The following is a 461,373-nucleotide window of genomic DNA, read 5'->3' on the forward strand; positions in this document are numbered from 1 at the left end:
TGTCTTTTCTCTGCTAGAGATACTAGAATAGTGGCAAGCAATTTTGCTTTCTACTGGCTACACTGTTGAATGAGGAAAGAAAATTATGGCAGAAGAAAAGTATACAAAGCGTTCTTTGCGGGAGCGCGTCGGCTTGACGGTGCAATCTGACAATCCAGCGGATCTCGTTGCTACTCTGATCGAGGTTGAGGAAGCTGGTGTTGAGCAGGTCTGGGTGCCCTTTGGTCCGCCCTGGAACCCGGATGTCTTGACCACGCTGGCTGCGGCGGCGATGCGCACATCGCAACTGAAGTTCGGAACTTATATCATTCAGGTTCCTTCGCGCCACCCTGTCCTGCTGGCTCAACAGGTTTTGAGCTTCAATGCGCTGGCTCCCAACAGGCTACGGCTCGGATTGGGTGCAGGATCGTCCAGAGCCGCTAAGAGCATGTATGGCGTGGATATCGAGCGACCCCTCACCTATTTGCGCGAATATGTGCAGGTGTTGCGCCCCTTGCTGCAACAGGGCGAGGTTCATCATCAGGGGCAAATTTTTACAACCGATGCTTCGCTGCCTGGTTCAGCGCAGGTTCCTCTATACATCGCGGCCCTGGGGCCGGGCGCTTTCCGCCTTGCTGGTGAGGTAGCCGATGGGGTGCTGCCTGCCTCGTGTCCTATTCCGTATCTGCTCGATACGGCAATTCCCGCCCTCAAAGCTGTCGCCACTGCTGCCGGGCGTCCTCGGCCCGTTATTGTTGCCAATGTGATGGTTGCTCTGACCGGGGATCGTAGCGTGGCGCTTGAGGCGGGGCGAAAGGCGCTGGCGTTCCAGACCACGCTGCCAACCTATCGCAACATGTTTGCGGCTGCTGGTTTTTCGGCACAGGAGGTGGATACGATAGCCGATTCGTTAATCGAAAGCATGCTTGTCTTTGGTGATGAAAGCAAGATCAAAGATCGCTTGCAAGAGTTACTGGCAGCGGGCATTGATGAGCTAAACATTGGATCTGTCGTGATTGCCGATGCCAAACAAGAAAGCAGCCATCTGGCTCACTTGATCGGGAGGTTATAGATAGCTTTGAGTGAAGCAGGTAGAAATTACATGTTCATTTCTACCTGCTATTCAGAATATTATGGTTATATTCCATATTTGTTTGCCAGGCGTTCTAAATTTTCGGACATCGCTTTTATTGTAGGGACCGACAGAACGTTGTTCTTAACAAATTCCTCAGCAAGCGGATTCCCTGCAGCCCGTATCACTTGCGCAGCTGCCTCTCCATCGTATGGCGTATGGCGAAACTCGTATCCCTCTGAGCTGAGCAGGAGCCAGTATGCGCCAGGTTGAGCAGCGGCAGGCATACCCACGCTTCCAGCGTTAAGGATGCGCAGGTTGCCGATGGTGCGCTCGAATTGGATGTGAGTGTGTCCGCAAACGACGAAATCCTGTTTGACCTGAGAAAAGATGGCGTTGAGCCGCTCGTCGGACGTGAGAGGCGTGAAGATCTCCTCGTCGCTGCGCACGGTGGCATGGCAAAAGAGAGTGTTGCCCAGGTCAGTTATCTCCAGTACCAGTTGATCCGGCAAGCTCGCCAGAAAGTTGCGTTGCGCATGTGTAAGCTGCCCCGCAACCCATTGAGCCTCTTGCTGACCCTTCTCTGAGATTGGGGGCAGATAGCGCCTATTGAGCGGCTGACCGTCAAATGTTGCCACAATTTCGCAATCTCCGTTGCCATGAATGAAACGAACTCTCTCTCCCAACTGCAAGACGCGTTCTAACGTCTGGCGTGGCAGTGGCCCGAAAACAATATCACCTCCAATGAGGATCAGATCGGGTTGGACCTCTTCAAGTTCGACCAGCACTGCATTCAGTGCCGGTAAATTTCCGTGAATATCATAGAGCGCTGCAATCTTCATACTTGTTTCTCCTCTGTCTTTATCGTTCTGTCTTGCGCATAGCCATACCATAACAGAGAGAAGCGCTTGAAGAAAAGTCTTTTGCTATGCTGGGAGCATAAGCAGGTAGAAAAAAGCTTGACATTTTGTAGCTTGTTGATTATACTCGCTTTATGGATGACTGATTGAGTCAATCAAAAAAGGAGCGAATATGCCTCGAACGGAAGAAGCGAACCAGCGGATTCGCGAAGAGCAGCGAGCGAAGATATTGGATGCCGCGTGGCGGGCCTTTGCAAAGAAAGGGACGGCAGCGACGATGGCTGAAGTCGCTGCGGAGGCCGATGTGAGCTATGGACTGGTGTATCGCTATTTTTCCAGCAAGGAGGCAATTTTTAAGGCGTTAGTAGAACAGATGTTACAATCCGGCGTGTTGCGAGTGCAGCGTCTTCTCGATCAGCCTGGAACGCCAGGGGAGCGCCTGACCTCTCTGATTACAAAAATACTGGAAGCGCGTCGGGAGCGCTCTGAAATCTTTTTATTGTTTCAACACGTCATGAGTGATGAAACGATGTCGGAAGATGTGCGCAAGCGTTTGCAAGAGCGCGGCCAGGCATATTATGATGGGATGAGGCAACTTATCGTCGAGGCGCAGGCGACCGGCGAGGTTGTGGCGGACGACCCGGATCAACTGGTGGTAGCTCTCATGGCATATCTTGATGGTCTCTCCCGATTGGCCGCACGCGAATCGGAAATGCTCAAGGAGCATTTTCCCGATCCTGAGATTGTCCTGCGTATGCTCAAACCATAAAGCATTTGCTTTTCCCTACACGGGTAGATCATTTTCATAATAGGAACTTGCAATGCCATACATACGTATGACCGCAGGACGTTTTGTCTATTCTGCAGCTTCTAGAAAAGATTATTCTTATGGAGAAAGGACATCGAAGGAGAATAGCTGTAAAAATAGAAAAAAAGATATGATATTCACTAAAGGATGAGTGTGATGATGAAAATGCAGGAAGATAGTGCGATTATTGAAGTCGAGCATCTTGTGAAGCGCTATCCACGCGTACCGCAGAATGCTGTAGACGACGTTTCATTTACAATCCGGCGCGGTGAAACGTTCGGGTTGTTGGGATCGAATGGAGCTGGCAAAACAACGACGATTGGCATTTTGACGACGACAGCATTACCAACAGCGGGTCGGGCCAGCATCAGTGGCCTTGATGTGGTTGCAGATCCGATTGGCGTGAAGCAGCGCATCGCCGTTGTGCCCCAGAGATCCAATCTTGATCGCAGTCTGCGCGTGAGCGAAATCCTGACCTACCACGCGGCCTATCATGGGGTGGCACGAGCTGAACGCAACGCACGCGCTGAGGTATTGCTTGAAGAGCTTGGCCTGAAGGGGCGTGGCCAGCAGAAGCTCGGCTGGTTTTCAGGAGGCATGGAGCAGCGTGTCATGCTGGCGCGTGCGCTGATGCACGAGCCTGAAGTGCTGTTCCTTGACGAGCCAACCAACAACCTCGATCCACAATCGCGCCTCTTTTTGTGGGATCGTATCACAGCGCTTCAGGAGAGAGGAGTTACTGTCGTGCTGACAACACATGATATGGAGGAGGCGGATCGGCTTTGTGATCGTATCGCTATTATGGATCATGGACGTATTCTGGCGCTTGATACCCCCGAAGGACTGAAGCGTTTGATCCCCGGTGGCACGATGCTGGAACTGCGTATGCGTGTTCCTGAAGCGGTCACTGTTGGGCACTCGTCGGAAGACGCTGTAGGAGATGTTTGGCATGATCATTTTCGCGCTGCGTTGGAACAATTGCCTGGTGTGACTAAAGTTGAGCGCCTGAATGGACAAACGGACGAAAGCACTGGAAGCCAGACGCTTGCGTTTCGTTTGTACGCTACTGAAAGCACTGGTACATTGCTCGCGAACGCAGCTCTGGCGGTGGTACAGGAGCGAGGCGAGTTGCTTGATCTGCGTGTAGCGCGACCCAGCCTGGAGGACGTTTTCATTTTTCTGACAGGAAAGGATTTACGTGCATGAATGCCCTTCTCCCTGTTCCTCGCCAGAGTGAATTTCGTTCGCGCAGTAATATTAAAGCTGCTCTGACGGCATTTCTGGCGATTGTCAGTCGTGATCTGCTGGTCACGCGGCGGGAAGCCATCTCATTTTTGCTGCAAACGCTGGCCCAGCCGCTCTTCTTCCTGTTCGTGTTTGGCAAAGTCCTCGCGACTACGGGCGCTGCAACTCCCGGGTTCTCGCTGCTGTTGCTGCCGGGAATCGTTGCTTTTACCCTGTTTCTCACGGCGCTACAAGGTACTTCGGTTGATCTATCGCGCGACCTGGGCTTCACCCGTGAGATTGAGGATCGTTTACTGGCACCGTTGCCGATAGCTCTGGTGGCGGTCGAGAAAATTGTGCTAGCGAGTTTGCGTGGATTACTGGCTGGAGCGATTGTCTTTCCTCTGGCCTACTGGATTCTGGGCAGCGCCTATCAGGTGCGTACAGACCAGCTCGCTGTCCTGATCGGCCTGATGGTGCTGATTGCTCTGACGGGGGCAGCACTCGGCCTGCTTTTGAGCGTGGTCACGCCGATTCAACAGTTGCCACTGATTTTCGCGCTGGTTCTGACGCCGTTGACCTTTACTGGTTGTACTTTCTATCCCTGGGCCTCGCTCGATGCAATTCGCTGGTTCCAGATCATCACCCTTTTCAATCCGCTGACCTATGCCGCCGAAGGGATGCGGTACGCTATGGTGCCGCCTCTACATGGGCAGGCACTGGCAACGCTGGCGCCTGGGATTGTGTTGCTGGTCCTCGGCGCATCGTTTCTCCTCTGCCTCTGGTTTGGCATCAAATTGTTTCAGCGGCGTGTAATAAGTTAGCATGTAGAATAAATGATTAGGAGACAATAGATATGACAACATATGCGGTGTTGTGTATTCCGGGACATGGACATGTGAACCCGACTCTGGCGGTTGCTCAGGAGTTGGTGGCGCGTGGTGAGCGAGTCTTCTACTATCTGAGCGAGGAGTTTCGCCTGACAGTAGAGGCAACCGGAGCAACTTTTCGGCTCTATGAGAGCGAAGCATGGAAGAAATATCTTCCTCAACTCGCAACAAGTTTAGCTGATAAGGGAAGCCCCATTAACAATGCCAGCCTGGGCAAACGCATTGGCTTAATGGCAACGGTCGCGATTGAGAGTATCCGCGAGTTGCCTGCGCTGATAGCACAGATGGCTACCGATCAGGTTGACTGTATCCTCTATGATAGCACGTTTATGCAGGCTGTGTTTTTGAGTGATGCCTTGCATGTGCCAGCAGTGAAGCTCTTTGCTACATTTGCAGTGAGCGATCAGGTGGTGAGGCAGATGTATGGCAAGGAGAGGGAGGTTGATCGATCTTTTGTGAAAGAGTTTTTTGGTGCTCTGGATGAAAAACTGGCCTATCAGTGCGAATTGTACGGTGTGCCACCACGCACCATTCAAGAGCTGTTATCGCGTATAGAGCAATTGAACATTGTGTTTCTTCCTCGTGCGTTTCAGCCAGCAGGCGAGACGTTCGATGAAAAATTTGTGTTTGTTGGTCCTGCACTACCAGCACAACGCTATTACGGTGGTGATTTTCCCCTGGAACGATTGGATCAACGACCGCTGCTCTACATCTCGCTGGGAACGGCATACAACAATCGCCTCGATTTCTATCAGACGTGCTTTGAAGCGTTTGCCGGGACCGAGTGGCAGGTTGTTCTCGCCTATGGCAAGCGCGTCAATTCAGCTGATCTTGGGGAAACACCGGACAATTTCCTGATTGCGCCGCATGTGCCGCAGTTGGAGATTTTGTCGCGGGCGGACCTCTTTATCAGTCATGGCGGCATGAATAGTACGATGGAGAGCTTGAGCTTTGGCGTTCCGCTGGTGGTGGTGCCGCAGATGTGGGAACAGGAAATGAATGGTCGTCGGGTGCAGGAGCTTGGTCTGGGCCTCTCGCTGGATCGCGACACGATCACAGGAGAGAGCCTGCGAGCCGCTGTTGAACAGATTGCACATGATTCGGGCGTTCACACACGTCTCCAATCGATGCAGAGTGAGATTCATCAGGCTGGGGGATATCAGCGTGCTGCTGATGCGATCAAGCAGCATGTCCAGGCTCGTGTGTAGCAAAAAGTGAGGAAGTTATATGCAGGTGTTCTCGATTGGAAGAACACCTGCATATAACTTTTTGGGGATTTGGATGCATATGTATACTGTCTCTATAGGGAAATGCTACTAACAATTAAAGAGGCGAGCAATATCTATGCTGCTGTTCGTTCGTCAGCTTCTATCCAATTCTATATCTCACTTTTGCAACGTAAGGATGTATGGTAGCGAGAGGGCAATGAAATATCCAGTATTGCTCTCTCTCCCTATCCTTTTGCTTTTATTTTCATCCTGTACGACGACACAGGTTCATGATGCCATCATCAGTAATGTTTTACCATCTCATACGTTCTCTATTACTGCCTCACCTACATTGATTATGCATAACGATAGCGGCTCTATCACGTTGCACACTGGTAAAAGCAGCGCAGTAGTGATTATTGCAACGCAACGTGTGACTGCTACTAGTCCTCCGTTCGGTACGCCGCCGCTCCAGCCGGACACGAACGACATGGAGGTGAATTACGATCAACAGGGGAATACAATCAGTGTGGAAGCACTGAATATCAGCCATGCAGCCCCGAGGGCTGTTTCCGTTGATTTTGATGTCACTATGCCAGTTGAAGGCAGCGTACAACTTTATACAGGATATGGTTCTATCGAAGCCAATGGCATACATGGGCCGACAACGCTGATGAGTCAAAGCGGAGATATTACGGCGACTAATATCGAGGGCTCGCTGACAATAAGTGATAATAATGGTTCCGTGAGCGTGGACAATCTGTGTGGATCGCTCTCGTTGAAGATGAGCAATGGCGATGCGGAGCTTCGGCGTGTGGCACTAACCGGATCGTCTCGCATTAGCACCCAACGAGGCGCGATACTGTTTGTCGGTAGCCTGAACCCGCGCGGCTCCTATCGTTTTAGCACGCAGACTGGCGCAATCGCACTGACCTTGCCAGAGAACTCGTCGTTTCATCTGGAGGCCAGCACTGAGCATGGCGCAATTGAAAACGAGTTCGGGAGTACGGAGGTTGGCGATGAACCATCTGCGCTGTTGCACGTCTCAACTGAAGTTGGCTCTATTGCTATTCATAGCCACTAGAGACCGTTGAATTGTAGCTGGTTACAGTCACGGCCTTGCCTATCTTCTTCAAGCGAATTGCTGCCTGCTTTTTTGTAACCAGCACAAAAACGATCACGTTCAACAGCAGGCAGATGGCGAATGGGATAATGCTGGCTTCGGGGCCAAAGCTGCCGCCCGTCAACCATGCTGGCCCCTGGACGACGGCGTGCAGCAGCGAAACGCTGGGGGCACTTCCTGAATTGGGAAGGCCATAGATGAGTTCTTCACAGACGTTCCAGGCAAAATGCATGCCCATCGGCACCCACAGGCTGCGTGTGAGCATATAGAGACCAGCACAAAGAAAGCCAACATCGATGGCGAGAAAAAGAGAGCTATGCCAGGTTGCATAGGGACGCCAGCTATGGCCGAACCCAAAAATCAAGCCACTCGTCAAGAGTGCCAGCCACGAACCCGTGTATTGCTCTAGATGGCGGAAAAGCGTGCCGCGAAAGAAGATTTCTTCGTTGATCGGCGCGCTGACAGAGGCGATAATGCCTGTAATCAGCGCTACGCTGTCTGCGGGCGAGCAGAAACCGACAGGCTGATACGCGCTGATGCGAGCAAGCAGCAGCACAGTCAGACTCATGATGCCAGCGCTCACAAGCATGCCCAGGCCCATATCGCGTGGGATGTGTTTGAGACGAACTCCGATGTCGGCAAGGGAGCGTCCTTCAAGGTGACGACAACAAAAATTGAGTGCCACAAACGGAAGAGCACATTGCGCGAGTGAAAGTGCCAGACCGGGGAACAGCGGATTGTTCAGACCGTCAGCAGCAAGCTGGGCGAGCAACCATTGGGTGATTGACCACGAGCCATAGGTTGCACAGAGCAGGATGCCGCCTGCGAGCAGCACTCGTCCGTAGGGATGGTTGATGAGGCGGCGTACCAGAGACATACAAATTCCTCGTAAGGCATGCTTGATATGCACAGGCAAAAGATGTGCATATCAAGCGTAACGGAGCTGCCTATCCCTTCGATACAGCTTGCTGGAGGAAATTATGCCTGCTCGTTGCTTGCGGGTGGCATCATGGCCTCTGCCAGAGAAACGCTCGTCTGCTGGTGGCGCGTCTCTTCGTGTATCCCCAATGCTTGACCCGTGAAGCCGGGAGCGTGTCCGATGCGTGCAATGATGGGCAGGAATCTCTCGTAATCCGGCACCAGTTTGCGCGACCCCCAGTTCTTTTGAGCCAGCGAGCGCAAAGAGCAGGCAATACCCTGTGCGATCTCCTCCTCAGTTTCCAGCACCGGATTATCGCACCAGACGTGCAACTTGGCCCCAAGGTTGCAGGGATGGTAGATGTCGATGGTGGCCGTGCCATGAAAGACGTGATGCTCGAAGGCGTGATAGATACCGTCAGGTAGCGCACGCCAGTTGTTCCCCAGCACATAATAGAGGTGATCGGCGTTGCCGTTCATGATGGAGAGGTTGAGATTAACAATTTCTTGTGGTTCCAATCCCGACCGGAACCAGTGTTCAAAGATGATGTCGTTTGCAACCTGGACAGCCGATCCACCATAGAGTCCGTCGTTCCAGGCACGAGTGATCTTCCCATGCGCTTTCACGATTTCGTTGGCCCAGTTAACAAAGCCCAGGTAGGTATCCTTGATATTGGCCTCTGGACCATAATGTTCTCTCGCATATTCCAGCAATTGTGGGTAACGCTCGTAATCATCTTGCATGATGTATTCATCAGCACCGATATGCCAGTAGGGACCGGGAAAGAGTGGTATGTATTCTTCCAGCAGGTCGCGCATTAATTGATAGGACGCGTCCTGGGCTAGATCGATATCGCCGCTGCGTCGGTTGCCCTGGGGACTGGTGAGTTGAAGCGTGGGATGGGCTGCGAGGATGGTGTCCATGTGGCCGGGCATGTCGATCTCGGGCACGATCGTAATATGATACTTTTGCGCGAGGGCAAGCAATGAACGCAACTCGGCTTTGCTATAATGTTCCGGCGAGACGATTTCGGGGTGCCGCTCAGATTCCAGACGGAACCCGTAATTGTCGGAAAGATGGAAGTGGAAGTAGTTGTATTTCAGGTAGGCCAGTTCGCGAATATGGTTTTCCAACCATTCCACCGAGAAGTATTTGCGTCCCATGTCGACCATCAGGCTGCGTTCGGGATAATCGGGCCAGTCGCGGGCAACGCCGCCAGGAATGATGGCATCCTGGGTGAGCAGTTGAAGCACTGTACGAGTCGCATAAAAAACGCCAGCATCTGTGGAGGCGCGTAGGGTGAGCGTTGAGCCAGATTCGAGCAGGTAGCCTTCGTGACCAGTAATGGAAGCCCCTGCATCGAGGGTAAGGAAGATGTCCCCCTCTCGCAACACAGCCCCTATGGTCAATGGGACGCGTATTCCGCTTAAAACATACAGATCATCGGCAAAAACAACGGCGGTTGCATGTAATTGAGAGGCCGCACGACGATCAAGAACAATACGTGTCTGAGCATTGAAGACATAGTCGGTGGGACCGGGCGTCCATTCTTGCAATGCTGGGATTGTGAACGGGCGTCCGTCTCTCTGCTCATCACTGATTGCTGTCAGTGAGAGCGCCGTGGTGCTGGTTGTGCTATCCATTGGTTACTTCCTGTTTGAGAATGAGCGTATGATCCATCAGGTCTCGTAGTATAAACGAGTTGCAAGAACTGATGTGTTTGTTATAAGCGTAAATAGTTTTTGTCGAGTTGTCAATGAACAAACTCCTTGTGGTCATTACAGATAATTTGGTAAACGTTTTCTCTTTTCGCGTAGAGAATGGGGGTGAGGGCAAATAAATTTCATCTGTTGAATAATGCTTTACATGAAAAAACGTCTTTTTCGTTATTAAAAGACTGGATTTTATATTCCTTTCCTGGCTCTAACTTCACATTGACAAACCGAACAGGCACGCGCTATAATAATAGTAAACATTTTCTGTTCACGTGATGAGTCAGGAATAGGCAAAACAGCTATACTGTCTTCTTTGCAGGTGCTTTCTCAAGTAAAATTTTTATAAATGTTCACGTTTTTTCCAACATATAATTGTGAGTGGAAACAACTGAAAGGGAAGTTTTTATGGCGGTACGTCGAGTTGGCGTTATCATGAATGGGGTGACAGGTCGCATGGGGACCAATCAGCACCTTATCCGTTCAATCGTGGCTATTTGCGATCAGGGGGGCATTGCGCTCTCCAATGGCGATGTGCTGATGCCTGAGCCTATTCTTGTGGGCCGCAATGAGCATAAGCTGCGGGCGCTGGCAGAGGCGCACAACATCGAGCGCTGGAGTACCGATCTGGCGGCCTGTCTTGCCAATCCCGATGATGAGATTTATTTTGATGCTCAGGCCACGACCTTGCGAGTTGAGAGCGTCAAAGCCGCTATTCAGGCAGGGAAGCATATCTATTGTGAGAAACCGACAGCCACCACGAGTGCTGAGGCGCTGGAACTGGCACGGCTGGCGACGGAAGCGGGCGTCAAAAATGGCGTGGTGCAGGATAAATTATTTTTGCCGGGCCTGCTTAAGCTCAAACGTGTGATCGATAGCGGCTTCTTTGGTCGCATCCTCTCGGTGCGCGGCGAATTTGGCTACTGGGTTTTTGAGGGCGATTGGCAGCCAGCTCAACGTCCATCGTGGAATTATCGCAAAGAGGATGGGGGCGGCATTATCATTGACATGCTTTGTCACTGGCGCTATGTCCTTGCTCATCTATTTGGCGAGGTGCGCGCGATTTCCTGCCTGGGAGCCATTCACATTCCTGAGCGTATTGACGAGCAGGGACATGCATATGTTGCGACCGCCGATGATGCCGCCTATTCGACCTTTGAGCTGGAAAACGGTATCATTGCTCACTTTAACTCTTCCTGGTGCGTGCGTGTGCGTCGCGACGAACTGTTGTCGATTCAGGTTGATGGAACGCATGGGAGTGCTGTGGCTGGGCTGCGCGAATGTCGCGTGCAGAGCCGGGTCAGTACACCGAAGGCGATCTGGAATCCCGATGTCCCAAATCCGATTGATTTCTATGATAATTGGCAGGATGTGCCGGATAATGGCAGCTTTGAGAATGCCTTTAAGGTCCAGTGGGAGCTGTTCTTGAAGCATGTGGTCTGTGATACGCCCTTCCGCTGGAGCCTGCTGGAAGGCGCGAAGGGTGTGCAGTTGGCGGAACTGGGAATGCAGTCCTGGGAGCAGCGCCGCTGGCTGGATGTTCCCGACCTGTCGGCGCAGTTCTTGAGCTAAGCTTGCCACGTGTCCTATCGAGAGGAGGAGGAGATCGATGCCTTTCCAATTGTCTTTGCCGCGTGCTGACCACACGTTTGCTCCCTATACGCTCTCTGAGCCGTCGCATTTTCCGACGACAGCCGCACCCGCACGCAGCCGTTGTGCCTATGCTGCTGCGCATGTTGTTGCTGATCCGCTGGCCGATAATTATCCAGGCGCGCCCGCTGCCCTTGATTGGGATGCAACCCTGGCGTATCGTCGTCATCTCTGGTCGCTTGGCCTCTCGATAGCCGAGGCGATGGATACCGCTCAGCGCGGTATGGGCCTGGACTGGTCGGCAACGCAGGAGTTGATACGCCGTTCGCTGGCCGAGGCTCGCTCTTCTGGCGGTTCCGTTGCCTGTGGAGCTGGAACCGATCATCTCGCACCGTCCCCTGATCTGACGCTGGATGCTATTGTTGCGGCTTACGAGGAACAATGCAGCTTTATTGAGGGCCAGGGTGGACGGCTCATTCTCATGGCGAGTCGGGCGCTGGCAGCGCGAGCGAAGACGCCAGAGGACTATGCCTATGTCTATGATCGCATCCTCTCGCAGGTCAAACAGCCGGTGATTTTGCACTGGCTGGGCGAGATGTTTGATCCTGCGCTGACCAGTTACTGGGGCGAGCGCGACATCGAGCGAGCGATGAATGTTTGCCTGGATGTGATTGCGCGCCATCGGGTCAAAATCGATGGCATCAAGATCTCGTTGCTCGATAAGCAGTATGAGATTGTGATGCGGCGGCGGCTTCCCGAAGGTGTGCGCATGTATACCGGCGACGATTTCAGCTTCTCGGAGCTGATTCTTGGCGATGAGCAGGGCTATAGTCATGCGCTGCTTGGCATCTTTGACGCGATCGCTCCAGCGGCTGTTGCCGCACTGCAAGCACTGGATAATCGGGACATTGCTAGATATCAGGCCATTTTAGAGCCAACGGTGCCGCTTTCCCGCCATATTTTCCATGCCCCGACCTACTTCTATAAGACGGGGATCGTCTTCCTTGCCTATTTGAACGGGCATCAGACTCACTTTCGCATGGTGGGTGGTCTGGAGAGTGCGCGCTCGATAGTGCATCTTGCGGATATCTTGATGCTGGCAGATCGGGCCGGGTTGCTGGTTGATCCAGCTCTTGCTTACGAACGAATGAAGCATGTGCTTGCGCTGGCTGGTATTGCATAGTTAGATAGAAGTAGGAAAGAGGTGGAACGATGCCAACGCCATTCACGGATCTTTCACGTTTGAGCTTAAATCAGGCCACAACGCAGCATTGGAGCGTGCGGCAGGCGGTGGAGGGATGTGTGCGCGTGGGGGTACCTGCGATTGGTTTCTGGCGTCATAAGGTGGCGGAGACCGGGTTACAGGAAAGTGCGCGTATCGTGCGCGAGGCTGGATTGCAGGTCTCAAGCCTCTGTCGCGGCGGCTGGTTTGATGCACTAACAGCGGAGGGCCGTCGCAAGCAACTGGACGATAATCGACGCGCCATTGAGGAAGCGGCGACGCTGGGAACTGATGTGCTGGTGCTGGTCTGTGGTCCGGCTGCGAATCGAGACCTGCCATCAGCACGCGCATATGTCGAAGAGGCCATCGCAACATTATTACCCTATGCTGCCGAAAATGGTGTCAGGCTTGGCATAGAGCCGCTCCATCCAATGTATACTGGTGATCGTTCGGTGATCGTGACGCTGGAGCAGGCGAATAGCATTGTGCAACGGCTGACACATGAGTATGTTGGTGTTGTGATCGATGTCTATCATGTCTGGTGGGAGCCTGATATCGAGGCACAAATTCGGGCCGCTGCCGGTCGCATTCTCGGTTTCCATATTTGCGACTGGCTCGTTCCCACACCGGATATGCTGAATGGGCGTGGCATGATGGGTGATGGTGTAATCGATATTCGCCGCCTGCGTGGTCTGGTTGAAGAAGCTGGCTATAACGGCCTGATCGAAGTCGAAATATTTAACAATGCGCTCTGGGAGATGCCCGGCGACGAAGTTCTGCAATTGATGGCCTCGCGCTATCTGGCTCATGCATAGCACTGCTTAAGACTCATGAGGAAGAGGGGCAAGTGATGGTGGAGCGCTCCACCATCACTTGCCCCTCTTCCTCATGAGTCTTATTGTATTTTCAGGTCAGTTATTTGTATACTCTTTAAAGATAAACCTTCAACGGAGAACAGAATATGGTACATTCGATAGTTGAAGCGGTATTTCAGCATGCACAGGAGCAGCCAGAGCGCCAGGCCATCTTATTTGAGGATCAGGCCATCAGTTATGGGCAGTTGTACGCGGATGTTGCACGCTTCGCCCAGGCATTGACGGCCTGGGGTGTGCAGGCTGGCGATCGCGTAGCACTGTTTCTTGAGAACTGTCCCACGTTTGTCGTGGCCTATCTTGGGACGCATCTGGCTGGGGGCGTGGTTGTGCTGGTGAATCCGCAGTATCGGCAGGTTGAGTTAAGCCACATTATGAACGATGCTGGTGTGCGGCTCTGCGTCACCAGCACAGCAGGAGCAGCGGAATTGCAGAGTTTGACCATCCCTGACTTGAGCGCGCTGGTGATCGTAGATGCTGCGGATCAGGTGCCATCAGGCGGGGGCATGGAGCAGATCGCCTTTGCCGCCTTTATACAGCCGCAGCCACAACAGGCTGGCGAAGAAGGCCAGTTAGCACTGCCTGCTGCCGATGCACCGGCTCTGATTGGTTATACATCGGGTACGACGGGCCGGTCGAAGGGCGCTCTTTTGCTGCATCGCAATCTGGTTGCCAACATTGCAGCAGTGACGAGCGCATGGCACTGGACGGAGCATGATCGCCTGTTGCTCACGCTGCCGCTCTTTCATGCGCATGGCTTGATGGTTGGCATGCATGGAACGCTCTTCAAAGGGTCCACCGTCGTGTTGCGCCGCAAGTTCGACGCCGCCGATTGTCTGACGATACTGAAAAACGATCCAGAGATCACCCTCTTTTTTGGTGTGCCAACGATGTATGCGCGGTTGCTGGCGGAAGCGAAAAGGCAGGGCGTACCATCACACCTGCCCCGGCTCTTCGTCTCTGGTTCGGCTCCGCTCAGTCCACAGCTTTTTGAGGATTTCGCACGTACGTTTGGACAGACCATGCTCGAACGCTACGGTATGACCGAGACGATCATGAACCTGACAAATCCCTACGAGGGAGAGCGCAGAGCAGGAACGGTGGGTGGTCCCTTTCCGGGTCAGGAGGCGCGTGTTGTGGACGTGCGCACCCGGGAGCAGTTGCCAGCTGGGGAGATTGGCGAGATCGAGATTCGGGGGCCACACGTCTTCGCCGGATACTGGAACCAACCAGATGCCACAGCTGAAGCCTTCGCGCCCGATGGCTGGTTTAAGACCGGCGATCTTGGCTGGTGCAGCGATGATGGGTATTATACAATTACAGGCCGCGCTCGCGAATTGATTATCAGCGGTGGATATAACGTCTATCCACGCGAGGTCGAGGATGTGCTGGAGATGCACCCGGACGTGGCGGAAGCCGCGGTAATTGGCCTGCCTGATATTGATCTTGGCGAGCAAGTGGTGGCGGTGATCGTGCCTGTGCGCGATCATACTCCCGATCCCGCCGCGCTGATTGCTTTTTGCCGCGAACGTCTCGCCAGCTACAAGAAGCCGCGCCAGATCATCTTTGTGTCGGCTCTGCCCCGCAATGCATTGGGCAAGATCCAGAAGCCACTGCTGGTTGAGCGCTTGAAATCTATCTGATTGTCCTTTTTGGAAGAAATTTCACAAATGAACCTGGTAAAGTGGTTTGTAGTGGAGCAATTTATCGCGTTGGTGGAAGCGCAGTACAGGCTGCCCCAACGCGATAAATTGCTCCACTACGAAAGACATTCCCGATTTTGGTTGTGAAATTCATAGAATATGATAGAAATGTGAGAAAGTTATGTTGCAAAAGATAGAGCATGGGCGTATTTTTCCGCGTGAGGATGGGAAGATTATCGACGAGCATTTTGGCGTGCTGAATACAGAACAGGATTCTTTCAGCCTGGCCCACATGTTCGCGCCTCCTGCCTGGCGAGAGCCTGCTCAGGTGGCAGAATTTGATGAAGTTGTGATTGTGATTCAGGGCAAATTACATATTGAAGCGGATGACCAGCAGATCGTGGTTGCGCCCGGCGAGACCTGTCTGGTGGGTCGGGGAACGAGGGTTACGTATAGCAATGCCAGCGAAAATTTGCCCTGCGAATATTGGTCTTTCTGCCTGCCAGCTTTTCGGCCTGAGCGCACGCGTACCCCTGCTTGAACACATATAGTTGCGGTTGCGAAAGAGTGGGTGTCATAATAGATGAGGGAGAAGACGTTTTCTTCCCTCTCTAATCGCTCACAACTAGTGCATCAGGCAGGAAAAGAAAGGACACGCAATGCGCAAAAACCACGTAAAGGAGCAGATCAAGCAAGGAAAGTCGTCTCTGGGAGCCTGGTTAAGCCTCCCCAGCACAGCGTCGGCACGCGTTATGGCGAGGCTTGGCTTTGATTGGCTCCTGGTGGATATGGAGCATAGCGCACAGAATCCAACCCTCATGGCTGATATGGTGGGCATTGTTGCCGATGCAGGCATCAGTGCGCCGTTCGTGCGTATTCCTTATAACAGCATTGAGTGGTTCAAGTGGGCGCTGGATGCCGGAGCATGGGGCATCCTTGTGCCAATGGTCAACACGCGTGAGGAGGCGTTACGGGCCGTCGATTCGGCCAAATATCCGCCCGTTGGCAATCGCAGCATTGGTGGCGCGTTTGCTTCCTATGGTTTTGGCACCACCAATCGACCGGAATACAATCGCAGCGCCAACGATGAAATTCTGGTGATGGTGCAGATCGAGAGCGCGCCCGGACTTCAGAACGTCGATGGCATTCTCTCTGTTCCAGGGGTCGATATTGCATTTGTGGGACCGAACGATCTGCATGCCCAGCTTGGTTTGCCACCCAGTTACGAGGGCGTGGAGCCGGAATTTGTCGATGCGCTGGCACGCATTAAAGCGAGTGCTAGAGAGCATGACGTGGCGACTGGCATTATGTGCGGCGACGGTGCGGCTGCTGCGGAACGTGTTCGCCAGGGCTTCCAGATGGTGTGTGTTGTCACCGACATCAGCATTATGGGAACCGCCGCCACTCAAAACCTGCGCATCGCGCGCGGTGAGAAGTAACTGAGACGCGAAAGGAGCGGAATATTTCATGGCGCTATTATGGACAGGTACGCCGCTGCGGTCTCAGGCTCTGGCACTCCTTGAGGGAAATGCAACTGTGCTGGTGAGCAAGCTTGGCGAGAGTACTGGCGAGTGGCATGAGGAGGCTGCGGCGGCAGATATCATTATGGTGAGAGGATCAACCTTTGTCACTGGTGAGGTGATGGATCGGCTTGGCGCGCGTTTGCGCATTGTGGCTCGTTCGGGCATTGGCGTTGATCGCATTGACCTGGATGCTGCAACTGCACGCGGTATTCTGGTTGTGAATACGCCGGATGGTCCCACAGAATCGACCGCCGAACATGCTATTGCGTTGCTGCTCAATCTCTGCAAGCAGATTGCGGTTGGCGATCGTCTCCTGCGTGCGGGCCGCCCTTTTCCTGCGCTGTCGGAGATGACTCCCGGCCTGGAAACTGCTGGAGCCACGCTGGGATTGTTGGGATTGGGACGCATCGGGAGTCGCGTCGCGGCCATTGCACGGGAGCTGGGTATGAAGGTGCTGGCTTATGATCCTTTCGTGAGCCAGGAGCGGGCTGCGGCCCTGGATGTCGAGCTATGCTCATCTATCGAAGCGTTGCTGTCACGCGTGCAGGTCGTTTCGTTGCATTGCCCATCCACGTCAGAGACGCATCATCTCATCAATGCCGACACGCTCAAACTTCTGCCAACTGGCAGTTATCTGATCAATGTTGCGCGCGGTGCATTGATCGATCACGACGCACTGTACGATGCACTATCTTCCGGTCATCTGGCGGGTGCTGGATTGGACGTGTTTGATCCAGAGCCGCCGATCGCCAATCACCCCCTCTTCTCGTTGCCCAATACGATTTGCACGCCACATATCGGCTCATATACCGCCGCTGGCCTGGAGCGTATGCAGGTGATGGCCTGCGAACAGATCGTGAGTGCGCTGCGTGGGGAGCGCCCAACCAACCTGGTAAATCCTGCTGTGTGGGAGCATCAACGCACTTGAGTAGGCGGCTGGTGGGGATGATATAAGCACATCATTCCCACCATTTGCATCTGTGTTGTCAGGATGCTTTTACCGTCACATCTTGTTTCATTCCTGCCTCGTAGTGTCCGGGCAGATAGCAAACAAGCTGTGGATGAGAGTTTGCAGCAGACGAAGGAAATGTGTAATCAAGCGTCTTCGTCTCGCCCGGGTTGATGGTATCTATGGAGGCGAGTGCCATTTTGTCCATTTCACCCATTGGCATACCGCTCATATTACCTTCTGCTTTCGGCATGATCATGAATTCATGTGTCGTTGCACCGTTGTTTGTTACAACGAAATGATAAGTTGTGCCAGGGGTAAAGCTGGTCACTGAAGAACTGATGGTGAAATCTGCCTCTTTAACCTGCACCTGTACAGCATTTGCCGCTGGCGTTGCTGTGCTGCCTTCACGTCCTCCACAGGCAGAGAGTAGTAAGAGTGCAAGCGTAAATAAGCCGATTAGACCGATTTGGTGTTTCATATAATCTCCTATATTCATTCTAAAGGGGATGGTTAGCGCTAACCATCCCCCTATAACTACAGATGCAATTTTCGTAGTGTCTGGGCGTTGAGTGCAACAATGATGGTCGAGAGCGACATAAGCAGGGCGCTGACCGCCGGGGGCAGGACAAAGCCGAAGGGGGCCAGGATACCTGCTGCCAGCGGAAGGGCGATGATGTTGTAGCCAGCGGCCCAGGCCAGATTTTGCATCATCTTGCGATAGCTGGCCCAACTGAGTCGAATGATGCGAGCGATATCGCGCGGATCGTTTCTGACCAGCACAATCCCGGCTGAGGCGCGTGCGACATCCGTTCCGGCACCAATCGCTATGCCCACATCGGCCTGAGCCAGCGCCGGAGCATCGTTGACGCCATCTCCGACCATCGCCACTTTCGCGCCGCTTTGCTGTAGTTCGCGAATCTTCTCGCTTTTATGTGCTGGCAAGACCTGTGCGAACACCTCGTCCAGTCCTAGCTCTCCTGCAACCCAGTTGGCGACCTCCTGCGAGTCTCCTGTCAACATTGCCACGCGCAAGCCCTGCTCTTTGAGCGCTTTGACCGCCTCGTAGCTTTCGGGACGGATGACATCGGCAAGCGCGAAGGCCGCCAGGATCTCCTGCCCTTCCACGAGATACACGACGGTCTGCCCGCGTTTGCCCCATTGCTGTATCGCCTCTTTCAGAGGGCTGTTGAGCGTGATCCCCTCCTGTTCCAACAGGCGAGGCCCACCAACTTTGAGGATACGTTCCGCCACTCGCGCCTGCGCACCACGACCTGCCAGCGCCTCAAACTCGCTCATGCGTGGAATGCTGAGCTTACGCTGTTGTGCGGCAGAGACGATCGCACGTGCAATGATATGCTCGCTCTCCTGTTCCACCGCAGCCGCCAGCGCCAGAGCCTCTTCTTCGCTCATGCCGCGCGTCGTTCGCAGCGCGACCAATCCCTGTTGTCCAGTTGTGAGCGTGCCGGTCTTATCAAAAACGACTGCTGAGAGCAAGCGAGCCTGTTCCAGTGCCAATCGGTCGCGCACCAGAATACCATTTCTGGCTGATAACGTTGTAGTGATTGCAATCACCAGCGGAATTGCCAGTCCCAGCGCGTGTGGGCAGGCCACAACTAGCGTCGAGACGACACGCTCTACCGTCGTATTGTCGAAGCCCTGCGCGATGGTCCAGGCGATCAGGGTAATGATGGCGACTCCCAGCGCAACCAGCGTGAGCCAGAATGCGGCGCGATCCGCCAATGCCTGGGCGCGGCTGCGACTATTTTGTGCCTCTGCCACCAGGCGCATAATCCCGGCCAGCATCGTTTGCTCGCCCGTACGCGTGATTCGTATACGCAATGAGCCAGAGCCGTTCACTGTTCCCGCGATCACCTCATCGCCAGCCTGTTTGTCCACCGGGCGCGACTCGCCAGTAATCATGCTCTCGTTGAGTTGGCTCTTGCCCTCTTCCACACGCCCATCGGCGGGAATCTGTCCGCCCGGACGTACCAGGACGAGATCATTTTCACTCAGCCCGTTGGCTGGCACCCGCTGCGTCGAGCCATCGGAGGCGATGCGTTCGGCCATATCAGGCAGCAGCTTTGCCAGTTCGTTGAGCGCGCTTTGAGCGCTACCAACCGCACGCATCTCCATCCAGTGCCCAAGTAGCATAATGGTGGTCAGCGTCGCCTGTTCCCAGTAGAAGGGCATGCCATTGAGCAGGCCAAAGCTGATCGCCAGACTGTAAAAGTAGGCCGTTGAGATGGCAAGCGTGACCAGTGTCATCATACCAGGACGCAGCACGCGTAGTTCGTCAAAGGCTCCTTTTAAAAAGACCCAGCTGCCATACCAGTAAATGACGCTTGCCAGGATTGGCGAGAGCCAGTATGAACCGGGAAAAGCGGGGGCTTGATAGTGGACTATCGCCTGAATCATCTCGGCATAGATGACAATGGGAATGGTCAGCACGAGACTGATCCAGAATGGGCGCTGGAACATGGCGGCGCTATGCCCTGCGTGCCCGCTGTGCTGGTCGTGATGTGCCCCATGTGATGCGCTCATCGCTGCATGTTCACTACCCGGTGCTGGTTCATGCATATGTGTATGTTGTAGCTCGGACCTCTTGTTTGGCCCGACCTCAGTTGTGTGATGATCGAGAGGGTGCATTTGCCCTGCTCCTTCGTGTTTGCTAGTGTCTTATCAGTTCTCATCCATACCCCTACCCAGGGGGTATGGGAATAGTATAAGGTACTTATTGTAGATATGTCAAGGGGGTGAGGGGCTGGTTGAGGAGACCCCAATGGTGCATTTTCTCTTCATAAGTCCAGTCTCGGCTATTCAAAGAGTTTCTTGAGGAATTTTTCAGTGAACAGACGCCTGAAGAGTACATCGGTGGCATTGATTACTCGTCACTTCCTCCTCTCTCTCCCCAGGAGAGAAGTGTCGCAGAAGATCTCATGCTGGAGCGCCTGGAGAGGCAGGAATACGATAGCCGCGATGTCAATGGTCTGAGCATCCTGGGGGCAAGGCGAGTGATACCATTTCTTGTAAGTTATTTGAAGAACCCGGATTACTCCTCCTTGAGAAGCCAGGCTGCCGGAGCCTTGCGAGAATTTCCTTGCCAGCAGGTGGTGCAAGCTTTAGATGAAGCGCTCTCTGACGAGAATGATCTTGTGCGCATGCAAGTGGCAGCTAGCCTCTTAGCTTTCTACGGGGTTAAAGTGAGCTGGTCTTTCTGGGGCGATTTCAATTCAAAAGACCCGCAGGTTCGAGATGCGGCGATCATGAACATTCGAGCTTTGGGCAAGGAGAAGCCTCTACCTCCATGCAAAGACATGAAAATGAGTCGCTCTGTTGGACGAGATGTGATATAAAATGATGGGTTAGATCTGAAGAAACATCTAAAGATACAAAAGAGTGTTATATGGAACCTGATCGCAATCTGCGGACAATCGATCTTGCGCGCGCTGGACAGATCAGCGTTCAACAGGTGCGCAACTATGAAGCCAGCGGTTTCATTCCGTTGGCAGAACGCAATGCAGGGGGCTATCGTCTCTACACGCGGCAGCATCTCGTTGCGCTCAGGGCGACTCGCAGCCTGGTTGGTGGGTATGGATGGATGCGGACGCGCGCGATCATGCAGGAGGTTCACGCGGGCAAGCTAGCAGCCGCGCTTGCCCTGATTGACGAGCGCCACGCGGAACTCGCCAGCAAGCGCCAGCAGCTTGAGCAAACGCTGGCCGCTTTGCGCACACTGGCCGCTCAACCCGTTCCTCTGACCAGTCCTCGCTCTGCACAACTATTCCGCGTGGGAGAGGCCGCACAGCAGGTGGGCGTGCGTGTCTCGGCGCTGCATTTCTGGGAGCAGGAGGGGCTTTTGCATCCTGTACGCGACAAAAGCAGCCATTATCGCCTCTATGATGAGCAGCAAATGCGCCGCCTGCGAGTTGTTGCCCTGATGAGGGAGGCGAGCTACGATTTTAAGGTGATCCATACAACGCTGAATGAACTGGCAGCAGGGCAACCAGAGAAGGCAATTGCGGCAGTGGAGAAGAGGTATGCAGAGCTTGCCAGAGCGAGTTGGGCCTGCCTCGCCGCGATGACCTCTTTTCACGAGTATATTCGCGAGTTCTACGGAGAAGCGCTTGCATCATTATAGTGTTTACGATAGCTTGCAAACACCCTTTTGTTACGCTTAATCCTACCCAGGAACAGGAGATCATGCTATCCCTCCGAGCGCATACCCTGCGAAAACTTATGGATTATCCGGTCAATAAATGCTCTGACGGGCGCATCGTCTATTTGCTCAGCGAATTCAGGAAGCAGCCATTGGTACTTTTGCAGTTCGTAGTAGTCATAAAGCAGCGTGCGCAGCGTCAAATCGTGTTCCACGAGGAACACAGGGTCCATAATGTTACGCAGGAAGAGTTCGCTTTGCAGCACCGCAAGCATCGGCTTGAGAGGGTGGAAGATGCCCTGGGTAACGCCCTGTTCATAGAAGCGCTGGAGTTGCTGCTGGAATTCCAGCCGGGCCTGTTTGACACGTTCCCATAAAGGTGGAGAGAGCTGTTTCAGGTCAAGCAAAAGTTCCTCTGGAAGGTAACAGGCAACATCCACGGACTGCATAAAGGCATGCTGAAAGCGCAGAAGAGGAGAAGAGGACTCGTCTCCTATGAGCGCTGTAGCCTGCTTGAGAGAAGTCACCACTAGCTCTACACCTTGTTCGATGACATCTTCCTTTGAAGAAAAATACTTATAGAACGTCGCTTTACTGATATCCATAAAGCGCACGATATCATCGAGCCGCAGATGGCTCAATCTCTGGCGCTGGATCACAGGCAGCAAGCGGGTGAGATACTTCTGTTTCAACTCCTCATGTCGTTCACCGCGTTGCTCAACAGATGAAGCATTCTTTGCGCCTTCCATATCGATGCTTGCTCCTGACTGACTGGTACTACCAATCAAGTATAACAGATCGCTAGAGAGCTGTAAACGAAAGAGACAAAGTGATACTAAGTAGACTAAAAAGGATAAATTAGTTTACTTTATACTAATCTTGTGATAGAGTAAGGAAAGAGGAAATCTTCTTGCGGCGTTTGCGCGACATTGGCGCAGCGTCATTTTTAGAATATCGGGAGGCTCATATTGAGTAGAGAAGTTGTACTAGTCACAGGCGGATCAGGATTTACCGGCATGCACAGCATCTTGCAATTGCTGGGCGCTGGCTATCGTGTGAGAACAACAGTGCGTTCGCTCAAGCGCGAAGCTGACGTGCGCGCCATGCTCAAAGTTGGTGGTGCAAAAACTGGTGAGGCGCTCTCCTTTGTTGCCGCCGATTTAATGGAAGATGCGGGCTGGTCGGAAGCCGTAGCAGGGTGTGACTTCGTGCTACATGTTGCCTCACCATTTCCGCCAAGTCAGCCCAAAAACGAAGACGAACTGATTATCCCGGCCCGCGAAGGTACCTTGCGTGTGCTGCGGGCTGCGCGAGACGAGGGTGTTAAACGCGTCGTGCTGACCTCTTCTTTCGCTGCCATCAGCTACGGTTCCAGATCCACGAACAAGATTTTTACTGAAGAGAACTGGACTGACCTGAACAGCGATCATCTCAGCCCTTATGTGAAATCGAAGACTCTGGCGGAGCGCGCGGCCTGGGACTTCATCGCCCGCGAAGGCGGCGCATTGGAACTCGCGGTCATCAATCCGGTCGGAATCTTCGGACCCGTGCTTGGGGCGGACTATTCAAGCTCCATTCAGCTCGTGCAGCGTTTAATGGACGGAGCGCTGCCGGGCTGCCCTCGCCTCTTCTTTGGTATCGTCGATGTGCGAGACGTAGCGGATTTGCATATACGTGCCATGACCAATCCCGCAGCCAATGGGCAGCGCTTCCTGGCTGTCGCCGGAGAGAGCATGACCATTCAACAAATCGCCCTCGTGCTGAGGAAACAGCTGGGGAACTCAGCACGACGCGTGCCAACTAGAGTGCTACCTGATTGGCTGGTGCGCCTCGTCTCGCTGGCCGACCCTGCGGTCGCGCAATTCATCCCCGAACTGGGCAAGGTCAAGAACGCCACCAACGCCAAAGCCGGACGCCTGCTTGGTTGGACGCCGCGCTCGAACGAAGAGGCCATCGTCGCGACTGCCGAGAGCTTGCTGCAACTCGGGCTATTGCGGAATACCAAAAAGGTAGCGTAAGAAGATGGCAGCGGTTCAACGTGCCGAGGTATTGCTGGGATAAAGATGAGCAGGTCAAGTCTGGTAAAACGAGCGACGAAACTGGAAAAGGTTGATTTCTTCTGGACCACTTGCCTCGCTCATCAGTTTTTGCTAAGATCCCTGGTGAAAATTGTAGCTAAAGGATCAGATACAATGGTTGACCCTGCCCATATTTCTATTGAGAGTATTCGTGCCGAAGATGAAGCGCGCTTGCTTCCCGGACTGGTGGCTTTGCTTCAGGACACGGCTGCGTCTGGTGCTTCGGTTGGCTTTCTACCGCCATTGAGCGAGGAAGAGGCGAGACAGTACTGGCAGGTAGCGTTTCAGGGCGTGGCTGATGGGAGCCGTGTGTTGCTGGTGGCATATGATGCCGATACTATCGTCGGCTCAGTCCAGCTTGAGCTTGCGATGCGCCCGAACGGATTGCATCGAGCGGAGGTGCAGAAGCTCTTTGTGCTTCAAAGCCAGCGCCGTCGCGGTATCGGAGAAGCGCTGATGCAGGCAATTGAGCAGGCAGCTCGCGAACGTGGAAGGAGCTTGCTCGTCCTTGATACTCGCCAGGGAGATAACGCCGAACGACTCTATCGTCGCTTAGCATACCACGAAGTCGGCGTCATTCCCGCCTATGCCTTGAGCGCAAGCGGCACCCTCGATGGCACAGTCTTCTTTTATAAGGAACTTGCGTAGTACTCTGCCAGGCTTCATTGTTGATGCATCCAGAAGCTCCTTTGGGGTGTGACCGTGTATGGCAGGGGCGATGGCTGGTCCTCGCCCACCTATGTGGGTGTCGCACCGTATGGGGAACCGGGCGAGGACCAGCCATCGCCCCTGCCATACACGGGAAGTATTCACCGCTCCATTTGCCCAATGAAGCTTGATAGAGGAGTAGTTGCGCGATTGATCATTCATATGCTTTCCACCAGGGGACAGCATTCTGTTGCACTGCTTCGTTGATAGCCTGAATATTGCGCGTACCGCGTTCTTGTAGCCATTGTGCTAGTGCTGGAACCCCACCGCGAGCATAGGCGGTAATGCCATCCTGCCAGGTAGCGCGACCACATAGGACGCCAGAGTAGTTTACTCCTGCTTCCGCTGCCAGTTCCAGCATTTCACTGAATACCTCGTCTGTGACTCCAGCGCTCAAGTAGATGAAAGGCTTTGTGGTGGCCTGGGCCGTCTCACGAAAATGCTGGATGGCCTCCTGACGTGTGTATGCTGTTCCCTCGTTCTTGAAAGCACGGCTCCCGGCCAGGAACGCGGGATTGATCGGCATTTCGACCTTGAGAACATCGACGCCGTAGCGCGGTTGGGTAAACTCGGCCATCGTTTGGGCGACATACTCAGGCTTCTTTTTAGCAAAGGCCGGACCGCGTTCATCTCCAATTGTCTCATCATAGACCAGTGGCTCAAGGAAGAAGGGCACATCCAGCGCGCTGCATTCTGCCCCGATTCGCTCAACGTACGCCTGCTTGATCTGCTTGATCTCTGCTGTGTCAAATGGGTTGTAGTACAGCAGAATTTTGATCGCATGCGCACCGGCTTCGATCAGACGACGCACGCTCCATGTCGGAAGGAGATCAGGTAGGCGTCCAGCCACGCTGACATCATAGCCCGATTGCTCGTATGCCAGCATCACGCCCGTATGTTCGGCCCGGCTAGCAATAGCGCTCAACCCGTATTCAGGGTCCAGCAGGACCGCGCTGGCATGTGGCGTCAATATGCTGGTCACGGTAGCCTTAAATGCGTGCATATCTTCGGTTGTCGCTGGCCTATCCAGGGCATCGCTGATAGCTTGCAGAAGGTTGCCGCGATGATCGACGGCAACTGCCGCAATAATTCCCTGCTCGTTCGCACAGGCGTTCATCCCTGCAATCTTGCCCCTGGTTATGTGCATCTTCTTCTCCTACTCTTGTACCAGGATTTCGCTCAATCGCACAGGCCGTCGCTCCATGAGAGACTTTTTCGCTGCCAGCGCCATCACAACCGGAAAGCGGCCATCTTCACCGTTGACAGGAACAGGCCGGTTTTGTAGCACAGCTTGCACAAAGGCTGTCATCTCGCTTACAAAGCTCTCGCTGTAGCGTTCCAGGAAGAAATAGAGCGGTAGTTCGCGGTGAATGCTGTGGCGATCACTGATAACGGCGGTATTGGCGTAGTTGTTATCGGTCGCGATGGCCCCGGCGCTGCCCAGCAGCTCCACGCGTTGGTCGTAGCCGTAAGCGGCCTGGCGGCTGTTGCTGATTGTTCCAATGGTGCCATTCTCAAACTGCAAGGTGATTACTGCACTATCCACATCGCCAGCATCGCCGATCTCCGGGCTATTCAGCACGCCAGCCTGGACGAAAATCTCCTCCACATCGCTGCCAATCAAAAAGCGCGCCATGTCGAAATCGTGGATGGTCATATCGAGAAAGAGGCCGCCGGAGCGCTTGATATAGGCCATTGGCGGCGGCTCAGGGTCACGACTGACGATATGCAGCATGCATGGCTTGCCGATCTCTCCCTCAGCCACAGCCCGGCGCACACGCGCATAGTTGGCATCGAAGCGCCGATTGAAGCCGATCTGAAGTTGTACGCCTGCTCGCTGCACTGCATCCAATGCCCGATCAATCGAGGCCAGATCGAGGGAGATTGGTTTTTCGCAGAAGATATGTTTTCCCGCTTTAGCAGCCTCTTCGATGATGCGCGCATGACTATCGGTTGATGAGCAGATCGCAACCGCCTCGATCTCCGGGTGTTCCAGGATGTGGCGATAGTCTTGCACTGCTGATGGAATGTCGTAGCGCTCTGCACACTCTCTGGCAGCTTCCTCAAACGTATCGGCGACCATCAACAATTCGGCATGAGGAACGCGGGAGGTGAGATGTTGCGCATGCAGACAGCCGATGCGTCCGGCCCCGATCAACCCCATTTTTAGTGTCGTAACAGGCATGATATTCCCTTTCGCTGATTGATTACAGCCCCAGGCTGCTAAGATAAATACGATTGCGCTCGGCGCTGCTCTTAGGTGTTCCCATGCCTGGTAGCACATCCTGCTCTACGACAATCCATCCTGCATACCGATAGGTTGCAAGCCACTCTCGTACACCCGTAAAAGGGACGCTGCCCCGGCCCAGCTCACAAAATACGCCATGTTGGATCGCAGTAAAATAATCCCAACCGTTTTGACGCGCCTGTTGTGCAATCTCTGGCTGGCAATCTTTAAAGTGAACATGTTTGATGCGTTCGCCGAAGCGTTGCAGCCCATCCAGCACGATCTGTTCCTCGTTGCTGCCAGAACCGTAGAGGTAATGTCCAGTATCAAAGACCAACCCCAGCAGATCGGCTCTGGTCATATCTAGCAGACGGGCGATTTCGGCTGGTGTTTCAACATAACCGGCGCAATGATGGTGAAATGCAGTTGAAAGTCCGGTCACATCCTGTACAGCACGCGCGATGCGTTCTGTTCCCTGTATAAAGATTCGCCATTCGTCGTCTGTCAGCGCCATCTCACCTGTGACGCGTCCGGCGTTTTGCGTGCGCACCGGATCACTGCCGTTGTCGTCGGCGAGAATGATCAATGGTTGCGAGCCGCTGGTTTCGGCTACGCTTGCCAGCAGATGTGCCACCTGCAACGCCCGGGTCTCGCCATCAGCGTGCTTTTCAGCGTATTTCAGCGCAACCGGCACAAACGCGCCAACCATTGAGAGGTGCCGTCGTTCTAGCTCTTCTCTGAGCCGTGCGGGATCGGTCGGCATATAACCCCAGTCGCCAAGCTCGGTGCCAACATAACCGGTGTCGCGCAGTTCATCGAGCATCTGGCCGTACGTAATCTGTTCCCCCTGGATGCCCTCAAATTCCAACGCGCCCCACGAACAGGGGGCATTGGCGATCCTAATATGCTCCATACAGTTCTTCTTTCGTCTGGAATAGTGCAGCGACCGAAAATACATCTATAAAATTTTTCTTCGGTCGCTTGCTACCGCCCTGCTTCTCTAGAATTTGCGCGACCACTCTTTCGGCCAGCGCTCAACGACCACCTTTTTCTGTGTGTAGAATTCGATGGCATCGCGGCCCTGAGCGTGCATGTCGCCAAAGAAGCTATCTTTCCAGCCAGAGAAGGGGAAGAAGGCCATCGGAGCTGCAACCCCAACGTTGATGCCAATATTGCCAACTTCGGCTTCGTAGCGGAACTTACGCGCCGCCGCACCACTGCTGGTGAACAGACAGGCCATATTGCCATAGCTGCCTGAATTGACCAGCTCTATTGCCTCATCAATCGTCTGCACATGCATCAGGCTGAGGACCGGCCCGAAGATTTCGGTGCGCGCAATCTCGCTACCTGCCGCGACATTATCAAGAATGGTCGGGCGAACGAAGTAACCATGCTCGTAACCGGAGGGGGCAGCTTTGCGTCCATCCACCACCACGCTTGCTCCCTCGCTGATGCCCTTGCCGATCAGCGACTCGATGCGCTGTTTGCTTTCGGCGCTGATGACCGGCCCCATCTCAACATCGGGGTCAAGGCCATAGCCAACCTTGCGCTGCTCGGCGGCGGCTGTGATACTGTCGCGGAAGGATGAGCGTGCTTCACCAACGGTGATTGCCAGCGATGAAGCTAGACAGCGCTGACCAGCACAGCCAAAGGACGAGTCGGCCACGATACGAGAGGTCATCTCCATATCGGCATCGGGTAAGATAATAACCGGATTTTTCGCGCCTCCCTGACATTGCGCGCGTTTGCCGTTCGCAGCAGCCCGGCTGTAGATATACTTTGCCACCGCCGAAGAACCTACAAACGAGATGCCGCGCACCAGTGGATGATCCAGCAACGCATCGACCGTCTCGCGTCCGCCGTTCACCAGACTGATAACGCCTGCTGGGAGTCCCAACTGGTCGATCAGTTCAAAGACCTTGCTCATCGTCGCTGGCACTTTTTCGGAGGGCTTGAGGATAAAGCAGTTGCCGCAGGCGATGGCGTAAGGCAGGAACCAGAGCGGAATCATGCTGGGAAAGTTGAAGGGCGTAATCGCAGCCACGACGCCTACTGGCTGGCGCAACATATGCTCATCGATGCCGCGCGCGATATCTTCGACGTTATAACCCATCATCATCGAAGGAATCCCACAGGCCACCTCGACGTTTTCGATGCCGCGCCGCAGTTCGCCCTGTGACTCAGCCAGCGTCTTGCCGCATTCCTGCGTTGTCAGACGTGCAATCTCATCAAAATGTTCCTCAAGCAGTTGTTTGAACTTGAAGAGATACTGGATGCGGTCGGTTGGTGGGGTACGTCTCCATACGGGGAGCGCGGCCTGTGCAGCCTGCACTGCCACATCAACCTCTTCGGTTGGCGTGAGCGGCACCCGTACCAGTGTTTCAACCGTTGCGGGATTGCGCACATCAATCGTGGTTGCGTTGCGTGGACGCTGCCATTTCCCTCCAACGTAGTTAAGCAGTTGTCCATCCTGTATCATAAGCTTCCTTCTTTCTCTGACTGTTGTGTCCCGTGCTGAAGCTCCTGCGCTTCCTGCTCAAGTTCGCGCGCAACCTCCGCCAGTTGGGAGTCTGTGCGTGCGAACTCGGCAAGCTCATGGCTCAGGGTTTCCAGCTCCTCACCACCTGCCATCATCTCAACGATCTCCTCCCGGCTGACCTCCGCTTTCGTAAAGGTGCCATAGCTGCGGCCCCGATTGAGCAGGGTGAAGCGATCACCAATTGGATAGGCATGATGTGGATTATGGGTAATAAAGATGACGCCCAGCCCGCGCGCCCGCGCCTGAGCGATATAGCGCAGCACAATCCCGGCCTCTTTCACTCCCAACGCGGCGGTTGGTTCGTCGAGAATCAAGACTTTCGCGCCGAAGTAGACCGCACGGGCAATGGCAACCGATTGGCGCTCGCCGCCGGAGAGCGTCCCGACAGGCTGGGCCGTATCACGTACATGGATGCCCATCTTTGCCAGCTCCTCGCGCGTCACCCGGTCGGCATAGGCGACATTGAAGCGGCGCAGTGGTCCCCAGCCTTTTGTCGGCTCTGCCCCCAGAAAAAAGTTGCGCGATATGCTCATCAGCGGGATCATCGCGAGATCCTGATATACGGTGGCGATACCGGCGCTGAGAGCGTGTCGCGGGGAGGTGAAATGCACCTCTTTGCCCTCGACCAGATAGTGCCCCTCGCTTGGCTGGTGGACGCCAGAGAGAATTTTGATCAGCGTCGATTTGCCTGCACCATTGTCGCCCAGCAGACACATCACCTCGCCCGCAGAGACGCTCATCGAGATGTCGTTGAGCGCGATCACATGGCCGAAATACTTTGAGACATGCTGTACCTCGATCAAGGGCGTACTCATCGTCGCACCTCCAGCGCGTACTTGCGTACATAGCTATTGAGCAGGACCGCGAGCAAAAGCATGACGCCTAGAAATGCCTGATACCAGTCGGCATCGACGCCCGCGAAGACGATACCTTGGCGCACCATCCCGAAGATAAGCGCACCGAACACCGAGCCGATAGCCGAACCATAGCCGCCAGTGAGCAGGGTGCCGCCGACCACCACCGCAATGATCGTCAAGAATTCGTTGTCCTGACCGCGCAACACGTCCGAGCCAGTAAAAGTAATGGCCTGGATTGCTGCAAGCAGGCAGGCTGCTAATGCCGTCATCATAAACAGCGTGATCTTCACGCGCTTCACCGGCACACCCACGTTGCGAGCCGCTTGCACGTCGCCGCCAACGCCGAAGATCCAGTTGCCAAACGATGTACGCAGCAGCACCCAGGTCGCCAGCGCCGCAATCACAAGCCACCAGACGATTTCGATGGGGAAGCTCGCGCCTCCAATAGTGATTGGACTGGCAAAGATGGCATGGGCCGAATCGTAGCCAGGGGCCAGATCCAGACCACCAACTTGAGTACGCCCGGTAAGCGCTCGCGTGACGCCGATGGTGACGCCGCGAATAATATACAGGCTTCCCAACGTGACGATAAATGATGGCAGGCCAGTTCGCAGGACCAGATAGCCATTGAGAAAGCCAATCGCCAGGGCAAACACCACCGCCACCAGGATTGAGGCCCAGATGTTCCAGCCGAATTGCGCGGACAGGATCGTAATAATCATGCTGGTTGCGCCGATCATCGAGCCAATCGACAGATCAAACTCGCCCCCGATCATCAGGAGCGCAACGGCCACCGCCAGAATACCCAACTCTGCCGAGACGGAGAGATAGGTTGCAGTGCCGCTCAATGTCAAAAAACCCGAATTACCCGCAACAATGGCAAAAAAGATCCAGACGGCGATTGATCCGGCAATCGCTCCCATCTCCGGGCGCACCAGCAGGCTGCGTAGAGGATTGACCTTTGTGACGCGTTCGTCCTTGCCGGTTCCTTGTGGACCGGTCGTGGTAATACTCATACGTTTCCTCCATTGGATGAGGTGCCAGCAACTCATTCGCTGCTGACACCTCGAACTGCACCTCGAATTGTTAGCGTGTGCCCTGTTGTGCCAGATTGATAACCTGTTCTGCGTTATCTTTTGTGACAAATCCAGGGCCGGTCATAAGAACAGGATTGGCGATCGTGTTCAGGTTGGTGCGGTATAACGTCAACAGCACGATGGGCAGATAGCCCTGCAAGTACTGCTGCTGGTCAATGGCGAACAGGATGTCTCCTTTCTTGATGGCCTGTAAGACTTCGGGCGAGAGGTCAAACGTTGCCAGCTTGATCTGTCCAACCTTATTCATACTGCGTAACGCTGCCAGTGCTGGAGTTGCTCCAGTTGGTCCCAGCGCCATCAATCCATCGACATCGGGCGTCGAGGTGAGTTTGGCCTGAATGCGCTGCTGCGACTCGTTCGGGTCTGCCAGATTCACGGCCAGGACATCGACCTTTGCACCGGCCTTTTGCATCGCATCGCTAAAGCCTTTGCAGCGTGCGTCGAGTCCGGCGTTGCCGACCTCCTGGTTGATGCAGAGCGCGTGTTTCACACCTGCCTGTCCCATGCGTTCGCCACCGCCGTAACCGGCTTCATATTCGGTCTGCCCCACGTGAACCAGGATGCCTAGTTTTTTCGCGACATCGCTCCCTGAGTTAATTGAAATAACTGGAATACCTGCTGCTACGGCCTTCTGGATGGAGGGACCGAGCGCATTGGCGTCAGGGATCGAGACCACCAGACCATCCGGCTTGGAGGCAACTGCGGCATCGATAAGATGCGACATCGCTGTCATATCGAATTTGTCCGGTGACTGATATTCAACCTTGACGCCCATATCCTTCCCTGCTTGATCGACGCCCTTCTTCACAACCGACCAGAACGGGTCAGAAGCCTGACCGTGCGTGACTACGACGAAACGCAAGTTAGAACGAGCTGTGTTACCACTACTGGACGACTGCGTTGTGTTGCTTGACGATGTGGTGCCATTATTCGCCTGACCACCGCAGGCAGCAAGGATGAACAGCGGAATGATGACCAGAACAAAGAGTTTCAAGAGTCGGCGCATTGTTGTCTCCTTTGGCTTCAGAAAGATGTACAAGAATGTGTGTACGACTGAAAACGCGCGGTGGCTCACCTCATCGTGATCCTTGTTGTATTTTGTGTTCCCTCACTCTTCGACTCTCCCAACCGGAACAGATTCAGCAAAATCCTCCTTGTTTGTGAAGATGTACGTGTATTCCCGTAGCGACAAACCCTTGCGGTTGTCGCGGTGGCAATTCCTGCGACAACCGCAAGGGTTTGTCGCTACGGGAATGAGCACATTTTATAATCTTACAAGGATAACATTACAAAAACAACCTTACAGGAAATTGCGCTCTTTTGCTCGCATGGTGCTCCATTCGGAGCGGGCGGCTGTGACAGACTCCAGTTTGCTTACCTCGGCGACCGGCACATCCCACCAGCTCTCGTAATTGTCTACGCCGACGTAACGATCATTTTGAATATAGATGACCGAGGTGCGATCTGTCGTTTGCACGGTTTTGAGCGCGTTGACGAAATCATCATAGGTCTTGCATTCGATGACATGTGCGCCCAGGCTGCGTGCGTTGGCTGCCAGATCAACGGGCAATGTCTGAACTTCTCCCTGTGTATCATCTCCGGGCAAGATACCGTTTTGTCGATAGACGTAGCGCGTGCCAAAGCCCTGTTGTCCGAGGGAGCGGCTCAATCCGCCGATGCTCTTGAAGCCGTCGTTGTCGAGCAGCACGATAATCAGTTTATACCCTTCCTGAATGGAAGTCACGATTTCACTGTTCATCATCAGATACGAGCCATCGCCGACCATCACATAGACATCGTGCTCCGGGGCCGCCATTTTGACGCCCAGACCACCAGCGATCTCGTAGCCCATGCAGCTATAGCCATATTCCAGGTGATAGTTTTTGGGATGGCGTGCGCGCCAGAGCTTATGCAGGTCTCCGGGCAGACTACCAGCGGCGCACACCATGATCGCATCGGCGGCGCTCTGTTCGTTCACCGCACCGATCAACTCGCCCTGGCTGGGCAACGGCGTATTGCGAATGCTGTAGATGCGCTCAACCTCTGCCTCCCATTCGTTATGCAATTCAGCGGCTTTTGCGCTGTAGCCTTCTTCGCTATGATAGCCATCGAGCAGCGCCAATAGTTCTTCCAGCGTGGCCTGAGCGTCACCTACCAGCGAGACGCCTTGATGTTTGGCTGCGTCGAATTCTGTGACGTTGATATTGACGAAGCGTACGTCGGGATGCTGGAACGCTGTTTTCGAGGCGGTGGTGAAGTCGCTATAGCGCGTCCCAATGCCAATGATCAGGTCGGCATCGTGTGCAAGCTGATTTGCCGCCAGCGTCCCCGTGACGCCGATGGCACCGAGATTAAGAGTGAAATCGTAGTTCAGGCTGCCTTTACCTGCCATCGTCTCGCCGGCCGGGATGCCCGTCTGCTCCATCAAGCGTCGTAAGGTCTCGCTGGCCCCTGAATAGATCACGCCGCCACCGGCCACGATCAATGGCCTGCGACTGCCGCGAATTAGACTGGCGGCACGTTCCAGCGCGGCTCGATCTGGGCGATTGCGTGCAATATGCCAGATTCGTTGCTGGAAGAAGGCTGTTGGGTAGTCATAGGCTTCGGTCTGTACGTCCTGGGGCAGTGCCAGCGTAACGGCTCCAGTTTCGGCTGGACTGGTTAACACGCGCATGGCCTCTGGAAGCGCGGTGAGCAACTGTTCCGGGCGCACAATGCGATCCCAATAGCGGCTGACCGGCTTAAAGCTATCGTTGACTGAAATATCCTGGCTATGCTCAGACTCAAGCTGTTGCAGCACCGGCGCGACGTTACGGCGTGCAAAGATGTCGCCGGGGAGCAGCAGGACCGGCAGGCGATTGATCGTCGCTGTTGCGGCTCCTGTGAGCATATTCGTGGCACCCGGACCAATCGAAGAGGTGCAGGCGAAGGCCTGTAAGCGGTTGGCGGTTTTGGCATAGGCCGTCGCTGTATGCACCATTGCCTGCTCGTTGCGCGATTGGTAGTAGCGAAACTCCGGCATCTGTTGGAGCGCCTGCCCGATGCCGGAGACGTTGCCATGCCCGAAGATGCCAAAGCACCCGGCGAAGAAGGGCTGCTCGTGGCCGTCGCGCTCGACATACTGGTTTTTCAGAAAAGCGATTAATGCCTGCGCCATCGTCAGGCGTTGCGTTGCTTGCTTGTCCATAGGTATTTCCCCTCATTGCAGCGACTAGAAGCCACCATGATTCTGAATAAACGTCATCGCTTCGTCGTGGGTCGGCATAAAGTTGGCGCAACCATGCTGAGTAACCAGGATTGCACCACAGGCGTTCGCCAGCCGGATTGTTTTATACCAGTCCCAGCCCTGCACAAAGCCATACAGCACGCCAGCCGCAAACGCATCGCCAGCCCCCAGAATATTTCTCACTTCAACGGGGAAGCCCGGAACCTCAATCTGTCGGGGCTGATTGCCGTTTTCAGATAAGTGAACGGTTGTGCCAGATGCGCCGCGTTTCTGCACCAGTACACGTGGTCCCAGGCTCAATAATGTCCGAATAGCCGCCTGTACATCGCCGCTCACGCGGGCATCGGAGACTTGCGAATGCGTCAGGCTGACCTGGCTCTGGTCGGTGAGCATTGCGGCGTTGATCTCGTCCTCCGTACCAAGCACGATATCCACCACGCGCAGAGCCGAACGCACTACCACGCCAAAGGCGCGAGGATCATCCCACTGGTCGGGGCGGAAGTCGATATCCAGTACAACTGTCGTACCCGCAGCCTGTGCGGTCTCGGCGGCGAAGAGCGTTGCGCTGCGGCTCGGCTCCTGACTCAGCCCCGTGCCGCTGATGAGCAGCGTGCGGCTATCTGCGACTGGAGCTGCCAGCACATCATCGATGGTGAGGGCAATATCGGCGCAGTTGTCGCGATAGTATGTTAGGGGGAAGCGATCTGGTGGCTCGATGCCCAGCACAACCGCGCTGGAACGTTTGCCGGGCTTGAGAGGAATGTACTTTGTTTCGATCCCTTCGCGGCGCAGGAAGTGCAGGATGAAACTGCCCACCTTATCCTCTCCAACCCCCGTCAATAGCGCCGGGTTCAGTCCCAGCCTACGTGCGCCAACGCTGATGTTGGTTGGGCAGCCGCCAACGAAGGCCGCGAAGCTGGTGATCTCCTCGAATGGCGCTCCAATATCGTTGGAATAGAGGTCGATGGAAGAACGCCCCATCGCCAGTACGTCGTAGGTTCTATCCGTGATGTTCTTCACGTTCATCTCCTGCTCATCTTCTACTATTAGATAATATGCTGCACTGCATAGATCGGCACGCGTGGATCACATGTTTGATATGTCTCTTTCACCCATACATGCTGCGGATCTTCGCTATTCGCCAGCGATTGCGCGCTTCCCGCAAGCACGTTGAGATAGTATGTGGTGTAACCGGGAGGGCTTGAGACCGGATGGTAGCCTTCGGGAACCAGCACCACGTCGTTGTTGTGAGCGAGCAGCGCCGCGTCAATAGGCTGTCCGGCACGATGCAGCGGCGATTCGGGATCGGTATAGACGCGCTGGAATGCGAATCCCTCCGGGCGATCAATCTTGTAGAAATAGATCTCCTCAAGGTCGGCTTCCTGTACATTGCCGTCGCGATCCGTTTTATGCACATCGTGTTTATGTGGTGGATAGCTCGACCAGTTGCCGCCAGGAGTATAAACCTCCACAATGACGAGGCGCTGACATGGGAAGCCGGGCGGGATGATGCCGTTGATCTGACGGGTGGCGTGATCGCTGCCGCGAATTTCGGTCTTAATGTCCTGTGGCGTAATCAGATGCGGTTCTGTATCCTGTTCAACTGCTGTCCAGGCAACCGCAAATTCGCATGCGGTTTCTGCGTGGACCGTGAATGTCGTCTGACGCGGTAAATAGAGTGCATGGGGCGGACCAGCGAAGACGTTCTCACGTTCGCCGATGTGTTCCCACTGTCCGCGATTCGAGTCAACGTGCACGCGACCGCTCATCAGCACGATTGCCAGTTCGTTATGATCGGTGGTACTCGTCCAGGTGCCATGCGCGGGCAAGCGTCGGAGCTGGAAATGGATGTATTCCCAGCCAGCCTTTTCTGGCGTCACGTCAACGATCACATCTGAATCTGCTGTTGCGTTGGGATGAACAATCAAATTACTAGAATCGTAGCGATACATTGGTAACTCCTCAAGATGCTAATGCTGCCAGGTCGATGCGTTGTCCCGTCTGATATGCCTGCGTTGCCGCCACCGCAATGGTGCATGCAGCGAGGGCATCCGCACCACCAACGGCGGGCGCGACTCTATCGTGCAGACATTGCGCGAAGTGTTGCAGTTGAGTATGATAGGCATCGCCGAAGCGCTCCATCAGGTAGGGGGTTACGTCATGTTGAGCGCCCGCACGCGTCAACAGCAGCAAGGGCGTATGCTGGTGGCGACCGATTTGCAGCGCACCCTCAGAGCCGAGAATCTCCGTGCGAATGTCGTAGCCATAGAAGGCGTTGCGGCTCACTTCGACATTGCCCAGTGCGCTGTTGCGGAAACGCAAATTTACCACAGCATTATCGATATCGCCGACCTCGGCCAACTCTTTGCAGACCAGAATGGTTCCTTCGGCGGTTACGCGCTCAACCTCGCTCCCCATCAGCCAGCGGGCCAGATCGAAATCGTGGATGCCCATATCCATAATCAGCCCGCCGCTTTTCGCCGGATCGGAGAATTCGCGCCTGGGACAGAACGGATCGCGACTCACCGCCTTAAACGTCACCGGTTCCCCGATGCGACCGGCAGCAATCAGCGCTTTTGCCTCCTGATAGGCGGTGTCAAAGCGGCGCATAAAGCCGACCTGGAGTGGCACCTGGACCTGTTCAACCACATCCAGCACTGCCTGGGTCTCCTCAATGGTCAGTGCGAGCGGCTTTTCGCAAAAAATCGCCTTGCCAGCCCGAGCCGCCGCTTTGACCAGTTCGGCATGCGTGCTGGTGGGCGTTGCGATGACGACGGCATCCAGCTCAGGAAGCGCAAGTAGTTCTTCCACCTCACTACAGGCGTGCGGAATGCTGAATTCAGCGACTGCTCGCTGTCGTGCTGATGTATCGATCTCTGCAATCGCGTACAGTGTAACGCCGGTGATGCGGGTTGCAAGTAGCCGCGTGTAGAGCTGTCCCATGCGACCGAGACCAATGACGCCAACCTTCAGTGACGCAGGCATATCAGAACGATCCTTTCTAATTGTGTGTAAAGGGCGTGGTACTGTTGCGAACGATCAATTGGGGTGACAGAATGTGATCCTGTCCAGGTCGTCCATCTAGCAGATCGAGCATCACGTTCATCGCAAGCTGTCCCAACTGCACTTTCGGTTGGCGAATGGTCGTGAGTTGAGGTGTGACAAAGTTGGCGGCATTGACATCATCGAAGCCAACGATGCTCAATGTTTCTGGTAGCGCGATATGTTGCTCGCGGCATGCCATCAAACCACCGATTGCCACCATATCATTGTAACAGAAGACCGCCGTTACCCCGGCATCAAGCAGACTAGGGAGCAATTCGCGCCCTGCATTGACATCCTCACCTGAAGAGGCTTCTTCTTTGGGGGCGATCATAATCCAGTCGTCGCGCCACTCAACCCCTGCTGCTCTTAGCGCCGTCTGGTATCCTGAGAGGCGTTGCTGATTGGAATAGGGGCGGCTCTGAATGCCGAGATAGCCGATGGCACGATGCCCCAGTTGCAACAGATGCTCTACAGCCATTTGAGCACCCAGATAGTCATCGACGGCGACACGATACAACAATTTATGCTGCGATTGTGCCTGGCTGTTGATCAACACAGTGGGAACTCTGATATGGTCCAACCGCTGCTCGTAATTGGTGACGCGTGAGGAGGCGATGAGGATACCATCCACCCGGCGACGATGGAAGGTGTCGATCAGCACCATTTCTTGCTCCGGCTCGTTGTGCGAAGCGCCGAAAAAGACGCTAAACCCGGCCTCGCGTGCAATCCCTTCTACACCTTTGACGACATCGCTAAAAAACGGATCGGCGATAGTCGTGACCACCAGGCCAATCGTGCTTGTGCGCTGGGTTTGCAGGCTCTGAGCGAGCGCATTTGGGGTATAGCCCATCTCGCGGGCAATGCGCTGGATGCGTCCCCGTGTGTTGGGGCTAATGAGCGGACTTTCACGTAATGCACGCGATACGGTGGTATGAGAAACACCGGCAGAGCGTGCGATATCCGCAATAGATACTTCCTGTCGCCGCATGCGATTCGCCTCTCGTCAGTGAGCAACAACACTTCAGCAACGAAATGAGGGACTCGAAAAAATAAAGATTGGTTATGCACACGTGTGCATAGAGCAAAGTGTACATAACAAAAAAAGCTTTGTCAAGGGTTGCCAGCCGGGAATTTTCGGAGGTTTGCCGGAGAATATGTTGGGTAAGTTTGGAAAAGCGATGGGTCAATATCATTGCTTATAACAATAGTATGAGTGCGTTGGGTAAGTTTGGACATCCAGGAAGGAGTAGAGAGGCTTAATGATAGGCCCGGATTACCACGTCTCTGGAATGTTGCAATACTCCTCAGATTTTCACCTTTTGGAGAATGTGCAATCTCCGCTGTGAAGGTATTATGAGAGCGTCCTGAAACGAGACAACGCAACAGAGAAAATTTGTGGAGGAACAGAGAGATGACAACAGTAATGACACGAACGATAGGCAGAAGCGGCATAGAGGTGAGCGCATTGGGTATGGGATGCTGGGCAATTGGCGGCGAGTTTCTGTTTGATGGGAAACCAGCAGGTTGGGGCAAGGTCGATGATGCGGAATCAACGCGTGCCATCCAACGTGCGCTCGATCTAGGCGTGACCTTTTTTGATACCGCCGATCTCTATGGGTGCGGTCATAGCGAGCGTCTCCTGGGTAAAGTGCTCGCAGGTAAGAGAGATGCCGTTGTGATCGCCACCAAGTTTGGGCATGTGTTTGACGAACAGACGCGGGAAGGAGCGGGTCACAACATCACTCCCGCCTATATACGAGCGGCCTGTGAAAATAGCCTGCGCCGCCTGTCTACCGATTATATCGATCTATACCAATTGCATAGCGGCATAGAGACGGAGGCAGAAGGCGAAGAGGTCATCGCGACACTGGAAGAACTGGTGCGCGAGGGGAAGATCCGTTTCTATGGGCCGAGTACCGATGATCTCAGGGTCGCGCGTCTGTTCGCTCGGGGGCCGCACGCGACGGCGGTGCAACAGCAACTCAACATCTTCGGCGGCAACGACGAACTGGTGGCCTTTTGTGAAGAGCAAGGATTAGCCGTTCTGTGCCGGACACCGTTGGCGATGGGCCTGTTGACCGGGAAGTATCACAATGATCGGGAACTGGCAGCTGATGACGTGCGCAGGCATACGCCCTGGTGGGAGTACTTTAAAGAAGGCCGGATGCAGGAGTGGGTGAAGAAAGTAGACGCGGTGAGAGATGTGCTGACCGAAGATGGGAGAACGGTTGCTCAGGGCGCGCTGGCCTGGATCTGGGCCAGGAGCCAGGCGGCAATTCCAATTCCAGGCTTCAAAACCGTCGCGCAGGTTGGAGAGAATATCGCTGCCATGCGTTTCGGTCCTCTGAGCGATCAGCAGATGAGCAGGATCAGTGATTTGCTGCAATAGATCTGCATAAGAGCAAGATCAAAGAAGTTTTTGCCCATGTCGAGTGCTATGCTGACTATTCTAGCGCCGATGCTGGTTGTTTGTCGATGGAGGCATGTGTAGTTGTAAGCAGTAATCAAAAGCAAGCTGCTAGATAAAGGAAAAGATATGGACCCATCGAGAGCGCAAATGCATTTCATGTTAGCTCGTGAAAAGGTGAGGCTTGAAGTGCAAGGAGAAAGTCATAAACGCATCAGGACAAGGGAAGCTGTCGTCTTGTCAAGCATACGAGAAAACCGCTATTGGTCGCTTTTTGTTGTTGGCATGGTCAGGCCGCTCATGAATCTTGTCCATAGTATAAGCGTTTGGTAAGTTTGGTAAAGACAAGCAAGAAGCAATTTGCGAGAGAGAGTCATGGTTTTCCTGACTTTCAACTCAAGGAGAGAGATATGAACCAGCTTGATACAGCAATGGGCGTGGCAATGGCGTTAAAGTATCTACGCGAAAAGCTCAATGAGCGGAAGCTCGCAATGGGCACACAGACAAGACAAACTTTCATGCAATTGAGCATTCAGATAATCGGACGGCTGCTGATGACCGTCGGCATAGAGATACAAATTACAGGGAAGCGTCTGGTCAAATTGGGGCAGAGTGGAGCCGGGTACTAGGTGGCCTGGCGCATGTTAGAAAGGAATTGAACGTGTATCATTCGTATGAAGCTTTACGTATAGTTCATGAACAAACGGTGCGAGAGGCCCAGGATCGCGAGCGCATCTATGTCGAGTTGCAATGTACCCGGTTGGCGCGTCCCGGCCTGCGTAACCTGATAGGTCTGTTGCACAAATCTTTCCCTGTGCGAACTCAGCAACAATATGCTGAATTCGTCTGTTCAGAGGAAGTCTTATAGTCATAAACTTCCTGCTGTCGTACATGCATCCCTGTTCTTCCATTGACAGGGATGCGATGAGCATATATGCTGTCGGTGCCTGAGCTTTCGGTCTTCTCAATTTTTGTGTGCAGCGAGGTGAGATATGGCACGCACAACTCCACGCGTTGAGCAAAATATATTAGTCTTGCCCACAAGCAGGAACAGCCCTGTACCAGTTGGGTCGCAGCAGTGGTACTCCTGGTTGTCGGATGAAGAGAACGGTTCGTTTTACTTTGTCAACGAAACGGGATCGTTTACTGCGCGCAAGGAGCGCCGGAAACGAGGAGGATGGTATTGGATCGCGTATCGCAGCCGGGAAGGACGTTTGGTAAAAACGTATATCGGGCGCAGCGAAGATCTAACCCTTGAACGCCTGCATGCCGTCACATCACAACTATCCGTGCCAAACCACGACTCCCAGAGCGCATCACTACCAGCACATCCAATCGTGGCTGCGAAATTTGCGCCGCCCCCACTTGCTATGCGAACCTATCGCATGGTCGAGCGAACTGCACTGCTTGAGCGATTGGAGGCAAGTTTGCGCGTGAGATTAACGCTGATTATGGCCCCGGCAGGCTTCGGCAAAACAACATTGCTCAATATGTGGTACGAGCGGTGCAAGCGTCAGCAAGGGCAAGCCGTTGCCTGGGTGACGTTGGATGAGCGGGACAATGATCCCAGCCGCTATTGGAGCGCTATCTGGAATGCATTACACCGCGAGCAGAAGAGGGAAGATATCGATCTCTCTATGCCATTGTATTCCACGCCTCAGATGTCTATCGAGAGCGTTCTTGCTGCCTTGTTGAATAGTCAGCCAGGTGGCGTTCTGATGCTGGACGATTACCACGCCATCACCAATCCGCAGATTCACGAAGCAATGGAGATGTTTTTGACGCATCTTCCTCCTGATATGCATGTCGTTATCTCAAGCAGAAGTGAGCCGCCGCTGGCGTTAGGACGTGCCAGGATGTATGGCGAGTTGCTTGAACTGCGCATCGATGATTTACGGCTGAGCGAGGGCGAGATCGAGTCTTTCTTGCGTGAAACGATGGGCATTACGCTCTCTGCCGATGAGCGGGCGCTATTAGAGCAACGCACCGAGGGCTGGGTGGCTGGCCTGTATCTGGTCGGATTGGCCCTGCGTGGACAACAGCGACCGGATGATGTATTACAGCGCCTCTCGGGAAGCCAGCGTTCTCTGTTTGATTACTTTGCCGAAGAGATATTCGCGCATCAACCTGCCGAAGTGCAACAATTCTTGTTGTCCACCGCCATGTTCCCGGAGCTTACCTCGCAGTTATGTGCCGCTGTAACCACCGAGGATGAGGTCGGCGTGCAAAACATGCTGGCATATATCGAGCGCGCAAATATCTTTGTGGTGCCGTTGGATGAGCAGCGGCGCTGTTACCGCTACCATGCTTTGTTCCGCGAGTTTTTGCAGGAGAAGTTGAAGCGGAGTACACCCGAACTGATCGTGGAATTGCAGCGTCGTGCTGCCTGTTACTACGAGCAGCAGGGAATGCTTGAAGAGGCCGTCGAGTATGCCCTTGCCGCGAATGATATCGAGCGCTCCACCCGGATTATTGAGCGCGTAGGGGAGGAAATATTGTGGCGTAAGGGCGAGGTGCGCAGGCTGTTTACATGGTTGCAGCAACTTCCGTCCAACGCGTATGAAAAAAATCTTCATCTATTGATACTCTATGCGTGGTCGCTGCTGCTTGGCGGTCAGCAGAATCAGGAGGATGTCGAGGCGCTGCTAGAAACTATCGAGAGAAGAGCCGAAGAGCAGATGGCAAGCGCGTTGAGAGGCGATATTGCCGCGCTTCATGCTCGACTTGCCGCTTTTCGTAACGACGTACCACAATCTAGGGTCTTTGCACGGCAGGCTTTACAAGAATTGCCTAAAGAGAGAGCGTTGTTAAGGGCTGACGTTGCCTTCTCTATTGGAGGAGCGCCTCTAGAACTCGACGAGTCCTATCGCTTGCTTTCTGAGGCGTTGCATATCAGCCAGGCGTTGGGAAGTCTGCGTACCGCTATGTTTTCGAGCCGTTATCTCGCCTCAACCTGTTTGGAGCAGGGACGCATGACCGAGGCTGAGGCAATTCTTCAGCAAGCGCTTCATCTCGCTGGCGAGACAGAACAGGTCAGTGTGCCGGCAACTGGTGTGATTCATATCGGCCTGGCAGAGCTATATTACGAACGCAACGAGCTTTCTGAGGCACTGCGCCATGCGACGGTCGGGATAGAGTTGGGCGAGTGCAGCGGCGAGATCAAAGTGTTATTATCTGGCTACTGTGTGCTTGCCCTGATCTATGCTGCAAAAGGAGAAATTGAGCGCGCCTGGCAGGATTTGTGGAAGTCTGAGCGCGTTGCAATGGTCGGGAGAGTAACCTGGTTGAGAGAGCAAAGGGCTGCCGCCGCCATTCATCTTGCGCTCTTGCAGCACGATATAGGGGGTGCGAAACGAGCGTTGCTTCCCATAGCTATCGACCCGGAGGTCAGCCTTGAACACGCTCCTGGGCCAGAGCGGGCCGAAGAACGCCTCATGCTGGCGAAAATCTGGTTGGCTGAGGGAAAATATGACGCTGTGCTGGAACTGCTCGAACCCGCCGCACAGCTTGCTCAACAACATGGACGGATAAAAACGCTGCTGGCAATCCAGGCGATGAAAGCGATTGCTGTAAACAGGCGGGGTGAGCGGCAAAGAGCGGGCCATATCGTGAGCGAGATCGCATGTATGGGTGGATTAGAGTGCTATATGCGCATCTTTCTCGATGCTGGCGAGCCGATGCTCGATCTGTTACAGCAGGTAGATGTACCGGGGCGTGCTCGTGTCTGGATGCGCAAACTGCTAGATGCATTTGAGTGCAGCGGAGGAAGGAAGAGCGATGCGGGACTGAGCGAACGCGAATACGAAGTCTTGCAACTGATCGCGTCCGGCATGTCGAATCAGGAGATCGCGGAGGCGCTGATAATCGCAGTCAGCACTGCCAAAGCGCATGTGAAGCATATTTGCCAGAAATTAGGTGTGCAGACACGCGTCCAGGCCGTTGCAAAGGCACGCGATCTGGAATTGATCTAGCAACCTATACCATGACCCCGAAGAGAAGGTTCTCTTCTTTGCTCTGTAAACGCCCCGGATGTCGTAGTTGCGCTATTTATCGCGCAATCTTGCATATGCGCGATAAATAGCGCAACTACGACATCCGGGGCGATACTTGTTAAAACATGATGAGAAAGGTGATAGTGGTAAATTAACCGAAGGTGGACCGATTTTGCACCCAAGGGCCTACATCACCCACAACAGCATCAGTATCCCGGGCACTCTTCCAACGACTCCTACTTCAGGAGCGTTCAACAACTTCCAATTTTGCCGACTGCACGGGCTCTGCTGGTGAACGCAGTTGCTTGACCGCGTATCCAAACACGCCGGGCAGGCCCACAAGGACTGCCGAAAGTCCAATTATTGCTGGTATCCCTACAATCAAAAGCAGCGCTCCAGCTCCCCCACTGGCCAGTGGGCCGCTGCTTTGCATCAATGTGCGTAAGAGCGCAAAAACACGTCCGCGCAACCGCTCGGGGATGATCTTCATACGCAGGGTCTGCGCCCAGATGGTGAGTGGCGCGCTAAAAAGCCCGAGCAGCGCCAGCCCCGCCTCGGTCCACCAGATACTGGGTCCCAGAAGCAGCAGGATCAGGGATGCACCTGAAAGCACCTGTGCCAGGCAGATCAGCGCGCCCAGAGAAAGAGGGAAAACAAGGCTGCCAGCCAGGAGAGAGCCAATCACCTCACCTCCCGCCAGTGTCCCCAACAGCAAACCATACAGGTCAGGTCCACCTCGCAGCGTCTGAACCGCAAAGAGCGGCAGCCACACCGAGAGAAATCCTTCACCCACGTTAAACAGTATAAACATCAGTGTTGTAGAGAGCAGTACTCTGTTGTGCAGCACAAGAGAGACCGCATCACGAAATCGATAGACCACCTCGCACTCCCGCGCTGACTCCTCGTGCTCACCTTTGACATCCACCCTCGCCAGCGCCAGAGCGAATGTAATATACGAGCATACATCGATAATCATTACCGAAGGAGCGCCGAACCGAGCAATGAGCAGACCTGCGATAGGCGGTCCAAACACCCCACTTAATGTATAGCTCAGGGTTTCCAGTGCATTCGCGGTCGCTAACTGCGACTGAGAGACAAGGCCAGGAATGAGAGAAGGCCCGCCCGCCAATGAGATCATCATAAAACAACCATACACACCCGCCACCAGATAGATATGCCAGAACGCGAGATGACCCGAGAAGTAGAAAAGAGGTATCAGGGCGACCACGGCTCCCCGGAAAATAGCATCGATCAACATCACCACGCGCCGGTTAAAGCGATCCAGCAACACACCAGCAAATAATCCACCAACCACCACCGGGCCGGTATAACAGAGAAGCAAGATGCCAACTGCCTGAGCGGATTTCGTCGATTGATACACAAACCAGATCAGCGCGATCCTGGTCATTGCATCACCCACCGCCGAGAAAGTAAAACCAAGCCAGAATCTGCGGAAAGACGTGTTGCGAAAAACAGCGCGATAATGTTCCACCTGCCACTGGGACATAGAAAAACCTCCTGAGACCGTATGAATGGTAATTCCACGGCCTCAAGCAGACTTCCCGTCGCACCCTCAGCCGCTCAGCTCCAGTCTATCCGAAACCCAGAAAAAGAACTGGCAATTTTCAGCCGTGTTTCTTCATAACTCACTTCAAGGGCGGGTGGAATTCGGCCAATTTACACGTCTCTCGTGAAAAGAAACTAGATTTGGCGCGGGATGCGTGAGATGACTTCATGGCGATTCCCATCCTTCAGTTCTCAAGTTCCATCCACTCTTGAGTTAATTTACCAGATAGCAAGCGGGGCCAAGGGAGGAAGGGGACGTGTGGCCGCTTGATGCCGTCCAGGCTATACTAGAGGCTGTAATTAGAACAGGTATGAGCGTCTTTATTACTATGAGAGGCGCTAGTGCAGAGACAACATTTTCTGTGCTGGGCATTTTTGGTAAATAAAGGAGACGCATATGCTGCAATCTCAGCAAGTAATGGCTGATCCCTCATTTCTTGGCGCAAATTATCAACTTGGAAATCATAAAGCTACATATAAACCTTCTACGTCTCGTCAGATCATCGTCTGTTCCGTGGCACTGGTATTTGGTGTTGCTTGGACGGTTGGAGTCTGGCAGTTCGTGTTTCATGCGACAGAGCCGTTGACGCTGGCTTTTGTTGTTGTTGGTTTGCTCCTGATTGGGTTTGCGCTCTGGAACTTCTGGCGAATCTATCGGAATCGCGTGTTGCACGTATTTATCTATGATGATGGCCTGATTTATGTGGGGCGTGGTTCTGCAATTCAGACGATGCGCTGGCAGGATATAGAGGCAGTGAAACATAACGTTGTGGAGCATTCGGGTTCAGAGGGAGGGAGCACGTTCAGACACCACTATACAGTGAACTGCTTTGATGGTAGTTCTCTAACGCTGGATCAAACGTTTTCGAACGTGCGCCAGCTTGGGAAAACAATTGAAGTGGAGACTGCTCACTATCTCTATCCCCTGATTTTGAGTACCTATCGAACGACGAGTAGTGCTATCTTTGGGCCGCTGGTAGTGGTGCCACAAGGATTGTATCATCGATCCAGCTTGTTGCACTGGGGCGAGATCAAGAGCATCAATATCGATGACAATAGGGGCCGCGTCACGATCAAGCAATCAGGGAAGCTACTTCTCTGGGCCTCAGTCCCCTTGAGGGCGGTGCCGAATATCGAGGTCTTTAGAATGTTGATAGAACATGTGACGGGCGTTCGGCCATAAACGAATTGACAGAAGAAGCTCGCATATGGTATTGAATAAAGAGAAACTTGGTATGATAAACAGACCAGGTGGACAGGAAAGAAGACGATTTCTGTATACCTGTGCTTGTAGGTAGGAAACTGATAAGACATTTCCTGTTTGTGTATGTGGAGCTTCAGGAACCTGGATGGGAAGCCTATGTATGTACCGATTAGACCGACGAAGATCTATGAGCAGGTCGCTGAACAGATCGAGCAGTTAATTCTGAGCGGTGAACTGCGCAGTGGAGATCGCCTGCCAACCGAGCGCGCCTTTGCTGAGAAGTTTCACGTGAGCCGAACGGCGATTCGTGAAGCAATGAAGCTGTTGGAGCAGAAGGGGTTGGTGGAGATGCGCCCGGGACGGGGAACGCGGGTGATCGATGGCACGATGCAGGCTGTGCGGCATTCGCTGGGCCTGATGATGCGGGTTGGGCAGCGTGGCAATCTGTTGAGTCTGGTGGAAGTGCGCGAACTGCTTGAGCCGGGCATCGCTGCTATGGCGGCTGAGCGAGCAGGCGAAGAGGAGATTGCCACCATGCGCGAGGCGATTGCGCTGATGGATGAGCATCTCACCTGCGCCGATAGCTACATCGCTGCCGACAATAGCTTTCATCGCGCTCTGGCCAGAGCCACGCAGAACCCTGTTGTGCTTTCCCTCGTCGATTCGATTGTTGATCTCCTCAGCGAACAGCGCAAACTGATCTTCATGGTCTCTGGTGGCCCCGAACGCGGCCAGGTTCATCATAAGCGCCTGCTTGATGCCATTCTGCGACACGATGCGACGGCAGCTCGCGAGACGATGTATGCTCATCTGCGGCAGGTGCGGGCTGATGTTGCATCTGGCCTTGATCCAACGGAATGGGAGGCAGAAAACGCGCGTGTCTCCTCAATCGGTGAGGACGTATAGCATGTCCTTACACGTCGTGCGTCTCGATGCTAAGTTGCTCTGAGAGGCTACTACTTACCGCACAGGAATTGCAATAGTGAGGAAGTAGGTTTTATTTATGGTTCGTGCTGGTTTTATTGGTCTGGGTGCGATGGGAAGCCGTGTTGCTAAGCGGTTGCTGGATGCCGGACATACTGTGATCGGCTATAATCGCACAAAGGCGAAGGCTCAATGGCTGCTTGATGTTGGTATGGAGTGGCGCGATACGCCCCGTGCGGTTGCCGAAGCCGCCGATGTCGTTTTTACAATGGTCACAAATACCACCGCACTTGAGCAGGTATTTCATGGACCCGATGGCGTCCTGGCTGGATTGAGTGCCGGGAAGGTCTACGTCGATATGAGTACCGTCAGCCCCGCTGCATCCAAAGAATTCGCCAAACAGGTTGCCGCAAAGGGTGCCTCTATGCTCGACTCCCCCGTCTCCGGCAGCGTCATTACGCTTGAACAGGGTAAACTTTCGTTGATGGTGGGCGGCGATAAGGCTGTGTTTGAGCAGATATTGCCCCTTTTGCAGAATATTGGCCCGAAAGTCAACTATGTTGGGCATAACGGGCAAGCGGTATTGATGAAGATCGCGATTAATCTCAATCTGGCCGTCCAATTACTGGGTTTCTCTGAAGGGCTGTTGCTGGCTGAAAAGGGTGGCATTCCCCGCGAAGTGGCCCATGAAGCGATGCTCAACAGCGTGATTGCCTCTCCTTCCCTCGCTTATCGTACCCCGTTCATTTTTGAGGAACCGGAGGAGTCGTGGTTCGATGTCAATATGATGCAAAAAGATATGCGGTTGGCATTGGAGATGGGGATCGCACTTGATGTGCCGCTGCCGACGACGGCGGTGAGCAATGAGTTTCTAACGGCGGCCCGCGCAATGGGGCTGGAAAAGCATGATTTCGCCATTCTCTTTAAAGTGCTTGCTCGCATGGCAGGCGTGGATGCATAGATTGGCTTCGTAGTTGGTTTCGTCCGCAGGTTATTCAGAAGGAGAAAGCGCGATATGCAATCAGATACGTCTCAACCCGCGCGTATGGCCGTATCCCCTGAGTATGGGATCACGCCACAACTCGGGTTGCGTATGTATGAGCAAATGCTCAAGATTCGCCTCTTCGAAGAACAGGTGAATCTGCTCTACACGAGCGCAAAGATGCCGGGCCTGGCTCATCTCTACATTGGTGAAGAAGCTATCGCCGTTGGCGTCTGTGAGGGCTTGCGACGTGACGATTATATCACCAGCACGCATCGTGGACATGGTCACTGTCTGGCGAAGGGCGCGATGGTAGATCGCATGTTCGCCGAACTGCTGGGCAAAGAGTCGGGCTACTGTCGCGGCAAGGGCGGTTCGATGCATATCGCCGATCAGGAGATGGGCAATCTTGGCGCCAATGCCATTGTTGGCGGCAGCGCTGGCATTGCGACCGGGGCTGCCCTCTCCATCAAGATGCGCCAGAGCGATCAGGTCGCGGTCTGCTTCTTTGGCGATGGAGCGCTGGGCCAGGGGCTGGTCTACGAGACGATGAACATGGCCTCGCTCTGGAAACTGCCGGTGATTTACGTTTGCGAAAACAACCAGTACAACGAATATACCCATTATTCGGAGACAACGGCAGGCCAGATTCGCGCGCGGGCCGAGGCATTCGACATTCTCACCGAAGAACTGGACGGACAGGATGTGCGAGCCGTCTATGCCGCCACTTGTCGCGTCGTGGAGCGTGCCAGAAGTGGTGGCGGTCCTGCTTTCCTGCTCTGTAATACCTATCGTTATCATGGGCATCATGTTGGCGATATCCAGCGTGCTTACTACCGCTCGAAAGAAGAAGAGCAGTTGTGGATCAACGAGCGCGACCCCCTCAAACTGTGTCGGGCGTGGCTCATCGAACAGGGAAGCGCCGATGAGGAGACTTTTGCGCGCATCGAACGCCGGGTGCGTGACGAGATAACAACGGGCGTCCAGTTCGCTCTGGAAGCTCCCTACCCAGCGCTTGAGGAGGTGAATCAGCATGTCTACGCTTAGCAGAGCAACCGATCAGGATGTGAAGGCAGGGCAACGTGAGATTACGCTGAGTCAGGCGATCCGCGAGGCGCTCGCTGAAGAGATGCGCCGCGATCCCCGCGTCTTCGTGATTGGCGAGGATGTGGCAGAGGCGGGCACCCCGTTTAAAGTCCTCTCGGGCCTGGTTGATGAGTTTGGCAAAGAGCGCGTGATCGACTCGCCGATCTCCGAGCCAGGGATTACAGGCATGGGCGTTGGCGCGGCCATGACAGGGATGCGCCCGGTGGTGGATATCATGTTCGGGGATTTTATGACGCTTGTAATGGATCAGGTGGTGAATCAGGCTGCCAAAATCCATTACATGTCAGGCGGCAAGTTGAACGTTCCCCTGGTGGTGCGTACCACGCTTGGAGCTACGCGCCGCTCTGCCGCTCAGCATAGTCAGAGCTTGCATGCCTGGGTGAGCCACGTGCCGGGCGTGAAGGTTGTGCTGCCATCCACACCGTATGATGCCAAAGGGCTGCTCAAAACGGCGATTCGCGATGATAACCCGGTCGTCTTTTTTGAGGATAAGATGATGTATCAACTCAAAGGTCGCGTGCCGGAGAGCGATTATACGATCCCCTTTGGAGTGGCAGACATCAAGCGTACAGGCACCGATATTACCATCGTGGCGACGAGTAGTATGGTGCAGGTCGCGCTCAAGGCTGCGGAACAACTGGGGCAGATCGGTATTAGCGCTGAAGTGATCGATCCCCGCACGACCTTTCCATTGGACAAGCAGACGATGATCGATTCGGCGAAGAAAACCAGTCGCGCCATCGTGATCGATGAAGGCTACGAGCGCTATGGCGTCACGGCAGAGATTGCGTCGGTAATCTCCGATGGGGCTTTCTACTATCTCGATGCACCCGTTAAGCGCATGGGGGCAATGGATGTGCCCGTTCCGTTCTCGCCTGTGCTGGAAGATATCACGGTTCCGACGCCCGATACCGTGCTTGCGCTGGCGAAAACGCTCTGTGGGCGCGCCTAGTCAGATATTTAGCATGTAATGTCGTTAACAAATGAATCTGGTAATGGCCGTTGTAGTACTCTGTCAAGCTTCATTCGTTGGTGCATCCAGAACATCCTCTGGGGTGGGACCGTCTATGGTAGGGGCGAGGACCAGCCATCGCCCCTACCATAGACAGGGAAACTACGCGATGAAAGTTGACAAAGTAGTAGTCGAGCGATTTATCGCGGTGGGTGATGCACACCACTGGCCGCTCGATCGCGATAAATCGCTCGACTACGAAACATCTGGTGTAAGCAGTATTTACGGAACCGCAGCACCATGGTTTGCTGGAGAGCGCATCGTAGCGCTTAACTGAAAGGATCAGGATGATGGCGATCAGAACGTACGGTTTGAATGGCGTCGATTGGGAAGAGCGAGTTAACTATGACCGTTTGCGCAATGAGCGGCTGGCACGGATCAAGCAATTGCTCAAGCAATCAGAAATGGGCGCGCTGCTCTGCTTTGATATGAACAATATTCGCTATATTACGGCGACGCATATTGGCACCTGGGCGATGGATAAACTGGCCCGTTTTTGTCTCCTGGCTCAGGACGACGAGCCGATCATGTGGGACTTTGGTTCAGCGGCACGCCATCACCAACTCTATAGCCCCTGGCTGGGTGAACGCTCGCGCGCAGGAATCTCAACACTGCGTGGTGCCATGCTTCCTGCTGCTGGACGCGCGGAAGACGTGGCACGCAAGATTCGTATCGAACTGGAAGAGCGCGGCCTCCTGAACGAGCCGGTTGGCGTCGATGCCATCGAGTTGCCCGTCCTCTTTGCGTTGCAGGCCGAGGGCATCAAGGTTGTGGATGGACAGCAATTGATGCAAGAGGCGCGCATCATTAAGACGCAAGATGAGATTACGCTGTTGAGTACAGCCTGTATGATGGTGGACGCAGCTTACGACGAACTGTATCGTTTTATGCGCCCGGGTGTGCGCGAGAACGAATGCGTTGGTCTGGTGAGCAAGGTGCTCTACGATCTTGGCTCTGAACATGTCGAGGGCGTTAATGCCATCTCCGGCGAACGCTGTAGTCCCCATCCTCACGTCTATACAGATCGTGCTCTGCGTCCCGGCGATCCCGCATATTTCGATATTTTGCATAGCTACAATGGCTATCGCACCTGCTATTACCGTACATTTGTTGTTGGCAGTGCGTCGCAGGCGATGGTAAATGCTTATAAATATTGCCGCGAGATTCTCGACGTTGCCATTGCCGCCATCAAACCGGGTGTGACGACCGCCGACGTGGTGAAGCTCTGGCCGAAGGCGCAAGATTTTGGTTTCCCTGATGAGGAAGCGGCCTTTGCCTTACAGTATGGACATGGTGTGGGTCTCTCGATCTGGGAGAAGCCGGTCTTCAGCCGGTTGGTCTCGCTCGATCATCCCGAAGTGATTCAGGAGGGTATGGTCTTCGCACTCGAAACCTTCTGGCCTGCGTCCGATGGCTGGTCGGCGGCGCGTATCGAGGAACAGCTCGTCGTCACAAAAGATGGCTGTGAGGTCATCACGCGCTTCCCTGCCGAAGAGCTGATGGTTGCAGGCGTGCGTTACTACACCGCCACCGGCCCCCTGCCGACGACCCGCGAGACGCAATCGCATCTCAATACCGCAACGGCAAGCAACGGCAACCAGCCTGGTAGCACCACCGCTAGCACCAGATCGCTCTAGTACTCACAATAACGGTAGTGTCTGGGGAGGAGCTTCCTCGTGCCCAATGCAGTATCCTCAAAGCGGAGCGGAAAATGGTACGATTTCATCGAACTGCTCCCTTATCTAGAGTATACATATATACCGAAATGGTTGGTTGATTTTGCACTGGGAAGTTCCCCCTGGCACGATGATGGAGACGACGCACGATGACAACGAACGTTATTTTGCCAGCATTGGGTATGGCTCAGGAGACGGGGAAGATCATACGCTGGTTGAAGAGTGAGGGTGAGATGGTCAGGCAGGGAGAGCCGCTGGTGGAGATTGAGACGGATAAGGCTGCGGTCGAACTGGAAGCCCCAGCGACCGGGATCGTTGCCAATATCTCAGCCGCGCCCGACGACGAGATCCCCGTTGGTCAGACTATCGCTCATATTGTCGAGCCGGGTAGCATTTCTCAGCCTGTGGAAAATGGGGCGCAAAAAGCAGTTCCTCCGGTTTCCATAGAGGATGGAACGAGATTGAGTATTCCCGTGAGTCCGCTTGCTGCAAGGATCGCTGCCGAACATCATCTCAATATAGATGAGATTCAGCCAGCCGGCAAGCGCATTCAAAAGGCCGATGTGTTGTCCTATCTTCAACAACTAGGGCAGAAGCGAGAACAGGAAGCAAGCGCCGCGCAATCTGAAAGTGTGCGTCCCGGCTCCGCTGTGGGCCTGTTAGCTGCCTCGCCCAAAGCGCGTCGTCTTGCCCGCGAACAGGGGAAAGATCTCACATTCATTCGCGGGAGTGGTCCAGATGGTGCGATTTTAGCTGCTGATGTTCTGGCGGCGTCATTGCCAGTAGCAGCGCAATCAGTCGCAGAAACAGTAGTAGAAACACCACATTCCGAAGCGCGCGAGCTTGCGACCAGTCGCACATGGCGGCTGATGGCCGAGCGTACAACACAGAGCTGGACGAGCGTTCCCCACTTCTTTTTGATGCGCGATGTGAACGCAAGTCGTCTGATGATCTGGCGCGAGCAGGTCCAGAAGCGCACTACTGAGAAGATTACCTACACTGATTTGTTGGTGAAAGTTGTTGCTGCGCTGTTACAGAAGCACCCACGCCTCAATGCCTCGTGGAGTGAAGGTCGCATTCTGCTCAATGAGGTCGTCAATATCGGGATTGCGGCGGCATCAGAGGAAGGGTTGATCGTTCCGGTGATTCAGCGGGCCAATACGCTGCCCATGAGCCAGATTGCATACCAGCGGAAAGAACTGGTCGAGCGAACGCACACAGGGAAAGTTCGATTGGAGGATGTCTCAGGCGGTACATTCACTATTAGTAATTTAGGAATGTACGGCGTTGATAGCTTCAAGGCCATTATTAATCCTCCCCAGGCTGCGATTCTAGCTGTTGGACGCATTGTGGATCGTGTGGTGCCTGTTGGAGGCCAGCCAGCGGTGCAACCAATGATGAGCCTGTGCCTCTCATGCGACCATCGCGTCGTGGATGGCGCGCGTGCTGCTCAATTTCTCACCGAACTGGCAGATGTGCTGGAGGAGCCGCTCGCATTATTAGAGTAGTTTCTGAGAAGATTGATTTGTGATCGTGACAGAAATACTTGAGAGAAAGATCATTCTTTCTTGTGGCTGAACCTGCCAACAATCGTGAGAAAACTAAGGAAAAAGCCCAGCCCGAATATATCCAGCCCCACATCTTTCAAGGTATAGTCGTAGTTGATTATAACGATGGGAGGCGCAAAAAAATATATAAGCAGACCAACGAGCATAAGCGCGCCGAGAATGAAATAGCCTGGTTTCATTGTGTCGCCCTCCACTTGCTCGTTTTTTTATCAATAAAAGATCTTGTAAAAGACATTGCTGTTGACGTATGCTACCGATACTATAGCAGCAAATGTCATAGTAGCCAAACAGATAAGTACTTTTTATTTTGGATGTATTGTTAGCAACAATATAAGGAGACAGACGGTATGCCCATTCCGGCGCATGGACTTCCCCCGGAGGAACTCTTTCAGCGACTTGAGCACTACAAAGAACATGATGTTTCGTGGCGCGCAGGGAGAATTTTGACTGGCATTTATGATCCTGGGGATGAAATTGAAGCAATAGTCAAACAGGCATATAGCAGCTTCCTCACCGAAAACGCCCTCTATCCCAATCTTTTTCCCAGCCTGTTGCAACTGGAAAATGAAGTGGTACGGATGATTGCAGATCTTTTGCACGGCGATGCAGATGTGGTGGGGAACTGTACCAGCGGTGGCACCGAGAGCATTATGCTGGCTGTCAAGGCGGTTCGTGATAGCGCTCGTGTTCAACGCCCACATAGTACATCGCCTGAGATCGTGTTGCCACAAACGGCGCATCCTGCTTTTCACAAAGCCGCCCATTATCTTGGCCTTAAAACGGTTGTCACCGGCTTTGATCCGCAAAGCTTTCGCGCTGATCCCGCCGCCATAGAGCGTGCCATTACGCCGAATACAATCATGATCGTTGCATCGGCCCCCAACTACTCTCATGGTGTAATCGAGCCGATTGCGACCATCGCCGAAATTGCACGTGCTCATAATCTCTTCTTTCATGTCGATGCCTGCGTTGGTGGGATACATCTTTCGATGATGCGTAAAGCTGGCTACGAGGTGCCTCCTTTCGATTTCAGCATTCCAGGAGTCACCTCTCTATCAGTAGATATGCATAAATATGGCTATGCCGCCAAAAACGTTTCTATCATTCTCTATCATAACCGCGATCTGCGCCGTTATGCCTTCTTTGCCAATGCTGATACCACCTCTTATGCCGTTCTCAATCCCACCGTCCTCTCCAGCAAATCTGGTGGGCCGGTGGCGGGGGCCTGGGCCGCCCTGCACTCGCTCGGCGAAGAGGGGTATGTGCGTGTCGTGCGCGAGGTGACGGCGGCCACGCGGCAGATGATTGCAGGTATCAGCGAACTGGACGACGTGTTTGTGCTGGGCGAACCAGATATGTGCATGTTTGCACTTGCATCCGATACCCTCAATATTTTTGAGCTTGACGATGAGATGAGCCAGCGTGGTTGGACGCTACAACCTCAGTTTAGCGCCGGTAGCAGTCCGGCAAACCTGCATGTCAGTGTACATTATGCCACAGTCGGGCATGTTGGCGAATTTCTCGAAACGCTGCGGGATAGCATTGCAGCAGTCAAAGGCCGCTCGCAAGGGCCGCAGGAGGCGCTTGCACTCAAGGCAGAGGTTGAGCGGCTGATGCAAAATCCTGGCCCAGAGACGTTCGCACAGATTGTGGCCCTTGCCGATATTGCGCCGGGCCAGCTCCCGACCAGCTTTGCACGTATCAACACAGTACTGGATGCCCTGCCTGGATCGCTGGTCAATGTGCTGCTGCTTGAGTATTTGAACAGCCTGTATGATTGAGGAGTATCATGCAAAAAGCTGCTGTTGTGGCGCAAGGGATACGCTGGCGCATTCCGCTGGTGCTGGGCGTGACATTTTTTGTCAACTACCTGGATCGCAACAATCTGGCGCTGGCTTTGCCACAAATTGCCCGCGATTTTGGCTGGGGCGACAAAGAGCTTGCCAGTAACGGACAATTCTTGCTTGCCGCCTTCTTCCTGACCTATGGCCTCTCGAATATGTTTCTGAGTCCATTTGCCGAGCGCTTCGGTCCGAAGCGGAGCGTGATTGTGGCTGTGGCCGCCTTTTCTATTTGCACGATTTTGAGCGCGCCGCTGGGCCAGATCTTTGCAGCCCTGCTCGGTCTGCGTTTGTTGCTGGGCATAGGCGAAGGGATACATGTGCCAATGCTGGGAGCGATTACCAGCCGCTGGTTTCCGTTGCATGAGCGCTCACGGGCCAATGCGATCTGGAATGTGGGCATCCTGCTGGCGACGGCTCTTGGTCCGCTGTTGCTAGTGCCGCTGATCTCGGCTTTTGGCTGGCGCATCGCCTTTGCGGTGCTGGGAGTGATTGGACTGCTGATCTCTGTTCCGCTCGTCTGGCTGGTGGTGGATGATCGACCACACCCTATTGTGTTGAGCGATGTTGAGCCGTTGCCTGTTGAGAAGCCAGCGGAGGCGGTGCGTAGCCCGCTGTTCAATCTGCAATCAACCAGCTATGTGCGCGATGTGCGTTTCTGGCTTATCGTTGTGGCCGGTATGCTCAATGCCTTCTGCGGTTTTGGCGTCCTCAACTGGTTGCCAACTTACTTCACACGTGCCAAAGGGATCAATTTCGATCAACTTGGTTGGCCGCTTGCCCTGGTTTTTACCTCCGGGATCGTGAGCGTCTTTCTTATGGCCTATCTGGGGGATCGCTTGAATCGTCGGGCGCTGTTAACGAGCATTGGTCTGGGCATAGCTGGCGTGCTGGTCTTTTTTGCGGTACAGGCCACCAGCCTTGCCTTGCTGGTACTCTTTTTCGCCGCCGCAGTCTTTTGTCAGAGCGCCTATACAGCGCATGAGCATGCCCTGGTTCAGCGCCTGCTTCCTGCCAACCTGGTAGGGGCGGGAACCGGGCTGTATAATGGCCTCTCGGTGCTGTTTGGCGGCGTGGGCGGATCGTTGATCCCGGGGACAATTGTTGCCATTACCGGCAATTTCAACGCTGGCATCCTGAGCATTATGGTTGGTGCCTTCGCAACAGCGCTGGTGCTGGCACTGCTGGCGCGGATAATTCATTATTAGCATCATTTTTGCTAGATCAGGCGTACGAACAAAGGATGTGAACCAGGGAGGGAAGAATCTGTTCCTCTCTCATGGAGGAAGTGAATTCTATGGTTCCATTTGCCCGTACGCCTTTACTAATGAACTTAATCAGCGTGCGAAGCCTGCTTATCAGACAATCCGGTCAATTGTTCACTGATTTGTCTCAGTCGGCTTCGTGCTATTGTGTCATATGCTTGAGGATGTGCGTGTGCTTGTTGCAGCTGATCAAAATATTGGCCTGTTACATTGTCTAATGTCGGTGATGTCGCCAGGTATATCACAGAGCGGAGGCCCTCTTCGACCGTAGTTTGGGCAAAAGGAATCGTCTCGCGGACCATTTTGGTGTTCATCAACGAGGCAGGATGGACACAGTTGACGGTGATATGTTCTCCTTTTAGCCGTTCTGCCAGATCAATTGTAAACATCACCAGCGCAAGTTTGCTGCGGCGATAGGCATCATAGCCATTATAACGGCGTTCAAACATAATATTGTCAAAATCAAGCGGAAGTTGTCCCACTGAACCTACGTGAATAATGCGGGACGGCGGATTTATGCGTAGGCTGGGCAACAATAGATGCGTGAGTAAGAAAGGTGCGAGATAGTTCACCGCGAAACGAAGTTCATATCCATCGCGGCTGAGTTCACGTCTGGCTCCAAGAAGCCTTCCGCTACCTATGCCAGCATTATTAATGAGCATGTCAAGCTGAGGATGGGAGGTTTGCACCTGCTCAGCCAGCCTACGTACCTGTGAAAGATCGGCGAGATCCGCCAGATAGGTCTTCAGGTGACTGTTTCCTGTTACGTCCTGGATTTCTCGCTGAGTCTTCTCTAAGCGTCGCTGGTTGCGTCCATGAAGGAGGATAGCTGCGCCCTCTCTGGCGAGTGCAAGTGCGGTCTGTTTTCCGAGTCCATCGGTTGATCCAGTGATTAGGATTGTTTGTTGTGCAAGAGGTTTCATCTTTTGTTCTCTTTTCAAGAATAAACGATACGTATCGTGTCCTTTTTACAATGTCAAATATAAACGATACGTATCGTATATGTCAAGGCGCATAGTAAAATGACACAAAGAGATTGTCGTTTGTCGAAATTAGAATCGCGTCTGATTAATTCTTCTCGCTATATGAGAGAACAAAACGAGAAGTAGCGCTGGACCCAATGCCTGATCACCATTTAAAATCTTGAGTGTGGCAGTCCCTTTGGTGTTGGGAAATGGGGCTGGTATAGCTTCGGCCTTCGAGGTTTCGAGTATCTGGCTCCAACTCATAAATCTGTGCCTTCTTTCTGCGTCTCAGCCAAGCAGGTTTGCTTGTCTTGCTTCTAGAATAGGGCGAAATGCACGAGAAGTCATGGGCCAAAGGGACCATGTTAGAGAGCAACAAACACTGTTACTTTCGGCGTAGTATCTGTCTCTGAGCAAGAACAACCACCCCTATTATCTATGTTCTATTTTCAAACGACTGGAATCAAGACAGACAACAGAGATGAACGAAGAATCGGGCATAGTGCTTGAGGCTCTGATCTCGCCATGTATTCGTCTCGAAGCATCTTGAATGTTACAATGGATTGAAAGCATTCGCGGTGCTTTATTCTTTCTCTCAGGGGATACGTTATGTCAACAAATACTTCTGACGTGTTTTCACAGGCTATCGAGCGATTACCCGGTTTGCGTTCCGCTCGTGGCGCGATTATTCCTGAACTGGAGCGGGCTCGCGCAACGATTCAGACGTTGCAAACAGCACCACAAACGCGGGTCGTTCTGGCACAGACGCAGCATTTGATGGAGGGCATTGAGCAGATTCCACAAACCTCCTATACATTTTATCGACTCTTCCTCAGAAATGGAGATCGCGATAATTATCAGGCCCCCTATTTTCTCAAGCGTGCCAGGTTGGCGGCGGCCGCTGTGCGTCTGTTTCTGGGCCAAACAGAGCTAAAGGATAGTGTGCAGGATTATTTGTGGAGCATCTGCGAGGAGAGTAACTGGGTGCTGCCTGCCCACGAGACCTATATTATCGATCTCTTCTCTGCTGAGACAGGATATGTGCTGGCTGAAACGCTGCTCATGCTTGGAGAGACGCTGGATGCTGAAGTGCGTCATCGCGTGCGGGAAGAGATAGAGCGCAGAGTCTTTGATCCCTATCTTCGCTATCACCATCTGCATAAATGGTACAAAGAGCATCATAACTGGAACGGTGTCTGTAATAGTTCAATAGCGGCCACATTTTTGCTGCTGGAATCGGAGACGGAACGCCTGGAACAGGCACTGAAAATTGCGCTGATCGGGCTACAAGCCTTTCTAGAGACAGCTTTTGAGGAAGATGGCAGCTCGACAGAGGGTGTTGCGTACTGGCATTATGGCCTGATTAATTTTGTGGCCCTCGCCGAGATGCTACGGGCGCGCAGTAACGGCGCAATCGATCTGCTTGCTGGTGAGAAGATGCGCCGTATCGCCGCCTATCCCGCCCGGATGCAGCTTTCCGGTTCGTGGTTTGCGAGCTTCTCTGATTGCAACGAAACAGTCGAGTTTCATCCAGGCATTCTCATGCGTCTGGCCGAGCGTACGGGTGAGCGATCTCTCTTCAACTTGCTGGCCCGGCCTGCGGAACCGGAAAGCGATTGGCGACTGACAATGATGTTGCGCGATATCCTCTGGTGGAATGGTAGTCAACCAGGGGCCAACACACCAACTGATGCCCGGCTTCCTGATGCAGGTGTGGTGCGTCTGGTAACGCAAATGGGACAGGGAACACCAGTAGTGGTGGCGTTGAAGGCGGGCCATAACGCTGAAAATCACAATCAGAACGATGTGGGCAGCTTTATTGTGCATGTGGAGGGCGAGAATCTGCTCACCGATCCGGGGCGTGGCCTCTATTCACGCGCCTATTTCGGCCCGCAGCGCTACGAGAATATTTTCACCAACTCCTATGGGCATAGTCTTCCACGCATCGGTAGACACTTGCAGGAGGCGGGACGCGAATTTGCGGGAACATTGTTGGAAGTCGCACCTGAGCAGGATGGATACAAACAGGCAGCAGTGGAATTCGCTCGCGCCTATCTCTGTGCGGATCTTGTCAGAGCCGAGCGTCGCTTACTCCTGGCATCGGATGTCTGGTTGCATGATCGCTTTGTCTTTCTGGAAACTCCCCATGAGGTCGAGGAAGCATTTGTAACATGGTGCGATTGTCTCGTAGATGGCGCAACTGCCTTGATTCAAGGGCAACATCGCGATCTGCGTCTCATTATCGAACAACCACAAGGGGTCTCTTTTGCGTTAGAGCGGTTGGAAGAGCAATGTCGAGCAAATAAAAAGCCTGGAGTGCTCAAACGTTTGACCGTTATTCTTCCGCTTGCATTAGATGTTGAGGTGAGGATACGCATGGAAGTGCTTGAGAAGGGCGAATGCAGATGAACATTTGCAGATGTAAAAGGGTCAAAGCCGTGAATTGATCGAAATAGTTGAGGTAAAATTGGCAGGTATCACAAAATAGTCACGAACGGGAAAATAGAGGATTTTGCCTCTTTACCATCTTGACGATTTGTACAGTCCCGACTATGCTTGTAACAAGAAAAGATTTAACCAACTGGTTAGATAATTAACCAGCTGGTTAGTTGATTTGCAACCGAACGGGTGGATTTAAGAAAGAGAAGGGAACGGCATGTCGGAACCTGGAAGTAGACGCGGGCGTGTTCACGATGCGGAAGGTGCTCGCGAGGCGATCCTCAACGCAGCAGAAGAGGTTTTTGCAGAACATGGATTTGATGGAGCGCGCATCGACGTTATTGCGGAGATTGCAGGTTACAACAAAAGCCTGATCTTCCACTACTTTAAAGATAAACTGGAACTGTATGCGCAGGTACTCAGACGGGCCGATAAAGAAATAAATGTTTTGCAAAGACGGATATTTGACACGTTGTTTGAGGAAGAGGTGATGGCTGACGCGTCCAGGTTTAAGGCGCTATTGAAAGAAACTGTTGGCGAATTTTTTGATTATCAGATCAAGCATCCACGCGTCATGCGTATGGTCATCTGGGAAATGGCCGAGGGCTGGCAGGGCTATGCAAAGATTATGTCGGAGCGCGATAGAGAAGATATGATGGAATTTAGAGCACTCTTGCGTAAAGCACAGGAGGCAGGACTTTTTCGCTCGGGGCTTGATCCGGCCATACAGCTTACACTTGTCGTTTACTTATCCATGTTTTATGAATCCTTTATCCCTCTTTTTCAAATGCTGCTGCCCGACGAGGATTTTTCCTCCCAGACTGTGATAGCGCAGGCACGCGATTACTTTGTTGAGCTAATCGCCACCGGTCTGGTGGTTGAGCCACCAGCAAACAGGGCAAGGCAGAAAGGAAGTGAAACATGAATAGCAAAGACATGCCACAGAACTCAACCTCCTTTGCGCCGGGTGAGGAAAGCCAGGCAACGTCTCCTCGGATGGTCAATGCCGACAACCAGGGGCGACCTCTGGTCGTTGTTCACGATATTCATAAGGTCTACCAGGTGGGACAAACCAGGCTGCATGCGCTGAGAGGAATATCGTTAGAGATATCACCGGGCGAATTTGTTGCGGTCAGAGGGCCATCAGGATCGGGTAAATCTACTTTTATGAATATTATTGGTTGCCTGGATCGCCCAACGCAGGGATCGTATGAGCTTGTTGGTCGGCAGGTAAGCCAGATGTCCACCCGTGATCTAGCGCGGGTGCGCAATCGTTTGATCGGCTTTGTGTTTCAAGGCTTCAACCTGTTGAGCCGGGCGAGTGCCAAACGTAATGTGGAACTCCCCATGATCTATGCAGGATTGACGCGTGAACTGCGCGAGCGCCGGGCCAGGGAAGCGTTGCATCTGGTAGGCTTGGAAGCGCGTATGGATCACAAGCCAGCGCAGCTTTCAGGAGGCCAGCAGCAGCGCGTCGCCATCGCTCGCGCCCTCGTCAATAGCCCCTCGCTTCTCCTGGCAGACGAGCCAACGGGCAATCTGGATAGCCGCACCAGCATCGAGATTATGGCAGTGCTTCAGGCGTTGAACCAGCGCGGCTTGACGGTAGTTCTCGTGACACATGAACCCGATATTGCAGAATATACCTCGCGCCAGATCATCTTCCGCGACGGTCGCCTCGTACGCGATGAGCCTATGAGCAATCCCCGCGATGCCCAGGCAGAATGGGCATCGCTCTCGCTACAAAATCCTGATGAGGACTATTAAACATGACGTAAGGAGGTAATGACGTGAGCATAGTAAATCGGACAGCAGGGAAAACTTCAGCAAACCAGGGCTTGCTGGCCGCACTCAAAAAGGAAGATTTCGACCGGGCGGGCAAACTGGGGACGAACTTTGCAATTGCTATTGAGGCGCTCTGGGCGAACAGATTGCGCTCTCTGCTGACAACTCTGGGCATCTTTATCGGGGTTGCCTCGGTCGTCTCAATGGTGAGCCTGGTGCAGGGAGTTGGTGCGAACCTTACCGACACAATTGAAAGCCTGGGCACAAATATGATTATTATCGCCCCTGGCACCGGCAATAATGTTTCCAATAGTGGAGTTTCAAGCAACGGCAGCATTTCGGTGAGCAGTCGTGTCACTTCGGTGCTGCCAGCCAGCGAGACCACGCTTTCGTTGACTCCCAGCGATGTCCAGGCGGTCGCCAAAGTCTCTTCAGTCTCGGCGGTCAGTCCGATTATCTCCGTCAATGTGCAGGCAATTTATGGAAATCAAAACTGGAATACGCATCTCAAAGGTGTGGATACCAGCCTGGAACAGATACAGAATTGGAGCATTGAACAAGGTAGCTGGTTCAGCGCATCCGATCAGCAGGGGGCCAGATTAGTCGCCGTGCTTGGTCAAACTGTTGCGCAAAACCTCTTCGCCTCCTCTGGGCAGAATCCGATAGGGAAAACCATCCGCGTGCGCGATCAGGTCTTGCGTGTGGTAGGGGTGCTTGCAACAAAAGGAGGAGCCTCTTCCTCCGATGATGTCATCTTTGTGCCCTTTTCGACCGCGTTGTATCGCTTCAAAAACAATGGCTATATCGATCAAATCATTGTGCAGGTGGCCGATTCCAACAATATTGATAGAGTGCAGAGTGACATTACAACTATGCTGGAGCAGCGCCACCATATCGGTAAAAATACCCCTGACGACTTCAACCTCACAAGCTCCAAGCAGTTGCTACAGACGTTTGATCAAATTATCACTCTTGCTACAGCACTCTATGTGAGCATTGCCTCGATATCATTAACGGTCGGCGGCGTGGGAATTATGAATATCATGATCGTTTCAGTGACAGAGCGTACGCGTGAAATCGGCATCCGCCTCTCGTTGGGCGCGCAACGAGAGGATATCCTCAACCAATTTTTGATCGAAGCGATGACGCTCAGCTTGCTTGGAGGATTGATCGGACTATTGCTTGGCCTGCTGCTTGGGTTAGGCATAACTACGCGGTTGGCGATCCCCTTTATCATCACGCCCTTCTCGCTGCTTCTGCCATTCGTTATGTCAGCGGGTATAGGCGTCACCTTTGGCTTCTATCCAGCATTTCGAGCAGCTCAGCTTGATCCAATCGAATCGCTGCATGCTCTCTAACCCCGGCCGAGGAGCCTTGATGAAATGTAACAATATGTAAAGTTTACAGCTGTAAATTTTACATATAGAATTATGATTCTATGGGTTACTATTGTATCTATTCTGTGATACCTAAGTATCAAATGCTTGTATTTATCTAAAAGTGCTTCTATACTGATTGGCGAGGTACAAAAACGGCTTCCCCGGAAATAATGAAAGGAATGGAAAATACCAGATGCAAAAAGATCAAAGTATGAAGCTTATCAGCAGACGTAAAGCTATTGGTGGGCTGTTGACGACAGGTGCGATCCTGAGCGCTGGTCTGTTTGCAACACCATCGGCTTTTGCAAGCAGTCATGTGAGGCTGGATCAGCCAACGGTTACGAAGTTCAAAGCAACCATCAAGACCTCGCAGATTGCCCTCAAGCACGTGAAAGTCAGTGGCAAAACCAGTAAAGTTGCGCCAAAAAACTATACGCTCAAGACCAATACGCAGGCATCGCTGCTTTCTGCTCAGGATGCGCAGGCCACGTTCTCTGCTTATCCAGTCAAAACAACGTCTGATCCTACTCTTGGAAAGATTGTAACCGGGGATGATGGATCAAGTTTCTGGTTTGCGGAGACGGGAGCTAACCGTATTGGCAAGATTACCACTCAGGGAGCCATCACCGAGTACTTGCTTCCTATAAGCGGGTACAACCCGACCAGCATTGCCAACGGTCCTGGCGATACGTTCTGGTTTCCCTACGTCAGCGACAGCACAAGTTTCATCGGGCGTATGATAGGTGCTTCTGGACAGGTGACACTGTATCAACTGCCAATCAGTATTTCCAGTGAAACCGCGATTACCAGGGGACCGAATGATACGCTCTGGTTTGTCAACGGGAACAATCAGATTGGTAGCGTGACTGCTGATGGCACGATCAAAACCTATACGCTCGATGGGGTCAGGTGGACGCAAGATATTGCACAAGGCCCAGATGGTGCGCTCTGGTTCACCTATACTGGCAACACTACCCCTCAATCTGGCGTGGCTCGCTTCACAACCGATGGTTCGCTGACCTTCTATCCTGTGACGGACGCTGGTATGGCGCAGATTACCACCGGACGCGATAACGATCTCTGGTTTGCTGTCTTCGAGGACGAGCTTGGTAGCGAGCAGAAGAACGTTGGTCGGATTACCACCAGTGGTACTCTCACCCGCTATTACATGCCACAACTCAAAGACAATTCTTACCCTTATTCGATTGCGTACCTGGGCAACGGCACCTTTGCCTTCGGTACTGTTCAGGAGGGAGCGAAGGGATCAAGCCACGAGTATGTCGGCATTATCACTCCTGCGGGTGATGTGCAGGCATTCGATACCCCTAACGCGGATCAGGTATTCTTTATGACCTATGCAGGCTGGGCCAACGAAATCTGGTTTACCAGCACCAGTTACAGCTACAAGGGCCGGGATAAGGTTTATAAGTTCCGCCTGACAAATTAACCTGGACCAATTATCACCATGCATGCTTGAGGTGCGCAGGAAGCGGACGAATCACCAGTCGTTGAAAAGACGTTACTGAAAGATCTTCTCTTGTGTATTCGTAAAAATACTCGGATGGATATTGAGCCTCAAGCATAGATGGTAAAAATTGAGGGATATTGCTCACAACTTCGAGATTGTTGGGGTGACAGGCCCACGCCAGCGATTTCCATGTGAGCAAGCCCTCCGGGGTTTGTTGCGAATAGGCTTGCTTCGCTTGCTGAGCTGAAAGATGGGCAATAAAGGCGTACATCCCTTGCGCTGGTTCATGACCGACCAATCCCCAGGTGACGATGCCTGCAAAGAACAGCGATGGCGCTTCCCTCAAATCAATACCCGCCTCTTCTTGCACTTCTCGCTGAACTGAAGCCAGTGGCGTTTCACCTGTTTCGATTTTTCCGCCTAACCCATTCCAGAGTTGAGCGTTAGGTGGAAATGTTCGATACAGCAGTAACACCTGTTCCCGATGGCAACAGAAGCAAATTGTGTATGGCAACTCCATTGCGGCCTCTCAGGATCTCGTTTTCAAATAATCATCCAGTTTTGTGAGCGCGATAGTTCTCATTGCCGTTTTGCGGATTTCAGTATCGCTCATCTCTGCCCAGGTTTTGTCGTGTCCGGCGGGAATAAAGATAGAATCCCAGCCAAAGCCGTTGCTTCCTCGTGGCGTGGGGGCGATAGAGCCTGCTCGTTCGCCGGAGAAGATATGAAATGCTTGCCCATCGTACAGACCAAACTGTACCGACGCCAGCGCCGATCTGTCCTCGTAGCCATTGAGCAGTTTGCACAAGCCATCGGTGCCCAACTCCGCTAAAAACCATTTGATCAGCGGCCCCGGCAATTTGCCCAGCGCTAAAAATTGCAGCGAGGCATCCTCCACCAGCACCGGGGAGTGCAGTTGCCTGTACGCCTCCCGCGCCTTGTGTTCAATGATTTCTGCTCCGTCAAGCGATTGAATTTCAATCAGATCGATTGCTTTCTGTACAACTGGAAAATCTAAATATTGACTGAGTTGCTTTGCTTTGCCTGGATTGCTGGTTACAAATGTTAAAGCGTCCACCTTCTCTTCTCTCATCATAAAATTCCTGATAATACAGGCGCTATCATACAGTCTCCGCTCTATTTTGGCAAGATGAGACGCTCCCAGCCTGACGCGAAGGTGTGCTACACTACTGATGTAGAGAGGAAGGAGGCATTATGAAAACCTATCAGCTTGCAGTGATCCCCGGTGATGGTATCGGGCCGGATGTCATCGCGGAGAGCGTGGAGACGCTGACGTATCTTGCCACATTGCATGGTGGCTTTCAATTTAGTATGCAACAATTTAATTGGGGGACGGAACGTTATTTGCGCGAGGGAGCGATGATGCCAACGGATGGCCTGGCGACTCTGGAGCGAGGAGGCTTCGACGGTATTTTGCTTGGCCCGATTGGTGATCCGCGCGTACCGGACCATATCACGCTGCGAGGAGTGGTCTTGCCACTGCGCCAGGCGTTCGATCAATATGTCAATCTTCGGCCTGCACGTCTTTTGCCGGGTGTGCATAGCCCTCTGGCGGACAAGCAGCCTCAGGATATTGATATTATCTGTGTGCGTGAGAACACCGAGGGCGAGTATGCCGGAGCTGGTGGTCGCCTCTATCAGGGGGCCGAGAACGAGGTGGCGATTCAGACAACGATATTTACCCGCAAAGGCACCGAGCGCATCATACGCTATGCGTTTGAGTATGCTCGTCGCTATCAACGTAAGAAGGTGATGAGTGCCACAAAGTCCAACAGCCTGCAATATAACATGGTTTTTTGGGATGATGTCTTTAAGCAGGTGGCCGCCGAATATCCTGATATTGAGCATGAGCAACAGTTGATCGATTCGCTTACGGCCCGCTTTGTGTCGCGACCGGAGAGCCTGGATGTGGTGGTGGCCTCAAATCTCTTTGGCGATATCCTCACAGATCTGGGAGCTGCCATTTCAGGGAGTATGGGTCTGGCACCCAGCGCCAATCTGAACCCGGAGCGCCGCTATCCCAGCCTGTTTCAGGCGATACACGGTTCCGCGCCTGATATTGTTGGCAAAAACATTGCCAATCCAATTGCCTCTATCTGGTCGGGTCAGCTTTTGCTGGATTTCCTCGGCGAACAGGAAGCCGCCACATTGCTGATGCGAGCCATAGAAGAGGTGCTGGCGAGTGAGCAGGCGCATACACCTGATCTTGGAGGTGTTGCCACAACGAACCAGCTTGGTCAGGCGATTCGTGAGCAGATACAAACGATTGCAGCTCGATCCTAATACTCATCAAAAGAGATAGGTCTGATTAAGCTGAAATTTCTGGCTCAATGGATAGCTCGCCCTGCCATTTGCGCTCGACGTGTTCCAGCAAGAAATTCTTGAAGGCATAGGCTGTGGCGGAGAGGTTTTTCTCTTTCAAGTGGACAAGCCGCCACTGCCGCATTAGTGGGAAGCCCTCGACATCAAGCATGACCATACGCTTTGTCTCCAGCTCGATATCAATTGCCACACGTGAGATCAACGCGATGCCCAGCCCGGCAGCAACTCCCTGCTTGATTGCGCTGTTATTGCCAACCTGCATACTGACGAGCAGTGGTAAGCCGGCATTCTGGAACACTTCTTCCAGTGCGGCCCGCGTGCCTGATCCTACCTCGCGCATGAGAAAATGTTCGCGCGCCAGCTCCGCAAAGGGAACTCTGGTGCAACCGGCGAGGCGATGCGTTGGCGCAGCTATCAGGACCAGTTCGTTTGGCGCGAATGGAGCTACAAAGACTGGCACTTCGGTTGGAACCTTGCCCATAATCGCCATATCAAGCTGATTGTTGATGATCGCGTCTACCAGATAGTTGCGATTAACCACTTCGAGCGTAATCTCGACATTGGGGTACAGATGATGAAACTTCCCCAGCAGATTAGGGATAACATACGTCCCCACTGTCGTGTCGGCACCCACGCTCAGGCGGCCATTATGCGGGCTGCGTAGCGCTTCCATTGTTTCTAACGTCTCATCGATTAAAGCAAAAATCTTGTTACTATAGCGATACAACTCCTCTCCGGCTCGCGTGAGGTGGGTGCGGCGTCCGATCCTATCAAACAGCTTCACGCCCATCGACTCCTCAAGCTGGTGTATTTGCGCCGAAACAGCGGGTTGGCTAAAGTGTAGCTTTTCGGCAGCCCGCACGTAGCTACAATATTTGGCGACGACCTGAAACGTGGCGAGTTGATGTAAATTGATATTACGCATCTTGCCTCCTTGAAAGACACATAAGCGATAGATTATTAATAATAGCACAAGATAAACCTTTTCTGTCAAGAAAAAAGCGCTATTTCTTCTTGATGCATCACTCTAAACCTATCTATCAGGCTGATTTATACATAACTTTTTACTTATAGGATTCCTCACAATCTTTGAAGCAACAGCATAGACCGCGCGCATTGCAGTATGTTACCCTTGCTTTATGGATTGGTGAGACGACGGAATTTTCTCATTCATTGGAGCGATCTGGTATTATGAGTATACAGACGAGTTCCCTTTCGACGGAAGGAATCGAAGTCATTGCGCCTGTGACCGCTGAATTCGCAGAAATAGTGTCGCCCGACGCGTTGCGCTTCGTTGCGAAGTTGAGCCGGACATTTGAGCCTGGTCGCGAAGAGTTGCTCAAGAAACGGAAGCAGCGTCAGGCTGAGCTGGATGCTGGTATCCTGCCGGATTTTCTGCCCAGAACGCGGCGGATTCGCACTGCCAACTGGACCGTTGCGCCCCAGCCAGCCGGTTTGCAGGATCGCCGCGTTGAAATCACTGGTCCAGTTGAGCGTAAAGTGATTATTGACGCGCTCAATTCCGGGGCGAACGTCTTTATGGCAGATTTTGAGGATGCTCACGCTCCCACCTGGATTGGCACGATTCAGGGGCAGATTAATGTACGCGATGCCGTCGCTGGGACAATTAGTTATACTAACCCCGAAGGTAAAGTGTACCGCTTACATGAGAAGACAACGGTGCTGTTTGTGCGTCCACGTGGCTGGCATCTGCCAGAGAAGCATGTCTTGATCGATGGCAAGCCTGTTTCTGCCTCCCTCTTCGACTTTGGCCTCTACTTCTTTCACAACGTACAGTGCTTACTCGCCAGAGGAACCGGTCCCTATTTTTACCTGTCCAAGCTGGAGAGTCACCTGGAGGCGCGGCTCTGGAACGATGTCTTTGTGGTGGCACAGCGCGAGTTGGATATTCCCCGGGGAACGATCAAGGCTACTGTGCTGATTGAAACTATGTTGGCGGCCTTTGAGATGGACGAAATCCTCTATGAATTGAGTGAGCATTCAGCGGGTCTGAATTGTGGGCGCTGGGATTATATCTTCAGCGCAATCAAGAAGTTCAATGCTATTCCTGCCTTTGTTCTGCCCGATCGCGACCAGTTGACGATGACCACCCATTTCATGCGCTCCTGTTCTCTGCTCACCATCAAAACCAGCCATCGTCGCAATGCCCCTGCTATCGGTGGTAGTATGTTGGCCTATATCCCCATTAAAAACGATCCCAATGCTAACGAAGAGGCGCTGACACGCGTGCGAGCCGAGAAACGACGCGAAGTGACTGATGGGTATGACGGAACGTGGGTTGCTCATACAGGGCTGGTGTCGGTGGCGCGAGAAGAGTTTGCCGTCATGAAGAGTCCGAATCAGATGAACAGGAAGCGCGAAGATGTGCGTGTAACGGCGACCGATCTGTTGCGTTTCCCTGAAGGAACGATTACGGAAGCCGGTTTGCGCAATAACATTAACGTCAGTTTGCGATACCTGGATGCCTGGCTGTGTGGAACGGGGTGCGTGCCAATCAATAACGTGTTGGAAGATGTCGCTACTGTTGAGATCACACGGGCGCAGATCTGGCAATGGATTCATCATCCCTGGGGCATTCTCGATGATGATCGTAAGGTTACTATCGCCATGTTTCGTCGTTTGATGAGCGAGGAACTGACAAAGATCAAGCACGCTGTCGGCGAATCACGTTACGTCAAAGGACGTTTTGAGCAAGCAGCAGCGATCCTCGATCAAGCGATTACAAGCGAGCGGTTTGTGGAATTCCTGACGCTCCCGGCCTATTGCTATCTGGATTAAGATGTTATGCCTGTTGATGATAGAAGTGGATTTGACCTTTTGCCTTAAAAGTGGTTTCATGGAAGGCGGCAGAAAATCTGTCGCCTTCGTGTTACTTATTGAGGCGCTATCACGTGTCAAATGAAAGGAGCTTTTTAGGGGCTTTTTGTATACTGTATATTAATAAGATGGATTAGCGCGTACCCTTCTCACTTTGTTTCGACATTTTGCAACCAATTATCCTGCTCGTAACCTGTAGGGGTTCTCTACTGCAATGGTAGAAGATCGTAAGGTTTTGAAATCACAGGAAGGACAGCCGATGGCAAAGTTCGCTTTTGGTGAGGAGAAGCTCACAATTATTGATGCTAAGGGTTATCAGATAGATCTGAGCATGCAGGAAGCAGTTTCCCTGCTGTACTGGCTCTCTGATCAGAAGGCGGCGCTATTTCGTCTTTCGCGGCATGAGAGCGAGCCAGAGAAGCAACCAGAGAAGCACTTTCAGCAACTCGAAGCGTTTCAGGTCGAGTATAAAATCCACCCATTGCTGGAGGATGATAACGCATTCGCACAGGGCTAGCAGGCGCTGTTTACGGCCCTGCGCTCTCTGCTAGTCCCACGTCCTGGTCGCGTTGATCCGCTCTTTCTCGCGAAACGCCTGTTCCAGGTCAATCTGGAAACAATTTGCCAGATCCAGCAGGTAGCTGAGGACATCGGCAAACTCTTCTTCAAGCTCGAAATGCTTTTGCCGTGCCTGCTCCTGGTAGAGTCCCTGTGTCTTGCGAATCGCTTTGGCTAGCTCGCCTACCTCTTCGGTGAAGAGCAAGAACTTCTCGGCGTAGCTATCTTTCGTCCAGCCGCGCTCCTTGCAAACCTCGTCCATATAGCGCTGCAAGACTGGGAGGGTAGGATGTTCGGGTAGATCGGCCATGTATATTCCTCTTTTCTCTCATTAAAAATGCGTACGTAGATCTGTAAAAGCTGCCAGCGTCAGAAGCTGTCCCTCGCCGATATGACGCACGTCCTCATGTTCAAAATGCCATGTGTGAGGATGAGGGATGTAGATAGCGTTGAGGCCAGCGCTCAGGGCTGGATTGATATCAGAGCGTGGCGAGTTGCCGATCATCCATGTACGTTGGGGATCGATTTGCAGCTCTTCAACCACGCGATGATACGTCGCAACATCCTTTTCTTCCACAATGATTGCCCGCTTGAAGCTCTCGGCAATACCAGAGCGCTCGATCTTGAGCGTCTGCTCCTCAACATCTCCCTTTGTCAGTAGGACGAGTTCATGCCGGATTGAGAGATAGTCAATCGTCTCCTTCACACCATCGAGCAGTTGCATCGGATGGGTGCGAATCTGCTCTCCAAAGCGACGAACCTGCCGCACGTCCTCATCCTGAAGCTCTCTTTCGGCGAGGCGGCGATAGGTTTCGACCAGGCTTTTCGTGAAATTCGCTGATCCGTAGCCCATCAGACGCTCGACATCATCCAGTACCTCTCGCACCTCTGCTGGCGTCAGGCGAGAGTGGTTAAGAAATGCAATGAAGGCGTGAACGGCCTGCTCAAAGTAGATGTTGTTCTCCCAGAGCGTATCATCTGCATCTATCAAAAGATAGTATTTCATATATTATCCTTTTCAATACTAATTGATTCATTCGGCCAATAGATCGAGGCCGCTACCTGTGTATGGCAGGGGTGATGGCTTGTCCTCGCCCGCCTCCACAGGCAGCGTGAAGCGTACCCAGGCGAGGACAAGCCATCACCCCTGCCATACACGGACATACCTCAAATATTTTTATAGATAGACCGCTTCGGCTGTAGAGGCGCGGATAGTCAGTTCAAGCGGCATTGTGATCTGCGATGGCGCGTCTGTATGTTCGAGCAGCGCGACCAGTAGTTGCAATGCCTGTTTGCCAATCGCGCTGGCTGGAATGGCAACCGTTGTCAACTCTGGATCAAGAATGCGTGCAATCACGCTATCATCGAAGCTCACAACTGATAGCTCCTGCGGTATTGCGCGTTGCAATGCTTTCGCAGCTTTGTATGCACCGACCGCCAGCACATCGCTATCACAGACAAGCGCTGAAGGCGGATCCGCACTCCTCAACACGTGCAGCGCGGCCTCATATGCACCGGGAATGGTGAAGGCGGCCTGGACGTAATAGGCGTCTACCAGCGTGCATCCAGCTTGCTGCAACTCGCTGACATACGCTCGATGACGTAGGTGGAACGTTTCAGCATCGACAGCAGCACCCAGGTGAGCGATCTTGCGATGTCCCAACTTGAGTAGATGCGTCATAGCCGCCTGCATGCCCGCCTCGATATCCAGTCGCAAAGATGGTAACTCTGTTGAAAACGCATCGACCAATACAGCTTTCCCTTGCAACGCCGCCAGATCTTTTGCTGTGGGAGGCTGCATAGTGCAGAGCAGAAAGCCATCGACCGCCCAGGACGTGAGCGCATCCAGTACAATCGGTTGCCAGTCCTGCTCATCGTGCACATGAGCAAGCATGACCGCGTAACCATACTTACGAGCAGCCTGTTCCGCGCCCTGAAGCACGGCGGCAAAGTAGGGATTACTGACATCGGGAACGGCCAGAGCAATGAGGCGAGAGCGTCCTGAACGCAGGGTTCGGGCCGCTCTGTTGGGACGATACCCTAGCTCCTGTGCGGCACGCAGGATCGCCGCCCTGGTTTGCTCACTCACACGCCCGGTTGCCTTTTCTCCAAAGACCAGCGAGACCGCCGATTGCGACACGCCCGCCCGACGTGCCACATCAATGCTCGTTACCGGTGAATGAATGCCCTCGTTTTTTTTTGCTCATCTTCCCTCGCCCCTGCTGTATTCAGCAAGTCATACGTATGACGTATTTATACACGATGGAGATTGCTCTGTCAATATGCGAATAGAGGAAGTTGTGTTTGTGCGCCTGGAAAGATACAGCAAATTTGTTTTGTTTTAGCGTATACTTTCTATAGATATCTCCTGCTGATATTTTTAAAGTATGTACACCTTATTCGTCATTCTGCATAAAGGAGCGCATGGAATGCAGAGCAGCAGACCACCCTTCAGACACTTTTTGCCAGGAGCACTGGCTCTGGCTTGCCTTCTCATTGGATTGTTTGGTGGATTTGCTTATAGCCGTATAGCGTATGCTGCCGGGCCAGCTATCAGCAAAGCAACACGCAGTCCGGCTGGCTATGTGGTGACGTCCGATCATGTCACGATCCAGTTCGATGTGACCGCCGGGAGCAGTGGGCAGGTGTTATACACAACCAATAACTGGTCCTCCTCCGCAACTGTTGCTGCGACAAAGATCGGAACTGATGGCGGGAACGATGTCTTGCAGGTGAGTATGCCGACCGAAGCCACTAGTACCTGGGTGCAGTATGCTGTGAATGCAACCAATGCTGGCAGCACCTCCTGGTGGACCGATAGTGATCCCAATGATGATAACAACAATGAGATGTACGTGGTGGAGCGGCAGGCAACGCATCGTGTCTATCAATTGTTTGTGCGCACCTATGGAGCGACAGGCAGTGGGAAAAGCAATACCGGTACGTTTAATGCGATCACAGTCACCGATATCAATAATATCAAGGGGCTGGGCTTTGATACCATCTGGCTAACTGGTGTGATGCAGCAGGAGACAAACTCCGGTTTTGGAGCGAAAGGGAGTGCCGGGAGTCCCTACGCCATCGTTGATAACTGGAACGTCTCAAGCGACCTGGGAACCATGAACGACTTTACCGCACTGGTCCAGCGGATTCACAGTGCGGGACTCAAAGTGATGATCGATTTTGTGGGCAACCATACAGCACGCGAGTATCATTCGACCAATGCAGGCAGCAACGCGTTTAGCAACAACAATTACGTCTGGGTACACAGCGATGGCAGCCTGGGCAACGATGGCAGCGGCAGCCTGGCATGGGGCAATGATAGCCACGTCTTTCCGTGCGGCACCAATGATTGGACCGATACTGCCATGCTCGATTATCACGGCAACAACGCTGACTCCACCAATGCCAGCTCGACCTATGCCAAAGAGAATCAACTTGTGGCCTTCTGGCAGGGCAAGGGCGTTGATGGCTTCCGTGCCGACTTTGCACACGGTATTCCCAGCGATTTCTGGTCGTATCTCATCGCCAACTCGCATGCCCGTAACGCAAATGTTTACTGGATCGCCGAAGCCTATGATAACGATTGCTACGTGAATGGTGGCACATGGCGCACCGGCTCGCATATCAACGCGCTCTTTGCTGCGGGCTTCGATGGCGTCTATGACAAAGGAAACTACGATCAAGTACGTAACATTCTAACGCAGAACTGGTGGGCGAACGGCATCACAGCGCACCGCAATAGCGATATCAACGGCTATGGCCGTGGCGCGCAGTATCTCGTTGAGTTTACCTCCAACCACGATGAGGTGCAGGCCGCCTCTAACGAATACTGGGGCGGTGGCAACAATTGCAGCGGAACGGTCGATTGCAATAATATGCTCTACACCAAACCGCCAACCGCGACGGCCTTGCTTGAGGGCAGCAATATTCTTATGTATAACGGTCACGAGGTCGGCGAACCGGCCAACGGCAGCGATGACTTCAATGGTAACGACGGCAAGACGAGCATCTTTGAATATGTGAACATGCCGCAGATGACCGCGTTTCGCAATGGCTCGCTTGATAATCGTAGCCTTGCCCTGCGCGGCTACTATGGGCGACTGGTTAATCTTGCGGCGCAATCAGCGTTTAGCAGTGGCGAGGACTTCTATGAGGATGTCTCATCGGAGAACACCAGTCTTGGCGATGACTTCAATCACTGGCTCTACCTTTTCACCCGTGCGAATGGCAGCAACCATTATATAGTTATTGCCAATTATGATCGGACTGCCGCCAAAACATACACCGTTCACCTTTCGTCCAATGGTTGGCAAAAGCTGGGAGTTGCCAACAACAGCACATCATACACGTTCACGGATCGCCTGAACACTCAGGACGAGAACGGGAACGCGATCACTCCCTATGTGATTACTACCACTGGAACGCAGCTCTGGCAAAACGGCCTCACGTTTACCATTCCCGCCAATACTGCTTTCGTGTTGCAGTGACGGAAATAGTGGTCCGGCGAGTCTCTCGACTCGCCGGAAACACCTGTTATGCATTGGCCGGGTTTTTCTCTGGCAGCACGAAAAGATCGTCGATGACTACCATTTTTCCGGTCTTCATCGCTTCGTTGCCAGCGATACCTACAATGATAGATGCGGCTCCATCGATATGAGATGCGGCGCGATGGAAGGGATCGTAGGGAGGATTGGGCGATAAAAGTTGCTCCAGCAAGATCGGGTCAGCGCCGCCGTGTCCACCTGTGCTGGCTGGGATCTCGACCTCGTAGGGTGTGCCAAACATCGGATATGCCGTGATGCTGGCATGCTTGAACGGCCCTTTGCTTGCTCCCGCGTTGGCCTTGCCGTCGCCTTGCAGATGATTGATATTCTCAACAATATCCAGCTCGATTCGTCCCTTTGTGCCGGTGATGGCGACGCGCAGACCTTCCCAGGGTGAGTAGGCGACGAGACAATACGACAGTAGCACGCCGTTACGATAGCGTACGGTCACATTCATCGTATCTTCAATCGTGATCGGTTCGCCAAACACATTGCGATCGCGCAGATAGCCCGTCTCCGGCTCTGCCTCCAGATATAGGTGGCGGAACGTCTCGTTTTTATCGAGCGTGAGCGCAAAGGGATCGTTCGCGGCCTCTGGAACGCCGGTGTAGCGCGTGTAGGAGTAATGTTCGCCGCGCTCCTCAGCGTTTTTCTTGCCGTAGAACTGGAGGTCGCCCATTGCAAATACGTGGCGAGGATATGAATCGATCCACCAGTTGACCAGATCGAAGTGATGCGTCGCTTTGTGGACGAGCAGACCGCCGCTGTTCTGCTTCTCGCGATGCCAGCGCCGGAAATAATCTGCTCCATGACTGGTATCCAGCAGCCAGGAGAAATCGACCGAGAGCGGCTTGCCCACAACGCCTTCCATGACCAACTCGCGGAAACGGGTGTAGGCCGGGGCGTAGCGATAGTTGAAGCTGACGCGCAATGACTTGCCGGTCTTTTCAATAGCCTGAAAGATCGCTTTCATCTTCTCGATGTCGGTCGTCATCGGCTTTTCGGTAATCACGTCGCAGCCCAGTTCCATCGCCCGCACGATATATTTGTGATGGGTCGCGTCCATCGTCGTGACGATCACACAGTCGGGGTGCGTGTCGGCGATCATCTTATCGAACTGGTCGGCGTGATAGGTTGGAATGGGAGCTAATCCGGCAGTGGTCTCCAGGTGATGGTTGTACCAATCCATGCGCGTCTGGCTCAAGTCCGCAAATGCCACCAGGTCCGCGATATCATGGTAGGTTGTGATTAACGCATCAATAAACATCCTGGAGCGTGAGCCAGTACCAATCAGAGCGTATCTTTTTTTCTGCACGTTTTGTTCCTTTACAAACCCTTTCTGTATCTGTCTGTCCAAAATTGTGACCGGACATATCTATTGTATGCCCTATTTTCAGTGTAATGCAAGAGGTACTATATTGCAGTTAGAGAAGAAAAAGCATAAATTCCTCTTGACAGCGTGTTGAAAAACCAGCTATAATGTGACCGGTCACTTTATTTTGTACAGACTACCTTGCATTATAGCAACAGAATTGTTGTGTGTGCAAATGGACATGTTGAGGCTGGCATGGTCTTGAAAAAAAAGAAGGTCACAATTCGCGACGTTGCGCAACAGGCGGGCGTCTCTTATCAGACGGTATCGCGCGTTTTGAACGAGAGTGATACCGTTGCTCGGAGCACTCGTAAGCGCGTATTGCAGGCGGTTCACGATCTGGATTATACGCCAAATAAAGTCGCGAAAATGTTAACAACCAATCGATCTTATACGCTGGAATTGCTGGTTGTTGACGTGTTGCATGGGGGTCGTTTTGCCGATTCGATCAAAAATATGGCCTATGCCGCCAGAGATGCCGGGTATGGCCTGCTGGTAACGACGGCGGATGTGGAAAATCTGGAACTGGCCTTCAATAACGCAGCCGCTCGCCTGACCGATGGCGTGATTATGTATGCACCTACGTTGCGCATTACAGATGAGCAACTGCTCGCGCTCAGCGATGGGATGCCCATTGTGCGCCGCGACTACGTGCCAGATTCTCGGCTGGCCTGGGTTGGCTTCGATCAGGTCTATGCTACGCGCATGGCCGTTGAGTATTTGATCGAACTGGGGCATCGTCGGATTGCCGCTATTCCACCTTCTGAGCGCCTGATCAATGGCTTCTGGCGGCGCACTGCTTGGGAAGCTACTCTACGTCAACACGGCCTGGAGCCTGGTCCCGTTGATGGGGCTGAATATACTATGCGCAGCGCCTATGATGCCGCCTGCCGCATCCTGGCAACAGGCGAACCTTTCACTGCTATTCTGGTTGGCTCCGACACAATGACGTTAGGAGTCTTGCGTGCTTTACGCGAGCATGGTTGCCGCGTGCCAGATGATATTTCAGTGTTGAGCTTTGACAACGCCGAACTATCTGCGTATACCGATCCACCGCTATCAACCATTCATTTTAAGTTTGCGCAACAGGACGCAATGGCCGTAAAATATCTGGTTGATCTCTTAAACAATCCAGAAATGGAACTTCATCAACGAATCTTGTTGCCCGATCTTGTCATACGAGAAAGCACACGTAAACTCTAACCATGCTGCTTAACAATTTAATGAAGAGGTTTTTTAGCGTTAAAGAGTAAACGTTATCACCTTTTGAAGAGAAGCATTCGCTGTTTTTGCATTTGTGTTTGTGGCTTGCAATGAGTGCAAGCAGGCAAGCACTGTTGTCCCTGGTTTTCGTTGTCGAGACAAGCCTATGAGTGGCTCAGAGAAGGAGAACAGTTTCATGCGTGCTATTTCTTACAACCGGCGGCAAGTATGCCAGATGGGACTGAGTGGTCTGGCAAGTTTGACTCTGTTAGGTGTTGCTGGCTGCGGCGGTAGTGGCGGCGCGGCGACCCCGGCTCAAACTAAAACCCTGCAACTTATTTTCTGGGGGCCAGCCTCGCGTAACAAGCTCACCAGGAAAGCTATCGACCTCTTCCATAGCGCCCATTCCGAGATCGATATTCACTCGGAGTTTACGGATTTCAGCTCTTATTGGAACAAGCTCAGCACAGAGATCGCAGGTGGGACAATTCCCGATCTGATCCAGATGGACATGAAGTATGTCTCACAGTATGTCAAACAAAACCTGCTCCTCGATATGACCAGCGTTATCTCTGATAAAAGCATCAACCTTTCCGATTTCGATCAAAACCTGCTTGCCAGCAGCGAGGACAATAAGGTCGTCTATGGCATCCCTCTTGGTGGCAACTACGAATGCTTCATCTATGATGTAGATCTTCTCAAGCAGGCGGGAGTGGCGGCTCCTCCGGCGAATATGACCTGGGATGCATTCGGAACTTATACTGGCGAGATCTCGAAGGCGCTGGCAAAGAGCCGTATTTCAGGCACGGTCGATGCCAGCGGGGATATTGCGGTCTTTGAGATCTGGTTGCGTCAACGCGGCAAAGAGATGTTCACGACTGATGGCAAACTGGGCTACGATGCGCAGGATGTGGGCGATTGGTTCAACTACTGGAGCGGTTTGCGCAAATCTGGTGCCTGCGCACCTGCCGCTGTGCAGGCGACGGTCTCTTCCACCAGCGGACCGGCGACCTCTCTGCTCATCGAGAAAAAGGTCGTCTTCAGCGCCGTACACACCAACCAGTTTGAAAGCTATCAGGCGTTGACCAAGAACCAATTGCTGTTCCAGAATGTGCCAACGGGACCGCAGCCGGGGCAATATCTCAAAGCGTCGATGCTGATGAGCATTTCATCCAAGACAAAATATACGAAGGAAGCGGCCAGCTTTATCGACTTTATTATTAACGATCCAGGTGGCGTTAAAGCTCTTGGGCTGGATCGTGGTGTTCCGGGCGGAGAGAAAGCACGCGCGGCGCTGGCTCCAACGCTTACAGAGGCACAGAAGGCGGTGATGGCCTTCTGCGATCAGTTGGGAAAGAGCGATCAGAATCGTCCGAAAAACGTGCTGGACGCGGCTGGAGCAGGTGATATTCAGACCGCGCTGGGTCGTGTCTCGCAGGCGGTTAGCTTTGGCAAGACCTCCGTTTCAGCGGGAGCAACTACATTTATGAGCGACTCCCAGAAGGCGCTGGCGCAAGCATAGAACATTGGAGGCGGCTCAATGGCATTTCCATCTGCCAGGGTGAAGATGCAGCAGGTGCCAGCAATGGCATCTGCACGCAAACGCCCGCGTACTCGTAGCAAGCTAAAGAAGAAAGAGAATCTTGCGGCCTATCTCTTTCTGCTCCCCTGGTTCCTGGGGATGCTGGTCTTTCTGATTGGGCCGGTGCTTGGCTCGCTCTACCTGTCTTTTACCAAATATAACCTGATTGGCATTCCTCAATGGATCGGCGTACAGAACTATATTGATATGGTTCACGATCCGCGCTGGTGGAATTCGGTGAGGGTGACGTTGATCTATGTCGTGTTCTCTGTACCACTGAAAATCGTGTTCGCGCTGCTGATCGCGCTATTGCTCAAGCAGGGGCTGCGTGGGCTTGGCCTGTATCGCGCCATTTATTATGTTCCCTCCTTGCTTGGAGGCAGTGTGGCGATCGCGATTCTCTGGCGGCAACTCTTTGATGCCGATGGGGTGGTGAATCAGGCGTTGCGCGTCTTTGGTATCGTGATTGAGACAAGCTGGATCGCCAGCCCTCAGTATGCCCTTTCAACGCTGATTATTCTCTCGGTCTGGCAGTTTGGTTCACCTATGATTATTTTCCTGGCCGGGTTGAAGCAGATTCCGGCAGAATATTATGAGGCGGCATCAACGGATGGGGCCGGACCTATCAGGCGCTTCTTCTCTATTACTGTGCCGATGATTACGCCACTCATCTTCTTCAATATGGTATTGCAGATGGTTGGCGCGTTCCAGGCTTTTACACCGGCCTTCATTATTAGCGGAGGTTCGGGTAGTCCGCTCGATACCACCCTGTTCTATACGCTCTACACGTATCTGGAAGGGTTCGGTTCGCTGCACATGGGCTATGCTTCGGCGATGGCGTGGATCTTGCTGATTGCGATTGCCCTGTTCACATCGCTGGCCTTTTTGACTTCGCGCTATTGGGTGTTCTATCAGGATGAGAGGAGGTAGCCAATGATTACCGGTCTATCCGAGAGCAGGTCTCCTGGGAAATCACGGTATAAATCGTACAACAGGCGACTCAATCGCATTCTGAGCCATCTGGTCGTGCTGGCCGGTGCGGTTGTGATGATCTATCCGCTGATCTGGATGATTAGCTCATCTTTCAAGCCGCAGGACGCGATCTTTACCGATACGGGCTTGTTTTCGTCGCAGTGGACGCTCGATAACTTTACGGACGGGTGGAGCGCGCTCGACTATCCCTTCGTCGTCTTCTTTGTCAATTCGTTTCTGGTGTGCGTGGGGGCCGTGATTGGCAACGTGATCTCATGCTCGATGGCGGCCTATGCCTTTGCCCGGTTGCGCTTTAAATATAGCGCGTTCTGGTTCATCTTGATGCTGGGTGCCATTATGCTCCCGCACCACATCTTGATTGTGCCACAGTACATTCTGTTCAAAAATCTGGGCTGGATTAATACATTCCTGCCGATGGTAGTGCCCAAGTTTTTTGCGACCGATGCCTTTTTCATTTTCCTGATGATCCAGTTTATTCGCGGTATTCCAACGGAACTGGATGAGGCGGCGAAAATGGATGGTTGCAGCCTGTTTGGTTTCTACTGGCGCGTAATCCTGCCGCTCTCGCTGCCAGCACTGGTGACAACAGCTATTTTCACGTTCATCTGGACCTGGAACGATTTCTTCTCTCAGTTGATCTTTTTGAACGACGAGTTGCTGTATACGGTGCCGGTGGCGTTGCGCCTCTTCCTGGATAGTACTGGTAATTCTGCATATGGTCAATTATTCGCCATGTCTGTGCTTTCGCTTATTCCTATCATTGGCTTTTTCCTGATCTTCCAGCGTTTGTTGATTGAAGGAGCAAGCACAAGCGGCTTAAAGGGATAAGACGTAGCGACAATGCCTTGCGCTTGTCGCTCCACGTTGGATCGGCAAAGGTGGCGGTTGTTCCTGTCTATTGGATACAATAGGGGAGAAGCGACACGTAATAGTAATGCATTACTATTTTCTCGACAAGGATGTCGCCTCTTCTGAAAGGAGATGGGATGAGTTTCTTGATAGAGGATCGTTATTTTTCACCTGACCACGCGCAATCTGCAATTGCGCGTCGTTTGTATCAGCGTGTGAAAGATCTTCCCCTTGTTTGCCCTCATGGACATGTTGACCCACGCTTACTGGCTGCTAGCAACTACGATTGGGGAACACCGGTCGATCTCTTGATTATCCCCGATCACTATGTTTTCCGCATGCTCTATTCGCAGGGCATCTCATTGGAGGAACTGGGCATTCCGCGCAAAGATGGTGGGCCTGTGGAGAAGGATCACCGCAAAATCTGGCAGATTGTGTGCGACCACTGGTATCTCTTCCGGGGTACGCCGTCGAGTTTGTGGCTGCGTGATGAGTTGCGCGATATCTTCGGCATTGACGCGAAAATCAATTCGGCCAACGCGCAGGCCATTTATAACGCCATCGACGAGAAGTTGCATAGCCCGGAGTTTCAGCCGCGCCAGTTGTTTGAGCGCTTTCAAATTGAGGTGCTGGCGACAACCGATGCCGCAACCGCCACACTGCAAGAGCATCAGCGTATCCGTGAGTCGGGCTGGAAGGGGCGCATCGTCCCCACATTTCGCCCGGATGCCGTCGTCAATATCGCGATGGGAGGCTTCGCCGAGAACATCCAGTTGTTAAGCCAAGTCTCGGGTGTGGACGTGACGAATTATCGCACGTATATTGCGGCCCTCGAACAGCGGCGGCACTTCTTCAAGGAGATGGGAGCTACCGCCACCGATCATGCTGCGGTGACCGCCTACACCGCGCGCTTGAGCGAGCGTGAAGCGGATGCCATTTTCCAGCGAGCGCTATGTGGAGAGGCGAGTGCTGAGGATGCGCAGCGCTTTACCGGGCATATACTGATCGAGATGGCTCGGATGAGCGTTGAGGACGGACTGGTGATGCAGTTGCACGTTGGCAGTTCGCGCGATCACAATCCCGTGCTGCTGGAACGCTTCGGACGCGATATGGGGGCCGATATTCCAACGGCCAGCGAATTTACCCATAATCTCAAGCCGCTGCTCGATCTGTATGGGCGGGAGCGTGATCTCACCATTATCCTGTTCAATCTCGATGAGACCGTCTATAGCCGTGAACTTGCGCCTCTGGCCGGACATTATCCCGCGTTACGGCTGGGGCCGCCCTGGTGGTTCTTTGATAGCTGGAACGGCATTCAGCGCTACTTTGAGAATGTTGTGGAGACGGCGGGCATCTACAATACAGCAGGCTTTAACGACGATACGCGCGCGTACCCCTCGATCCCTGCTCGTCATGATTTGTGGCGGCGGGCCAGTGCCGATTGGCTGGCGGGGCTGGCTGTGCGCGGCATTGTTGATGAGGACGATGCTGCGGAAATGGTCGTTGATATGGCGTATCGTCTGGCAAAGCAGACCTATAAATTGGAGGCTTAATCATGCTTCAACATCTGAATCTTCCGACAATTGACGAATCGGTCGTGACCGTTGATGGCACGACCTATGCGCTGGTCACGACCTCCGTACCGGGCGAAAGAAAACTGGTTGTGGTCGGCGACGGTGCCGGTTTTGTCGGAGAGAAACAGGCGGACGGTACGCTGCTCTGCTCGCTGACTCCTGAGAATGCGCGCGCTTTGCGGCAACGTCTGGCATGGTTGCGGCCAACTGTTCTCGGTTTACAGACGACGGCAGGCTTTGGAGATCGCCTGGGCATCGCCACTCCGGGGCATGTGCAGGCCACACGCGGGACCGGAGTTGCGCCTCTCTATGCACAGCAATCCGTCCGCGAGAACACGCGCACGGGCCGTACGCCGCAGAATGTGGTGGACGATGCGATGTGGGGGGCGTTTGAGGCGGGATGGCGCGAAGCCTGGGGCGCGGACGCCGACCATATGAAAACGCTCGAAGACATCGAGCCGTTTGTGAGCGCCGGGTATTCTTTCTACACCATCGATCCAGGCGATTACGTCGATGATGCCACCGAAACCGACGATGATGCAACGCTGCGCCAGAAAGCGGAGGCGCTGCCCTGGCACGATCTCCAGAGTTCCTTGCAGGATGCCCAGGCGCGCTATCTCAAACGCTTCGATCTCGATCAATTTGCGATCACATTTGATGAGCATACACTGCTCAAAGCCATTGCGAAATATGGCGGGGCTATGGCTCATGTAGCACGTATGACCCAGCGCTTGCGAGAGGTGGCCGGATCGCTGCCTTTTGAGATGGAGATGTCGGTTGACGAGACCGGAACGACAACAGCGCTGGCCGAGCATTTCTATATTGCCTCCGAACTCAAACGATTGAACGTGCCATTTGTTAGCCTCGCACCGCGCTTTGTGGGACGTTTTGAGAAGGGTGTCGGCTATATTGGAGATGTGCAGGAGTTGGAGCAGAATATCGCCGGGCATGCCAGCATTATGCGCTACTTCGGCAATAGCTATAAACTCAGCCTGCACACCGGCTCGGACAAATTTGAGGTCTACCCCATTGCCATGCGCTACACGGGCGGGCTGGTGCATCTCAAGACCGCCGGAACAAGCTACCTGGAGGCATTGCGCCTGATTGCCTCGGTGGATATTCCATTCTTCCGTGAGATCTTAGACTTCACGCGTGGTCGTTACGAGACGGACCGCAAGACCTATCACGTCTCGGCTACGCTGGATAAAGTACCCTCATCTGCTGATCTGACGGATGCGCAGTTGCCGGACCTGTTGAATCAATTTGATGCCCGGCAAGTCCTGCACGTCACCTTTGGATCGGTGCTGGATACATATGGCTCCCGTCTGCAACGCGTCTTGCACGAGCATCTGACAGAGTACCACGCCTATATCAAGAGGCACTTCGATAAACACCTTGCACCTTTCCGTCGCAAAGGATAGGTACAGAGATCAAGAGAGAACGGCTCCAGGACCGTCTGGAGCCGTTCTCTCTTGTTGGGTGCCAGATTAGTCGAGGAAGAATGCTTTCAATGCAGGAACGAGAACATCATCAGCCGGGCCATGATCCTGACCTGCCAGCGTTTGACGTTGTGCATTGGGAAGAATATTGGTAATGGTTTGAGCGGCGCTATGCATAAAGGGGTGGCTGATCCCGCCATCCATCACGAGCGTTGGGACCGTGACGGAGGCCCACTTTTTGAGCGGGGCTGGATTGCCGCGCATCGTGTCGCCCATGATGCTTCCGTCATAAGCAATGGTATGCGCCACTGCTTCCAGTCCCGGCCACATGGGGGATTGCCGCATCTGAGCGACCATTTCGGCGGGAACGCCCACTGCTTCGATCATAAAGTATTCGACGGCCTCGCCGCGCCGGTTCGACGAGACCAGATCGATGAGGTGTGCGACGTAATTCGCGGGGACAGGAGGGCGGCTGTCGTCAATAATGAACGGAGGCTCGTAGAGTGCCAGCTTCTTGATTTTAGAGGGGAGCAGGCGAGCAGCTTCGAGGGCCAGGACCGCTCCAGAGGAGTGACCAAAGACGAACGCCGATCCGCCAGCCTCGTCAATCAGCGCTTTGATATCTTCAACCTCGCGCTCAACCGCATATGGTGCTGTATCTCCGCTGTCGCCGCGCCCACGCCGATCATAGGCAAACGCGGTAAAAGCTGGAGCCAGGGCTGCGGCTACAGATGCCTCTGCTAAGCGCGTGGCGGTTGCTCCTGCCACCAGGATCAGCGCCGGTCCCTGACCCGACTGATCGAACGCGATGGGTGTACCGTCTTTGGAAATGACCGTTCTCATGCTTTTTCCTCTCCTGTAGATCATCTTTTGTTGCCCGCTTGTTCTGGTAGCCACAGTGTATCACTCGAACAAGAAGAAAACTTCTCCAATCTTGCGTTTCGCTGCGTTGGCGTCAGATGACGTTTGCTATCCAACGTGATATATTTTGTCGCCAGGCTTCTCGTTTGCCACAATGAGAAGATACAATAGGAGAGAGAAAGAAGCAAATAGGTAATTTTGTGTGACAGAGATGAGCGTATCATCCTCTGAAATGGAGTCACATCTTTATGACGCGTGTAAAAAAGACTATTGTGTGTCCAATTGGGGGAGCAGGAGTGGGGGGCAAGTGGATGTTTTGGATCTGGTATCATTTGCTCAGTGGAACCAAACGTTTTGGCGAATTGCAGCGCCTCATCCCTGAAGCCAGTCGGCAGATGCTCACCCTGGAGTTACGGGAATTAGAGCAGGTGGGGGTATTACGCCGACAGGTTTATAGAGAGGTGCCTCCGAAGGTAGAATACTCACTTACAGAATTGGGATGGCAGGCAGAGCCTGCGTTGCGCCAGCTCCATGCCTGGGGAAAATGGTATGGTGAACAGGTTGATTTGGAATTTGACTGGATGGTTAGCCTGGGAGGACGATGGAAGTTTTGGATCTGGTATCGGTTGCTCAGTGGTCCCAAACGTTTTAGCGAGTTGCAGAAGCTTCTTCCCCCGATCCGCCAGCAGGTACTCTCTCTGGAACTACAGACGTTAGAACAGATGGGAGTGCTTCACCGTCAGTCCTCCGGATGGGGATCAATTAGAGGGGAATATGCACTCACTGAACTGGGACGGACCTCGGAGCCTATCCTACGCCAACTCTATGCGTGGGGGAGGTGGATATGCGAACGGCTCGATCTGGAGTATGATTGGCCTGTGATGGATGAGGTGGAAGCGCGCGTGTGCTAGCAGGGCATCTTCGTAGGCCAGGAAGACGATCCGTCACCAATACGAAGATGTCCCTGATTTTCGGCCCTTCAGCCATATTACAAAGATGGGCAGCACGGCCACATGAATGCTATGGCATACGGGATCGAGTGGAACAACTATTTTTTATATTATGGGTTATTCCGCCTCTTCAAATGTATAATCGAATGGTATAGTATAAACCTCCTGATGGAGGTCGCTGTCAAGCGTTGCCTGTCCGCGTAGACCTTTCAGTTGATCTGTGCCTGATCCAGGGAGTACCGTCAAGGTCATTTTGAGCTTCCCATGATCAAATGTGCCGATTTGTTGGAAGACAAAGCTGCCCGATTTTCCATCGACGCTGCCCGTCACCTTTTCCAGCGCAATTGTGCCGCCCGTAAGATTCTTGTTCTCGGCAATGAGATACTGGATGCTTCCCTCGCCTTCAATGACGCCCTCATAGCGATGAAGTATCTCCACGCGGAAGAGGTTAGTGCCTGGCATTTCTGTTTTGTCATGCCATGTTTTACGATGCCAGTCTTTGACTGAACGAGTGGTATTTGCTTGTGTCACGATATTCTCTCTTTAAGATGTATTTGAACTTTATCTCCAAAGTTCATAGAGGAAATGTACAGGGAAAAGAGAACGAGCACAAGTACGCAATTTTATGTGACAGAACATCGCGAGGCCATTTCTTCTGTCTTTCGTTCGTCCCTTTTTATTGTTCGGTGAGGCAACGAGGTTGCCTATATCTCGTACTTAGTGGTTGACAAATAGCAATGTTGTATTGTATTATCCAGGCACTTCATATAAGAGAAAGCTGGACTTCGATGGGACAGACTTTATTGCGGCAACATACGAGTGTTGTCAGCACTGGTGCTCATCTTCCGGGTGCTTTTGCGCCGCATGCGGCGCATAGCGAGGAATGAGAGAAGAGCATACAATAGCTCAGTAGAGACATCTATAATACCACTCTATTTGTAATGGTCTATCTCTCCTGCTCGATACTGATATCAGCAGCTTCCTTCCCCTTTTCTGGTAACAGAAGATCTTCTTCGCACTGCGCTTTCCCCTTTACATGGTCATTCCGAAATGCATCAATTCCATCATTTGCGCATGCGAAAGGATATATATGCTTTACCGTTATCAAAAACTCCTGGCGAATTATCGTCATCGTTTTATCCTGATCAATCGTAACTACACCCTCTTGTGGCTGGGGAGCAATATTTCGCTGATCGGCGACATTCTTTTTGATACTGTACTTACACTGTGGATCGGCACCCAGCTGCGTAACCAGAGCTATGCACCACTGGCAATAAGCGGTATTGCGCTGGCTGCTGCATTGCCAGCTCTCGTGGTCAGTCCGTTTGCAGGTGTGTTTGTGGACCGCTGGCAGAAGCACAGGACAATGCGCATCATGGATATGTTGCGAACCGTCCTCGTGCTATCTTTGCTACTCATTAGTGTTCCTCTTCCGTTTCTTTCGCTCTCAGCGCTGCCATTCACTTTAAAGCTTGGCGTTATCTATGGCGTGATTGTAGCTCTAAGTAGTTTGAGTCAGTTCTTTAATCCCTCGGCGAAAGCAATTATCCGGGAGATTGTGCCGGAAGAAAAGCGTACGAGAGCTTTTGCACTTACCCTGGGGGCAAGCATGTTTGCCTGGGCAATAGGTTCATCGTTCGCAGGCATAGGCTACGCCATCCTTGGTTTCTCCTGGGCTATTGTGCTGAATGCAGCATCATTTCTCTGCTCCTGGGCGCTAATACGGAAAATACGCATATCAGAGCCAGTCATGGAGGCGAATATCCAGGAAGCGGGACTGTATCGCGTTTTCAAAGATTTGCAAGAAGGGCTACGCTTCATCGCAGGGAGCCTCGTGTTGCGCACATTACTCTGCACAGAGAGCCTTTTTTCGTTTGCGTTAGGGATGCTCAACGTGCTTGCCTTCTTCTTCATCACCCAGAACTTACATCTTCCCATCAGTCTCTTTGGTCTCTTCTGTGCCGCGCCGTCGCTTGGGGGCATACTGGGGAGCTGGCTGGTTGATCGCTATGCCGCAAAGGTAGGGGTTGCCAGGGTGTACTACTGCGCGATGATATGTGCAGGAATTATCATGGAGGTGACAGCCGTACAAAGCCATCCGCTCCCGGCTCTGATCGGCTTTACCTTGATGAATGTTGCGTATAGTCATACGGGATCGGCGCTTGGACCACTGGTACTCAAGGCGACGCCTGAAAAGATGGCTGGCAGGGTCTTTTCAACCATTGGCACTGTTACAACCGTGAGTTCTTTGCTTGGCACCTTTTTGAGTGGTTATCTCAGCAGCACCCTTTTGCACGATATTGATATCTCTCTCTATGCGGTTAGGCTGAACGGGGTAAACATTATCGATCTCTGTGTAGGGTTGATCTTGTTTGTGAGCGGGGTCTATGCCTACTGGCATCTCAGAAAGATGTCATGAGATTGTCATCGCTTGGTTTCTATGGTAATAAAGAGTGTGTTCCTGTTGATCTTGTGAGATTGCAAGAGGTGCGTGTGTATGCATGAGTGGCTCTTTGTAGAAATGGGAGGATCTTCGATCCAAACGGTTCAACGAGATTCTTCCGGAGTGTTTCGATTTACGCCTGGACTGGTACGAGAGACGAACCGACCGATTGCGCTTGCCTGTCCAGGGATTGTCCGAGATGGAGAGGTTCTGTACGCGACCAATCTCGGTTGGCCCGATCGAGCTGATCCGAAAGAAGAATTAGGTTTACAGAATATCTGTATCGTGGAAAATGACGCGGTAGCTGCGGGTTTGGGAGAATCCGTCCTACGGTCAAAGATCGGCCCGGAGCAAGATCTGTTTTACGTTTCTCTGGGAACGGGTGTTGGAAGTGTGCAAGTTGCCAATGGGACTGCTCGTTATTTCGATCTTGGGCACCATTACGTAGGAGGGACAGCATATTGTGCCGGGTGTCGGAGTGTGGGATGTCTCAATGCATATCTCTGTTCGTCAAGCCTTCCTACCCCTCTGGGGGAACAAGATCAAATCTTTGTCGCTCGAATGCTCGCAGGAGCCTTTCAAAGCCTGTCACTGACAGATCAGGTTCCACTTGTTCTTGGAGGTGGTATTGTGAGGCGATATCCAGGGATTGGTTGTCTGGTAAATGAACAGATTGCCAACCGTGTGGAACTGACAGCGGCTCCTCTCCAGGCAAAGTCAGCCGCATATGCCGGGTTGGAGTATCTTTCCCAGATTCATCGTCTCAATTGAAAAACTGCCAGCCGGTTGCTTCGCTCCCTCGTCGATGGTGCTCATCGCTTCATTCCTTCCCTCAAATACTAGCTTGACAAGAGGAACAACGTTCCGTATAATATCAAACGGAGCAGTGCTCCGTTTGATATTATACGCAAACTCGCTGGAAGGAAGATCTTTCTATGAACGAATTAGATATAGCGGGAACGGATGTAGCTATCAGCGTGCCCACTCCAATCGTCTCGGTGAAACCAGTAGTGCTATCAGCTCCGGGGCGTGGTGAGGATCTACAGGTGCGAGTGTCTGCGCCCGCGATTGGGCGCGAATTGCCCCTTATTGTTTTCTCGCACGGCTTTGGCTGGTCGTTAGACGGCTATGCACCGCTGGCCGACTTTTGGGCTGCTCACGGCTTCGTGGTCATACAACCCACCCATCTCGACTCCAGGACGCTGAGCCTTCCTCCTGAAGATCTCCGTACACCGCTGATCTGGCGTTTCCGCGTCGAGGATATGAAGCGCGTCCTCGACCAGCTTGATGTGCTTGAAGTTTCCGTTCCCGGCCTCAGTGGACGCCTCGATCGAAGCCGCATCGCCGCAGCTGGACATTCCTGGGGTGGCCAGACGGCGAGCATGCTGCTGGGCGCACGAGTCCTCGATCCCGAGGGTGGAGTAGGAGAGGATATGTCCGACTCGCGGATCAAAGCGGGTGTGCTGCTTGCTACGCCAGGTCTGGGGGAGCTGATCTGACACCGTTCGCAGCCGAGCACTTCCCATTTATGAATCCGAGCTTCACAGACATGACCACTCCGACCCTTGTGATCGCAGGGGATCGAGACCAGTCCCCCCTGTCCGTTCGGGGGCCGGACTGGTTTACTGACCCGTACTTCTTGAGTCCAGGCCGCAAGAGCCTACTTACTCTGTTCGGAGCAGAACACGGGCTTGGCGGAATCGCCGGGTACAACATCACGGAAACGACGGATGAGAACCCCGAACGAGTAGCTCTGATCCAGCGGCTCACATGGGCTTATCTTCGCAGTGCGCTCGATCTTGAGGATGCCAGCTGGTCAGCAGCGCAAACTGCTTTGATGGAGAGTTCCAATCCACTGGGTCGAATTGAATCCAGGTGAAGCCCTCAAACATGAGTAGCACAACTACACGCCCGCTTACCAGCATCGACCGGTGAGCGGGCGTTGAGCATGTTAGAGATGCATAATGCATTCCCACCAAAGGTGGTAGCGAATATGATATGCTAGAGTCCATGACGAACGCAAGCGGACCAGAAGCAAGAAGGCAGGTATTGTCCATGAAGACCTATGACGATATCGCAGAGTGGTATGATCAGTGGATTGGAACGCACTCGATGAGCGAAGATCCTTTCTTTCCGGCAGTAGAAGCGCTCATCGGTGAGGTCAAGGGTACTCATATCTGCGATCTCGCCTGCGGTCAAGGCAGAGTTGCGCGCCATTTGGCCGAACAGGGAGCGCGGGTCGTCGGCATTGACCTCTCAGCAAAGCTGCTTGCAATCGCACGCCACCAAGAAGAGACTAACCCGCGCGGGATTGAATATGTGCAAGCCAACGTCCAGAACCTTGACCACCAGGTGGTGGGTCTCTTCGACGGCGTTGTCTGTTTTATGGCGTTAATGGATATCCCAGAGTTGACACCGACACTCCACAGTGTGGCACGCATTCTTCAGCCTGGCGGATGGTTTGTCTTTGCTCTTCTCCACCCCTGCTTTCATACCTCGCGATCAGGAGAAATAGAAACTCCAGAGGGAGCGGTGCGGACTATTGGCAGGTATTTTGTAGAAGGGTATTGGCGTTCCGATACCCGGCCAGGACCTCCAGGCAAAATTGGCGCCTATCACCGGACGCTCTCAACATACATCAATACGCTCACCGATGCTGGACTCCAACTTGTCCGTCTGAGCGAACTGAGCGGAGTTTCCACCATTGCCGCTTCCCCGTCTCTGTCGCGCGGTATCAGACCGGTATGGCAGGAGGTTCCTTCCATTTTGGTGGCGAGTTGTAGGAAGCCAAAGGAAAGTACTCAGTCAAAATGAGACTCCCATTTTTATCCGACCATTGACCGAAGATGAACAGCACAAGATTCAGGCGGGATTGCGTTCGTCGGATGCCTTCACCTTGCGTCGCTGTCAGATCATGCTCGCTTCTGCTCGTGGAGAACGAGTCCCCAAGATCGCTCTGCAACTCGGCTGCGACGACCAAACCGTTCGCAATGTGATCCATAGCTTCAATGCTACTGGGCTGAGTGTTCTAGAAAAAGGGTCCTCGTGTCCCCATCGATTGCGGGTCACTTTCTCACAAGAAGCAGCCCAGCAAATCAAGCAAGAGGGGAAAGGAGTGCGAAGCCTCCTTTTGTATCTGCCGAAGCAAAGTCCCTGGCTCAATCCCATCGAACCCAAATGGGCCTATGCGAAACGCAATGTTGTTGAGTCCCACGCTCTATTCCTGAAAAGGTCGCGTGACTCTGCAATAAACCCCCGTTGAGGAGATTCCGCGCAAGGGACAACTTGACTCAGGCATCGTTCCTGGCTGATTAATGAGAGGTTGCTTGCTTGTCCTTGACTAATAAATCAAATTGTTTTATATTTGAAAAACAACGATGTTTCTCTCTAGTTATGTCTTGGTAAGGAATGATACCATGAAGAAACGACTCCTGTATGGCGCATTGGTCCCTTTCCTGCTTTCGGTACTGCTGGCAGCTTGTGGCGGCGATAGTGCAAGTGGCAGTAAAGCTCTGGTATTGCGTCAGTTCGATCCACCGGCTGAAATTGGTGGCTTGCAGAAAGCGGTCGAAGCCTGGAATAGCGCTCATGCAGATATTCCGGTGCGCATTGAGACGGTAACGACCGATTCGACAAATCAGTACACGCGTGAGGTCCAGGCGGGCGGAGGACCGGATATCATGCAGTTAGGTTTTGTCTCGACGCGCGATCTGGCAAAATCTCAGTTGCTTACCAATCTGGATTCATTGATCAAAAGCAGTCCTCCTGGCAAAGGCATCGATGATTTTCTCGGCACTGATCTCGCCACCTACAATGGCAGCGTTTATGCAATTCCCTGGACGGTTGACACATTTACGATGGCCTATCAATCGGCTGCGTTCGAGCAGGCTGGGATTACAGCATTTCCCACCACCTGGGACGAGTTTTTTACTGTCGCTCAAAAACTAACAAAAGACGGGCGCTATGGCTTTTGCTTCCCAGCTGCCAGCAGTGCTGACAGCGGTATCTGGTTTTTACTCAACTATTATTTATGGAGCAACGGCAAATCGCTTGTTGAAAAGGGCAGCGATGGCACCTATCAGGTGGGAGCGAGTGCAGAGGATTTAACGCAGGCAATCAATTATTTTAATACCTTCATTCAGAAGGGCATCAATCCCAAATCGACGTTAGGTATTGCCGCCTACTCTGATGCGCAACTGGTTAATCAGGTTGCTCAAGGGAGTTGCGCCATCGGCTTTTTTCCACCTCAAACCTTCCGTCAGGCGCAAAAGCAGTCTGGTGGCAAACTGCAAACTGCACCAGTGCCAGGTGGAACAAAAACACGTATTTCACATCTTGGTGGGCGCGTCCTGGGCATCAATCCGCATACAAAATACCCGAAAGAAGCCTGGCAGTTTCTAAATTATCTGCTCAGTGCGCAGACCTTCAAGACCTACGATCAGTATCCCGCCCAGAAATCATTGTTTGACGAGTTGAAGTTTGACAAAGCGGAGCAGGGCTATGTTGAGGCGCTGCCAAAGGCGATTACCTTCAATAACTACATCTCTTCTCCGGTCAAGGTGAGTAGTTTGCAGGCGATGTCCTGTCTCCAGTTTGGTGCTGCTGCCTCTGGTCAGAAGACCGTTCAGCGGGCGGGGGCAGATCTCCTGGCATCGTTAAAGCAAGCACTGGCAGATGCAAAATAGAGAGGAGGATCGAGGATGCTCCAACAATCAGAAACGCTTCTGACAAAGGACATCAAACGCAGTAAGCGCAAGCCAGAGAGAAGAGAACGGCGCTGGCTGAGGGGGCTGACTCCCTACCTTCTTCTGCTGCCTGCCATCCTGTTCTTATTCCTGTTTTTCTTTGCACCGGCGCTCTTCAACTTCTTGCTGAGCTTTCAGCGTGTCAGCTTTTTCGATGTAGCAAAAGGAGGTGCCTGGATCGGGCTGGGCAACTTCGTCAGTATCCTGCAAGATCCGCAGACACTTTTATCCTTGCGCAACACCGTTTTCTATCTGACCATTGGCACGGTGCTCCTGCGACTCATTCTCGGACTATTATTGGCCTTACTCGTGAACTCGTCAGCGCTCAAGCGCTGGCGACTCACTGGCATTATGCGCACCTGCTTTATTCTACCCTGGGCCATTCCACCAGTTGTCGCAATTGCTGCCTGGAAATGGTTGCTTGACCCACAATTTGGCGTCATCAATCAACTACTACTCAGTGTCGGGTTAGTCAAAGAGGGCATCCCTTTTCTTGTGCAGACCACAACGGTCTGGTATGGTGTGATCGCGATTGTCGTCTGGCGCGAGTTGCCGTTTGTGATTATTTCTGTCCTGGCAGGCTTGCAGGCTATTCCAGGTGAGATCATCGAGGCCGCACGAGTCGATGGAGCCACGCGCCTGCATATCTTTCGTTTCATCACCCTGCCGCTATTGTCACCCGTTTTGCTAACTGTTGGCTGGCTCACCACCATCTGGACTTACAACAATTTCGTGTTTGTCTGGCTCACCACACGAGGCGGCCCTGGAAATTTCACGCAAGTTCTGGGTACGCAATTGTACAACACAGCCTTTATTGATTATGACTTTGGCAAAGGTGCCGCCGTTGGCGTCCTGATGACGCTTGTGATGGTGATCTTTTCAACGCTTTACTACACATTTATCTTTAAAGGAAGGGTTGGACAGACATGAGGCTTTCGCTCTCCCTGCGTTTTATCACTGATCTCCTGGTTGTGGCTTTCTGCCTGATTGTGGCGATCATTATGATCTTTCCCTTTCTCTGGGTTGTGATCACTTCTATCCGGCCAGATTCGGAGATGTTTGCCAGTACATTCCAGCTTATTCCGAAGCTTGTAACGTTCGCGAACTATCAGGCGCTCTTCGCCTCAAGCTTTGCGTCTTATATCGTGAACAGCATCATTGTGTGTTGTTGCGCAACGCTGCTTTCCTGCACAGTCGCGTTACTGGCCGCTTATAGCTTCTCGCGTAAACGCTTTCGTGGGCGTGGCGTGCTGTTGCTCTCCATCTCATTTTCGCAACTTTTCCCGTTCGTTATCCTGATTACACCAATTTACGCGATTTTCTATTCGTTAGGGCTGGTCAACAATTTCTTAGGCTTAATCATTGCCTATATTGCAATTACTTTGCCCTTCTCCATTTATATGCTTTATGGCTATCTGGATGCTGTACCATATGAATTGGATGAAGCAGCAATTGTTGATGGCTGCTCAACGCTGGGCGTGATTTTTCGCGTGATTGTTCCCGTCGCAGGACCGGGCATTGCGGCAACGGCTGTCTATATGTTTATCTCAACATGGGAAGAGTTTCTATTCGCGCAAACACTGATGACGAACGGAGCTAACTGGACTGTCCCGGTTGGACTCGCCAGTTTTATCGGCGAGTATACGTCGCAGTGGGGAACTATGATGGCGGCTTCAGTCGTTTCGACGATCCCAACGCTCATCTTATTCTTTTTCATTCAGCGTCGGCTGGTATCAAATCTGACGGTAGGAGCCGTCAAAGGTTAGAAAGAGAAAACTGTGAATATCATACTTGTATTGATTGATAGCCTCAATCGTCATCATCTAGCTGCCTATGGGTCTGACGCGGCTGCTACGCCCAATTTCAGCGCTTTTGCGCAACGTGCCTGGCGGATGGACAATCATTTTGTTGGGAGCCTGCCCTGTATGCCAGCCCGCCGCGAGATTTTTTCTGGTCGCCAGGAGTTCATGTGGCGTCCCTGGGGGCCGCTGGAGCCATTTGATCAACGTCTCCCCCAACTGGTCGGGCAGCAGGGATATACAACGGCTATTGTGACCGACCATTACCACTATTGGGAGGAAGCGGCCAATGGGTATGTGCAATCTTTCAGTAGCACAGATTTTATCAGAGGGCACGAACTGGACAACTGGAAGCCCCTTTTAGCCGGTGATGAGGCTCTGCCACCCTGGATCGAGCAAGTCGAGCACTGGCGACCCGGACAGGGCAAGCGCTATTATGCAAACGTCAGAGATTTTCAAACAGAGGAAGATTTTTTCCCGGCAAAGGTGATGCGTGGGGCGTCATCATGGCTGTATGAACATGCCGGGCGTGAGCCGTTCTTTTTACAGGTTGAGTCGTTTGATGTCCATGAGCCATTCCACTCTCCCGAACCCTATGCATCTCTTTACGGCAATGGCGGCGACCGTGACCGCTTTACCCTCTGGCCCCCCTATCAGGATACCGATCAGTTGGCGCGTTTTATGGCGCATACTTCGCCGGAAGAACTGGCGTTTATCCGTTCTCAATATCTGGGTAAGTTGACGATGGTAGATAACTGGTTTGGTACGCTGTTGCAGACGTTCGATCAGCTCGATTTGTGGAAGGATACGATGGTTGTTGTGACCACCGATCACGGACATGATCTTGGCGAGCGAGGCAAATTTGGCAAGCAATATCCCCACTTTGATAGCCATGCGAACATTCCCCTGCTGATCTGGCACCCGCAGTATCCTGGCAACGGGCGCTCGCTTTCCGCATTGACCACGACCAGCGATCTTTTTGCAACAGTGCTGGATGCTGTCGGTGCAGTAGCGGGAACAGAGCATACGCCTTCCCGCAGCCTCCTTCCCCTGCTGGCCGGGACAAAAGAGACGGTGCGTGAAGCCCTCCTCTACGGGACATTTGGTCAGGGCATCTGTGTAACAGATGGAGAGTGGACACTTTTCAAATCGTCTGAGCAGAATGGACCGCTGTACTACTACTCATCTATGATTATGCCTGGAGTGGCGCGACAGACCGTTTCTGGTATAGAATATGGTTACTTTCTGCCTGATGTGGATTTGCCGCAATGGAGAGTGCCGACAAAGATCAAACCGTTAAGTCAGGAGAATTTCCTTTTCCAGCGGCAAGAGGATCAAAATCAAGCGCATAATCTCTGGTCAAGAGAGCCTGGACAGCAGAAACGGATGCTTGATCTTCTTCATACATTACTGGAACAAGCGGCAACACCTGCCGAACAATATACTCGCCTGGGGCTTGTCCACTAACAGGCGACAACAGATACACGCAATTGAGAGTATAGGGGTAATGCAAAGCGGAACAAATCTAACATCAGTGCGCGACTACAATGAGCTGGTCATCCTTGAGGCGATCCGTCGTAAAGATGCACTGAGTCGGGTGGAAATAGCTCAACAAACGGGCCTGACGGCGCAAACAATCTCAAATGTCGTCAAACGCTTACTCAATCAGGGCATGATACGAGAAGATGGGAAATGTGCGACCGGTCGTGGAAAACATCGTGTCCAACTCATGATCCGGCCCGATGCCGGATATGCTATCGGCGTGCAAATTGAGCGTTACGAGACGACGGCAGTGATTGTCGATTTGCTAGGTCGGCCTGTGGCGCGGCATCAGCAGCCCACGAAGCAGTCTGAGGGAGCCGATGCAGTTATTCAAGTAGTCGTGACAATGATTGACCATCTCATGCAACAAATTGGCATTGCACGTGAGAGGATCGTTGGTATTGGCGTTGCTTGCCCCGGTCCCCTGGATCATCTTCAGGGGATCGTTCACAATTCATTAGGGCTGGTTGGATGGCAGAATGTACCACTAAAAGCGATATTAGAGGAGAAAACAGGTCTACCAGTTGTGGTTGATCGCGATGCCACCGCCGCAGCTATTGGAGAACATTGGGCCAGAAGAGACGAAGATATACGCAATTTTGCTTTTTTCTACGTGGGCGGGGGGATTGGAACTGGCCTCTTTCTTGAGAAGCGCATCTTTCGTGGCTCAACAACTATGGCTGGTGCCGTTGGACATATGACGCTTGACCCGAATGGACCACTATGCAGTTGTGGCAATCGGGGCTGTGTTGGGTATACAAGTGATCCGCACGGGGTTCTTCATACGCTCCAGGAACACTTACGGCAGGGGGCGACCAGCAACTTGACGCTCTCAGACCTGACGGGACGAGAGGATCTTGCTTTCGAGAAGGTCTGCGATGCCGCAGTGCAGGGAGATGCTCTGGCCCTGGAAGAGTTGCGATCTTCCGCTCGCTGGCAAGGATATGCGATTCTCAACCTGATTAATTTATTGGATGTCGAACTGGTCGTCATTGGAGGGCCAGCCCTGGATAATGCTATTGGTGATCTCTACATCGAAGAGGTTAGGCATGTTTTGCAAGAGCGCTTATTGGGCAACAATCAGCGAACAGTGCGTGTCGAGCGTACGGTCGTGGGTGCTGATGTTGGTTCCATTGGTGCTGCCTCTCTGGTACTCCATACGACCTATACCCCCCAACTAAAAGCATTGAATTACTAAGAGTCTGTTTGAAAGTCAAATACATTTTGTTAGATGCTTCAGACTTACGATAAACCGATAATTCACGAGCGAATATTTGTTGATTGGAAACAATTTTTTGATAATTTGAAAGGGGTGTAGCCGTGATCCTCCCGAAAGACCGCGACCCTCGCTTCATCACCATCCGCCGAGGAGGGACGCTCACAGACTCCGACCATCAGTTGCTCGTCCTGTGGGCCGCAACATGTGCGGAACACGTTCTGCACCTGTTCGAGTCGGTGCAACCTTCAGACCTGCGGCCTCGCCTGGCGATCTCGCAGGCTCGGGCATGGGCGCGAGGCGAGATCAGGATGTCTCAGTCCCGTGCGGCGGGTGGTCATGCTATGGCTGCGGCAAGAGAGTTGAGCGGAGCCGCTCGGCACGCAGCATATGCTGCTGGCCAGGCGGCAGTGGCGGCGCATGTCGCCGCACACGAACTGGGTGCGGCAGCATATGCGATTAAAGCTGTACGTGCTGCCGCGCCGAAAGGAGAGGGCGAGAGCGCAGGGAGGCTTGAGTGCCGATGGCAGCGCGACCAGCTTCCTGATGCGATCCGCGAGTTGGTCCTGGATGATCAGCGGTTGCGAAACGACATCTGCTGGTCAGTGTTCGACTGAAAATGAGGTTTTCCTGCTGGGTGGTGAATCCGTTCATGAAGGTCTGTTGCTACGGGTGGACCCCAACATCCTCTGTGCCCAGAGTCACATTTCCCCTTCAATTGCCGGATGCGCCAATTATCGCTCGATTACGACCGCTTGAGAGCGTTTCTGGCTTCATTGGTCAATGCATCGCGCACAGGAGCATCATAAATGGTGGCATTGAACCAGTTGGGATAGATCGCTTTCGGCTCCGTCAGTCGGTCCAGCGTTGCCAGTTCGTCGGCACTCAGAGACAAAGATGTTGCGCCCAGATTGTCCTCTAGCTGGCCGATTTTACTGGCTCCCACCAGGATAGAGGTAATGAATGGGCGAGAGAGCAGCCAGGCAAGCGCGACCTGTGCAGGCGAGGCGTGATGCCTGGTGCCGATGGCGCGTAACTGCTCGACAACATCGTAGCCGCGCTCGCGGTCGAACGGGATGATGTCAAAGCCTGTCAATCTGCCGCCATTGCCACCGGGATTCTCTCGTGTGTACTTCCCACTGAGGAAGCCACCAGCGAGGGGACTCCAGATCATGACGCCAATACCCGCATCCTGAACAAATGGGACCATCTCATGTTCAAGGTCGCGCCCCACCAGCGAATAATACATCTCGGCAGCGCGAAATTGCGCCCAATTGTGTGCGCGCTGCAAGCCGACCGCTTTAGTCGCTAACCACGTGGGCCAGTTTGAAAAGCCGATATAGCGTACCATGCCCTGTTTGACGATGGTATCGAGCGTCTCAAGCGTTTCCTCAATTGGCGTGTAGGGATCGAGACGATGGACGAGATACACATCAATATAATCGGTGTTCAAGCGCTTGAGGCTTGCCTGCACAGAAGCGATGATATGCTGGCGTGAAAGCCCTTGATCGATCAGCGCCTCGCTCATACGGTTGCCAACCTTCGTGGCAATGACAACATCCTGCCGCCGCTTGCCAAGCGCTTTTCCTAACATCATCTCTGATTGCCCATTAGCATAGGCGTCGGCAGTATTGAAGAAATTCACACCTGCATCGAGCGCGCGTGCGACGAGTTCGGTTGCGCCAGATTGATCCACCTTGTAGACCGAGCCGAGCGCACCTTCGCCAGAACCAAAGGTCATGCAGCCAAAGGCGCTTCTCGAAACGACAAGACCGGTATTGCCTAATCGTGTATATTGCATTGAATATCCTCTTCTCTTGTTATTTGCTCTCACAACGCTCTTTCGAGAGCGGGGAGGGTCTACTTCTATGATATCGGAGCAGAGAGAGTATGTTCTATTGTATTCGTGCGCATGCTGTCGAAAACGTGCGCTGATCAACGTTCCTGGCGATAGGCGTGCGGCGTTGTTCCCAGACGACGTTTGAATGCCTGGGTGAAGTGGCTCTGATTGGGAATGCCTACTCGCAATGCGACATCGGCAAGCGGCAGGTCGGTCTCTTTGAGGAGACGTTTGGCGGCTGTGAGGCGCTGGCGTAGCACAAATTGATGAGGACTTTCTCCCGTCGTCTCTCGAAAGAGGCGCGCGAAATGATAGGGGCTGAATCCGATCTGCCGGGCAAGCATTTCTAATGAGAGGCTCTGATCAAGGTGAGCATGAATAAAGGTGGTTAAGCGCTGCAACTGGCGCGAGGAGAGCTTGTAGCTATATTCGCGGATGCGCGGGTTGGTTGTCGTATAGTGGCGCAAGAGATGGGCCGCGAGCATCTGAGCGGCTGTTGCTGCATAGAGCTGGCTCAGGTCAGCAGCCGGATGTTGTAGTTCTTGTTGCAGACTCAGACCAATATGTGTCAACAGCGGATCTTGCAATCCGCTTCGTTCCACAATCATCATGCGTGCAGGATCACGATCCGTGACCTGTTGTGCCGTCTGTGCGAAGAGATCCGCATTCAGGTGCAGATGAAGCGTCTTGAGTGGCTCATCAGAGAGGCATTTCCAGCGCAGGGCATATGGCTCTCCGCCAGCAGGTGTCAGATACCAATCGCCAGCGTGGATGTCGTAGGTGATCCAGGGACCGCCGATTTTTCGTTCGCTGGCCTCCACATGTCCGCTCGTGACCAGGACAAGATAGATATCGGGGCCGCCCGGAAAGAGTGTTTCCTCTAATATCGCTGGCTCATGATAAGCCCGCACCATCACGCTTTCCCAGCCAATCACCTCCCTGCTGGAAAGGACGGGGGTGGTGGGAAGGTAGCGTTCAAAGTCGGGTGTTGTCACGGAATGAGGGATAATTATTTCTTTGATAGCCCAGATCTCCAATGTAGATGCATAGCTCTATGATAGAAACAATTGTACACGGAACTTGTCCAATAGCGCAAGATTGAAGAAGTTTTTTCATGCTGTTGATTGTAGGCTATGGGTGTGACGCACTCGCACGATGCTTTCTAGTGCCTGTTGGGAACTTTTGGTAACCTATGGGATATGGAAAGAAAACCCTATCGCAGTGATGGAAGTCGTTTTGTCCTTGTCATGGCATATTGATCGAGAAGTTTACATCAGACTCAAGGAGGGATGGACTATGCCTTTGAAAATAGGAACGATCATGCTTTATGTGAGTGATGTGGCGAGGTCGAAAGAATTCTATACCCGTGTGCTCAATGCAAAAGTGCTGCCCGACTTTGCTAGCGAAGGATTCGCTCTGCTCCAGCTTCCCGATAGTCCACCTCTGGCTCTCTTTGCAGTGTCGGGAGGGTTGCCACCGGGAGTATCAGCAACGCCAGGCGGTTTTGAACTGGATCTAGAGGTGGAGGATTTAGAGGCGACATACAAGGATTGGGAGGAAAAGAAGGTTGAACTGATTACTGAGATCTTCGGGCAAGGTGGGGTGCGACTCTTTTATGGGAAAGATCCTGATGGACATCTGCTGGCTGTATATCATCAGGATCGGGCCTGAGTAGCTCAAGAGCCTACTAGGACCACTCAAAAGAAATAGAAGCTGAACAAGCAATCCCCCTTTTCGGCGCGAATGAGCCGTTGCTTCCTTATTAGAGGAGGCAACGGCTTGTTGTTGAGAACAAAATCTATTGCTTAACGGTTTACATATCCAGAACGTATCCAGACGCGCATCTCGCCCGGCTCGCGATTGTCCCAGGCATAGTAGGGAATGGCGGTAAGAGGTTGGACGGTCTGCTCCGGTGGTGTGGTGCGATAGAGCGTCCCATCCCAATCTGCTGTGCTGAGCGCAGAAGCCTCGCCCTGAAGCACGACGCTGCCACCGAATAGCTCAGGCTCGAATGTGCTGGTAAAGCTGGCGTTGGCTGCTATGCTTAACTCGTGAAGTGGCACAGGATTATCAGCGCCCTCGATGCAGTAAACGAGCGGCCCACGCTGCAAAGCAACACATCCTGCATCCTCTTTGACCGCTGGATGCGCGTAAACCTGCTCCACCGGCATATCTAAGTGCAGCACAACTTCATCGCCTGCCTGCCACTGTCTGACGATATGCGCATAGCCCTTGACCACAAGATCTGCAAGATCAACTTCTTCGCCATTGACAGAGATCCGCGCCGCCTTACACCAGCCGGGAATGCGCAGGTTTAGCCCAAATTCGGTTGGCTCGGCTGGATCAAGCGTGATGCGAATATCGCCATCCCAGGGGTAGCGTGTCTCCTGTCGCACCTTGAGCGGCTGCCCGGCGATGGTGCAGCTGGTCTCTCCCTGAATATAGAGATGGACCAGCAGATCGGTATCGTTGACGCCATAGATATACTGACCCAGCGATGCGAAAAGGCGCGCAATATTGGGCGGGCAGCAGGCACAGTTATACCAGCCGCGCCGATGGTGCGTCCCTTTACTCTCCAGCGGATTGACATAGAAGAATGAAGTTCCATCTTGCGAGATGCCGCTCAGAACGCCGTTGTAGAGCGAGCGTTCGAGCAGATCGGCATAGCGGCCATCCGCATCGAGTTGCAGCAGGCGATGGTTCCAGAGCACCAGCCCGATTGCCGCGCATGTTTCGGCATAGGCTTGCAGGTTAGGCAGGTCGTAATCGCTGGTGAAGCCCTCGTTATCTTTAGAGGAGCCGATGCCGCCCGTAACGTAGAGTCGGGTGCTGACCAGATCTTGCCAGAGGCGCTCGCACGTTTCGCGCAAGCTGGGATCGGATAGCTCACGTGCCAGATCTGCCACCGCGCTCAAGAGATACATGTCGCGGACCGAGTGCCCGACGACCTTCAGTTGTTCGCGGATTGGCTGATGCGACTGGTTATACTCGTAGCTTCTGGCCCAGAAGTTTGTGGGATCTTCGCCACGTGCCTTCGCCTCAGCATCGAAATAGTGGGGCTGCTGGCCGCGCTCCTCGATAAAATAGTGGCTCAATCGTAAGTAGCGCTCTTCACCGGTCGCGTGATAGAGCTTGATCAGCGCCAGCTCGATCTCTTCGTGTCCATCGTAGCCGCGCCGCTTGCCCTCTTCACGCCCGAAAATGCTGTCAATGTAATCAGCGTAGCGACAGACCGGATCGAGCAGCGTGCGCTTCCCGGTAGACTGGAAATGGGCCACTGCCGCTTCAATGAGATGACCGGCGCAATATAGCTCGTGCAGATCGCGGAGGTTGGTCAGACGTCTCTCCGGCTCAACCTCGGTGAACCAGAGGTTGAGGTAGCCATCGGGCTGTTGCAGCGACGTAATAAAGGCAATTGCAGCATCTACCATCTCCTCAAGTTTTGGGTCGGGATGGGTTGCCAGACTGAAGCTCGCCGCCTCCAACCATTTCGTGATATCCGATTCCCAGAACACATAGGGGATCGGTTGCATCCCCTTGTGCCAGCCGCGTTGATCCGCATCAAAGTAGCCTGCTTTCTTCATCTGCTCGTACATGATGGGAAGCGTCTGCTCGCGCACAGCCTGAATACGCGGTCCCCAGAACGTATCGTCGATTGTGACCGCAGTATGGAGGATGGGCGACGACGTGCGCGGTAACTCGGATGCTCCCTGGGATGGGGAAGAAGTGAACAGGGCCATGAAAAATCCTTTCGTGATAGCACTTGTATACAATAGTGATGCTCTTCGATATGGAGGGCATCGGGTGATAGTCTCAAGCTTTGACGGCACCAGCTGCCAGCCCATTGACGTAATAGCGTTGGAGCAGCAGGAACAGGATCAGGCATGGGAACATCGTCACGACGACGCCTGCCTGGACCGCACCGAGATTGACCGATCCAAACTGGCCGCTTGTGGCATTGAGCAGCAGGATCGGCAGTGTAAATTTACTGCTGTCGGTCATAAAAATCAGTGCCGCCAGGAACTCGTTCCACGAATTCAAAAAGGCAAACAAGCCTACAGTAATAATACCCGGCAACACAATGGTCAGCATCACGCGATAGAGGACGCTCCATTCGGAGCAACCATCGATCAGTGCGGCCTCTTCAATCTCTCTGGGCACGCCCTCGAAGACGTTGCGCATCACAAAGATGCCGAAGGGGATCTGAAAGGTAATATAGACCAGCGTCAGGCCCAGCAGCGTATTTTGTAGATGGAAGATGCGTAATACCAGATAAAGCGGCGTGAGAATAGATTGAAAAGGGATCATCAGCGTAATGAGAATCAGCACGAACAGAATATTTTTACCGGGAAACTGGAAGCGCGCAAAACCATAGCCGCCCAGTGTGCTCAAAAGAATCGTGCCAGCAACGGTGCCAAGCGCGACCACAGCGCTGTTCGTGATATAGGTTGTCAGCCCATTACCCGAGTTCTCCAACGCCTGAAAATTACTCCATGTGATATGCGTTGGCAGCAGGTTCAGCGGATTTGCCAGCGCGTCCGGTAACGGCTTGAAGGCCGTAACGGTGGACCAGAGCAGCGGCGCGAGAAAGAGCAGCGCCAGCACGATACAGACGACATAATAGAGCGTATTGATGACAAGCGTGATCGATTTCTGGCCCGATGGTCTCGATCTGGCTAACGGATAGGTCTGTTCCATTGCCTATTTTTCTCTCTTTCTGTCATCGCTACTCGGTTGGCGAGCCGCGTAAAATGAACAACTGAGCCAGGCTAATCACCAGCAGCACGACTAGCAAGACGATAGCCTGTGATGCAGCGTAGCCAAGCTTGAAGTAGATGAAAGCGACCTGGTAAATGCGCTGGACAATCGTGACCGTCTGATTTTCAGGGCCGCCGTGCGTCATGATGTAAAACTGATCGAACGCCAGATACGATCCCGTCACTACTAGCACGAGCGTCAGGGCAAATGTACGGCGCAACAAGGGGATGGTGATCCGCAGTAAACGCATCCAGTAATTGGCTCCATCGACGCGGGCAGCTTCATAGAGTTCAGTGGGGATTGCCTGGATACCCATCAGGAAGAGCAACATTGCAAAGCCGCTCGTCTTCCAGATAATCATAATTACAACCGCCAGCAGCCCCAAATTCGCCGTGTTAAACCAGAGTATCGGAGTATGGATCAGTCCCAGGCGCAACAACAAAGCATTGATAGCACCTGATTGGTCGTTGTAGAGCCAGACCCACAGGTAGCTGGCAGACCCCAAACCAATCACAACCGGCAGGAAGAAGACCGTGCGGAAGATGCCAACGCCCCAGCGCGTCTGTTGCATTAAGAGCGCGAGCAGAAAGCCGAGCAGACAGATGAGTGGACAGGCGATCAGTGTATATTTGGTAGTAAAGCCGAAGCTGGCTAAGAAGACGGGATCTTGTTTCAGATTGGCATAGTTTTCAAAGCCGATAAAGTGTGCCTCGCCAAAGATGTTCCAGTTATTGAGCGACATCCAGCCCGTGAACACAAGCGGAATGATAAAGAAGCAGCAAACAAAGAGGACGCAGGGTAGGACGAAAAGGAAGCCTGCGATCTGCCGTCGTCGATTGCGCGGTGAGGTCGCGGTGGAAGCTGTTTTTGTTCTGGTCATGGCAACTGATGCCATAAGATGTACTCCTCTCACAATAGGTGGCGAGACAACCTGCAACCTGCAAGGAAAACAGCTCACTTGCAGGTTGCAGACGCTCACCGGAAGCTGCCTATGAGTAGCAGCATTGATCCGCCTTTAACTGGCCGAAAGGATCTGAGTAAATTGCGCCTGTCCAGTCGCAATTGCCTCGTCAACCTTGCCGTCAAAGACTGCTTTCTGGATCATTGCCACCCAGGGGCCGTTATTGTCGTTGATTAGCTCGTTTTCTTTAACCGAATAGACGGTTTTACCGATCACAAGCTGCTGTGAGACGATGGAGTAGCGCGGGTCCAGCTTGCTATATTTGTTGGCCGCCAGATCGGTGCGAACCGGGATACTACCATTTTTAGCAAACTGATCAACCTGCACGTCGGAACCGAGGCACCAGGAGATGAAATCGAATGCCTCTTTCGCATGAGCGGAGCCTTTAGGGATACCAATCACATCGCCACCCGCGAAGGAGGAGTTGCCACCATCCTTGCCAGGGAGCGGAGCCACGCCGAAATCGAGGTTGGGATAGGTACTCTTCAGAGAGCCAATGGCAAAGGCACCGGTTCCCTGAATGCCGATCTTGCCGGTGGTGAAGGTGTTCAGGAAGTTGGTGCCATCGTCAGATTTGGCCCCTGCTGGCATATCGCCAGCAGCCCACATGCGATGATAGAACTCAAGCGCATCCTTGACCTGAGGGCTGGAAGCGATCGTGGCTTTGGTACCATCCTGGTTGAGGATATCGCCGCCGCTGGCCCAGAAGTAGGGGGCGAAGGTGAAGATGTTGCAGCCACCGCAGCCGCCGGAGAAATAGAAGCCGTAGGTGTCTTTGCCCAGAGCGCGGATCTTGGCCGCATCCTGTTCAATCTCGGCCCAGGTTTTGGGCGGAGTGTCAGGGTTCAGCCCGGCCTTTTTGAAGAGTGCCTTATTGTAGATCAGGACAGAACTCTCCGCGCTGAAGGGCAGTGCATAGATTTTTCCATCATAAGTGGACAAGCGGACGTGCGATGGACTGAGATCCTTGAAGAATGAGAGCGCTTTGGCCTGATCGGTAATGTCGGTCATCTGTCCTGCTGCATCGAAGTTGGGCATATAGACGAGATCGATGGCAATCACATCAGGGGCCGTACCACCAGAGACCGCGCTACCAAATTTGGCGACAAATTGGTTGTTAGGTACTATCGTCAGGTTGACCTTATTTTTATGAGAAGCATTGTACGCGGCCACAACTGGCTTGACAAACCCTTCATCGGCGGAGCGTACCCAGAAAGAAATAGTGGTTGGTCCTGAGGTCGTCTGTGAGCCAGAATCACCACAGGCGTAGAGGAATATCGGCATGGTTCCTAGCACGAGCAGCATAAGTGCTCGTAGAGATCGGTGTATCGTCATCAGTGACAGTCCTTTCGTACCGAAATCGCGTAACAAGCAATAAGATGAGAGCAGAACGCCGGAACCGTTACCTCCTTTCAGCTTCGTTAGCTATACTCGATTCGCGCACAATCAAGCTACAGGGCAGGCGAACTACTCCAGAGCGGACCTCGCCTGCAATGAGCGCCTGGAGGCTCTCTCCAGCATATCGCCCAATCTGAGCAAAATTCATATCGATCGTCGTCAATGTTGGACGAGAGGCACAGGCAATAGGTTCCCAATTATCATAGCCGACCACCGCGACATCTTCTGGTACACGAATACCACGCTCGCGTAAGGCATCGCAGGCTCCACGTGCGAGTTGATCGCTGCCGCAGAAGATCGCGTCAATAGATGAGTCCTGATCGAAAAGATATCTGGCGGCGGTATACCCCCAGCTTTCTTGCCAGGGACCACTGAGTGCCTGATGCTCAGATAGGCGCAGATCGTGTTCTGCAAGTACCTGGCGCATAGATTGTTCGCGCAGGCGTACCGCTTCAAAATAGCTGGGACCAGTAATGTGAGCGAAGCGACGCCGCCCGGTTTGGATTAGATGTTCAATGGCGAGCCGCGTCCCCTGGATCTCGTCGGGCAAAATGCAGAGGGCGTTGGCATCAGCCACCTGTGTAAAGGCATAGACGACCGGCACCGGCGTTCGCCCAACATTGATTGGCTGGCGCACATCTTCGCGCCGGGCCGTGACAATGATGCCATCGACGCCGCGTGAGAGCAGAAGATCGATGTGCTGCTGCTCTCGCTCCTGATCTCTTGAGGTACAAAGCACTGCTGAGATCGGGATGGAGCCAAACGAGTCTTCTATGCTGGTTAAAAGGGGTAGACTGAACCGCCCGTAAATATCGGTTGTCAGAACGCCGATCAAAAGGCCCGAACTGCTGGCTTCCTCCTGCTTCAGTTCGCGAAAACGGAACCCCAGGCGTTTGGCTTCGGTGCGTACACGTTCGCGAGTTTCCGCACTCAATTTCCCGCGCCCGTTCAGCGCTTTAGACGCTGTGCCAAGAGTGACTCCAGCGGCGGTGGCAACGTCATTGAGCGTCACGCCGCGCGATGATGGAACTGGCTCTATGCCATCGGAGGGTTGTGCCATCTGTTTGTGTTTGACCTTCTTTTCGTTTCATTCGGTTCGCATCTGAACAAAGGAAAACTTTCCTTTATCTCCGCACTAAATACTGTCTGACAATCCGAAAAACTGCTTGCTTTTCTCATTCACAAGCACTATTTGTCCTGACAGACGAATAATAACTGAAGAATGCCGCCACTGTCAAGGGGAGAAAGGGAAATATTTCCTTGAGAGAAAGAAAATTTCTTCAACTTCGTTTGTGGCTCTGTGCGAAGGGGATGGTGAGACGGCGCGTTTCGTAACCTTTCCAGCTCTTATGGCAGGCTTTTCCTGAAGTCCTTATTTACCGCAATGTGAGACTTTTTCACTGTTTATTCGTTGAGGAAAAAAAGACTTGTTTGAGGAGGAACTCAACAGTGAGTTATCAACCCTTCCCACCGGATTCAGGCATGCCTAACTATTCACAAGCTCAACAGACCCCTCGTATGGCGGGATATCCGCAAGCTCAACAGGACCCTCGTATGACGGGATATCCTCAGCAGTTTGATCCGCGCATGCAGGGCTATGCACAGCAGCCAGCCCAGGCAATCGCCGATGGCTATGTCGATGTCGTGAAAGACGACAACCAGGGCCGCATCAATAGTCTCTACTGGTGCATCAATGTCATCAAATTTCTGTTCGGCCTACTGGAAGTTATTTTAGGTTTACGTTTTATCCTCCGATTGCTGGCCGCGAACTCATATAGTTCTTTCGTCGCAATACTGTACGGTGTGAGCTATCCATTTGTCGCGCTCTTTCAAGGTATTTTCAGAGATCCGAGCTTCAGCAATGGCAGTGTTATCGAGGCAACAACGCTGATCGCCATGATCGTTTACGCTCTGGTTGCCTGGGGTGCTATTGTGTTCGCCAAGATCGTGCTGGCTCCGAGCCTCTCGGGCAGCCGGCGTATCACCACGACTCGCAACAACCATTACTCTTGAAGCACTACTTGATGTTCTCTCACCCTGACGTATTTGTCGGATGCACTATAATTATCGCGGTGGCAACGTCGTTGAGCGTCATGCCGCGCGATGATGGGACTGGCTCTATGCCGTCAGAGGATTGTGCCATCAGAGAGAAAGAAGAATTCTTTAAAGAGATTTTTGATTGTTGCAAACTTGTCTCGTTGACGAAAAAGGCGTATATTGGTCGAGGGAGATCTCGCTTCCAGAAAAGAGGGACAAGCTCATTATGCCTGATAACAGAGATGAAAAGCGAGAAATCGGCCCCGATGGGCAAGAGGATAGCCCCGATTCGTCGATACCATCGACCTCTCTGACCTATACAGTGGGAGCGGGTTCTGATATTGGCAAAAAACGATGGTCAAACGAAGATAGCCTTTTTGCTGTGAGTAGAAGTGGGAATACTCCTCTCGCAGCTTCGTCGTATGGCCTGTTTGTCGTTGCTGACGGATTGGGAGGATATAATGATGGACAGGAGGCGAGTCGCGGCGCAATTCAAGCAATAGTAGATTTTCTTTGGCCGAAGATCAAGCAAGGCAGCACGCTTCAACCGGAAGCCTACGCTGCCTTGCTAGCTGAAGCCGTACAAAAGGCCAATGAAGCTGTCAATCAGCAAAACATTGACCTGGAGAGCAGGATAGGGGTACATAGGATGGAGGACGATGGAGGTCTATGCACAACTCTTGTCGCTGCAATGCTGGTTGGTTCAATGGCCTATATTGCCAATGTCGGCGATTGTCGCGCCTATTTCTATCGAGTAAAGGCCGGACTGGAGAAGATCACCACCGATCATTTGTTGATTCCTTGCTTAGTTGAAGAAGGAGTCATCAAGCCTGATGACCGGTATACTCCCGCACATCATTATGTACTTGGGCGTGCCCTGGGTTCTCAAGAGCCAGTAGAGGTTGATCTGTTTACCGTGCAATTACTTCCTGGCGATACCTTATTGCTTTGTTCGGGTGGCCTGTGGAGGGTGGTACGTGATTTTAGGATTGCATATGTTCTCCGTCATATCCTTCCCGATCCCTCTCAGGCCGCTAAGTCGTTGATCCGATCCGCACTGGATGCTGGCGGCAGGGATAATGTCAGCGCAATTGTGGTTTCGGTGCTGGAGGCACAAGACCAGACGCCTGTGCCCGATGTGCAGTTCTTCGCCATGCCTCATAGCCTCCACATACCACAAGCCTGACAGACGGAGAACGCGCTGGCTTCATTTGCTACACCTCATTATCGCAGAGAGGGCTATATCGACCAGATATGGTCATATATGTAGAGTGGCAGGCAAATGCTGATCAAATAGGGGCAATTTCCCCCTGTTTTTCGCATAAACTACAAAGTGTTAGACAAATACAGTCACCCCGTATCGGATGGCGAAGACCGAAAGGTTCTCGATCGATGCGGGGCAATCTTTGGAGGAATGTCATTATGCCTGTCACATATCTCATTAAGTTCCAGGTCGTACCCGAACGGCGTGAACAGTTTCTTGAACTGCTCAATGGAGTACTTGACGCTATGCGCAGCGAGCCCATGTTCCATGAGGCAATTCTGCATAGTGATCCAACCTCGGATAACCGCTTCATGCTCTATGAAACATGGGAGAGTCACGAGGATGTAATAAATGCCCAACTGCAACGCCCTTATCGTCATGCCTGGCATGAGGCACTACCCACTCTCCTTGAGCAAGAACGCGACATTACGATCTGGGAACCTCTACGAGCCGATCACAGGCAGGATGTATGATGGTTTGTTGATCCATTCCCAACAGTTTCCGGCGAACTTACTCGGCTCCGGTTGAGTGCAACTGGGAGCTTACCTTATCAGATGAGGCTTGCTCTCGCCGTTCTGACCAGAGCGCATAACCCAGCCAGATTAGAGCCAATGCTACTGGTATCGCTGCCAATCGTTGGATCTGGTGCGGGAGCAGCGCGGCGGCGGGGGTCAGCGCGGACGCGACGGCAAGCAGACCAGCCGCCCAGCGCGGCAGGATGCTGGCGCGGAACGTTGCGATGCCAAACAGAAGGCCACCGAGCATATACGAGATTCCTACGAGTGTATAGAGCGTCGGAAGGATTCCGAGGTTCACTTCGCTCGCGTGCCCGGTGGCGAGCCCCAGGAAGCCATCCACAAACTTCGGTGCCGTCGTCGCCAACAGTGGTACGATAAAGGTTTCGGCAAAGACAAAGGCCGTCTGGAGCGCCCAGCTAAGGCTCAATAGGAGAAAGCCAGCCAGACCCAGCCAGCCGGCCTCTTTCACCTGCCTGGCATAGATTCCTGTCCAACTCAGCAGGAAGAGGAGACACATAACTGTCTTCAAGGGGGTGATGATGCCCCATGCACTGGTAGTGACTGATGCGAGCACGTCAGGTGGATGAATAGGTTGAATGCCCGCAAAAATGATCCCTGCTATTATAGCTGATAAACCGGTCCAACGGATGAGATTCGAGGCTGTTATCTTCATGTTGCGCTCCTTCATCGCGGAGGTCTCGTGATTGGTATTCATCTATTTATTTCCTTCAATTGTTACGATCTTTTTGGCAGATGCATTTAGAAGAAGCTCCACGCCGTTGTATGCAGGTGTGCTTTTCTTCTGATCAGAGGATATCCATGAAGGTGGTGAGAAGGCATCACCACCTCTGGTGATTGAGGTGGTGATTAGCTTATCGGGAGGCTGTGAGAGAGAAAAAGCTCTCAGTAATAACTACATAAGAATAATTTCTGGTTAGCCCAAACGGTCAGCGAGGAAATCTTCCCAGGTTCGGGTACCGTCTGCGTGATCGGGAGTCAGGTTGGCACCGGCTCGATGTGCGCGGGCAGCCTGTCCCGGTTGCCAGACAGGTATAATCAGCCGATGCTGGTGATTGGCGCGCAGGTAGGAGCTCAGCAACTCAACCATTGTATATATTCTCGGCCCCCCAAGATCAGACACCAGGCCAGCAGGTCCACCTGACGTGAGTTGTGCGAGTCGCGCTGCCACGTCGTCGGCATCGACGGGTTGGTAGCGGAAACCTGCGAAAGCTGGCACGATGGGCAGTTTTGCCATCATCTGTGCAACCGTAAAAAGCAGGTCGTGAAACTGGGTGGCACGCAGAATCGTCCAGGGCAGGCCGGATTCGATGATAATGCGCTCTGAAGCCAGCTTGGACGCGAAGTAGCCGAACATGGCGCGGTCAATGCCACTTTTGACCGGAACCCGGTCAGCCCCGACGACTGAAATGTACACTATATGCCGCACACCAGTCCCCAACGCTGCCCGAACCAGATTTCGGGTCTTCTCTTCGTCACCCTTACTGCTGCCTGCGCAGTGTACTATGATCTCGACTCCCTGTACCGCAGTTGCGACACCCTCGCCCGTAGCCAGATCACCACTTACAAACTCGATCCCGTTTCCGGCCTCGTGCTTGCTCCTGCTGAGTATGCGTATGCTGTTGCCTGCGGCCTGTAGTCGGGGGACGAGATGGCGACCGAGCGTACCTGTGCCGCCTGTTACGAGAATATGTTGCATGATTATTACCTCTCTGATTTCTCTGTATTTTGAACGCCTCTCAGAGGCTCGTACAGGAGACGAGAGGGCGTGGGCAAAACGTGACACCCTTTGTTCTTTGGAATGAGAAGGGCTTATAATATGCGGAGAGAAGGAGAAATTGCGAGCGATGGACAAATCTATGAACCAGGGAGAAGCGTTTGAACACTACCGCGTGCTGCTCTTCTCCATTGCCTATCGGATGACCGGGAGCGCGAGTGATGCGGAGGATCTTGTGCAAGAGACTTATCTGCGCTATCAGGCGAGTGCCGACCAGGAGATAGTTTCCTTGAAGGCGTATCTCAGCACGATTATTACCCGTCTGTCGCTGGATTATCTGAAATCGGCTCGTGTCGTCCGCGAACAGTATGTTGGAGTCTGGTTGCCCGAACCGATCCTCACATCACATGACGACAATATTTTAGAGGCCGAGGCCGAGGCCTCTCTTGAGCTGCAAGAAGCGCTTTCGCTGGCCTTTTTACGTCTGCTAGAGTCCCTCAGCCCGCCAGAACGCGCCGTTTTTCTCCTGCATGAAGTCTTTCATTACCCCTTTCCCGAAATCGGGACAATGCTGGAGAAAAGCACTGCCAACTGCCGGCAGATCTTTCATCGAGCAAAACAGGCTTTGCAGGACGGGCGCACACGTTTTGAACCGGAGCCGCAGCGCCAGCGCCAGCTTGTACTCGGCTTTCTTTCCGCGAGTCAGGCCGGGAACATGGAGGCTCTTACCAGCCTTCTCGCCCAGGATACCGTTTCCTGGTCAGATAGTGGTGGCAAAACGCAGTCGAACCTCAAGCCTATCTACGGTCAGCAAGCAGTGGCGCGCTTCTGGTTGAATGTGACTCGCAAAACTCCACGACCTCTCACCGCTACGTTGGCCGATATCAATGGCAGCCCTGCCATCCTGTACTGGGACGAAGACCAGCTGGCTGTGGTTATCAGCATGACCGTGAGCAATGCAGGCATTCAGGAGATCTATGCTCTGTTGAACTCCGAGAAGCTAGCATACCTGCAAAAACAGCTCTCGCATATGTTGTAATTGCGCAATAATTGGTGTATCTGGCAAATGTTCCGGGGAGAGAGAGGATTTTCCCCACCCGTAGCGACAAGGGGCGGTGTGAAGGGGCTGTGGGGGCCTTGCGCTTGTCGCTACGGGTGGGGAAAATCCTCTCTCTCCCAGGCGCATTATTGGTGCATCTCGATGTTTGCGCGATAAATCGCTCCACTACGACAGGCTTGCATGTTACGTGCTTTGCCTTGCTCGTTGTTTGAGCAGGCGGCTTTGCAGGAGAACTACGACGAGCAAGAAGATACCGCGTATGACATCCTGCCAGAACGAATTGAGATAGAGACCTCCACCATGATCTAGCGTATAGTTATTCTCTAGTTGAAGAATCTCAACGATAGTCCCCAATAAGAGCGCTCCCACCAGCGAGCCAAAGACTGAGCCAACACCGCCCGTTAACAATGTGCCACCCACAACCACCGCCGCAATTGCAATCAACTCCCATCCATTGCCTTCTGTGGCTGAGCCGCCGTTGAGATTGATAGCAAGCAGCACCCCGACGAGTCCTGCCAGCGCGCCGCTGAGTGTGTAGACCAGGAACAGCGTGCGTTTGACGGGCAGGCCCATCAAACGTGCGGCTTCAGGATTGCCACCAATTGCCAGTACATAGCGACCAAAGCGAGTATAACGCAGGACGAAGCCACCAATGAGAAATGCGACCAGCAGGAGCGGAATGGTAAAGGGCAGCGGTGGATTGAGAATACCATCGCCCACAGTCGTTCCCCCCATAGTAATGAAATCGCTCTTCTGGTCGAGATTGATGCTCGCCGCATCGTTGATCAATCTCAAGGCTATACCTCGGACGATATAGAGCGTTGCCAGCGTCGTAATAAATGGCGGGATGCGCATCCAGGCCACGATAAAGCCATTCACTATACCTACCAATGTCCCCACCACAACGGCCAGGAAGAGCGCATAGAAGAAGCCGTGCGAGCTATTGAGCGCCGCCACTACGCTGGCGATTGCCGCGATGCCGCCAACGGAGAGATCGATGCCGCCGGTCATAATCACAAACGTCATCCCCAGTGCAATCAGGCCAAATTGTGCATTGAAATTCAATACGCTATAAATAGTGATGGTATTGAAATTGTCATAGCGAATGAAGCTGAAGACCACAACGATAATCAGCGCGACCAGCGCGCCCTGTTGCTGCGCAAAATCTCTCACCTGTTGACCAATGTGTGGCAGTCGCGCCTTGAGCTGATCCGCGCGTGTACTTGATACTGTGGACTCTGCCGGAGTCGTGGTGTCTGGTTGTGGTGAAACCTTCGACATACATCGTCCTCCAATTAATCTGCTTTGCGCTGATGCTGGAGGAAGACCGCCAGCACAATGAGTAGACCGATGATGACACTGGCAATATCGTCAGGTATATTGAGCGAGACCACCGTTTGACGGATAAGCTGAATGAAGATTGCGCCAATCGCGGTGCCGAGAACGGTGGCGCGCCCACCAGTGAGCGGCGTTCCGCCAACCGCAACAGCCGCAATTGCATCAAGCTCTTTGCCCAGACCATCTGTGACCGGGTTTGCCGCGGAATCGAAGGCGATGAATGCCAGTCCAGCAATCCCGGCCAGCAAGCCGCTAATAGTATAGACGATGATCAAAACTTTGTTCACCGGCACACCAGCCAGGCGGGCCGCCGATTGATTCCCGCCTGCTGCCAGCAAATAGCGGCTAAAAGCGGTCGCACGCATCAGCCAGGCAAAAAATGCGACGATGACGGCCATCAAGATCACCTGTCGCGGCAAGAAGCCCAGCACGTTGCCGCTCAACCAGCTCACGATCGGAGCGCTAAGAAACGCGAACTGGAAGCCATTGACCGTCACTTCCGCAATACCACGTACCGTAATCAGGCTGATCAGCGTAGCAACAATCGGTTGCACGTTGAAGCGTGTGACCAGCACGCCGTTGATGACACCGATCAGCGTGGCAACGACCAGGGCGATGGGGATCGCGACGGCGGTGCCAAGCACGATATTGTGAATGCCAAGCAGTTTGCCACTAAAGATCAGGTAAGTGAGAATGCCCGTCAGACCCATAATCGAGCCAACCGAAATATCGATGCCGCCGGTGGCGATGACCAGCGTCATACCAACGCCGAGGATCAGGGTCGGGGTCACATGCACCAGCAGATCGGTAATGGCGATGACCGAATTAAATTGCCTGGTGAAGATGAGGTCGAAGAGAATAAGGACAACAAGCGCTATCAGCGCCCCGTAATCTTGCCCGATCGTGCGCAAATTTTGTGGCACAATGCCGCGCGCCTTCAATGCAGTCAAACCCTGCTCTAATCGAATCATGAATCTTCTCCCGAACCGGCCTCGCTATGTTCGCCATGAGCCATAGCGGTTAAGATAGCATCCTGGCTCAGACCAGCGCGTGCAAGTTCCGCTACCGTTGCGCCATCGCGCAAAACGACCACATGGTCGCTGCCCTCGATGATCTCTTCAAGCTCAGAAGAGATGAGCAGCACGCCCATACCCTCTTCCGCCAGTTCCTCGATGAGTTTTTGAATCTCGCTTTTCGCACCCACATCGATGCCGCGCGTCGGCTCATCGAGCAGCAGCAAGCGCGGATTGAGACAGAGCCAGCGAGCCAGCAAGACCTTCTGCTGATTGCCGCCCGACAACTCGCGAATCTTTTGCTCTGGTCCCGCCGTTTTGATCCCTAACCGTTGGATGAAACGATCAACGATAGCCTCCTGTTGCTTGCGATCAACGATGCCGGAGCGCGTCAGTGTGGGCAGAGCGGCCAGCGTGAGGTTTTCGCGTACGGAGAGATCGGGAATAATGCCATCAATCTTGCGATCCTCCGAACAGAAGCCGATGCCGGACCGAATCGCATCCTCCGGTTTGTGGAAATGAGTCTCTTTGCCTTTGATGGTAATGGTGCCCGCATCGATACTATCGGCACCGAAGACGGCGCGGGCCACCTCGCTGCGTCCAGAGCCGAGCAGTCCGGCCAACCCAACGATCTCCCCAGCATGCACTTTGACGTTCGCGTTTTGCAGCTTGCGACCGGCACGCAGGCCCACCGCATCGAGTAGCACCTCTTCCCCGGCGTGGTGACGATTGGCATCGAAGCTGGTCTGACCACTCTTTTGTACGCTGCCTAAATCTTTGCCCAGCATCTTTGCCACCAACTCTAGCTTAGAGATGGTGTTGATGGGCCGCTCATCGACCGTGACGCCATCGCGCAAGATCGTAATGCCGTCGCAGATAACGTATAACTCGTCGAGGCGGTGGCTGACGAAGATCGTCGCAACACCCTCCGCTTTCAACTGGCGAATGATGGTGAACAGAGTAGCAACCTCATCTTCGTTGAGCGAGGAGGTCGGCTCGTCCATGATGACCAGCTTGCTCTTAAAAGAGATGGCGCGGGCAATCGCCACCATTTGTTGTGTAGCGATGTTGTAGGTGTTGAGCGGTCTGGTTACGTCGAGCGAGAGATGCAGTCGCTCAAGCAATGTGTTGGCTTCGGCGTTCATTTTGCGCCAGTCGAGCAGACCCCAGCGAAAGATCTCGCGCCCCAAAAAAATATTCTCGGTAACGCTGCGAAATGGAACGAGATTAATCTCTTGATAAATGGTGCTGATCCCTTCGCGCTGGGCCTGCTGTGGCGATTGGATCGCGCTGGGCTGTCCATCGAAGAGAATGGTGCCTTCATCACAGCGATACACTCCCGTCAGCACTTTGATGAGGGTGGATTTGCCCGCGCCGTTCTCGCCGATGAGCGCGTGAACTTCGCCGCGCTCCACATGGATCGAGGCATCGGAGAGCGCGACGGAGCCGGTGAAGCGTTTGGTGATGTGTTCCATTTGCAGCAGCATGTTGTTTTCTTGCATAGGCTACCTCATGAGGCATCGTTCCGCCGGGCAGGTGCCAGCGAAACGATGCGGGAACAGAGAGGAGGTCTAGAACGCTTCTGGGAGGTAAGCTGCTGCCGTCCCATCAGCTTTTTTGAAGACTTTATCCGGCTGGACGACCCACGCAGGGAGATCTTCGCCCTTAACGTATTTGTCGAGCGTCTGGAAAACGAGCGCGCCAAGTCGCGGGTTGGATTGGACGACCGCGTATTCTTCGCCGGAGAGAACAAGGTTCGTGGCATCCTTCGTTCCATCGATAGAGACTACTTTGATGTCCTGTCCGGGGTGTTTGCCAGCAGCTTTCAGCGCGGTGATGGCACCAATCGCCATTTCATCGTTGTGTGCAAAGACGCCTTTGATGTTGGGGAATTGTTGGATCAGCGTCGCCATGACCTGCTGACCTGTTGCGCGGCTGAAATTGGCGGTCTGCTCGGCCACGATTTTAATGTTAGGTGCCTTTGTGCTGAGTTCGCCATCAAAGCCACCACCACGCAAGATTGCCGGAGAGGAGCCAGTTGTACCGGTTAGCTCGACGATGGTTGCGTTTGTGTTGGGGCCACCCAATGCCTCGATCAGCGCATCAGCCGCCAGAGCACCTTGCTTCTGGAAATCGGAGCCGACGAATGTTGCAAAGTCGCGGCCCGGTGTGGCCTGGCTCTCGTTGACATCGCGGTCAACAACAATGACGGGAATGCACTGTTTGCGCGCGTCAAGAAGCGGCTTAACTTCAGAATCTTCGGTATGAGGATCGATGAGCAGAACATCTGGGTGAGCATTGATCAGGTTTTCAATATCCTGAACCTGCTGAACATCCGAATTATTGGCGTTCGTTCTCAACAATTGGTAGCCGTGCGCTTTGGCGGCGTCCTGGACGCTCTGTTCTTCAGCATTACGCCAAGCTCCATCCAGAGCGTTCTGTGACCAGCCAACTTTTTTGACGGGGTGCGTTATTTTGACGAATTTCGTGTTACTGCCGGGAACACAGTCAGAGGAAGTTGTGCTGCCAGTGGTGCTACCACCACTGCTGCCACCGCAGGCGGTAAGGATAAGGCCCAGGATCGAGATGACGGCGATGTTCATCAAAAAAGTCCGTTTCCGCGGAAACGAGGGGAGATGATGCATCAGGAACCAACCTTTCAAATAAATGAGACAACCGTGTCTGGCGAATGGAGCAAACCTTCCTTTGTGGGAAAAAAGATTCGCTCGATACTGCGTCCAATACGATAGAAAGACAATGGTTCTTTTACGCGACGCCGCGTGTAGGATGTGATGCGAGAAAATGATGCTGGTTGATGATGGGAAGAGTTCATGTCAAGCTCGTTTCACATTATCTTCCTTACTTACATGAAAACGAGCAAGTAGCGTTCTCTTAAACAACTATTCCTTTCTTCTGAGGGCATAGCGGAAACACGCTAGCAGTGCCACTATGACAAATAAATTTCAGAATTGGCCAGTCATAGAGATAGTGTCTTTTCTGAGCGCAACTCGACATGCGTCTGAAACGTTTCAGTTCACTTTAATGAACTGAGAACAAAACTTTTACTGGTTAACAATAGTATAATGCGCGATTCGCTCATTGTCAATAAGCGAACGCGCAAATATTGTGCCGAAAACTTTCAATATCCAGGCTTTTATTAAGCGTAAACGTGCAAAATGAAATGAAATGAAATGGAAGTTCGTTCTTATCCTTTCAAACCTGATGTCACGATTCCACGCACAAAGGCTCTCTGGGCAAAGAAGAAAAACGCCGCAACCGGCAATACGTAGATCACCGATCCAGCCGCCATAATGTTGATCAGGCCGTTGCCATGCGGATCAAGATAGCCCGCGCTCATCGCGACCGACAGCGTGGTATTGTCCTGGCTGAGAAACAGGGCTGGTGTAATATAATCGCCCCAGACCCAATTAAAGGAGAAGATGAGCGCGGCAGCGATGACGGGCCAGGAGAGCGGCATGAAAACCTGCCAGAAGATACGCCAGTAGCCGCAGCCATCCAGGATAGCCGCCTCTTCCAGCTCAGAGGGAATGCTGCTGAAGAACTGGCGGAACAGAAATGCCAGATACGGCGAACTGCCCAGCCCCCACAGTACCCAGGGCCAGTACGTATCAATCAGCCCCAGACGCGCGAAGAGGACATAGGTTGGGATGACGGTTAAGATCTGGGGCAGCATCAAGGTGGAGAGCATGATGATAAAGAGCGTGCGCTTGCCCTTTCCCTTCAATCGTGCAAAGCCGAAGCCGACGAGGGCGCTGGTAAACGTCGTCAGTACCGAATAGATGGAGGAGAGGATCAGGGAATTGGCGGCGTAGGCGGCATAATTGATCATCGTGAGCGCCTGCACAAAGTTGTCCCACTGAGCCTGGACAGGCAGGAAATGGATCGGGAAGGCCGCTAACTCTGAGGTTGTTTTGAGCGCCGTGACCATCAGCCATGCGAAGGGGCTGATAAAGAGTATCACCAGAATCATAAGCAGGATATACTTGCAGCTATCGTTGAGACGCGTCCCCTTGTGCGAGGCCGGACGACCCGTTGTGCGTGTCGTTGCCAGTGTCGTTTGCATCAACTCTCTCCTTTTATTGCGTATCGCGATCCACTTCGTAATACACCCAGAACGTGCTGGAGCGGAAGACCAGCAGAGTGATCGCCAGGATAATCACGAAGAGTACCCACAACATGGCCGAACCATAGCCGAAGCGCTGATTGTAGAAAAATTGCTGAAAGACGTTCACCATATAGAGGTAGTTGCCGCGTGGGACGGCCGCAATCGTGCTGGAGGCCGATTGGCTGGATTGCGCCAGCAACAATGGTTGGATCAGGGTTTGCAGCGCGTAGATGACCCCGGTAATGACCTGGAAGAACAGGATCGGTGAGAGCAAGGGGAGAGTGATGCGCCAGAAGGTTTGCCAGGAATTGGCACCATCGACGACCGCCGCCTCTTGCAGTTCACTCGGAATGCCCTGTAACCCGGCCAGCGAGATAATCATGCCGCCGCCCAGACCCCAGAGCACCATAATAATCAGCGCATAGAAGACCATCGGATCGACCAGCCAGGTCACAATGGAGATGCCCAGCCGCTCGAAAATGGCGTTGATGGCTCCTGCATCCCTATCGAACATCAGCTTCCACATGATGGCCGATGCAACCACCGGCACCACCGAGGGGAGATAGAACACAGTGCGGAAGAAGCCCACCGCTTTCAAGCGCTGGTTGAGCAGGATCGCCAGGCCAAGTCCACCGGCGACCGAGAGTGGAACCGTAATTAGCGTATAGAGCAAGGTGCGGCTCAGGCTAAACCACGTGTCGGCGTTCTGTAATAATTCGGCATAGTTAGCCAGTCCAATCCAGTGCCAGCGCGGGGAAATGCCATCGAAATCGGTCAGACTGACGACCAGAGCATAGAGCAATGGCAATAACGTGAGTGCGAGGAAGCTCACGAGCCAGGGAGAAACGAACAGGTAGAAAGTGCGGCTATTGTAACGAGACCAGCCTTTGTGTCGTTGGAGGTGCTGTCCTGTTCGGCGATGGGAGAGAATCTCCTGTCTGGTAGAGAGGGCCATCGTCGTATCCTTTCGCCACAAAGCGTGCTGCTCCCTGGTGAGAAGGGCAGCACGCTTTCTGTATTGTCTTGTCAAATGCGGAGCTAGCTAAGCTGTTGCTTGCCCTGCTTTAAGAGATTGTTAGCATCCTTAGTTATCTGTTCGCAGGCTGCCGCTGCCGAGATCTGTTTCTTGGCCGCTTGCTGAATGTACTTGTCAAAGATGGTATTGTAGCCGGTGATGGTAATATAAGGAGAATCAGGGAGAATGCCAATATACTGCAACTCGTTCTGCATCGATTGGAACGCCTCCTTCTGATAGGGCAGGCTTTGTGGCATTTCAGGAAGCAGAGATTTGAGCGCAGGGATGCCCCAGCCGCTTTTAGCGCGATCCTGGGCCGGACGACCACCCATGAAGTATTCCATCAGCTTCCAGGCGGCGTCTTTGTTTTTTGAGGCAGCGGGAATCCAGGCTCCGATCCCTGCATAGCTGGGGCTAAAGCGCTTCGAGCCGAAAGTGGGAGCAGGAGCCAGCCGCGCATGGGTTTTAATATCATCTGAGGCGGTAACGATGTTGCCTCCGAACCAGTAGCCGTCCTGAGAGATTGCCATGCGCTTTGCCAGGAAATCGGGGCCGTCCCAGCCATCGGGTGCGGGATCGAGCGAGGTTGGCCCAAGACGTGCTTGCTGATAATTGACATACCACTCGATGGCCTTGCGTGCCTCTGGCTTCGTGAAGTCAACCTCGGAGCGATCTGCATTGTAAATCTCTCCACCCTGTTGTGCAATCATCGTCATCAGTGGAGCGAAAAGGTTCCAGGCCCATTCAGCGCCGAAGCCATAGACTAGCGTTTTGCCGCCCTGTCGCGTGGTCAATTTGGTGCCGATGGTGAAAAGTTGGTCGTAGGTGGTTGGCTCGGTCTGGCTCAGATAGGGGACTTTGGCCTGATCGAAGAGCGCCTGGTTGTACCAGAGGGTCGCGTCCTGGCTCCAGTCTTTCGTGATGCCGTAGTATGGACCTTGCCCAGTCTGCTTGCCGTCCCAGCGCCAGGCGTCATTGATTGCCAGCAGATCGCTTTTTTTGAGGACGCTGCTTTTCTCAAGGTAGGGATCGAGGCTGAGGGCCAACCCACGCGCCGAGTTGTTTGAGCTGCCAACGGCTGCCCCCCGAATAAAATCAGGAGGATTATTGGCGGCAAACATGGAGTTGAGCCGCGTCTGATCGAATTCGAGAAACTTAATCTTGATATCGGGGTTGAGCTTTTCAAATTCGGCGATGTACTCTTTCGTGAACTCGTTGCTTGCATACATAACTGTCAATGTTGTGGCGCTGCCGCCTCCCTTTGTTGAGCTGGTAGAAGAGGGAGAACTGGTATTGCAAGCGTTAAGGATAGCCCCGGCCCCCACGAGGGAGCCGAGGGTGACAGTGGAAGAGGCCAGGAAATGACGACGATTGATGCGAGAGCTAGTAGTTGAATCCGACATGGTTTACTCCTTTCAGCAATGAAAAGGCCTGTGCGAATATAAATACTAAAAGCCATTGATGCGCGTCATCATGGATGGATTGGGTTTACCTGTGCCGTTGAGTGAGTACAACATGGTACTCGGGATGGACCTGAATTGATTTCACTTCGATGGTGCCGTCACCATCTGTTGGTCGAAATGCCATGCCAGTTGGAAAATAGCGCAATGCGGTGGCATTGCTGCGTAAGGGACTGAGACGAACGATCAGTTCGTGCGCGGCGTCTTGAGAGACAAAGCGCTTGAGGCCGATTTCCCAGGGGAGGCCGTTGGCGAAGTGATCGCTGATCAGACGCCCATTGAGGTAGGCGTGGCCCATATCGCCCACAAAATCGATGTTGAGAAAGGCATCGTGAACGCCATCCAGCGTTGCAGGTAGCCCGATACACAACGTATCTGGTCGGAGCTGCTGTACTGGTAGCTCGATGGGGCGTTCCGGGGTGCTGATCGTATAGCGCGAGAAAAAGTCATCAGCGATGGTGGCTAGCTCGCCCGCATCTGTATTGGGAAGTTCGGATAGCGGAGGATAGACCGCGAGACTGGTAGTTGCCGGACCGCGCCAGGAGAGATGCAGATCGTCATCCTCGCATGTTGCCAGCGCATCCGTGAGCAGGAGTCGCTCCTGTCCCCAGAGTTGCACCTTCCAGCAATTCCATGCCTGTTCCTGTGTTAAGACGAGCAACTGGATCGTCGATTCGTGCAGCGTGGTGATCTGGATGCGACATTGCAGGCCGGGTTCTGCCTGGATGTAGTCCCGCTCCTGGTCTTTTTGTAGCGCCCCTCCGGTTACTTCGATAGACTGGTAGGTCGTTTTGTCCAGGGCAAATTCTGTATGCATCCCTTCCGGGGTAAAGAAGACATAAGTGGACTGTTCGCCATCGCGCAGAGCGGTGAGCAGTTGAGACGTGGCATATTTGAGCCGCACCCCATCGTCAAGCGACAGATTAAAGGGGAGAATCGCGCTTACACCTTGCCGCAGCGTCAGTCCTTGCAACTGGGGAATGGTAAGCATCTCCTCTGGCAATTGCAGCTGGAAGCGCACTCTCTCATGATCCGGCATACTGACATGATCTTGATAGTTATTAAAGAAGAGAAAACCTGCCCCATCCTTGCTGCGAACCGCAAAGCGTGGCGTATCGGTCTGCTCTGGCGTGATCTGTTCGGCATGATCCGGGATTGTGACCATCATAGGAGCCAGCCGTGCGCCGAAATCTTGCAGGAAGAGATGCAGGGCACGCAAGCGATGATAGGATTGGTGCAATTGGCCATATTCGCCGATGGGAGCCTGGAAGTCGTAAGAGATGCGCGGAACAGTAAACTCATTGAGATAGGCATGCTTGCCAACGGGATTTGAGCCTCCATGATACATGTAATAGCCAAGCAGGTTTGCGCCGCTGCCCAGCGCAATGATTGCCATCGCCTGCACACACTCCGGGGGCACAATTGGGCGATGATGATAGGTAATCTGGATGCCGCCGCCCAGTTCGCAGCAGGCATAGGGATATTGGGTGGCATCATAGGGAACATCACCGTTGGCGAGTGGTTGCTCATGGCGGTCGCGGAAGAGAAATTCATGTGTTGGTGGCTGTCGAAACTCCGGGTCGGGACTCCAGGGTTGGAAGGCATAGCCGCCATGCATCGGCAGAAATTCACCCTCTGGCACCGGAGATCGCAGCCAGCCGGTACAGCTATAAAATGGAGCCACCAGTCCCAGTTCGCTGGCAAGCTGTTTCAAGCACAACATATGTGCGTCTCCATCGCTGCCTGCGGGAACCCATTCGCTGCCCTGCCTGAATGTTACCTCCCAGGGAGCGCCAGCATGCATGTATTCGTTTTCGATCTGAATGCCAATAATTGGGCCGCCGTCCTGAAAAAATAGTCCCCGCACCTGAGCGGCTACCTCTGCATAGTAGCGTTTCACATAAGATAGATAATGATCGTCGTTGGAGCGCACGTCGAAAGGTTGACCGTAGAGCCAGTCAGGTAGACCACCGTTGCGAAACTCGCCATGTGCGAACGGGCCAATTCTCAGTAGCACCTGCAATCCCTGAGCCTGACACGCTGCAATAAATGCGCGTACGTCGCGGTCTCCCGACCAGTCGAAGCGGCCCTCCTCTTCCTCTACATAGAGCCAGAAGATATAGGTTGCAACAATACTGATGCCACCTGCGCGCATCTTTTGCAATTCTTGCTCCCAATAGCGGCGCGGGAAACGCGAGAAGTGGAATTCGCCCATTATCGGAATCGATGGACGACCGTTATACGTCAGATAATAGTTGGTGAAGGCGATAGTGTCTCCCTGCGGAGACGTGCCTTCAGCCAGCAAGCAACCAGCTGTGATCGGGCGGGCTGGTTGCCTCAAATCGAGTTGATATACGTCTTGTGGTGTCAAATGATGGTCGGCGAACAAGTGTTGATCTCTCTCTTTCTATTAAGAGTGTATGGTAGAGCATGTTCACGCAAAATACATATTTGTTATATGACCAGATATCTTTTGCATTTCATCTATAAAATGCGCTATGGGAAATGTGAACAGGTACAAGCATGACCTAGTTGCTAGCAAAGGTTGTCGATTTACGGATGACGAGATAGGGTTCGATAAGGCGCGAAGTAGCGGTCTCGTGTTCCTCGTTGATCTGGCTCAAGAGCAAGCAAGTAGCCTCCTTTGCCAACTGGAGCTTAGGAATGGCGATGGTCGTGAGTGGAGGACGGAGATGCGCTGCGGCTGTGATGTCGTCCAGCCCAATCACAGAGATATCCTGGGGAACTTGCAGCCCCTCGGTGATGATCGCTTCGATGGCACCAAGCGCCATCCAATCGTTTGTCGTAAAAATAGCGGTCGGACGTACTGGACCAGCCAGCAAGCGTTGTGTGGCTACAATTCCGCTCTCAATTGTCGATTGTCCCTGCTGGATCATCTCTTGAGGGAACTGAAGGCCCGCTGCGTGCAGCACCGAACGAAATCCTTCCAGCCGCAGTGTTTGTTGGGGTTCATCAACGATAACCGCGACGTTGCGATGCCCGAGATCGAGGAGATGTTGCGCGGCAAGCTGTCCGGCCCGGTAGAAATCGACGCTGACCTGTGGGATATCAAGCGGGGATTCGTTCTCCTGCCAATCGCAGAGAACGATGGGTAGTTTGCGCTGAAAATAGGTCGTGATATCGGCAATATCCATGCTTGATCCCATAATGATATAGCCATCGACCCAACGGCTGACCATGCGTTCCATCTGTTGCTTGCCGATAACAAAATCGCGATGGGTGTTACAGAGCAAGATTTGATACTCATGTTCGCGGGCGATATGCTCGACTGCCTCAGCAATTTCGGGATAGAACGGGTTGGCGATGGTGGGAAGAATCAGGGCGAGCGTGAAAGTTTTATGTGAATACAGACTGCGAGCAACGATATTGGGACGATATCCCATCTCCTGAGCGCATTGCAGAATCCGCTGACGAGTGGCCTCGCTGACGGTGCCTTTGCCGCTCAGCGCGTTTGCAACAGTACTCTTGGCGACGCCAACCGCTTTGGCGATATCGTAAATCGTTGCCATGGCAAACCTTCCTCAACGATGAGTCATGAAGACCATATGGACCGGTCCATGTGTCTTTATAGTACCTGATGGACCGGTCCATGTCAAGAGTTTGAAGGCATAATGTCGAAAGAAGAGGGCGAAGCTCAGGACTGCTCGACGGCTGGCTGGAGCGCGAAAAGATCTGCGAGCAATTCTAGCGCACGTAAACGATGATTATGACCATACATGAACGTGGTAATCATCAATTCGTCTGCCTCGGTCTGTTCAATCAGTTGGTCTAGCAGAATTTTCACCTTATCGGGTGTGCCGATGATGCGCTGCGAACGTACGGACTGTGCCAGCGCGCGCTCAGCCGGAGTGTAGATATGGTCCAGAGCCTCCTGGGGGCTGGGAATAGGTGTGGAATGTCCACTGCGCATGCGTACCCAGGCCAGAGCCATCGATGCGACTAGTTCTTCGACCAGTTCTTCTGTATCGGCGCAGACCACCGAGGTTGCCACAATAGTTTTTGGACGCTCAAGATCGCGAGAGGGCTTGAAGTTCTCCTGGTAGAGATGGGTTGCTCGTTCTGCCCCTTGCGGGTTGATATGGTGGGCAAAGGCAAAACCGAGGCCCAGAGCTGCCGCAACCTGTGCGCTGTAATCGCTCGAACCAAGCAACCATACGGGAGGGAGAGCGATATCGGTTGGTGTGGCGCTGACGGATCGAAACGGATGATCATCCTCGAAGCCTTCAGAGGTATAGGCAAAAAGCTCTGCCAGTTGCTCAGGAAAATCGTCCGCACCAAGCGCGACTTTTGAACGACGCAGAGCCAGCGCGGTCATTGGGTCCGTACCCGGAGCGCGACCAATCCCCAGGTCGATGCGCCCTGGATGCAGCGCCTCCAGTACGCGGAACGTTTCGGCCACTTTCAAGGGCGAGTGGTTGGGGAGCATCACGCCGCCAGAGCCGACGCGTAGGCGGTTGGTGGCCTGCGCCACATGCCCGATCATGATTTCGGGAGCTGAACTGGCAAGCATCGATGTATTATGATGTTCTGCCAACCAGTAACGCGTATAGCCGAGCCGTTCGGCCTGACGTGCCAGTGCGATCGTATTTTGAAGCGCCTGAGTACTGGTCAGACCAGCATCAACGAGAGAAAGATCCAGCACGGAGAGAGGAATAGTCATACTATAGTCCTTTGGTTTGTCTTTTCGCTCTCAATATGGAGAGAGTACTTACTTTCTCTTATTATATAATAATTTGAGAGCAGAAAGGTGTGCAGATCTTCTATAGCGGTTTCTCTCCCCAGACTGTGAGCAGCATCCAGGCCGCGCAAAAATCCTCGTCGTACATTTCGGCCAATCCTCGCTGAGAAAGGGTATGCCACTCTTGAGCGGTCGCAAGCCGCATTTTAACCACCAGTGGCTCGAATAGTTGTAATGCCAGCGTGAGATCGTGATAGAAGCTTTCGTGGGCCTCAGTGCCGAAGGAGTACTCAATAAAATGCGCTCGTTGCCCCAGTATCGACAGATCGGCCTGCCTGAAAAAGGATGGCAGCATATGGATGATGCCGTAATGATAGCCGTTGGGCGAGAAGTTCAAGCCAGCGCGTCCCATAGCCTGCATGCCTACATGGAGCGCTTTCTCTAGATGAGGCTTGTTGGTCATGCCCGCCTCTGGCTCCGTCAGGCGCACGATCCCACCGGGTCGCACCACACGCAGGATCTCGCGGAAGAGCAAGGGCCAGCTTTCCCGTCGCACAAAGCTGCTCAGAAAGCGGGCATTGATCAGGTCGAATGAGTTATCGGGAAAATCGAGCGGCTTTAATATATCCATGAGGTGGAAGCTGATGTTGCTTCTCTGTTGTACCTGCGCCTGTGAGCGGGCATAGGCGATCATCCGTTCGCTGATATCGACACCCACGATCTCCATATCGGAATAGGCATAGGCTAATTCAAGCGGCCAGCCACCGGGACCGCAGGCCAGATCGAGAACACGCTGCACTTCGCTGAGATCGATCTCAGAGAGGGGGCCACCCATACCTGCCGTCATTGCCTGATCCTGACGCATCAGGCGCGCCATCTCTGCGGCACTTTCCGCATCTATGATATAGTTATTGGGCTGCTCATCAGACATCAGGCAGCTCCTCTCCTAAATATTTGTATGCTCACCAGCATACAAGTGAGCAGTATTCCATCCAGGCGTGTGGGATACCTGGAGCAAGACCTCTTCTAGATCCTGCCAGACAAGTTGGCGAGCCTGTTGCAGCGTGATCGGATTCCCCTGTTCGTTTGCCTCGACCATTTTGCGTGTCACTCGTAGATGATAACCAGCGAAATAGGGATGCTGTTGAGCATAGGAGGGCATGATTTTCAACTCGATTTCTTGAAGATCAAACGTTTCCTCTATGTCAAAGATACAGGCCGCTAGATGTGCGTATTCTTCAATCACAGTGAGGCGAGCAGGTGAGAAAAAGAACTCGCGTGTGCTGGAAAAGAGCAGGCTACCAGCAAATTTACCATGTCGTAAAACTGGGAAAGCGGCAGTGCTGCGCTCATGTTCGATCCATTGCACGGGGTAAAAAGTGGTTTCATCCCGGCTATTAACCGTACAGCGATGGGCATGCGCAATAGCATAACCTGCCAGCGATTCTAGCCCGAAAAATCCCGGTTTTTCCTCCACTTGCCGATTCCAGAGAGAAGTCGCGATCCGTCCCATTTCATGGAGACTGCGCACCTTCATCCCGGGCTTTGGAGGAACACAGCCCGCCAGAATAATCAAGCAGCCATGCTGGTCGGGATCGAGATGCTGGACCGCCTGTTGTAAAATAAGATCCTGCATAGACTGGCGATAGATAGAAGGTGGTGTCTGAGCCAGATTACTCAGCGCACGTGCATAGAATTCAGTTGGAACAGCAAGAACAAAGCGCTCCGGGGGAATATCTTCCTTCAAGAGATCAGGAAAATCGATCAGTAACAGATGCAAGAAGAGTGGATAATCATCTTTCGGGATGTTTTTCAGCAAAAGGCGAATATTTTCATCGCGCGGTCTGGAGACGCCCTGGACCCAACGTTGTAGCGTGATTGGCCTGACATGAAGTATTGTGGCGAGCCTTGCTCGCTCCTGGGTGGAAACGATCATTTGTCCCAGATATTCTTGCCAGGTAGCAGGTTCTTGCGTACTCATAAATCCTCTCTTCAGTTGATGGGGGCGTACGATTCAGGGGAAATACGAGAGAAATGACTAATCTTCCCTTCCATCAATATTTTTGCAATTCTTTCCTTCAGTATATCCTTACACTGCTGAAGATGCAATACCCAGAGAAAGAGGCTTGTAGAGCGGCCTCTTGCGAACCAGGCAAGCTTGCTAAGATATAGAGAACGACACAATAAATTAAGCATCGATTTAGCGTCGGTCGAGCCGATGATGACCGGTTGGTGCTCGTAGCAGTTCGGTATGTGAAATATTGGTCGTCTCTCTGGTCTCATCGTGCATTCCTTGCTGTTGCAGCAACATCGCCACTAGCCCCGTCCAACCCGTCTGGTGGCTGGCCCCCAGCCCTTTGCCGTTCTCTCCATGAAAGTACTCGTGAAACAGCAGGTGATCCTGCCAGTAAGGATCACACGGTTTCTGCTCTCCCTGGAAAGGTCGCCTGCCTGTTGCATCGGTGAGGAAGAGGTGTAAGAGGCGTTGCGACAAGGCATCGGCAACCTCCATGAGTGTTGCATAGTGGCCGGATCGCGTGGGATATTCGACTTTAAAATCGTCGCCATAGTAGTAGTAGAACTTATGCAGCGATTCGATCAGCAGATAGTTGATGGGAAACCAGATTGGGCCTCGCCAGTTCGAGTTGCCGCCGAAAAGCTCTGTGCGCGACTCAGCAGGTTCATAGGCCACTGTATGAGCCTGTCCATTGACATGCAACACGTAGGGGTGGGCGGCATGATATTTGCTTAAAGAACGAATACCATACGGACTGAGAAACTCATCGGGATCGAGCATTCGTTTGAGCAGGCATTTCAAGCGATGCCCACGTACCAGCGCCAGTAGCCGCCGCGCACCACTATCGGCAACGTGCCAGTGCGAGACCAGCCGCGTGAGATCGGGACGATGCGTAAGAAACCATTCGAGATGCCCTTTAAAGGTCGGCAGCGCATCCAGCACCTCCGGCTCGATGGTCTCGACGGCACATAGTGGGATCAGGCCCACCAGCGAGCGAATTCGGAGCGGGAGGTGTGAATCATCCGGCAGATGCAACACATCATAGAAAAACTCGTCTTCCCTGCTCCACAACTCGATGCCCTCTTCAGCGATATTATTCATGGCGGCGGCAATCGCCAGAAAATGCTCGAAAAATTTTACGGCGATGTTTTCGTAAGCGTGATTGGTCAGGGCCAGTTCCAGCGCTATCGTCATCATATTGAGACAGAACATACCCATCCAACTGGTGCCATCACATTGTTCAAGCGTGCCTCCCGTTGGCAACGGCGCGCTGCGATCAAACACGCCGATGTTGTCCAGACCCAGGAAGCCGCCCTGAAAGACATTTTTTCCTTCAGAGTCCTTGCGATTGACCCACCAGGTAAAGTTGAGCAGTAGCTTGTGAAAGATAGATTCCAGAAACGCGCGATCGGCCTGTCCTGTGCGCGCGAGATCAATCTTGTAGACGCGCCAGGCGGCCCAGGCCAGCACGGGCGGATTGACATCGCCAAAGGCCCACTCATAGGCAGGGATCTGCCCGTTGGGATGCATATACCATTCGCGCATAAGGAGATCAAGCTGACTTTTGGCGAAGGCGCTATCGATCATGGAGAGTGGCAGGCAGTGAAATGCGAGATCCCAGGAGGCATACCAGGGATATTCCCACTTGTCGGGCATCGACATAACTCGCTCATTATAGAGATGTCGCCATTCGCGGTTGCGCCCACGTTTGCGCTGTACAGGTGGCGCGGGTTGAGCAGGATCGCCGTTGAGCCACTGTTCGACGATATAATGATAGAACTGCTTACTCCAGAGCATCCCGGCCAACGCTTGCCGCTGTACTCGCCGCTCCTCTGTGTTCAGCGTTGTTGGCTGCAATGCTGCATAATAAGCATCGGCCTCGCGCTGACGCTCTGCGAATATCTTATCAAAGTCTTGAAAGGCTTCATAGGGCGCATCAGTCGTTCGCGACAGTCGTTGGCGCACAATGAGCGTTGCGCCTGCCTCAAGCATGCGTTGATAGAGTGCTGCCACTTTCGTTCCTGTGCGTTCGGGATTCACCGCATCGTGCCTGCCCTGTATCACATACTCATGAAAGGCGTCTTTCACATAAGGAGTAACATTTGGAATGCCAAAGAGCCGCTGAAAATTGGTCTCGTTCTGGGTGAAGAGCAGGTCGTCAGCAGCTTCGGAGTAGAAGTAATATGTGCCCAACAATGGATGGCACGCTTCTACATATGCCTGCGCACCATCGCATGCTTGCCTTAGTTGTGGTCGGATCTCATTTTGTCCCCAGGACCAGATATTGCGAAACCAGAGCGTCGGGAGCAGGTGCAGGCTTGCTGACTGTGGTCCACGATTGGTGACAGTGATGCGCATCAGGATATCTTCAGGCGTCTGCTTCGCGTATTCTACCAGCACATCAAAATAGCGCTGCTCTGCAAAGATGCCGCTATCTGCCAGTTCAAACTCATCGTTCTGTCTGCCACGCCTCGCATTTTCTCTTACTAATTGTTCATAAGGAAATGCTGCCTGTGGATAAACATAGAGCATGCGCATGTAGCTATGGGTGGGTGTGCTATCCAGATAAAAATAAACCTCTTTGACATCCTCACCGTGATTGCCCTGTGGCCCCGTCAGCCCAAAGAGTCGCTCTTTAAGGATGGGATCGTGTCCATTCCACAGGGCGAGTGCGAGGCACATGTAGCCCTTGTCGTCGCTGATCCCGGCCAGCCCATCCTCATTCCAGCGATACGCTCGTGAACGGGCGGCATCGTGCGGAAAATCGTTCCATGCGTTGCCATCAGGGCTGTAATCTTCTCGTACAGTTCCCCATGCGCGTTCGCTGAGGTATGGCCCCCAGCGCTGCCAGACGGTGCCATGAAGGGCGAGTCGGGCCTGTTCCTGCGTCATATCGTCTTTCATAAGACTCCAATATCTTCAAATCTTGAGCTATCATAATACGGCTGTAATATTGATCGGTCAGGACGAACTTCTCTTTAAAAAATGAAACGCTGATCCGTTTTATTATTAGAGTATAGCCTGCATCCGGGTGATTCGCTCTTGCGTGTTGAAATAGAGGGAATATCACAGTTCCATCACAGTCTGTGATTGCCGCTCTGAAGTGCCTCTATGTTATTGCTTGCTGGTTGAGAGGACGCTGTACAATGAGAGCAGAGAAATATTGTTCGCTCATGGCATAACCCCATGATGGCATGAAAGGATACCTATGCAATCAGCCAGACAAATTTTGACCGGCTTTCCGCACGATTGGTATCGACAGATGCGCGCTACAAATCCCGTCTACTTTGAGCCGCGCTTTCATATCTGGTATGTCTTCCGCTATGAAGACGCTTTGCGCGTTCTGAACGATCCAGCGACTTTTTCCAGTGAAACAGGACAGCCGAGTATACTAGGCATGGACCCACCGCGCCATAATCTGTTGCGTAATCTGATCTCGCGTGCTTTCACTCCACGCATTGTGGCCCAACTGGAGGGCAAAATTACTGAGATCACAAATGAACTGCTCGATGCGGCGATTGCGCGTGGTCAGATGGATGTGATTCGTGATCTGGCCTATCCGTTGCCTGCAACCATTATTGCAGAGTTGCTTGGCGTGCCATCTCAGGAGCGTGAGATGTTTATTCGCTGGTCCAATATCATCACGGCTGGTCAACGTTTCGGTCAAGGTCAGACGGCTGATGATGAGGGGCGAAAGCAGACCGACCGTGAATTTCGCGAGTATTTTGCGATTAAATTGGAGGAGCATCGTCGGCAACCAGATGATGATTTGATGAGTAGCCTGATCCTGGCCGATGTGGACGGGCAGCGGCTTAACCAGGAGGAGTTGTTGAGTTTTTGTCGTCTGTTGCTCTTTGCGGGCTATGAAACGACTGCCAACCTGATTGGCAATGCAATGCTGGCCTTTGAGGAGCATCCCGATGTCGTGGAGGAACTGCGTGGCAACCCTGAATTGATGCCTGGAGCGATTGAAGAGATTCTGCGCTGCTATGGCTCGGTGATTGGGGCCGTTCGCCATGTCACGACCGATACACATATCGGGAAGCAGGCGCTCAAACGAGGAGATCGACTGATCGTGCGCGCCGATTCAGCGAATTATGATGAGGAGCAGTTTCACGATCCGGAACGTTTCAATATCCGCCGCATGCCCAATCGCCACATCAGCTTCGGGCATGGTCTGCACTATTGTCTGGGGGCACCGCTCGCCCGGCTTGAGGGCCGTATCGCGCTCAATCTATTTTTACAGCGGTTGCGTAATGTACGGCGCAACGAAGATCAACCTCTGGAAGGAGTTCGCAGCTTCTTCCTGCTCGGTCTGACCAGCTATCCGATCATCTTTACGGCGCGGTAATGATGCTATCATTCTGTCATGAAATGGCCCTTGTAACAGAGCTGCTCTCACACAAAATCCTTTCTGGAGGCCCCAGTCATTCATGACCTTATAGTGATGTTTGTAGAATGAGTATATTAGGAGTGTGCAAACTATGCAAGTTATAAGGAGGCAAAGATGAGTTCTAGCGCTCAGAAGGAGAAAGCAGCACAATTTCGCCAGTGGCACCAGCAGCCACCGTTGCTGACCTTGCCGAACGCCTGGGACGCTGCTAGCGCACGCATCTTTGAGTTGGCAGGCTTTCGGGCAATAGCAACGACCAGCTCTGGCGTCGCGGCAGCTCTGGGCTATCACGATGGTCAGCAGATGAGCCGCGAAATGATGATTGAGGCTGTTGCACGTATCGCTCGCACTGTCGAGTGTCCAGTGACGGCTGATATCGAGGCCGGTTATGGCAACTCGATTGCGGAGGTGGTACAGACGATCAAAGCCATCATCGCTACCGGCGTCGTGGGCTTCAATATCGAAGATTCATCGAAACAGGGGCAAAAAGCACTGGTCGATCTTGCCTATCAGGTCGAGCTAATTGTTGCGTTGCGGGAGCTTGCCGCCGCGCTGGATGTGCCATTTGTGATCAATGCGCGCGTCGATATTTTCTTGCTGGCCATCGGTGAGCCAGAGCATCAATTCGAGGAGGCGGTACGGCGAGCCAATGCCTACTTACAGGCCGGGGCGGATTGTGTCTATCCCATCGGCATGCTTGCGAGCGATGTGATTGCTAAGTTGGTTCGTGCCATCGATGGACCTGTGAACATACTCGGCGGACCACCCATGCCAACGCTACCAGAGCTTGAACAGATGGGCGTTGCACGGGTGAGCCTTGCGGGAGGGCTGGCGCGTTCGGTGCTGGGACATCTACGCTCGGTGGCGCACGAATTGCTGGAACATGGCACCTATACCACCATGAGCGCGGAGAGCCTATCGAGCGCCGAGTTCCGATCCCTGTTTGATCGCTAGTCGTCTATCACTTCGTCTCAAGGTGAGAAACATGGATGGATTCCTCTTCGATAGGTGCTGACACCGCTTTGTGTCTCGATGGGGGCATACCGTAGGTGGCAGGAATCTCCCCTTCTGGAATAACCTCGGCAAAATGCCAGCGTCTCGCCCACAACGTCAGCGGGATCACAAGCAGCAAGACAATGAGCGAGGTCCATTGGGCCTGTTTGAATCCCCAGTTCAGCGTGAAGAGCGGTACAACAGTATTCGCGCGGGCAAAGAAGACCAGAAACTGGGTTATGGCATAGCCACCCAGATAGGTGAGCCAGAGCATACCGGGGTGGCGATATCGTCGGACCAGGAACAGAAGCACTCCAAATGGAATACAGCTACACTGCTCACGCCCAGGAACAGATCGAACGCCACCACATTACTCGGGGGATTTCCCATCCATTGCTGCCTGGATGAAATGATGCTCCAGTTCCAGTTGCATCTCGTTCCTGTAGCTCTGGGCAATTCCCCTCAGTTCCCAGTATCTCCCACACGCCTCACTGAGGTCGGAGATCTGGTTGCGGGTCTGCTGATCGAGAATTAACATCAGCATGTGCTCCTTTCAAAACCTGTGAAACGGCCTGGGCAAAGCTCTCCCACTCAGTCTGCCACTCAGCCAATTGGCCGGCTCCTTGGGGCGTGAGCCGATAGTACTTGCGCGGAGGTCCATCGGTTGAGGAGACGAGAGATCCCTCAAGGTAGCCACGCTGTTGCAGGCGACCAAGAAGGGGATAGATGCTACCTTCGCTCACCAGAACGAGTCCTTGTTGGGCCAGGCGTTGAACCATCTCGTAACCATAGCAGGGCCGCTGTGCAATGATTGCCAGCAGACACATATCCAATGTTCCCTTGAGCAATTGAGTCGAGCGTACCTCCACAAAAAACCTCTTTCACTCTCTTGCGATACAGTATACTGAAGCGGAGTATACCATACTGTATCTTGCGTTGCAAGAGAGTGAGAGGAACATCTGGCGGCACGGCTTAATTACACGACCGGTTCTCTAGCATGTATAGTGCAAAAAACATATTAAAAAAGAGAACCTATCAGATCAGGTTCCCTTTTTGTTGAGTGTACTCTTAGTGCATCATGACCGGAGTTGGCAACGACTCTTCTGCCTCATCGCCCTCTGCACCATTTTTCGCAGGCTGGCGGCCAGTCAGCGGAATCTCTTTCAAGAAGAAGACTGAGATCAGTGCGATCACTATCAAGCCCAGACTCAGCAGGAAGATATCGTGAATACCCTGCGTTAGCCCCTGCTTGACAGCCTCCATCAACTGACTGAAGAGCGCCTGACCCTGCGCCCCGAACGCTCCTAACTGCTGCGAGATCGCCTGTTGCACTTTCGCATCAAGCAGAACGTTTGGATCGTTGAAGACGCTCAAGATCTTCGCCGGAAGGGTCTGTTTCACCTGATCGGGTAGGGCCGTATTAAAGGCCGGGCCGTATGCTGAAGACATTACTGATCCCATCAATGCCAGCGCTACCGTTCCGCCGATCTGACGGAAGAAGGTCAACGTCGAAGTAGATTGACCGATCCTGGTTGGCAACGCGTTCTGGACAATCAGCGTGTACAGCGACATGCTGGTGCCAAGACCGAGGCCAAGCACAACCATCGCCACAATCATATCCATCGGGGTCGATTGTACGTTCAATCGCAGAAGCAGGGCCGCGCCAATGGTGGTGATTGCCATGCCTGTAATCGCGATAATTTTATATCTACCGAACCGCGAGACCAGTTGACCGGAAAGAATGCTGCTCACCATCGACGAGAGCATCATCGGGGTCAGGATCAGGCCGCTATTGGTCGCTGAGATGCCCAGCACTCCCTGTGCATACAGTGGCAGGAATGAGATGCAGCCAAACATGCCCATGAAGGTGATAGACGCGACGATCAGTGAGATGGTGAAAACGCTATTTTTGAACAGGCTCGGATCGATAATGGGCTGAGCATCGCGTCGCTCCAGAAAGGCTTCGTAGACGAAGAATGCTGCGATCACCAGTCCGCCACCCAGGATCAGAACAAGTGTCTGCCAGGAGAGCCAGCCAAATTGTGAACCGGCCAGGCTGAGACCAAGCAGGATCGGCGACGTACCAAGAATGAGCAGCAAAGCTCCCAGGTAGTCGATACGAGCTTTTTTGCCGGGCTGATAGAGCGAAGGCATCAGGAAGATCAGGACGCCAAGCGCAATCAGGCCGATAGGCAGGTTGACATAGAAGACCCAGCGCCAGGAGGTGTTTTCAGTAATCCAGCCACCCAACGCAGGTCCGACGATTGACGAGAGCGCGAAGACGGAGCCGGTCACGCCCTGCCATTTGCCCCGCTCACGAGGTGGGAACAGATCGCCGACCACCGCAATTGCAATTGGCAAGAGAGCGGCTGCGCCCAATCCCTGAAAGGCCCGAAATGCGATCAGCTGATTCATTGACTGGGCCGCTCCACAGAGCGCAGATCCCGTCAGGAAAAGGATCACACCAATCAGGAAGATGCGTTTGCGACCAAAGAGGTCCGAGAGCTTTCCATAGATGGGAACCATGACGGTTGAGGCCAGCATATAAGCGGTAGTAACCCAGGTATAACGATCTAGCCCGTGAAAATCTCCAATAATACGTGGCATGGCTGTACCGACAATGCTCTGGTCGAGCGAGCCGAGCAGCATTACCAGCAGGACCGCAAGCATAGTGAATAAAACATCGCGGCGGCTGTATGGTGAAGCCGGTTCAACCGGCACAGTTGTTGCTACTGTGTTTTGCATCGTCGTGTCCAGTGTCGAACTCATTCTGTACATATCCTTCCATAGAAACACTTAGCTCTTATGAGCGAGATTCGACCGCAATCCCCGTAAAGTAGATCTCGATTAATTGATCTACAAGCCTCTGAGAAGTATGCTCATCGTTTACAATATGTTTTTTAAGGTGTCTAGTGGCAAAAAGGCTGAAAAATGCATAGAGCATTGCCTGTGTTGACAATGCGCGCTTAAATTCGCCTGTGGCCTGGCCTTCTTCGATCAGCGCGACGACGCGTTCCGTAATACGTTGCCAGAGACCGCCCAGACGAGCTTCCCCCTCCGGTTCCTGGTATTTGAGATCCAGGCTGTGGGAGATCGAGGAGAAAAGATGCATTTGTTTTTGCAGTAGATCGGTCATTATGTAGCGCAGGAGAGCTTCTAGCCTGGCACGAGATGTGGAATGCTGCTCAATGACGGCATCGATGCCAGCAAGAAACTTCTGCATGTTGCGCTCAAGTAGTGCTATCACCAGTGCGTCCTTGCTGGGAAAATGTATATAGATCGTACCCTTTGCGATCCCTACACGAGCTGCGATCTCATCCATCGAGGTCTCATGATAGCCCTTCTGCTCCAACATTTCCTCGGCCGCCTGCAAAATCAGCGTCTCACGCTCCAGCCGTTGTTTTTCCTTTAATGAATGTGATGTTATAGACATGGTTTTTATTCCAGTGCGTTTTATATGCGTATAGTTCAAGCAATGACCAGAAATATTTTCTTCGACCAGCCGTATGGAAACTAACTGGGAAGTTTTTCTGTGACTTGTTGGTCATGACTCTCTGGTCATAATATTAACACGCCGTCTAAGGAATGTCAAGAGAATGAGGGACGAGTTTTTGGACCAATTTACAATAACTTTACACTTTTCTAGCCTTTTGTTTATATCTACCATGTACAAAGAAGCATAGAGTATCTTTTGCCCGGAGCAGGAAGAGCAAAATGCTGATGAAGGAGAATTTGTTCGCATTCCGGGCGATATCATCGCAAGCAACTCATGGATTACAAATAAGAAAGGGGAGTAGTGCTGCAATGAGCCAGACCGCTTTAACACCAGCATCATCGCGTCCTGGCCCGCGCCAGATTGCGATTATAGCGCTTGCTGTGGTGTCAGGCTTAGTTCATCTATATCGTGCCATTTTAATGTTTGGATTAATGGGTGCCGGACGGGTGGGGCGTCCTCCAGGTGGTAGGCCAGGAGGAGTGGGAGGAGGCCGTCCGCCCGGCGGTGGTGGACCTTCAATTATGTCCATGCTCCCGGTGCCGCTGCCGACGCTGTTTCTTCTGAACTTTGTTGGCTATATCGTTTTAGCTATAGCTTTCTATTTACCCGCCCTGCAACGCTATCGGCAGATCATTCGCTGGGTATTGATTGTCTATGCCGCTATTACCATTATTCTCTGGTTCCTGTTCACCGGGGGACGCTTTGATTTTATTGGCTATGGCGATAAAATCTTCGAGATTGCCCTGATCGTCCTCTTACTGATCGACAGCAGGGAACCTGCTCCTGCTAACGACTGAGACCATTTCCGCACCCTTGAGACCGACAGCCGGACTTTGAAAAAGAGTCCGGCTGTTTTAGCTATAAATATGCATAAAAGCAAAACCATCTTCGTGGATGTTGTGATGATGAGGTGCTTCGTCACATATAATTGTATGATATGGAATAAAGACTACACCCGATGGAATGGAGATCTTCCCGCTATGACCCACCATTCGTCCAACGACGCGCTCCAGTTATCGTCTGAAGAGATGCGGACGCTGGGATATCAGATCGTTGATATGATTGTTGACCACTTTGAACATGTTGAGGATATTTCTCTCGCCACCAGAGCTTCCCGTCATACGCTTGAGCAGCGATTGCGCGAGCCGTTGCCAGAAGAAGGTCGCCCTGTCGAGCAAGTATTGAAGCAGTTGCAGAGCGATGTCTTTGCTAACGTGATGCCGCTGGATCATCCACGCTTCTTCGCATTTATCCCGGGTCCAAATAATTTTGTTAGCGTCATGGCCGACGCGCTAACCTCTGGCTTTAATCCGTTTGCCGGAACGTGGCGTCTTGCGCCTGGCACAGCCCAGGTTGAGCTAGTTACCATTGATTGGTTGCGGCAGCTTTGCGGCTTGCCTGAAACTGCTGGCGGCCTCTTTGTCAGTGGCGGCTCGGTTGCTACTTTGACCGCTTTAGCTACGGCTCGCCATATCAAACTGGCCGATAACACTCAGGATGCTGTTGTGTACTGTTCGGATCAGACGCATTCGGCCTCAGATCGTGCTTTAAAGCTGCTTGGCTTTGCACCACACCAACTGCGCCGCTTGCCCTCTGATGCGTCCTTCCGTCTATCAACTGATGAGTTAACACGTGCTATTGCGGAGGATCGTGCAGTCGGGAGGCGACCATTCTGTGTGATCGGCAATGCTGGCACCACCAATACCGGGGCCGTTGATCCGCTTTCGACTATTGTCGATATTTGCCGCGCCGAAGATCTCTGGTTTCATGTCGATGCCGCTCATGGTGGCGCTGCTATCCTGAATGAGCAGGGGCAATGCCTCTTGCTGGGATTGGAGCAGGCCGACTCGCTGGCTCTGGACCCGCATAAGTGGCTCTTTCAGCCCTATGAGATCGGGTGCGTTCTTACACGTCAAAGCCGCTGGCTGTACGAGACGTTTAGCGTGTTGCCTGAAATTCTCAAAGACGTGGCGGGACGAGAGGAAGAGGTCAATTTTCGCGATTACGGTATCCAGCTGACCCGCAGCACGCGTGCCCTCAAGCTCTGGATGTCGCTCAAAGTGTTTGGCCTTGCTGCCTTTCGTCATGCCGTTGAGCGTGGTATCGCCCTTGCCGAATATGCCGAAGCACTATTGCGTCAATCCCCTTGCTGGGAAGTCTTGACTCCGGCACAACTCGGCATCGTCACCTTTCGCTACGTTGGGAAGTCACGCCCGCATGGTGATTTGAATGCGCTCAATCAGCGTATACTGGACGCCATGTTTGAGGATGGCTTTGCTTTTTTGACCTCGACACTTTTACGAGGACAGATAGCTCTTCGCCTCTGCATTATTAATCCACGCACCACCGAGGCAGATATTCAAGGGACGCTGCAACGCCTGGAACGATTTGGAGAACGCTTGAGCGATGTGTGATAAACACTGGAAAACTTATAGAAAGAGCTAGCGGTCAACCGATTCCGCTAGCAAGATCTCTTCCCCGAAATAGCGTTTCATCACCTGTTGCAGCCCTGGCTTCATCGGCTGAAGGTTGCGGCCCAGGCTCGTATAAAATACTACAAATTGGGATAGCTCATGCTGAAACGTAGACTTGAGCGCCGCATACTGGACCGGGAATGGACGAGCCAGCGCGTAGATCGCGGCCCCCTCTCCATATCTGCTGCGCCCACGTCCCCCTTCTGGCAGGATGAGATCAAAGCAGAGGCAGATATCTTTCTTGCCAAAGGGAGCACGTTCTAATGCTGCTTTGAACGACGCTTCATCATTGCCATCATAGTAGAGCGTCTCTACGGACGCAATATCTTCGTACTCTTCTAATAATTCAATCATACTGCCCGGAGAGCCGGGCAAAATAGCGGTATACGCCGCGTCGGTGGACCAGTAATAGCCGTCAGGATTGGCCTGCGCATCGCCTACAAAAATCGCTGCTGGAAACTTTATGAGCTTTTCATTCAATAAATCCTGTATACATTGTTGAAACTCTGCAAACCCCAATTGCTTCCCTGATGCGGAAGCACCTACCAGATGATAAAAAACCGCCATGTTTCATTCCCTCTCACATCAAAAACTTTTCAATATAGTCAAGATCAAGATACAGACCGCTTCAAAGTATATCATACGACGGAAGATGCGGTTTGATGAGCCATACAGGAGAAAGAGGCTATAGTCTTGGGAAAGACATGCGACACCTATACCCATGCGAGCCGTAAACGGATGAGTACACGTTGGATAGGCTTCAGGCGCTCGCCACCGAGGATATGCAAGAAGCGTGCGGTACGTAGATACACCATTCCTCCAATACCTGTTAGCAAAGCAAGCTTGATTGCGACAAGTATGAGGTCGGTGAAGCCTGTAACTTGATGAGTAGCAGTCGTGCCAACAACAAGCCATTGATCGAGTGCCCAGCCTATGATTGTGATGGTCAGCAACATGGCAAGTGAAGCGAGCGTGATGCGCAACACGAAGGAGGGCAACTCTCGCAGATGTAGACCCCCCACCTGGATGTGGAGCAGCCACAAGAGGCCTCCTGCTTCGAGTGCTCCTGCTAGCGAGGTTGCTAGTGCCAGCGCCCCCATGCCCCAGGCTCCAGTGAGCCAGGATTGCGAGAGGGACGAGAACCAGAAACGTACCCACTCCATTTGCGCTAACCAGACCATAGGGTTGAGGAAGAGCAGGCTGAGCGCGATCTTGACCGCAAACTGTCCAATACTGACATAGACAGGGATTTTGCTTTGACGTAGGGCATAAAAGGGGCGGGTCAGGATTTCGACCAGCGCCAGTCCTGGCAAGCCGAGAGCGTAGCAAATGAGCAAGATGGCTGTTACCTGGGCCTGGTCAAAACGAATGTGGTACAAGATCTCTACCATAGGTAAACTCAGCGTGACTAGACCCAGTGCTGCCGGGATCGAGACGAAGAGGATGCTTTGCAGCGCTTCCAGGATCAAGAGGCGCAGCCTATCAATCCGGCCCTCTGTAGCATGACTGGTCATGCGAGGGAAGGCTGCCGTCGCTATTTGAATGATCACACTTAGCGGAATGGAAGCAATTGTGAAGGCATTAAGATAGAGCGTTGTATAGCCGTTGGTGCTTGCGCCCGTCACACTGATAATCAGACCAATCAGGATCAGATCGACATTGGTTGAGAAGCTCAACATGAGCGCGTTGCCAATGCGAGGAAGCATTTGCCGGACGATTTGTCTAATGCCAGGATGTTGCCAATCGAAGGTAAAACGATACTGCATCCCTATCAGCTTCAAACCTGGAAGCTGTATTCCCATCATAAGTATTGCACCCAGCACAACTCCCCAGGTGGCACAGTAGACTATGAGTGTGCTATTAGCATGGACGGTCCATTGCAATACCACACCCACGCCCAGGCCGAGAAGGGAACCAAGCGGGTAGAGTACGGAGCCGAGCGCAGGCAAGAGGAAATGCTGGCGTGCGTTGAGTACTCCATTCATGATCACTCCCATACCGAGGAAGATTGTCTGTAAAAAGAGGATGCGAGTGAGAGCCACCATCAAGACCAGTTTCTCCTGCGGCACGTTAGGTGTATAGAGATGGAGAAGTTGGTCGGCGAAGATCATACCAACAAGCGAGAAGAGAACCATACAGCCGCTGGAAAGGTTTAGGGCTGAGCTGGTCAGGTGCCAGGCTTCCCCCTCATCCTTCTTGTTGATGAAATAGACATTGAAGATAGGAATAAAGGCCGAAAGTAATGCTCCTCCGGCGACAATGTTGTAAATGGTGGTTGGAAACTGGGTTGCCAGATTGAATGCGTCAGCGCTGTCATTCACACCAACGGCGGCGGTGAAGAGCGAGACACGCAGGAGGCCGAGAAAGCGGCTGGCGAATGTTGCAACTGTGAGGAGCAATGCAGCTTTTCCCACGCTGGATGGAGAAAACAACACGTGCAATGCGCTGCTCCATTTGGTGGTGGATACGCGTTGAGAACGTGCAAGACGTTGTTTGCGTAACTGTTTGAGACGCGCTTCTTTTGCCGTTCCAGGAAGATGGAGTGGTTGGGTGATCTGGAGATGTTGCTGATCAATTCCCTGTGAGTAGTGGAGTGTGCCACCGTCATTAAATGGAACTTGCTGCCATGTCTGCTGATCTTGCTCTTTCCCATTCATATTTGTATATCCTTATGGCTGTGTGTAATCTTTCCATTCTCACGTCTATTTGCCTTCTAGCAGAGAAGACGTATATATGGTCCAATAGATAACGCTTATGAACAGGTATTCTTCATTTCGCGATTTACCTGCATAAATATGGAGCTTGTTGACGCGGTTTGCATCTGTTTGTTATGCTCAAAGAAATATCATACTGGATCAGGAGAAAAGAATGGCCTCTTTACAACATACCGTATATATCAGTGGATATGTCAGCGCTGATCAACCCGGCGTCCATGCTTTCACCTTTGACGCGACGAATGGCATGTTGACCTCGCGCGGTTCGTATGCTGGCATCGCTGCTCCAAGCTTTCTCATTGCGCATCCCAATGGGCGCTGGTTATATGCCGTGAGCGAGACGAGCCAGCAAGACGGCCAGCCGGGTGCAGTCTGGGCACTGGGTGTATCTTCATCTGAGTCTTGGGGCATAGAGCCGCTTAACCATCAAGCGAGCGGTGGTGATTGGCCCTGCCATCTGGCGATTGATGCAACCGGGCGCTGGCTAATTGCTTCTAATTATGCTTCTGGCAGTGTTAGTGTGTTACCAATCCTCGATGATGGTTCGCTGGGTGCAATGACTGACCTCATCCAGCATCGGGGCAGCGGACCACATCCTGAGCGACAGGAGGGACCGCATGCGCATTCGGCAACCTTTACCCCTGACCAACGCTTCGTCATTGTCGCCGATCTGGGCATCGATGCGCTTCGCGTTTATGCATTCGACTCGAAAGCAGGTACATTGCGTGAACAGACGACCACTGCAACCCGTCCGGGCGCAGGTCCACGTCATCTGGCCTTTCACCCCGATGGTAAGCATGTCTTTGCCTCGAACGAACTCAACAATACAGTGGCTGTCTACTCCTATGATGCGGCGAGTGGCACCCTGAGCGAGCAGCAAATTATTGAGACGCTTCCGCCCGATGCGCCTGAGAATACGGTGGCCGATATTCACGTCTCACCGACCGGCGATCGTGTGTATGTTTCCAATCGTGGACATGATAGCATCGCCATCTTTCAAATCGGCTCAGACGGTCAGTTGACCCCTGTTGCTATCCGCTCTTGTGGTGGGCGCTGTCCTCGCAATTTCGCGATTGAGCCGGGCAACCATTTTCTGCTGGTCGCGAATCAGGAGAGCAGCGAGGTAGTGGTTCTTCCTGTACAAGATGCACCCACAGCTGTTGGAACAACAATTGCGCGTGTCACTGTCAGGGGCGCATCATGCGTACAATTCGCATTATCCAATAGCTAGTGTCAGTCAATATCGCCAAGATAGACTGTATGTGATGGAATGTGTTCTCCACTGAGCAGTGTCGCAAGCGTCTTTCTGGCTGCTTGCGGATAAAAATTAGAGCTTTCTAACGCGTCAAGGGCAACCCATTGCACGCCGATCTGCCCTGTATCGGGCGTGTGACCAATGCCGGGCTGCCCTGCGCGGATGGTGCAGAGGAAGAAAAACTCAACCTGATGAATATCTGCATGCCCGGTATGGGAATGATTTTTGCCGATATATTCGCGGATAAAAATGAGATCCTTGACCTCAACATCAACATTAATCTCTTCCTGACACTCACGTTGCAATGTTTGATCTAATGGCTCAGAGTGCTGTTGACCTCCACCTGGTAAGACAAAATATGTATCGTGAACTGGATCGAATGCATCGTTGTATTCGATAACCAGCAGTTTATTATCCTGCACAATTAGCGCTTTGGCCGCAGTGCGAATCTTCATTATTCCTCCTGAATAGTTTCAGATTTTCTATATTTTTATAATATAGAAGATTATTGTAACACATCTTTTTCGCCTATTAGCTGTATGCGGCAATCGAGAAAAGCGATAAGAACGATCATTTTTATTCGTTGGACTTTCCTCACAGGTCCATTTACAATGGAGTAAGAAATGACAAAAATGATAGTAGGAGGAACAATAATGGAAAAAGTAAACCTTACGGAAAAGTTCGAGCAGTTCCAGGAAATGTGGAGTCCAAAGATCGTGGGAGAGGTCAACAATACGGCAGTGAAGTTGGTCAAGCTCAAGGACGAATTTGTCTGGCATCATCACGATAATGAGGATGAGTTATTTCTGGTGGTGAAGGGTCGCCTGCTGATGAAGTTTCGCGATCGAGATGTCTGGCTGGACGAGGGCGAGTTGATCGTCATTCCGCGTGGCGTTGAACATCTGCCAGTAGCGCCGGAAGAGGTGCATGTCTTGCTGGTCGAGCCAAACACCACGTTGAATACTGGCAATGTGCAAAACGAACGGACCATTGCCAATCTACAACACCTGTGACCTGTTGGGGATGGAATTGCTATAGTAGTTCCATCCCTAGTTGTGCCAATATTTCAGTCAGACTATCAGGCGAGAAATCACTGCCCATTTCTCTAATGATCCCCTCGTGTATAACCAGATCGAGATGATGGGCCGGTAATGTTATTTTTGTGCCAGTTGGAGGGATAACCGGTATTTCTGGTAATGCAAGATCACCGCTGTGAGTAGCTGCAATTTGTGTAATGAATTGAACAGCGGTGTCATAACTTCGTACAGGATGCTCATTTAAAAATCTGGCCTGGAAAGACCAGTCGGGAAATGCTCGCAGTATAGCACGTGTATAGTCGAGAAACTGATCCTTATCGATTTCTTGCGGCAGCAATTTGCGGCCAACAAAATTTTGTGATAAGCAAGCTGCCAGTGTATCAGTATCGTTTGTTTCCCATGCTCGAAGCACCTTATATGCGAGCGCCGTTGTAGCCAGCATCGTTTTATCTCCTGATAGTATGTCGGTATGCAAAGATAGAGAGAAAGAAAAATAGAGGGAGTAAACGGCGAAAAGCTCTTCCCCGCTTTTCTAAGTACCTGACAGAGATGAGCGGATTGACCCCTCACTTTAAAGGCACGTATCATTGCCGGAAGAAGTTTCTCAATAGTAGAGAGCAAGCTACAAATCAGATGATAGATTGCTGGAAGCATAAGCCGAAAGCGTCACGCTCTTTGTCAGGGGGAGATGTAGGGTGAAGCAGCTTCCCTGGCCTTGTGTGCTTTCGACCATGACGTTGCCGCCCATGCCTTCGATCCATTCCTTCACTAGAGAGAGTCCCAACCCGGTGCCACCGCCTTTGCGCTTCGTCTGTTCTGTTTGATAGAAACGTTCCCAGATATGGGGCAGGTCGGCGGCATCAATGCCCTCGCCAGTATCTTTGACGTGAATTGTCAGTGTGGTTGCACCACCTTCGGCAACAAGAGCGATGATGCCTCCAGGTGCAGTATGCCGCAGGGCGTTGTGCAACAGATTGCGTAAGGATTGTTCAAGCCGCTGCACATCAGCATGTACCAGAGGCAGCTCAGAGGGGAGCGCGGCCACTACTTCGATCTTGCTCGAACGCCAGGCGAGGGGTGCGGTTCCATCGACGATGCGCTGAATGACCTCACAGGCATCAGTTGGCTCACAATGTAGTTCTAAACGTCCCAACTCTGCTCTCGCCAGCGTAAATAGCTCTTCTACGCGCGTCTGTAAGTGCAGCACTTCGTTTTCCATCACCTGTAGATCCTGATACAGTGCCTCTGCCTCTATTTCATTCCAATGCATTAATGTTGTCTCTAAATAGCCACGAATAGTCGCAACGGGTGTACGCAATTCATGTGAGACGTTGGCGACCAGTTCGCGGCGCTCTTGCAATAAAGCTGCAACGCGGTCTCGTTCGCTCTGCAAATCGCGCATAGCATGTTGTAGATCGCTCGCCATGACATTGAAATTTTCCTGCAACTGGGCTACTTCATCCTCCCCGACAACGGGTACACGAATAGTATAGTCTCCCTGCCGCAGCATACTCGTTGCCATTGCCAGCATACGGATACGGTCAGTGGTGCGCTTCATAACAATGTAGGAGAACAGCGCTGTAGGAGGCACAACCACTACGATTGGGATGGCGCACAGGCCGAGCAAGAAGAAGAGCGTAGGCACCATCTCTAATGGAACGAGCCAGCCACGTTCGCGAAAGCTGAAGAGAATGGCGGCCTCGATCATGAGAATCAGGAGCATCAAGCCGAGTAATAGCACCATTACATGGGCATGTGTCAATGCCCAGTGTAGATATTTTCTACGCAGTCTGTTCCAGAACAGAATAACTCGGATAGCGACTCTGACAAAAATAAACCAGCCGTAATTGAGAACGAATAGTACCGCAAAAAAAGTAATGTAAGGATTGCGAGGAGTGTAAGTTCCTGCTTGTTCAAATACGTTAGCAAATAATGGTAAGGGGAATAAGCACAGGATGAGATTGAGTACCAGGGCACAGATGACATGTAAAATGGCCTGCTTGCTGATGATTTTGGCTGGTAAGGGCAAGGTTAACGCGTAAAAAAGCATGCAGAGAGATGTGATCGTTGCGATTAAAGGGGCGATGGGAAAATCTTTTTCTAGTGGTTCGGGAGAGGCCAGAAGGCGCAGAATCAACACCAGCCCCCATATCGTCAGGCCGATCAATAACGTATATGTTGTTGCTTTTAAAAGCGGTATATTCAGGAAGAGTCGTCGTTGTCCTGGCGCTTTAGACGACATAACGAATTAGACTCCCTGCACCAGAATGGCACTTGCGGTTGATGCCTTAAAGCGGATGGTGCGGGCCTCAGTATATTCGGGTGAGTAGTACCAGCGTTGAAACTGCTCACTATTCTCAAACTCTATAATAACGAAGCGTTCAGGATTCCAGTTGCCTTCGATGGTTTCAACAGTTCCTCCACGTGCCAGGAAGCGTCCACCATACTTTTCGAGTGTGGGCATAACCAGCTTGCGGTATTCGGCATAGAGCTGCGGATCGTTTATTGCGACATCGACAAGGAAATAGGCTGCCATGAGTAATCTCCTGTGTTTGCATGTTGTATGGTTATTTTAGCCGCGGTGTTGTTACTTCGCTGTCCCATTCAAGTATAACCGATGGCACCAGAGCTGACCAGTGGCGGTACTTCATACCTCTTCCTGCCCAATGGGAGAGATCTAGTCCAGGGCTTTCCAATTCTCCCATCTAGCAGGAGTGCAGAGGGCGGCAGCCCTTTGCCGGGGTGCGGGGTGTCCCCGCAAAAAACTTTTTTCTTCTCTTTTGCGCGCCGCCTGCGGCGGCGCGCGAAGGAGGGAAGGAAACTGGGGACGCCCCAGGCCCCGGCAGGGAGACCCCTGCACCCCTTTGAGCGGAGAACTGGAAAGCCCTGGATCTAGTCCTACTCACTTGACAAGCTGAGACGTACGTGTGATAATGGCACCCGTGCCTCGGCGGGGAGAGAAAACACCTTCCAACGTGCGTTCATAAACGCGGGCAAGCCTTTCCAGAATAAAAACGGATGTAAAAAATTGCTTGCCAAAACTCTTGACAGAAGACAAAGAGTATGCGATAATGACAACCGTGCCGATGAGATAGCACAAACGGAACCTTGACAACTGAAGAGTGGAAAACAGCACAGCAAACTGTTTGATACAGCAGTTTTTCTGTCAATTTCGCAACATGGACTTCGGTAAGTAGATGTTGCACACATAAATTGGATGACGAGTTTGATCCTGGCTCAGGATAAACGCTGGCGGCGTGCCTAACACATGCAAGTCGAACGCCCTACGCAAGTAGGGAGTGGCGGACGGGTGAGGAACACGTGGATTACCTACCCTTTGGTGAGGAATACCGGCGAGAAATCGCCGACAATACCGCATATCCTTCGCACGAAGGAAAGCTCGCAAGAGCGCCAGAGGATGGGTCTGCGTCCGATTAGCTAGCTGGTGGGGTAAAGGCTTACCAGGGCGACGATCGGTAGCTGGTCTGAGAGGACGATCAGCCACACTGGGATTGAGAACGGCCCAGACTCCTACGGGGGGCAGCAGTGAGGAATTTTCGGCAATGGGGGCAACCCTGACCGAGCAACGCCGCGTGCAGGATGACGGCCTTCGGGTTGTAAACTGCTTTTTTCTGGGACGAGCAAGGACGGTACCAGATGAATAAGCCCCGGCTAACTACGTGCCAGCAGCCGCGGTAATACGTAGGGGGCAAGCGTTATCCGGAATTACTGGGCGTAAAGCGCACGCAGGCGGTTCGCCAAGTTTGGAGTGACAGTTGTCGGCTCAACCGATAAAGGACTTCAAAAACTGGTGAACTTGAGAGCGAGAGAGGAACATGGAACTCCAGGTGTAGTAGTGAAATGCGTAGATATCTGGAAGAACACCAAAGGCGAAGGCAATGTTCTGGCTCGTTTCTGACGCTCAGGTGCGAAAGCCAGGGGAGCGAACGGGATTAGATACCCCGGTAGTCCTGGCCGTAAACGATGACCACTAGACGTGGGAGGTATCGACCCCTTCCGTGTCGCAGTTAACGCGATAAGTGGTCCGCCTGAGGAGTACGGTCGCAAGATTAAAACTCAAAGGAATTGACGGGGACCCGCACAAGCAGCGGAGCGTGTGGTTTAATTCGATGCAACGCGAAGAACCTTACCAGGATTTGACATGCTTGCGCACCGCCCGTAACGGGGCGTGCCCGCAAGGGACGCAAGCACAGGTGCTGCATGGCTGTCGTCAGCTCGTGTCGTGAGATGTTGGGTTAAGTCCCGCAACGAGCGCAACCCCTATTGCTAGTTGGATTTCTCTAGCGAAACTGCCCGCAAGGGAGGAAGGCGGGGATGACGTCAAGTCAGCACGGCCCTTACATCCTGGGCGACACACACGCTACAATGGCCGGGACAATGAGTCGCCAACCCGCGAGGGGGAGCCAATCTCAGCAAACCCGGTCTCAGTTCAGATTGTAGGCTGCAACCCGCCTACATGAAGTTGGAGTTGCTAGTAACCGTGAGTCAGCACATCACGGTGAATACGTTCCCGGGTCTTGTACACACCGCCCGTCACACCACGAAAGTCGGCAACACCTGAAGCCGCCAGGCTAACCCATCCGGGAGGCAGGCGTCGAGGGTGGGGTCGGTGATTGGGGTGAAGTCGTAACAAGGTAGCCGTACCGGAAGGTGCGGCTGGATCACCTCCTTTCTAGGGAGCACTAGTTGACAGTGATGGCAAGATGTGGTATTATCCCTTCTCGCTGGAGCCAACTCACTCCCAGGTCGATCAGATCTGCTCAAACAGAGCGATTTTTTCGCTACCTGTTTTCCACTCTCCAGTTGTCGGGGATGGTTCACCTTTGTAGACAGATGTAACAAGCTGTTTGGGTGGTGAACTGATTCCGGCAAATGCACATACACAACTAAATAGAGTTCTTACTTCAATTTTGCCGAAGAGCAAAACAGAGAAACAGAAGAGAACAAGCTACACAGAGGACAGGGTGGATGCCTTGGCGCTTTGGACCGAAGAAGGACGCGGAGACCGGCGAAACGTTCCGGGGGAGCTGCATGCAAGCGTTGATCCCGGAGAGTCCGAATGGGGCAACCCCTCCAGAGTGATGTCTGGAGACCCACATCTGAATCCATAGGGTGTGAGGAGGTCAGTGGGCGAACTGAAACATCTCAGTAGCCCGAGGAAGAGAAATCAACCGAGATGCCCGGAGTAGTGGCGAGCGAAACGGGAGCAGCCCAAACCGTTCCTTCGCAAGAAGGGGCGGGGTTGTAGGACCGACAACATGTGCGTTTGGTGTACTTGAACAGGCTGGAACGCCTGACCAGAGCGGGTGAGAGTCCCGTAGAGTAAGCACCGAGCAAGCGGGTCGGGATCCTGAGTACCACGAGACACGTGCAATCTTGTGGGAAGCTGGGGGGACCACCCTCCAAGGCTACCTATCCAAAGCGACCGATAGTGAACCAGTACCGTGAGGGAAAGGTGAAAAGCACCCCGAGAGGGGGATGAAAGAGTCCCTGAAACCCTGTCCTTACCAGCAGTCAGAGGTCACTGTATCGTTGCGATACCAAGGACTAATGGCGTGCCTTTTGTAGAATGATCCGGCGAGTGCATCGGCGTCGCCTGGTTAACTCTCGCTAAAGAGAGGGAGCCATAGGGCAACCGAGTGTGAAGAGCGCGTTTGTGGCGTCGATGCGACCCGAAACCGTGTGAGCTACCCATGAGCAGAGTGAAGCGAAGGTGAAACTTCGTCGAGGCTCGCACCCACCAGTGTTGCAAAACTGGGGGAGGACTTGTGGGTAGGGGTGAAATGCCAATCGAACACGGAGATAGCTGGTTCTCCCCGAAATGTATTGAGGTACAGCCACCAGAGAGCATCTGTTGGAGGTAGAGCACTGTTTGGGCTAGGGGCTAAGTGCTAGTTACCAACCCCAGGCAAACTGCGAATGCCAACAGCATAGACTGGTGAGTGAGACGGCGGGGGCTAAGCTTCGTCGTCAAAAGGGAAACAGCCCGGACCACCGGCTAAGGTCTCCAACTCAATGCTCAGTGTCAAAGGCAGTCTCTGCGCAATAACAGCCAGGATGTTGGCTTAGAAGCAGCCACCATTGAAAGAGTGCGTAATAGCTCACTGGTCGAGTGCAGAGGCACCGACAACGTAGCGAGGCTCAAGCATTGGACCGACGCCGTGGATTATCACCTTCGTGGTGATAATGGTAGGGGAGCGTTCTGCGTGCCGAGAAGCCAGATCGTGAGGACTGGTGGAGCGCGCAGAAGTGAGAATGCCGGAATGAGTAGCGTAATGTCTGTGTGAATCAGACACACCGAAAGCCTGAGGGTTCCTGGGCACCGTTGGTCGTCCCAGGGTCAGTCGGGTCCTAAGCCGAGGACGTCAAAGTCGTAGGCGATGGCAAGCAGGTAGGATATTCCTGCACCGGAGACGGTCGTTATGAGAGAAGGGGGGACGCGGTAGGGAAGGTGATCCCAGCAAGTGGACAGGCTGGGTGCCTTGTCTGAAGCGCGTGATCGAGGCAAATCCCGATCACACATCGCGTGACAGCAGGGCCGAGTCCGCGCAAGCGGGCGGTAGTCATCGGTCCCCAGGCCGCCAAGAAAAGCCTCTATCCAGAACGTTCTCCGCCCGTACCGCATACCGACACAGGTAGGCAAAGAGGAATCTCTTCAGGTGAACGAGCGACCCTCTGTTAAGGAACTCGGCAATTTGACCCCGTACCTTTGGAAGAAGGGGGGCCTTAGTAACTTCTGGGTTTATCCCGGGGGTGAGGAGGCGGCACAGAATAGGCCCAACCGACTGTTTACCAAAAACACAGGTCTCTGCCAACACGAAAGTGGATGTATAGGGGCTGACTCCTGCCCAGTGCCGGAAGGTTACGAGGAGCGGTGTGCGTAGCTGCGAATCTAAGCCCCGGTGAACGGCGGCCGTAACTATAACGGTCCTAAGGTAGCGAAATTCCTTGTCGGGTAAGTTCCGACCCGCACGAAAGGAGTAACGAGTTGGGCGCTGTCTCAACAGAGGACTCGGCGAAATTGAAGTACCCGTGAAGATACGGGTTTCCCACGACAGGACAAAAAGACCCCGTGGAGCTTTACTACAGTTTGGCCTGGATACGAGATATGGCGTGCGTAGGATAGGTGGGAGCCGGAGAGACCAGCCTTGTGGGGTTGGAGGAGGCAGCAGTGAAATACCACTCTCGTGATGTGTTGTATCTCATCTTTACCCGTGATCCGGGAAGGAGACAGGGCCAGATGGGTAGTTTGACTGGGGCGGTCGCCTCCCAAAGAGTAACGGAGGCGCTCAAAGGTTCTCTCAGGGTGGATGGACATCACCCGGACAGAGTGCAAAGGCACAAGAGAGCTTGACTGCAAGACGGACAGGTCGAGCAGGGACGAAAGTCGGACTTAGTGATCCCACTAACCCGCGTGGAAGGTTGGTGGCTCAACGGATAAAAGCTACCCCGGGGATAACAGGCTGATCTTGCCCAAGAGTTCACATCGACGGCAAGGTTTGGCACCTCGATGTCGGCTCGTCGCATCCTGGGGCTGGAGTCGGTCCCAAGGGTTGGGCTGTTCGCCCATGAAAGCGGCACGCGAGCTGGGTTCAGAACGTCGCGAGACAGTTCGGTCTCTATCCGTCGTGGGCGTAGGAAGAGTGAGGGCAGTCATCTTCAGTACGAGAGGACCGAGATGGCTTGACCGCTGGTGTGCCAGTTGGGGGGCCTCCCCCACCGCTGGATAGCTATGTCAAGAAGGGATAAGCGCTGAAGGCATCTAAGCGCGAAGCCGCATCCAAGACGACTCTTCCCATCTCCTCGTGAGATCAAGATCCCAGAAAGAACATCTGGTCGATAGGCTGTCTGTGGACACCTGGTAACAGGCGCAGCCAAGCAGCACTAATGATCGTACGGCTTGTTTCATTGCTTCTCTTTGCTCTCGGCAAAATTGAGGTAAGAACTCTATTTGAAGTGTAAGAAAAATATAAAAGCGTAAGCTCTAATAATGCTAGAGCTTACGCTTTTATATTTTTGAGTTTTTGAAAGGAAAATTTCATTCTTGCTCAGGCGTTGGAGGAATCTGATGTAGTGAGTGGGCAATAGATCTCAATCAAATTGCCTTCAGGGTCATTGATCCGTGCGGTGCGGATCTGAATCGCTGGATAATCCTGTGGTTTGCTTACCGAAACTGCGCCACGCTGGACCAGATCGGCATAAGTGGCATTGATGTCATCGACTTGAAAAACCATGATCGTCTGACCATCTACAGGAACTATCTCTTCAGATGCGGCCAGCGATCCTGTGCGACTTACCAGTTCCACTCCAGCGCTCCCTGTCTCGAAGTAGGCATAGCCCATGCCCTCATCTCTGTACTTTAGTTGGAAGCCCATCAAATCCTGCCAGAAGTGAATGCTCTCCGCAAAATGATCCACCATCAAACGAACGTTAATAAATTTCATATGCTACTCCTCTTCACATGTACTGTGTTCTATCCAGGCTGGCAAAGAATCATGCAATACCTGTTCAAGCATACAAGCGTTTGCGCTGATCCTTCGCCACGTTCTTTTTGAGTATAGCAGGAGTAGCGGTAATGATCTGTCCTCTATTGTCCTGATTTTTTGTGCCTGCGAAAAATGGGTTGCTACTTAAAAGGCAGACCTCCATGTCTCAAGAGGATGGATATCGTTTGAGAGAAATAGGGCTAGACACAATATCCTTATCTTCAACATGCTCCTGTACTAACTTGCTATCCTGGTAGATCAGCACGCGCCGGAACATATAATGCACACGCTCTTGTATTGCGATATCATTGGAAACAAAGGCGCGCACATTGCCAAAGGGAGCAGTCAGCACCAGCTCTTGATAATGGCCTCTTGTAATCTGTTGCGCAACAGTTGCGGCCGCTCCCTCTTGCTCATCGTTGACGATATAGACGTCTTCTGGCCGCACCGCGATGGTTACGTTTCCTTTGGCGTGGGCAGAGAACTGCTGACAGGGAATAAACGTTCCATCGATCTCGACCCCTTGCTCTTTCAATTGACCACTATACAGGTTCATAGCCCCTATAAAACTGGCAACATAGACCGTTGCAGGCTCCTTATAAAGTGTGGTTGGTACGGCATATTGTTCGAGATAGCCAGCCTCTAAAACCGCGACACGATCTGAGATCGAAAGCGCCTCATCCTGATCGTGCGTCACAAAAACGGTCGTAATACCGACGCGCTGTTGAATTTCGCGAATCTCTTCGCGAACCTGTTCGCGTAGCTTGGTATCGAGGTTGCTCAACGGTTCATCCAACAACAACACCTTTGGCTCAAGTACCAGAGCACGTGCCAGCGCCACCCGCTGTTGTTGTCCACCTGATAGCTGAGCTGGGTATGAATGCTCATATCCCTCCAGGCGCACCAGCTTGAGAACTTCGTGTACCCGCTCACGGATGGCTTGCCTGGATACTTTGCGTACCTGTAATCCAAAGGCGATATTGCTGAAAACGTCCATATGCGGCCAGAGCGCGTACTGTTGAAAGACCATCGCAGTTGGACGCTTCTCCGGCGGGATATCGATGATTGGCACATCGTCTAACAAAATACGACCGGCATCTGGCGTCAGAAAACCGGCGATCATACGGAGGGTCGTGGTTTTTCCGCAGCCGGACGATCCCAGCAGGCAAACTAACTTTCCCGAGTCTATTTCCAGATTCAACCCCTTCACAACTGGCTTGCCCCCAGATGTTTCACAACTCCATCAAGCACAAGCTTTGCCATAAATGTCTCCCTTATCGTTCTATCGTATCTTTATACTCTGTTTTATCTCACCATCAATGGAGATGGAAACCAGCGGCGAGCGATCCACCGATGATATAGCGACGCACCAGCAACAGCAGCACAAACGAGGGAATGCTTAATACAATCGAAAATACGGCAGCCGCTTGCTGAGGATAATTTTGTACCAACGTATACATCTGAACTGGCATGGTCAGGTAGTCCGGCGCGCCAACTAGAAAGGTCCCCTGTGCTTCGTCAAAGGCAGCCAGAAACGCAAGAATCAGTGCGACCAGAATACCAGGGAGCGCGAGAGGAAAAGTGACACGCCAGAAGGTAGTCCATAGTCCCGCGCCAGCATCACGCGCCGCATCTTCCAACTCGCGGGGCACCGCTGCGAATGCTGCCGTGGGAATCCAGGTCATCACCACGACAGTATTGAGCATCTGTACCAGCACTACGCCCCAGAAAGTATTCATCAGGCCAAAGGCGTAGAGTAGCCCGGCCATCGTAATATACAAACCCATTTTAGGGAAGGCGTTGGTTGCAAAAAGCGAAACAAGAAATACCCGCTGGCCGGGGAAGCTACCGCGAGCAAAGGCGTAGGCTGCGGGCAGGCAGATGGCCGCTGAGAGGAGCGTGACTACTGGAGCGAAGATGAAGCTCAGGATAATTGAATGGCCAATATCAGCATTGAGCAAAATTTCCTGCCACCAGGAGAGCGTCCATGTTTGAGGAAGGAGGGCTGGGTAAAACCAGGAGCCGGCAAACGCCCAGACGCAGAGAATGATCAGCGGCCCAAGAATAAATACTCCCAGCACAACAAGGAAAATGCTCATCAGCACTCCCCTGATCGCCGCTGATATGCGTGATGACCCTCCATCCGCACGTTCTTGCAAGCCTGATGTGTGTTGCAAGTCATCATCTTGTTTGATCTGCGTAATGCTCATTGAGCTGCTCCTCCTCTCCGATTACTGGAGACATTCGCCCAGACATAGACCGCGCCCAGCCCTGCCGCCAGGATAAAGACGAGTACAGCCATTGCCGCCGCCTGTTGTGGTTCGTTAAATGCCTGAAAGAACCGCGCCATTGTGACACCGAGCAAGGTTGGGGCATTTGGCCCCGTGAGATAAGGGATTGTAAAGCTGCCCAGCACCCCAATGCCAGTAAAGGTTGCGACAATGATTGTTGGCAGCATATTGAGTGGAACGATGATGCGCAGCAAAATAGTAGGGAATGAGGCTCCCACATCGCGTGCCGATTCGATGAGGGCGTCCGGTACATTGCGCAGACCAGAAGCCAGCAGCAGCACCGAGAAGGGGATATTCACCCACAGTTGTCCCAGAACCACACCGAACAGGGTATAGCCGAAACCATCAAACGGAAGATGCAGAATATCCTCTACCAGAGCGCTCATATAGCCATGTGCATTCCAGAAGGTGACGATGGCGTAAGAAGCAATGACAACCGGAATAAAAAGTGGGACCAGATAGAGGGAAGAGAGAATGTGTACAAGCCGTCCACGGGCAAAGCGGAGGTAGAGCGCCAGGCTCCAGCCAACCGCTACGATGAGCGCAACGGAAGCCAGCGTCACCCAGATTGTGGCCCAGAAATCGCCGCGAAAAGAGGCGTCGCCCAGCAGATGGGCATAGACGGCAAACGTGATGCCGTGATCTGTAGAGACGAGGCTTTGATCGAGCAATGAGATCGTCGCATTTGGACCCCCGGTATAACCGAGCGAGAATGCAATTGCCATCAGAGCCGGGATGCCAACGAAGATGGCGATGAAAATGACAGGAATGCTCGCCACAAGCATTGCCAGTCCGCTCCGGCGAAAATTCCGCCAGCGCGTAGCCTTTGGGATAACCATAGCAACTCCTAATAGAGGTGGCGAACCTCGTTCCGCTGTATTGTGCGAGAACAAAGTTCGCCAAATTCGACTCAACCAGTACAAATCAGTCAACGAAACGTTGCGACGATTTATCCACCGGCAACCTGTGTTTGCCACTGTTTATTCATATCTGCACTAAATTTCGAGGCAAAGCCAGTTGCATAGGCATGGGCAATTGAGGCGTATTGCTTCTGCACTTCCTCTGGCACATAGGACCACTGCACACCAGGGTAGCCATGCATCACGTCAATAACCTTTGCCTGAATTTCCGAACCCAGCAGCCAGTTGAGAAATGTTTCCGCCTGTGGAATATGGGTCGAGGTGCGTGGAATACCGATGAATGACGGTCCTCCCTCAAATGGCGGGTCAAGCTGTATAAGCTTGATCGAGTCGGGCAGCTGATGTTGTTGCAGGCTGGTGAGTGCCTGATCCGACCAGACGGGGGCCATCTGGATGGAGCCGTTCGCTAGGAGCTGCAATACAGCAGTATTGCCGTTGGGGTAGAAGCCGTTGCGATAGATGGAGGATTTGAGCGACTTTAGTTGGTCCAATCCAGGTTTCCACTGACTTTCTAATGATGCGTTGTATTCAGCACCAGAAATAAAGTTTGCTCGCGCGTCAGCGGGAAGATTCGCGGTAATCACAGCCTGGACAAATGCGCTCCCGGAGCCGCCAGTATCGGGCGAGTTATAAGTGAATTTGCCCGGATTGGCTTTGATCCAGGCCAGCACATCATTCAGCGTTTTTGGTGGCTCGTTGATGCTCTGCGAATTGTAAGCCAGCACTACCGAAGAGGCGCGATAAGGAACAGCGAACGAGGAGACTTGCTTAAGCAACGCGTCGTCCACGCGGTTGAGCAGTGGCACTTCTTTCGTCGTCAGCGGGACCAACAGTTTGGCCTGGGCAGCCTGGGAAACAACGGTGCCGGATTCGATCAGATCCATCCCAGCATCTTTGTTTGCACTGACGGCTGCGCTCAGGCGAGCAAACGTTGCGGTATCGTTGGTGCCATGCTCTGAAAAGACCAGCTTGATGTCGATGTCCTTATGCGTCTTCTTGAATTCTGGAATAAGCGTGTTCTGCCACAGATTTTTGACATTCACGTCTCCACTTGAATAAAGAGTAATGGTGGTCACACCTGTACTCCCTGTGGTTGTTGAACCACCGCAACCGGTGAGCGCAAGCAGAGCCAGCAACGTGAATATTGCCAGTGCGGAAAATATCCGTCTCATGATACAGCCCTTCCTGATAAATAGAGTATGAATAAAATACATGGACCTGCGAGAAGATCGATGTATCAACCAGCATTCTATTGCCTGGATACTAAGCAACCGTTAATGACAGGTTAACATCAGGTGAAGAGACGCAGACAGGAGGATGTACTCAGGAATGAGAAACAACGTTGTCTGTGTCATCCTGAATCAAAATCAGAACAAAAGCTTTTTCAGAAGATCAAAAAGTAGTTGAAAGGTAAAAATAATAAATGATAGATATACTGTACAATATCACCCCTTGCCTGTCAAGTGAGAAATAGGGACAATGCTCTATCTATGAAGGAGTGCCGGTTGGTTATACATATAAAGATACGTTTGCTCTGCATGCAATCTCACACAGAGCAAACGGAACGGGGGATAGTGGGAGTCTTATTCAGAGGTTGAAGGTGTAGCTTTCCCCGGACCTGATCTTGCGTACCTGGTCTCCCACACCCACTTTCACCGATCGATTCAAGCTATCGACCTCGGCATCAACCCGCAGGTGGCTACGCTCAAGAGTGACGGTGATAAGCAACCCTCTGAAACGCATAGGGAGGGTCAGGCCGCGCAGGTGGTTTATGGGCCGGGGGTTGAAGTAGAGTACACCGTCGCGAATCACCTCACCCAGATAGCTGCGCTGCATTAGATCCAGCGTGCCCGCCATCACGCCCATATGAATACCCTCGGCGGTCGTGCCACCCTGTACGTCGCCAACATCGCTCTCTAATGCTACCATGTAACGTTCCCAGGAAGTCGCCAGATCGATCTCTGAGAAGACCCCGGCGTACGTCACGAAGCTCAGCGTGGACCCGTGCGAAGTGCGGGCATCGTAGTAGGTAACGTTTTTGCGCAGCGTCTCTGATGTATATGGATAGCCGAGGCGCTCAAAGATCTGTCTCATCTCATCCTGTCGGAACAGGTAGAACAATAGCACGACATCGGCCTGTTTTGACACTCTGTAACGGTCGGGATCTTTTTCCTCAGCGCGTAGGATGCGGTCGAGTCGCTGGATGTTCCCATACTTGCTGCGATAGGCATCCCAATCCAACTCTTCCAGGTTCTCCCAGCCCTCAAACTGGCTGATGACGCCATTGGGGAGGAATGGGACATACATTTTGTGGCTCATATCTTTCCAGGTTGCGATCTCTTCGTCGGTGAGTTCGATTTGCTCGTAGAGCGAACGTCGCCGCCGTGCCGGGAGCAGATCGAGCATCTTGTTGGCAACATCGGAGAGCCACGCCACCATGACATTCGTGTAGGCGTTGTTACGCAGCCCGGGTTCATCGGAGTCCGGGTATTTCTCGTGAAACTCGTCCGGCCCCATGACTCCGTGAATCTCGTAACGGTCGCGTTCGGGATTGAAGTGAGCAAGGCTGGACCAGAAACGGGCGATCTCTAACATCATTTCAGCGCCAGGCCCAAGCAGAAAATCGGTATCTCCCGAGGCCTGGATGTAGTGCCAGATATTATAGAAGATGGCGGCGTTTACATGTCTCTGGGTGCGGCTTAGATCCGGTTCCCACAGCCCGGAGCGTGGGTTGAGGTGGACAACCTGGGTCTCTTCCTTGCCGTTGCTGCCACTCTGCCAGGGATACATGGCACCGCGATAACCAGCCTCACGAGCCAGGGCGCGAGCCTCATCGAGTCGGCGGTAGCGGTACATCAGCAGACTTCGCGTGATCTCTGGCAGGCGGAAGTTCAGGAATGGGTAGATGTAGAGTTCGTCCCAGAAGATGTGGCCGCGATATGCTTCTCCATTGAGACCACGCGCTGGAACACCAGCATCCAGATCGGCTGTGTGAGGAGAGCAGGTCTGTAACACGTGTGAGGCGTGAAAACGAAGCAGGAATTGGACCCGATCGTCATTTGGTACACGAATATCGCAGTCGTTCCACAATTCGTTCCAGGCGCGCTGATGGCGATTGATGGCCTCGTCGAAGGTGCCGAAACGTCCGACCGCCTTCTCAGCATTTGTCAGAGGTTCGTTGATCGCTTGATCACGCGAGGTGTAGAACGCGACCAGCTTCTCAATGCGGATTGGTTGCCCTTGTGGGAGGTCGAAGCCTAGCGTCTGTTGAACGTAGTCTTCCATTTGATAGAGGTCGCGTTCGACCACCAGTTCGCCAGCGCCTCCATACACACGTGTTCTTGCTGCCCCAGCTACGTAGATGAGGGACTGACGAGTTCGTGCGATCAGGGAGATCGTGTCCAGGTGTGGCGTGCGGCTTGCCACAGGATGTAGATGGTGGCCCTCAAGCTCCTGATAGCGAGCCACACCCTGGTTCATAACGCGCGCATTAAGTGCTGTGATGACCTCCACTGGACCGGACCAGTTCTCGGCGGTGATGGTCCACTCCAGCGCCGCCTGATGCATTTCTGCCATGCTAACGAAGCGCCTGCTGAGGAGCGTTGTCTCACGATCTCGATGATCGCGGAAGCGAAGGGCACGTATCACTGTCGCGTTGCGGAAGTCTACCTCGTGTCGATAGCTCAGAAGCTCGACGTTCTTCAGGTCAATCGGCTCTTCTTCACCAATACGGAGCTTGAGTACAAGCCAGTTGGGAAGATTGACCAGATCCTCGTTGAGGACAGGACGGCCTCCCATAATGGTTGTCTCCCGGTTGTAACAGCCAAGCGCATAGGTGCCCGGATAGTGAACGTCATCTGCGTCGGCCCATTCCGCACTGCCACGCGTGCAAAAATAGCCGTTGCCGGTTGAGGTCAATACCTCTCGCAGCCTCTCCTGTTTGGGATCGAAGGAGTTGTAGACGAGCGTCCAGTCTGAAGGATTGAGCCTGGAACTCTTTGCGGGATACAGGGCTGCGAGCCTGTTAAGGAAGTGTTCCACCTCATACGTTGTGTTCAGTATATAGTCGGCAGCTGTAATATGTTCAGCTGTTTCGGGGTTGCTGACGCTGCCCACGAAGATACCGATGCCACGACCGGCTATGGCTCGGAAGGCATCCTCATCTGTGATGTCGTCGCCCAGATAGAGGGGAATCACGTCGTCGCGGTCCAGGTCGAGAGCCTTGAGCAGGTAGAGGACTGCCTTGCCCTTATCCCAATCAAGCCTGGGTTGGATCTCAAAGACCATCTTGCCCGGCGTGACCTTGAGTTCTTCTGGATGCTCGCTGAGAATAGTGTCAACGAGCTGCTTGACGGCGGGTCGCTGTTCTTTTGATACCAGACGAAAATGGACGGCCACCGAACTCTTCTTAGGTTCGATCAGAACTCCCGAGATATCGGCTAGTTCAGCACGCACCCTTGCCTCTACCTCTCTCAGCAGATTATCGAATGATGTGCCCTCTGTACGTTGTATAAAGCCTTCGGTTGGACTCCAGATGTCGAAACCGTGATCTCCAGCGACGATTAAATTGTCGAGGCCCATAAGCTCCTGCACGACCTCGCGATCGCGGCCGCTGACCACGATAACGGGAACTCGTTCGGCCAGCCTGCGAACTGCCTCGCGCATATTATCAGAAATCACAGCTTCTTCAGGCCGTTCGCGAATTGGCGTCAGGGTTCCATCGTAGTCAAGAAACACGGCTGGCAGCTTGTCAACGAAGCATTTAGCCAGTTCCTTGCTTTCATCGAGGGCGTGCGGTAGGTCGCCGATCTGCCTTGTCATAGTTACTCATCTCCGTTCGTGAGTCGCCGATCACCTTTGAGCATAAGCCAACAGCGTTACAAATAGCGTTCAGGTGCTAAATATGAAACGCTCTGGCCTCCTTTTGCGTTTCTTATCAGGTGATGGGTGCGGAATTCTCTCATCTCTTCCTGTTGCTGATTCGAGAGAAGCTCTCATGGTCATGTGTTATAAATATACTATTGGGAGCACCTGCGGCGGAAGTGGCCTCTCGTCGAGGTCTGGCAGAACTGCTCGAATTTCCTCACCGAACCAGGAATACGGCGCGTGTTAAAACATAGATGAATATTGCAACATCTCATTATCTAGTTTCCATGAAAGGAACGCACAATGCAACTTGGAATAGTTGGACTTGGCCGCATGGGAGCATTTATGGCGCAGCGGCTCATACGAAAAGGTCATACGATCGTTGGTTATGTCCGTCACGCGGAGAGGGTGCAGGCTCTCCTCAAAGAGGGATCGATCACAGAAGGTGCAACCTCTTTGCCTGACCTCGTACAGAAGCTTTCTACGCCGCGTGCTGTCTGGTTGATGGTGCCTGCTGCTTCAGTGGATGCGACGCTAGAAACCATCCTTCCGCATCTTGCGCCCGGCGATATCGTCATCGATGGTGGGAATTCCTACTACCACGATGATATCCGGCGTGCTGCCGCGCTCAAATCCAAAAACATACACTATGTTGACGTGGGAACGAGTGGAGGCGTCTGGGGTCTCGAACGCGGTTATTGCTTGATGATTGGCGGCGAAAAAGAGGTTGTTCAGCATCTCGATCCCATTTTTTCTACGCTGGCTCCCGGCGTGGATGCAGCCGTCCGTACACCTGGGCGCGAACAGATTGGAGGAACTGCCGAACAGGGATATCTGCACTGTGGACCAAACGGCGCAGGCCATTTTGTAAAGATGGTCCACAATGGCATCGAATATGGGGTCATGGCCGCTTACGCTGAAGGTTTGAATATCCTGCATCATGCGAATGCGGGGAAGCATCAGCAGGAGATTGACGCCGAGACAGCGCCGTTGTCAAATCCAGAATACTACCAGTATGATCTCAACCTGCCCGACATAGCAGAACTCTGGCGACGAGGCAGCGTGATTGGCTCGTGGCTGCTGGATCTCACAGCTCATGCGATGCTCAAGAATCCTGATCTGGGCAATTTTCAGGGCCGAGTCTCGGATTCAGGTGAAGGACGCTGGACCATCGCAGCGGCCATCGACGAGTCTGTGCCTGTGCCCGTCCTCAGTTCGGCCCTCTTTGAGCGGTTCAGTTCGCGCGATAAAGACGAATTCGCCAACAGGGTGATGTCTGCTATGCGCTTCGAGTTCGGGGGACACCTGGAAAAAGACGAAACTCCTCCGCCTGCATAACGTGGATGGCCTGGATCGAATATCCAGGCCATCTGGTTGATTTCTACATTTCTAAAAATAGCATATCTGCTAGGGGTGCATATGTTGTAAAAATTGTTCGACTTGAGGGCGCTCGTTTGGTTGTAATGGGCGAAATGTACCTTTTTCATTAATAAAGACCACTCGTGAACTCTGGATATTGATGATCATATCGGGCAAATGATCTCCATTTACGTCCGCGAAGGTCAGGGTGACAATCGCTAAATCGTCGTTAGCACCGTAAAGCTGAGGGCCGTTATAGATGTGAGGATGGGCAGTATCGCCGCCTGGAAATTCTATCACCTGAATATGTCGATGTAAGTTGATGGCAATGAAGTGGCTGGGGTGGCCGCTCTGTTCGTTGTGCTGCACCCAGGCGTCCGTTTGAAACGTGCGGGGGCGTCCATAATGGAGGTCATCGAGGGCCGTTGTTGTCCAGTTAATGGCTGTGGTAATAATTAGCCAGACGGTGAACATAACGAGCATACCCAGGACTAGATAGAATAAGGGATGAACCTTCCCCGTTGTGTGCCCGAAAAGCTTGTCGAACGATCCGGTGATCGGTCCTTTGCCCGGCACTATTTTCTGGGTTTCAGCCGAACGTTTCCATTCCGAGACCGGTTCCTCAGTCTCTTTCGCGGGAGAACGTGAGGCTCGTTGGACGAGAGGAGGGAAGAAGGGAGATTTATCGGCTTTTTGTTTGCCGCCGTTGTGTGCCGCTTTCTTACTAGAGGGACGACGACGCAGAATACTCCTGGGAACAATCTGCTGCTCGTCAGTTGTCGCCAGAACTGGCATCGGTCGCTCCTTTCCTGGATATCCAGACAATGAATACACACAGGTAACACGTGTCCCGTCAACATCAGAAAATGTGAGTACAAAAACTCTTATTTAAAATGTGGCAGGAACGGGAGATGAAATAGATGGGAAAGCAACAACAACACACAACATAACACAACGTACGAATAGCACAACAAACAGGGCGAGAAGTAGTAGTGACTTTATCTGCGGTCGGAGACCAGGAATAACTCTGTTGAGATTCTATATATCATAGTGTACCAGAGAAGCACATTATTGTCCAGTGACCTATTACTCATGGGCAGGGCTTTCCAGTTCTCCGCTCAAAGGGGTGCAGGGGTCTCCCTGCCGGGGCCTGGGGCGTCCCCAGTTTCCTTCCCTCCTTCGCGCGCCGCCGCAGGCGGCGCGCAAAAGAGAAGAAAAAAGTTTTTTGCGGGGACACCCCGCACCCCGGCAAAGGGCTGCCGCCCTCTGCACTCCTGCTAGATGGGAGAATTGGAAAGCCCTGTACTCATGGGTGAGACCAGACAATGAGAGGCAAAAATTGTGGGAAAGATGTCGATTGCAATGCTGATAGCTGCCAGCAGGCTTGCTCATATCCGCTTGTATCGTATACAATAGGCGGCGCGTGAGGACTGTATTTGAGAGAAAGTAGAAATGAGCGATGTTATCCCTCCCCTATCAGTTAGAGACCGCAATTGAAAGCACGCTGCAAAACGTACCAGCATCAAAATGGAAAAGTGTGGCAAAGGCATTAAGCGAACGATATCGAACCCAACGGACCGGGAAAGAGAGCGCATTGGCCAGAGGGTTTGATGAGGCTTTAGGGTATGCTGCGATCATCCTGCCTGCCGCATATGCTCAATTGAGCGGGGCAATGACGGCCGTGCGGGAACGTGTTCCAGGCTGGCAACCAGTATCAATGCTGGATATTGGCAGTGGACCCGGCACAGCTCTCTGGGCCGCAACGGAGCAGTGGCCCACGTTGCAGAAACTGACCGCCTGGGAGCGGGAATCGGCCTTTATTGATCTTGGTCGCCAGCTTGCTAGAACCAGCGAGAAGCAGGCTTTGACCTCGACAAGCTGGCAAAGAGTGGTGCTCGATAAGAAACTTGTTGATGGGCAGCAAGCTATAAATACGGTCGAAAAAAAGTTGGCAGGCCAGGTCGAAAGCTATGATCTCGTCGTTTTTGGTCATGTACTGAATGAACTGCCCGAAGCGCTGCGGAAAGATATCGTGGCTCTCGCCTGGCAACGCTGCTCTGGTGTACTGCTCATCGTGGAGCCTGGAACCTCAGCGGCCTTTCCGATTGTGAAAGCCATGCGCGACTATCTCTTAGATCTCGACGCCAGGACGCTTGCCCCTTGCGCTCATGATCGGCCCTGTTCCCTGCTCAACGATTGGTGCCACTTTCCCCAACGACTTGAGCGCCCCTCATTTCAGCGACGAGCAAAAGAGGCCTCCGCAGGTTGGGAAGAAAGCAAATTTTCGTACGCGGCGATGGCTCGTTTCCCCGCCGATACTGCTATCTGGGGACGCTTGATCCATCAACCGCATAAACAAAAAAACATGGTTAGCCTGGCCGTTTCCAGTACTGATGGTATCTTAGATCTGCAAATACTGAAAAAGCATCGTGAAGCATTTCGACAGGCCAGCGATTATGGCTGGGGAGAAGTAGTGCAATCTCGTATCAAGCCGCCGAAATAGCGCCAGTCTGTGTGAGAGATAGATCAATCAAACCGTTAGTTTTGCGCTACACTATGTCGCATATTGTGTCTGATGCCGTTCTTGATATATACTCTAGTATAGAAATGAAGAATGATCTTGAGGGAGCGGGAAGACCGGGAAATCTGGATACCAATTTGGGCGAGGAGAGATAGATGTATATGCATCTTGCATCTTGTTCGTTGTAAAAAGTGTAAAGTGTAAGCAACATGCGTAGATGTTCAATTGAGGAGCATCGTTAAAGAATGCACTGGAGGGATTCATGGCGCAAAACTATCGCTTGAAGCAGGCGCGAGAGCTACGGGGATGGTCCCAGGCAAAGGTTGCCGAGTTGATAGGAACCGACGCAACTACCGTGAGCCGCTGGGAGCGAGGGATTTTTTCCCCAACCCCATATTTTCGCGAGAAGCTTTGTGTACTTTTTGAGAAGAACGCTGAAGAACTGGGGCTGCTAGAAACTTCGCAACCCTCTCAACAGCCTGAGCATACAACGGGAACCGCACGCACCGCAGGCGCAGAGCCACAAAAAGTCGCCTCGCCATCCGATGATATTTTTGCTTACATTCTTGAGAGTGCATCGCAGGATCATCAGGCGTATATGCTCTGGGAATATGCCTATGTGCAGGCGCTACGTGGTCAGTATGATGAGGCCCAGCAATTGGGAGAAGCCAGCTTAAATGTGTTTGAACAATCGGGGCATCCTAATGCCGCCGCTATTCGCGCATGGTTGTTGCAACATGATCTGTTGTCACCGCGATCACCTTCTACCGGTGATCTGGCGCATGATACTCCCCCTCGTCCAAAGTCACCGCAGGAGAAGCCTGCTAAATCTCGTTTCCCCTGGGGGGGCGTCGGAGTCTTACTCGCGATTCTCATTGTCGCCACAGCAGCCTTCTCTGGCTTTTCTTATTATCAATCACACTTTTCTCCTACCCCTCGTGTCTCTCTGAATGCTTCCCAGCAACATCAAACAACTTCCTATGTCTCTCTCTCTGAATTTTCCGCCACTCCAATAGTACAACCTACCGCAGCATTCACGCCCGTTCCATCGCCAACCCAGGCGGTTGCAACACAAACTGCTTCCACATCCTCTACCACGCTGGCGGTCCTCTCTCCTTCGCAGTTGACCTCGCATATCTGCCAGCCCGATTCACAAATGTTTCGCTGCACGTTGACACTTTCGGTGAGCGGATCTTCGCAAGAGGTGTTTGCCTGGCGTGCATCAAGTCGAGGGATTATCGCGCAGATCAATCCTACCAGCGGACAAATCACGGCGGACCAACCATATCAGATCATCGTCTATATCAATCAAGCTTCTACTCAGCACGGCTCACTTGATTTCTCCTTACATGCTCCTGTGTCAGGTGATACCGCTTCTGCCTCAGCGTCCTGGCAATAGTGAGCAATGGAGTGGACAGACAACGGAGAAACCTCTACACCTGGGTATCAGCAACCCAGGTGGTTTCATTACGAGATCAAAAACTGGCAGATTTTCCTCACACAGTTGTATCGATAATGAACTGTGTTCTGCTCCTTCTATTTGCTCAATTGTCTTCCTTTCGCCTTTCCCATGAAAAAACATAACAACCGACATGGTATCCGTCACCATGTCGGTTGTTATGTTTTCGACTAGAAATTTACGAATATTGTTGCGTATTCGCGCAGGGCGTTGCTGATGAGATGTAGACGTTGCCCCAGATATCGGGCGAGTAGGTTTGTTGGGCATTATCCACAATGCCTACCACGCAGGGTTTGCGGACAAACGTCGATTTATACTGGTAGCGTGGAATCCATACCACGTCGTTGATCAGCTCTTGCTCGGCCTGATTGTACATCTGAACGCGCTTTGTTTGATCCGATGTGACATCGGCCTCTTCCATCAACTTTTGTACCGCTTGCTGTTGGGCGCTCCGTGATGAGTGGTTTTGCCCATAGTTCATGGCATTCTTGGATGATCCTTTATCAAAGATCAGCGTCAGCCAGTCCTGGGGATCTGGATAGTCAGAGACCCAGTACAGCGCGTACATCTGCATGCCGTTGGCGGTGTTCAACGAATTATGGCGCTCTTCTAGCAGCTTGTTAAAGTCGATGTCGTCGAGCTTCACATTGATACCGAGGGTGCTCTGCCACATCTGCTGGACCGCTGAAAGCTCGTTGCGCAGATCCGACGATCCCTGCGAAGAGTAGGTCAGCGTGACGCCTGGGAAGTTCTGCTGTGTATAGCCAGCCTCTTTCATGCCTTCGGCGAGCAGTTGTTTGGCTTTTGCCTGATCCCCTTTGGTATTGGTCGTGCCGTCTGGCCCCTTGAGATCCGGGTTATAGCCGACCATGCCTTCGGGGATGATATGGTTGGTTGGCAGAACGTTGCCTTTGTAGACGTTCTGTGCAATCGCATCTTTATCGATTGCCAGCGCGAATGCCTGACGAATTTTGATGTTGTCGAACGGTTTGGCCAGGTAGTTCATTGTGAAGTAGAAGACATCGAGCAGCGGCACTTGATGGAGTTGTCCATTGGGCAGCGCCTTTGCCTGTTCTACCTGGGCCGCCTGTACGCTCGCCATGTCGATCTGATCTGCCTGATACGCACGATAGCTGGTATCTTCGCGCTGGTAGAAAGGCATGATGATCTTCTTCAGTTGTGACTTGGCACCGTAATAGTTCTCGTTCGGCACAAACTCGATGTCTTTCCCGCGAATGTACTTCGAGACTTTGAAGGGGCCAGCGCCGCCAATGCCCTCACTCAGATGATCGACGAAGTTGTCGCCGTATTTATCGATCATGCTTTTTTCGACCACATATGAGCTTTGATAGGTCAAAATCTGCAAGAAATAGGCTGCCTTCTGATTGGCGATCAAGACGACTGTTTGCGGATCGGGGGTTAAAATACTGTCATTGATTAATGATGAGATTTTTCCGGCCTGTCGTTTATCCGCGTCTTTAATAAGTCCAAGATACAGAGGCGAAGTAGTCGATTTTAGCTCCGGCTTGAGCGCGCGGTCGATGCTATAGGCAACATCGGCTGATGTCAATGCTTTGCCATCGCTAAATTTCAAATTAGGTTTAAGCTTGAAGGTCCAGGTGACCCCATCGGACGCAACCTGATGCGATTGCGCCAGCTGGTCGCGTACCTGTAGTTTGTCGTCAAGCGAGACCAGCCCGGTAAAGACCAGATTGACGGCGCTGATCGAGGGCAGATCTGTAACCAGGGCAGGATCGAAGGCCTGGAGTTCGTTGCGCCCTTCGATGGGCCAGACATAGATCTGCTTGTCATCGGATGCTTTGGTGGTTTGCTGCGAAGATTGTTGCTGGCTGCCGCCACCGCAGGCCGAGACGATCAGCATCATCAGGCTCAGGACCAGTAGCCCGATGGCCTTGCCAGACCAGGTGAGGGATTGAGATTGCATAGATTTCTCCTCAAATTGACAGATAGGTAAAAACGATGTGCCGCTATGTCACTGCATCCCGGCCACAATGCGAGGGAATCTCTTTAATATTACGTTCGCCTGCTTCCCAAATCTCTCATGTTTTTGTCAAAATTGTTGAGATTGTTTGTGCGGTCTCTGCTCAGGAGGATCGGAGTTGGTGTTTGAAGAGGAGGTGTTTCACAGAAAAGGGGAGGCGAAACATGCCAGTAATCACCTTCCTGGGTCTTGCAATTCTGGTCACGTTTCGCCAAATAGCTGAGAATGTCACGGTTGAACCTTTTGAACAGAGCTACCAGCCCTCGGTCTCGTCTTCGTCTAACGAGAAGGTATGATGGCCTCCAAGACAGTAGTACTGCAAGTCGCCGTCTTCGTCGGTGGCCGGGGTATCTTCTTCCAGATCAACGATCAGGACGCCTTCTTCGTTATCGTATGGGCAGGTCTGGTATTTGATGTGTTCAACATCCATGTTCTTTCTCTCTCCTCATGTGCTATCTCTACCTTGCCTTCTTCAGCTTCCTCTGGTACCGGGAGAAAGTGACGAGAAGGATTGTTCCTGTGTGGAGATCTTTTCCCCACTTTCTCTGGTGACTCTATGTGATGTTTTTTCAATCCTTCAACATCTCTAAGACAAATGGACATGAAGTACTATTTCCCTGTTTCATTCAACCGTTTCTGAAGACTTTTTTGAGGGGGAGATGAGTTTATTAGACAGCCATACTATTTTTTGTCGGATTCTTTTTGCCGCGCGCGTTCGCGAAAATTGCGCACTTTCCAGAGATTCGCACACTTATCGATGCTACAATAGCGCCTTGTCCGGCTCCTGCTCTCATCATAGAAGATCCCCCGGCAATATGGGTTGGCACATATCTTGAGGCGGCCTGGTTCATGCTCAGTGAGGATATGGACGAACGAGGCGGCAATTTCCGCCTGCACCCATGACCAATCCTTTTTTTCTGGAAGTGTTTCCAATCTATATTCCTCTTGCTCGACGATCAGACGGCGCTTCAATGATGGTTTGAGCAAGATGGCGTTGAGGGCGGTTAGATCCTCGCTTGCAACGTATGGCTGTTCGATTGTTTCTATCAGACGTCGAAGCAGGGAGCGCAGTTCCATTAGCTCGGTCAGTGTGGTTGTTGCAAGAGGATATTCGGTCTGAAGATCCCAGCAGCTCAAAAATTGCTCTAACCATTCAGGTTGTAAGAGATCGTCACGTACCCATCTGCCGCGAAAATCACGAAACTCGCTATTGATAAATTCAATGCACATATTCTTTATTTCATCGTTTGCCATGTTCGTTATCCTACATCAGATCGGAGGTATTGAACAGTCTGTGAAACCAGCTTGAAAAGCATTGACAGTTTCACTTTAGAAGGGTATTCTTTTGTATGTAACCATGTCAAGCCAAATTGCTGGTTACATATACCCCGCACTTTTCTCTATCATCTCAACCGAATATTGCTTGTGCAGAAAGGGTATTCCTTATGGATAATATGGATGAACAAGCACAACAGGTTCAGGAGTATCTTTCCCGTCGCAGCGTGTTGCAAACGTTGGCTGGCGTTTTGTTGGTGCCTGCTGTAGCTGGTTGTAGTCAGTCTGTTCAACCTCCTGCATCCTCATCTTCAACCGCGACCTCATCCCCTACCGCTCAGACACATCAGCAGGGACATTCTCTCTATACCTATAGCGGCCATAAAGAGCGCGTGACCTCTGTAGACTGGTCGCGTGATGGGAAGCGCATCGTTTCAGGCTCGTTAGATAAGACAGTACAGGTCTGGGATGCTACCTTTAGCAATGCTTTTCCGCCGTATATTTATCATGGTCACACCGATCAGGTCTTGACTGTTGGATGGGGACCGGATAGCAAACGGGTGGTTTCTGGCGGTGCCGATAAAACGGTACAGATGTGGGATGCCCTCACTGGAGAGGATGTGACAGTCTATCGCGGTCATACCGGGCCGGTGATGTCGGTGGCCTGGTCGCCCGATGGCAAGTTAATTGCTTCCGGCTCAACCGATGGCAGCGTGCGTATCTGGGATGTTGACAAGAAAGCGCTGAAGTACATCTATCGCGGCCATAGCGCCGATGTCAATACAGTGGCATGGTCTTCAGATAGCAAGCATATTGCTTCTGGTTCGACGGATAAGACGGTGCAGGTTTTTGAGGCTGAGACGGGCAAGACGCTGACCATTTATCGCGGCCATAGCGCCAGAGTCAGTTCTGTGAGCTGGTCGCCCGATGGTACACAGATTGCTTCCGCTTCGTGGGATAAGACAGTGCAGGTCTGGAATGCGGCTACGGGGGTCGTCTCGTATACTTATAATGGCTACAATGTCGATGTTGTTAGACGCGGCGATACGACGAAAGGGGTGCTGCCAGATCTCGTTTTTGCTGTGGCCTGGTCACATAATGGCAAGCGGATCGTGGCAATAACGCAGACATATTGTGGCGATATCTGTGCAGTCGTCGTCACCTGGGATGCTGCCACCGGCAAGAACGTTTCTTTTTACCCGGATTTTCCTATTTTTTCTATCGCCTGGTCGCCCGATGATACTCGTCTTGTCAATGCCGTGAGCTATACTGATGCACAGATATCACGGGTTTCATGAGTGCCTTTACTGCAAAGGAAGGACAACAGCGATAAGATAGACGACATAGGCTCCAATCAGAAGACCACCTATCCAGCGTGGAATTTTTCCATACCAGATCAGCGCTAAAAGAGCCAGATGAACAACTATCATCGCTGGCAACATGATGGCGATTTCCTGGAAATCGATAGTAAGAGGACGGATAGTTGCGGCCAGCCCAAGTGTCACAAGGAGATTGTAAGCAAAAGAGCCAAGAATGCCGCCTACCAGAATATCGGGTTGTTTCTTGTGGGCGGCACTGATCCCCAGCGCGATCATCTCGGCTCCCGTTCCTAAAGAAACAATCGTCGCTCCGACAGCTCCCTGATTCAGCCCGATGCTCTGTGTGAGCCTGAGTGCTCCTTCCACAATGGTTGGTCCTCCCAGCGCCATTGCTGCCAGACCGCTAAAGGTCAGTAGAATTGATTTCCCGTGCAGGCCAGGGCGACGTGATCGCTCTTGATCGTTGTCTTCATTATTGTCATCTTCGGCTTCTGTCAGACGTTTAACCGCAGCCCTATCAGTCCGAAACAGGAAAAATGTGTAGCCAATAAAGAGTAGGAGCAGAAGTAGTCCTTCTAATTGTGTGACCACCCCTAAGAAGAGCAAGCCTATCGGCAGAATGGAGACAAGGGTTGCAAGGAGAGCCTGTCGTCGCACACTCCGATCTATCACCAGCGGGTATAACAGGGCGGAAAGCCCTAATGCTGCGGTGGCTATGGTGACGTTGGTGCCAATCACATTGCCTACAGCCAGCATCGAAGCGCCGCGCCCCGATGCAATGGCTGCGGTGAGCATCTCCTCTGGTTCCAGTCCAACCAGAAGCACGCCAATAACCAGTGCGCTCACGCCGAGATCACGGGCCAGATCAGCCGCTCCATCAATAAACCAGTCGGCTCCCTTGATAAGCGCGATTGTACCAAAAATGAGCATTGCAAGTGTAAAGAGCGCATCGATCATTGTTTGTTCCTTGTCTATGGCTTGATAGAAATATGCTAGCTTGTTTCTAGCTGGATGTTGGGTGTTCTCGCCAGAACCTGTCCCATGCGTACAAACCAGAGTGGGAGCAGCACAAGCGATGGGACGAGGATCAGGAATGCGAGCGGGACAAAAGCGATAAAGGAGTAGAGAGTAAGGGTGATAGCAACGATCCAGCCAATAATCCGTATCGCGCCTTTTGCTTGCCAGGAAGCAGAGGCGATCCAGAGGGCAGCGGCAATATTGGCTCCATAACGCAACGAGAGATAAATAAGCTTGGGAACGCCTCCAAGCTGCATAATATCCGTTCCTATATCAAGGACAAGCCAACCATAGCCAGCTGCGCGCGACCAGCCAGGAGCAGGCAACGCAGCTATGACGGGAAAGAGGATGAGATGTTCTGCAACAGCGAGAAGGGCCATTGCTTCAGCGAGAGGAATAGAGTCAGCCGTTGTGATATCGCGAAGTGCGGGAATAAAATAAGTGACGAGGTGGATAGCAAACAGTATGGCCGCTCCATAGGCGGCGCTTGCAGGTTTTACAGCACTCACAAAGATACCCCCTGTTTTTGATCCAATCAAAATCGGCTATGTTGTTGGGTCCGCTCGCGTGTGTCCTGGGACGCAAACGCTTCCTCATTATATCCCATGCTGAAGCAGCAGTTGGCTTATGAACTGACGGCTGGTGCGGGTGCTACCGGATGTGTCTGCATATACGCGCTTCTGGTTGCAATCAAGATTCCGGCCAGCATGATGGGGAGCGCGATAAGCAAAAGTAACGGCGAGCCGGTCAGGTAAGCGAGCAGGGCGCAAAGAGCCGCGATCACGAAAAGAGCTGTCAGCAGGATGCGCTCAGTCAGGCTGTTTGTGCGAAGAAGCCAGAGCAGCGAGATGAGGGCCGCAAGCAGGACACATAGCGCGGCGACGCTTTCAGCGGTGAAGACTGATTGGGCGCTGTTCCCTATCTGTTGCAAATTGGTTGCGACCAGTGGCAGAAGCGCCTGTCGTCCGCCGCCAGCCAGGACGAGCCAGCAGACGCCGCCGCTCAAAAAGATCAGCATGCGCTCAGAGTGGGCAAAGGAGCGATCCCAGCGTTGCCTTACGAGACCGATAATATAGAGGAGCAACATCAGCGCGAAAAATACGTCAAGCACATATTGATTGCGGATGGGGAGCGCTGTCAGGCTGGCATTCCAGCGATGAGGGTTCAACGTCTCGGCGGCTATATACGTGCTGCTGTTGCCAACGCTATTCAGCATGAGAAGCCCTCCAACGGTAATGCTCAGTACGAGAAGTATATGAACGATATTCATTACGCGTTGAAGCCAGGGGAAGCGACTGTGAAAGAACAGGTACGCATAGCTGGAGAGAAAGGCGAGAAGCAGGAATAGTCCGATAACAGACGCGATAGCGATTTGTCCAGCGGACCAGAGCGTGAAGAGGAGCATCAGAGCGATCAGGGTGACGGTGACAGCATCGACCGGATTGAGCTGGCGACGATCTCCATAATAGAGCAGACGTAGAATAAGGAGCAGTAGCACAATCGCCAGAATGAAGGTGAAGACCTGTCCGATTAATATGTTCGGTGAGAGGCTGGTGACTCTTGGGCGTGCTGATGCCAGCGGGAGGAATGGTTGCAAGAAGAAGAGTTGCAGGGTGAGCCAGAGAGGAGTAAAGACGCGGCTCCACGCGGCGAAGAGGGCAAGGATCGCCAGCGCGAGCGGTATGATCGAGAGGACGAGATTGATATTGTTGCTTAAAGGCCGGCTCAGTGTGGGGATGAAACGAATCAGTTCTGTACTGCCGAATGTATATTGAAACAACGAGCAGAGCGCCCCAAGGACGAGTATAATCACGCTATCTGTGAAGGTCAGCGGGTTTCTCAGGCGCAGCAACGAGGTGATCAGCAAGAGGCCGAGCAGCCAGACGAAGACGGTATTGAGGGTAATGCCAAAGGTGAGCGTATTCGCAAAAGGGAGCAGTTGGAGACGTGAGCCAGAGGCGCTTTGTAGCAATAATTCAATACCTGCTATGCCTGCCAGCGCAATATGGCAGAGGCGAGCGAACCAGTACGCGGGCTGGTCCAGTATCTCCTCTTCACCCATCCGCTTCGTGCGAGGCGAGAGCAACCACCCCAGAAAAACGACCAGTGCCAGGGTAAAAACAGGCACATAGAGTGATTGTTGTAATAGATTGTTCGGCTGCCTTCCAGTTATATTCGTTTGCAGAACAGACGATGTGCTGAGAAAGAGCAGGGCAATCAGGACAAAGAAGCCAGCGCCCAGCACAATTTTGCGCGGCGTGGGTTCGCGCAGCCAATCGAGAACGATGATACCACTGATGAAGAGAAAAACGGTCATGACCAGTTCTGTTTGTGCGGATGAAAATCCCAGAAGTAGGGAGACGATGATCCCGAGAATGATTTGTCCCACCAGGGTCAGGCTTGCAAGCAGCAGGAAACGTGGTGTCCATATAGATTTATCGAATTGTAGCATAAGGCCAGAATGCTCCAATCAAGGTCTGTTGAATCGCTATACGGTTCTGGAAAGAGCGACATTCTACTCTACTAACTTCCCTTGCAGTTCTAGATACCTCTAATAAAACGGTTTATCGTGCCAGTCAGTTGCAATCATTTACTTGAAACAACACCAGCTATTTTTGTCAGTAACAACTACTTGATAAAAATGTGGTGTTGTGCTATATTTGCGACTGCTGAGATATGTCTCTATTATCGATTCTTCGTTATTTCCCCTATATACTAGTACTCAGCATTATTATCTTTACACAAGAAAAGGATTCTGTGTAATTTTATGCATTGTACATCCTGTGATACGTTGCTACAGTCTGGTACAAGGATATGCCCCTTATGTGGCGCTTTGCTTGCAGCCATTGCGGCGCAACCAGATGTTAATCCCTATGATGATGATGTCCCATTTGTGGAGGAGCGCATTGCCACGCAAGTTCTTGTTCCCCCTGTTCTAGAAGCAACTTTCCCGGCTTCATCTGCAAATGTGGCGCTGTTTGTTCAAATGGTCGATGAACCGCTAGCATCAAAGCGCCGACCCTGGATGCTGGTAAACATGTTGTTATTTTGTCTGTTAGTTTTACTCGTGGCGGGTGAAAGCGGCGGCCTGCTCACCTATGAGCATAATTTTCGCTCCGATGTACTGCCAGCGCAGGCGACTCGTACAGCACGCAATCTTGTAACCACTCAGGCTGAAAAGACAGCGGTTGCCAACATGCAGGCGACAGCGACGGCAACCGCTATGAGTCCTCAGCAGCTCTATGCCTGGGCAACCAGTGGTACACCAGTTATCGATGATCCAATGGATAAACATGAGAGTATTACATGGATCGAGGGCAACTCGGATGGAGCGAGCTGTGGTATTCAAGATAAAGCGTACCATATACGTATATCAGCGGCCCCGAGCTTCTCATGTATTGCTCCTGGTAGTTTCTTTCATGATCTGGCGTTTCAGGTGCAGATTACAATTTTTCAGGGGGATGTTGGAGGAGTCCTCTTGCGAGCGCCGAATAACGCAAATGCTTACCTCTGCTATATTGAGACGGAAGGATATTATACATTGAGCGTTATAAAGGATCAACAACAAACTGTGCTTAAATCTTCTAGTACCCCGAAGTTAGACGTTGGGCGTGGACGCCCTCACCTGTTCACGGTTATTGCACGAGGAAGTACGCTCTATTTGTATCTGGATAAGAACTTCGTAGATCAGGCGATCGATGCAAACTATACAGCGGGGCAGGTTGGCCTATTTGCGGCAAGCGGTCAGGGACCGACAGATGTAGCTTTCCGCAACGTGAAGATATGGGAGATATAAGGTATGTTCCAGATAGCTGAGAAGCGCTCTACACGAATATTTCCTACGGCAAAACTACTGGTGTTCATTCTTATCGGCCTTTCTCTTCTTGTGCTTGTGGGTGGAGGGGGACTGTTGCTCTACACGAAAACAGCTCATACTGTTGCATTGCAGGCTCAGGCGACGCAGACAGTACAAACTGTCTTGACGGCGCAGGTAAAGGCAACCGTTACAGCTTCGCCGCAGTATATTTTTGACCATGTGACAGCAACAACTCCAGCAATAAATAATGTATCTAATGAGTGGAATACTGGAAGCAGGCCGGATGTTGATTGTATATTTACTGGCGGTGCCTATCATATACGCGTTGCGCCTGAAAAGAATTGGATGTTCTGTATGGATGCGCAGAATAACTATACTGATTTCATCTTTCAGGTGCAGATGTCAGTGATTCATGGCAACGGCGGCGGCATCATTTTTCGTGATGATACGGCTGGCAATTTTTATTCTTTTACATTGACGAACAGCAGCCAGTATTCTTTGTTCGCTTTGAATGAATCAGGAAAAGGCGCGAAGCCACTGGCTTTTGGTCGTGCGTCAGCGGGAAAAACAACCAGTATGTTGGCGGTCATGGCTCAAGGAAGCAAGATAGCGATGTTTGTTGATAAGCATTATATTGGGAGCGTCGATGACACCCACTCATCTACCGGAACTATTGGTTTTACGGGGAATAGATTTTATGGAGAAGATAGCATTGATGTCGCCTTTAGCAATTTCCAGATCTGGAAATTGTAGGAAGTCGTAGAATCTGACAGTTCATAAAAAGTGAGCCCTCCCAGCACGGGAAGGCTCTTGAGGTTGAAGCTTTGCTTTACTACTGCTGGCGAGGCGCGTAGGTTGCTTCTAAGCGCTCGCGCATCTGATCAAATGTGGTGGCGTCGATCTCGCCGCGTGCATAGCGCTGGCGTAAGATCTCCAATGCTGATCCCTGCTGCGTTGGCTGCGGACTGGCGGGAGGGAATGGAACTGGACCCCAGGGGCCAATCGGTCTCCTTCTCGCGGCAAACAGACGTACTATCCCAGCGATTAGCAGGGCCAGGAAAATCAGCCCGATGAGCTTGCCCATGAAGATCATCGGTAAAAACAACAACATTCCGTGTCCCCACATAGAGTATCTCTCTTTCTATTGACCTGTTATACTTGCGTACAAACTTGCTCTAGCCTTATGTCACGCCAGCGTAAGGTGCTGGCGTTGTGTAATAACTCACCATATCTTGCAGCTGAGAGATCGCCTGTGATGAGGGGATACATCTTGCTATCCGCTCTCATCACGTGATAGTGTCTCTTCGTCTGCTTTATAACGATATATCGTTCTATAGTAAATACGATGAGTTATCTGGAAGGTTGCAAGAGAGATACACGCTATTTTTTCTTGCAAGCGCTGCTCGCTATTTTTTTTCGGAGCCTGCGAACGCGGCTGTCAGGCCCAATGCGATGTAAATGCTGCCTGTAATATAGCGCTGAATTTTCTGGAAACTTGCGTTTCCTTTAAGCCACTGTGCCAGCGTTCCTGCCAGCAATCCATAGACGCTCAGGCTAAAGAGTCCTAACACAACATACAGGCTCCCAAACAGGAGAATCTGTACGGCGATAGCGCCTCGGGTTGGATCGACGAATTGTGGCAGGAAGGCAAAAAAGAACAGCGCCGTTTTAGGATTGAGCAGTTCTACCATCATTCCCTGAAAGAACATGCGAGAAGGACTCTTTTGCTCCGTGCTGCTTGTGGCCTGGTGCGTGTCGCGTCTCAAAAGCGTGCGAATGCCCAGGTAGATCAGGTAGGCAGCGCCGAGATACTTTACAACGGTAAAGGCCAGAGCAGAGGTCAAAAGCAGGGCTGAGAGTCCAAATGCTGCTGCCGCTGTGTGAACGAGATCAGCAATACCAATCCCGGCTGCTGAGACAACACCTGCATTGCGGCCTTGATCCACGCTGCGCGTCACTACATACAGAACAGCGGGACCAGGGATGAAAAGTAATCCCAGAGCCGCTAGCAGGAAAAGAGAGAGCGTTGTCAGTGTAGGCATGTATGTTATTCACCTTTCAAAAGCGGTAAGCTCTTTCGTAGTGGAGCGATTTATCGCGTTGGCGGAGTCGCCTGTGATGTAGCTCCCAACGCGATAAATCGCTCCACTACGAAAGAGCTTACCGGTTGTTTACCCTAGATACTTTTTAAACCAGTTCAACACCCGCTGCTGATAATCGCGTTGATGCTTGAGTTCACGGAAACCGTGTCCTTCGCGTGGGTAGACTGCCAGGACGCTGAAAACATCCTTTTCTCGCAATGCGCGGTGGAATGCATATGCCTGGGCGACGGGAACACAAGCATCCTTCTCGCCATGTACGACAAGCGTTGGCGTGGTCACGCGCCCCGCATAGGTGATTGGTGAGCGTTCACGATAAATTTCTGGATGGGTTAGTGGGCTGATGGGATGCTCGTTCTGGCCGAGAAAGCGCTCGTCCCACCCCTGCTCGTTGCTTTGCGCGTGATAGCCGTGAAAGTCGCTCACGCCAGCACCCATAATGGCGGCTTTGAAGCGTTGTGTCTGTGTAACCGCCCAGGCCACCATAAAGCCGCCATAGCTCCAACCCATAATGCCCACGCGCTCGCCATCGACCAGCTTGCGCTCAACCAGGTACTCGACGCCGCGCAGGGCATCCTGAAAATCTTTGCCGCCCATATCGCCAAGCACAGCGTCAGCGAAGGCCACACCGCGCCCCATACTGCCTCGCACGTTCGGGCGCAAAACGGCAAAACCAGCCGCTGCCAGATATTGGATGCGATAATCGTAATCGTCCAACCATGCTCCTGAAGGGCCACCGTGTACGTTGAGGATCAGCGGCGGCGGAGTTTGCGCGTCGTGATGGAGGGGCCACGTCACCAGCGCATCAATCATCCAGCCATCGACACTCTCGTAGCGAATCCGCTCTGTTTTCGCCAGTATAAGCGTCTCTTCTAGAGAGGAGTTCATGCGTGTGAGACGCCTCCAGGAGATAGCTGCTGCCACACCATGCTTATAGAGTAGCTCGCCGGTCCAGACATCGTAGGGATGTTTGTCGCTGTGGGTCGCGATAACGTGGCGCATATCTGGCGTGACAGAGATGTGGGGCCAGAACTGTTCGCCGATCACGAAATCGCTGGTTAAAGGCGTCATCTTTCCGGTTGTGATATTGAGCAGGCCAACCTGACAGGAGATGCCGTCAAAACCAGCGCAGAGCAGATGCAGCCCATCGGGGAACCAGTGGCACCAGGAAGGACTCCAGGGCAGATTGGGCGTAAGGTTGCGCGTCTGCCCGTTGGCGAGTGAGATGGCATAGATGTCGCCGCCGTTGCGATCAGGATCGCTCCAGTTTCCCGAGATATAGGCGAGTTGTTTGCCATCTGCTGACCAGGCCAGAGAACAGGCCTGGCGCGTCAACTTGCTGATCTGGTGGATCGCGCCACCTGTGCTTGCTACCAGCCCGACCTGTCCCCAGTACCAATCGCTGAATTCTGCCCCAGTAGCATAATAAACTGCCAACTGATGGCTATCAGGCGACCAGGCATATTGCCAGATGGAAACGCCGGTAGGTGTTATCGGTTCGGGGGTATCATTTTCTAGCAGGATCGTCCAGAGGCGGCGATAGCGTCCATCTCCTGGTTGAAGGACGATAGGATCATTGCCCGGTTCGTCGCCATCGACAGAAAGAAATGCAATGCGGGTGCCATCGGGAGACCAACTGATTTCGCTGATGCTATTGGGCATGCTGCAAACATGTATCGCCTCGTTGCCCTGCGTATCAACGGTGCAGAGGTAGGCGTCGTTCCCATCCTCGCTTTTGGAGGCAAAGGCGATATGCTGGCTATCGGGCGACCAGGCCGGAGAAGTATCAGCATATGAGCCTCTAGTCAGGGGGCGTGCTTCTCCCCCTTCCGTTGATACACACCATATCCTGCCTCGTTGTTTGGGTTGATCAGGCACCCATCCCCAGACAACAAATGCCGCCTGCTTGCCGTCTGGCGAGATCACCGCATCGGTGACGTTGCGCACAGAAAAAAGGGTATCCAGCGTCACAGGCACATGTGGATGCGTTGCGAGCGTATGGATACCTTCAGTGAGAGATGAAATAGCGTTGAGTTTATTCACGATACGTATGTCCTCTGTTTCTTGCTGTTCAAAATGGAAGCATCTTGCTTTGAGTTGCGATGGAAGGCGATCTCTCATTCAATGAGAGATCAGCAAGTATTTTGCGAGTGTAATAGTTTGCGATACGCGACGGGTGAAAGGCCGACAGCTGCCTTGAATTGTCGCGAAAAAGCGCTATGGTCTGCATAGCCACATGCGAAAGCGATTGCCGAAATCGTCTGATCCTGTCCGAGTAGATAGGTGGCGGCCTCGATGCGCGTTTTCATAATAAATTGTTTGGGAGTGAGTTGGAAGATGCGCTGCATATACCGCTCAAGCTGAGCAGCAGAGAGATGCGCGATCTGTGCAAGGTTCTCAAGCCTCAATTGTTCCGCATAGTGTTGCTGAATATATGCAACCACATTGGCGATGCGCTGATAGACAGGATGGTTTTTATCTGGCATATACAGATCTCTTGAGATGCCTGCCAGACCTGCTATAGCGCTGTCACGATCAAAAAGCGGGATTTTGTGTGTCAGACACCATATGGGGGTTTGATTAATGTAGAGATGGAGTTCAAGCTGATTGTGAATTGCCTGACCATGCCTGATGACATGCTGATCTTGTGATGCATAACTGCTGGCAAGGCCGGAAGGGAAGACATCCAGCGGTGAGCGTCCGATTAACTCGCTCTTGTGCTGACAGCCACAGCGCTGCATCAGGGTGCGATTCACGACGGTATAGCAGCCGCGCGTATTTTTGACGAAGAAGACAACATCGGTCAACTGGTCAAAAAGAGCCTCGGCAAAGAATGGATCGGCGAGCAGTTTTGCCATCTGTTGTCGTCCTGAAACTGCATCAAGCGTATCGCTGCGAGAAAAGGCGTGCTGCATAAAAGGGGATTTCACCTCCCATGTGCTACGGGTTATAGATGCAGGAGCAGAGAAACAGGCTTCAATGAGAAGATGCTGCATCGCTATTTTCAAATATATATAAATATTACATGTTCCCTATAAGGAATGCAAGACACGCTTGAGGTTGCTTCGTAAGAGGATGGGGACCAATCGCATCATTGCACATGGGATTGGTCCCTCTGTTTGTTTACCATTGGCACGTTGAGATAAAGTTGCTGTTTATTTGCGTTTTTTGTTTAGGAAACCGCCAAGCGCGGTTAGACCGGTATCCAGGGCGAGAAATAAGAAAGTTGTTGTGGCCCAGACAGGGAACCAGCTGATCCAGATCTGAGGGCTGACATCCGCGACATTTGGTGGTTCGGCTGTATTCCAGAGCCATTCGTAGATAATGATAAGCAAGAGCAGGATGAACAGGTAAGTAAGCAGAGACCAGAGATGTGCCCAGAGCGAGATGGCAACCCCGTTGCGAATTCTTCCAGTGCGGCGGACAATGATGATGCCAAGACCAAAGGAGAGTATCAGGGAAATGACTCTAGAGGTCAGAATGATCAGGGCAGGGATATCAACAGAGGCATGTGCCAGGTTAGGAATGAAAAACCACTTGCTTGTTCCCACAATCATGGCGTTGATCATGTCTTGTGTTTTGAAAAGAAGTATCTCTAGCGGTGAAAGGTGAGAAAGGAGATCAGGAGGAAACGGCCAGAGAATACAGAGCAGCGCGGCAATCAGTGTGACAGCCACTTGTAGAGCGACGAACCAGAGTCCATAACGTGTTCCAGAGCGGAAGAGGTTCCCGGATGTCTGTATTGATTGAGGTGACGCTGACGCCTGTTCCTGAGCAGTGAGCGTGGATGTAGATTTTTCGAGCGTGGTTCTCTCAGCGAAGAGAGATGCGCCTGGAAGATTGGCCGCTGTACTGACAATGGCTGAAGATGCATGAGCGGCCAGCGAGAACATCTTTTTTGACGATGAGGCAGGTTCACAGGCTTGCTCGAAGGCAGAGGCAAAGGCATGAATATTCTCAAAGCGTGCTTTTGGATCTTTTGCGAGAGCCTTCAAGATGACCTGTTCTACTTCAGATGGGCATTCCGGTGTATATTTGCTAAGTGGTGGTGGTGGCGCGGCCAAATGTTGAGCGATGATTTCGGAGGTGGCTCCCTGAAATGGTAGCGTTCCGCACACCCATTGATAAATAACGATGGCGAGGGCATATTGATCGGAGGCGGCGCGTGGTCTGCCCTGGATCTGCTCCGGAGCCATATACGCCAGCGTTCCCACCGAACCTTGCTTCGAGAGCGAACTTGTCGCATGAGCGATGGTGGCGATACCAAAATCGCTGAGGAGAACATGCCCTTGATCTCCTAGCAGGAGATTCTCCGGTTTGATATCGCGATGGATGAGCCTGCAATCGTGAGCATATTCAAGCGCACTGGCAATCTGCGTCACATAGCTATTAATAAGCGGCAGAGGCAGTTTTGTTCCAAATGGGTGCTTCTGCCTGAGCGATCCTTGTGACGCATAATCCAGGACGAGATAAGGTATTCCGTTGTGAAGGTCAAAATCAAATACGCGAATAATATGTTCATGTTTAAGATTGGCGATAATCCTGGCCTCTCGTTGGAAGGCGCTGATTTCGTTGCCTGTCAGGTGGGTCTGCAAAATCTTGATTGCAGCCTTCATACCCAGTCGTATATGCTCACCCAGATATACCTGGGCAAATCCCCCATTGCCTAAGTGCTGGATCAGGTGGTAGTTCCCCCATTGTTGGCCTATCAAGCTGTCCATTTGCAAGCACTCCCTGCGTTCTTTCATTTTTTCTTAGTAATATAGAATAATTCTTCCCCTCACCTCAACATTACGAGGGCAACTATAACAAAAAGAGACGCAATTGGGAAGGCATCGATACTATTGGTTGAAAATAAAACATTTTCTCGATTTTTCTTACGTTGGAACATGGGTCTTGTGGTGGAACATCGTGTGTCGTTGCACAATGGCGGCTCCACCCTCTTGCGGGGTTGAATGCTTCGTGTTTACACGTTCAAATGGGAGTCTGATCACTTCGGCCAGGCTCCCATTTGAGCAGATGGTCCAAACGGTTATAGGTGTAGCGAGGCAATAGTCAAAGCGGTTGGTACACCTCCTGAGGGGAAGAATTGATTCAGCCCGGTCTCGACCTGACTTGTATGTAAAACCGCTAAGTGATTGGACTGAAAGTCTTTCGGGTTACAGATCAGCTTTCCCTCCGTGAAATCCCGACCGTAGACAGCGAGATGGTTACTCGCTTCATCCTCGACCCATTGCGTACTGCGAAAGTCTCCGTCAATGCCACACAATCTTGGGTCCCAGATCAGATCGTGCGTGTTTCCGACCGTAAGGATTGGTATTCTTGCTGTCTCCGCCACCGTCTGATTGCTCTGTTTCGGGTCATGGAAGATCGCCTGCAACAGACTCGCCTTCGCGCCGTGTGGATCACTCCTTTTTGGGGTAGTTGAAAAGATCTGCACCAGATTATCTACGGATGTCAGGTGAGGTAAACTCTTTATTCCGGGACAGCCCTGGGGACGCCCAAAAACATCTCTGATTAACTTCTGATAAATGCGATTGCCAGAGACCCCACCGATGGGGGAGTCAAGCGTCACAACGCCTTTCAGCCTTGCCTTAGGAGCTTTGGGGAGAGAACCATTCAAGCCCCCCAAACTTTTCAAGTAGGCAAGGTATCCAAACGCGACGACTCCACCAAGACTGTGCCCGATGAGATAGACATCAGTCTGTTTGCCCTTAAAGTTTGGATTGTTTGTGAGAATGCTCGTAATCTGTCTGTTGAGTGCCAGGATATCAGCACGGAGAGGATGGCTGAACGTCTGCGTGCAGTCGTATGGAAGCGGATTTCCATTGCTCGCGTTGCCTTGATAGCTATACACAAAGAAGGAGGCGTTGGGAAACTGCTCTTTCTGAAGGAAAGGGACAATTCCTGGAACACCATTATTTCCTGTTTCCCAGTACTGAGGAACAAGCCCCATCCCTTGATTTGCAGCGGCTTGCTCAGGAGTTAGTTCGCTGCTGATTCCTTGCAGGATGAGAAAAAGTTGTTGATGAGAAGGAGCTCTCTGTATATGTCGCGCAGATGCTGAGAGCGGTGATACAATCGTCAATAAGGCAACGCAGGAGGCGATAGCGAGAACAGCCCCTATCGTATGACGAGATGTCATGTCAAATACCTTTCATATAGAGTGGACGTTCTCCTGAAAATGGCAACGATCCATCCTTCTGCCTGATTCCAGTGAAAGCCAGCGATCAGGTAGACCGAAACGTGCAGAGAGGCGTCCCAGTAAATACATGAGATTGTGCAAAGAAGTAATTCATATGCAGTATAGAAGCGGGATAAAATGAGATATGCCTATACAATACACAAAAAGAGCCTCGCCAGTGCATATAAAATTTCTGTATGGCTTTTTATGAATGAGAACTACCTGTGCAAAAATCAGCAAAAAATTTATCCCAATTGTTCAAGACACTGGATCGATGACGACTGTACAATGAGCAATGGATAAAAAGTTGTCGAATGGATTGCGAGTACAGCGAGGATGGTCAGATTATGCAAGAGATTGCGATTATTGACTCCCACACCGGGGGCGAACCCACGCGAGTAGTGCTTGAAGGCGCGCCACCGCTCGGCTCGGGCAGCCTTGCCGGGCGCGTACAGGTCTTGCGCGAACGCTATGATTGGTTTCGTTCCGCCATTATGAACGAGCCTCATGGATCGGATATCATCGTGGGGGCGCTGCTCTGCGAACCACAGGACCGGAATTGTAGCGCGGGCGTTATTTTCTTTAACAATGTATCGTACCTGGGCATGTGTGGACATGGTACTATTGGTCTGATTGCCACCCTCGCGTATCTGGGCCGCATCAAGCCTGGACTCCATCGCATTGAGACGCCGGTGGGCATTGTGACCGCACAACTGCATGAAGATGGTCGCGTCACATTGCATAACGTCCCGGCATATCGCTATGCAAAAAACGTCAGCGTTGAGGTTGCCGGACATGGCCGTGTCACTGGCGATATCGCGTGGGGCGGAAACTGGTTTTTTCTGACTGAAGATCATGGGCAAGACCTGAGCTATGAGCGTATCGACGCGCTGACGGAGTTTAGCTGGCGCGTGCGTGAGGCACTGACAACTGCGGGCATCACCGGAGCGAATGGCGCATTGATAGACCATATCGATCTCTTTGCTCCAGGCACGCAGGGAGCGAATAGCAAAAATTTCGTTCTCTGTCCAGGTAAAGCGTATGATCGCTCGCCCTGTGGAACGGGAACAAGCGCGAAACTGGCGTGCCTGGCGGCAGATGGGAAGCTCCAGCCTGGGGAGATCTGGGTGCAGGAGAGCATCATTGGCAGCCGTTTTGAGGCCAGCTATCGGCGCGAAGGCGATACCATCTATCCCAGCATCACCGGGAGCGCATTTGTGACGCTTAGAGGATGCATCATACTCGATGAGCGCGATCCCTTCAAATGGGGTATTCAGTATGGATGAGGTCTTTGATGTTCTTATCATCGGTGCGGGCATTGTGGGTGCTGCGTGTGCTGTGGAGTTTGCGACGGAGGGGCTACGGGTTGGTGTGGTCGAATGTGATACACCGGGCAGTGGCGCGACGGCTGCTGGTATGGGGCATCTTGTGGTCATGGACGATAGCGAGGCCCAGATCGCTCTTACGCACTACTCGCGTATGATCTGGAATGCGCTGGTACAGGATCAGCCTGAGCAGTACGAATACGCACGAACCGGGACGATCTGGATTGCTGCCGACGAAGAGGAAATGCAGGCCGTGCAGCAGAAGCATGCGCTTTATACCTCGCATGCCATTGCTAGCGAGATACTTGATCAGACGCAATTGTACGAATTGGAGTCGCATCTGCGTCCTGGTCTGGCTGGAGGGCTGCTCGTGCCTGATGACGGCGTGGTGTATCCGCCGCGCTGTGCGATGGTGCTGCTCGAACGTGCAAAACAACGTGGCACTACGCTATTGTATGGCAATGTCGTGCAACTGCTCCCGGATGGCGTGCGAATGGAGAACGGCGAGTGCATGAAGGCTGGAATAGTGGTTGTTGCCAATGGGGTGCGAGCCAGGGAACTGGTGCCTGAGATGCCGATCCGCCCCAAAAAAGGACACCTTGCCATCACCGACCGCTACCCCGGTCTGGTTCATCATCAACTCGTCGAACTGGGTTATATCAAAAATGCTCATGCTGCCAGTGGCGATTCGGTCTCGTTCAATGTGCAACCACGTGGGACTGGACAGATACTCATCGGCTCCTCGCGTCAGTTTGATGCCGACACGAGCGAGATCGATTACAACATTCTGGGCAAGATGCTGAGATTGGCTCTGAGCTATCTGCCCGACCTCGCTCAATGCTCCTGCATTCGGATCTGGACCGGCTTTCGTGCCGCTACGCCCGATGGTTTGCCGTTGATCGGGCCTCATCCCAATCGTGCGGGAGTATGGCTGGCAACCGGCCACGAGGGACTCGGTATCACTACCTCGCTTGCAACGGCTCGCCTGCTAGTTGCCCAGGTTCTTGCCCAGCAGACAGGGATTCCCGTTGAGCCGTACCTGCCAGCACGTATCTTTCAGGAGGCGACTCATGAGTGATCTGTTACAGCTTACGGTGAATGGACGGCGCGTACAGGTTCCATCTGGCAGTGTGGTTGCAGTCGCGGTTGTGCTGGCTGATGTTGGCGTGTATCGTCACTCAGTGAGCGGTGAGCCACGTGCAATGTTATGCGGGATGGGGATTTGCTTTGAATGCCGCGTCACGATCAATGGCAAGGCACACTGTCTGAGTTGCCAGACGGTATGCGAAGAGGGAATGGAGGTGGTAACGACATGAAGCTCCTGCATTTCAAAATTGTGGTAATCGGAGGGGGTCCCGCTGGCCTGGCAGCGGCCACCAGTGCGGCAAAAAGCACCTCTGATATTGCGATAATCGACGACAATCCCGCACCGGGAGGACAGATCTGGCGGCGTGGAATCTCTGGCGTTCCAGATGAGCAGGCGAGGCGCTGGATTGATGGGGGCAATGCGATTACCGTTTTCAAGCGTGCAAAGGTTATTGCAGTTGCTCGGCCTGATGTCCTGATCGTAGAGACCGCTACCGAAGCGCTTGAGGTACAATTTGAACGGCTCATTCTCGCAACTGGCGCGCGTGAGCTTTTCCTGCCCTTTCCAGGCTGGACGCTTCCCGGCGTGATGGGCGCAGGTGGCTTGCAAGCGCTGGTCAAGAGTGGCTTGCCAGTGAGCAATAAGCGTGTTGTCGTGGCCGGGAGCGGGCCATTGTTGCTGGCGGTTGCGGCCTATCTCAAAGGGAAAGGGGCGCATGTCCTGACGATAGCGGAGCAAGCCTCATGGGGCAAACTGGCAACATTCGCTCTGCATCTTGCACGTTATCCAGGTCATATCGGACAGGCTGGCAGTCTTGGTCTGAACCTGGCTGGTGTGCCGCTGCGAGCCGGTTGCTGGGTTGGTCAGGCGCACGGTCCTGAGCGATTGGAGGCGGTCACATTGCGTCAGGGCGATAGCGCCTGGATGATTGGCTGCGATTATCTGGCCTGCGGCTTTGGGCTTGTGCCAAATGTGGAACTGCCCTCAGCTTTGGGATGTGCCCTCAGCAACGGAGCCGTACAGGTTGATGAGTGGCAGCAATCGAGCCTGTCACATATCTATTGCGCCGGAGAAGTGACCGGAATAGGAGGGCTGGATCTCTCGCTGGTAGAGGGGCAGATAGCCGGTTTTGCTGCGACAGGACAACTGGATGAAGCGCGGGCATGTTTTGCCAGACGCACGCATGCTCGTCGCTTTGCTGCCCTGCTCGCAAACAGTTTTGCTCTACGCGATGAGCTAAAAACGTTAGCCAGCGCGGATACGGTTGTCTGTCGCTGTGAGGATGTGCCGTTGCATGCCTTGCAATCACATCCCAATTGGCGTAGCGCCAAATTGCATACGCGCTGTGGTATGGGACCATGTCAGGGACGCGTTTGTGGGGCAGCCACGAGCTTTCTCTTTGGGTGGACGCCAGCATCGGTGCGCCCACCAATCACGCCGGCCCAACTTACGAGCCTGGCTCACATTGAAACATATTCAGACCAAAAACAGGAGGTCGAGGCATGAAGATAGACTGGAGAGGCGTTATTCCCGCCATCACCACAAAATTTAACGAAGATTACAGTATTGACCACGCGTTTTTTGCCGAGCATTGCCGCTGGTTGGTAGATTCAGGTTGCGTTGGACTGGTTCCGCTTGGCTCGCTCGGAGAAGGAGCAACGCAGAGCTTTGAAGAGAAAGTGGCACTGTTAGAGACGGCGCTTGGAGCTGTGGGAGATCGCGTGCCCGTAATCCCCGGTATTGCCTCTCTTTCGACATCTGAAGCTGTCCGGCTTGCTCAGGCCGCTGAAGCTGCTGGCTGTAGCGGTCTGATGGTCCTTCCTCCTTACATCTATTCCACTGACTGGCGCGAAATGAAGGCTCATGTCTCCACCGTTATAAACTCTACAACGTTGCCAGTGATGCTCTACAATAATCCAGTAGCCTACAAGACGGACTTTTTGCCAGAGCAGATAGCTGAACTCGCTCAGGACCACGCGAATTTCGTAGCGGTTAAAGAGTCCAGTACCGATGTACGCCGTGTGACAGCGCTACGAGCGTTGTTGCAAGATCGTCTGGAACTGCTGGTGGGCGTGGATGATGCCATTGTAGAGGGTATACAGGTTGGTGCAGTTGGCTGGATTGCGGGGTTGGTCAACGCTTTCCCGGTTGAATCGGTGGCGCTGTTTCGGCTCGCCCGGCAGGTACGCGAGGGGCAAGGTGATCGCGCCAGCCTCGAAGCGCTTTACAACTGGTTTCTGCCGCTGTTGCGGATGGATACCGTTCCCAAGTTTGTTCAGCTTATCAAATTGGCACAGGAAAGGGTTGGCATGGGTAGCGCGCGCGTGCGGCCCCCACGTCTGGAACTGGTTGGCGACGAGCTTAAACAGGCTCAGCGTACTATAACAAACGCGCTTGAGCAGCGGCCTGCCATTGTCTCGGCTCTTCAAGAGCCTTAAAAAGCTTGGTAGAATGTTAAAGGGCGCTGAAAGTTCTGGGGCACCTCCTTTTTCTGTGCTTGATATCGGCGCGGAAGTGAAACGATTGCAATGTTTGATCCGTGCTATATTCGTCATCATCGGAAAACACGAAGAAATAGTTGAAAAACAGAAAAGGAGTAGAACTAGTATGGTTATGGCTATCATTTGGTGGTTGATTGTTGGTTTGATCGCAGGCTTCCTGGCGAGTGTCGTGATGCGTGGTGGTGGCTATGGTGTGGTTGGCGATATCGTCGTCGGTCTCGTTGGCGCTCTGATCGGTGGCTTCCTGGCGAACCTGCTTGGCCTGGGTGCATCTGGTATGATCGGCACCATTATCGTTGCCTTTATTGGTGCCTGTGTCCTGATTGCACTGCTCCGCGCGTTCTCAGGAGGCTTCTCAAGCCGCACGCTATAACAAATGTAAAAACAACAAAAAAGGATCTCTGTTTTTCAGAGATCCTTTTTTGTTGCCCGGAAAAACCACACCATTTTGTACACAGAGAAGTTGATCTTCGATATATTCGTTTGAATTATGTATATTATAACCATTTTTATGGTTTGGCCGATTTTTCATTGACAAGCTAGAGTGGTTCCGATTATTTTAAAGACAAGAATATAGGTCAACTTAGTCAATTTTGTCTTTATTTTTTCTTTTCAGAAAGCAAGGAAGGGACACATGGTTACACAGCGAAAGCTTCTTATTGGCATGGCTGCGACATCGGCTCTGCTAGCCGGGTGTGGTTCTTTGGGGGCGACAGGTTCTTCTAGCGATAGCATTGTATTTGGTGTCTCAGCTCCGTTGACCGGGAACAATGCGGAGTATGGCAAGATCTGGCAAAAGGGTTTTGGCCTGGCACTTGATGAGATCAATGGGGCGGGGGTGTACATGGACGCAAGATTGAGCTTGTCTATGAGGACTCGCAATGATGAGTCAACCGAAGCTGATTTGTATGGATGAGAACCAACAATGGGGCTGGCTCCGATTTTTGTAGAGCGCGTGCTGGATATGATCGTAGAGATCAATCGTCTGGGCGTGACAATTTTTATGGTTGAGCAGAATGCGGAACTGGCCCTCTCGATTGCGTCGCGGGGCTATGTGCTGCAAAGCGGGCGGCTGGTGTTAGAAGGGGAGGCGCAACAACTGCTCAATGATCCCGCGATTCGCGAAGCCTATCTGGGGCAGCGTGCTTTTAAGCGAGACGAGGCGTAATTTTTCTCATTCACGATGACCATCTAGTTTGGAGTACACGATGACCGATTTAGAGAACTGGGTGGCGTTCGGATCGCCCCAGGAGTGCATCGATAAGCTGCGAGCATTTGTTGCCGCAGGTGCGACTACTATCACGCTGCGCCTCACGGGATATGATCAGGAGAAGCAGTTCAAGCGCGTAACCGAAGAAGTCCTTTCGGCCTTCTTATAGTCTTTCAGGAGAAGAAAATGCCTACACGTTTCGATCATTTTGTTATTGGGGTACGAGATCTTGATACGGCAATTCGCGCCTATCAGCGGTTGGGATTTGATACACGACCAGGGGGAAAGCATACAGGTCGCGGAACGCATAACGCCCTGATTCGCTTTGGCCTCGACTATATAGAGCTGTTGTCGGTCTATGACGAGGCAGAGGCAGCTGCAACGGGACCGAGGGGACAGGCGATTGTGGATTTTCTCCGCGAACGGGAAGGCGTGTTGCTTGGTTATGCGCTGGCCACCGATTCTATCGAGCAGGAGGCGGAGCGTTTTCGCGGCAGCGGGTTGCTAGTGCAGGAGCCCTTTGCAATGCAGCGCTTGCGCCCCGATGGTCATCTACTTACCTGGAAGCTGTTCGTGCCCGGTGGTAGTTCGTGGCGGCGGCCCTGGCCCTTCATTATCCAGTGGGATGAGCCGGATCAGGAGCGACTTATCACGGAGCAGCCTGGTACGCATCAGAATGGCGCAAGCAGGTGGGAGCGCATTGTGGTGGCGACACATGATCTCGAACGGAGCGCCGCCCTCTATCAACAGCAGTTGGGTCTGGAATTGCAGCCGCTCAATAGCTGCTCGCGCCTACATGCACAGCGAGCAGCATTCTTAGTTGGCAACTCGACGATCGTTCTCGCTGCACCAGAGAGTGCGGGGCCGATACAGGAGAAGCTATTGCAGATCGGCGAGGGACCGTTTGAAGTAACGATTGCCGTGAAAAACGTAGATCAGGCTCGTTCTTTCCTGGCCCAGCGCGATGTCTCGTTCCAGTGGGACGCGGCCAACCCGAAAACACTGCGCATCTCTCCAGAGGAAGCGCTCGGCGTGCGCATCATTCTGGTGGAAGATGTTGTCGGGCAGTAATAGCGTTGCGAGCAATGTGAGATAAATCACCCTTCCAGTGTGGCATGTATCCTAACAAGTTCCTGCTTTCGAGTTTAAGCTATAGACACAACAAAAGATTTTCTGACAAAAAATATTGAAAATGTGTATAGCAAGGAAAAGATTAGAAGCAGACAAAGGGCTAGTCACACTGGAAGGATCTTATCATTATGTTACTGCGCACCATCAACAAAAAAATGTCATCGCTGATTTTACCAATTTTTAGCGTATGTTTTATCATCCTATTGGCCGCCTGTTCTGATCCATCGGGCGGGACAGGAAGTGGTATTCCCAGCTTGCCAAACGACGTTTCAGCGCAAGCAACCGTTGCCACACTCAAGCATAGCCCTGCTGGTACGACTGAACTGTCATGGAACCCCGAAGACCAGAAATTAACGGTTAAAATCTCATTGACTGGCCTCGCACCAAATAGCTCTCATGCTGCTCATATTCATGCTGGCACCTGCGCCGCCGATGGAGCGGTTGTCTATCCCTTGAACACAATTGTTGCCAATGCGGAGGGGGCGGCCACCAGTGAGACAATGATTGAGCACGTGCAAAATGGAATACCGGCCAGTGGTTGGTACATCAATATCCACAACGGCCTTAAAATGACAGCAATTGAGCATATGCCGATTGCCTGTGGAAACATCACAAATGCCAATACTTCGACAAACGACAAACAGGAAGTTCATGTTGTGCTGGGAGGTAGTATCGCGCCCAACGAATCGGCGAGTGGAAAGGCTGAGTTGGCTGCGGCAGATGGGAAAGTGACGCTGAAGATTACGCTGTCGGGTCTGGAACCCAATAGCAAGCATATTGCGCATATCCATGCCGGTAGCTGTGAAGCGCAGGGAGCAGTCGTGGTGATGTTGAATCCTGTTGTGGCCGATGCGCAAGGAAATGGCACCTCTGTCACTACGCTTGATAGTGTTCCATCCGCATCCAAAGGCCTCTATGTGAATGTCCATATGGGAGCGACGATGGATGAGTTAAAGCAATCAGTTTTCTTCAATCCTATTGCCTGTGGCAACCTGCCCGTGAAATATTAAGAGCTATTGTTGAGCGCCGAAAGCAACCTGTCTCTGTTAATGGCAGAACAGGTTGTTTTTGCTGTTTGGTATTATTTCGTGATGTTATTCTGTTCTGTCGATTCAAGCTGGGCAACGAGGACTGCGCGTAGCTCGTCTGGAAGCGGAGTTGCGCGCCCACTTTGTTTGTTTATTGCCACAATGATCAGCTGACCGCTGGTAGCAGGCTTGCTCGCATCTGGTCCCAACTCTGCTAGTTCGTGAGAGTAAAAGGAGGTGAAAGAGGCCGTCCACGAACTGCGACCGACACGCATGATCCGAGAGGTAATCGTCAGCTCATCGTTATAAGAAATAGCTCTGTGGTAGTCGCAGGAGGCATGCACGCGAGGAAACTCTAGTTCTGGAAATGTGGTGACGCGTGGCAGGCCGAGTGCGCGCATCAGATCGTGTTCGGCTATATCCATATAACGCAACATGGCAGTAAAATGGATACGACCTGACAAATCAATATCGGCAAATGGCACGCGTACTTGTATACTATGCTGCATGCGATCATCATAGCAGTTGATGTGTTCCCTGTCAACGATTGGACAAGATCCCAGGGCTTTCCAATTCTCCCATCTAGCGGGAGTGCAGAGGGCGGCAGCCCTTTGCCGGGGTGCGGGGTGTCCCCGCAAAAAACTTTTTTCTTCTCTTTTGCGCGCCGCCTGCGGCGGCGCGCGAAGGAGGGAAGGAAACTGGGGACGCCCCAGGCCCCGGCAGGGAGACCCCTGCACCCCTTTGAGCGGAGAACTGGAAAGCCCTGGACAAGATCCCGGGGCCGTTGCAAAGTTGGGAATACATGAAAAAATCCTTTCAAAAGCGGTAAGGAATTTCGTAGTTTCCCGATTTATCGGGAGGGACCACTTTCCCCCAGGTGCGCGCCCTCCCGATAAATCGGGAAACTACGAAATTCCTTTAGATGTACTCTTAAGTTGTAGTTTGAGTGTTGTTGGATGACTCACGTATAGTGCGCATGCGCCGTAATTCGGGCCACGCTAGGGCGACCGCGCCGACAACAACGATGGTTCCAACGCCACCTAGAACGACTGCCAGAACCGGACCAAGCAGTTGAGCGGCCAGGCCAGACTCAAAACCGCCCAATTGATTCGAGGTGCCGATGAACAGTGAGGTCGCGGCGCTGACACGTCCGCGCATCTGATCAGGGGTTCGCACAAGGGTCAGCGTGCCGCGTATGAGCATGTTTATATTGTCTAGGCCGCCTAGCACGAAGAGCATGAGAAAAGAGAGCCAGAACCAGTGAGAAAAGCCAAAGACGATGGTGGCGAGGCCAAACCCTATGATAGCCAGCAAGAGCGTTCGTCCTGCGTGGCGAAAGGGTGGACGATGTGCCAGGAAGAGCGCCATCCCAACAGCACCAATTGAGTCGGCAGCTTGCAGCCAGCCCAGGCCGATAGAGCCAACGTGCAGGATATCTCTGGCAAAGACAGGGAGCAAAGTCGTTGCTCCACCAAAGAGCACTGCGAAAAGGTCGAGCGTCATCGCGGCGAGCAAGACCTGAGTGCGTCCCAGAAATTGCAACCCCTCCACGACTGTCTTGAGAGAACGTGGTTGAGCGCTTTTTTGTGGTCGTTCCTGGGAACGTACACGCAGTGTGATCATGAGCAGCGAGATGATAATGAGGGCTGCTGCGCCGAGTATATAGACAAAGGTGGCCCCATTGAAAAGGGCTATCAAGAAGCCACCAGAGGCCGGACCCAGCACTGAGGCTAGATGCCCGGAACTCGTTCTCCATGCGGTGGCATTCTCAAATAGATGTTCAGGGACCACTTGTGAGACTAGAACGGCGCTGGCGGGGCTACTAAAGGACTGCGCTGCACCCATTACAGCCAGGCAAGCATAGATGAGCCAGAGCGAGCCATGAAGGGCGGAGAGGGTCGCCAGACCCAAAGTTGCCAGCCCTAAGAGGGTAAGCGAGACAAGGAAGATCATCTTCCGACTATAGAGATCAACGATATAGCCAGAGGGTAGAAACAAGACAATGATGGGAATGATCTGTGCCAGACCAATGCCACCAAGTACAAGATCCGAATTGGTGCGCTCAAACAGCTCCCAACCAATGGCAACGGTGGTCATTTGTTGAGCAAAAGCTGCGACAAAAGCACCTGACAACAGGACACAGAAATTGCGAGAGCGCAACGCTGCATAGGGATCGTGGGGGCGTAGTTCGCCTGAAGTGGTAGTCAACGGCACTGGTCGTGTGTTGGCCATAGTCTCCTCTTTCTCGTCACCTCGATGCGTCGGGTCCTAGAAAAGAGGCAAACCAACAAAAAAGCCAGACACCTCATCTTCTGCGGACCAACGACAGTCATCGTATGATCCAAAGATGCTGGGGTCTGACGTTCAGCTCACGGCCAGTCTCTTCAGAAGAATCGGAGAACTGGCATATCAATCATATTTGCTCTTTACAATACTCTGTTCTTCAGCTTTTGTCAAGAGACAATCATGAGGGCCAGGTCTTTTTCAACGTCCCGTCTTACCGTTACAAATCGCCTGAAAAAAAAAGAGGAATTGTTTGCGTAAATACTTGACCAATCGGTCTAAAACGGGGTATACTTCTGCTAAGGAGGCTGAAATCGATGGCAAGACCAAAGGCATTTGATCGTCAAGAGATGCTGGATAAAGCGATGGAGCTTTTCTGGCTGCGAGGATATGAGGCAACCTCTATTCATGATCTGCTTGCGTATCTGGGGATTAATCGTCAAAGCTTATACGATACCTTCGGCGACAAGCACGCGCTGTTTCTCGCGGCTCTCAATCGTTATGAGGAGCGAGGCAAGGCATCGATTATTGCAACGCTTGAGCAGCCTGGATCGAAAAAAGAGGCTATCGAGCGTGTCTTTCGCAATACCATCCAATCATACGCACAAAGCAAACCACGCCGAGGCTGCTTCATCGTCAACTCAACTATTGAACTGGCACCTCATGACCCGGAGGTAGCAGCATGCGTCGTAGAGAGCTTCGCCTGCACGCATAAGGCTTTCTGTCGTGCATTAAGCGTTGCTCAGGAGCAGGGGGAGCTACGAACAGGGTATGATCTGGAGAGCCTGGCTCGTTTTTTGACAATTACGATGCAGGGCTTGCACGTCGCGGCCAAAGCTGGTACAGATCTTGCCGCGTTGCATGATACCGCCAAAATCGCTCTTTCGGTGCTGGCATAAATTTTTTTTGTCCTTTATTCTGGACCGATCGATCAATCTAAAATAGTAATTGAAAGGTATGTGATATGGTGCAAAAGTTACTCTCATTATGGGTTGTCTCACTATTCCCCCGAACTGTCTGATCATTAGAGAAGGAGAAAGAGAACAGTGATGAAAAATATGCGCAAATATATGCATGTAATGCGAACTGACTAGATTGATAAATATCGCTTGGCATGCATTAGAAACAATGTACAATGCAAACATGCAAATTCAAGACACTCAAACACGTTCCATCAGGAACACATCTCAAACAGGCAGGCATGCCTTCGTGGTTCAGCGGGATGAACCCCTTGTTGCGTCAGCAGCTCACTCAACAACCCACCAGGAGGATGAGGATGCTGCTGTGTAAAAAAATCAAGCTGGAGGTGAGTCCCCAGGATGCAGCCACGCTGGAGTTCATGCAAGGCAAATGTCGCGGCCTGTATAACTGGTGGGTCATGAAGCTACGCGATGGCGTGCGCTGGAACTTTAAGGAGGCCAAAAAGACGCTGAAGGAAAGCCGCAGGTTTGATCCCCAGATCAATGCGGTCTACGGCAAACTGCTGGCAGAAGTCTTCTTCCGATTAGACAAGGCGATGCAAGTCTTCTTCCGTCGGGTGGCCGAAGGGGAGCAGAAACCAGGGTTTCCCCGCGTCAAGCCGCGCCATCAGTTCTTTACTCTGTGCTATCCAGCGATGTATCTGACGGTGCAAGGCCACACACTCATCCTGCCCACTGGAGGCAAAGGACGCAGCAAAGTCTTGTCCAACATTGTTGCCCATCTCACCGAAGTCCCCCTCCCCTCTTTCGGGAAGTGGCGATCAGCCGTGATGCCCAGGGCCACTATTATGGCTCCTTTGTCTATGAGGAAGCCGAACAACATGGTCCGCCAGGGGGAGTGGTTGCCTTTGATCTGGGGATCAAAACCCTGGCAACCGGCTATAGCGATACTGGACGGTTCTACCACATTGACGGCTTCAAAGGCTATCGCTGGTATAATCGCCAACTGGACAAGATTCGTTCCAAACGCGACAAATGCAAGAAGAAATCGCGACGCTACCTGCGTCTCTCGAAGGTCTACAAACGGGTGGCGCAACGCAAACGACGCAAGCAACAGGACAGTCTGCACAAAGCCTCTCATCTGATCGCGGACCAACTGGCTGAAAGAGCTGTGGTCATTAGCGATCTTTCTCAGCGGCAGATGGTCCTCAAAAAGCAAGAGGAGGAGACGCCCAAAGAGCGGCGCAAGCGGCAGATCCGCAACCGCCTGGTCTACAACGATTGGGGACTCTACGGCTTTGTGCAGATGCTCACCTACAAGTGTCTGCGTGCTGGGAAAGCACTACATACGATCAGCGAACGTGGCACCAGTAAAACCTGTCAGCGCTGTGGCAACCAACAAGCGATGCCACTCTACAAGCGCACGTATCGCTGTGTGAACTGTGGGCTGGTGATGGATCGCGATGACAATAGTGCCATCAACATGTACCAGCGGTTCGTTGCGGGGCTACCGCCACACTCTCTCTGGGGAGTGCGGTGTGCTGGGGGAGGACGGAAACAGTGGAGAAGTCATGGAGGCTTTCTGGTCTGTCCAAGTACAGCAATTAGAATTGTGGACAAGCGTTGCACACGTTTGATCACGTTTTGAAAGGCAGTAAGGAATCATGCCTCATTTGAATCTTTCCGCTGACGAAGTACTCACTACAACTCGTGCTGTGCGCAAACGCCTGGATTTGACGCGACCTGTGGAGCAGGAGGTGCTACAAGAATGCCTCGAACTGGCTGTGCAGGCCCCGACTGGGCGTATTCGGCAGCGTTGGGAGTTTGTAGTTGTGACGGATGCAGAACAGCGTCGCGCTCTGGCAGATGTGTATCGACGGGGACAAATGCAACCGGAACATTTTTCGGTTGCCCATCTGCCGGGCGCGAACTTCAGTCGGGCGGGACACATGAAGTCTACGCACAGGGTCTATGATGGCTTGTGGTATAGAAACTAGTGTTTGAAAATGGCTGGAGAGCAGTCAGTGAAGAACAAGAAGCCTGCTGTACATTAGCTCTGGTGATGACCACGGCATGGCAGGCCAAGCCCGGTGAAGACGACATGTGGGGATCTTTACTGGAGAGGAGATCCATTGCATGCACTGGACGACATGGCACGCCCTCCCTCTTCCCACATCTGGACCGAACAACGAGGACAAGAAGACGCTTGCCTGGTAGATGCGCCCAAAGCGTCTGACATGGCAAGCCGCATCTTCCCTCAGCAGATCATCTTCCAGGCACTTCTGCTCGCAGGCACACGTGACATGGCAGACCATCATGTAGGCTTTGAGCGTCCAGAAGCCAGAAACAAAGCAGACATGGCAGGCCAGGATGAAGTCTTCGATCAGCACATGGGAAATCCTGAGACCAAGCAAAGAGCAGTCGTGGCAGGCCATCTGGAACAGAGAGGCGCTTCATGCAGAAGAAGTGAAGCACTCCATCCTCTTCGCTATCACCCGGTCTGGCACGACATGGCAGACCATCTGGCAGGACACCAGGACAGCCATCGCGACGAGCCTCACCTGATGTAATCCGTTCACACCAGGACATGGCAAGCCATTGAAGGCGAACGACTGGAAGCGATAGCGAGGAGCATCCAGGTTCATCTGCTCTTCGAGCAAGCAAGACATGGCCTGCCACAGATGCTCTTTCTTCACCCCTTTGCCTTCTTCCGCTGGTGTCGCTCTGCCTTCCACGCCTCGATCTCCGAGCGCAGCAGCCGTCGATCCCCATACACATAGATGGGATGAAGCTTGCCATCGGCAATCCGATCATAGACGCTTTGTCGGGCCACTCCCACTGCGTGATACGCCTGCTGAATTGTGAGGAGATCTTCGCCGTCATACATTTTAGCGTAGGCATCGTGGAAGAGTTGGCCCAGTTCCGTCGTGTGAAACTTCGCTGGTATGCTATACCCGTCATCGAACAGATGACCAAAGACCGTGCGCAAGATGCGTTGCATCGCCTGCTCCACGTGCGCTGATGTGAGACGAAAGGAGCTTCGGTCCACATACCGAGCAAGGAGCATGAGCCGTCTGCCCAGTGGACTGCTGCGTATTGCTTCCATGTGCCAGGGTTCGTGGGACAGTCTGGCACCTGCCGGAGTCATGTCCCGACTCCACTCAAAGAGGCGGCCTGCCACCGCAAGTAAAATGCGATCCACGCGTTCCTGCATCAGCGTTGTTAAAGGAGAGAGCTGCTCAAGAAATGTTTCATCCTCGTACATAGTGCCTCCATATCCATCTGAAAGCAAACCTGAAACGATGTAAGCTTACACGATTTCAGATCATTTGTCCACCTTTTCGGCTAGCCTCACCTGTTCACGTGACCTGCAAGCATATCTGAAAAAAGAGGGAGGCGTGTAAGCTTACATGCTTACCACCTTGCTCCCGGTTTGTTTCCATGTTGTTCCCGGTCTGCTCCCGTCTTCATTTGGTATGCTTGTCAGGAGATGAACACGAAGAGGCTCTCCAGAAAGACTGTTCCAGCCTCTCGCTCATCATTATCACTCACATGCAGGCTCAAAAAAGGAGGAGCAATGGACCCACACCCAGAAACATCTATCACGGTCAAAGAGGCGGCCAAACGCATTGGCTATTCGGTGCGTCAAACTGACCGTTTCATCAAGAAAGGAGCATTGGAGGCCGTTCGCGTCAATGCCAGTCTGCGCAAGGTGCCGGTCGCCAGCGTGGAAGCTTTCAACGCCAGGCATGATCGTCGCCCCGTTGATCCGCTGGAGCCAGTGAAAGAGACGCTGCACCAGCAAGAACAGGTGGCGGGCGATATCCTGCGGCAAGTCGCGCTGTTGCGCACAGAGATGGAGGAGCGTCACAGCATGGTGTCCAAGCGCATTGGTGAACTGGAGGGACACCTACGTCTGCTCAAGGCCCAACTCCAGCAAGAACGAGAGGCGCGTCTGACGTTGGAGCAGGCTGTTGCTGCACTTTCAACAACGATCACGGGGGCAGAAGGAAGCCAAAACCTCTCTGAGCTTGTACGCCAACTGCTTACACGCATCCCGCGTTCCTCATCCCGAGGACTCTTACCGCAAGAAAAGCGTGGGTATCCCCCTGCCACGATCCGGCTCGTTCACTTTGCCACTCAGCACGGTATTGAGCCAAGCACCCTGCGTCAACATGCGGAAAAGATGCCCGGACTGGCAACCATCTATGAACGGCCCAATGCCACTACCAAGAAGCATGAATGGTGGCTCTTGCCGGAGCAGCAAGCTCCCCTCCTCCGCTACTGGCAGGCCCAGAACAAGACCTGGACACCGTGCCCCGATTGCCCTCATGACAGAGAGGCAGGGACGACAGACATGTCAGATGAAGGAGGAGAAATGGGAAAAACAGGAGAAGGAGGAGCAGTCGCGTAGTGGTTTTCGCCGCCACAACGACCCGAATCAGATTCGGGCTCTATTCGGGTAATTCTGTACAACGATGAAGAACGCTGATGCAGCCAAAGAAGAGGAGCGAGGGGGGATGGATGGCTCGATCTTCAACCAGGAGAATGGTGGTTTGTACTATAGGAGAAGAGAAAAGAGAAAGAGAGAGGATAAAGAGAGAAGGGTAAGTAAGAGAAAGAGAAAAGAGAAAAGAGAAAGAGAGGATTACATAAGATCAAGTGAAAAGAGAAAGAGAGATGACGTGCGCTGGAGGTGGGGTGGGGATCATCATATTGTCGCTCTCCATAATACTCAAGGGGGAGGCCAGCGCACAGAGAGATAGCCCAACGGACCATGCTCAAAAAAGGAGGGATCACCTATGTATCAGCCAGAGGAGAAGCAGCCATTGACACAACCGAAGCAACCTCATCCCAAGACCCACAGGCGTCGCCGCGATGCCGGAAAGGGGCGCTTCACCAAACGTGATTGCTTTGCGCTCATCTGGATCGGACATCAATACGGTATTCGTCTCGATCACCTGCAATTGCTCCTGGGACGCTTTCCTGGCCGTGGAGCGACCTACACCAATTGGATCAGCGGAAGCGCTACCCGTGACGTGGTGACGCGCTGGGAAAAAGAGGGGTTGGTTCGAGTCGAACGGCTCGAAGTCGATGGCCCCTTCTGGATCTGGCTCACGCCCAAAGGACTACGGAGGATGGGGCTGAGCTATACGTACCGGGATCTAAGGAAACTGAAAGATGTGAAAGGGGAGGATCTCACACACCTCTACGCGATCAATGCCATTCGATTGGACATAGAGGCCGATGAGCCAGAGGCACACTGGATCAGCGAACGCGCCTTACGACAAGGGCAGATCCGTCTCAAAGGCCAGACGCTTCTTCACCGTCCAGATGGGGTGGTCGTGTTCCCCGATGGAAAAACGGTTGCCATCGAGGCGGAACTCTCAATGAAGAAGCCGTTTGAACTGGAGGAGGTTCTGCTGGAACTGCTCTGGGGGGAAGCGTATCTCCGCCGCAAAACCGAGTATGATCGCCAAACCGCACGAGAGTTCAGTCGCGGAAATCGCAGCCCGTATGACCAGATCTGGTACTTTGCCCCCAAAACGATTCGCAGGCATGTCCGACGCGCACGAGAGAGGCTCTTTGCCGATCTGACCATCAGCCAGCAAGAGGCTGAACGAATCTATATCGCGTGGTATCCGCTGCCACACTCTGATGAAGAGAGCACGCAGGAAGAGCGAGAGGATAACGAGGCATTGGGTCTTGATGACGAGGATGAGGAGGAGGAACGCCTTGATGCCGAAGGGGAGGGCGACAGAGAACGCTAGATGGGTGTCACAGACCGCGCTGGCACCAGGCATGGTCAAAAACGAGGAGCGTTGCACACTCCCCTCGGCCTAGACTTGTTTTCATTTCGCCTTGACATCGAGAGCCACCTTTTTTGACTTGAAACTCTCGAACATCCTCCACTTTCTCAACTACCCTGAAACGTGTAAGCTCAGGGCTGTCTAGAATGCATTGATGAGGGTGAGTATAATGCTTCTGTGACACGTTCAGGTTCGGTTCAACCTGGCAGATGCTTCTTCTCGCGCAGACGTGGCGCGGAGATCATCGTTCAGCAAGACTCGTAGGAGCAGGGCTGAGTGAGTTGATCTCTCTTCGAGAGATCTCTCCGATCTGATCGCACCAGGATAATACGAAGGAGAAGAAATGAACCACTGGGTACGAACGCTTTCATTCCTGGGAGTCCATGACATACCTTTTCACTGCTGATCCTCATTTGCTACTCGACTCGGATTTCTGGATGCGAGTGGTTTGTGAGGAGCTGGATGCTACCAGAGGTCCGCCTCAACCACGGTCGCCGTAGGGCACAACGATGGAGGTAGCAGTGAAATTCAAGGCAAGGCACCGTCTGATCGCTCAACACGGTCGGCAAGGCGCATGGTCTGACGGAAATGCTATGCGAATCATCCGTAAGGGGGTGAAGATCATGCTCATGGTGATGCTGATCGCTGCATCCGTGTTCGCAGCTGGTCAGCAGCACGGTCGGAGCTGGTCTCCGGGCCGTTTCGGGCACTTCATGCTGGACTACGGATGGCTTGGCGCACTGACTGGCGCGCTGACCAGTGCGACGAGTGTTGGGGTGGTCGCGTTACCCCCGGCCCTGGTCCTCGTGCAGCACGTCGCAGCCCCCGTCGTGGTAGGCGTGAGTTTTGTGGTTTCGGCGGCCATCAAGGCCGTTGGAACTCAGCGGCTCAAGCAGCAAGACCAGATCGACGGCAAGGTGGCATGGTCGCTGTTCTTCGGGAGCGTCCCGGCTACACTCATCACGTCATTGCTGATGGGTGGCAGGTATGGTGCGAGCACGCTCATCGTACATGCCCTGGGCTGCATCCTGATCGTGTCGGCAGCGTTCTTCGGGATCAAGCCAACGATCATGCGCACTCGTCAGAGCAAGGAAGAAGCTCAGACGCCTCTCTCCCGAACTCGCCTGGCTGCAACGGCAGGGCTGGGAGCCGTCGTCGGAGTGGTCGTGGGGCTGGCTTCTGTCGGGAGCAGTTCGCTCTTTATGCTGGTCCTGCTGCTCCTGTACCCGAATATGCGGCCTGCGAACCTCGTTGGCAATGGTCTGGTGGCATCCCTCGGCGTGATCTTCGCCGGGTCGATTGGGACGCTGACAACCGGGTCTATCGACTGGAATATCACGGGTGGGCTGATCCTCGGCTCACTGCCAGCGGTATTCTTCGGAGCCTGGGTGATCAAGAAGATCCCTGAGAAGATCCTCATGGTCATCCTAACGAGTGTCCTGGGCCTTTCAGGGTGCCTGCTGCTCATCCAATAAACTGGTGCGGCAGGCAGGCGGCGGCAGGTTGTGTGTAGACGTTCGCGCCCCAACATACCAGAAGACCGTGATGGCCTTCTGGTATGTTCTTTTTATAGACTGCCTATGCGATTGAAGCGGGTCTGGTGCAGATGAAGATTTTTTTACAAGCAAACCCTGCTATATAAAGCTATGAATGACATTGACAAATCGCTTTTTTCGCCTATACTCAATAAGTGAGTAGTCAATTATTGGATAGAGATCAACGCTGGTCAACTCCCCTTATTGCATAGTCAGGACGATGATGATCATTACGTATCCTTAAAAGGTAGAGCTATTTGAAATGTGTACTTTGAGCGTCTGGTAGAAAGAAAGGGAATTTTCATGTCCGGCATCGTCGTCTCCCTTTATACGGCACCACAGTCCCACGTCCCCATGATTTCTCTCCCCGTAGCGCATCTAGTCCCTGGAAAGGGGATCGAAGGTGATCGGTATTACACGCGTCCAAAGTATCTCCAACCCGGCACAAAAACCCCGTATGAAGTAACTCTGGTGGAGCAAGAGGCACTTGAAGCCCTCAACGTGAGAGCACCAGGAACAGTGAGAGACCCCAGCGGACGACGGAATATTGTAATTCGCTCGTGCTCATTGCAGACCTTTGCCGGATGCCTGTTTCGTATAGGTGAAGTTCTTCTCTGTGGAGCCGCCCTTCGTGAGGCATCCTGTGACTCCTCGGATCATGGACAGCACAATGTGTGCGATGGACTCCATTACCATTGGCTTGGTGCCTCTATTCTCACGGAAGGATGGATTGCTCCGGGAGATTGCATTGAGACCGTTTCCTTCACGCTTGAAGATCTCCAAAGCGGACAGGCTTTGGTGCTGCCGATCCAGTTTCCCATCTCTCTAGAGAGGGAAACCTTCTAAGACAAGCGTAAAAAACGCGTCTGTGGCGCGGGCAACAAGAAAGTTTTTTTTCAGCGTGAACAGTGAGACCAGGTCTGCTCGCTGCTCCCTCTTTTGAGGATCTTGAAACTGAGAGCTTGCACTTCACGTGTCTCCTTCATGAACGTGTCTCAGGTCGTTTGACTTCTCAGTCATCAGATGGAGAAGAGAAAGGAGAACAGCAGATGCCTCTGCAATTGAGCGCTCGTAACCAGCTTCAAGGAACGGTCAAATCGATCAAGCTTGGAGCAGTCATGGGCGAAGTTGTGGTGACGCTTTCTGGTGGACAGGAGATCGTTTCGGCGATTACACGAACCTCCGTTGAAACGCTCAAGCTCAAAGAAGGAGATAACGTCGTCGTGATGGTCAAATCAACAGAAGTGATGGTTGGAAAGGATGAGGAGTAAGTAACTTCCAAGGATATCCCAGAGCGTCCGACGCGCTCTGGGATATCCTCTCTCAGTGTTTCCCCGCACCGAAAATTGACATTCATCAGCTTCACCAGTATACTCAATAATTGAGTACTCTTTCTGTGAATATAAATAAAGTGACCTGGTTGCTTATCCATCCTGAGTAAGAAGGAAGAGCATCATGTTGACAAAAAGGCTTGTTCGGAGATGGTTGTTCCTCTGCGTGCTTGCGCTTGTGAGCTGCTTATGGAGTGCATGTGGCGGCACAACGACGACCTCGGCGGCCAGCACTGCCACCGTTTCCACTTCTCCAAGCACGAATACTCCCTCTATTTCTTTGCAATTGACCGGACAGGTCAAGGTTCCTGGCGAACTGAAATTAGCGGATCTGCAAGCTTTCCCTCAAATCTCTGTGACAACCAACCCTCAAAGTGGGCATGGGCCGTTGGGAAATCATACATACACGGGAGCACTTCTTTATGATCTGGTCCAGAAGGCGCAAATTGTCATGGATGCCTCGCGGAAAAACGACATCTTGCGCAAGGTGGTTCTGGTGACGGGGACCGATGGCTACAGCGTTGCCGTGTCGCTGGGAGAAATCTCGCCACGTTTTGCTGGCAAGAAAATCCTGGTCGCCTATGAGGAGGATGGCAAGCTGCTTCCCAAAGCAGATGGGTTTGCTCGCCTGATTGTCCCAGGCGATACGCTGGCAGGCCGCTACGTCTCGAATATCGCCAAGATAGAGATGAAAAGCGCTGGACCTCTGCCTAAACTTGCCAGCCGTAGCCCATCCTCAAGTCTGTATGTCGTTGGACTGATTAAAACTCCCAGCAGCTATGATCAGGACGCGCTGAAAGCCTTGAAAACGACCACAGTAACGGTGCAAGGAAAGGATGAGAGCGGAAAAGCTGTGAGCACCATGTATAGCGGGGTGCTTTTGAGCGATCTGTTGACGAGCGCTGGTGGAATGCAATTGAATGCGAAGGCGAAGAATGACTTTTTGCGGAAAGGTATCGTCGCTATTGGCACCGATGGCTATAGCTGTATCGTGGTGGGAGGAGAGATCGAGCAACGTTTTGCCCATACACAGATATTGGTAGCTCTTGCTGAGAACGGCAAGCCTTTTACTAATACGGATGGATTTGTACGCTTGATTGTCCCGGGCGATCAGGCACAGGGACGTTTTGTTTCTAACCTCACCGAACTTCAAGTTGTTGAACTGGGTCCATAAGTATCCTCAACACAGAGAAGCTTCTTTTCTGTGTTAACCCATGCGATGAAGCACATATTTCAAAGGAGGAACACTGCTATGGCTACGGAACCTTCTTCGACACTCATGGATCAGCACATATGGGAAGGGAAGATTTTCAACGGCGATTGGGTTGTTCCCACTGGAGGTCAGTATGCAGTCATAGAGCCTGCGACGGGCGATCATCTCGGCGTCGTGGGACGAGCAAGCCCTGATGATGTACAGCGTGCGGCAGAACAGGCGGTAGAGGCGCAGAAAGCGTGGGCGCGTGCGCCATTCCATGAGCGTGCGCAGGTGCTTCGTCGCGCTGGACAGCTTTGGGAGCAGCAGGCAACTGAGATCAAGCAGTGGATCATACGAGAGTCGGGTTCGATTGCACCAAAGGCCGACTTTGAGTTACATGTTGCGGCAAGCGAGTGCTACGAAGCCGCCGCGCTTGCCACACAGGCGTATGGGCGTCTCTTACGGTCGGAACAACCGCGCTTGAGCCTTGCCCGTCGCCTCCCTGCGGGTGTCGTTGGCGTCATTGCACCGTTTAATGTGCCGCTGATCCTCTCTATCCGCTCAGTTGCGCCAGCGCTGGCATTTGGGAACGCGGTTCTGCTCAAGCCAGATCCGCGAACGACGGTAAGCGGAGGCGTGGCACTTGCGCGCGTCTTTCAGGAGGCAGGGCTACCCCCTGGTGTGTTACAGGTCTTACCTGGGGGCGCTGATATTGGCGAGGCGCTGATCACTGCTCCACAGGTACGGGTAATTAGCTTTACAGGATCGACACAGGCCGGGCGAGCAGTGGGAGAGCTTGCCGCCAGACATCTCAAGCGTGTCCATCTCGAACTCGGTGGCAACAGCGCTTTGATCGTACTGGACGATATTGATCTTGATCGAGCAGTCGCAGCTGGTGCCTGGGGATCGTTCTTTCATCAAGGGCAAATCTGCATGGCAACGAGCCGTCATATCGTACATGAGAGCCTGGTAGAGCGCTATGTGGATGGTCTTGTCGCGATAGCCCAGCACATGGCAGTGGGAGATCCAGCCTCACAGCTAGTTGCGCTTGGCCCGATCATCGACGAACGCCAGAGAGACAAAATTCACTCATGCGTGACTACAAGTGTTGATGCTGGCGCTCGACTGGCAACCGGAGGCAGGTACGAGGCTCTGTTCTATCAGCCGACAGTTCTTGCTAATGTGACGCCATCGATGCCCGTCTATAGTAACGAGATCTTTGGGCCGGTCGCCCCGGTTGTCCAGTTCTCGTCGCTAGATGAAGCTGCGGCCCTCGCCCGTGATACAGAGTACGGTTTGTCGCTGGGCATCCTGACGCGTGATGTGATGAAGGGGATGGAACTGGCGGAACGGATTCCCAGCGGAATTGTTCATATCAACGACCAGACCATCAGCGATGAGGCGGTAGTGCCATTTGGAGGCGTGGGGGCTTCGGGCAATGGAGCGCGATTGGGAGGAGCGGAGTGGAATATGGAAGCCTTCACCGAGACGCAATGGGTCACGATTCGTGGGCAAATTGCTCCCTATGCCTGAAAAAAAAGAGAGCAGGTCCGAATCAGGCTCTTCGCGCTGGTTCGGACCTGCCCTGCACTAGTTTATAGCCCAATACAAACAGATTTGACTTCCGTATAATTTTTCAGTACCTCATGTCCCATCTCGCGACCCCAGCCAGATTGACGATATCCACCAAATGGCAGTGCTGCATCAAAGACGTTATAGCAATTGATCCAGACGGTGCCAGCACGGAGGGAGGCCGCCAGGCGATGTGCTTTGCCAATATCGCGCGTCCAGATACCGGCTGCCAGACCGTAGATCGTGTCGTGAGCCACCGGGAGAATCTCTTCCGGGTCTTGGAATGATTGAGCGACGACGACCGGGCCAAAAATTTCCTCCTGCACCACTTTCATATCCTGTCGTGCATTGACCAGCACTGTTGGCTCAACAAAGTAGCCCTGATCGCCAAAGCGACCACCGCCAGAGAGCGGCTTCGCTCCCTGTTCGATACCAGATTGCAGGTATCCAGTGACGCGAGCGAGCTGCTCATCGGAGACAAGCGGCCCCATACGAGTAGCGGGATTGAAGCCTGATCCCAGGGTAATCTTTTTGGCCTGTTCTGCGACTCCTTCAACTACCTGATCAAACACAGGCTTCTCGACATAGAGGCGTGAGCCAGCGCTACAACATTGACCGTGATTGAAGAAAATAGCGTTGGCGGCTCCGGCTATAGCAGTTTGTAGATCCATATCTTTGAAGACGATATTCGGAGATTTGCCTCCTAATTCGAGGGAAACCTTCTTGAGATTGCCGGCAGATGCCTGGACAATGAGCTTGCCAACCTCCGTTGAGCCGGTAAAAGCCACTTTGTCTACGTCTGGATGCGCGGCCAGTGCTGCCCCGGCTGTTTCGCCATAGCCTGGAACAATGTTGACAACCCCTTCTGGAAAGCCGGCTTCCAGGATGAGTTCGCCAAGCCGAAGGGCAGAAAGTGGTGTCTGCTCTGCGGGCTTGAGGATAATGGTACATCCAGCTGCCAACGCAGGTCCAAGCTTCCAGGCAGCCATGAGCAGCGGGAAGTTCCAGGGGATGATCTGGCCCACCACACCTATTGGTTCGCGCTGCGTATATGTGAAATACTGATTCTGATTTGCGAGCGAGAGAGGGATCGTGTTGCCTTCAATCTTCGTGGCCCAGCCCGCCATATAACGGAAAAGATCGGCGGCAAGAGGAATATCGGCAACGCGAGCGATGGTAAGGGGCTTGCCATTATCAAGCGATTCCAGTTGCGCAAATTCTTCCGCGTGCTGTTCGATAAGGTCTGCGAGCCTGGTCATGAGGCGACCACGCATGGATGGAGACATCGTGGTGTGCCAGGGGCCGCTATCGAAGGCATGGCGTGCAGCCTGGACAGCGCGGTTGATATCCTCTTTGTCGCCTTCAGCAACTTGAGCCATCACTTCGCCGGTTGCTGGATTATACACGGGGAAATGCTTGCTCGATGCCGCCTGTACCCACTGTCCATTGATGAGCATGGGACGCGGTTGGGAGAGAAACTGGAGCACTTCAGGAGCTACGGAGACGCTTGTGTCGGAAACGGCCATGATCTGTACCTTTCTCTGTAATAATGGGGTGAAGACATCTGTGTCTCGTTCTTACATACAAGTACATACACTGAAAGCCGGTGTCTGGTCAGACATAAGATATACAGCTGATCGTTTTAACGATAAAACGATTAAGTACTCGTCTGCGATTATGTAATGATTGTCTTTTCATTTATCCTCTCCTATGACGATGAAGCGCGCAACTTGTCGAACATGTTAGAGGTTAATCACAGATTGAGTACTCAATTACTGAGTATAGACAGAAAAGGATACCATGTCAAGATGTCTCATCTCTTTCAACTCATTGGAGTCGCCCATGCGCTCTTCCCGAAATTTATGCTCCCGGGACAACAACATTGAACGCATCACAGTGGCGATCTCGCGGAGGCACTGCTCAATCAGGTTCGCGATCAGTTTCATCTCTCGTTCTACATCTTTCTCGCCGTAAAAATTGAAGGGTTCCAGATATGATGTCCGACCACGTGTCATTGGTCGCATCGCCGGACAGATGCTCGGAGTTGTCTGTGTGCTGTTGAAGTTGGGTCAGGAAACAATCAGCAAATTGGCCCTGGGGGTTCCCTTGCCTCCTCCGGTGCTCTCTGACTCAGAAATCCATCGCAAGCATTGCGCAGGGCAATATCACCGTCTCCGTCTTTGGGGCAGAGGCTACGTCAGTTGATCGAACTTCCTTACTAGTAGCTCATCTCTTTCGTGTATCTATACGAGTCTTCGTGGTGACATTTCCCATCACGTGTTCAGGCTTCTCTGGTGGCAATTCATCCCGCGTTCTGCCGTCCAGCAGGCGTCCACCGCTATTGTGATAGCGTCCACCGACTTGCTTAAAGAAGAACTTCACCCCGGCTCGCTGACACTGCCCACGTGCAGAGCGTGCCCAATCAAGGTCAAAGGGACGAGCCAGCGCTCCACTTTCCCCACCACAGATCAGCCAGTCGATCTGCTGTACCCAGGGCGTGAAATCGACCCGCTCTAGTGCCGGTTCATAACTCACAAACCGCACCACCGCTGGGATCTGGATGAGCAGGGGTAATCGTTCATTCGCCCGTCGCTGATTGCCTGCTGAGACCCCAATCCACACGTTGTCCGGCCATGTTCCATCCTGCCAGGGAGCCATCGAGAGAATATGCTCTGGGCGTTTGGTGAGCAGCAACCAGTTCAACCAGGGAGTCCGTGCAATGAGCCGCCATAACTTCTCGCGTTCTGGTTCTAACGTTGGATGGTCTTCAAACACATCGGCCATACTGCTACAAAACACACTGCGTCGATGTCCCTCTCGCTCTGCTTCCCGGTTCCAGGAGAGCGGTTTCTGCCAGTGTGTGCTGCCAAAGGTCCGGCGCGTGGTGGTTGCTTGCGGTCCCCACAGGCGCATCCCGTAGCGGCTGGCAATGCCTTCTGCATAACAGTTGCGACACTCTTCCGACACCTTCATGCAGCCCCAGGCGATATTGAACGTGTAGCCGGGAATGATAGTGCCATCTGGCAAATGTCGATGGGTCCACTCAATCGTTGTTTTCATCTTCGGTGCTTCTCCTCTTCTGGTTGAGAACGATGGGATGTGGTCAGTGTAGCAACGTATCGCACATCCTCTGGCAAGACGGCAAGGACGGTTGGGCATGCCTGTTGCAGTAGGGAGACAATCACCTGCATATGGCAGCGGGTGTAGTCGTGGCACCCACAGAGCAAAATCAGCGAGTGTCCTTCCTGCGTGTAGCGCAGGAGTCCAGCAATCCCCGTCTCTGGACCGGCAAGTGTGATAGGGCCACTCGTGGCATAGTTGCGGTTGCCCAGGAATGCACCTGCCCAGCGGTAACGCTTGCCATAGCGGGTGTGCAGGGCTGATCTGTTCCACTCAGGCAAGCGAGAACGAGGCGACAGACGAGTATCGATGAGCAACATGCGAGGGTTACGCGCCATCAGGTGGTGGACGAGTGCCCCATCTCGGCTATAGCCACAGGGATAGACAAGGAAGAACGGATAGGTGCTCATCGTTACATCCTGACCCTTCCTGCTGCATAAAGCGTCCAACGAAAGAGCAGGCCAGCGGCAATGGTGCGTACCGTTTCGGGATTGGCACACGGGGCCACATAGCGGGCGTAGCACATCGCCACTTCATGGGCTTCGATGCGGTCGGTGATGGGCCAGCCAGAGAGGACGCCAAGCAGGATGAGCCGCCGCGCAAGGTCTTGTCCTTGCTGAAAGGGGGCCAGGGTCATACATGTCTCCTTTCCCATCCTTGCTGCACCAGGGGTGCCGGGCAGACGCCCCAGACACACCTGATACAGCGAGAACAGAACCAGTGATGATACAATCGGTTGCCAATCAAGAGGGTGAGACGGTGACAAGACCTGCGTTGCCAGCAGCGCCAACAATGAGTGCGGCTGTGTTGCAGTTTATGAGCCATAATTTCAGCACGAATGGTACGCATGGGTGATCTGGTTCCTTTCTTGTGATGTGTTGCTTGTTTGTGTTCATGATGACGCACTTCATCGCCAGTTCACATGGCCTCGTCAGAGGGTCGCACTCTGACCACACGCTTGGACGGATGAGGCTGAAAGAGATGCTCTGTAAGTCTGTAAGTGAAAGCGTGTAAGTTCCATCACTTACAGCCTTACAGGTTTCATCTCGCACATGGCTTACGCGCTTTCACTCTGTAAGGGGACTGTCACCTTCGCTACAACCTTTTCAATCGGGGCACTTTCATCAGGAACTTCTGTAATCGTGACCCGTAACCCGGCTAAGATTTTGCCAGCGGTGACATGCGAACAACCGACTTTTCTTCCAGCTTCTGTCGCCGTAATGGTGGGATTGTCTTGCAGTAACTTACGAATAGGTTCCTCGTAGTTACTGCCTCCCTTGCGGATATGGGCCGGTTTCTTGCCGACCGCTTTGAGATGAGGCGAGCCTGTCTGTTGGGGAGCCTTTGCCGCTGCCAGATGATGCAAGGTTTCGACCATCACTTTCACACTTTCACGTTGCATCTCTTTCATGGCCTGCACGTGGGCTTCCTGCATCGCTTGAAACCCTTTCAGCATTTCAGCTTGAAAGGTTGTAAGCGTCATCGGTTGACTTACAGGGGCAGGCTGTAAGGCAGTACTGGGTTGACTTACAGGTTTCAGGGTTTCAGGCTGTAAGTTACTTTCATGACGGCTACTGTCAAACATTAAGGTGTAAGCGATATTTAAGATCGGAAAGGCCGAAACGATGTACGGGTTTAAATCGCGCCATGTTGAAATGTAAGGCATGAAAGGGATCGTCACGGTCACACTTTCAGCCGTAAGCAGCATGTCACTGTGAAACTCACGAGCATGTTGTAAGTTGGCAGCCCAGCTGAAACCCGAAATCAGCAGGATGAAGGGCCAGAACTTTAACACACATCCCAGGATCGGCAAGAGTTTCTGATACCAGGGAAGCCCATAGGTCGCGTTCCGTAACTCACGGGCAAACTTAATGGAGAGCAGAAATTCGGTAATGTTAATGGCCCCAGCGATCAGGTACGCTACGAACCACCACCAGTCCGAAAGCGTGCCGTCTGAATTTTGTGGCTCAAAGGCGGCGAAAAAGTAGGCTACATGCGGCAGCGAGGCCACCAGAAACACCAGAAAGGCGAGACTGGTCACGAAGAGAAAGGCTCCATCTACGGCCCGGTCAATCCAGGACTGATGACGAACGGCTCGTGCTGGCTTTTGCTTGCGTGGTTCTGGCTGGAGTTTGTGCCATAGACTGGTACTCTTCGTCCAGAATATGCTAGCAGCTCTCTGGACCTGGATTGCTGTCTTCTTGATGGCGTTCTGGATGCCTGTTGGTTGCTGTTTCATCTTCCTTGCTCCTTGTCTGGTGATTGATTGATTGATTGAATGATTGATGGCCCTTGCCCCCGTTTCACGCTCATGTTTCTCCCTTCTTGCCATCAATCATTCAATCAATCAATCAGTGGCACGCTCAGATGCTGGTTTGTCTGCTTGTTCCTCGATCATCTTGCTCAAACGTCTTGCCTGATGCAGGGTCAGATGAAAGGCTTTCATGAGTTTGCGTTCGCTATTGTAGCCACAATTCCACAGGGCAATCGCTGCTGCCAGATCAATCTCTTCCGCTCGTGGCCCCTTCTCCGGCAAGACTGGTGTGGGCAGTGGCGTCACATTGGACGGAGGTGGGGCAACGTCGCCGGTTGTCTGTCTCTGTGACATGCTGGCGTCTGGCTCCTCTCGATCGTCCTCCTCTTGTTCTGGTTGTTGTGCCCAACGTGTGGCATGCCGCTCAAGAGAGGCGAGACCGGGGGATTGGGAGCGGTCAGGGGAGTGACGCTGACGAAACTGCTGCACGTGACGGCGACCTTTCGGGTCAATGACCATCGCCTCTCCCGGTGCAAGCGCCTGGGCGACATCCTTGGGCACGCCAAGCTCAGCGTACTTGTTGAGATCGTTAGGGAAGGTTTGCCGAAACAGGATAAGCCAGTCACACGAGATGCAGCGCTTATCCAGATCAGCAGGTCGTTGGGTCGCGAAGAGAAAGCCGATGCCCCGTTTGCGTCCACGCCTGACCACCGTGCCAAAGAAGGCTTGTTGCAGTCGCGCGAGCAGGGTTTGCCCAGCGGCATCTTTCTCTTTGGAGAGACTACTTTCTTCCTGGCGCTGGGGAAGCCAGATGGACGCCTCATCCAGAATAAACATGCAGGTGGCCCGCTCGTCATTGGGCCTCGCCTCTGCCCAACTGCGCATGCCTCGAATGATCTCGATCATGACGAGGGCCGCTTCATTGTCATCGTCGTAGCTCTGCAAGTTGAGGATCACCTGCCGTCCCCGCTCTAACACCGCTTGCCCAAAGGCAAAGGCGTTGTCTCCCCGCACGTTATGGATACCCGCTTTGTAGGGACGCAGCAGGTAGTCCGGGTGATGCAACACGTCGTACTCCCCTTCGGTATCAGCCAGCACAAACGGAACACCAATCTGCCGCAAGCGTCCCAACTCTTCCAGAAAGACGGTCAGGCCATTGGTCTTGCCGCTCCCCGGTATCCCGAAGAGGCCAATGCGTTTGGAGAGGATGCTGCTGGCATGGGGCTGAAAGTTCGGCCCTAAGTCGAGATGATCGTCTGCCATCGTACGTGGGTGGGTGTGCTGCGCTTCTTCCTCCTCCTCTGGTTCCTCTCTTCTGCGTCGCACACCTAGGAGCCGTTGCAGTTTCGCCCCCACCGCTTGCTCTTCGTGTCGCTCGTCCTCCTCTTCGTCGGCTTGCACCGGTAGCACCCGGTCCACCACCTGTGCGGTGAGTGCCCGTACTCGCTCGACATCGCGCCCAGGCACCAGATGATCGAGGATGTCATTGCTGTGCCGGGCTACGACCCCGACTGCCACCAGGCCAAAGAAGACGCCCGTTTTGTCGAAATGCATGGCCACATCTGCGATACCAGAGGCTACCAGTGCTCCACCGGTAAGCCAGAGTTGATCGGGACGGAGAGAGGACAAACGAACATGGGGAGAGGGCAGCGTGCTGCTGCCTCCTCCCGCTGTGGTGTCATCTTCTTGCTCATCTGGTTCCAGATCGTCGCGGTCTCGTTGCTCGTCCAGCAAGTCGTCTTCCTCTTCCTCAAAGAGGAGATCGTGTTCATCGTTCTTACGCACGGCTCCACCCGCTTTCGATGAGGTACATGCCAATGGTGCCAAAGTAGCCAACGATAAACGAGGTGATGGCGGCAAAGAGGATATGGCCCCAGGCTCCCCCAAAGGTGCCATAGTTGTAGTCGGCCCAGCCGTTAAACAGGACAATCACCCACGAACAGGTTTTGAAGAGACGGGCCATTGCTTGACCAGAGCGGGCTACTGAGTCATGCAGGACTTCGGCCCCGATGATAAAGCCCAGGTACACCAGTTCAATACCCCAGCCAAAGATGGTGGCGATGGCATCTTGTGGCGTATCGTTGCCCAGGATCAGATTCGGCAGTTGGAGAAACACGGCCCAATTGGGGTGATAGACATCGACCTGCCCGGCACTCGTGATAAAGGCTTCGTTGGTCTGGATTTGCGTCATCAGCGCCACCAGCCATAACAGCAGAAAGCCTATCCCCACCGCCACGATAAAGAGGGCGGGATGACTGGTCCGCATGGCCGGGCCGGTCGTGGTGGATCGGTTCACAAAAGACACATTGTTCACGCTCCGGTTGGTGCGGCTGCTCACTGCAGCGGAACGCGTGCCACGTCGTGTGGTTGGCATCGGTTCGTCCTCCTCTTCTTAGATGTCACCATACTCATCGTCATCATCGGTAGAATAATCGAAGTTGGCTGTATCATCTGTTGGAGCTTCTCCCTCTTCATCCAGATCGCAGGTGTAGACGGTGTAGTCAATGACGGTTTCCTCATCACGCAAGATGGCAAGGAACAGCGGGTCCACCCGGCATTCATACCATTCCACCATCAGGTAGCCCCAGCCCTGTTTATCAGTGGTGCCGTAATCAATGAGCCGGACTTCTTCGCGCCCTTCAAACCAGCGGGCGATGGTGGCAACGAGTGCCTCATGGACTTCCGGTTCGACGGTAAAGCAGACCCCTTCCACCTGACCGGGAAGTGCCTCAAGCTGGATGGGAGGCAATCCCTCCCGTTGAAAGGTTTCGGGAACGTAGGTCGTGGTCATAGAGGCATTTCCTTTCTGTGTGCGCTTGGGGCACGCGACTCAAACAACTGAGAGGTGAAACCATGCGTAGCGGCGGCACGGCGCAGTTTGCGCATGGCGGAATGGAACAACTGGTAGACACGAGAACGACACATGCCAAGCTCCGAACCCGCAGCAAGGGCTTCGCGTTCCCCGTTGCCATCCAGCCCAAACAGGCAGGTGATGACCTCGCGTTCGCGTTGGGTGAGTGCAGAAAGCAGCATTGTCACTGCCTCCCGCATGTCCTGGACGCGTTCCTGCTCACCTAGCACTTCCGCAGGATCAGGCGACTGCTGGCTCGCAAGCGTCTCATGCAGTGTGGCCTCATCGCTCACGGGTGAGAGAGGAGCGTCCAGCGACAGAGGCAGTTGATCGACGGTCTGTGCCTGGAGAAGAAAGCGCTCGGATTGCCCGGTGTGGAGCGCAAGATCGCTTATGGTCGGCATCCGTCCGAGCTTGTGGGTCAGATCATCGGTGAGGGCGTGGAGGTGTCGATACTGCTCGATCTGATAGCTAGAGCGACGGATCAGGCGTCCGTGTTCATCGAGCGCCCGCCAGATCGCTGCTTTGATGTAGTAGGTGGCATAGGTGCCAAAGCGCACTCCAAAGGTTGGGTTATACTTGTCTACGGCACGAACGAGGCCGATATTGCCATATTGGATCAAGTCGAGCAGCGGGGTGCCGAACCCGTCCGGTCCCTGGTAATGCTTGGCAATGGACGCGACCAGGCGCAAATTCGCCTCAATGAGGTGGGTGCGGGCGGCTCCATCGCCTTGCGCAAGACACGCGAACAGGTGCCGTTCCTGTTGCGCGGATAGGAGCGGGTAGCGGTCGATCTCACGCAAGTAGCATCCAAGCAGGTCTATAGTCACCCCGTCCTCTTGCCCAGATGCGGGTCGTGTATCGAGGGGGAGATCGGCCAATTGACCGATCTCAGTGGAAAGTGAAACGTCATACGACAGGGGCAGTGCAATCATTACGTATCTCTCCGATTCTTTAGGACAAAACAACGACAAGACGAGTAGACGATCAGGGAAGATGGTGAACCTGGATTTCCCAACTGATGCCCTGGCTCTCCATCCAGACACACTGTTCAGCGGTGAGACGTCCAGCGTCCAGAGCCTCTTTCATTTCTTCATCAGTAAAGCTGGTAATGGGTTCTACTGACGTAAGGTCTTCTGCATAATCAGCATCCTGCACGGTGATCTGCATCACGCTTGCTACGAGCAGGAAGAGGAGCGTCACACCAACGGTGATGGCTTCTCGCGGCCACCGGTTCATCGCATCCCAGCCTTTCTATCCAGTCACCAGTTCACACCCGAACGGATACAAGAACGCGTCATCATCAGTCAGCGAAAAGGTGGAGTAGCCAGTGACGTCGGGATCAGCGTGCAGTTGCGCCAGAAACTCTTCGTCAAATTGCTCTTTTGCCATCAGCACGACAAATCCGACCGGTTGCTTCTCGACAAAGCCGACATCGACAACGCCAAAGGCGTCCTGACCCAGAAATTGGTCTTTGAAGGACTGTTCCAGAGGGAAGGTCTGTTCGCGTGGACACAGCAGGTGAATGAGTTGCATTAGATCCCTCCTCTCGTTGTGCGGTGAGTTGCGCGGTAGTGGTGTTCTTCCGTGACCGCCTTGTGGTATTGCTGTTCCATGTATCGCTCTCGCTCTGGATCGTAGCCCGGATAGGGAAAGGTGAGCGCGTTCCACTGTTGCGTCCCCCACAGCAGCGAGGAGGAGACTGTGTCTTGCTGCTCGCGTGGTGTTGAGGAAGAGGTGACGTGCTTCCAGGTGCCAGCGACGAGCCGCTGGGCGGCGCGACAGCCAGAGCGCTTGCACGTGCGATAGGTGTGGCTGACCGTCTCTTGCCAGTCATGGGTGCCAGTTGCCTTGCACACGGGATTGATCTGTTGGGTCATGAATACGTTACTCCTCATGGGGCAAGCAGGAGCGGGAAGCTCCCACCTGCCGATGTGTATGTGTTTCTGACGTACTGATAGTCGGTCGTCCGTGCCATAAGGGCCGCGCTACTGGGCCGAGAGGAGTTCCGGTGTAATCTCCTGACGAATAGCTTGCAATTGCCTCTCGTAATCTGCTCGCATCTCCGCCCGAAACTGCTCAGGCGTCTTATGAGGAGAGATCGGTTTATAGGTGGACTGTTCGTTTTGCTCTAGAAGCTTCTGTATCCAGTACATCCGCCAGACCTGATAGCGCGGGGTATCCTTTCTCTCTTCTTTCATGATTTCTCTCTGTCTCCTTCTGAGGCAAGCAGAAGCGAGAAGGCTCCCACCTGCCATTGCACGTTCGTACACCACTACTCGTCTTCTTGCTCGTCAGCATCGAGAATGGCGTGAGCTTCCTCTTCTGAGAGAATAGGGATCACCAGTTCGTCGTCCTCCTCGCCGCCTTCAGGAACCGGAAACACGAAGTACTCTTCCTCGTCGTCGTCAAAAGCATTGTTCGTGGTGGTCAGGTTTGCCATATGGTATGCTTCCTTTCCGTCTTAGCAAGAAGACGTGTCGTCGTCAGGTTGAGCGTCAATCTCCAGTGCATCACAAAACAGGACAAAGTCAGCGGCTTGCTCCTCGACATACGAGGGAACTTCTTCCAGGGATTGGGTTTTAAGGTTCTGCTCGTCGGGGGTCCATGTGTATCATCCTTTGCTTAGAATAATATGAACAAATGTTCTGATTGACTACACATCAAAGTTTCGTTACCATACGAGGGCCGCATTGGTTCGAACTCTGTGGCAGATAGTGTGAATGTGTTCCGTCCGGCAAGATAGTCCACATTCACACTGCACAGAAAATGCGCTACAGGCTTTTTCCTCACGTATCCTTCAAGAAAGATTCCAAAGTCGTCAATGTAAAGTCTTCTTTAATCTGGTTGGCAACTCCTAGAGAATATACGCTTCACCATCGTGAAAGCAGGCTTGATATCGTGACTCGAAAGCCCCTTCAAAGTCATCGTACACTACGAAGAATACCAAGCCTACAAACAAGAATACCACAGAGATTGGTAAAAGTCAAGCCGAAGACTACCAAGACTACCAAGATTACGAAATGTATGTTATAATGGGGAAACAGTCCAATAACAACAAGGAGAATATATGCCAAATAGAAAGAAAGCCCCACCAGGAATGTACACGGCTCAAGAAGCTATTGCCATGATCGGTATCCCTTCCACCAACTTTTACACATTGGTCAGGGAGAAAACTATCAAGAAAATTACTTTTCCGGGTAGAACAGAGGGATTCTACTCCAAGTCTGAGATTGATACTTATGCCCGGAACTTGAAGGCGCTTCAACAGCCCTATAGTACAGAGACACTCCAATTTGGACTAGCACTCAATGAAGACATTCCTGCTATTCACGCCTTGACTGCAAGTGTTTCAGGTGGTGAGGCCCATGCAGTCCCAGAGGAAGTGCTAAGAGCATGGATACGCAAGAATCCGCAATCAGTACATATCTTGCGTAAAGGAACAGAGGTCGTTGGGTACATTTCAGCATTTCCGTTGCCTGATGCGACGCTTGATCTACGTCTACGAGGTAGGCTTCTCAATAGGACAATCCCTGTCGATGATATTATGCCTTTTATCCCTAACACAACGCTTTCGCTGTACATTGCTGAGATGGCAGTAAAGCATGCAGATGCATTCATTAAGGATAACGAACCTAATCCCGATAAGCCTGACCCTGTTGCGAGGTTACTTGGAGCAAGGCTTATTAGAGAAACATCTCGTTTCATTAGTCACTTGAGAAGGCAAGGCATTACTGTCAACGAACTCTATGCAGTGGGAACTTCCCCATTTGGTATTCGCATGTGCCGGGAACTTGGGATGACTCCAGTGGATCTACCTGAAGGAGTAAGAGGAGACCGTGTACCCTTTAAGGTCGATTTACAGCAAAATAGTCAATCTGTGGTCGTACGGCGGTTGCGCGTTGTTTAGAGAAGGAAAAGTAGTAATAACCACTCGGTAGCAAACAAAAGAAAGAAGGGAGGAGCAACGTTATGCAGTTAACCGAACGCCACGTCATTGATCGAGCCGATCCTCGTTTTGCAGTCATCGATGAGGCGGCCTTCAAGTCGAAAAATCTGTATAATGCTGCTCTCTACCTCATTCGCCAAACCTATATTTTCGAGGGGAAGTACCTCAACTACAATGAGGTACAACGGCGCATGAAGGCACATGAAGCCTATAAAGCCTTACCCGCCAAAGTCAGTCAGCAAATCTTGATGCAGCTCGATAGGAATTGGAAATCGTTCTTTGAGGCTCTCAAAGCCTACAACGAAGATCCCTCGAAATTTCTTGGTCGCCCCAAACTGCCACGCTACAAGGACAAGATGGATGGCCGTAACATCCTCATCTACACCATTCAGGCACTCAGCGGTGGCCGAGGAAAAGGGGCGTTACAGCAGGGGCTGATCAAGCCATCAGGACTGGCAATCACAGTCAAGACACAGCAAACGTACGTCGATCAAGTACGGATTGTTCCCCGTAACGGGTTTTATGTCGTAGAAGTGAGTGCGCCGCGTCACGCGGATAAAGATCGCCCTCGCAGAGGGCAACAACTAGGGAAACGTTGTTGGCTTCCGCATCTAACGTCAGAGGGAAACCAATGGCGGAAAGCAGCATGATGTGAAAGCGGATAAGATACAAAGGCATTGCGTATCGAAGGGCCGCAAAAGCCGTTGTCTAAGGTTAAAGCTAAACTGCTTAAAGTCTAGTCCTGTCCATACGCAGAACGACGTTGCTGGAAAAATGCCTGAAACCAGTTTCACCGTTTACCATCGGGTTGACGACTTGCCGGGGTAATCCCTAACGGTGATGGAGCTACCAACGGGGTACTTGAAGGACAAACGGACGACCTACGGACGACTCGAAACGTCTTTATCCAACGGAACGCGGGATGGCCTAAAGGGGGCGACCCCCAAGGTCACGGAAACCCCATAGTAATCGCGGAAGTCACGCTCCGCCACGGACATCGGGAAAACCGATGACAGGGTGAAGGGGGTTAGGTAGTTCAGATTGAAAGGAAAGAGGAAACGCGAGATGCGTACTGCCGAAACGATCCTAACAATCATCCAAGAACGCGGAAAACAAGGGTTGCCACTGGAACGAGTATATAGACTCTTGTACAACAAGGATCTCTACCTGCGTGCCTATGCACGCCTTTACGCCAATAATGGCGCAATGACCAAAGGAAGCACCGATGAAACTGTGGATGAGATGTCACAGAAGAAAATCGAACAACTCATCGTCTCACTCCAGGCGAAAACCTTTCGATGGACTCCTGTACGCCGGGTACAAATACCCAAAAAGAATGGGAAAATGCGCCCGCTCGGCATTCCATCCTGGTCGGATAAACTCTTACAGGAGGTCATACGCAGCATTCTCGAAGCGTATTACGATGTACAGTTTTCCGACTGTTCCCACGGCTTTCGGCCCGAACGAGGATGTCATAGCGCACTCCAAACGATACAACATCAATGGACGGGAACACGGTGGTTCATCGAAGGGGATATCGCACAGTATTTCGACACCATAGATCATGGTATTCTAATCGACATACTAGGCAAAACCATCAAAGATGAGCGGTTCTTGTGGCTGATCCAGGGGCTTCTACAGGCAGGATATTTAGAAGAATGGACGTACCATCCTACATTGAGCGGTTCACCACAAGGAGGGGTGGTCAGCCCGCTCTTATCGAATATCTACCTGAACGAACTGGACCAATATATTGTCCAAACACTCATTCCGGCATGCACACGGGGGAAAACCCGCAAGGAACACCTCCAATGGAAAAAGCTGACCAAGCAAATCGGGCGTATGAAAAAGGAAGAGAACCGAGAGGAAGTGAAGCGGCTCAAGCAGCAACGAAACCAAATCCCGGCGAAAGATCCGAATGATCCAAATTACAGACGACTCCGATATGTGAGGTACGCAGATGACTTCTTACTAGGATTTGCAGGTACAAAAGCCGAAGCAGAACAAATCAAGCAAGCCATCGGAGCATGGTTACATGAACACCTCAAACTAACCCTCTCCGAAGAAAAGACGCTCATCACGCATGCGGTAAGCGGGACTGCGCGATTTCTCGGCTACGACATCGTAAACCAACAAGAAAACAACCAGCATACCGCTGGACGCCGCCGAATTAACGGACGCATTGGTTTACGAGTACCAACAGACGTTCTCAAGAAGAAGATCGCCCGATACATGCGCAAAGGAAAAATCGTAGACCGCCGAGAACATCTCGTTCAAAGTGATTACACGATTGTAGCCCTTTACCAAGCGGAATATCGGGGCATCGTGCAATATTATCAACTGGCATACAATGTCTCGACCTTGTATCGGCTCCAGTGGGTGATGTGGGGATCGTTGCTGAGAACGCTTGCGAACAAGCACAAAATCAGCAGCAAGAAAATCCACCAGCGATATGTTACCAAAACAACCACACCAGAGGGGAAAACTCTCAGATGTTTGGAAGTCAAGGTCGCCCGCAATGGAAAACCTCCACTTATTGCGCGCTTTGGGGGTCTGTCACTGATACGAAAACCCCTGGCAATTCTTAATGACCAGCCGCCTAAAACCTGGAACCAGAGGACCGAACTACTCGAACGGCTACTAGCAGACACCTGTGAACTTTGCGGGAGCCGGGAGAAGGTTGAAGTCCACCATGTCCACAAACTAGCAGATCTGAACCAGAGAGGGCGAAAAACAATGGAGAACTGGAAACGCTACATGATAGCACGCCGGAGAAAAACCATTGTGGCCTGCCGGACCTGTCATCTCGCGATCCATCAGGGAACAATCGATCAACGACTGACGGAACGAGGCACATCTTGGAAAGAACTACTGGAGAGCCGTGTACAGTGAAAATTGTCAGCACGGTTCGGAGGGGGGCACACGGAAAAGGGCTGATACAGTACCTCGCCGGGGTGCCTACCCTACTCTACACCAAAGAGGCAATACCCGCCTCTGTGAACGCTTCTTACTACGCTGGTATCGATATTGGCATGGATAATCTCGTGGCGCTAACTTCAAACCAACCCGGCTTTGTGTCGGTCCTGGTTAACGGGCGTCCAGTGAAATCCGTGAACCAATATTACAACAAGCGGAAAGCAGAGCTACAGAGCAAGCTCGGGCATACTGGCACAACGAAGCGGATGGAACGCTTGACCAACACACGCAACCGCCGTATTGACCACTATATGCACACAACATCCCGTTGGATCATTGATGATCTGGTGGCACATGGGATAGGGACGCTGGTGATTGGCAAAAATGACGGATGGAAGCAAGAAGCGAACATGGGCAAGCGCACTAACCAGAACTTTGTGTTCATTCCTCATGCGCGGTTCATCCAGATGTTGACCTACAAAGCGGAACTAGCAGGGATTACGGTTCTTCTCACCGAAGAGTCCTACACCAGCCGTGCCAGTTTCCTTGATCGTGATGAGATGCCGATCTATGACCGCAAGCAGATAACAAAACCGACGTTTAGCGGCAAGCGCATTGAGCGCGGGCTGTACTGCTCCAAAGATGGTATCCTCATCAATGCTGATTGCAATGGATCGGGCAATATTATACGAAAAGTAGCTCCTGATGCCTTCGGGTCGGAGGGAGTAGAGGATGGGAAAAGGGTTGTCCCCCTGGTAGTCCATCCCGTGAGGTTGTCGTTCCCCTCACGAAGCCAGAAGACGAGCAATGGCGGAAGCGAGCGATCAAGAGAACACTCGATTTCGCTATGAAACGCTCTGTTTTTTTGGAACTATTTGCTGGAACATTTGCATGAAGTGCCTGCCCTGGTGATCCCCTGTATTCATGGCCGTACAGAGGGTGCCTCGGTGCTTGAACAGGCCAACACCTGGGGATCGATTTTGCCTGCTGTGTGGAGCTTTATGCTGGCGGCTCGTGAGCGTGGCCTCGGGACGGCCTGGACAACGCTCAGCCCCCTCTGCGATCGGGAAGTTGCGGAACTGCTGGGCATTCCTCATGACGAGATTATGCAGGCCGCACTTATCCCGGTCGCATATACGATAGGCACAGATTTTCAGCGCGGCCCACGTGTACCTCTGGAAGAGGTCGTTCACTGGAATCGCTGGTGAACAGCCTTTGTGGGGAAGGCTAGATTGTGGCTTGGCCTTCTTCCACAACGCGCAGCACGATTTTACCGCGCAGATGACCTCTTTCGCCGCGTATGTGCGCCTGACGTGCCTGCGAAAGTGGCACAACTGTATCGATGCCGACGCATAGACGCCCGGCATCGATCAGGCGACCGATCTCTGCAAGTTGTGCTGCATCGGGATGGAGGCTCGGACGTCCCGTACCAATGGTGATGCCAAGTTGGGCGGCGCGTTTGGCAGGGTAATTGCCAATATTGATTCCCACCAGCCTGCCGCCGCGCTTGAGAACGGAGAGCAGGCGATCTCCGTTCGCGCCGCCTACTGTATCGTAGACGAGATCAACGTTGCGAACTACCTGCTCTGTGGGCGTGGCGGTATAATCGATAAACTCATCAATACCCAATTCGCGCAAGAATGTCTCGTGGCGGCTCGATGCTACCGCGATGACATGTGCTCCCTTGATCTTTGCCAGTTGTACTGCAATGTGGCCGACACCGCCAGCAGCGCCATTGATCAAGACAGTCTGACCCGGCTCTAGATCCTGATAGAGAAACTGCCAGGCCGTTAGTGCCGCCATCGGAATCGCCGCCGCCTGGATATAATCGATGCTCACTGGTTTCAGTGCGAGATCCGTGACCGGGGCCGTGGCATATTCTGCATAAGCCTTGCCACCACCAGGAAAGCGAATCATGCCAAAAACTGCATCGCCTTTGCGAAAAGCTGTGACGTCCGGCCCAGTTGTTTCGACAGTACCAGATAGATCGAAGCCAGGAATATGAGGTCGAGAAATTGGCGGAATGGCGTGTCGGAATTGCTCAGGTACATCCGGGAAGCCAGCCCGTGCTCGCCAATCAGCCGGGTTAACGCCTACAGCATGAACGCGAACCAGTACCTCACCCGGTCCCGCAACAGGACGCGGCACATCCTCATAGATCAGGACTTCCGGTCCTCCGTCTTCATAAACCTGGATAGCTTTCATCATTTCCGTACTCATCAAAAATCCTCTTTATGGTTTCTTATTCGTGGTTGTTTGATCGTGCAACCCTCATCTATAATGCTAAAATGGAAGCGTCCAACAAACAATGAGCAGTCAGACTGGAGTGTCGGTTAGCCGACAGAAGAGGGCATTTGTTGGCGAACTAGATCGTTTCTTGCAATTCACTGCGGAACTCCTTGTACCATGGAATATATCTTTCGCTCTTCCAATGCTTTCATAAGATTTTGTGCACAAGGGGAATTTTACGAATGGCGTAACTAGGGATGCAAGAATAATTAATCATCCCGGATAGTAGGCGAAGAACACTTGATATCCACGAACCATTTTTCCAGAGAAGGCAGCCGCTGAATCTGGCTTTCCATTGCCCCCATCGCTTCCTTAGTCAATTTGACGCCAGTCTGATAGATGGTGGTTACCAAGGCAACCACGGGAGATTTCCCTTTCCAAGTCATCGTCCTCGCGTACTGCATCACCGTATCTATGGTATCGAGCAAGGAACCATTCCAGTGCTGTTCGAGAATGCCCCAACACCGTTCAACCGGGTTGTATTTGCTATGATAGGGCGGATAATACGCGAGACGTATGGTCATCTGATACCGCTGAGCGAAATCGAGCAGACGCTGCATAAACTGCGTGCGCCGACTGTGGTTCTCTGGACCATTATCTAAATTGATGACGAGTGTCGTGATCTGGGAAAAGCGCTCTTTCACCGTCTCCCACCAGTCGACTAATCGATCTACGAGGCAGTCGCTGGTCACTTTGGACACCACTCCATAGAAAAAGATCTCGTCCGAGGAGGGCAAGAAAATGCCTACAGGGGTCACGGTGGCCATCGGCTCAAAGTCATGGTCGGCAGCTTTAGTTAGAACGCGACTCTTACCTCCCCGGGCAAAAGGGCCCACCTTGACGATAGCCTTGGCGTCTATTGAGATCCGTAAGGTTTGCTCATCGGCATCAGCCTCCTCGTTGATCTGCCTTACTTGGGCAAAGATGGCATCGGTTTCGGGCAGTTTTTTCTACGGCGGTAATCTTTCTTTGCTGAGTTTTTCTACAAGGAACACAGGTACTTAAGCACGAGCAGAACGGAAAGCAACACAAAGGAATTGGATCAGCGCAGAGGACGCTTGGAGAAGGTGCCAGAATCACTCCCAAGAGCGTAGGCTATGCTTTGTTCTCTGCTCATCGAACTGCCAAGGTGCCATGCTTCCTCAAAGGCTTGCGAGCTGAGGGAGGTATGCAGAAAACTGATCGTATCATCGTAATTGGCACGTGCAGTGGGCGGGACGACCTCCCCCAGGGCGGTGCGTTGTTTCTCCGCAGTGGCGAGAAGGGTGACCGCGCGTGTAAAATCGCCTTGGGCACAAACCACCCTGGCCAGTCCCTCCAGACTACGAGTAAGGAACCAGGTGCCACGCATGCCCTGGCAGAGGGCGATGCTCCTGGTATAGAAGCGAGTAGCCAGCTCATATTCTTCTCGCATCCAGGCGAGATGTCCCAGGCTGCGCAATGGGCCGGTTTGCTCCCAGCGATCCCCCGTTTCCTCGAAGCCGCGCAGGCTCTCCTGATAGAACTGCTCAGCCTGAGTATGGTCTCCTTGCATCTGGAGTACGGTTCCCAGCACGCGTAGTGAACTTGCCAGATTCCAGTGATCTCCCTGCTCATGTGCCAAGCGCACGCTCTCTTCGGCGAGCTCCCTGGCTGTTCTCTGGTTTCCCTGGCTCAGTTCAATTTGGACCAGCAGCCGCAGCGTGCTCGCGAGCAGGGTGTTATCGCCGCCGCGCCGAGCCAGGGCCACTGCTTCTCTTGCCAGGTGCTCAGCCAGGTGCCGTTCTCCCTGAACCCAGACCAGGATGCTCAATCCATGAATTGCTCTCACTAGAGGAATACTCTCAACGTAATGCGGCTCCCCTGCCAGCAGCTTTTCCAACCAACTGCGCCCTTCACTCCAGATGCCTTCATGTAACCAGAACCAGTAAAGCACACCCGCGATGCGCATGCCCACCTCCAGCTCTCCCTGGGAGGAGAGGCTCCAGGCCAGCGCGGCGCGCAAATTCTCCTGCTCGGCTCGTAGCTGCTCCAACCAGATTTCTCGCGCGCCGCTGCGCAACTGGCGATCAGCCTGCTCAACCAGTTTCAAATAATACCGAGCATGCCGCTCTTGCAAGAGAAACGACTCTTGTGAGATCTTCCCTCCCCGCTCTTCTAATTGTTCCTGCCCATAGCGCTTCATCGTTTCCAGCAGACGATAACGGAGGGTATGCGAGCCCGTTCCTCCATGAGCTGAGACGGTCAGGACCAGAGATTTGTTCACAAGCTGGGCCAGGAGTTCCAGCACTTCCCCCGGTTCAATCGTCAGCCCGGCAGAATCGGTCTCCGTTGCAGGCCAGGCGCAGATAGCTTCCATGGCCTCCAGAATACAGTCCCCCGCGAACACACTCAGGCGTCTGAACAGCCGCCGCTCCTGCAGGCTCAGGCTCTCATAGCTCCAATCCAGCGTGGCACGTAGCGTCTGATGGCGGGGCAGCGCCGTACGCCGACCAGCCGTAAGCAGATGGAAACGATCTTCCAGGCGCTCAGCCAGTTGCTCCAGGGAAAGCAGGTTCATCCTGGCGGCAGCCAGTTCCAGCGCGAGTGGGAGGCCATCAAGCTGTTGACAAATGGACGCGATCACCAACGCATTCTGGTCTGTCAGCTCGAAATGGGGCAGAAGTAGGCGCACGCGCGCGAGGAAGAGTTGGACTGCCTCTATCTCTCTGATCTTAGCCGCTGTTACTGGCTGGAGAGAGCGGATAGGCACTGTCAGCGGCGCAACCTGCCAGACCGTCTCCCCCGCAACGTTGAGGGCTTCGCGGCTGGTGATCAACAAAGCCAGCGATGGGCAGATGGCGTGCAGATGTTCCGCGATACTGGCGCAGGCTTCCACTAAATGCTCACAGTTATCCAGAATCAGCAGCATCCGCCTGGTTTGCAAAACCGCGACAAGCGTCTCCAACAGCGGGTGTCCTGGCTGTTCCTGTTGCGCCAGAGTGGTCGCGATGAGGCCGGGTAGCAGGGCAGCATCAGAGAGGGTAGCCAATTCCACCAGCCAGACGCCATCGGCATACTGGTGACGCATGTCTTCGCCAACCTGTTGCGCCAGGCGTGTTTTCCCGCAGCCGCCAGCGCCTGTCAAGGTCACGAATCGGGTGTGTACCAGGAGTTGCTTGATTTCGGCAAGTTCAGAATCACGTCCAATAAAAGCAGTGGGGTGTGGACGAAGATTGGTAGGCGGGTGTGGGACTCCGGAGCTGGTGTGCTCGCCGCGCTCTCCCGCCTGTGTTTCCTGGTGAAGTCCATCTTTCGCGCCTGACGTGTGCGCGGCCTCTCGCAACAGGCGACGGAACCAGCGCTCGTCAAATGAGGGATAGCGACGGTAGGTGCCTGGGCGCTCCTCATATGCCTGAGCAACGGTTTCCCACAGGTGTCGAGCCTCCTGTTCCTCCTCTCCCGGCAACAAGAGGCGCTCAGCCAAAAGAACACCTATCAAGCCCCGTAGGTTATCGGGACCAGGCAAACGCTCGCCACTCTCCCAGAGCTGCAAGGTCCGGGGTTCGACCCCCACCAGCGCAGCCAGGTCGATCTGACGGAGCTTTTTCTTGTTTCCAACTCCTGGTCGCAAACGAAAGAGGCGAAGCAGTTGATCTGGGGAGGCTGGTTCCCGCTCATACTCGGCATGGGGCATCGAGGTCTTTCCACTCCTTTTTGTCTCTACCCAGTTGGGGGAACAAGGCGAACAGTCAATACGAAACGAGACGAACAGTCAATACGAAGGCATATCCATTCTACCACCAGGCAACCGTCAGCTACAATGTGTTCCATCAACAGCGCGAGCCTCTCTTCTAAATAGGAATGTTGACGAAGGGGAAACGGTGAAAATAATTCAAGAGCATGGGTCCTATGACAATGGGATTGCCCAGTATGCCTGAAATAGAAAGGAATGGAATGGTCACACATTTACAACGAGCGTATCCGCCATCTCGCCTGGAGCCAGGGCAAGCCTCCTGATTCCCCACTAAGTGATCGAAGGTCGCCCTTGAGTATGAATGTACTCAAGGGGCGGAACATGAAGGAGAAGAAATACTAAGAAAGAACATTGCTAACCTTTCTTCTCATGCTTTCGCTCTATCTCCATAACATCTTGCCTTTTCTCTTTCTTGGAAAGGAGAATAAGAGATATGCCTATCCTGGATGATAATCAACCCTTTTCTGTCGCGATTGTAGGAGGAGGCATCGCGGGCTTATCGTTGGCCCTGCGGCTTCCCGAAACGATGCGCGTCGTCCTGCTGACCAAGGGTCAGCTCGGCGAGAGCAACACGCGCTATGCGCAAGGGGGACTCGCGGTTGCCTTGGCGCAAGACGACAGCCCGGAATTCCATTTTCAAGATACGATGGCGGCGGGAGCAGGTCTCTGTGATGCGGACGCGGTGCGTATTCTGGTCAAGCAAGGACCGGAGGCCGCGCGCTGGCTGATGGAGCAGGGAGTCCAGTTTGACCGCGCGCAAGCGGGAAGTGAGGCACATGTAACGCCTGATGGGTTTCTGCTTGGCCGAGAGGGGGCGCATAGTCGCTGGCGTGTGCTGCACGCGGGCGGCGACGCGACCGGATATGAGATCGAGCGAGCCTTGACGATGGCTGTGCGTGCGCGTTCCTCCATTACCATCTTTGAAGAAGCATTTGTCGAGGACCTTGTGCTGGAGGGTGGGAAATGTGTGGGTGTACGTGCCAGTGATCGTGATGGACAAACGCTGACACTGCGTGCCGAGGCGACCGTACTTGCGAGTGGTGGCGCGGGCGGCCTCTGGCTCCATACCTCGAATCCCTCTGGCGCGACGGCGGATGGATTAGCACTGGCGTGGCGTGCTGGAGCCGCCTTGGTTGACCTTGAGTTTATGCAGATCCATCCCACCGTTCTCGTCGCCAACGGGACCTCGCACCTGATTTCTGAGGCGGTGCGTGGGGAGGGCGCGTATCTGCGCAATCACGCGGGTGAGCGTTTTATGCCCCGCTATAGCGTGCAGGAAGAACTCGCGCCCCGTGATGTCGTGGCACGGGCCATACTCAGAGAGATGTTGCTTGAGGAAACGGATTGCCAGTACCTGGACCTGCGGCACCTGCCTGCCGAGAAGATGCATGCCCGTTTTCCCACCATTTCGGCCTTCTGTCGTGAGAACGGCCTGAACCTGGCGTGGGATCTACTCCCCATCGCGCCCGCCGCGCACTACTGTATGGGGGGCGTTATGGTCGATACCCATGGGCGAACCAGTGTGCCCGCGCTCTACGCGATTGGCGAAGTCTCATGCACTGGTGTGCATGGAGCGAATCGCCTTGGCAGCAACTCCTTGCTGGAAGGACTGGTCTATGGTCTGCGCGTCGCCGATACCCTGGCTGCGCAAGACGAGCAGAGAGCCTCCATGCCATGGTCTTCACTACGAACTTCATCGATTTTCAAGACGCCTGCGATGGCTTCTGATATGGACGTACAATCGTTATCTGCGATGAAGGAAATGTCTTTCGCGCAAATACGTGGCAAATTGCGGCAGCTGATGTGGGAATATGTCTCTCTTACGCGCAGTCACGACGGCTTATGTACTGTTCAGAAGCGTGTACGAGAGTTACAGACCCTGCTAACCAGAAGACGGGAGGATGAGATGAACCGTAGCTGGCATGAAACACGCAATATGTTGCAGGTCGCCGAACTGGTGATTGTCGCTGCTCTGGAGCGTCGTGAGAGTCGTGGTAGCCATTGGCGTCTCGACTACCAGACAACCGATGAGAACCTTGAGTATCGCCACTTCGCCTGGCAGCGACAGCAGATTGATGGACAGGCAGTCCTTTAGGAAAGAGAGGAACATCCCTTATGCACAAAACCATTCGCGACTTGCTCACGTTGGCGCTTGAAGAAGATGGTGCCTACAACGATATCACCACCTTGAGTACCGTCGCTCAGGATCAACAAGCGCGTGCGCGAATCCTCGCGTGTGAAGATGGCGTCGTGGCAGGTTTGTCCGTGGCCATAGAAACGTTTCGCCTGTTTGATAGCCGGATCACCGTTGACGCGGTCGTCTCCGATGGTGCACCTGTACGAGCTGGTGATGTGCTGGCACGTATTACCGGACCTGCGCGTTCAGTACTCAGCGCCGAACGAGTTGCCTTGAACTTCCTGGGGCATCTCTCTGGGATTGCAACATTGACTGCCCGTTGTGCGGCTGCCCTTGAGGAAACACACGCCCTCGTGCGTGATACGCGTAAGACGACGCCAGGGTTGCGCCGTCTGGAGAAAGAAGCGGTGCGGTGCGGCGGTGGGCAGAACCATCGTTTTAATTTGAGTGATGGTGTGTTGATTAAAGATAACCATATTGTCACCGCCGGGGGTATTGCACAGGTTGTTACAGGCGCGAAATCGCAGGCTCCTCATTCGTTGAAGGTTGAGGTGGAGTGCGAAACCTTGGAGGAAGTACAGGAGGCGTTGAGTGCTGGAGCAGACGTCATCCTGTTAGATAATATGGACATCGAGACGATGCGCCACGCTGTGACCGTTATTCGTGCACAAGCACCGCAGATCTTGATCGAAGCGTCGGGAAATATCGATCCAAACGCTGAGCAACTCGTCGCGATCGCGGGAACTGGTGTCGACTTTATTTCACTTGGTGCGTTGACGCATTCCGCACCCCGTTTCGATGCCTCCTTAGAGCTTGTGTAATCATTGCTGGGGCCTTGCCCAATTTTGGTGAATGATGAGTTTGTCTAACAATTGCTCTCCTTATTCTAAGCATGGAAAGAAGAGCAAAACTGCTGCTCCTGAGGGCCTTTCACCAAGATTAGGCCAGTTCCATAAACGTTCAAAGACATTATGCGCCGGAGGTGCGCCACCTGGAAGGAGAGCAAACATGCCAGCAACGTTTCATGCGTTTATCGTCAACAAGACAGAGGAAAGTTTTAGCGCTGCGCTGGGAGAGCTGAGCCAGGCAGAACTGCCAGCGGGCGAGGTTCTGATCAAGGTGGCTTATTCGGGGGTGAACTACAAAGATGGGCTGGCCTCAAGCCCAGAGGGGAAGGTCGTCGTGCGCACCTATCCCATGATGCCGGGCATCGATCTGGCAGGCGTGGTTGAGGAGTCCAGCGACGCACGTTTTCGGGCGGGCGACGAGGTGATCGTGACCAGCTACGACCTGGGGGGCAGCCACTATGGCGGCTTTAGCGAGTACGCGCGTCAAGGCCGATTGGGTCGTCGCCAAACTGCAAGGGCTAACGCTCAAAGAGGCGATGGCGCTTGGCACAGCAGGCTTTACCGCCGCGCGGGCAGTCCATCAGTTGGAGAAAAATGGGTTGAAACCTGAGAATGGCCCGGTTCTGGTGACGGGCGCGACCGGTGGCGCGGGCAGTATCGCGCTCAGCATCCTGCACAATCTCGGCTATCAGGTCGCGGCCAGCACCGGCAAAGAGGCCGAACACGCCTATAGGTGCCAGCGAAATTCTCGACCGTGCCATCACCTCGGCGGAGAGCAAGCGCCCGCTGGAGAAAGAACTCTGGGCAGGTTGCGTCGATGCCGTGGGCGGCTCAACCCTGGCCTATCTGTTGCGCACCACACAATACGGCGGCTCCATCGCAGCCTTTGGCAACACCGGCGGCTTCAATTTCAGCACCACTGTTCTCCCATTTATCTTGCGTGGGTCAACCTGCTGGGCATCGATTCTGTCACCTGTCCCATGGAGCTGCGGCGCGAATTGTGGCAGCATCTGGCTGATGACTACAAGCCAGCGCACCTCCTGAGCGCTATCGGCCACGAGATCAGCTTCGAGGAACTGCCCGCAGCTCTGGAACGCGTCCTCAAAGGTGAGGCGCGCGGGCACACGATTATCAGGATGGAGAAAAACAGAACAGTTTAGGCGGCGCTGGTGGCCGCAGAGGGGACTTCCCACAAAACCGAAAGCCTCCGATAGACCTCCGCAGCGTCGAGTCATAGGGTTGGTCTGCTTGTAAAGGATTTGCACGCAAGCCTGCACGTCTTCTGAAGTGTTCCGGTGGCTACCAGGCGCTGATAGGGAGCCTGTGTGTAAATACACACGCTTTGAGGCTCATGTTTGATACCACATGGTGTCCTTTCCTGCTACCTCCTTCACAAAAGTGCAAACATAGAGTGACAATAAGTGACTATTGAAAGCGAGGACAATATGGTCAAATTCATTGTACTTTGGAATACCCCGGAAGATCCCGTGGCCTTTGAGCGCCACTATCGCGACGTACATATCCCATTGGTCAAGCAAATGCCTGGCCTGCGACGCTACACCATTGGCCGTCACGTGACGGCGCTTCGCGGAGGCGAACCCTATTATTGGATAGCCGAGTTAGAGTGGGACACCATGGACGCTCTCCAGAAGGCGCGCCAATCGCCTCAAGGCCAGGCAACTGCGCAAGATGCCGCCAGTTTAGTCCGCAGCACTGGAACTAGCTTCCGGAGCATGGCGTATGAGGTGGAAGAAGTCTAGGAGTGCGCCCGACGACACAGACGACTTCTTTTGCGTCTTCCTTCCCTTTTTAGTGGTAATTTGGGCGAATATTCGAACGCAAATACTGGCCTCAGAACCCTTTGTTCGAATATTCGCCCCGGGATGATTAATTATTCTTGCCTTGCCTCCCTAAGAGGATCGAGCACCAGATCATAGACCAACAACGGGATGCCCAGACGTAAGTATCTCTCCCACAGAAAGGTGCGCCCGCCTTTGCGGTCATAAGATCCAGGGGTAAAGTACCCAGAGAGCAGAGAGAAGAAACCCATGAAAAACGCTTGATCGATTGCGGCCAGGATACTCAGGATGATCATTGCCAGCATATCCTTGTTCGGATCTTGATAATACCACGTCCCAAGAGCACCATAGGTGATCGCCAGATGATGCACAATGACCAGAGCGGTCAGCGACACGCGCAGGTTGTCAACGAAGAAGACGCGCGTCCCCTTGGGTGCTTTCAACGACGCATTGAGGGCCTGAGCTGTCGCAGGCTTACCATGAGAAGGCGTGCGTTCAACGTGTGATGACATGTTTGATCCTTTTTATTCAAAGAGCTGAGGGAGCGAAGAATGGTTGAAGAATGATTGCTGTGGTTCCTCAAACAAGGAGGCAGGGAAGCCATGCTGCATGACGTGCAAGACACGATCTGCCATGAGATCTGGATCTGGTTCGTCCTGTTCATCCCACCAGCAGTGGAAGGCCCGGTCCATCAGGCCTTCCAGCAGTGCAGTGAGCAAGGGAATCTCCTCTTCTGAGAACGGAGAAAGGTCGGGAACCTGCTCAAGGAAACGCGTGAACATCTCCAGAAGCATTCCTGGTCCACCAGATCGGGCCGCAACTCCTTCTCCCGTTCTCTCAATCCGAAGAATATCGCGTTGCGCGTAAACCTGATGAAAAATGGCACGAACGACCACAGGCAGGGAAGGATTGTCCTCGTGTGCCATCTCCTCCCCCACCCGCTGGCGTATGGCTTCGAGTCCTTCTGTCAGAACGGTATTGAAGATCGCCTCTTTATCGCGGAAATGCAGGTAAAAGGTACCGACACCAACCGCAGCAGTTTCGGTAATTTCAGTGATCGTGGCGTCATGATAGCCACAGGTCGCAAACACCTTGCGTGCTGCCACAAGAAGGTTGGCACGGGTGCGCGCTCGTCTTCTCGCCCCTCTGGGCTGCTTCACTTGCAAACTTTCCTGATCCATGCTCTATCCATTTCTGAAAGTGATTTCAGTTTCAGAAATGGATAGTACCCTACCAACTGATATCTGTCAAGAGAGGTCATGGAGTGCGCAATCCAGCCTGTTGTTCCTTCCTCTGATCGACACATCCAGGGCAGGGAGTATACGCGATACAGGGTTTCTTTAAGAAAGGAAAAATCAAACATGAAAAAGCTTATGATAGAATTTTACACGTATTCTGGGCCTACCTCTCTCTTCCCAAATCTGGAACAAACAACGAGGACAAGAGCCTGCCAGAAGAGATTCGCCAACTCATCGTTGATCTCCACTGCGAAATGCTAGCGATGAGTTGGCGAGAGATCGCCGGCATTTGCTTTATCCGCTTTGGCCGAAAACCCTCCCATCACAGCGTGAAGTTTACGCTTGTGGGAATGTCGCTTGCCGCATGTGCCGAGAGAGAAACAGCCATCCGGTGATCAGAAGCAGGCCACTCCACACGATGCCCACGGTCGGCAAAATGCCCAGATGCTCCAGGCTCAGCCCAAGTGCGGAAGAGCCAATGGTGAGGACGCTGAATAAGATCAGGCGATAGATGCTACTGACGCGGGCTTGCAGGGCATCTGGGACGACAGCGAAGCGATAGCTGTCCATGAAGATAGCACGGATCGAGTCGGAGAGAGCGATGGTAGCGTATACGGCTCCCAACAGCAGTGGCGTTGTGATGAAGCCATAGAGAGGAAAGACGAACACGAACACAATCAGGGCACAGCAGAGCGCTCGGCCAAAGCGTATGCGCCGAAGCATCGGCGGGCAGAGCGCCGTGCCAAGCAGGTTCCCGACGCCGCCAGCGGCAACGATCAGGCCGTAGAGCATCGGCGGGATATGCTGCTGTTGCACAATAGTCAGGACGAGAAGTACGCTGGCCGTGATGGTGAAGTTGATATAGCTGGAAATCAGGAGGATCGAGCGCACGACCTCATGCTCCCACAGCCAGGTGAGTCCCTCGCGCACTTCTCTGAGCAGGTGGTGACGCTGCGTCCTCCGTTCATCTTGCATGGGCGAGCGGATGGAGAGCAATGAGCCGAGCAAGATCAGAGAGGAAAGCGCGTCGGTGACGAACGGGAGCAGCCTGCTGATGCTAAAGAGCCAACTGCCCAGCGCTGGCCCGACAAGCGCGCAGGAGCCGACGATCACCTCGTTCTGTGCGACTGCTGTGGGGAGTTGGCTCTTTGGCACGACCCATGCCCGTGCTGCCGATGTGGCCAGCTCGTAGAAAAGTGAAATGGCTCCCAGGCCAAAGGCGATGGCGTAGAGGAGAAGCAGCCGCAGTGGTCCACTGGAAAGGCCCAGCGTCAGGGGAATGCTCGCCACGCACACCATCAAGCAGAAGGTAGAGAGCAGCATCACGCGTTTGCGCGGCCAGCGATCCACCAGCGCCCCGGCGGGTAGGCTCAGGAGGACGTAGGGAAGCTGCCCCAGGCTATATGCCAGCCCGGCAGCAGCGATCGAACGCGTCAGTCCCACAATGAGCAGCGGAAACGCGAACTGCGTGCATGAAGTGCCGAGCGAGGAGACGGTCTGGCCGAGCCAGAGCAACAGATAGTCACGATTGCGCCAAAGGGAAACGGGCTGTTGTGAAATGACTTCTGTGTCCATGTATTCTGGTCGCTTTCTCTATGGTAAATAGGCTCAATCTTCCGGCGGTGAATGTGGTGTTGACCATGAAACATCCTTTCATTCGCCTTATTTCTGCAAGAAGGGAAGGAAAATGAGCCCGGCAACATAGGAGGGGTCCAATCAATACGGGGCTGAGATACATTTCAGGATGAAGGCAACGCACACGCTCGCACCAACGCGATCAGCGCTGCGCGTGAGAAGAGCGCTATTCACAAACAGCCACGTAAGCGCGATCTGTGCCGGGCTTACGCCGTCAAAAGCGGTTTCACACCGCTTGAGGGGAACATATATCTTTTACTCATCAGCCAGATGATAGCATGGAGACTGCATCAGTGTCAATGGATACTGGTTACCCCTTTAAACTGTTCTTGAAGAGAGATGAACAAACGGTACGGTTTCATCACTATCTAGATGTAGTCGTTATCCGCAAGTTAGGGCGTCTGTTCGTCGTTAGCGAGGAGATCGATACTACCATTACTCATGGCGAAGAGGGTGTGCTGTCCCAAATTCAGTTCGTGGAGGATCGATACGCTTTCATGCAAAGACTGTTGTTCCATTGTGTTTCCTTTCAGGTATGGTACAATGCTCATATCCAGAAGTAACTCTCAGGGTCGGGCTTAGGCAAGGTTTCAGCTTGCGCTAGGCCGTATTTGTGTGTAAATAATCCAATGCCCTCTCTTCCCTTCTTCTGCTTGCGGCTTGACTTTCGACGTACCTTATTTTCTTTGTTGCCGCAGGCTCCGAACCCTGTTGCGAGGCTACTTGGAGTAAGGCTCATTAGAGAGGCATCTCGTTTCATTAGTCACTTGAGAAGGCAAGGCATTACCGTCAACGAACTCTATGCAGTGGGAACTTTGCGGACGTTTTCACCACCACTGACAATGTGTTGAATACATTTGAACACATTATAGAAAGGCAGGAAGAATGATGGCGGTTTCTCCCCGGCGTGAGGATCGACGTATTCAACGTACACGCCAATTGTTGAAGCGAGCATCTATTGAAATTATGCAGAAAAAGGGGGTTCCTGCGACGAGTATTCAAGAGATTACCGAGCGAGCCAACGTCAATCGAGGAACCTTTTATGATCACTTTGCCGATAAATATGCGTTGCTGGAGACGCTGATCCGCGATGAGTTTCACCATCTAGTCTGTGTACTCCCTCCCGTATCGTACTGGAATAGCAGCGTTTTGCAGCACCTCATTCAGCTTGTCCTCGAAAATTTCAGAGATGTGCAGCGCCGTTGTCGTCCGTTGGGAGACATCGATCCGTTGACCCAGCGCATTATTCAGGAGGAACTGGCCGTGCTGTTGCTGGCATGGCTCACAGAGAAGAGGAAAAAAGGCGTTCAGGATACTGTGTCGCTGCAAACAGCGGCAGGAACGATGAGTTGGGCCATTCTGGGGGCGGCGCTGCAATGGAGCCTGGAGCCTGGCAGCATGGCCTCAGAGCAGATGGCCCATGGTATTGTGTTGTTGCTGTTGCACGGGGTAGCACATCTGACAGATGAAGACACCCCGGATCAGTACAAATAATGCCTGGGAGCTATTTCTGGTCTTCCACCTGAAGCAGATCCATCAGTCGCACGCGTGCGATTTTGCCTGTTGGTGTGGCTGGTAACTCGTTGAGTAGCAGCAGCTCTTCGGGCCATTTGTATTTCGCAAGCCCTTTGGCCGCAAGATGCGTTGTAATCTCGGCAAGGGTTATGCTATAGCCAGAACGGAGAGATGCAACCAGGCAGGAGCGTTCACCAAGCCGTTCATCAGGGCGCGCAATAATGGCGAGTTGATTGAGTTGCACCAGATCAACCAGCAGGCTCTCCACTTCGACAGCGGAAAACTTCAAGCCACCACGATTAATAAGTTCGGTGCGTCGCCCTTCAAAAGCGACGGTGCCATCAGTATTAAAACTGGCAAGATCGCCTGTACGCAGCCAGCCATCGGTCGTGATGGCTTCGCGTGTGAGCCGCTCATCTTTCAGATAGCCACAAAACATAGAAGGACTGCGATATAAGAGATTTCCCGTTTCGCCGTTTGTTATGTCGTGCATATTTTCGTTAACAATGCGCACCTCGGCACCCGTTACGGGCCTGCCAATACTGGTGCTGGCGGCTTCTGGTGGATCGTCCGGGCGGGTAAAAGTGCCGGCTCCTACCTCAGACATACCCCACTGCACAATCACGCCTGCTCCAAGCGTGCGTCGTATATCGGCAACGAGGGAGGAGGGGACTTTTGCGCCGCCTGTGCGTACCTCGCGCAGATGGAGGCGCGGTGTCTCTGGCTGTGTATCAAGATGGAGACAAACATCACGTAGCTGTGCAGGTACCGCAAAGGCAACCGTTGCTTTCGATTGATGAGCAAGCTCGAAGAACCGTTCCGTTCCCCAACCTGGGAGAAGCGCTTGTCTGCCATGACTCAAGATGCTGAGGTGGATGGAGAGCAGCCCGAATAGATGCGTGAAGGGACTGGCACTGATGATCGTATCTTCTGCTCTGGCGTTGCCATCGCTGGCAACGGCGGCTGCGTTTGAGAGCAATCCATCGTGGCTATGAATACAGATTTTCGGTCGCAGCGAGGTTGTGCCGGAGGATGGCAGTAAGACGAAGGGATCAGTGGGAGAGAGCGATACGGGCTGTGGAGATGCTCCGGCATATTGTTGTAGCAGGGCTTCGATAGTGCCGATGCCAGAATGTGCTTGAGAGTTGGTGACAAACAGATGTTGCAGCGAGGGCAGCGTAGTAAGGAGACGTTCGCCAAGTGTAAGCAGATCGCGCTGTCCATGACTGGCAGGCAGCACAAGAATAGAGGCTGAAGCACGTTCTAGCAGCACGCGAAGTTCGAGCTCGCCATAGGCCATATGCAATGGAAACATGATTGCACCAGTCAAAGCAATGGCTACGTGCAGAGTGAGGTATTCCCAGGAGTTCGGCAGATGCAGGGCGACCACATCTCCCTTAGAGACGCCGAGTTCTTGTAATACGCGAGCCAGCGCGAAAGCATCGTGTGACCAGTCGTGCCAGCTACGCAACCTTGTGCCATCAAAAACTGCCGGGCCTTCTCCACCGGTTGTCACAGCCTCGTTGAAGATCGCAGGCAGGGTATAGCCTTTGAGAGAGGCCGCACGTTCCTCTGGATGGATGAAATAATCTTGAGTAGTTATCATGGTGGTGCGCCTTACAATGGTTGTAAAAATACGATACTTATAAACAGTGATAGCATGAGGCTGTATCTTTGTCAAGCGATAGACCTTCTCTCGCTCGTCTGGTATCATTATAGGAGATGGAGTAGCGAATCATAGAGGTGAGATACTCTTTTTATCGCAAGAATGGTGAACGCTGGCTTTTGGCTTCGGGTGAGCGAAGTTGAAGAGCCGAGGAGGAGCAAATGACAAATGCGTATATCGTTGATGCTGTGCGTACGCCTCGTGGACGTGGCAAGATTGGGAAGGGAGCGCTGACACACATTCACCCTCAGGAATTGCTGGCGCAAACACTCAATAGTCTTGTGAAGCGAACCGGAGTTGATAAGCGTGATGTGGAGGATGTGGTTGCTGGATGCGTGACGCAGGCGAAAGATCAGGGTGCAGACATCGCACGAATGGCAGTGCTCGCGGCAGGTTGGCCGGATGAGGTAACTGGCGTGGCACTCAATCGCTTTTGCGGTTCGGGACTGCAAGCAGTGAATTTTGCCGCAATGGGCGTGATGGCAGGTATACAGCATCTCGTGGTTGGCGGCGGCGTTGAGAGCATGTCGCGCGTGCCAATCAACGCTGAGGGTGCCAATAACGATGGCAATAACGACCATTTGCGCAAGAAGGTTTTTCAGGTGCCACAGGGGATCAGCGCCGACCTGATCGCAAGCATTGAGGGGTTCAGTCGTCAGGATGTCGATCAATTTGCTTTTGAGTCGCAGCGGCGGGCGGCTCAGGCACAACAGGCGAATCTCTTCAAAATGAGCCTCTTCCCGGTGCGTGATCCAGAGACGGGCGAGGTCGTGCTGGAGCGAGACGAGCATCCACGCGCAAACACGACGCTGGAAGGGCTGGCGCAACTTGAACCCGCGTTTGTTAAGCTGGGTCAGCAGGTGGTGGGCTTCAATGGCGAGACCTACGATCAGCTTGCCTTACAACGTTATCCTGAAGTGCAGCAGATTGAGCATGTCCACACTGCTGGAAACTCCAGTGGGATCGTTGATGGTGCGGCTGCTGTGCTGATCGCCTCGAAAGAATATATTGTGGCGCATGGATTGAAAGCACGTGCGCGCATTCGAGCGATGGCAACCGTTGGCAGCGAGCCAATTATCATGCTGACGGCACCCGCGCCAGCATCGAGGAAGGCGTTGAGCCAGGCGAGAATGACGGTGAGTGATATCGACCTGTGGGAGATCAACGAAGCATTCGCGGCAATTCCGCTACAAACAATGCGCAGCCTGGAACTGGACCCGCAGAAGGTTAACGTCAACGGAGGAGCCATTGCGCTTGGACATCCACTAGGCGCAACTGGAGCCATGCTGCTTGGTATGGTCCTCGATGAATTGGAGCGGCGCAACCTCACAACCGCGTTAATCACGCTTTGTATCGGTGGTGGGCAGGGGATTGCGACGATCATCGAACGAGTATGAGTGAAGAAAAACTATACATTTTCCAGCCTCTCAAGACGATCTGGCTATCTGGTTGAGATTTCTCGGGCCAGTCAGCTAGAATACACAAAGACGAAAGCTGAAATAATTAGACAGCTTTTGCATGAAATTTGTGTACTGTAAGGAGTGTCACGAGAGGTATGTTCTCAAGAAGACGATCCGCTTCATCGATGCTTTTAAAAAGATCGAAGCAATCACGGACGATCACAGGGATCTGGATAGGAGGCGTGCTTTTACTCGTACTGTTGGCGATAGGAGGGGGAGCGATTGTCACGCTGCATCCGTTTGGCGTTGGCGCTCAATCCGCTCTCAAGCCACTTGCAGGCCAAAAGAACTGGCAGCAAGGCACCTCATCACTACTTTTTGGCACGAACGATGCCAGTTGGCAATGGTCACAGAAGCATCTGGGCAATGCACCGGCAATAGCAGCAACGGTGAAATCTGCGGGTATTACCGTGATTCGCTCTCCGCTACATAGCGACGATGCCGAGGCACGGGTGGCAGCTATTGAGTCAACGGGCGCGCAATGTCTGGGTATCCTGCAACCCGAAGATGCCGAACAGGTGGTCAAGATGCTGGGCAATCGCTGCCGCCTCTATGAGTTTATGAACGAGCCAGATAATGGTGGTCCCTCTGCCACTGAATATGCGGCCTCGTGGAATAAGATCATCCCTGGTTTGCGGTCGATCAATCCCCAGGCGTCGTTTATCGGGCCGGTTGTTGCCTTCCCCGATCTCGACTATATCAGAACGTTTTTGACGCAGGCGAAACAGGCTGGCAATCTGCCCGACGCCGTCAGTTTTCATATGTACCCCTGCACCGACACCTCAATTGCCGATTGTCCATCTCACTTTGCCGATTACACCAAAGAGGCCGCGAAGGTCAAGGCGACCGTGAATGATGTGTTGGGGCAAAATCTGCCGCTGTGTATCACAGAGTATAACTTCTCCTGGAAGCCTGGTCAGACGCCGAACAACAATCCATTTATGCGCCAGTTCACTACACAGTCGCTTCAGGCAATGGCACAAGCCGGAATTGTGATGGCGAATCAGTTTGATATTGCCAGCAATGCAGGTGGTGGTGCACTGGACATGGTTGATCCGCAGACAGGCGAGGCCAAACCGCAGCTAGATGCAATGAAAGCGCTGATTCAACAATATAGCCAGGGCGCATCGACACAGGCCACACCAACCACTGCCAGTACTACATCGGCGCAAATCACTCCAACTGTTATAGCTACTGCCGTACCCACGATTGCACCTGAAACGGGGATGGTGCAAACGGCGATGCCACTTGGCGTTCAGCAGATCAATTGTACGAGTGGGCAGCAGAACAATGGGCAGGATGGTTGCATGCTGCTTGTGCAGGTGAAAGGGCCACAGATGGTGATGCTGACCTGGTGGAATCAAAATGGCAGGCAGGTAAAGAGCCTGAACGTGCAGACTTCGACGAATAGCATCGATGGGCAGGATGGTAAATGGACCACGATTCCGGTAAAATTAGCCTCGTCCACTGGCGGTGGAGCGCAGATGTTCACGCTACAAAAGCCCGGATGGGTTAAGGTGGTGGTGCAGCCATCCACGCAAGAAAAGAAGCCCGTGAGTGGCCTTGTGGAATTGTATAGCGTGGCGCTTGCAAATAACAATTGAAGGGATATTAATGAATCCGATACGTTTTGGCATTGTTGGGGCGGGCTGGCGTTCGTTCTTTTTCCTGCGTGTGGCTCAGGCGTTGCCTGATCGTTTTGCGGTTGCCGGGTTGGTGACGCGCGATCAGGCGAAGGGAGAGGAAATTGAAAAAGCGTGGGGCGTGAAAACGTATAGAACGCTCGATGAATTGTTGGCGATCAATGATCTGCACTTCGTCGTTGTTTCGGTGGCTGTATCGGCTGCCCCGCAGATCATCGCTGCAATTGTTGAGCGCGGGTTGGCGGTGTTAACTGAGACACCGCCAGCACCGGATCTGGCTGGCCTCATTGCCCTGAACGATCTGGGCAGGCGTGGAGCGAAAATTCAGGTGGCAGAACAATATCACTTGCAGCCAGCACACGTCGCACGTCTGGCCTTTGCGCACTCTGGCAAACTGGGAACTGTGACGCAGGCTCAGATCTCTATCGCGCATGGCTATCATGGCGTGAGCCTGATTCGCAAATTTCTGGGCATCACCTTCGAGCCGGTGAAGATTACAGCCCATCGTTTTCTTTCGCCCATCATGGCAGGCCCGGACCGCTCAGGACCGGCCATGCAGGAGCGCATCGCCCAATCCGAACAAAAGATGGCGTATCTGGATTTTGGCGATAAACTGGGGATATTTGATTTCACCACTGATCAGTATCGTTCGTGGATTCGCACGCGCCGCTTGCTGGTTCGTGGCGAGTGTGGCGAGATCAACGACATGCAGGCCAGCTATTTGCGGGATTATCGCACCCCCATTACCTGCGATTTTTTGCGGCAGGATGCGGGAACAAACGGCAATATCGAAGGGTATTATCACAAGGGTATCGTAGCTGATAGCGAATGGGTCTACAGAAATCCCTTTGTCCCTGCGCGCTTGAGCGATGATGAGATTGCCGTTGCATCCTGCCTGGTCGGGATGGATGCTTATGTCGATGGTGGACCGGACATGTACAGTCTGGCAGAAGCCTCGCAGGATCACTATCTCAATTTGATGATTGAACGTGCGATAACTTCCGCCGAACCTGTATCGACTACGCTCCAGCCCTGGGCTGAGGAGCGCGGATAGCTTAGATCACTTCCTGGGCGGCAGCGCGACCGGCGGTACGGCCTGAGAAGAGGCAGCCACCTAGAAACGTGCCTTCAAGAGAGCGATAGCCGTGCATGCCGCCGCCACCAAAGCCTGCCACTTCACCGGCAGCATAGAGGCTAGGCAGCGGTTGCCCATTGGCTTGCAGTACTCGCGACGAGAGATCTGTTTCCACACCTCCTAGCGTCTTGCGCGTCAGGATCGAGAGGCGCACGGCGATGAGCGGCCCAGCAGTTGGATCGAGCAGGCGATGTGGTTTGGCAACACGGAACAGCCTATCGCCGATAAAGCGGCGCGCGCCACGAATGGCCGTCACCTGCGCATCTTTGCTGAACGGGTTGTTGATCTGGTGATCGCGCGCAACAATAACCTGTTCCAGGGCTGCAAGATCGATCAGCTCCTTGCCGGTCAGCGCGTTCATTGCCTGTACCATCTCGGGCAGTGTCTTGCGCACGAGAAAGTCAGAGCCACGCTGCTTAAATGCCTCAACTGGTCCTGGAGCACCCGGCAGCACGCGACTGAGGGTTTTGGCGATGCTGCGGTCCGTGAGATCGGGGTTTTGTTCTGAGCCGGACAGGGCGAATTCGCGTTCGATGATGCGCTGATTGAGCAGAAACCACGAGTAATCGTAGCCGCTGGCGAGGATGTACTCAAGAGCGCCCAGTGTATCGAAGCCGGGAAAGAGGGGAATGGGGAGGCGCTGACCGTGTGCGTCTAACCAGAGCGGAGACGGCCCCGCTAGAATGCGGATGGCGTGGTTGCTCCAGACAGGCGCGTAATTGTTGATGCCCTCCGGGTAGTGCCACATGCGGTCGGAGTTGATGAGGTGGCCGTTGCTGGCTGCGATGACCTCTAGCATACTGCCATCGACGTGATCGGGAACGCCTGTGATCAGCCGTTTCGGTGGTTCGCCCAGGCGTTTCGGCCAGTTGCGGCGCACCAGTTCGTGATTGCCGCCGATGCCGCCAGAGGTGACGATCACCGCCTGCGCCTTGAGCGTGAATTCGCCCGCGACCACTCGTGAGCTTGGTTGTCCGCGCTCGACCGAACTCGGTTCGAGGATGTCGCCATGCACGCCATCAACGACGCCACCTGTCATGGTTAGAGCGGTGACACGATGGCGGAAGAGGAGCGTCACGAGGCCGCGTTGCTCTCCCTCACGTACGCGGCGAATAAAGGGTTCCAGCACGCCCGGACCTGTTCCCCACGTTACATGGAAGCGGGGAACGGAGTTGCCATGTCCGGTTGCCAGATAGCCGCCGCGCTCTGCCCATTGCACGAAAGGGAAGATGCGCACGCCTTGCTGATGCAGCCAGGAATATTTCTCTCCAGCAGCAAAGCCGACATAGGCTTCTGCCCAGCGGCGAGGCCACAGATCCTCTTCGCGATCAAATCCGGCGCTACCCATCCAGTCTTGCAGGGCCAGTTCGTATGAATCGCGCACACCGGCCCGGCGCTGCATCGGCGAATTGACCAGGAAGAGGCCGCCAAAGGACCAGAACGCCTGTCCACCAAGCGAGGCTTCCGGCTCTTGATCGAGGATAGTTACGCGTCGGCCAGCATCAACAAGCTCTGTAGCAGCTACCAGCCCGGCCAGACCAGCGCCAACAATAATCACATCGGTATCGTCACCCATTGATTGTATCCCCCTTTATTGGAGTATGTGCGTCTGTATGCAAGCTTTCCCCATGCCACGTCTTCTATTGAATTGCCCCGTCTGCCAGAATAGCATGGACACCATGTACGCCGTTGGCAATTTGAGTCACATGTAGATCGACTACCAGGCTTGCCAGAGCGAGCGCCTGTGAGCGTGGCAACTGATATTGTTCGCCCATCAGATCGAGCATGGCTTCCAGCGCGATCAACGATGCCTCGTGCAAATCATTGTGAAAGCCCAGCGTCAACCAGGAGTTGGTCGTTCTCACACGTGGAGTTTTCAGATGCATGTCGTCGTGCAGGTGAAAGGTCAGCGTAACGCGGTCCATTGGGCATTCGAGCGCGACACCGCTGACCTCACCATCGCCCTGCACGCCATGCCCATCACCGACAGAGAAGAGCGCGCCTGCGACGGCGATTGGCAGATAGAGGGTGCTTCCAGCCACCAGTTCTTTGCAATCGATATTGCCGCCACAGAAGCGAGGCGGATTGGTGGAATGGATGCCGGGTTCATCGGGTGCTAGCCCCATCACACCCATAAATGGATGCAACGTGACGGTATGCCCATACTGATCCGTCGCGGTCATCGCATCAGTGTTGATGCTCCAATAGAGCGGCTCGCGTCTTCCAACCAGTCCAAAATATTTGTTGACTGCGCTCTCCCAGCCGCCAGCGCCAGTCCATCCCCAACTGCCGGGTTGTATCTCGTCGATATGCACGGCGAGCGTCATCCCTGGTTGCGCTCCACGAATAGCGACGGGACCGCACAGGGCGTGGCCGCTATCGCGCTGCTCGTCGCGTGGCTCGAAGCGCTGTCGAGGCTCCTCGGATGTGGGAGCGAGGTTCCAGCCAGCGTCGAGGGTACGAAATAATACACTATCGCCTGATGCAATTGTGAGGATCGGCTCAAACTCTCGTGAAAAGCTGCCATGCAACGTGGCCTGTTCCGGTTCGATGCTGTAGGTGGTCATTCAGCGTCTCCTTATCGGTGGTGTGGGGTCTCCTTTTGTCTCAGAATTTCCATCAATTGCTCGATCTTGTGAGATTCTGATTATGAGATGAGTTTTGGGATTCGTCAAGAGGAAACGGCCAGGAGCAAATAGAGCAATAAGTCTCATTAAACGGACGATTTTGTGGCTCATCGATTTTCAGTGAAAGCGCTCCCGATGGAGAGATCTCCAGGAAATTTTCCCTCTTCTTCCCTGAAATAAGCGAGCGTGTCGTGTACCTTGAGAGCGTGTTTGGGAAATCATCACAGAGCGAAAGCTAAGACAGCGGGGCAGCGAGCATGAGTACATTCTCCCCTGTCTTGCCTATTTAGGAAGGCGGCTTCAATCTATTTCCAAAACAGGCTTTTAGCAGCTATTCTTTGATGCTAAAAATCATCTCAGTGTTTCTATCAAGAAGGGAGTGATGTCTATGCCAGGAAGCTCAGAGCTAAGGGGAAACCGGCCAGGAAGGAGAGAAGTAGCCACGCTCGATGTAGCCCAACAGGGGACCAAGAGAGGAATTGAAGATAGCGGAGATCTTCGCGATCATGATGGAAAAAGAGCAAAAAACCTAGGTGGAATGGATATAAAATCATTAGCAAGCGAACTTGCTAAATCTACAAGTGAAGCCAAAGCAGCACATGAAGCCGGTAATGCAAATGCGAAAGAGTTGATTGAGTATGCGGAGAGCGTAAAAAACGCTTTGATGGATGCCAAAGCTTATCAGAAACGTTCATTTGGTGCAGAAACACGAGTATTAACAAAGCAATTTATTGAGGCTACGCATGCAGCGAAGTCAGCATTTAATGCTAAAAGTGAAAAAGCAGAAAAACTTATAGAAGATGCAGAGAAAGCAAGAGAATCTCTTGTCGCAGCTAAATTGGATAAAGCGCATCGCATAATGGATGTAGCTATAAAAGGTGCAAATCGAGGTAAAGATGCAGAAACACATGATTTGCTAAATAAAGCGAGGAAAGAGTTAAAAGATCTTAAAATTTTGGAGGAGGAATGAAAAGAAGTCTAAATGCCTATTATAAACATTTGTGAGCTGGTGTGTTTACATAGATAGAGGCAAGCTGAATCACAGCCTGTACCTCTTCATCAATGGTATCCCCACGCCATCCAGTATCCGCGATAGCACGATCCAGCAGAGGCGGCGATACCAGGGCAAGTGTAGATCGTAGACGGCGCTATATTCGATATCGGCTATCGCTCCACGATTGCGCTTGAATTGCGCGGCCCCGGAGCTTTCATGCAACACATACTTATTCTCCTGTGCGATAAAGAAGAGTAGGGCTGAGAGCATACGATAGAGGCCGATCTCTAGTGGAAGCTCGGTATCGTAGCCGAAGAGCGGCGTAGTCATGACCCCGTTGCGACAGAAGTAGCCTAGTACGGCATCGACACGGCCATCTTTGCGCAACGTCACCAGATGCAATGTCTGGCCTTGCAGGGCGAGGCGAATAAACTCTTCGTTGAACATCGGGTTGCAGAGCGAGTATTTTTGCAGGTAGAGCATATTGTAGATCTCAACGATGCGTGGGATGTCCTGCTCCTGTAGCTCGTTTGCGGCCACAACGCTATAGCCATGCTTTTGCACCAGCGCCCTGTCACGTTTGAGCAGCCAGCGTGCCTTTGATGGTATGCTGCCGCCGTTGGCTGGCTCGACCAGATAGATCTGTCGGCTGGGAACAAGGCGGCAGCCGTATTGCCTGGCAGCTTCAAGTAAAGAGGCATTGGTATAGGCGTTGAGTGAGCGCAAAATCAGCGCATGCTGAGGGAAGCGTTCGCGGAGAAATGAGAGGGTCGCCGCGAGCTGTTCGGGGCGCAACGCCGGGTAGAGGTTTGTGGAGAGCAGCCAATTATTGATATGCACAGTTTTGTTGATGCGACACCACTTACAGAACACTCCGAAACAATCGATCAGTATTTTTAAGGCAAATTTGAGCCAGCGCTGTTGAATGAGAACCAGTTCTTCTTTCGCGTAAGTGACATAGTGCGAGTAGGGTGAGCAAACATATGAATTGGCGTACTCCTCCTCGTTGATCGAGATCGGGAGTACGATCTGTTCATCGAGGAGCAGGGCCATGTAGCGCGTTGTGACGTTGGCGATATAGTGGGTTGGGCCGTTTTTGATCAACGGTGTCAGATAGGCTTTTGCATAAGCGCCATCGGCAGTAGCGGGCCAGGGAAGCTGATCGATTGTCTCGGCATCAAAGAGACGAATGGTGGAAGTGGTCAGGGTATGTTGCTCCTACATTTGTTGGTGTCGGGTCTGCTAACATAGACCCGGCATATTGGTTAGCAACATCATCATTGACGGAGGAAGAAATGTCAAGATGGAGTGAACCTGTGATAAGGGTTCACTCCATCGATATCTTGCGACGTTAGCGACTGCGAAGAGAGGAAGCCTCCACTCGCTTGGCCTCGCTGGTTTCTGGCTGCAATTTGGCGATAGGTTGTGCCGGAGTTGGCGAAGGTGCCTTGCGCTGCGAGGGATGGATGCGACCAACCAGACGGCTCAAGAAAGGTGTCTTCATGAAGAAGATGCTGAGCAGTATGCCACTACCTGCTGTGACCAGATAGGTGAGCAATACACGCACAACGACGGGCCACGCGACGGGCAGAAATGGCACCATCCATCTGAGCGCCATGCCAAGCGTCAGGGCGTGAATGAGATAGAGGCCAAAGGAGGCATCCGAGAGCGTGTGCCAGAAGTGGTGGCCTTTGGGATGGCCCTGTTCGTCCGTGGAAAGCGCCCAGCGATAGGCGAGCCAGAAGGCAAAAACAATCACGATCAGGCTAAAGAATCCAATGCTCGGCTGCAAAACGGCGGTAGCAGGCTGATGATAGATAAGTACCTGAAACGTATAGTTGAGCAGGAGAATCGTCAGCCCGACGATTGCGCTTGCGATAACCCACTGACCGGAGCGCATCAGGAAGGCCCGTATCTGTGGCAGATAGAGGGCGGTCAGACCACCAAGCACAAAGTAGAACTGATAGATCAAGACGAAGCGATCCTGATATTGAATGATGAACTTGCCAGTGGGGGTCAGGCGCAATGGCCCTAAGCGCAGAATGTAGAAATCAAAATAGAGGACAGCCATCTCAATGATGAAGCTGATGCCCAGCACGATCCAGGGATGGTGGGCGACGCGCTTTATGAAAAGCAAGAATAAAGGAAACAGAATGTAGAACTGAATGGTCAGGAGGATGTAATACAGTTGGAAGGAAGCGCTACCTGTTAAGATATTGAGAATGGAGTTTTGGAGCAGCGGGAGTGGTGATAGTGATGAAGCGTTCCAGATAGTATAGATAACGCTCCATATGCTATACGGCAAAAGAATGGCGACGCCGCGCTTGATCCAGAAGCTCTTTGTTGAGAACTGCTTGCCGGCATAGACATAAACCAGCGCGAAGGCTGTGACAAACATAAAAACGTAGCGGGTAAAATGAAAAATAGTGACAAACGCATTTTGTATCCACACGCCGATATCGTCCTGATTGAGACCAAGCGTGAAGCCAAGCACATGCACCGCAACGACACAGAAGGCCGTCACCACACGCAGAGGATCAAGCTCATAGACATAGGGGCGACGTAATGATTCACTTGCCAAAATTCTTTCCTCACTTTTCGTTATGCTGATTGAAGCATCTTGCCACGCTCGACTAAAAAAGCGCTGAAAGTTGCTGAATTTTGGCTGAATAGATGAAGAAACTATACCAGATAATCTCGTAATTTTTCCGGCGTGCGGTCATTTTTGCAAGCGCGTGCGTTCCCAGGTGAAGAGGCGTTTTAGTACTATGCGTAGGGCAAAGATGATGACGAACATCAGAATCTGCTGCCAGGTATGCAATGCGATGGTTTTAACCAGCGTCCCGGCGAGCTTGAAGCTGAGACCAGCAATCGCGCCATCGGCGACGAGCAAGCGTGCGGTCATCACGTTCCCTGTGCGTACAAGCATCACCAGCGCCGCCAGCATATAGCCGATGATAAGCAGCGCTCCGATGAACTCGATGAGAGAGGCAAGGAGGGTGAAGAGATCAGTGAAGAACATGATCGCTGCTCCGAGGTTCTTCGCTGGTTCCTTCCGATTGTGCGGCAGGCGGCGTATGAGGTTGGGGTGCGAGATCAGGGTGGCGCGCAGCTGCACGATCAATCTCCTGTTGTAAGAAGTAGTTGAGCAGCGTCCGAATCGTAGCAATCGCGGCCAACTGTCCAATCTCCGTCCAGGTTGGGGCAATGGCGGTGCGCAGGATGTCGGCACCCAGCTCAAATTCGAGTGCCAGCGCCAGCCAGCGTCCCAGGCGCAGACGAATCGCCTCCGTTTTTGGTTCCTGCGAGCCGATTCCTCCGCCCTGGGCAAAGAGCTGGAGCGCTCGTACTGTTGCTTGCAATGCGGCAAGGGCAATCAGCAACCCCGCAATTCCTTCGACGCCCGACGCCAGATATTGCGTCCAGACTTTCAAGAGTGATTCCAAAAAAGCGCTCCTTTTCCGTTCTCAATGTTTTACTTGTCTGTCTCTAGCTCATCAACAATCTGGATTTCATCTTCCTGTGCGGTCCCTTTGTCGGCCTTGACTTCATCGACCTGCCAGCATGAATGATCGCCTTCCCGCCAGAAGTGCATGCTAATTGTGCAGGGACCAACGCGTAGATGCTGTATTTCGATATCAGGCAACCAATCGGGCAGCGTCGGATGTACATAGAGTCGTTTTTGTGGAGCATCAGCCCGCAGGCCGAGGACAGTACGAAGCATATGGAAGATGCTGCCCGTCGCCCATGCTTGTGGGATATTAGCCCCAGCAGGATAGAGGATCGGAAAGTCTATCGTTCCTTCGCGTTGTACGCCAGCAAAGACCTCTGGAGGACGATAGCCCTCGAAACGCTCGATAGCATCGAAGATGCCTTGAATGACCTGATTTGACTCGTCGATTAACCCGTAGCGTTTGAAGCCATCCGCGATAATGCCGTTATCCTGGGGCCAGATGGAACCGCGCTGGTAGGATAGCGGATTATAGGAGGGATTATTGCTTGAAATGGTGCGGATGCCCCAGCCGCTCCACATGTCATCCTGCAACAGCCGTTTCGCAGTTCGCCTGGCCTTGTCCGCGTCGGCAATGCCACTCCACAGGCATTGTCCGGCATTTGAGCTAATGGATGTGATCTGCTTTTTGCCTGGATCAAGCCCGTAGGCGAAGCAACCTTCATCCTCCATCCAGAAGCGTTGATTGAATTTCTGCTTCAGCGTCTCAGCTTTTTGTTGCAAGGTTTTTGCTTTTTCCTGATCGCCCAGTACCTCGAATGCTTCGGCCATGCGCGTCCAGGCATCGTAGACATAGCCTTGCAGCTCGCAGAGACCCTTCGGTTGCTTTACCGGGCTGCCATCGGCATAGACCACCGCGTCTGTCGCGTCTTTCCAACCCAGATTATTGTAATGGTAGGAAGAATAGCTTTTGTATTCTTGAAAACCATCGCCATCAAGATCGCCGGACTGGTCAATCCAGGCCAGACACTTCTCCGCTACGTCCTGATTGTCTTTGAGTAGCGTAATATCGCCGGTCCACCGGTAGGCTTCGGAGAGGACGATCAGGTAGAGGATGGTGGCGTCGGCGGTGCCATAAAAGGGTGTGAATGGGATCTGCTGAAAGTGGGCAAGTTCGCCGGAGCGCATTTCATGTAAAATCTTGCCGGGCTGGGCTTCGCGCCAGTCGTCGCGTTCGCCGGCCTGATGCTCCGCCAGACGTTTGAGGGCACCTCGCGCGAAGCCAGCAGCAACTGCCATGTTCTGATACGAGGCGGTGAGGCTATCGCGTCCAAAGAGGGTCACGAACCAGGGGACGCCAGCGGCGGGAACCCAGGCGTCGGCAGAGACATCCATGTCATAGATGCGCAGCGCTCCCATGTCTTCGACGGCCTGTTGGTACATACGATAGACGTTGTTATTAGATGAATATAGTTTTGTGCATTGTGCTTGCCAGTGGGCTTGCCTCTCGTCGATATTGCTGCTTGGTTCCTGTCCAGGAGCGGGAGTAGCTCCTGAAGAGGCTGTTCCCTGCTGTTCGTGGCGACATGAGTCAGGGCCGGGGCGTTTGATCTCCTGTCCATGTTCAAGCAGCATTTCGCAGCAGGTATTCCAGCGTTGATTGGGGCCAAGGTCGATCTCGAAAAAGATGCGTCCATTGGCGTATCCAACAGGAACCTCGCGGATAACGGCGTAAGTAATAGCGCGATGAAAGTCCTGATCGTTATAGGATGTTCGAACTTGCCTATGTTGTTCATCCCACTCCGTTTTTTCTTTGCCGCGCTGAATAATGTTGCCGGATTTCACCTCGAAGATATCTGCGAAGTCGCTGCGTAATGACACTTCAAGGAGGAAGCGCACACGTTTCCCACTATAGTTAGCGACATCGATCTCTTCATGAATGCCTTCGCTCACGACGCGATTGATAGTAACACGGAGCGTCTGTGCATCGATAACGCCGCCCTGTGTATTGATAATGTCGTTGGTCAGGTGGAAGCGCGAGGCGTAGAAGCTGAGCTGGCTGGAATTGATTGGGACCAGTGGCGTGCGGTTGATGTAGAGCCGATAATGGCTCAGGAAGCGGGTATCCATCGCATAGACGCCCTGAACGGTATTGGGATTGATTTCGCCCCGTCGATCCGTGACCATAAAGGTTCTACCCTGACTAATGGTAATAGTTGGCGGACCTACTTTAATTTCAATGGGCATAGTGTTCTCCTTCAGAATGCGCTTTCCACATAGTTGAATCTTTATCCTCTGCTATACGCTTTCACGTTGTTAAGCCCTGTTTTGTTACGGTTTGTGGCCCTTTTCTTCTGGCACGATGACTCGTGTGCCGCGCTGGAAGGTGAAGTAGGTCCAGGCGTACTGGATAAACACGAGCAGGCGGTTGCGAGCGCCAATGAGAAACAGGATATGGACGAAAAGCCAGATGAGCCAGGCAAGCAAACCGGCGAAACGAGCGGGGCCGATAGAGACGATACCAAAGCCGCGTCCTACGGTGGCAAGAGTGCCCTTGTCGAAGTAGTGGAAGCGGGCTGGCGGCATTTCACCTCTCACACGACCGACGATCACAGAGGCAACATAGTTCGCCTCCTGCATTGCCACGGGAGCCAGCCCCGGCAGATGCTTGCCATTTTGCGTTGCCAGTGCGGTATCGCCAATCACAAAAATGTTTGAGTGGCCGGGAGCCGTCAGATCTTGTTGCACCTTGACGCGTCCATCATGATCGACATCGGCGTGGAGCCATTCGCCAGCCGGGGAAGCCTTGACGCCCGCCGTCCAGATGACATTCTCGGTTGCCAGATGCTCATCGCCGATCATGACACCATCCTGACGAACCTCTTTTACATGTAAGCCAGTTCTGATCTCCACGCCCAACTGCTGCAATTTCTTGTTGGCTTGCTCGGCCAGATGAGCGGGAAAACTGGGCAGAATTCGTTTCGGCCCCTGAACTAGCACAATACGTGTCATGGTTGGATCGATGTGGCGAAAATCACCCTTCAGCGATTGTCGGGCAAGTTCTGCGATAGCGCCGCTAAGTTCGACGCCTGTTGGTCCGCCGCCAACCAGCACAAAGGTTAACAGTGCTTTGCGCTTCTGCTCGTCTGGTTCGCGTTCTGCCGCCTCAAAAGCAGAGAGCACCTGGCGACGGATAACGAGGGCATCATTCACCGATTTCAGGCCGGGAGCTAATTTTTCCCACTCTGGATGCCCAAAGTAGTTGCTTGTGGCTCCTGTCGCCACGATGAGATAGTCATAGTGAAGCGCCTGGTTCTCCCCCAGCAAGACCTGTTGCTGATCTATATCAATTCCTGTGACCTCTGCCATAAGAACGCCGGTATTGGCCTGTTTTTCGAGAACTGCCCGCAGAGGATTGGCAATATCAGCAGGCGAAAGACCAGCGGTTGCAACTTGATAGAGCATGGGTTGGAAGAGGTGAAAATTGTTGCGGTCGATAATTGTCACCTGAACGGGCTGATCGCCCAGCGCTTTGGCCGCTTGCAGACCGCCGAAGCCGCCGCCAACAATGACGACATGCGGCGCTATTTTTGTCTTTTCCTGTATATTCTTCCTGCTTGCTGTTCCTTGTCGTTGAATGGTTGTCATGTATCTATTGCTCCTCTAGCTATCCTCTCAGTCGTACAAGCTTTGAGCTGTAGAATGAGCATGGCCGCGTTGAGTGCTGAGCGCCTTGTCCAGATGGTAGCAGGCAGTAATCAGGGCCAGATGCGAGAAAGCCTGGGGAAAGTTGCCCAGCGCCTCTCCGGTCGGGCTGATCTCTTCCGCATAGAGACCGACATGGTTGCTATACGAGAGCAGTTTTTCGAGCTTCAAGCGGGCCTCATCCAGCCGTCCGGCTCGCGCCAGATTTTCTACGAGCCAGAAACTACAGGCGCTAAAGGTGCCCTCTTTGCTCTGAAAGCCATCGTCGGCGGCCTCTTGCGGGCTGTAGCGATGGATCAGTGCGCCCGCGCTCAACTCCTGCTCGATGCGGCGAATGGTGGAAAGCATGCGCGGTTCTCTGGTGCCAGTAAAATTGGTGATGAGCAGCAATAATGAACTGGCATCGACGGCCTCGCTTCCGTAGTATTGAACAAAGCTCTGTTTTTCATCGCTCCATCCCTTGTGCATGATCTGTTCGTAAATCTGTGCGCGGATTTTGACCCAATCCTGTGTAGGAGCAGGCCAGCCGCGATGACGAGTCATGCGAATGGCGCGATCGAAGGCGACCCAGCTCATCAAGCGCGAATGAAGAAACTGTTTGGGACCGCCACGAACCTCCCAGATGCCCTCGTCCGGTTCCTCCCAATGTTGACTTAACCAATCGAGGAGGCGACGAACGTTGACCCAGAGATCATAGGTGATGGCCTCGTAGCGATTGAATACATGGATCGCATCCATCATTTCCCCATAGATATCGAGCTGTTTTTGCTTATATGCCCCATTGCCGATGCGCACGGGCCGACTCTTTCGATAGCCCTCTAGGTGATCGAGCGTGGTTTCGGTCAGGTCGTGTTCGCCCTTGATCCCATACATGGGCTGAAGCGCGCCCCCGTCTTTTAGCTCGTGGCAGCGCTCATCAAGCCAGTCCATAAACGCTTCAGCCTCCTGAGTCAAGCCGAGCGTGAGCAGACTGTATAGCGAGAATGAGGCATCGCGAATCCAGGTGTAGCGATAATCCCAGTTGCGCCCGTTGCCAACGCTCTCTGGCAGACTGGTGGTGGGAGCTGCCACGATAGCACCTGTTGGAGCATAGGTGAGCAGTTTGAGGACGAGGGCCGAACGCTGTACCATTTCGCGCCATCGCCCCTGATAGCGACACTGTGAGAGCCAGTTTTGCCAGTAGTGCGAGGTCTCATGGAAGGCGGTCTGATAGGCATCTTCCGAGAGTGGGTGTGGTGCTGGCCCGTTCTCTCTTGTGCTTTGCAGGAGGAAATGCATTGTATCGCCACGATAGAGCGTAAACGTAGCCTGCACGCCGCCGCGATCATCTTGCTCAAATTGTACTGGAGAGGCGAGCATCAGACGAAAGCTCGCGTGTTGGAACGTTGCCCCCTCTTTTGAAACATCGACTTCGTGGGTGTCGCGAGCGTAGTTAAAGGCCGGTCGGCAGGTAAGCCTGAACGAGAGAGAGCCATGTACGACAGAAACGGAGCGAATGAGCATATGTTGATGCTCAGACGTGCCTATTTCTTTAATGGGCATAAAATCGGTTAGCTCTGCCACCCCATCAACGCTGAGAAAGCGCGTCAGTAGAATATTGGTTTCCGGCAGGTAGAGTTGGTGACATTTCACGCCTGACATCTCGGCCGGCGAGATGCGGAAAAAGCCAGCCTTTTCCGCATCGAGAACAGTGCCAAAGATGCTTGGAGAGTCAAAGCGAGGTAGACAGCACCAGTCAATAGAGCCATTTTTGCCTACCAGTGCCACCGTATGCAGATCGCCGATGAGCGCATAATCTTCAATAGGCTGATATTCTTTTGAGGGATGGAACGATGGATGCGTCCTTGTCTCTGACATGCCCGACCCCCTATAGTCCACCAGTGTTGCGCATCAGGCCGCCGTCGATAAAGAATGTGGTTCCAGTAACATAGGCTGCGGCGTCTGAAGCCAGGTAGAGAGCCATTTTTGCTACCTCTTCCGGTTGAGCCATACGATGCAACGGAATTTCAGCGAGCAGCGCCTTCATCTTCTCCGGGTCGGCCTCGACATCGCGATCAATAGGCGTGTGAACTGCTCCCGGACCGATATTATTGACGGTGATATTATGCGGGGCCAGTTCTAGGCAGATTGTGCGCGTGAGCATGCGCATGCCACCTTTCGCACAACAATAGGGAACGTTGCCGGGCATGGGCAGGTCTTCATGGACCGAGGAGACATTGATAATGCGGCCAGATGTCTTGCGCTTGACCATTTCACGGGCCGCCAGTTGAGCGCCAAAGAAGGTGCCTTTGAGATCAACCCCCAGCACGCGATCAAAATTTTCCTCCGTCTCCTCCAGAAATGGGCTGTGAATTTCCATGCCAGCATTGTTCACCATGATATCCAGGCGGTCGAATTGCTGAATGGTCTGCTGGATAAGATGGACCACCTGTTGGTATTGTGAAACATCAGCCTGAATAACAATAGCCTTTCCGTTGTTCTTTTTAATCGTCTGAAGTACTTCTTCCGCCTTTTGCTGCGAGTGGGCATAGTTGATGACAACTGTTGCCCCTTCCCGCGCAAATTCAATAGCGATGGCGCGGCCAATACCACTATCTGAGCCAGTGATAACGGCAACTTTCTGATCGAGTTGTCCCATAAGATCTATCCTTTCTGTATTGAGCATGAGCTTATCTTCTAGAGAAGAGAATGTAATCTGTTTCAAGTGTAGGAGGCGATGGTAAAGGGACGGTAAGAAGGAATAGGTGAAGAAGGCATTTGTATGCGCATGCAGTAGAGGTAACTTTTTAGAGGAGAACTGCGTGTAACAATTGCACGGAGGATCTATTACAAGGAAGAAAGACAGAGGAAGCTCCCCAATCGGCGGAGAGATTTTGTGATGGAGAAAAATGAGTCAGCTTTCCGATGAGGATCAGGAGGGCAGGAAACGTGATCGGCTCTTGCTCACGCTTGAACGGCTCCTGAAGATGGAGGCTCTCGAAGTCAAAGCGATGCTCAACGAGATGGCACAACTGGTGGCAGAGGTGCTTGAAGCGGAGAAGGTCGATGTTTTCCTCTACGATGCCTCGATAGATATATTGGTGGCGCTTGGAACCAGCAATACCCCTTTAGGGAAACGACAACACGCACTTGGCTTAGATCGGTTGCCCCTGACTAATGGTGGTTATATCGTGAAGGTCTTTCTGACAGGAGCGACGTATTTGACAGGACATCTAGACCAGGAGCCAGAGCGTATTAGCAGCATGGTCAACACCGAGGGGCTGGGCCTGCGTTCGGAGATGATAGTCGCGTTAGATGTAAATGGTGAGCGGCGAGGCGTGCTGATGGCCTCTTCACGTGCTCCCGATTTTTTCTCGGAGCAAGATCTCTCCTTTCTTGAAGCGGTTGCTGGATGGATTGGTACAGTGATCCATAAAACGGAGTTGAGCGAGCGTCTCAGAGAGGAAGCCGTGCAGCGCAACCGACGTATGCTGGCGGAAGAGTTGTTGACAATGGTGGCTCATAGTCTGCGTGGCTATCTTACCCCATTGAGGATACATGTCGATCTGATACAGATGCGCGCACAGCAGCAAAAGAGAGGCGAGGATATCCACGATGCGGTTGCTGTTAAGGGCGTACTGCATCGTCTGGTTCGCCTGATTTCAGATCTGCTCGACGTGGCCCGTCTGGATCAAGGCTTCTTTTATCTCAAAGAACAACCCGTCAATCTGGCTCATCTGGTGCGGGAAACAGCAAACGCTTTTGAGACGCCTGATATTGAGATCGTGGTGGATACTCCCGAGGAAGTGATGGTTATTGGCGATGCTGAGCGGCTCAGTCAGGCTTTGGAGAATTTGCTGAGCAATGCTGTTGCCCACGCGTATAAAAAGACGCTCGTTCTGGTCAAGCTGACTATTGAGATGAATGAAGACAAGCAGATGGCGGTTCTGACGGTAAGTAATCGTGGGCCAGCAATACCAGTAGAACTGTTGCCGCGCCTCTTTCAGCCGTTTGTGAAAAGTCCACATTCAAGAGGGTTGGGACTGGGCCTCTTCCTGACCCACAGGATCGCCATTGTCCATCGTGGCACGCTCAGTATGCGTTCGGCTGACGGAGACTATATTCAGTTTGCGCTCGTATTGCCCCTCGCCCTTAGATATACAACAGAGAGTAAGCTTACCGCTTCGCTTTCTGATTCAGGAGATAAAGATGAAAAGGATATTAGTTGTTGAAGATGAACCATGTATTGCTTCTGCATTGAGTCGCGGCCTGACCTTTCAGGGATTTGCTGTGCAGGTGGCAGCAAGTGGTGAGGCGGCGCTTGAAAATATGCGTATCTGCCCACAGGATCTGGTTCTGCTCGATGTGATGCTCCCGGATATGAATGGCTTTGAAGTGTGTCGTCGCTTGCGGGATATGGAAGATAAAGCACTGCCCATTTTGATGCTCACAGCACGCGATGAGGTGAAAGATAAGATCACCGGGCTTGATAGTGGTGCTGACGACTATATCACCAAGCCGTTTGATTTCGATGAGTTGGTGGCGCGCATACGAGCCGGGTTGCGCCGCGTAATGGACACACAGCATGTTACGCATAAGCTCGTGGTTAATGATCTGGTGCTGGATACTGAGGCGCGTCAGGCATGGCGTGGCGGCAAGGCGCTTGAACTGACAAAACGCGAGTATGATCTGCTTGAGTTGTTGATGCGCAATAATGGTCACGTGCTGACGAAAGGGTGTATTTTTGAGCGCGTCTGGGGTTATGACAGCGAGGCCGGGTTAGAGGTCATCAAAGTGTATATGAACTACATTCGCGCCAAGCTCAACATCGGAGGGAAGCCCGACCTGATTCATGCCGTGCGCGGAGTTGGTTACGTTTTGAAAGCGTAAATTGATCTGGATTACAGTTTTACCAAACTATAACCAAACATTGCTACACTGAGAACAGCGAGGTGAAGAAGTACAAGGCTTTGTCCTGAATAATGAATTTTAACAATTTACCTGGATTATTTGGTTAATCTTCATTCTAACGATAGAAAGATAGGAGAAGCAATGGGTGATACAGTCAGTGATTTTCTATTGAAACGGCTCTCAGCATGGGGAGTCAAACGTATCTTCGGGTATCCAGGCGATGGTATTCTTGGTATCATGAGCGCTCTGGAACGTCAGCCAGATCTCTTTCAATTTGTGCAGGTGCGCCATGAAGAGATGGCGGCTTTTATGGCCTCCGGGCACGCGAAATTTACCGGGCAGCTCGGCGTCTGTATGGCAACATCGGGACCGGGCGCGATACATCTGCTCAACGGCCTATACGATGCTAAGATGGATCACCAGCCCGTCCTTGCCATCGTTGGACAATCCGCTCGGACCGCGCTTGGTGGCAATTACCAGCAAGAAGTTGATCTGATGAACCTGTTTAAAGACGTTGCCGGTGAGTACGTTCACACATGCACAGATGCGGTTCAGATGAGGCAACTGGTGGATCGAGCTTGTCGCATTGCCCTGGCCGAGCGAACAGTGACATGTATTATTATGCCAAAAGATGTGCAGGATCTGGACGCTGTAGATAAGCCGCCGCACAAGCACAACACGGTGCATACCAGCGTCGGCTACTCGTATCCTTACACCACTCCCAGTCGTGAAGACCTGCAACGTGCTGCCGACATCCTCAATGCCGGGAAGAAGGTGGCGATTTTGATTGGTGCTGGCGCGATGGATGCGGGGCAGGAAGTGACGCAGGTTGCCGACTTGTTGGGTTGTGGGGTGGCGAAAGCCTTGCTGGGGAAAGCAGCGCTGCCAGATGATCTGCCCTTTGTCACGGGAGGTCTCGGCTTACTGGGAACCACGCCAAGCTGGAATATGATGATGGACTGCGATACCCTGCTGATGGTTGGTTCCAGCTTCCCCTATTCCGAGTTTTTACCGAAAGAGGGGCAGGCGCGCGGTATCCAGATCGATATTGACCCACGCATGCTTGGTATTCGCTATCCTATGGAGTTGAATTTGACTGGTGATAGCGTGCAATCGTTGCGAGCGCTAATCCCGCTGCTCAAGCGAAAAGAGGATCGTTCGTGGCGCAAGAAGATTGAGTCCGACATTCGCGATTGGTGGCGAGTTGTGGAGGCACGCGCAAAAGAGGGCGCTGATCCGATCAATCCCGAGTATGTCACCTGGGAACTCTCGCCACGCCTGCCCGATAAAGCGATCTTGAGCGCCGATTCGGGGACGACTGCTAACTGGTATGGTCGCACCGTCAAGATGCGCGAGGGCATGAAGGGATCGGTTTCGGGCAGTCTCGCCTCGCTTGGTGCTGCGGTGCCATATGCGATTGCTGCCAAATTTGCCTATCCCGACCGCGTACCAGTTGCGCTCACCGGCGATGGCGCGTTCCAGATGAACGGCATGAATGAACTGATCACCGTGAAGAAGTACTGGCAGGAATGGAGCGATCCACGCATCGTCTTTATCGTCTACAACAACCAGGATCTCAACCAGGTCACGTGGGAGCAGCGCATTGAGGCTGGCGATCCCAAACTCCCGATCACGCAAAGCATTCCCAATCTGCCCTATGCGGCTTTTGCCGATTCGCTCGGCTTCCAGGGTATTCGCGTTGAGAGGCCAGAGGATGTGGGGCGCGCCATCGATACCGCCCTGGCAGCCAATCGCCCGGTTGTGATCGATGTCTCGACCGATCCGAATGTGCCGACGCTGCCGCCGCATATCACCTTCGAGCAGGCCAAGAACTATAGCACCGCCCTATTGCATATGGACCCTGATGAGGGTGGCATTATCAAGGAGTCGGTGAAGAGTCTGGTGGAAGGGGTCGTACCCGGCGTAGGAGAGAAGGGGCGATAGCGATGGTAAGGACACGTTTTGGGAACAAAGGCGTTCCCATCGAGCGGCTTGATGTCTCAGCGTATACGGTGCCGACCGATTTCCCTGAGTCGGACGGCACCTATACCTGGGATAAAACGACGATTGTGCTTGTGGAGGCAAGTGCTGGAGGGAAGCGCAGTGTCGGTTATACCTATGCCGATACTGCCACCGCCAAACTGATCGATGAAATGCTCAAAGAGATCGTCGTTGATCAGGATGCAATGGCGGTGCCGGGTATCTGGAAACAGATGGTACAGGCTATCCGCAATCTTGGCCGCCCCGGAATATGCTCGATGGCAATTGCAGCTGTGGATGCCTCGCTCTGGGACTTGAAGGCACGGCTGCTTGATTTGCCACTGGTGACGCTTCTGGGTCAGGTCCGCACAAGTGCACCCATTTATGGCAGCGGCGGCTTCACCTCCTATTCATCCGAGCAGTTACAGGGGCAACTTGGTGGTTGGGTTGCTCAAGGGATTGGTCGGGTCAAGATGAAGATCGGGCGGCAACCGGACGACGATCCACGCCGGGTGGCTCAGGCCCGTGAAGCGATTGGTCCCGACGCGGAACTCTTTGTCGATGCCAATGGAGCCTATAGCCGGAAGGAGGCGCTGGCTCTGGCGCGCATCTTCACTGTTGATTCTGGCGTGACCTGGTTTGAAGAGCCTGTTTCTTCTGACGATCTGGAGGGGTTGCATCTGATTCGTGATCTCGCTCCGGCAGGAATGGATATTGCAGCTGGCGAGTATGGCTATGATCTCTGGTATTTTCGGCGCATGCTGGAGGCGGAGGCGGTCGATGTGCTTCAGGCCGATGCTACGCGCTGTGCGGGTATCACCGGGTTCCTGGCTGTTGGGGCGCTCTGTGAGGCGCGTTCGCTGCAATTGTCTTCCCACTGTGGACCAGCTTTGCATATACATCCATGTTGTGCCGTGCCGAACTTCCGGCATATGGAATACTTTCACGATCACGTTCGCATCGAACACCTCTTCTTCGACGGCGTCCTTACTCCCATTGAAGGAGCGTTGCACCCTGACCTCTCGCGTCCAGGCATGGGGCTTGAATTCAAACGCTCTGATGTGGCTGCCTATGCCGTTTCATGATGCTTGCCAGGGTATCGTATGGATTAACGGAAAGAAGATGAGCAGGTGAAACAGGTCGTGGTTCTCAACGAAAATGCGCAGACGTTTGTGCAGAACAGCAACGTGCATAGCATGCCGATGACGAAGATCGAGATTGATGTGGAGGCGTTGGAGCGCGATTTGCGGGCAAAAGTACGCGGCGAGGTGCGCTTTTTTGATGAGGGCAGTCGGGCGCTCTACACCACCGATGCCTCGAATTATCGACAGGTGCCAATCGGCGTGGTGATTCCGAAAGATACCAACGATGTGGTAGCTGCAGTGGCTGCCTGTCGCCAATATGCCGTGCCGCCGCTGGCACGTGGCGGTGGTACAAGCCTCGCGGGACAGTGCTGCAATGTGGCGGTTGTGCTGGATATGCCCAAGTATATGAATAATATCATTGAGTTGGACCAGGAGCAGCGGCGCGCCCGTGTGCGGCCCGGCTTTATTCTCGATCATTTGCGCAATGCCGCAGAAAAATATCATCTCACCTTTGGACCAGATCCCGCAACGCATAATCACTGCACGCTTGGCGTTATGATCGGCAACAATTCGTGTGGAGTGCATGCGCTGACTATAACCTTGATGAGCTGCTGCCGGAGAATGGCTTTAATGTCGCTGGAGCTCTGGTCGGCAGCGAGTCCACTTGTGTGGTCGTCCTGGAAGCAACAACGCGATTGGTGCAGAGTCCGCCGTTACGCACCATTGTTGTGTTTGGCTATGCTGATATCTACAGCTGTTGCGATCAAATTCCCATGTTGTTGCAGTATCACCCGATAGGGCTGGAGGGTTTCGATGATGGCCTGATCGATGACCAGCGCAAAAAAGGGCTGCATAAGGATGAGGTAGCGCTTTTTCCCGAAGGTCGGGGCTGGCTGATCGTCGAATTTGGTGGCAACGGCAAAGAGGAGGCCAATGGTCAGGCGCGCAAGCTAATGGAGCGCCTCAAGAGCCAGGACCATTCACCCGCAATGAGGCTGTCTGATGATCCAGCGCAAGAGGCGTTGATCTGGTCAGTGCGCGAGTCTGCGTTGCTGACAAAGCTTGGCCTCGATTATCAGACACTCGATTCTGGCTGCTGTGGGATGGCGGGAGCCTTTGGCTTTGAGAAGGGTCACTATGCCATCTCAATGCAGATCGGCAAGCGTGTCTTGCTTCCAGCAGTGCGCCAGGCCGAACCAGAGACGTTGATTATCGCCGATGGGTTTAGCTGTCGAGAGCAAATCGAACAATCTACAGATCGGTACGCTCTGCATCTGGCTCAGGTAATCCAGATGGCGCTGCATGAAGGACAGGGTGGAGCCACAGGCGAGGGAGATGAAGGGGGTGCGGAACAGGCAAAGCCATTCTCTGTGACAGGGGTGAGCTACTTTGATTCTGATGGCAACGAGCGCGAGTTGAAGGCAAAGGTCGTCATTGTCAGCGGCTATGCGATTGAAACGCCGCGTCTGTTGTTGAACTCGGCCTGTCCAGGGTTTGAAAATGGGCTGGCGAACTCTAGCGGGACGGTCGGCAAATATCTGATGGTGCAGATAGGCAACGTCGTGCTGGCTCGCTTTGAAGATCCGGTTCGCATGTATAAAGCACCGCCAGCCCACGCTCTGACCGAAGAGTTTTACGAGACCGATCCAAAGCGCGATTTTGCGCGGGGCTTTGCCATTCAAACGGTTGGACCGTTGCCCATCGCCTTTAGCAAGCAAATGCTTGTCGCGAAGAGCGCATGGGGCTGGGGTATGCGCCGGGTCATGATGGACTATAACCACTGGGCCGCACTGGGCGTGTTGGGCGAGATTCTACCCTGGGAAGAGAACAGAGTGACGCTGGCCGACGAAACGGATCACTACGGTCTGCGCGTGGCGAAGGTGACGTTCCGGTTGCACGACAACGATAAAAAGGTCGCGAAGGCCGGGGTAGAAAAGACGACGGAGATCATGTATGCAGCGGGGGCACAAGAGGTCGTGGAGGAGCCGCGATACGCTCACCTGGTCGGCGGCGCTCGCATGGGCAATGATCCGCGTACATCGGTGACAGACAGCTTTGGACGAACGCACGATATCGCGAACCTGTTCGTTTGTGACGGTAGCTTGCTACCTACGCAAGGATCGGCGAATCCTGGTCTCACTATTCAAGCGCTTGCAGCTCGCACTGCCGACTATATCATCTCAAACGGTAAGCACCTCCTTTCAGATTATCCTGAAACGGTCTCCGTCGCGCATCCACCAGCCCGGCAAAATATGTCTCCGGCAGGGACAGCCAATAAGGGCGTGCCGCGCATTAAATAAAAAGAGGAACACACAATGAATATACAACGACTTGACCAGCTCAGGGCACTGTTTGCACGAGAGGGCTATCATGCTCTGCTCTGTCGCATGCCGCAGCACGTGGTGATGTTTACCGGCTATCAGCCAATTCTCGGCAATACTTTTTGTCTGATCTCGCTCAATACTGCACACGAGCTAGAAATGCGCCTCGCTGTGCCAGTCGATGAGCAGGATATGGTGCCACAAGTGGGGATAAAGGAAGTAAATACGTTTGCTGAAGAGACAATGACGTATATTGGCACCACGCTTGATGCTGTGCGTAAGCCGCTTGGTGAGCTTTTGCGTGCGGCTGGACTGAACGAAGGCGCAGTTGTTGGAATCGAAGGAGGACGCTCGCCGATCATCCCCACATATACGCAGGTCGGCGTGACGGGGCCGGAGACACGCGATCTGCTCCATCTGCTGTTGTTGGGAGGAGAGTATCGCGATGCAACGTCTTTGCTGGACGAACTGGCGGCGATCAAAACTGAAGAGGAACTGGCGGCGATCAGGCGGAGCGAGGCGGTGGCCTGTGCAGGTTTTGCGGCGGCGCGTGCTGCGATTCATCCCGGAGCAACTGAGGCTGATGTGGCAGCCGCAACCTATGCCGCTTTGTTGCGCGCGGGGTATGCAGCACCCAGAGCGTATCACGTGCAGCCCCATGTTCACGTGATGGCGGGGCCGCGAGCCGCATTCGCCTATCGAGCGTTTAACCTGACCTCGCACGCATCTATCAATCAGGGCGATACCGTGACGGTGCAGATGGAGATCGGCGTGAATGGCTACTGGGCGGAACTGACACGGACGTTCTTTGTTGGCAGCATCAGCGAGGAGTGGCGCGCGGCTCATCAAGCTTGCGTGGCCGCGCAGGACGCCGCATTGCAGCATATTCGCGAGGGAGCCAGTGCCAGAGAGGTTGATGGTGCCGCGCGCCATGTCATGGGCCAGGCAGGCTTCGGCTCGGCGTTTAAACATGGGCTTGGGCACGGTTTTGGCTTCCAGGCGATTAACCACGCGGCGGCCCCGGTGCTGCACCCCGCCTCGAATGCGACGTTGCAGAGCGGAATGGTTCACAATATGGAGCCTGCCGTTTATCTGGACGGGAAAGGTGGCCTGCGCCTCAACGATAATGTGGCAGTTCGTCGCAGTGGCAATGAGTTGCTTTCGCAGCAGCTCTCGCGCGATCTCGACTGGCTGGTGGTGAATGAATAATGAAATTAAGTGAGTTGACGGATAAATGGCCGACGAATATACTGACCACACCATGCTTTGAGCAGGCCGTCATGATTTCTGATTCCTCGTATGACCCAACGATGAAAGGCAGGGTGTAAGACAGTGGTTGTTACGTATCTCCGCCAAGAGCTTCCAGCGTCGCCTCACCTGATTTCCCAACTGGAGCAGCGTCTTGGGCAGTCATTACCCCCTTCATACCATAACTATCTCCTTGAGCAGGATGGAGGTCGGTTAGACAATAATCATGAAGCCGTCAAAGATATTTTTGGGTTGAGCAACGTTCCTGGCTCGGCAAGTATGTGGAGAATTCTCGATACATACCACAACCGCGTTCCAGCTTGGCTGTTGCCTGTGGCACGCGATGAGTATGGGAACTTGTTCGCCATTTCCTTGCGCAGTGAAGACCTGGGTTCGGTCTGGTTCTGGGACCATGAAGAGGAAGCCGATGAGGGGGAACCACCAACCGAAGACAATATTGAACGCAAAGCGTCTGACTGGCTCTCCTTCCTGGATTCTCTCCAACCTCTCCAATAAGGCCCTTGTTTTGTTTCCTGTCCAAAGGAGAACGGGTTGCTAAAACATCGCCATTGAAAACATTGTAGAAGAGAGAGTGTTGCCAATTGCTTGCTGATTCAATGCAATTGGGAGATCACCACGAGGTGCGAATTACCATGCAAGGAGATGCCAACTGTTTTCCAAAGTGTATTCAAACATATTCAAAAGACAAAATTTAGCATGATAAAGCTGCTCAAGTAGGAGAACCACTTGAGCAGCTTTAAAATCACGAGGGTTGAAAATTTTAGCAGAACGATAAGGCAGTAAAGTGTTCAGTGAAGAACAATGGGCGAGATCGTTCTTATCCAGCCTGTTGTTTCTCACGCTAATTGACGCACCCAGGACAGGAAGTATACGCGATCATCACGTGACGTAGGTAGCTCTGGGGGATCAGAGTACTCAGAGCGGCAGGATATCCTCTCGGTGCAACGACAGGCAGGCTACCAACGGCCGCCTTTGTCGAGCTTGTTGTAATATATGAGTTTGGGATAGGTGCGCTTGGTCCAACTCTTCGGAGCCTGATAGAGTTCGTAAATTGCGCGTGCCGATTCCGGTTCGGCGGATCAAACCGCCGAACTGGATGGCAATGGGTGTTTCCTGATGCCTGATCCGAACAACTGGCCTGCCTTCGGGAGGCACCTCCCAGGCTAGGGAAAATCTCGACAGCAGCCTCAAGTACCTCTGCGGTGCAACTGGAAGACGGCCAGGCCGAGAGCAAGCGCTGTGTAGCCACAGAGCACAGAGAAGCCAGCCCACGGGGCTAGCGGGTAGTACCCGGCTGGTGGCGTGTAGAGGCCGATTACCTGCGGATATTCGGGAATGCTCTGCTGGATCGCGAACCCAGCGGCTGGTGTGAGCCGCAGCAACCACTGGGACACGGCAAGGGGCGCAAGGTTGGCGAGGATGAAGGACAAGACCGCGAGTATGAAGCCGACGATCACGGCAACGACGCGACGCTGGAACAAGGCACCAAGGGCAAGGGCGAAGACGGCAACGACCCCCACGAGCGCTGCGGTACCGACCACGACACGCAGTTCGATGAGAGGGGCCACCGGCTGGACCGTTTTGCCGTTCGAGAGCATGATGTGCTTGCCGAGTTGGACCGTGATGGCGGCGGCCACCAACTGGATAGTAAAAGTGACCAGGCTGATCACGATAGCCTTCGCGACCAACACCCGCCCAGGTTTCGGATTCGCCTGCTCTGAGGCGTAGATACGGCCGGGCAGACGTCCAGAAGTGCTGAAGAATACTGCTACGATGATCACCACGATCAGCCCAAACACTGTGCCGATGAGGAAGCGTTCGGTGGTCCAGCCCTCCTCAGTCCCTGGTGCGACGTCGCCGGACCCGGTCACGGTAAACGTATCGCCAGATCTGTTAAAGCTTCCAATGGACAAAGCTGGTACGCCATTGATGAGGTTCCCCACAGACGGAGCTGATTTGTCCTGGAGGCTTCCTACACTGGTGCCGGTCCACCTATTGCCATGCAGGCTAACGTGGTCGAAGGTAGCAGTGGCTTGAGTGAGGCGGCTGGCATGCTCTTGTACAGTCACGTCGCCCGGTGAGGTAACGAAGAGTCCAATCTGGACTGTGGCAGGCAGCCCGACCAGATGAGCCGTGCCGATCTGGGTCCACCGCGTGCCGTCAGTTGATTCGTAACCAGTGAGTATGTCACCAGAACGGGTTAGCCGTAGCCAGCGTGGGGATTGCGCAGAGACTCCGCCTGGGCTGCCAGCTGTGTCCTGAGTGAAGTTGTACTGCATCCGCGTCCCATGACTGCCGGTGATCATCATGGCTGCGTAGGCTGACCCCTGCTTCATGTTCTCCTTGATCATGATCCCGGCCTTCGCCCACGGCACGACGCCAGGGACAATCTGGTCGTGGTTGGGTGGTGGGTAGGTGATCAGGCCGCTCAGCGAGGTGACGCGTACCGTCATGCTGCCATCCCCGGCAAGGGGCTGATGCACGAAGTAGAACTTGTCCCTCACCGCTTCACCGCCTGGCCCAATTGGGACAGGAGGGCAGGCACTTCCGTTTGGACCTTCGCAATGCATGAGTCCTGTCGCCGCGAGTCCCAAGAGCACTGTCACCAACGCCGCGACTACCATTGCGATCAAAGAGCCTCGGGCTTGACAGAATGTGGTCCACTCTGAGCGCAGCACTTGCGCAAAGCCAACGCTATCGGTTCTTTTGGGTTTCATCATTTTTCCTCCTCTCAGGCACGAACCTCTTGCCTGCCCGTCGCCAGCAGATAGGCTTCTTCCAGGCTGGGGGAAACTTCGATAGCGGCCTCGTGCGGGCGCGTAGCGCTGATGAGCCGCAGCGTGACGCCGTTCATCTGGTTGACCATTGTGCTGACCTGGTAGCTCGCCTGTAACTGCAAGGCGGTGATCTGATTGGTCGTCACGCTCCAGACCTTTCCGGCGGCGTGTGCCAATAACACTTCTGGAGTCGTATCAGCCAGCATGTGCCCCTCCTGCAAAATCAGCAAGCGGTTGGCAACAGCCTCCACATCGGTGATGATATGGGTACTGAGAATGATAATCCGGTTGCTGGTCAGGCTGGCAAGCAGGGTGCGAAAACGCACACGCTCGGCGGGGTCGAGTCCTACGGTCGGCTCATCGACAATTAAGAGTTCGGGATCGTTGAGCAGAGACTGTGCGATACCGATACGCTGCTTCATGCCGCCAGAATAGGTGGGCAGCTTGCGGTCGGCTATCTGCTCCACCTGCACCATCTCCATCACCTCGTCAACGCGTCGGTGGACCAGCGACCTGGGCAACCCTTTCATTGAAGCTAGGTAGCGCAGGAACTGTCGTCCGGTGAACTCCGGATAGACGCCGAAATCCTGGGGAAGATAACCCAATACCTGCCGGAGCGCCTTGCCATGAGCGTGGATATCCTGCCCATTCCAACAGATAGTTCCCTCGGTAGGGGTCAGTAGGGTCGCAATCATGCGCATCAAGGTCGTCTTGCCGGCACCATTGGGGCCAACCAATCCGAGCATGCCCGGCCCGCAGCGCAGCGATAGCTCACGCAACGCCCAATGCTGCCCATAACGCTTACTCAGGTGTTCAATCGTCAATTCCATCACTGTTCTCTCTTCTTCAGTAAACTCGTTGCAAGCCCTCTCGACTGAAGGCGAAAGCAAAGGGGAACTTCGTGTTTTTTTCCTCACATGCCATTTCTCTGCTTATGACCATTGAAGTCGCGCACAAACATCTTAGCTGGGCATGGTGCGAGACCGCTGAAAGGCAAGGGCCGCGACCAGTACCAGTAGCAGACTGAGGACGGCCAACAACTGGTGTGGTACAAACCAGCCTGTGATGTCGGGCATCTGGTTCTCAACGGTGAAGAGGATCTGCTGGAGTTGAGCCTGACTGGTTATCGTACTGAGGTGAAGGGAATACTTGGGGAGCAGTCCGAGCGCGGTGACCGAGCTGGTCGGGTCCCAATTGACGTACCAGGTAGGGGGAGGAGTGTCGTGGAACCCGTTGGGCAGAATCACCGCCCCTATGACCCACACCACGAGGATCACGATCTTGACCAGAGTAGCCATGTGGGGGAGCAATGTGCTCAGGGCGAAGCCGAGGCTGCTCACCAGAACCGTCGCTGGTAAGACCATGCCGACCCAGAGGAGCAGCACAACGCCGGTCGGAGGCAAGGGATACGTCGGGACGGTCATATGCAGCAGCAGGCCCACTAGGAGGATGGCAACTAGCAAAAGCCCGGCCAGCCCCAGGCTGATCAGCAGGCCCGTCAGGTAGCGTCCCCAGACATAGGCCCAGGTTGGTAGCGAGGTCGTCAGAAGTAGTTCATGGGTGCGTCGGGAGAGATCCCGCGTCACGCCATCAGCCGTGACAAAGGGCAGGAGGAGAACCAGCAGCAGCAAAGACGCTGATGGAAGGTTTGTAAGCAGCCCCCAGGCGCTCGTTCCGGCAACGAAGCCGTCCAACGCTTCCTGGCCGGGCATGGTCGATCTGCCGAATTGGGATGGCATCTTCATAGCCCATATTACGAAGAGCAAGAAACAGAAGAAGCCGAGGGCCTGAAGCCAGAAGAGGCGGCTGGCGAAGAAGCGACGAAGCTCCCAGGTCATAACGCTCAGGAGCGGATGCGGGCGCTCGATAGCCCGGGTTTGCTGACCAGTTCCGGTCAGCGTAGTTATATTCATGGGACACTCCTTTTGTGTGTTCGATTTTGGAGGTGCGAGCTGGGTGTTGCACGTGCCCTCTTACGAGCTAGCCCCAGAAAAGGTTCGCGAACGCACTGCAATCATTCGCAAACATTAAGAATGAGGCAGCAAGCGGTGCATGGCGGTATGCATGCGCAACAGCGCGATGGCAAGCCCTGCCACGCCGATGCAACCCAACAGCGCCGAAAGCGCAGGCGCGAACAGGAGCGTCTGGAGATGGGAGGTGCTGCTGATGGCCAGGACGGCCAGCCAGATCCCGTAGGCCAGGGAGGCTGCTGCCTGGATCGAGAGGCGTAACGAGAGCAGCAGAGCCAGTCCCGCGACCAGGAGTAGTGGCATGAGAAAGGTAAGCGTCAACGCCAGCACCTGCTCGGCCCCACCCGCCCAGAGCACCAGGTTCAGCGCGAGGCCCAGGCCAACATCGTAGCCCAGCACTATCACTAGCCTCGCCACTGCCAGTTGTAGCGGCGAGGGCAGGCAGACCAGTTCCAATTCCAGCACCTGCGCTCCTCTCCCGCGAAAGGCAATGATGGTACCCAGGTAGGCCAGCAGTGGTCCGCTAGCACGCAACACCACGTCCTGATCTGGAACCGCCTTGCTCAAGACAACTCCTGCACCGATCAGCGTGATAAGTGCGCTCACCAGCCAGAAGCCCAGGCCAAAGAGGCTGACCTGTGTGCGGGCCGTTGCCAGCAGAAAGGCGATGCAGCTGCGCTGGAGAAGCTTTTGCTCGCGAATGGCCTGGCGCACGGGCGAGTGTGCAGGCAGCACACTCGAAAGCACGGCGAGCAGACGCCGGGTGTCTGAGGGTGACGGCTGTGGTGCTTGCCACTCGGACAGGCGACGCAAGGCGGGGAGCAGATCAGCACGCTCTTCTGGCGTGGCTCCCTGCTCGCGCAGCGCGTCAGTCAACTGCTCTGGTCGCGCGATTGGCCAGGATGATTGGGGATCAAGCATCTAGTCCACTCCTTTCTGTACTGGGGCCAGCATGCTGCGCAAGCGGTGAACACCAACCGAGAGCCGCGATTTGACCGTACCCAGAGGGATTTGCAGCGTCTCAGCGATTTCTTGTAAGCTGAAGCCTTGATAAAAGCGGAGGACTATCACGATGCGATAGTCCTCACGAAGCTGAGCGAGCGCCGCCCGCACCTCGCTGCCCTGCTCTGCCGCCAGGGCGCGTTCCTCCGGGGAAGGCTCACTATCGTACAGGTGGAGCAATACGTCCTCAGCGTCACCCTCTCGCCAGCACTGGCGTACTGCGGCTGACTTGAAATAGTCGCGCACCAGATTGGTGGCAATCGCGTAGAGCCAGGGCTTGAATGGGCGAGCGGCCTGGTATGTGCGCTGCCGCAGCACATGCAGCAGGGTTTCCTGCACCAGATCTTCGGACAACTGCCGATCGCCGCCGACGAGACGATAGAGATAGCCAAGCAGTGGGCCGTGGTGGCGCGTAACCAACGAGGCTAAAGCCACCTGGTCGCCCGTCATCACAGCTGTCATCAACTCTTCATCGCTTCTCTCTTGCATCAAACGCGGCTTTGCGGCTCCTTTCAGTCGTGTACTATTCTCCGTTACGAGCGAGAGCCACAAAAGGTTCGCGCGTGCCAGACGCATCCTACTTGATGGAAGTTTATCGATGATGGTTCGTGTTTCCGCGTCTTGGGGTCATCCACAGGCAGATTATTCCGCGTTAGGCAAGACAGGGCCAAGGGAGGAAGGTAAAAGCCAGATCATCCTCAGAGACGGGGAGCAATGGCCTGAATGGGCAGAGGCGAAGAAGACACTGCAAGAGAGCCGTGAACATGACCCTGAACTGAAATGGGTCTATGGCAAGTTGATGCAAGAGATCTATTTCCGCTTAGATAGCGCGATGAAAGCCTTCTTTCGACGAGTCAAGAATGGCGAAAAGCCGGGGTTTCCGAGAGTACGCCCACGACACTGCTTTTTCACCCTTATCTATCCTGCTATGTACATCCAGGTGGAAGGTTTGTCACTCAGGCTCCCAACAGGGGGCAGGGGCAAGAACAAGCGCGACCCTGATGTCATCGCCACGCTCACTGAGGAAGCACCAACAGGCTACAAAGATGTGGCGATTTCTAGAGATGGGCAGGGACATTACTACGCGTCATTTATTGTAGAACGAGAGGAGGAAACGTGCGATAATAATAGCGTAGTTGCATTTGACTTGGGCATGAAGACACTGGCAACCGGTGTCAACGAGCAGGGCAAGGTGTACCGTGTTGGCGGTTTCAAAGGGGTTCAATGGTATAACTGCCAACTCGACAAAATCCGCTCCAAGCGTGACAAGTGCAAGAAGAAATCGCGTCGGTATTGCTACTTGAGCAACGTCTATAACCGTGTTTCGCAGCAGAAGCGCAACAAACAACGGGACAGCTTACATAAAGTGTCACACTTGATAGCCCACAAACTGGTTGAGAGAACCGTTGTGGTTGGAGACTTGAGTCAACGGCAAATTGTCATGAAAGAGCATCGAGAACGGAACAAGCACCTGCATCGAGCCGTGTTTAATGAGTGGGGCTTGTACACCTTCATCCAGATGTTGCTTTACAAGTGCCAGTTGTACGGAAAAGATCTCCAAATTTTAGATGAGCGTGATACGTCGAAAACCTGTAGTGATTGTGGGCAAAAACAGTCTACGCCACTCTGGAAACGAACCTATTACTGCAAAGAATGTGGACTCGTTATGGATCAAGACGAAAATAGCGTCGTCAATATTCTGATGAGGTTCCTTGCCCGGCTGGGGCCACATACGGGCGATCCCGTGCGGTGTGCGGACGTTTTCACTGCAATCGAAAATCAGTGTGCAGACGTTTTCACCGCCACTGACAATGTGTTAAATACATTTGAACACATTTAGAAAGGCAGATGCATGATGAGCATACGAAAACGCGTTGGCATTATAGGCGCTGGCCCGGCTGGTTTACTCCTCTCGTATCTGCTCTCTCTAGAAGGGATCGATTCGCTTGTGCTCGAAAGCCGGAGTCGAGCGGAAGTTGAATCGACGATTCGCGCTGGCGTCCTTGAGCAAGGAACGGTTGATCTATTGAAGAAGATAGGTCTTGGCGAACGTATGGAGCGCGAAGGGGCCGTTCATCAGGGGATCGAGTTGCGCTTCGATGGCTCCGGTCATCGCATTAATTTTCATGAGTTGGCAAATGGGCGTGGCATCACGCTGTACGCGCAGCACGAGGTCTTGAAGGATTTAATCGCGGCTCGTCTCAAACAGGAAGAGCAACCCATTCTTTTCAACGTTGAAAACGTACAGATCGCAGAGATCACTTCTGATCAACCACACATCCACTTCCAGCATGAACACGAGCAGAAGGAGCTTGAGTGCGATTTTGTCGCTGGCTGCGATGGCTTTCACGGCGTATCACGTGCTGTGATACCAGAACAGGGACACCACATATTTTCGCGTTCATACCCCTTTGGCTGGCTTGGCATCTTGATACAGGCTCCTCCATCGTCCAAAGAACTGATCTACTCTTATCATGAACGCGGATTTGCTCTGATCAGTACGCGCTCGCCAACGCTGCAACGCATGTATATCCAGTGCGATCCGCTGGATGATATCGCGAACTGGTCCGATGAGCTGATTCTGGAAGAGTTGCAGGCGCGTCTGGAGAGCAAGGATCAGTGGCAGTTGCAGGTGGGACCGATTACGCAAAAGGGCATTGTGGCGATGCGTAGTTTCGTGATCGAGCCAATGCAGCATGGCAGGCTGTTTCTCGCTGGTGATGCCGCTCATATCGTGCCCCCAACAGGTGCGAAGGGCATGAATCTGGCGATTGCCGATGTGCGTCATCTGGCCCGTGCGTTTGCCAGATTTTATCAGCAGCAGCAAACGGATCTGTTAGAAACATATTCCACAACCTGTTTGCGGCGAGTCTGGCGCGCGGAGCATTTTTCCTGGTGGATGACCTCTATGCTGCACCGTTTTCCAGACGATGATGCGTTTCAGCAGCGATTGCAGCGCGCACAACTTGAATATACGGTCAGCTCACGTGCAGCGTCCACCAGCCTTGCCGAAAATTATGTGGGCCTGCCTTTCACCTGGTAGCCAGCTTTGCAGAAAGAAAAGAGGTCTTCATGGTCGATAAACGTTGCACGTTGCAAGAAGCCATCGCCGAATATGTGCAGGATGATCTCTCGGTGGCAATTGAAGGTTTTACCGCCTTTATCTGCTTTGCCGCCGGGCATGAGATTATCCGTCAACGACATCGTAATCTGACGCTCATTCGCATGACGCCCGATGTGATTTATGATCAGATGGTGGCGGCTGGTGTGGCGCGTAAACTGGTGTTTAGCTATCTGGGCAATCCAGGCGTGGGGCCGTTGCATTGCCTGCGCCGCGCCATTGAGAAGGGCCAGCCGACGCCGCTTGAGATCGAAGAGTATTCGCATTACGGCATGGTTGCTCGCTATCAGGCCGGGGCGTCGCACCTGCCGTTCTTTCCTTTGCGCAGCTATCTTGGGTCGGATCTGCCACAGATCAATGAGCGGATCAAGATTATCGAGAGTCCCTATGGCGATGGGAAGGTTGCTGTGGTGCCGCCGCTCAATCCCGATGTCGCAATCGTGCATGCGCAACGGGCGGATAAACAGGGCAATACCCATATCTGGGGGCTGCTGGGAGTGCAAAAAGAGGTGGCATTTGCCGCGCGGAAGGTGATCGTGGTGGTGGAAGAGATTGTAGACGAGTCGGTGATTCGTGCTGACCCTAATAGAACACTCATTCCGGGTCTTGTCGTCGATGCAGTGGTGCAGGTTCCCTACGGGGCGCATCCTTCCTATGTGCAGGGCTATTATGATCGGGACAATGCCTTTTATTTGCGGTGGGATGCGCTCTCTCGTGATCCTGAGCAGGTGCAGGCGTGGCTTGATGAATGGGTGTATGGGCTGCCAGATCATGCCGCCTATGTTCAGAAGTTGGGAGCAGAGACGTTAGCACGCATTAAGCCTGGCCCCGCGCCTGCCGCTGGCGTAGAGTATGGAGCATATCAATGAGCGATTCTTCCACTGTGCTGAAATATACCCCGGCAGAAATGATGATCGTTGTGGCGGCGCGAGCCCTGGCGGGCGTGCGGACCGTCTTTGTTGGCGTGGGCCTGCCAAATATTGCCTGCAATGTCGCTCGTTATACGGTTGCGCCTGATCTCGAACTGATCTATGAGTCGGGCGTCTACGGCGCTCAACCAGCGCGCCAGCCGCTCTCCATTGGTGATCCCACGCTGGTTACAGGTGCTATTTCGGTAACGTCGATGGCTGATCTGTTTGGCCTCTATCTGCAAGGCGGGCTGGTGGAGACGGCGCTATTAGGTGGCGCGCAGATCGATCGCTATGGCAATCTGAATACCACCGTGATTGGCAACTATGACAATCCAAAGGTACGCCTGCCAGGGAGCGGCGGCGCGTGTGAGATTGCTATTAATGCGCAACGCGTCTTTATCATCATGCACCTCAAAAAGCGTGCATTTGTTGAGCAACTCGACTTCCTCACCACTCCGGGCCATTTTCACGGAGGCACCTCGGCTCAAGAATTGGGGATAGCTAGCAAGGGACCGCAGCTTATGATTACTGATAAAGCGCTCTTCGATTTTGAGAATGCCGAGCGTGAAATGCAACTGATTTCGTTGTATCCAGGTGTGACGCTCGATGACGTTGTAGTCGAAATAGGATGGCAGGTGCGAGTTGCTGAGACGTTGAGCGAGACCGCGCCTCCTACTACGGATGAGATAGCGCTCGTGCGAGGGAGACTCAGCTCTGGCAAGCAATCGGGTGGTACAGGCGAAGCTTAATAGGCTCTTCCAAATTCCCTAACATCTGTGCTATAGTGTTAGGGAATTTTGTCCGTGATTGGATGAGCAAGAAGCAAACATATGGCGAGATCAACCCCGATGGTACGCGATGGGAGGCTGCTTTTTTATGCAGAAGAGCAGGCAGCCTCAGCCTCTATAGCTATTGGATCAGAGCAATGGTTTGCCTGGTTAGGCGAGGAGACCTCCACAATCTTCTCGTTTCATGTCCTTGATGGTGCTTATACAGCACGCAAGGAACGTGCTGGCAGTCGTCGAGGAGGCTGGTACTGGAAAGCTTACCGTACATACCAGGGAAAGCTGTATCGAGCGTATCTTGGTAAGTCGGAAGACCTGACCCTGACGCAACTGAACGAGGTTGCGCTCACATTAGCGAAACGTGTGCATGGCAAGAGACAGGAGGGCGCAGAGGTTGCTGCTATTTCTCTAAAACAGCCACAGAGGGATATGCCACTGCTCGCAACCAAACTCCATTCCCCCCGGCTTCCATCTGTATTGGTCCCCCGTGAACGTTTGCTTGCTTTACTTGATAACGGACAACGACATAAACTCACGCTGTTGCATGCTCCGGCTGGCTTTGGGAAAACGACGCTGGCTGCTCAATGGATCGCGCATCGTCAGGTTTCGACTGCCTGGCTCTCTCTTGATAGCGGCGATAATGATCCGGTCCGTTTCTGGGCCGCCGTGATTGCTGCCTGTCAGCGTTTGCACCCCTCCGTTGGGCAGGAGGCGCTGGAACTGCTTGCGCAAGAATCATTTATGGCATCTCCTTTAGAAATGGCTTTGACCTCTCTGCTCAATGATCTGGCTCAGTTTGTTCGTGAAGAAACGCTGATCCTGGAGGATTATCATTGTATCGAGCAGCAACGTATTCATGAGACGCTGGCGTTTTTCATCGAGCGTCTTCCCACCGACCTGCATGTGGTGCTGTTGACGCGCAGTATTCCGCCGTTGCCGCTGGCACGCTGGCATGTGCGTGGCGATGTGCTGGAGGTTCATAGCGCACAACTGCGCTTTTCGGCGGAAGAAACCTCCTCTTTTTGTCAGCAAATGATCCCTCAACCTCTTGCGGAAGAGGCTATTCGCTCGTTGCATGCTCATCTAGAGGGCTGGGCCGCCGGATTGCGTTTGCTTGCCCTGAGCTTGCAGAGCCAGATGGCGCCACAGGCAATCGAAGAAATACTTACTCGCCTGCATGCTGGTTTCGCGTCTGATCGCATACACCAACCCATTCAGGAGTTTTTTCTCAGCGAGATCCTTGCTCTGCAACCGGAGCCGCTCCAACTCTTCTTGCTCCAGACTGGCATGCTTGATCGTGTGACTGCCTCGCTCTGTGATGCAGTGACGGGAAGACAGGATAGCGCTGAGTGGTTGGCACTGGTTGGACGCTCCGGGTTCTTTCTGGAAGCGTTGAGTAATGAGGGCGAGTGGTATCGTTATCATGCGCTCTTCGCGGAGGCCATGCGGACCGAGGCAAAACGTCGTCTGGGAGAGAAATCTTTGCGAGATCTGGCAATGCGGGCCGCGCGCTGGTACGAAGAGCATGAGATGCTGGTAGAGGCCATTGAAGTGTTCCTCGCTGCCCAGGAATTTGAACATGTCGCAGACCTGATTAAAAGACTTCATGGCAGAGCTTATTTCTCCGAGCATCACACGATACGGCGCTGGTTGGAGCAGTTCCCTCGGCCTCTGTTGCGCTTGCATCCTGATCTCTGTTTCCGCTATGCGCAGGCGCGGCTCTTTCCTGAGGTGATGAATAGCACGGCGCTGCAACTGGCACAGGTTGAGGATCTGCTTCAAATGGCGGAAGAAGGATGGCGTCGTCAGGGCAATCTGACCAGCATTGGAATGCTTTATGGCTTGCGCGCCTCGTATCTGCTGCTGCAAGGGCATGTCGCCCAGGCTGTTACATATGCTCAACAATCGCTTCAATTGCTCCCGTTGACAGCAGAGCAACCAGGTGATCATATGTATGTGCGGCACGACTGGCGCTGTATCTGTTTGTGCGGGCTGGCTATGGATGCTATGCAAGCGGGTGCCTTTGACCGCGCGCATCAAAATCTGCGTGAGGCGCGTGCTCTTGCGATGAACAGTAAAGATAACGTGTTCAGGCCGATTATCAACAGGATGCTTGGCGAGGTGTGCCTCGAAGCGGGACAATTGCATCAGGCCAGCGAATACTATCAGCAAGTGCTTGTCGAGGCCTATAAGACTGAAAGCGGGGAGGAGGTGGTATTGCCGCTCGCCCTCTATGGACAGGCGCGGCTAGCCTATGAGTGGAATCAGCTTGAGCAGGCCGCGCAACTGATGAGCAAGGCTGCGTCTTATGCATTTGAAGGCTATTTTCCGCATTGGGAGGAGGAGCTACATGTGGGAGGGGAGCTTTTGAGGTTGCTCTTGCTGCATGCGCGTGGAGAGGCTGATCTGGTGCAATCGCGCTTCACTGCTCTGCTTGCACGTATGCGAGCCAGCACTTATCTTAATATACTGCAACTGCTCCCCGATGTGCTGGCCTGGCAGGGACGTTTACAGATCAGAGATGGTGATCTGGCAGCTGCAAAACGTACTCTCGACAAGCTTGCTCATCCCGAACAGGAGCTATCGCCGCTGCAACAACAGACACGTACACTTTTGCAAGCTCGTCTTCTGCTTGCCCAAGGTGAGGCGGAAGCGGCTCTCTCTTTGCTTGAACAACTGCTCCCCATAGCGCAAGAGGGCCAGCACTTCATCCGCGTTCTGGAAATTCAGCTTCTTATCGCCCTTGCTTGTACAGTATGCAGGAAGGGACAGCAAGCGCGGCAAGACGTGATCCAGGTGCTTTTGCAAGCGAGGACTGAGGGCTTTCTGCGGTTGTTCCTGGATGAAGGGGAGCCAGTTGCCGTGCTACTCCGTTCTCTGTTGCCTGCATTGACCGAGAAACCTTTACGTATGTATATACAACGCATTTTGCATGCATTTTCCTCTAATACTATCAGCCAATGGAGAGGTGAAGGGCCACTGATCGAGCCGCTTTCGATGCAGGAACAGCGCGTCCTTGCCTTATTGGTTGCCGGACGCAGTAACCCGGAGATTGCCGAAGCGCTTGTTGTTTCTGTCAATACTGTCAAAGGCCATGTGAAAAACCTCTATCGCAAGCTTGGCGTCGCCAATCGCGTTCAGGCCGGAGAGGTCGCTCGTCACGCGAAACTCGTCTAATATCTTTCCTCATTTGCCGATAAACCACCCACCGAACAACCCGATTGGAGGGCGCGCAACCACCCCGGCGCTGAGTATACTCATGGCAGTGATGTGAGGCATATGCATAACTTCTCTTGCATATCGCATGAATAATGGAAATTTCATCTATAAATGAGGTTGTCATGCAATATACGAAGCGATTAGAGATTGTTCCCATCTGGCCTGAAGGTGTGTTGGAGAGAAACAATGAAGTGCTGCCAGAGCAGGAGACATTGTTCTCATCTTATATCAGCTCTGAATCTGTAAAATTTGTACGCAATGTTTCGCAGCCAACCTTGCTAGCCTACCTGCCAGATCCCACGATTGCTAATGGCAGCGCCGTGCTTGTCTGTCCAGGTGGTTGTTTTGCCTTTCTCCCCATTGAAATCGAAGGAGAGGCTGTCGCGCGCTGGTTGAACAAGTGGGGAGTGGCAGTCTTTGTCCTCAAATACCGGCTCTCGCCAACAGCCGTGAATGATGAAGAGTTCTTGCAACAATTTATGCATATCGTTCACGATGAGGAAAGAATGAAAGCACAGGCTCCGGTTGGCATTATTGATGGGAAACAGGCTTTAAAAGTATTACGAGAACGCGCGCATGAGTGGGGGGTAGACCCGGAGCGCATTGGAGTCCTCGGTTTCTCTGGTGGGGGAGTTATCTCCCTTGCGTTAGCCACACACTATGATGCTCAGAGCCGCCCCAGCTTTGCCGCATCGCTTTATTCTCCTGTCTGGCAGGCGCTCACGGTGCCAGAGGATGCCCCGCCGCTTTTCATCGCGCTTGCAGGTGATGATATGGCAGTTCCCGATGGCAATATGCCTCTCTATAGCGCCTGGAAAGCCGCCAATCGTCCGGTTGAGTTGCATATCTATGCCAGAGGTGGCCACGCTTTCGGTATGCAAAAACAGGGGCTTACCAGTGATCATTGGATTGAGCAGTTTGGCGAATGGCTGCGACTTGAGGGGTTTTTAAAGATTGATCGCGATAAATAAGGCATTATTAGTTTATGAAGGATAAAAATATGAAAAACAAAAATATTCTCATCTCGGGGGCAAGTATTGGGGGGCCGGCGCTGGCGTATTGGCTGGCTCGTTATGGCTTTCATCCAACTGTGGTCGAGCAGGCACCAGCGCTGCGTGAAGGCGGCTATGCTATCGACATTCGAGGGGCAGCGCGACTCGTGTCCGAGCGTATGGGGATTATGGAGGCGGTGCGAGAGGCAACCACGAAGGCGCGTGGCATGTCGTATGTTAATAGCGCGAATAAAGTGCAGGCAAACATGACCGTCGATCAGTTGGGAGGTGAGGGTATCGTCAGCGAGTTCGAGATCTTGCGTGGCGATCTATCCCATATCCTCTATGCAGTCACGAAAGATACCACCGAATACATTTTTAACGATTCGATTACTTCGCTGGTGCAGAATGAGGACGGCGTGCGAGTCACGTTCAGGCGGAGCGAGCCACGCACATTCGATCTCGTGATAGGGGCTGATGGACTCCACTCGAATGTGCGTGCGTTGACGTTTGGCGATGAGTCTCAGTTTATCCGTCACCTCGGCTATTATGTCTCGATCTTTACCGCCGCCAACCACATGCATCTGGATCACTGGCAACTCGTCTATAATATGCCCGGCAAGCTAGCTGGCATTTATAGTTCCCGGCAGAACAGCGAGGCGAAGGCCATGTTTTACTTCACGTCGCCGCCGCTCTCCTATGATCGCCACAATAGCCAGGAGCAGAAAGAGATTGTGGCGAAAATGTTTGCGGGAGAGGGATGGGAGATCCCACAGTTGCTCAAGGCGATGCAGGATGCCCCCGATTTCTACTTTGATTCGATTAGCCTGATTCAGATGCCATGCTGGTCAAAGGGGCGCGTCTCGCTGGTGGGTGATGCTGGCTACTGTCCATCGCCGCTCTCAGGTCAGGGAACAAATCTGGCGCTTGTGGGAGCCTATGTGCTGGCTGGAGAACTCAAAGAAGCTAGTGGTGATTATCGTACGGCATTCGCGCGTTATGAAGAGGTGATGCGGGAATATGTTGAGCGGAACCAGAAGGCGGCACAGGAGGGTGGACAGTGGTTTGTTGCACCGACGCGCCTTATGATCTGGCTCCGCAACTTGAATATCGGCATGTTGCCCTACCTGCCCTGGAAAGGTCTCATCATCAAGGCGATTCAACAACAGTATGCCATCACGCTCAAGAATTATGACCTCTAGTAGTGGTCAGGAGGAAAGCGGATGACTGCGGGTAATACTGCTGTCATCCGCCTGTTATCGGTGGATATCTATCCTCGTAAGATCGAGGCATTGAGGCGCTGCTGCCAGGCAATATCTTGCCAGAAGGGATGATGTGGAGCGCAGTTAGAGCAGAGGATGATGCCCCAGAAGTTGTGGTGCTGGCATGCAGCTATTGCATATTCAGCGATATCCTTTCCTACTGGCCCCTCTTCAAAAAGAGCGGACAGAGGTGTATAGCCAACGTAGCCCTCCCCCACGACTGCTGGCACTTGATGCTCTTCAGCCCAATCCGCGATGGTTGCCACACGGAGATCAATCGCCTGCCGCATCGCTTCTCGATGAGCGCCATAGTGTTCGTAGAGCCAGAGATCCCACTTGTCGGGATCGACCCAATCGTGCAAATAGAAAAGTCGGCGGCTCACGACCGTTGCGTCCAATCGCCACTCCTGGCCGGTTGGAGGTTGCCATTCTGCAAAGGGAGGCGCTTCTGGACGCAGCAATTGGCGCGTGAGATCGTTGGGAAAGGGCTGCTCTGTATCTCTTAGCCCTGCTTGCTGGAAAAGCTGATTGAGGACGCCATAGATATAGATATGGAACTGTGCAACTTGCATATTTGTGGCAACATGGCGTACATGAGTGAGTGGGATGCCGGCATAACTTACGGTCATGAGTATATCGGGGTGCTGATTGCGCAGGGTCTCCAGGGCAGCCTCCAGATAGGGTTTTTCGGCCGCAAAAGTATCTTCCCCTGCCTGTGCCACGTCTTTGAGCATGCCAGCTTCGACCTCGTTGTGTAGCTCGACAAAAGCGATACGATCTGCAAACTGGTGCTGTTTCAGAAAAGCGATCATACGACCCATTGCCTGTGCTAACTGCATACAACGTTGTTCTGGCGAGATAGCAAGCAAGCTGTGATACCAATCGGGCGTGGCAAAAAAGCTGGAACTCTGTTGAAATTCCCAGGAAGAGAGAATGATAAAGCAATTATGGCGCTGTGCCGCTTGAAAAAGCTGTAGGAGATGCTCGCGGCCATCGAGGAGAGCGCCACCGCGTGCATTGTACCAGCGCGTATGCTGCCCAAAGTCTCCTCCCATATTGGCAAATTGCAGGCGACTTGTATCGCGCTCGTCATTGCCGAAGAGCAGATATGGCATGGCGCAGATACGCACGGTGTTGTATCCACGCTCAACGGCTTCGGAAAAGGCGCGGTCCAGATCGTCAAAAGGCTCTCCAGGCATTGTCATGGTATACCATGAAAAATCCCATAGAGAAATAGTCAATTTACGTGGCAGGTGTTCAGGAATAGGTGTCTGCATCCTGTTGTCATCTCCTCCGGTGGTAAACTTTCAGGTACAAGCAGCTCGGTTGCTCCATAGCATCCTGCAAACCACTGTACCATATAATCATATCAATTTCAATCTAGTTGTCCAATGACCGCATCAATTTTTAAAAATGTATGCGCATATTGTATTATTATACCCTTCTTGCAAGATTGACTTTTGCTTTATTGTGATGTTATACTCCGTTTGATACCAGATTTACCCCTGATTCGCTAGATGAAAGACATGGTGATCTGATCTTTATTCCGTTCGTGCCAGAGATAGGGGGCGAACTTTTATCCCTGTTGGCAATATGGACGGAGAGGGTAGCATACGCTATGCAAGACAAGGTTCAACGACATCAGCTTTACGAAGTGGTGATGGAGTATATTCGTGCTGATATCGCATCGGGAAAGCTCAAGGCCGGAGACCGACTGGAGACGGTGAGGGAACTTGCCAGACGACTCGGCGTGGGCCAGTCCTCGGTACGCGAGGCAGTGCGTGTGTTGAGTTACATGGGGCTGTTGCGCGTCAAACATGGAGGCGGTATTTTTGTGACCGAGCGGCTGGACCAGGAGGGCGTTTTCGAGTCGCGCAATCTGCTGGCAGAAGGTGATCGTACCTCTCTACGTCATTTGTTGGAACTACGCCTCGCAATAGAGCCAATGTCTGCTCGTCTCGCAGCTGAGCGAGCAACGGAAGCTGACATCAGAGAGATAGAGCGCCGCTGTAACATCGTGCAAGAATTACACGAACAGAACCTCAAGGCATTTCAAGAGCAGAGTGCGCTTCAGGAAGAGGATGTATTATTTCACATGGCGATTGTGCGTGGGGCACACAACACTCTGCTACTCGATGCTCTAGAGCGCGTACATAGCCAGTTACGTGGGAGCCGTAGTATTACCTCTCATGTGCCACAACTGGTAGATAGCGCGCTCCGTTTCCACCCTCAGATTACAGAATCGATACGTATGCATGATGCACGCCACGCCGAGAATTTTATGCGTGCGCATCTTGAAGATGTGATGTGGTGGCTGGAGGTGTACGATGCAAAGCGCCAGGCGCATCCCAGGGAAGGGCAGAACGTTACCGACAATGAAGTGCATGCTGTGCAGTCCTCCGAAAAAGGATTGCTGGCAATAGAGTTCACGCTGGATTCGGCCCCGTAAACCTATTTGCCAGTGCGAACTGAGGCATTGCCTGTCTCTGAGCATTCGCGCTGGCCCGACCTCGATGGGCTGAAACACGTGAACAAGGTATTCAATGCAGAAATAGCTTATGAGGCAACTCAATGAGCTAATAGTCCTTCCATTGAACGGATCGTATGTACATCTTCTATGTTAGAAGGAGGACGAGGAATGTCCAGAGACGAGATGCAAGGCCTGACGCGTGACCTGTTTGCTAGCAGGATCTCGCGTCGCACGTTTTCCACCCGAGCCATCGCTGCCGGTTTTTCGGCCAGTGCAGTAAGCGCTTTCCTGGCAGCCTGTGGCGGCGATGAAAGCAGTAACCCTGCCGATAGCTCAGGACAAATTACCGTCTGGACCTGGCCGGACAACGACAAGACATTTGAGAAGACGATTCCTATTTTCGAGAAAAAATTCCCCAAGATCACCGTAAAAGTGCAGGCATTCGATTCCAGCTCTTATCATGACAAATTACTGGCGTCCCTGGTCGCAGGCTCTGGCCCGGACGTGGCGATGGTCGAGATCGGCAACATTGCCAAATTTAAGGGCAAGCCGGGCTTTGTCGATCTGGCGCAAAGTCCCTACGATGCCAAGCAATACAAGAGCAACTATGCCGCCTATTCTTGGAACTATGTCGCCGATGAGCAGACCGGAAAGATATTCACGCTGCCCAAGAACACAGGGCCAGGCGCGATGTTCTATCGTCGCGATCTCTTTCAAAAGGCCGGTTTGCCCACTGAGCCGGATGCGGTCCATGCACTGTTGAAAGATTGGGATGCGTTTCTCTCTGCGGCGAAAAAGCTGGCGATCAGCAGTAAACAATGGATGGTCGCTACGCCTGGTCAGATATTTAATACCATGCTGGCGCAGGCGCACCTTTCCTACTACGACGCGGGCGGCAATCTGCAACTGAGAAATCCCGCTTATCGTACCGCGCTACAGTACACCAAGAATGCCTGGCAAGCTGGCTTCATCTCGCCTTTTAAGGAATGGGGAACGGAGTGGGCCGCCACGATGCAGAATGGCACGATTGCAACATATCTTTACGGGAACTGGTTCGGCGGTTTATTGAAGTCAGTCTATGCAAAAGGAACGGATGGCAAATGGGGGGTGACGGATGCTCCAGCGTTTCAGGGGAGTAGCGCTTATGATAGTGGCGGCGATTTCATTGGTATTTTAGAGAGCAGCCAGAACAAGGGGGCGGCCTGGAACTTTATCAAGTTCGTTACGCAAGACCCGGATAGCCTCAAGACGATGTACCTCGCCAACGACCTCTATCCCGCCTGGTCGCCTGCTCTCAGCCAGCAGTGGCTCAATACCAGCGACACCTTTTATAGCGGTCAGCAGGTCAATCAGATTTTCTCTCAGGTGCAGGCAAAGATGACGCCGCCCGTTACTAACCCGAATGACCCGGTTGTTAGTACCGTCATGACCAGTGCCCTTCAGGACTTGACGCAGGGCAATTTAAGCGTTGATGCGGTATTAGACAAGGCTGAACAACAAATCAAGGCCAAGACCGGTAAGTAATTGGTTGAAGCGAGTGCATGAGGCGTCCCATAGCTTGTGGATCTTTCTCGTCGGTCGTGGGATGTCCTGTGCTTGCTTCTGAGAAAGGACGTAGGTGATGCAAACGCAGACAAAAAAATATGCGGCAACATCATCATTGACACTGGAGCGAGAGCGGAGAGTGGAGAGGGATCGCCTGTTCAAGCGAATACGTGATAACTGGACGTTTTATGTTTGCGTTGCACCGTTTTTTATCCTTTTCGCGATCTTTGGTGCCTATCCCATTCTGGCCTCACTCTACTATAGCTTCACACGTTGGGACGGACTCTCTCAGCCTATTTTTGTAGGTGGTGCCAATTATGTGAATCTTTTCCGTGATCCAACATTTCTGAAAGTACTGACCAATACCATCTATGTCTGGCTCGGTTCTACTATTGCTACGCTCTGCCTGGCTTTCCTGCTTGCGTTTCTGGTGAACCACTACGTCTCTCGTTTTCGCACAACCTTTCGGGTGGTATTTCTTTTTCCGCAGCTGGTTGCGCCTGCGCTGGTGGCAATTATTATCAGCACCCTTTTCTCCACGAATGCGGGACTGGTAAACACATTGCTGGGCTTCATCGTTGGGCATAAGATTGAATATGACTGGTTCGCTACGGGCGTCTGGCTCAAACCGCTGGTGATCTTGATGATCGTCTGGCGTTGGACGGGCTGGCATTTTACGCTCTTTCTGGCCGGTCTGCAAACGATTCCTACCGAGGTCTATGAAGCCGCTCGGGTCGATGGCGCTGCCGGGCGGCACATCTTCCGTTTCATTACGGTACCTTTGATGGTGCCGGTCTTTCTGGTCAGCACGGTAACGGCCACGATTGGCGGTTTGCAGCTGTTTGATGAGCCATATGTGTTGACAAATGGCACAGGGGGCACGCTGCAACTGGGAACGACGCTGGGATTGTACCAGTATCAGACGGCATTTCAGGATTTTAACTTCGGGCTGGCATCTGCCGTTTCCTATATCATTTTTGCCCTGGTGGTTGTCTTTGCCATCCTCAATTTCCGCCTGGTGCGGAGCGACGATAGCGGTAAATAGTAGAGAACAAACAGAGAGAACAGGATAGAAAGCGAGCAACTATGCAAGCACTCTCTTCCAATCGCACGTTACGCCTGTTGATTACCATTGGCATTGCGATTCTGGCGCTTCTTTTTGTCTTTCCCCTTTACTGGATGGTTGTGCTGGGGACGCATACGCGCACAGAGGTCTATCAGTTTCCACCGCCAGTGCTGCCCGGTTCGGCGCTGCTCGATAACTTTTCGCGCCTCATTCAAGCTTTTAACCTGCCTGGAGCGATGTGGAACAGCTTTTTCGTCGCTGGCGCTTCTACGCTGCTCACGCTCTTTTTCTGCTCGCTGGCAGGCTACGGCTTTGCCCGCTTTCGTCTGGCTCCTGGCAATCGCTGGCTCTTCAACATCATGCTGGGAACGATTATGATACCGCCAACGGTCGGGTTAATTCCCTGGTTTATCGAAATGAAGAATTTTCACTGGCTCAACACCTACTGGCCTCTGATCGTTCCGACGATGGCGAGCGCCTTTGGTATTTTCTGGATGCGTCAATATATTGTACAGACAATTCCCTCCGAACTGTATGATGCTGCGAAAGTTGATGGTTGCTCCGATTTGCGTACATACTGGCAGATCGTCGTGCCTTTGATCGTGCCTGGGTTGGCGGCGCTCGGCGTGCTCACGTTCTTGCAAATCTGGAACAATTTTCAGATCCCTCTCATCATCCTCAATGACAAGAGCTTGTTTACCATGCCGCTGGCACTTACAAGCCTGAATACGCTCTATGCTACTGATACACCCGCTGTGATGCTGGGAACTGCGATTAGCGTACTGCCGATTATTATTGCTTTTCTGCTGGGGACGCGTTACTTCCTGGCAGGTCTTACCAGTGGTGCGGTTAAGTAGGTGTGGAGGCTCAAAAACGAATGCGGGGCTCTATTCAATACAGAGTCCCGCATTTCGTGCAGAAAATGAGCTATTAGACGTTATCCAGTTTGGTAATCTTCCAGTCGCTGCCTATTTTGGTTAATTCAAGCGTGACAGTATAAGGAGCACCGTTACGCGTTACTTCAACTTTTACAGTAGAGTTATCATTATCGGTATTGACGCTGGTTATTGAATGTTTGGTGACTTTGCCTCTTTCTTTATCCAGGGCATTGCCAATTTGCGAAAAGACGGTTGCATTTGCCTGGAGAGTTTGGCCGCCTACCGTGAAGGTATCAACTTTCATGTATGAATAGGCGGTGTTGTAATCCTGACTTTCTATCGCTTTGTAATATGAGTCTGCGGCGCTGCTCGGTCCTCCGAGAAGGGTGCCGCCTAGAACCGCCAGTCCTCCACAGGCAAGCACAAAGATGCCAACGACGATACCCAGTGTGATCCACAACCATTTAAGCGATCTTTTCTGGGCAGGAGGCTGTGCGTACGGTGGGACTCCACCGTAAGGCGGCTGATTGGGTATACCATATGGCGGTGGTGTTTGTGGTGGCACACCATAAGGTGGTTGATTAGGCACTCCGTACGACGGTTGATTGGGCGTACCATAAGGTGGTTGATTTGGATCGTATCCCATGAATGTATGTCCTCCATTATCACAATGTGCAGTCTGATTGAATGCTGAAAAGGGCGCTGCCTATAGTTGCAGGAGCTAATTTTAATGTGCAGACCTGCACATGATCTTGCTAACCTCTTCGCCTGGTTATACGCATGAAGTGATTATTTTTGGGATGAAATTGAGCATATTTTTCTGAAGCAGAAGAATTTCAATAGTATGGCTTGCAAACAGATTCGATCTATGTTATAAATAGAATGGTCATTCGATCCAGAGAAAATGATTGCAGTTGATGCTAAATAAAGAAGGGTCTATGCGAGCGGAAGAGCAGGTACAGAAGAGCGAGAAGCGAGAAGCTATTTTGCAGGCGGCGCTGGAGCTGGTTGCGGAAAATGGCTTGCAGCATACGCCGATGTCGATGATCTCTAAACGCTCCAGGGCCAGTGCCGGCATCATCTACCACTACTTTGAGAGTAAGGATGATCTGCTAGCGTCGCTCTATCAGCGCATCAAAAGAGAGATGAGTCGTGCTATTGCTGCGAGATATGATCCGCAGCAGCCGCTCGTGAAGCGGTTTCAATCGCTCTGGCTATCCATGTTCCATTATGCTCTTGCCCATCCAAAAGAAATGGTGTTTTTGGAGCAGTATGAGAGTATACCAGGTGTAAAACAGCATGAGGGGGTGAAGACGTTGCAGGATATGGCCGAAGATTGGCAGCGGAAAAATCCCTTTGGCGCTGAGAATGATCTTGAAGCGCAGGTGTTGCATGGGCTGGTGAGGGATCTCAGCGCCCAGGATTTGCTCAAAGACCTGCCCCTGGAAGTCATTGGTGAGTTTACAATGGGCGTCGCGCTCAGGCTGGCCCGACAGTCGGCTGCTGGCCTCGTGAAGCTTGATGAGGCCGCATTGAATAACGTTGCCAGGGCGTGTTGGGATGCCATTGCGCGTTAAATTTTTTATCTCAAATAGAATGAACGATCGATCTAATATTATTCTCGATTTTGAGAGAAAGGTTGGCGAATGAGTGTGTTATTCCTATTCCAGGTGCCAGGAATGCCCAGCAAGCGCGTGAAAATGCCGGCGTGCTGGACTGGCGCTTGACAGGAGATGAGTACGTACGTATTAGTCGCGTTGGAACGTTGTAAGTCATTCATGTTTGAAAAGGAGAGAAGCGATAATGGCTCTGAAATATGGTGTTTCCCTGCCGCAAGGTTGGACGATGGATCTGACCGATAAGAAAGATCCTGTCGAAGCATATGAAGCGATGACCAGTGTAGCGCAAACAGCGGAAGAGTGTGGTTATGAGTCGGTCTGGCTTGTAGACCACTTTCACACGGTCCCTCGACCATCGCAAGAAGTCACGTTTGAAGCCTGGACAACTACTGCCGCACTTGCTCGCGATACCAGGAGGGTGCGTATTGGGCAATTGGTGACGTGTAATAGTTATCGTAACCCGGCACTGCTGGCAAAGATGGCAAGCACGGTTGATGTGCTGAGTCATGGTCGCCTCAACTTTGGCATTGGCGCTGGCTGGTATGAGCATGAGTATCGCGGCTATGGCTATGATTTTCCTGATGCGCCAACACGTTTGCGTCAGTTGCGCGAGGCAGTGCAGGTCATTCGGGCGATGTGGACGCAAGAAGAAGCCTCTTTCGAGGGCAAATACTATCAGGTTCGTGGGGCTATTAATCAGCCCAAAGGGGTGCAGCAACCACACATTCCTCTGCTTATTGGTGGTGCAGGTGAGAAAGTCACGCTCAAACTGGTAGCACAATATGGTGATGCCTGTAATGTGAGTGGCGATTTCGCCACGCTTACACGTAAATTTGCCGTTCTCAAGCAGCATTGCGAGGATGTTGGACGCGATTATGACAGCATTCACCGTACCGCCGCCACATTCTGCATTATTGGCGATACCGATGAGCAGGCTTTGGCTGCGCTCCCTGAAAGGTGGAGAGTTCAGTTGCCTGCTGATGCTATGGCCTACGCGCTCGTCGGTAGCCCTGATACCATTCGCAAGCGTATCGCGATGTGCGAGGAGGCAGGCGTTCAGGAGTTAATTATCATATTCCCTGATGCGGTCGGCCTGAAGTCTATACGCCGCTTTGCCAGTGAGTTTATGTCTTAGATATGTATGCTGCAAGCGTCCTGCCAGTTATGAGACGGGCAGGACGCTGCGCTATCAGGAGGGCCAGATTTCTCTGGCGACGTTCACCACCAGTTCGAGTTTGCGGCGTTGATCTTCAAACGAGATATTGTTGCCCTCCATTGTGGAGGCGAAACCGCATTGCGGACTGAGAGCCAGGCGTTCTAAGGGGATGTAGCGGCTGGCCTCTGCGATACGCTGGCGTAGCTCGTCGGCGGCTTCCAGTTGTGGCTTTTTGGTCGTAATCAGGCCAAGCACGACCGAGCGATCATCAGGCACATGTTGTAAGACCTCGAAGCCGCCGGAGCGCTCATCGTCGTATTCGAGCAAGAAGCGGTGATAATGGGTGCGTCTGAAGACATCGGAGATTGGCCTATAGTCGCCAGAAGTGTAAAACATGCTCTGATTGTTGCCCCGGCAAATATGGAGCGCGAATGTGACGCCTGAATGCCCATCAATGATGGCGTTGTCTATTTCGATGCTGCGGGCAAGCAACTGGTCCGGGTCTTCGCCGTTGCGTCGGAACCGTTCGCGCATCTTTGTGTCGAGAAAGCTGGTGTAGTTGGGAGCGTCGATCTGGATGTAGGTGCAGCCCAGGCGGATCAACTCCTCCACCTCGCGGCGCATGATATCCACAACGTCGGCCAGATAAGCATCGCGGGTTGCATAGGCAGAATTCGATTTATTGGCCTCGTAGTAGGCTGCGGTCATCATGATATTGGGTAATGTGACTTTTGCAGAGTGAGAAGTACGTGCGCGCAGATATACCCACTCCTCAGCACACATGTTCCTGCGCCATTTGAGCCGTTCCACCACAACCGGGCCTTTGTGGATCAGCTTGTCTCCTTGTTCGTCGTGAAAGGGAACAACGCGTCCGCCAAACTTGTCAAAGCCATCTACTGCCTCGACGAAGTGGCCGTAGAAGTTGTAACGCCGCATTTCGCCATCCGTAATGACATCGAGGCCGACCGCTTCTTGCAGAGCAATCGCTTCGTTCACTGCGCGGTCTTCGATGGCTTTAAATGCGGCGGGTGTGAGGTTGCCTGACTCAAGCTGTTGTCGTGCATCTAGCAGGTAGGTGGGCCTGAGCAGGCTCCCCACCACTTCACTGTGATAGGCCATTGTGCAAATACCTCCCAAGATGAGCAATCAGTATCTTCTCTAGTAGAAAGCGTCTCAGACGCTTTCTCACATTTTATATATTTTTCTCTAAATTTTCCAGGTACTTATCTGCAATATGAATGTGATCCAGGCAATAGGTAGCGTATAATGAGTTTTTACAACCAAAAGCGAGAGCCGGAATACTGGTTCCCCGTCATGAGATGTTTAGTTTGCCGAGTGTGACGTTCACCGTCGAAGGCCGGCTGCCGCGATAGACCTGGAGCGTCACCTGCTCGCCGGGACTCTTGTTCAGCACGTTGTCCAGCAGTCCGGCATTATCTGTCACAGCAGTGTTATTGAGGCGCACAATCACATCGCCTGCTCTCAACCCGGCCCGAGCCGCCGGGCCGTTGGCATTCACGCTGACAACCAGCACCCCCTGGGTGACGGGCAGCCTGAGCTGGGCAGCTGTCGTCGCATCAATAGTGGTGCCTTCCAGTCCCAGGTCGGCAAGGCCAACATCAGTGACCTTGCCCGACCGGATGAGCTGCGGCACAATGAAACTCGCGCGGTTTGCGGGAATGGAGAAGCCCAGGCCACTGGCGGGCGCATTGAACGAGGGGTTCACAATGGTCAGCGTGGGAATCCCGACCAGATCACCCTGCAAGTCTACCAACGCTCCACCGCTATTGCCAGGGTTAATCGCTGCGTCCATTTGAATGGAGTTGAAGATGACGCGGCCCTCCCCTCCGGGAACGTTGCGGCCCAGCGCACTCACGATCCCGCTGGTGACCGTTTGTGTGACGCCCAGGGGACTACCAATCGCCAGCACCGTCTGCCCTACCTGTAGTTGCGAGGAGTCTCCCAGCTTCGCCACTGCCATGTGCGCTGGTGGCGTGATCTTCACCACCGCTAGATCATCGAGCGTAGACAATCCTGTCAGTTGCGCTGGCACCTTCGTGCCATCAAATAGCTCGACCTGGAGGTTCGTAGCACCAGCCACTACGTGTTCGTTGGTCACGATGTAGCCGCGGCTATCGATGATCGTTCCCGACCCCAGGCTCCCCTGCCCATCCTGCGTAGTGACATTGATCTGCACCACCGAAGGCCGGAACTTTTCGATGACCTTCACTTGCAGCGCGTCCTGATCAGTACCAGTAAGAGAGGGGAAAGCACTGCCAGCAGTCGAGGCGTTTCTGCCGAGCAGCCAGCCTCCAAGCATTCCCACTCCTAAGACGATAAGCGCCCAGGTCGCCAGTTTCGCAACCCCACGCCTGGGTGGAGCTGGCTGCTGCCCCTGTGTCGGCGTACCAGGAGATTCGTTAGAAGGAACCATTTCCCCTCCCCTCTTGGTTTTAGCCATTGGCCACGGTTAGTCTTTGTCAAATATCGCCTCTTAATTCTATGGTAGGGATGCAAGCGCTACAATCCAATCAAACTGAGCCGATACCCTAACGTATCGGCTCAGTTCTAGCTCGAATGACCATGATATCGGCGGGGTTCTATGCCGCTTTTTTTGTATTTCTCCCAGCGAGTATTTATGAATTGTTACAGGTCAAGTGCCTCTTTATAGCGACGGATGGCTTCGATGTGTTGATCAGGAGTGGAGAGACCAGCACCCATTGTGTTAATAGAGATATGGGTGACGCCAAGATCACGCCATGCTCTGGTTCTGCGTACGAGTTCGTCGAGATTGCCCTCGGTGATAGTGACGCGAGCCTCAAGGCCGACAGAGTTGGGATCGCGCCCCGCCTCGCGAATATAGCCGCGCAACCGCTCAAACGTGGCATGCATATGCTCATCCGGGTTACCCTGGGGAAACCAGCCATCGGCGAGGCGTGCCACACGTCGCAACAATACATCCGTGCTTCCCCCCATCCAGATGGGGATAGAGCGGCGCACAGGGAGAGGGTTTAGCCCGGCTTCTGTAATCTTGTGATACTTGCCGGTATAGCTTACCACCTCCTGTCGCCAGAGGAGACGCAAGACATCGACCTGTTCCTCTATGATGCGTCCACGCTTATGGAAGTCCTGTCCCAGCGCTTCGTATTCGACCTCGTTCCAGCCCACACCGATCCCCAGGCGGAACTTGCCACCAGTGAGGACATCTACTTCTGCCGCTTGTTTGGCCACGAGTGCTGTTTGCCGCTGGGGGAGGATGATCACAGCCGGAACCAGTTCGAGCTTTGTCAACGCGGCAAGGTAGCCGAAAAGGATGAAAGGCTCGTGAAACATATGTTTGTGGCTGTAGCGTTGCCAACCCGGGCGATTGGTTGGATCTGCCCCCAGGACGTGATCGAATGCCACAAGATGGCTATAGCCCAGCGCCTCCGCAGCCTGTGCATAATCGCGAACGCCAGCAGGATCGCTACCGATCTCGGTTTGTGGAAAGGTGACGCCTATTTGCATCGTGAAATTCCTCTCAGTTTTGTTCTTCTATTGAAGATTTAGTTGCCGCTAAAATGATAGCACTGATACTGAAGCAGTGTCCAGAAGAGAGCCGGTAATCAATGCTGATAGATTGTGACGCTTGTGAGATATAGAAGTCGGTAAACATGAGAGAAGTGTGATATGCATGTGGTATGGTCTTCTCGAAGGAAAATAATGTAGCCTGTTGAAAATGTGTAGAGATATTATGCTGAAAGGAGGTTAGTATGCCAACTTCAGTTCTTGTCTGTTATGCAACACGTTATGGCTCAACGGAAGAAGTGGCCGAAACCATCGCTGAGACCCTCCATGAACACGGGATTGAGGTCGTTGTCAGATCTGTGTTAGAGGTACAGAACTTAGATCAGTACGGCGTGGTGGTGCTGGGAGCGCCGCTTTATATGTTCCATTTGCACAAGGATGCGCTCCATTTTCTGACGCGGCATCATGCAGCCCTTGAAGCGCGACCTGTCTTCATTTTTGCGCTTGGGCCGATTCATACCGATGAGAAGGAATTTCAGGGCGCGAGTCAACAGCTTGAGAAAGAGCTGGCGAAGTTTCACTGGCTGGTTCCAGAGGAAACAAAGATTTTTGGCGGCAAGCTCGATCCTCAAACGCTCAGATTCCCCTATAACCTGTTTATGGGGAGGCAGTCAGCTAGCGATGTTCGTGATTGGACAGCAATCCGTGCCTGGGCGAGCGATCTGGCAGCGCAGTTTCATACTGTGGTCGCTCCATAGGATGCTGGTAGAATCTTGTCTGCTACAGATTTCTTCTGCTCTCTCTCTATGTGGCCTGGATGATATTGTATTTTACCTCTGCAATACCTGTCCAGGCCACATAACAGTTATCCCTTCAGATGTTCCCTCAATGATTGGAGCAATTTTGCCCAGACCTCATGAGCAAAATAGTGGGTCCAGTGGTCGCGTTTGGAGAGTTCGCAATCAAATGTTCCCGACCATTCGACAAATGTTCTGTTGCCATCGCTAATGGGTGTTACCCGAAGTGTAATGATGCAGTCGCGGACGGGATATGGATATGGTTCACAGAACTCGTAGGTATAGGAGCGATCGAGGTCTGAATGCGCCAGGAGTCGCTGACGATGATAGGTATTTGTGTCGCCGAGCCGCGCGCTGCGGATGGCTCCAACCGTTGTGCCTGATTTGCCCTCTTCTATATGACACTCGCTGACTGTGCCTGCCCATGTATAGTTGCCGAAATCGCGAATGGTGGCCCAGACCTGATCTGCCGATTGCTCGAATACCGTGCTGTAGTAGGATTTCGCCATAATGTTTCCTCCTTGATCTAAATCAGAGATATTGATGGCAAGCAGTATACAAATTCGAGCACGCTCGAAGTCAAGATGTCTGCCAACAAATAATTTGCGAGGGCTTGACAGGAAGTGATTTCTAGATTATAGTCTCTTATAGACTAGTCTAAATTGGAATAGTTTGTTGAGGAAGAATGATGGCAAAACGTAAGATGTCGAATCTGTTAGCGTTGGCAGTGTTATCTCTGCTGACTGAGCGCCCTATGCATCCGTATGAGATATCATCGGTGATGAAGCAGCGAGAGCTGTCTACCGTGATTAAGCTAAATTATAGCTCTCTCTACTCCGTCATGGAAACGCTACAGCGTGAAGGGCTGATTGTGCCAGTGGAAACGCAGCGAGAGGGCCGGTATCCCGAGCGAACCGTCTACACGACAACGGAGGCCGGACGATCCGAATTGTTTGATTGGCTACGTGCGCTGTTGCGTCAGCCGATGACGGAGTACTCGCAGTTTGCGGCGGGGCTGGCTTTTCTGGGTAATCTCTCGCCAACAGAAGTAGTAGCGCTACTTGAAGAGCATTCACGACACCTTAAAAAACAGATGCGTGATACTCAGGGGTCCATTGAGCGAGGCTTGCAGATCGGCGTTGATCGCCTCTTTCTTACTGAGGATAGATATATGCTCGCCCTGCTTGAAGCCAGATTAACCTTTATTCAACAGTTCTTATTGGAGGTTAGTGACGGCACGCTAACAGAGATGCGAGACGGCAAGCTAGTATGGAGAGTGACGCGTCTAGATCTTGCGTTGCTGGGTAGCGAGATGCAGCAGGAGCATGATTCAACTGAGGATAACGAGATATAAAAGCATTGAAAGGAAGGGATTCATAATATGAAAAAAGCATTGATTATTGGTTGTGGTATTGCTGGTCCTGCGCTTGCTCTGTTTCTGAAACGGGCAGGCATTGAGGCGGAGATATATGAGGCCAGAGAAGTTGCAGAAGGATTTGCCTTGTCATTGTCTTGCAATGGTGTGGGCGTGCTTCAGGAATTAGGGCTGGACGGCCCTGTTTTCGCTGAAGGTTCTGCTGTGACAGGATGGCAGATGTGGAGCCAGAAAGGTAAGCAATTGGTTGAAGGCATCCTGGCAGATGGTGAAATCAAGAGCGTGTTCATCAAACGTGTTCCTCTGGGACTGATTATCGCTGATGAGGCCGAACGTCAGGGGATCAAGATCTGGCGCGGCAAGAAACTGCAAAGCATCGAAACAACGAGTACCGGGAGCGTCATTGCAACTTTTCAAGATGGTACAACCGCTCACGGCGATTTTCTTGTTGGGGCCGATGGCGTTCACTCGCGTACGCGCCAACTGATCGATCCAACGTTCTCGGGTGCGGTCTTTACCGGTTTGATGAACAGTGGAGGCTATACCTCTACTGTAAAGGTGTCTTCTCCGCCCGAGACCATTCATTTTAACTTCTGCAAGCGTGCCTTTTTTGGTTACCATGTTAGTCAAACTGGTTACATCTACTGGTTTGTCAACTGGTCGTTAGTTGACGAGCCGAAGAGAGGTACATTCGACGGGATGACCGAAAGAGAGAGAAGGGAGCAGCTATCAGGATTATTCAGCAAGGATCGACCGTTGATCCGCGAGATCATTCAAGGGGCAGAGGAAATCTTTCCTTACTTTGCGTCTTATGCCTTGTCTACCCAACCTGCAAGCTGGCACAAAGGGCCAGTCGTGCTGCTTGGCGATGCCGCTCATGCCATTTCTCCCAGTTCAGGACAGGGAGCATCGATGGCACTGGAAGATGCTGCAATCCTGGCAAAGTGTTTGCGAGATATTCCCGCTCTAGAGCAGGCGTTTGCGACCTATGAACAACTTCGTCGCGAGCGTACAGCCAGGATGTTTAAAGTAGGAGAGCAGGGCGACGCGGGCAAGCATGCAGTTCGTCCCATGCAACAATGGTTTCGTGATCTGATGACGCCAATCTTTGTCAAGCTCTTCGCCAATCCAAAGGCGTCTCGCTGGATGTATGCCTATCGAATAGATTGGGACAGACCAATCGTGCCTGGGACATCAGCGTCTTCTGATAGCGAAAAGGCTACCAGCGCGTCCGTTTGAGTAATGAAAGTAGGATCGATCAGCTATTCTATTCCTCTATGAAACTGTGAGCGCCAATTCGCTTACAGTTTCGTTTTATCAATCTCATCTATATATTGTAAGGAAACCCAGCATTTCTCTATATATAGACTCACTATATATTTTATAACACAACAAATTGTGTTTCGGCTCTTGATAAAAATGCAGATATATGATACGCTTCCAATGAAAACAATCTATTTTCCCTGTGATGGTTGTACTTTTACCTCATTCCCGCAAATCTTGTAGAGAAGAGAGAAGAAAACAGAACAGACACAGAAAGAACGGAGTATTTCTCAGCGCAACCTCTGAGAAATGTGTTCTATCCTCGATAGTGATGTCGAGTTCTCGTATATATCGTTTGTAGATTGTGGGGGAGAAGATCGGAAGAAGCCGAAGCCTCTATATATTATCGTGTGATCTCTCGTATTTGTGCAAAACCTTGCTTGCCAGACCCAGGGCGTGATTTCATGTGTGACCCATAAGCGACTTTCAGGAGGTACATGATGGCAACACGTGTCCGCGTGGAGGAGGTTCACATCGTCTGGATCACGGCTGGTTTGAGTTGTGATGGAGATACCGTCTCCATTACGGCGGCCAGCCAGCCCAGCATTGAAGATGTTGTGATGGGGGCCATACCTAGTCTCCCCAAAGTTTACCTGCATAACCCGGTCCTCGCCTATGAAGTTGGCGACAATTTTATGTCGTGGTGGTATAAAGCCGAACGGGGAGAGATTGATCCGTTTGTGCTGGTGGTGGAAGGCTCGATCCCCAACGAGCAGATCAAGCAAGAGGGATACTGGGCAGCTCTCGGCACTGATCCCATCTCCAATCAACCCATTCCCACCAGTCAATGGATAGATCGTCTGGCCCCCAAAGCGTGGGCGGTGGTCGCTGCGGGAACGTGTGCCACATATGGTGGCATTCACGCGATGCAGGGCAATCCAACCGGTGCAATGGGCCTGCCCGATTATCTAGGGTGGCAATGGCACTCTAAGGCTGGTCTGCCTATCGTCTGTGTCCCAGGTTGTCCTGTACAGCCGGACAATTTCATGGAGACGCTCCTGTATCTGCTCTATCAGGCAGCAGGTCTGGCCCCGATGATCCCACTTGATAGCGCTTTACGCCCAACCTGGTTGTTTGGTAAGACAGTTCACGAAGGTTGCGATAGAGGCAGCTACTACGAGCAGGGCGATTTTGCGACGGAGTATAGCTCGCCCAAGTGTCTTGTGAAACTGGGCTGCTGGGGACCGGTCGTGCAATGCAATGTGCCGAAACGTGGTTGGATGTCTGGCATTGGCGGCTGTCCTAACGTGGGAGGAATCTGTATCGGTTGTACGATGCCGGGCTTCCCGGATAAATTTATGCCGTTTATGGATGAGCCACCCGGATCGAAAGTATCGTCGAACGTGGTCAGCGTCTATGGCGCGGCGGTGCGCGGGTTGCGCAAGATAACGAACAATACCTTGAACAAAGAACCCTCCTGGCGTCACACAGGGAGAGAGTTGACAACAGGCTACCGATCAACGTGGTGATGAAGTGATTGTATAAGGAGCTAGCAACATGGCAACACAGGTGAGACGAGAACCCGGCCCAACGCCGCCATCGCAACTGGTAGAGATGTCATGGGACCCTATTACACGTATCGTTGGCAGCCTGGGTATCTATACCAAAATCGATTTTAGCAAGCGTCAGGTCGTGGAGTGTCATAGCACCTCTTCCATTTTTCGAGGATACAGCATCTTCATGCAGGGAAAAGATCCGCGTGACGCTCACTTTATAACCAGCCGCATCTGTGGCATTTGTGGCGATAATCACGCCACCTGTTCCGTCTACACGCAAAATATGGCCTATGGGGTCAAGCCTCCGGCGCTGGGCGAGTGGATTCTGAACCTGGGCGAAGCGGCGGAGTACATGTTTGACCACAACATCTTTCAAGAGAATCTGGTGGGCGTCGATTTTTGTGAGCAAATGATGCGCGAGACCAATCCCGGCGTGCTGGATCTGGCGGAGAAAACCGAAGCTCCCCACGCGCGCGATCATGGCTATCGGACCATTGCCGATATCATGCGCTCGCTCAATCCCTTTACAGGCGAATTCTATCGCGAGGCGTTACAGATGAGCCGGTTGACCCGCGAGAAGTTTTGCCTGATGGAGGGACGCCACGTTCATCCCTCAACCCTCTATCCGGGCGGCGTCGGAACCGTTGCAACCGTCCAGTTGTTCACCGATTATCTGGTGCGCTTGATGAAATATGTCGAGTTTATGAAGAAGGTCGTTCCATTGCATGATGACCTGTTCGACTTCTTCTATCAGGCATTGCCGGGCTACGAGAAGGTGGGCCAGCGCCGTATTCTGCTTGGTTGCTGGGGATCGTTTCAAGACCCGGATGTCTGCGATTATGACTACCGCACAATGGATAAATGGGGACGCGCGATGTTCGTCACGCCGGGCATCGTGGTTGATGGCCAACTGGTGACGACCAATCTGGTTGATATCAATCTGGGCATGCGTATTCTGCTGGGGAGTTCGTATTATGACGATTGGGAGAATCAACGCATGTTTGTTGATCGCGACCCGCTGGGGAACCCGATTGATCGTCACCATCCCTGGAATCAGACGACGACCCCGAAGCCACAGAAGCGCAATTTTGACGGCAATTATAGCTGGGTCATGTCACCTCGCTGGTATGACAAGCGCACTGGCGATCATCTTGCCCTTGATACTGGTGGTGGCCCTATTGCTCGTTTGTGGGTAACAGCACTGGCTGGACTGGTGGATCTGGGCGGCTATATCAAGGCAACCGGAAACAGCGTCAAAATTCGTTTGCCAAAGACCGCGCTGAAGCCGGAAGTTGAACTTGAGTGGAAGACCCCGCGCTGGAGCAATGCCCTCGAACGTGATCGCGCGCGCTCGTACTTCCAGGCATACGCTGCCGCCGTTGCGCTGCACTGTATAGATAAGGCACTGGCAGAGATTCATGCCGGTCATACCAAAACGTGGAGCGACTTTACTGTGCCTAACGAGGCGATTGGTTGCGGTTTCCATGAAGCAGTGCGCGGCGTGCTCTCTCATCATATGGTGATCGAGAATAAAAAGATTGCAAATTACCATCCGTATCCTCCGACGCCCTGGAACGCCAGTCCACGTGACATTTACGGGACGCCGGGGCCGTACGAAGATGCGGTTCAGGGGACGCCGATCTTTGAGGAGAATGAGCGAGATCACTTTGTCGGCATCGATATTATGCGTACGGTGCGTAGCTTCGATCCCTGCCTGCCCTGTGGCGTGCATATGTATCTGGGCGAGGGAAAGCAGCTCCAGGTGGTTCACTCACCAACGTTTGGCGTCACGCTACCGGAGAAGAGTGCTGACAAGCAAGATTCTCCGACAACGAAAGGCGAGGAAAAACAATGACAGACGAGAAGAAGCCGGGACAGCCTCCCGAGCCGGTGCATCAACCGGGTACAGGGAAAGGCGAAGAGAAGATGCATAAAGAAGGGAAAGAGGTTGGCCGTCATCACAAGGGCCATGAGGGAGCGCATCGTCCGACCGGCACTTCTACTGGTCGATCTTCCAGCGGCGCTACCCCCGAAGAGCCGAAGGAGCCGCAAAGTCCGAATATTCCTCCTCCCTAAAACAAATGGGTTGGAAGCCGGGTAGGGAGCGGGACATCGCTCCTACCCGACTTTAATAAGAAGCTGAAGAGGCTGGCGAGTTGCACCGAAGAGAAAAGGAAACGTTATGGCATTGAGTATTGAGGAGCATGAGCAGCGAGCCGCTCATATCGAACGCTTGCTTCAACAGGTGAGTCTATTTTCTGACCAGGAGATGCGTGCGACTACTGAAGAGTTGATTCGCGCTATTCTGGATCTGCACGGCGAAGGGCTGGCACGAATACTTGCCATCATTGCTGAGGCGGGAGGTGATGGAGCGCTTGAGCCACTTGTCAGCGATGGTCTGGTCAGTTCGCTGTTATTGTTGCATGGATTGCATCCGGTAGATCCGGAAACGCGCATTCGGCATGCTCTGGCTGACCTGGAAACCTCTTTGCACATAGACGGTGCTGGCGTCACATTGATGAGTATAGCCGATGGGACCGCCTATGTGCGCCTCATGAGCAACAACTGTCATGGCTGTAGCGCCTCCACAGAGATGTTGAGGGCCGCTATCGAGGAGGCAGTTAGTCAGGTGGCCCCGGAGTTAGAGGGAGTGCAGATAGAGGATGGAGCGGTCAAGCAGGCCGTGCCAGTGACGTTTATTCCTCCACGACGACACAGAGAGCGAGAGAGCGACCATGCCAGCATATCACCCTTCTGATACTGTCCGATCATCGCTGAAGGGATTGCGGCGCTTCACGAGCAAGCAGAAGCCAGCAGTGCAATCGCCTGGAGAACGCTGTGAGCTATGCGGTGTAGCACTTGCGTCGGAGCATCGTCACCTATTAAACCTCTCCAATCGAGCGATCCTGTGTAGCTGTCAGGCCTGTTCGATCCTCTTCAATGCGCGCGGCTCTGGCAGTGGACAATATCGTCTCATTCCTGAGCGTTACGTGGCCCTGCCCGATTTTCGCATGACTGATGAGCAGTGGGAGGCGCTGATGTTGCCAGTGAACGTGGTCTATCTCTTCCAGAACAGCGTAGAGCAGCGTCTCATGGCCTTTTATCCGAGTCCAGCCGGAGCGACGGAATCGCTGTTGAGCCTGGAGAACTGGGAAGAGCTGGTTGGCAACAATCCTGTGCTGCAAGAGTTGGAGCCGGATGTTGAGGCGTTGTTGATCAATCGTGTGCGCGACAGGCACGAATATTACATCGTCCCGTTGGATGCTTGCTATCGGCTGGTGGGTCTGATCCGTATGAGATGGCGCGGACTCAGCGGTGGCGAAGAGGTCTGGTCGGAGATTGCGCGCTTTTTCGCCGAAATGAACAGGCGCGCAAGCGAGCAAATGTCGGTGAAAGGAGGGAGCGATGCCGGATCTGAACTTTGATGTGCTTGGGGCCGAGGTTCCGGCCTTTGCCGCAGTTCCTACTCTATTGTTCAAACTGCGCATCACCAATCGCGACGAAGAACAATACATTCATACGGTTGCCTTGCGCTGTCAGCTTCAGATCGCTGTGACACGGAGACGGTATAGCCCCGCTGCTCAGGCGCGTTTGCTGGAAGTATTTGGTGAGCCTGAGCGCTGGGGCCAGACGTTGCATAACCTCCACTGGATGTATATCAGTACGGTGGTGCCCTGCTTTTCGGCAAGCACCACGCTCGATCTGCCTATCCCGTGCAGTTATGACTTTGAGATGGTCAGCACGAAATATTTTGACGCGGTGGGTGAAGGTGATGTGCCGCTGTTGCTCCTTTTTAGCGGTAGCATCTTTTATGAAGGCGAGCAAGGAGCGCTACGGGTTGAGCAAATCTCGTGGTCGAAGGAAGCAACGTTCCGCCTGCCGATTGCGCTCTGGCAGACGATGATGGCGCACTACTACCCCGATAGTGCCTGGCTGCATTTGCGTAAAGAGACCTTTGACCGGCTCTATCAGTATAAAGCGACTCATTGCTTGCCGACCTGGGAGGCGGTTTTTGCACAATTGCTGCCAGTTGGTGAAGAGGAGGTGTCGCGGTGAGGATAGAACAGGTCAAGGAGATTGCTAATGCCGTGTTGTATGAGGGGTATCTGTTGTATCCTTATCGGCATTCGGCCATCAAGAATCGGCAGCGCTGGACCCTGGGTGTGGTCTATCCGCAAGCCTATAGCGAGGCTGAAGATGGCGTTGAACCCTGGACCATGCAAACCGAGTGCTTGCTAAGCGGCAGCGCACAGACGACGCTCACTATCGCAGTTCGTTTTCTGCATCTGTTGCAACGGACCACTGATATTGAGGGTGAAGTGGTGCAAGGTTGGACGCCAGAAAGCTGGGAAGAGGGTATGGAACGTGAGGTGGGCGTGGAGAAGATGCAATTGGGTGATTTGCTCTCTCAGCCCTTCCAGTTTGAGCTTACTTTTGCTGCGGATTGTATCAGGGAGCATGGCGTCGTACGCACCCAACAGCCGTTGGCAGGTATAGTCGAGCTTGAGGCGAGCCGGGTCGAGCAGGGCATCTATAAGCTGGATGTACGCATCAAGAATACAACACCGCTCACCGGCCTGGATATGAGCAGACGGGATGCGGTGTTGTTACGCTCTTTTATTTCCACTCATACCATCATGCAGGTGCGGCAGGGAGCCTTTCTCTCGCTGTTAGATCCTCCAGCGGCTCTGGAAGCTTCTGCACGCGCATGTCAGAACCGCCACACGTGGCCAGTGCTGATCGGCGATGAGGGAGCGCATGATGTGATGCTGTCTTCCCCGATCATTCTGTACGACTATCCACAGATTGCGCCGGAGAGTCTGGGTCCGTTATTTGATGGCACCGAAATTGATGAACTACTCACGTTGCGGATCATGACGCTCACCGACGTGGAGAAGGAGGAGATGAGGCGAGGAGACGAGCAGGCACGAGCGATATTAGAGCGTATCGAGTCGCTCTCGCCTGAACAGTTGATGCAATTGCACGGTACGATTCGTAGTATGCGACCCATTAGTGAAGGAGAAGAAGTGTGATGAACGACACTAACCGAGACGACGCGCCGCCTGTGTCCATCGTCGTGAGGGGGCAGGAGATACGCCCTGGTCAGCACGTGCGCTTGCAACCGAGGGCGCAGGCCGACGCCTTCGATAAATTACTGATGGGCAAGACGGCGCGGGTGGAGGCGATTCAGCAGGATTTTGAGGATCGGCTCTATCTGGTTGTCACGCTGGATGACGACCCAGGACGCGAGCAGTGGGACGAGCGCGTGCTTCCAGGACATCGTTTCTTCTTCTTTCCTGAAGAAATTGAGCCATTGGAGCGTGAAGCATGAGCCGGACGCTCATTGCCTGTGTGGGCAACATTTTTCTTGGCGACGATGGTTTCGGCGTTGAGGTTGCCCAGCGATTGTTGCGGCGGGAGCAAAAGTATCCACAGGGGATAGATGTTATCGATTTTGGCATTAGAGGTATCGAACTGGCCTATAGCTTGCTTGAAGGCTACGAGACGCTGGTGCTGGTCGATACCGTTTCGCGAGGAGAGCCGCCCGGGACGGTCTTTCTGATTGAGCCGGATCTATCCGCCACGTCATCCGATGATAGTTTTGCTCTGGATGCGCACAGCCTGGACCCGGTGAAGGTCTTTGCGTTTGCTCGTACGCTTGGTGTTCCGCCCATACACACGCTGCTGGTTGGCTGCGAGCCAGCAAGTATCGATGAAATGCAGATGGGATTGAGTGAGCCGGTGCAGACGGCGGTAGGTGAAGCGATAAAGATGATCGATGCGCTCGTCGCTGATCTATGCATGCCCACAACGTAAATATTATGAACGGATCAAACAAAAATAGAAGGGAATACGATCATGACGAGAATGCTGATTATTGTGGCGATTGCTGGTCTGATAGCGCTGATGATCCGGCAGAATCTACCCGATATTCAACGCTATATGCGGATACGAGCTATGTAGCAGGGTACTGGAGAGCATATGCATGAACTTGCCATTGCTCAGAGCATCGTTGAGGTGGTAATGGCGCAGGCCAGCGAGTGCCGGGCGACTCATGTGAAGTCCGTGCGGCTCCAGATCGGTGAGGCCAGCGGCATTATGACCGATTCGCTGACATTTTCTTTCGAGATGCTCACCAGTCTGGACCCGCTGTTGGATGGGACGCAATTATTGATCGAAAACATCCCACATGTGGCGCGCTGTCGTACCTGTGCTCAGGAGTTCGCCGTTGTCAATCTTGTGTCACAGTGTCCCCTCTGCCAGCAGTGGAGCGGCGATATTATTTCTGGCACCGAATTGCAGATTCAGGAGATGGAGATCGAAACTGCAACACCTGTCATGGAGGAATAGTGTATGCCCACGAAAATCACAATCGCACAACATATCCTGGCCGCCAACGAAGCCATCGCACAGGAACTGCGACAAACACTCGACGCGCCGACGATCAATGTGATGAGCGCGCCTGGAGCAGGAAAAACGACGCTGTTAGAGCAGACGATCAGGCGGTTGCGTGGGCAGCTGGCGATTGCGGTGATCGAGGGTGATATCGAGACGAGCAATGATGCGGAGCGGATCGAAGCCGCGGGCGCTGAAACGGTGCAGATCAACACTCGTGGTGCGTGCCATCTGGAAGCGCATATGATCCGTTCAGCGCTGGAGCAGCTTGATGTGGGACAGACAGATCTGCTTGTAATCGAGAACATCGGCAATCTTGTCTGTCCGGCAACGTGGGATTTGGGAGAGGATCTGCGCGTCGTCGTCGTCAGCACGAGCGAAGGCGATGATAAGCCTGCAAAGTATCCGCAGATGTTCGCAGCTTCGCAGGTGATGATCGTGAACAAGCTCGATTTGTTGCCTTATGTTGATTACGATCTGGCGAAGGTGAAACGAGAGGCGCAGGCGATCAATCCGCGACTTCGTATTTTTGAGGTGAGTTGTCGGACGGGCGAAGGGCTTGATGTGTGGTGCGAATGGCTGCTCACTTTTGCTCATAGTGCATTGCGAGAGATAACGAGATGACATCGACGAGAGAGACCACAATGCAGAGACAGCGCAGTCTCGTGCAGGGGATTGTGCAGGGAGTAGGTTTTCGGCCCTTTGTCTACAATCTGGCCTTGCGCTGGCGGCTGGTCGGTTTTGTCCTCAACAATAGCGCTGGTGTCACGATTGAGGTTGAAGGCACGCCGGAAGCGCTTGACGGCTTTCAACGCGCCTTGCGAGAGGAGAAGCCACCACTGGCTCGGATCGATACGGTCGTGACCGATTTGATCCCGCTGTGCCACGATGCAGGTTTTACGATCATGCATAGCGAGTCTGGATCAGAGCGGCAAGCGCTCATCTCGCCCGATACCGCGATGTGCCAGGATTGTTTGAGCGAGCTATTTGATCCGCAAGATCGGCGCTATGGCTATCCATTTATCAATTGTACCAACTGCGGTCCGCGCTTCACCATTGTTCAGGACGTGCCATATGATCGCGATAAAACGACGATGCGGATTTTTCCACAGTGTTCCTCTTGTCAGCGCGAGTATAATGATCCGCGCAATCGCCGTTTTCATGCGCAACCCAACGCCTGTCCCGTTTGTGGCCCACAGGTGCGTCTGATCGATTGGTCTGCTTCCTCTTTATCTTTAGAGGAAGAGCCGGAGCCAATAGAAAACGCGGCGCGGTGTCTCGCTGAGGGAGCCATTCTCGCGATTAAGGGACTGGGCGGCTATCATCTGGCGTGCGATGCGTGCAATGTGGAGGCGGTGCAGCGATTGCGGCAGCGCAAATATCGCGAGGCCAAACCGTTTGCGCTGATGGTGCCGGACCTTGCGACGGCGCGCCAACTCTGCCATATCAGCGAGGCCGAGGCTGCTTTGTTGCAGTCACAGCGCCGCCCAATTGTTTTGTTACAGCGATGTGCCAGAAACTTTGTCGCCCCTGCCGTTGCGCCACTCTATGAGACTCTGGGGATCATGTTACCCTATACACCACTGCATGCGCTATTGCTGGCAGCTTTTGCGGAGGCGAGCGACCATCCGGCGGTGCTGGTGATGACGAGCGGTAATATGAGCGACGAACCGATTGCTTATAGAGATGATGACGCCCGCCAGCGTCTCCATTCAATCGCTGATGGGACGGTAACGCACAACCGGGATATTTATATGCGTTGCGACGATTCGGTAATGCGTGTGGTAGCTGGTGGCGAGCAGTTTTTCCGGCGGTCGCGTGGTTATGCGCCAGAGCCGATCCCGCTGCCCTTCGATTTGCCGCTGCCGTTGCTGGCGTGTGGAGGACATCTGAAAAACACGTTTTGTCTTGGCAAGGGGAGACAGGCATTTGTCAGCCATCACATCGGCGATCTGGAAAACCTGGAAACGCTGACCTCATTTCGCGAGGGTATCGAGCATTTTCAACGCTTGTTCGATATCACCCCACAGGCCGTCGCGTACGATCTGCATCCCGAATATCTGGCAACGAAATACGCGCTCGATACCTCTTCTATTCCTCGCAAAATCGGCGTTCAACACCATCATGCCCATATTGCCAGCGTGCTTGCCGAACATGGGTTGCAGGGTCCGGTGATCGGCGTTGCAGCGGATGGGACCGGTTGGGGAACTGATGGGGCTATCTGGGGCTGTGAGATCATGGTTGCCGATCTGCGCGACTTTGAGCGAGCGGCCCATCTCGCCTATGTTCCGTTGCCTGGAGGAGAACAGGCGATCCATCAGCCCTGGCGCATGGCCGCAACCTATCTGGCGCAAGTCTACGGCGATGATTTTCTCGCACTTGATATTCCCTTTGTGCAGCAGTTAGAGCGCACAAAGTGGCGTTTGTTAGCGCAGATGATGGAGCGTGGGATTAATAGCCCGCTGACTTCGAGCCTGGGACGCCTGTTTGATGCTGTTGCTGCATTATTGGGAATACGTCGCCAGGTTGTCTATGAAGGTCAGGCTGCTATTGAGATGGAAGTGCTGGCAGAGACCGATGATGTAGACTCCTATCCCTTTGCGATTCATTCAGGTAGCAAGCCCGCGCTGCTGGATGTGGCACCGCTGATCCGCGCCATTGTGAACGATCTGCAACAGAAGATCCCCATCTCTCGTATTGCTGGGCGATTTCATTGCTCGCTTGCTGAGATGTTTGTGCAGGCGTGTATGCAGGTAGGTGCGCAAACGGGATTGCGTGTTGTTACGCTTAGCGGTGGAGTGTTTCAGAATCGGCTGTTGCTTGAACTGCTTGTAGCGCGACTGAAAGTGCTGGGATTGCAGGTATATATCAATCGACGGGTGCCGCCAAACGATGGCGGGATCAGCCTGGGTCAGTTGGCGATTGCGGCGTCACGTTTACGAGATGACTGTTAAAAAGAGAAAGGGGAAGCGAGATGTGTTTGGGGATTCCGGGGCAGATCGTGGATATCGTTGATGATGAGAACTCGATTGCCAAAGTTGATGTCAATGGGGTGAAACGTAACGTGAGCGTTGCTTTGGTGCGGCCTGATGGGATTGCGCCCGGCGACTGGGTGCTTATTCACGTTGGTTTCGCCATGAGCAAGATCGATGAACATGAAGCGCAGGAGACGACGAAAGCGCTTCAATTACTGGGGCAACCTTATACTGATGAGCTAAACATGCTGCATCAGAGCCAGATTGAATGAGAGGGAGCGCAATGCACAGCGAATGGCAAGATCGCGAGTCACCAATGGCGGTGGTGGCGGCACGGTTCAAGCAGAGCACATCTGTTCCGCTAGATTTTTTTAACGTAGAGACGGGGCGCATTGCCGAGGCGTGCTGGGCGATGGCGCGTCGTTTCCATCAAGGAGGGCGACTGCTGGCATTTGGCAACGGCTCATGGGCAACCGATGCGCAGCACGTCGCCGTCGAGTTTGTTCATCCAGTCATTGTTGGCAAGCGAGCGTTACCGGCGCTGGCCTTCACTAACGATAGTGCGACCATGAGCGGCCTGTTATCGCGCAGCAACCAATCGGAGCAGTTTGCGCATCAGTTACGGACCCTGGCACGCTCTCAAGATATCGCGATGGGTTTTTCACCCGATGGACGCTGCATGAACGTGGTGGCGGCTCTCGACGTGGCAAAACAGATGGGGCTGTTGACGCTTGGACTAGCCGGGGGCGATGGCGGACTATTCAGAGAGGCCGCTCTTGACTTCTGCTTTGTTGTACAGGCAAGCGATCCACTGGTTATTCAAGAAACGCACGAAACGCTCTATCATGTTTTGTGGGAACTGGTCCACGTCTTCTTTGAACACGAAGGATTGCTGCAATGAATGAGCGATATTGTCAGGCTGAACATTGTATCACCTGCTCTGATGAAGCGCGGGAGGCGCGAGTGCTGCATATCGATCAGGAGCAAGAGACGGCGCTGGTAGCGCTGGATAGCACGACGACGGACGAGGTTGATATTTCTCTGGTGGAGCATGTGATTCCAGGCGACCTGCTCTTAGTGCATGGTGGGGTCGCCATTTCGCGTCTAGAAGAGGGCGACCATGAGTGATGAGCAGGGATCGGCATACGATCAGCTTTTCTATCCTTTTCTCTTTGAGGGTGGCAAGGTCAATCTGGAAGAGGTGCTGGCCCAGGTGCGCCATTCAACGCTGGAAAAATGCCGCGAGGTGGTCTCATTGCGCCACGCCACATTTATAAGTTATGGAGAGCGAATTGTAGCGACCGCAGAGGCGATGGCACGCGCGTTTGCTCTGGGGGCAACTTTGTTGGCGTTCGGCAATGGGGGGAGTGCGACAGATGCGCAAGATCTGGTTACGGAACTACTCAACCCTCCCTTTCCAGAGTGGCCTCCGCTACCAGCAATTGCGCTGACAAACGATATTGCCGTGATAACTGCGGTGGGGAATGATGTTGGCTATGCTAACGTCTTTGCCCGACAGGTGATTGCTTTTGGGCGCAAGGGCGATATTGCGGTGGGCGTCTCGACGAGCGGCAACTCGGTCAACGTCTTGCAGGCGCTAGAGCAGGCGAAAAAGCAGGGCTTGCTCACGGTTGGACTGACCGGCAATGAGGGCGGGAAGATGATGCAATCGCCGGCAGTGGATTTTTGCATCAACGCTCCCAGCGATCATATCCCGCGCATTCAGGAGGCTCAGGCGACCGTGTATCATGCGATACTTGAGGTTATTCACACGCTATTGAAGGAGCCACGCAGATGAGCATGAAATATGTCGATGAATATCGTGACGCGGAACTGGCAAAGCGCATTGCGGAAGAGATTGCGCGACTGAGCGAGGGGAAGCCGCTCAAGCTAATGGAGGTCTGCGGAGGTCATACTCATACTATTTATAAGCATGGCGTTGAAGATATTCTGCCACCAAATATCGACCTGATTCATGGACCGGGCTGTCCGGTCTGTGTCTTGCCGATGGGACGTATTGACGATGCCATCGCGATTGCGCGTATGGAGAACGTGATCTTCACGACCTTTGGTGATATGATGCGCGTTCCCGGCTCACATGGCAGCTTGCTGGATGCGAAGGCTGAAGGTGCTGACGTGCGCTTTGTCTACTCACCGCTCGATGCCTTCAAACTTGCTCGTCAGTATCCAGACAAGCAAGTTGTGTTCTTTGCCATTGGGTTTGAGACGACCGCACCTTCGACCGCCGTGACGTTGCTGCGGGCGCGTGCGGAAGGGATCAAGAATTTTTCGATCTTTTGTAACCATGTCACGATTATTCCGGCAATGAAGGCTATCCTCGATTCGCCTGATTTGCGGTTGGATGGCTTTATCGGTCCGGGCCATGTAAGTATGGTGATTGGGATGCGGCCCTATACGTTTGTGGCGCGTCAACATCATAAACCAGTCGTGATTGCAGGATTTGAGCCGCTCGATATCATCCAATCGGTTTATATGATCGTCAAACAGATCAGCGAGGGACGGGCTGAGATCGAGAACCAGTATACGCGTGTAGTGCGACCGGAGGGGAACGTCAAAGCGCTGGAGGCGATGGCGAGAACGATGGAACTGCGACCCTTCTTTGAGTGGCGTGGCCTCGGCTTTATTACCCATAGCGCGTTAAAGTTGCGTTCGGAGTATGCAGATTGGGATGCGGAACTGCGCTATGAGGTGCCGGGGTTGCGAGTGGCTGACCCGAAGTCGTGTCAGTGCGGTGAGGTTCTGAAGGGAGTGATCAAGCCCTGGGAGTGCAAGGTCTTTGGCACAGCCTGTACGCCTGAAACGCCGATTGGTACCTGTATGGTTTCTCCTGAAGGAGCCTGTGCCGCTTACTTCAATTATGGTCGTTTTTCGATGGCATCCGAGCGCACACGCCTGCATATTGGGCCAGAGATTACCACGCATCGCTAGCAGGAGGTTGGCATGGACACACAGAATGCGGATATTGTTGATGGCGTGCTACAAAAGATCGAACGTACCAGACAGGCGCGCCGCCATAAATTCTACCTGCGCGATGAGAAGGTCACGCTCAGTCATGGCAGTGGCGGCAAGGCCACGCATAACCTGATTGAAGGCGTCTTTGCTCCCGCCTTCTCGAATCCCCTGCTCGACGCGATGGACGATGCCGCCACGTTTCACGTCGATGGACAACGGCTGGCGTTTACGACCGATACGTATGTCGTCAGTCCGCTTTTTTTCCCAGGAGGAGATATCGGCAAGCTGGCGGTGCATGGGACGATCAACGATCTGGCGATGGCTGGTGCGGAGCCGCTCTATCTCTCGGCAGGTTTTTTGCTTGAAGAAGGATTTCCTATAGCCGAATTGAAAAGGATTGTTGCGTCGATGGCAGAGGCAGCGCGAGAGGCGGGCGTTGCGATTGTGACCGGCGATACGAAGGTTGTGCAGCGTGGCAAGGCCGATGGGGTGTTTATCAATACTGCTGGTGTCGGTTGTGTGCGTGCCTCCTGGCTCCTGGGACAGACGCAGCTCCAACCGGGCGATAAGGTATTACTGAGTGGTCCCATTGGCGATCATGGGATTGCGATCATGCTGGCGCGTGAGAACCTTGAGATTGAAACGGATGTCGAGAGCGACACGGCCCCGTTGCATACACTAGTGGCGGCGCTGCTAGATGCGGTTGGCGAAGGGGTACATTGCCTCAAAGATCCGACGCGTGGCGGCGTGGCAACGGCATTAAATGAGATGGCGCTGGGTTCCGAGGTCGCGATTGCGCTGGATGAGCATGCTGTGCCGGTGCATGCCGGAGTGCGAGGAGCCTGTGAGATTCTGGGACTGGACCCGCTTACCATCGCTAACGAGGGAAAATTGCTGGCAATCGTGGCTCCTGAACGGGCGGAAACAGCTCTCAGCGTGTTACGCAATCATTCGCTGGGACGTGAGGCATCTCTCATTGGTACTGTGCAGGCTGACCCTGCCGGGATGGTCCTTCTGCGCACCGATATCGGCGGGATGCGCGTGCTGGATATGCTGGTTGGAGACCCCTTACCGCGCATTTGTTAAAGACCTACTGGCGAACTGGCGTGCTGGATAGCTCGCCAGTTCTTTTTGTGATTTTTCGTTTTGTCGAATTGCTTAAAATCTTGAGCTTTTTTTTAAAATTTCAAGAGAACTACCGCCTATAATTAAGTATAAATAGCGAAAAATCGACCTCTCCCTCTTGAGAAAAAACAAATTGAAAAGAGAAGATATATGCGCAGATCAAGAACAAAATATTATATAGCCAGCGCTCTTGTGTTAGTGGCCCTCGCCATTGCAATCCCTGTGATCATATTGATGCTTCAGAAGCAGCCAGGAAGTCAGCCGCCCGTCACTGGAGGTGGCACCAGCACGCCGATCCCGATAACGCCCACACCAGGAGGCAAGGCGCTCTACGTGTCCCCTTCAGGCAACGATAATAATGATGGCTCTCAAGAGCATCCTTTTGCCACGATTCAGAAAGCGGCTGACAAGGTGGAACCGGGCACGACAGTTCATGTGCAGCCCGGTACCTATAATGAAGCGGTCGTGGTCGAGACGGATGGCACCGCAAAGGCACGGATTACCTTTGTCTCGGACAAGAAATGGGAAGCAAAGATTCATACGACCAACGATGATGACCCCTGGATGACTAAAGCTAACTATATTGATATTGTTGGTTTTGATATCAGCAGCGATAATAGCCGCGATGGGATCGTCAATATGGGTTCGTATACCCGCACGATTGGCAACCGCATTCATAATATCCCCGGCAAGTGCGATAATATCGGTGGTTCAGGTGTGACCGATGGCAATTATAAAGCCCATGATAACGATATTATTGGCAATGTCGTCTTCAATATTGGTGACACGTACCCCAAATTGTGCGAATATGTCCACGCTATCTACCATTCCAACGCGAACGGCCATATTGTCAATAATATTGCCTATGATAATGCCGGCGTTGGTATCAATCTCTGGCATGCGGCAGATGGCACGGTGGTTTCTAATAACCTTGTCTTTGGTAATAAAGAACATGGTATCAGCATTGGGACGAATAAGAGCGACAATGGCGGCGATAAAGGCAATGATTTTATTGTCTCCAACAATATCAGCATCAATAATGCGCTGCTGGGCATTCGCGAGCGCAAGGGCGTTGGCTCGAACGATCAGTTTTTGAACAATATCGTTTATGGCAACGGGGATGCCGCCTTTGGTGATGAAAATTACGATTGGCCCTCGTCGGTCGGTAGTAAGGATGTTGGCACCATCACGAAGGATGTGTTGTTTGTCAATTTTAAAGACGATGGCAGCGGCGATTATCATTTGAAGGCTGACAGTCCCGCCATTGGTGCCGGCACCAATGTAGGTGCGCCATCAACCGATATTGACGGCAAGCCGCGACCACAGGGCAAGATAGATATCGGTCCTTATCAAGATTAAGGCAACTTGTGGTAGCGCCTGATTGTTTCTTGAGCATAAGAAGACCCCGCGTAGCAACCATGCCTACGCAGGGTCTGTGGAATTATCGCTACGCGGGATTTATTATCTAACGTTTCGCGGCCTCCTGAGCTTTTGTGAGACAATGGCGCAGGCGTTCGGCCAGCACCGGGAGATATTCAGTGCGTCCGCTGATATGGTTGCCCGGATTCATATAGATTTCCACTTCCCCCTTTTTAGCTTCCATCACTTTTTGCCAGCCTTCAGATCGCTTGGGTTCCTCGCTGGTCCAGAAGAAGGTGAGCTTGCCTGGATACATGTCGGGCATGTAGTTTGAGACCAGCCAGTCGTAGATGTTGGACCAGTCGTGGCGCAGGATCTCGACTCGTGGCAGCAAGGCTTTGAGCTTGAGGGTCAGAGGCATCTTGTCGTTGGATTCGCTATTCTCGCTGTTTTGCAGTAGCGCAGCGTTGGTGGTGCGTCTGTAATGTGCGAAGCGCAGGTAACGGTAGATGTGTTGCAGGCAGAGGAAGCCCTCGAACTGCTTCTCCGGGCCAATATGGAGCAGGTTGCAAACGTTGCTGATGGCTTTACGAACTGCACCGTGACGTGCCGGGAAGTCGGGGTCCATCAACAGTACCAGACCGACTTCTATTCCCTGTGCATGCATCTGGCGGGCCATCTCGTAAGCCAGGAGCGCGCCATTGCAGTAGCCGCTGAAAAAGTACGGACCTTCGGGTTGAATGCTGCGCATGACTTCAAGGTGTGCCGCTGCCATCTCTTCAAAGGTTGGTAGTGTGGTCAGTCCGTCAAACTTGTAGGGTTCAAGCAGGTAGAATGGTTGCTCTGGACCCTGGCGACGAGCCAGTTCGCGACTATAGAGGCCGCCGCCCTTCCATTCGCCATGCAGGTAGAAGAATGGGGGCCGCGCTCCTCCTTCCTGCACGATGACCAGCGGAACACGACCATCGATCTTTTTCTCGTGCGTAATAGCTTGTGCCAGGTGCTCGATAGTTGTCCCGGCGAACAGGGTTGAGAGCGGGAGCTTCTTGCCACAGATCTGCACGATGCGATCGAACAGCCGCACGGCCAGCAGCGAATCTCCTCCAAGCTCAAAGAAATCATCTCTGATCCCGATGGGGCGTGCCGTCAACAGTTCCTCCCAGATCTGGACGAGTTGTTGCTCTGCTGGCAGGCGTGGGGGGACGTAGCTCTCGGCACTTGTGCTGCCCAGTTCCGGTGCAGGGAGCGCGCGGCGATTGACCTTGCCGTTAGGGGTCAGAGGCAGCGTTTCTAGCAGGAGGAACGCCGATGGGACCATGTATGTGGGAACCTGCGCTGCTACATGGTTTTTCAGCTCGGCACCGGACGTGTTCTGTTCTTTTTGCAGTTCGATGTAAGCGACCAGCCGTTGTTCGCCGGGCGTATCTTCTCGTGCTATGACGACCGCGTGACTGACCGCTGGATGCTGATTCAGCACGGCTTCGATCTCGCTCAGTTCAATGCGGAAGCCACGTAGCTTGACCTGGAAGTCGAGCCGACCCTGAAACTCGATGTTGCCATCTGGCAGGCAACGCGCTCGATCTCCCGTCTTGTACAGGCGCGCTCCGGCCTCTGATGAGAAGGGATCAGGTATGAACGCTTCTTTTGTGCGCGACTCGTCGCCGAGATAGCCACGTCCGACGCCAATCCCACCCACATACAGTTCGCCGCTAACCCCGATTGGCAGGGGTTGCAGGCGACGATCCAGCACATAGAGGCGCATGTTTGAGATTGCGCGCCCTATCGGTATGGAACTGCGCGTCTCGTCCGGTGCTTCATAGATGGGATAATGGGTCACATCGTCGGAGCATTCGGTTGGACCATAGGCGTTGAGCAGGGGGACATGGGGATATATGCTCAGCCAGCGGCGACATAGATCGACCGCCAGCTCCTCTCCAGTTGGCACTAACCAGCGCAAGGCTGCCAGCTTCGGTCCGTTTGCAGCTGTAATCTCATCAGCATCCAGCATGGCTCGAAGCAGGGATGGCACGGTTTCCAGAATCGAAACGTAGTGCTGCTCGACCTGCATAAGCAATTGGACGGGGTTGTGTGCAACCTCATCAGGATAGATCCTCACCTGTCCACCGACGAGCAGAGCAGCCAGGAATTGCCAGACAGAGATGTCGAAACACTGCGAGGCCGTTTGTGCGATGATGTCCTTCTTGGTCAACGTCAGTGCCTCGATCTTGGCATAGAGATGATTAAGCATACCACGCTGCTCGATCATTGCTCCCTTTGGCATGCCGGTTGAGCCGGACGTGTAGATGACGTAGGCCAGCGATTGGGGCGTGTTTGTCGTTGAGAGGTTCTCTTCGTCATGGCCGGGCTGTAATGCTTCTTCTATTGTCTCGTAATAATGAAGCTCTGGGCGCAACTCTATTGGCATTGTTTCAAGCGTATTGTTGAGCGTCGATGCAAAAGGCGTCGAAGCCAGGATGATGTTGCACTGGCTATGCTCGATGACGCGCCGGAGCCGCAACGCTGGATGATGAGGATCAAGCGGCAGGTAGGCCGCGCCAGCTTTAAAGACGGCCAGCATGGAGATCAGGAATGGGATGCCCCGCTCAGAGAGCAGAGCGACCAGTTTCTCCGGTCCCACGCCCCGCTTACGTAGCAGATGTGCAAACTGATTGGCGCGAGCATTCAACTCGCGATAGTTGAGTTGCTCACCTTCGCAAACAATCGCAACCGCATCGGGCGTGCGCTCAACCTGAGCCTCGAAGACCTCATGCAGACAGCGTTGCAATGGATAGTCCCGCTGTGTGGCGTTCCACGCGATCAATAGTTGCCGATGTTCTTGCTCTGGCAGCAGGGGCAGTGCGGAGAGCGCCTGCTCAGGTTGCGCGATGATACCTGAGAGCAGCGTTTGCCAGTGGTTTGCCATGCGCGCGATTGTCGCTTCGTCAAACAGATCTGTACTGTACTCGAAGCTGCATGTAAACTGTTCCTGAAGCTGCTGTACCTCCAGGGATAGATCGAACTGGACTGTTGCTGTCAAGTTGCCCAGGTCGAGAGGTTTCCAATCTTCGGACAAGCGAGCCGGTGGTGTGTCGAAGCTCATCATGACCTGGAAAAGCGGGTTGCGCCCTGCATGTCGCTCCGGCCTGATCGCTTTGACCAGCGAGGCGAAAGGAAGTTCCTGGTGTGCCTGGGCCTCTAATACCACCTCACGCACACGTGTAAGCAGTTCTGTAAAGCTGGGGTTGCCCGACAGATCTGTGCGCAAGACCAGCGTATTGACGAGGAAGCCGACCATCGCTTCGGTCTCGGCCTGTCGATTGGCCGCAACGGTGCCGATGACGAGATCCTCCTGTCCCGTATAGCGATAGAGCAACGTCTGGAAGGCAGCCACCAGGAGCATATAGGGCGTGACCCCCTGTTGACGGCTCAGGTGTTGAAGCTGCTGAGTGAGCGTTTGTGGAAGAGTGAGCAGATAGGTTGCGCCCTTTGTCGTATGTTGTGCGGGACGAGGGCGTGTGATGGGCAAATCGAGCGCATCGGGCAGATGGGCCAGTTTTTGCTCCCAGTAGGCCAGTTGTCCAGCAAAATGCCCCTCCCGTAACATCTCGCGTTGCCAGAGTGCAAAATCAGTATGCTGGAGGGATATGTCAGGCAGCGGTGAGGGTTGATTGCTGACAAATGCCGTGTACAGGCTATTCAGTTCCGGCAAGAGGACATTTAACGACCAGCCATCGGCGATCACGTGATGCATGGTCAGTACCAGCAGCGATTCCTCTGATCTCAAACGCAAGAGAAGAGCACGCAGCAATGGTCCTTCAGCCAGATGGAAGGGTTTGCTGGCCTCTTTGCTCGCCAACCGTCGCGCCTCTGCGGTCCTTTCTTGCTCGGGCACATGTTGCAAGTCAAGCACCGGAAGGGTGAGCGACAAGGTGGGCGCGATAATCTGTACCGCCTGGCCTTCATGCGTGCCAAAGGTTGTGCGCAGGGCGTCATGGCGCTGTACAAGCGCGTTGAGGCTGCGTTCGAGCATTGCAATATCAAGCGATGCGCGAATACGTAGAACAACGTAAATATTGTAGTTCACGCTCTCCGGCTCTACCTGTTGCAGGAACCAGAGTCCTTCCTGTGTTAGAGAAACAGGGAATATTGTTCTGTCCTGGTCTTGCTCGTTGTGCTGCAAGACAGGTTGAGAAGATGGAATGGATGTCGTTTGCAACTGTGTAATAATCTCCGTAAGTTGAACAATAGTAGAAGAGGCGAAAAAGCGTAGTAAAGGTATCTTGACCTGGAAAAGCGTTTGCAGCCGTGAGATGATCTGCATTGCCAGCAAGGAATGGCCTCCGAGGGCAAAAAAGTTTTCGTAGATACTGATCCGCTCGATGCCCAGCGACTCTTCCCAGATGCCAGCGATAATTTCTTCCTGTGGTGTGCGTGGCGCGACAAAATGTTCCTGCCGCTCGTTGTCTGTCGATTCGGGTATAGGTAAAGCGTGACGATCGAATTTCCCGCCAGCATTAAGAGGGAACGCTTCCAGTACGACGAAGGCGGCGGGAAGCATATAATCGGGCAATTGCTGCTGGAGCAGGTTGCGGAGTTGTGTCGCAAGCTGAGGACTCTCCTGAACAGAGTGTGGCACAACGTAGGCAACCAGACGTTTGATGCCGGGCGTGTCCTCACGAACCATGACCAGCACATGTTGCACATCGGGATGCTGTTTAATGGCAGCTTCGATCTCGCCTAATTCGATGCGATAGCCCCGTATTTTGACCTGCTGATCAGCCCTGCCAAGAAATTCGATAATTCCTCCAGGTCGATAGCGTGCCAGATCTCCAGTTTTGTAGAGTCGTGCCTGTGGTTGCTGACTGAAGGGATCGGGAATGAAGCGCGCGGCTGTGAGTTCGGGACGATTGAGATAGCCACGCGCGAGGAGTGCTCCCCCGATATGTAGTTCGCCAGCTACACCCTCCGGCACCGGCTGGCCCTGCTTGTCCAGCAAATAAACGGTACGATTGGGTAGAGGGCGACCAATGGGAACGCTCATCCCAGACGGCTCTGGCTCGACGTGACGCGGAATGTCATGCATGGTCGTGGTGATCGTTGCCTCTGTCGGACCGTAGACGTTGAACAGGCGCGCGCGTAGCGGTGATTGTCGCCAGAGCTGCACCGCTTCTGGCGGGAATCGATCTCCACCCGCAATAATCAGGCGGAGTTGCAGATTCGCGATCTGGTCGGGAATGGTCATCCATTCTGTTATCACCTCGTGCCAGTAATCGCAAGGCATCGTAATGATGGTCAACTGGTGCTGTTGCACGTGGTCAAGCAGGTCCATCGGAGACCATATATCCGGGCCACGCAGTAGCAGCCTGGCACCCACCAGCAGCGGTGGGAGCATCTGCTCCAATGAGGCGTCGAAATTGAAAGCATTGAACTGCAATGTACAATCGTTGGCGCTCAAATCCAGTGCCTGGATGATTGCTCCACAGTGAGCGGCAAGGGCGTGATGCTCAATCATTACTCCCTTTGGCTGGCCTGTCGAACCTGATGTGTAGATGATATAGGCCAGGTGTTCTCTCTTCGTCGTATGGATCGGATTGGCTGCGGGATGCTGGTCGATGCGCTCACCATCAGCATCCAGGCAGACGAGCAGCGAATGTGATGTGGAAAATTGGGCGCAAAGATGGTGCTGCGTCAGCACTATAGGTATGCCTGCATCCCGGGTGATAAACGCGAGTCGTTCCGCAGGAAGGGCGGCATCGAGCGGGACATGGACGCCGCCAGCTTTGAGGATACCAAGCAGTCCCACGATCATATCCAGCGAGCGCTCAACGCAGATTCCCACCGGCACCTCTGTTTGCACTCCTAGCTGTCGCAGATGGTGAGCGAGGCGATTGGCGCGTTGGTTCAGTTCGCTATAGGTGAGTTGTTGCGTCTCGCAGATGACGGCCACCGCTCCAGGAGTGGTTTCTGCCTGCATCTCGAATAATTCGTGGACGCAACGATCAGGGAAATACTCGATCTGCGGAGTATTCCACTCAACCAGCAGGCGATTGCGCTCCTGCTTGCTCAGGAGTGCAATAGAGGCAAGCGGTGTTGCGAGATTGGTGGAAGCTGCCTCTAGAATCGTTTGCCAGTGAGCGGCCATTCTGATGATCGTTGCTTCGTCGAAGAGGTCACGGTTGTATGTAAAATGGGCCAGCAGCCCTTCGGCCCGATCTTCAACGGTGACGTTGAGATTGTAGAGAGAGCTTTCCGTACCATTATCCATGCCGGTGATGATCCAGGTGGGCAATAAGGTGGGAGGCGTGATCAGAGTCAGCATCACCTGAGCGAATGGATTGCCCCCTGGCGTGTGTGTGGGATGTAGCGCTTGCATGAGAGATTCAAATGGCAGCTCTTGATGCTGCATGGCTTGCTCAATCACCTTTTGTACGCGTTGGAGCAGCTCACAAAAGGTGAGATCACATGTCAGATCAGTGCGCAGCGTCATGATATTCTCGAAGAGACCGATTGTCGCTTTGCTCTCTGCTGATGTGCGCCCCTCAGCAATAGTGCTAATAAGCAGATCTTGCTGTCCACTATAACGATAGAGCAATGTTTGTAACGCTGCTACAAGGATGGTATCCAGGCTTACCTGTTCGCGCTGGCTCAACGCCTGCAACGACTGCCTGAGTGCGTGGGGCAAGGAGAGATCAAATGTTGAATTGTGCAACTTCGGCAGTTGTGTATGTGGTCGATCGGTCGGTAAATCCAGGCTGGCAGGGCTGTCGCCCAACTGCTGTTTCCAGTAGTTGAGTTGATCGGCAGCATCGTTTCCTTCCAACCATGTTTGTTGTTGTAAGACAAAATCTGTGTATTGCAGGGCAGGTTCTAGCAAGGGTGCAGATTGGCCGTTGTTCAATGCTGTATAAACGTTGAGAAGTTCGCGTAAAAAGAGCGCGAGCGATTGGTTATCGCAAACGAGATGATGGACGCTCAGTAGCAGGATGTACTCTTCTTCGGCCAATTGCAGCAGGTAGGCGCGGATTAGCGGGCCCTGAGAGATGTCGAAGGGCTGTTGTACTTCTCGTGTCAGGCGTTGTATTTCAGCCTGTCGTTGGTCATAGGAGAAAGGTTGGAGATCGATTACAGGAAAGGGGATGGTCAGGGCTGGCGCGATTACCTGGAGCGGTTGACCCTCGATGAATTGAAAGGTTGTACACAGGGCATTATGACGATCAATAACGAGATTGAGACTCTGCTCAAGTAGTTGAATATTTAACGATTGCTGTATGAAAATGCTGGTGGAAAGAATATGCTGAAGATTATCGGGTTGCAGTTGTTCAAGTATCCAGAGTCCTTTCTGGGCTAAAGACAGAGGAAATGCAGTCACGTCTCCCTGAGCAGTTGTATCGTGAAAAATGGTAATCGACATGAATTGTCCTTTCCTTATTTGCTCCCCGAATCCCCTCACCTCTCCACTGGAGTAAAGATAATCATCCTCTTCTCGTACCTTCTTTGCCATATTTTGACAGCACATCTACCACAAGATTATTCTATAGGAAATGCTGTGCTTATTCAACGGTGGATTCTTTGATGTCTTTCTTGTATAGTTGTATCATACCACAACTTAAAACGGCTAGCGATACTTAATTGTCACCACAATGAGTCCTCTTTTTCCCACTTTGCATTTCCTACTCCTTTTTCTTACACGTTTTTAATGTGCTTTATTGACATCATCAGGTGGAAGAGAGTGGCAGAAATGTTATTTGTCTGATAATAACATTGACATTTGCAAATTTATTTTGTACTCTTTCTACGAAATGAATGTACAGCTTTAAACACATCTGATGTCCGTGAAGTAGATTATTTATGGTGGAAGACTCCTTGTACAGTGTTTCTTAGATAGAACGATCCTCCTTACGAAAAAGTTTCGACCCTCTTTATGCTTCTATATGTAATTAAAGGAATAGTTATTATGAACTGTCTGTATGAGTTGTTTTACAATCCAGTGACACTGCATAAGCTTGTGACGACGCTTGAGCAAGAAGCTGCAATAAACCAGCGAATCGCCGCATCTGACCCCTTGAATGCTGATGTAGTATTCCAACGATTGCCGGATTGGAATGAGCGTAATGAGAGCGAGGAAATTCGGCAAGCATTGGCGGGAATTATTGCGAACGTGACTTCTCAGTTGGAATGGGATTATACCTCTTGTAGTGCAGCAATCCGCGATATCAGCATGTTAGGCGCGGCGCTGATACGTTTTGAGCGTGAGCCGGAGGAATGTGTATCGGGGTTTAGCGACGCATTGCTGGCCCTATCCACTCATATTGGAGCACAAATCCCCAGAGATTCATTTATCGACTATACTTCCAGAAATCCGTCAGGGGCAAGAGAGCGCACTTTTACCTCGACGCCTCAAGAGAAAATCTTTCTCAATAGCTTGCGGCAGGGCATGTTAGCGCTTGATCTGTGTTTGATCCACCTGTTAACAGCATGCACTTTCCCTATTGCAAGCCAGGAATTTGCATCCTCTGTACATACGGCAACGTCCAGCTTTCAGGCAATGATTGCCGCGATTGTGCAGGTCAAGAGAGAGATTACACCTGAAGCATTTACCCATTATATTCGACCATTTTTCGAGCCGTTTCATATAGCAGGCAAAGGCTTCAGCGCACCGAGCGGCGCGGAGATGTCAATCCTAAATATCGATCAGATTTTATGGGGAGCCGATTGTACTGACGAGCTATATACTACTTACTTCAGAGCAAATATCATCCGTTTGCCAACCGTGTATCAGGAGATCACTCAGGCGGTTGTGGGGCAAAAATCGCTGCTCTCGCTGCTCAAGGAGCGGATAACGTTGGGAAGCGCGCTCAATCGCGAGGAGCGGCGCTCGATTCAGGAGATACATCAATTGTTGACCAGGATGTATACGTTTCGCATGCCACATTACAAGGTTGCAGAAGAGAACGTGTTGTTGCGACAAAGAGAGTGTGGAGCGGGCCAGGAAATACGGGGGAGCAGTGGGTTTGGCCTTGTTGAAACAAAATATGTGCTGGATCAGACGATACGATGTCGTCACATCACCTCTGAAATATTATCTTCTCTTTGATTGTGGAATGTTTTTCAGAGCAACTGCTGTTCTATCTGGTATAGTTGATTTTACCTATTGAACTGGGGGAGATGGTCTGCAACAACCCATTTGCAATACTGTCAGATGGGTTGTTGCGATGATTCTTGCCTGTTGGCCGTTCTGTCTGCCACCCCGTCTTGTTTGCTCTGAAAGGGAAATTTCGTGCTGGCAAAATATCTTCGTTTCCGCTTCCACTATGGCTGGTTGATTGCTGTAATTACATTTCTTGCATTGCTGGCATCGGCTGGGATGCGTTCGACACCGAGCGTTTTGATTGTTCCGCTCGAACATGCTTTTGGCTGGAGCAATGCCACTATTTCGCTTGCCATCTCCATCAATCTCGTGCTCTACGGACTGAGCGGCCCCTTTGCTGCGGCACTTATGGAGCGGCTGGGTATTCGACGCGTGATGCTGGGTGCGCTGGTTCTCATCGCGCTTGCCTGTGCGCTGACCACGATTATGAGCGCTCCCTGGCAGCTTGATCTCTTATGGGGTGTCCTGGTTGGGCTGGCGACGGGATCACTGGCATCAGTGCTGGCGGCGCTGATTGCCAATCGTTGGTTCGTCAAGAATAGGAGTCTGGTGATGGGGCTGCTGACCGCCAGCAACGCGACGGGACAACTCGTGTTTTTGCCTGCACTCGCATCTCTGGCTGTTGCCTTTGGGTGGCGCGCCGCAGCCTGGGCGACTGCTATTGCCGCACTTATCTTGCTCCCCCTGGTTATTCTCTTCTTTATAGATCACCCGCGCGACATCGGATTACGTCCCTATGGTGCTTCTCCCGAAGAGGACAATGGACCAAAAGTGATAGCGGGCAATCCGTTCTCCGATGCAATTGCGGGGCTGGTTCGTGGGCTGCGTTCGCGCGATTTCTGGTTGTTGGCCGGGAGCTTCTTTATTTGTGGCGCATCGACCAACGGCTTGATTGGCACACATCTTATTCCGGCATCGATGGATCATGGAATATCGGAGGTGGCGGCGGCGAGTATGCTGGCGCTGATTGGCGTGTTCGATCTGGTCGGCACAACGGTGTCGGGCTGGCTGTCGGATCGGATGGATAATCGCTGGCTGCTCTGCTGGTATTATGGTTTGCGCGGCCTGTCGCTTCTGCTCTTGCCATATGCGCTGGGCAGCACTTACCTGCTTTTGTTGGTCTTCATCGTCTTCTATGGTCTGGATTGGGTTGCGACCGTTCCGCCAACTTCGCGACTGGCGGCTGATATCTTCGGCAAGCAGCAGGTCGGTATCATGTTTGGATGGATCTTCGCAGCCCATCAACTAGGGGCTGCGACCGCCACGTATGCAGCGGGAGCATTGCGTACAGCAATCGGCAATTATCAGCTCAGCTTCATTTCGGCTGGTATCCTCTGCTTGCTTGCGGCTGGCATGGTCATACGGATTGGTCGAGCGCCAGGCAAGATGGCGACGTTAGAGCTTCCAGTAGAGCAGGCGGGCGCGCTGCAATAGCGTAAATGGGAGGGGAGTTATGGGTAGCCAGCGCATCGGGGGCAGCATGTATCGCTATGTGCGGATCGTCGTGTTGCTATTGACGATCCTCACCGTGTTCGTGCCGGGTTGGGCAGATCGGGCGCTGGCTCAATCGCTGCATGCCGCTCTGTTACGCTCTGATCCGGCTGATGGCAGCGTGCTGGCTCGTACTCCAGGTGAGATTCGGCTCTGGTTCTCGGAGCCGGTGCAACTGGTGGGGCAATCGATTATGGTGTTCGCCCCATCGGGTGCGGCTGTCGAGCTGGGAACGGTGCAGGAGCGCAATGGAGAGGTCAGTGTTCCCTTGAAGGTTGCAGTTGCCGGAACGTATCTGGTCAACTGGCAGATCATCTCTCAAGATACCGATCCCGTCAGTGGCAGCTTCGTCTTTAGCGTCGGGCAGGCAGGTGGTGCATGGGCCGGGACGGTGAGCAATAACGCCTCTCCTCTGGGGTTCTGGTTGCAAGCTCTGGAGCATCTGCTGCATTTTCTTGGCTACGCTCTCGCCTTTGGTGTGCTGGCATTTCTCCGTCTGGTTGTCGCTCCACTCAAACAGGACGCGCTTGCAAAACCGATCTGGCGACTTGTCAATTTCGGTATCATTGTGCTGCTGGTCGCGGAAGGTGTGGCGCTGATTGCACAGTCTGCAAGCCTGGGGAACCATTCGTTGTTGGACCTGACGTTTCTAGTGACGGTCCTGGCATCCAGCTTTGGCCGCGCATTGGCACTCCGTTTAGGTGCTGCTCTCTCCTTATGGGTGCTTATTGGTATTATCCAACAAGGGAACAGGCGAGTTGTGGATGTTGCTCTTGTGTTGGGGGGAGCACTTGCTGTGATTGATAGCCAGGCCAGTCACGCAATTTCCTCGCCGATCGTCTGGTTAGGCTTGATCGTCACCGCGCTGCATATCGTGGCGATGGGCGTATGGATCGGTGGTTTGATCGCGTTGTTAGCGCTTTGGAGGCGCAAGGAGGCAAGGGTTTATCAGCAAGATCTGCTTGCTCGCTTTGGTTCGCTCGCCCTTGCCTCGGTTGCCGAGCTGGTTTTGACAGGCGTTGTGCTGGCTGGGTTGCATCTGGTTCGTCTGGCCGATCTTCTCACCACGCCTTATGGTCGCTTGCTGACGATCAAGATCCTGGCCTTGCTGCTTCCGCTCCTCTTTGTCCTGCTTGGTCAACGCCATTCTCGCCAACGCTGGTGGCTGTTGGAGGGCTGTTCTCTGCTGGGCATACTCATGCTTGCCGCATTGATGGTCTCGCTTTCCCCGCCGCGCTAACAGTTCCAATCAAAAGCGGGATCTCTTTCGTAGTGTAGCGATGTATCGCGTTGGGGGTATGTCTGGGAGGCTGCCCCAACGTGATACATCGCTACACTACGAACTACCGTCACGATCTTGATTATCTTGTAGAATAGAGATGTTGGTCTCTACGTGAGACACGTAGACAGTACAACCGGAAGGGAGACAGCAATGGAAGAGAATGCAAAGCCGCGTGTTGGCTTTATTGGTGTGGGTGTGATGGGACGTCCAATGGTAAGCAATCTGTTGAAAGCTGGTTATGCCTGCACCGTCTATGATGTTAACCCACAACCTGTTGCAGCACTGGCGAATGAGGGGGCGAGTGCGGCGCAGGATGTGCATGCGGTGGCGGCGGCGAGTGATCTGCTGATTACGATGGTGGTCGATGATGCCCAGTTTTCAGCGATTCTCTTTGAGCCTGGAGAGGCCGCTCAGGCGTTGCGCGAGGGCGCGATTGTAATGGGGATGAGTACGATGAGCGTGCGCACAGTGCAGCAGGCGGCGGCACGTTTGCAGGAGCGCGGTATTCGCTATGTGGATGCACCCGTGAGCGGTGGCGAGGTGGGAGCGATCAATGCGACGTTGAGCATTATGGTTGGGGGCGCAAGTGAGATTATTGCGCAATGTCAGCCAGTGTTGCAGGCGATGGGATCGCATGTGTATCATGTGGGGGAGAGGCCCGGCGATGGTCAGGCGGTTAAGATGATCAATCAGTTGATGGTCTGTGTGCATAATGCGGTCGCAGCTGAGGCGCTGGTCTTTGGCGAGCGTGCCGGACTCGACAAGGCAATGCTGCATGAAATCATCACGAAAAGCGCCGGTAATAGCTGGATATTTGCGGATCGTGGGCAGCGCATGGTTTCCGAACAGTTCACGCCGCCCAAAAGTGCGCTCAAGATTCTGGTCAAGGATCTGGGCTTTGTGATGGATACGGCAAACGCTATGGGCCATCCGCTGCTGCTGGGCGGCCTGACGCATCAACTCTACAAAATGGCGCACGCCAGGGGGTGGGACAACCTGGACGATTCTATTTTGATCAGGCTCATGGAAGAGATAGCAGGCAAGCAATAGGAAGGGGATAGCATGCAGGATAGATTTACTAACAAGGTTGCGCTGGTGACGGGGGCAGGCTCTCCGCGCGGCATCGGGCGTGCAACGGCGCTGGCTCTGGCTCGTGAGGGCGCGAGTGTCGTGATTACCGATATTGTTGCGGAGAATGTAGAGCGCGTGACGGAGGAGCTTCAGGCGCTCGGTCCGGCGCTGGGCGTAGTGGCCGATGTGCGCGACAAGGGCGCAATGGAGCGAGTTGTACAGTCTATCACCGAACGCTTCGGTGGCCTGGATATCCTCATCAATGTGGCGGGATTGACGCGCCCAACGCCTCTTCTCGATATTTCGGAAGAAGAGTACGATCTGGTGCTGGGTGTAAATCTCAAAGGAACATTTCTGGCAACTCAGGCTGCGGTGCCTGCCATGCTGCAACGTGGTGGAGGCGCGATTGTCTCGCTTTCATCCGTTTCGGGTCAGCGTGGCGGCGGCGTCTTTGGCGCATCGCACTATAGCGCGGCAAAAGCAGGAATTATGGGCTTTACGAAGGCCATTGCGCGTGAACTGACGCCGCGTGGCATCCGAGTAAATTGCGTCGCGCCCTCTATGGTTGATACAGATATCACCGGCGGCCTGCTGACCGAGGAGCGCAAAGCGGAACTGGCGAAAGGAACGCTGATGGGACGCATTGCCAACGTCGATGATGTTGTGAAGTGCCTGCTCTTCCTGGCATCGGACGAGAGCGGTTATCTGACCGGAGTTACGCTGGACATCAACGGCGGTATGCACCTGCATTGAGGCGACACATGGAAACACTGACCGAATTAACTGCCCGCCTGCCACCACAGCCAGACGAGGCCGCGCTTTTCCCGCGCATTCGAGAGATGGTGACACAAAGCAAGCGCACGCTGGTTGTGATCGACGATGATCCAACGGGGACGCAGACCGTCGCGGATGTTGAACTGCTGCTGGCCTGGGATGAGGCACTGCTCGGGGAGACATTACAGCGAGAACGGCGACTCTTTTATCTTTTGACGAACTCACGTAGCATGCCTGAACAGGAGGCGTCTGCGCTGAATGAGACGACCGCCCGGCAACTGAAAGCGGCCTCAGAGCGTATCGGCGGCGAGTTTGTGCTTGCCAGCCGTAGCGATTCCACATTGCGCGGGCATTATCCAGCGGAGATCTTCGCGCTTGAACATGGGATTGGCGCAACCTATGATGGGCATCTGCTTGTGCCAGCTTTTTTTGAGGGTGGGCGCTACACGATCAACGACACGCACTACGTTGCCACGCCCGTTGCATCATCTGAAACACTGCAACCAGCCCATGAGACGCCGTATGCAAAAGATAGTGCGTTCGGATACAGTACATCGTCTTTGCCGCAGTGGGTTGAGAAGAAGAGCAAGGGGTATTGGCGAGCAGAGCAGGTTGTCAGCCTTGATCTGAAGCTGATCAGAGAAGGCGGGCCGGAGGCGGTTGCGGCTCGATTGCGCACCGTTGCCGGAGGAGTGCCGGTTGTGGTCAATGCCACCGGTTATGGTGATCTTGCGGTGGTTGTGCTAGGCGTGCTTCAGGCTGAGGCGGAGGGAAAACGCTTTATCTATCGCACCGCCGCCAGCTTCGTACGCTTGCGCGGTGCCGTTGCTCTACGTCCGCTCTTGCAGCCGCATGAGATCGTGGGAAGTACACCTGCAACAAACGGCGGCCTGGTCATCGTTGGCTCCTATGTACCTGGCAGCACGAAGCAGCTAGAGTCCTTGCTCGCGTTGCCCACTGTGCAGGGAATCGAGCTGCCTGTACAGCGTGTCATCGAGAGCGAAGATGATGCTCACACTTTGAGCCGCGAACTGGGCCAGCAGATGGATACGCTCTTGCAAACAGGTGTTACGCCTGTTGTCTACACTAGCCGGGCTGTGCAGAGCGGGACAGATAGCGCTGAGTTCCTCGCGATAGGGCGGCGCATCTCGCGTGCATTGACGGGGATATTACACGCTATCCGCTTACAGCCGTCTTTTATTGTTGCGAAGGGCGGCATTACGAGCCATGATGTGGCGCAACGCGGCCTGGGGGCAGAGCGGGCGCGTGTCCTCGGTCAGCTCTTTCCAGGGGTGCCAGTCTGGAAGCTGGAAGGCGGTTCACGTTTTGGGGGTATTCCTTATATTGTATTTCCGGGCAACGTTGGCTCGCCTGAGAGCTTGAAAGAGGCGGTGCAGGCATTATCGTGAGAGAAGAGAAGTAGTAATGTTAGCGAATACGCTTGAGTTAGTGAGCGCAGCGAGACGGTGTGGCATAGCGGTGGCGGCATTCAACACGTATAGTCTGGAATTGACGCAGGCGATTGTGCAGGCCGCAGAGCAATTGAACCAGCCCGTGATACTTCAGCTAGGCGTCGCTTCGATGAAAGCTGGTGGGGAGCCGCTCGTTAAAGCGACGGTGATCGCAGCACAGAGGGCCAGCATTCCCGTTGCGGTTCACCTGGATCATTGTGCTGAGCGAGGGATGATCGAGCAATGTCTCGCGTGGGGCTGTTCGTCGGCGCTGGCCGATGGTTCGCACCTCTCGTTTGCCGAAAACGTCTCGCTGGCACGCGATGCCGTCAGGATGGCTACTGCCCATCAAGCGACGATTGAGGCGGAACTGGGCTATCTAGCGGGAATGGAGGATGGTGTCACAGTGGAGGCACTTAGGGCGTCGCTGACCGATCCTGAGCAGGCAGGCGAATTTGTTGCTGCTACGGGAGTATCCATGCTGGCCGTAGCGATTGGCAATGTGCATGGCTATACTCCTCAGCCGCCACCGCTCGACTTTGATCTGCTAGCCCGGATCGCGGCCAGGGTGGATGTGCCACTTACGCTGCACGGAGCGAGCGGCCTGGGCAAAGAGAGCATTCAGCGCGCGATTGCTCTTGGCGTTGCGAAGATCAACGTCAATACTGAGGTGAGAACGGCATTTCTCTCTGCCATTGCCGCCTGGGGCCAGCGTTTCGGTCCGACTCCTGATCTACGCAAGAAGGGGCAGGATTGGTTTGATCTCATGCGCGAGGCAATCGCAGCAGCGCAGGTAGTGGTGGCGGAACATATACGAACGGCGGGTATGCTGGAAACGTAATACGAGCCTTCAGGGAAGGAAAGATTTCTTATGGAAGAAGCGACTCTGGCGCAACTACAGGCGGCTCTGGAATCGGGCCAACGTACGGCACGTCAACTTGTAGAGTTTTATCTTGAGCGCATCGCCACACTTGATCGGCAGGGACCACAACTGCATTCCGTCATAGAGATCAATCCCGATGCATTAGAGATTGCGGATCAGCTCGACCAGGAACGCGTTCAGCAAGGGGCGAGAGGGCCATTGCATGGGATTCCAATTCTGCTCAAAGAGAGCATTGCCACAACCGATCAGGTGCAGACGACGGCTGGATCACTGGCGCTGCTCGGTTCGCGTCCGGCGAAGGAGGCATTTGTGGGGCGGCGATTGCGCGCGGCTGGCGCGGTGATTCTCGGTAAGGCGAACCTCAGCGAATGGGCTAATTTTCGCTCAACCCATTCGTCGAGCGGGTGGAGTTCGCGCGGCGGCCAGTGTCGCAATCCCTATATACTGGATCGCACGCCCTGTGGCTCCAGTTCTGGCTCGGCGGTTGCGGTTGCCGCCAACCTCGTTGCCGTTGCACTGGGTACAGAGACGGATGGTTCGATACTCAGTCCGGCCTCGATGAATGGCGTGGTTGGCATCAAACCAACGGTGGGGCTGGTGAGTCGTGCTGGCGTTGTTCCTATTTCACATAGTCAGGATACCGTTGGCCCCTTTGGACGAACTGTGGCGGATGCGGCGCTGGTATTGAGTGTGCTGGCGGGGCAAGATCCAGATGATCCAGCCACACTCGCGAATCAATCTCAGCATGATTACACCCAGCTTCTCGATCCCGATGGCTTGCGAGGCGCACGTATCGGCATTCCACGCGAGGTCTATTGTGGTTACAGCGCTCACGCCGATCAGATAGTCAACTCTGCTATTGAGCAGATGCGGAAGCTGGGAGCGGAAATTATCGATCCGGCAGATATCCCAACGGCGAAGCAGATGGAGACCTCTGATGCCGAGATGACTGTGCTGCTTTATGAATTCAAGGCCGATTTAAACCGTTATCTGGCTGAGCTTGCATCCTCTCCAGTGCGCACGCTGGCTGAGATCATCGCATTCAATCAGGAGCATGCAGAACAGGTGTTGCCTTATTTTGGACAGGAGTTGTTGCTACGGGCCGAGGCAACAACGACGCTGGATGATCCAATCTATCATGCGGCATTGGAGACAGCACAGCAGCTCTCGCGTCAGGAGGGGATCGACGCGGTCCTGGAGCGCTACAAGCTGGATGCTCTGGTGATGCCCTCCACCGTTCCTGCATGGTGCATCGATCTGATCAATGGCGATCCCTCGATGGGGAGTAGTTCGCAAGCAGCGGCGCTCGCGGGCTATCCAGCCATCAGTGTTCCAGCGGGAGAGGCGCGTGGCTTGCCCATCGGGATTACGTTTGTCGGACGAGCCTTTAGCGAGCCAACGCTGGTGAAGCTGGCTTATGCCTATGAATATCACACCCGTGCCCGCCGCCCACCACAATTTTTACCTACTTTGACCATCGATCAATAAAAACGCCAACATTGTAACGGATTGCATTCATTTGGGTAATCCGTTACAATGTTGTTTGGAATGGTAACGGAAGAAGAAAAATTGAATGATCCGTTACATCTAGCAAGAGAGTGGAGGGGGAGATGAGTAGCAAGCCTCATATAGATGCTCGCTTGGCCGGGCGTTTACGCGAGAAGAAAGCCTTGCTTGATCAGTACAGGCCGTTACCGGTGAGTACACTTGCCCGGCTCAACGAAGACCTGAAAGTGTTGAGTACGTATCACTCCAACGCGATTGAGGGCAATACGTTGAGCTTGCACGAGACGCAGATGGTTGTGGATTATGGTATGACGGTGGGGGGTCACAGCTTGCGCGAGTATCAGGAGGCCGCGAACCACGCTCTGGCCTATGATTATATCGTATCTTTATTGAGCGACGAGCAAAAAAGGAAGCCGCTCACCCAGGATATATTGCTCACGATACATCGCCACGTGATGAAAAGCATCCTCGACGAGACGCAAGCTGGGCAATGGCGCGTGGTGCCAGTCTACATCAGAGGATCGAATATGACGCCGCCGCCAGCTCGTGACGTACCTGGACTGATGCGCGAGTGGCTGGAATGGGTTAACGGTCCAGAAGGCGGGCAATATGATGCGGTGACGCGTGCCGCCATCGCGCATCACGGCTTCGAGGCCGTTCATCCCTACGTTGATGGCAATGGACGAGTCGGGCGTCTCCTGCTCAATCTCATGCTGATGCGCGATGGCTATCCTCCGGCGCTGGTCCTCAAGGATTGGCGCATCCGCTACATTCACGGACTCAACGAAGCGAATACCGGCAAATATGGTCCTCTCATCAATTTGATCGGTCAGGCGGTGGAGGCCTGTCTTGACTTGTATCTTGAGGCGTGCGTGACAACCGCAACAACAGTGGAAGAAGATTATCGGCCCCTACCCGATGTGGCGCGCGAGTTCGGGTACGAGCCGGAATATCTCAGCTGGCTTGCTCGCTATAGTCGTTTGGAGGCAGTCAAGCGCGGGCGCAAATGGTATGTGCGTCGCAGCGCCGTTGAGAAATATCGTGCCGAAGCTGAACAGCGGCGGCAAAAATAGCACGATCGACGCTACCTGCCGCCTCTCTGTCTGGACCCCTGTATCTAAGCTCAACGAAGGAGACCCTTGAGCCTGCTATTCTCTTCACGAGACTGTTCGAGTTCGACTCTCATTTGGTGCAGCTCTTGACGCGAACGTTGTAAGCGCGACAAAAAATTATTGAGCGAACTTGAAACTTGCCAGAGTACGTTGTCCTTCGTCAGAGGAACGCGTGCATCGAAGTCTCCATTTGCCACCCGCGTATTCGTCTCTATGATTTTCTGGATGCTTGTTTCGAGCTGCTCTTTTTGTTGAGCAGTAATCTCTGCGTTTACTGCCAGGGCATGTTCGAGTTGAGCAATCTCCTCCGCACGGTCTGCGCGCCTGATAGCGTGTACGGCACCAGTTACCCAGAGATAGGCAACGACCGAGACAATCAACTGGCTGAGGATAATTGGCGTCACAATACTGATAAAAGAAACTTTGAGTATTGCATTTAATTCAGCATTATGAGGCATCAGTGTCATGGCGTAGAGAGTGAAGAGGCTATTGCCTGTGGCGAACACAAAGACCCACCTTGCAGGAAGCAATGAGACTACGCACATTAATGGCAATACCATTATGCTGAATACGGGGAGGACGGATGGGTTTAAGCCACCAGGAGTCGTTAAAATATCTGTGGCAGGACTCGCAGTAATCGCAATGACGACAAGGATTCCTGCTTGCGTAACGTAGCCCATTCGATTGAGTGCGATTGCCGCAAATATCGCAAGAAGTCCAACGCTGAGAATGCCTGCAAGGAAGAGATTTGTGCCACGAAACGCAGCTGGAAAAGCGGAAATGCATATAACGAGGACAACAAGCGCAACCTGACTGCCTGTTCGTCCACGACGAAACTGTTCCCTTTGCTCAAAAGAAGCAGAACTTGCTGGCTCGGGAGGCGAGGAGATACGATACCATCTCTGGAGGAGTTTGTTCGTACGACCTGGTTCGACCAGAGTGATAGGCGAAGCCATTGTATCTTTAGTGAGAGTGGAAGAGATTTTCATAACGCACCCTTTCAAAAATAAAGAATAGGTTAAATGGTTTGCGCCTCAAGTATCTTGACCTGACTTGACACAGCTTACCTTTTATATTTATTTCTGGCCAAAATACTGATTCTATCATAGTGTGAGTATACTGGTGTTATGTTGCTTTGTCAAACTTTATTGCCCATTTATAGGAAAAATTTCATAGAGGACTTTACATAACAGCATGGAGAAATACTACATATATTCTGGAAAAATCTGTTGTTTGTTGATTGCTTCTTATTCGTTAGTTACTGTTGATTCCCTGGAAATAAAAAGGGGGATTCTGGGGAAGAAGGAACGCTACAATCGCATAAAAACCGCCCTTGTATATCTAACACTAATGTTTGAAAATAGATAGTTTTTATGGCAGAGTTTTGATCATGAAGAAGACCATTCTTGTGGTAATAGCAATAAGAATGGTCTTCAACTGCTAAAAGATGAGTAATCAATAACCTTATCTTCGTAACCTGCTTCTTGTAGAGAAGGTATTCGGTGAGGAACAATAGGTACATCGTCCTTATCCAGCTTGTTGTTCCTTCCTCTGATCGACACACCCAGGACAGGGCGTATACGCGATCTGGCGCTGCTGGCAGTAGTCGATCAGGGTGTGGTGTTGTAGTGGGGTGATCCACCACTATACGAGCATCCCCTAAAGCAATCCATTCACATCAGGACATGGCAAGCCATCGAAGGCGAACGACTGGAAGTGATAGCGCGGAGCATCCAGGTCCATCTGCTCTTCTGGCAAGCAGACATGGCCTGCCACAGATACTCTTTAACTGTCTATCACGGTCAAAGAGGCGGCCAAACGCATTGGCTATGCGGTGCGTCAGACCGACCGTTTCATCAAGAAAGGAGCATGGGAGGCCGTCCACGTCAATGCCAGTCTGCGCAAGGTGCTGGTAGCAAGCGTCGAAGCCTTCAACGCCAGGCATGATCGTCGCCCCGTTGATCTGCTGGAGCGAGTGAAAGACAGGCTGCACCAACAAGAACATGTGGCTGGCGATATCCTGCGGCAAGTAGCGCTGTTGCGTACAGAGGTGGAGGAGCGTCACAGCACCTTGTCGAAGCGCATTGGTGATCTGGAGGGACACCTGCGTCTGCTCAAGGCCCAGCCCCAGCAAGAAAGAGAGGCACGTCTGACGTTGGAGCAGACTGTTGCCGCACTTTCGACGACGATGACGAGAGCCGAAGGAAGCCAAAACCTCTCTGAACTTGTGCGCCAGTTGCTCACACGCATCCCGCGTTCCTACTGTGCACGCCTTGCTTGATCCTTGAACTATAGCACCTACCCCTCTTCTTGGAATTGGTTGCTCTTTGTGCTGCTTCTCACCCTAATGCCTGCTCAGGTGTCTGGCCATGCGATGATCTGAGCAGGGAAGCAATCATCTCTAAGAAGACTTCGATCTGAAAGGGCTTTTCCAGGAATGCGTCGGCTCCTGCCTGCCGCACCGTTTCCTCGGCACTCGGGTGCGCCGAGAACATCAGCACGGGGATGTGTCGTGTTTCCTGTTGGCTCTTGAGCATCTTCACAATCTCGCGTCCGTCTTTGCCAGAAAGAAGCACATCCAGCACGAAGAGGTCGGGAAGCTTGCTGTGATCCAGATGGTCAAGGAAGTCTCCCTTCTCGCTGGTGATGACCTCATAGCCCTCTTCGCGCAGGATCAGCTCAAGAAACTCCAGGATATCTGGCTCATCATCCACCACGTGAATGCGTTTAGCCGTCTTTTCTGACATCGAACCTTTCCCCTCTTTCGTTCCCACCAGGTTGTGTTGCTGACAGAGACGCCTCCAGCCGAGGCAACGTCACGACAAAAGTGGCCCCTTGCCCTTTCCGACTTTCCACCCACATCCGCCCCCGATGACGTGCGACAATATCACTGGTGATATAGAGTCCAATCCCTAACCCCGGATAGGTTTTCTCTTCGCGATCAGTCACTTGATAGAAGCGCTCAAAGATTTTTTTGTGATGCACTGGATCAATGCCGATACCAAAATCTTGCACCCGGACCTCCACCTGTTGCCCCTCTGCTTCCAGCCGCCGATGCACCACGACCCTCTCGGCCTGGGGGGAATACTTGATGGCATTGGTCAGCAGGTTAATGAACACCTGCCCTAGCCGCTCAGGATCGCCCATCACCTGAACGCCGGTTTGTCCCTGCGCCGCCAGGTGATGCGTTGCGGTAGTCGCCTGGACCGTTTCTACTGTTTCATCAATGAGCGCATCCAGATCCACAGGTTCAACCCGCAGCATCAGTTTGCCCGATTGCATCCGGGAGATATCCAGCAGATCATTGATGAGCCTGCTCAGTCGCTCAAACTGGACATCCATGCGCTCTAAATAGGAGAGTGCCTGAGCATCCTCCCGTTTGCTCAAATGGCGCTTAAGCACATAGCTAAACCCTTTGAGACTGGTGACTGGCGTTTTGAGTTCATGGCTCGTCATGCTGATAAACGTGTCTTTGCGCCGCTCGACCTGCATTCGTTCGGTGATATCATGCAAGATGGAGACGGCCATGCTCACGGTTCCATCTGGGGCCAGCACCGGACGAGCAATGACCTGCACCCACTGGTCTTTCCCTTGAGCATGCAGGGTGATCTGAGCTTCCGGTTTCCCTGCAAGTACCCGTCGATGAGGCAGTTCCCACCCACCAGTTCCATCCTCTTGTTCGTCCACAGGGCGAAAGATCCTGTGAAGGATCTCCTCTGAGCAGCCCTGCAGCTCAGTCGCGCTGCTCAGCCCGCACATCCGGGCGGCTACCTCATTGGCATAGAGAAAGTCCTGCTCTGGTGTGGAGACGATGATACCATCGGCCACCCCTTGCAGGATAATGGCGAGTTGCTCCCGGCCTTGCTGCACGTCGCGGTAGAGCCGGGCATGCTCCAGCGCCAAGCCAACCCGCCGACCCACTTCTTGGGCCAAAGCTAAATCCCGTGCGTCGTAGGGTTTGTCGCTGGTTGTTCTCACCAATGAGAGGATCCCTGTAATCTGGTCCCGTGCCAGCAACGGGGCAAACATTGCGGAACGAGGACGCACCTGACGGGCGACCGCCAGTTCCTCCCGGCTGCTCCGTGTAACGAAGATCTCGTCGGAGATCTCAGGATACAGTTCAGCTTGTCCACTGCGCACAACGTGAGGTACTCCCAGTGGGGAGGAAGGCGCAAGCAGGAGTCGTTCCCGCAGCAGATGGACCGGGCGTAGCAGCTCGGGGTCACGATGCATGACGTGTTGGTGGGTGATCTGCCCTGCCGCATCCACCAGATCCAGGTTCCACCAATCAGCCCACTGCCCAACGAGCAGATCTCCTATTTTGGTCAGCATCACCTGGGCGTCGAGGGTGGAAGCCAGGTGATGACTGAGGTGTTCCAGGAGGCGCTGCTCCTGCTCGGCACGCTTGCGATCGGTGATGTCGTGCGCAATATCCGAGGCCCCAATGAGGTTGCCTGCCTGATCGTAAATGGGAGAGACCACCACCGAGACCGGGACCAGGGAGCCGTCTTTGCGTTGTCTGATCGTCTCATAGAGTTCGACTCGCTCCCCCCGGCGAATGCGTTGCATGATGGTGGCGCTTTCCTGTTGCCGATCCACGGGAAAGATCAGGGTGATCGGTTGGCCCACGGCTTCCTGGGCACTGTAGCCATACAAACGCTGGGCCGCCAGGTTCCAACTGGTGATGATCCCTTCGCTCGTTTTACCAATAATTGAGGTATCAGCCGATTTGACTAAGGCCGCCAGATGCAAGCGAGCGCGTTCGGCCTGACGACGCTCGCTGAGGTCACGGGCGATTTTCGCCGCCCCAATGATTCTGCCTGCTCGATTTTTGACCGGGGAGATGCTCAGGGACACCTCGATGCGGCGGCCATCCTTGCGCTGCCGGATAGTTTCAAAATGCTCAATGTGCTGGCCTGCGCGCAGTTTGGCAAGGATCTCCACTTCTTCGGGATGTCGCTCCACCGGAATGATGAGGGTAATGTGTTGTCCAATCGCTTCCTGGGCACTGTAGCCAAAGAGCCGCTCTGCTGCCGGATTCCAACTGGTAATGATGCCCTCGAGCGTTTTGCTGACAATGGCATCATCAGAAGAGGCGATGATGGCCTCATAGATGCCCAATTCTTCTTCGACTGGCTGATGTCTCTGCATACAAATCCCTTCCTTCCTGAACCTGCTGTCCAGAGAACCTCTGGTAGTTAGCAGCCGACAGACGCGAGGGGCGGGACGGGTGATCTGCGAGAGCAGGAGGCGGGACGAGGCTCGTACAACGTGTCGTGGTCGCTCATTTGCTTATAGCATGAGTATATCACAACCTGCGAGACGAAGAAAGAAAAGATGCCCCGTCCCGTGTTCCCCTCTTGGTGTCTTGTCTTTTCTCCTTATTTGCTTTCTCACTGCTCAATCAGGGTGTGAACTGTAGCGAGAAAGGTATCCAGATCAACCGGTTTTTCCAGAGCGATGATGCCCCGTCTGTCCAGTTCTTTCTGCTCCGGCAGCGTGGCACTGATCATCAAAGTGGGGATATCCTCCAACCCTCTGTGCCGATGAAGCTGATCACATAAGTGCAACCCATCCATGACAGGGAGCTGGTAGTTGAGAATAAAAAGAACAGGAGTCGGGTCTTTGACGATGCTGAGGGCTTCCAATGGGTGAGTTGCCAGCACGACCTCATAGGGGGTTTCCTCCACAAGGACGTGAAAAAACAGTGAGCCAATCTCCGCATCATCTTCGACAAAGAGGATCGTGTTCCTGGGCGAGTGGTCCTCACTCATCTTCTCCTCCAGATCAAGTGGTATGCTGGCTCTTGCTACAGATAAGAGGCACGAGCGGTTCCTTTCTCCGTTGTCTCAGAGGAGTCACACGCCCCAAGAGATGGCCTGAACGTTTCTTCGTGATCGCTGGTCAAAGCAACTGCATGCTCCTGTTCGATACGTTCCAGGGCAGGCCGCGACTCTTTTGAGCAGCAAGGTGCCTCCTCTAGTGCCAGGAAGATCGAAAGCCTGCTCTTCTCATCAGAAGAAAGTTGCAAGACCCTCTTGCTTGCTGATCATCAAGATTTCCTAAAGAACCGGGAGGGGTTCCTCATCGGCTTGTTTCTTGTGATCAAGCAGGCTGTGGAGTTTTTGCCACACCACGTGTTGACACATAGCGTTGAGCAGGATCATGCCTCACCGACGTAGAAAAAATATAGTCCTCTTTCCAGAGGGCAAGAACCATTACTTCTGATACGCGACGGCGTAGCCGTTCGTTTCGGACAGGATCAAAAGAGCAGGAAGGAGACGCTTTCTGTGCTCTTCCTGTAAGTACCGGAGCAGCCCAGCGATGTCTGCTCCCGGATCAACCGGTCTGACCAGCGGGAGTGAGGCATCATGCGGATATCGATGAGCAGCATGCGGAGAAGGCGTGCCATCAGGTGGTAGACCAGTGTTCCATCCCGGCTGTAGCCACAGGGATAGATTAAGAAGAACGGATAGCTGCTCATTGTCACATCCTGACCCTTCCTAGCGAAAGAGCAGGTCAGCGGCAATGCTGCGTGTTGGTTCAGGGCAAAGAGCCTGACGCCCATGTCTTTGATCGCATTTCAGGGTTAATCGATATTCACAGTTACCGATGGCAATTCGCCCAGGACCTGTATGAGTTGCTCTCTGGCCGTCCCTTGCCGCCCAAAGAGGGACGCCTCAAATCGCCTGACCTGGATCGTGCAGCGGTCCAGGAAGTGAGCCGGTGTCTTGGACATAACCGTATTGATATCATCTTCGAGCATTATATCAGATAGTGGCATCGTTTACACCTTGCCGTATAGGGTGTCTGGAGGAGCTTGTCTCTGTTGGATGGCTCCCCACGCGTGAGGGAAGTGACCAATTTTCCGACCTCGGAGGGAGAAGATCTCGTCAGACGTATGAAGCACTCCATGCCTGTGAAACGTCTCTGCATGCAAGGATGGACATGGGTGTTGGAGAACCATCCAGGAGTGAGAGAGCTACTCACTCCTGGATGCTGATCTGCTGGGCCAGGACAATGTAAAGTGCGTCGTTGGTCCCGCCTCGGTTCGCACCGTGAGTCGGCCTTGATGGGCATGGGCAATCCGCTCAGCCAGATAGAGTCCCAGACCCATGCCTTGCGACTGCTCCCCTTTGGCAAACGGCAGAAAGAGGGTGGTGAGCAGTTCTCTTGGAATGGGTGGTCCCTGATTGCTGATGGTGACGCTCACCCAGGGGCCATCATCGTGCTGCTCCTCTTTCACCGTAGCCTGGACTGCCGTCTTGCCTTCTGCATGGGTAGTCGCGTTGGACAAGAGATTTTCCAGCGCTTGTTGCATCCGGCTGGGGTCCGCTGTGACGAGGAGGGAATCGGGAGCGTGCAGGAGGATCGCGTGTTGTGGGGTGCTCCAGATGGAGACCAGGTCGGAGAGCATCTCCACCAGATCGAACGCCTGGACTTCTAAGGTGAAGAGTCCTTCTCTGAGCCGGGCCACATCCAGTAGATCGGTCATCAAGCGCCTGACCCGCACAACGCTCTGTTTGATGAGCAGCAGTTCTCGCTCATAGTCCACCTGTCCTTCGCGCCGTGCTCGTCGTTCCAGCAGATCCAGCCGCCCTTTGATCGGAGTGAGCATATTGCCCAAATCGTGGGCCATCACCGTCAGGATCTCTTCGGCAGCCAGCCGGTGCGCCTGGACCACCGCTTCACGTGTCTGTTGTTCGACCAGTTCGGCCCGATGCATGACCACCCCGATCCAGTGCGTGACCGCTTCCAGAAACTGCAAATCCTCTTCGGTAAAGTGCTGCTCCGCGCTTGAAGAGGCCAGCACGACTCCTCGCAGGGTGCCATCGGCTGACAAGGGAACCAGGATCTCTGACTTGATTCCCAGATCTTCCTTTATCCCCGGCAGTTCGGCAGGATCGTGGTGGACGTGCCCGCTCCTGTACGGCTGGCCCGTCTGATACACGTGGGCGACCTGCCCACCTTGGGCCAGAGGGAGTCGATCTAAGCCAAGTGCTTGTTGTTTGGCTCCCATTGGCGTCTGGCTGGTGCCGTAGGCCACCAGGCTTTCAGTGTCAGGTTCGTAGAGAAACGTATCCACTTTTTCGGCATGTAGCGTGGCGGCGACGAGTTGGGCGCTTTGATGGAGTGTGCCGCTCACTGAGGTTGCGGGCAGTTCGAGCAACCGTTGCAAGGTGCTTAACAGCGCTTCGTGTTTCGAGACGCCTTCTGATGACATCGTATTCCTCCCTTCCTCATGAACACATACGCTTAATACGTCGGTAGTTGGTCATCAGTGTCAGAATCGCTGTACTCACCACTTCCCGCCTCGGCTCGCCTACGCTCGGCAACCGCTTCATCTTTCGCACGGGTGGACGAGAGAAGCGCCGTTGCTCGCCCGATAGATCACTCCAGATCCAATTGACGAAGCTCCTCATCTAACTCCTCATGTCCCAGTGATGCGTGCGAATACGAGCCTGCTTTGGATTAATCCTATCCTGGCTTCAGGCTTTACGATCTTCTCTCTGATCTACTCGATCATTGCGGAGTTCTTCGGCACGAAACCGCCCACCACAGAGGAGTTACAGGCGAAGAAAAAATACCTTGAGGAGACTGCTGGCCTGCTTTCGTCTATTGCAGCCCTTGAAGGACAGAACAAAGGAACGTCCTGGGTCCAGCGTGCAAAAGAAGCCGTCAAAGAGGTCAAAGAGGGCGCTCAGGAAGTGGTCGGGGAGCGCAAGGAAAAGAAAGATCAGCAGACTGTGATGCTGGAGAGAATCACAGTCTGCTGATCGCCAAACACCGCACTTATTGATCGAGGAAAAACACGCTGTTTCGACGGAACTTATGATCAAAAACATGCTGAAGTTGAAGAAGATCGAAGCCGCAAAAGCGTGGCGAATTCAGGCTGCTGAAATGCTCAAATTGGAGCAGGTAAAACACAGAAAGAGGAGCCAAAAACAGAGGAAGTTCGCCGGGAAGATCAGCCTGTAAAAATGGATGGAGCACCTGTTTTTTTCTGGAACTATTGTTATGATTACTAGAAAGCAACTTTAGTCACTGCTCTGATGTGTTTTTTTTACTTATGCTACGGGCAGGATCACGACTATCTATGAGAAGGGATATCCATGCAGGAAAAGAGAGATATTGAGAACCGTGAAGATATCGCACAGTTGATTCGTGCATTTTATACGCATGCCATGCAGGACGAGTTAATTGGCACGTTTTTTACGGAGGTTGCGGCAATAAATCTAGAAGAGCATTTGCCGATTATGTATGATTTCTGGGAAAACCTGTTGTTCCATACGGGGTCATATTATGGTGGCATGATGCAAAAACATATTCGACTCCATCAGAAGAAGCTGTTGGAAAGCCAGCATTTTGCGCGCTGGCTTGAGTTATTTGAGCGTGAGGTGGATCGCCAGTTTGCAGGCCCGGTGGCGGAGGAGGCAAAAACGAGAGCGAGAACTATTGCCCCTTCAATGCAGGAGAAGCTCAAACGTTTCTATCTGCCAATGACGCGATAAAGAGTTTCGTAGTGGAGCGATTTATCGCGTTGGGGCAGCCTGTGGTGCGGTTCCAACGCGATAAATCGCTCCACTACGAAACTCTTTCCCAATGTAAGAAGGTGTTTTGTTGGTCGTTAAGCAAATCCCAATTGGCGGCGGCCTTCGTCGGTCATGCGACCGGGTTCCCAGGCAGGTTCCCATACCAGCTGGATCTCTCCTCCGGTCAGACCTGGAATATGTTGCAACGCCGCGCCAACTCCCTCGCTGATCGATTGTTGCATAGGACATCCAGGAGTGGTTAAGGTCATCCTGATAGTAACGAAACCATCGGGGGTGAGATCAATGCCGTATACGAGGCCAAGATCGATAATATTGACCCCTAATTCTGGATCATAGACGTTATATAGCGACTGATGGATCTGTTCCTGGGTGTCTTTAAGCGTCGTTGTGTCCATATGTTATTCCTTCACAGCCTTGTGACCAGCAGGATCGCTTCGGTTTGTGCCAGAACGTTATGGCTGATGTTTGCGTCTAACTGTAAAATCATGCCGGGCCGCAGCACGACACTCTTTTCGGCGGTGCGAAACTCGACGGTGCCTTGTAAGGTTTGCACAAGAATGTTATGAGAGACCTGGTGCTCTTTGAGGAGCTGGCCTGCTCGAAATGAAATGAGCAGCACACGTGTATCTGCTACCTGGGTGAGTAGCTCAGCATGTGGTTGATTTTCATCGAAGCGAGCGCGGGAGGGAGCATCAAAGACCTCCAGGGCGGCTCGTTGCTCCTTGATAGATTCGGACATAGATAACCTCACAGGATGAACGGATGTATACAGGGTCAGACTTTGCGGATACGGATGATCCACTCTTCTGGGCCTTCTTTTTCCGGTTCCCAGGCGAAAACTGAACCATGCTCTGCCTGTAATTGATAGCGGAGTGGTTTGGGATCGTGATCGTTGAAGATGCGTAGCGCCTCGCCGGAAGCCAGCGCTTCTAACTTCGCGAAGATGGTGGCGTGCTTGTCGCGAGGGGGAATGATACGAACGTCGAGATCTGTTGTTTTGATAGCTGCCATCGGTATATCTCCTTATGTGTTTAGCTAAAAAGATAGATTTTGTCTGTAATCGCGAGAAATCGGGCGTCGCTACAAACCCTCAAGACTTTAAAGCCTCAAAACTTCAAACCCTTCCTGTTCGCTGCGTTTGTAGCGACACTATGAGTATGCCTGATATGTGAGTGAAATGATGTGACAAATATCGCATTCCTCTACGTTCGCGATGAAATGATCTGCGGAGACATGAATTTATGCACTATGCACAAAAGCGATAGAGTATTGAGGAAAATTTGAGAGATATGGACGGTTTTTTGAGCGAATTTTGAGAAAAAACTGTCATTTTTGACGAAAATCTGAGCAAAGACCGCTCATTTATACATTTTATATAGTAAACCAGTGCCCCTTATGCTACACTGAAGCGAAATACCGGAGCATCTTCAGGGGGCGTGATGGTGCGTTTCCCCGGCGAGATTGGCACGGGAGGCTATCAATAACGAAGGGGTAGGTATGACGCCCCGCTATCGACAGTACTTGTCCTCTCCAACTCTCTGATTTTGAGCAAATTTTGAGAAAATGTAGGAGCATTTTGACAAAATTTTGAGAGATATGGTACACTGCATGCCAAATCCGAAAAATCCATTATGGATTCTCATATATGGTATTACACGGGAGGACAATGGGGCCTTCTGAAGGAGTTTGGATGAAACAAACATCAACTGCATCGACGAGGGAAGCTGTGCATGCCCAGGAGCAGACCCATGGCACAGCCACGCTTGGCCCGCTCTTGTGCTGGGCCGTCGTCTTTGCTGATATCGGCTCTTCTATCTATTATGTTCCAGGCATCCTCTATGCCTCAGTCTCCGAGCTTGCTGGCTTCTTCGTCTTGTTGACGATGGTTGTCTTTGTTCTGCTTACCCTCAAATATGCCGAGGTGAGCCAACGATTTCCTGAAGGTGGGGGTGTCGTCTCCGTCGCTGCGCAGGCCATCAACTCTTGGGCTGGAGCGCTGGGCGGCATGCTCATCCTGGTCAGTTACTTTCTCACTGCTGCCATCAGTTGTTTGTCCGCACTTCAGTACTTTGGTGTTGTCGTGCCTGCTGTCTTGCCCTACGTCTTGTGGATTACCATTGGCGTGCTCATCTTACTTGGCTGCTTAAACTGGATTGGCATCAATGAGAGTGCGAAGGTCAGCTTGATTGGAGCGCTCGTCGCCTTTGGCAGTGACCTTGCCATCCTTTGGACCGTTTTTACTCATCTCTCGGTGGGCCAGGTCTGGTCGCTCTTCGTGGATGTCTTCAGTCGCCAGAGCCTCACTCCCACTTCCATCCTGGTTGGATTTGCCAGTGCCTTCCTGGCATTTTCCGGTTTGGAGAGTATTTCCCAGCTGTCCCCGGTCATGAAGTCTCCACGCAAGAAAGTGATTGGCATCGCTTTGTTTCTGGTGGTGTTGACCATAGGCACCACTAGCCCTCTGCTGACATTGCTTGCCACCGTTTTGCAACCGAAAGAGGCGGCTGATCCCATTCTCTCGACACAACTGATCTCGCTGCTCGGCGGACATTGGGGGAATCTGTTTCTCCAAACCGAAGTGGCCATCAGCGCGAGCCTGATCTTAGTTTTTGCCAGCAACACTGCCATTATTGGAGCTTACCACGTCTTTATGGCTCTTGCTCGCATGGATTTTTTTCCCTCATTCATTCTCAAAAGAAACGCCTTTCGTAATACTCCTCATTGGTCCATTGTCCTTGCCACAGGCATTCCCATTGTCATTTTACTCGCCGTCAGGGGAGAAATCAATCAACTTGGTGACCTCTATGCGTTCGGCCTGCTAGGAGCCTTTACCCTGACCTGTTTGGGGATCGATGTGATTCGGAACAGGGACCGCTCCCAGGCTCGTCACATGTCTCGTGCTGCTGCCATCTATGAAGAGGCATTGACGATCCCCACACTGCCCTCGGAGGCTGTTACCGCGCTCCCGCAGGCGTCCCGGAATGGGCAGAAGGCTGCTGCTGTTTCCCTCTCCGGCATCAGCACACGCCCTTCTGCCCTTGAGCGCTTGGGCAAAGGTGTCTGGAAGGAACTCGATTTTTGGCTCGGTGTGCTCACGACGGCTCTGGTGGCTCTTGCTTGGAGCATCAGTGTGGTCTCCAAACCCCAGGCGGCCCTCTTTGGAGGGACGGTGGCGCTCTGCGGGATGGCTGTGGCCTCCATCAACTATATGCGCAGAGGGCGTCCTCCAATTGCAGTGACCCAGATTGGCCCTCGTCAGCGCGACGCCCTGTTAGTGCTGCTTGCCTCCCATGATGAACAGAGCCTCACGGCCATAAAAGCAGCTATCAAAGAGTCGCAGGGCAAACCGCTCATCTTTCTCTATCTGAGTGACCAGCTTCCTGAGCGCGTCGCTACCCCCTGGGAAATTGTTGATCCGTATCTGGAGGACGAGGACGCTCGCAGCGTATTCGCTCAGGCCGAAAAGTGGGCGCGAGCCGCCAAGGTGCCACGCCATTTTATCTATCGAGAGAGCAAGAACACCAACCCTGCCCTGGTCTGGAGATTCCTGCAACCGAGCGAGGTGATCGTCTCTCCCCAGCTAGCAGAGCAGTTGCGAGATATCAACCCAGACCGCATCCGTTATGAGTTGACCCCTCATGGCAAAGTTGCCCATTTCTTGAAACACTGGTGAGGAGGTCCGGTAAGGAGGCGACAATGGGAACTCTTCTCTTACCGTTTACTCATGGGATTGATGGGCAGGCGATTAGTTGTGCGCTCTCCCTTGCGGCCCAGTGTGAGGCAGATCTTCTGCTAGTGCCGCTGGTGTGTCCTCGCCGAAGAAGGAGAAGCCAGGAAGCGCTTCGGCCAGAGGATATCCAGCAAGCGCTCGATTTTCTGGTCTATACCCAGCAGCGAGCGAGGCGAATGGGGATCTCCACTCGCCAGAGTCAGATCCACACCCGACATCCTGTCCAGAGTATTCGTGCCTTCGCGCGAGAAATGGCATGTGAGGGAATTCTCCTGTTTCTCCGTGGAGGGAAAGGGGTCTTGTTGGAGACAGAGGAGGTTAAGCAATTGCTTGAGAATCGGCATATTCCGCTCTATGTGGCAAATTTAGCTGAGACACGCTTTCGTTTATCGGCATGGTGGCCCACCTGGTTGGGTGGCAGGAGGGCAAAGACGGAGTGGTAAATGACTTACTACACGGATCTCTCTCTGCATGAGTAGCAAGCGAGCTGTATCACCAAGAGTGAGACAGATCCCTTCGTAGGGCATTTATCGCCTGTTGTTCCTCACGCTAATTGAGGCACCCAGGACAGGGAGTATACGCGATCATCACGTGACGCAGGTAGCTCTGGGGGATCAGAGTACTCAGAGCAGCAGGATATCCTCTCGGTGCAACGACATTGCAGGCCACCGACGGCAGAGCAAACCTTCCTACGCTCCCTTGTTATCACACGTCGGTTTTGGTGATGACCACAACATGGCAAGCCAAACCCGGCGAAGACGACATGTGGGGATCTTTATTGGAGAGGAGATTCATTGCATGCACTGGACGACATGGCACGCCCTCTCTCTTTCCACATCTGGGCCAAACAACGAGAACAAGAAGACGCTTGCCCGATAGATGCGCCTAAAGCGTTTGACATGGCAGGCCATCATGTAGGCTTTGAGCATCCAGGGGGCCAGGAACAAAGCGGACATGGCAGGCCAGGATCAAGCCTTCGGCCAGCACGTGGGAAATCCTGAGACCAAGCAAAGGGCGGTCGTGGCAAGCCATCCTGAAACAGAGAGACGCTTTATGCAGAAGAAGTGAAGCGCTCCATCCTCTGCGACATCACCCGGTCTGGCACGACATGACAGACCATCTGCTAGGACACCAGAACAGTCGTCGCGATGAGCCTCACCTGATGTAATCCGTTCACACCAGGACATGGCAAGCCATCGAAGGCGAACGACTGGAAGCGATAGCGAGGAGCATCCAGGTTCATCTGCTCTTCGAGCAAGCAAGACATGGCCTGCCACAGATGCTCTTTCACTCTTTCGCCTTCTTCCGTAGGCGTCGCTCTGCCTTCCACGCCTCGATCTCCGAGCGCAACAGCCGTCGATCCCCGTACACATAGATGGGATGAAGCTTACCATCGGCAATCCGATCATAGACGCTTTGTCGGGCCACTCCCACTGCGTGATACGCCTGTTGGATCGTGAGGAGATCTTCATAGTGGTACATTTTGGCGTAGGCATCATGGAAGAGTTGGCCCTGTTCCGTCGTGTGAAACTTCGCTGGTATGCTATACCCATCGTCGAAGGGATGACCAAAGACCGTGCGCAAGATGCGTTGCATCGCCTGTTCCACTTGCGCTGATGTGACAGGTGGCTGGCGATATCCTGCGGCAAGTAGCGCTGTTGCGTACAGAGATGGAGGAGCGTCACAGCACCTTGTCGAAGCGCATTGGTGATCTGGAGGGACACCTGCGTCTGCTCAAGGCCCAGCTTCAGCAAGAACGAGAGGCGCGTCTGACGTTGGAGCAGGCTGTTGCTGCACTTTCGACGACGATAACGGGGGCAGAAGGAAACCAGAACCTCTCTGAGCTTGTACGCCAGTTGCTCACATGCATCCCGCGTTCCTCATCACGAGGACCCTTGCCGCAAGAAAAGCGTGGGTATCCCCCTGCCACGATCCGGCTCGTTCACTTTGCCACCCAGCATGGCATTGAGCCAAGCACCCTGCGCCAGCATGCGGAAAAGACGCCTGGGCTAGCAACGATCTATGAACGGCCCAATGCCACCACCAAGAAGCATGAATGGTGGCTCTTGCCTGAGCAGCAAGCTCCTCTCCTCCACTATTGGCAGGCCCAAAACAAGACCTGGACGCCGTGCCCCGATTGCCCTCATGACAGAGAGGCGGGGACGACAGACATGTTAGATGAAGGGGGAGAAATGGGAAAAACAGGAGAAGGAGGAGCAGTCGCGTAGTGGTTTTCGCCGCCACAACGACCCGAATCTGATTCGGGTTCTATTCGGGTAATTCTGTGCAACGATGAAGAACGCTGATGCAGCCAAAGAAGAGGAGCGAGGGGGATGGATGGCTCGATCTTCAACCAGGAGAATTGTGGTTTGTACTATAGGAGAAGAGAAAAGAGAAAGAGAGAGGATAAAGAGAGAAGGGTAAGTAAGAGAAAGAGAAAAGAGAAAAGAGAAAGAGAGGATTACATAAGATCAAGTGAAAAGAGAAAGAGAGATGACGTGCGCTGGAGGTGGGGTGGGGATCATCATATTGTCGCTCCCCATAATACTCAAGGGGGAGGCCAGCGCACAGAGAGATAGCCCAACGAACCATGCTCAAAAAAGGAGGGATCACCTATGTATCAGCCAGAGGAGAAACTGCCAATGGCACAACCGAAGCAACCTCATCCCAAGACGCGCAGGCGTCGCCGCGATGCCGGAAAGGGGCGCTTCACCAAACGTGATTGCTTTGCGCTCATCTGGATCGGGCATCAGTACAGCATTCGTCTCGATCAGCTGCAATGGGTACTGGGACGCTTTCCTGGTCGTGGAGCGACCTACACCAATTGGATCAGTAAAAGCGCTGCCCGTGACGTGATTACGCGCTGGGCAGAAGAGGGGCTGGTTCGGGTCGAACGGCTCGAAGTCGATGCTCCCTTCTGGATCTGGCTCACGCACAAAGGACTACGGAGGATGGGACTGAGCTATACGTACCGGGATCTAAGGAAACTGAAAGATGTGAAAGGGGAGGATCTCACACACATCTATGCGATCCGACTGGACATAGAGGCCGATGAACCAAAGGCACGTTGGATCAGCGAACGCGCCTTACGACAAGGGCAGATCCGTCTCAAAGGCCAGAAGCTTCTTCACCGTCCAGACGGGGTGGTCGTGCTCCCCAATGGAAAAACGGTTGCCATCGAGGCGGAACTCTCAGCGAAGAAACCGTTTGAACTGGAGGAGATTCTGTTAGAGCTGCTCTGGGGGGAAGAGTATCTCCGCCGCAAAGCCGAGTATGATCGCCAGACTGCACGCGAGTTCAGTCGCGGAGATCGAAGCCCGTATGACCAGATCTGGTACTTTGCCCCCAAAACGATCCGCAGGCGCGTTCGACGCGCACGAGAGAGGCTCTTTGCCAATCTGACCATCAGCCAGCAAGAGGCTGAACGAATATACATCGCTTGGTATCCACTGCCACACTCTGATGAAGAGATCACGCAGGAAGTGCGAGAAGATAACGAGGCGTTGGGCCTCGACGAGGATGAGGCTACCAGGGTCGAAGATACATCGGCCCAGTAGTCGGTCTTAATTAAGCCTGAGTCTAGTAAGGGATGACAGGCTTAGATGGCGATACGTCCTTTCCCCCTCCGAGGGATCAGAAAGGGTGAACGTTAGCGTCCGAGGAAGTTGCGGATCACCGTCGCGATTGCTTCAGCGTGAGTTTCCAACGCGAAGTGTCCGGTGTCAAAGAAGTGAATCTCGGCATTGGGTAGATCACGCTTGAAGGCTTCAGCTCCTGCTGGCAGGAAGAATGGGTCGTTCTTGCCCCATACTGCCAGGAACGGCGGCTGGTATGTGCGGAAATACTGCTGGAAGGTGGGATAGAGCGCGACATTGCTCTTGTAGTCGCCGAAGAGATCGAGCTGCACTTCGTCGGCTCCGGGCCGGGCGAGATAGAAGTTATCGAGCGCGATCCCATCGGGCGACACCATTGATTCATCAGGAACGCCGTGGAGGTACTGCCAGCGCGTCATCTGGGGGGTCAGGAGTTGGCGAAGCGCATCCCGGTTGGCCTGTGATGCATCCTGCCAGTAGGTCCGAATGGGATTCCATCCTTCGCTTAGGCCCTCTTCATACGCGTTGCCGTTTTGCGAGATGAGCGCAGTGATGCGTTCGGGATGTTTCACTGCAAGCCGAAAGCCCGTAGGTGCTCCATAGTCGAAGACATAGGCGGCGAAGCGGTCGAAGCCGACCACCTCGGTAAAACGGTCGATGACAGTGGCAATGGCGTCGAAGGTGTATGTATACTCGTTCCGCGCTGGCATGTCTGTCTGACCAAACCCAGGTAAATCAGGCGCGATGAGGTGGAAGCGATCAGAAAGCCTCGGAATCAGGTCGCGAAACATGTGCCCCGCGCTCGGGAAGCCGTGAAGCAGCAACAGCTTTGGGGCGGTCGAGGTGCCAGCCTCACGGTAGAAAACTCTGAGGCCGTTGACATCCGCAGAACGGTATTTTATAGCAGTCATGGTTTTTCTCCTGTCTGAATGTACCTGTCATTTTGTATCCTGAAATACGTCGCTGAGCGCTTCGAGGATGATGTCCACGACGACACCAGTACCATCACGCTCGGCGTGTGATCGACTGGGTGCAGACGCAGCCTCGCCTTCCTTCATCCTCTCTGCCATGAAGAGCTGTATCCCCTTGAGGATTATGCGTCCTGCTAGGTCAGAAGGAAATAGCTCGATCTGTCCTTCCAGAGAGGTTACCCTACGAGGACACTGATAATTCGTTTAATTCGTTTCGTTTCGTCTGATTTGTCTCATCATCCCCCCTTTTCGACGGAAAGACATCGGCAATGCCTCCATGCTCGGTGCCCTGATAGTCCACACGATCCATAACGCGCCACAAATGGCGAGAGCCGCGATGGGACTCCAGAAGGCGATCAGGAGCGCGAGCAGATAGCAAGGGAAACCGAGAAACGAAAGGATCATGTTCGCAGGAAGTCGCCAGCCGGACGGATGATTTCTGCAATGTTGCTGCACCACCACCCACCAGAGCAGATTGTAGGTGAGATTCAGAAGCCCGATATAGCCAGCGTATATAGCACTCGCGACCGAGGCCGCTGGTGTGGTCAAATACGCTCCAAGCAGGGCTGTCGGGAAGGGAACCGCCGAAACGATGAGTAAGAGCATTCCGTTGAGAAAGAGGAGTGCTGTTTCTGCATGTTCCGCCCATTGGAACAGACGATGATGGTAGACCCAAGCGATGAGCAAAGTCACAAAACTGAACATGAAGGTCAAATAGGTCGGCCACTTCGACCCCAGTGCTCCCGCTAGCGTCTGCGGAGTGATCGTGGTCAAGACGGGCACCTGCAAATTGAGCGCGAGCAGGGTAATAGCGATAGCAAATATTCCATCGCTGAACGCTTCGAGCCGCTTTGTCCCCACTACGGGTGGCTGCGGTCGCTCATGATCTTTTTGCGGAGGTAACTGCATATGTGCTCTCTTTCCATCAGCACGCACTACAGGTCAAGTGTGACCTCATCTCGAGGCCGGGAACAACACAGTAACACGTTGCCATCGGCAGGTGGTTCGAGTGGCTCTGGCTGGTAATCGACACTGCCTGTAATCAACCCACTTTCGCAGCTATGGCACACTCCTGTCCGGCATGACCATCTGACCGGCACATCACAAGCCTCGGCAAACTCGAGTAGACTCTGGTACTTCGGGTTCCAGTGGGCGACGAGGCTACTGCGGGCGAAAGAGATCAGCGGTCCTGTGCTGGAAGCATGAGCAGGAGGGTGCGGTGACCGACTTGTTGTGTGAACCAGACCTGGGGTACTGGCTTCACCAGGGCCGAAGATCTCAGTATGGACACGCTCCCGGGGAATACCCCAGCCAGCCAGTCCGCTGGTCAAATCCTGGAGAAAAGCTGGTGGACCACAGAGATAGAAATCCGCATCTCTCGGCGCACTGATCTCTTGCAGCGCCGCCACCGTGAGACGTCCAGAGGCATCGAAGTCCAGGCCAGGCCGGTCAAGAGGACCTGGCCTGCTATAGAAGATGTGACTATGGCTGTGGGGAAGGGTCTGGAGGAGATGACGAGCCTCCTGCGCGAAGGAGTGCTCTTGCCCATTCCGCGCCCCGTGTACCCACCAGACTTCCCGTGGTGACGTCTCAGCCGAAAGCTGATACAACATCGCCAGTACCGGGGTCGCCCCGATCCCTGCACTGAGCAGGACGATGGGGTGGGTGCCAGGCCCAAGTGTAAAGTTGCCTCTTGGGGCACTCACCTCCAGGACATCGCCAACGTGGACCTGACTGTGTACATAGGTACTGGCTGCACCGTGCTCTTCTTGTTTGATGCTCACACGGTAGTGATCAGTGCTTGGCGCACCCGAGAGCGAGTAATCACGTAAGAGTGCAGGGGCGCCGGACAACGGTTTCAGGCGGAGCACCACGAACTGACCAGCTTGGGCGGCGACAAGGGGCTGATGGCCTGTGGGAACAAGGACTAGGGAAGAGACGTTCTTGCTCTCGCGCTGGGTGGACGCTACCCGCAACGTGCGAAACCCTTGCCATGCTGGAGGCGCCCCACTCGATGAGACAAGGCCGGGATTTCCTCCTGTGGTGTTTCCGCTTTGCATTTGTTCGAGCAGCGCCTGGAAGGAGGCTTGCCAGCCTGGACTCAAGGCCGGGAGACGCAGCGCACGTTCCAGTTGCTCGCGGGAACGCCCAGCAAGATAGAGCATCCCATCCACCTCGGCAACCGTCATCTGTTCAGGTCCATCAGCAACCTTCACGATCTCGTCGCCAGCTCCTACTTCACCCTCTTGCAGCACACGGAAATAAAAGCCAGGCCTGCGGTGTGCGACGAGTAAGGCCGCCATCTGAGGCTCGTTCATGCGGATGCCGACCCGGTAGCAGGTCACACGTGGCTGCGTGACTTCAAAGAGAGCACTGCCAATCCGATAGTGATCGCCAATGCAGACCTCTTCGTCAGAAAGACCATCGACCGTAAAATTCTCCCCAAACTGTCCGAAGACGAAGTCATGGCGACCAAAGTGACGTTCCCAATAGTGGTAGGAATCCATCTGGTAGACAAAGACGGCACGATAGACCCCGCCATGCCCGGCCAGATCTCCCTGTTGATCGCCATCAATGTTGAGTCGCCGAACCATCTTGCGGCCCTGAACCGGCTCTTTCCAGACAGCAGTGCGTACCGTTTCGCCATGCCATGTGATGTCGCGGGGAAGACCAACATTCACTGAGAGAAGTCGTGACATGGAAGTCACCTCCTATCTTGTCCAAATGCGAACAATTCGCTCAGGCAATCCACCAGCCCCTCATGATTCATCCGCACCGCCAATGATGCAAACCCGAACGATCTGGAGTGCATGCACATAGCGTTGACGCGCATTAGGGAGGCTTGTCCGTCACCGTGTGGACATGATCCTCTCCGAACAAGAACAGCGGATGGCCTTCGGTTACGAGCGCCAGTGGGCAATCACCTGATCGGCAAATGCCGGGATATCGGCGGCGATGATAGTGGGCTGTGGGAGCCTGTGCAGGGGCAGTGGAGCATTGCCGGGACGAGTGATCAGGCCCGCTGTGAATCCGGCGCTTTGTGCTCCTATCGTGTCCCAGACGTGGGCCGCAACCATGCAGCAGGACGAAGCTGGGAGATCCAGTTCCCGTGCAACGAAATGATACACCTGCGACGCTGGCTTGTACGTGCGGATACGGTCAATGCTGAACTGATGCTCGAAGAAATGCGCGATGCCCGCGTGCTCAAGTGGGCTTTGCCCACCTGGGTTCGGCGGAGAGTTCGTCAAGGTCACCAACCGGAAGCCGGCATCCTTCAATTTTTGCAGACCAGTCTCCACATCTGGATGGGCAGGCATGGTCTGCATGCCCGTTTTGAGCGCTTGCACATCTGCCTGGGCGATGTCCACATGGTGGATTGCACCAAGCATCTGAAGCAACCCCTGGCCAAGCGAGAAGAAGTCCTCATACAAGCCCGACAACGTGATGGTCATCGAGTACATAACCAGGTGCCCAAACCATTCTCGCAGCACCCTTTTGTCCCCGAAGATGTGTTCAAACAGCGGATTCATGACCTCGAAGTTGAGCAATGTTTCGTTGACGTCGAACACCAGAACCTTCGGTTCGTCGTCGATCCACGGCACTTTTGCCACCATCGTACGGTCGTCATCCTTGCTAAATAGGGCTTGCTCGTCGTTTGGCACAGCAGTTCTCCTTCCTTGCTTTTCTTTCCATATATTTGCATGGCGTCGCGGCCCCTGTTGTCGCCCGTTTTCACTGCTCCCATCAGCTTGTCGTAGCGCTGCCAGATCTTCTTTCTCATCTCAACTATATACAGATCAAAATACGTTTTGCAATGTATATAATACTATCAGAGAGAAAATATACTTGTCAATAGGGGTTTATCTGCGTATAATTGAGAGCGCGAGAGTGTGCTTGCCCTTAGAAAGGAAAATCAAGAGAGTGGAAGAGAAAATAGCCGGAGATGCTTTGTTCCTGAGTGGCTCGCTGGCTCTGGATTTGGTCAATACAGAAATGATTGTCCGAAGAAAAAAACAGGATCTTCTCTCGTCTCCCAACGATCTTGCGCAGTGGTGGCAGGCAGCGCTCTCCCATCACCCAGAGCGTGAGGAGATAGCAGGAGACGGAACTCCCATTGCCTGGACCATCGACCTTCTTGAAGAGGTAAAAAGGTTTCGACAGTCATTGCGGTTGTTATGTAGCACTCTCGTCGAAGAGCAGACCACTACTCCACCAGATCTCACGATGCTCAATCAGCTTCTTGCTCTGGGATATCGGTCGGCCCAGGCAACACCACAGGGAGAGATTATTGCTGTCTATCGCGTGTCTGATCAACAAAAAGGAAGAGTGCTTCTGCCTCTTGCCCTGTCCGCCTTGCGGTTGTTTACCGAGACGCAGAGGCAGCGATTACACAAATGTAAGAATGACCGCTGCATCTTATTTTTTTATGATACTTCCAAAGGTGGAACCCGGCAGTGGTGCAGTTTGGGATGTTTGAATCGATCTCGATCCAGCCACCATTATCATCAACACCGGAATGTCTCATATCCACGGTAGGAGCTTGCAGCCTGAGCTGAATGCCTCTTTCGACATGGCCTGCCAGTTCCACAAATAGGCAGAGTCGGAAGTGCTGGCAGCGAAAGGTGTATAGCGAAGACAAAGTCAGAGCACAACAACTAGTACCAATGTGGCTAAAATGGTAGAGTTCCTTTTCCGTAAACAAAGAAGAAACTTCTAAATTTACCTAAGTATGCCTGAAATTCACACTACCTTGCAGCGCCTCGATGCACTGATGGCTGTCGGAGAGAAACGCTCGGTGGCGAAGGATGCTGCACGCGAGCGCGGAGAATCCCTGTTTGCTTTTTCTGATGGCAAGATCCACGCTTTTGAGAGCCGCAACAACTACCAGAAGATCGTGATGCGCTTCATCGATTGGGTGCGCGATACGCAGAACATCCGTGACCTGGCAAAGATCGACGAGCAAGCCGATGAATTAGCCTCGCTCTATCTATTGGAGCGCATCGAGCAGCAGTAGAGCGCCTGGACGCTCCAAACGGAACGATCCGCGCTGCGTCTGTTCTTTCAGGACTGCAGCCTCACTGACTGCGTGGAGCTGCCGCCTCGCCGACGGGAGGACATTAAACGTTCACGATTGCCTACCAAACGAGATCAGCACATCAATCTGGACAACTGGCAGCATGTGATTCAGTTCTGCCTCGCTTGTGGGTTGCGCCGGGAAGAACTGAGAGATCTGTATACACTCGGGATATCTACGTCCGGCGACGCGATGAGCGCCTGGTGGTCCTTGTGGTCAATGGCAAAGGCGGCAAGCGGCGCGAGGTGCTAGTGTTTCCTGGCCGGGAAGAGGCGGTCTATGCAGCGATCCAGGGCAAAGAGCCTGATGTCCATGTCTTTGATCGCATCTCTGGTGCGCTCGATATTCACAGTTACCGGCGGCAATTTGCCCAGACTTGTATGAGTTGCTCTCTGACCGCCCATTGCTGCCCAAAGAGGGACGGCTGAAATCGCCGGATCTGGATCGTGCTGCGGCCCAGGAAGTGAGCAGATGCCTCCGGGCATAATCGTATCGATATCATCTTTGGGCACTACATTAGATAGCAGCATCACTCAGCTCTTTTCTGTTTTTCATTTATGGTAGGTTGTCAGTGTATAACCTTTTTCTGGTGCGTTCATATGGTTCCTGCCCTCTTCCCGCGTCGGTTTGGAGAGATTGAGATAGACGAAATTCCGAGTGTTCACGTTCAAAGATGTTTGGTATTCTTCTCTTTTGGAGTGTATTTGTTCGCCTTTCCTACCACGCCACCGAAAGACGTTGAACAAGATCTAAGGGGATCTTGATGATGAAGAAAAAGGAGACTACTCGCTATCGGTGATATCGTTGGCTTTTGCATGAACGTCTCTGAGGGTTTATTAGTGCTTAATACCATGTCATTCATTAAGTAATCTTTAGCAGTAGGAACCAGAAGAGGAGATTTCCGTCTCGGTTTTCGGATAAGTTTCAAAGGGGACAGACAGGTCGGGCATACCCCTCGCCTACGTCCCAGCAATATGGAACGCGTACAGGGTGCGGTCTGTAGAGCGAACATAAACGACACCGTCGGCCACTGCTGGCGCAGCAAAGATGCCCTGGAACTCTCCAGAAGGGGGAAAGGACCACTTCTTCGTCCCAGAGGTGGCGTCCAACGCATAGAAGGAGGCGTCAGCGGAGCCAACATAGACGACGCCATTGGCCACGAGAGGCGAAGCGGTGATGCCATCTCCCGTGTGAAAAGTCCACAGCTTCTGACCAGAGATGGCATCCAGCGCGTACAGGGTCTTGTCCCAGGAACCGATGTAGACCACCCCCTTGGCTACTGCGGCTTCGGCAGCGATTTGACCTTCCGTCCGATAGGACCACACGACTGTGCCAGTAGCAGCATTGAGTGCGTACAGAACGTGGTCGAGGGAACCGATGTAGAGCATGCCATTGGCTATCGTTGGCGAGGCGTCTACGTTGTCATCTATCTGAAAGGACCACTTCACCTTGCCAGATGTCGCATCCAGCGCGTACACAGTAGCGCCCAGGGAGGTGATGTAGACGACGTCATTAGCCACTGCGGGCGAAGCTGAGACGCCGTTGTCTACCGCTGACAAAGCATTTGGTCCCGAGAAGATGCCATCTCCTACGTGAAAAGCCCACTTCTGTTTGCCTGTGGTGGCGTCCAGTGCATACAGGTTCTTGTCCGCTGAACCAATATAGACCACTCCACCTACCACTGTTGGCGAGGAGTGGACTTTATCTCCCGTGCGATAAGACCATTTGAGTGCGCCGGAGATGGCATCCAGCGCGTATACACGGTGATCTAGAGACCCAAAGTAGACCATGCCGTTCACTACCGCTGGCGAGGAGTTGATGAAATCTCCCGTGTGAAAAGCCCACTTCTGTTTGCCAGATGCCACATCCAGTGCGTGCAAATCATCGTCCCAGGCTCCAAAGTACACCATGCCATTGGTCACCGCAGGTGAGGAAGTGGATTGGTCAAGATCATGCGCTGTGCGAAAAGCCCACTTCTTCGTCAATCCGGTCACTGTCGCTGGATTGAGTACCTGCTCATAGGGATTCACTGCAGTATGCTGAGCATCAAAGCCAGACATGATACCATTGATCGCGACAAATCTGGCATAGGAATTGGCGGCAACCCTTGCCGTCGCTTGTACGCGGGCCTGCGCTGTCGCCTGCACATGAGACTGTGCGATGCGCTCATTGGAGAGGCGTCTGCTCACATACCACCCACCAGTCCCCCCCACAATGAGGAACACCAGGAGAGAGAGCAGGACGGCTGTTCTCTTGGAAAGGCGAGAGCGACGAGGGTGTTGGGGGATCTTATCTCCTGAAGTATGTGAAAAACGAGGTGCAGCTTTCTCGTGCATGAATGGGTCCCTCCCGTTCTGCTTCTCGAACTTTCTTCTTCTCTGATGCAAAAGATGCGGCTCTGTACCTGTCAGTAGGCAGTATAGGGCACCCGCCCATGCGCGTCAAGTGGTTCTGCCCAGCTTCGGGCAGAGCTTGTGAATGTTCCGCTCCTGCTCCTGGGTTTCGGATAAGTTCTTATTATCGATGGTACATGTTTTTTCTCTCGCGCGTGAATCTTTTTGCTTTGGAGGGAAAATATCTTGACTTGGATCAGCCAGCATGATAGGACTACCTGTGGCACATAATTGCGGTTGCCTTAGTACAGACCCGGCCAGGTCTCACTATCGGCAGTTCTCTTCTCCCTTCCATTTCCTCACCAATCCTCTTTCTCACGCGAGAGAGCTGGGCTTCTGCTCTTTGCGCGCCTCTGCTTGCCATTCATCCAACTGCTTTATCACCGGATCAGGTAAGTCATCACCGTTGGGCTTGCCCTCCTCATCTGCCATCTTGAAATTGACCAGAAAGGTATCTACCCCGAAGTTGACCACGCGAGGAGCTAGGGGATGAATAGCGTTGAGCAGTTCCTTTTGTGTGTAGGTTATCGACATGAGATGCCTCCTCTTTTAAGGGATACATCACCGTGATGCCTCAAATGTAAAGGATTGGCGCGTTTATCTAGGAGAAAAATAAACCAGCGGAGGAGGCATCGATGGCAGATCAACAACAGCTTCAGATACTTCAAAACAGCGTTGAGGAGTGGAACCAATGGAGAAAACAGCATCCAGGAATAAGATCTGATCTCGCCCATGCCGATCTCAGCGGAGCCATTCTCCGTGAAGCCGACCTGAGACGGGCTATCCTCACAAATGCCAACCTTACAGGTGCCAACCTTAGCGAATCTGTTCTGCGCGAAGCCGACCTCAGCGGAGCCATTCTTAGGCGTATCTATCTCAGAGGTGCCAACCTCAGCAGCGCCATTCTCCCAGATGTCTATATCGCGGAGGCCAACCTCAGAGGTGCTAATCTCAGAGACGCTGATCTCAGTGGGACAAACCTTGAAGGGGCCCAATCCCTGAAAGATACCGATTTGCGCGGAGTGACAGGACTGACGAAAGAACAGTTGGTCATATGTAAAGCAAGAGGTGCCATTATCGATGAAATACCCACGACTAGTACACGAAGACACAAGTCCTTCTGTGGTTTAGATCGTCAACGCTTTACCTTGCGAGGTCCACTTGAAGGGCTTGGCCGTTTGGTTGTAATAGTCGATGAAAGCCAGCACCTTGGCCTCCAAGTCTTCAACAGAAGTGAAAGAACCACGCTTGAGGACCTTGCGCATCAGGATCGACAGCCAGATCTCAATCTGATTGAGCCATGAACTATGGTTAGGGGTATAATGGAACACCACACGATGGGAGGGATCACTCAAAAAGGCGGCTCGACGGGGCATCAAGGCCAGAATACCATACTCGCCCTTCTTGCCCAGATCTTGTTCAATGCCGGAGATCTGGGCCACCCAACGTACCAGTGCTTCAGACTGATGGATGTTGAGGTTATCGCAGACAACATGCCAGCGCATGACCTCTGGATCAGTCGCGACCACAGCTTGCACATGCGCCAGAAAATCCTCCTCAGTGCGCGTGGGGCCGCAAAAGGGGGCCAGAAGCTTTCCTGTGACGACATCGCGGCTCAAAATGAAGCACCGCGTTCCATGTCGCTTGTACTCGAATTCGCGTCGCTGCACATAACCAGACTCCAGAGACAGACCGGGATGTTTGCGTTCGATGGCTTGAACGCCGGTCAACTCATCGGTACTCACGGTACATTCGCCCTGCTTCGCCCATGCAGGAGCCTCATGATACACGCGACAAATAGCCCTGATCGTTTCTTCGCGATGAGGATCAGCAGGTGGAGTGAGCCAATAGCGGATCAGATGGGGCTGGACATCCCCTTTTTTAAAAGGCGTGAGGCGTGTCGTGGCGAAATATACTTGATGATCCCACGCTGCATCACTTCTTCGGCGATCTCGCGTCCGGTCCAGTGGGTAATGGGACGCTCTTTGGGCTGTTCACAAGCAAAAGCTATCAGTTGACAGAATTGCTCAGTCGTAATCTGAGGCGGTCGCCCCGGCCTGGGAGTATCACTGAGCCGCTCACTCACCGAGAAGTCATCCAATGAAAGCTTCTGCCAGCCGAGCCAACGCATGCGCCAACTGCGCACTGTGTCCACGCAGGCTCCCAGTTCTCTGGCGATCTGCGCATTGCTTTTCCCTTCTGCCGCCAACAAGATCATGCGTCCTCGCTGCGCGATCTGCTGGGGCATACTGTGCTTGCGCACAAGCGCTTCTAACGCTTCCCGTTCTCTCTCGCTTAATGCTAAGACGGCTGGTTTGGGGCCTCGCATCCTGCTGTCCTCCTTGACTTTGTTGGCCCTATTCTACCACAGAAGGACTTGTGTCTTCATGTACTAGTACACTAAGGCAGAAATCTGCCCGTAGTTGTAGTACAAAAGTTCTCGCATGTCGCGTTTTTACAAGACTTTGCACTGTTCACGTGCTATAATTGTTCCTGGTAAGAAATGCCTTGAAGGTTGGCATTTACCAGTTCCTAGCTCGGGTTCGGCAGCTCTTCATCTGGACTCATGTTCCTCCTCGACGTGGATAAGGTTCCTTTCGCAAGCCTCTAACCCCCCTACAGAATAGTTGCATTTGCAGAAATCATAGGAGCAAACATGAAAGGCACATTGGTCGCTCAAGCACAAATTAGTATCAGTGCCCCCATCGCCAAAGTATGGGAAGCGCTCGTGAATCCCGAAATGATCAAGCAATACATGTTCGGCACGAACGTGGTCTCGGATTGGAAAGAAGGGAGTTTGATCGTTTGGAAAGGAGAGTGGGAAGGAAAGCCCTATGAGGACAAGGGCGTGATTTTGACACTGAAACCGGAGCGTGTTCTTCAATACAGCCATTTTAGCCCGCTTTCGGGTCAATCAGACGTGCCAGAACATTACCATACCGTAACGATTGAGTTGCCCTCCAAGGGAACAGACACGCTTCTCAAGCTCTCTCAAGACAATAACTCGACCGAAGAGGAGCGTGAGCATTCAGAAAAGAATTGGGGAATAATGCTCACAGGAATCAAGAAGTTTGTGGAAAAATAACATTGCGGTGCGCGAGGCGCGTACCACGGTGCTATGTAAGCCGGCGTTCCTTCGGCTCTCGCAGAGGAAGGCGTAACATCTTCTGGAGTTTAAGCGGTTAATGCTTTACCCTGATAGGGGTGAAATGAGCGAAGCTGTCATCAGGGGCAATGGAAGCCCAGCATTTCTTTTATGCTCTCTTTGACATTCTTCTGTCAAACCGCTTTTGACAAGCTGGTCTGTCGGTGTAATCCTGACGAAAAGGTCGGTCGCACCACATAACCGCTATCACATATGGTACGCTCACGCTCGCAGCACGAAAACTCATACTTGCTAAATGGCTTGATAGCTAGGCTTCAGCAATTGGCTCAAACGGTATGAACGGTGCAGCGTAAGCACAAAATTCGCAGTTATATGGTACATTGTAGTGCGCCCAAAGAGGCCCATGATTGTCTGCGGCAAGGTTTGCCGCCTCACTCAGGCAAGGTGAGTAAAGCAGCTTCTTACCTTTGACCGAAAGGTACAGGGGAACAGGAGCATGAAGTGAAAAGCCCATTGAAGTCCTAGCACCAGGGACCGGAGGGCGGGCAGCTAGGCTATCTATGGTGAAAGCTTGATTGTTTGAAGCCCAGTCCCGGTGGATACTACCTATCCTGTGGGAGGGTGTAATTGCCCGCATCTGACGAGATGAATGAAAGATACAGTCGCATTCATCTAGCCTGCGTCAGAACCAGCCTTCAAGGAGAAGGAAAGGACGAACGGGCCACCTACGGATAGACCGACAATCAGGGGTAACTCGGGGATCGCCTACACGCTGTAAAGCGCAAGGCGACGGAAGAGTCATAGTACTCAAATGCTCTCCGCAGTGGGAGAGACACGGGGAAGGACTCTAGCACATGAAGGCATAAGTACCTCCACGATGAAGTGTGAGCCTTGTAGAGGTCCACTTGATAGGTTTGGTTATCGTGGCATTGGAATACGCGCAGAGCAAACCTCGCCAACAGTGTGTAGACGCCTACGGGTTATGAGGATGGCACAAAAATGAAGAACTTGAGAGACGAGAGTTGCTCGTCTCAGCTCAAAACGATCCCGCATAAGCAAGGAAGCGGTGCCATTCCCATAACCCACTGGTGTCCAGTATCATCTGGCGGAGGTTGTGCAGAGACCCCTTACGCTAACCAGAACTGCATGAGATATTGCTCAACTCCGCGAGGGGGACTCCCGTCCTCCCAGCCGACTCTGGCAACCTCTTGTCGCCCCCGGCAAGATACTCGCAAATGATATTCCTGCCCTGCTGTTCCCAGCATGAAGAGGTGACGCGACGCTGCATTCATCAGTGGAAGGAGCTGCACCCTCCCCGAGGAAGAGCTGAAAGAGCCCTCCCATATCTCATCCCACACGCCCGCAGCGTGTGGGGCTTCGTGCTCCCACGCTTCCAGGCGGACCCAGGCGTAGTGATAGGAGTCTGCACTCAGAAAGACAACACTGTTGGGTTTCGTCAATACCCAATCAGTCTCAACCATATAGTCCCGGTCAAAAGGCCAGCCTGCACCCTCCTCATTGGGTGGGGGACCATCCACATCCACCAGGCTAAAGAGACCATGATCGACATGTACCTCGTCATAGAGGGCCCGTAAAGGCTCCAGTCCCCCATAATCTCCAATCTCGAAGGCGATGCCGAGCAAGTGTTTTTGTTCTTCGGGAAGCCCTCCGATGGGGTTGCCATCCAGATTGAGCGGATGCAATCGCTTCAGATCGCTGATCTCCACTGGCAGTTCTGTGAGCTGGTTGTTCTCCAATTCCAGATCCTCCAGTTTGCGTAGCTGCCTGATCTCTGCTGGCAAACGTATCAGATGGTTACGGCGCAGATCCAGACCCCTGAGATTGCGTAACTCTCCAATTTCCGCAGGTAACTCTCTCAACTGGTTCCCCCACAGGTTGAGAGAGGCAAGGTTGGTTAATTGTCCAATCTCCCTGGGCAGGCAGGTCAAGCGATTAACTGCCAGAAACAGATACTTCAGGTTGCTCAATTGCCCAATCTCCCCTGGCAACTCTGTCAGTTGGTTTTCGTTCAAATCAAGCAAGTCCAAATTCGTTAACTGGCCGAGTTCCACAGGCAATTTCTCTAGCGCATTATTCCTGAGCGAGAGAGTCCGCAAACGCGCCAGATGTCCAATCTCTGCTGGCAAGTGGGTGAAGGAATGATGTCTCAGCTCGAGTTCCTCCAACTCCGTCAACTGGCAGATCTCCTCTGGGAATCCCGTCAGCGGAACCCAACTCCTCCTGGGTGAGTCTGATGAGATCATGACGAATCTCCGCGTCTGACCGTCTCCTGATATCTTCGGTGGCTCCGGGGGAGGCGCTTCAACCAGAGGTGGCGAAAGCGCCATGAAGGTGTTCACCCGTCCCTCAGCATTGTATCCACAATAGAATGCTTGCCCATACAACCGTTGCAGCCGGGCGATGACTTCTTGATCTTTTGATGATATTGGCATAATGCCCCCTTTTCCGCGACTGCGGGCACCTTTCTTCAAGATGCCCGCTCCTTAGTTTATCCATTCTTCTTTATTCTCAGATGGGGGCACAGAAAAGGCAATGCATCGCTGACAACCAAGCAGAGCACCTTTGGTCGCTTCGGTGGCAGCGATGCGTCATATGAGAGCAGGCAATGGTGGAAACACGGAGTTGTTACAAACGTGGAGATTGTCATATGCTCGTCCAATCTCGCCACGATTACGTGAGTCCGGTGTAGGTCCACTTGATAGGCTTTGCCATCGTGGCATTGTAATAGGCAATAAAGGCCAGGATCTGGTCACGCAAGTCCTCAAGTGAGGTGAAATGGCCGCGTTTGAGCAGCTTGCGCACCAAAATACTCAACCAGATCTCCACCTGATTCATCCAGGAGGCGTGAGTTGGCGTGTAGTAAAAGACGACCCGATGAGTTGAATCATGCAAGAACGCCGCCCGGCTTGCCATCGAGCGCAAGATGCCTTTCTTGCCTTTGACGCCCAGCGTCTCCTGGTCAATGCCTTCCTGCTCGGCAACCCAGCATACCAACGCTTCCGACTGATGAATATTCAAGTTATCGAGCATAAGATGCCACTTCGTCGCATGGGGAGAGCTTCCAATCAGACGTTGCACATGAGCAAGCGCGTCCTCTTCAGTACGAGTCGGCCCCCAAGAGGGTTCAATGACTTGACCACTCACCACATCAAAGTTGATGAACCAGGACAAGGTGCCATGCCGGATGTACTCGAATTCGCGCCGCAACACATGGCCGGGCAGCATCGGCAGGTCGGGTATTTGCGCTCCAATGCCTGTACACTGGTTAATTCATCCAGACTGATCGTGCGTTCACTTTGCTTGGCACGTTCAGCGGCTTTCGCATACACCTGACAGCCTTCAAGAATTTTCTCTTCTCTGTGCACATCAGCGACGGCTGTCAACCAATATCGGAACCGGTGGGGTTGCAGCCCCCTTTTTTGAGCAGGTAGGCAGCATGTCGGGGAGAGATCTCTGAGACTATGCCTCGTGCTTTGACTTCCGTAGCGATTTCTCGCCCCGTCCACTGACTTATCGTGCGGCCATACTTCATCGGGGCTTCGCAAGCCAGGGCGGCGATCTGACAACGTTGCTCTGCCGTAATTCTGGGTGGGGCTCCCGGTCGGGGCGCATCGCACAAGCGGTCGGCCCCACTGAGTGTGTCCAGATCAATCTCTTGCAGACTGACCCAACGATCTCTCCACAAGCGCGCCGTATCCACATTGATCGCGAACTGCCGGGCAATCTGTGCATTCGAGTGACCTTGTGCCGCAGCTAAGATGATACGCGCTCTCAACACCTGCTGCTGCTCACTCCGATGACGCCTAGTGATCTGTACCAGTTCTGCCTGCTGTCTCTCAGTGAGCTTGACCTGGCTTGCCCGTTTTGACATGTCTGTTCTCCCTGGCTTTTTCCTCCTATTCTATCATGGATCTATTTCGACCTCAATGTACTAGAGAGTCCGCTTCATTCAAAAGGAGGTTGGCTCGGATGAGCCAGAAGACCATCGCGCGATTGGAGCGCCTACAACAATTGAATAGCAATCGACAGTGGGTTAATCACGACCTATATCGACTGATGTATCAGGAAGATCTCTACATCATCGCCTACGAGCGGATCAAGTCCAAACCCGGCAATATGACACCGGGTTTGGACTTGATCCGCTGGATGGTTGTGTTGCAAGAAGTTAAAAGAGGACAAAATGAGGAGGGAATGACTCTGCTTGTTGAGTTGAGACTGCCACTCCAAACAGCGTGGCAACCAATGCGACCAGCCCCTTCACATCTCCTTTTGCCACGCCTTGCACTTGCCCCTTCCTGATCATATTCATGATCTCGAATCCTTGAAGGGTTCGCCAGGCCGTCTTCAACGAGACAAAGCCCATCCCTGGCTTGGTCAACCGTTTGATGAAGCGGTGATCTTGTTCGACCAGATTGCCCCGATACTTCACTTGCCTCAGTTCAACTGCGTTTGGAAGGATTTCAGCGGCTTTGAGTTCAGCAATCGCTTTGGGATACGCAGCGTTTTTGTCCACATTGATCACACGGGGCGTCAGTCTGGTGGAGGTTGTAGTCTCAGCCGGAGCTATAAGCAGAACTACCAGCTCCTCGATCGGACATGTCTGAGGCGCTGAAGAGGCAGAGGTGTGCAAAACTTTACAGAAAAAGCGTTTGGCCGCTTCGGCGTCGCGCGTCGGACTCAAGAGAAACTCCAGGGTCTGACCATCTGAATCCACTGCCCGATAGAGGTACATCCACGCTTTCTTGATCTTGATGTAGGTTTCATCCACCCTCCATGAATCATTATAAGCTTTAAGATATGGCCGAGCTCGCTTTTCCAGTTCTGGAGCAGAGTGTTGGACCCAGCGGTAGATCGTCGTGTGATCGACGGAGAACCCTCGCTCAAGCATGATTTCTTCGAGGTCCCGATAACTGGGCGCATACCGCAAGTACCAACGAATACAAAGGAGAATGATCTCGGACTGGAAATGACGCCACTTGAAGAGCTTTTGATCTTGGATGTTCATGCGGGGATCTTCGTTTCTTCCCACTGTACCAGATCAGTTTTATGTTTGCAACACAACCCCACAAGGTGATCAGGGCTTTCCAATTCTCCCATCTAGCAGGAGTGCAGAGGGCGGCAGCCCTTTGCCGGGGTGCGGGGTGTCCCCGCAAAAACCTTTTTTCTTCTCTTTTGCGCGCCGCCGCAGGCGGCGCGCGAAGGAGGGAAGGAAACTGGGGACGCCCCAGGCCCCGGCAGGGAGACCCCTGCACCCCTTTGAGCGGAGAACTGGAAAGCCCTGACAAGGTGATGCGCCTCCTTTTCCACTGCATGGGAGTGCTTGCACACAACATCCTCTGCCTTTATTCCCGGCGTCTTCTCGTGAGATCCTTGGACATCTGAGAAGTTCATGTTTTCTTTGGCACAGTCAGAAGGGGACAATCTGGGTTGCATCTGCTCTTCTTGCCATCGCATTCGCCCGAACTTCAGCCTGCTGAACGCTTGTGGCCGCTCTCCAATGAGCCACTTGCCAATCGGGTCTTCAATTCTCTTGACGAGTTGCAAGACGTTCAAGCAGAGCGCTGCCGCTGGCTCCAAGCTCATCCTGAAATCATTCGTGGGCGGACCTCCTTTCATTGGTGGCCTTCTTCTTTAGATACTACTTAAACGGATTTGATATTATCCATTGTGCGTCCACTCGTCCAGGGAGATCCCGAGTAGTTCGGCCAGTTCCTTCGTCGTCTGAAGGAGGTATCTAGCGACTTCCAGCTGAGTGAGATGATACGCATGTTCCTCCTCAAAACACCATCTCAATATATCTGCAATTCTCTCTCTCTATTCGGCTCTTCGACACATTCGATGTGCCTCCTCGGCCTGATTTTGCGCTATAATAGCACCAGTTTCAATCAAAGGAGCGAGAAATAATTGTACAGCAACATCCCCCGTTCCGAGGAATACCAACATCGTCTGCTTGAGTTCATTAGGCAGGAATATGGAATAAGCGCCGCCGTACTAGCTCCCGCAAAACGCGGCTATTACGGTGAAACGTGGCGGCTGGACGCTACGACTAGCAGCTATTTTCTAAAACTGGTTTACCCCGCCGCGCATAAAGCCGTCTATGAACGCAGCTTTTCTCTCATCCAGCACCTATGTGACCACGGCATTGACTTCATCAGCCGAATCGTAAAGACAAAAGACGACGACCTGTCCACACGATTTGACGGCGCAATACTCGGCGTTTTCGACTGGATTGACGGTGAAAACAGAGAAACAGACGCGACAAAAATCCCGGAATATCAAATGCTGGCGAAGGTCTATGCAGTTCCGTCTTGTGGCGTTCCCATTCGACGTGAAGATTTTTCGGGCAAAAGTGCCGATACGTTCTTCGAGCAGTGGAACGTGCTGGATAACATACAGATTCACTCACTGCTTGAGAAAAATCGCGCCAAGTTGGAGCAGAGAGCCAAGAGGTTGAAATACTTTGCCGAGCTGTGCCGAGATGACACAGCGGACTTCTTCATCACCCACGGCGATGCCGGAGGAAATCTGATTGTGAACGGCGACAGGTACTTCATCGTGGATTGGGACACCCCCATCCTCGCGCCGCCGGAACGTGACGCATGGGTCATGTGCAGCCGAGATTGGGCAAGGGACGCTTTTTATAAGGCTCTGTGTCAGAACGGCATTAGACACACCCTTCGTTTGGAGCGGCTGGCGTATTACTGCTATCATTTTTTCTTTTTCTATCTCACCGCATACCTCGATGGGTTCACGCAAACTGACACTATGCGGGAGATTGAAGAATACATTGACGGCTGGATAGAGGGAAGTATTCAATACGCAGACACAAATAGTCAAAGTTAAAAAATGGTTTTGGGACATATTCGGTGTGCTTACTGACTTGACTTTGTGGTAGAATAGCATCAGTTCCAATCATTTGAGTTATCTGGAGGCATTCCATCGATCTCACCCCCTGTTTTTGCCTTTCCTTCAACGGTACGCCTTGAGACCATCGAGGTCCAGGATCAGACCATCATCGTCCATCTTCAGACCGCCTCATTACGTGCTCTTTGCCCACGATGTGGGACGCTAGGCTCTCGGGTCCATAGCCGCTATGTCCGCACCATTGCCGATGTCACCTTTGGCGCACGGCGCTTGATACTCAAACTGTTGGTGCGCAAGTGGATCTGCTGTGAGGTTTCGTGTTCCCAACGCATTTTTGCAGAACGGCTCCCTGGACCGGTCCAGCGGTATGCACAGATGACAGATCGGCTGGTAGAAGCACTTCAATCTGTGGGAGTGACAACGAATGGAGCCGATGCCGCACGGATTGTTCTCGCGGACCCAGGCGTAGATGTGCGCGGACATCGAAGGCAACCACTTCTCCCAGCCCAGGGACCTCTTCTTTGAGCGCAGCAACGGTGGCAGCAAGCAAGTCGGTGAGCAAGGTGCGGTCCAATTGACGGAGCTTCTCGCCAAACCAATAGCGCGTGGGAAGCGTTGCCTCGACATCAAAGCCGTAGTTGGCGCTTGGATCAAGCTGGAGGTCAAAGCTCAGTTCGATGATGAGCAGAGGATGCTTGCACAAAAAGTCACGCAATTGCGAGGCTGCGATCAAGCCTTCTCTGATCCGTAGCAGAAAGGCTTTGAGGTAGGCCGTGAGGGAATGGTGGTGAGAGCCATAGCAGGCTGAGCGGCAGGCAAGCCAACGATCAACGACAGACCAGTCGAAGAGAGCAAAGAAGGCGCGGTATTCTTGAACAAGTGGGTCAACATCGAGCATGGAGGCCAGAGTGGACTGGTCAAAGCGAACAGATGCAGGTATCTGAACTATCGACTCCTTCGTGTGGTGGATGTGGTTTTTTAATACTCTGCACGAAGGGTTTTTCTTCTCGCAAGAGGGAAAGGACGTTTATGCTACAGGAGCGGGAGTCGTTTCAGCGAGAAGTTACTTGCTCGATTCTTGCTCAACCAGCAGATGAAGCAATGAGGGACGTGTTCGTGTCCTGATCGAGAAAAACAGTGGATTTCCATTGGAAAGTTACTTGCTCGTGTTTTTGGGGAAACACTGCTCGATCCAGAATCGAGAAAATTCCCTATTTCTATTCATGAGTTACTTGCACCCCTCGAGTAGGCAATTGCAAGCGGAGATAGCAATACTCGCAAAGAGGAACGGAAATCGCGTGGCAACGATGATAATCGCGAGTAGGTGATTGCAAGACGATACAAACGCGGCGTCAATCAGATAGCGTCCTCGTCCCAGCACACAGCTTTGGTAGGCTACGGCCTTGGGCGAGTGGGCTTTGCGAAAAGGCGCTTGCAGCAACATGCCTTTGCTGCGCAAAAAGGCTTGCAAATCAGGGAGCCAGTAATTGCAATCACCCAAGACGACTCCTGTGATACCTTCCAGCAAGAGAGGCGCCATGGTCCCATCGGCTTCATTGGCCGGAGCCAGACACAGACGCGTGAACACGCCGGGCCAACTGAGTTGGGCATGCAAACGAAAACCGTAAAAGGTCTGTCGATCCGCATGATCTTTGCCATAGCGAGCTTCTCCACGGAAGCGGACACACCAGGGAGCGCGCAAAATGGCAGACGGGTGCCGGCCCGCTGTCCACAATCGACACATGGGGATCATAGCTGATCATTTCGTCGCGCAGCCAGCACCACACGCGCTCTTTGATGGCCCACAGATTGGCGGCTTGCCGCACAAAGGTCGTGCGATGCAGGTCCTTCAATGCTGGGGAAAAGTGGGTGTAGTGACGCTGAAAGTAGTCAAAGAGGGCTTTGTCCTGCGACAAGCCCAGGTAACTGCCTACGACCTCCATCGTGATCGCCTCACTTTCCGAGAGCTTGGGAGCAGGGCCTCGTGCTCGTAATCGTTGACCTTTGATAATCATAGGTACCATCTCGTCAATCATACAAAAACATGTGATCATAAAATCGTCCAAGTTCATGGAGCCTCTCCTCAGAAGTTGTTTAGGTTTTTCTGAGAATACTCCATGAACTTTTTCTCTGGCAAGCCTAACTTGCACATTGCGTCAGTTAATAATGCGTGCTGCTGTCATTTTCTCTCTTCCTCATGATGAAGCTCCTTTTCTCGCCTGCGTTACGTTATCTGTTGTAAATGTTGAGATTCGATGAGGGAATTTTGTGATGTACAGGCTATCTTTTGGCCAAATTTGCAACCAGATAGTACCCAAACCATACCGCCATCAGCCCATGAACTATTAAGTCTCCGATGCCGTCAGAGCTTACTGTTCCTCTAGAAACCATCTGCTGCACCGCAACTGCTACGACTCCAGCGTTAATAAATGTAAAACCGGCCAGTAGTGACCTGAGCGCTACCTTATCACCAACATTTCTGGCCATAAACGCAATGATCGCTGTGCCGGCTTGAAATACGCCTGTGGTTTGAGCCATAAATGCGCCGTCAGCATTCAGCGAAGTTAAAAAGCTACCTACGAACTGATGCGGGGCTAACGCCTCTGCTAATCCGCTGATTCCTGCCAAAAATGCATATACGATGAGTAGTGCCTTTAGGCTAAAAAACCATTTCATATTATTTTAATTCCTTTCGTTACGGCTTAATATTATTGATCTGAACCGAGAAAACTAAAGAGAGCAGCCAGCGTGGGCGAAACACTGGCGAAGGACAGATTTCCGATGTCTCAACCGTTCTTTGGCACGACGCACTTCCCGTTGGACGCGTTGTACATCAAGACAACAAACATTCTTCAGTTCGACCCGTTTGAGCAGATTCCAGACTCCTTCTTGAGGATTGAGTTCTGGCGCATAAGCAGGCAGGCGTTCAAGAGCAGCGCGCATCTGCTACAATGAATGTACAGGAGGAGGGAGATGGGAACAAGTACGCAAATCTATGTGACTGAAAGGTGGAGTCAAGAAACGGCTCTTGACCACTTCCGTGGTGTACGGTTGGATGTCAGTCATTTTTTTGCAACGAGCTGAGGGTGGTATTCACCCGATTTCGTGGAGTTATCTTCTTTGAAGATGAAGCGAGACATGGAAGCATGGGCGCTCAAGGCCTATTCGTCTCAGGAAGTTAGATGGTTTTGTGGCGAAGTGGAGCTTCTAGGAGTTGCCTCCCACTGACGACGAAGCAAAGCTGTCAATTGCCTGCCGTTCCGATCCAGCATCCGTTTGCTCAGTAAGTGCCGATCCGTACCCGAGGTCTGGTCTACCTTCGCTATGAAAACACGACATCATCGGCGTGACGTAGACCAGAGGCACTCATAAGGCAGTTACTCCCAAACAGGCTGCTAAGCCAGGAAGTAACGTCTCCCAATCTAGGCAGCAGTGACCCAGGCAGACGAGGAGAGGGAGCATCTCCCTCTCCGCTCAATCTTCGCTCTTGCCTGCCTCCTCATCAATGGAGATGCCAAGTAGATCAGCGAGTTCTTTGGTCGTCTCAATCACGTAATGAGCGATTTCGGGACGAATCAGATGATAAGCATGTTCCTCCCCAAAACACCATCTCAACAGTTCTCGTCATCAAGACAGACCACTTCTCGCCACGTACTTGCAGCTGGTGGGCGCGCCGCGCAAGAGGGCTGATAACGGGTCGAGAGCACGTGGTCAACGATGGGGAGCCATCCTGAGCATCCCTCTTGCTTCGTGATGATCGTTTGCGCTCACGCTGCACTTCCCGCTGTTTGTTCTGAAGTGACGGCAGGCTTCAAAAAGAAATATCCTCCAGCACCATAGCATAGGACCAATAATAAGGGAACTCCTCTGGTCATTACATCCTTTTTACGGATACCTCTCACCGCTATGATGCGGGCATGCGCCGCGCCGACTACCTGGATGACGATACGTACCATCTCGACACTCGATAGTGGTGCCATGTCCATTGGAGGAGTTGGGGATGCACGGATATGTCGTGCCGTTGCAGACGTTGGCGGAGTTGCATACAACTCTGCATCTGGGTCCATCGATGGAATGTTCGACGTTGACCGAGAAAAAGAACCAAGTATTCCTACAAGAAAGAGCAGCAAGGCGAATCTTGCTCTACCGAATCCCGCTCCTTTGAAGTACTTCAATTTGTTCACACTACCTTCCGCGCTTCCATTGCTGTGAGGCAAGGTAAGACCGACCAGGACGGCAGCTTTGTCGCGCTCAAAGTTGCGAACCATGCGGTGCAGTTCCCGAATCTGGCTGCTCCGAACCTGCTCTAGCCAAGCGTCTGATCGTTCACCTTCGCCATCGCGAAGGATAGTCATAAAATTCTGAGTCAGCTCATACACCCGGTCAGTAGTTGGACTGGCCTAGCGAATGGCAATGAGTTCAGCACGCTTGGTCTCATCCAAATCAGAAAGATCGCGCTTGGAGAACCAGACAGCTTTTTGTGCAGAGAACACATGGTCATCTCCTCTATATCTATTTATGGCTATCTAACGCCTCTTGTGGAGTTTTTTGTTTCGGAGGAAAAGCTCTGCTATTTGTGTCATTTACTCATAAAAGATTGGAGGTTTTGACATGTTGAATTTGACATGAGTTTTGAGATTCCTCAAGAAAAGGCTTCACGCTTACGCCTCTCATGCAAGCTGCGACGAAATAAGCTGAACCATGTGTGCCGAAAAACGGTCGATAATGAGAGAGTTTCCTCCTGTCTCTTCATGCGAGGAAAATAGCCCTGGGAGAATCGCTGCCTATCTGGTATACTTCTCCTCAAAGGGGACCATGATGGGCTTGGATTGATCGGTGGCGAATTCCCTCTACTGATCCTGGAGGGGTAATGCTGGTGCATGCATCAGTGGTCGAGGGAGAGATTCGCGCGAAACATACAGAGCACTCCATTTCAGGAAAGAGAACCAGAACATGCCAGAGTCACACCTGATTATGACCAAGTTTACGGTTCCATTTTTGCGCACCCAGCTTCTTGCACGAACGCACCTGATTGAGCAGCTCAATCAGAGTTGCGGGCTTCCCCTGGTCCTGCTTTCAGCCACGGCTGGCTTTGGGAAAACGACGCTCCTGTCTAGCTGGGCCAGTCAAAGTACGCGACCCATTTGCTGGCTCTCGCTGGATGAACTGGATAATGATCCAGAGCGCTTCTGGGCTTCTGTCGTTACCGCACTCCAGGCAGGTTCCCTTGTGACGGCTGGAGACATGATCAGGGCCAGCCATCAGAGCCAGCCTCCGTTTCTTTCCGTCCTGACCTCGCTCATTAACGATCTGGCGGCGAGCCCGTTAGAAACGATCTTCATTCTGGACGACTATCATGTCATCCAGGAGCCAGCCATCCACTCCTCGTTCGCGTTTTTGTTGGATCACGCTCCCGCCTCGCTGCATGTTGTCCTTTCCAGCCGGGTTGATCCCCCACTGCCCTTATCCAGGTGGCGAGTGCGCGGACGAATAGCTGAGATCCGCGATACCGACTTGCGCTTGAGCGAGGTTGAGACGGCCAGCTTTCTCAGTCAAGTGATGGGCCTCTCACTGTGGGAAAAAGAAGTGCAGCAACTCTTTGAGCGAACTGAGGGCTGGATCGCCGGCGTGCAATTGGCAGGGCTCGCACTGCAACGAACCGCAGATCAGGCTATCTGGGTTCGCTCATTTCGTGGCAGTCATCGCTTCATCCTGGATTATGTGCAGGAGGAAATTCTCGCTCGGCAACCTCCTGGCATCCAACAATTTCTGCTTCACACGGCGATCCTCTCAGAACTGAACGCCGCCTTATGTCAGGCGCTGACCGGGGAGGCAGGCGGGGAGCAGGCGAGCCAGGGAGTGCTGGAAGCGTTGGAGCGAGCGAACCTCTTTATCGTTCCTCTGGATGAAGAGCGGCGCTGGTATCGCTATCACGCTCTCTTTCGTGAAGCCTTACTCACCCACCTTCGCACCACCACGCCCGAGATGCTTCCACCCCTGCATCGACGCGCCGCCACCTGGTATGCTGCGAAGGCTCGTTGGGCTCTGGCTATTCCTCATGCACTCTCCGCCGGAGATGAAGGCTATGCCGCTGACTTGATTGAGCGCTTCGTTGACCCGGACAGTTTTCGCAATGAATATCACATGCTGCGCCGCTGGTTGGCTGCTCTTTCCTCGGAAACCCTACGCTCGCGACCATACTTGAGTTCCATCTATGTCAATTCGTTGGTGTTCACGAGCGTTCTTTCGTCACAGATTCTGGAGTTGGTAGAGGAACCCTTGCGATGGGCAGAGCAGGGATTTCGTGAAGCCGCTGATGAGGCTGGGCTTGGCGCAGTCCTGACCATGCGGGCAACGCTGCTCACCTTCCAGGGGGCATTCGCGGAAGCCTGTGCTCTGGCCCACAAGGCATTGCCTTTGCTTTCCGAGCAGGAGCAGCGCTGGCGTGGGCACTGCCTGTGCCTCCTGGCCCTGGAAATGATCATCTCCGGTCAACCAGACCACGCCCACCCTCTCCTCTTGCAGTGTAGAACCCTTCTGGTAAAGACTGGCTCACTCCCGGCCTCGATCCTGGCGCTCATTATACTCGGGGAGGTGTCGCTGAGCCGAGGAGATCTGCGGCAGGCCGAAAGCTTCTTTCGGCAGGCGCTGGCTCACTCCCACGAGCATGAAGACCCTGTCCGGTGGGGGAATAGAGGCAGCTATTACGAGCGCCTGGCATACTATGAGCTGACTCAGCTTTTTTATGAATGGAATGACCTTGAGAAGGCGCAGCAGTATCTGCAAGAGGCTTTGACCGGGGCAGCACATCCCTGGATTCACATCCTGACCCCTGGGATATTGCTCCAGATACGTCTGCTGTGGGCGCGGGGAGAAGTTGAACAAGCACATTCCCTTATGCATATGGAAGCCTCACGACAGTCTCGACCGGAAATCCTCCAGGAGATCCGCATGGCGCAGGCCTGGCTGGCGCTCAAGATGGGAGAGAGAGCCATCGTCGAGCAGTGGTCTTCATCCATCTCACAAACCGCAGAACACCCCTTTGCTCATGTTCGTCGAGAAGAGGAGAGCTTGCTGCTCGCGCGTCTACGGATCGCAGAAGGTCAGCCGCAGGCAGCCCTTGACTTGCTCAGCCAATGGAAACAGCAGGCCAGGGTGGCACATCGCGGTTACAGTGAACTCCAGATTTTGCTGCTTGAAGCGCTTGCCCATGAGCAGGCCGGGGTGGCAGAGTCAGCCAGGGCAGCGCTGCTTGAGGCACTCACGCAGGCCCGGCCAGAGGGCTATCAACGCCTCTTCCTTGATGAGGGAATCAGGATGGAGGCACTGCTCAAAAGCCTCTTGCCAGATCTGCGAGACAAAGCACTGGCTTCTTACGTGCGGGTTCTCTTGCGCGCCTTTGTCACAGCGGAGGCGCTAGCAGATGCGCCTCCCGTTGACGCAGCTTGCGGGCTTGTTGATCCGCTGACGGCACAGGAACAGCGTGTCCTCCAACAACTGGCACAAGGGGCATCCAATCAGGAGATTGCCGATGCGCTGGTAATCCAGCTTTCGACGGCCAGGAAGCATATTTCCAGTATTCTCAGTAAACTGAGCGCCGCCAACAGAACACAGGCAATTGCGCGTGCACGGGAATACGGCCTGCTCTAACACAATGGTATCCCTTTGTTTACCTCCCGCTTTCTTCTCCTCTTGAGAAAGTAGCTTTTCGGACGATGCTCTTGAGGCAAGTGAGTCAGTATCCTTGTGAAAGAGCAACCACACGAAACGGAGCAGAATATGTACTATCTCATTCGTATCAAAGAACACCTGGATGCAACCTGGCAAAGCTGGTTCGACGATCTCTCGATCCAACACGAGGAAACTGGTACCACCCTGCTTTCCGGCAATATCCCCGATCAGCCAGCCCTCTATGGGATTATGCTCAAACTTAGCCAGATAGGAGTGACCTTGCTCTCCGTTGAGGCAGAAGAGTTGCACATACCCGCAAAAGACGGGGTCTCTCAGTCCTTTGCGGCTCAGTCAAATGAAGAAAGGAAAGAACAGCAATGAAAGTACTTGTTGCTGGAGCAAGTGGGGCTCTGGGCACTCCCCTGACCCAGGCCCTCATCGCAGGAGGACACGAGGTGCTCGGGCTGGCCCGTTCCCCCGAGAGCATGGACCATCTCACTTCCCTTGGCGTTCATCCCATCCTGGCAAACGTGATGGATCGCGACGACCTGCTTAGAGCGGTCTCGGGGGTACAAGCTGACGCAGTTATTCATGCGCTGACCGCACTCAAGAAAACGCCTCTGCGTCACCAGGATATGTCTGCCACTGACGCGCTGCACGATGTTGGCACCACGAATCTGCTTGCTGCCGCCAGGAAGGTAGGCGCACATAGGTTCGTCGCGGAGTCGATGACGATGGGCTACGGCTATGGGGACTGGGGTGCCCAGATCATGACTGAGGATTGTCCCTTCGCACCGGCTGGAAGCTCTTCCCAACTGGAACGGCACGTGGCGGGATTCCGCTCATTGGAGCGGCAGATCTGGGAGGCAACCCGGGAAGGCTGGATCGAAGGCGTATCTCTGCGCTATGGAGCTTTTTATGCGCCGGGTTCTCTCGTTCCTATTCTGGCATTGCTGCGCCGCCGGAGCCTGCCTCTACCCAATGGAGGCCGCGCGGTTACCTCCTGGATTTATCTGGAAGATGCGGCCACTGCCACAGTAGCAGCCCTCGAACGGGGTAGGGCTGGAGAAGCCTACAACATTGTCGATGACGAACCGGTGCGCAATAAGGGCTTCTTTGCGTTCCTGTGCCAACAGGCTCATCTTCCCGAGCCTTTCACGCTGCCAGCCTGGATGATGCGACCACTCGCCCCCTACGCGACCGACTTCTTCGCCACCTCCATGCACGTCTCCAACGCGAAGGCGGCTCGCGATCTCGGTTGGAGGCCGGTGGTTGCCCCGACCTATCGCCAGGGCATTGCTCAGGCTCTTGAGGCGCTCAAGGAGCAAAACAACGTAAAAAGCTCAGATAAAGGCACACAACGCTCCCTGCCCCCTGCATCTCGTTAGCGCTGCTATCTTCTCTATGCAAGGAAAGAAGGAATTGCATGAAAATCACAGATCTGTGGACGCGACTGGCTCAATTCGTCCTTGCAGTGAACGTGCTGTTCTTTGTGGGGACCTCGATGGTGATCCTCTTTTCGCCCCATACCTTCCAGTCCATCGTTCAGTTTGTGCCTTTCAATCGTCACTACCTCGGCGATGCTGGCATTTTCCAGTTAGCGGTGAGTCTTGGCCTGCTTTGGGCGCTACCTGATCCGAGCAGGAGGGTCGCGCATATCTGGATCGGCACCATTGCCAGTCTCATGCATACCACGAACCACGTCTATGACCTGCTCTTTGTCAGCACACCGCCGCTCTTTGCTCTCTGGCTGCCCCAAACGTTAACGCTGCTGGTCCTGGCGCTCAGCTTGCTGATTGTCGCCATAGGGTGTAGTCGGCAAGCCAGGGTCCTCAAGCGGACAGAAGCCGGTCTGGTCCAGACCACGTAGTCAGGGCAAGAGGAAATAGCGAAAAAGATGGAAGCATATGGAACCAACTCTGTTCTCTACACTTTGCAATAAGGAGATCTTCTCATGGAATCTTTCCCGACATCTTCCGATGTGATCGTTGTGGGCGGCGGTATGACCGGGCTTGCCGCCGCTATCTATCTGGCGCGAGCAGGCAAATCGGTGACGCTCTTTGAGAAGGCTGCAAGCCTGGGTGGGCGAGCAGCTACCTCAAATCATGATGGCTATCTGTTCAATCGAGGAATCCACGGCCTCTACACTGGAGGAGCGACAGAGGAAGTCCTCAACGAGTTGGGGATCACCTATACGTATGGAAGCCCGAAAGAGACCTTTTTGCTGCATGAGGGCCAGATTTTTCCTTTTCCAGCCAGTGCGTCCGCGCTTTTGGGCAGTCATCTGCTCAAGCTGGGTGATAAGTGGGAGCTGATGAGCTTCTTCGGCACCTTGTCACGCATTCAAGCCGAGAGCCTCGCCCATATGAGTGTGCAGGAATGGCTGGAACGCACGATCAAGCATCCTGTGGATCGTCGGATTCTCGCTTCGACTGCCCGTGTGTTTACCTATTGCTCCAATCTGGATCTGGTGAGTGCGGAAGTGTTTGTGTTCAAATTGCAACTCTCGCTCAAGCACCCGGTCCTCTATATTGATGGCGGCTGGCAGACGCTGGTCGATGGGCTGTACCAGGCGGCTCTCCAGGCAGGAGTATGCATCAGAAGTGGCACCCGTGTGACCGCTGTTCGCACCCAGGATGGTCAGGCCAAGGGAGTGCAACTCCTGGATGAGAGCGTCGTTGCTGCCTCCTGCGTGATCCTGGCAACTGGCCCGGATGACGCGGCAAAACTGGTGGAGGCAGGAGCCTATGCGCCCTTACGCGACATCGTTGATCCCCTCATTCCAGCCCGCGTTGCCTGCCTGGATGTCGCCTTGCGCCATCTTCCTGAGCCGCGTTACCCGGTCGTTCAGGATCTAGAGCGTCCACGCTTTCTCTCGGCGCAATCGGTCTACTCGCGCATAGTTCCAGAAGGAGGAGCAATGATCTACACCTTCAAAATGCTTGATCCTATGCAACTCAGCGATCCCAAGCAGGACGAACGAGAATTGGAAGACCTGCTCGACACTGTGCAGCCAGGGTGGCGCGAGGTGCTGGTGAGGCGAAGCTTCCTTCCGCATATCGAGGCCGTCGGCATGCTTCCCACAGCTCGCGGTGGCGGCTATGCAGGCCGACCGGGGCCAGAAGTCCCAGGCATTGCCAATCTCTACGTGGCCGGTGACTGGATCGGCTCCGGTTTCCTCTCAGATCCCAGTATGGGGAGCGCGCGCCAGGTTGCGCAACAGATCCTCGCCAGCGAGAAGCAGGCGGGAAAGCCCGAAACGATGTAACTCTCCGGGAGAGAAAGAGGAGGTACATATGGCAAAAACATCTAAAGTCCCGATGTTTGTACATCTGGGAAATCTTCTGACATTGACCTTGCTGCGCGCGGGCTTCAAGCTCGTAGGACCTTTCATTTTCTTTGGGAACTATCCTATGTATCTGCTCACAGTGCGGGGGCGCAAAAGCGGGCTGCCGCGCACGGTCGCGCTAGCGATTATTGAGCGCAATGGGAAGCGCTATGTGGGTTCGGTGTATGGAATCGTCGATTGGGTGCGCAATCTGCGTGCAGCGGGAGAGGCAGTACTCACGCGTGGGCGTCGATCTGAAACAGTCCACATCAGAGAACTGCCTAAAGATGAGGCGGCCCTCGTGCTGCGAGAAGATATCAAGGGCGGCAACCCCTTCGCTCGCTCCTATGGTGTCACCGCAGACTCTTCACTGGAGGAATTTGAGCGTGCGGTACTCACCCATCCAATCTTTTTGGTTGAAAGCAAATAGCGCAGATAGCAAAGAGGAGGTACTTCCCTATGACTCAAACATTTGCCGAAATCTTGATTTTGACCCCATCTGTCCTTAACGCTGGGTATCTGGTGTGGATTGCAGACGTGCTCCAGCAGATTATGAACGATCTGGCCGAAGCCTCGTTCGGACGTTTCATGCCGTTGTTGTACAAACGTGGGGTCGGGTCGGTGTATGCCGTCGTTACATCGAGCATTACCTTTGTTGCTATGATCCCCTACTTCATCTTCTACGGTTTCAACCATTGGTGGTTCATAGCGGGCTTGATCTTCTTTTTGTTGTCCTCGGTTGCTGGAAAGGTTTTCAATCTCCCAATTTACAGACGGCTTCTTGTTCTTGCAAAACGTGATCTGTCTCAACCAGATATAGTTCAGCAACTCAGGGAGGATCGTCGGAAACTTCAGATGGCGAACTGGGTGCGTGCATCGATCTGCGTGGTATCCATAGTGCTCATGGTGATCCAGTTCGCCTAAAGGCCCACGCTCGGTGCAAGTCGCACCTTGATCCTCCCCTTTTGTGAAAGGGAGTTGCTTCGATGTGAGCGAAGCAACTCCTCTTTTGTTGCAGGAAACGAACGTTTTTGGCACTCAGCCGTTTCTTGCCCAGATGAGCAATAGAGAAGCGCTCTTGACGGGCTTGGTCATGCTTGGTGCAGAGCGAGCAACCAGAACGACAGCAGAATGGAATTCACCCAGAAAAATGTAGTTGATAAATGTGAAGATTAACTCATCCTATTTTTCAGAAGCCTGCTCGAAAGCAAGCGGACTGATATACTGTAACGTCGAATGCAAACGGATGGGGTTGTAAAAACATTCGAGATACTCGAAAATGGCTGTACGGGCCTGCTGCCTCGTCTGGAAACGTATCCGATTGGTACACTCTTTCGCGAGGGTAGCGAAGAACGATTCCATGGCCGCATTATCCCAACAGTTAGCCGTGCGACTCATACTCACTTCAATTCCGTACTCCTGTAACGCGGTTTGATAGCGATCACTGGTAAACGCAGTGCCCCGATCACTGTGATGAAGCAAATCCGATCCAGGCTGTCGTCTGGCTACAGCCATGCGCAGCGCCAGCTCGGTGAGCGCGGAATCTTCGCTTGCTGCCATCGCCCATCCGACCACTGTGCGCGAGAACAGATCCAGAATAATTGCGAGATAGAACCAGCCCTCAGCAGTCTCGACAGCTTTGGTATCTGTGACCCACTTGGTATTGGGTGCATCTGCGCGAAACTCTCGTTGGAGCAGATTGGGAGCAAAACGGGCATGGGGATCGCTTTTCGTCGTCGGTTTATGCGAACGCTTCGTCTGAGCTGACAAGCCGAGTTCGCGCATCAAGCGTGCGACTCGTTTGCGAGCACACTGGATGCCTCGTTCCTTGAGCAGTGCATGAAGACGTGGACTGCCATAGATCTGACGGTACTCCAGAAAAAGCTGTTGGATTTCGGCGGCTAAGCGGGCATCCTCTCGGCAGTGTACAGAAGGCTCTCGCTTCTTCCAGGCAGAGTAGCCACTCTCAGAGACCTCAAGTGTCTGGCAGAGCACGGTGACTGGATACTGCTGGCAGTGCTCTGCAATGAACGGAAAGGTCAGAGCTGGCCGCGCGAGAAGATGCCCAGCGCTTTTTTTAATATGTCGCGCTCCTGTCGTGTAATTTCCAGTTCTCGCTTTAAGTGGCGGATTTCTTCCTCTTGTGGAGTCTGGTGACCGCTTCCTGGAAAGGCCTGCGCTCCGTGCTCGGAAAACTCCTTACACCAGTGATGCAATGTGCTATCAGCAATGCCTAGCTCTCGCGCAATGCGGGATCATGGGCTTGCCACTGGTGCTTGCAAGATGCACTGCTTCTTCTTTAAACTCTCGTGTAAACGTCCGTTGTTTCTTTTGCATGATCCTGACCCTTTCTGGAGACGTCCACTTTCTCAAGTTTACCTTCCACATTTTTCTGGGTCAAGACCAATGTGTCCCCAGCAGTCTATCCACCTCAGCTCAACATCCATCGGTCTCAATTCGCTGGCGCGTTTGAAATCACTTGATGCCTGTTCTCTCTTCTCTAAACCGAGTAAAATCATTCCTCGATCACGATAGGAACGATCATCGTACTGATTAAGGGACAGCGCGTGGTTGAGATCCGCTAGCGCCTCCTCGTAGCGGCGTAAGTAGTTATAGGTAATGCCCCGCTCATAGTAAAGATTCTGATATGCTGGCCGCAGTTTGATTGCTTTCTTCAGAGGTAAAAGCATTTGCTCGTAGGCTTTCTCACGATAGCGTTGGCGGGCAAACGCCAAATACGCCTCTGCAAGTGATTGCTGGACGATTTCCTCCGTTTCTAGACGCGTGCAAGCCTTTTCATAGTACACTATCGCTTTGCTCTCATCCGAGTACCGATAGAGGTCTCCTAGCTGCCACCAGTATAATGCTTCTGTTTCTAAGGTGTAATCAGGAAGGGGCGGAAACCATGTCCATCGGGAGCGCCCGGCTCCTTCTTGGGCTAGATATTCTAAAGCAGCTCTGGTCAGATTGGCTCCTCTCAGTTCCAACCACTCGCGACTCCACGAAAGTGGGGCGGGCTCACTTGCTAAAATAGAGGATATAATAGTAAATATGCCGTAATCATAGAACTGACATCCTTTCCATCGAAGGAGCAAACGCTGATGAACACAGTTGTTTATTACCCTCATATTTACCCTACCACTGAATGGCTAAAGATTGCGGCGCTCTGCTGGGATAAGGTTTACAGACTCCGACCACATGGCTGGCGTCATGACCCACAAACTATACAAAACTTGAACAATGCTCTTGGGGGGCTTCTCGTCGATATAGACCTTGAGAAGGCAGCAGACCTGGAAGTCCAAAGACAGTTCGAACAGTGGATTGATGCGCGAGGAGAAAAACTGAAAACTGGAGCGCTCCATTCGGAGGCTCGTAGTCTAAGCCAAGCATTACGTGAAGCAAATCCCATCATTGTTTCAGGAGAACTTGCACGCTCTTCTGAAGCATCTGTTGAACATAAAGCAGTAGATAGTATGTTTACTACTATTCATGGGGGCAAGATGGGCATGCAGCGAGGTTTTCTTGATCTTTTAAGGAAGCATAACCTTGCGTGGACAGAGACTCATGCTATTAAGGCTCAGATTCCCGATTGGGAGGAGGAAACCTATCTGCACAATAAAATGCCGATAGAGGCTCCTTTCGAGGTATCACGCCCCAAGCCTGGATCAGCGCATGAAGCATATGCAGAGTTACGGGAACAAGCTTGGAAGAAAAAGGTTGCTGGTGACTCTAGGGGCGCAGAGATGTTCGAGAAAAAGGCAGAGCAGATTTGGCAGCAACATCTTATCACTGTCGAAGAAACCCAGTCTATCATCCATCTTCCGAAAGATATTGCACTCTATTATTTGTCGCTGTGTGCATCGAAGGCGGCTCTTGAGGCAAAGCGCGATCTCGTGGCTGATGGCGAACAATTTACTGATATCGTTTTTCATGATTTTAGAACTATTCAGGGAGAAGTAGCGGCATCGGTTCTTCAAGCGTATCTTCCCAAAAACTTCTTAACTATGGAACAAGAACGTCTAGCAGAATTTCGAACAGAGTTTGCGACACAACGCTTCAAGTATGAAAAGGAAATCCAAGCACTTGTGAATGAGTTTGCTGATGTGGCTTCTGAAGGACAATTAGATGTCCTCAAAGAGAGAGTGATAGATATTGCAAAAGAACGAATTGAGGAGACAAAAAAGGTCTATACGCGTGCTAAAGTAGAGATGGTCATCAGTACTTTTGGGTTGTCACTCACGCCTCCGGCTCTTGCTGCTTCTCTTGCCTCACTCTTAGGGATGGGTATTTTCGCTCCTGTTGGGATTGGGGCTGCACTCTCCCTCTTTGCTGCCAAATCGCTCCTAGATTGGAAGAAAGCAACATCAGAAAAGCTCAAAAGCCCTTGGTCATACGTGCTTGATATAGCAAAGATGAAGTAAATAGTATGACGAAATGAACAGTACCCTGAGTTTAGAATGCGAGAGTGGTGCAAGTAGCTTGCAGCAGCACGAAATTGGTCGTGAATTGGTTCTCTTCTATGAAACTACCATAATTCTTTGCTAATGACAAAGAATTATGGCAACGGGACTGACTAATATGGCAAGGTACACTATGAGCTATTCCGTTACCAAGGGCATCAACGAGTTCAAGTATCGCAGGGAAAAATCCTTAAAGTACAATCTCACTTAGTAAGGGAGACAACGAAGAAAGGCTTTAAGATACACATAGCATGTTTTCCACGCTTAGCAGAGATTACCAGACTTTTTCCACGTTGACTGTAGAGCTATTCCATGCTTGCGATGATCTTTTGCGTCATTTGACACTCATTCTATTCCACGCTTACAATAGAACGCACACTCTCTCTCGGCTCAGTTTTCGCTCTTGCCTGTCCCCTCATCAATGGAGATACCAAGGAGATCTGCCAACTCTTTTGTCACCTCAACTACGTAATGAGCGATTTCTGGCCGAGTCAGATGAGAGACATGTTCCTCCTCAAAACACCATCTCAATAGATTTGCAAGGTTCTCTCTCTTCTCGGCTCTTCCTGCTGTTTTTTCGTGATCGTGACGGTCCTGGTTGGCGCTCGTCAAGAGCCACTCTGCCGCTCGTGTGGCACGGGCAAGGGAGCAGAGCTGACTCTCTACAAGCCAGAGCCAAGCAAGCATTGTGGTGCGCTCCCTTCGTCAAAGGCAGGCATCTCCATGAAAATGGGCCAAGACCAGCTTGAGCGAGAGTTGCTTTCCTCCCTCCAGAATCAAAGCTGGTAGTTTGGGATCATCAATGATCTGCGGAATCCACTCATCATGCTTCAACTTAAAGTAACTATCAGAGAGCGCTTGCTCTCTCTGAGGAGCAGTTGGGAGTCTCTCATCCCGATACGGCTCCGTGCCTGAATAATCTGGCTGCTCTCTATAAGCGTCAGGGCCGTTATGCCAAGGCAGAACCGTTGTATCGGCAAGCGCTTGCCATCCGAGAGGAACAGTTGGGGACTACGCATCTCGATACGGTCACCAGCCTGAATAATCTAGCTACTCTCTATGCGAAGCAGGGTCGTTACGTTGAGGCAGAACCATTCATGCTACGGGCTGTCACGATTTGCCTTGCGTCTTTAAACATAGAGCATCCTCAGAGTCAACGGATTCTAGAGAATTATTTGACGCTCTCTACCTACATACCAACGGAGATGTCGAAGCACTCCTTCGCCTGCTTGTCCGACAAAAGTACGATGACCCCCAAGAGGAAGAACCTTCGCCCTAACATAGAGACGAAGAGATCCCCTCCTGGTTGCTCTGCATACTGCTTGCTCCCTACACTCAGAAGAGGGAGAACGAGCGCACAAGCAGCGTGACTTGCTCCTCTGATACCCCTTCTGGCTGTGCCAAAGAAAACGTGAACTGCACAGGTGTCCAAGAATCTAAGGATCAGACGCCAGGAAGAAGGGAGATGTGAGCGAGCAGGAGCAAGAGAACGTGGGTTTCCCTTGCAGTGTGAGCGGAAAACTTCGCTGTTCTAGCATCGTCTCTTGCCACGTGAACCATTTTCTTGCGGCGACGTTTTATTCTCTAATAAGGCAGATCTTCTTGGCGATAACGCCTCTCAGGAGAAACTACACTACCTATGCGTTTGAGATGCATCTGAAGACTGTTCACCTCGCTCTTCGGTCAGATGATGAAGGATACTGTTTCTCTTTCCTGATTGATGGTTTGGCTAGGGTTAGACAAATGCAGAGGAATATGCTACTATTTCTGCATGAAGAGCTGCTAGATATTTGTGTAACAAGAGAAGGGGAATGATATGGAAAGATAATAAAATCATTAGGTAATATTGTCTTCCAAAAATACCTTTTATGACTTAGACCAATAGAGAAACACAAAAGCTTGTGACATATTCATGTTTCGCTTTCAAGTAGCTTTGGTCAAATAGAGGTTTGTACAGTGTATCTTCTGCACAAGCCTCTATTTAAGCATTATTCTTCTGATCTTAGAAGCATAACAAAGCCGATGCTTTTGACGAGCAGGGCATGGTCAGTTTGTTTGCATCCCGGCCCCGCAAACAGCCACAGGAAACGGCGCGGAGCTTGCCGCCAGATATGCGGCAATTGATTGTTGACCTGCGCGTCGAATTACCGACTATGTCTTTGCGCGAGATCGCGGAGATCTGCGGGTTGTGTTGCAAGAAATATGGGACGAAATAATTGAGTGTAGGATGAGGCCTTCTCGACCTTCTTAGGCAGCCACTCCAAACAGTTCAGAGATCAATGCCATCTGGCTTCTCACATCACCTTTCGCCACTCCTCGCAGTTGTCCCTTTCTGATCATGTTCATCGCCTCATATCCTTGTAATGTTCGCCACGCTGTCTCGAACGAGGAGAAACCCATGCCCGGCTTCGTCAAGCGTTTGATGAAGCGATGATCTTGTTCAATCAGATTGTTGAGGTACTTCACCTGTCTCAATTCCACATACTGAGGCAGGACTCCAGCGGCTTTGAGATCGGCAATCGCTTTGGGATAGGCTGCATGCTTATCCGTATTGATGACTCGTGGGGCAGACTCTGGTGTGGAGAACCCCACTTTCCTCCCCATTTGCACGTTATCCAACTCGGGTGAAGCCGTTGAACAAGCTGAGGGTTGGAGAGCTTTGACAAAGAAGCCTTTGGCCGCTTCGGCATTGCGTGTCGGACTCAAAAGAAACTCCAGGGTGTTCCCCCGAGAATCGACGGCTCGATAGAGATACACCCACACTTTTTTGATTTTGATGTACGTCTCATCGACTTTCCAGGAGTCGGTGAACCCTTTCAAATGAGGTCGGCAGCGCTTCTCCATCTCGGGTGCGTACTGCTGTACCCAACGATAAATGGTGGTATGATCGATGTGCAGACCCCGTTCGAGCATTATTTCTTCCAGATCCCGATAACTCAGCGCATACCGAAGATACCAACGCACACACAGCACAATGATCTCGGGCTGGAACTGCCGCCATTTGAAGGGATGCTGACTCTGGTTGCTCATACTGGAAGTCCTTTTTGGCTGGTTTCCGTTCACTCTACCAGATCAGCTTTCTTCTTGCAACACAACCCAAAAAGGGGCAGACAGGCTTAAATCCGTCTGCATCTTTAAACTCGATTTTATCCGGCAACTTTGAGGTCAGAGTACCATCTTCTGCAACAAGAAGGGTCTGCGTTGGTTCAATAGTTGTTTTGCCTGTGCCTCGGGGATGTACGTCATTTGGTCCCCAGCGGAAACTATCACATGGTATCTTTGAACGGCCTAAACGAGAGAAAGCAAGAGGGGGATAAAGCCATAATTCTTGTACCATAAAATAAAAACCTTTCTGGATAGGATTTAGATGGAATATAGAAATTTTGCGCTAAGATTATTGCTTGAAATAACTTATTGCAATTCTCACTAATGATATACAAATTTTTATGAAACATGACAATGATATCATTAGAGACTTATGTTACAAATAATATGTAATCCAGTGTTCAATATATCTTCCTTTACACTCTTTTATTTCACGCAAAACGAGGAAAGTTCGTGGAATGTTGGAATTTACAGTTCACGAGAAATTTCTCTGCTCTAAATCTACAAAGTGGTCGAAAAGCAGGAGATCCAGCGAGTTTTCTGAAGCCAGAGCAGGTTGCAAATCAACTTTGCTCTGGTCTCTTCGCCCATATACCGCGTCACCGTTAACCTCTTTTCTATCTAGTATATTGCTCTTGCCAAAATCTGAAGAATGCCAATATAATCGAATGCAAATTTTTGCCAGCCTATTTATAGATATTTAATTATGTAGTTGCTTTGTATTTTTTATTGTGTTATATATCTCTCTATATAGATGATATACACCTTATCATTTATCTATGAGCTAATCCGTACTCACTTAAATATATTTATATTCTTAAATATTTCCGTCGTTAGCTGATCGAAAATATTATTATTGTTGGGGAAAAGTCCTTTGTTACGCTAATTGTGTAAGCAAAGGGGAAAGAAAAGAGGCGTTAATTCAATGTTAGCTCAAGTATCAGTAGAAGCTCACAAAAAAGGGCGTAGAAGAGCTCGGGGAGGAGTAAATCCGACCTTGGGTGCACCAGCAGTACATGGTCTAGAAATACCAACTGTTTCACGGAAAGCTCTCCCATCCGTTGGTGCATTTCCCAACTTCACTTTCCATGGTGGTCCTATCATCACTAATCCACAGGTATATACGAGCTTTTGGGGCTCTCTGTGGCAAAGTGACCTGGCTTATCAACAACGTGCCATACGGCTCAACCACTTCTTGCAAGATCTCTTGAACAGTGATTTTATGAACGTGTTGAGCCAATATGGAACTGGAAACGGTGCTGGATCTGGTAACTTCGTCCGGGCTTCCTTTGTCAACAATATCCCTGCCATCTTGACAGAAGAAGAGATTCACGGAATCCTTCAATCCACTATTGATGCGGGAATACTGCCAGAGCCAACGTCAAATACAGCTCTCATCATCTATCTTGATGAGAAAAGTGGAGTCAATGATCCTAACCAGGATCTCGTATTGTGCGAACCACAAAATGATAACGCTTTTGGCTACCATAGCTTTTTTGTCACGGCGGCTAACAATCCGTTCTACTACGCTATAATCCCTGCGCTGAATAATACTTGCTTGAAAGAGACGTGCTCCAACGATACCAGTTGCTCGTTGCATCTCATGCAAACCGTGGAGCAACGCCTGACCCAGGTCACTAGCCACGAATTTGCCGAAATGGCGACCGATCCACAATTAAATGCCTGGTTTGATCCCGATCCTCGAGTGGGAGAGAATGGGGACATTTGTAATGGCGAGGCGGATACTATCGCAGTTGGCGCAAATACCTGGACAATACAGCGGATTTATAGCAAGTTTGATGACATGAACAGCAACGGAGCCGTTTTTTGCTTAGGCCAAGCGTTTACTCCTAAGCCCAGACTGAGCCAGGGGCCCTCAATCCAGGCAATGGCTCTAGATCGACGACAACATAAAGCTTTCCTTGAAAGTATGTTGCCAATACCCTCGTTGCATTTCGACGCAAACACGAAAGAAGTGACAATGGATGAACGTGAGTATAACCAATACGTAGAAAAGCTCTTCCATCCATCCTATCAGGAGAACATAATATCGGATCTGCCCAATTTTCTGCGACAGTGCGCAGAGATTTTGGAAAAAGAGAAGGAAGTGAGTTCCGAACACGATTCGCATCCCTCTCATCATACGACAGACGTTTCAACGATCTATTAACTTCATGAGGAGGTAGATATGGCAATTGCTCAGCCACCTATTCCAGTACGCGAAACACCTGCAGCAGAGTCCAATCAACCCAATCCTGCGTTCCCTGATGCATCTAATGAGCGTGTGCTGGATATGGATCAGATTCAGGGAAATATCATTCCCGGCTTTCTCAAAGACTTTGAGACATTGCTTTTCCTGAAAATTACTAACCCTCGTCAGTGCAAACAGTGGTTAAAAGAGATTACGCCTTCGATCGCTACTGCCCAGGAGGTGTTTGCCTTCAATCGCCTGTTTAAGAAAATTCGGTATCGGCGTGGCTACGAGCCAGAAATATTGAAGGCCACATGGATCAATATCGCCTTTTCATTCCTAGGGCTGAGGCAATTAGTACAAGATGCTGACAGGTTTACTGATCAAGCATTTAAAGATGGATTGGCTGCTCGCTCACAAGATCTAGGTGACCCAACCAGTAACGATGATGAAGGTAATACAAACAATTGGATCATTGGAGGCCCAGGGAACGAAGCCGATATTCTTTTAATCGTGCAAAGCGATGATATGCACGATTTACAGCGCGAGGTGCAACATATCAAACAAACCATCTATAATTTGTCCACTGGGAAAAAACGTATACCTAGCGGTGTCGTGCTTATGCATGAAGAACAAGGGGCCAACTTGCCAGGAATCCTATCTGGTCATGAGCACTTTGGTTTTCTCGATGGTGTCTCACAGCCTGGCATTCGTGGTCGTGTCTCAGAGAATGCTCACGACGTACTGACACCGCGTCAGAATCCTCGTGACCCTGATCAAGGTAAACCAGGTCAGGATCTACTGTGGCCCGGTGAGTTTGTGTTCGGTTATCAACACCAGGACCCTGCCAAAGAGATCAAAGATCCTTCAGATGACGACTCAAGCGCTGGGCCGGAGTGGGCGAAGAACGGTTCATACCTTGTGTTCCGTCGCTTACGTCAGGATGTGGGAGCATTTCATACATTTCTCAAAAACCAAGCCCAGCAATTAGATGTACCTGCTGCATTCCTTGGTGCGAAGATCATTGGTCGCTGGCCAGATGGTGAACCAATTATGCGTGATCAGCAGGGAGGGAACCAACCGATGCTTGGGAATGATGATTGCGCTAATAATGATTTCGAGTTTGTTCATCAGGACCCTTCTCTTGATCCCCAGAACCCTTCCCCATCTCCACCCGATGAACTTCCACCTGCAGGCACAAGTGATCAATGTCATATCCCTCAAGATCCTAACAGAAGTTTTACTCCTTCACCGGGTGATCCAGGGGCACAGATCTGTCCATTTGCTGGACACATCCGTAAGGCATATCCACGCGACGATATCACGCCTGAAGGAAGAGCCAAAAATCCTCAACCTGGTGAAGAGAGCGAAGCGAGTGAACCAGCTACTCAGACGCATCGCTTATTGCGTCGAGGGTTGCCCTATGGAAAGGTTTCTCCATCGACGTTCGATGATCCAGTTTCTGATAACGTTGATCGTGGATTGCTCTTCATTGCTTACCAAACCTCTATCGAACGGCAGTTTGAATTTGTGACAAAATCCTGGGTAAATAATCGGGATTTCAGTCAACAGGGCGCAGGCTTTGATCTCGTTATTGGACAAAACAACCAGGGCAACCACGCACGTATGGCGAGGATCTCACTTCACCCGCAAAAAAATCAAACGGTGCAACTACAGGCGGATGAGGAGTGGGTTATTCCAACTGGCGGCGGCTACTTTTTCGCTCCGTCTATCGAAGCTCTGGACGGAACACTATCACAATAACATCTCTCATATGTCTGTTCTCTAAGCTGTCACCATTGAATACACATTCAATGGTGACAGCTTAGAGAACAGTGTTGCAAAAAAGAACTTCGATAGTATAGGAGCTGTGTCAAGGACTATGTTGCAAAAATGAGAGCCGAGCTGCTCAAACTAGGAGAAAAAGTGGCATTTTACTTTCTACAAGAATACGTACAGACATATAACGAGTGTATGAACTTCTCTGTCATACGCTTCGATGGAACGTGCGTAACAGTAAGTAAATGACGGCTCTTTTAAGTACTCCTGGTCAAAAATTCGTAGGAAGCTTGTATTTCAGCTTTTCAACCGTGTAGGATCAAAGAGAGTGATTTGGTCATCTAATTAGCCTGGTGTTAACATAAGGTGATATGAGCCGTAAAGTAAGCTCTCATCCTTCTGCAAAGATGAAGCACGAGTTGTGAGGATTGTGAGGGTCGGCACTCGTCTGACCTCTTTGAGCAGGAGGCGAGGCCATTGTAGTTCTCGAAGAGAAAGGAACACTCACAGTTCCTTTCCAGGAAGAAATTGGGTGCTCGTCGGTCCTCTTAAAAGCGCATCTCTCGCGACCTATGAGGCCTTGCGTAGCGATAGATTATAGAGCTTGCTTATTGCTTTTTTCATAGTTTTTTCTCTACACTTGTCAAGTATAGAGGAACAGGCTGGGTCATTCTCACAAAGCATGACTGCGCTTGCATATCGCGGGAAAACGGTTTTGCATTACCTCGGGAAGCAACATTTCGCCGTCTGGTTTCATGAGCCAGCTTCTTTGGAGATACTTGTATGCAAGTTGTTACAGCGTAGGGGGAGCGGTGTAGCTCTCTATTGCCTGCGGATTTCGCTCCACAACCCAGACCAGCTGTTTGTCGTTTGTAATATGACAGGACTTTATACAGGAGAGGAAGGCTAGCTATGGCGAATCTAGGAAATGCATGGCACATTCCAGCCAACCCTGAGCCTCGTGGGCACGCAGGTATGCGCGACCCGGTTGGGGCCATTGTACCTGGAACTGCGGTCACGATTCTCACTGGCAACCAATTTCAGGGCGACGGCAACTCCGGCAACCAGCTCCAAGTTGGCAGCAGTATGTCGTTCAAGCGCCAAGTTGACGCGAACTGGACCCAGCTGCCTCTGATATTTCAAAATCAAACAGGCAATAACAAGTACTACGAGGCAGCGATCCCGGCACACATGTTTCAGATAGGCGACACCGTGCAATATTACCTGCGCATCGCCTACAGTGACCATGAGACGACGTTCCTCCTCGCCAGCGATACCGCATCGGCGGTGACGGCTGACGAGGCTCAGGCGCAGGCAAATCCATTCACGTTCATCGTCGAGTCCAGCGCAGTGAAAGGAGAGTGGGGTCCGGTGATCAAGCTGCCCAATGTCGCCATCCACGCTCACGTGTTACCAAACGGCGAAGTGCTGATGTGGGGCAGGCGTACCGGTATCGATCCGAACGAATCCCTTGATGAACACTTCTGCACACCGTTCGTCTGGAACCCGATCACTGGCGCGACGAGGAACACGCAGCAGCCCAAACTGGCCGATGGCACGACAGTTAATCTCTTCTGCTCAGGACACACGTTCCTTCCCGATGGACGCCTGCTGGTAGCAGGTGGGCACTGGTCAGATAGTCAGGGAGTCAATCAGGCGATCATATACAACCCGGCTGACGATACTTGGAGCCCGACCGATCTAATGAACGACGGCAGGTGGTATCCAACCGCGACGAGCCTGCCCGATGGCACTGTCCTCGTCCTCTCCGGAAGCACCATGCAGAAAATTATCAACTTTATCCCGCAGGTCTGGAGTAGTGGCCACTGGCTTCAGATCGCTGGCTTCCCGAGTCAGAACACGGCCGCATTTCCGTTGTTTCCACGGATGCATGTCGCGTCCAACGGCCTCGTCTTCATGTCAGGCTCCGAGAATATGACCTGGTTCCTGAACATCTCCAACGGGGGGCAATGGACCCCGGTCGCCATACGCAACAACGCTCAGCGCGACTACGCCCCTTCGGTCATGTACGATGTCGACAAGGTCATCTACATTGGCGGAGGCAACGATCAACCCACGCTCACGCCAACAGCGAATACCGAAATCATCGATCTTAGTAAAGCAGCCCCTCAATGGCAGCCTGCCGCCTCGATGCACTTTCCGCGTCGCCAACATAACGGCACGATCCTGCCTGACGGAACTGTGCTGGTCACAGGTGGGACGCGCGGAGGTGGTGGTCCTACCCCAGGATTCAATGACCTGACTCCAGGGCAACCGGTGCATATTGCCGAGCTGTGGGACCCGGTGAACAACGTGTGGACGGAACTTTCTGCAGAACTGATCGATCGCTGTTACCACTCGACGGCCGTCCTGCTGCCGGATGCAACGGTGTTAAGCGCTGGTGGCGGCGAATTCAGGCCAATTAATGGGCAAGACATCCCAAATGACGCCGAGGATACGCACCGCGACGCCCAAATCTTCTCACCACCCTATTTGTTCAAAGGTGTGCGACCTCAGATCACGTCCACGCCTGCTTCCGTCGGGTATGGTGTCATATTCGAGGTTGGCACGCCTCAAGCAAGTGAGATCGGCCGCGTAACTCTCATTCAGCTCTCGTCCGTCACCCATTCGTTCAACATGAACCAGTACATCAACTTCCCGCATTTTGTGGTTGGAGGTGTCGGGCTGAAGGTCACTGCTCCACCTTCGCCAAACGTCTGCCCACCCGGACACTACATGCTGTTCATTCTCAACACACAGGGGGTGCCTTCGGTCGCCACAGTCATTCAGGTGACTGCCAACGCCAGTATGACGAGGGTGGCCGCTGCCCACGAACAGACGACAGTCTTCAGCGTCAGCCGAGACGCATCGGATCGCGGACACTTCCCAGATGCTTTCGAGCGGCGGGACGAGGTGCTCAAGGCCGCACATGGCACCTCGGTCGTCCTCGGCATTAGAGGTACATGTCCATACGGCATTGGTGCATGTTGGGGTGGCGCCCACGAGGCTCTCCTTACACTAGAGGGCGTGCAAGATGTCGATCCAATCCCCGACGCAGAGGCTTCGACTGCAAAGCTCTTCCTCGAAGACATTGGGCTACCAGCATTGGACCGATGGCAGGACCAGTTTCACCGGATAGTGAACGGGAGCTATATCATACGAGGAGTCGAGGTCACCCTGCAGGGCCAACTCGAAGTTCACAATGGTATCTTGTTCCTGGCGGGTCCGGACTCACGGCCATCGGTGCAGCTCTTACCGCTCGTCCCCTCCAACAAGGTTCAGTGGGACAGGCACGCTGGTGCGCCTCAGCCAGCCGAGCCTGACGAGGTCATCGCATACGAACGACTTGCTACGCGGGTCCACGAGCTGCCAGCCGGTCAAGAGATCACCATCACTGGCCCGCTCAAGCAGAGTGATACTGGATATATGTTAGAGGTTAGAATGTTTGCCCTGTAAGGCGAACTTGGGGTAGGCCCTCATTGGATACCCAACACTTTCTCCTCCTAATTTTCCCTCTAAGCAAGAGGGAAAATTAGGATTTGAAGAGTATATGAGGAGAAAAGAGAGTTCTTGAAAGCATCCTTGGGCTACTGGGACATGGCTCGTCCCAAATGTGAAAGGCCACGCGAGGCCCTCGTATTACTCCCTATGACCAGGGTTCACTGCGGTTAGAAGATCAGATGACAATTCAAGGGGGTCAGAAGAAACATCATGCGAGGGCTTCGCACCACGCCGCATGGACTGTGTCAGAATTGAGAGTACAAAGCTAACAAGGAATGAGCTGCTACGAGATATATCTCAGGCTTAGCAGACGGATGCGTCAGAGATGAGTGTCTTCCACGATCTCTATCAAACACAACGCGAGGCAAATCTGTGTGTATGTCTCGATGACTTTACCCCTGTCAACATAGAGACAGGGATCATCTATATCAATTAGGAGCATACCGTAATGGATGGCGACTTCAACACAGATACCACCCGTGATTCTTTTAACATCACAAATATACTCAAGCCAAACGAATGACCCAGGTGCTTCTCACATGTGCTTAAGCAGCAAGGGCGAGTGGAACTTGACGCCGATTGGAACGAGCTTGTCTATATTCTTCTCTATCAGCAGCGTACTGCTCTGGCAGATATCATTGGCCCCTATACCGACCCGCCGACGAGCTAGGTTTTGCCATTGCCCAACCGACAGACGAACGTCAGAAATATACTGTTGGTGTCGGCGCGAGGCGCTATTATGTTGATGGTATTCTTAGTAGTGCAACGATGAGGCATGACTGTACTATTGAGGGATGTAGTGATAGAGAGGATACACAATACCTCCTCTACCTGGATGTCTGGGAGCTCGAAGTGATCTCTTTAGAAGATGATGCGATCCGCGAGAGTGCACTGGGTGGACCAGATACCGCTACACGTGCCGAAATCGTCTGGCAGGTTAAGGCTATCAGATCACTCGACATGGTAGGAGGTGCTGTCGAAAAACTTCCCAGAGGAAACGCAGAAGAGCTGACCACAGTCTGGACACAGCTGCTCTATAACCGGTTCACCCGACGCAAGTCTGGATTACTCGAAGCATGCATCGGCCCAAATGTTACCTCGACCGATCCCTGTATCACACCGCCTTCATCGGCCTATCGCGGGTTAGAAAATCAACTGTACCGTATAGAGCACAGCATGTTCCGGCGGCGATGCAACGATAAGTAAGTGATCATCATCCTCTCGTCATGGAAATATGGGTGGAGAGCGCACAGATACGGAGCCAGAGCAGGGTTGTGCTACCTTCAAGTGGTCTCGTGAGAACGGCGCTATCGCCTTAAAATCTCGGTGCTGATGATAGCCGCTACTCATTGCAAATAGGCAATTGGGTTGAACTTATCGATCTGAGCCTCGTGCCGAGCGAGACCCCTGGTCAATTATTTCAGGTCAAAACCGTGGATAGTACAACAATGCAGGTCACGCTCACCATCAGTCCAGAGCAGGAACCACCCGCAGAGAGTGCTCTCAAGGGTCCCTTCTTGCTCCGCCATTGGGATTACAAAGCTGGCGACCCAACGAGTCGAGACAATGAGAACTGGCCCATCACCATCGCTGATGACAGGGCAGCTCTACTCATCGAAAACCGCTGGCTCACACTTGAAAATGGCATCCAGATACAGTTCTTTAGCGATGAAGGAGTCTCACTATCGTGCAGGTGATTACTGGCTCATACCTGCCATACGAGCAGAGGTGAACTTGAGTGGCCCTTTATCAAAGGGAATCATCAGCGAGTGCCAGACATATTGCCGCCGCATGACATTGCCCATCACTATGCCCCACTTGCACTCGTTACATTTACGGCTAACGGCACAATTGTAACAAAGAATAGCAATCTAGATATCATTGATTTGCGGTGCAAGATTATAAAAGGATGGGAAGTATGGTTCTGTCAGAACTGAGAATATGATATGGTATGAAAATTGCTCAAAGAGTATACTTGTTGACAAACAAACAGTTGATGATGAGGAGTGACCCATGGATTGCCCGCATTGTACCTCTCCTTCCGCAAAAGAACAGCGCAAAAAAACCATCCTCGGATATCAGATATTTCGTTGCTCGGCTTGCAAACATCTTTTTAACGAACGCACCAGCACCCCCTTCAACTTTCTTGAATATCCCACAGATATTGTTCTTCTTGTCGTTGTCTGGCGGTTGCGCTATAAGCTGAGCTTTCGCGACGTGGCGGAGATGTTTTTGGAGCGAGGATGGTCCTTCACCCATGAAACTGTAAGGGATTGGGAGTCTCGATTTGCTCCCTTGATTGCGGACCAATTGCGGACCAAACGACGAGGGCAAGTAGGGAGATCCTGGTACGTGGACGAGACCTACATCAAAGTTCACGGAAAGTGGTGCTACCTGTATCGAGCCATTGATGCTGATGGCAATCTGGTCGATTCTCGGCTGAGCGAAAAGCGCGATATGGAGGCAGCCCAACAGTTCTTCACGCAAGCCCTTGAGGTCTGTGGTCACACCCCAGAGCATGTCACAACAGATGGGCATCGTTCTTATCCACGCGCAGTACGAGAAATTATGGGAGATACTGTTGTACATCGGACCAATAAATATCTCAATAATCAATTAGAGCAAGACCATCGAGGGGTAAAGCAGCGCTATTATCCTATGCATGGTTTTGGAAACTTTGAAGCCGCATCTCGCTTCTGCCGCGCGTTTGATGAATTACGCCAGTATTTCCGTTTTCGCCACACGATGAGAAAGTCGGTCTCACTCCCAGAACAACGACGTGCTTTTCTCGATCGGCTTGTAACCCTGCAAGTCCTGATACAAGCCGCCCCATAGTCATAAGACAAGTAAGCCGGAAGTTTTCAATCATACCTTGGTGAGTTTTTACATTCTCAGTTCTGACACTACCACATTTTCTCAAGCTTCGTGTTTACGTCTTGAATCTTCAATTGCCAGTTCGTTGCTGGGCAACTAATGTCTTTTATGGCGAACGATTTCATTGTTCCCACTGCCCACGACATGCGCAATGAGGTGGTTGACAGATGGGACATAGGTGAGGTGATTTCAGGAAGTGAAGTTGTCGCAGAAGGGCAGAGGGAAAACCTCGCCCCCCTGTTTTCTCAGAGAGTCGGCGAAGTTTGCCGTACAACTGCTCTTGAGACGAAAGGCAAGAACGTTGACACATCTGTCAGCGTGAAGTCGTGTCCTGGAAGGCATTGATCACAATCGCATGGAGTTCCTGGTCCCCTGTCCAGACGGTGTGGTCGGTGTGAGCAGGCCAAAGAACGGCATCGCCAGCCTGGACCTCGCACGTTTCCCCATCAGGGCCACCAATGCGCACATGTCCATACCCCTGAATGACCAGGAAGAGAATAGGATGGTCAGTCGCATGTTCTTCCATTGAAGCCTGTGGATCAAAGTACATCACTTCTACCTGAAAACCAGTCTCCATGAGCAATGGCAGACCATTGAAGCGCCTGGCTACCTCTTCCTGCTGTTCGGGTGGGATCTGTGCGCGGTTCATCTGGATCATAGCGCCATAGAGACCTGGATGATTGCCGGGGATTTTGACTTTGCGATCAGGGCTGAACCGTCGAACTTGCATGCGTTTGTCTCGCTTTCTGCAGGTCTCTGCGCTCTCGAAGCAACAGAGGATGAGGCCCTGCAAGCCTGGTGAATTGAGAAACATCCGACGGCTCCTCATCATACGCGAAAGAGCGAAAACGCACATCGGCCCTTTGGACGATGTATTTTGGGCATGTTTGCGGTATAGTGGAAAGAGAGGAAAGAAATTAGTGGTTTCTCCTCGTCTCTCTGGCTTTTCCCTCGGCTTTTTCTGGGTGGCTCCGAAACCTCAACCTATCCAGATGTTTGTTCTCTTCCCACTACGCTCAGGCCGAGCCAGTTCGCAAAGCGTTCTGGGATACCGAACAGCTTGAACGTGAGTAGACCAGCCTGATCTTTTCGGGCATTGCGAGCGAGCCGCTCATCCCATGACAAGCGGTAATGAGCTCGCTCGGCCCGAGAGATCGTTGGAGAGGAAGAAGCAGCGGTTCTCTTGAGAGCTGGCTCTATCTGGACCTCCAGGCGTTGGCGATGCAGACGCAGGCAGGCGCGCCGCTGGTGCCGTCGGTGCCAATCTCGCCACAGGAGCGGAGACGATCCCACTGCCAGGGGATGGAGGAGGACGCTGACCTGGCGCAGTTTGTCTGTTGCGCTGCCGTTCCATTGGCACTGCTCGCGTAACGGGCACGGACGGCAACTACGAATGCTGGCCCCATACACCACGCGCAGGCTGCCATTGGCTTCTCGGCGGTGTTCATGCGGCAAGAGCGCGCTCCCAGCGGGACAACGCAGCGTCCCATCCGGTTGGAGGGGAAAGTCAGTGCCGGTAAAGCGACCAGCTTTCCAGGGCATCGCGATGGCAGGAGGAGCATACCCCGAGGTGGGAGGAGAGGCCGGAGGTGTGGGCTCGTTCTGCGATGGAAGAGCAGGCGCAAATTCCGTCGTGCGCACCGGTTCAGGAGCGAGCTGGTGCCCCAATTCGAGGCGGATATTCCAGGTCCACTGGCTCATGATCCGCCAGGCTTCTTGCCCCAAGCTGAATGGCTGCACCAACGGTCCGGCTCAAGCTCCTGGTCTTCGTCTTCCAGGGCCGTTTCAAAGGCTCCGCGATGCAGGTAGAGGGAGACCACATCGGAGGCGGTGAAAGCGCTTTGCGGCAGATTGGTCAAGAAGAGTTCATAGACGACGCCGTCCCGGATGATCCCAACCTGCCGCTTCTTTTTCTTCTTCGTTGGGGCGGGATGCGTCGCCACAATAACGCGCACGAGAGGACCGTTCTCGGAGAGGCGCTGATCTGGGCAGTCGTAGAGCGCGCGGCAGACCTCGCTTTCTGGGCTGGTGGTAAATGCCTGACGAAGTGAGCAGGTTTTGCCCTCTCACATGAGCATTTGCCCTCAATGTTGAGCACTGATGTCCAGTCGCCGAAGATATCGGTTCCCCAAGCGGCTTGTTGTGCTCAGTCGTTGTAAATTCGGGCAAGAAGCTAGCTGCCCTTTGCCCCTCTGAGCGCTCTGTAAGCGGAGGGAAGGTTTCAACAGGACGCCAATCTCTCCCACAACTAGGCCATTCTCCAACGTGAGTATCGTAGAAAAAACAATGTGAGCAACATGGCGCAACGTTGTGCCATGTTCCCCCTAAAACGTTCTGCAATGGATCATCGCCCTCCAGGCCACCGTTCACGGTGTTTGTTTGCTCGCGTGTTTCCAGAACGTTCTTTCCATGGAAGAAACGTTGCACAACGCTTCAAGCCCTCCTTGTTTGGCTTGCCAGAAATGCGGTATCTTTCTTCGTGGTTCAAGAGAGTGCATAGCCCTTCAATTTTTCGTCCTCTCTTGAGCTCACACCAGCGCAGTGTTGCATCCATTCCACCGCCAGAGTTTCTGGCCGCAAGACGCATTTGCACATCAAGAATGGGATGTGTAAAGTACGGTGAGAAATTGCACCAGAGCCAAAATAGAAACCGTATTTTCCAGAATGGAGGTCATGTTTCTGCTCAAGGGAAGGAAGCCAATCTCATGTGCAAAGGACGCTGAGGCTCGAGACTTTGACAAGTGTGGCGTTTTTCATAGACAGAGAGACAAAATCTACTTTTATACTGATATACTGAGTGGTAATGTTGCGTTGTCATAATAAAGAGAGAAAACGATGGATACGCCCTCCTCTGATGAAAGGAAAAAAGAATGCTTCTCCCCCCTAGCAACTGCCCTATCTGTAAACGCGATGACCAAGTTCAGAAAGTCCCAGCTATTCATCGCAATAGCTCCTTCACTACAATGGAAACCCAAGTCCCTCCCTCTGTTTCTGTCCCCTATGACTCCGCAGGAAATGCTACATACAGCTCTATCCCTCAGGCTACCACCGTTCCAGTCACTCGCCAGACGAGACTTGGCGCTCTGCTCCGTCCACCTCGGCGCAAAACGGTTCCTCTTCCTGTTGGTGAGAAAATCATTTTTTGGCTCTGCCCTTTCCTTGCCATTGCCCTTTATCTCGGTTCCTTAACTTTCGGTTCTGATTTTTTCTCCCATCTCCTTCCCGACAATTCCAGCGTTGGTCGTATACTCCTCGTCATCTTTAGTGCATGTGGTCTCTCCATCGGCCTGCCTGTGTTCCTTGGGGTCTTGGCTCATCGTGTGTTTTTCCGTCAATCCAACAAGCACCGCCGTGAATTACAAAGGCAGGAGATGGAACGCTGGCAAGATCTTGTGCGCCAATGGGAGCAATTCTGTTACTGCCATCGGTGCGATTGCGTCTTCTCTGCCAATACTGAGGAGATGGCTGCACCTGCGCAAATACAGCAACTCTACCGTCAGTAGTTATCTGCACGGTTCAACATTCTCTTGCCATCAAAACTCCTAATGTCTCGGACTTCAGCATCCTTTGCACCTTTTGCACGTGGGATTGGTTGGCCTCCTTGAGCAGATGCATAACCTTCGATCCCATTCTAGATGTACAGAAACGTCTTATGGCCTGAAACCCTGACCGCGCATTTACACTTCTTGAGGGTTATGATTGGCCTGTGGAGCCCATTCTTTCAACTGATGAGCCACTAGTGCTCAACATTGAGGGCAAATGCTCATGTGAGAAGGCAAAACCTGCTCACTTCGTCGAGCATTTACCAGCTGGAGAGGTGCTGATCGGCGGGCAAGTGCAAGCGAGCCTGGATGTCAGCGCGATCGAGAAGCTTGTAGTCTTTGCCGCGCGTGACATACGATAAGTCGCTCACATCCGCCACGACCGCCCCGCTGCCATATTGGCCATCAAGGCGTACCAGCGTTCGCTCGGCGGGAAAGTCGTGGGCTTTGATGTACGTTTGAATGGCCGCTTTCGCCCGGCGCAGTTCCTCGCGATACTGTCCATTCCCAGGATTGCCAATGCTGGCGACCCACTGATGGGTATGCATCTGCAAGACCGTCGTCCTCGTGCGAACGATTTCCCCGCGCTTGCGTCTGGTGTAGCCGGGAGCGCACAGAGGACGCAAACGTCGTTGGGGCGCAGGTCGATCCGGCGTCTGAGGCAACGCTCGTTGCCGTGCCGCTTCTCGCGTCCCATCAACATCGAAGACGAACCAGCGGTTCCCCTGCCGATCCCACAGTCCGGCTGTGTACTCCTCCGTGGAAAGGCGGCGGGCCAGCAGATCTTCCAGAAAGAGCGTCCGCAGGGCTTCGACAGGCTCGGCGGGCAGGGCTGCTAAAAAGCGGCTGAGCGTCGAGGCCGCAGGCAAGCTGGCACGTCCGAACAGGGCCATAAAGGGGACCGCAAAGGGATGCACGGCCTCGTAAAACGCCTCCAGGGTTCGCTCGCCACTGATGGCGTAGCCGAAAAGCACCGCGACAAAATCCAGCACGTCGTACCGTCCGAAGCGCCGTCGCGCAAAACGCACGCGCTCGGCTATCTTGTTGAGGATTCCTTGTTTCTGAAGATGAGAAGCCACCAGTGCGACTTCGCCCAACCAGGATGGAGTCGCAGGCTGTGATTCTGAAGAGGTCTGGATACGGATCGATCCATTAGCGATACTGACCATGTCTGCCTCCTTGATGGGAATACATTCGTTCTTCCCTTTCAAAGAGGCACATTTCTCGGCTTATCTGCTACAGGGGTCTATCTCATTGCGCATGTCGTGGGCACTGCAGGACCATCCGTGAACGTAAACTCATCGGTGGCCTGCGTCAGCGTTAGTACAGCAGATGATAAATTAGCAGAGGTAAATACATTTAGATTGGCAAATCACACATTGTCTTAACACTCTCTACGAGCATGACGGCAGAAGCCCTATAGCTCAGGTAATCTGTCCGGCTCTGTAATGACACACCATCAATATATCATCTATCTTGACGACATCCGCTTGAGGTATTGTGAACTGCCACTTGGCATCTGTTTCTATTGCATTAACCACCTGCGCTTTAGTCCAAGTCAACGTCTTCTTACGCAAACGGCCAACCGCTGCTCCCTCGGTTATTGACGGAGTGTTTTTATCTGGCGATGTGATCGTTAATGTCGGAAATGTATCGCTGAGATTCGTCGCGTTTGACCTTGGTAAGACATACAAGTCCACTTTTGAAATTGTGATCGGTTTTCGGTCAAGTAAAAATGGAAAACGGTTTTTTGTTATGACGAATTCCTGTACCCCTGTGCTTGTAAGTCTGTGCCACTCAGTAGCAAATTCCTGACGTAAGCTGAACAAATGCGCAAATCCTTGTTCACCTTGTGCTGCAACTATTGCATTGACAGCATCATCAAGTCCATTTTTTGCTAATATCTTGAGTGATCCTCCCGCATCGCGGGCTGTATATCGAATATGAAGAACAACATCTGAAATCGTCGAGTAGTCAAATGGTCGGAAGGTGGCGGGTAATACCAGTCGCCATGTGCTGATGACACCAGCACCTTCGAAAGGTAGGTACCGCTCGTCGCGGAAGTTGAGTTCGAACATTCCTGAATCATTTTGGCCCGTACTGGTCGCGATAGACTGCGCAGGGAGGTACGAAGCCCTGAAGTTATCCTCGTCAGAGTAGCTGTTGTTAGCTACCGTGCTCTTAACACGCAGTTTGCTAGACAACAAAGTTAGCGTGCCGCTAAGACTGGTATAAGGGCCGACAATGCAGGGAACCGAAATACTTACGCTTTTGATGCGCCTGAAGTAGTGCCCTGGAAAGTCCAAGTCGAATAAAACTTCGGGAATCTTGAACTCACACTCGCCGTTTTCTTGAAGTTGGACGAGGGCGAATGGATCTAGCTCTCGTAGTGATACATGCTTCGTAATCTCAAATTCACGAGCGTTCTGATTCAGATAAGCAACCTCCATGCGTTTGATGTCCGATAACAGCATTTCACCCGCCAGTAAACCCTTCTTCAGGCTGTCCCAGTAGCCAAACTTGATGAATGTAGTATCAACACCAAGCTCATGCATAAAGCATTGTTCGGCCCGTTTTGCCACGTCATAGGCCAACTGATAGGACTGGAAGTGCAGGTTCGCAAGTTGTCCACTCATCCATGTATACAATTCCTGATTAGAGAACTTACTGTGCATGAACTTCTCTATTTCACTCGCGTTTGCGGCTTGCAAATCATGATTTCTCAGTTCCTGAGTCGCGATAGCCATACGCAAAGTGCTTGCCTTCAATTGTTCGCTAAGTTGCGCAATTTCCCAACAGGCGAGCTGTGCTTGCAGCAGCCAATCGCTAGCTCGGCGTTGATAGCCAGCGAGCATGGAATGAAGGGTCCCGCGATATGTGTGCTCACTGGCTTTAGAATCAGTGGCTGAAGCTGCAAAATTAGCAACCTTAGAAAGCAAGGTACCCCCGAGCTGGAACTGGACCACAGGACTACTCGCGAATCCCTGTGCACCAAGGGTAAAGTCCGGGATCATCGCCAGCATCTGCGCGACCAGTCTTTGGTCCGCTGCTTTCTGCTGCAGGTCATGGGCGCTCTTGAGTTCATCGAGCTGGCGCTTCTCCGCAGCATTCATTGGCACTTGTGCGGTATCCATACCTTGAGAAGGAAGGGATGTAGACAATGCTTCCGCTGCACGCGCCATTGTCTGCTTGATAACGTCCAGACTTTTGGCAGTGATTGGGTCGATCATCGTTGTGACTGATTGTGCGAAGGCAGTGGCTGTACTAATGGTTTCCAGCGCTACCGCGCCGAGCCTTTCCAAGGTTGGGCCTACAACTGGCCCTGTCGGTATGGACAAAGGACCCAATTGCGAGATCAATCCGATATAGTGAGTAAAGCGTGTCTGTGCGGATTGGAGGCTGACTCCAATAGCATCCATGTTGGTCTTGGCTTCCAGCAGCTGGGCTTCTTTGACAAGCCGTACTTGTTTCATCATTTGCAGTTCATGATTGGAACGCATCAGGGCGAGCGCTTCGGCATCACCCTTTTCAATAGCACTTAGGAGGGATGCACCCAGCGACTTCACCTCTGCACACAATTCATTTGCTTTCTGAGCCATGATATTAAAGCGATAAAGCGGTAGCGGAGCCTGCGAGTCGGCAAGTACCTCTGCTAAATCGATACCAGCTGCAGCAGCTCTAACGAGTAGGGCGGGATCAATAGGCGGTTGAAACAGCGCAAGCTGCCGTACAACACCATCAATGTTCATACAGTTTCGGAGTTTGAAGAGCTTGTCCTCTACCTGGTCGTAGTATTCATCAAGCTTTGGGTTATTCGGGACGCAAAAGTAAAGGGACTGCAAGTTTCCCGGTGCGGGTGATCCAGATCCCGATGATGCGTTGGGAATTAGGTTTTCGGCTTCGACTAGGGCGTTGGTAAGATCATCCGGCTGCGATGCTGCAAGCTCTGTAAACGACTTCAACACGGGCCGGGTCCGAGGCGGAATCCCCTCGGGACGACGGCCCAAAATCTGCGCCGCTAAAATATATAACTGCGTCGCTTCATTGAGAGACTCCATTGTGTCGTGACGAAAGAGTTGATCCGCCCACGCGATGATATTGTCAAGATACTTCATCACAACAGCGTACATATAGGAGCGGAGACGCATCCGTGCGACAAGGTGCGGCTTAAAGGGCTGATCTTTCCATTGGGCGATGATGCTTTGAAACTCAAGCTTCTCGCGAGACTGGTCTTTCGGATCGGCCAGACGTTGGACTAACTCATCAAGGCGCAGGCCCGGCAACTCACGGAACGGTCGGAAGCGCCAATAGCGTGCGGGTGATTCGTCCGTTGAGTCATCGGTTGGATCGAAGATGTAATGGAACCACTGCCGCGCTTCTTCAAAACGTTGATTCTTGCTGAGGCTGCAGGCGATTGCGAAAGGAACGTGAAAGAACAACTCGTAGTTGTATGTCGATGAGGCTGAGTAGAGCGAATATTCCAGGTCGCCGTCAGGATTGGCCAAGACCACAGTTGGAACGGCCTGATATTCATTGAAGTATTCTGATGGGGGATGCACTGTGCGGCTTTGCGACTCGAATGATAGGAGTCTCTCCACTCCATAGCGGACCAGAGTCTTTCGCAGCCGAGTCGCCTGGGGCCAATCGAGCGCGTAGAAGTGGAGACACGGGACTTCCTCTGCTGACGATAATCTGAGCTGCCGTATAGGATAGACAAAGAAACGATAGAGGCGATCAGACACGAAGAAGGGTGCTGCCCTGGCGCTCTCAGTAATGGGTAGGGTCGGTGTGAGAGGGGGAGCAGAAAACGGATGGGAGGGGATCTCCGCTGAATACATAACCTCCACATTTCGCGGTATCTTCTTGAGTACAAGGAGGGAATTCGTCGTTCCGGTATTCAGGGAAATGGAATTGCCATTTGACGAACCGGTACTCATTCTGTAGTGAAAATCCACCTTCTCTGGTGCCCTTCCATCCACAGGGGTCTCCGTTGTTTGCGAAGGGGTCTGCTCAAAGCGATAGGTGTATGTACTGCTGACGTATGCGTATGTGCCACTGGCCCTGACAACTCTCTGTCCGTCAAAGAGCAGCGTTGTAAACGGCTGATACTCGTTATAGTAGTTATTATTGTAGAGGCCGGTGATCGTCACCCCTCCTTCTTGGACCGAGAGCCAGAAGAAGAAAAAGTCGGTTGTGTTGGCTGCTGTTCTCCTTGATTCTGTGGGCATTGCTGCATCCACACGCACGTTCAACATATCATCTTGAGCCAGACGCCGACTGGTCCACGCGCCGCTCTTATACTCGCTCCAGGCAAGCTTGAAGCGCCAGAACTTTCTTGGCGGCGTCGGGTCCGCTGCGTCCTGCTTGAGCTCGGCAGCCGACGGTTCATCGGACTCAGCCGAAAAGATCGCCCAGAACAGAAACAAGCGTCCCTGCCAGACAATGGAAAACAGATGATTACCTTCAATATCAAGCGAGACAGCCTGCCATGAAGTCCACAGGCCCGTCGAGTTCGACCTGTTTTGCGGATCGAGGTTACGGAACTGGCGATACCAATAGGTGTGAGGCTGTGAAAGGGTTCTGGCGAAGATATGCGTGACCAATAGACGATTATCGTCATCGTAGCTTGAAGATGTTGCCACGAACTCCATCTTAGAAAAATCGGTCAACTTTTCAAGGAAGGTTTGCATTGCTAATTGAGCTTTGTCGCTTGTGGCATCTCCCTGCTGGAGACTACTGACAAGATCTTCAAAGAAGGGGGTCTTGTCATCTCTCAGTTCCGGCTCAATCCAGTTCTCTGGATATAGAAGCACTTTGCGGTTGGCTTCCCAGACACGGTAATTTTTCATCCAGGCCCAGTACTGCTTATTGATCGCATTGGGGGGCGCATCCAGCTCCAATTGCATGAGGCAGCGTTGGATGAAGAGCTGAACCGAACTGATGGCTTGCACAATACGGGAGGTCATCATGCAAGGCCCCATCTGAGGGTCAATTAAATAGTAGCCGTAGAGATCGTTTGCATCCCGAACCTGCCGTACGTGAACAAGATAATCCACGGTTGCATCCCGCCGCCGCTGTCGGATTTGATCGAGCACCTTATCCTCATCCTCAGACCAACTACCTTCGGTGGAGCCCCCAAGAGCAATCTGGCGGAGAGTCTGCACCTCGGTCTCTGCTTCGGTGGCAGGACGTGTTGCGATTTGCATACGCTTCACTTTCACAAAAAGAGTTGCAGGGAGACTCGTTTTTCGGCTCAACTCGAGACAGGTGACCAATTTCAACAGCTGTGTTGGATCGCGGAACCATGCCGAGGCAGTGATATTCAATCCATCAGAACTTGCGAGTATTCGAAGGGTTGATTCGCTGCAATTTAGCGCCGCCGCAAGCTGTGGATAGTCGATGACGGCCCGCTGCGCTGCCGCCAGAGTTTTAAGCAAGCCAGAGACTCCCATTTCTGCATTTTTTACTAAGGCAAAGAGACTCGCCAATGCCGTTAGTGATGCCCATAGGCCGGGTGGGATACTTGTGATTCGTGTTGTCGGGAGCTGCGTCAGGTCAAGCCCACTCCAGCTGTCGCGGAGCCATGCCACCTGAGATGCACTCATGCCGAGCTTCTCTACAAAATTTCCTAGAATGAGTAATTGTGCCGCCGCATCAAAAGCCTGCGGAAATGCAGCCCGTGACGCTCTCGTGGCCGGGTCACTGGCAAGCAACAGGGTACTGGTAAGCAGGGACTCGAAATCAGGAGTTTCGACGCCAGGCACTGCTGGCATGGCAGCGAGGTCGAGCAAGGCCTGGGCCGTTTCAATGGGGCATCCCAGATCCTGAACAAGCGCGGCACTCAGTTGTGCGTGGAGCTTTTGGCTGCGCCACTTCGGTAACAGAATTTCGAGAAGCAGTCCGCTGCGCTCCTGTAAGCCAATAGTATCGAGCAGCACTTCTTCAATCGCTATGCCGTATGCGGCATTTTCACGAACACTGAGCGAGTTCTCGGCAAAGGGAACATAGGTGTTAGACGAGGTGTAAAGGGCGTCGACTGCCCCTGACACGTTGGCGATGGCAGGTAGTGAAGCTCCCAGAGCTTTCAGCCCCGCGACATCTGCTTGCATCATCCATCCGACAAAGCAGAGTTCGTTGGTTGCTCGTTCGTAATAGAAGCGTCCTCGCCATTCGGATGGTACTTCAAATGCTTGGTTCAACGTGATTGCGAGACTAGCCCGATGTATGGGGAGGCTCTTTGCGCGAAGCAAGGCTTGCGCTGACTTGAGGGAGGCTTCGCGGCGCACGGCCTCAGAATCGAGTGCCGCCAATGCTGCTTGCAGATTGCCTGAGACGGCAGGCAGGATTAGGGCGAGAGCATCATGTAACGCTGTTGGACGCGTAGAGTGTGGCGCAATGAGACGTTTGGAAGCGGCATCATAAGTGACTGGTGATGGCAACGTTACGCCAGCGGGTAGAGGTGGCATCATATCTAGGGGGGCTTCGTAATCGCCCCAGCTCACGTCAAGGACTTCTGCTCCCAGGACGCTCGCGATCAGCCGTTCATCCCAACCTAGCCCTGTCAGAACTTTAATCAGCAAAGCACTGCGCTGGTCTGCTGTGACTGTGGTTTCATCGCGAATCGAGCGGCTCTCACTTCTGGTGGTGGTCAGCAAGGCTTCTGCGCGTTGTTCCAGATTTTCCGATGCTGATTCGCCTGGTCCGCGAAGTAACTGGTTTGCTTCTGAAATCGAAAGACCAAGTGTATCGAGAGTCTCCTGTGCCTCTAACAACATCAGCACTGTATGAGGGTTGGCGGCGGCCAGCGGGTTGATCCCAGACAATGTCATAAGCATCTGCAGTTCAGCGATTGGTCTACGAATGATGCGACGCAACACGCTGTACTTGTAGAGAGTTGTCAGGTTGGCGAGAGACAACTCATCGTTTACCATGCCGGGTGCTGTCAAGACACGAACCGTTACCCACAGCGTCGGATTGGCCCCTGCCGTTGACGCGATAGTTGCGCGAAGATAGGGTTTCACACCAGAATAGCTGAAACGACTAAGCAAAGGTGTCGCTGAATTGATGACAAATGGGTTCGGGACGCTCATGTCCTGAGCGGGGACATCCGTAAATGTGATCCCATCATCAGAATGTTGAATCAAAAGCGAAAATGTCGCTCCCACTGATAATACCCCGATGACAATTTCAACCTCTTTGAGCGACACCCTGCCAACATCAACAGGGACACCAGTCATGGATGTACCATTGAGTTGCATCGGCTGAATACAAACCGTACCAGCGGGCAATAGAGAGGCGAACTCGCTCTCAGGCAGGGCGAGCGCCGCCGCTACATAGGTCAGGTGGTCACTGATGCGTATCTTGGGTAGACCGTTTGCTGGAGATGTCACTCGTTCGAGTCCACTGCCTGCCGCATTGATCCGAAACTCGGCAAGGCGAGGTTTTCCGAGTGTGGGGTTATCAAACCAGAACTGGTAGCGCGAGAGCGCCCGCGTGGGACGTGAACCGGAGTGCTCCCAGTAAAGCGTGGTATCGAGGGTTGGCACGCCAAACAGGTCGATGAGATTCGCGACAGGAACGGCGGTCATGTCACGTAAGCGGGCTATATTCGCCACGAAAAGGAGAAAGGATTCGGTAAACGCCACGGTATTGTTGTTGCCAGTGGTGTATGTCGGATTTGTCTTGATCGCCTGATCTAGTTCGGTCGTAGTCCATCCAAGTCGTCTCCAGAGACGAACGAATAGATGAATGCGTCGGACAAGCGCGGCATCCATTGCCTCAAGTCTCATTAAGGCTGTATCGCATTCATCATCGGTAATTTCGAGTCGGGGCCCATCCGCTCGAACAAAGCGCGTTTCCAACACATTTAGCAATTCACGATGCGTGAGTCGGGCTCGTGACCGCAGCAGCGAAACATTCTTCAACAACATATACCAATCTGGCGGGTCAAAGCGATCAATGCCTGCTCCCTGCCAATGGATCTGACCAAGCGCTGGATCGAAGGTTCCCTGTGCGCCGGCGATAGGGTCAAACACTCCCTCCGCCCCGACGGAAGAGTTTGCAAACCCCCAATCCTGATAGTCTGGCTTTGAGGCGCTGGCTGGCAGTACCAAGATATCTCGTTCTGCGGGGCTGATATTCAAAGCTTCACATGCGGCATCTATATCCGTCCATTGAGCGCTTCCAGCGAAGGCCAGCATTATCTCCTCTCTGGTCGCACCAAGATGATCCAGCCAGGTGTTCGCCTCATCTCTGACGACATCGAATGGCAGCTTCCAGGGAAAATGAGCCTTTGATACATTGTTTGCTGTTGAACTCAGCAGTTTCGACCAGGGCCGATAGCTCTTAAGGACACCAGAGACAGATTGGGGATATGCTCGAATGCGATATGCACCATACACAACGCCAATCAGGCGCAACTTCATTCCAGACTGCAGATCTCTGATCAACCACGAATTGAACGAAGCCCCCCCACTGTTCTGTACATCTGCCGCACGCATGGCGGTTCGGTTCTCACTCAAAGGGAGACCCCACGATGCCAAGTCGTCTGCCAGTGTATTTGGAACCTCTCCTTGGTTCAGATTGTTGTCGAAATCGGGATTCGGGTTCTGTGGGGTTCCCCCGCGGATAACCCTATAACCAAGTCCCGACTCCCAGTCCGGTGCCTCCAAAATCTCCAAGACCAGATCAATGTATGGCAATGTGATGTCCGTGTTGTCGCCGCTCAAATCAAGTTCAGCGAGATCGGGCCGTCTTTGGAGCAGCACTTGAAGAGCCGTTTTGTTGTTGATCTTCGGGCCGCGATCCAGCATTTGGAGTAGATCCGCGAGATAAGCTGCAGCGCCATAGAGCGAGGCACCATGCTCACACTCGCAATAGTCTTGATTACCAAATAGCTGCTGCAAATTGGCAGGTAGAATCAAACTGCTTCCACCTGCTCCCCCACCAACCCCAAGGGAGAAAGTGGACATCTGACCGTTTGGTGCAGGAATGACGGGTAGGTTCCTCCCACCAAAGCGGGGACTATGCATCAAGACCAGGGCCTCTGTTGTAGCGACGATGCCAGCCGCGAGATCATATATGCGCCCTGATTCCGCTTCGTCTTCAATCATGGGTCGGATATCCTGTATAAAGACTTCGCGTGATTGCAAGCGCAGAACATCGCGGGCAGACTCGTAACCGCTTGATAAGAGCGGACCAATGTATTCAAGACTCGGAGTCAACCTTGCGATGCGCTCGATCTTCAACAACTCGAGTGTGATTGCTTTAATCGTCTCGTCCGATAGCTCTCCCCAATTGATGTTGTCTGAGGCCAAGAAGGCAAGAATGGGTTGCTCCTTATAGCGCAATGCTGGATTAGCCGAGAGAAAGGCATTGATTGGCTCTTTGAGTTCAGGCGTAATAGGAATACGATCTGATGCAATCCGATGTTGAATGAAAGGCGTGGGATGCATGAGTTCGACAGTGCGCGCAATTTGCTGGCCATACTGGATTGCGCGCTCCTCCTCTGTCGCTGCTTCGATTTCAGCGGGAACTCCATACTGTCTTGCAAATTCAATCCAATCCTTCGCATCATACGTGACCAGATCGGACAGCGAGGAGTCGCCCACTTGCGGTATGGCCTGCATGAGGGGCATATATCCGCGCGTCAATGTCATCAGGCGAAGCATGCGCTGAACCGAGTTGAAAAGGTCATCGTCGTCAAGTACTTTGCGGATCTCCTGCCAGGGCAGTCCATTCTCAGGTGTTGCAGTAACCACCATGGCTGCGATTCGTCTGCCTCGTCCATCTGGTTCGTCGAGCTCAAGGCGATCTGCTTGAGGGATCATACGCAGTACGTCCCCCAAACTTGCTGCCTCTCCATCCCTGGTAGGTTGCAGAGCGTCATCTACGCGGAGTTCGCCCAGGGTATGACGCAATTGATCTCTATTCGATTGATCAAGCGGGGGAATATCTGTCCGCGCAATGGCCCGATCTAGCGAGACCATTAGATCATCCGTTGATCGGTGAATGATTTCGTTGAACACCTGTGGCTGCCCGTCTCGAAACCAACCATAAAACACCTCCGCAGGAATGCCACTTGCTTGACCTTTGGATACTTGTACACGTGGTTTGATCCTTGGTGAATCGGATGCTCTATCGAGTGGAAGCTGTGTTCCACGTGCGAGATTTGCGGCTTGGCGGAGCAAATCGATTTGTTGCCTGTCATTGCCGGTATATCCAGCCAGAAATTCAATATCGGGGTCGGTCAATTCGTACAGTGGAATATCCATAAGAACAGGGATAAGCTGTGCCGTTAGGCGTTCGTATTCTGACAAATTCTCATCTAAGGGTTTTACATCAAGGTTAACGGTTACTTCTTCCTTGGCGTTGAAAATAATATCCGAAGCGGCCAGCTCGTGACCCTCTAGATCGTAGACACGAACGACCAAGTTGGCGCTACCCTTTTCCGCGCGGCTGAATTGCTCGGCGGTGTAGGTAATCTCATAGTGCCCGAATTGATCTGCACTCACCTCTCCCAGCAGTTCTTCGCTTCGCATATCTCTATCGAAGGCACACACGAGTGCACCAACAAGCGGCGTGCCATCAATCTGACGAACCAGTCCACGAACAACGAAAGGATCAGGGACAATGAGATCAATAACAGCATCCGCGGTCGCGTTGACAATGGGGTTGCCTCTCACTAGCATTGTGTTGCTGCCATCGTAAACTAGAACGACGAGGTTTGTGGCCTGCTTACCAGGCTGTTGAAGTTGTTCGAGTTTGTATGTGATGTAGTACTGACCTTGCGCATCTAGCTGGACCTCTCCAAGTAGTGTCAGTTTGCTGGTATCGATATTCTGATCAAAGGCACGCACAATGCCTGTATTGAAGGGCTGACCATCGCTCTGCGTCACCTGACCGCGTACAACACGCTCCTTCGGCAATATGTCATCAACGGCCTTGTTGATAGCCCTGGCTGTCTCGGCATCCACTATGCCCGTAGGTTCGATCCGATGCTCCTTCTGGAAGCGGGCAACTGCCTCGTGTGTCCCCTTCCCGAAGAAGGCGCGCTGTTGCTCGTCATCGGGTATCGGCAAGCCGAGCGGTACAAGTTCGCTGTGCAACAGGCGCACATCGTCGCCGCTGAGATCTAGCTTCAGGTCTCGTCCTTGTAGGTTCATGATGCTTACTCCATCTATGTCGTCGTATCTGTCTGCTGCTCGTTTTGCGCTAATGGGACAACCTGTTCTAATAATTGCTGGCGGTCAAGTAAGCGTTGGAATTCTTCCTTGCTGTTAACCAGGGCAATGAAGGGCGCTTTTCGACATATCAACTCACGTATACGCTTGTCGGTCTGGATGTTGGGTATATCCTCATAATGTGATGAGTCCCACTCGTAAAGCGCTTCTTTCAGATACGTATCGAAGTTTTTTCTCGTGAGCCACTCGCTATGTTCCCAGATGGATTGCGTTCCTAGTTGCGTCCATTCATCAGGTACTCCAGGCTGTACGACAGCTCGCATCTCTGGGTCTTCGATAAAGTTCCGAATAATGGTACCAGCGATCCCTGGAGAAAGTGATGGCGTCAGAAAGTAGATCATACTCCTAGTCATAGCGTTCAAAAGAGCCTGTTCAAACCAGGGATATGTCTCATTCAAAGCTGTACGTACAGCGTCGGGCGAAGTCAGTCCAATCAAACGGCGGTGATACTCTCCCGTGCTCTCCACAAAAACGACACACTTGACGCCTCGCATTGTCTGTAAAAACACCATGAAGATAAAGACACGCGAGATAAGCCAGGAATGTCCTTTTTTAATATCAACAATGAGGTAGTCCCAGTGGGTCGTTACCCCAATCCTTTCAAAAAGGGTCATAAATGCTGTGCTGCTGACCTCTCCACCAGCCATCTCTGAGTTCTGAGGGATGTTTGGATCAGACCAAGGCGAAGGAGGATTTGGCAAGGTGGCGAGTTCGATAGAGATCTCGAAGGCTGAGAGTTTGGTGACGCGCCCACCCAGGCCAGCAATGAGCACTGTCAATGGTTTGCGGAAGGAGAGCAAACCAACAACAACCACTACAGGCCAGGCCAGGACATTCACCAACTCTATAAAGGTTTTCCAGTCCATCGTGTCGCTCCTATCTAGATGGAGACATCGTCGCCCTCTGTGAGTTCGCAGCCCTGGTGATGCATACTGAAGTTCCCCTTCTCGGTTCGACCCAATTGCTCCAGGAGCACCACGTGACTCCTGTCCTTCGGTGCTTCCCAGATTTCCTTACTTACTCCTACTTGTCTAGTCTTTTGTTTCTGTGACCTGCCAGGCGGTGCAACGCCACTATTACTCTTGCCATATCCGCAAGTCGCTGTACATACGGTCATAATAGATGGAGTATGCCCCTACATCCAGCCATTCTTGCCTGCTTCATCACTCGACTGACTTGTTAAGTGCATGTCATTCTTACAAAAGATAGATAGTCTGAATATGGAGTTGGCGCTCCATCCAAATGTCCTATCGCCATCTTGCATTTCCACCTCTCATCAAGCTTTTATCTATTTCCTTCTGTGAAACATTCTGTTGACGGAAAGTATCAATCATTTGGGTAAGTTGCTTCTTGATCGCTTGTTCATACTTAATCGCATCCCGAATATAATCTGGATGGAATGATTGTCCAAAAGCGTTCTGCCATTCTTCTGCGGTCCTGTCTCTCTTTGATGAGTTTAAGGATCTTGGTAAAGGCTGGAAATTGTCGGGATGATTAAGCACTTGACTTTGCTGCTCAGGGGTCAGTAGATCAAAGTCGGGAAGTTTTCTAATCAACACTTCAGGGTAGATGTGATCTGTAGCCATCCGCTCGTTCGTAAACTCAATATCGTTCGTAAACGGATTCCAGTAATATCCCCAATCAGCATGCTCAGAACGGCGGGCAAAGTTGGGTCTGCCCACTTCCATCGACGTACCACCTGTATCTTGTCCAGGTGCAGATACCTTGTCTTTGTTTACATCACTTGGTGCTTCAAAATTCTCGTCGGCAGGATGGATGCCTGGAAATGATCCTGGTCCACGTGATTGCCCTCCGGGAAGAATCCAAGGAGATCCGACCTCGGTTGCTCCTGGTAATTCCTGTCTTGATAGAGTTTCTAGTAGTTCAAGCGTTTGATCTACCACTTTCCAAGCTATTATTCCTATTGCAAGGTTAGTTGCGCTGCTCTGTTTAGGTAGTCTTGGTTCAAGAACTGTTTCTCCTTGGGCAAATACAGGTTCTTGAGGCCCAACAGCGACATCCTGGGTTATTGGCTTTGCAGTTGATAACTGTGGTCCAGTTGCATCTTTTATGGTGTTGCTTGGAGCAGGTTGTGGTATTTTTGGTTGAACTTTGTTTAAATCTGCTTGAACCGAAGCCAGCCCGTTCGGATCGATAGCAATGGTAGGGTTGCAGTTAGCGTAGAAGTACGCACTCACACCATCTACCAACCCAATTGGATCACAACTCACCCACCTCCCCAGCCACGGTGCATAATACCGCGCCCCATGGTAATACAGCCCACTCTCCTCATCCCGCTCCTTGCCCGTGTAACGGTAGCGTTTCGGCGTCTCGGTCTGGCAGCGCACCGCCTGGTACGATGCGCTGCCGTAGGGAGTGTACTCCTCATAGGAAACGACCTGCGCCTGTTCGTCCAGCTCCAGGCTAGCCGAGCCGAGATGGTTGCCGAACTGGTAGCGGATGAATTGCTTCGATGTGCCATCGTTAATGTCATTACGCGTTTCTACAAGAGCAATGCGCTGCTTGCCGTCCATGATGTGCAGCGATTCCCGAACCAGCCCGGCATTGACACCCGAGTGCTTGCGATATATCTCGAAGCCTCCTAGATAGATGTGCTCATCCTTAACTGCTCCTGTGGCAAGCTCAGTGACTTTGCGCACACGGTGCCCAGCAGTGTCGTAGACGTACCAGGTGCTCTCGCCCTGGTGTTGTACACCATCCGTATCCCCAGCATTCACTGCCTGACGTTGGGTCATTTGTAGTTGGTCTTTAAAGTCCCATTGCATGACTTGCAACTGTGGCATGGTCAGCATATTGCCGTGGATGTCGTGGGTGTAATCCTCGTTTTGAGGTTGAGCTCCGTTCGGGTTAAGCGTCGTGCGAGTCAGGCGATTGCTCTTCTTGCCCACCTCCAATAGGCTAGTTTCGTCGTAGATATAGACACGTCTCCAGCCGGGGTCAGATGGATCGGTACTGCGATGATACATCTCTCGAAAGTTGCCAACCTCATCATACAGATATTGCTCAAAATACCTGCCCATAACATTGCCGTCACCTGGATGCAGCAAGCCGACTCGGGGCTTGTCGTTGTAGGATGTGGAAGAAGGTGGTAGGGGAACGCCCCCGTTCTGGCCCAAGTGTTCGCGACCCATCGCTTCGATCAGTCGGTAGATGGCGTCATAGGAATACTCGGTACTAGGCTCGACGCGACGATTGCGGAAGTAGATGGTCTGTTGAGCATCGTCGCGGATGTGGGTGATGTTACCCGCCGGGTCGTAGGTGTAGTGCAAGTTCTGCAAACCGCACGGAGTGTTCAATGGTGGAATATCCGGGGCAGCAATCGTCGGTGGCGGTGGCAGAGGGTTCTCACAGTCCCCCGTGAATGTAGCGCCACGTCGGGTGTAGAGATGGATCAACCGGAACGTCTCCGGGTCGTAGCTATATCGGGTCGTTGCACCGTTCTTGTACTCAATGCGCAGACGCTGGCCCTTAGCGTCGTAGTCAATGTTGTTCACCCCTACTGGGGAAGGAGGTACAGTGGCCGCATCCAACAATCCGGCGGGTTCGGCTGGATGATCCAGCCACACATCTACCCGTTCCAGCAGGTTGGCCTCGTTGAATGCGGGCTGGATGACGTTGCGCTTTGCTCCTGGCTGGTCGCTGCGCGGCGCGATCAACTGAGTTGGCCGGTTGAGCGCGTCGTAGGACGTATGGCTGGTGAAGGTGTCGACCTCCAGCAGGAGTGCGAGAGCCGCTTCCAAGATACCCAGGTCAAGCTTCGCCGTAGCATTGAGTGGCAGAGCACCGTGGTTGGCATCCACGGCACTCCAGTCTACCGTCTGCTTGTATTGCGTTCCGCTTGTAAAGCGACGTGAGGCACGCAACAAATTACCCTTGAAGTCGTAGCGTTCATTAAGCACCACGCCCGCCTGGTCCAGATGTAGATAGAGTTGGCCACGCAGGTTGCGCAGCTCCGCCTTCGGGTGCTGCTCGCCATAGACCATCCGCTCAGTCAGTATTTCCTGATTGGGATTGGCGGAGTTGGTGCTGGTGACAGAGATACGCAGCGGGCGGCGCAAGGGATCGTATTCGGTGCGGAAGGTATGGCCCCGACCGTCCCAGGCGCGGATGGGCTTGCCCATCACATCGTTCAACATCCAGCGCTCACCCGCCTCCATGCTAGCCTGGTGGATACGGTTGCTCAGCATGTCATAGTCGTAACGCATGACGACGCAGTCCTTAGCGTCAATGACTTCGCGCTGGTTGCCTTCGATGTCCGGGATCACCCGCGTGCGATAGGACTCCTCCACAGGTGGATCGGTCGAAGGTGTGTCTCTATACCTGAACTTGTTGTGGGCAACCGTTAAAAATGTGCGCCCTAGTGTATCAAAGTAAGCAACGGTTGGTGTGTCAGCGTGAACAGCGGATTTCGTCGCTGCGGATTGTTCCGGAGTACCTGGCGCACCTGCCTGGCGCTGTGTATACCAGGTCTGCCAGGTAGCAGGTTGCGTTTTGAAATACGCTGCTACATAGCCCTTTATATCTGGATCTGTACGTGGGTCTCCGGTATCGTTGTCCTGTGGTGCAACGGTATCGTTCACGTCATAGGTCACCTGACGCCACGGATCAAAGACCACCTTTTCGTAGGTATGATTGGGATGCAACGTGGCGACGACGCGTTCGACAGGATCATAGAACAGGATAGGACTGACACCGACCTTTTTCCCGAACTGGAATTGGTGATGGGTGCTGAAGAATGGCTCGTATTGACGAACTGGTTTGCCCTTATTGTTAAAGATCGTCCAGCCACTCCCTACCCAACGCACGTTGGGCGTGGTATCTACGAAGGTGACATTTCCTACGGCATCCTCTACTTCTACTTTGCCGGGCTCAGCCTGGATCTTTTTCTGGATCTCGCGCCCAAAGCCATCAGAATAGCTGAAACTGATCTGTATCTTGAGACCCTGCGAAGGCAACGGATCACTGGCATGTGTTTCGCGCGCTAGGGTGGCTGCGTAGGGTGGCTCCCATTGCGTCGAGTCCTTCGGGTGCGCCTGTTGTGAAAGAGAGAAGCGGTGCAGGTCGTAAATGATGCGAGTGCTCGCGCCTTGGAGCAGGGTAGCGGCAAGTGTATGCGGGTCAAGAGTATCATGGAACATATTCATCTGAGTCTGCGTGAGGTCTGCCTTGAAATTGATCAAATTGTCGCCTTTGTTCTCTCTCGGCTTGCCCATCACTGCTGTTGCTACCACCATACCAAGCGCATCAAATGTTACCTGTGTACGATTGCCATTGGGATCGGTGACCCAATAGGGCTGCAAGACCCGATAGTCGTTCCGAATCGCGATATTGCCATCATCGTCCTCCGTATTAACAGTCACGATATTGCCGAGCGCATCATGGGTTTCGACCATTAGCAGGTTGTGACCATCATAGGTGCTGATTGCATTAGTATGGAACGGATCACGGTAACGATGCGGCAGGAAAAAGTGCTGGCATGCGTGAGCCAGTTCCTGCACAGCGGTATTATTGGGATTGGGAGAGAAAAAGGTCCGACCAGATGGAATCCACCAGCGGCCATCACCATTCAGGTCTACATATCCGCCGCCGTCAGCCCCCTGCCCGCTAAGCACGTCAGAGGGGTTGGGGAGCAGGTTCTCAGGCGGTGGTGAGCCTGGAGGTTGGACGACATCAAGTGGACGTTGGTAGATTTTCGCGAGCAACCCCGGTGTGAAAGCGAGCTTGTAGCTTTCGCCTGGCAGGGCGAGTGGCTGAACTATCCCTAGCGGAAGCAGCGTCAGCGGATCGTTCTGAGAAACGCCGAGGTCATCAGGTCGGTAAAGCGTGCGTACGCGCTCGATCAAGCGTTTCTGCTTCTTGCTGTAATTCGTAGGTTCCTCGTAATTGATCTGGTGCAATGTGATGAGCGGCTGAAAGCTGGCCTTAGCGAAGTCGTCGAAACTGAAACGAGTTCTATCTCCGACCAGCTCGAAGCCTGTCACTTCATAGCTACGAGTTTCAGAGGGGAGCGGTGTGCGATAGTTATCAGGGTCGTATTTGGGATCGTCTACTGGGGCATCAATAGCGTTGGTGACATCATTTTCTGTATAGGTGATGAGTACTTGTTCTTGCTTCTCTTTGTCCTTGCCTTGCAACGGGCTCTTTCCTGGTCTCCGTCCATAGCCAACGACGAGCGATTTGAGCATGTTGCCATAGGGATCGACTTCCAGAGTCAGTGCATGACTGATACGTGGGTCGGTGGAGTTGCGCTCGTAGTGGTAAGTGATCGCCTCACGGGCGTGAGTGAAGAAGATGGCATGGCGGTTGTCGCCTTTGGGTTGTAATCTCTCAATGGCGAAGTTTTGCTCAGTAACAGTGTAGGGATGTTCTGCCTTACCCGTGCCGTCGAGGGCATACACCTCCTGACGCAGCATCATACCCTTGAGGGCGCGACATGCCTCGCGTTCTTCCTCCAACGTCAGGCCGGTGGGCAGCATGGTATCGGGAAGGAATTCCTGGTCACTCAGACCCGGCTCATGGTAATACTCGCCCTCGAACTGGCGCGAGATTTGTTCCCTATCGAGATAAACGCCGGTGTGGAACCAGGTGCAGGTGCGCACTGGCGGCACGTGGGAAGCAGCATCGAGATTGGTAGCCTCGGGCCATGTGTCGCCTTCAGTAAGAGCAGCGAACGCTTCGGTATCCAGTTGTTCTACCATGCCAAAGCCACGAAACTCGCGCTCGACACCATCGAAGTAGCCGTGGTGATACTTGTACTGGGTGACGAAGTGATTGCCGCTGATACGGTCGTAGATCTCGACGCGCTCGACCACATGCACAGGGAAGGGCAGCCGGGTGATCCAAGATTTGCCCTTTTGCTTGTCATCCAGGTAGAATCTAGTCGATGGCGCGTAATACACTTTGGTCTCGGCCCCAAGGTTGTTCTTCACTCCGACGAGCAAGTGTGGCTTTTCTTCCATCAGCGCAAGGTAATGCATCGGACGGCGGGCGGCACCGGGCAACGGCGAGGACCAGACCAGGCAGGCGGTGCCGTTGCCGAGCAGATCGAGCGCCTGTACAGAGGAAATCGTGTCGATGGGTGGGAATTGCGATAGTACAACAGGATCGCTCCAGCGGTTGCCGCTCTGATTGAAGTAGATATGCACACCATCACGCCGCAGGTAGAGGATGTCTGTCGTTCCCGATCCGTCGATATCGGCGAGCCGGATGCGCCTCTGGTCGAACTGATCAGGCGCATCGAACCACGGAGCATGATCCATCGTCACTTTGGCACCAAAATGGCCGTAGCCCAGGTTGGGCCAGTAGCAGACTTCCCCATTGCGAATACGGACAAGATCGCTCAGTCCATCACCCGACAAATCAGCCAAGTAAACGGACTGTTCGCCATCAGCGAAAACAAGACGTGGTCCCTTCTCCTCATCGGGCGGCAGGCTCGCGCGGACTGCTGGCCCGAAACCATCCTCGGCCAACGACGGATACCAGACAAGGTGTTCGCCTTCCGTGATCAGGATATCGGTATGGCCGTCGCTTGTCAGATCGACAAACTTCAGGTCCGGGTCACGGGTATTGAGGTTTGGCCAGAAGACGAAGGGCTGAAATGGCCCCCAACCGGCGTCAACAGTACGCTCATAAAAGCCTCGCAACGGGCCTTCCATCTGCACCAGGTCAACTTGGCCATCTCCTGCAAGATCAAGGAATTGTGCGCCTCCGGCTAATCTGACGGCTGGTAGGCTTGCGACCCGTTCCATCGGACCAAAGCGAGCGACCTGATTTTTCGCACTCTCGTTGCGCTTGTAGTACCAACCATCTGCTTGTTCAGTGAGGATTCCAGAAGTGCCTTCGCCATCCAGGTCCATCCACTGATAGCTGATCCCATCCAGACCAATAGGAAGGTTTTCCAGGCTCTCTCCATCAACCTCGCGGATGGGTTGTAAAGCCATTTTGCTTGCATCCGGCACCTGACTGTATTCGAACTCCAGCAATGGCATAGATTTTTTCAAATACCGATTGGGTTGAGTCTGGGTCGGTTGGCGAATGTATCCCGACTGGGTGACACTGCTGATGAAAGATGCGATAGGACTCTCCACATATGAGAATTCGGTAGACCGCACCAAGTAGTCAGCCGTCCCCAGTTCCTGTGGAAAGTGATGGAACATCAGCACACGGCGGCACAGGCGATAGGTGCGTACCTCGAAGCCTGAGCGGTAGGAGGAGAAGGGGTCCTGCCGAACGAGCCACAATGATTCTACTGGAGGTTTAATCTGGGCACGAGCGAAGATGCGCTCCTGGTCATCTGGCACGGCTTCCGTGTAATATCCCTCATTATAGTCGAACACCACCTCAAACATCCAGGTTGCTTTGGCAAGCAGAGCCGGGTCAGTAGCTTGCCAAGTAGCAGTATCACGATTGGGCATGCGATTACCATACTTGATGCGCCTGAGATAGCGGTTGGCTTCACGTACGCGATTGCCCTCATTGGCCTGTGTGCGATCAACATTGTCGTCATTCTCAGCCGCATACTCGTAGACGATTGCGTTGCCCTTGTCGTCATAACTTTCGCAGATGAGCCAGGTGAACACATGCTTCGTCGCATCGGCTGGGTCGGCGACGCGGCTTTCTGCCGTCTTGCCGTAGAGCGTCGTGATATTATCGCGAGAAATGGAACGCCAGTGGACTTCTCCGCTGTCCTCGTTGGTCCAGCGCTCAATACGAGCGAATAGACCCTCGATGCGGGGGCGGTAACGGCGAACACGGTATGTGACACTACCAACTGTTCGTGGATCATCAAAGATGACATACTTGCTGTCTTGTATGATCCATTTGCCGGTGTCATCTTTTTTGAACTCTGGCACCAGGTCTTCCGCGCCTGATAGGATGTAGACATCTGACTCCTTGGCGTCGCGATACTGCGGGAGGCCTTTGTCGGTCTTGCGGGTGATGGCGGGAAGCGTCAGATTCCAACCGAAGCCAAAGGGTCCATTGCCTGCGCCAGAATCATAGGAAAGCGAAAGTTGTGGGCCAAAACCGGAGCGACCAGGGCTGGTAGCAATGGGCACGCTCATGGAGCCGGTGCCGGTCACCGGGTTGGCGGCGAATTTTTCGCCGATGCCACGAATAGCCCCTCCACCCTTGGGGAGAGAGACCGTTGGCAGCGGTTTGCGACTCGCCTCAGACGAGGCACGTGAACCTGATGTATCAGGAACAGATTGCTTGCCGACTGCTTGTTCGTCCTGACCAAGAGGCATAACTGCAACCCCTTCTCCCTGATCTTAACAAGGCCATTCTACCAAAAATTCGTACCTACCACTCCTTGCTCAGTCCTTTTATGCTCTTGTGGTATCGGTCGCTCCTCTTCTAGGGAGCGCCAGCCTCTTGTTGTTAGTGTAGCATAAGCACGACAATCAAAGGAAGCTTTTTCCGACATATTTTTCACTCATAGCGGTATCCTTATAGAAATTTAATATATACCCTTCTCTGCCTGCACTATCTCTGTGGAGTAGAAAGATGCTGTATATGCCAAACAACAGGCAAAGTAACTATGCCGAATGGTATGCTCTGAGTAGCAAAGGAAGGAATGTTGTATGAGAAGGAAACTCTCAACAGGTATGGTGGTACCGTTTGTCTAGACACTAATCGGCCAATTTTGAGAGTGAACTCAGCAGGAAGGAAAAGTCATTGTGAACGATGGGAGCGATACACAGCGACGGGCGTTTGATAGTCTAGTGATTGATGATATCGCTCATGATTATAAAATTGAAAGTACTGTTTCAAACTGGATCTTGCTTCTGAAACGGTTTGATAGTCTTTAAGATAGACCTCCTCATATTTCACGCTTCTCCAGAGGCGCTCGACAAAGATGTTGTCTCATGCGCGTCCACGTCCATCCCAACTGATGCGAATCTGTGCAGACCGCAAACGCTCTGTAAACTCCTGGCTCGTGAACTGGACCCCTTGATCCGTATTGAAAATCTCTGGGCATGCAGCTCGCAGTGCTCGCTCCAATGCTTCCAAACAGAAGCTGGTATCCAAGGTGGTAGATAGTTCCCAGGCGAGCACAAAACGACTGAACCAATCGATAATCGCGACCAAGTAGATAAAGCCTCGTGCCAGGCGGATGTAGGTGATATCGCTGCTCCAAACTTGATCGATACGATCAATGCTCACATCTCGTAACAAGTAGGGATAGCGCACAGATGGCGAACCTGCTTGGCTCAACTGAGGCTTCGGGTAGATCGTTTCTAAACCCATCCTTTGCATCAGTCGCCTGACCCGTTTGCGAGCCACGACATAGCCTTCATCCTGAAGGAACTTGACCATCTTGCGTTTCCCATAAAAAGGGGGACGCGTGTATTGTTCATCAAGCAGCCTCATCAACAGCACATCTTCCTCGCTTTCAGGTGCAGGCTCATAAGAGTAACTTGAACGGGCTAAACCCAACAATTCACATTGACGCACGATTGAGAGGTGTGGATGATCGGGTTCCACCTGAAGCCGCTTTTGCTCAGTGCTGGTAGGGGCCTGATTTTTTTTTCAAAAAGTCCAACTCCACTTTGAGTTGGCCGATTTGTTGATATAAAGTGGCGATGAGCGCTTCCTCGTTCTTGGCTCGCTCCGAGCCTGGTTGAGCAAAGATCTGTGGCAGTTCATCCAGCACCTGTTTCTTCCATTGCGTTATTTGGGTTGTATGCACTCCATATTCCGAAGAAATTTCATTAAGCGTTTTCAAGCCTTTGATAGCTTCTAACGCGACTTTTGCCTTAAAGTCGCTGCTGTATTTCTTTGGTGAACTTGCCACGGCGTTCCTCCTTGCGGATACTTGTCTCCTTCCTGCTCTTTTATCTCATTGGCCTGTCCAGTTTTCCGCCCCCATTATAGTCTTTCATGACGAGAAGATTTGACCAAACGACAAAGAAAGGAAAGCAGATGACGGAAGAACCTCAAGAAGGCTCGACTGGTGCGCCTTTCCACGGAGTAACCGACTGGCATGCCATCGACTGGAAGGCAGTCAATCACAATGTGCGTCGGCTTCAAGCAAGAATCGTCAAGGCAACTCAGGAAAAGAAATGGGGCAAGGTGAAAGCCTTGCAACGACTCTTAACCCGCTCGTTTAGCGGCAAGGCGCTTGCCGTACGACGAGTGACGGAAAACCAGGGCAAAAACACCCCAGGAGTGGATAAGGTCATCTGGAACACTCCACACAAGAAGATCAATGCCGTCTATTCGCTCAGGCAAAAGGATTACCATCCTCAGCCACTTCGGCGCATCTATATACCCAAGAAAAACGGTAAAAAGAGACCATTAGGTATTCCAGCTATGAAATGCAGAGCAATGCAAGCCCTGTACTTACTAGCTCTTGACCCAGTGGCGGAGACAACAGCGGACCCGAACTCGTACGGCTTCCGACCACAAAGATCGACAGCCGATGCGATAGAACAATGCTTCACGGCACTGGGAAACAAAAGCACAGCACAATGGATACTTGAGGGCGACATAAAAGGCTGTTTCGACGGAATTTCTCACGAGTGGCTTTTAAATCATATTCCAATGGAAAAGGCTGTTCTCAAGAAATGGCTAAAATCTGGATATATGGAGAAAAATGCTCTCTACCCCACAGAAGAAGGTACACCACAGGGAGGGATCATCTCACCCGTACTCGCAAATATGACACTGGATGGACTAGAAAGGAGATTAAGGGAACGCTTTCCAAAAACAACGGTAAAAGGGATAGCAGCAAAAGTGAATTTTGTGAGGTACGCGGATGATTTCATCGTCACAGCAGCATCAAAAGAGTTGCTCGAACAAGAGATCAAACCGCTGGTGGAAGCTTTCATGAATGAACGTGGGTTAGAACTCTCAAGCGAAAAAACCTGCATCACGCACATTGAGGATGGCTTCGATTTCCTGGGTCAAAATGTACGCAAGTACAAAACAGGAAAGCGGCACACGCTGCTGATCAAACCAGCGAAAAAGAATGTGCATGCTCACCTGGAAAAGATGCGGGACATCATCAAGAAGAACCAAACGCTGTCGGCTGGGAGACTGATCCTGATGCTCAACCCGATTATTCGAGGATGGGCGCAGTATCATCAACACGTCGTCAGCGCAGATGTGTTCCACGATGTAGACGACGCGATCTATCGACGACTCCGACAGTGGATGAAACGAAGACATCCCAAGAAATCGAACCAATGGATCACGAAGAAATACTTCAAGACCGTTGGGGAAAACAACTGGGTCTTCTACGGAGAGGTGAATGGTCAGGTCTACCACCTCGCAGAGACCGCCAGCGTGCCAATCAAACGACATGCCAAAGTCAAAGCACAAGCTAATCCTTATGATCCAGGATGGGAAACCTACTATGAGAAACGTCTCGACGTTCACATCGCAGATACCCTGAAAGGAAAACGTTGGCTTCTCCATCTCTGGAAAGAGCAAAACGGACGCTGCCCGATGTGTCAACAGAAAATCACCAAGATCACAGGATGGCACAGCCATCACCTAGAATGGAGGTCAAAAGGTGGTCCAGACACCGCAGAAAACCGAGTGCTCCTTCATCCCAACTGTCACCAGCAACTCCACAACCAGGGTTTACACGTAGAGAAACCGCGTCCCTCAAAAGGAGTTAGAAAGGCTTGAGCTGCTTGACGCGAAAGTTTCACGAGCAGTTCTTAGGGGACGGGATGGCGGCAACGCTATCCTGTTACCCGACACCGATGTCAAAGACAGTGAATGGCTTGCTGATCTCTTACACCATGGATTGCTCAAAGCCAGTTTCATTCCTCCTGCACCTATTCGAGAGCTACGGGAGTTGACCCGTTACCGCAAAACCTTGGTCCAGGAACGAGCCTCCGAGATTCATCGCCTCCAGAAGGTTTTAGAGTCCGCTAACCTCAAGCTGGCAGCAGTGGCGACCGATATTCTGGGGAAAAGTGGGCGAGATATGCTCGATGCCCTTGCCAATGGACAAGAGGATCCCGAAGTCTTGGCTGCTCTGGCTCGTGGTCGCCTCCGTCCAAAGATCCCAGAGTTGCAACGCGCGTTGGAAGGGCGAGTGAAAGCACATCATCGGTTCCTGATTGAACAGATTCTGTCGCATATCGATTTCCTTGATCAAGCTATCGCGAAGGTCTACCAGGAGGTAGAGCGTTGTCTGACCCCTTTCGCCGAAGCGATCACGTTGCTTGAGACGATTCCTTGTATCAACGCGATCTCGGCGGCAGTCATTGTGGCGGAAATTGGGACCGATATGACACGCTTTCCATCGGCCAAGCACCTCGCTTCCTGGGTAGGAGTCGTGCGCTGTATCACGCGCTTGAATATCCCTGGTACAGCCAGGAAGAACTCGAAAGGAGGTTCTTGGGTCAATGGCTTACCTCACATCGAAAGATCGTGGGGGACAGTAGCATGCCACTGAAAGCGGGAGAAGACCGAAGACGCTTAGGGATGAGTCCCGCAAGACCCGCACAATATGGTGAGAGCTAGACTGCTCGAAGTCTAATTCCCAATCGGTGTATGCCCACACCCACCGCTACAGCGTCTAAGAGCGATGTCGCCTCATAGGGTGAAATCACATTCCGACACCCTACCTTTCGTGGGGCGAGATGAGAGACAGCGAGTCCCTTGAAGGGAATGAGTGGACCACCTACGTTGTGCTCGCACGTATTCAAGCGACGGAATACAGGATTGTCTAAGGGTGGAGACACCTATGATAACGGAGTTCCCATAGTAGTCAGCGGTAGGGAAAGCCTGCTACACGGCGAAGGGGAACAGGTGATACGCGATAGTGAAAACAGGGAGGTACGCGAGATGCGATCAGCCGTAACTGTGCTCAGTATCATTCATGAACGTGGGAAACAAGGATTGCCGCTGGAAGACATTTATCGACAACTCTACAATCCAGGACTGTACCTGATGGCCTACGGACGCCTGTACGCGAATACAGGTGCGATGACCCCCGGCTCAACCCCTGAGACCGTGGATGGGATGTCGATGGCGAAAATTGAGAAACTCATAGACGATCTCCGTCATGAACGTTATCGCTGGACGCCAGTTCGACGAACCTACATCGCCAAAAAGAACGGCAAACTCCGCGGATTGGGTTTGCCCACCTGGAGCGACAAACTGTTGCAGGAAGTCATACGCCTCATACTAGAGGCATATTACGAACCGCAGTTCAGCCCCCATTCACACGGCTTCCGATCTGGGCGAGGATGTCATACAGCTCTCACGGCCATACGAGACGACTGGAGCGGAACGAAATGGTTTATCGAGGGCGATATCTCCCAATATTTCGACACCATCGATCATACGGTGTTAGTCGCCATACTGGGAGAGAAACTCAAGGACAATCGTTTTCTGAGATTGATATCCAACCTACTCAAAGCCGGATATCTGGAAGAGTGGAAATTTCATCGAACCCTCTCTGGAAGCCCACAGGGTGGGGTGGTTTCTCCAATTCTTTCAAATATCTATCTGGACAAGTTTGATAGGTATGTCGAGCAAATGCTCATCCCAGAATACACACGCGGAACCGAAAGACGTTTCAACCCAGAATACGAGCGACTTCGGGCACAAGCCAAACGCAGGAAACGTGCGGGGAAACGAAAAGAGGCACGAAAGCTCTGGACACAAGTTCAGCGCCTCCCCTCAAGAGACCCACAAGATCCTGACTTTCGGCGTCTGAAGTACGTTCGTTACGCCGATGATACGCTTTTCGGGTTCATTGGCAACCGGGCAGAAGCCGAGGAAATCAGGGAAAAGATAGCGAATTGGCTCAGGGATAATCTCAAGCTCACCCTCTCTATCGAAAAGACGCTGATTACCAATGCTAGCTCAGACGCAGCTCGCTTCCTTGGCTATGAAATTGTCGCCCAACGCGCCAACGACAAACACCACCCGAAATCGGGACATCGGACTGTCAATGGCAAAATGGGATTACGAGTTCCTGCTGATGTCATCACCTCGCGGTGTGCCAAATACATGCACAAAGGAGTGCCTGCACATCGTAATGAGCTGATCCAAGATGATGAATTCACCATCATCAATCGCTATCATGCTGAATATCGTGGCCTCGTAGAGTATTACCTGTTGGCAATCAATGTCTGCTGGCTTCACAAGCTACATTGGGCTATGCAAGCCTCACTGTTGAGGACGCTGGCACGCAAACATCGGAGTAGCCTGAAAGCCATGTCTGAGAAATATCGGGCGACAACGGAGACGCCCTACGGAACATTGTCTTGCCTACAGGTGGTTGTCGAGCGAGCAAACGGAAAGAAACCACTGGTAGCGCAGTTCGGAGGCATTCCGCTGAGAAGACAAGAAAGAGCAATTCTCGCCGATCTTGACCCAGACTTCTCTCAAAAGCGAGGTCATGAACCCAATGACCTCGTCAAACGACTGCTCGCGGAGACATGCGAACTCTGTGGGTCAAAGACAAACATAGAAGTGCATCATATCCGCAAGCTCGCCGACCTGAAAGAGAAAGGACGGAAAGAGAAGCCTCGATGGGTCCAGAAAATGGCTCAAAGAAGGCGCAAAACGCTGGTGGTTTGTGCCTGCTGTCATGACAGCATTCATCGAGGGGAAAGAAAACCACAGTCACGAAAAGCATCACTGGAGAGCGGAGTGCAGTGAAAGTCGCACGCTCCGTTCGGCGGGGGCCAGACGGAAAAGGAGTTGCAAAACCACCTCGTCGGCTGGCTACCCGACTGTCCAGGAAATCGTCAGAGTGGAGGCAAACGGCTCCGTGGAACTGCCACCAAAGGCGATGTCTGGTTGAGAGCCATCCTGGGAGAGATTGCGGTGAGTATTGCCCGCTCTCGCGGAACCTACTTGCATGCTTAATATCACCGGATTGCTCGCCGTCGAGGCAAGCAGAAAGCAGTTTGGGCTGTGGCGCGTACGCATCATCGTTATTATCTATCATATTTTGCGCACCAAACAGCCTTATCACGACTTGGGAGAGCACTATTTTGAGCAGCTTGAGGCTCCCCGCTTAGAGCGTCATCATGTTCGTCGACTTGAGCAACTCGGCTACACTGTTATTCTCACGCCCCAGGTTGCGTAATGCCTCACTGGTTTGGGCGATTTTCGAGAGAACCCGAAGAAGTGTGGCGAGAGGCACATGGGCAACTCGGTTGGGATGTCATTCATTAGTCCTGGCTAGCAGCAGAGCAAATCGATCTTCTTCATACCCTACTCAGAACCACTACCGAAAATGATATAAGTTCTCTAGATGGTGGCTTTGATGTGCTTGAGAGATGTGAGAATAATCCTGTTTGTGAGCGCTTTGACTCGCTTGATTTCCTGGACCGATGGCTCCTCTGGCTTCCGTCCATGTTCTATCGCATTTCGTATTTCTCGAAATGTATGTAAGAGATCACGATCTTGTTCGCTGAGTACCAGGCCAATTGTGCTCAGATGCTTGTCGAATTTCTCCATTAACGCTCTGAGATTGAACTTCTTGATGGCATCTTCGACAAACTTATGCTCTCCTCAGTAAGATTCGCTGTTGCATGGGATGAGACGATGAGAGCTTTTAACTGCTCTTTGGTAAATCTCTTTGGCAACTTATCATCAGATGACAACAACTCAAACACTTGCCAAAGGCCGATAGTCACAACGTAATAATCTTCGCTGTCTCTAAACCTGTTCCACACCAGCAAAGGGAGTTGGGCCTCCTCACCGGCATCCATGACCGCTTTCATATCGATGTTGATCGCAGGCCGTAGGAGTCGGCTTTGGATTGGCCTGTAGGGGGAAAGATCTCTGAGCCAGATAGCACCAGTGTGCAGCATGACTAGGAGGAGATGGTCTTGACGCTGGAGATTCACCAGCTCACGGGTTCTTTCCCACGCAATAAAATCTCCATCAAATTGAGAGTATCCATATTGCAAGAAGCCGCTGTAGGCCGAAAGAAAGACATCCGCCTTTTCTGTGGCGGCTTCTTCTGCATCAGCAAAATGTGCGGACTGAAAACGAAAAGAAATCCACCCATCAGCATCAAGAAATCCCTTCCACACTTCGCTTTTCTGGTTCTCCACCCCAGGTAATTGTTCCTGGACACTCTTACGGGTGAGAAATTGAATCTCGCCAACGTTTTCGTCCTCTTCGATGAACAGCCCTTTAAAAGGGATAAAGGCCGCCATATCCTTCATGGAGCTATTGAGCCCGTATACAGAAAGTTTCTCTTTTCGTATGCCAGCTAGCCGAGCGAGGGAATAGAACTGTTCTGGAGGATCAACCCCGATGACGGTTAAGGCCGAAACCCCCTTCTCGGTCAGCTCGATACCATTCTGGAGGGTGATCACTACCTCATTGTTTGGCTCCTCTTTGATCGAAATAATATTTCCGGTAAACAGACACTTGCTTTGGCTGATTGAATGAATCGTCACCTCGTCCAAATAATTCACGGCTCCAAGCCCAAGAAAAGCATGCTTCTCAAGATGGAAACTGGCCTGAGACACTGCATTCAACGTGTCAATGATTCTGCAATTGTTGCTGAATAATGAAAGGCCCCCAAAAACAACTTTTATCTCATCCATGTAATTCTGTTTCTGCTTCTTTTTCGGGTCATTGGTCCTGTTCTTGCTGATCAAACAAAGAGGGTTGTGGTGAGACCTGAGTCCGTTGTTTTTTCCGTTTCTCTTTGGGGTGGTCAAGAAAGTTTTGCGAAGAGACGACAGGTTGGCCGGTGAGTGCCTCAAATTGGAGACGCACTTGGCCTCCAAAGGCTCCCGCTGCTTGTGCATCTTGTAGGAGTTGTGGGACTCCCTGGCTATCATGTTGCTCGTGCATGCGCCGTGCTGCCAATTCTGCTAAGGTCAGGACTCCCAATTCCTCTTCCGTATAATGGTCGCGTGGATGTTTCACTTTCTTGGGAAGTTGTTTGATCGTATGATGATGAGTATCGGAAGTGATCCCAAAGGTTCCTCGATGGATCGTTCCTGTGAGCAAGCCAAAATGGAGATGTTGTTGTGCTCCACGTACAAGCCATTCGTCGGTCAACGCATTGCGGCTGAGCAGATTCTGGATACGCGCATCTGCCCATTCCGGAGTGCGCCCCTGACGAATGTAGGAGGCCCGCAGTTGTTCAGCTTGGGTGTGCTGTTCCACTTCTTGCAGTTTTTCTTCACCCACTTGTGCCAGCCAGAGTCGTACACGCTCGGCTTGTGGACTGGGAATCGTTTGCACGAGACGTAACATCACCTCGCGGGTTGCGAACTCGGCCCCACGGAGCCGTCCGTCTTTTCCACGCAAGGGTAATTCTTTGATTTTTCCCAGGATGTCAGTAAAACCTTGATCCTCCTGATGGCGTTTCTTGAGTGCAGACCAGTAGACCCCGGGGTTTTTCGATCTAGTAAGCAGCTTGATAAAATCGATCACGGAATAATACCAGAGTTGATCGTCCATATTCCAGACACGACGGACTTCCACGAGTTCCTCGGTGTCCTGGTTTCCGAGTGCTTCGTGCGGAATGGGGATCAATTCCATGTTCTGTTTGCCCTGCTGAGAATCTACCATAATCATTCTTCCTTCTTTTCTACAGCAACTCTTTACAATGTGTAAATTGTTGTCCAATGGGAGCAAGGAGATAAGATGTTGGGACTGAGTATCGGTGTCAGGACGAAGAAGCGCTCTCCATTGGCGGTTGTTCCCGTTTGCCCTGATGTCCTATCACCCAATCGATGCGATCTATTGTCGCTTGCACACCTCGCTCTTGGAGGGCCGCGACGATGAGCAGTGCGGTCGTCTGGGCGATAGGAGAACCGTTTTCAGCCCTCCAAATGGTGCGAGCGCTGATAACGGAAGGTTTATGCTCGGTGGCAAACCTTTCGTTGATGTAATCTGCTAACGCCTTTTGAGAGTAAAGTCCTGCCCTTACTCTTAGTTCATGTAAAGAGCGCTTTTGGTGTGTATGTGATTTTAAAGCATGGCGAATCGTCTGAAGGACTTGATTGTCAGACATTTCAGTCAAGAGTTGCAATGGGCCAAGACTGACCAGGTCTTGCTGGTCTGTGACAGCGTAGGCATGTTGTTTTTCCAGATAAAGCGTCACACCTGCTTGTGGAAAGACGGTGTCGCGAAGATGTCCAGCTTTTTTGAGGATAGCAGGCGTGACGCCAAAGCGTTCCCTTGACCTCTTCTCTGCCTGAAAGGATTGTTCTATGTTCTCCACCTCTTTCTGATGAAAACGAGATGCACGTCTTAAAGATTCCTGCTGTTTTTACTCTACCAAAATTGGACACTTTTGTCAATATGTAGCAGGTTTTGTCTGAGCACTGTTTAAGCTGGATGGAGAGAGGCTGCGGCCATAGCAATGAAGCGTTGAGCTGCGTGTTCATGCTTTGGATCGCCGGGTTGGGAGAAAGAAGCCTGCAGGGGGTGACCTGCTGATGAGGTGAGAGAGGGGAATAGATGGGATACCCATGAGCAGGAGAGCAGATTATCTATGAAGATAACAGAAAAAAAGATCTTGCCACCTTTTATGACATCGTATGGTCATTTATGCGGAACACGGTTGTGTTGCAAGGATGAAGATGCGATGGTACACTCTTCTTTATTTAGAGGGTCGCAGAGGAGTTCCCTTTATGAGTCATCAGCATCCGTTCAAATGGCGTCACTACCAGGCCGAGGTCATTGTGCTCTGCGTTCGTTGGTATCTGCGATATGCACTCAGCTATCGCGAGTCTTCAAGAAATCATGAGGGAGCGGGGGCTGCATATCAATCACAGCACGATGTACCGCTGGGTCCAGTGCTATGCTCCTGAGTTGGAAAAGCGTTGGGCTGTGTTGCAAAGATTCACACAGGAACGATAAGAGTGGGTTGTGTTGCAAGAAGGAGGAAGAAACTATTTTGAGCATGAGCGGTCCTCTCAATCGTTCTTAAGCGACCACTCCGAACAGATGAGCGACGAATACAATCTGGCCACTCACATCTCCTTTTGCTATACCTTGCACTTGTCCTTTGCGTAGCATGTTCATGATCTCGTAGCCTTGTAACGTGCTCCAGGCCGTCTCGAACGAGAAGAAACCCATCCCTGGCTTCGTCAACCGTTTAATGAAGCGATGGTCTTGTTCGATCAGATTGTTGAGGTATTTCACTTGTCTCAGCTGGACCGATGCTGGAAGGATTCCAGAGGCCTTGAGTTCAGCGATAGCTTTGGGATAAGCTGCGTTCTTGTCCACATTGACCACACGAGGAATCAGTATGGTGAGAGCGCGAGGATCAGTCAGAGCCGTAGGCGGGACTATCTGCGCTTCGCGGGGGCGAGTTTGAAGTGTTGAAGAGGCTGCGACGTGCAACGCTTTACAGAAAAAGTGTGTGGCGGCTTCAGCGTCGCGCGTTGGACTCAAGAGAAATTCCAGCGTCTGGCCACCTGAATCTACTGCTCGATAGAGGTACATCCACGTTTTCTTGATCTTGATGTACGTCTCGTCAACGCGCCACGAGTCATTGTAGGCTTTGAGATGAGGCCGAGTGCGCTTCTCTAGTTCAGGTGCGTAGTGCTGCACCCAGCAGAAGATCGTGGTATGGTCGACATACAGCCCACGTTCCAGCATTATTTCTTCGAGATCACGGTAGCTCAAGGCATACCGCAAGTACCAGCGCACACACAGGAGAATGATGTCGGCCTGAAAATGACGCCATTTGAAGGGATGCTGCTCGCTCATAGTGGCTCCTCCGCAGTTCTTTTCCTTCCACCTTAACAGATCAGCTTCGTCTTTGCAACACAGCCTGCACTGTTGTAATGTGCTCAACGAGTTGCAGCGACTCCATCTCATGCAGCAGAAGGTGGTGGTGGATGCAGATCTGCACAAAGCGCTGACAGAGTTGCAGCGACTCCCACTGTAGAAAGACGAGAGCCTTCGCGTATCCTCACAAGAGTCAGGGAAGGTTAGACTGCGTTGAGCAAGTATTGCCGAAGCAGAGGAAGTTCCGCACGACCATACATCGAGCATTTGACCAGTTTGAGCTTCTGGACCTGTGCCCCCCGGACCCATTGCTGTATAAGTAAGCGTGAACCCAGCGAACACAGCTTCTTTGTCTTTCAAGATGCCAGTAACAACATGTTGTAGTTTGGGGATCTGGCGTGCTTGGATGGCTTCGATCCATGTATCGAGCCGTTCTCCTTCTTGCTTGTGCGTTACCGTCAAAAGGTCCTGAACCAACCTATAGACCGTTTGAGCTGAAGTGAGGCTTCCTCAACATTATTCATCCTGATCTGTCTTTTGCCCTTCTTCCGGTGTAGCTTTTTCAGAACCATCCATGCTCTGTCGCAGAGCTTGCATATGAGCACGAGTTTCGCTGGTTTGTGGATGCTGTGGACCGAGCGTGGCCTCTCGGATGAGCAGTGCACGTTGATAAAGAGAAATCGCATCTTGACGCTTTCCCTCCCACGGGATGCGCAACGAGGTGTTAACAGAACCGGAAAAGGGAAAACCCTGGCAAAAAGCTGAAGAAATGTGACTCCTTGTAAGAAAGTGTTCTGTATCGTCATTTTCACACAAGGAGGACATCAACCAGTATGACGCATTCCCCTGTCCGATTTCAAGTGAATCCCACCTCCGTTCCTTCTCTCCCTTCATGGATGGAGGAAGTAGCTGCTGTGGCTCATATTCTCAAGCAGACCGGGATCATCGCAGCACTCGAAGAACACGTGCGATTTGCTCGTGCTCGCTTTGGAACGTATGACACCATTGATTTTGTGATCGTGCTGATGAGCTATGCGCTCAGCGGAGAACCCACTCTGGCCTCGTTTTATGATCGCCTCGCTCCTTTTTCCCACGACGTTGCGGCTCTGTTTCATCGTCATCGCCTCCCCTCGCGTTCCGCTCTTTCCCGCTTTCTCGCTGCACTCAATGAGCAAACCGTTGAGGCATTGCGCACTCAATTTCTTGAGGATCTCCTTGAGCGAGCAACACCTTTTTCTCATCCAGGCGGAGTATGGGATCGGCGTGATCAGCAGTACGTAGTGGTGGACGTGGATGGAACTCGACAAGCGGCTCGCCAACGCGCTCTTCCCCACCTGCCAACCCTCCCAGAACCGCATCGTCGTTTGACGCAGGTGGCAGCACCTGGCTACACGGGTCGCAAGCGCGGAGAAGTGGTACGGACCCGCACGACTATCTTGCAGGCCCATACTCATCAATGGCTTGGCACCTTCGGAGGAGCGGGCAATGGAGATCTCCGTGGCGGGCTTGAGCGTGCTTGCCAGTTAGTCATCAGCTATGCAACCAAGCAGCAGCTTCTCCCATCCCAAATGCTGCTCCGTTTAGATGGCGCGTATGGAGATACAGCGGTTCTCAGCGACGTGCTGGAGATGGGGATAGGCGTGATTGCACGGAGTCGGGATTATGCCCTGCTGGGTCGTCCAGAAGTGCTGGCAGTGCTTTCGCGCCCTCCCGTAGTTCGTTGGAGCCATCCAGAAAGTGGGATGGTCCGGGATCTGTATGATTGCGCCTCCATCCGTCTACTGCGTGGGGGAGCAGGTGTTCGGGTGGTCATCGCAACGCACCCTGGGACCGATGATCCTCCAAAAGTGGGACAACAGCGTGACGGTGTGGTGTACGAACTCTTTGTCAGCACACTCCTTGCCCCAACGATGATGGCGAACGATCTGCTGGATCTGTATCTGCATCGTGGATCGTTTGAAACAGTCTTAGCAGATGAAGACTGGGAGCAAGATCCTGACCGCTGGTGCTCTCAAACTTCTTGTGGGCAGGAGTTTTGGCAAATCCTCTCCCAGTGGATCTGGAATCTTCGTCTGGAATGCGGGCAACACTACTCTCCCACCTCGCTTCGCACCACCACCTTTGCCCTGGCGAACGAATCTGTGCCGGGAAACGAACCGACAGAGGTCAATGCAACGCAGCCGGAGCGTAAACCGGTTCTAGTGAGCCGTCCAGCGGGAGGAAGCTCAGCAGTGTGGGACAACGAACTCGTCTATGGCCCTGCGCAATGGGCGCAGCCTTCGTTTACCGGTGGGTTTCCGGGATCAGCATTTCTCCCGCAAGCAGATGGAACATTACTTTGCCCTGCAGGACGGGTACTCACCCTGATCGAATACCGACGAGAACGTGCCGGGTCGGTACGGGTATCGTATTCGGCCAGCTTGGATGATTGTCGTTCCTGTCACTTACGTCTCTACTGTCAAAAACGTCGCACCCACCGTGCTCGACGAGTGAGTGCAGTCTATTGGCCTGTGTCGTCTCCCTCGCTTCCTGTCCCTAAGCCCCCACCTCCAGCCAGTTCTCCAGTGCTGTGGAGGGATTGGCCTCGGCGTTCTATCAGGCGTCAGTGGATGAAGATCGTTCGAGCGCAAAGCGTGACCATCACGAGAGAGGCAGCACCTCCCCTCAATCCGTCTCAGGATCCTCCCTCGTCCCTGTTCACTCGTCCCCAACGTGCTCATTGGCGCTTCTCCTGGGAACAGAGGCTCTCACGCAATGCCCGTTCAGCCTCTTCGTCCCCGGTGACGATCACACTTCATGGCCTCCCTGCTGTTTTTGCTCAAATCTATGGGTTTGAACTTTCAAATTCCTTCTAAGACTCGTTCCTCCTTGACGGTTTCGTGAACATCCCTCAAGCCCCGTTCTGCCGAGCACCCCTTCGATATCGATATTTCTCTATTTTTGTTTTTCAGTCTCTTTTGTTCTTGCTTACTTGCTTCTCACTCGTTGCGCATCCCGTGGGTCCCTGAGCCTCTCGCAAAACGGCGAAATCGTAGAGCGTTTTTGCTAGCTCTGGGTGCTCTGGCCCTAGAATACGCTCTCGCAGAGAGAGAACCTGTTGATAGAGGCGCTCGGCTTGCTCATATTTTTTTTGTTCCCGATAGCACATTGCCATATCAGCAAGAGTAATCGCTGTATCAGGATGCTCTGGTCCTGATATATGCTCACGAGCATGTAATACTTGCTGATATAAGGGCTCCGCCTGTTCGTATTTTCTCTGATCACGATACACATTTGCTAGATTGTTGAGCATATAGATTGTATGCACCTCTTCTGCCCCAAATAGTTGTTCAAAGATATGCAGTGCTTGCTGGAATAACTTCTCGGCTTGCTCAAGCTTCTTCTGGTCTCGATAGAGGAGTCCTAGATTACTCAGTGTTGAGGCTACATCATGACTCTTTGGTCCCAATTGTCGCTCCTGAATACTCAGTGCTTGATAAAACATCTGCTCACATTGCTCATACTTTCCCTGCCCATAGTATGCGAGTGCTAGATTATTGATTGTTTCAGCAGTCTTGACATGACTAGGACCCAAATACTGCTTACAAAGTGTCAGTGCTCGGAACCACACCACCTCGCATCGCCCATACTTCCCTTGCCAATAGAGAGCTTCTCCATGCTGTAGTAATCGAGGGATAAGCGCTGCATGGTCAGGTCCATAGCATTTTTCAGTCACCGTTATTGCCTGCCCTAGTAGTGGTTCAGCCTCATCAAAACGTCCTCGTCTTATCAAATAGGACCCTACTCTTGAGAAGAGTTCGCTAGCCTCTGGCAAATCGCTTTCCGTTGTTTCAAGCCATTGCAGACATGTCAGAGCGCTTTGGAGCAAGCGCTCACACTGCGACCAGACGGTGGGGTCCGGTTCAGGAAAACATGTAGCGATCACACGCATCATGTGTTCGCTCCAGAGTTGTATTTCCGTCGGTTCCATTTGATCTTGAATGACCGCCTGGACCAGCCGATGCATTGAAAGAGCATGTATTTCAGGGGAACGTGCTATCAATGAGGCGCTCCGTAAAGCCGAGAGCATGACATCAAACTGATAGGCATCAGTCACAACTTGCTGCAAGCGCTGTCCCGGGTAAGATGCTCCGGCGGCTAGCAACTCTTCAGGAATGGCATCAGGATGCAACAATGCGCATGCTCGTAGCAGGTGGATGGCCCCTGGGTGTTCCTGCTCGACTCGCTCCATTGAGAGCTGGAGTGTAGTCGTGACTGATGAGGGATGGGCACCTCCATGCAGACCTCGACGCGCTAGTACCAGCGGACGCTGCTGATGATACCGTTGAAGATAGTCCGCCACGCTACATCCTGTCTCTTCCAGATAAGCACCCGCCTGATCTAATGTGAGAGGAAGTCCTCCTAGTAGTTTGGCTAACTTTTCCGCATCTGGCTCATTCTGGAGATCCATTGTCGTGGTAGCAGATAGCCTTTTTGACCGCCGCAAGAGCAAAGCGGCTCACTCGCTCTCGTCCATTGCAGGCAGCTCCAGCAGCTCAGCTAAAGGACCAAGCGCCTGCCGACGCGTGGTCAGCAACATAGCACCTTGCCGTAAGGGAGGCAACACCGCTTGGAGCAGATTCAGGTCTTCGACGTTATCGCAGATCAGTAGCCACTCGGAATGTGTACCCAGCCAGTTTTGCACAGCTTTCACTATCTGTGCCTGCTCTTTCTGCTGGAATTGAGGCTGTTGTAGAAGATCTACCATCTGTTGCAGGCTATTCATTAAGCTCTCGGTCGTTTCTGCGGCCAACCAGAGGATGGTGTTATATTCATGCCGGTAACGATAGGCATACTCAATTGCGACCTGCGTTTTACCAATGCCTCCCAATCCAGTGATTGCCGACGACTGGGTCAGTGCGACTAACTGCGACCCTTTTAATCGGGCGTGTAAAGTATGTAAAATTGCATCTCGACCGATGAAGATTTGATTGCGTGGATACGGAACTCCCCAGAGAGCAGGTTCCTGCTCCTCGACAGACTCAAACAAGTCTTCAGGATGCAGACCAAAGAAGCGACTCAATTGCAATCGGATAGCAACCTGTGGAATGGCTTGCTCCTGCTCCCAACGTCGAATGCTGCGTGCAGAGATCCCTAGTGCTTCTGCCAGTGCCTCCTGAGAGAGATGTAGCCGCAGCCGTTGCTGGCGTACCCGTGCACCAAACCTCAACATAGCTGCCTGGTTTCCCCTTTTTTTGTTCTTATTGATAGGAAAAAAGATTTTTTGATATGAGTATATTATATAAAGAAGAAACCAGGTTTGTAAAATACTTCATGTAAAGTGGCCGTTACATGTGGCAACGAGAGTGTGAACATCCTGGTAATTCTTTCTATCCGACACCATCTCTAATTCTGAAACGTCATGCGCCTGTCGGCGCACCGCTCCCGATGAAAAAGGATTGAAGAAACGCTCTATATTGTGGGAAGCTCCCAAAGAAGCAATACTTCTTTTGCCCGACCCAGAACCTGCCCCAGGAGGGTATGGACACGGGCCTTGCCGGAGATGTAGGTCGAGCACAGGATCAAATTGCAGGCTCAGCGAATGCGAGGGCCGCGAAGATGGGAAATTGCGTTGCACTGCGAGAGCAAACCTCTGGTTGAGCGAAGTTCGCCAGGAGAATGCCTTTACGCAGGCGTGCCGTTTACTTGGCAGATCTGACGCGTTGTCAGATTATTCTCGCCTTTCCATTCAAAATCAATACCGACCCTCCGACAATAATTTTCAACGCTTTTCTTGTTCTCAGTCTGAAAAAACTGCTGCCAACTAACATCTAATCCACTGATAAAATTTCGCGCGTACATCAACTTCTTCTCAGTCATACATTTGATAATAGCTGGATCAATGACCAGATAGGTTTTGCGACAATCAATGATAGGCGTCGCTCCCCCAATTGCTGCTGCCTTGACATAGTAGAAGAAGATCTTCATCGGCCAACAATGCATATGCGAACTTTCATTGTGGAAGAGTATAGATTTATCTGCAAGGTAAGGTGTTGAATGATAGACCTTCGCACCTAGTGTATCACGTGGCAAGTCTCCATACTCATCGAATAACTCACCATCTGTTGCCACCGTTTGTGCAAAGGCTTCAAATTTCTCAGGAGAGTCTATATTAAAACCTTTACACAAATATAATGATCCTGCGATTTCGGACAAAAATGACCTGGCTCGTAAGGTGTAAATAAAAGTATGCAGAAGAAAACCCGGAAACAGTATAGTGCAGAGTTCAAGGCAAAAGTCGTCAAGGAGATGCTGAAAGAGGAAAAGACCGTTGGGCAGCTGGCTGCCGAATACGGAGTGCATAGTAATATGCTGTATCGTTGGCGGGATCAAGCATTAGCCGGTCTGCCCAGCCTTTTCAATGACCAGGTGGGCCAGGAATTAGCCCAGAAAGAGACCGAGTGGCAGCAAGAACGAGAGGCGTTATATGCCGAGATTGGCCGCTTAACCACGCAGGTGGCGTGGCTGGAAAAAAATCTCGTGGCCTGTTTAAGTAGAGAGGAGCGGCGCAAACTGGTGGAGTGGGAGAATAGAGAACTCCCCATGAGCACGCAGGCCCGGCTCTTGAGTCTCAACCGCTCAGGTCTTTACTATCAGCCGGTGCCTCCGTCAGCAGAAGAAGTGGCGCTGAAGCATCGAATCGACGAAATTTACACAGCTCATCCGTATTATGGTTACCGGCGCATCGCCGCCCAGTTGTATCGCGAGTCCCTGGCAATCAACCAGAAAGCGGTCGCGCGGTATATGCAAGAAATGGGACTGGCTGCGGTATATCCGGGTCCGAATCTGAGTAAACGTGAGCATCAATCAGCGATTTACCCTTACTTGTTGGCGAACATCACGGCGAAGGAACCCAACCACATCTGGGGTATCGACATCACCTACATACGCTTGCGAGGCGGCTGGATGTATCTGGTCGCGATCCTGGATTGGTATTCGCGGTATGTGCTGAGCTGGGAGCTGGATCAAACGATGCAGATCGCCTTTGTTCTTGAGGCCATGCAACACGCTCTGGCACAAGCCAAGCCACAAATTTGCAATAGCGATCAAGGCAGTCAGTTTACTAGTTCGCAGTATACCCAACTGTTGCTCTCACATAACGTGCGTATCAGCATGGATAGCAAAGGGCGTGCGCTAGATAACGTGTTTACGGAACGCTTGTGGCGCAGCATAAAATATGAGGAAGTATATCTGAAAGATTACGCCAGTCCTCGCGACGCACGCCGAGAGCTGACAACCTATCTCCGCTTTTACAACGAGCAGAGGCTCCATCAAGCGCTTGACTACCGAACACCAGCAGAGGTATATTTTCCATCACGCAGGCATATGGATGAGTTGACTGCAGAAAGAAACGAGCATGTTTTGTCATCAAGGGAGGAATCCTCTTCTCTTGAGACTCTTTGAGCAAGAGAAGGGTGATGAACTCCTTGAGAGAGCCTATGATACAGAGTAAAGGGAAAATAGCGCGCGTACGTCACGGCCTGCTGCATTTTGCTGAAGTTGAACTCACCGTTTCTTCTGCTGACGAAATGGTTGTTACTTTTGATTGTCATGGAGAAGGATTTATCTCACAGGGGTATATCGAAGTAGTTCCAGCAAAAGGCTACGATGACTGGAAGCATGGGGCATTGGCAGGTATCACCTATGCGTTGGGAAAATGTTCAGATCATCCTTGCAACGTGACGGTGACGTACATTGCTGGTTTGACCACAGACACGAACCCTTCCATTGTTGGTGGAGCTGCCATCCAAGCTATCTGGTCTGCTCTCCAGTATGAGCCTACAGCCGAAGAGCAAACACATATCGAGAAGATTGTTTTTCAGAGTTTTACCCAGCCATTTGATCATGTTCCTGACTTTGGCTCATAAGTCACGGATTTGGCGCACTGACGCAAATAATGTGGACAACCCATCCATCAGCGGAAAAAAGTCATCAGGCACAAAAATGTCTCTGGGGCTTGTTTCGCAACGAAAATGGTGAAGATTGATTTCGTAAAGAAAGGAAGTCGCACCTTAGCAACCATGACTTTTGTGTCTTGACATCCTGGGTCATTTTACAAACAAACCATTTACAGATCGTGTTATCTATCTCATCTCCTCATGTTGCCGCTTTTTCGACCGCCTCTTCGGAAGTTGCCTCCGTATTTTTAGATGAGGAATATCCGAGCAACAACAGGAGCGGGGATGCCATCATCGTTGTCACGATCGCCATGATAACGAGCATAGCAAATATTGCTGGAGAGAGGACTCTCAGTTCAAATCCAATGTTGAGAACAATGAGTTCAACCAGGCCTCGTGTGTTCATCAGCACTCCAAGACAGAGCGCCTCCCTCCAGGATTCTCCCAGAATACGTACGGTAAGGGTTCCTCCTATGATTTTTCCCAGGCAAGCAATAGCGATGAGAAACAGGCAGATGAGCCACATTGTAGGTCCTTGAATAAGCCCTATCTGGGTTCTTAGTCCGCTAAAGACGAAAAAGAGGGGCAAAAACAGTAAATTATTGACCTGGTCCAGGCTACGAATCTGCTCAGCAAAAGCAACGTTCCGTGGGAGAATAACGCCCGTGAGAAACGCGCCAAAGACAAGGTGGATGCCTATCGCATTGGTTGTATACGCCGCGAGAAGAAGTATCACAATACCAGATGCGATCTGCAGAGATCTGGATTGGATATGTTGTACAACGTAGCTCAACAGCGGACGCACAACTAACACCATCACAGCAATAAAAATGATAGTTAACCCTACCGTCACCCCTGCTAACAGTCCATTGAGCGAATGGATAATCGCGACGACAAGTGCGAGCAGATACCAAGCAAGTACATCATCGACTGAAGCACAGACCAGTGCTAACATACCAATCTTTGTATGGAGTATTCGCCTTTCTGATAAAATACGCGCTAATACAGGGAAGGCAGTAATCGACATTGCCACTCCGACAATGAGCATAAATGAAAACAGGGTTGCCTTTGAGCCGCTAAGGTCTGGATACAGAAGAAAAGCACTGGAAAAACCCAGTACGAAAGGTAAAAGGATACCACTTAATGAGATGAAAATAGCCTTGGGGCTCTGACGTGCTATCAAGTGTGTATCAAGCCGTGCCCCTAGAGAAAACATATAAAGAGCCAGTCCGATATCTCCTAATGTCTGCAACATTGGGAGCGTACTCTGTGGGAACAATAATATCTCAAGATCGGGAAAGATAGCGCCAAGCAACGATGGTCCAAGGGCAAGCCCAGCCAGGATTTCACCAATGACCCATTGCTGCCCGATACGCCGACAAAGATTGCCAAACACCTGTACTGTCAGTATGATGACGTTCAGCTGGAGTAAGATGTACCCTGTAAGCATCATGTCTCCTCATAAGAAATTCCAAATCCACAGCCTGCAGCGTCAAACCTTGCCAATGTTGCAACAAATGATGTCCATTAACGGAACCATTCCATGTGAGGTATCTTTCCTGAAATTGCCCATTGATTGGAGCTATGCTTGTCTACTTCAAAAATCAGGCTTGAAAGCGGATGTGGTGAGCTCACCTAGATAATGATGCTAGATGTGATTTTTATTCTGCTCCATTTTACTTGCTCGCTGTTTCATCAGGCTGAGGACTTCAGGTTCATTTTCATCGTAGACATCCCCTTGCAGCAACTTGGGCACCGCCCATAGATACGAGATTCCGTACAAAAGCGGTGAAGAGCACATTCAAGCGATAATAGACGGAAATAAACTTGTACCGGTTGCTCGTTTCCCATCGTAAGGTCTGCTCGAAGCGCTGAAAGCCCGCCTTGCCAAACTCGCCGATCTCTACCGCTTGCAGGATGTCGGCACTGGCGAAACGAGCATTATTGAGGGCTATGCTCACTCCCGTCGAAAAGATCGGATCCACGAAACGAGCGGCATCGCCACCAGCACAAAGGTCTCGCCACAGATCTGCTTCATGGCATAACTGTAATCGCCCTCTTCACGCAAGGAATGCACCTGCCGAGCAACTCTCAGTCCCGCTACCAGTTCTGGCCGAATTTGTAGAGCCTGCCAGAAAAACGCCTCGCGCTCTTGCCTGGCACTGGCAAAGTTCTTCTTCTGGGTAACCACCCCGATGCTCGTGATCGTCTCGCTGATCGGGATCTACCAGACCCAACTATTGGTGAGGGGCAAGAAGTGGATGAAAATATAGTCCAGTTGCTTCTGATCACGAGCCAGCAAACGGCGATCATACCCTTCGAACCAAGTATGGATGGCATATTGATCAAAGACTGGATCCTGCACACGCAGTTTGAGTTGATTGCCCAGCGGTGTCCGTCGTCCACTGGCATCCACAACTAACCGCACCTTTGTCCGGCTCTGCTGACGACGAGCCACCGAAAATAGAATCTCGGGCTGGCCTGGCTCGAAAAAAAACACCCTCTGGACGCGCACGCCCTCATAGACCACCGCTCCTGCTTCGTGAGCATGTTGCAGGAGCTGCAGGTCAAACTTGCCGCGATCCACGTGGAAGGTATAGGGGCGATCCACTCCCGCCTGCTCCCGCTCCGCAAAACTAGTGTCCATGTGACTATCAGCTTCTAGCCCCTCAAAGCTATGGGTATAAACCGTTCTCTGGTTACTGGCAGTCCAGGTGGCACCATACTTTCTGGGAAAGCCAGCTTGATCCAGTTTGGACAGAAAATCCAGTCCTTTGAAAACTCGCGTCGAAGAAGGCACCAGCGGCTCGCCAACGCGAGGACGAGGAAACAGCGCCTGTTCAAAGACTACACACGAAACCCCGCTCGCGCCAGATACGCCGCCGTCGCTGCTCCTGCTGACCTACCACCAATGATACCCACATCATAATCAAGGTTCGTCATCTCTTCTCCTTAGTGCGAATTTTTCTTCCTTTACCCCTCGTAGTGCATGCACGCTTAAACTCGTTAGCTTCTGTACGCTTTTCAACATCTTTTACTTCTACAACCATTTTCTGGGAGCGATCCAGGAAATTCAGCAATACTCGCACCCGTTTCCTGGGGGCAACCGAGCCAATGAATACAGCTTCCAATCCACGGAGCGGCCCGTCTACCATATATAAAACATCACCGGGACGAAAATCTTGATCAGGGGCACAATTGTATTCATTAAGCCGGGTTATCTCTGTATATAGAGCTTCTACGGGGCAGTGTCTATGATGCTCTGGTTAAGGGCTACATCGACGGTCAGGCGGTCGATGTACTCTTGGCTCAGTATTCCCTGGAAGGTGGGGTGCTGATCTATGCCGTAGATGCCAGCGTGTGGGCACGTTGTGATGCTGAAACCAGTCCTGAGCGTGCCTTTTATCATCACTCCTCCCGCCATTGAGCGGGAAAACCAATAGTGGCGGGCTGGGCCTACCATTGGATTGCTCAGATCAGCTTTGCTCATGAGCTGGACGGTGCCGGATCTTGCGCGGTGCCTCAAGCCTGATGACAACCTAAATCTTGTTGCTGTGGAACAAATCAGAGAGTTGTTGCAAGAGTATCCCGACGATGCCCCTCTTCCCATTTTTGTCTTTGATGCTGGCTACGAGCCAGGGCAATTGGCGCAAGCTTGGGGTTCCTTGTAGGCTGCTGCTCTCAACCGTTTACGTGCAGGACGTTGCTTTTATGCTGATCCTACGGGCCAAGCGCCGAGAGGACGACCTCCACGGCATGAGCATAAATTCGCGCTTGTGCCGACCCTGCCACTTGGCTCGAACCTGAGCAGGAGTATGCTCCTGAAGATAGTCAATATGGTCAGATGCATGTGCGCGCTTGGCACAACTTGCATGCCATTCCGCAAATTCATCCCAAGCGTGGAATTCGAGGCCAGCGACCACTGATGTGAGGAACGCTGCTTCTTGTCGAGGTCGAGCGTCTTCCCAAACATCTGTGGCTGTGGTGGTATGGTCCGGAGCTTCCTCAATTAGCTCAGGTGTGGCGTGCCTATGTGGGTCGCTTCAAGCTCGAACATACCTTTCGTTTTATCAAACAGTTCCTCAATTGGACGCTGCCCCGGGTGCGTCATCCCGAACAAGCCGATCGTTGGACCTGGCTGGTCGTGCTCGCTTACACGCAACTGCGTCTAGCTCGCCCGCTGGTTGTCGATCATCGTTTACCCTGGAAAAAACCTCTGACCGAAGGCAAGTCGACTCCGTACTGTGTGCGTCGAGCGTTTTCGTCACTTTTAGGGCGCCTCCCAGTGCTCGCAAACCTACCAAAACCCTGCGGACGATCACCTGGACGGCCCAAAGGTCGTCTTTCTGGTCATGCTCCTTGTTATCCTGCTGTTAAAAAGGCTGTCTAAACCCTCCTTTTTCTTCAGTCGCTGCTTTCTCTGATAGTTTCTTGCGACTTTCGGCTAGACCCTCATGGTTAAAATGCAAGTTTAGTGTGGTGACGGTAAATTCAAAGATGGGCATGCTCCACCATTCTAACTACTTTCTTTATATTTACACACTTATTTCATTGATTTACAGTGTGCCAAAATTTCGATAGTTGAATTGACTACTGATACTGGAGATATTGCATGTAAATCATCATAGAAAAGGCAATTTTTTACTTTCCACGGACCCCATTGTTGAGGAAGGTTTATGCGAGCAGATAGAACAACAACAGGAGTTTGAACAGCCGCTGAAATATGCATTGGTCCAGTATTATTAGTAATAAGAATGTCTGCGGCCTCTATGAGAGCACACAGAGAAGGAAAAGACAAATTTCCTGCAAAAGAAAATACTCTCTGACGATTTTCTTTTCGGATTTTACCCATTATTTTTCCTACCAATTCCTTTTCTTCTTTTGAGCCAGTGATTCCTATATTTAGCCTAAAGTTCTCTCCTAATTTGTTAATTACTTCTGCATACAATGCCCACGGATATGCTCTCGCGAGATTACTACAGCCAGGATGAACAATAACCAGGGGAAGCTGATGATCAATTTCATAAGAAGAAAGAAGTACGTTTATATCCTCTTGCGCACTCTTAGGAACCTGTACAACAAGCTTAGCTTCTTCCTTTGCTGTATGAATACCTACTGCTTCCACAAGATTTAATGCATGCACAACCTCATGTATGGTCTCTTTTGGAGGGTTATATCGAGTTGTAAGTAAAGAGCGTGTAGGATATGCTGAAGCTGCTGCACGCAAGGGGATATTTGCAAGATAACATAAGTACGCAGGAGCAGATGTACGCGGGCATTGGCGAAACGTAGTGAAAATCAAAGCACCATCAAAATTGCTCTCTCTCAGTAGCTCAATTAGCTGAAACTCTTGTTGGCTATCTTGCAATGAGTCATACTCCCACGGCATCCGATGAACAATTACATCATCAATATCGGCACTTACTAAAGAAGCTGGTGATGCAGCTTCAGTTGTTAATAACGTTAGTTTACTCTGTGGCAGTTTTGTTTTGATCGCACGTATAGCAGGAGTCGTTACTAATATATCACCGATCCTTCCTGAGCGTATAATGAGAAGACGTTTAGCAGAATACCAGCTATTTTTTTTCATATGCATACTCCTAATGCAAGATAACGTGAATACGAAACGTCATGCGAGGCCCTCGCACTACACCGCATGACCAAAGCTCACCGCCAGAAGATTCGGTCAGAACTCACTTGGTCAGAAGATACTGTTGGCGAATCCCCTCCGTCAAGCAGCTAGAGTAGCAAAACAGTTTCGCCCAGGGAGCCCCATTCACCATTGCATGAAGCGAAGAATATTGGTTGCTACTTTTGAATGTATAAGCTGGAGATGCTTTTTTAAAGCCAATAGAACGAAATCTCGTAATCCAGGTAATACGAGTTGTTTGTGGGAAATTTCTTCAATCCCTGTTCGCCCTCGATTTTAGTCGCTTTGAACCTTTTTTGCCACAGATCAGATATCTGATCTGTGCAAGGGATATTGATTAAAGGCATATTTGTGGTCAGTTGTTGCCGCTTCTAAGACCTCACAAAGCTGATTGATTTCTTCGTGGCTGTTGTAGTAATGTACAGAGGTTCGTATTAGACTACTTAGTCCTCGCGGTTCCATATCTAGACGATTAGAACTGAGAAGTGGAACCCAGACATTAATACGATGCTTTGCCAGAATTTGACGAATTTCCATCGGATCTTTCCCAGCAATAGTAAAAGAGACTATGCCACACTGTTCTGTTCCTTGATCTTGTACAACTACACGTGGTAATGTTCGCAACCTTGCACGTAGCATACTCGCAAGGCTTGTTATACGTGACCATATAGCATCGATTCCCCATTGAAGAGCATAATCAATGGCTGTGGCCAAGCCTATCTTGCTTGCACAATTCACTTCCCAACTTTCAAAACGACCAGCATCTGGTGCGAGCTGATAGCAATCTTTAGAAATCCAGCGAGCGGCATCTAACCCTAAGATGGGTGGTTCCAACTGGTCAAGAACACTTTTGCGTACATAGAGAAGCCCTGTTCCTCTCGGGCCACGTAAATATTTACGTCCAGCAACAGACAACAAATCACAGTTTATCTGTTCTACGTCAATTGGCATTTGCCCGACCGATTGGCAGGCGTCCAGCAAATAGAGAATGCCAGCCTGACGAGCAATCCGACCTATAGCTGCTGCTGGATTAATGAGACCGTGGCTCATGGGAACATGTGTAATGGCGAGAAGCTTCACATGTTTATCAATCGCATTATACAGGGCTTCAAGAGAAATCTGATCATGATCATCATTGGGAATAACAGTAATTTCCACGCCATATTTCTGTGCTATTTGTAGAAAAGCAATATAATTGCTAGCGTATTCAGCACGAGATGTAAGGATACGATCACCTCTTTGGAAAGAGATGGAGTAGAATGCCATATCCCAGGCTCGTGTGGCATTTTCGGTAACAGCGATTTCATCGCGTTGACAGTTAAGTAAACATGCTGCTAAATCATATACACGTTCTATTGCATTATTACGTTGTTCTGCAGCTTCATAGCCTCCAATCAGCGCCTCAAGCTGAAGATGAGCTGTGATGGCGTTAAGTACCTGTTTGGGCATTAAAGAAGCTCCAGCGTTGTTTAGATGGATGACATGTTCACAACCAGGAGTGTCAAGCCGAGCACGGTGCAAATCAAACTCCATATATTGTCCTCTTGTATTTTTTACCTAAATTCATTTAAAGCATGTTTTCCCTTATAAATATGTAGTTGGGGTTGCTCCGAAGGTGATAGGTAATGATTTCAGTAAGCGAAAATTAATGTCCTCTTGCCACTGAACGGCAGCCTCGTGAAATATAGGGGTTGGAAGACGGCGCAATAGTGTTTCAATGGCTATCTGTGCCTCTGTAAGCGCAAGCGTAGCTCCTATGCAAAAATGCAAACCATAGCCAAAGCCTACATGACGATTCTTCCCTCTCTCAATATCAAGCTGATCAGGATATGAAAATTGTAAGGGATCACGATTTGCCGCCCCTATAACACAAACAATATTCTGTCCTGCTTTGATTGCTTTGCCTTCAATAGAGGTGTTAGAAAGAGCAATGCGCCCTATTAATTGCACTGGTCCTTCGTAGCGTAATAATTCTGCAATAGCAGTTGCGCTTACTTCAGGAGTATCTTTCAAAATTTGTAGCTGAGTAGGATGACGCAAAAGGGTAAGCATGCTGTTTCCTATCAAATGAGCTGTAGTCAACTGTCCTGCGTCGAACAGTGATAAATAAATAGCAAAGACCTCTTCGTTATTCAGTTGAGAAGTTACTTCATTGGCTTGGACAAACTTACTAAGTAAATCTGTTCCGGGATTGCTCCGACGAGCTGCCAGAACATTATAAAAATACTCCTTGAGCTCGATAATGCTTGCAACTTCCTGCATAGACCGGCTAAAAAATCCCTGCAAGAGACCAGTCCTATGCCTGAAAAGATAGCGATGTTCTTCTGGCACTCCCAGCAGCTCAGCGATCACTGCTGCTGATAATGGGAGTGCAAAATCATGCAATACATCCATAGATTCTTTTTTTAATACACCATCAAGCAGCTCATCCGCTTTGTGTTGAATATATGGACATACGTTATTGACTACATGATTAGTAAAAATTTTACTGATAAACCTTTTTTGTCGCGTATGTACTGGAGGATCTAGAAAAGGGAGCATCCTAGTAAGCACTTGAGAAAGTGGCTTCAATTTCTCACGCTCATGAGGAGGGACGTGAGCGAGAAAGGAAGCAATACGGTTGCTGGACAAATGAATATTGTTGAGAGTAGCTATCACACCTGTATACCTTGTCACTACCCAGCTATGCAAGGGTTCGTCCCAATAAATAGCTTCAGATGCCTGGAGGTTACGATAAAAAGGATATGGATCAGCATATTTTTGCGGATGATATAAACTTATCATAGATTTATTTGAATATGGCATCTACAAGAATCCTTTCTTATGCTTGAAGTGGTTTTATGGCTCATTGAAACCGAACAAATCAAAACTTTTCGTCCTCGGCGAAGCTAACAGAGTAGTACGCGATGTGCAAGTAACCTTCTCAAAGAATAAGTCCACGAGGTATCCTCAGAAAAACCTGAACACCATTCTGGGGAGGATTCTCATGGACCTGGACGGCTTTGAACTGTTGACAACAATTTACCTGAAGGACCGCTGTTTTTCGCAACACAACCAGATTATATCTCTTCCAGCACGATAAGATGGCCTTTCCCCTGAAGGGTGGCCAGATCAATATCGGCTACACAACGTACTTTGACATAGTTGAGTGTTAGAGCTCCTTCAACATGAACCACGCCAGTTCGTTGCTTAAAATCGGCTTTGCTGACGTTCGTAGCAGCTTTGTCAACTCTTACGCCTAAGTCAGTTCCTCCACTCGTTTCAGGAAACTTGATAAAGACATATTCTATCTCTTCCAAGCGCTTTTGCAACTCCTCTAAGGAGGGACTGGGGCCACCGACACATACAGGGTGTTTCGCCTCCGAGAGTCGCTTAACCAGATCATTCATCGAGATACACTCCTTCCTCTTTATCGAATGTCACAAGCCGGTCTTTCAAATAGTAGGCTTTGCAATACTTTCTCATGTTTCGATCTCCCTGTCGGCTTCAATCCTTTTGACCTGTTCTTCCATCTTTTTGCGTAAACTCAACGGGCGCATATCTGTCCAAACCTCTTTGATATAGGCCAGGCATTCGCTCTTGGTTCCGCGTTGCCCCGCATCTCTCCAGCCAGGTGGGTTCTCGCGATCAACAGGCCAGATGGAATATTGCTCCTCGTGATTGAGAACAACTTTGTACATAGCGGTTTCTTCCTGTTTTTCTTGGTCCATGCTCCCTCTCCTTTTTCATAGTAAGTAAGCTTCGCTTTCAATGATACGGATCTTAAAACCATCTGTCGTCTTTCCTCTGGGAAGGGCTTTTGTACTAGTTCTGTGCAAGTGCCTGAAGGTGTTGAGTAAGATCGTGCATACCAAACAGAGCTGGAATGCGAGCAAGCTTGAATGGGCGAGCAGGTGAAGCTGGTGAAAATAGCCTGTCAAATGTCCAGCGATTCGTATCCAGACTAACTCCCCAGGCGTTCAGCCACAGTGGTGATGGTAAATGTGAAAGTGTTTCAGGCATGATATCATTTAGAGCCATCAGAAAAATAATTTGTGCGAGTTCTTCGAGATATTCTAATGTTAGTTGATGATCATAAATCAGTGCTTTTGCACTTTTTGACCTCTGAAAATTGCGATGATATAACTCTAACATCTCTGGAATAGCAAAATAATCGATAAATTTGTATGAATATCTTCCGCTTGTATGTTTTGCCCACGTTTTAAATAGCCTTTCCATCCGTGTTACCAGAGCAAATATTCTTGATAATAGAGGTTGCAAGGCGGTGCTTTTTTCCTCATTTAGATACCAAGCACCGAATTTCTGAGCTGCATTCAGGGAAAACCCTCTTACAAAATCCCACATTAGCTTGATACCCATCACTAGATCATTACCGAAAAAAACGTATGCTGGATGAGTAGACCACACTGTTCCATTATGGAAAGCCAAAAATGTCTCATTCCACAACTCAACACCTCGCGCATCTAGCTGCCCCTCCTGTTCACGTTTCACCATTTCGGTAATGATAGTATTAGCAAATCCTAGTTGATCTATGCCCGGAGAAAGAAAAGGGTCTGCAAAAACAGCCGCGTCACCTGTACATGCCCATCTCTGTAGCGAAAATACCTGTTTGGAACTGTAACTATAGTGCCGTAAGACCTGGAAATCAACAGGAGGGATCTTCTCGATCCTCTTCCAAAGCAACGGTTCGTGCTTCTGAAGCCACAGCATAGCTTTATCGTAGGTATTATATTCAGAAAAAGGAAAAAACCCTTCATGCGTGACAATGCCTATGCTGGTATGTCCAGAAGCAAGAGGAATTAACCAAACCCATCTTCCATCATCCATAAGATGATTTGTTGAGTAATAGCGATTATTATCGGGGACACGCTCATGCCAGGCTTTTTCTGTCCGGGGAACCAGATCACAGACATCAATTCTTCCCCTGAGCCGAAACCATGAAGCGCTATGATGAAGATCTTGCTTTTTTATAAGATTCAACTTCTTTTGCAAATAGCGCCTGCGCCCCATTGCATCTATCACCCAGCGACATCGAAGTAAATAGCGCTGCTCGGTCGCCTTACTAGAGACAAAAATCTTATGAAGACCACCTTGTGATGTAAGATTAACCTCATCTACTTTATACCCTGAGAGCATCTGTATTCCCAGTGCAGTATTGAACTTTTTGAGGTCTGTTTCCAACAGCGCTCGATCCAATTGAAAAGAGTCAAGGGGCGATGCATGAGAAGTCCCAAATTCTGGCCTGTCTTGAAAAGCAGACTTTCCATGACCAAAGAAAAAACGTAGTCCCCACTTGCGGTAATGAGCCAGTTCTAAGTACTCGCGCAAATTCAATGTATCAGCCAGATAGTGGGCAGAAGTTTCAATCGTCGATTCGCCAACTTGAAGGGCTCCTGTCCGGCTTTTGTCGCCCAGACCTTCCACAAGCAGGAGAGAGAGATTAGGTATCGTCATTGTCAACTGTCTGGCAAGCGTTAGTCCGGCTAAGCCCGCACCACAAATCACTATATCGTATTCAGTTTTCAGATCAGGCTTCATACAAGTCATCCTCTCTATGATATCTATTATCTTTAGCAAGGCCGCTGGACATGATATTTAGTAAAATCTCAGAATCAATGTTTCCCCCAGATAGAACAACTCCAACACGTTTACCTCTGGTGTCAACTTTCCCGCTGAGCAACGCTGCTAGAGCAACTGCCCCAGTCGGCTCAACAAGCACTTTTACCTCCAATAGCAAAAAACGCAGAGCTGCCTTGATATCCTCATCTGTAACAAGTACTATCTGCTCAAGCAATTCTTGCTCTATGGGAAATGTCAGCCTACCAGGTGATTGCGCACGAATGCCATCAGCAATCGTCGTTGGCCGTGAAATGTGTACAGGATGCCCGCTACAGAGGGAAAGGAAGGTATCATTTCCATCTACAGTTTCTACTCCTATCACATGTATTTTGGGTTTATACTCTTTGACCGCAATACAGCTTCCTGCAATGAGGCTCCCTCCTCCACATGGCAACACGAGAAGATCAAGATGAGGTATCTGCTTCCACATTTCATGCATGACTGTTCCTTGCCCTGCAATAACGTATGGATCATCATACGGAGAGATGAAAACGAGATCTCTTTCGCGCGCTAAAGATTGAGCAATCTCCTCAAGATCTTCCGTTCTGGGGTCAGCAATAAGAACATGAGCACCATATAGCTTCGCAGTTGCAATTTTACTGCTAACAGCATCATCTGGTAAAATCACCGTTACTGGAATACCAAGTAGTTTTCCACTAAGCGCAACCGCCAATGCATGATTACCAGAAGAATAGGCGACAACACCTCTTTGGCGTTCTTCTGATGTAAGAACACTCAAGCGATTAAAAGCCCCTCGAAACTTGAATGCACCTGTACGCTGTAAATTCTCGCATTTGAGATAGATGGTCCCCTCAGTTTGGTCGTCTAGCCGGGAAGATGTTAAGACGGGAGTAGGACACGCATATCCGGCGATTCTCTGTGCTGCTGTTTCTATGTCGCGCAATGTGATAGTCGTAGTCTGGGCCATGAAGTACTCCTCTTGATAAGAGCAAAGCAATGTATTCTTCTCACAGAAGAAGCGTTCATTACTTATCTGGCTTTTCTCCATAAGCAAACAGGAGTTGCCAGTTGACATAGGTCTTTCCTTCCTCAGTAACCATCCCCAGGAATTGATGAATATATGCTTTAATCTTCTCAAAGTCTGGCCGCTTTAGAAGATCATCAGGGTCCAACACAGCTTCCTCTCCTAGCCCAAACAACTCTCTTACAAACCAGACAGCCTCCGCCTCCGTGTCAAATACCCAGGGCGTTGGCAGACATGTGATGAGGATATTTTCTAAACCACTTTTCTCTAAAACTGCCTGTATTGTGGACTCACGAGGGAAATGTGAGATATGACCATCAATAGAAAAGTTAGCAACAACCTCATCAAAAAAATCAACAGTCAACATTTTTTCAGGTAACACACGATATATTAAATTTTGCTGCTTAATCAGAGATGCCAGAGAAACAACTCCATCTTGGCATGTGGAAAGAAGCTGCTGAATTACACGCTTGACGCGATAGCCAGGTACATCCTCATTGATTGCATCGAAAAGATGAGTATGAATAGAAAAATGCTTCTGCTGAAAAAATGCTTGCTTCTGCTCGTAGTAATATTTTAAACTTTGAGCTAGAGAGTAATTCTGTTTGCCTATGGTCTGCAGGTCCGGTACACCGACATCAACGAGAACGAGCTTACCACCTGGAGCCAATAAACGCGTCCAACGCATTAGTGACTCTGATTGAACTTTATCTGATAGGCTTACATTGATCTTGTCCTTACCGAGCCGGTAGATGTGGTGAAGAGCTGCAAGGCAAGTTACTGCATCCACCTGCAATGTATCAGGTAATATATTGGACACTTCTCTTATATCTGCATAAATCAGGTCTCTATTACTTTGAGAGGCTGCAAGAAATGCAGGCGACTTATCTACTCTGATGCTTCGCTCGAAAAGCGGTTTTAGAGCATCTGCCAGGTATCCAGTGCCAGATGCTAAATCTATCAAGGTCTGTTTGCGCCGATCTTCTTCATAGAGCAGAAATAAGATAGGTATAATTTCTCGCACACGTGCGTATGGACATCGCTGCAAGGCTCTGTTATAGCGCTTCGCTCTCTCTTCTCCAAACGTCTGAATAGTCATGACAGTATAAAACCTCCCTTTAACCTTTTTGTATCAAGAGCAATCTATTAGCCGTACAGGGAAACAAATCGCTCGATTCTATCGAATCCTATCTGTATGTCTTCCAACCCTATAGAGAAGCTCAATCTTATATGCAAGTTCTCATCGGGACCGAAAGCACAACCAGGAATAACACATACTTGTGCCTCGTGAAGAAGCTCAAGAGCAAACTGCATGGCATCAATATCAAATAGTTGTAGCCTGGGAAAGATATAAAAAGTTCCCTCTGGTCTACAGTAACTAAAGAATTTATTCAGATTATCTAGCCTCTTACAGACCAGGTCTCTTCTTTTTCCAAATTCATTTTTAAAAAAAGTAACACAATGCTGAGGACCCTGTAGTGCTGCTAGAGCTGCTATCTGTGAAATTCTAGGAGTACTTACAACCATAGCATCGTGTATTTTTACTACCTGTTGAACCAGTTCTGTTTGGGCTAGCAAATAACCAACACGCCACCCCGTCATTGCATACTCTTTCGAGAAGCTATAGCATACTATCATTTTTTTTCTTATTTCAGGAATGAGAAATAAATTAAAAACTGCTTTATCATCATATGTGATAAATCTATATGTTTCATCCATAATAATATAAAATCCGTATTTTAAAGATAATTCAGCAATCGCTCTAAGCGTTGCTTCTTTGAGAATACAGCCTGTTGGATTCAAGGGGTTAGCCAGTACGATTGCTTTTGTCCGGGAGTTGATCACATGCTCTATTTGATCGACATCTAGTTTCCACATATCTGCTTCAAGCAATTTCACATATCGAGGCGTTCCACCAGCAAGTAGCACCTGCGTAGCGTGTGGTCCAAAGCCAGGAGAGGTGAGAATTACTTCATCACCAGGATTCACCAATGCCATCAGTATTGCAAAGAGACCTTCCATTGCACCAACAGTCACTACAATTTCGCGCTGCGGATCAAGTGCAACACCTTCTTGCTGTGCGTGTTTTGCGGCGATAGCCTCTCTTAGCTCGAATAGTCCTTGTACTGGACTATATATACCTGCCTCTGCATCCTCGAACAGCGCCTTCTGAACCGCTTCCCTAATGTGCAGTGGCGTTACAAAAGATGGAACGCCCCAACCGAAAGACACCACATCTTTCATACTCCTGGCTTGCATTGTCAATTCTTGAATAGGCGAAACCTCTATTTGCCATGCTCTTGAAGTCATTTTTCCTCCTGTTTACTATTCAACATGGGTCAATGCTGTTGCCAACCACGTCCATCCATCAACTAGTATGAGATCAAGGGTGTGAGAGCACGATGATGCCTGAAACTTTCTCTCAGGACGCTTGCTCCCGACCACACAGATCTATCTAGTTGATTGATATTGAGTGTGATGTTGCCAACGATGGAGAACCGTCAGATGCTTAAATTCAGCCGTTCCAGCAATGATGCATTTGATTTCGATGGGAGAGGCTTATTAATGGGTAATGATAGTGGCGCTCTCACACCTCACAGGGAGGAATGCGTTGCCATGTCAGGGGTGATCCCTAAACTGAATTGAACCCGATTGGCTATCATGGAGCATAAGCTACGACAGGATAGCATTTTTGACAGAGGAACGGCAAAGATGCGCTAAACCTACAAGATCCCTGTAGAGCGAAGCCTGATAATTGGTTTAGATCGCACGCATATGCAGTTAGCAGACTTGGTATGCATTAAGGCTAGCATCAAAATCTCTAATTGTCAAGCCTGCGTGTCAAGTTAGACGAAAATAGGCTTATCCCATGCTTGATACAACAAATGAGGTAATGGTTTCTTTCCTCATCTCTTGTTTTTTTCTCATAGTGGTTAGGCAAGCAAACGAAGCGCGAATGCATTCAAAGACTTTTTGGAGCATTGACACGCAGGCTTGACAATTAGAGATTTTGATGCTAACCTTAATGCATACCAAGTCTGCTAACTGCATATGCGTGCGATCTAAACCAATTATCAGGCTTCGCTCTACAGGGATCTTGTAGGTTTAGCGCATCTTTGCCGTTCCTCTGTCAAAAATGCTATCCTGTCGTAGCTTATGCTCCATGATAGCCAATCGGGTTCAATTCAGTTTAGGGATCACCCCTGACATGGCAACGCATTCCTCCCTGTGAGTTAAACCCCGATCTTGAATCATTCAAACCAATATCTCTGGCTGGAATGGAAGACGTTTCTTTCTTTTCTGTCGCCCCTTTCTAGAGAATTCCCTAAAGTACGACCTGGCTTCAGGTGTAGACAGGCTACCAGATGTCTCAGAATGTGTCTTACTCCCTTGGTAATCGGGCGCAAGACCACTCGCAGATGAGGTAGATGAAGCGGAGAAAAAGGAGAAAGAAGAGAAAAGGGATATTTGGTGTGGACGAGCTTGGGGAGACGACTATCTTGTGGGATGATACAAGAGGGAATAGAACGTATGGCAGAGTGACTGGAAAGGAGCATGCCACGATGTTTAAGACACGACTGTATCGAGCGTATCCCTCCAATCTCACTGATGAGCAGTGGAAGCTGTTGGAACCCTTGATCCCAGCGATCAAGCCGGATGCCGCCTTTTACCTGCACGAACGGCGCGCGATCGTCGACGGGATTCTCTACGTGTTGCGCAGCGGCTGTCCATGGCGGTCACTCCCCCATGACTTTCCGGCCTGGCAGACCGTGCACCATTATTTCCGGATCTGGCGACAGCAAGGGGTCTGGGATCAGGTGCTTGATGCCTTGCGGGGGCAGATGCGCACGCAACAGGGACGTGATCCTCAGCCGTCTGCGGCCGCGATTGATAGCCAATCGATCAAAACCAGCGCCGTGCGTGGCCCAGAGAAAGGCTACGATGCGGGGAAAAAAAATGTGGGGACGTAAACGTCATGCCCTCGTCGATAGCCAGGGCCATCTGATGAGCGTGAAAGTGACCGGAGCCGATTGCTCCGATCAGCAAGGAGGCCAATTGCTGCTGCAGCCATTGAAAGACCGCTTCCCTCGCATGCAACTGGTTTGGGGAGACAGCCACTATGGTGGGCACTTCATTACCTGGCTCAAGGTGCATCTGGGCTGGATCATGCAGACCGTCAAGGCACTACGTGTGCCCAAACGCGGCCTCCTGGTTATTGAGGGAGAGGATGTCGACTGGGACCAGCGGTTTCCCACGGGCTTTCGTCCTCTCCCACGGCGCTGGGTCATCGAGCGCAGCTTCGCCTGGATCACGCGCTGGTGCCGACTGTGTCGCGATCACGAGGGCTTGCCAGCTAGCTCGGAGGCCTTCATCACGCTCTCGGCTAGCATCGGCATGTTAACCAGGCTCGCTCCACCGTTCCCTGTTTGATGGGAGTAAGACACATTCTCAGAAAAAGTATCATTTGAATGGCTTTTTAGTATATTTGTGTTATCGAAGCACAGAGGAGTCTCACCCCAAAGGAGAGAGAACAGTATGAAGATAGCTCTTTTCTCTGATATTCATGGGAACCCAATAGCGTTAGAAGCAGTGATAGCAGATATTGGTGCAATGGGCGGTGCTGAAGAGTATTGGGTACTGGGGGATATGGTTGCGCTGGGATACGACGCGGTGGGAGCCGCAAAAATGATAATGGAGTTGCCAAAAACGCGTTTTGTGCGTGGTAATACAGATCGCTATGTCTCTGCGGGAGATCTACCCTGGAAACTGGAGGATGTACAACAAAAACCCGAGTTGCTGGCGGATTTTTTATCATTAGCACGTAGCATCGCATGGACCCAGGGGGTACTGGTAGCCTCTGGGACATTAAAATGGTTTGCACAGTTACCGCTCGAACAAAGATTAATACTGCCTGATGGAACCAGGTTACTGGGAGTACACGCATCACCAGGAATGGACGATGGACCAGGGATCCACCCTAGACAGAGCGATGAGGAACTGCGCAATATACTGGCCGGTTGTAGTGCAGATCTGGTAGTAGCAGGGCATATTCATGTGGTGATGGATCGTAAGGTAGATAACATACGGGTAGTAAATTTGGGAAGCGTGGGCAATCCCGCAACCCCAGATCTACGGGCAAGTTATGCAATGTTGGAGGCAGATAGCACTGGTTATCAACTGGAAATAAGGCAGGTTGAGTATGATCTAGAAGCGGTAATTGCAGAGATTCAACGCGTTGAACATCCAGCGAGTGATTATCTGATGCAACTTGCGTCGGGCCAGCGATTATCAAAATACAGGGATAGAGAGTAAAAAATATTATTCATAACAATTTAAAGGGTAAAGAGGCGAAAAGGAGATATTTACATGTATATTTTGGGAATAAACTCGGCTTCTCATGATGGTTCCGCCGCTTTGCTGAAAGATGGGCAATTACTCTGTATGATCGAGCAAGAACGCTTGAGCCGAAAAAAAAGGGCATTGAACGAATGGCCTACTGATGCAATTATATCTTGTCTTGAATGGGCTGGTATTACATTAGATGAAGTAGAAGCTATGGCCTTCGGGTGGGATATACCTAAGAAAAGAGCGATTCGCAATCTTCCCTATAATGAAAAAGAATTCTTGGGAATGGTCATACCAAAAGATCGTGTACCACGCACACATACGCCACCTCTCTATTTTGTTCCTCATCATCTAGCACATGCATCTAGCGCTTTCTGGACGAGCAGTTTGGAGCAAGCCACAATATTAGTTATTGATGGACAGGGAGAATCTGAGTCAACAACAATTGCTAAGGGAACTCCTGCTGGCATTGAGCTGCGAGATACATGGGATATTGCGCAATCATTGGGAACTTTTTATGAAGAGGGTGCTAGTTGGGCTGGATTCACGCATTGGGATGCAGGAAAACTTATGGGATTAGCACCATATGGTCTTCCCAACCAAACTACACCACTTACTACTACTCACTATGGATACAGGTTTGCAGATTTTACATCACCTGACGAGGAAAGGATACAGCAAAAAGCGCAGCAAAAGTTTTTACGAGATTATTTTAAACAGAATAATTACCCATTTTCTCAGGGCGACAAAACAGAAGTGATGGCGTACTCTAATTTCGCGGCATCTGTTCAGCGGTCGCTGGAAGAAGTGGTCCTGCAACTTATACGCGTTGCTTGTCAGGAGACTGGATGTAACGATTTGATCCTGGTAGGTGGGGTGGCAATGAATTGTACATTAAACGGTCGTATAGCTCGCTCCAAACTAGTCAATGACTTCTATATTCCTCCTGTACCTTTTGATGCTGGGGTAAGTTTAGGTGCTGCTCTTGTTGTAGATCACAAGCTACATCCAAATCGAAGCATCATGCCTCGTATGCATCATGCCTACTGGGCTCCTCCAAATTCCCAACAAGAAATAAGTGTAGCAATCCAGGCGACAGGCATGCATGCACATCAATTAACTGATAGAGAACTTATTTCTCGTATTGTAACTCATCTAGAAAGTGGGCATTTAGTTGGGTGGTTTCAAGGTCGCGCTGAAGTGGGTCAACGGGCTCTTGGAGCAAGAAGCATCCTGGGTGATCCGCGCAATCGTGCGAACCTGCCGCGTATCAATGCGCTAAAAGGTCGTGAAATTTGGAGACCTCTAGCTCCTAGCATTTTAGAAGATTCTATTGGTGATTTATTTGGAATAAATTTATCTGATCCTTCAGATTTTATGCTTGCTGCTTATAATATTCGTCGCGATATGCAAAGATTGTTACCAGCAGTCGTACATATTGACGAGTCTACTCGACCTCAAGTCGTACACAGAGAGACAAATACAATTTTCTGGGATCTTTTGTTTGCTTTTCGACAAACAACTGGGATACCGGCATTAATAAATACTTCGTTTAATTTAGCAGGAGAACCTATAGTATATAGCCCTGATGATGCTATCTCGACATTTTCTCGCAGCGAACTTGACGTACTGGTTATGGATAATTTTGTAATAGAGAAGTGTGATTAACTCACGCTAGTACCCC

General features: G+C 52.5%; 397 protein-coding genes, 2 rRNA genes and 18 pseudogenes. 218 read left to right on the top strand and 199 right to left on the bottom strand.

From position 1 onward, the window contains the following. Positions 1 to 85 precede the first annotated feature (85 nt). The gene (locus tag K3T83_RS35530) at positions 86 to 1,051 is read left to right on the top strand and encodes an LLM class flavin-dependent oxidoreductase (protein WP_220207646.1); all 966 of its coding nucleotides are present in this window, start codon (positions 86 to 88) and stop codon (positions 1,049 to 1,051) included. A gap of 65 nt (positions 1,052 to 1,116) precedes the next feature. On the opposite strand, the gene K3T83_RS35535 is transcribed toward K3T83_RS35530, so the two are convergent. Continuing rightward, complete coding sequence (locus K3T83_RS35535; RefSeq protein ID WP_220207647.1) at positions 1,117 to 1,893, bottom strand: metallophosphoesterase family protein; 777 nt, start codon at positions 1,891 to 1,893, stop codon at positions 1,117 to 1,119. 190 nt (positions 1,894 to 2,083) lie between these two features. Here K3T83_RS35535 and K3T83_RS35540 point away from each other — a divergent pair, with 190 nt between their 5' ends. The 5 genes from K3T83_RS35540 (at position 2,084) to K3T83_RS35560 (ending at position 7,125) form a co-directional block, all read left to right on the top strand. Next, entirely contained in the window at positions 2,084 to 2,680 is a 597-nt protein-coding gene (locus tag K3T83_RS35540; RefSeq protein ID WP_220207648.1) for a TetR/AcrR family transcriptional regulator, read from the top strand. 195 nt (positions 2,681 to 2,875) lie between these two features. Beyond that, positions 2,876 to 3,925: an ABC transporter ATP-binding protein gene (locus tag K3T83_RS35545; protein WP_220207649.1), complete on the top strand. Its 1,050-nt coding sequence runs from the start codon at positions 2,876 to 2,878 to the stop codon at positions 3,923 to 3,925. Next, positions 3,922 to 4,767, top strand: a complete 846-nt coding sequence (locus tag K3T83_RS35550) for an ABC transporter permease (protein ID WP_220207650.1) — start codon at positions 3,922 to 3,924, stop codon at positions 4,765 to 4,767. The genes K3T83_RS35545 and K3T83_RS35550 overlap by 4 nt, the downstream gene beginning before the upstream one ends. Positions 4,768 to 4,799: 32 nt before the next feature. Then, positions 4,800 to 6,041, top strand: a complete 1,242-nt coding sequence (locus tag K3T83_RS35555; RefSeq protein WP_220207651.1) for a macrolide family glycosyltransferase — start codon at positions 4,800 to 4,802, stop codon at positions 6,039 to 6,041. A gap of 217 nt (positions 6,042 to 6,258) precedes the next feature. Beyond that, positions 6,259 to 7,125, top strand: a complete 867-nt coding sequence (locus K3T83_RS35560) for a DUF4097 family beta strand repeat-containing protein (RefSeq protein ID WP_220207652.1) — start codon at positions 6,259 to 6,261, stop codon at positions 7,123 to 7,125. Here the strand turns inward: K3T83_RS35560 and K3T83_RS35565 are convergent. After that, entirely contained in the window at positions 7,109 to 8,041 is a 933-nt protein-coding gene (locus K3T83_RS35565; RefSeq protein WP_220207653.1) for a CPBP family intramembrane glutamic endopeptidase, read from the bottom strand. The two genes, K3T83_RS35560 and K3T83_RS35565, sit on opposite strands and share 17 nt — an antisense overlap. 101 nt (positions 8,042 to 8,142) lie before the next feature. Continuing rightward, positions 8,143 to 9,726, bottom strand: a complete 1,584-nt coding sequence (locus tag K3T83_RS35570) for a beta-N-acetylhexosaminidase (RefSeq protein WP_220207654.1) — start codon at positions 9,724 to 9,726, stop codon at positions 8,143 to 8,145. 477 nt (positions 9,727 to 10,203) lie between these two features. On the opposite strand from K3T83_RS35570, the gene K3T83_RS35575 reads away from it, so the two are divergent. From K3T83_RS35575 to K3T83_RS35605, 7 genes are all read left to right on the top strand, one after another. Next, positions 10,204 to 11,367, top strand: coding sequence for a Gfo/Idh/MocA family protein (locus K3T83_RS35575; RefSeq protein ID WP_220207655.1), 1,164 nt, complete (start codon positions 10,204 to 10,206; stop codon positions 11,365 to 11,367). 37 nt (positions 11,368 to 11,404) lie between these two features. Next, entirely contained in the window at positions 11,405 to 12,568 is a 1,164-nt protein-coding gene (locus K3T83_RS35580) for a dihydrodipicolinate synthase family protein (RefSeq protein WP_220207656.1), read from the top strand. 29 nt (positions 12,569 to 12,597) lie between these two features. Then, complete coding sequence (locus tag K3T83_RS35585; RefSeq protein WP_220207657.1) at positions 12,598 to 13,422, top strand: sugar phosphate isomerase/epimerase family protein; 825 nt, start codon at positions 12,598 to 12,600, stop codon at positions 13,420 to 13,422. Between the two features lie 146 nt (positions 13,423 to 13,568). Beyond that, entirely contained in the window at positions 13,569 to 15,122 is a 1,554-nt protein-coding gene (locus K3T83_RS35590) for a class I adenylate-forming enzyme family protein (protein WP_220207658.1), read from the top strand. 181 nt (positions 15,123 to 15,303) lie between these two features. After that, a complete protein-coding gene (locus K3T83_RS35595; RefSeq protein ID WP_220207659.1) occupies positions 15,304 to 15,663 on the top strand; it encodes a cupin domain-containing protein in 360 nt (119 codons plus the stop codon). A 118-nt stretch (positions 15,664 to 15,781) separates the two neighbouring features. Beyond that, a complete protein-coding gene (locus tag K3T83_RS35600) occupies positions 15,782 to 16,561 on the top strand; it encodes an HpcH/HpaI aldolase family protein (RefSeq protein WP_220207660.1) in 780 nt (259 codons plus the stop codon). A 28-nt stretch (positions 16,562 to 16,589) separates the two neighbouring features. Beyond that, a complete protein-coding gene (locus K3T83_RS35605; RefSeq protein WP_220207661.1) occupies positions 16,590 to 17,573 on the top strand; it encodes a hydroxyacid dehydrogenase in 984 nt (327 codons plus the stop codon). Positions 17,574 to 17,631: 58 nt separating this feature from the next. On the opposite strand, the gene K3T83_RS35610 is transcribed toward K3T83_RS35605, so the two are convergent. Next, positions 17,632 to 18,075, bottom strand: coding sequence for a cupredoxin domain-containing protein (locus K3T83_RS35610; RefSeq protein ID WP_220207662.1), 444 nt, complete (start codon positions 18,073 to 18,075; stop codon positions 17,632 to 17,634). Positions 18,076 to 18,131: 56 nt separating this feature from the next. Then, on the bottom strand, positions 18,132 to 20,243 hold the full coding sequence (locus tag K3T83_RS35615) for a heavy metal translocating P-type ATPase (RefSeq protein WP_220207663.1): 2,112 nt from the start codon (positions 20,241 to 20,243) through the stop codon (positions 18,132 to 18,134). 290 nt (positions 20,244 to 20,533) lie between these two features. Here K3T83_RS35615 and K3T83_RS35620 point away from each other — a divergent pair, with 290 nt between their 5' ends. Both K3T83_RS35620 and K3T83_RS35625 read left to right on the top strand, forming a co-directional pair. Further along, complete coding sequence (locus K3T83_RS35620) at positions 20,534 to 20,950, top strand: HEAT repeat domain-containing protein (RefSeq protein WP_220207664.1); 417 nt, start codon at positions 20,534 to 20,536, stop codon at positions 20,948 to 20,950. Positions 20,951 to 21,000: 50 nt separating this feature from the next. Further along, positions 21,001 to 21,735 carry a MerR family transcriptional regulator gene (locus K3T83_RS35625; protein ID WP_220207665.1) on the top strand — a complete coding sequence of 245 codons (735 nt, stop codon included), beginning with the start codon at positions 21,001 to 21,003 and terminating at the stop codon, positions 21,733 to 21,735. Positions 21,736 to 21,800: 65 nt separating this feature from the next. Here K3T83_RS35625 and K3T83_RS35630 read toward each other — a convergent pair whose 3' ends face one another. Continuing rightward, positions 21,801 to 22,502: a TetR/AcrR family transcriptional regulator gene (locus K3T83_RS35630; protein ID WP_220207666.1), complete on the bottom strand. Its 702-nt coding sequence runs from the start codon at positions 22,500 to 22,502 to the stop codon at positions 21,801 to 21,803. A 219-nt stretch (positions 22,503 to 22,721) separates the two neighbouring features. Between K3T83_RS35630 and K3T83_RS35635 the strand changes: the two genes are divergently transcribed. Together K3T83_RS35635 and K3T83_RS35640 are read left to right on the top strand one after the other, a co-directional pair. Next, positions 22,722 to 23,771, top strand: a complete 1,050-nt coding sequence (locus K3T83_RS35635) for an SDR family oxidoreductase (protein ID WP_220207667.1) — start codon at positions 22,722 to 22,724, stop codon at positions 23,769 to 23,771. A 198-nt stretch (positions 23,772 to 23,969) separates the two neighbouring features. Beyond that, positions 23,970 to 24,479, top strand: a complete 510-nt coding sequence (locus K3T83_RS35640; protein WP_373324631.1) for a GNAT family N-acetyltransferase — start codon at positions 23,970 to 23,972, stop codon at positions 24,477 to 24,479. A gap of 214 nt (positions 24,480 to 24,693) precedes the next feature. Here K3T83_RS35640 and K3T83_RS35645 read toward each other — a convergent pair whose 3' ends face one another. The 12 genes from K3T83_RS35645 to K3T83_RS35700 form a co-directional block, all read right to left on the bottom strand. Beyond that, positions 24,694 to 25,686, bottom strand: a complete 993-nt coding sequence (locus K3T83_RS35645; protein WP_220207669.1) for a tagatose 1,6-diphosphate aldolase — start codon at positions 25,684 to 25,686, stop codon at positions 24,694 to 24,696. Between the two features lie 9 nt (positions 25,687 to 25,695). Beyond that, the gene (gene iolG, locus K3T83_RS35650; RefSeq protein ID WP_220207670.1) at positions 25,696 to 26,724 is read right to left on the bottom strand and encodes an inositol 2-dehydrogenase; all 1,029 of its coding nucleotides are present in this window, start codon (positions 26,722 to 26,724) and stop codon (positions 25,696 to 25,698) included. A 22-nt stretch (positions 26,725 to 26,746) separates the two neighbouring features. Then, positions 26,747 to 27,679 carry a TIM barrel protein gene (locus K3T83_RS35655; protein WP_236065056.1) on the bottom strand — a complete coding sequence of 311 codons (933 nt, stop codon included), beginning with the start codon at positions 27,677 to 27,679 and terminating at the stop codon, positions 26,747 to 26,749. 87 nt (positions 27,680 to 27,766) lie between these two features. Next, positions 27,767 to 29,245 (bottom strand): CoA-acylating methylmalonate-semialdehyde dehydrogenase, encoded by a 1,479-nt coding sequence (locus tag K3T83_RS35660; protein ID WP_220207671.1) that lies wholly within the window; start codon positions 29,243 to 29,245, stop codon positions 27,767 to 27,769. Then, positions 29,242 to 30,120 carry an ATP-binding cassette domain-containing protein gene (locus K3T83_RS35665; RefSeq protein ID WP_220207672.1) on the bottom strand — a complete coding sequence of 293 codons (879 nt, stop codon included), beginning with the start codon at positions 30,118 to 30,120 and terminating at the stop codon, positions 29,242 to 29,244. Before K3T83_RS35665 ends, K3T83_RS35660 begins: the two co-directional genes overlap by 4 nt. Beyond that, complete coding sequence (locus K3T83_RS35670) at positions 30,117 to 31,178, bottom strand: ABC transporter permease (RefSeq protein WP_220207673.1); 1,062 nt, start codon at positions 31,176 to 31,178, stop codon at positions 30,117 to 30,119. Before K3T83_RS35670 ends, K3T83_RS35665 begins: the two co-directional genes overlap by 4 nt. A 70-nt stretch (positions 31,179 to 31,248) precedes the next feature. Further along, a complete protein-coding gene (locus K3T83_RS35675) occupies positions 31,249 to 32,265 on the bottom strand; it encodes a sugar ABC transporter substrate-binding protein (RefSeq protein ID WP_220207674.1) in 1,017 nt (338 codons plus the stop codon). 294 nt (positions 32,266 to 32,559) lie between these two features. Next, positions 32,560 to 34,446 (bottom strand): 3D-(3,5/4)-trihydroxycyclohexane-1,2-dione acylhydrolase (decyclizing), encoded by a 1,887-nt coding sequence (iolD, locus tag K3T83_RS35680; protein ID WP_220207675.1) that lies wholly within the window; start codon positions 34,444 to 34,446, stop codon positions 32,560 to 32,562. Positions 34,447 to 34,470: 24 nt separating this feature from the next. After that, positions 34,471 to 35,496 carry a 5-dehydro-2-deoxygluconokinase gene (iolC, locus tag K3T83_RS35685; protein ID WP_373324632.1) on the bottom strand — a complete coding sequence of 342 codons (1,026 nt, stop codon included), beginning with the start codon at positions 35,494 to 35,496 and terminating at the stop codon, positions 34,471 to 34,473. Between the two features lie 35 nt (positions 35,497 to 35,531). Further along, complete coding sequence (gene iolB / locus K3T83_RS35690) at positions 35,532 to 36,437, bottom strand: 5-deoxy-glucuronate isomerase (protein WP_220207677.1); 906 nt, start codon at positions 36,435 to 36,437, stop codon at positions 35,532 to 35,534. A 10-nt stretch (positions 36,438 to 36,447) separates the two neighbouring features. After that, on the bottom strand, positions 36,448 to 37,470 hold the full coding sequence (gene iolG, locus K3T83_RS35695; protein ID WP_220207678.1) for an inositol 2-dehydrogenase: 1,023 nt from the start codon (positions 37,468 to 37,470) through the stop codon (positions 36,448 to 36,450). Between the two features lie 16 nt (positions 37,471 to 37,486). Further along, a complete protein-coding gene (locus K3T83_RS35700; protein WP_220207679.1) occupies positions 37,487 to 38,518 on the bottom strand; it encodes a LacI family DNA-binding transcriptional regulator in 1,032 nt (343 codons plus the stop codon). 423 nt (positions 38,519 to 38,941) lie between these two features. On the opposite strand from K3T83_RS35700, the gene K3T83_RS35705 reads away from it, so the two are divergent. The 3 genes from K3T83_RS35705 (at position 38,942) to K3T83_RS35715 (ending at position 43,908) form a co-directional block, all read left to right on the top strand. Continuing rightward, the gene (locus K3T83_RS35705) at positions 38,942 to 39,919 is read left to right on the top strand and encodes an aldo/keto reductase (RefSeq protein WP_220207680.1); all 978 of its coding nucleotides are present in this window, start codon (positions 38,942 to 38,944) and stop codon (positions 39,917 to 39,919) included. Positions 39,920 to 40,347: 428 nt separating this feature from the next. Further along, entirely contained in the window at positions 40,348 to 40,566 is a 219-nt protein-coding gene (locus K3T83_RS35710; RefSeq protein WP_220207681.1) for a hypothetical protein, read from the top strand. Positions 40,567 to 40,929: 363 nt separating this feature from the next. Next, the gene (locus tag K3T83_RS35715) at positions 40,930 to 43,908 is read left to right on the top strand and encodes a winged helix-turn-helix domain-containing protein (RefSeq protein ID WP_220207682.1); all 2,979 of its coding nucleotides are present in this window, start codon (positions 40,930 to 40,932) and stop codon (positions 43,906 to 43,908) included. 262 nt (positions 43,909 to 44,170) lie between these two features. Here the strand turns inward: K3T83_RS35715 and K3T83_RS35720 are convergent, their stop codons facing one another. Beyond that, the gene (locus tag K3T83_RS35720; protein ID WP_220207683.1) at positions 44,171 to 45,436 is read right to left on the bottom strand and encodes an MFS transporter; all 1,266 of its coding nucleotides are present in this window, start codon (positions 45,434 to 45,436) and stop codon (positions 44,171 to 44,173) included. A 456-nt stretch (positions 45,437 to 45,892) separates the two neighbouring features. On the opposite strand from K3T83_RS35720, the gene K3T83_RS35725 reads away from it, so the two are divergent. The 9 genes from K3T83_RS35725 (at position 45,893) to K3T83_RS35765 (ending at position 53,908) form a co-directional block, all read left to right on the top strand. Further along, on the top strand, positions 45,893 to 46,678 hold the full coding sequence (locus K3T83_RS35725) for a DUF6585 family protein (protein ID WP_220207684.1): 786 nt from the start codon (positions 45,893 to 45,895) through the stop codon (positions 46,676 to 46,678). Between the two features lie 177 nt (positions 46,679 to 46,855). Then, positions 46,856 to 47,605 (top strand): FadR/GntR family transcriptional regulator, encoded by a 750-nt coding sequence (locus tag K3T83_RS35730; RefSeq protein ID WP_220207685.1) that lies wholly within the window; start codon positions 46,856 to 46,858, stop codon positions 47,603 to 47,605. A 97-nt stretch (positions 47,606 to 47,702) separates the two neighbouring features. Next, positions 47,703 to 48,584, top strand: coding sequence for an NAD(P)-dependent oxidoreductase (locus K3T83_RS35735; protein ID WP_220207686.1), 882 nt, complete (start codon positions 47,703 to 47,705; stop codon positions 48,582 to 48,584). Between the two features lie 84 nt (positions 48,585 to 48,668). Then, positions 48,669 to 49,652 carry a thiamine pyrophosphate-dependent dehydrogenase E1 component subunit alpha gene (locus K3T83_RS35740; protein ID WP_373324633.1) on the top strand — a complete coding sequence of 328 codons (984 nt, stop codon included), beginning with the start codon at positions 48,669 to 48,671 and terminating at the stop codon, positions 49,650 to 49,652. Beyond that, positions 49,639 to 50,664, top strand: a complete 1,026-nt coding sequence (locus tag K3T83_RS35745; protein ID WP_220207688.1) for an alpha-ketoacid dehydrogenase subunit beta — start codon at positions 49,639 to 49,641, stop codon at positions 50,662 to 50,664. The genes K3T83_RS35740 and K3T83_RS35745 overlap by 14 nt, the downstream gene beginning before the upstream one ends. Before the next feature lie 115 nt (positions 50,665 to 50,779). Then, complete coding sequence (locus K3T83_RS35750) at positions 50,780 to 51,001, top strand: hypothetical protein (protein WP_220207689.1); 222 nt, start codon at positions 50,780 to 50,782, stop codon at positions 50,999 to 51,001. A 13-nt stretch (positions 51,002 to 51,014) separates the two neighbouring features. After that, a complete protein-coding gene (locus tag K3T83_RS35755) occupies positions 51,015 to 52,361 on the top strand; it encodes a M24 family metallopeptidase (RefSeq protein ID WP_220208361.1) in 1,347 nt (448 codons plus the stop codon). A 39-nt stretch (positions 52,362 to 52,400) separates the two neighbouring features. Then, on the top strand, positions 52,401 to 52,553 hold the full coding sequence (locus tag K3T83_RS35760; RefSeq protein WP_220207690.1) for a hypothetical protein: 153 nt from the start codon (positions 52,401 to 52,403) through the stop codon (positions 52,551 to 52,553). Further along, entirely contained in the window at positions 52,550 to 53,908 is a 1,359-nt protein-coding gene (locus tag K3T83_RS35765; protein WP_220207691.1) for a dihydrolipoamide acetyltransferase family protein, read from the top strand. The genes K3T83_RS35760 and K3T83_RS35765 overlap by 4 nt, the downstream gene beginning before the upstream one ends. 50 nt (positions 53,909 to 53,958) lie before the next feature. On the opposite strand, the gene K3T83_RS35770 is transcribed toward K3T83_RS35765, so the two are convergent. After that, on the bottom strand, positions 53,959 to 54,147 hold the full coding sequence (locus K3T83_RS35770; RefSeq protein ID WP_220207692.1) for a hypothetical protein: 189 nt from the start codon (positions 54,145 to 54,147) through the stop codon (positions 53,959 to 53,961). Positions 54,148 to 54,315: 168 nt separating this feature from the next. Here K3T83_RS35770 and K3T83_RS35775 point away from each other — a divergent pair, with 168 nt between their 5' ends. Beyond that, positions 54,316 to 55,749, top strand: a complete 1,434-nt coding sequence (locus K3T83_RS35775; RefSeq protein ID WP_220207693.1) for a pyridoxal phosphate-dependent decarboxylase family protein — start codon at positions 54,316 to 54,318, stop codon at positions 55,747 to 55,749. Positions 55,750 to 55,757: 8 nt separating this feature from the next. Beyond that, positions 55,758 to 57,017 (top strand): MFS transporter, encoded by a 1,260-nt coding sequence (locus K3T83_RS35780; RefSeq protein WP_220207694.1) that lies wholly within the window; start codon positions 55,758 to 55,760, stop codon positions 57,015 to 57,017. A gap of 125 nt (positions 57,018 to 57,142) precedes the next feature. Here the strand turns inward: K3T83_RS35780 and K3T83_RS35785 are convergent, their stop codons facing one another. Next, positions 57,143 to 57,997 carry an SDR family NAD(P)-dependent oxidoreductase gene (locus K3T83_RS35785; protein ID WP_220207695.1) on the bottom strand — a complete coding sequence of 285 codons (855 nt, stop codon included), beginning with the start codon at positions 57,995 to 57,997 and terminating at the stop codon, positions 57,143 to 57,145. Between the two features lie 651 nt (positions 57,998 to 58,648). Between K3T83_RS35785 and K3T83_RS35790 the strand changes: the two genes are divergently transcribed. From K3T83_RS35790 to K3T83_RS35810, 5 genes are all read left to right on the top strand, one after another. Continuing rightward, complete coding sequence (locus K3T83_RS35790; protein ID WP_220207696.1) at positions 58,649 to 60,448, top strand: heparinase II/III family protein; 1,800 nt, start codon at positions 58,649 to 58,651, stop codon at positions 60,446 to 60,448. A gap of 247 nt (positions 60,449 to 60,695) precedes the next feature. After that, complete coding sequence (locus K3T83_RS35795; RefSeq protein ID WP_220207697.1) at positions 60,696 to 61,403, top strand: TetR/AcrR family transcriptional regulator; 708 nt, start codon at positions 60,696 to 60,698, stop codon at positions 61,401 to 61,403. A gap of 71 nt (positions 61,404 to 61,474) precedes the next feature. Beyond that, positions 61,475 to 62,245 (top strand): ABC transporter ATP-binding protein, encoded by a 771-nt coding sequence (locus K3T83_RS35800; RefSeq protein ID WP_373324634.1) that lies wholly within the window; start codon positions 61,475 to 61,477, stop codon positions 62,243 to 62,245. Between the two features lie 23 nt (positions 62,246 to 62,268). Beyond that, the gene (locus K3T83_RS35805; RefSeq protein WP_220207698.1) at positions 62,269 to 63,621 is read left to right on the top strand and encodes an ABC transporter permease; all 1,353 of its coding nucleotides are present in this window, start codon (positions 62,269 to 62,271) and stop codon (positions 63,619 to 63,621) included. 214 nt (positions 63,622 to 63,835) lie between these two features. Further along, positions 63,836 to 65,089, top strand: a complete 1,254-nt coding sequence (locus tag K3T83_RS35810; RefSeq protein WP_220207699.1) for a Vgb family protein — start codon at positions 63,836 to 63,838, stop codon at positions 65,087 to 65,089. Between the two features lie 13 nt (positions 65,090 to 65,102). Here K3T83_RS35810 and K3T83_RS35815 read toward each other — a convergent pair whose 3' ends face one another. Next, on the bottom strand, positions 65,103 to 65,630 hold the full coding sequence (locus K3T83_RS35815; protein ID WP_220207700.1) for an NUDIX hydrolase: 528 nt from the start codon (positions 65,628 to 65,630) through the stop codon (positions 65,103 to 65,105). A 9-nt stretch (positions 65,631 to 65,639) separates the two neighbouring features. Beyond that, positions 65,640 to 66,206: a non-canonical purine NTP pyrophosphatase gene (locus K3T83_RS35820; RefSeq protein ID WP_220207701.1), complete on the bottom strand. Its 567-nt coding sequence runs from the start codon at positions 66,204 to 66,206 to the stop codon at positions 65,640 to 65,642. Positions 66,207 to 66,325: 119 nt separating this feature from the next. Between K3T83_RS35820 and K3T83_RS35825 the strand changes: the two genes are divergently transcribed. Beyond that, the gene (locus K3T83_RS35825) at positions 66,326 to 67,414 is read left to right on the top strand and encodes a tartrate dehydrogenase (protein ID WP_236065059.1); all 1,089 of its coding nucleotides are present in this window, start codon (positions 66,326 to 66,328) and stop codon (positions 67,412 to 67,414) included. Positions 67,415 to 67,439: 25 nt separating this feature from the next. Here K3T83_RS35825 and K3T83_RS35830 read toward each other — a convergent pair whose 3' ends face one another. Further along, positions 67,440 to 68,378 carry a LysR family transcriptional regulator gene (locus tag K3T83_RS35830; RefSeq protein ID WP_220207702.1) on the bottom strand — a complete coding sequence of 313 codons (939 nt, stop codon included), beginning with the start codon at positions 68,376 to 68,378 and terminating at the stop codon, positions 67,440 to 67,442. A 266-nt stretch (positions 68,379 to 68,644) separates the two neighbouring features. Here K3T83_RS35830 and aceB point away from each other — a divergent pair, with 266 nt between their 5' ends. Continuing rightward, positions 68,645 to 70,252 (top strand): malate synthase A, encoded by a 1,608-nt coding sequence (aceB, locus tag K3T83_RS35835; protein WP_220207703.1) that lies wholly within the window; start codon positions 68,645 to 68,647, stop codon positions 70,250 to 70,252. A gap of 298 nt (positions 70,253 to 70,550) precedes the next feature. Beyond that, positions 70,551 to 70,808, top strand: a complete 258-nt coding sequence (locus tag K3T83_RS35840) for a hypothetical protein (RefSeq protein ID WP_220207704.1) — start codon at positions 70,551 to 70,553, stop codon at positions 70,806 to 70,808. A 30-nt stretch (positions 70,809 to 70,838) separates the two neighbouring features. On the opposite strand, the gene K3T83_RS35845 is transcribed toward K3T83_RS35840, so the two are convergent. The 3 genes from K3T83_RS35845 to K3T83_RS35855 form a co-directional block, all read right to left on the bottom strand. Beyond that, the gene (locus K3T83_RS35845) at positions 70,839 to 71,159 is read right to left on the bottom strand and encodes a MazG nucleotide pyrophosphohydrolase domain-containing protein (RefSeq protein ID WP_220207705.1); all 321 of its coding nucleotides are present in this window, start codon (positions 71,157 to 71,159) and stop codon (positions 70,839 to 70,841) included. Between the two features lie 21 nt (positions 71,160 to 71,180). After that, the gene (locus K3T83_RS35850) at positions 71,181 to 71,855 is read right to left on the bottom strand and encodes an HAD family hydrolase (RefSeq protein WP_220207706.1); all 675 of its coding nucleotides are present in this window, start codon (positions 71,853 to 71,855) and stop codon (positions 71,181 to 71,183) included. A gap of 171 nt (positions 71,856 to 72,026) precedes the next feature. Further along, on the bottom strand, positions 72,027 to 73,007 hold the full coding sequence (locus tag K3T83_RS35855) for a LacI family DNA-binding transcriptional regulator (protein ID WP_220207707.1): 981 nt from the start codon (positions 73,005 to 73,007) through the stop codon (positions 72,027 to 72,029). A gap of 271 nt (positions 73,008 to 73,278) precedes the next feature. On the opposite strand from K3T83_RS35855, the gene K3T83_RS35860 reads away from it, so the two are divergent. Continuing rightward, a complete protein-coding gene (locus tag K3T83_RS35860; protein ID WP_220207708.1) occupies positions 73,279 to 75,339 on the top strand; it encodes an alpha-amylase family glycosyl hydrolase in 2,061 nt (686 codons plus the stop codon). A gap of 46 nt (positions 75,340 to 75,385) precedes the next feature. On the opposite strand, the gene K3T83_RS35865 is transcribed toward K3T83_RS35860, so the two are convergent. Beyond that, entirely contained in the window at positions 75,386 to 76,711 is a 1,326-nt protein-coding gene (locus K3T83_RS35865; protein WP_220207709.1) for a Gfo/Idh/MocA family protein, read from the bottom strand. Between the two features lie 252 nt (positions 76,712 to 76,963). Here K3T83_RS35865 and K3T83_RS35870 point away from each other — a divergent pair, with 252 nt between their 5' ends. From K3T83_RS35870 to K3T83_RS35895, 6 genes are all read left to right on the top strand, one after another. Then, the gene (locus K3T83_RS35870) at positions 76,964 to 77,971 is read left to right on the top strand and encodes a LacI family DNA-binding transcriptional regulator (protein ID WP_220207710.1); all 1,008 of its coding nucleotides are present in this window, start codon (positions 76,964 to 76,966) and stop codon (positions 77,969 to 77,971) included. A gap of 196 nt (positions 77,972 to 78,167) precedes the next feature. Further along, positions 78,168 to 79,493, top strand: coding sequence for an ABC transporter substrate-binding protein (locus K3T83_RS35875; protein WP_220207711.1), 1,326 nt, complete (start codon positions 78,168 to 78,170; stop codon positions 79,491 to 79,493). 18 nt (positions 79,494 to 79,511) lie between these two features. Then, on the top strand, positions 79,512 to 80,483 hold the full coding sequence (locus K3T83_RS35880; RefSeq protein WP_220207712.1) for a carbohydrate ABC transporter permease: 972 nt from the start codon (positions 79,512 to 79,514) through the stop codon (positions 80,481 to 80,483). Between the two features lie 3 nt (positions 80,484 to 80,486). After that, the gene (locus K3T83_RS35885; protein WP_236065060.1) at positions 80,487 to 81,374 is read left to right on the top strand and encodes a carbohydrate ABC transporter permease; all 888 of its coding nucleotides are present in this window, start codon (positions 80,487 to 80,489) and stop codon (positions 81,372 to 81,374) included. A gap of 158 nt (positions 81,375 to 81,532) precedes the next feature. Then, entirely contained in the window at positions 81,533 to 82,948 is a 1,416-nt protein-coding gene (gene uxaC / locus K3T83_RS35890) for a glucuronate isomerase (RefSeq protein WP_220207713.1), read from the top strand. Positions 82,949 to 82,950: 2 nt separating this feature from the next. Continuing rightward, complete coding sequence (locus K3T83_RS35895) at positions 82,951 to 84,390, top strand: tagaturonate epimerase family protein (protein WP_220207714.1); 1,440 nt, start codon at positions 82,951 to 82,953, stop codon at positions 84,388 to 84,390. Positions 84,391 to 84,456: 66 nt separating this feature from the next. Here the strand turns inward: K3T83_RS35895 and K3T83_RS35900 are convergent, their stop codons facing one another. Continuing rightward, positions 84,457 to 85,251: an alpha/beta fold hydrolase gene (locus K3T83_RS35900; RefSeq protein ID WP_220207715.1), complete on the bottom strand. Its 795-nt coding sequence runs from the start codon at positions 85,249 to 85,251 to the stop codon at positions 84,457 to 84,459. 266 nt (positions 85,252 to 85,517) lie between these two features. Here K3T83_RS35900 and K3T83_RS35905 point away from each other — a divergent pair, with 266 nt between their 5' ends. Further along, on the top strand, positions 85,518 to 86,180 hold the full coding sequence (locus K3T83_RS35905; protein ID WP_220207716.1) for a winged helix-turn-helix transcriptional regulator: 663 nt from the start codon (positions 85,518 to 85,520) through the stop codon (positions 86,178 to 86,180). Between the two features lie 156 nt (positions 86,181 to 86,336). Here K3T83_RS35905 and K3T83_RS35910 read toward each other — a convergent pair whose 3' ends face one another. Then, on the bottom strand, positions 86,337 to 86,750 hold the full coding sequence (locus K3T83_RS35910; protein WP_220207717.1) for a DUF3224 domain-containing protein: 414 nt from the start codon (positions 86,748 to 86,750) through the stop codon (positions 86,337 to 86,339). Between the two features lie 559 nt (positions 86,751 to 87,309). Here K3T83_RS35910 and K3T83_RS35915 point away from each other — a divergent pair. The 11 genes and pseudogenes from K3T83_RS35915 (at position 87,310) to K3T83_RS35970 (ending at position 98,581) form a co-directional block, all read left to right on the top strand. Next, positions 87,310 to 88,638, top strand: a complete 1,329-nt coding sequence (locus K3T83_RS35915; protein WP_220207718.1) for an MFS transporter — start codon at positions 87,310 to 87,312, stop codon at positions 88,636 to 88,638. Between the two features lie 147 nt (positions 88,639 to 88,785). Further along, complete coding sequence (locus K3T83_RS35920; RefSeq protein ID WP_220207719.1) at positions 88,786 to 89,433, top strand: ROK family protein; 648 nt, start codon at positions 88,786 to 88,788, stop codon at positions 89,431 to 89,433. Positions 89,434 to 89,597: 164 nt separating this feature from the next. Further along, positions 89,598 to 90,541, top strand: a pseudogene (locus K3T83_RS58080) (alpha/beta hydrolase family protein). Between the two features lie 176 nt (positions 90,542 to 90,717). Further along, on the top strand, positions 90,718 to 91,476 hold the full coding sequence (locus K3T83_RS35935; RefSeq protein WP_220207722.1) for a class I SAM-dependent methyltransferase: 759 nt from the start codon (positions 90,718 to 90,720) through the stop codon (positions 91,474 to 91,476). A gap of 82 nt (positions 91,477 to 91,558) precedes the next feature. Continuing rightward, entirely contained in the window at positions 91,559 to 91,924 is a 366-nt protein-coding gene (locus K3T83_RS56535) for a helix-turn-helix domain-containing protein (RefSeq protein ID WP_268963535.1), read from the top strand. A gap of 154 nt (positions 91,925 to 92,078) precedes the next feature. Continuing rightward, positions 92,079 to 93,347: an ABC transporter substrate-binding protein gene (locus tag K3T83_RS35945; protein ID WP_220207723.1), complete on the top strand. Its 1,269-nt coding sequence runs from the start codon at positions 92,079 to 92,081 to the stop codon at positions 93,345 to 93,347. Positions 93,348 to 93,362: 15 nt separating this feature from the next. Beyond that, a complete protein-coding gene (locus K3T83_RS35950) occupies positions 93,363 to 94,337 on the top strand; it encodes a carbohydrate ABC transporter permease (RefSeq protein ID WP_220207724.1) in 975 nt (324 codons plus the stop codon). Further along, a complete protein-coding gene (locus K3T83_RS35955) occupies positions 94,334 to 95,173 on the top strand; it encodes a carbohydrate ABC transporter permease (RefSeq protein ID WP_220207725.1) in 840 nt (279 codons plus the stop codon). Before K3T83_RS35950 ends, K3T83_RS35955 begins: the two co-directional genes overlap by 4 nt. 12 nt (positions 95,174 to 95,185) lie before the next feature. Then, complete coding sequence (locus K3T83_RS35960; protein WP_220207726.1) at positions 95,186 to 96,673, top strand: sulfatase; 1,488 nt, start codon at positions 95,186 to 95,188, stop codon at positions 96,671 to 96,673. Between the two features lie 40 nt (positions 96,674 to 96,713). After that, entirely contained in the window at positions 96,714 to 97,946 is a 1,233-nt protein-coding gene (locus tag K3T83_RS35965) for an ROK family transcriptional regulator (protein ID WP_220207727.1), read from the top strand. Positions 97,947 to 98,068: 122 nt separating this feature from the next. Next, positions 98,069 to 98,581 (top strand): putative immunity protein, encoded by a 513-nt coding sequence (locus tag K3T83_RS35970; RefSeq protein WP_220207728.1) that lies wholly within the window; start codon positions 98,069 to 98,071, stop codon positions 98,579 to 98,581. 128 nt (positions 98,582 to 98,709) lie between these two features. Here K3T83_RS35970 and K3T83_RS35975 read toward each other — a convergent pair whose 3' ends face one another. Together K3T83_RS35975 and K3T83_RS35980 are read right to left on the bottom strand one after the other, a co-directional pair. Continuing rightward, a complete protein-coding gene (locus K3T83_RS35975) occupies positions 98,710 to 99,765 on the bottom strand; it encodes an aldo/keto reductase (RefSeq protein WP_220207729.1) in 1,056 nt (351 codons plus the stop codon). A gap of 134 nt (positions 99,766 to 99,899) precedes the next feature. Next, positions 99,900 to 100,841 (bottom strand): AraC family transcriptional regulator, encoded by a 942-nt coding sequence (locus K3T83_RS35980; RefSeq protein ID WP_220207730.1) that lies wholly within the window; start codon positions 100,839 to 100,841, stop codon positions 99,900 to 99,902. 259 nt (positions 100,842 to 101,100) lie between these two features. Here K3T83_RS35980 and K3T83_RS35985 point away from each other — a divergent pair, with 259 nt between their 5' ends. Next, on the top strand, positions 101,101 to 101,475 hold the full coding sequence (locus tag K3T83_RS35985; protein WP_220207731.1) for a VOC family protein: 375 nt from the start codon (positions 101,101 to 101,103) through the stop codon (positions 101,473 to 101,475). 134 nt (positions 101,476 to 101,609) lie between these two features. Here K3T83_RS35985 and K3T83_RS35990 read toward each other — a convergent pair whose 3' ends face one another. The 5 genes from K3T83_RS35990 to K3T83_RS36010 form a co-directional block, all read right to left on the bottom strand. After that, positions 101,610 to 103,544, bottom strand: coding sequence for a glycoside hydrolase family 127 protein (locus K3T83_RS35990; protein WP_236065061.1), 1,935 nt, complete (start codon positions 103,542 to 103,544; stop codon positions 101,610 to 101,612). A 73-nt stretch (positions 103,545 to 103,617) separates the two neighbouring features. Further along, entirely contained in the window at positions 103,618 to 104,502 is an 885-nt protein-coding gene (locus K3T83_RS35995) for a carbohydrate ABC transporter permease (RefSeq protein WP_220207732.1), read from the bottom strand. 28 nt (positions 104,503 to 104,530) lie between these two features. Next, positions 104,531 to 105,457 carry a carbohydrate ABC transporter permease gene (locus K3T83_RS36000; RefSeq protein WP_220207733.1) on the bottom strand — a complete coding sequence of 309 codons (927 nt, stop codon included), beginning with the start codon at positions 105,455 to 105,457 and terminating at the stop codon, positions 104,531 to 104,533. 120 nt (positions 105,458 to 105,577) lie between these two features. Beyond that, positions 105,578 to 106,858: an ABC transporter substrate-binding protein gene (locus K3T83_RS36005; protein ID WP_220207734.1), complete on the bottom strand. Its 1,281-nt coding sequence runs from the start codon at positions 106,856 to 106,858 to the stop codon at positions 105,578 to 105,580. Between the two features lie 67 nt (positions 106,859 to 106,925). Next, complete coding sequence (locus K3T83_RS36010) at positions 106,926 to 107,981, bottom strand: LacI family DNA-binding transcriptional regulator (RefSeq protein ID WP_220207735.1); 1,056 nt, start codon at positions 107,979 to 107,981, stop codon at positions 106,926 to 106,928. Positions 107,982 to 108,370: 389 nt separating this feature from the next. Between K3T83_RS36010 and K3T83_RS36015 the strand changes: the two genes are divergently transcribed. The 3 genes from K3T83_RS36015 (at position 108,371) to K3T83_RS36025 (ending at position 110,695) form a co-directional block, all read left to right on the top strand. Further along, positions 108,371 to 108,934 (top strand): YggT family protein, encoded by a 564-nt coding sequence (locus K3T83_RS36015; RefSeq protein ID WP_220207736.1) that lies wholly within the window; start codon positions 108,371 to 108,373, stop codon positions 108,932 to 108,934. Positions 108,935 to 109,184: 250 nt separating this feature from the next. Further along, a complete protein-coding gene (locus tag K3T83_RS36020) occupies positions 109,185 to 110,144 on the top strand; it encodes a PP2C family protein-serine/threonine phosphatase (RefSeq protein ID WP_220207737.1) in 960 nt (319 codons plus the stop codon). 236 nt (positions 110,145 to 110,380) lie between these two features. Beyond that, complete coding sequence (locus tag K3T83_RS36025) at positions 110,381 to 110,695, top strand: putative quinol monooxygenase (protein WP_220207738.1); 315 nt, start codon at positions 110,381 to 110,383, stop codon at positions 110,693 to 110,695. Positions 110,696 to 110,732: 37 nt separating this feature from the next. Here K3T83_RS36025 and K3T83_RS36030 read toward each other — a convergent pair whose 3' ends face one another. Further along, a complete protein-coding gene (locus K3T83_RS36030; RefSeq protein WP_220207739.1) occupies positions 110,733 to 111,455 on the bottom strand; it encodes a hypothetical protein in 723 nt (240 codons plus the stop codon). Between the two features lie 219 nt (positions 111,456 to 111,674). Next, positions 111,675 to 112,460 (bottom strand): SDR family oxidoreductase, encoded by a 786-nt coding sequence (locus K3T83_RS36035; RefSeq protein WP_373324635.1) that lies wholly within the window; start codon positions 112,458 to 112,460, stop codon positions 111,675 to 111,677. A 145-nt stretch (positions 112,461 to 112,605) separates the two neighbouring features. Here K3T83_RS36035 and K3T83_RS36040 point away from each other — a divergent pair, with 145 nt between their 5' ends. Next, the gene (locus K3T83_RS36040) at positions 112,606 to 113,514 is read left to right on the top strand and encodes an RNA polymerase sigma-70 factor (protein ID WP_220207741.1); all 909 of its coding nucleotides are present in this window, start codon (positions 112,606 to 112,608) and stop codon (positions 113,512 to 113,514) included. Positions 113,515 to 113,718: 204 nt separating this feature from the next. On the opposite strand, the gene K3T83_RS36045 is transcribed toward K3T83_RS36040, so the two are convergent. The 13 genes from K3T83_RS36045 to K3T83_RS36105 all read right to left on the bottom strand — a co-directional run bounded on the left by K3T83_RS36045 (position 113,719) and on the right by K3T83_RS36105 (position 132,107). Next, positions 113,719 to 114,816 carry an ABC transporter permease gene (locus K3T83_RS36045; RefSeq protein WP_220207742.1) on the bottom strand — a complete coding sequence of 366 codons (1,098 nt, stop codon included), beginning with the start codon at positions 114,814 to 114,816 and terminating at the stop codon, positions 113,719 to 113,721. A gap of 14 nt (positions 114,817 to 114,830) precedes the next feature. Next, a complete protein-coding gene (locus K3T83_RS36050) occupies positions 114,831 to 115,844 on the bottom strand; it encodes an ABC transporter permease (RefSeq protein WP_220207743.1) in 1,014 nt (337 codons plus the stop codon). Further along, positions 115,841 to 117,388: a sugar ABC transporter ATP-binding protein gene (locus tag K3T83_RS36055; protein WP_220207744.1), complete on the bottom strand. Its 1,548-nt coding sequence runs from the start codon at positions 117,386 to 117,388 to the stop codon at positions 115,841 to 115,843. Before K3T83_RS36055 ends, K3T83_RS36050 begins: the two co-directional genes overlap by 4 nt. A 69-nt stretch (positions 117,389 to 117,457) precedes the next feature. Next, complete coding sequence (locus K3T83_RS36060; protein WP_220207745.1) at positions 117,458 to 118,489, bottom strand: ABC transporter substrate-binding protein; 1,032 nt, start codon at positions 118,487 to 118,489, stop codon at positions 117,458 to 117,460. Between the two features lie 602 nt (positions 118,490 to 119,091). Further along, the gene (locus tag K3T83_RS36065; RefSeq protein ID WP_220207746.1) at positions 119,092 to 119,970 is read right to left on the bottom strand and encodes a carbohydrate ABC transporter permease; all 879 of its coding nucleotides are present in this window, start codon (positions 119,968 to 119,970) and stop codon (positions 119,092 to 119,094) included. 13 nt (positions 119,971 to 119,983) lie between these two features. Next, positions 119,984 to 120,988, bottom strand: a complete 1,005-nt coding sequence (locus K3T83_RS36070; RefSeq protein WP_220207747.1) for a carbohydrate ABC transporter permease — start codon at positions 120,986 to 120,988, stop codon at positions 119,984 to 119,986. Between the two features lie 62 nt (positions 120,989 to 121,050). Continuing rightward, on the bottom strand, positions 121,051 to 122,430 hold the full coding sequence (locus K3T83_RS36075) for an ABC transporter substrate-binding protein (RefSeq protein WP_220207748.1): 1,380 nt from the start codon (positions 122,428 to 122,430) through the stop codon (positions 121,051 to 121,053). 85 nt (positions 122,431 to 122,515) lie between these two features. Then, positions 122,516 to 124,876, bottom strand: a complete 2,361-nt coding sequence (locus K3T83_RS36080; protein WP_220207749.1) for a beta-galactosidase — start codon at positions 124,874 to 124,876, stop codon at positions 122,516 to 122,518. A 139-nt stretch (positions 124,877 to 125,015) separates the two neighbouring features. Beyond that, entirely contained in the window at positions 125,016 to 126,017 is a 1,002-nt protein-coding gene (locus K3T83_RS36085) for a LacI family DNA-binding transcriptional regulator (protein ID WP_220207750.1), read from the bottom strand. A gap of 125 nt (positions 126,018 to 126,142) precedes the next feature. Beyond that, positions 126,143 to 127,168 (bottom strand): LLM class flavin-dependent oxidoreductase, encoded by a 1,026-nt coding sequence (locus tag K3T83_RS36090; RefSeq protein ID WP_220207751.1) that lies wholly within the window; start codon positions 127,166 to 127,168, stop codon positions 126,143 to 126,145. Positions 127,169 to 127,268: 100 nt separating this feature from the next. Further along, positions 127,269 to 128,117 carry a class I SAM-dependent methyltransferase gene (locus K3T83_RS36095; RefSeq protein WP_220207752.1) on the bottom strand — a complete coding sequence of 283 codons (849 nt, stop codon included), beginning with the start codon at positions 128,115 to 128,117 and terminating at the stop codon, positions 127,269 to 127,271. 15 nt (positions 128,118 to 128,132) lie between these two features. Then, positions 128,133 to 129,167 (bottom strand): ubiquitin family protein, encoded by a 1,035-nt coding sequence (locus K3T83_RS36100; RefSeq protein WP_220207753.1) that lies wholly within the window; start codon positions 129,165 to 129,167, stop codon positions 128,133 to 128,135. A 219-nt stretch (positions 129,168 to 129,386) separates the two neighbouring features. Next, on the bottom strand, positions 129,387 to 132,107 hold the full coding sequence (locus K3T83_RS36105; RefSeq protein ID WP_220207754.1) for an MGH1-like glycoside hydrolase domain-containing protein: 2,721 nt from the start codon (positions 132,105 to 132,107) through the stop codon (positions 129,387 to 129,389). 304 nt (positions 132,108 to 132,411) lie between these two features. On the opposite strand from K3T83_RS36105, the gene K3T83_RS36110 reads away from it, so the two are divergent. Both K3T83_RS36110 and K3T83_RS36115 read left to right on the top strand, forming a co-directional pair. After that, positions 132,412 to 133,554 carry a cytochrome P450 gene (locus K3T83_RS36110; protein WP_220207755.1) on the top strand — a complete coding sequence of 381 codons (1,143 nt, stop codon included), beginning with the start codon at positions 132,412 to 132,414 and terminating at the stop codon, positions 133,552 to 133,554. 156 nt (positions 133,555 to 133,710) lie between these two features. Then, positions 133,711 to 134,550 (top strand): isocitrate lyase/PEP mutase family protein, encoded by an 840-nt coding sequence (locus tag K3T83_RS36115; RefSeq protein WP_220207756.1) that lies wholly within the window; start codon positions 133,711 to 133,713, stop codon positions 134,548 to 134,550. A 7-nt stretch (positions 134,551 to 134,557) separates the two neighbouring features. On the opposite strand, the gene K3T83_RS36120 is transcribed toward K3T83_RS36115, so the two are convergent. From K3T83_RS36120 to K3T83_RS36140, 5 genes are all read right to left on the bottom strand, one after another. After that, positions 134,558 to 134,863 (bottom strand): hypothetical protein, encoded by a 306-nt coding sequence (locus K3T83_RS36120; protein WP_220207757.1) that lies wholly within the window; start codon positions 134,861 to 134,863, stop codon positions 134,558 to 134,560. A 96-nt stretch (positions 134,864 to 134,959) separates the two neighbouring features. Next, complete coding sequence (locus tag K3T83_RS36125; RefSeq protein WP_220207758.1) at positions 134,960 to 135,127, bottom strand: hypothetical protein; 168 nt, start codon at positions 135,125 to 135,127, stop codon at positions 134,960 to 134,962. After that, on the bottom strand, positions 135,078 to 135,458 hold the full coding sequence (locus K3T83_RS36130; protein WP_220207759.1) for a PadR family transcriptional regulator: 381 nt from the start codon (positions 135,456 to 135,458) through the stop codon (positions 135,078 to 135,080). The genes K3T83_RS36125 and K3T83_RS36130 overlap by 50 nt, the downstream gene beginning before the upstream one ends. A gap of 199 nt (positions 135,459 to 135,657) precedes the next feature. Then, the gene (locus tag K3T83_RS36135; RefSeq protein WP_236065062.1) at positions 135,658 to 137,358 is read right to left on the bottom strand and encodes an MDR family MFS transporter; all 1,701 of its coding nucleotides are present in this window, start codon (positions 137,356 to 137,358) and stop codon (positions 135,658 to 135,660) included. Between the two features lie 34 nt (positions 137,359 to 137,392). Beyond that, on the bottom strand, positions 137,393 to 138,022 hold the full coding sequence (locus K3T83_RS36140) for a TetR/AcrR family transcriptional regulator (protein WP_220207760.1): 630 nt from the start codon (positions 138,020 to 138,022) through the stop codon (positions 137,393 to 137,395). Between the two features lie 371 nt (positions 138,023 to 138,393). Between K3T83_RS36140 and K3T83_RS36145 the strand changes: the two genes are divergently transcribed. After that, positions 138,394 to 138,882, top strand: coding sequence for a hypothetical protein (locus K3T83_RS36145; protein ID WP_220207761.1), 489 nt, complete (start codon positions 138,394 to 138,396; stop codon positions 138,880 to 138,882). 183 nt (positions 138,883 to 139,065) lie between these two features. Then, positions 139,066 to 140,499, top strand: coding sequence for a pyridoxal phosphate-dependent decarboxylase family protein (locus K3T83_RS36150; protein ID WP_220207762.1), 1,434 nt, complete (start codon positions 139,066 to 139,068; stop codon positions 140,497 to 140,499). Between the two features lie 27 nt (positions 140,500 to 140,526). Here the strand turns inward: K3T83_RS36150 and K3T83_RS36155 are convergent, their stop codons facing one another. Together K3T83_RS36155 and murJ are read right to left on the bottom strand one after the other, a co-directional pair. Next, on the bottom strand, positions 140,527 to 141,126 hold the full coding sequence (locus K3T83_RS36155) for a hypothetical protein (RefSeq protein ID WP_220207763.1): 600 nt from the start codon (positions 141,124 to 141,126) through the stop codon (positions 140,527 to 140,529). A gap of 146 nt (positions 141,127 to 141,272) precedes the next feature. Continuing rightward, the gene (murJ, locus tag K3T83_RS36160) at positions 141,273 to 143,216 is read right to left on the bottom strand and encodes a murein biosynthesis integral membrane protein MurJ (protein ID WP_220207764.1); all 1,944 of its coding nucleotides are present in this window, start codon (positions 143,214 to 143,216) and stop codon (positions 141,273 to 141,275) included. A 211-nt stretch (positions 143,217 to 143,427) separates the two neighbouring features. On the opposite strand from murJ, the gene K3T83_RS36165 reads away from it, so the two are divergent. Further along, positions 143,428 to 144,504 (top strand): lactonase family protein, encoded by a 1,077-nt coding sequence (locus tag K3T83_RS36165; RefSeq protein WP_220207765.1) that lies wholly within the window; start codon positions 143,428 to 143,430, stop codon positions 144,502 to 144,504. 2 nt (positions 144,505 to 144,506) lie between these two features. On the opposite strand, the gene K3T83_RS36170 is transcribed toward K3T83_RS36165, so the two are convergent. Beyond that, positions 144,507 to 144,983, bottom strand: a complete 477-nt coding sequence (locus K3T83_RS36170) for an NUDIX domain-containing protein (RefSeq protein ID WP_220207766.1) — start codon at positions 144,981 to 144,983, stop codon at positions 144,507 to 144,509. Positions 144,984 to 145,181: 198 nt separating this feature from the next. Between K3T83_RS36170 and K3T83_RS36175 the strand changes: the two genes are divergently transcribed. Next, complete coding sequence (locus tag K3T83_RS36175) at positions 145,182 to 145,541, top strand: cupin domain-containing protein (RefSeq protein ID WP_220207767.1); 360 nt, start codon at positions 145,182 to 145,184, stop codon at positions 145,539 to 145,541. Between the two features lie 19 nt (positions 145,542 to 145,560). Here the strand turns inward: K3T83_RS36175 and K3T83_RS36180 are convergent, their stop codons facing one another. The 3 genes from K3T83_RS36180 to K3T83_RS36190 form a co-directional block, all read right to left on the bottom strand. After that, complete coding sequence (locus tag K3T83_RS36180) at positions 145,561 to 146,007, bottom strand: nuclear transport factor 2 family protein (protein ID WP_220207768.1); 447 nt, start codon at positions 146,005 to 146,007, stop codon at positions 145,561 to 145,563. Between the two features lie 180 nt (positions 146,008 to 146,187). Further along, positions 146,188 to 147,807: a sensor histidine kinase gene (locus K3T83_RS36185; protein ID WP_220207769.1), complete on the bottom strand. Its 1,620-nt coding sequence runs from the start codon at positions 147,805 to 147,807 to the stop codon at positions 146,188 to 146,190. A gap of 6 nt (positions 147,808 to 147,813) precedes the next feature. Next, on the bottom strand, positions 147,814 to 148,101 hold the full coding sequence (locus K3T83_RS36190) for a DUF1330 domain-containing protein (RefSeq protein WP_220207770.1): 288 nt from the start codon (positions 148,099 to 148,101) through the stop codon (positions 147,814 to 147,816). 81 nt (positions 148,102 to 148,182) lie between these two features. On the opposite strand from K3T83_RS36190, the gene K3T83_RS36195 reads away from it, so the two are divergent. The 3 genes from K3T83_RS36195 to K3T83_RS36205 all read left to right on the top strand — a co-directional run bounded on the left by K3T83_RS36195 (position 148,183) and on the right by K3T83_RS36205 (position 153,494). Beyond that, on the top strand, positions 148,183 to 148,461 hold the full coding sequence (locus K3T83_RS36195; protein WP_220207771.1) for a hypothetical protein: 279 nt from the start codon (positions 148,183 to 148,185) through the stop codon (positions 148,459 to 148,461). A gap of 318 nt (positions 148,462 to 148,779) precedes the next feature. After that, positions 148,780 to 150,258 (top strand): 16S ribosomal RNA (locus tag K3T83_RS36200). A gap of 269 nt (positions 150,259 to 150,527) precedes the next feature. Then, positions 150,528 to 153,494, top strand: a 23S ribosomal RNA gene (locus K3T83_RS36205). The 16S and 23S rRNA genes sit together here, the layout of an rRNA operon. Positions 153,495 to 153,634: 140 nt before the next feature. Here K3T83_RS36205 and K3T83_RS36210 read toward each other — a convergent pair. The 6 genes from K3T83_RS36210 to otsB form a co-directional block, all read right to left on the bottom strand. After that, entirely contained in the window at positions 153,635 to 154,030 is a 396-nt protein-coding gene (locus K3T83_RS36210; protein WP_220207772.1) for a VOC family protein, read from the bottom strand. A 208-nt stretch (positions 154,031 to 154,238) separates the two neighbouring features. Further along, positions 154,239 to 155,282, bottom strand: coding sequence for an ABC transporter ATP-binding protein (locus tag K3T83_RS36215; protein WP_220207773.1), 1,044 nt, complete (start codon positions 155,280 to 155,282; stop codon positions 154,239 to 154,241). A gap of 106 nt (positions 155,283 to 155,388) precedes the next feature. Further along, the gene (locus K3T83_RS36220) at positions 155,389 to 156,171 is read right to left on the bottom strand and encodes an ABC transporter permease (protein WP_373324636.1); all 783 of its coding nucleotides are present in this window, start codon (positions 156,169 to 156,171) and stop codon (positions 155,389 to 155,391) included. A 107-nt stretch (positions 156,172 to 156,278) separates the two neighbouring features. Next, positions 156,279 to 157,202, bottom strand: coding sequence for an ABC transporter permease (locus tag K3T83_RS36225; protein ID WP_220207775.1), 924 nt, complete (start codon positions 157,200 to 157,202; stop codon positions 156,279 to 156,281). Between the two features lie 110 nt (positions 157,203 to 157,312). After that, positions 157,313 to 158,455: an extracellular solute-binding protein gene (locus tag K3T83_RS36230; RefSeq protein ID WP_220207776.1), complete on the bottom strand. Its 1,143-nt coding sequence runs from the start codon at positions 158,453 to 158,455 to the stop codon at positions 157,313 to 157,315. Positions 158,456 to 158,870: 415 nt separating this feature from the next. Further along, positions 158,871 to 162,104, bottom strand: coding sequence for a trehalose-phosphatase (gene otsB / locus K3T83_RS36235; RefSeq protein ID WP_220207777.1), 3,234 nt, complete (start codon positions 162,102 to 162,104; stop codon positions 158,871 to 158,873). Positions 162,105 to 162,452: 348 nt separating this feature from the next. Here otsB and gnd point away from each other — a divergent pair, with 348 nt between their 5' ends. Then, positions 162,453 to 163,487: a phosphogluconate dehydrogenase (NAD(+)-dependent, decarboxylating) gene (gnd, locus tag K3T83_RS36240; protein WP_220207778.1), complete on the top strand. Its 1,035-nt coding sequence runs from the start codon at positions 162,453 to 162,455 to the stop codon at positions 163,485 to 163,487. A 69-nt stretch (positions 163,488 to 163,556) separates the two neighbouring features. Here the strand turns inward: gnd and K3T83_RS36245 are convergent, their stop codons facing one another. Next, positions 163,557 to 164,303 carry a hypothetical protein gene (locus K3T83_RS36245; protein ID WP_220207779.1) on the bottom strand — a complete coding sequence of 249 codons (747 nt, stop codon included), beginning with the start codon at positions 164,301 to 164,303 and terminating at the stop codon, positions 163,557 to 163,559. Positions 164,304 to 164,967: 664 nt separating this feature from the next. On the opposite strand from K3T83_RS36245, the gene K3T83_RS36250 reads away from it, so the two are divergent. Together K3T83_RS36250 and K3T83_RS36255 are read left to right on the top strand one after the other, a co-directional pair. Next, positions 164,968 to 166,011 carry a small ribosomal subunit Rsm22 family protein gene (locus K3T83_RS36250; protein WP_220207780.1) on the top strand — a complete coding sequence of 348 codons (1,044 nt, stop codon included), beginning with the start codon at positions 164,968 to 164,970 and terminating at the stop codon, positions 166,009 to 166,011. 280 nt (positions 166,012 to 166,291) lie between these two features. Then, entirely contained in the window at positions 166,292 to 167,428 is a 1,137-nt protein-coding gene (locus tag K3T83_RS36255) for a helix-turn-helix domain-containing protein (protein WP_220207781.1), read from the top strand. A 238-nt stretch (positions 167,429 to 167,666) separates the two neighbouring features. Here K3T83_RS36255 and K3T83_RS36260 read toward each other — a convergent pair whose 3' ends face one another. From K3T83_RS36260 to K3T83_RS36270, 3 genes are all read right to left on the bottom strand, one after another. Continuing rightward, a complete protein-coding gene (locus K3T83_RS36260) occupies positions 167,667 to 169,433 on the bottom strand; it encodes a peptide ABC transporter substrate-binding protein (protein WP_220207782.1) in 1,767 nt (588 codons plus the stop codon). Positions 169,434 to 169,743: 310 nt separating this feature from the next. Continuing rightward, complete coding sequence (locus tag K3T83_RS36265) at positions 169,744 to 169,920, bottom strand: hypothetical protein (RefSeq protein ID WP_220207783.1); 177 nt, start codon at positions 169,918 to 169,920, stop codon at positions 169,744 to 169,746. A gap of 251 nt (positions 169,921 to 170,171) precedes the next feature. Continuing rightward, a complete protein-coding gene (locus tag K3T83_RS36270; protein WP_220207784.1) occupies positions 170,172 to 170,744 on the bottom strand; it encodes a CGNR zinc finger domain-containing protein in 573 nt (190 codons plus the stop codon). A 191-nt stretch (positions 170,745 to 170,935) separates the two neighbouring features. Here K3T83_RS36270 and K3T83_RS36275 point away from each other — a divergent pair, with 191 nt between their 5' ends. Continuing rightward, the gene (locus K3T83_RS36275; RefSeq protein ID WP_220207785.1) at positions 170,936 to 172,063 is read left to right on the top strand and encodes a WD40 repeat domain-containing protein; all 1,128 of its coding nucleotides are present in this window, start codon (positions 170,936 to 170,938) and stop codon (positions 172,061 to 172,063) included. A gap of 6 nt (positions 172,064 to 172,069) precedes the next feature. On the opposite strand, the gene K3T83_RS36280 is transcribed toward K3T83_RS36275, so the two are convergent. From K3T83_RS36280 to K3T83_RS36290, 3 genes are all read right to left on the bottom strand, one after another. Then, positions 172,070 to 173,041, bottom strand: a complete 972-nt coding sequence (locus K3T83_RS36280; RefSeq protein ID WP_220207786.1) for a sodium:calcium antiporter — start codon at positions 173,039 to 173,041, stop codon at positions 172,070 to 172,072. Positions 173,042 to 173,076: 35 nt separating this feature from the next. Then, a complete protein-coding gene (locus K3T83_RS36285; RefSeq protein WP_220207787.1) occupies positions 173,077 to 173,610 on the bottom strand; it encodes a hypothetical protein in 534 nt (177 codons plus the stop codon). A gap of 116 nt (positions 173,611 to 173,726) precedes the next feature. Further along, positions 173,727 to 175,553, bottom strand: coding sequence for a hypothetical protein (locus K3T83_RS36290; RefSeq protein ID WP_220207788.1), 1,827 nt, complete (start codon positions 175,551 to 175,553; stop codon positions 173,727 to 173,729). A gap of 315 nt (positions 175,554 to 175,868) precedes the next feature. On the opposite strand from K3T83_RS36290, the gene K3T83_RS36295 reads away from it, so the two are divergent. Beyond that, on the top strand, positions 175,869 to 176,897 hold the full coding sequence (locus tag K3T83_RS36295) for a hypothetical protein (RefSeq protein ID WP_220207789.1): 1,029 nt from the start codon (positions 175,869 to 175,871) through the stop codon (positions 176,895 to 176,897). Positions 176,898 to 177,011: 114 nt separating this feature from the next. After that, the gene (locus tag K3T83_RS36300) at positions 177,012 to 177,671 is read left to right on the top strand and encodes a hypothetical protein (protein WP_220207790.1); all 660 of its coding nucleotides are present in this window, start codon (positions 177,012 to 177,014) and stop codon (positions 177,669 to 177,671) included. A 79-nt stretch (positions 177,672 to 177,750) separates the two neighbouring features. Here the strand turns inward: K3T83_RS36300 and K3T83_RS36305 are convergent, their stop codons facing one another. From K3T83_RS36305 to K3T83_RS36330, 6 genes are all read right to left on the bottom strand, one after another. Further along, entirely contained in the window at positions 177,751 to 178,044 is a 294-nt protein-coding gene (locus K3T83_RS36305) for an SHOCT domain-containing protein (RefSeq protein WP_220207791.1), read from the bottom strand. 280 nt (positions 178,045 to 178,324) lie between these two features. Continuing rightward, on the bottom strand, positions 178,325 to 178,960 hold the full coding sequence (locus tag K3T83_RS36310) for a LysE family translocator (protein WP_220207792.1): 636 nt from the start codon (positions 178,958 to 178,960) through the stop codon (positions 178,325 to 178,327). 129 nt (positions 178,961 to 179,089) lie between these two features. After that, entirely contained in the window at positions 179,090 to 181,060 is a 1,971-nt protein-coding gene (locus K3T83_RS36315; RefSeq protein ID WP_220207793.1) for a S9 family peptidase, read from the bottom strand. Between the two features lie 89 nt (positions 181,061 to 181,149). Then, complete coding sequence (locus tag K3T83_RS36320) at positions 181,150 to 181,932, bottom strand: AraC family transcriptional regulator (protein WP_220207794.1); 783 nt, start codon at positions 181,930 to 181,932, stop codon at positions 181,150 to 181,152. Between the two features lie 240 nt (positions 181,933 to 182,172). After that, positions 182,173 to 183,738: a serine/threonine protein kinase gene (locus K3T83_RS36325; protein ID WP_220207795.1), complete on the bottom strand. Its 1,566-nt coding sequence runs from the start codon at positions 183,736 to 183,738 to the stop codon at positions 182,173 to 182,175. A gap of 311 nt (positions 183,739 to 184,049) precedes the next feature. Further along, positions 184,050 to 185,162 carry an alpha/beta hydrolase family protein gene (locus K3T83_RS36330; RefSeq protein ID WP_220207796.1) on the bottom strand — a complete coding sequence of 371 codons (1,113 nt, stop codon included), beginning with the start codon at positions 185,160 to 185,162 and terminating at the stop codon, positions 184,050 to 184,052. Positions 185,163 to 185,548: 386 nt separating this feature from the next. Here K3T83_RS36330 and K3T83_RS36335 point away from each other — a divergent pair, with 386 nt between their 5' ends. The 10 genes and pseudogenes from K3T83_RS36335 to K3T83_RS36385 all read left to right on the top strand — a co-directional run bounded on the left by K3T83_RS36335 (position 185,549) and on the right by K3T83_RS36385 (position 193,465). After that, positions 185,549 to 186,487, top strand: coding sequence for a 4-hydroxyproline epimerase (locus K3T83_RS36335; protein ID WP_220207797.1), 939 nt, complete (start codon positions 185,549 to 185,551; stop codon positions 186,485 to 186,487). Then, a complete protein-coding gene (locus K3T83_RS36340; protein ID WP_220207798.1) occupies positions 186,480 to 187,604 on the top strand; it encodes an NAD(P)/FAD-dependent oxidoreductase in 1,125 nt (374 codons plus the stop codon). Before K3T83_RS36335 ends, K3T83_RS36340 begins: the two co-directional genes overlap by 8 nt. Continuing rightward, positions 187,597 to 187,842: a 2Fe-2S iron-sulfur cluster-binding protein gene (locus K3T83_RS36345; RefSeq protein WP_220207799.1), complete on the top strand. Its 246-nt coding sequence runs from the start codon at positions 187,597 to 187,599 to the stop codon at positions 187,840 to 187,842. Before K3T83_RS36340 ends, K3T83_RS36345 begins: the two co-directional genes overlap by 8 nt. Further along, on the top strand, positions 187,839 to 189,119 hold the full coding sequence (locus K3T83_RS36350) for an NAD(P)/FAD-dependent oxidoreductase (protein ID WP_220207800.1): 1,281 nt from the start codon (positions 187,839 to 187,841) through the stop codon (positions 189,117 to 189,119). Before K3T83_RS36345 ends, K3T83_RS36350 begins: the two co-directional genes overlap by 4 nt. Beyond that, the gene (locus tag K3T83_RS36355; RefSeq protein WP_220207801.1) at positions 189,116 to 190,051 is read left to right on the top strand and encodes a dihydrodipicolinate synthase family protein; all 936 of its coding nucleotides are present in this window, start codon (positions 189,116 to 189,118) and stop codon (positions 190,049 to 190,051) included. The genes K3T83_RS36350 and K3T83_RS36355 overlap by 4 nt, the downstream gene beginning before the upstream one ends. A gap of 169 nt (positions 190,052 to 190,220) precedes the next feature. Further along, a complete protein-coding gene (locus tag K3T83_RS36360; protein WP_220207802.1) occupies positions 190,221 to 190,487 on the top strand; it encodes a GlsB/YeaQ/YmgE family stress response membrane protein in 267 nt (88 codons plus the stop codon). A 505-nt stretch (positions 190,488 to 190,992) separates the two neighbouring features. Continuing rightward, a pseudogene (locus tag K3T83_RS36370) lies at positions 190,993 to 191,282 on the top strand (ATP-binding cassette domain-containing protein); the annotation flags it as partial. Between the two features lie 40 nt (positions 191,283 to 191,322). After that, positions 191,323 to 191,493 (top strand): hypothetical protein, encoded by a 171-nt coding sequence (locus tag K3T83_RS36375; RefSeq protein ID WP_220207805.1) that lies wholly within the window; start codon positions 191,323 to 191,325, stop codon positions 191,491 to 191,493. A 17-nt stretch (positions 191,494 to 191,510) separates the two neighbouring features. Beyond that, a complete protein-coding gene (locus K3T83_RS36380; RefSeq protein WP_220207806.1) occupies positions 191,511 to 192,395 on the top strand; it encodes a VOC family protein in 885 nt (294 codons plus the stop codon). A 188-nt stretch (positions 192,396 to 192,583) separates the two neighbouring features. Further along, entirely contained in the window at positions 192,584 to 193,465 is an 882-nt protein-coding gene (locus K3T83_RS36385) for a CHRD domain-containing protein (protein ID WP_220207807.1), read from the top strand. Positions 193,466 to 193,536: 71 nt separating this feature from the next. Here K3T83_RS36385 and K3T83_RS36390 read toward each other — a convergent pair whose 3' ends face one another. Continuing rightward, the gene (locus K3T83_RS36390; protein ID WP_220207808.1) at positions 193,537 to 193,992 is read right to left on the bottom strand and encodes an acyl-CoA thioesterase; all 456 of its coding nucleotides are present in this window, start codon (positions 193,990 to 193,992) and stop codon (positions 193,537 to 193,539) included. A gap of 421 nt (positions 193,993 to 194,413) precedes the next feature. Further along, positions 194,414 to 195,715 carry an MFS transporter gene (locus K3T83_RS36395; RefSeq protein ID WP_220207809.1) on the bottom strand — a complete coding sequence of 434 codons (1,302 nt, stop codon included), beginning with the start codon at positions 195,713 to 195,715 and terminating at the stop codon, positions 194,414 to 194,416. A 368-nt stretch (positions 195,716 to 196,083) separates the two neighbouring features. On the opposite strand from K3T83_RS36395, the gene K3T83_RS36400 reads away from it, so the two are divergent. The 4 genes and pseudogenes from K3T83_RS36400 (at position 196,084) to K3T83_RS36415 (ending at position 199,256) form a co-directional block, all read left to right on the top strand. Continuing rightward, on the top strand, positions 196,084 to 196,665 hold the full coding sequence (locus tag K3T83_RS36400) for a TetR/AcrR family transcriptional regulator (protein ID WP_220207810.1): 582 nt from the start codon (positions 196,084 to 196,086) through the stop codon (positions 196,663 to 196,665). Between the two features lie 377 nt (positions 196,666 to 197,042). Further along, a pseudogene (locus K3T83_RS36405) lies at positions 197,043 to 198,323 on the top strand (RNA-guided endonuclease InsQ/TnpB family protein). A gap of 27 nt (positions 198,324 to 198,350) precedes the next feature. Continuing rightward, a pseudogene (locus tag K3T83_RS36410) lies at positions 198,351 to 198,569 on the top strand (nitroreductase family protein); the annotation flags it as partial. A gap of 249 nt (positions 198,570 to 198,818) precedes the next feature. Then, positions 198,819 to 199,256: a hypothetical protein gene (locus K3T83_RS36415; protein WP_220207812.1), complete on the top strand. Its 438-nt coding sequence runs from the start codon at positions 198,819 to 198,821 to the stop codon at positions 199,254 to 199,256. A gap of 122 nt (positions 199,257 to 199,378) precedes the next feature. On the opposite strand, the gene K3T83_RS36420 is transcribed toward K3T83_RS36415, so the two are convergent. Next, entirely contained in the window at positions 199,379 to 199,951 is a 573-nt protein-coding gene (locus K3T83_RS36420; RefSeq protein WP_220207813.1) for a helix-turn-helix transcriptional regulator, read from the bottom strand. Between the two features lie 312 nt (positions 199,952 to 200,263). Here K3T83_RS36420 and K3T83_RS36425 point away from each other — a divergent pair, with 312 nt between their 5' ends. The 8 genes from K3T83_RS36425 to K3T83_RS36460 all read left to right on the top strand — a co-directional run bounded on the left by K3T83_RS36425 (position 200,264) and on the right by K3T83_RS36460 (position 208,090). Next, positions 200,264 to 201,100, top strand: a complete 837-nt coding sequence (locus tag K3T83_RS36425; protein ID WP_220207814.1) for a MerR family transcriptional regulator — start codon at positions 200,264 to 200,266, stop codon at positions 201,098 to 201,100. Between the two features lie 64 nt (positions 201,101 to 201,164). Next, the gene (locus K3T83_RS36430) at positions 201,165 to 201,452 is read left to right on the top strand and encodes a hypothetical protein (protein WP_220207815.1); all 288 of its coding nucleotides are present in this window, start codon (positions 201,165 to 201,167) and stop codon (positions 201,450 to 201,452) included. A 36-nt stretch (positions 201,453 to 201,488) separates the two neighbouring features. Continuing rightward, on the top strand, positions 201,489 to 202,457 hold the full coding sequence (locus K3T83_RS36435; RefSeq protein ID WP_220207816.1) for a hypothetical protein: 969 nt from the start codon (positions 201,489 to 201,491) through the stop codon (positions 202,455 to 202,457). Positions 202,458 to 203,017: 560 nt separating this feature from the next. After that, positions 203,018 to 203,971: a sulfite exporter TauE/SafE family protein gene (locus K3T83_RS36440; protein WP_220207817.1), complete on the top strand. Its 954-nt coding sequence runs from the start codon at positions 203,018 to 203,020 to the stop codon at positions 203,969 to 203,971. Positions 203,972 to 204,334: 363 nt separating this feature from the next. Then, positions 204,335 to 204,877 carry a hypothetical protein gene (locus K3T83_RS36445; protein ID WP_220207818.1) on the top strand — a complete coding sequence of 181 codons (543 nt, stop codon included), beginning with the start codon at positions 204,335 to 204,337 and terminating at the stop codon, positions 204,875 to 204,877. Positions 204,878 to 205,080: 203 nt separating this feature from the next. Next, positions 205,081 to 205,302 (top strand): TOBE domain-containing protein, encoded by a 222-nt coding sequence (locus tag K3T83_RS36450; protein ID WP_236065063.1) that lies wholly within the window; start codon positions 205,081 to 205,083, stop codon positions 205,300 to 205,302. A gap of 184 nt (positions 205,303 to 205,486) precedes the next feature. Beyond that, on the top strand, positions 205,487 to 206,536 hold the full coding sequence (locus K3T83_RS36455) for a molybdopterin-dependent oxidoreductase (RefSeq protein ID WP_220207819.1): 1,050 nt from the start codon (positions 205,487 to 205,489) through the stop codon (positions 206,534 to 206,536). 78 nt (positions 206,537 to 206,614) lie between these two features. Next, positions 206,615 to 208,090, top strand: coding sequence for a benzaldehyde dehydrogenase (locus K3T83_RS36460; protein ID WP_220207820.1), 1,476 nt, complete (start codon positions 206,615 to 206,617; stop codon positions 208,088 to 208,090). Positions 208,091 to 208,152: 62 nt separating this feature from the next. Here K3T83_RS36460 and K3T83_RS36465 read toward each other — a convergent pair whose 3' ends face one another. The 5 genes from K3T83_RS36465 to K3T83_RS36485 all read right to left on the bottom strand — a co-directional run bounded on the left by K3T83_RS36465 (position 208,153) and on the right by K3T83_RS36485 (position 211,886). Beyond that, positions 208,153 to 209,655 (bottom strand): aldehyde dehydrogenase family protein, encoded by a 1,503-nt coding sequence (locus K3T83_RS36465; RefSeq protein WP_220207821.1) that lies wholly within the window; start codon positions 209,653 to 209,655, stop codon positions 208,153 to 208,155. Between the two features lie 246 nt (positions 209,656 to 209,901). Beyond that, positions 209,902 to 210,153, bottom strand: coding sequence for a hypothetical protein (locus K3T83_RS36470; RefSeq protein WP_220207822.1), 252 nt, complete (start codon positions 210,151 to 210,153; stop codon positions 209,902 to 209,904). A gap of 202 nt (positions 210,154 to 210,355) precedes the next feature. Next, the gene (locus tag K3T83_RS36475) at positions 210,356 to 211,189 is read right to left on the bottom strand and encodes a DUF5131 family protein (RefSeq protein ID WP_220207823.1); all 834 of its coding nucleotides are present in this window, start codon (positions 211,187 to 211,189) and stop codon (positions 210,356 to 210,358) included. Then, on the bottom strand, positions 211,186 to 211,659 hold the full coding sequence (locus K3T83_RS36480; protein WP_220207824.1) for a DUF488 domain-containing protein: 474 nt from the start codon (positions 211,657 to 211,659) through the stop codon (positions 211,186 to 211,188). Before K3T83_RS36480 ends, K3T83_RS36475 begins: the two co-directional genes overlap by 4 nt. A 2-nt stretch (positions 211,660 to 211,661) precedes the next feature. Beyond that, positions 211,662 to 211,886, bottom strand: coding sequence for a hypothetical protein (locus tag K3T83_RS36485; RefSeq protein WP_220207825.1), 225 nt, complete (start codon positions 211,884 to 211,886; stop codon positions 211,662 to 211,664). Positions 211,887 to 211,888: 2 nt separating this feature from the next. On the opposite strand from K3T83_RS36485, the gene K3T83_RS36490 reads away from it, so the two are divergent. Continuing rightward, positions 211,889 to 212,104 (top strand): hypothetical protein, encoded by a 216-nt coding sequence (locus K3T83_RS36490; protein WP_220207826.1) that lies wholly within the window; start codon positions 211,889 to 211,891, stop codon positions 212,102 to 212,104. 202 nt (positions 212,105 to 212,306) lie between these two features. On the opposite strand, the gene K3T83_RS36495 is transcribed toward K3T83_RS36490, so the two are convergent. From K3T83_RS36495 to K3T83_RS36540, 10 genes are all read right to left on the bottom strand, one after another. Then, a complete protein-coding gene (locus tag K3T83_RS36495) occupies positions 212,307 to 213,488 on the bottom strand; it encodes a hypothetical protein (RefSeq protein ID WP_220207827.1) in 1,182 nt (393 codons plus the stop codon). 108 nt (positions 213,489 to 213,596) lie between these two features. Then, entirely contained in the window at positions 213,597 to 215,288 is a 1,692-nt protein-coding gene (locus K3T83_RS36500) for a helicase HerA domain-containing protein (RefSeq protein ID WP_220207828.1), read from the bottom strand. Continuing rightward, positions 215,281 to 215,877, bottom strand: coding sequence for a hypothetical protein (locus K3T83_RS36505; RefSeq protein WP_220207829.1), 597 nt, complete (start codon positions 215,875 to 215,877; stop codon positions 215,281 to 215,283). The genes K3T83_RS36500 and K3T83_RS36505 overlap by 8 nt, the downstream gene beginning before the upstream one ends. A gap of 18 nt (positions 215,878 to 215,895) precedes the next feature. After that, positions 215,896 to 216,294, bottom strand: a complete 399-nt coding sequence (locus tag K3T83_RS36510; protein ID WP_220207830.1) for a hypothetical protein — start codon at positions 216,292 to 216,294, stop codon at positions 215,896 to 215,898. Continuing rightward, entirely contained in the window at positions 216,291 to 217,289 is a 999-nt protein-coding gene (locus K3T83_RS36515) for a sigma-70 family RNA polymerase sigma factor (protein WP_220207831.1), read from the bottom strand. Before K3T83_RS36515 ends, K3T83_RS36510 begins: the two co-directional genes overlap by 4 nt. A 52-nt stretch (positions 217,290 to 217,341) precedes the next feature. After that, positions 217,342 to 217,593 carry a hypothetical protein gene (locus K3T83_RS36520; protein ID WP_220207832.1) on the bottom strand — a complete coding sequence of 84 codons (252 nt, stop codon included), beginning with the start codon at positions 217,591 to 217,593 and terminating at the stop codon, positions 217,342 to 217,344. Positions 217,594 to 217,608: 15 nt separating this feature from the next. Further along, positions 217,609 to 217,890: a hypothetical protein gene (locus tag K3T83_RS36525; protein ID WP_220207833.1), complete on the bottom strand. Its 282-nt coding sequence runs from the start codon at positions 217,888 to 217,890 to the stop codon at positions 217,609 to 217,611. Next, a complete protein-coding gene (locus K3T83_RS36530) occupies positions 217,890 to 218,234 on the bottom strand; it encodes a hypothetical protein (protein ID WP_220207834.1) in 345 nt (114 codons plus the stop codon). The genes K3T83_RS36525 and K3T83_RS36530 overlap by 1 nt, the downstream gene beginning before the upstream one ends. Positions 218,235 to 218,342: 108 nt before the next feature. Further along, positions 218,343 to 218,555: a hypothetical protein gene (locus K3T83_RS36535; RefSeq protein WP_220207835.1), complete on the bottom strand. Its 213-nt coding sequence runs from the start codon at positions 218,553 to 218,555 to the stop codon at positions 218,343 to 218,345. Positions 218,556 to 218,629: 74 nt separating this feature from the next. Further along, the gene (locus K3T83_RS36540; RefSeq protein ID WP_220207836.1) at positions 218,630 to 218,797 is read right to left on the bottom strand and encodes a hypothetical protein; all 168 of its coding nucleotides are present in this window, start codon (positions 218,795 to 218,797) and stop codon (positions 218,630 to 218,632) included. A gap of 627 nt (positions 218,798 to 219,424) precedes the next feature. On the opposite strand from K3T83_RS36540, the gene K3T83_RS36545 reads away from it, so the two are divergent. The 5 genes and pseudogenes from K3T83_RS36545 to K3T83_RS36565 form a co-directional block, all read left to right on the top strand. Further along, a complete protein-coding gene (locus K3T83_RS36545; RefSeq protein ID WP_220207837.1) occupies positions 219,425 to 220,264 on the top strand; it encodes a helix-turn-helix domain-containing protein in 840 nt (279 codons plus the stop codon). A gap of 62 nt (positions 220,265 to 220,326) precedes the next feature. Then, a complete protein-coding gene (locus tag K3T83_RS36550) occupies positions 220,327 to 220,953 on the top strand; it encodes a hypothetical protein (protein WP_220207838.1) in 627 nt (208 codons plus the stop codon). Between the two features lie 415 nt (positions 220,954 to 221,368). Further along, positions 221,369 to 223,195: a reverse transcriptase domain-containing protein gene (locus tag K3T83_RS36555; RefSeq protein WP_220203951.1), complete on the top strand. Its 1,827-nt coding sequence runs from the start codon at positions 221,369 to 221,371 to the stop codon at positions 223,193 to 223,195. Beyond that, complete coding sequence (locus K3T83_RS36560; protein WP_220207839.1) at positions 223,192 to 224,070, top strand: RNA-guided endonuclease InsQ/TnpB family protein; 879 nt, start codon at positions 223,192 to 223,194, stop codon at positions 224,068 to 224,070. Before K3T83_RS36555 ends, K3T83_RS36560 begins: the two co-directional genes overlap by 4 nt. 21 nt (positions 224,071 to 224,091) lie before the next feature. Next, positions 224,092 to 224,427, top strand: a pseudogene (locus tag K3T83_RS36565) (nitroreductase family protein); the annotation flags it as partial. A gap of 19 nt (positions 224,428 to 224,446) precedes the next feature. Here the strand turns inward: K3T83_RS36565 and K3T83_RS36570 are convergent. The 3 genes and pseudogenes from K3T83_RS36570 to K3T83_RS36580 all read right to left on the bottom strand — a co-directional run bounded on the left by K3T83_RS36570 (position 224,447) and on the right by K3T83_RS36580 (position 229,163). Further along, positions 224,447 to 225,439 (bottom strand): NADP-dependent oxidoreductase, encoded by a 993-nt coding sequence (locus K3T83_RS36570; RefSeq protein ID WP_220207840.1) that lies wholly within the window; start codon positions 225,437 to 225,439, stop codon positions 224,447 to 224,449. A gap of 278 nt (positions 225,440 to 225,717) precedes the next feature. Next, positions 225,718 to 226,458: pseudogene (locus tag K3T83_RS36575) on the bottom strand (ISAzo13-like element transposase-related protein); the annotation flags it as partial. Positions 226,459 to 226,550: 92 nt separating this feature from the next. Beyond that, complete coding sequence (locus tag K3T83_RS36580) at positions 226,551 to 229,163, bottom strand: ATP-binding protein (protein WP_220207841.1); 2,613 nt, start codon at positions 229,161 to 229,163, stop codon at positions 226,551 to 226,553. 493 nt (positions 229,164 to 229,656) lie between these two features. On the opposite strand from K3T83_RS36580, the gene nadB reads away from it, so the two are divergent. The 4 genes and pseudogenes from nadB to K3T83_RS36600 all read left to right on the top strand — a co-directional run bounded on the left by nadB (position 229,657) and on the right by K3T83_RS36600 (position 233,968). Continuing rightward, a complete protein-coding gene (gene nadB / locus K3T83_RS36585; protein ID WP_220207842.1) occupies positions 229,657 to 231,318 on the top strand; it encodes an L-aspartate oxidase in 1,662 nt (553 codons plus the stop codon). A 20-nt stretch (positions 231,319 to 231,338) separates the two neighbouring features. After that, positions 231,339 to 232,181, top strand: coding sequence for a carboxylating nicotinate-nucleotide diphosphorylase (nadC, locus tag K3T83_RS36590; protein ID WP_220207843.1), 843 nt, complete (start codon positions 231,339 to 231,341; stop codon positions 232,179 to 232,181). Between the two features lie 187 nt (positions 232,182 to 232,368). Further along, a pseudogene (locus K3T83_RS58085) lies at positions 232,369 to 233,368 on the top strand (acrylyl-CoA reductase family protein). Between the two features lie 285 nt (positions 233,369 to 233,653). Next, positions 233,654 to 233,968, top strand: a complete 315-nt coding sequence (locus tag K3T83_RS36600; RefSeq protein ID WP_220207845.1) for an EthD family reductase — start codon at positions 233,654 to 233,656, stop codon at positions 233,966 to 233,968. Between the two features lie 131 nt (positions 233,969 to 234,099). Here K3T83_RS36600 and K3T83_RS36605 read toward each other — a convergent pair whose 3' ends face one another. From K3T83_RS36605 to K3T83_RS57385, 4 genes are all read right to left on the bottom strand, one after another. After that, entirely contained in the window at positions 234,100 to 234,519 is a 420-nt protein-coding gene (locus tag K3T83_RS36605) for an acyltransferase family protein (protein WP_220207846.1), read from the bottom strand. 12 nt (positions 234,520 to 234,531) lie between these two features. Beyond that, positions 234,532 to 235,188 (bottom strand): TetR/AcrR family transcriptional regulator, encoded by a 657-nt coding sequence (locus K3T83_RS36610; protein ID WP_220207847.1) that lies wholly within the window; start codon positions 235,186 to 235,188, stop codon positions 234,532 to 234,534. A 393-nt stretch (positions 235,189 to 235,581) separates the two neighbouring features. Beyond that, positions 235,582 to 236,820 (bottom strand): MFS transporter, encoded by a 1,239-nt coding sequence (locus tag K3T83_RS36615; protein WP_220207848.1) that lies wholly within the window; start codon positions 236,818 to 236,820, stop codon positions 235,582 to 235,584. 452 nt (positions 236,821 to 237,272) lie between these two features. Then, the gene (locus K3T83_RS57385; protein WP_268963501.1) at positions 237,273 to 237,398 is read right to left on the bottom strand and encodes a hypothetical protein; all 126 of its coding nucleotides are present in this window, start codon (positions 237,396 to 237,398) and stop codon (positions 237,273 to 237,275) included. Positions 237,399 to 237,765: 367 nt separating this feature from the next. Here K3T83_RS57385 and K3T83_RS36620 point away from each other — a divergent pair, with 367 nt between their 5' ends. Then, positions 237,766 to 238,374: a TetR/AcrR family transcriptional regulator gene (locus K3T83_RS36620; protein ID WP_220207849.1), complete on the top strand. Its 609-nt coding sequence runs from the start codon at positions 237,766 to 237,768 to the stop codon at positions 238,372 to 238,374. A gap of 10 nt (positions 238,375 to 238,384) precedes the next feature. Here the strand turns inward: K3T83_RS36620 and K3T83_RS36625 are convergent, their stop codons facing one another. Then, entirely contained in the window at positions 238,385 to 240,001 is a 1,617-nt protein-coding gene (locus tag K3T83_RS36625) for a class I adenylate-forming enzyme family protein (protein WP_220207850.1), read from the bottom strand. Positions 240,002 to 240,222: 221 nt separating this feature from the next. On the opposite strand from K3T83_RS36625, the gene K3T83_RS36630 reads away from it, so the two are divergent. The 3 genes from K3T83_RS36630 to K3T83_RS36640 all read left to right on the top strand — a co-directional run bounded on the left by K3T83_RS36630 (position 240,223) and on the right by K3T83_RS36640 (position 244,218). Beyond that, positions 240,223 to 241,458: an acetyl-CoA C-acetyltransferase gene (locus tag K3T83_RS36630; RefSeq protein WP_220207851.1), complete on the top strand. Its 1,236-nt coding sequence runs from the start codon at positions 240,223 to 240,225 to the stop codon at positions 241,456 to 241,458. A 158-nt stretch (positions 241,459 to 241,616) separates the two neighbouring features. Beyond that, entirely contained in the window at positions 241,617 to 243,125 is a 1,509-nt protein-coding gene (locus tag K3T83_RS36635; protein ID WP_220207852.1) for a cellulase family glycosylhydrolase, read from the top strand. Positions 243,126 to 243,135: 10 nt separating this feature from the next. Next, positions 243,136 to 244,218 (top strand): Gfo/Idh/MocA family protein, encoded by a 1,083-nt coding sequence (locus K3T83_RS36640; RefSeq protein WP_220207853.1) that lies wholly within the window; start codon positions 243,136 to 243,138, stop codon positions 244,216 to 244,218. A 1-nt stretch (position 244,219) separates the two neighbouring features. On the opposite strand, the gene K3T83_RS36645 is transcribed toward K3T83_RS36640, so the two are convergent. Together K3T83_RS36645 and K3T83_RS36650 are read right to left on the bottom strand one after the other, a co-directional pair. After that, on the bottom strand, positions 244,220 to 245,875 hold the full coding sequence (locus K3T83_RS36645; protein WP_220207854.1) for an FAD-binding dehydrogenase: 1,656 nt from the start codon (positions 245,873 to 245,875) through the stop codon (positions 244,220 to 244,222). 64 nt (positions 245,876 to 245,939) lie between these two features. Beyond that, positions 245,940 to 246,866, bottom strand: a complete 927-nt coding sequence (locus K3T83_RS36650; protein ID WP_220207855.1) for an acetamidase/formamidase family protein — start codon at positions 246,864 to 246,866, stop codon at positions 245,940 to 245,942. Between the two features lie 448 nt (positions 246,867 to 247,314). On the opposite strand from K3T83_RS36650, the gene K3T83_RS36655 reads away from it, so the two are divergent. After that, complete coding sequence (locus K3T83_RS36655) at positions 247,315 to 247,896, top strand: hypothetical protein (RefSeq protein WP_220207856.1); 582 nt, start codon at positions 247,315 to 247,317, stop codon at positions 247,894 to 247,896. Positions 247,897 to 247,965: 69 nt separating this feature from the next. On the opposite strand, the gene K3T83_RS36660 is transcribed toward K3T83_RS36655, so the two are convergent. The 8 genes from K3T83_RS36660 to K3T83_RS36695 all read right to left on the bottom strand — a co-directional run bounded on the left by K3T83_RS36660 (position 247,966) and on the right by K3T83_RS36695 (position 257,714). Beyond that, positions 247,966 to 249,024, bottom strand: a complete 1,059-nt coding sequence (locus K3T83_RS36660; protein ID WP_220207857.1) for a GNAT family N-acetyltransferase — start codon at positions 249,022 to 249,024, stop codon at positions 247,966 to 247,968. A gap of 247 nt (positions 249,025 to 249,271) precedes the next feature. Continuing rightward, complete coding sequence (locus tag K3T83_RS36665) at positions 249,272 to 250,501, bottom strand: acyltransferase (protein ID WP_220207858.1); 1,230 nt, start codon at positions 250,499 to 250,501, stop codon at positions 249,272 to 249,274. A gap of 138 nt (positions 250,502 to 250,639) precedes the next feature. Further along, positions 250,640 to 250,942 (bottom strand): DUF1622 domain-containing protein, encoded by a 303-nt coding sequence (locus K3T83_RS36670; protein WP_220207859.1) that lies wholly within the window; start codon positions 250,940 to 250,942, stop codon positions 250,640 to 250,642. Further along, the gene (locus tag K3T83_RS36675) at positions 250,929 to 251,366 is read right to left on the bottom strand and encodes a DUF1622 domain-containing protein (protein ID WP_220207860.1); all 438 of its coding nucleotides are present in this window, start codon (positions 251,364 to 251,366) and stop codon (positions 250,929 to 250,931) included. The genes K3T83_RS36670 and K3T83_RS36675 overlap by 14 nt, the downstream gene beginning before the upstream one ends. Before the next feature lie 29 nt (positions 251,367 to 251,395). Beyond that, positions 251,396 to 253,618 carry an amylo-alpha-1,6-glucosidase gene (locus tag K3T83_RS36680; protein WP_220207861.1) on the bottom strand — a complete coding sequence of 741 codons (2,223 nt, stop codon included), beginning with the start codon at positions 253,616 to 253,618 and terminating at the stop codon, positions 251,396 to 251,398. An 84-nt stretch (positions 253,619 to 253,702) separates the two neighbouring features. Further along, entirely contained in the window at positions 253,703 to 255,019 is a 1,317-nt protein-coding gene (locus tag K3T83_RS36685) for an NAD(P)/FAD-dependent oxidoreductase (protein ID WP_220207862.1), read from the bottom strand. 27 nt (positions 255,020 to 255,046) lie between these two features. Continuing rightward, positions 255,047 to 256,933, bottom strand: a complete 1,887-nt coding sequence (locus K3T83_RS36690) for a glycoside hydrolase family 15 protein (protein ID WP_220207863.1) — start codon at positions 256,931 to 256,933, stop codon at positions 255,047 to 255,049. 10 nt (positions 256,934 to 256,943) lie between these two features. After that, positions 256,944 to 257,714 carry a glucose 1-dehydrogenase gene (locus tag K3T83_RS36695; RefSeq protein ID WP_220207864.1) on the bottom strand — a complete coding sequence of 257 codons (771 nt, stop codon included), beginning with the start codon at positions 257,712 to 257,714 and terminating at the stop codon, positions 256,944 to 256,946. A gap of 250 nt (positions 257,715 to 257,964) precedes the next feature. Here K3T83_RS36695 and K3T83_RS36700 point away from each other — a divergent pair, with 250 nt between their 5' ends. From K3T83_RS36700 to K3T83_RS36730, 8 genes are all read left to right on the top strand, one after another. Continuing rightward, positions 257,965 to 259,287 carry a GAF domain-containing sensor histidine kinase gene (locus K3T83_RS36700; protein ID WP_220207865.1) on the top strand — a complete coding sequence of 441 codons (1,323 nt, stop codon included), beginning with the start codon at positions 257,965 to 257,967 and terminating at the stop codon, positions 259,285 to 259,287. After that, entirely contained in the window at positions 259,265 to 259,945 is a 681-nt protein-coding gene (locus tag K3T83_RS36705) for a response regulator transcription factor (RefSeq protein ID WP_220207866.1), read from the top strand. Before K3T83_RS36700 ends, K3T83_RS36705 begins: the two co-directional genes overlap by 23 nt. A gap of 162 nt (positions 259,946 to 260,107) precedes the next feature. Further along, a complete protein-coding gene (locus tag K3T83_RS36710) occupies positions 260,108 to 261,910 on the top strand; it encodes a thiamine pyrophosphate-requiring protein (RefSeq protein ID WP_220207867.1) in 1,803 nt (600 codons plus the stop codon). A gap of 2 nt (positions 261,911 to 261,912) precedes the next feature. Further along, positions 261,913 to 263,031 (top strand): enolase C-terminal domain-like protein, encoded by a 1,119-nt coding sequence (locus tag K3T83_RS36715; RefSeq protein ID WP_220207868.1) that lies wholly within the window; start codon positions 261,913 to 261,915, stop codon positions 263,029 to 263,031. 45 nt (positions 263,032 to 263,076) lie between these two features. Next, on the top strand, positions 263,077 to 263,829 hold the full coding sequence (locus tag K3T83_RS56540; protein WP_236065065.1) for an FAD-binding oxidoreductase: 753 nt from the start codon (positions 263,077 to 263,079) through the stop codon (positions 263,827 to 263,829). Continuing rightward, a complete protein-coding gene (locus K3T83_RS58090) occupies positions 263,760 to 265,331 on the top strand; it encodes a GMC oxidoreductase (RefSeq protein WP_373324638.1) in 1,572 nt (523 codons plus the stop codon). Before K3T83_RS56540 ends, K3T83_RS58090 begins: the two co-directional genes overlap by 70 nt. A gap of 15 nt (positions 265,332 to 265,346) precedes the next feature. Next, positions 265,347 to 266,561, top strand: a complete 1,215-nt coding sequence (locus K3T83_RS36725) for a M24 family metallopeptidase (RefSeq protein WP_220207870.1) — start codon at positions 265,347 to 265,349, stop codon at positions 266,559 to 266,561. A gap of 123 nt (positions 266,562 to 266,684) precedes the next feature. Continuing rightward, positions 266,685 to 267,116: an SMI1/KNR4 family protein gene (locus K3T83_RS36730; RefSeq protein WP_220207871.1), complete on the top strand. Its 432-nt coding sequence runs from the start codon at positions 266,685 to 266,687 to the stop codon at positions 267,114 to 267,116. Between the two features lie 464 nt (positions 267,117 to 267,580). Here K3T83_RS36730 and K3T83_RS58095 read toward each other — a convergent pair. The 6 genes and pseudogenes from K3T83_RS58095 to K3T83_RS36755 all read right to left on the bottom strand — a co-directional run. Next, positions 267,581 to 267,667, bottom strand: a pseudogene (locus tag K3T83_RS58095) (epoxide hydrolase (part 1)); the annotation flags it as partial. 141 nt (positions 267,668 to 267,808) lie between these two features. Next, entirely contained in the window at positions 267,809 to 269,341 is a 1,533-nt protein-coding gene (locus tag K3T83_RS36735) for a hypothetical protein (protein WP_220207872.1), read from the bottom strand. 11 nt (positions 269,342 to 269,352) lie between these two features. Beyond that, complete coding sequence (locus K3T83_RS36740) at positions 269,353 to 270,228, bottom strand: ABC transporter ATP-binding protein (protein ID WP_220207873.1); 876 nt, start codon at positions 270,226 to 270,228, stop codon at positions 269,353 to 269,355. Between the two features lie 132 nt (positions 270,229 to 270,360). Further along, complete coding sequence (locus K3T83_RS36745; RefSeq protein WP_220207874.1) at positions 270,361 to 271,311, bottom strand: ABC transporter permease; 951 nt, start codon at positions 271,309 to 271,311, stop codon at positions 270,361 to 270,363. A 114-nt stretch (positions 271,312 to 271,425) separates the two neighbouring features. Next, on the bottom strand, positions 271,426 to 272,289 hold the full coding sequence (locus K3T83_RS36750) for a hypothetical protein (RefSeq protein ID WP_220207875.1): 864 nt from the start codon (positions 272,287 to 272,289) through the stop codon (positions 271,426 to 271,428). Beyond that, complete coding sequence (locus K3T83_RS36755) at positions 272,290 to 272,859, bottom strand: RNA polymerase sigma factor (protein WP_220208369.1); 570 nt, start codon at positions 272,857 to 272,859, stop codon at positions 272,290 to 272,292. Positions 272,860 to 272,968: 109 nt separating this feature from the next. On the opposite strand from K3T83_RS36755, the gene K3T83_RS36760 reads away from it, so the two are divergent. From K3T83_RS36760 to K3T83_RS36790, 7 genes are all read left to right on the top strand, one after another. Then, positions 272,969 to 274,210 carry an RNA-guided endonuclease InsQ/TnpB family protein gene (locus K3T83_RS36760; RefSeq protein WP_236065066.1) on the top strand — a complete coding sequence of 414 codons (1,242 nt, stop codon included), beginning with the start codon at positions 272,969 to 272,971 and terminating at the stop codon, positions 274,208 to 274,210. 21 nt (positions 274,211 to 274,231) lie between these two features. Next, complete coding sequence (locus K3T83_RS36765) at positions 274,232 to 275,413, top strand: 4-hydroxybenzoate 3-monooxygenase (RefSeq protein ID WP_373324639.1); 1,182 nt, start codon at positions 274,232 to 274,234, stop codon at positions 275,411 to 275,413. A 29-nt stretch (positions 275,414 to 275,442) separates the two neighbouring features. Beyond that, positions 275,443 to 276,360 carry a CoA transferase subunit A gene (locus K3T83_RS36770; RefSeq protein ID WP_220207877.1) on the top strand — a complete coding sequence of 306 codons (918 nt, stop codon included), beginning with the start codon at positions 275,443 to 275,445 and terminating at the stop codon, positions 276,358 to 276,360. Next, positions 276,357 to 277,151 (top strand): CoA-transferase subunit beta, encoded by a 795-nt coding sequence (locus K3T83_RS36775; RefSeq protein WP_220207878.1) that lies wholly within the window; start codon positions 276,357 to 276,359, stop codon positions 277,149 to 277,151. The genes K3T83_RS36770 and K3T83_RS36775 overlap by 4 nt, the downstream gene beginning before the upstream one ends. Before the next feature lie 81 nt (positions 277,152 to 277,232). Then, on the top strand, positions 277,233 to 280,364 hold the full coding sequence (locus K3T83_RS36780; protein ID WP_220207879.1) for a winged helix-turn-helix domain-containing protein: 3,132 nt from the start codon (positions 277,233 to 277,235) through the stop codon (positions 280,362 to 280,364). 164 nt (positions 280,365 to 280,528) lie between these two features. Continuing rightward, positions 280,529 to 281,377, top strand: coding sequence for an alpha/beta hydrolase (locus K3T83_RS36785; protein WP_220207880.1), 849 nt, complete (start codon positions 280,529 to 280,531; stop codon positions 281,375 to 281,377). A 29-nt stretch (positions 281,378 to 281,406) separates the two neighbouring features. Beyond that, positions 281,407 to 282,600, top strand: coding sequence for an FAD-dependent monooxygenase (locus K3T83_RS36790; RefSeq protein WP_220207881.1), 1,194 nt, complete (start codon positions 281,407 to 281,409; stop codon positions 282,598 to 282,600). A 68-nt stretch (positions 282,601 to 282,668) separates the two neighbouring features. Here K3T83_RS36790 and K3T83_RS36795 read toward each other — a convergent pair whose 3' ends face one another. Beyond that, positions 282,669 to 283,937, bottom strand: a complete 1,269-nt coding sequence (locus tag K3T83_RS36795; RefSeq protein ID WP_220207882.1) for a cellulase-like family protein — start codon at positions 283,935 to 283,937, stop codon at positions 282,669 to 282,671. A gap of 341 nt (positions 283,938 to 284,278) precedes the next feature. On the opposite strand from K3T83_RS36795, the gene K3T83_RS36800 reads away from it, so the two are divergent. From K3T83_RS36800 to K3T83_RS36815, 4 genes are all read left to right on the top strand, one after another. Beyond that, complete coding sequence (locus K3T83_RS36800) at positions 284,279 to 285,109, top strand: FadR/GntR family transcriptional regulator (protein WP_220207883.1); 831 nt, start codon at positions 284,279 to 284,281, stop codon at positions 285,107 to 285,109. A gap of 189 nt (positions 285,110 to 285,298) precedes the next feature. Continuing rightward, the gene (locus tag K3T83_RS36805) at positions 285,299 to 286,654 is read left to right on the top strand and encodes an ABC transporter substrate-binding protein (protein WP_220207884.1); all 1,356 of its coding nucleotides are present in this window, start codon (positions 285,299 to 285,301) and stop codon (positions 286,652 to 286,654) included. A gap of 97 nt (positions 286,655 to 286,751) precedes the next feature. Next, the gene (locus K3T83_RS36810; RefSeq protein ID WP_220207885.1) at positions 286,752 to 287,720 is read left to right on the top strand and encodes a carbohydrate ABC transporter permease; all 969 of its coding nucleotides are present in this window, start codon (positions 286,752 to 286,754) and stop codon (positions 287,718 to 287,720) included. A gap of 41 nt (positions 287,721 to 287,761) precedes the next feature. Beyond that, positions 287,762 to 288,598 carry a carbohydrate ABC transporter permease gene (locus K3T83_RS36815; RefSeq protein ID WP_220207886.1) on the top strand — a complete coding sequence of 279 codons (837 nt, stop codon included), beginning with the start codon at positions 287,762 to 287,764 and terminating at the stop codon, positions 288,596 to 288,598. Positions 288,599 to 288,671: 73 nt separating this feature from the next. On the opposite strand, the gene K3T83_RS36820 is transcribed toward K3T83_RS36815, so the two are convergent. Then, on the bottom strand, positions 288,672 to 289,265 hold the full coding sequence (locus K3T83_RS36820; protein ID WP_220207887.1) for a nuclear transport factor 2 family protein: 594 nt from the start codon (positions 289,263 to 289,265) through the stop codon (positions 288,672 to 288,674). Positions 289,266 to 289,557: 292 nt separating this feature from the next. Between K3T83_RS36820 and K3T83_RS36825 the strand changes: the two genes are divergently transcribed. Together K3T83_RS36825 and K3T83_RS36830 are read left to right on the top strand one after the other, a co-directional pair. Beyond that, the gene (locus tag K3T83_RS36825; protein WP_220207888.1) at positions 289,558 to 290,196 is read left to right on the top strand and encodes a TetR/AcrR family transcriptional regulator; all 639 of its coding nucleotides are present in this window, start codon (positions 289,558 to 289,560) and stop codon (positions 290,194 to 290,196) included. A 226-nt stretch (positions 290,197 to 290,422) separates the two neighbouring features. Then, positions 290,423 to 291,373: an LLM class F420-dependent oxidoreductase gene (locus K3T83_RS36830; RefSeq protein ID WP_220207889.1), complete on the top strand. Its 951-nt coding sequence runs from the start codon at positions 290,423 to 290,425 to the stop codon at positions 291,371 to 291,373. Between the two features lie 54 nt (positions 291,374 to 291,427). Here the strand turns inward: K3T83_RS36830 and K3T83_RS36835 are convergent, their stop codons facing one another. From K3T83_RS36835 to K3T83_RS36845, 3 genes are all read right to left on the bottom strand, one after another. Then, positions 291,428 to 292,513, bottom strand: coding sequence for a cobalamin-independent methionine synthase II family protein (locus K3T83_RS36835; protein WP_220207890.1), 1,086 nt, complete (start codon positions 292,511 to 292,513; stop codon positions 291,428 to 291,430). A gap of 193 nt (positions 292,514 to 292,706) precedes the next feature. Beyond that, positions 292,707 to 293,828, bottom strand: coding sequence for a S1C family serine protease (locus K3T83_RS36840; RefSeq protein WP_220207891.1), 1,122 nt, complete (start codon positions 293,826 to 293,828; stop codon positions 292,707 to 292,709). A 212-nt stretch (positions 293,829 to 294,040) separates the two neighbouring features. Then, on the bottom strand, positions 294,041 to 294,901 hold the full coding sequence (locus K3T83_RS36845; RefSeq protein ID WP_220207892.1) for an LLM class F420-dependent oxidoreductase: 861 nt from the start codon (positions 294,899 to 294,901) through the stop codon (positions 294,041 to 294,043). Between the two features lie 245 nt (positions 294,902 to 295,146). Here K3T83_RS36845 and K3T83_RS36850 point away from each other — a divergent pair, with 245 nt between their 5' ends. Beyond that, positions 295,147 to 295,659, top strand: a complete 513-nt coding sequence (locus K3T83_RS36850; RefSeq protein ID WP_220207893.1) for a flavodoxin domain-containing protein — start codon at positions 295,147 to 295,149, stop codon at positions 295,657 to 295,659. Between the two features lie 107 nt (positions 295,660 to 295,766). Here K3T83_RS36850 and K3T83_RS36855 read toward each other — a convergent pair whose 3' ends face one another. Further along, positions 295,767 to 296,207, bottom strand: a complete 441-nt coding sequence (locus K3T83_RS36855; RefSeq protein WP_220207894.1) for an SRPBCC family protein — start codon at positions 296,205 to 296,207, stop codon at positions 295,767 to 295,769. Between the two features lie 176 nt (positions 296,208 to 296,383). Between K3T83_RS36855 and K3T83_RS36860 the strand changes: the two genes are divergently transcribed. From K3T83_RS36860 to K3T83_RS36960, 22 genes are all read left to right on the top strand, one after another. Next, a complete protein-coding gene (locus tag K3T83_RS36860; protein ID WP_220207895.1) occupies positions 296,384 to 297,052 on the top strand; it encodes a PadR family transcriptional regulator in 669 nt (222 codons plus the stop codon). Between the two features lie 27 nt (positions 297,053 to 297,079). Then, positions 297,080 to 298,312 carry an FAD-dependent oxidoreductase gene (locus tag K3T83_RS36865; RefSeq protein WP_220207896.1) on the top strand — a complete coding sequence of 411 codons (1,233 nt, stop codon included), beginning with the start codon at positions 297,080 to 297,082 and terminating at the stop codon, positions 298,310 to 298,312. A 524-nt stretch (positions 298,313 to 298,836) separates the two neighbouring features. Continuing rightward, positions 298,837 to 299,865, top strand: a complete 1,029-nt coding sequence (locus tag K3T83_RS36870) for an NADH-quinone oxidoreductase subunit B family protein (protein ID WP_220208370.1) — start codon at positions 298,837 to 298,839, stop codon at positions 299,863 to 299,865. Positions 299,866 to 299,893: 28 nt separating this feature from the next. After that, positions 299,894 to 301,747 carry a nickel-dependent hydrogenase large subunit gene (locus tag K3T83_RS36875; protein ID WP_220207897.1) on the top strand — a complete coding sequence of 618 codons (1,854 nt, stop codon included), beginning with the start codon at positions 299,894 to 299,896 and terminating at the stop codon, positions 301,745 to 301,747. Beyond that, positions 301,744 to 301,968 carry a hypothetical protein gene (locus tag K3T83_RS36880; RefSeq protein ID WP_220207898.1) on the top strand — a complete coding sequence of 75 codons (225 nt, stop codon included), beginning with the start codon at positions 301,744 to 301,746 and terminating at the stop codon, positions 301,966 to 301,968. Before K3T83_RS36875 ends, K3T83_RS36880 begins: the two co-directional genes overlap by 4 nt. A 106-nt stretch (positions 301,969 to 302,074) precedes the next feature. Continuing rightward, on the top strand, positions 302,075 to 302,650 hold the full coding sequence (locus K3T83_RS36885; protein WP_220207899.1) for a NifU family protein: 576 nt from the start codon (positions 302,075 to 302,077) through the stop codon (positions 302,648 to 302,650). After that, entirely contained in the window at positions 302,628 to 303,317 is a 690-nt protein-coding gene (locus K3T83_RS36890; RefSeq protein WP_220207900.1) for a DUF5947 family protein, read from the top strand. The genes K3T83_RS36885 and K3T83_RS36890 overlap by 23 nt, the downstream gene beginning before the upstream one ends. Then, a complete protein-coding gene (locus K3T83_RS36895) occupies positions 303,298 to 303,948 on the top strand; it encodes a DUF6084 family protein (RefSeq protein ID WP_220207901.1) in 651 nt (216 codons plus the stop codon). Before K3T83_RS36890 ends, K3T83_RS36895 begins: the two co-directional genes overlap by 20 nt. Then, positions 303,945 to 304,925 (top strand): hypothetical protein, encoded by a 981-nt coding sequence (locus K3T83_RS36900; protein ID WP_220207902.1) that lies wholly within the window; start codon positions 303,945 to 303,947, stop codon positions 304,923 to 304,925. Before K3T83_RS36895 ends, K3T83_RS36900 begins: the two co-directional genes overlap by 4 nt. Next, positions 304,925 to 305,224, top strand: a complete 300-nt coding sequence (locus tag K3T83_RS36905; protein ID WP_220207903.1) for a hypothetical protein — start codon at positions 304,925 to 304,927, stop codon at positions 305,222 to 305,224. The genes K3T83_RS36900 and K3T83_RS36905 overlap by 1 nt, the downstream gene beginning before the upstream one ends. After that, a complete protein-coding gene (locus tag K3T83_RS36910) occupies positions 305,221 to 305,709 on the top strand; it encodes a hydrogenase maturation protease (protein WP_220207904.1) in 489 nt (162 codons plus the stop codon). The genes K3T83_RS36905 and K3T83_RS36910 overlap by 4 nt, the downstream gene beginning before the upstream one ends. A gap of 42 nt (positions 305,710 to 305,751) precedes the next feature. After that, a complete protein-coding gene (locus K3T83_RS58100) occupies positions 305,752 to 305,856 on the top strand; it encodes a DUF6893 family small protein (protein ID WP_373324557.1) in 105 nt (34 codons plus the stop codon). 18 nt (positions 305,857 to 305,874) lie between these two features. Further along, positions 305,875 to 306,243 (top strand): hydrogenase maturation nickel metallochaperone HypA/HybF, encoded by a 369-nt coding sequence (locus tag K3T83_RS36915; RefSeq protein ID WP_220207905.1) that lies wholly within the window; start codon positions 305,875 to 305,877, stop codon positions 306,241 to 306,243. 3 nt (positions 306,244 to 306,246) lie between these two features. Then, the gene (hypB, locus tag K3T83_RS36920) at positions 306,247 to 306,912 is read left to right on the top strand and encodes a hydrogenase nickel incorporation protein HypB (protein ID WP_220207906.1); all 666 of its coding nucleotides are present in this window, start codon (positions 306,247 to 306,249) and stop codon (positions 306,910 to 306,912) included. A 20-nt stretch (positions 306,913 to 306,932) separates the two neighbouring features. Continuing rightward, on the top strand, positions 306,933 to 309,242 hold the full coding sequence (gene hypF / locus K3T83_RS36925) for a carbamoyltransferase HypF (protein ID WP_236065068.1): 2,310 nt from the start codon (positions 306,933 to 306,935) through the stop codon (positions 309,240 to 309,242). 20 nt (positions 309,243 to 309,262) lie between these two features. Then, complete coding sequence (locus K3T83_RS36930; RefSeq protein ID WP_220207908.1) at positions 309,263 to 309,535, top strand: HypC/HybG/HupF family hydrogenase formation chaperone; 273 nt, start codon at positions 309,263 to 309,265, stop codon at positions 309,533 to 309,535. Between the two features lie 11 nt (positions 309,536 to 309,546). After that, the gene (locus K3T83_RS36935; RefSeq protein ID WP_220207909.1) at positions 309,547 to 310,164 is read left to right on the top strand and encodes a D-sedoheptulose-7-phosphate isomerase; all 618 of its coding nucleotides are present in this window, start codon (positions 309,547 to 309,549) and stop codon (positions 310,162 to 310,164) included. Continuing rightward, the gene (locus tag K3T83_RS36940; protein WP_220207910.1) at positions 310,161 to 310,391 is read left to right on the top strand and encodes a HypC/HybG/HupF family hydrogenase formation chaperone; all 231 of its coding nucleotides are present in this window, start codon (positions 310,161 to 310,163) and stop codon (positions 310,389 to 310,391) included. Before K3T83_RS36935 ends, K3T83_RS36940 begins: the two co-directional genes overlap by 4 nt. Continuing rightward, positions 310,384 to 311,061 carry a D-sedoheptulose-7-phosphate isomerase gene (locus K3T83_RS36945; protein WP_220207911.1) on the top strand — a complete coding sequence of 226 codons (678 nt, stop codon included), beginning with the start codon at positions 310,384 to 310,386 and terminating at the stop codon, positions 311,059 to 311,061. The genes K3T83_RS36940 and K3T83_RS36945 overlap by 8 nt, the downstream gene beginning before the upstream one ends. Before the next feature lie 2 nt (positions 311,062 to 311,063). Then, entirely contained in the window at positions 311,064 to 312,212 is a 1,149-nt protein-coding gene (gene hypD, locus K3T83_RS36950; protein WP_373324640.1) for a hydrogenase formation protein HypD, read from the top strand. A 12-nt stretch (positions 312,213 to 312,224) separates the two neighbouring features. After that, on the top strand, positions 312,225 to 313,322 hold the full coding sequence (hypE, locus tag K3T83_RS36955) for a hydrogenase expression/formation protein HypE (RefSeq protein WP_220207913.1): 1,098 nt from the start codon (positions 312,225 to 312,227) through the stop codon (positions 313,320 to 313,322). Between the two features lie 189 nt (positions 313,323 to 313,511). Further along, a complete protein-coding gene (locus K3T83_RS36960) occupies positions 313,512 to 314,720 on the top strand; it encodes a right-handed parallel beta-helix repeat-containing protein (protein ID WP_220207914.1) in 1,209 nt (402 codons plus the stop codon). Positions 314,721 to 314,826: 106 nt separating this feature from the next. Here the strand turns inward: K3T83_RS36960 and K3T83_RS36965 are convergent, their stop codons facing one another. After that, positions 314,827 to 322,131, bottom strand: a complete 7,305-nt coding sequence (locus K3T83_RS36965; RefSeq protein ID WP_220207915.1) for a non-ribosomal peptide synthetase — start codon at positions 322,129 to 322,131, stop codon at positions 314,827 to 314,829. Positions 322,132 to 322,674: 543 nt separating this feature from the next. On the opposite strand from K3T83_RS36965, the gene K3T83_RS36970 reads away from it, so the two are divergent. From K3T83_RS36970 to K3T83_RS37010, 9 genes are all read left to right on the top strand, one after another. Then, entirely contained in the window at positions 322,675 to 323,814 is a 1,140-nt protein-coding gene (locus tag K3T83_RS36970) for a monodechloroaminopyrrolnitrin synthase PrnB family protein (RefSeq protein ID WP_220207916.1), read from the top strand. 183 nt (positions 323,815 to 323,997) lie between these two features. Further along, complete coding sequence (locus K3T83_RS36975; RefSeq protein WP_220207917.1) at positions 323,998 to 325,302, top strand: MFS transporter; 1,305 nt, start codon at positions 323,998 to 324,000, stop codon at positions 325,300 to 325,302. Positions 325,303 to 325,321: 19 nt separating this feature from the next. Then, a complete protein-coding gene (locus K3T83_RS36980; protein WP_220207918.1) occupies positions 325,322 to 326,599 on the top strand; it encodes a copper resistance CopC/CopD family protein in 1,278 nt (425 codons plus the stop codon). Between the two features lie 192 nt (positions 326,600 to 326,791). Next, positions 326,792 to 327,691: an NAD(P)-dependent oxidoreductase gene (locus tag K3T83_RS36985; protein WP_220207919.1), complete on the top strand. Its 900-nt coding sequence runs from the start codon at positions 326,792 to 326,794 to the stop codon at positions 327,689 to 327,691. 12 nt (positions 327,692 to 327,703) lie between these two features. Beyond that, complete coding sequence (locus tag K3T83_RS36990) at positions 327,704 to 328,465, top strand: SDR family NAD(P)-dependent oxidoreductase (RefSeq protein ID WP_220207920.1); 762 nt, start codon at positions 327,704 to 327,706, stop codon at positions 328,463 to 328,465. A gap of 8 nt (positions 328,466 to 328,473) precedes the next feature. Next, complete coding sequence (locus K3T83_RS36995; RefSeq protein WP_220207921.1) at positions 328,474 to 329,895, top strand: four-carbon acid sugar kinase family protein; 1,422 nt, start codon at positions 328,474 to 328,476, stop codon at positions 329,893 to 329,895. 16 nt (positions 329,896 to 329,911) lie between these two features. Continuing rightward, a complete protein-coding gene (locus K3T83_RS37000; RefSeq protein ID WP_220207922.1) occupies positions 329,912 to 330,778 on the top strand; it encodes a class II fructose-bisphosphate aldolase in 867 nt (288 codons plus the stop codon). Between the two features lie 30 nt (positions 330,779 to 330,808). Continuing rightward, on the top strand, positions 330,809 to 332,308 hold the full coding sequence (locus K3T83_RS37005; RefSeq protein WP_220207923.1) for an amidase: 1,500 nt from the start codon (positions 330,809 to 330,811) through the stop codon (positions 332,306 to 332,308). A 122-nt stretch (positions 332,309 to 332,430) separates the two neighbouring features. Beyond that, on the top strand, positions 332,431 to 333,399 hold the full coding sequence (locus tag K3T83_RS37010) for a Fic family protein (RefSeq protein ID WP_220207924.1): 969 nt from the start codon (positions 332,431 to 332,433) through the stop codon (positions 333,397 to 333,399). Positions 333,400 to 333,449: 50 nt separating this feature from the next. Here the strand turns inward: K3T83_RS37010 and K3T83_RS37015 are convergent, their stop codons facing one another. Next, complete coding sequence (locus tag K3T83_RS37015; protein WP_220207925.1) at positions 333,450 to 334,427, bottom strand: methyl-accepting chemotaxis protein; 978 nt, start codon at positions 334,425 to 334,427, stop codon at positions 333,450 to 333,452. A gap of 845 nt (positions 334,428 to 335,272) precedes the next feature. Here K3T83_RS37015 and K3T83_RS37020 point away from each other — a divergent pair. Then, complete coding sequence (locus tag K3T83_RS37020) at positions 335,273 to 335,719, top strand: hypothetical protein (RefSeq protein WP_220207926.1); 447 nt, start codon at positions 335,273 to 335,275, stop codon at positions 335,717 to 335,719. 58 nt (positions 335,720 to 335,777) lie between these two features. Here K3T83_RS37020 and K3T83_RS37025 read toward each other — a convergent pair whose 3' ends face one another. From K3T83_RS37025 to K3T83_RS37060, 8 genes are all read right to left on the bottom strand, one after another. Beyond that, on the bottom strand, positions 335,778 to 336,185 hold the full coding sequence (locus tag K3T83_RS37025; protein ID WP_220207927.1) for a response regulator transcription factor: 408 nt from the start codon (positions 336,183 to 336,185) through the stop codon (positions 335,778 to 335,780). Then, positions 336,166 to 338,589, bottom strand: coding sequence for a PAS domain S-box protein (locus K3T83_RS37030; protein WP_220207928.1), 2,424 nt, complete (start codon positions 338,587 to 338,589; stop codon positions 336,166 to 336,168). The genes K3T83_RS37025 and K3T83_RS37030 overlap by 20 nt, the downstream gene beginning before the upstream one ends. Before the next feature lie 242 nt (positions 338,590 to 338,831). Then, positions 338,832 to 339,212: a response regulator gene (locus tag K3T83_RS37035; protein ID WP_220207929.1), complete on the bottom strand. Its 381-nt coding sequence runs from the start codon at positions 339,210 to 339,212 to the stop codon at positions 338,832 to 338,834. 35 nt (positions 339,213 to 339,247) lie between these two features. Beyond that, complete coding sequence (locus K3T83_RS37040; protein WP_220207930.1) at positions 339,248 to 339,469, bottom strand: hypothetical protein; 222 nt, start codon at positions 339,467 to 339,469, stop codon at positions 339,248 to 339,250. Between the two features lie 231 nt (positions 339,470 to 339,700). After that, the gene (locus K3T83_RS37045) at positions 339,701 to 339,922 is read right to left on the bottom strand and encodes a hypothetical protein (protein WP_220207931.1); all 222 of its coding nucleotides are present in this window, start codon (positions 339,920 to 339,922) and stop codon (positions 339,701 to 339,703) included. Positions 339,923 to 340,027: 105 nt separating this feature from the next. Beyond that, the gene (locus K3T83_RS37050) at positions 340,028 to 340,222 is read right to left on the bottom strand and encodes a hypothetical protein (RefSeq protein WP_220207932.1); all 195 of its coding nucleotides are present in this window, start codon (positions 340,220 to 340,222) and stop codon (positions 340,028 to 340,030) included. Between the two features lie 198 nt (positions 340,223 to 340,420). Next, positions 340,421 to 341,662, bottom strand: coding sequence for a GAF domain-containing sensor histidine kinase (locus K3T83_RS37055; RefSeq protein ID WP_220207933.1), 1,242 nt, complete (start codon positions 341,660 to 341,662; stop codon positions 340,421 to 340,423). A gap of 16 nt (positions 341,663 to 341,678) precedes the next feature. Next, complete coding sequence (locus tag K3T83_RS37060; RefSeq protein ID WP_220207934.1) at positions 341,679 to 341,861, bottom strand: hypothetical protein; 183 nt, start codon at positions 341,859 to 341,861, stop codon at positions 341,679 to 341,681. 21 nt (positions 341,862 to 341,882) lie between these two features. Between K3T83_RS37060 and K3T83_RS37065 the strand changes: the two genes are divergently transcribed. Further along, positions 341,883 to 342,215: a hypothetical protein gene (locus K3T83_RS37065; RefSeq protein WP_220207935.1), complete on the top strand. Its 333-nt coding sequence runs from the start codon at positions 341,883 to 341,885 to the stop codon at positions 342,213 to 342,215. Between the two features lie 336 nt (positions 342,216 to 342,551). Next, the gene (locus K3T83_RS37070) at positions 342,552 to 342,950 is read left to right on the top strand and encodes a group III truncated hemoglobin (protein ID WP_220207936.1); all 399 of its coding nucleotides are present in this window, start codon (positions 342,552 to 342,554) and stop codon (positions 342,948 to 342,950) included. Positions 342,951 to 343,066: 116 nt separating this feature from the next. Here K3T83_RS37070 and K3T83_RS37075 read toward each other — a convergent pair whose 3' ends face one another. From K3T83_RS37075 to K3T83_RS37085, 3 genes are read right to left on the bottom strand one after another with little or no spacing between them, the layout of a single operon-like run. Further along, the gene (locus tag K3T83_RS37075) at positions 343,067 to 343,387 is read right to left on the bottom strand and encodes a metal-sulfur cluster assembly factor (protein ID WP_220207937.1); all 321 of its coding nucleotides are present in this window, start codon (positions 343,385 to 343,387) and stop codon (positions 343,067 to 343,069) included. Positions 343,388 to 343,398: 11 nt separating this feature from the next. Continuing rightward, positions 343,399 to 343,731 (bottom strand): cupin domain-containing protein, encoded by a 333-nt coding sequence (locus K3T83_RS37080; RefSeq protein WP_220207938.1) that lies wholly within the window; start codon positions 343,729 to 343,731, stop codon positions 343,399 to 343,401. A gap of 35 nt (positions 343,732 to 343,766) precedes the next feature. After that, on the bottom strand, positions 343,767 to 344,003 hold the full coding sequence (locus K3T83_RS37085; protein ID WP_220207939.1) for a DUF2249 domain-containing protein: 237 nt from the start codon (positions 344,001 to 344,003) through the stop codon (positions 343,767 to 343,769). 679 nt (positions 344,004 to 344,682) lie between these two features. Here K3T83_RS37085 and K3T83_RS37090 point away from each other — a divergent pair. The 3 genes from K3T83_RS37090 (at position 344,683) to K3T83_RS37100 (ending at position 347,723) form a co-directional block, all read left to right on the top strand. After that, positions 344,683 to 346,665, top strand: coding sequence for an APC family permease (locus K3T83_RS37090; RefSeq protein ID WP_220207940.1), 1,983 nt, complete (start codon positions 344,683 to 344,685; stop codon positions 346,663 to 346,665). A gap of 23 nt (positions 346,666 to 346,688) precedes the next feature. Continuing rightward, entirely contained in the window at positions 346,689 to 347,165 is a 477-nt protein-coding gene (locus K3T83_RS37095; RefSeq protein WP_220207941.1) for a hypothetical protein, read from the top strand. Positions 347,166 to 347,516: 351 nt separating this feature from the next. Continuing rightward, positions 347,517 to 347,723, top strand: coding sequence for a hypothetical protein (locus K3T83_RS37100; RefSeq protein WP_220207942.1), 207 nt, complete (start codon positions 347,517 to 347,519; stop codon positions 347,721 to 347,723). Positions 347,724 to 347,845: 122 nt separating this feature from the next. Here the strand turns inward: K3T83_RS37100 and K3T83_RS37105 are convergent, their stop codons facing one another. Next, the gene (locus K3T83_RS37105; RefSeq protein ID WP_220207943.1) at positions 347,846 to 348,013 is read right to left on the bottom strand and encodes a hypothetical protein; all 168 of its coding nucleotides are present in this window, start codon (positions 348,011 to 348,013) and stop codon (positions 347,846 to 347,848) included. Then, on the bottom strand, positions 348,010 to 348,318 hold the full coding sequence (locus K3T83_RS37110; RefSeq protein WP_220207944.1) for a helix-turn-helix transcriptional regulator: 309 nt from the start codon (positions 348,316 to 348,318) through the stop codon (positions 348,010 to 348,012). The genes K3T83_RS37105 and K3T83_RS37110 overlap by 4 nt, the downstream gene beginning before the upstream one ends. Before the next feature lie 95 nt (positions 348,319 to 348,413). Here K3T83_RS37110 and K3T83_RS37115 point away from each other — a divergent pair, with 95 nt between their 5' ends. From K3T83_RS37115 to K3T83_RS37125, 3 genes are all read left to right on the top strand, one after another. Beyond that, positions 348,414 to 348,950: a hypothetical protein gene (locus K3T83_RS37115; RefSeq protein ID WP_220207945.1), complete on the top strand. Its 537-nt coding sequence runs from the start codon at positions 348,414 to 348,416 to the stop codon at positions 348,948 to 348,950. 105 nt (positions 348,951 to 349,055) lie between these two features. Beyond that, positions 349,056 to 349,301 (top strand): hypothetical protein, encoded by a 246-nt coding sequence (locus tag K3T83_RS37120; RefSeq protein WP_220207946.1) that lies wholly within the window; start codon positions 349,056 to 349,058, stop codon positions 349,299 to 349,301. A gap of 36 nt (positions 349,302 to 349,337) precedes the next feature. Beyond that, positions 349,338 to 350,279, top strand: a complete 942-nt coding sequence (locus tag K3T83_RS37125; RefSeq protein WP_220207947.1) for a hypothetical protein — start codon at positions 349,338 to 349,340, stop codon at positions 350,277 to 350,279. A gap of 92 nt (positions 350,280 to 350,371) precedes the next feature. Here K3T83_RS37125 and K3T83_RS37130 read toward each other — a convergent pair whose 3' ends face one another. From K3T83_RS37130 to K3T83_RS37145, 5 genes are all read right to left on the bottom strand, one after another. Beyond that, a complete protein-coding gene (locus K3T83_RS37130) occupies positions 350,372 to 351,226 on the bottom strand; it encodes an alpha/beta fold hydrolase (RefSeq protein ID WP_220207948.1) in 855 nt (284 codons plus the stop codon). Positions 351,227 to 351,253: 27 nt separating this feature from the next. After that, positions 351,254 to 351,385, bottom strand: a complete 132-nt coding sequence (locus tag K3T83_RS57390) for a hypothetical protein (RefSeq protein ID WP_268963503.1) — start codon at positions 351,383 to 351,385, stop codon at positions 351,254 to 351,256. Positions 351,386 to 351,490: 105 nt separating this feature from the next. Continuing rightward, the gene (locus K3T83_RS37135; RefSeq protein ID WP_220207949.1) at positions 351,491 to 352,195 is read right to left on the bottom strand and encodes a TMEM175 family protein; all 705 of its coding nucleotides are present in this window, start codon (positions 352,193 to 352,195) and stop codon (positions 351,491 to 351,493) included. Between the two features lie 26 nt (positions 352,196 to 352,221). Next, positions 352,222 to 353,985, bottom strand: a complete 1,764-nt coding sequence (locus K3T83_RS37140) for an MOSC and FAD-binding oxidoreductase domain-containing protein (RefSeq protein WP_220207950.1) — start codon at positions 353,983 to 353,985, stop codon at positions 352,222 to 352,224. A gap of 201 nt (positions 353,986 to 354,186) precedes the next feature. Next, complete coding sequence (locus K3T83_RS37145; protein ID WP_373324641.1) at positions 354,187 to 354,879, bottom strand: haloacid dehalogenase type II; 693 nt, start codon at positions 354,877 to 354,879, stop codon at positions 354,187 to 354,189. A 328-nt stretch (positions 354,880 to 355,207) separates the two neighbouring features. On the opposite strand from K3T83_RS37145, the gene K3T83_RS37150 reads away from it, so the two are divergent. Together K3T83_RS37150 and K3T83_RS37155 are read left to right on the top strand one after the other, a co-directional pair. Then, positions 355,208 to 355,822: a CGNR zinc finger domain-containing protein gene (locus tag K3T83_RS37150; protein ID WP_220207952.1), complete on the top strand. Its 615-nt coding sequence runs from the start codon at positions 355,208 to 355,210 to the stop codon at positions 355,820 to 355,822. A 193-nt stretch (positions 355,823 to 356,015) separates the two neighbouring features. Next, positions 356,016 to 356,300 carry a hypothetical protein gene (locus tag K3T83_RS37155; protein ID WP_220207953.1) on the top strand — a complete coding sequence of 95 codons (285 nt, stop codon included), beginning with the start codon at positions 356,016 to 356,018 and terminating at the stop codon, positions 356,298 to 356,300. Between the two features lie 308 nt (positions 356,301 to 356,608). On the opposite strand, the gene K3T83_RS37160 is transcribed toward K3T83_RS37155, so the two are convergent. The 3 genes from K3T83_RS37160 to K3T83_RS37170 all read right to left on the bottom strand — a co-directional run bounded on the left by K3T83_RS37160 (position 356,609) and on the right by K3T83_RS37170 (position 359,287). Next, positions 356,609 to 356,890, bottom strand: coding sequence for a hypothetical protein (locus K3T83_RS37160; RefSeq protein ID WP_220207954.1), 282 nt, complete (start codon positions 356,888 to 356,890; stop codon positions 356,609 to 356,611). Between the two features lie 429 nt (positions 356,891 to 357,319). After that, a complete protein-coding gene (locus tag K3T83_RS37165; protein WP_220207955.1) occupies positions 357,320 to 358,696 on the bottom strand; it encodes an outer membrane protein assembly factor BamB family protein in 1,377 nt (458 codons plus the stop codon). 372 nt (positions 358,697 to 359,068) lie between these two features. Beyond that, positions 359,069 to 359,287 (bottom strand): hypothetical protein, encoded by a 219-nt coding sequence (locus tag K3T83_RS37170; protein ID WP_220207956.1) that lies wholly within the window; start codon positions 359,285 to 359,287, stop codon positions 359,069 to 359,071. Between the two features lie 101 nt (positions 359,288 to 359,388). Here K3T83_RS37170 and K3T83_RS58105 point away from each other — a divergent pair. Beyond that, a pseudogene (locus tag K3T83_RS58105) lies at positions 359,389 to 359,733 on the top strand (pentapeptide repeat-containing protein); the annotation flags it as partial. Between the two features lie 147 nt (positions 359,734 to 359,880). Here the strand turns inward: K3T83_RS58105 and K3T83_RS56550 are convergent. Both K3T83_RS56550 and K3T83_RS56555 read right to left on the bottom strand, forming a co-directional pair. Beyond that, entirely contained in the window at positions 359,881 to 360,498 is a 618-nt protein-coding gene (locus K3T83_RS56550; RefSeq protein ID WP_236065069.1) for a transposase, read from the bottom strand. Positions 360,499 to 360,608: 110 nt separating this feature from the next. Then, positions 360,609 to 361,082, bottom strand: a complete 474-nt coding sequence (locus K3T83_RS56555; protein ID WP_236065070.1) for a helix-turn-helix domain-containing protein — start codon at positions 361,080 to 361,082, stop codon at positions 360,609 to 360,611. A gap of 327 nt (positions 361,083 to 361,409) precedes the next feature. Between K3T83_RS56555 and K3T83_RS37185 the strand changes: the two genes are divergently transcribed. Beyond that, positions 361,410 to 361,838: an SRPBCC family protein gene (locus tag K3T83_RS37185; protein WP_220207957.1), complete on the top strand. Its 429-nt coding sequence runs from the start codon at positions 361,410 to 361,412 to the stop codon at positions 361,836 to 361,838. 1,148 nt (positions 361,839 to 362,986) lie between these two features. Here the strand turns inward: K3T83_RS37185 and K3T83_RS37190 are convergent. The 4 genes from K3T83_RS37190 to K3T83_RS37200 all read right to left on the bottom strand — a co-directional run bounded on the left by K3T83_RS37190 (position 362,987) and on the right by K3T83_RS37200 (position 366,879). Beyond that, the gene (locus K3T83_RS37190; RefSeq protein WP_220207958.1) at positions 362,987 to 364,312 is read right to left on the bottom strand and encodes a leucine-rich repeat domain-containing protein; all 1,326 of its coding nucleotides are present in this window, start codon (positions 364,310 to 364,312) and stop codon (positions 362,987 to 362,989) included. 238 nt (positions 364,313 to 364,550) lie between these two features. Further along, positions 364,551 to 365,105, bottom strand: a complete 555-nt coding sequence (locus K3T83_RS56560; protein ID WP_236065071.1) for a transposase — start codon at positions 365,103 to 365,105, stop codon at positions 364,551 to 364,553. A 154-nt stretch (positions 365,106 to 365,259) separates the two neighbouring features. Next, positions 365,260 to 365,751, bottom strand: a complete 492-nt coding sequence (locus tag K3T83_RS56565; RefSeq protein WP_236065072.1) for a helix-turn-helix domain-containing protein — start codon at positions 365,749 to 365,751, stop codon at positions 365,260 to 365,262. 294 nt (positions 365,752 to 366,045) lie between these two features. Next, a complete protein-coding gene (locus tag K3T83_RS37200) occupies positions 366,046 to 366,879 on the bottom strand; it encodes an IS6 family transposase (RefSeq protein ID WP_220208371.1) in 834 nt (277 codons plus the stop codon). A gap of 425 nt (positions 366,880 to 367,304) precedes the next feature. Between K3T83_RS37200 and K3T83_RS58110 the strand changes: the two are divergent. Both K3T83_RS58110 and K3T83_RS37210 read left to right on the top strand, forming a co-directional pair. After that, a pseudogene (locus K3T83_RS58110) lies at positions 367,305 to 367,526 on the top strand (IS630 family transposase); the annotation flags it as partial. A gap of 258 nt (positions 367,527 to 367,784) precedes the next feature. Next, positions 367,785 to 368,723: an aminoglycoside phosphotransferase family protein gene (locus tag K3T83_RS37210; protein ID WP_220207959.1), complete on the top strand. Its 939-nt coding sequence runs from the start codon at positions 367,785 to 367,787 to the stop codon at positions 368,721 to 368,723. Positions 368,724 to 369,021: 298 nt separating this feature from the next. Here K3T83_RS37210 and K3T83_RS56575 read toward each other — a convergent pair whose 3' ends face one another. The 3 genes and pseudogenes from K3T83_RS56575 to K3T83_RS37230 all read right to left on the bottom strand — a co-directional run bounded on the left by K3T83_RS56575 (position 369,022) and on the right by K3T83_RS37230 (position 371,420). Next, entirely contained in the window at positions 369,022 to 369,642 is a 621-nt protein-coding gene (locus tag K3T83_RS56575) for a hypothetical protein (protein ID WP_236065073.1), read from the bottom strand. A gap of 444 nt (positions 369,643 to 370,086) precedes the next feature. Next, positions 370,087 to 370,816: pseudogene (locus tag K3T83_RS58650) on the bottom strand (transposase); the annotation flags it as partial. 208 nt (positions 370,817 to 371,024) lie between these two features. Then, positions 371,025 to 371,420 carry a hypothetical protein gene (locus K3T83_RS37230; protein WP_220207962.1) on the bottom strand — a complete coding sequence of 132 codons (396 nt, stop codon included), beginning with the start codon at positions 371,418 to 371,420 and terminating at the stop codon, positions 371,025 to 371,027. 105 nt (positions 371,421 to 371,525) lie between these two features. Here K3T83_RS37230 and K3T83_RS37235 point away from each other — a divergent pair, with 105 nt between their 5' ends. Next, positions 371,526 to 371,699, top strand: coding sequence for a hypothetical protein (locus K3T83_RS37235; protein WP_220207963.1), 174 nt, complete (start codon positions 371,526 to 371,528; stop codon positions 371,697 to 371,699). Between the two features lie 519 nt (positions 371,700 to 372,218). Here K3T83_RS37235 and K3T83_RS37240 read toward each other — a convergent pair. Further along, positions 372,219 to 372,359: a hypothetical protein gene (locus K3T83_RS37240; protein ID WP_220207964.1), complete on the bottom strand. Its 141-nt coding sequence runs from the start codon at positions 372,357 to 372,359 to the stop codon at positions 372,219 to 372,221. A 152-nt stretch (positions 372,360 to 372,511) separates the two neighbouring features. Beyond that, positions 372,512 to 373,129 (bottom strand): annotated as a pseudogene (locus K3T83_RS37245) (transposase); the annotation flags it as partial. 568 nt (positions 373,130 to 373,697) lie between these two features. Between K3T83_RS37245 and K3T83_RS37250 the strand changes: the two are divergent. The 8 genes from K3T83_RS37250 (at position 373,698) to K3T83_RS37285 (ending at position 380,899) form a co-directional block, all read left to right on the top strand. Beyond that, on the top strand, positions 373,698 to 376,394 hold the full coding sequence (locus K3T83_RS37250; RefSeq protein ID WP_220207966.1) for a winged helix-turn-helix domain-containing protein: 2,697 nt from the start codon (positions 373,698 to 373,700) through the stop codon (positions 376,392 to 376,394). A gap of 96 nt (positions 376,395 to 376,490) precedes the next feature. After that, positions 376,491 to 376,796, top strand: coding sequence for a DUF8691 family protein (locus K3T83_RS37255; protein ID WP_308441702.1), 306 nt, complete (start codon positions 376,491 to 376,493; stop codon positions 376,794 to 376,796). Next, entirely contained in the window at positions 376,793 to 377,803 is a 1,011-nt protein-coding gene (locus K3T83_RS37260) for an NAD-dependent epimerase/dehydratase family protein (RefSeq protein ID WP_220207967.1), read from the top strand. Before K3T83_RS37255 ends, K3T83_RS37260 begins: the two co-directional genes overlap by 4 nt. 38 nt (positions 377,804 to 377,841) lie before the next feature. Next, positions 377,842 to 378,285, top strand: a complete 444-nt coding sequence (locus K3T83_RS37265) for a hypothetical protein (protein ID WP_220207968.1) — start codon at positions 377,842 to 377,844, stop codon at positions 378,283 to 378,285. Positions 378,286 to 378,369: 84 nt separating this feature from the next. Beyond that, positions 378,370 to 379,683 (top strand): phytoene desaturase family protein, encoded by a 1,314-nt coding sequence (locus K3T83_RS37270; protein ID WP_220207969.1) that lies wholly within the window; start codon positions 378,370 to 378,372, stop codon positions 379,681 to 379,683. Positions 379,684 to 379,711: 28 nt separating this feature from the next. Then, the gene (locus K3T83_RS37275; RefSeq protein WP_220207970.1) at positions 379,712 to 380,173 is read left to right on the top strand and encodes a nitroreductase family deazaflavin-dependent oxidoreductase; all 462 of its coding nucleotides are present in this window, start codon (positions 379,712 to 379,714) and stop codon (positions 380,171 to 380,173) included. 29 nt (positions 380,174 to 380,202) lie between these two features. Then, complete coding sequence (locus K3T83_RS37280) at positions 380,203 to 380,667, top strand: hypothetical protein (protein ID WP_220207971.1); 465 nt, start codon at positions 380,203 to 380,205, stop codon at positions 380,665 to 380,667. A gap of 64 nt (positions 380,668 to 380,731) precedes the next feature. Next, a complete protein-coding gene (locus tag K3T83_RS37285; RefSeq protein WP_220207972.1) occupies positions 380,732 to 380,899 on the top strand; it encodes a hypothetical protein in 168 nt (55 codons plus the stop codon). Between the two features lie 26 nt (positions 380,900 to 380,925). Here the strand turns inward: K3T83_RS37285 and K3T83_RS37290 are convergent. From K3T83_RS37290 to K3T83_RS37300, 3 genes and pseudogenes are all read right to left on the bottom strand, one after another. Next, positions 380,926 to 381,873: pseudogene (locus K3T83_RS37290) on the bottom strand (IS3 family transposase); the annotation flags it as partial. Positions 381,874 to 381,911: 38 nt separating this feature from the next. Beyond that, a pseudogene (locus K3T83_RS58655) lies at positions 381,912 to 381,959 on the bottom strand (hypothetical protein); the annotation flags it as partial. Between the two features lie 159 nt (positions 381,960 to 382,118). Further along, positions 382,119 to 382,730, bottom strand: coding sequence for a tetratricopeptide repeat protein (locus K3T83_RS37300; protein WP_220207975.1), 612 nt, complete (start codon positions 382,728 to 382,730; stop codon positions 382,119 to 382,121). A 114-nt stretch (positions 382,731 to 382,844) separates the two neighbouring features. Here K3T83_RS37300 and K3T83_RS37305 point away from each other — a divergent pair, with 114 nt between their 5' ends. Next, complete coding sequence (locus K3T83_RS37305; RefSeq protein ID WP_220207976.1) at positions 382,845 to 384,164, top strand: hypothetical protein; 1,320 nt, start codon at positions 382,845 to 382,847, stop codon at positions 384,162 to 384,164. A 429-nt stretch (positions 384,165 to 384,593) separates the two neighbouring features. On the opposite strand, the gene K3T83_RS37310 is transcribed toward K3T83_RS37305, so the two are convergent. Continuing rightward, on the bottom strand, positions 384,594 to 384,890 hold the full coding sequence (locus tag K3T83_RS37310) for a hypothetical protein (protein WP_220207977.1): 297 nt from the start codon (positions 384,888 to 384,890) through the stop codon (positions 384,594 to 384,596). Between the two features lie 167 nt (positions 384,891 to 385,057). On the opposite strand from K3T83_RS37310, the pseudogene K3T83_RS37315 reads away from it, so the two are divergent. Together K3T83_RS37315 and K3T83_RS37320 are read left to right on the top strand one after the other, a co-directional pair. Beyond that, a pseudogene (locus K3T83_RS37315) lies at positions 385,058 to 385,573 on the top strand (tetratricopeptide repeat protein); the annotation flags it as partial. A 672-nt stretch (positions 385,574 to 386,245) separates the two neighbouring features. After that, positions 386,246 to 386,419: a hypothetical protein gene (locus K3T83_RS37320; protein ID WP_220207979.1), complete on the top strand. Its 174-nt coding sequence runs from the start codon at positions 386,246 to 386,248 to the stop codon at positions 386,417 to 386,419. Positions 386,420 to 386,450: 31 nt separating this feature from the next. Here the strand turns inward: K3T83_RS37320 and K3T83_RS37325 are convergent, their stop codons facing one another. Continuing rightward, on the bottom strand, positions 386,451 to 387,233 hold the full coding sequence (locus K3T83_RS37325; RefSeq protein WP_220207980.1) for an IS6 family transposase: 783 nt from the start codon (positions 387,231 to 387,233) through the stop codon (positions 386,451 to 386,453). A gap of 34 nt (positions 387,234 to 387,267) precedes the next feature. Beyond that, positions 387,268 to 387,540, bottom strand: a complete 273-nt coding sequence (locus tag K3T83_RS37330) for a hypothetical protein (RefSeq protein ID WP_220207981.1) — start codon at positions 387,538 to 387,540, stop codon at positions 387,268 to 387,270. Between the two features lie 693 nt (positions 387,541 to 388,233). On the opposite strand from K3T83_RS37330, the gene K3T83_RS37335 reads away from it, so the two are divergent. The 7 genes and pseudogenes from K3T83_RS37335 (at position 388,234) to K3T83_RS37365 (ending at position 397,614) form a co-directional block, all read left to right on the top strand. Further along, complete coding sequence (locus tag K3T83_RS37335; RefSeq protein WP_220207982.1) at positions 388,234 to 389,478, top strand: hypothetical protein; 1,245 nt, start codon at positions 388,234 to 388,236, stop codon at positions 389,476 to 389,478. A gap of 18 nt (positions 389,479 to 389,496) precedes the next feature. Then, on the top strand, positions 389,497 to 391,263 hold the full coding sequence (locus K3T83_RS37340; RefSeq protein ID WP_220207983.1) for a Dyp-type peroxidase: 1,767 nt from the start codon (positions 389,497 to 389,499) through the stop codon (positions 391,261 to 391,263). A 927-nt stretch (positions 391,264 to 392,190) separates the two neighbouring features. Beyond that, a complete protein-coding gene (locus K3T83_RS37345; protein ID WP_220207984.1) occupies positions 392,191 to 394,734 on the top strand; it encodes a galactose oxidase early set domain-containing protein in 2,544 nt (847 codons plus the stop codon). Between the two features lie 586 nt (positions 394,735 to 395,320). After that, a complete protein-coding gene (locus K3T83_RS37350; protein ID WP_220207985.1) occupies positions 395,321 to 395,449 on the top strand; it encodes a DUF6519 domain-containing protein in 129 nt (42 codons plus the stop codon). 98 nt (positions 395,450 to 395,547) lie between these two features. After that, entirely contained in the window at positions 395,548 to 395,985 is a 438-nt protein-coding gene (locus K3T83_RS37355; RefSeq protein WP_220207986.1) for a DUF6519 domain-containing protein, read from the top strand. A gap of 137 nt (positions 395,986 to 396,122) precedes the next feature. Further along, positions 396,123 to 396,476 (top strand): annotated as a pseudogene (locus K3T83_RS37360) (hypothetical protein); the annotation flags it as partial. 316 nt (positions 396,477 to 396,792) lie between these two features. After that, positions 396,793 to 397,614, top strand: a complete 822-nt coding sequence (locus tag K3T83_RS37365; RefSeq protein WP_220207988.1) for an IS6 family transposase — start codon at positions 396,793 to 396,795, stop codon at positions 397,612 to 397,614. 352 nt (positions 397,615 to 397,966) lie between these two features. On the opposite strand, the gene K3T83_RS37370 is transcribed toward K3T83_RS37365, so the two are convergent. Further along, on the bottom strand, positions 397,967 to 398,383 hold the full coding sequence (locus tag K3T83_RS37370) for a cupin domain-containing protein (RefSeq protein WP_220207989.1): 417 nt from the start codon (positions 398,381 to 398,383) through the stop codon (positions 397,967 to 397,969). 254 nt (positions 398,384 to 398,637) lie between these two features. Beyond that, positions 398,638 to 399,354 carry a hypothetical protein gene (locus K3T83_RS37375; RefSeq protein ID WP_236065077.1) on the bottom strand — a complete coding sequence of 239 codons (717 nt, stop codon included), beginning with the start codon at positions 399,352 to 399,354 and terminating at the stop codon, positions 398,638 to 398,640. Between the two features lie 29 nt (positions 399,355 to 399,383). Between K3T83_RS37375 and K3T83_RS56585 the strand changes: the two genes are divergently transcribed. Beyond that, on the top strand, positions 399,384 to 399,704 hold the full coding sequence (locus K3T83_RS56585) for a hypothetical protein (protein WP_236065078.1): 321 nt from the start codon (positions 399,384 to 399,386) through the stop codon (positions 399,702 to 399,704). A gap of 912 nt (positions 399,705 to 400,616) precedes the next feature. Further along, positions 400,617 to 401,156 carry a hypothetical protein gene (locus K3T83_RS37385; protein ID WP_220207991.1) on the top strand — a complete coding sequence of 180 codons (540 nt, stop codon included), beginning with the start codon at positions 400,617 to 400,619 and terminating at the stop codon, positions 401,154 to 401,156. Between the two features lie 299 nt (positions 401,157 to 401,455). Here K3T83_RS37385 and K3T83_RS37390 read toward each other — a convergent pair whose 3' ends face one another. The 5 genes and pseudogenes from K3T83_RS37390 to K3T83_RS37410 form a co-directional block, all read right to left on the bottom strand. Then, complete coding sequence (locus K3T83_RS37390; protein ID WP_220207992.1) at positions 401,456 to 402,364, bottom strand: hypothetical protein; 909 nt, start codon at positions 402,362 to 402,364, stop codon at positions 401,456 to 401,458. Positions 402,365 to 402,619: 255 nt separating this feature from the next. Next, positions 402,620 to 413,359 (bottom strand): Tc toxin subunit A-related protein, encoded by a 10,740-nt coding sequence (locus K3T83_RS37395; protein WP_220207993.1) that lies wholly within the window; start codon positions 413,357 to 413,359, stop codon positions 402,620 to 402,622. Between the two features lie 14 nt (positions 413,360 to 413,373). Then, positions 413,374 to 414,303, bottom strand: coding sequence for a hypothetical protein (locus tag K3T83_RS37400; protein ID WP_220207994.1), 930 nt, complete (start codon positions 414,301 to 414,303; stop codon positions 413,374 to 413,376). 381 nt (positions 414,304 to 414,684) lie between these two features. Then, positions 414,685 to 422,703, bottom strand: coding sequence for a SpvB/TcaC N-terminal domain-containing protein (locus K3T83_RS37405; RefSeq protein WP_220207995.1), 8,019 nt, complete (start codon positions 422,701 to 422,703; stop codon positions 414,685 to 414,687). A gap of 427 nt (positions 422,704 to 423,130) precedes the next feature. Next, a pseudogene (locus tag K3T83_RS37410) lies at positions 423,131 to 424,253 on the bottom strand (IS3 family transposase). Between the two features lie 128 nt (positions 424,254 to 424,381). Between K3T83_RS37410 and ltrA the strand changes: the two are divergent. The 5 genes from ltrA (at position 424,382) to K3T83_RS37435 (ending at position 429,524) form a co-directional block, all read left to right on the top strand. Beyond that, complete coding sequence (gene ltrA, locus K3T83_RS37415) at positions 424,382 to 426,094, top strand: group II intron reverse transcriptase/maturase (protein WP_220207996.1); 1,713 nt, start codon at positions 424,382 to 424,384, stop codon at positions 426,092 to 426,094. A 61-nt stretch (positions 426,095 to 426,155) separates the two neighbouring features. Next, the gene (locus K3T83_RS37420) at positions 426,156 to 426,872 is read left to right on the top strand and encodes an IS110 family transposase (RefSeq protein ID WP_268963537.1); all 717 of its coding nucleotides are present in this window, start codon (positions 426,156 to 426,158) and stop codon (positions 426,870 to 426,872) included. Positions 426,873 to 427,264: 392 nt separating this feature from the next. Beyond that, positions 427,265 to 429,091 carry a reverse transcriptase/maturase family protein gene (locus K3T83_RS37425; RefSeq protein ID WP_220208132.1) on the top strand — a complete coding sequence of 609 codons (1,827 nt, stop codon included), beginning with the start codon at positions 427,265 to 427,267 and terminating at the stop codon, positions 429,089 to 429,091. 42 nt (positions 429,092 to 429,133) lie between these two features. Further along, positions 429,134 to 429,301, top strand: a complete 168-nt coding sequence (locus tag K3T83_RS37430) for a transposase (RefSeq protein WP_220207998.1) — start codon at positions 429,134 to 429,136, stop codon at positions 429,299 to 429,301. Further along, entirely contained in the window at positions 429,294 to 429,524 is a 231-nt protein-coding gene (locus tag K3T83_RS37435; protein WP_220207999.1) for a hypothetical protein, read from the top strand. Before K3T83_RS37430 ends, K3T83_RS37435 begins: the two co-directional genes overlap by 8 nt. Positions 429,525 to 429,688: 164 nt before the next feature. On the opposite strand, the gene K3T83_RS37440 is transcribed toward K3T83_RS37435, so the two are convergent. From K3T83_RS37440 to K3T83_RS37455, 4 genes are all read right to left on the bottom strand, one after another. Continuing rightward, a complete protein-coding gene (locus K3T83_RS37440; RefSeq protein ID WP_220208000.1) occupies positions 429,689 to 429,898 on the bottom strand; it encodes a hypothetical protein in 210 nt (69 codons plus the stop codon). Continuing rightward, positions 429,898 to 431,001 carry a hypothetical protein gene (locus tag K3T83_RS37445; protein WP_220208001.1) on the bottom strand — a complete coding sequence of 368 codons (1,104 nt, stop codon included), beginning with the start codon at positions 430,999 to 431,001 and terminating at the stop codon, positions 429,898 to 429,900. The genes K3T83_RS37440 and K3T83_RS37445 overlap by 1 nt, the downstream gene beginning before the upstream one ends. Positions 431,002 to 431,029: 28 nt before the next feature. Beyond that, on the bottom strand, positions 431,030 to 431,980 hold the full coding sequence (locus K3T83_RS37450; RefSeq protein WP_220208002.1) for a BRO-N domain-containing protein: 951 nt from the start codon (positions 431,978 to 431,980) through the stop codon (positions 431,030 to 431,032). Between the two features lie 97 nt (positions 431,981 to 432,077). Continuing rightward, positions 432,078 to 432,635: a hypothetical protein gene (locus tag K3T83_RS37455; RefSeq protein ID WP_220208003.1), complete on the bottom strand. Its 558-nt coding sequence runs from the start codon at positions 432,633 to 432,635 to the stop codon at positions 432,078 to 432,080. A 412-nt stretch (positions 432,636 to 433,047) separates the two neighbouring features. Here K3T83_RS37455 and K3T83_RS37460 point away from each other — a divergent pair. Next, positions 433,048 to 433,240 (top strand): annotated as a pseudogene (locus tag K3T83_RS37460) (IS6 family transposase); the annotation flags it as partial. A gap of 102 nt (positions 433,241 to 433,342) precedes the next feature. On the opposite strand, the gene K3T83_RS37465 reads toward K3T83_RS37460, so the two are convergent. Further along, positions 433,343 to 434,131 carry an IS6 family transposase gene (locus tag K3T83_RS37465; protein WP_220208004.1) on the bottom strand — a complete coding sequence of 263 codons (789 nt, stop codon included), beginning with the start codon at positions 434,129 to 434,131 and terminating at the stop codon, positions 433,343 to 433,345. A 52-nt stretch (positions 434,132 to 434,183) separates the two neighbouring features. Between K3T83_RS37465 and K3T83_RS57395 the strand changes: the two genes are divergently transcribed. Both K3T83_RS57395 and K3T83_RS37470 read left to right on the top strand, forming a co-directional pair. Then, positions 434,184 to 434,312, top strand: a complete 129-nt coding sequence (locus K3T83_RS57395; protein ID WP_268963504.1) for a hypothetical protein — start codon at positions 434,184 to 434,186, stop codon at positions 434,310 to 434,312. Positions 434,313 to 434,985: 673 nt separating this feature from the next. Next, positions 434,986 to 437,007, top strand: coding sequence for a hypothetical protein (locus K3T83_RS37470; protein ID WP_220208005.1), 2,022 nt, complete (start codon positions 434,986 to 434,988; stop codon positions 437,005 to 437,007). 92 nt (positions 437,008 to 437,099) lie between these two features. On the opposite strand, the gene K3T83_RS37475 is transcribed toward K3T83_RS37470, so the two are convergent. The 3 genes from K3T83_RS37475 to K3T83_RS37485 all read right to left on the bottom strand — a co-directional run bounded on the left by K3T83_RS37475 (position 437,100) and on the right by K3T83_RS37485 (position 440,320). Beyond that, positions 437,100 to 438,602, bottom strand: coding sequence for a DUF2225 domain-containing protein (locus tag K3T83_RS37475; protein ID WP_220208006.1), 1,503 nt, complete (start codon positions 438,600 to 438,602; stop codon positions 437,100 to 437,102). Positions 438,603 to 438,650: 48 nt separating this feature from the next. Next, positions 438,651 to 439,364 (bottom strand): helix-turn-helix domain-containing protein, encoded by a 714-nt coding sequence (locus K3T83_RS37480; RefSeq protein ID WP_220208007.1) that lies wholly within the window; start codon positions 439,362 to 439,364, stop codon positions 438,651 to 438,653. 452 nt (positions 439,365 to 439,816) lie between these two features. After that, complete coding sequence (locus K3T83_RS37485) at positions 439,817 to 440,320, bottom strand: TauD/TfdA family dioxygenase (RefSeq protein WP_220208008.1); 504 nt, start codon at positions 440,318 to 440,320, stop codon at positions 439,817 to 439,819. Between the two features lie 60 nt (positions 440,321 to 440,380). Between K3T83_RS37485 and K3T83_RS37490 the strand changes: the two genes are divergently transcribed. Both K3T83_RS37490 and K3T83_RS37495 read left to right on the top strand, forming a co-directional pair. Continuing rightward, positions 440,381 to 441,595, top strand: a complete 1,215-nt coding sequence (locus tag K3T83_RS37490) for an IS3 family transposase (protein ID WP_220208009.1) — start codon at positions 440,381 to 440,383, stop codon at positions 441,593 to 441,595. 35 nt (positions 441,596 to 441,630) lie between these two features. Beyond that, the gene (locus K3T83_RS37495) at positions 441,631 to 442,059 is read left to right on the top strand and encodes a hypothetical protein (protein ID WP_220208010.1); all 429 of its coding nucleotides are present in this window, start codon (positions 441,631 to 441,633) and stop codon (positions 442,057 to 442,059) included. Between the two features lie 229 nt (positions 442,060 to 442,288). Here the strand turns inward: K3T83_RS37495 and K3T83_RS37500 are convergent, their stop codons facing one another. The 14 genes from K3T83_RS37500 to K3T83_RS37565 all read right to left on the bottom strand — a co-directional run bounded on the left by K3T83_RS37500 (position 442,289) and on the right by K3T83_RS37565 (position 456,653). Continuing rightward, entirely contained in the window at positions 442,289 to 443,542 is a 1,254-nt protein-coding gene (locus K3T83_RS37500; protein ID WP_220208011.1) for a cation:proton antiporter domain-containing protein, read from the bottom strand. A 268-nt stretch (positions 443,543 to 443,810) separates the two neighbouring features. Next, positions 443,811 to 444,074, bottom strand: coding sequence for a hypothetical protein (locus tag K3T83_RS37505; RefSeq protein ID WP_220208012.1), 264 nt, complete (start codon positions 444,072 to 444,074; stop codon positions 443,811 to 443,813). Beyond that, positions 444,047 to 444,280: a hypothetical protein gene (locus K3T83_RS37510; RefSeq protein ID WP_220208013.1), complete on the bottom strand. Its 234-nt coding sequence runs from the start codon at positions 444,278 to 444,280 to the stop codon at positions 444,047 to 444,049. Before K3T83_RS37510 ends, K3T83_RS37505 begins: the two co-directional genes overlap by 28 nt. A gap of 33 nt (positions 444,281 to 444,313) precedes the next feature. Continuing rightward, positions 444,314 to 444,889, bottom strand: coding sequence for an NAD(P)/FAD-dependent oxidoreductase (locus K3T83_RS37515; protein ID WP_220208014.1), 576 nt, complete (start codon positions 444,887 to 444,889; stop codon positions 444,314 to 444,316). Positions 444,890 to 445,327: 438 nt separating this feature from the next. Continuing rightward, positions 445,328 to 445,579: a hypothetical protein gene (locus tag K3T83_RS37520; RefSeq protein ID WP_220208015.1), complete on the bottom strand. Its 252-nt coding sequence runs from the start codon at positions 445,577 to 445,579 to the stop codon at positions 445,328 to 445,330. 1,053 nt (positions 445,580 to 446,632) lie between these two features. Continuing rightward, the gene (locus tag K3T83_RS37525; RefSeq protein WP_220208016.1) at positions 446,633 to 447,679 is read right to left on the bottom strand and encodes a glycosyltransferase family 9 protein; all 1,047 of its coding nucleotides are present in this window, start codon (positions 447,677 to 447,679) and stop codon (positions 446,633 to 446,635) included. 366 nt (positions 447,680 to 448,045) lie between these two features. Next, the gene (locus K3T83_RS37530) at positions 448,046 to 449,272 is read right to left on the bottom strand and encodes an aminotransferase class V-fold PLP-dependent enzyme (protein ID WP_220208017.1); all 1,227 of its coding nucleotides are present in this window, start codon (positions 449,270 to 449,272) and stop codon (positions 448,046 to 448,048) included. 51 nt (positions 449,273 to 449,323) lie between these two features. Continuing rightward, positions 449,324 to 450,544, bottom strand: coding sequence for a cytochrome P450 (locus K3T83_RS37535; RefSeq protein WP_220208018.1), 1,221 nt, complete (start codon positions 450,542 to 450,544; stop codon positions 449,324 to 449,326). 254 nt (positions 450,545 to 450,798) lie between these two features. Then, complete coding sequence (locus K3T83_RS37540) at positions 450,799 to 451,128, bottom strand: hypothetical protein (protein ID WP_220208019.1); 330 nt, start codon at positions 451,126 to 451,128, stop codon at positions 450,799 to 450,801. A 72-nt stretch (positions 451,129 to 451,200) separates the two neighbouring features. Beyond that, positions 451,201 to 451,449, bottom strand: coding sequence for an MbtH family protein (locus tag K3T83_RS37545; protein ID WP_220208020.1), 249 nt, complete (start codon positions 451,447 to 451,449; stop codon positions 451,201 to 451,203). A 94-nt stretch (positions 451,450 to 451,543) separates the two neighbouring features. Next, the gene (locus K3T83_RS37550; protein ID WP_220208021.1) at positions 451,544 to 453,277 is read right to left on the bottom strand and encodes an NAD(P)/FAD-dependent oxidoreductase; all 1,734 of its coding nucleotides are present in this window, start codon (positions 453,275 to 453,277) and stop codon (positions 451,544 to 451,546) included. Further along, positions 453,267 to 454,394, bottom strand: coding sequence for a threonine ammonia-lyase (locus tag K3T83_RS37555; protein ID WP_220208022.1), 1,128 nt, complete (start codon positions 454,392 to 454,394; stop codon positions 453,267 to 453,269). Before K3T83_RS37555 ends, K3T83_RS37550 begins: the two co-directional genes overlap by 11 nt. Beyond that, positions 454,345 to 455,442: a class I SAM-dependent methyltransferase gene (locus tag K3T83_RS37560; RefSeq protein WP_220208023.1), complete on the bottom strand. Its 1,098-nt coding sequence runs from the start codon at positions 455,440 to 455,442 to the stop codon at positions 454,345 to 454,347. Before K3T83_RS37560 ends, K3T83_RS37555 begins: the two co-directional genes overlap by 50 nt. Positions 455,443 to 455,489: 47 nt before the next feature. Then, a complete protein-coding gene (locus tag K3T83_RS37565) occupies positions 455,490 to 456,653 on the bottom strand; it encodes a pyridoxal phosphate-dependent aminotransferase (protein ID WP_220208024.1) in 1,164 nt (387 codons plus the stop codon). Positions 456,654 to 457,906: 1,253 nt separating this feature from the next. On the opposite strand from K3T83_RS37565, the gene K3T83_RS58660 reads away from it, so the two are divergent. The 4 genes from K3T83_RS58660 to K3T83_RS37585 all read left to right on the top strand — a co-directional run bounded on the left by K3T83_RS58660 (position 457,907) and on the right by K3T83_RS37585 (position 461,357). Further along, positions 457,907 to 458,314, top strand: a complete 408-nt coding sequence (locus tag K3T83_RS58660) for an IS5 family transposase (protein ID WP_220208025.1) — start codon at positions 457,907 to 457,909, stop codon at positions 458,312 to 458,314. Beyond that, the gene (locus K3T83_RS58665; protein ID WP_220208026.1) at positions 458,301 to 458,774 is read left to right on the top strand and encodes a transposase; all 474 of its coding nucleotides are present in this window, start codon (positions 458,301 to 458,303) and stop codon (positions 458,772 to 458,774) included. Before K3T83_RS58660 ends, K3T83_RS58665 begins: the two co-directional genes overlap by 14 nt. 105 nt (positions 458,775 to 458,879) lie before the next feature. Further along, the gene (locus tag K3T83_RS37580) at positions 458,880 to 459,656 is read left to right on the top strand and encodes a metallophosphoesterase family protein (protein ID WP_220208027.1); all 777 of its coding nucleotides are present in this window, start codon (positions 458,880 to 458,882) and stop codon (positions 459,654 to 459,656) included. Positions 459,657 to 459,710: 54 nt separating this feature from the next. After that, a complete protein-coding gene (locus K3T83_RS37585) occupies positions 459,711 to 461,357 on the top strand; it encodes a carbamoyltransferase family protein (protein WP_220208028.1) in 1,647 nt (548 codons plus the stop codon). Positions 461,358 to 461,373 lie beyond the last annotated feature (16 nt).

The sequence above is a fragment of the Reticulibacter mediterranei genome, from assembly GCF_016587455.1.

Excerpts from the sequence above, each read along its gene's own strand:
- K3T83_RS35775 (WP_220207693.1), top strand. The coding sequence starts at position 54,316 with ATGCCCATTCCGGCGCATGGACTTCCCCCGGAGGAACTCTTTCAGCGA.
- K3T83_RS36805 (WP_220207884.1), top strand. The coding sequence starts at position 285,299 with ATGTCCAGAGACGAGATGCAAGGCCTGACGCGTGACCTGTTTGCTAGC.
- iolG (WP_220207678.1), bottom strand. The coding sequence starts at position 37,470 with ATGCCTGCGTCACTGAAGGTTGGCGTCATTGGTCTCGGTCGCATGGGA.
- K3T83_RS36265 (WP_220207783.1), bottom strand. The coding sequence starts at position 169,920 with ATGGATGTTGAACACATCAAATACCAGACCTGCCCATACGATAACGAA.
- K3T83_RS36830 (WP_220207889.1), top strand. The coding sequence starts at position 290,423 with ATGGCTCTGAAATATGGTGTTTCCCTGCCGCAAGGTTGGACGATGGAT.
- K3T83_RS35800 (WP_373324634.1), top strand. The coding sequence starts at position 61,475 with ATGGTCAATGCCGACAACCAGGGGCGACCTCTGGTCGTTGTTCACGAT.
- gnd (WP_220207778.1), top strand. The coding sequence starts at position 162,453 with ATGCAACTTGGAATAGTTGGACTTGGCCGCATGGGAGCATTTATGGCG.
- K3T83_RS37355 (WP_220207986.1), top strand. The coding sequence starts at position 395,548 with ATGAGGCATGACTGTACTATTGAGGGATGTAGTGATAGAGAGGATACA.
- K3T83_RS35815 (WP_220207700.1), bottom strand. The coding sequence starts at position 65,630 with ATGGAGTTGCCATACACAATTTGCTTCTGTTGCCATCGGGAACAGGTG.
- K3T83_RS36690 (WP_220207863.1), bottom strand. The coding sequence starts at position 256,933 with ATGTCAGAGACAAGGACGCATCCATCGTTCCATCCCTCAAAAGAATAT.
- K3T83_RS36045 (WP_220207742.1), bottom strand. The coding sequence starts at position 114,816 with ATGTCGAAGGTTTCACCACAACCAGACACCACGACTCCGGCAGAGTCC.
- K3T83_RS35730 (WP_220207685.1), top strand. The coding sequence starts at position 46,856 with ATGTATGTACCGATTAGACCGACGAAGATCTATGAGCAGGTCGCTGAA.
- K3T83_RS35585 (WP_220207657.1), top strand. The coding sequence starts at position 12,598 with ATGCCAACGCCATTCACGGATCTTTCACGTTTGAGCTTAAATCAGGCC.
- K3T83_RS36790 (WP_220207881.1), top strand. The coding sequence starts at position 281,407 with ATGAAAAACAAAAATATTCTCATCTCGGGGGCAAGTATTGGGGGGCCG.
- K3T83_RS37305 (WP_220207976.1), top strand. The coding sequence starts at position 382,845 with ATGAACACAGTTGTTTATTACCCTCATATTTACCCTACCACTGAATGG.
- K3T83_RS37235 (WP_220207963.1), top strand. The coding sequence starts at position 371,526 with ATGTCTCAACCGTTCTTTGGCACGACGCACTTCCCGTTGGACGCGTTG.
- K3T83_RS36930 (WP_220207908.1), top strand. The coding sequence starts at position 309,263 with ATGTGTTTGGGGATTCCGGGGCAGATCGTGGATATCGTTGATGATGAG.
- K3T83_RS37265 (WP_220207968.1), top strand. The coding sequence starts at position 377,842 with ATGAAAATCACAGATCTGTGGACGCGACTGGCTCAATTCGTCCTTGCA.
- K3T83_RS35555 (WP_220207651.1), top strand. The coding sequence starts at position 4,800 with ATGACAACATATGCGGTGTTGTGTATTCCGGGACATGGACATGTGAAC.
- K3T83_RS36335 (WP_220207797.1), top strand. The coding sequence starts at position 185,549 with ATGCAAGAGATTGCGATTATTGACTCCCACACCGGGGGCGAACCCACG.
- K3T83_RS36760 (WP_236065066.1), top strand. The coding sequence starts at position 272,969 with ATGATGGTTCGTGTTTCCGCGTCTTGGGGTCATCCACAGGCAGATTAT.
- K3T83_RS35880 (WP_220207712.1), top strand. The coding sequence starts at position 79,512 with ATGGCATTTCCATCTGCCAGGGTGAAGATGCAGCAGGTGCCAGCAATG.
- K3T83_RS36680 (WP_220207861.1), bottom strand. The coding sequence starts at position 253,618 with ATGCCCATTGAAATTAAAGTAGGTCCGCCAACTATTACCATTAGTCAG.
- K3T83_RS37080 (WP_220207938.1), bottom strand. The coding sequence starts at position 343,731 with ATGTCCGAATCTATCAAGGAGCAACGAGCCGCCCTGGAGGTCTTTGAT.
- K3T83_RS36425 (WP_220207814.1), top strand. The coding sequence starts at position 200,264 with ATGGACCCACACCCAGAAACATCTATCACGGTCAAAGAGGCGGCCAAA.
- K3T83_RS37365 (WP_220207988.1), top strand. The coding sequence starts at position 396,793 with ATGGATTGCCCGCATTGTACCTCTCCTTCCGCAAAAGAACAGCGCAAA.
- K3T83_RS36055 (WP_220207744.1), bottom strand. The coding sequence starts at position 117,388 with ATGCAAGAAAACAACATGCTGCTGCAAATGGAACACATCACCAAACGC.
- K3T83_RS57385 (WP_268963501.1), bottom strand. The coding sequence starts at position 237,398 with ATGGAACAACAGTCTTTGCATGAAAGCGTATCGATCCTCCACGAACTG.
- K3T83_RS35590 (WP_220207658.1), top strand. The coding sequence starts at position 13,569 with ATGGTACATTCGATAGTTGAAGCGGTATTTCAGCATGCACAGGAGCAG.
- K3T83_RS36540 (WP_220207836.1), bottom strand. The coding sequence starts at position 218,797 with ATGGCAAACCTGACCACCACGAACAATGCTTTTGACGACGACGAGGAA.
- K3T83_RS36520 (WP_220207832.1), bottom strand. The coding sequence starts at position 217,593 with ATGAACCGGTGGCCGCGAGAAGCCATCACCGTTGGTGTGACGCTCCTC.
- K3T83_RS35575 (WP_220207655.1), top strand. The coding sequence starts at position 10,204 with ATGGCGGTACGTCGAGTTGGCGTTATCATGAATGGGGTGACAGGTCGC.
- K3T83_RS36610 (WP_220207847.1), bottom strand. The coding sequence starts at position 235,188 with ATGGATCAGGAAAGTTTGCAAGTGAAGCAGCCCAGAGGGGCGAGAAGA.
- K3T83_RS36645 (WP_220207854.1), bottom strand. The coding sequence starts at position 245,875 with ATGGGTGACGATACCGATGTGATTATTGTTGGCGCTGGTCTGGCCGGG.
- K3T83_RS36750 (WP_220207875.1), bottom strand. The coding sequence starts at position 272,289 with ATGCTTGATCCCCAATCATCCTGGCCAATCGCGCGACCAGAGCAGTTG.
- K3T83_RS37260 (WP_220207967.1), top strand. The coding sequence starts at position 376,793 with ATGAAAGTACTTGTTGCTGGAGCAAGTGGGGCTCTGGGCACTCCCCTG.
- K3T83_RS36530 (WP_220207834.1), bottom strand. The coding sequence starts at position 218,234 with ATGACCCAACAGATCAATCCCGTGTGCAAGGCAACTGGCACCCATGAC.
- K3T83_RS36310 (WP_220207792.1), bottom strand. The coding sequence starts at position 178,960 with ATGCCTACACTGACAACGCTCTCTCTTTTCCTGCTAGCGGCTCTGGGA.
- K3T83_RS36320 (WP_220207794.1), bottom strand. The coding sequence starts at position 181,932 with ATGCAGCACGCCTTTTCTCGCAGCGATACGCTTGATGCAGTTTCAGGA.
- K3T83_RS35995 (WP_220207732.1), bottom strand. The coding sequence starts at position 104,502 with ATGGAACAGACCTATCCGTTAGCCAGATCGAGACCATCGGGCCAGAAA.
- K3T83_RS36735 (WP_220207872.1), bottom strand. The coding sequence starts at position 269,341 with ATGATGAAACCCAAAAGAACCGATAGCGTTGGCTTTGCGCAAGTGCTG.
- K3T83_RS35620 (WP_220207664.1), top strand. The coding sequence starts at position 20,534 with ATGCTGGAGCGCCTGGAGAGGCAGGAATACGATAGCCGCGATGTCAAT.
- K3T83_RS36430 (WP_220207815.1), top strand. The coding sequence starts at position 201,165 with ATGAAGAACGCTGATGCAGCCAAAGAAGAGGAGCGAGGGGGGATGGAT.
- K3T83_RS36270 (WP_220207784.1), bottom strand. The coding sequence starts at position 170,744 with ATGGCAAACGATGAAATAAAGAATATGTGCATTGAATTTATCAATAGC.
- K3T83_RS35720 (WP_220207683.1), bottom strand. The coding sequence starts at position 45,436 with ATGTCCCAGTGGCAGGTGGAACATTATCGCGCTGTTTTTCGCAACACG.
- K3T83_RS36140 (WP_220207760.1), bottom strand. The coding sequence starts at position 138,022 with ATGTCTATAACATCACATTCATTAAAGGAAAAACAACGGCTGGAGCGT.
- K3T83_RS36915 (WP_220207905.1), top strand. The coding sequence starts at position 305,875 with ATGCATGAACTTGCCATTGCTCAGAGCATCGTTGAGGTGGTAATGGCG.
- K3T83_RS35975 (WP_220207729.1), bottom strand. The coding sequence starts at position 99,765 with ATGCAATATACACGATTAGGCAATACCGGTCTTGTCGTTTCGAGAAGC.
- K3T83_RS35765 (WP_220207691.1), top strand. The coding sequence starts at position 52,550 with ATGACAACGAACGTTATTTTGCCAGCATTGGGTATGGCTCAGGAGACG.
- K3T83_RS35615 (WP_220207663.1), bottom strand. The coding sequence starts at position 20,243 with ATGCACCCTCTCGATCATCACACAACTGAGGTCGGGCCAAACAAGAGG.
- K3T83_RS36470 (WP_220207822.1), bottom strand. The coding sequence starts at position 210,153 with ATGCGACCAATGACACGTGGTCGGACATCATATCTGGAACCCTTCAAT.
- K3T83_RS37090 (WP_220207940.1), top strand. The coding sequence starts at position 344,683 with ATGAAACAAACATCAACTGCATCGACGAGGGAAGCTGTGCATGCCCAG.
- K3T83_RS35990 (WP_236065061.1), bottom strand. The coding sequence starts at position 103,544 with ATGGCCCTGTTCACTTCTTCCCCATCCCAGGGAGCATCCGAGTTACCG.
- K3T83_RS36535 (WP_220207835.1), bottom strand. The coding sequence starts at position 218,555 with ATGAAAGAAGAGAGAAAGGATACCCCGCGCTATCAGGTCTGGCGGATG.
- hypD (WP_373324640.1), top strand. The coding sequence starts at position 311,064 with ATGAAATATGTCGATGAATATCGTGACGCGGAACTGGCAAAGCGCATT.
- K3T83_RS36210 (WP_220207772.1), bottom strand. The coding sequence starts at position 154,030 with ATGAAATTTATTAACGTTCGTTTGATGGTGGATCATTTTGCGGAGAGC.
- K3T83_RS36770 (WP_220207877.1), top strand. The coding sequence starts at position 275,443 with ATGGTCGATAAACGTTGCACGTTGCAAGAAGCCATCGCCGAATATGTG.
- K3T83_RS37120 (WP_220207946.1), top strand. The coding sequence starts at position 349,056 with ATGGATGGCTCGATCTTCAACCAGGAGAATTGTGGTTTGTACTATAGG.
- K3T83_RS37495 (WP_220208010.1), top strand. The coding sequence starts at position 441,631 with ATGATACAGAGTAAAGGGAAAATAGCGCGCGTACGTCACGGCCTGCTG.
- K3T83_RS36495 (WP_220207827.1), bottom strand. The coding sequence starts at position 213,488 with ATGAAACAGCAACCAACAGGCATCCAGAACGCCATCAAGAAGACAGCA.
- K3T83_RS37185 (WP_220207957.1), top strand. The coding sequence starts at position 361,410 with ATGAAAGGCACATTGGTCGCTCAAGCACAAATTAGTATCAGTGCCCCC.
- K3T83_RS35755 (WP_220208361.1), top strand. The coding sequence starts at position 51,015 with ATGGCGATCAGAACGTACGGTTTGAATGGCGTCGATTGGGAAGAGCGA.
- K3T83_RS37465 (WP_220208004.1), bottom strand. The coding sequence starts at position 434,131 with ATGAGCGAGCAGCATCCCTTCAAATGGCGTCATTTTCAGGCCGACATC.
- K3T83_RS35840 (WP_220207704.1), top strand. The coding sequence starts at position 70,551 with ATGGCAAAGTTCGCTTTTGGTGAGGAGAAGCTCACAATTATTGATGCT.
- aceB (WP_220207703.1), top strand. The coding sequence starts at position 68,645 with ATGAGTATACAGACGAGTTCCCTTTCGACGGAAGGAATCGAAGTCATT.
- K3T83_RS35770 (WP_220207692.1), bottom strand. The coding sequence starts at position 54,147 with ATGAAACCAGGCTATTTCATTCTCGGCGCGCTTATGCTCGTTGGTCTG.
- K3T83_RS36280 (WP_220207786.1), bottom strand. The coding sequence starts at position 173,041 with ATGATCGATGCGCTCTTTACACTTGCAATGCTCATTTTTGGTACAATC.
- K3T83_RS37445 (WP_220208001.1), bottom strand. The coding sequence starts at position 431,001 with ATGGATGAGATAAAAGTTGTTTTTGGGGGCCTTTCATTATTCAGCAAC.
- K3T83_RS35715 (WP_220207682.1), top strand. The coding sequence starts at position 40,930 with ATGGCACGCACAACTCCACGCGTTGAGCAAAATATATTAGTCTTGCCC.
- K3T83_RS36330 (WP_220207796.1), bottom strand. The coding sequence starts at position 185,162 with ATGACATCTCGTCATACGATAGGGGCTGTTCTCGCTATCGCCTCCTGC.
- K3T83_RS36175 (WP_220207767.1), top strand. The coding sequence starts at position 145,182 with ATGGAAAAAGTAAACCTTACGGAAAAGTTCGAGCAGTTCCAGGAAATG.
- K3T83_RS36000 (WP_220207733.1), bottom strand. The coding sequence starts at position 105,457 with ATGGCATCAGTTGCCATGACCAGAACAAAAACAGCTTCCACCGCGACC.
- K3T83_RS36890 (WP_220207900.1), top strand. The coding sequence starts at position 302,628 with ATGCCAGCATATCACCCTTCTGATACTGTCCGATCATCGCTGAAGGGA.
- K3T83_RS35550 (WP_220207650.1), top strand. The coding sequence starts at position 3,922 with ATGAATGCCCTTCTCCCTGTTCCTCGCCAGAGTGAATTTCGTTCGCGC.
- K3T83_RS37440 (WP_220208000.1), bottom strand. The coding sequence starts at position 429,898 with ATGGAGAAATTCGACAAGCATCTGAGCACAATTGGCCTGGTACTCAGC.
- K3T83_RS36795 (WP_220207882.1), bottom strand. The coding sequence starts at position 283,937 with ATGCAGACACCTATTCCTGAACACCTGCCACGTAAATTGACTATTTCT.
- K3T83_RS35655 (WP_236065056.1), bottom strand. The coding sequence starts at position 27,679 with ATGGAGCATATTAGGATCGCCAATGCCCCCTGTTCGTGGGGCGCGTTG.
- K3T83_RS37320 (WP_220207979.1), top strand. The coding sequence starts at position 386,246 with ATGGTCAGTTTGTTTGCATCCCGGCCCCGCAAACAGCCACAGGAAACG.
- K3T83_RS36525 (WP_220207833.1), bottom strand. The coding sequence starts at position 217,890 with ATGCAACTCATTCACCTGCTGTGTCCACGCGAACAGACCTTCCCTCTG.
- K3T83_RS36010 (WP_220207735.1), bottom strand. The coding sequence starts at position 107,981 with ATGGCACAACCCTCCGATGGCATAGAGCCAGTTCCATCATCGCGCGGC.
- K3T83_RS35950 (WP_220207724.1), top strand. The coding sequence starts at position 93,363 with ATGCTCCAACAATCAGAAACGCTTCTGACAAAGGACATCAAACGCAGT.
- K3T83_RS37340 (WP_220207983.1), top strand. The coding sequence starts at position 389,497 with ATGGCAATTGCTCAGCCACCTATTCCAGTACGCGAAACACCTGCAGCA.
- K3T83_RS37025 (WP_220207927.1), bottom strand. The coding sequence starts at position 336,185 with ATGTCAGAAAAGACGGCTAAACGCATTCACGTGGTGGATGATGAGCCA.
- K3T83_RS36245 (WP_220207779.1), bottom strand. The coding sequence starts at position 164,303 with ATGCCAGTTCTGGCGACAACTGACGAGCAGCAGATTGTTCCCAGGAGT.
- K3T83_RS37565 (WP_220208024.1), bottom strand. The coding sequence starts at position 456,653 with ATGACTTCAAGAGCATGGCAAATAGAGGTTTCGCCTATTCAAGAATTG.
- K3T83_RS36705 (WP_220207866.1), top strand. The coding sequence starts at position 259,265 with ATGAAAAGGATATTAGTTGTTGAAGATGAACCATGTATTGCTTCTGCA.
- K3T83_RS35700 (WP_220207679.1), bottom strand. The coding sequence starts at position 38,518 with ATGCGGCGACAGGAAGTATCTATTGCGGATATCGCACGCTCTGCCGGT.
- K3T83_RS35625 (WP_220207665.1), top strand. The coding sequence starts at position 21,001 with ATGGAACCTGATCGCAATCTGCGGACAATCGATCTTGCGCGCGCTGGA.
- K3T83_RS36400 (WP_220207810.1), top strand. The coding sequence starts at position 196,084 with ATGGCAAGACCAAAGGCATTTGATCGTCAAGAGATGCTGGATAAAGCG.
- K3T83_RS35560 (WP_220207652.1), top strand. The coding sequence starts at position 6,259 with ATGAAATATCCAGTATTGCTCTCTCTCCCTATCCTTTTGCTTTTATTT.
- K3T83_RS57390 (WP_268963503.1), bottom strand. The coding sequence starts at position 351,385 with ATGGCAGAGAGGATGAAGGAAGGCGAGGCTGCGTCTGCACCCAGTCGA.
- K3T83_RS35725 (WP_220207684.1), top strand. The coding sequence starts at position 45,893 with ATGCTGCAATCTCAGCAAGTAATGGCTGATCCCTCATTTCTTGGCGCA.
- K3T83_RS37530 (WP_220208017.1), bottom strand. The coding sequence starts at position 449,272 with ATGGAGTTTGATTTGCACCGTGCTCGGCTTGACACTCCTGGTTGTGAA.
- K3T83_RS35600 (WP_220207660.1), top strand. The coding sequence starts at position 15,782 with ATGCGCAAAAACCACGTAAAGGAGCAGATCAAGCAAGGAAAGTCGTCT.
- K3T83_RS36145 (WP_220207761.1), top strand. The coding sequence starts at position 138,394 with ATGAGCCAGACCGCTTTAACACCAGCATCATCGCGTCCTGGCCCGCGC.
- K3T83_RS35665 (WP_220207672.1), bottom strand. The coding sequence starts at position 30,120 with ATGAGTACGCCCTTGATCGAGGTACAGCATGTCTCAAAGTATTTCGGC.
- K3T83_RS37135 (WP_220207949.1), bottom strand. The coding sequence starts at position 352,195 with ATGCAGTTACCTCCGCAAAAAGATCATGAGCGACCGCAGCCACCCGTA.
- K3T83_RS36780 (WP_220207879.1), top strand. The coding sequence starts at position 277,233 with ATGGCGAGATCAACCCCGATGGTACGCGATGGGAGGCTGCTTTTTTAT.
- K3T83_RS36155 (WP_220207763.1), bottom strand. The coding sequence starts at position 141,126 with ATGGCGGTTTTTTATCATCTGGTAGGTGCTTCCGCATCAGGGAAGCAA.
- K3T83_RS37125 (WP_220207947.1), top strand. The coding sequence starts at position 349,338 with ATGTATCAGCCAGAGGAGAAACTGCCAATGGCACAACCGAAGCAACCT.
- K3T83_RS36185 (WP_220207769.1), bottom strand. The coding sequence starts at position 147,807 with ATGTCGTCTAAAGCGCCAGGACAACGACGACTCTTCCTGAATATACCG.
- K3T83_RS36880 (WP_220207898.1), top strand. The coding sequence starts at position 301,744 with ATGACAGACGAGAAGAAGCCGGGACAGCCTCCCGAGCCGGTGCATCAA.
- K3T83_RS36115 (WP_220207756.1), top strand. The coding sequence starts at position 133,711 with ATGAGTTCTAGCGCTCAGAAGGAGAAAGCAGCACAATTTCGCCAGTGG.
- K3T83_RS35630 (WP_220207666.1), bottom strand. The coding sequence starts at position 22,502 with ATGGAAGGCGCAAAGAATGCTTCATCTGTTGAGCAACGCGGTGAACGA.
- K3T83_RS37480 (WP_220208007.1), bottom strand. The coding sequence starts at position 439,364 with ATGTTGAGGTTTGGTGCACGGGTACGCCAGCAACGGCTGCGGCTACAT.
- K3T83_RS37000 (WP_220207922.1), top strand. The coding sequence starts at position 329,912 with ATGTTAGCGAATACGCTTGAGTTAGTGAGCGCAGCGAGACGGTGTGGC.
- K3T83_RS36250 (WP_220207780.1), top strand. The coding sequence starts at position 164,968 with ATGTTATCCCTCCCCTATCAGTTAGAGACCGCAATTGAAAGCACGCTG.
- K3T83_RS36875 (WP_220207897.1), top strand. The coding sequence starts at position 299,894 with ATGGCAACACAGGTGAGACGAGAACCCGGCCCAACGCCGCCATCGCAA.
- K3T83_RS37585 (WP_220208028.1), top strand. The coding sequence starts at position 459,711 with ATGTATATTTTGGGAATAAACTCGGCTTCTCATGATGGTTCCGCCGCT.
- K3T83_RS35945 (WP_220207723.1), top strand. The coding sequence starts at position 92,079 with ATGAAGAAACGACTCCTGTATGGCGCATTGGTCCCTTTCCTGCTTTCG.
- K3T83_RS35670 (WP_220207673.1), bottom strand. The coding sequence starts at position 31,178 with ATGAGTATTACCACGACCGGTCCACAAGGAACCGGCAAGGACGAACGC.
- K3T83_RS37270 (WP_220207969.1), top strand. The coding sequence starts at position 378,370 with ATGGAATCTTTCCCGACATCTTCCGATGTGATCGTTGTGGGCGGCGGT.
- uxaC (WP_220207713.1), top strand. The coding sequence starts at position 81,533 with ATGAGTTTCTTGATAGAGGATCGTTATTTTTCACCTGACCACGCGCAA.
- K3T83_RS36800 (WP_220207883.1), top strand. The coding sequence starts at position 284,279 with ATGCAAGACAAGGTTCAACGACATCAGCTTTACGAAGTGGTGATGGAG.
- K3T83_RS35565 (WP_220207653.1), bottom strand. The coding sequence starts at position 8,041 with ATGTCTCTGGTACGCCGCCTCATCAACCATCCCTACGGACGAGTGCTG.
- K3T83_RS35905 (WP_220207716.1), top strand. The coding sequence starts at position 85,518 with ATGACGCGTGTAAAAAAGACTATTGTGTGTCCAATTGGGGGAGCAGGA.
- K3T83_RS36625 (WP_220207850.1), bottom strand. The coding sequence starts at position 240,001 with ATGATAACTACTCAAGATTATTTCATCCATCCAGAGGAACGTGCGGCC.
- K3T83_RS36125 (WP_220207758.1), bottom strand. The coding sequence starts at position 135,127 with ATGTTAATTCTCGATCAGCAGACCCGCAACCAGATCTCCGACCTCAGT.
- K3T83_RS36620 (WP_220207849.1), top strand. The coding sequence starts at position 237,766 with ATGATGGCGGTTTCTCCCCGGCGTGAGGATCGACGTATTCAACGTACA.
- K3T83_RS36910 (WP_220207904.1), top strand. The coding sequence starts at position 305,221 with ATGAGCCGGACGCTCATTGCCTGTGTGGGCAACATTTTTCTTGGCGAC.
- K3T83_RS36980 (WP_220207918.1), top strand. The coding sequence starts at position 325,322 with ATGGGTAGCCAGCGCATCGGGGGCAGCATGTATCGCTATGTGCGGATC.
- K3T83_RS36345 (WP_220207799.1), top strand. The coding sequence starts at position 187,597 with ATGAGTGATCTGTTACAGCTTACGGTGAATGGACGGCGCGTACAGGTT.
- K3T83_RS37070 (WP_220207936.1), top strand. The coding sequence starts at position 342,552 with ATGCAGGAAAAGAGAGATATTGAGAACCGTGAAGATATCGCACAGTTG.
- K3T83_RS36485 (WP_220207825.1), bottom strand. The coding sequence starts at position 211,886 with ATGACCCTGGCCCCCTTTCAGCAAGGACAAGACCTTGCGCGGCGGCTC.
- K3T83_RS37280 (WP_220207971.1), top strand. The coding sequence starts at position 380,203 with ATGACTCAAACATTTGCCGAAATCTTGATTTTGACCCCATCTGTCCTT.
- K3T83_RS37370 (WP_220207989.1), bottom strand. The coding sequence starts at position 398,383 with ATGCAAGTTCGACGGTTCAGCCCTGATCGCAAAGTCAAAATCCCCGGC.
- K3T83_RS36165 (WP_220207765.1), top strand. The coding sequence starts at position 143,428 with ATGGCCTCTTTACAACATACCGTATATATCAGTGGATATGTCAGCGCT.
- K3T83_RS37540 (WP_220208019.1), bottom strand. The coding sequence starts at position 451,128 with ATGAATGATCTGGTTAAGCGACTCTCGGAGGCGAAACACCCTGTATGT.
- K3T83_RS37550 (WP_220208021.1), bottom strand. The coding sequence starts at position 453,277 with ATGAAGCCTGATCTGAAAACTGAATACGATATAGTGATTTGTGGTGCG.
- K3T83_RS36090 (WP_220207751.1), bottom strand. The coding sequence starts at position 127,168 with ATGACTATTCCTCTCTCCGTGCTGGATCTTTCTCTCGTTGATGCTGGT.
- K3T83_RS36170 (WP_220207766.1), bottom strand. The coding sequence starts at position 144,983 with ATGAAGATTCGCACTGCGGCCAAAGCGCTAATTGTGCAGGATAATAAA.
- hypB (WP_220207906.1), top strand. The coding sequence starts at position 306,247 with ATGCCCACGAAAATCACAATCGCACAACATATCCTGGCCGCCAACGAA.
- K3T83_RS36785 (WP_220207880.1), top strand. The coding sequence starts at position 280,529 with ATGCAATATACGAAGCGATTAGAGATTGTTCCCATCTGGCCTGAAGGT.
- K3T83_RS36060 (WP_220207745.1), bottom strand. The coding sequence starts at position 118,489 with ATGAACATCGCCGTCATCTCGATCCTGGGCCTTATCCTTACCGCCTGC.
- K3T83_RS36180 (WP_220207768.1), bottom strand. The coding sequence starts at position 146,007 with ATGCTGGCTACAACGGCGCTCGCATATAAGGTGCTTCGAGCATGGGAA.
- K3T83_RS36835 (WP_220207890.1), bottom strand. The coding sequence starts at position 292,513 with ATGGCCTATCACAGTGAAGTGGTGGGGAGCCTGCTCAGGCCCACCTAC.
- iolG (WP_220207670.1), bottom strand. The coding sequence starts at position 26,724 with ATGCCTGTTACGACACTAAAAATGGGGTTGATCGGGGCCGGACGCATC.
- K3T83_RS35705 (WP_220207680.1), top strand. The coding sequence starts at position 38,942 with ATGACAACAGTAATGACACGAACGATAGGCAGAAGCGGCATAGAGGTG.
- K3T83_RS35825 (WP_236065059.1), top strand. The coding sequence starts at position 66,326 with ATGAAAACCTATCAGCTTGCAGTGATCCCCGGTGATGGTATCGGGCCG.
- K3T83_RS36040 (WP_220207741.1), top strand. The coding sequence starts at position 112,606 with ATGGACAAATCTATGAACCAGGGAGAAGCGTTTGAACACTACCGCGTG.
- K3T83_RS36700 (WP_220207865.1), top strand. The coding sequence starts at position 257,965 with ATGAGTCAGCTTTCCGATGAGGATCAGGAGGGCAGGAAACGTGATCGG.
- K3T83_RS36845 (WP_220207892.1), bottom strand. The coding sequence starts at position 294,901 with ATGCAAATAGGCGTCACCTTTCCACAAACCGAGATCGGTAGCGATCCT.
- K3T83_RS36710 (WP_220207867.1), top strand. The coding sequence starts at position 260,108 with ATGGGTGATACAGTCAGTGATTTTCTATTGAAACGGCTCTCAGCATGG.
- K3T83_RS36460 (WP_220207820.1), top strand. The coding sequence starts at position 206,615 with ATGGCTACGGAACCTTCTTCGACACTCATGGATCAGCACATATGGGAA.
- K3T83_RS37525 (WP_220208016.1), bottom strand. The coding sequence starts at position 447,679 with ATGAAAAAAAATAGCTGGTATTCTGCTAAACGTCTTCTCATTATACGC.
- K3T83_RS35870 (WP_220207710.1), top strand. The coding sequence starts at position 76,964 with ATGGTCTTGAAAAAAAAGAAGGTCACAATTCGCGACGTTGCGCAACAG.
- K3T83_RS37160 (WP_220207954.1), bottom strand. The coding sequence starts at position 356,890 with ATGCTGCTATCTAATGTAGTGCCCAAAGATGATATCGATACGATTATG.
- K3T83_RS37490 (WP_220208009.1), top strand. The coding sequence starts at position 440,381 with ATGCAGAAGAAAACCCGGAAACAGTATAGTGCAGAGTTCAAGGCAAAA.
- K3T83_RS36970 (WP_220207916.1), top strand. The coding sequence starts at position 322,675 with ATGAACTGTCTGTATGAGTTGTTTTACAATCCAGTGACACTGCATAAG.
- K3T83_RS36695 (WP_220207864.1), bottom strand. The coding sequence starts at position 257,714 with ATGGGACAACTCGATCAGAAAGTTGCCGTTATCACTGGCTCAGATAGT.
- K3T83_RS36490 (WP_220207826.1), top strand. The coding sequence starts at position 211,889 with ATGTCTCCTTTCCCATCCTTGCTGCACCAGGGGTGCCGGGCAGACGCC.
- K3T83_RS35820 (WP_220207701.1), bottom strand. The coding sequence starts at position 66,206 with ATGATGAGAGAAGAGAAGGTGGACGCTTTAACATTTGTAACCAGCAAT.
- K3T83_RS36550 (WP_220207838.1), top strand. The coding sequence starts at position 220,327 with ATGCAGTTAACCGAACGCCACGTCATTGATCGAGCCGATCCTCGTTTT.
- K3T83_RS35745 (WP_220207688.1), top strand. The coding sequence starts at position 49,639 with ATGTCTACGCTTAGCAGAGCAACCGATCAGGATGTGAAGGCAGGGCAA.
- K3T83_RS36965 (WP_220207915.1), bottom strand. The coding sequence starts at position 322,131 with ATGTCGATTACCATTTTTCACGATACAACTGCTCAGGGAGACGTGACT.
- K3T83_RS36435 (WP_220207816.1), top strand. The coding sequence starts at position 201,489 with ATGTATCAGCCAGAGGAGAAGCAGCCATTGACACAACCGAAGCAACCT.
- K3T83_RS35780 (WP_220207694.1), top strand. The coding sequence starts at position 55,758 with ATGCAAAAAGCTGCTGTTGTGGCGCAAGGGATACGCTGGCGCATTCCG.
- K3T83_RS35595 (WP_220207659.1), top strand. The coding sequence starts at position 15,304 with ATGTTGCAAAAGATAGAGCATGGGCGTATTTTTCCGCGTGAGGATGGG.
- K3T83_RS56555 (WP_236065070.1), bottom strand. The coding sequence starts at position 361,082 with ATGCGAGGCCCCAAACCAGCCGTCTTAGCATTAAGCGAGAGAGAACGG.
- K3T83_RS37170 (WP_220207956.1), bottom strand. The coding sequence starts at position 359,287 with ATGTCGATAACCTACACACAAAAGGAACTGCTCAACGCTATTCATCCC.
- K3T83_RS37520 (WP_220208015.1), bottom strand. The coding sequence starts at position 445,579 with ATGAGCAAAGCTGATCTGAGCAATCCAATGGTAGGCCCAGCCCGCCAC.
- K3T83_RS35750 (WP_220207689.1), top strand. The coding sequence starts at position 50,780 with ATGGTAGGGGCGAGGACCAGCCATCGCCCCTACCATAGACAGGGAAAC.
- K3T83_RS36640 (WP_220207853.1), top strand. The coding sequence starts at position 243,136 with ATGAATCCGATACGTTTTGGCATTGTTGGGGCGGGCTGGCGTTCGTTC.
- K3T83_RS36755 (WP_220208369.1), bottom strand. The coding sequence starts at position 272,859 with ATGCAAGAGAGAAGCGATGAAGAGTTGATGACAGCTGTGATGACGGGC.
- K3T83_RS36990 (WP_220207920.1), top strand. The coding sequence starts at position 327,704 with ATGCAGGATAGATTTACTAACAAGGTTGCGCTGGTGACGGGGGCAGGC.
- K3T83_RS37010 (WP_220207924.1), top strand. The coding sequence starts at position 332,431 with ATGAGTAGCAAGCCTCATATAGATGCTCGCTTGGCCGGGCGTTTACGC.
- iolD (WP_220207675.1), bottom strand. The coding sequence starts at position 34,446 with ATGGACAAGCAAGCAACGCAACGCCTGACGATGGCGCAGGCATTAATC.
- K3T83_RS35605 (WP_220207661.1), top strand. The coding sequence starts at position 16,590 with ATGGCGCTATTATGGACAGGTACGCCGCTGCGGTCTCAGGCTCTGGCA.
- K3T83_RS36190 (WP_220207770.1), bottom strand. The coding sequence starts at position 148,101 with ATGGCAGCCTATTTCCTTGTCGATGTCGCAATAAACGATCCGCAGCTC.
- K3T83_RS37390 (WP_220207992.1), bottom strand. The coding sequence starts at position 402,364 with ATGGTCAGTATCGCTAATGGATCGATCCGTATCCAGACCTCTTCAGAA.
- K3T83_RS36855 (WP_220207894.1), bottom strand. The coding sequence starts at position 296,207 with ATGGCGAAATCCTACTACAGCACGGTATTCGAGCAATCGGCAGATCAG.
- K3T83_RS56585 (WP_236065078.1), top strand. The coding sequence starts at position 399,384 with ATGGCTGCACCAACGGTCCGGCTCAAGCTCCTGGTCTTCGTCTTCCAG.
- K3T83_RS36360 (WP_220207802.1), top strand. The coding sequence starts at position 190,221 with ATGGTTATGGCTATCATTTGGTGGTTGATTGTTGGTTTGATCGCAGGC.
- K3T83_RS36685 (WP_220207862.1), bottom strand. The coding sequence starts at position 255,019 with ATGACAACCATTCAACGACAAGGAACAGCAAGCAGGAAGAATATACAG.
- K3T83_RS36475 (WP_220207823.1), bottom strand. The coding sequence starts at position 211,189 with ATGAAAACAACGATTGAGTGGACCCATCGACATTTGCCAGATGGCACT.
- K3T83_RS37130 (WP_220207948.1), bottom strand. The coding sequence starts at position 351,226 with ATGACTGCTATAAAATACCGTTCTGCGGATGTCAACGGCCTCAGAGTT.
- K3T83_RS36715 (WP_220207868.1), top strand. The coding sequence starts at position 261,913 with ATGGTAAGGACACGTTTTGGGAACAAAGGCGTTCCCATCGAGCGGCTT.
- K3T83_RS36775 (WP_220207878.1), top strand. The coding sequence starts at position 276,357 with ATGAGCGATTCTTCCACTGTGCTGAAATATACCCCGGCAGAAATGATG.
- K3T83_RS36725 (WP_220207870.1), top strand. The coding sequence starts at position 265,347 with ATGAATATACAACGACTTGACCAGCTCAGGGCACTGTTTGCACGAGAG.
- K3T83_RS37395 (WP_220207993.1), bottom strand. The coding sequence starts at position 413,359 with ATGAACCTACAAGGACGAGACCTGAAGCTAGATCTCAGCGGCGACGAT.
- hypE (WP_220207913.1), top strand. The coding sequence starts at position 312,225 with ATGGACACACAGAATGCGGATATTGTTGATGGCGTGCTACAAAAGATC.
- K3T83_RS35810 (WP_220207699.1), top strand. The coding sequence starts at position 63,836 with ATGCAAAAAGATCAAAGTATGAAGCTTATCAGCAGACGTAAAGCTATT.
- K3T83_RS36740 (WP_220207873.1), bottom strand. The coding sequence starts at position 270,228 with ATGGAATTGACGATTGAACACCTGAGTAAGCGTTATGGGCAGCATTGG.
- K3T83_RS36050 (WP_220207743.1), bottom strand. The coding sequence starts at position 115,844 with ATGATTCGATTAGAGCAGGGTTTGACTGCATTGAAGGCGCGCGGCATT.
- K3T83_RS36290 (WP_220207788.1), bottom strand. The coding sequence starts at position 175,553 with ATGCTACAATTCGATAAATCTATATGGACACCACGTTTCCTGCTGCTT.
- K3T83_RS36940 (WP_220207910.1), top strand. The coding sequence starts at position 310,161 with ATGAATGAGCGATATTGTCAGGCTGAACATTGTATCACCTGCTCTGAT.
- K3T83_RS36025 (WP_220207738.1), top strand. The coding sequence starts at position 110,381 with ATGCCTGTCACATATCTCATTAAGTTCCAGGTCGTACCCGAACGGCGT.
- K3T83_RS36850 (WP_220207893.1), top strand. The coding sequence starts at position 295,147 with ATGCCAACTTCAGTTCTTGTCTGTTATGCAACACGTTATGGCTCAACG.
- K3T83_RS36110 (WP_220207755.1), top strand. The coding sequence starts at position 132,412 with ATGCAATCAGCCAGACAAATTTTGACCGGCTTTCCGCACGATTGGTAT.
- K3T83_RS36630 (WP_220207851.1), top strand. The coding sequence starts at position 240,223 with ATGACAAATGCGTATATCGTTGATGCTGTGCGTACGCCTCGTGGACGT.
- K3T83_RS35735 (WP_220207686.1), top strand. The coding sequence starts at position 47,703 with ATGGTTCGTGCTGGTTTTATTGGTCTGGGTGCGATGGGAAGCCGTGTT.
- K3T83_RS37330 (WP_220207981.1), bottom strand. The coding sequence starts at position 387,540 with ATGGTACAAGAATTATGGCTTTATCCCCCTCTTGCTTTCTCTCGTTTA.
- K3T83_RS37030 (WP_220207928.1), bottom strand. The coding sequence starts at position 338,589 with ATGCAGAGACATCAGCCAGTCGAAGAAGAATTGGGCATCTATGAGGCC.
- K3T83_RS56565 (WP_236065072.1), bottom strand. The coding sequence starts at position 365,751 with ATGTCAAAACGGGCAAGCCAGGTCAAGCTCACTGAGAGACAGCAGGCA.
- K3T83_RS37335 (WP_220207982.1), top strand. The coding sequence starts at position 388,234 with ATGTTAGCTCAAGTATCAGTAGAAGCTCACAAAAAAGGGCGTAGAAGA.
- K3T83_RS37050 (WP_220207932.1), bottom strand. The coding sequence starts at position 340,222 with ATGCCACTATCTGATATAATGCTCGAAGATGATATCAATACGGTTATG.
- K3T83_RS37085 (WP_220207939.1), bottom strand. The coding sequence starts at position 344,003 with ATGGCAGCTATCAAAACAACAGATCTCGACGTTCGTATCATTCCCCCT.
- K3T83_RS36275 (WP_220207785.1), top strand. The coding sequence starts at position 170,936 with ATGGATAATATGGATGAACAAGCACAACAGGTTCAGGAGTATCTTTCC.
- K3T83_RS35645 (WP_220207669.1), bottom strand. The coding sequence starts at position 25,686 with ATGCACATAACCAGGGGCAAGATTGCAGGGATGAACGCCTGTGCGAAC.
- K3T83_RS35785 (WP_220207695.1), bottom strand. The coding sequence starts at position 57,997 with ATGAAACCTCTTGCACAACAAACAATCCTAATCACTGGATCAACCGAT.
- K3T83_RS58660 (WP_220208025.1), top strand. The coding sequence starts at position 457,907 with ATGTTTAAGACACGACTGTATCGAGCGTATCCCTCCAATCTCACTGAT.
- K3T83_RS36085 (WP_220207750.1), bottom strand. The coding sequence starts at position 126,017 with ATGGCAACGATTTACGATATCGCCAAAGCGGTTGGCGTCGCCAAGAGT.
- hypF (WP_236065068.1), top strand. The coding sequence starts at position 306,933 with ATGCAGAGACAGCGCAGTCTCGTGCAGGGGATTGTGCAGGGAGTAGGT.
- K3T83_RS36095 (WP_220207752.1), bottom strand. The coding sequence starts at position 128,117 with ATGTCTGATGAGCAGCCCAATAACTATATCATAGATGCGGAAAGTGCC.
- K3T83_RS36355 (WP_220207801.1), top strand. The coding sequence starts at position 189,116 with ATGAAGATAGACTGGAGAGGCGTTATTCCCGCCATCACCACAAAATTT.
- K3T83_RS58100 (WP_373324557.1), top strand. The coding sequence starts at position 305,752 with ATGACGAGAATGCTGATTATTGTGGCGATTGCTGGTCTGATAGCGCTG.
- K3T83_RS37230 (WP_220207962.1), bottom strand. The coding sequence starts at position 371,420 with ATGAAATGGTTTTTTAGCCTAAAGGCACTACTCATCGTATATGCATTT.
- K3T83_RS37555 (WP_220208022.1), bottom strand. The coding sequence starts at position 454,394 with ATGTCAACTGGCAACTCCTGTTTGCTTATGGAGAAAAGCCAGATAAGT.
- otsB (WP_220207777.1), bottom strand. The coding sequence starts at position 162,104 with ATGACAAGGCAGATCGGCGACCTACCGCACGCCCTCGATGAAAGCAAG.
- K3T83_RS35795 (WP_220207697.1), top strand. The coding sequence starts at position 60,696 with ATGTCGGAACCTGGAAGTAGACGCGGGCGTGTTCACGATGCGGAAGGT.
- K3T83_RS35545 (WP_220207649.1), top strand. The coding sequence starts at position 2,876 with ATGATGAAAATGCAGGAAGATAGTGCGATTATTGAAGTCGAGCATCTT.
- K3T83_RS37165 (WP_220207955.1), bottom strand. The coding sequence starts at position 358,696 with ATGCACGAGAAAGCTGCACCTCGTTTTTCACATACTTCAGGAGATAAG.
- K3T83_RS36380 (WP_220207806.1), top strand. The coding sequence starts at position 191,511 with ATGCCTACACGTTTCGATCATTTTGTTATTGGGGTACGAGATCTTGAT.
- K3T83_RS36510 (WP_220207830.1), bottom strand. The coding sequence starts at position 216,294 with ATGACCACGACCTACGTTCCCGAAACCTTTCAACGGGAGGGATTGCCT.
- K3T83_RS37405 (WP_220207995.1), bottom strand. The coding sequence starts at position 422,703 with ATGCCTCTTGGTCAGGACGAACAAGCAGTCGGCAAGCAATCTGTTCCT.
- K3T83_RS36885 (WP_220207899.1), top strand. The coding sequence starts at position 302,075 with ATGGCATTGAGTATTGAGGAGCATGAGCAGCGAGCCGCTCATATCGAA.
- K3T83_RS36480 (WP_220207824.1), bottom strand. The coding sequence starts at position 211,659 with ATGAGCACCTATCCGTTCTTCCTTGTCTATCCCTGTGGCTATAGCCGA.
- K3T83_RS36305 (WP_220207791.1), bottom strand. The coding sequence starts at position 178,044 with ATGTGGGGACACGGAATGTTGTTGTTTTTACCGATGATCTTCATGGGC.
- K3T83_RS35570 (WP_220207654.1), bottom strand. The coding sequence starts at position 9,726 with ATGGATAGCACAACCAGCACCACGGCGCTCTCACTGACAGCAATCAGT.
- K3T83_RS36995 (WP_220207921.1), top strand. The coding sequence starts at position 328,474 with ATGGAAACACTGACCGAATTAACTGCCCGCCTGCCACCACAGCCAGAC.
- K3T83_RS36445 (WP_220207818.1), top strand. The coding sequence starts at position 204,335 with ATGTCCGGCATCGTCGTCTCCCTTTATACGGCACCACAGTCCCACGTC.
- K3T83_RS36390 (WP_220207808.1), bottom strand. The coding sequence starts at position 193,992 with ATGCAGCATAGTATACAAGTACGCGTGCCATTTGCCGATATTGATTTG.
- K3T83_RS36255 (WP_220207781.1), top strand. The coding sequence starts at position 166,292 with ATGGCGCAAAACTATCGCTTGAAGCAGGCGCGAGAGCTACGGGGATGG.
- K3T83_RS35845 (WP_220207705.1), bottom strand. The coding sequence starts at position 71,159 with ATGGCCGATCTACCCGAACATCCTACCCTCCCAGTCTTGCAGCGCTAT.
- K3T83_RS35965 (WP_220207727.1), top strand. The coding sequence starts at position 96,714 with ATGCAAAGCGGAACAAATCTAACATCAGTGCGCGACTACAATGAGCTG.
- K3T83_RS35915 (WP_220207718.1), top strand. The coding sequence starts at position 87,310 with ATGCTTTACCGTTATCAAAAACTCCTGGCGAATTATCGTCATCGTTTT.
- K3T83_RS36935 (WP_220207909.1), top strand. The coding sequence starts at position 309,547 with ATGCACAGCGAATGGCAAGATCGCGAGTCACCAATGGCGGTGGTGGCG.
- K3T83_RS35895 (WP_220207714.1), top strand. The coding sequence starts at position 82,951 with ATGCTTCAACATCTGAATCTTCCGACAATTGACGAATCGGTCGTGACC.
- K3T83_RS37310 (WP_220207977.1), bottom strand. The coding sequence starts at position 384,890 with ATGCTTGCTTGGCTCTGGCTTGTAGAGAGTCAGCTCTGCTCCCTTGCC.
- K3T83_RS37560 (WP_220208023.1), bottom strand. The coding sequence starts at position 455,442 with ATGACTATTCAGACGTTTGGAGAAGAGAGAGCGAAGCGCTATAACAGA.
- K3T83_RS36195 (WP_220207771.1), top strand. The coding sequence starts at position 148,183 with ATGGCACCAGAGCTGACCAGTGGCGGTACTTCATACCTCTTCCTGCCC.
- K3T83_RS36325 (WP_220207795.1), bottom strand. The coding sequence starts at position 183,738 with ATGGACAGCTTGATAGGCCAACAATGGGGGAACTACCACCTGATCCAG.
- K3T83_RS36020 (WP_220207737.1), top strand. The coding sequence starts at position 109,185 with ATGCCTGATAACAGAGATGAAAAGCGAGAAATCGGCCCCGATGGGCAA.
- K3T83_RS36505 (WP_220207829.1), bottom strand. The coding sequence starts at position 215,877 with ATGCCAACCACACGACGTGGCACGCGTTCCGCTGCAGTGAGCAGCCGC.
- K3T83_RS37045 (WP_220207931.1), bottom strand. The coding sequence starts at position 339,922 with ATGAGCAGCTATCCGTTCTTCTTAATCTATCCCTGTGGCTACAGCCGG.
- K3T83_RS36840 (WP_220207891.1), bottom strand. The coding sequence starts at position 293,828 with ATGGTTCCTTCTAACGAATCTCCTGGTACGCCGACACAGGGGCAGCAG.
- K3T83_RS36450 (WP_236065063.1), top strand. The coding sequence starts at position 205,081 with ATGCCTCTGCAATTGAGCGCTCGTAACCAGCTTCAAGGAACGGTCAAA.
- K3T83_RS36825 (WP_220207888.1), top strand. The coding sequence starts at position 289,558 with ATGCGAGCGGAAGAGCAGGTACAGAAGAGCGAGAAGCGAGAAGCTATT.
- K3T83_RS37580 (WP_220208027.1), top strand. The coding sequence starts at position 458,880 with ATGAAGATAGCTCTTTTCTCTGATATTCATGGGAACCCAATAGCGTTA.
- K3T83_RS36515 (WP_220207831.1), bottom strand. The coding sequence starts at position 217,289 with ATGATTGCACTGCCCCTGTCGTATGACGTTTCACTTTCCACTGAGATC.
- K3T83_RS37375 (WP_236065077.1), bottom strand. The coding sequence starts at position 399,354 with ATGAGCCAGTGGACCTGGAATATCCGCCTCGAATTGGGGCACCAGCTC.
- K3T83_RS36810 (WP_220207885.1), top strand. The coding sequence starts at position 286,752 with ATGCAAACGCAGACAAAAAAATATGCGGCAACATCATCATTGACACTG.
- K3T83_RS36105 (WP_220207754.1), bottom strand. The coding sequence starts at position 132,107 with ATGAAAGACGATATGACGCAGGAACAGGCCCGACTCGCCCTTCATGGC.
- K3T83_RS35675 (WP_220207674.1), bottom strand. The coding sequence starts at position 32,265 with ATGCGCCGACTCTTGAAACTCTTTGTTCTGGTCATCATTCCGCTGTTC.
- K3T83_RS37005 (WP_220207923.1), top strand. The coding sequence starts at position 330,809 with ATGGAAGAAGCGACTCTGGCGCAACTACAGGCGGCTCTGGAATCGGGC.
- K3T83_RS35790 (WP_220207696.1), top strand. The coding sequence starts at position 58,649 with ATGTCAACAAATACTTCTGACGTGTTTTCACAGGCTATCGAGCGATTA.
- K3T83_RS36635 (WP_220207852.1), top strand. The coding sequence starts at position 241,617 with ATGTTCTCAAGAAGACGATCCGCTTCATCGATGCTTTTAAAAAGATCG.
- K3T83_RS35875 (WP_220207711.1), top strand. The coding sequence starts at position 78,168 with ATGCGTGCTATTTCTTACAACCGGCGGCAAGTATGCCAGATGGGACTG.
- K3T83_RS35830 (WP_220207702.1), bottom strand. The coding sequence starts at position 68,378 with ATGCGTAATATCAATTTACATCAACTCGCCACGTTTCAGGTCGTCGCC.
- K3T83_RS36230 (WP_220207776.1), bottom strand. The coding sequence starts at position 158,455 with ATGAGACGGATATTTTCCGCACTGGCAATATTCACGTTGCTGGCTCTG.
- K3T83_RS36745 (WP_220207874.1), bottom strand. The coding sequence starts at position 271,311 with ATGAATATAACTACGCTGACCGGAACTGGTCAGCAAACCCGGGCTATC.
- K3T83_RS36670 (WP_220207859.1), bottom strand. The coding sequence starts at position 250,942 with ATGTTCTTCACTGATCTCTTCACCCTCCTTGCCTCTCTCATCGAGTTC.
- K3T83_RS36655 (WP_220207856.1), top strand. The coding sequence starts at position 247,315 with ATGCCAGGAAGCTCAGAGCTAAGGGGAAACCGGCCAGGAAGGAGAGAA.
- K3T83_RS37110 (WP_220207944.1), bottom strand. The coding sequence starts at position 348,318 with ATGCAACGCATCTTGCGCACGGTCTTTGGTCATCCCTTCGACGATGGG.
- K3T83_RS36135 (WP_236065062.1), bottom strand. The coding sequence starts at position 137,358 with ATGAGTTCGACACTGGACACGACGATGCAAAACACAGTAGCAACAACT.
- K3T83_RS36455 (WP_220207819.1), top strand. The coding sequence starts at position 205,487 with ATGTTGACAAAAAGGCTTGTTCGGAGATGGTTGTTCCTCTGCGTGCTT.
- K3T83_RS36075 (WP_220207748.1), bottom strand. The coding sequence starts at position 122,430 with ATGTCGGATTCAACTACTAGCTCTCGCATCAATCGTCGTCATTTCCTG.
- K3T83_RS36420 (WP_220207813.1), bottom strand. The coding sequence starts at position 199,951 with ATGTACGAGGATGAAACATTTCTTGAGCAGCTCTCTCCTTTAACAACG.
- K3T83_RS36820 (WP_220207887.1), bottom strand. The coding sequence starts at position 289,265 with ATGGGATACGATCCAAATCAACCACCTTATGGTACGCCCAATCAACCG.
- K3T83_RS36960 (WP_220207914.1), top strand. The coding sequence starts at position 313,512 with ATGCGCAGATCAAGAACAAAATATTATATAGCCAGCGCTCTTGTGTTA.
- K3T83_RS36580 (WP_220207841.1), bottom strand. The coding sequence starts at position 229,163 with ATGCCCCATGCCGAGTATGAGCGGGAACCAGCCTCCCCAGATCAACTG.
- K3T83_RS35660 (WP_220207671.1), bottom strand. The coding sequence starts at position 29,245 with ATGATACAGGATGGACAACTGCTTAACTACGTTGGAGGGAAATGGCAG.
- K3T83_RS36860 (WP_220207895.1), top strand. The coding sequence starts at position 296,384 with ATGATGGCAAAACGTAAGATGTCGAATCTGTTAGCGTTGGCAGTGTTA.
- K3T83_RS36870 (WP_220208370.1), top strand. The coding sequence starts at position 298,837 with ATGGCAACACGTGTCCGCGTGGAGGAGGTTCACATCGTCTGGATCACG.
- K3T83_RS35935 (WP_220207722.1), top strand. The coding sequence starts at position 90,718 with ATGAAGACCTATGACGATATCGCAGAGTGGTATGATCAGTGGATTGGA.
- K3T83_RS37425 (WP_220208132.1), top strand. The coding sequence starts at position 427,265 with ATGCGATCAGCCGTAACTGTGCTCAGTATCATTCATGAACGTGGGAAA.
- K3T83_RS36395 (WP_220207809.1), bottom strand. The coding sequence starts at position 195,715 with ATGGCCAACACACGACCAGTGCCGTTGACTACCACTTCAGGCGAACTA.
- K3T83_RS37500 (WP_220208011.1), bottom strand. The coding sequence starts at position 443,542 with ATGATGCTTACAGGGTACATCTTACTCCAGCTGAACGTCATCATACTG.
- K3T83_RS36375 (WP_220207805.1), top strand. The coding sequence starts at position 191,323 with ATGACCGATTTAGAGAACTGGGTGGCGTTCGGATCGCCCCAGGAGTGC.
- K3T83_RS35580 (WP_220207656.1), top strand. The coding sequence starts at position 11,405 with ATGCCTTTCCAATTGTCTTTGCCGCGTGCTGACCACACGTTTGCTCCC.
- K3T83_RS36650 (WP_220207855.1), bottom strand. The coding sequence starts at position 246,866 with ATGACCACCTACAGCATCGAACCGGAACAGGCCACGTTGCATGGCAGC.
- K3T83_RS36220 (WP_373324636.1), bottom strand. The coding sequence starts at position 156,171 with ATGAGCATTTTCCTTGTTGTGCTGGGAGTATTTATTCTTGGGCCGCTG.
- K3T83_RS36570 (WP_220207840.1), bottom strand. The coding sequence starts at position 225,439 with ATGAGTACGGAAATGATGAAAGCTATCCAGGTTTATGAAGACGGAGGA.
- K3T83_RS36555 (WP_220203951.1), top strand. The coding sequence starts at position 221,369 with ATGCGTACTGCCGAAACGATCCTAACAATCATCCAAGAACGCGGAAAA.
- K3T83_RS37450 (WP_220208002.1), bottom strand. The coding sequence starts at position 431,980 with ATGGTAGATTCTCAGCAGGGCAAACAGAACATGGAATTGATCCCCATT.
- K3T83_RS37065 (WP_220207935.1), top strand. The coding sequence starts at position 341,883 with ATGCGTGCGAATACGAGCCTGCTTTGGATTAATCCTATCCTGGCTTCA.
- K3T83_RS35610 (WP_220207662.1), bottom strand. The coding sequence starts at position 18,075 with ATGAAACACCAAATCGGTCTAATCGGCTTATTTACGCTTGCACTCTTA.
- K3T83_RS35530 (WP_220207646.1), top strand. The coding sequence starts at position 86 with ATGGCAGAAGAAAAGTATACAAAGCGTTCTTTGCGGGAGCGCGTCGGC.
- K3T83_RS36465 (WP_220207821.1), bottom strand. The coding sequence starts at position 209,655 with ATGGCCGTTTCCGACACAAGCGTCTCCGTAGCTCCTGAAGTGCTCCAG.
- K3T83_RS35850 (WP_220207706.1), bottom strand. The coding sequence starts at position 71,855 with ATGAAATACTATCTTTTGATAGATGCAGATGATACGCTCTGGGAGAAC.
- iolB (WP_220207677.1), bottom strand. The coding sequence starts at position 36,437 with ATGTATCGCTACGATTCTAGTAATTTGATTGTTCATCCCAACGCAACA.
- K3T83_RS36815 (WP_220207886.1), top strand. The coding sequence starts at position 287,762 with ATGCAAGCACTCTCTTCCAATCGCACGTTACGCCTGTTGATTACCATT.
- K3T83_RS35985 (WP_220207731.1), top strand. The coding sequence starts at position 101,101 with ATGCCTTTGAAAATAGGAACGATCATGCTTTATGTGAGTGATGTGGCG.
- K3T83_RS35535 (WP_220207647.1), bottom strand. The coding sequence starts at position 1,893 with ATGAAGATTGCAGCGCTCTATGATATTCACGGAAATTTACCGGCACTG.
- K3T83_RS37345 (WP_220207984.1), top strand. The coding sequence starts at position 392,191 with ATGGCGAATCTAGGAAATGCATGGCACATTCCAGCCAACCCTGAGCCT.
- K3T83_RS36605 (WP_220207846.1), bottom strand. The coding sequence starts at position 234,519 with ATGTCATCACACGTTGAACGCACGCCTTCTCATGGTAAGCCTGCGACA.
- K3T83_RS36340 (WP_220207798.1), top strand. The coding sequence starts at position 186,480 with ATGGATGAGGTCTTTGATGTTCTTATCATCGGTGCGGGCATTGTGGGT.
- K3T83_RS35955 (WP_220207725.1), top strand. The coding sequence starts at position 94,334 with ATGAGGCTTTCGCTCTCCCTGCGTTTTATCACTGATCTCCTGGTTGTG.
- K3T83_RS36945 (WP_220207911.1), top strand. The coding sequence starts at position 310,384 with ATGAGTGATGAGCAGGGATCGGCATACGATCAGCTTTTCTATCCTTTT.
- K3T83_RS37075 (WP_220207937.1), bottom strand. The coding sequence starts at position 343,387 with ATGGACACAACGACGCTTAAAGACACCCAGGAACAGATCCATCAGTCG.
- K3T83_RS36120 (WP_220207757.1), bottom strand. The coding sequence starts at position 134,863 with ATGCTCTGGCTCACCTATCTGGGTGGCTATGCCATAACCCAGTTTCTG.
- K3T83_RS37470 (WP_220208005.1), top strand. The coding sequence starts at position 434,986 with ATGACGCATTCCCCTGTCCGATTTCAAGTGAATCCCACCTCCGTTCCT.
- K3T83_RS37140 (WP_220207950.1), bottom strand. The coding sequence starts at position 353,985 with ATGTCACGACTTCTCTCAGTGAATGTTGGTCTTCCCCGCGACATCACA.
- K3T83_RS37155 (WP_220207953.1), top strand. The coding sequence starts at position 356,016 with ATGCCTGAAATTCACACTACCTTGCAGCGCCTCGATGCACTGATGGCT.
- K3T83_RS37385 (WP_220207991.1), top strand. The coding sequence starts at position 400,617 with ATGGAAACCCAAGTCCCTCCCTCTGTTTCTGTCCCCTATGACTCCGCA.
- K3T83_RS36350 (WP_220207800.1), top strand. The coding sequence starts at position 187,839 with ATGAAGCTCCTGCATTTCAAAATTGTGGTAATCGGAGGGGGTCCCGCT.
- murJ (WP_220207764.1), bottom strand. The coding sequence starts at position 143,216 with ATGAATGGGAAAGAGCAAGATCAGCAGACATGGCAGCAAGTTCCATTT.
- K3T83_RS37275 (WP_220207970.1), top strand. The coding sequence starts at position 379,712 with ATGGCAAAAACATCTAAAGTCCCGATGTTTGTACATCTGGGAAATCTT.
- K3T83_RS37475 (WP_220208006.1), bottom strand. The coding sequence starts at position 438,602 with ATGGATCTCCAGAATGAGCCAGATGCGGAAAAGTTAGCCAAACTACTA.
- K3T83_RS37400 (WP_220207994.1), bottom strand. The coding sequence starts at position 414,303 with ATGGACTGGAAAACCTTTATAGAGTTGGTGAATGTCCTGGCCTGGCCT.
- K3T83_RS37535 (WP_220208018.1), bottom strand. The coding sequence starts at position 450,544 with ATGCCATATTCAAATAAATCTATGATAAGTTTATATCATCCGCAAAAA.
- K3T83_RS35885 (WP_236065060.1), top strand. The coding sequence starts at position 80,487 with ATGATTACCGGTCTATCCGAGAGCAGGTCTCCTGGGAAATCACGGTAT.
- K3T83_RS36225 (WP_220207775.1), bottom strand. The coding sequence starts at position 157,202 with ATGGTTATCCCAAAGGCTACGCGCTGGCGGAATTTTCGCCGGAGCGGA.
- K3T83_RS56575 (WP_236065073.1), bottom strand. The coding sequence starts at position 369,642 with ATGCTCGATGTTGACCCACTTGTTCAAGAATACCGCGCCTTCTTTGCT.
- K3T83_RS37095 (WP_220207941.1), top strand. The coding sequence starts at position 346,689 with ATGGGAACTCTTCTCTTACCGTTTACTCATGGGATTGATGGGCAGGCG.
- K3T83_RS37325 (WP_220207980.1), bottom strand. The coding sequence starts at position 387,233 with ATGAGCAACCAGAGTCAGCATCCCTTCAAATGGCGGCAGTTCCAGCCC.
- K3T83_RS58665 (WP_220208026.1), top strand. The coding sequence starts at position 458,301 with ATGTGGGGACGTAAACGTCATGCCCTCGTCGATAGCCAGGGCCATCTG.
- K3T83_RS37545 (WP_220208020.1), bottom strand. The coding sequence starts at position 451,449 with ATGGACCAAGAAAAACAGGAAGAAACCGCTATGTACAAAGTTGTTCTC.
- K3T83_RS37060 (WP_220207934.1), bottom strand. The coding sequence starts at position 341,861 with ATGAGGAGCTTCGTCAATTGGATCTGGAGTGATCTATCGGGCGAGCAA.
- K3T83_RS35540 (WP_220207648.1), top strand. The coding sequence starts at position 2,084 with ATGCCTCGAACGGAAGAAGCGAACCAGCGGATTCGCGAAGAGCAGCGA.
- K3T83_RS36545 (WP_220207837.1), top strand. The coding sequence starts at position 219,425 with ATGCCAAATAGAAAGAAAGCCCCACCAGGAATGTACACGGCTCAAGAA.
- K3T83_RS35710 (WP_220207681.1), top strand. The coding sequence starts at position 40,348 with ATGAACCAGCTTGATACAGCAATGGGCGTGGCAATGGCGTTAAAGTAT.
- K3T83_RS36600 (WP_220207845.1), top strand. The coding sequence starts at position 233,654 with ATGGTCAAATTCATTGTACTTTGGAATACCCCGGAAGATCCCGTGGCC.
- K3T83_RS37435 (WP_220207999.1), top strand. The coding sequence starts at position 429,294 with ATGCTTAATATCACCGGATTGCTCGCCGTCGAGGCAAGCAGAAAGCAG.
- K3T83_RS36260 (WP_220207782.1), bottom strand. The coding sequence starts at position 169,433 with ATGCAATCTCAATCCCTCACCTGGTCTGGCAAGGCCATCGGGCTACTG.
- K3T83_RS36905 (WP_220207903.1), top strand. The coding sequence starts at position 304,925 with ATGAACGACACTAACCGAGACGACGCGCCGCCTGTGTCCATCGTCGTG.
- K3T83_RS36895 (WP_220207901.1), top strand. The coding sequence starts at position 303,298 with ATGCCGGATCTGAACTTTGATGTGCTTGGGGCCGAGGTTCCGGCCTTT.
- K3T83_RS35900 (WP_220207715.1), bottom strand. The coding sequence starts at position 85,251 with ATGAGAACGGTCATTTCCAAAGACGGTACACCCATCGCGTTCGATCAG.
- K3T83_RS36100 (WP_220207753.1), bottom strand. The coding sequence starts at position 129,167 with ATGAGTACGCAAGAACCTGCTACCTGGCAAGAATATCTGGGACAAATG.
- K3T83_RS36150 (WP_220207762.1), top strand. The coding sequence starts at position 139,066 with ATGACCCACCATTCGTCCAACGACGCGCTCCAGTTATCGTCTGAAGAG.
- K3T83_RS37035 (WP_220207929.1), bottom strand. The coding sequence starts at position 339,212 with ATGAGTGAGGACCACTCGCCCAGGAACACGATCCTCTTTGTCGAAGAT.
- K3T83_RS36295 (WP_220207789.1), top strand. The coding sequence starts at position 175,869 with ATGCATTGTACATCCTGTGATACGTTGCTACAGTCTGGTACAAGGATA.
- K3T83_RS36985 (WP_220207919.1), top strand. The coding sequence starts at position 326,792 with ATGGAAGAGAATGCAAAGCCGCGTGTTGGCTTTATTGGTGTGGGTGTG.
- K3T83_RS56560 (WP_236065071.1), bottom strand. The coding sequence starts at position 365,105 with ATGCTGCCCGGCCATGTGTTGCGGCGCGAATTCGAGTACATCCGGCAT.
- K3T83_RS36865 (WP_220207896.1), top strand. The coding sequence starts at position 297,080 with ATGAAAAAAGCATTGATTATTGGTTGTGGTATTGCTGGTCCTGCGCTT.
- nadB (WP_220207842.1), top strand. The coding sequence starts at position 229,657 with ATGCCTATCCTGGATGATAATCAACCCTTTTCTGTCGCGATTGTAGGA.
- K3T83_RS37190 (WP_220207958.1), bottom strand. The coding sequence starts at position 364,312 with ATGCCAATATCATCAAAAGATCAAGAAGTCATCGCCCGGCTGCAACGG.
- K3T83_RS36005 (WP_220207734.1), bottom strand. The coding sequence starts at position 106,858 with ATGACGATACACCGATCTCTACGAGCACTTATGCTGCTCGTGCTAGGA.
- K3T83_RS36385 (WP_220207807.1), top strand. The coding sequence starts at position 192,584 with ATGTTACTGCGCACCATCAACAAAAAAATGTCATCGCTGATTTTACCA.
- K3T83_RS36030 (WP_220207739.1), bottom strand. The coding sequence starts at position 111,455 with ATGAATACCAATCACGAGACCTCCGCGATGAAGGAGCGCAACATGAAG.
- ltrA (WP_220207996.1), top strand. The coding sequence starts at position 424,382 with ATGACGGAAGAACCTCAAGAAGGCTCGACTGGTGCGCCTTTCCACGGA.
- nadC (WP_220207843.1), top strand. The coding sequence starts at position 231,339 with ATGCACAAAACCATTCGCGACTTGCTCACGTTGGCGCTTGAAGAAGAT.
- K3T83_RS37055 (WP_220207933.1), bottom strand. The coding sequence starts at position 341,662 with ATGTCATCAGAAGGCGTCTCGAAACACGAAGCGCTGTTAAGCACCTTG.
- K3T83_RS36615 (WP_220207848.1), bottom strand. The coding sequence starts at position 236,820 with ATGGACACAGAAGTCATTTCACAACAGCCCGTTTCCCTTTGGCGCAAT.
- K3T83_RS35740 (WP_373324633.1), top strand. The coding sequence starts at position 48,669 with ATGGCCGTATCCCCTGAGTATGGGATCACGCCACAACTCGGGTTGCGT.
- K3T83_RS37250 (WP_220207966.1), top strand. The coding sequence starts at position 373,698 with ATGCCAGAGTCACACCTGATTATGACCAAGTTTACGGTTCCATTTTTG.
- K3T83_RS36065 (WP_220207746.1), bottom strand. The coding sequence starts at position 119,970 with ATGCAAACGACACTGGCAACGACACGCACAACGGGTCGTCCGGCCTCG.
- K3T83_RS37015 (WP_220207925.1), bottom strand. The coding sequence starts at position 334,427 with ATGAAAATCTCTTCCACTCTCACTAAAGATACAATGGCTTCGCCTATC.
- K3T83_RS35860 (WP_220207708.1), top strand. The coding sequence starts at position 73,279 with ATGCAGAGCAGCAGACCACCCTTCAGACACTTTTTGCCAGGAGCACTG.